Here is a 461,373-nt window from a genome sequence, read left to right as displayed (position 1 = left end):
TACCAACGAAAAAAATGATAACGGTACTATAACAAGACCTCAGTTTACTTTTAAATTAAACATTGCAGGAAATACCCGTTTTGGGCAGTATCAATATAATAGAGGAACTTCTGCGTGGGGTAATGCTTTAACACAAATCAACCCAACAGACGGAGACAAGAAGCTGTATATACAGGGAATGGGGGGGCCATCTATAGCTGTAAAAATTCCTGATCAAACTATTACGGATCTTAAAAAATTATATAATGATAATAAAGCTGCAATCGTAAGTGCTAAAATCAGAATGTATGCTGATCCTTCTTGGGAAAATAACTACCTTAGAAAAGATAGAAAATTTAATATTCTACCGCTGGATAACATCAATCCGACTACAAAGGTTATTACTTATACTGGCTTTACCCAGGATCAGATAGCAGGATTGGATTGGCTGAAAGATAACAAAAAACCTGAATATTATGATTTCGTCATAACGAAAACGGTTAAAGATATTGTTGAAGGTACTTTGGCTAATAATACACTGATCGTTAATGCTGGAAAATTTACTCCTACTGATACGGGTAAATTCCTTGGTTATAAATATACATTGAGAGCATTTGCAATGGAAAGAGGTGTTTATGTTGGTACAGATAAGAATAATTCTAACAGCATTCAGTTAAAAATCATTTACGGGACAAAAAAATAAAAAAAAACACTAGAAAAAATATGTGCGGAATTGTAGGATATACAGGATTTCAGGATGCGTATGATATTGTGATCAACGGTCTTAGAAGATTAGAATATAGAGGATATGACAGTGCGGGAATTGTTTTAGAAGGCTCAAATAACAAATTTGAAGTAGAAAAAACAAAAGGAAAGGTAGATGATCTGGTTAATATCTCTGCACAGCTAAAAGGAACTGCTAAAATAGGAATGGGGCATACCCGTTGGGCTACTCATGGAGTTCCAAGTGATAGAAACTCACATCCACATTTATCAAATAACGAAAAAATAGCACTTGTGCATAATGGTATCATAGAAAACTATGATACCATTAAAACAATGCTTACAGAAAAAGGATTTACTTTTAAATCAGAGACAGATACAGAAATATTGGTTAACCTTATTCAGTATTTCATGGATCTGAACTCTGAAACAGATTTTCCTACAGCTGTAAGATATGCTTTGAATGAAGTATACGGAGCTTATGCTATTACCGTACTTCATGAAGATTATCCGGGAGTATTGGTTGTAGCAAGACTTGGTTCTCCACTGGCTATTGGAATCGGCGATAAAGAATACTTCATCGCTTCAGATGCTTCTCCTTTTGTAGAATTTACCAAAGAAGCAATCTATCTTGAAGAGGGACACATGGCTACTATTTCATTGGAAAGTGGTGTAGACATCAGAACTATTAATGATAATTCAAAGATCGAGCCTGAGATTCAAGAGCTTAAATTAAGCTTGGAACAGATTGAAAAAGGAGGATATGAGCATTTTATGCTTAAAGAAATCTTTGAACAGCCTAAGTCTATACATGATACAATGAGAGGGAGACTTCTTGTAGATGAAGGAATTATTAAAATGGCTGGGATCTGGGATCATTTGGAACGATTCAAAAATGCAAACAGAATTATAATCATTGCATGTGGTACTTCATGGCACGCAGGTCTTATCGGAGAATATCTTATTGAAGAATATGCAAGGATTCCGGTAGAAGTAGAATATGCTTCAGAATTCAGATACAGAAATCCTATTATAACTGATAAGGATGTTGTGATTGCGATCTCTCAATCCGGAGAAACTGCAGATACAATGGCTGCGTTAAAGTTAGCGAAAGAAAAAGGGGCATTTATATATGGTATATGTAATGTAGTGGATTCTTCCATTGCAAGAATTACGGATGCCGGTTCATATACTCATGCCGGTCCTGAGATTGGGGTAGCTTCTACAAAAGCATTTACTGCACAGCTAACCATTCTTACATTAATAGCATTTAAATTAGGAAAGCATAATGGTAATTTAGGAAACGCTGAATTCATGAGCTTAATTGCTGAATTGGATGCACTTCCTAAAAAGATAGAAGAGGTGTTAAGCGCCACTCATGAATTGACTCAAAGCATTGCCAAAGACTTTATCAAAGCTACGAATTTCCTTTATTTAGGAAGAGGGTACAATTATCCTGCCGCGTTAGAAGGTGCTCTGAAACTGAAAGAGATCTCTTACATTCATGCAGAGGGATATCCGGCAGCAGAAATGAAGCATGGACCTATTGCCCTTATTGATGAGAATATGCCGATCGTTATTATTGCTCCTAAAAAGGGACACTATGATAAGATTGTGAGTAATGTTCAGGAAATTAAAGCAAGAAAAGGAAAAGTCATTGCTGTTGTTAATAAAGGAGATAAACAGGTAAGTGCAATGGCAGATTATGTTATTGAAATTCCTGAGACTTCAGAATGTTTCTCACCGATTGTCGCATCTGTGCCTTTACAGCTATTAGCTTACTACATCGCTGTATACCGAGGGGCCAATGTAGATCAGCCGAGAAACCTTGCAAAATCAGTAACCGTGGAATAAAAACAAGTTGTAAATAAAATAAATTTAGATTTCTTCCGTTATTTCAAAAAAAATCTTAAAAGTTTCTTAAAAAAATTATATATTTACGGCTTAATTATAAAAATTAACATGAAAAGGATATTTCTTTTATTATTGTCTGCGTCGGTAGCATCAGTATCTTGTTCAGGTGGTGGCAGTTCTTCTGTAGGGAAGCCTGGAACAAAAGGAGAATTGATACCAAGAGAAAAAACGAAATCATTTGTTGCGGAAAGACCATTTGGAATGGTCGCTATTCCAGCAGGTTCATTTGTTGCTGGTCTGGCCGATCAGGATCCAACAAATACTCCTGAGAAAGCAGCATTGAAAACTGTTACGGTCTCTTCTTTCTTCATGGATGAAGCGGAAACTACTAATGCAGAATACAGGGTATTTATTAATTATGTAAGAGATTCCATTGCGAGATCTCTACTTGCCGAAGCTGCTGGGGAAGGCGGTGAAGAAGGTGGACGTAGAGGAGCAAGCATTGGAGATTATGCATACCTTGCTAAGAAAGAAGAAAATTTAACGCCTTATCAGGAATATTTGGAAGGCCAGGGAGGAAGAGAAGATGGTGGTTATGATCCAACTAAAAGATTAGATTGGAAAATACCTTTACATTGGAGTACAGGAAAGTATCCTGATGTAGAATATGCAGAGGTTTTAGAATCTATGTATCTGCCTGCTTCTTCCAGAATTGGAAACGAAAGAATTTTAGACGTTAGTAAACTAAAATACAGCTATCAATGGGGAGATATGGATGCTGCACTTGCTGACAACGAAAGAGGTGCTAACTACCTTAAGAGTTCAAGCATTGCCATCTACCCTGATACTACAGTTTGGGTAAATGATTTCCACTTTACTTACAACGAGCCGTTGTTCGAGCAGTATTTCTGGCACAAAGCCTACAAGGATTATCCTGTAGTAGGAGTAACCTGGGATCAGGCAAGAGCGTACTGTAACTTCAGATCTAAACTGAAAACAGACTACAACGAAAGCTTAAAAAGAAAAAAACAAAGACCATTAATATTCCGTCTGCCTACAGAAATTGAGTGGGAATATGCTGCAAAAGGCGGAATGCAAAATGCTACTTACCCTTGGGGTGGTCCATATTTAATGGATGACAGAGGTTGCTACTTGGCCAACTTCAAACCTAAGAGAGGTAACTACATGGAAGACGAGAAAAAAGGTACTTATACATATACAGCTCCAGTAAAGAAATTTAAGAAAAATGGATTTGGGTTATTTGATATGGCTGGAAACGTTTCTGAATGGACAGAATCTGCGTATAACAACTCTTCTTATGGATTCTCATCTACGTTAAATCCTTCTACGAAAGATAAAAAGGATACGAAGAGAACAGTAAGAGGTGGATCTTGGAAAGATATAGGATATGCCCTGATGACAGGTGCTAGAGATTGGGAAAGAAAAGATTCCGCAAGAAGCTATATCGGATTCAGAACTGTACAGGATATTCCTGAAGCAGCGGTGAAGCCAAGAAGAGTTAACAGATAATTAACCAGACAACTATTTTTCAATAACAATTTTATTTAACATTAAAAAAACTAACTTAATATGTTTAAGACTAAAGATGCTTGGATGAATTTCTTTTATTCATTCGGTGCTGCAATTGTAATTCTTGGAGCTTGGCTTAAAATTACTCACATTACCTTGGGACCAATTAATGGTAATATCGCTCTTACAGTGGGACTTATTACGGAGGCTATTATCTTTATCATTTTCGCATTTGACCCTCCAAAATCAGAAGAATCTTATGCATGGGAAAATGTTTATCCTGAATTGTTAGATAAGCATGCCAACCCAAATCCTCTACACTCTAATGTGTCATCTAAAAACAATGCTAACCATTTAGCAGAATTAGAAAATTCTCTTTCAAATAAATTAGACAAAATGCTTCAGGATGCAAAACTGGACGTTCAGTTGTTTGACAGACTGAGAACAGGTATTGACAAGTTCTCTAACTCTGTTGATCAGATCAATCAAACTGTAGACGTTTCAGCATCTACTCATAAATATAATGACCAGCTTAATAAAGCTGCTCAGCATATGGAAAGTATGAATGCTTTATACGTAATGCAACTTGAAAGCGGTAAAAGACAATCTGAATTTGCTAACAAATATGTAGCAGATATGCAGAAGTCTGCAGAACAGTCTGAAAAATTCAATCAAGAGTTACAAGGTTTAACAACTAATCTTAACAGCTTAAATAGAGTTTATGGTGGTATGCTAACTGCTATGAAGTCTTAATTCCTAACCATTTCTAAATTTAACTACTTAATCAAAAACTAAAAGAAAAGAGAATGGCACAAGGAAAACAGACCCCTCGTCAGAAGATGATCAACCTGATGTATTTGGTGTTCATCGCGATGATGGCCCTAAATATTGATGCAGAAATCATCAGATCATACTATGACTCTACCCGAGCTTTGAATGAAACAAGAACTTTAACTGAGAATAAAAACGAAAAGATTTTTGAAAAAACGCTTGAGGCTAAAGCACAGCAGGTTCCAGATACCTACGCACAGCCTTGGGGACAGTATAAAATTCTAAAAGGTAAGATTGATGCTTTAGTAGCTGCTGCTCAGGGTATCAAAGATAACCTTAAAAAGCAGTCGGATTTTCATGATAAAGATCCAAAAACTGGAAAAGATATTGATGTAAGCGAAAATTTTGCGGCACTTAATAATAATGAAGCAACTACAGAATATTTCTTCAAAGAAGGAGAGGAAAATACTCCTTCAAAAGGAGCTTTAGACTTGAAAGCTAAAATTGATGACGTAAGAAATTATATCAACGCAACATTTGGAAATAATGGACAGCTAAAAGATTTAGTGGACAGAGCTAATAAATCTTTGATCGCTGAATATCCAAAAGGGAAATCTCCTAACGATAAAACGTGGTTTCAGAATAAATTCTATCACCAGCCGTTAATCGCTGCGATTTCTAACCTGGAGATTATCCAGAATGATGCGAGAAACGTACAGTCTGATGCATTGGCATTATTACTTCAGGAAAAGGTTGATGCAAACATCAAGTTCTCAAGTTATGAGCCTATCGTTTCCGGTCCGGTTGATATCCAGTCAGGAAAACAGGCTGAAGTAAAAGTAATGTTAGGTACTTATTCAAACAGCAATAAGATTTCTATTTCTGGGGTAAGCCGTGTAGAAAATGGAAAAGGAATTACCTCTATTTCAGGTTCCGGTATCGGAGAACATAAACTTGGAGGAACAATTACTTTAACGGATGCTACAGGAAAACCTCAAAGTTTCCCATGGACACATACTTATAATGTGATTGCAGGACCAAGAGAAGTTAAACTTGAAAAAGGATTATTGCTTTCTGCTGATAAAATGAATGTAATGTATAGAGGACTTGAGAACCCTGTTTCAGGATCAATCTTAGGTGCTGATAATTCTAAACTTTCATTATCTGCTCCTGGAGCTTCTGTGAAGAGCTTAGGCGGCGGTAAGTGGAGTGTGAAACCTACTTCAGGTAATACAGTTAAGCTTACATTGTCAGGAATAGATCCTTATGGAAAATCTGTATCTCAGGTATTTGAGTATAGAATTAAGAATGTACCACCGCCACAAGGGCAGATCAGAGGACAGAGTATGGTATCAATGCCTGCAACGTCTATTCAGAATCAAACAGTACAGGCAGCTATACCTGATTTTGATTTCCCTGTTTCGTTTACTGTAACTCAGTTTATGGTAAGAGTACCGGGAAGAGCAGCTCTATTAGTTCACGGAAGTTCATTAAGTGATGCCGCTGGATTGGTGAAGAATCTTAGATCTGGAGATGTAGTTTCTATCTTTGATATCAAAGTTACTGCTCAGGGTCTGGACGGTCAGGTAATTAAAAACATTACTCCTATAATCATTAATATTCCATAGGACTAAAATTGTAATTTATTATGAAAAAATATATTAGCACCCTTTTAGTATTAGTTTCGGGATTCGCTTTATCCCAAACTATTCTGAACGCAACTTCTCCGGAAGAGTTCAGACAGATGAGAGAGGAAAACAAACAAAAAGTTGGTGATACTATTATTGATAAGACAGTAAAGCCTCTTGAGTATGGTTTTGTAGAAGATAAAGATATCTATAAGAGTATGTTTGTATGGGAGATCATTGATATGAATGATAAGATCAACCAGCCATTCTACTATGATAATCCGGATGGACTTCTTGCAACACCTACAAGATCTCTATACCAGTTATTATTGGATGCAGCGTTAAGCGGAAAAATAGAGCAGGTTTATGATGATGAAAACTTTACGGTGAAATTAACACCGGAAGGGATACAAAAAAGATTGGAGAAAGTAATCATTAATGATGCGGCTATTGATATCCTTAACTCTGGAAGACAATTAACAGATCAGGAGAAAAAAGAATATACCGACGTTTTCAAGACTACTACTGATAAAGTAAAAGTTCTTAAGATCATGGGTATGTGGTTTATCGATAAGAGAGACGGACAGATGAAATACAGACCTCTTGGTATTGCAGCAATGGGACCAGATCCTGCTGTACAGGGAGTTATTGGACCAGATGGTAAGCCAATTGCCAGTAATGACGAGCTTATTGACTTATTCTGGATCTTCTATCCAAATGCAAGAGATGTGTTGGCAAACAATTATGTTTTCAACAGAAAAAATTCTTCTGCAGACCTGTCTTTTGATGATATCATCAATGCAAGAAGATTCTCTTCAGTTATTTATAAATCATCAGGAGGTTTAGGAGATGGTACAATCAAGGACTATATCCCTAAAGATGCCGATGATCAATTGGCTGAAAGCGAAAGAATCAAAAGTCAAATCCTTAGCATGGAAAATGATATGTGGAATTACTAAGATTTCACTTGATATTTATACAAAACCTGAGTACTTTTACTCAGGTTTTTTTATTATGAAAAATATAGACTATATCATCGTTGGAGATGGATATGCAGCATTGTTTTTTGCACATCAGCTCCTTAAACATAACAAATCTTTTGTTCTGTTTTCTGAAGGAAGAAAAAGTGCCTCTCAGGTTTCTGCAGGAATTATTAATCCTGTGGTTCTTAAAAAATTTACTACATTCTGGAAAGCACAGGAACAAATTGACTTCCTTAAAGATACTTTAGTTGAAATCGAATCCTATACCGGGAAAAATTATCTCATCGATTTACCTATACACAGAATTTTTCATGACGAAAATGAACAGAACCTTTGGCTGAAGAAATCCAAAAGTGATGAACTTTCAAGCTTCCTTGATGAAAATTTCGATCATTTAGAAGGGGTAAAAAACGACTTTAACACCGGAAAGGTCAATCAGTCTGCCAGACTCCAGGTAAGTGGATTTTTCAATGATCTATTTGTTTTTTTAGAAAAAAATGAATTTTTGGTCAAAGAAAAATTTGATTACGAAAAATTGGACACTTCTGCCGATTCATATAAAGATCTACAGTTTAAAAATATGATATTCTGCGAAGGAATGGGGGTGAAAGAAAATCCTTTCTTTTCAGATATTGCCGTTATTCCAAATAAGGGACATCATATTAAAGTAAAACTCTCCGAAGCTATTCCAAAGGATATTACCATTAAAAAGAAGCATTTCCTGTTTCCCACAGATAACGGACTTCACTTCTATGGAGGAACTTATGATAGGGAGCAACTCCATCATCATGTAGATGAGTCTGCAGTTGAACAACTTGTCAATGGTCTTTCTGAAATTTATCCTAATGATTTCGACGTAGAAGAAGTAAATTTTGGCTTCAGACCAACGGTGAAAGACAGAAGACCGATTATCGGAAGACATGAGTCATTTAAAAACCTTTATGTATTCAATGGTCTTGGAGCCAGAGGAATCTTAAATGGCTGTTATTTTTCAAAAAGCCTGTATCAGTTTATTGAAGAAAATATTCCGCTGCATGAAGAGGTTTCTATTGCCCGCTTTAAATAATTCTCAAGTGTTTAAAGATTACCGTAGAATTCATATCTTCATGAAAGAATTTAAACTATGAATGAAAATGTTCTGGGCATCATTGCAGGAGTCCTTACGTCTATATCGATGATCCCTCAATTGATCAAGGTGATTAAAGAGAAGAACGTAGATGATATTTCACTGGTAATGCTTCTGGTATTAATTTCAGGGCTTTCGTTATGGGTATGGTACGGTTTTATGAAAGATGAACTGCCTATTATTGTATCAAATGCATTTGCGGTAGTGGTCAACATAAGCCTTTTGGTATGTTATCTGGTTTATAAGAAATCTTAAGATTATAGAATAAAGAAGACGCTTCACAACTTGTAAAGCGTCTTCGTATATCGTAAAATTTCAATTTCAATTAGGGCTGAAGAACAAATTTGGCCAAAGGTGCCATTCTCGCCTTATTTAAAGTCAGCGTATTTCCGTTTACAGAATAGTTATCGGCAGCTAGCAAAGCTTTTGTAAACAACTGCTCAGTTTCAAGATCCTCACAAGCAATCATGGTAGACATTCCCTGGTTGAACTTAATCCTCATTATGTCCGGCTTAATTTCAAAAGTACCCCCAACACCATTACATCCCCCATGGCCTTCATATCTCATGCCCTCTGTATTAAGCTTGAAATAAGGATTGTTTTTAGGATTTTTAAGCGCAATGGGCTGGCCGTTCAGCTCTGTAAGCTTCCAAGTTTTACTCATGATGTCGTTTGTCTTTTGTGTAGGAGTAGTAGTTTTACATGCGGTAAGAAATACCAGTAAAAAAAGAGCGGATAAATAGTAGTACAAGTTTTTCATAGTTATTAATTTGTAAGTTTGGTATAATGCAAATTTTGGTTCCTGTATTAGTACGAGGCCATTTTGGTAGAACCGGATCCCTTGGTTTCACGTTTTGCATGGAACAGGACCATATCTACATTTTTTTTCAGTAAAGTAATATTTCCTTTGATATCGGAATATTGATATTCTTCATTACTGGCCGTATATTCAGGAAGAGCATCACTTTTCTTAAGGTCATAGGTTTTGCCTTCCAGATGAACTGTTGCTGTGTTTTTTGTGTGGTTGATGGTGACTTCGATTTTTTCCCCGTAACTGTCTGTGAAGATATCTTTAGAGATTTCATCTTTGTTTTCAGGTACCGCTTCAGTAAGTGTTTCTGATTCTTTACCCGGATGCTTACACGCTGTTGAGGAAAGGACTGCCAGCCCCATAAGAACCGATGTGAATAATGTTTTCATAGTGATAAGTGATTTGAAAGTGTGTCATGAATGGTGATATTAATACTATATAAATTTACGAATATTTTTAATAAATATATGTTAATTTTACATAAATTAATCTGATGTCTCTATCAGTCGTGCATTACGCCTCCCTTTATAGTGCTTTCTTATGAATCTTAAAAATGATTCGGTTTCGATAAAGGTTTGCTACGCTGATGACCGCTGGAATACTGCTTTAAACAGCCGGTCTTAAGAGTGAAAAAGTACAGTTTTTTTTCATGGTTCATCTGTTGTTTTAATGTGGTGCAAAAGTATAAAAAATTATATAATGCTGATACACAGTAAAAAATGATTTAAATCATACCTATGGGAGCTTATTTTTTTAAGATTCAATGAAAAAAAGTGAACTGAAAAACCGAGTTCTTTTGATGACCGACCAATGGTATCTTTTGATAAATTTTGAGAATGCCTTATTGTTAAGTCTTCTTGGCTGTTTTTTTTCTTTAAGTAAATGTATTTCGTACGTAGAAAATATATTAAAATGGCCTTTAAGTCTTTTCAATATTTAATTAATTCAAAATAAATGATGATGAGTAATACGATAAATACGGGATTTCTTATTCAGTTTATTTAAAGGAGAGTTAAATTTTGTTAATCTACTATGACGGTATGCTTTTCTAGGTGTACATTTGCCACTTCAAAATGAGAAACTTAATAGTATATTTTTTGACTGGCCTTTTTCTGCTCTTCGTAGTAGAAAGCAGGCTTGATGTCAAAACACTTCGAAATGACTATTCCGGTCATGTTTCTCATCATATGCCTAAAAAAGCCAACCGCCTGAACCAGACTTTCGAAAAACTTTCGGTACAGCAGATGGCAGACAATATTGATAATTCCACTTTAGAACTTACTGAAGATAACTTTCAGTTGTCGGATACCATACAGATCATTGCTGTTTTTGCAAGTGTATTCAGTCTTGTCTATATTTTTGGTCTTCATTCTTTTAAAAGCAGAAAACCTGGTTTCAATGGTTTTCTTTCGCTGTATTCCAATGTCAAAACATTCATTCTGATTCGTTCTATCAGAATTTAAAATTTCACTTTTCGTCACCTGTTTTCTGTCCGTAACCCGGTCAGGAGATTTACTGCGTTCCCTATGTCGGTAATCATCACGACGCAGGATTTCTATTACCGTTTTATTTCTATTCAAAACATTAACGATTTATATTAAACTCTAGAATTATGATCAAAAGAGTTGCCTCAGGCATTGCGATAAGCACCCTTTTATTGACTGTTGGCTGCAGTCAGAAGAAAGAAGAAAAAGAAGAAGCCACAGTATATCCCGTCACCAGCCCTGTAAAAATGGACACGGTGATCAACAAAGAATATGTAGCCCAGATCCAATCTGTAAAAAACATCGAAGTCCGTGCACAGGAAAAAGGATTTCTTGAAAAAATTTATGTAGACGAAGGTCAGTATGTTCAGGCAGGGCAAACCCTTTTCAGAATTATGCCTCAGCTTTATCAGGCAGAATTATTAAAAGCCAAAGCAGAAGTGGAGCAGGCTACCATAGAATTGAAAAATGCCAGTACTTTGGCAAGTAACAACATCGTTTCTAAAAATGAAAGAGCAATGGCTAAAGCTAAGCTTGATGCGGCCAACGCTGAAATGAAACTGGCTCAGATCCACTTATCTTTTACAGATATCAAAGCACCATTTTCAGGGGTGATCAACAGGATTCCTTTGAAATTGGGAAGCCTGGTAGACGAAGGAGATTTGCTAACCTCTTTATCAGATAATACCAATGTTTACAGTTATTTTAACGTTTCAGAGCCTGAATATCTAACTTATCAGACCCACGCTGCCGACAGAGGGAGCAAAGAGGTGTCTTTGATTATGGCTAATGGGGAAATGCTTCCTCAAAAAGGCGAAATCCAAACCATAGAAGGAGAATTCGACAATGAAACAGGAAATATTGCCTTCAGAGCAAAATTCCCTAACCCGGATAAACTGCTTAGAAATGGCGAAACCGGAAAAGTACAGATGACGATGCCTGTACATAATGCGCTGATCATTCCACAGAAAGCGACGTATGAAATTCAGGATCAGAAATATGTTTTCCTTATCGATAAAAATGGAAAGGCAAAATCCAGAAACATAAAAGTGGCTTACGAACTGCCGGATCTTTACGTGATAGGTTCAGGGCTTGCAGAAGGGGATAAAATCCTTTTAGAAGGTGTACAGAAGGTAAAAGATGACCAGAAAATACAATCCAAATTCCAGGATCCTAAAAAAGTTCTTCAGTCACTGAAACTAAAAGCAGAGTAGTCTACTCGTAAAACGAAGCAGTATGTTTAAGAAATTCATCCGCAGACCTGTTCTGTCTATCGTGATCTCACTGATCATCGTATTTATGGGGGTTCTGTCACTGGTAAAACTTCCGGTGACTCAGTTTCCCTCCATTTCACCCCCTAAAGTAAATATCACCGCAGAATATCCGGGAGCCAACAACGAACTATTGATTAAATCGGTAGTTATTCCCCTCGAAAGAGGTCTGAACGGAGTCCCGGGTATGAAATATATGACGTCCGATGCCGGTAACGACGGGGAAGCATCTATTCAGATCGTATTTGATCTTGGAACAGATCCCAATGTAGCCGCAGTAAACGTTCAAAACCGTGTATCTTCAGTAGTCAACAAGCTGCCTCCTTTGGTAGTGCGTGAAGGGGTAAAAATTACCCGTGAAGAACCCAATATGTTGATGTACATTAACCTGTACAGCGACGATCCTAAGGCTGACCAGAAATTCCTTTTCAACTATGCTGATATCAACGTGATGTCCGAATTGAGAAGGGTAAGTGGAGTAGGTTTCGCAGATATCCTGGGAACCCGTGAATATGCTATGCGTATCTGGCTTAAACCGGACAGACTTACCGCATACAATATTTCTGCAGACGAAGTAATGGAATCTTTGAACCAACAGAGTTTAGAAGCTTCCCCTGGTAAAACAGGAGAAAGTTCAGGAAAGCGTTCTCAGTCATTTGAGTATATCTTAAAATATTCCGGACGTTTCAACACTGAAAAAGATTATGGAAATATTATCTTAAAAGCGAAAGCAGGTGGAGAATTTGTAAGATTAAAAGATGTAGCAGATATAGAATTCGGTTCATCAATGTATGATATCTATTCTACACTGAATGGAAAGCCATCTGCTGCAATTACCGTGAAACAGTCTTACGGTTCCAATGCAAGTGACGTTATCAAAAATGTGAAAACTTTGATGAAAGATCTTGAGAAAAATAACTTCCCGAAAGGAATGCATTACGACATCAGTTATGACGTTTCAAGATTCCTGGATGCTTCTATGGAAAAGGTAATTCATACCCTTTTTGAAGCCTTTATCCTTGTGGCAATCGTGGTATTCCTGTTCCTTGGAGACTGGCGTTCAACCTTAATCCCGGCGCTGGCGGTTCCGGTTTCACTGGTAGGTACATTTGCTGTCATGTCTGCCTTTGGAATTACTTTAAACATGATTTCACTTTTTGCATTGGTAATGGCCATCGGGGTCGTCGTCGATGATGCGATTGTGGTGATTGAAGCGGTTCACGCCAAGATGGAAGAGAAAGGACTTTCTCCATTGAAAGCTACAGAAGAAGCGATGCATGAGATCAGTGGGGCGATTATCGCGATCACGTTGGTAATGGCCTCGGTATTTATTCCCATTGCATTTATGTCCGGTCCGGTAGGAGTATTTTACCGTCAGTTCTCCATTACGATGGCTTCTGCGATCATCCTTTCCGGGGTGGTAGCTTTAACACTGACTCCGGCTTTATGTGCTTTGATCTTAAGAAACAATCACGGAAAAGCTAAGAAGAAAACACCGATTACCGTTTTCTTAGATAAATTCAACAATATATTCACGAAAGGAGCCGGAAGATATGAGAAAATGCTTAACAAAACAGTTAAGAAAAAATCGATTACCCTTCCGTTGTTACTGGCATTCTGTGCCTGTACTTTCTTCTTGAGCAACTCTCTTCCTTCAGGATTTATTCCGGCAGAAGATCAGGGAATGATTTATGCGATTATCCAGACGCCTCCGGGCTCAACGTTGGAAAGAACCAATCAGATCGCTAAAGAATTATTAAGAGAATCTGAAGATATTGATGGCGTGCAGTCTGTTTCTTCACTGGCAGGATATGAAATCCTTACAGAAGGTACAGGATCCAACTCAGGAACCTGTCTGATCAACCTTAAAAGTTGGGAAGAGCGTAAAGAATCTGCTGCAGAGATCATTGAAAAACTCGAGGAAAAAGCCAAGAATATTCCGGGTGCCAATATAGAATTCTTCCAACCGCCTTCCATTCCGGGCTATGGTGCTGCTGGAGGTTTCGAACTCCGTCTGCTGGATAAAGCCGGAAGTGGAGATTATCATAAAATGGAGCAGGTAAGTAATGATTTTGTTAAAGAATTGAAGAAACGCCCCGAACTAGGCTCAGCATTTACATTCTATTCTGCAAGTTTCCCGCAGTATATGCTGAAGGTGGACAACGACCTTGCTGAGCAGAAAGGAGTAACGATACAAAGTGCGATGGATAACCTATCTACGTTAATAGGTTCCAACTATGAGACGAGTTTCATCCGTTTCGACAGACCGTATAAAGTCATTGTACAGGCTGGACCGCAATACCGTGCTCTGCCTACGGATCTACTGAAGCTCTATGTGAAAAACGATAAGGAACAGATGGTTCCGTATTCGGATTTTATGAGAATGCAAAAGGTATATGGATTATCAGAGATCACAAGACATAATATGTATAATTCGGCAGAAGTAAGTGGAACTCCTGCACCGGGATACAGTAGCGGACAGGCTATTAAAGCAATTCAGGAGGTTGCAGATAAAACACTTCCTAGAGGCTTCGGTATCGACTGGGCTGGTATCTCGAAGGACGAAGTAAGCAGAGGAAATGAGGCCGTATTTATCTTCCTGGTTTGTCTTGGATTTGTTTATCTGATCCTTGCTGCGCAGTATGAAAGTTTTATTCTGCCGTTACCGGTGATTCTATCACTTCCTACGGGTATTTTCGGAGCATTTTTATGCTTGAAATTACTAGGTCTTGAAAACAACATTTACGCTCAGGTAGCGATGGTCATGTTGATAGGTCTATTGGGTAAAAATGCTGTATTGATCGTAGAATTTGCCGTTCAGAAGAAAGCAGAGGAGGGAATTCCTGTAGCGCAGGCAGCTATCGAAGGGGCTGCGATTCGTTTCCGTCCGATCCTGATGACTTCATTTGCATTTATAGCGGGCCTTATTCCGTTGGTAATGGCTACCGGGCCTGGAGCTGTAGGAAACCGTACTATTGGTACTGCCGCAGCAGGAGGAATGTTGATTGGAACTATTTTCGGACTGATGATTATTCCGGGGCTGTATTATATTTTCGGAACCATCGCAGAGAAATCGAGACTGGCAAGATATGAAGAGGAGAATCCTTTAACAGAACAAACTGAACCTTATCAACACGATGACAAACATGAAGATTTATAATAAATATATAGCAGCCATCGCTCTATCGCTTGTACTCACAGGCTGTAGAGCTCCAATGGCTACCGTGATAAAAGATGAAGTAAAAGAAAACCTGCCTCAGAATTTTAATCAGGAGGAACAGCAGGATGCTAATGCCAATAGCGGAACAACTCCGTGGAGACAGTTTTTTACAGATCCTAATCTGGTAAGCTTAATAGAAACGGCTTTAAAAAACAATCAGGAATTACTGATCACTCTTCAGGAAATTGAAATTGCAAAAAGTGGTGTTTTAGCTAAAAAAGGAAAACTGACACCAACTGTTTCAGCAGGAATTGGTGCAGGCGTTAAAAAAGCCGGCCGTTATACCAGTGAAGGAGCAGGCGATGCTACGACGGAAATAGAACCGGGAAGAGAAATGCCGGATCCGTTGGGTAATTTTGAAGGTGGGCTGATGGCCAACTGGGAAATTGATATCTGGAAAAAACTCAGAACTGAAAAGGAAGCAGCTGTTGCGCACTACCTTTCTACGGTAGAAGGGAAAAACTTCGTTCTGTCCAATCTTATTGAAGAAGTAGCAGACAATTATTATGAATTGCTGGCATTGGATAACCAGCTGGATATCATTCAGCAGTACATCAAACTGCAGGAAAGAGCGCTGGAGATTTCCAAAATTCAGAAAGAGGCAGCCGCTGCGACAGAATTGGCGGTGAAAAAATTTGAAGCTGAACTGGCAAAATCCAAAGCTTCAGAATATACCATCCGTCAGGAGATCACTGAGAAAGAAAATCAGATCAATGCGCTTCTGGGAAGATATCCACAGCCTATCGTAAGAACAAAGGAGAGCTTTATGTCTACGATGCCACAGACTGTTTATACAGGTATTCCATCACAGTTATTGGCTAACCGTCCCGATATCAAACAGGCTGAATTGGAATTAAAAGCAGCAAAACTGGATGTTCAGGCAGCGAGAAAAGAATTTTATCCTTCACTTGAAATTTCTGCCACTTTAGGATTGGAAGCATTCAAACCTTCTTATCTGGTTAAATTGCCGGAATCTATGGCTTACAATCTGGCAGGAGAACTGGCGGGTCCGCTTATTAACAAAAGTGCGATCAAAGCCAATTTCCAGACAGCTGATGCCAAACAGATCCAATCACTATATGAGTATGATAAAACGATTTTGCATGCTTATCTTGATGTAGCGAATCTGATGTCTAAGGTTAAAAATATAGACCAGTATTATCAGATGAAATCCCAGGAAACCAAAGCTTTAGATCAGTCTATTGATATTGCGAATCAATTGTTTAAGAATTCAAGGGCAGATTATCTTGAAGTTCTACTGAATCAAAGAGATGCTCTTGATGCTAAAATGGAGCTGATCGAAGCTAAACAGAAACAGCTGAGCACGGTTGTAGATATTTACAAAAGTTTAGGCGGTGGCTGGAAATAAGAAATCATAATTCTATCAATATAAACAGTTAATGTTTTGGGCTGATCCTTTCGGGGATTGGCCCTTTTTGTTTTTATGCGACGGGTTTTGTAGGTTTTCGTGGTTATATTTGTGTTTTAGTTTTATGAACTACCTACATTAAAATAGGGATTGCCGGAATATCAATAATTAATAAATGAAAATAATACTAGAAGAGTATTAATCTTTTTACACTTTGTTTCTATTTACTCATGATATTAGGGAGCAGTCATGAAGTACCTTCTTCAATATACTTTAAAATAGTGCAAAAAGCATTTCCTTTAGGAGTGAATAGAACTCGTACGACTAATGCTTCTGATGCAGTCAATGTATTTGTATTTGCAGCAAATAATTCCATTTATGTATTCAAAGCAGGGTAAACATCTTGGGAAGTACAATTATTATAATGAGACATCGTCTAAATTTTATCCAGGCAAATCTGGTGTAAATAGACCAATGCCTGTTGGTAGTACAATTAATTTAGAAAAATTGAGAAAATGAAAAAAAAATCCCATTAGTACTACTAAATTCTTGTGAAAAGGAAGCTAAGAATCCTTATTTTAGTTCAGATGAGATATATAATAAAATCTAGAAGCAACCGATATTACAAACAAAGAAATATCTCAAAACGCAGGATTATTTTATGTGCTTAATCGATATGACACTTTAATTATTATGTCAGTGAATAGGAGAATGTTATAAAACCTATTTTTATGATAAAAAAGGAAGGTGCATTTTATACGGATTGCTGTAAAATAATTGTTATAGAGCCCTATCATCCCACATGATAAGGCAGCAAAATAAACTGAAACAGAATGATATTGAAAAATATTTAAATCATTATAATGGGGATGATTACTCAAACAGGGAAGTTTACCAGGTGAGTGGGAAAAAACAACAGAAAATAGAACTTTTGTAACTTTTACACAATAGTCATAATGAAAAGAACAATATTATTTAACTTATTATATCATATTCTATTATTTCTATTACCTCTAATAATAGTTTATATTTTTGAAGGGTATGGTACTGAAATGTTTGCTTATACTTTTTATTTTTGCATCATGTATTTTTGTATTGGATTTGTTTTAGATGGTCTAATACTATCTATTTTTAATTACTTTGAAGTTATTAGATTAAAGTGGTTTTTATTCATTTTGATTTCTATAACTATATTCTCAATAACTGTATATATACTTAAACATAAGAATATAATCTTAGATTTATTTACTTTTGCTTTAAATGCTAATTATTTCACCATCATATTTTTAATAAGTATTCTTTTAAGCTTTTCTATTTCTTTAAAAATAATTAGACCTGATAAAAATGAAAAATAGTTTTATTAATTAATGACATTAATAAATATAACCCTGCTCACGCACGATTGTATCGTGTGGGAATTTAAATTTGCCGTGGAAGGTTACCCAGAATGCCAAAGTAACAGATTATATTTACAGTGCAGATGGAGTAAAAGTGAAAAAGATCTTCGGTACAGAAACGACAGATTATTTAAATGGGTTTCAGTATGAAAACGGCACATTGAAATTCTTCCCTACCGCAGAAGGTTATTTTAATTTTGAAACCGGGAAGTATGTGTATAATTATACGGATCATCTTGGAAATACAAGATTAAGCTACTTTAAAAATGGTTCAGGAGCAGAGATCATTGAAGAGAGTAATTATTATCCTTTTGGATTGAAACATGAGGGATATAATGTTTTATTGGGTAATCCTTCATTTAAGTACAAGTACAATGGGAAGGAGCTTCAGGAGAGTGGGATGTATGATTATGGGGCGAGATTTTATATGCCGGATATTGGAAGATGGGGGGTCGTGGATCCTCTAGCAGAAATATACAGAACCTATAACCCATATAATTACACTGTAAATAATCCAATCAAATTTATTGATCCTGATGGAATGAAAATTGAATATGCTAATGATCCGAATAAATTTAAGAAAGAAAATAGGGAATTGAGAAGGGAGTTTAACAGATCTCAAAGAGAATTAAATAGAAGCTCTACAGAAGCAAAAAATAATTGGAATACATTGGTTAAATCTAAGAATGTTCATACTATACATCTTAACCAAAAAGATTCGGAAGGAAACCTTATCTCAAATATTACTGAACCAAAAAAAGAATATAATACTGAAACTGGAGGAGGAACAGATATTTATATAGATTTAAATAAAACAAGTTCTCAAGGCAATGATTTAGGATCTAATATAGTTGGAATAGGTCATGAAGAGGGTCATGCTTTTAGATTTGATCAAGGAAAAGTGGAGGGTGACTATGATGGGAATATTTCTGATCCAAACTATTTTTTCAAATCATTACAACATGCTGCTAATGTAAGGCAAACGGAGGAAAAAGAAGTTTCACATATTGAAAATATAATTAGAGCACAAATTGACCCTACGGGAACTAAGATCCCCTTAAGGCAAATATTTGAAAATGCACCAAATGTGACTTTAGACCCTTCTACAGGAAAAATAAAACAAGGTACAGTAAATTTAAATGTAATTAAATCAGGATATGATTATTATAAGAAGAAAAAATAATTCTTTCATTAACTTAGTTTTTTTGTTTATTTTATTACTTTGTAATAGTTGCAAAAGCCAAGCAGCTATCTCAAGTGATAAAATTTGCATGATAGCTACTTCAAATAAAGAAATGATATTAGAAGTAGGAGATAATGAAATATTGAAGAAGGAATTAAAAGGATTTTACAATGATAGTAATATATATGATATTATTTTCTATAAATCAAAGTCTGGGGATGTTGATGTGACATTCAGCAGAATTTATAAAAATAAAGATAATAAATGGTTCTACATTAAAATTTCCAATAGTAAAATAATTATTCAAAAACAAATAGAAATTAATAACTCAGATTTTGAGATATTATTTAATAATTTTGAAAATATTAGTATGTATAAAAATTGTGGAATGTGTTTTGGGTGTTATAATTATTTTAATTTAATAAAAAAAAATGATAAAAGATTTAGTTATTATTATGATTCTTTGTCTGGTAATTTAAGTGATGGTGATTTAGCCAAACTAGAGCCGTATTTGAAAATATTAAATTTCTTTAATCAATACAATCTTGAATAATGTATAAATTGGCTGCACAAAGGTTATAACCTGTAGTTCTTAAAAAATAAAACCTTGTATTTTGCAAGGTTTTATTGTGCATATATATGGTTCTGGAGAGATTCTTGGTGGAGTTAGTGAACTTTCTGCTAAAAAATTAATAAACGGTGAATCTGCATTTAGCCCCCCGCTTCCGCACGAATCCTTTTGTGTGGTAAAGTAATAAATAACAAAAACCACTGCTCAATAGCAGTGGTTTTATGTTATAAAATTTTTCTTTTTTTGTATTGAAATACGTCTATAGTACAGTTATATATTATTTTGAAAACAATAAGTATATTTACAATTTCACGGATCATTTGGGAAATATCAGACTGAGTTATTCAGATAATCATAAAAATGGGTTTATTCAGTCGAGATAATACTTCTGGCAAGAGTGTGAAACTTCACAAAGTCCATGGGGATGTCCCTAACTGTGTTGATGGATGAAAGCCCGGAGAAATTGTAGAAGTCAATAATTGTTATGCTTTTGGATTACTGCATAATTATACATCTACTACACAGAATGCTTATCAGTATAAGTACAATGGGAAGGAGCTTCAGGAGAGTGGGATGTATGATGATGGTGCAAGATTTTATATGCCCGACTTGGGAAGGTGGGGAGTTTTAGATCCTAAGAGTCAGTATACTCATGAAGCTTATAGTTACGTTTGGAATAATCCAATAAGCTTTAATGATCCTACAGGAATGATTGGTGAACTTTTTGGAAATAATGGTCCTGGAGATCCGCCAGTGAAAACAATAGAAATAGAGCCTATCGTTATTACTGTATATAGACCTGTTAAACTTGAGCCTCGTGGAGTTGAGTTTTCATCAACAGCTATGTTAAGTGGTATTGTCATGACGGGGAGTAGGTATCCAAGTCCCTATACACTTGCAGCAGCAGGACTGGCAGGCATAATACTTTGGAATACTCCTGAAATTTATCATGCAACTGAAGCTTGGAAGGAAACTGAAATCATTATAAAATGTTGGTCCAAAAAAATTCAATAGTGAGGAAGAGGATATTAACGGGGAAGCTGTTCCTGTAGATGATAGCGGATTTAAAAAGCCCATTGATCATACAATTAAAAAAGGTGATAATAAATTTGATTTTGCTCAACGAGGAAAAAATAATGGTAAGGCTGATGATATAGAAGCACTTAAAGCAAAAAAGAAGCAGGAACGTTAACAAATCTAGAAAAACAAAAGCTCAAAAGACATGAGAAGAATACAGGAGAAAGGGGCTCTAGACAAAGTAAAGATAAGAAAAAATGAAAAAGTTAATATTAGATCTTAGTATGCTTCCTTTTAGTGAAGCTAATCAACAAATTATAAACTTGTGTAAAGAAAAAATAAAAATTTCTTTAGAAGAAATTAATTTCATTTTAAACCTGGAAGAAAAGGAATTAGTTGAAACTTTTCTTAGTGAATATTCTCTTTTTGATCAGGATGATTTTCAATTTACAGAACATTTTACGAATTTAAATCTAGAAAATGATAATACAGATTTTGTTTCAGATTTAATTTATTTTGCCAGCGATTTTGGATTGGATCTTAGTTATGATAAAATCTTAAAAAAGGTCATTAAAAATAAAGGTGATGAAAATTGTTTAGTGTTAAGTATTTTAGAATATTTATTAATGAATTTTAAGTTTATCTATATTGGAGAATTATTTAAAACATTAATTTATGTCAGAGACAGTAAAGATTATTTTCAAAATGAACAAATACTGTCTAGTGTTATATTATTTAAAATTTCTAACAAATCTGAATACTTGAATTTTGTTGTAGAACTTCTTGAATCGGATAAAAGTAATATGGAATTTTTCAATAATTTAATGATGAGACCTATCTTTAATAAAAATTATTTTAATAGTATAGATCTCTCAAAACTGAAAAATTAGTGTAGCAATACCAATGAAACTTTAAATATATGGAAAGTTTCAAAAAAGAATTATTTAGAAAAGAATATAATACTGATTTTCCTTTTTATGATGAGTTAAAAAATGAAGAGTGTATTAAAATAAAAAATAATATTAAAGATAAATATCAAATTCAAGAAATATATTTTGATAATAATTTAAATAAAATACAGATTTTTTTGATAGATTAAATGCTGAAGATGAAAATTTTAATTTTTTAAATGGAATCAAAGAATTAAATTTAAAAGAAGGCAATGATATATATGTAACTTTGAATTCTTTTGTAAATGTCGATAAGTTTACACTAAAAGATTTTTGTAAATATTTCAATGATATTTGGTATCCTATGGCAGATGAGATTGAAATATCAAAGCAAAATTTGAGTTGGATAATATCAATCAGACACGATGGTACAATATATTACATTAAATCATAACAGTCCCTTACTGGCGCGAGCTTGCAGCTTGTGCCCATCAATAAAAGTAAACCACTGTTTTTGCAGTGGTTTTATCATTTTTGCTCTGAAAGCATTATTTAATCTATATTGTGACTATTTACACCTTTAAAAATTAGAAACTAAACTTCAAGAGGCAGAAAAGAATGTTATTAACTACGGATCTGCATGTACAGGAGTTAAAACAGTAAACGATGTTTTTAAGAAAACCGGAGTAAATGGATTAACTGATCAACTATTTAAAAAAGAAGATAAAGATAAACCTAAGCAAGGTAAATTATCATTGGCGAAGTGATAAACGAAAAATTTTGAAAAAATGAAACAAAAATTTTATAAAAGTCAAATTCTAATTATCTTCATAATAATTTTAGGATTGGGACTTACTTTAAAGCAATTTGATCAGTATAAGCAAGCAATGAATGAAAATAACATCTTAAATGAGAAAGTTATAAAACAGAATTGCCATTCAGCTCCAAGGATGAAATCTACTGTGTGGATCAATGCTAATAAAAAAGTATATAGTATTGAAGTGCCATATGATAAATGTGTTAATTATCCTATTGGTAGTTATATAAAGGCTTTTTATAGTGCGAATAACGATGAATTCATTTACGAAGTTACAACCCCTAAATATTCGAAGAATATTGTACTTTTAGTAATTTGCTTATTGATTGCTCTTTTACCTTGGCGATATATAAATAAAAAATGGTTTGTAAAAGGTTAATATAATATGTTTGCCTCCCAATACTAGCGCAGGCTATGATAAAAAGCAAGTAAAAGCAGTAAAATTTTAAATGCGAGTTTATAGGTATTAACGAATGAAGTATTTCGGAATACTATTGTAAATATTCTTCTGAATTCCCTTGTGGTGCGAGCGTTTCGCTCATGCCCATCAATAAAATAAGCCACTGTTTTTTACAGTGGTTTTATTATTTTAGCTTAAAATAAAGTAACAAAGATCTTTGGTACAGACACCACAGATTATTTAGATGGTTTCCAGTATGAAAACGGCACATTGAAATTCTTCCCTACAGCTGAAGGTTATTTTAATTTTGAAACCGGGAAGTATGTGTATAATTATACCGATCATCTTGGAAATACAAGACTGAGTTACTTTAAAAATTGCCCAGGAGCTGAGATTATTGAGGAGAACAATTATTATCCGTTTGGGCTGAAGCATGAAGGGTATAATGTTTTATCAGGAAGTACTGTATATAAATATAAGTATAATGGGAAGGAGCTTCAGGAGAGTGGGGTGTATGATTATGGTGCAAGATTTTATATGCCCGACTTGGCACGTTGGGGGGTAATTGACCCTTTGGCCGAAACGACTTTACAACCATATATTTATGCAGATAATAATCCTATTTTTTACAATGACCCGACCGGTATGATGCCTGAACAAGTACAAACGATTTCGACAATTTATAGGAATCAAAACACAGGAGAAGAGATAAACATTAATGACGGAGTTAATGAGACTGTTTTAGTTAATGGTCATGACTTTGCAAAAGCAAAAATTTATGCTAACTATTATAATTCTCTTAATACAAGTTTAGAGAGGGATGATAATTATGAAATAAACCAAGGATATATAGATTTTTATTATTATACTAGATATGGCAATGGTTTTAGCTTTGGATCTTTATTTGATTCTGGTCCAGATAAAAGAAAGATGCCTACAAGGGATGAAGATACTATGATATTGCTTGAAATGCCTGATATAGGTAGAGGACCATTAAAAAGTAGTTTGAGGGCAGTGGGAAAAGCTGCTGGAAAAGCACTTGCCAAAAAAGATGCTAAAAAAACTTCGGGCTGGGTAACCAGAAAAGTTTTTGATTCTTTAGATCCTAGTATACAAAAAAAGTTAAAAATGCAATTAGTAAAGGAATAGTTGCTCCTGAAGGGCAACAAGGTATAATAAGTTTATCAGCAACAGAAGCTACTTCAACAGGTTATAAATATAAGCTAAAAGTATTAGGAAAAGGAGGCGATTATAGAATTTATGGTAATCCAAATGCAAATGGACACATTGTTTTTGATAAAGCGATGGGTCATTAAAACATTAAACTTATGAAAATATTAAATAGAAATATAGAAAAGTTATTTTTGATCTCCTCAGAGTATATAAATAATATTTTAAAGGATGAAGATATTTTAAATGAATTAAAAGAATCTTGTGAAGAAAGAGATTTAAAACTAATAAATAAAAGTATTGTTTATGTTCTATACGAGAAAAACGAGCTGTATATTAATAGTTTTAAAATTGAAATAGATATAGAATGTAAAGAAAAAAAAATAGGTTTTTATATTCTATACTTAGATGAAGATGAAAATTTTATTGATGAATTTTTTGTTATAAAATGACATCTAGTGCTGGTACTAGTATTCTTGCTAGTGCTGCCGAATAAAATAAACCACTGTGAAAAAACAGTGGTTTTATTATTTTAGTTTTTAAAATAACCTATATTGTAGCTATTTACTAAATTCACATAAAAACAATCCATGAAAAAAACAATCTCCTACATCTTCACCATCGCCCTTCTTTTAACTATGTTTTCCTGCAAAAGTTACATAAAACCCATCCACACCGAATCAGTACCAGGCTCTGAAAATATAACCAGAAAGCTAATCCTCCAAAATGACAGTTTGGATATCAATTTCTACGGAGATTATATATTTGATAAGGTGGATAAAAACTATGTATTTTTCACCAATAAAGATATCAGTCATCTTCTAAGTAATTTTAAGGTGCAGCCTTCATCCCAAATCCTTTTCACCTATACCAAAGCAAGTATTTATAATAATATGCTGGGATTCTATTATGCTGGAAAAACTTTGGCAGATGTAAGGAATAATTTCTTTATCAAAACTCCTGAAAAAGAAATGCAGAACGGTCTTTTGTATACCTATGAATACAAAGGATACTATATCATGGAATGCTACAGACAGCAGGAAAAAGGTATTGCCCGTTTTATTTCATTAAATAACTCGACAAAACAATCTGTTGACAAATTCAGACTGGAAAATAACAATGTGTTTTTTGATATCAATTCCGGACTTTGGATGCAGATGTAGTTGCATTTATATCTAATGTCAGGGAGATATTTTATTTTTAGATCGGTTATAGAAATTTTGTTTGCTATATTTGTTAGACAATCACCTCACAAAATCCTACCGCCATGAAAAAGTTCCTTTTAGTCATTCTGGGTATCCTTGTTATTTTAGTCGCTGTACTTTTAATCAAAACCTATACGTATCCCTTTAAAAAGAATACAGCAGGAAATTCCGAAGGATGGAAACCTGTAAAAAATGATTCTGCAGTAATGAGACTGTCAGGCGGTATCAAAATTCCTACAGTGTCTACAGGAAGTCTCGGTGAATTCAATTACACTCCATTTGATCACTTTAAAGAATATCTTAAAACATCTTATCCATTAGTGTATCAAAATACCGAAAATAATGAGGTCAATACCCACGCATTAGTCTTCCGTCTTAAAGGAAGTGATCCTTCACTTGAACCTATTCTTTTTCTTTCCCATATAGACGTAGTACCACCTGGAGATGCCGATGTGAAAAATAAAGAACAGAATATTTTCAGACCCGATGATCAACCCCTTCCTCCAGTTTCTAAAGTGGCAGAAGACTGGGATTTTGAACCCTTTTCAGGAACCGTTGCAAATGGGAGGATCTATGGAAGAGGTGCTATCGACATGAAAGGAATGCTTTTTTCCTTAATGGAATCTATGAATATGATGGTTAAAAGTAAAAAGATTCCTAAACGCGATATTTACCTGGCTTTCGGTTTCGATGAAGAAGTAGGAGGGCAAAAAGGCGCGATACAGATCGCAGATTATTTTAAGAAAAAAGGATTGAAATTTGATGCGGTTTACGATGAAGGCGGACTGATCATGCAGAAAGGAAATGTGGCAGGAATAGACTCTGACGTAGCTGTAGTAGGTTGCGCGGAAAAAGGATTTTTGTCAGCGAAAATTAAAGTCAAAGGATTAGGTGGACATTCTTCGATGCCTCCGATGGAAAGTGCGATAGGGAAGGCTGCGGTTATCATGCAGCGTCTCGAAGATCATCAAATGAAACCTAATATAACTCCGTTGATCAAAGAATTTTTTGATAATATCGGTGGAGCGATGCCATTTTCCAACAGACTGGCTATTGCCAACCAATGGTTGCTGAAGCCCGTTTTGTTATCCCAGCTTACAAAAAATAATACCACCAATGCATTGGTAAGAACGACCACTGCTCTCACGATGATGAAAGGAAGCGACGGGACCAATGTTCTTTCTCCTGAAGTTGAATTTGTTGTTAATTTCAGACTTCTTCCCGGAAATACAGCCAAAGAAGTCCGAGAACACATCGCAAAAGCCACAGAAGGTTTCGACGTTGAGGTGGAAGAAATAGACAATACAAGAGAAGCTTCCGCAGTTTCTCCTACCAATACCAAAGCTTATCAATTGATTGAAGCAGGTGTTAAAGAGATCAATCCGGGTGCAATTGTTACCCCATATCTTACCATGGCAGGCACTGATGCTTACAAATACCAGATTGTAAGTAAAAACATCTACAGATTTATGCCTGTCAAGATCAACAGTTCAGAGCAGCAAAGCATTCACAGCACCAATGAATACATCAGCATCGAAAACTACATGAAGATGATCCATTACTTTGAATATATGATGATGAATTATGATAAATAGTTTTAGCGTTCGCGATACGGAGTGCGGGTTTGAAATTGGGAGAGTCTGAGGGAGTATAGAGTTGTAGAGTTTAAGAGTCGAAGGGTCGGGGTGTTTGTGGATGTAAAATGAGTTGCTGGTTGCCAGATGACAGTAATTAAGCCTCATCCTTGAATCTTCTGAAATTTTAATAGTCTAAAATCTCATAGGTATGGCCTGGAAGCCTCCACCCATCATAGCTGATGTCTAATATCTTGACTCCTGGTTCTTTAATTGCCAACCAATATGACTTCCAAGGACTGCTTTAAGTCTGAAATCTGAAATCTGATGTCTACCATCTTGATTCTTGCTTCTTGACTCTTTCATCTTGACTCTTATAAAAAAATATAACACGTCAAGTTTTGTCGCATTAGCGCTATAGCTTTGTCCTATCAAAATTACAGAGCTATGGAATTGCCGTTTTACTTAACATTTAAAGAATTTGAAAGCCATTATTACGATACTCTTGAACAATGGTTTGAAGAATATCATAATGCCAGCGAGATCGATTTTCTCAAGGCTCTTGCAAATCTTTACAGTCCTTATCTATACTATAGTTTTGGGGATGACAGACTTCTGACTGATGCTTCTATGGAGATCAAAGACTGCTTTTTTCCTTATCATGAAAAGATCGGTATTTCTTTCTGTACCAGCTGTGATAACGGGAAAAATCCTAAGACTTCCAAAGGAATGAACCATATCTTTGAGTGGAAAACGATTACCATGATGGAATATGCTCAGCACATTCTGGATAAAATAAACAGGCATCTTTTAAAAAACAGCAGCTCTTTGGACACCAATAAAACAATTCTGGACTATATCAATGACCGTGAAATCATCACATCTAGAGACGGAGCTGGATACTGTGTCAATTATAACAGACATCAGGCGGCACTTCCTTTTTTAAAGGCCTATCTTCCTCATTATGGACAGACCGTAAATATGACAGTATACAGGGACTTTATTTTCTCCGTAGCACAAATCGCAGAGTATATCGACAGAAAGCTGAAATCCGTACAGGCATTTGAACATACCATTTATGCTAAATTAAAATCGGAAGCCAAATTCAAAGTGCAGATGAGCCATCAGTTTCTGACTATTTGTAATTAAACATGCTACACCAACCATTCATATCTAAATTATATTGACGGAACGCCTTCATCGGTTTTCCAAATAAATCCCGGCATTTCTGCTGGGATTTTGTTTAATTTTACCTATTCACTATTCACTATTCACTATTCACTATTCACTGCCTTCATTTATTTTTTAAACGGCAGATTCCAGATCAAATCTACAGCTAAGTAGTGGACCCCTCCTTTCTTTATGCTCGTGCTGCCCCGGATCAGGTCATCCATATATCCAATATCCATGGTAAAAGGAGAATGAGGAATATTGAACATATAATAAACCGCAATACGCATTTCCCTGTATCCAAAAGGCGTCCATTTCTGCTCCGGTTCATTAAGGTAGCTTGTTGAAAACAGACCTTCCGCACTTAATGCCAGCTTCTGATTGTTTTTTTTAGATAAATTATAGGTTAACTGACTTTTGATTCTTGTTCTCAGCTGGAAATTTTCCTCAGCATTATGAAAATCAGCCGTAAAAAACTTGCGGAATTCCTGACGGACTGTATTTTTCAGTTTCCAGTTTTCCCCCAGTTTAAAAGTATATGCATATCTTCCATAGATCCTGAATTCCTGTTCTGTCGATTCTTTTTCATAAGGTGCAGAACTTTCATATGATGGCTGCCTTCTGTAACTGACCGCATAACTGTATTGCTGATTAGGAGCAAAAGAATGATACACCTCATGATTCAGGACGATGATAGCCTGTTTCGAAATTAAATTATAATGATCAGGGCTGCTCTTCCGTCCCAGAGCAATATAGCTCAGTGACTGCTTCTTTCCCAGTGAGTCCAGCTGCCGTTTAACTCCGAATGCTGACCAAAGAGCTGTATTAGCATCTCCAAGACCCGGTGGGCTGATCTGTGCTTTTACAGAACCACACATAAAAACAAGTAAAAATATCCCGGTAATAATTTTTTCAATCCTAAACATCATGTAAAATCTCTTCAGTAGTATAGTGAGTATCTGCTTGGTAATAAGGTTTGCGTGAACGATAAGCGATACAATAAAATGATAATTTGTCATAGCTAATGTAAATCCTTTATTCATTAAATAATTATGTAAATGATTTTAATACTGTTGATAAACAGGACAAATTAAGCACGAGATTTAGGAATATTTTAGGAACAGAAAAGACTGTCAGTCATCTCCAGACTGTAAGAGAAATTAAAAAAGAAATGGATTTTATTTTGTAATCAATTTCTGATTGTTCTAATATTATTGAATCCCAATTTGAATGAAGGCTGGAAGAAATACCTTAGAAAAGTTTTAGGTTAAAAAAATAGGGAAAAGAGTAAAAGCAAAAAAGTCTTAAACAATTAAGTTTAAGACTTTTATCTTCTTGCAGAGAGGAAGGGATTCGAACCCTCGATACAGTTACCCGTATACTACCTTTCCAGGGTAGCTCCTTCAACCACTCGGACACCTCTCTATTTGAGATTGCAAAAATAGAGTAATTTCTGGAATCTGCAAATTATTATTCAAAATTAGTCAGTAATTTCTCCACAAAGACTTCTGGTGAAGTTATCGGCAAAAGTTCCTGAATAGCTGGGATTGTCTATGAGGTGCATTGCTTTGGTAATGGCGCTTTCTGCTGTCATATCCCTTCCGCTGATGGCCCCGATCCTTGAAAATATATTGCTGTTCTCATATTTTCCAAATGATATTCCTCCTGATATACATTGACTTACCACAACGATTTCAGTTCCGTTGTTTCTTATTTCCTGAAGTGTTTCCTGTGTTTTTTCGCTGCTGAAAATAGTCCCTGATCCAAAAACCTGAAGAATAAGAACCTTCATTTTAGGGATTTCTTTAAAATGACTCAGATGCATTCCCGGAAAAATTCTCCAGAATAAAATATCTTCAGAAATATGTTCATCCACATGGAATTTTACTTCCGGATCACAGCGGTACAGATTGTCTTTAACAATATTTAAATGCACTCCCGACTGTCCCAGAATAGGGTAGTTCGGGCTTGAATAGGCGTCAAAATACTCTGCAGAATATTTCAGGGTTCTGTTTCCTCTCAATAATTTATATTCAAAATAAACCGCTACCTCCTGAATAACCGCTTCATCATTTTCATAAAGACTGGCATAGTAAAGACTCGTCAAAAGATTTTCTTTGGCATCCGTTCTCAAATCACCAATGGGAAGCTGTGAGCCTGTCATAATCACAGGTTTTCTTAATCCTTTTAGCATGAAACTTAAAGCAGAAGCTGTATAAGACATTGTATCGGTTCCGTGGAGAATCAGGAAGCCGTCATACAACTCATAATTTTTAAGAATATAGTTGGCGATTACTTTCCATTCTTCAGGTCCCATATCCGAAGAGTCCAATGGTTTTGCAAAAGGATGTACAAAAACTTCGCATTCCATTAATTTCATTTCGGGCATTTTTTCGAAAATATTTCCAAAATCAAATGCACGGAGACTTCCGGTTTCATAATCTTTTTCCATACCGATGGTTCCTCCGGTATAGATGAGCAGGACTTTTCGTTTCATGAATTACTTTTTAGTAAGAAATTGAGCCTCGTTCAGGTTCATAGCCCAAAATTACGTTAATTTGCAAAGATTTGAAAACGAATGAAACGTTTATGGTGAAATTTTATGAGAATAAGACCATCACAATGAACGTTGCATAGGAATGCTGAAAAATATATAGTATCAGATGAAAGATTTAGCGCAAACTTTTGAATATTTAAAACAGTTTTTAACAGAGGAAAGGCTATCAAAAATAGAACATTTCTCTAAGGAAAGTTCAGATTTTGTACTTCCTGTGATGGATGATGTCTACCAGTTCAGAAATGCAGCCGCTATTATAAGATCGGTTGAGGCCTGCGCTTTTCATAAAGTTGCAGCAATGGAAGAGGAGAATGTTTTCGATCCCAATCTTACCGTGACAAAAGGTGCCGAAACATGGGTAGAAGTGGAGAAAATGCCTAAAAATATAGCTTCACTGCAGAGTATCAAAAACAGAGGGTATAAGATTTTGGCGGTATCCCTTGAAAAAAATGCGGTGATGCTTCCTGATTATCAGATTACAGAACCTATTGCTCTCGTATTTGGAACCGAGATGGAAGGCGTATCGGAAGAAGTCATAGATTTTGCAGACGAAACTCTGGCTATCCCGATGTACGGCTTAACAAGAAGTTACAATGTTTCCGTAGCCGCAGGAATCTGTATGTATGAATTGAAACAGAAACTGATAAAATCGGACATCGATTATAAACTAAGCGAAGAAAAAAGGATGAAAATGAAGATCCGCTGGGCCGTGAATTCGATGCGAAGCGGAAAACAGGTCTTCGAAAAATACCTCAGAGATCATAACCTTGAAATATGAGCAGGGTATCAGTCTTTATTTTAGTAGTTTTGGCCAGCTGCAGTAAAAAAGCAGTGGATCAAAAAGCTATTCATAAAAATGAAGACAGTCTTGTACAGAACCTCCAGTCTCTACATAGAGAGAACACAGAAGATACCGTATCAGTTCCTTTCTCCAAATCTCTGAAAGGGAACGGATATGTATATACGCTTAAAGGATTGGAAAGCCCTAATGGAGCAATCAGCTTTAAATCGGTCAGCATATTCTATAAAAACAGGCTTCATCAGAAAATCACTGTAGATACAGTGTTTGTTTTGAACGAAAGGGAAGTGGTTTTTGATGTAAGTCAGGATGCCAATTTCGATGGATATAAAGATATAGAACTCATTAACTGGGCTGGAAATTATGCTTACTCATCAAGCTTTTGGCTGTATGATAAAAAAAGCAAAAAGTATGCACATTATAAGCCTTTGGATACCATTCAGAATATAGAGATTAATCGCCAGAGAAAAGAAATTACATCAAATTATCATATTGGTCCGGTCAATACCTACAGTAAAGTGTATCAATGGCAAAAAGGTAAACTTTTACTTATGAGCGCTCATATCGAAGAGGAAGGAGAGGAAACCAATATATACCGAAAGAATGGAAAAATCATTGTTGAATGACAGGTCTGTCTTTAATCTTCTGACTTCTAATTCTTCATCATATTAAAATAATTCCACGCCGCCACAAAAACCCCCGCTGTTTCAGTTCTCAGCCTTTGATTTCCCAGTGAAACAGCTTTTACATTACTGTCAGATAGAAACTGGATTTCCTTTTCAGAAAAATCCCCTTCAGGACCAATCAGGAACGTGATCTGTTCTAAAGAGGGAATATGGTTAAGGTCAATTCTTTCAAGGTTTTCATGACAGTGTGCCACAAACGTATGTTCCGGATCAATATTCTTCAGGAAATCTGTAAGCTTTACCGCATCGTTAACAACCGGAAAGTGAAATCTTAAGCTTTGCTTGGATGCAGCAACAGCCTGTTTTCTGATCTTGTCAATATTGATATTTTTACGTTCTGTCTTCTCTGTGATAATAATACTGATTTCTGAAATACCCATTTCTACAGCTTTTTCCACAAAGAACTCGATTCTGTCAATGTTTTTCGTCGGCGCAATGGCAATGTGAAGATGAGGATTGAAATCTGGACTATCCATTTTAATTTCGGAAACTTCCAGTCCGGCCTTTTTGCCTTCAATAACTAATTTTCCCGAAGCAACATTTCCTTTACCATCTGTGATATGGATGTCTTCACCATTTTTCATTCGGAGAACTTTTACAATATGCTGCTGTTCTTCGTCATTAATTATTGCTGTTCCGTTATTGATTTCGCCAAAAAAAAGTTTCATATATTGATATTTAGAATGCGCCTGAATGGTATTGATAAGTGATGATTAAAAGGAAATTTCATTATCGCTTAAAAATGCTACACCGGTTTTTATCGTCGTATAGATATCACCTTCACAGTCTCTGTATGAACATGCGTAAATTTCTTCAATCCACTTATTATTCATAAAAATTAAATTCAGATATTCGTTTTTTCTTAAATTATTTTTGATGGATAAATAATCTCCTTCTTTCGGTTCGTAAGTAAAACTAAATACATTTTCTGAATTGATTTTCTCTACGATCTCTTCCTTTATATTTTGAACATATCCGATTTCTGAACTGATCATCAAATAATCTTCGTCTTCAGATTTTTCTGTCACTTCATTTTTTCCTATAATGGTTTCTAAAACCCAGTAATACTTTGAGTTCTTTTTAGAATGTGTTCCCAGTACTTTTTCTTCTAAAAGTATTTTCATAAATCATATTTTGCTGTTGCGGAAGTTTTCATATCCGTAAATTCTCCTCGCTCATATTTCAGCTGAGCAACCATTGCGATCATTGCCGCATTATCGGTAGTATATTCGAATTTTGGAATGTAAATATTCCAACCTAATTTTTCATGATTATCCTGCATTGCTTTTCTCAAAGCAGAATTGGCAGAAACTCCACCAGCGATCGCCACTTCTTTAATATTTAATTCTTTTGCTGCTTTTTCAAGTTTAGCCATCAGAATCTCTATGATCGTTCTTTGAACAGAAGCGCAAAGATCATTCAGATTTTCTTTAACAAAATCAGGATTTTTTCTAACCTCTTTCTGAATATAATAAAGAACAGAAGTTTTGATACCACTGAACGAATAATCATAATTTTCCATTCTTGGTTTGTTGAATGTAAAAGCGTCAGGATTTCCTTCTTTCGCCAGTCGGTCTATAATAGGTCCGGCAGGGTAGTCGAGGTCGAAAATTTTACCAATTTTGTCAAAAGCCTCTCCTGCGGCATCGTCAATCGTTTTTCCAATGATTTCCATATCAAAATAATCCTTAACCAGCACAATCATCGTGTGTCCTCCGCTTACCGTAAGGCACAGAAAGGGGAATTGGGGCGGCATAGGATTTGCATCGTCAATGAAATGGGCTAAAATGTGAGCCTGGAGGTGGTTTACTTCAATTAAAGGAACATTTAAGCTCATTGCCAAAGACTTAGCAAATGACGTTCCTACAAGCAGTGATCCTAAAAGTCCGGGACCGCGTGTAAATCCTATAGCAGAAATAGCATTTTGTTGTATATTTGCTTTAGTAAAAGATTTTTCAACAACGGGGATTATATTTTGCTGATGCGCTCGTGATGCCAGTTCAGGGACCACACCTCCATATTCTTTATGGATGGCCTGATTCGCAGCAATGTTTGACAGAATACAGTTCCCCTTGATGATAGCTGCTGAGGTGTCGTCGCAGGACGATTCAATACCTAAAATTATAGAGTCGCTCATAATAATGGCAAAGTTAGAGAATAATAACGAGAATGAGAATAAAAAATCAGTAGCTGAGAACCTGAGCGATCAGGTGCAGAAGACTGTGGATAATGTAGAAGGTGCTGTGAAGGAGACCGTTAAGGAAGCTTCTGAACTGGCATCGGATGCTATTAATCATCCTATGGAAACTGCTGAGGAATTTGGGAAGCAGGCTGTAAAGGATGTAACCAGCTATTCCTGGTGGGCAAAGCTTCTTCTCATCCTGTTCTGGTTTGGTGTTATCCTTGTTGGAGGAATACTTACTGCTATTAATCTTCCGGCTACTAAACAGTGGGCAGCAGATCAGGCACTTCAAATCGTCAACAAAGATTTTAAAGCCGGAATGTCTACAGAGAGTGTAGAGGTAGACTATTTTGGAGATGTCATTATAAAAGGATTAAAAATCAAGGATTATAAAGGCCTTGAATTTATCAAAGCCAGAGAATTTAGGGCAAACTCCGACTGGATGTCCTTGGCCTTCAATGCGATTTCCGGGAACAGCAATTCATTAAGTTTTAATTCCCTGACTCTTGTTAATGCAGATGTAAAGGTCATTACGTATAAAGGCGACAGCATTTCCAATTTTATAAGATTTACACAGCTCTTCGATAGCGGCAAAAAAAGAGATCCTAAAAAACCTCCATTCCAACTGGATTCCAGGGTACAGATCATCGATTCTAAAGTTTCTATCATCAGCCAAAACTCGCCGGGAGAACCTGGAAAATGGCTTACCGCAACAAATTTTAATTTAAAAGCACCTAATGTAAAGGTTAACGGGCCAAATATTTCAGCGCTCATTAATAATATGTCCTTCGTCACTTCGAGATGGGGGAAATCTCATTTTGTAGATACATTCTCTACCGAACTTTCTTTGACGCATGAATTTCTTTCATTAAAAGATCTTACGCTGAATACAGACCATTCTTTGCTTCAGGGGAATATCAAATTTAATCTTCATGACGGATCATGGTCAGATTTTGCAGACCGTGTACGTTGGGATATGGAAATCAAACAGGGAAGCCAGTTGAGCGGATATGATATCAGCTATTTTGTGACGAACTGGGATAATTTTAAACCATTCAATCTGGCAGGAAAAATGACCGGCCCTTTGAATAAATTTCACCTGGAAAACTTCCTGATAAGAAATCCTGATGTCAATATTGCCACTAAAACAATGAAAGTGGATCGACTGTTGAAAGGTAATTTCTCTATTGAAACGAATGATCTTTCTACAGATTTTACCTATAAAGATCTCAAAGCGATGATGCCTTCATTTATTTCTAAAAAGATGAAGAACTTTGCAGATGACTTCGGAAAACTGAAATATAATGGAGCCGCAAAAGTAAACCCTGAGCAGATCTATGTGCCAAGCGGAAATCTGATGACAGGGATAGGACAGGCTAAAATCACCAAACTTTCTCTTACCGGATATAGTACGGCAATGCCTAAATATTCTGGATATCTGGAAGTAAAAGATCTGAATACTTCTGTAATCACAAAAAGCAAAACAGTTGGTTTGATTACCGGTAAATTTGATCTTAACGGGCAGAGTTTTGACGTCAATACCATGCGTCTGACAACAAAGTCACAGATCACAAGCATCGAAATCATGGATAAGCAGATCAGTAACCTGTATCTGGACGGATTATTAGACCATAAAAAATATAACGGACTCATCACCGTGAATGATGAGCAGGCTAAAGCGACAATTAAAGGACTTATTGATTTCAGTACGTCAAAAATTGCCATGAATGTGAATGCAGATGTCAGCCATCTGAATATGAATTATTTTACCAATAAACCTGGAAGCCAGATTGTAAGTGGGCAGGTAGAAGGTAAAATGTCAATGACTTCTATCAATGACCTTACTTTAGATGTAGATGCTAATAATATTAATTTTGCTACGGCAACTCAGAAATATCTGATTCCTAATGCAAAGCTGAAAACGTTTGTCGAAGCAGGCGGACGTGTAATAGATGTTGATGCGCCGGGAGCCGCCAGTGGGAAAATATCAGGGAAATACAATCTTGCAGATCTTGTGGGTATGATGGAGAACGGTATTGGAAGAATACTGGTAGGACCTCCACCTAGAAAACTATACAGAGGTCAGAATTTTAAAATGAATTTTGATGTTCAGCAAGGAGTTGTGAATTATTTTCTTCCGGATCTGAAGCTTCCACAGGGTGCTGTGGTAGAAGGGGAATACAATGGTGACTCCAATGATCTTATTCTGAATCTGGACGCTTCTTCATTGAAGTATATCATGACAAAGAAGGAAGAAATTACAGATGCAGACAAAGCTTTAGCAGCAGCCAATCCTGAATATAAAATCAACGACAGGACTTCCATTTCCAGAGACAGCGCCATGATCGACAGTGTTATGGTGAGAGTTAATACAGCTCAGCTTGATCAGCAGATCTATGCGAGGATCAGTAAACTGGAATACAATAAAAATATTATTAAAGACTTTGAACTTAAAGGAAAGAATGAAAACAATACCGCACTTCATCTGGCCACTACATTCAAACACGGAAGCCCGGAAGACGAGCTGAATGAAAATCTCAAGGCATATGCTATTAATGTAGATCAGTCTACTAATGCTGCTGGAGATTATGTTTTCAAATTTGAACCTACCGAAGTAAAATTCAATGATGTTACCTGGGCAATAGATACCAGCCCCGAGCTGGACCATTCGATTACTTACCGAAAAAATACCGGAGATTTTGATATTAGAAATCTGAGGGTGTATTCAGATAAAAGTGCCTTGTTTATCAAGGAAGCACAATTTAAATCAGCCAAAGATTTTTATGTCGACGCGGACATTGAAGAGTTTTCTATAGAAAAACTTCTTGAAATGCAGTCCGGTGGAAACCCAATGCAACTTAAAGGTCTGGCAAACGGAAGCGTAAAAATCAAAATGGATAAGAGCACTCTGCAGCCACTTGTAGATCTTACTGTTGATAATATTATGATGAACGGAAATGAAATGGGTGACCTTACGATTTCCGCGACAAACGGTTTCTCCCTGAATGTATATGATGTGGACGTAAAAGTGACTTCTGCCGGAGTTCTCGGAAATAATAACCTGCACCTTACAGGAACTGTGAACAATAATACGGCTTCACCTACCATTGATCTGACAGCAGAAATGCGTGATTTTGATATTGCCTTTACCCAACAGTTTGTTCAGACTGTTTTTGGAAATATACGCGGAAAAGCAACAGGTGATCTTAAAATCAACGGTAAGCTGAGTAATCTCGATTACAGTGGAGATATCGCTATGAAAGGTTTTGGATTGAAGCTTCTCTTTACAGGAGTGGATTATTCATTTGATGATACTGTGATTCCGCTTTCAAAAGGGCTTGCAATTCTTAACAATATTGAAGTACATGACGGAAGGTCGAATTCCAAAGGAACAATCTCCGGTGCAATTCAGTTTGAAACGATTTCTTCTATGGGGGTCAACCTGGTAATGCGGGCAGATAATCTTATGGTGCTGAATACCGCACAAAAGGATTTTGACTTATTCTGGGGAAGAGTATACGGACAGGGAGATCTGTACGTGGATGGACCTGTTTCCGGATTGAGCATTTCTACCCCAAATATGAAGGCCTTAAATGGCAGTACGTTCACATTTAACTCCAGCTCGACGTCCAATGTCGAGGAGTTTAAAATGCTGAGGTTCCTGAAAGAAGGAAAAGACGGACTGATCACTTTGGAAGAAAAGAAAAAAACAGGAGCCAATATGAATATCGACTTTAGTCTGGATGTTGATAAAGGAACTACTGTTAATGTACTTGTAGGTGACGATGTAGGAAATATTACCGTAAAAGGAACAGCCGACCGATTAAGATTCCAGATGGGAAGGAAGGGAGGAATTGCTATGAACGGTACCTATAAGGTAGATAACGGAACATTTGTTTCTAAAGCGATCCTTAACAAGACTTTCCAGATAGAAAAGAACAGCAGTATCAGATGGGATGGTGATGCGATGAAACCTGCTCTGGATATTACAGCCAATTATGTAAGAATGGTTACGAATGCCGGAGAATATTTGAGCATGGGAAAACTACAGCCGATCAGCGTATTGCTCCAGGCAAACATTAGCCAGTCACTCATAAATCCAAAAATAGACCTGAACGTTACTGCTCTTGATGTATCCAGTCAGGTAAAAGAAACATTGGCTGCCAAGATGAGCCAGGAAGGAGAGAAAGTGCTTCAGTTTGGTTCCATATTGCTGCTGAGTACATTTAATGTATCCAACAGTGGCGGAGTAGATTTTGATGTAGCAGGTGTGGCAGAGTCTTCAGGATACAATATGCTTCTGAAACAGCTGGGATCCGTTCTTAATACCATGAGCAACGAATTCCAGATTGACTTGAATTATGTAAAAGGTGACCAGAATTCCAATACTGGTGATCGCGCGAATGCAGGGGTAAGTGTTGCCGTTTCGCCGAGAATAAATATTAAAACAGGACTTGGTATTCCATTGACAAAAACCGAAGGTACCCAGACCAATTATCTTTCAGGTGAAGGTTCCATTGAATATGATGTTTCTAAAAAGAATGATGGTAGTCTTGTTTTGAGAGGATATTCGAAGCCTACTAATATCGGAATGGTAAGTACTAATGGTTCTGCAAATCAAGCCTATGGTGGGGGAGTAGTGTGGAGTAAAAGCTTTAATTCTCTATTCAAAAAGAGGAAAAAAGACAAAAAACAGCCTGAAGCCAAAAGTGAAATAAAAACAGATTCTACAAAATCAGGTACTAAATAATCCTAATATTTTAATGATTTTTATCATCCGTGTTAATTATTGTTAATGTTTGATATAATTTTTTTAGTTAAATAATTTTTTATAAATTTGCAATAAATACATGGATTTTTTAAGAAAATTGTAATTTAACTAATATGAACTATCAACTGGACGAAATAGACAAGAAAATTCTTGATTTCTTAGTCGAAAACACAAGAATGCCTTTTACAGAAATTGCAAAGCAGATGGACGTTTCTGCTGGAACAATTCACGTAAGAGTGAAAAAAATGGAGGATGCAGGTATTATTTTGGGATCATCTCTTAATATCGATTATGGCAAGCTGGACTATCACTTTACAGCTTTCATTGGAATCCTTTTGACAAAATCAAACCGCACTCAAGAAGTATTGAAGGAACTATCTGTACTTCCAAACGTGATCGAAGCGAGCGTTATTTCCGGAAAATATAATATTTTCTGTAAAGTAAGAGCTAAGAACACTGAAGATGCGAAAAGAATTATTTATCAGATAGACGACATTCAAGATGTAATGAGAACTGAAAGTATGATCTCCATGGAAGAGTACTTAAGCGACAAAAACAGATTGATCAACGCTATTTCTATATAATTCAAATTTTAAACGAATAAATATAATGAAGAACTTGTGAATTTATTCATAAGTTCTTTATTTTTGTATCTATGGAAGAATACAGTTACTTTGACGAGGATCCAAAGAAAGGATGGGGATTTATTTTAGCATTTGCAGCACTAATGCTTTTTACACTGATGGGGTTGGGAATAGATGGGGATGAATACCTCCAGCATGAATATCTTCAGATTCCGAGATGGTACTTTTTCGTTGTCTTTTCTATTGATGTACTGATGATGATTGGGCTTGTCCTGATGTTCTTCTACAGAAAAATCGGGATCTTTATGTTTCCGGCACTTCTGGTTCTCCATTTCTTTATGCACAGTTACTATCTTTCAACTTTTTTATATACTGATGTAACCAATCTTTTCCTTTTTACAGGTTTCGGCATGCTGGCCATTATTCCGAAATGGAAATTTTTCAGATAAAAATATTCTGATAAAGGACCTTGCCGCAGAACACATTTCAAAATTTTTACCGTTAAGTATTGAGATCTGATTGGAAATTTCTTTCAGGTCTTCTGTGTCATTTTTTCATCGTTGAATAATTTTTCAGATTTTCCAGAAAATCTATCAGTAACAGTATATTAATTTGATTGCGATCATACCTCCGTCAAACAGAATATCTGATATTTAGGAGGTACGATGCAAACCTGCAAGTTTTTCAATTGCATTACATTCATTCTCTTTTAAAGATCTTCTTATAAGTACCTTACACAACCGTAGAAGCTAAGAGAACCAACATGCACAAGCGCAAGATTCATTGTCATTACACCGGCAGCAGCCATCCATGAAGAAAGAAAACAATTTCCTCCCTGAATGTTTTCAAGTTTACTTGTTGGAATTTTTTTCATTTTTAAATAGTATTATTAATATAAATGATAAACATATGATCACTGTGGTGAAACACTGTTTTAGAGAGAGGTCAAGGAAAGGATAAATTCTATCAACTAATATTGATATTGATAAAATAACGAGTAAAACAATAACAATAATTTTCGTCCATTTTTTATCCATATTTAAAGTTTTTAACTAGAAACATCCCATACTGATCCCTCCCATAACACCAGCCATAACACCCGATGCAGCTCCACCAGGTCCTCCGGAAAGTCCTATAGCTCCGGCGAAAAGAGTCGCGAGCCCCATTAATGCACAGTTTCTTCCTGGTCCATTACCCTGCAAATTTTCCATTTGCGAAACATTTAATTTTTTCATAATTGAATAATTTTTAATTAATATTTGCGGTTGCCATTTAAACCCTGACATGGGTTTCATTATTTTGCATTTTTGTACCATATTGTGCACATGTGATACCTCTGCAAAATATTGATCAATATTGATATTTTCAAAACTAAACATAATTTTTTCCCAAGTTTGTGAATACATATGCAGATTTATTGTGAATTTAAATGGCCTCTTTGTACGGTTGTACACGTTTAAATAAATTTATATAGTGACAGTTTTACAAAATTTTGTTAGGGAATATTTTCAAAATATGGCGTTTAATTTTAGAAACAGCATTATTAAATTGAAACCCGGATTAAAGCTGTTGTACAAAATGATGATCATATACCCATACACAAAAAAAAGTAGACAGACGATGAATTATGGAAGTAAAATTTTCATCTATTTTTGTATATTGACGGCTTTTATTAAAGCCCGAATCCCGAAATCACTGTATGAAAAACATTAAACAACTCAATATTGAGTTAAAAAATCATCTTGAAGAAACTGCAGAGCAGCTTGTTAAAGATCTTGTACAAATAATCGATGATAAGAAAGCAGATGATCTTGAGGACAGGACTGAGGCTGAGATCAGGGCTTTTTATTTCGAATATCAGTATGATTATCTTGATATCACAGCATGGGCCACTGACAAATCCGGAAATAGTATAACAAATCCTGTACTTTTACCGACCCAAAGAAAACAGGGAATTGGTGAAGAGGATAAATGGAGTGCGTTGCTGCCTGAAAAGATATGGAAAGAAGCTTCGGATTTTCAGGAGAAATATGAAGATGAAGATGATTTCGATGATTTCTGGGATGAATACAATGAAGAAAAATACAAACTGTTCGAAGACTGGTTCTGTGAATGCTGGAAAAGAGCTTCAGGACAGACGGGATACCGCAAAGATGCCTATTTTTCAATTCACGATACCTATTTTAAAACAGATCTGAATACCCTGCAGACCATCAATGATGACGAAATTGCAGAACGTTATACTTCTTAAATCAATTACACATTAAAATATATTATTATTTATCATGAACACCTATCAATTTTACAAAAAAGAAGGAAACCTTTTTATTTTCAAAAACCAACCGATGTTTAGCTCTATTATTGTTATTCTTCTGTTCATTGTTGCAGGAATCTCCTATAAAAATAACTTTCCTTTATTAGGTTTATTTTTCATTGCTTTTGGAGGACTGATCATTGCGAATTTCTTTGCAAAAAAGTTTGTAGTTGATCCGCAGCAACAAACGATTACATGTAAGCCGAGTGTTTTCGTTCCTACAAAGACCTATTCTTTTCAGGATTTTACTAATTTTCAAGTGCTGGCGATGAAATATTTAGGCTTCATTACCACCAATGTATTTCTGAATATTTATTTTGAGGTGAATGGAAAAGAGCAGAAATTTATGATAGGGCAGTCCCTTACCCATAAAGGGGTACAAAAAATGGTCAACGAAACTGAAGATATTATGGGCTTAAATGAAAATTTACGATGAATACCATAGAACGGTATAAATTCGAGGATAATGGCAGTGAAATAAGCTTCATGCCGAACTATAGTTTTCTGCATACCCTAAAGTGGTGGCTGGCGGCAGGCGTTATTGCAGCTGCTGTGATCTTTTATTTCAAAAATATATTGTCAGAAAAATTTTTTATAATTGCCGCTGCTTTATGGGTCGTTTATATGGGGTATTTTCTGCTGGATCTGATCTTCAGGGTACCTGTGAAATATATTTTTGATAAGCGGGAAAAGAGTATTTACAGAAAACTGTATTTCACCAAGCGGATCATGGGTTTTGACGAAATGACCTACTTTATTAATGAAGAGACCGGAGGATATTATTATGTTATCGGGAAGAAAAGAAATCAGTTTGTAAAAAACTATAGAATCAGTAATTACTTTTCAGGTTCAAAATCATCAAGATTAAAAGAGGGTGAATTCCTGGATCAAATATTATATCCGGTCCTGAATGTACTTGATGTTCCTATAAACAGACCACAGTAATAATTTTCGTTCTGTAAAGTACATGATTGTATAACGGGAACTTACTTTTAGTGCGGCAAATCCAGGATTTGTCGGTTGAGCAAAAAAATAACTCCGGCTGTTTCGAAGAAACAGCCGGAGTTTATATAGTACAGCCTGTTTTATTAAGCTAAAATTCTCTTCACAGCCTCTTTTACAGCTGCCGAATCAATTTTGTATTTCTTCATAAGTTCAGCAGGAGTTGCAGATTCTCCGAAAGTATCATTCACAGCAACAAATTCCTGTCTTGTCGGTCTTTTTCTTGCAAGCATTCCCGCAACAGACTCTCCTAGGCCACCAAGATAGTTATGCTCTTCAGCAGTAACGATCTTACCTGTTTTTTCTACAGATTTTAGGATGATCTCTTCATCCAGAGGTTTGATTGTGTGAATATTGATCACCTCACAAGAGATGCCTTCTTTTTCAAGCTCATCAGCTGCTACAAGAGATTCCCAAACAAGATGTCCTGTTGCAACAATCGTTACATCAGTACCCTCCTGAAGAAGAATTCCTTTTCCGATCTCGAAAGGCATATCTTCCGGAATGAATACAGGAACTGTAGGTCTTCCGAATCTTAAATATACAGGACCTTCATGCTCAGCGATAGCAATAGTAGCTGCTTTTGTCTGGTTGTAATCACAAGGATTGATTACCGTCATGCCCGGAAGCATTTTCATCATACCGATATCTTCCAAAACCTGGTGAGTAGCACCGTCTTCACCTAAAGTAAGACCGGCGTGAGATGCACAGATTTTTACATTTTTTCCTGAATAAGCGATCGACTGACGGATCTGGTCATACACTCTTGAAGTTGAGAAGTTGGCGAAAGTTCCTGTAAAAGGAATTTTTCCTGTAATGCTCAGACCTGCTGCAATTCCCATCATGTTGGCTTCTGCGATTCCTATCTGAAAGAATCTTTCCGGTGCTTTTTCAATGAATTTTTCCATTTTCAAAGAACCGATAAGGTCTGCACAAAGTGCCACTACATTAGGATTTTTGTCGGCAAGTTCTGCTAATCCGGCTCCGAATCCTGAACGCGTATCCTTTTTTTCTGTATATGTATATTTCATTTTTATTTTTTTAATCTAGATTTTTTAAATAATTGTTTAATTTCTTCTGATCAGATGCATCAAGTTTTTCATGAATCTCATTGAGGTAAAGCACTTCCCGTCTTATTTCATCCAAAGTCATTTTAATACCTACCGAATGGTTATCGGCCTGTGTAAGATACATGTCACACATTTGCCCGACATAATTTTTCAGGTGGCTTTTTACTTCTTTGTTTTTAAATTCCGGAAGATCGTTATCGATATTTCTGCAGTGTTTAGGAAGCCCTTTCCACAGCTGGTCACTGGGTATAGAACTTATCGCAAGATTTCCTTCTTCATGATTTTTTTTATATTCAGAAACGTAATCCGGGATATAAGTCCCATAAGAAGCACTTGCAGCAGAATCAACCGCTATGGCAGCAGAATCAACAGCGGCTGCCGCAGAATCAGCTATTGCCGCATATTCAGTTTCCTTTTTCCGATACTCTGCCATGATAGAATCTCTCTTTCTCTGCTGTTCGGTCATCGTCTTTCTATGATCAAAATAAACGAAGTCTTTAGAATCTTTTATAGACGTTGCTGCAAAATATTCTGTGTCATAGGTTTTTTCCGGACCACCTTTTAAAATAAGACCTTTCAGTCCCGAACTTTTATATTTTGCTCTTTTCTGAAAATTTAAAAGACCGTTGAGAACCGGTAAATTATTATAAGATGACTTTTCATCAATACACAATTTAAAATCTTCTGCATTTTGCATCTCCCCATTTTTTAATCTGTAATTGATTAAATAATGTGAACACGATACGCCGGCAACAGTTTCTTTGGTGGTAAGCTTTTTACTTTCCAGAACAAATTCCTTTACATCATCATCCCCATAGCTTCCCATTCCGAAATACATCATGGAAGAAGCAGCGTCAGATCCGTCAAGGCGATTGTTCATATCCAGACTTACAGGGGAAGTTCCCAGTGCATCTGTAAAAAACTGCAGAGGATAGCTTTTGATGCTGATCCTCGTTAAAACCTCATTATTGTCACTGGAATAGGTTTTTACAATACCCAGAGAGGCGTTTTTCTCAACAAGTTTATAGATGATCTCTTTCGTAAAGGAAATCTTCTTCTCCTGGGAAATTCCCAGAGCAAAACTGATAAGAAAAGATAGGCAGAAGAATTTTTTCATGATAACTTGATCAATGTGATGTTCAGATATTAGTAATCAGCCGGAGCTTCTAAGTATAATTGCTTAAACGCTGTGTCAAGCTGCTCATCATTTGGAGCCTTTCCGTGCCATGCATGGCTGCCCATCATATAATCTATACCGTAACCCATTTCTGTGTGAAGAATGATTGCTACTGGTTTTCCTTTTCCTGTTTCAGTTTTTGCTTTCTCAAGGATCGCAACTACCGCTTCAAGGTCGTTACCGTTTTTCTCTTCTAAAACAGTCCATCCGAATGCTTCAAGTTTAGCATGAAGATCTCCTAAAGGCAATACATCATCTGTGTCACCATCAATCTGTCTTCCGTTGTAGTCAATTGTTGAAATAATGTTGTCAACTTTCTTACCCGCAGCGTACATCAATGCTTCCCAAACCTGACCTTCCTGAAGTTCACCATCACCGTGAAGAGTGTAAACAAGAGATTGATCTCCGTCTAATTTTTTACCCTGAGCTACACCAAGTGCTACAGAAAGTCCCTGACCAAGAGATCCCGAAGCGATTCTGATACCCGGAAGACCTTCATGAGTAGTAGGGTGTCCCTGAAGTCTTGAATCTAGTTTTCTGAAAGTTTTCAGTTCTTCTACCGGGAAAAAGCCAAATCTCGCTAACGTAGAATAGTAAACCGGCGAAATATGCCCGTTCGAAAGATAAAAATGATCCTCATTCTTACCCTCCATTGTGAAAGGAAGATTGTAATTCATAACCTTTCCATAAATTGCTGTGAAGAATTCTGTACAGCCTAAACTTCCGCCCGGGTGTCCTGAATTTACAGCGTGAACCATTCTTAAAATGTCTCTTCTGATCTGCGTAGTAAGAGATTTTAACTCTTCGATACTTTTACTCATTATATCTGATTTATTTGCACGCGAATTTACAATTTTTTAACGGCTTACGGAAATGCAAAAATCCGGATTGATGATCCGGATTTAGAATTATTTCAGGGAAATACTGATTTTAACAGCCCTCGTTCAGGTATACTGATATTTGAGTAATGATGTTGTTTACAAATTTAAAAGAAAGCTGTGTTCCTGCATCAAGATCTTCCAAAGTGAAATATCCCGTATCCTTAAGACGCTTTTCACCCTTGTCATCCCACGCAGGATGCACCGTAAAACTAGGATAATTTCTATAGGCGTTGATCAGATCATCCTTGGTATTTCCGATCCCGATTCCACTTTTTGTTTTGAACATTTTACTGCTGGTGGTAAGTCCCATAATACTCACAGCATTGGGCTTAGCTTCACTGATATAAGCTTCATAAACATCGATAAGGATCAACTCACCATTATGTCTTACATTATTTTTGATATGTCCGTCCGTTATTTTCAATTGTATACCGGCTGTCTTCTCGCCTTCTGCTCTTTCCATGAATATTTTATAAGGTCCCATTCTCAAAGTGGAAACCTCAAAATCCTGAGCTTGGATAAGTCCGAATGTCAGTGTAAATAAGAAAAGTGAAATAATCTTCTTCATAATAGGTATGGTGGTTTTTTTGGATTCTGAGGAGTATATGGTACTCTTTATTTTCTTCCCAATGCTTGATGAACAGCATTCTTAATAATAGGTTCCATGATGGCATATCCCGCGGAATTGGGATGGATGCCATCACTTGAAAGGCCTTCACGCATACCTCCCTTTTCATTACGCATTACCGTATTGTAATCGGTGAAAGCCAGTTTATGGCTGTGCGAATACTGTTTTAATTTACTGTTTAAGGCATCCACTTTCTGCGCCACATCAGTGATCTCCTTACGCCACGGAAATGAGGCTGCCGGCAGAACAGACGCTATAATCACTTTAATGCCGTTGCTTCTGGCAATGTCCGCCATTGCTTTGATATTGTTAAAGGTAAAGTCAGGGTTATAAGCGCCTGCATTTTCCGCAATATCGTTAGTGCCGGCATTGATGACCACTAGCCTGGGTTTTAAAGCTACGACGTCATTTTGGAACCTTAAAAGCATCTGTGATGAGGTTTGTCCGCTGATTCCTCTACCCACATAATTATTTTCAGAGAAAAACTCCGAATGGCTTTTTACCCATCCTTCAGTAATGGAATTTCCCATAAAGACCACATCAACTTTTTTCTTTGTATTGACAATAGCTGAATTGTCATCTCTGTACTTTGCAAGATTAGCAAAATCAACAGCACTTTGGGCGCTGACTAATTCACCTAAGAATAAGCCAATGGCAAGGAATATTGACAGTTTCATCCGGGTAGTTATTTTTATAGATTATTATACAACAAGGTAGAGAACCGCTGAAGATGTAAGAGATCATCAATGGCTTTACCAAAATTTAAAATGGGCTACTGATCAGACTACTTTTAAATACTGCTTGTTCTTCACCAGCCAAAGCCCTATGAAAGTAAGCAGTCCATTAAGAATAATCAACTCCACACCAATTCTGTAATCGGTGTAAGTGGTAACAGATAAATTGATTAAATACGTTAAAACAGGTGCTAGCAAGGTAACCACAAGAATTGAATATTTTCTTGAAATTTGAAATTTGGTAAAAATTCCAAAAGCAAATAATCCTAAAAGCGGTCCATAGGTATATCCGGCAATTTCCATGATCAGATAAACGATTGATTTATCATTCATTGCTTTAAATACCATAATCAGTATAAAGAAAACGACAGTGAAAATTAGGTGAACTTTCATACGAAGATGTTTCTTTTCTTTTTCTGTTCTGGTTTTATCTTCGTTAAGATTAAGAAGATCGACACAATACGAACTTGTCACCGCAGTCAGTGCTCCGTCTGCAGAAGGGAATAATGCCGAAATCAATCCAATGATAAAAATAACAGAAATTACCATTGGGAAATGTCCCTGCAGTGATAATGCCGGGAAGAGGTCATCTCCCATAATATTTTTAATATTTCCTGATGCATCTTTGAATCCGAAAATATTGGTTACCGTTTCAGACTTTGCCAATCCATATTCTGCACCGTTCTGTAAAGCAAAAAGATACAGCAAACCTCCTAAAAATAAAAAGGCAAGATTCACAAAAAGGAGGGTGCCGGCAAAAGTCAGCATATTCTTTTTTGAATTCTGAAGATTATCAACAGAAATGTTTTTTTGCATCATTTCCTGATCCAGTCCGGTCATCGCGATCGTTATAAATATTCCTCCTAAAATTGTTTTAAGGAAAAACGTTTTGGAGTTAGGATCAAAATTGATAAAATGAGTATAGTTTTTCTGTTCTAAAATTGTGTAGGCTTCACCAAAAGAAAGGTTTAGGTTTGATAAAATATAAACGATACAGGCGATCAGACTGATGATCATAAAAGAAGTCTGCAGGGTATCTGTTATCACAATGGTTTTCACGCCTCCCTCGAAAGTGTATAAAAGAACCATCAGTAAAAGGACAAGGCCGGTAACCCAAAACGGAACTCCTAAACCTTCAAGCAAAAATATCTGTAAAACATTAACGACTAAATACAATCTTGCGGTAGCACCAATAGCTCTGGAAATGATGAAAAATATTGAACCGATTTTGTGAGCTTCTACATTAAATCTTTTTCCTAAATAAGTGTAAATAGATGTAAGATTCATCTTGTAATATAGTGGGAGCAGGATGGCTGCCACAATAAAATATCCGATGAAAAAGCCAATCACCATCATATAGTATTCAAAGCCTCCGAAAATGTATTCAGTGCCTGTCATTTTTCCAACAGTTCCCGGAACAGAAATAAAGGTAACACCACTTAAGCTGGTTCCAATCATTCCGAATGCAACGAGCCACCATTTACTTTTCTTATTACCAATAAAGAATGACTGATTATCAGAATTTCGGCTTGTGAAATAGGAAATCACCAGCAGGCCGATAAAATAGATAAAGACAAATAGCAAAAGGATGGTTCCTGAGTTCATGCTGAAATTTTAAATTTTAGCAAATATAGTTTTTTTCTGTTCTGGTATAAAAGAAAAAGCCTTTCAGATGTTAAACTCTGAAAGGCCTGTATTTTAAGGGCAAAATAGGATCAATTTACTAATACATCCTGTAATTCCTCACTTTTTTGAAAACTTGCTTTGGCAAAAGGGCAAAGTGGGATGATTTTTTTGTTGTTTTTCCTGGCAAAGTCTACTGCAGCCAGAAGCATTTCCTTTCCTACTCCTTTTCCGTTATAGGCTTCTTCCACTTCGGTGTGGTCAATGATGAATCTTTCCTCTCCCGCCCAGGTGTAAGTCATCATTCCTGCGCGTTTTCCATCTATGAAAGCCTCAAAACTTCCGTGTTTCTCGTCGTTGTTTTGTTTTACTTCGGTCATATTATGAGAATTTTGTTAGTATTTCTATGTCGTTGGTTAATATTTTGTGTACAGGACAGGCATCGGCAATAGTATGCAGTCTTTTCATCTGCTCATCATCCAGAATGCCTTCAAATGTGATGTCTCTTTTGAATATAGCTCTTTTCGTTAAAGGGTAATTTTCAAGTTCTACCTCAACGCTGATGTTTTCCACATCCCATTCTTTTCTTTCAATATACATTCTTAAAGTAGCTGCAGTACAGCTTGCCAGAGATGTTGCTAAGATTTCCATGGGATTGAAACCTTTATTCTGACCGCCTTTGTCTATCGGCTCATCAGTAATAATCTGGTTTTCGCCGGCCGTTACCTCGGTGTAATATTTTGTTTTTCCTAAACTTGCTTTTACGGTTACCGCCATTATTGTTCTGTATTGAATTTATAACTTAATGCTCCTGACGGGCATAGGTCTATTTGGTTTTTAAGTTCTTCAGGACTTGCATTTTCAGCTTTTATCCAGGGTCTTTCTTTAGGATTATAGACTTTGGGAAGCATTTTTACGCAGACAGTCGAGTGGATGCACTTCTGAGGCTGCCAGAGGACAGTGATACTGCCGTTAGGATATTCGTGTGTTTCCATATTAATTTTCTTTAAGTGATTTTTCGATTCTCCGGTCCGGAATCAGCCATATGAGAGCCACGATATAATAAAAACCTATGGCAATATAAGGATAAAAAAATGAAACTGCGATTCCGAGAACATAAAATATAATCGATATATATTCTTTAAACTTTGAATTGATCGCTTCTTTTAACCTGGAATTTTCACCCTCATACCGAATGATCAGGTTCTCCAAAATAGTATAAGCGACCGCCGACATAATGAGACATATTCCGTAAGCAGCGACCGGATTCTCTGCAAATTGGGTGGTTCCTATCCATTCTGTTGCGATCGGCATCAGGGAGAGCCAGAACAACAGATGGAGATTGGCCCAGAGAATATTTCCATTTACTTTTTTTACAGTCTGAAACAAATGATGATGGTTATTCCAGTAGATTCCGACATAAATAAAACTGAAAATATAAGCGAGAAACCGTGGCAGGAGAGGTTTGAGGCTTGCCCAGCTGCTTCCTTCCGGAACCTTCAGTTCAAGGACCATAATGGTAATGATGATCGCTAAAACACCATCGCTGAAAGCTTCCAGTCTTCCTTTAGTCATTGGTTTTAATCCCGTTTTTAAAATTTTCTATTTTGTCTTTAAGCTCTTTCAGCATGTCCGGATTGATAACACCGCTTTGCAGGTCAAAAGTTTCATAAAACTTTGGAAGAGAGAAAGTGTCCTTAATATCTGCTGCAAACTGTGGAAAAAAGGTCTTGGCGGTATTCATTACATTACCTCCGCCGTAGCCTCCCGGAGAAGTACTCATCAGAAGCATTGGCTTATTTTGAAATACCTTCACGTTGATCCTTGACGACCAGTCGAAGATGTTTTTAAAAGCTGCACTGTAAGACCTGTTGTGTTCTGCGAGAGAACAGATGATCACATCACATTCTTCGATCTCTTTTAAAAAATGATGGGCTTCATCAGGAAACCCTTTTTTTTCAAGATCTACAGAAAAAACAGGCATAGTGAAATCATTGAGGTCAATCAGGTTGATTTCTTCATTTTGAAAATCTTTCAGAACAAACTTTACCAATTCCCTGTTGATCGAAGTAGAAGATGTACTTCCTGCAAATGCTAATATTTTCATGGCTGATAGATAAATACTGAAAATTTACTTTCTGTTTAAAATAGCCTTGGGAAGCGGAACGTATTCTTGGTCATCGCCAGGCACTAAAGGAAATGCATCATGATTCTGATCATTCCAGTTCACTTTCGCCTGATCAAGCATTTCTTTATCTGAATTTACAAAATTCCAGAATATGAAGCGCTCTTCATCAAAAGGCTCGCCTCCAAAAAGGTATACTGTTCCGTTTTCACTCATTTCGAATTCACAAAGCTTAGTATCTTTGGCGATCATCAGCTGTTTTGAACCGTAAGTATTTCCTTCTGTGGAAACCGTACCGTCCAGTACATACATGGCTGCTTCACCATAAAGATCCTTTCCGATGCTTATTTTCTTCGCTTCTTTTGTTTTAATTTCGATGAAGAATAATTTACTGTGAACCGGTACCGCTGACGTTCTTCCAAAGGCTTCTCCTGCAATCAGTTTATACTGAATGTCATCTTCTTCCCACACGGGAATTTCATCTGCTTCAATATGATGAAAAGTAGGCTCTGTTTGCTCCAGATGTTTCGGAAGGCCGACCCAAATCTGGAATCCATGAAGTCTTTTATCGCTGTGTCTCAGATATTCCGGTGTTCTCTCCGAATGGACTACACCCTTTCCGGCGGTCATCCAGTTAACAGCTCCCGGTTTTATTTCAACTGCACTGCCGATGCTGTCTCTGTGAAAAATAGATCCTTCCAAAAGATAAGTTAAAGTGGACAGTCCGATATGCGGATGAGGCGGAACATCAAGATTCTGATAATCCTTCAGTTCAGAAGGTCCCATGTGGTCGATAAAGACGAAAGGTCCAACCGCTCTTTTTTCACGGAAAGGAAGAAGTCTTCCCACCAGAAAATTTCCTATATCTGCTGCTTTTTCTTCTATGATAAGTCCGATATTCGACATAATAAGTAAAGTTTTGAATTCTGTTTTAAGTGAATGAAATAGATTTTTTTATGTCCGGCTACAGCTTGTCGTATCCTTCAAATCTTTCATCAACGATACGTTTCCACTCCGGGTGTTTCTTGATATAGGCAAAAACATAAGGACAAAATGGGAGAAGCTTTTTATCATTCTCTTCTATAAAGGCTAGCGTTTTTTCCACAACCGCAACAGCTGCACCGGTTCCTGCCAGTTCAGGCTCTGCTTCCGTGTGTATCAGAGCGATCTGATGACCCATTTCACGGTAGTCAATGAAGGCAAAATGTCCATTAACTTCTATTTCGAATCTTTTTCCTGTCTTTACAAGAGGTATATTTTCAAATTCTGGTTTCATAAATTTTGGTATTGTCTATAAGTCGGCGAATCGCAAAGACGGAACAAATATTGAATGTTTAGTGTTTAAAGATGTTTCCCAAACCTGTAAGGTTTAATTATCAGTCTTTAAAAAACATGGTCATCAATTGTTTCTGTCTTTGCGTTTCACTCAACATAATTATATAAAGTTAATAAAAAAGGAATAATGTAAGATTAAGATAAATTGAATTCTGTTAATCTTCCAGATAGCCAAACTTTCCGGTGTTATAATCTTCAAAAGCCTGCATAATCTCTTCTCTTGAATTCATTACGAAAGGGCCGTGAGGATAAATCGGTTCATTGATGGGCTCACCGCTGATGATCAATACAACAGCCTCTTCATGAGCTTCAATGCTAAATGTTTCACCTTCGTTTTTAAATAACACAAGATGGTCTGTTGCCGCTTTTTTGTCTCCGTTTACCGTAATGCTTCCTTCTATAACCAATGCCGCGGTATTAAAATTGGCCGGAAAACTGAACTCAGCTTTTCCTCCCGCCTTTAATTTAGCATTCATCATATGTAAAGGAGTGAAAGTTTCTGCCGGACCTTTGTGCCCGTTATATTCTCCTGCGATGATTTCTATAAGGCCGTTTTCACCTAAATCAACGCGTTCCATATCTGTATTTTCTATAGCCTGATATTTCGGGCAGCTCATTTTATCTTTCGCAGGAAGATTGACCCATAACTGGACCATCTGGAAAATCCCCCCTTTTTTGGACCATTCGGTTTCATGATATTCTTTATGAAGAACACCTTTTGCTGCAGTCATCCACTGCACATCTCCTTCGCCTATGATTCCGCCACCACCTGAACTGTCATGATGTTCTACTTTTCCCTGATAAGCTATCGTTACGGTTTCAAAACCTCTGTGTGGATGCACTCCCACACCTCTTGGTCTTTCCGAGCCGTTGAAATGGAATTTAGAATTGTAATCAAGCATGATGAACGGGTCCATTCTTTTCATGTCTAATCCCTGTACTCCCGGTATAAAATTATGAACCCTAAAACCATCCCCTACAAAATGTGCAGGTCTTGGAGATACTACGATTTCTACTTTTTTCGCTGTCATAATATTGTGAATTTTTATATAACAAAAGTACTGAAGCGTAGAATCAGGCGCATTGACCTGTGTTAAGTTCGTAAAAAGCTGAAAAAATAAGAAAGCTGAAAAAAGCAATTTACATCGTCGCTGTTCATCGGCTTAGAAAGTTCTTTCATCTAATCTTCTTTCGATTTCATATTCTTCCCGTCTGAAATATGGAGTCTTCTGAAGACAAAACCGGAGATGATGGTTAATATTCCCACAGTAAAGAAAGTATAGCGGAAAGCATTGTGAATCTCGCCTTCGATCAGGTCGGAATTTTCAAATAATTTTAAAACAATAAGTCCGAAAGCGATTCCAAATCCGATCGCCAGCTGCTGATTAACGGATATCAGGGAATTCCCGCTGCTGGTCTGGAAATTTCTCAGATCTGCAATAGAAATAGTATTCATCGAAGTGAACTGGATGGAATTGAAAAAACCTAATATAGCAATGATCGGGACAAACCAATACAGTGAAGTATGGATATCAGGAATGGCAAGAAGGCAGATCAGGGTTCCTATGATGAATGTATTGACCATTAAAGTCTGCCGGTAACCATATTTATCCAAAATTTTAATCACCGATGATTTTCCGAATATAGCCGTCAGAGCCATCGGAGCAATGATCCATCCGGAAGTCACCGCCGACTGTTTGTACGCGATCTGGATCATTAAGGGCAGCAATAACGGAACAGAGCTGATCCCCAACCGGGTGGCAAGGTTTCCTACAATACCTACACGGAATGTTCTGACCTGGAAAAGGTCTAATGGGAAAATAGGATTTCCTCCCCGTCTTGCATGTTTGTAATAATAGTAAAGGAATAAAAAGCCCAGAATAAATACAAAAAGGACAGGGCTTATATTCTGCATATCTCCAAAGAGTTCCAGTGAAATGGATAGCAGAAGCGATGCAGCAGCAAAGATTAAAAAGCCTTTTAAATCAAAATCAACATCAGTGGATTTGTAATCGGGCATATATTTTAATCCCAAAATGATTCCTAAAACTCCAATCGGAATATTGATGAGGAAGATCCAGTGCCATGAGAGATAATCCACCATATAACCTCCGACTAACGGACCAAGTACAGGACCAATCAATGCCGGAATGATGGCAAAGTTCATCGCTTTAAGCAATTCGCTTTTATCAAAGGTTTTAATCAAAGCCAGTTTTCCGACAGGGGTCATCAGACTTCCTCCAACCCCCTGAATAACCCTTGAAATAACCAAGTGGGTAAGATTCTGAGACATGGAGCAGAAAAGCGAACCTAAACTGAAAAGGACCAGTGAAAAAATAAATACTTTTTTAGTACCAAACCGGTCTGCGAGAAAACCGCTGGCAGGCATGAAAACCGCCAGAGTCAGAACGTAGCTGATGATGGCATTCTGCATATTGAGCGGAGATTCATGAAGATCCCTTGCGATGGAGGGCAGGGAAGTATTCAGAATTGTGGAATCCAGCATCTGCATAAATATCGCAGTTGCGAGAATAAGTGGAAGTATTTTTTTTACAGAGATCTGTTGCGGGCTTGTTTCTGTCATTCGGTGTAGACTGGAAATCTAATTATTTCCAGATTTATTTTTATTGAAAGAATTGCTGTTCTAAAACAGTCTGATCCTTAGATGAAGAATTTCATATAAAATTAAAAAAGTCCTGTGAATTTTCACAGGACTTTTCAATTTATTTTCTGGGTTTTTCTACTCCCTTCCATTCGGTGCCGGCTTTTCTGTACTGGCTTAAGATGAAAGTTTTGAAATCTTTTGTTTTATACTCGATGTTATCGGTGTTTTGTTCGAACGGCATGATATAGTAATAATCGACATCTGTTTTGTCTGACTTGTTCCCTTTTTTCACGGTTGGAACATATTTGGTGAATTTATAGCCTGGAAGATACTGTTTTAGTCTTACATAAAAAGCTTTGTCTTCTTTTTCATTAGGAATGATGTCTATAATATTTAAATCATCCTTTTTCTTATCGATCCACAGATAATAGGTTTTTTCTTCCCCTAAATTTCTGTTTAAAGAGTTGAAAGCAAACAGTTCTTTAGGAACCAGCTCCTTGATTTTCTCAGGATCTACTTTAGTATAGAACTGTCCTTTGGATGGATCAACATAAGTCTCAAGATTATACATCAAAACTGAATTGTTCTCAAATTTTTTGTTCTTAAAATATTGATTTAAAGATAATTCAGCAGTTGCTCTAAGTTCTTTTCCTCTATCATCCAATTTTTTGGTAGGATTCTGAGGATTTACTTTTTTTACGAATTCATATAAAACGATAGGTTTTACATCTTTAAGGTGAGGATACGTTTTAAGCTGCTCTGCTTTTACCAGCCAGTAAAACTGTTGGTAATAGTCATCCTTATCCTGATCTTTTACAGTCTTATAAGATAAAGCAAGCTTTTTTGAATTTAAGTATTTGCCATATTTTCCCTGTCCGAAAGCAAAACTGATGGATAGTAAGGCAAATAAAACAGTAAGATTTCTTCTCATTTTTTTATAATTGATATTTTCGTTGTCCAAATATAATTATTTCTTAGATATTATTTTTGATTGTCAGTTAAATTATATTATATTATTAACGTTTATTCAAAAGAAAATCCTGTATTGCTACAGGATTGATAATATTTTTAGGGTGAGAAGTTTAAGATTAGAAGGTAGTGATTAGAATTTATAATTAAAAGGGGAGTTATTTAAACTTCAGATAAGATCTGTTTCTAAAGCACTACAGCCCATAATAAATAATCTTCCGAAAATCAAAACTCTCATACCCGAAATTCACTACTCATAACTCGTTTCATGTACTTTCACTGCTCTTCCGCTTGGATCATTCATTTTTTTGAAGGCTTCGTCCCATTCTAAAGCGATCGGAGTGGAGCATGCTACTGACGGAACCGAAGGAACTGTTGCAGCTGCCGTTTCACTTGGGAAATGCTCTTCGAAAATAGTTCGGTAACGGTATTCTTCTTTATTTTGAGGCGTATTCAGTGGAAATCTGAATCTCGCGTTAGCCATCATTTCGTCACTCACTTCTTTTTCGGCAACCTCTTTTAAAGTATCGATCCATGAATAACCCACACCGTCTGAAAACTGTTCTTTCTGTCTCCATATAATAGATTCCGGAAGGATATCTTCAAATGCTTTTCTAAGTACCCATTTCTCGATTTTTCCTTCTGCAACGTTGATCATTTTATCTTTTGGGTTAACGGTCATTGCGATATCCATGAATTCTTTATCCAGGAAAGGAACTCTTCCTTCAATTCCCCAGCTCATCAAAGCCTTGTTAGCCCTTAAGCAGTCATATAAATGAAGCTTGCCAAGTTTTCTTACCGTTTCATCATGGAATTCTTTGGCATTAGGAGCTTTGTGGAAATACAGATAACCTCCGAAAAGTTCATCTGCACCTTCCCCGGAAAGAACCATTTTGATTCCCATAGATTTGATTACTCTTGCCAAAAGATACATTGGGGTAGAAGCCCTAATGGTCGTTACATCATAAGTTTCCAAATGATAAATCACATCTCGCACTGCATCAAGTCCTTCCTGCACGGTGAAATTAACTTCATGATGCACCGATCCGATATGGTCTGCTGCTTTTCTTGCTGCTGCCAGGTCCGGAGATCCTACCAATCCTACTGCAAAACTGTGAAGTCGCGGATACCACGCTTCCTGAGTATCTCCACTTTCAACTCGCTGTCTGGCAAATTTGGCGGTTACGGCTGATATCACAGACGAGTCCAAGCCTCCGGAAAGGAGAACACCATAAGGAACATCGCTCATCAGTTGTCTGTGAACGGCATCTTCAAGACCTTTTCTTATTTTTGAAATATCGGTTTCGTTATCTTTTACATTGTCAAAGCTTTCCCAGTCTCTAGTATACCATTGTTGAAGTTCAGTACCATCCGGACTGTATAGAAGATGTCCGGGAAGGAATGTTTCTATTGTTTTACAGATGCCTTCCAGTGCTTTTAATTCAGAAGCAACGTAATAGTTTCCGTTTTTATCCCATCCCTGGTAAAGCGGGCAGATTCCCATATGATCACGGGCGATCAGGTAAATTCCTTTCTCAATATCGTAAAGGGCAAATGCGAAAATCCCGTTAAGTTTTTCAATGAAATCTTTGCCGTACTTTCTGTAAAGAGCCAGGATGACTTCGCAATCCGACTGGGTCTGAAATTCAAAATCAGGAAATTCTTCTTTTAATTCTCTATGGTTATAGATCTCTCCGTTCACGGCCAGAACTACTTTTTCATCTTTGGTAAACAAAGGTTGTTTTCCTGAAGTAGGATCTACAATAGCAAGCCTCTCATGAGAGAAAACTACTTTTTCATCCTGAAATACACCGCTCCAATCCGGACCGCGGTGACGGATCTTTTTTGACATTTCTAAAACCTGAGGTCTTAATATTTCTGTCTTTTGTTTGGCATCAAACAAACATACTATTCCACACATATTGTTACTTATTTGAAGCAAAATTAGCTTTGATGTTTAAAAATAACAATAAAAAATCAATAAAAGTTAATATTATTAACTTAATAATTCTTTTTAAAGAAAAATATTAACTATTTGGTCCAAAAACGGCGTATTTAATTAATATTTTTCGTTACGAAAAATAGGACCTTATATTCTATACAAAATTAAAATGAAATAATTAATAATATATGGTAATTTATTATATGAATTTTAGCGCTTACTTTGTGGCTCGAAATAATTTTTTTTCATCATTTGTGTTTTTACCTTCTTGCAATTCTCTTTGCAAGAAGGTTTTGTTTTATTGGGACCCTAAGAGTACGCCTGAAACATTCCATGAACTGAAACTTGTGCCTTCTGATGCTCCCTGCGGGATTTTCACCTGTATCGTATGCTGGCCTGCTTTTAAATCTCCGAGTGGTATGAAATTCGGGTTGGTCACTGTTCCGGGACACCAGTTGGACCTGCTGAGGTCTGATGATGAAAGACCATCAGGAAAGTTTCCGGAAGCAGGATTGTAGAGGCGGTAAGAACCACAATCTGACCTCCATGGAACAAAAGAAAACGTCATTTTTCCATCTAAAAATACAGAATTGGCTTTGGGAACAAATTCATCGCCGTTTTCCCACCCTCCGTGTCCGGTAGTGATGTATCTCAATTGAGCATTTTTCAGATCTTTTTCTAAGGTAAATTCTACAAAAAGACCCTTATCCTGATTAAACATTGTTGAATAATCCTGACCTGCCATTTCCATAATATTTAAGGTATTGAAAAGAGGAATTACTGTATTGTTTTTATAAACGGTTTGACCGCTTTTATGGACGGTAATCTCCAGACTTATCTTATGGCCGCCCTGATCATAGTTCCCAATGAAAGCTCCTACCCAAAGCTCCTTTTCAGAAAGCGATGGTTTTAATTCTGTAATATCCTGCCGGTACGGGTTTATAGTCTGCCAGTCTTTTCCTTTCAGCTGGATATGGTTGAATTTCTGAATTCCGAAAGCAGTAAAAAACCGCATCATTTCTATGGCAGGACTGTAATTTTGTGTAGCTGCCACACCATAATACTGCTTTCCGTTTCCGTTATCATAAGCAGGAAGTGTTTTAACTCCTTTTTCCAATCCGTCAAAAAACGATGAGGCTTTATCCTGTGGGATAAAGAATATGGTTCCTGTTCTGTCATAGGCATCACCGTTGGATTGCTGTTTTACTTCAACAAAAATATTATCGCCTTCTTTAATGATTGGAAATTTTATTTTTTTAAGAATAATGGTCCCGTTAGCGAACTTCCTGACATTTTCACTTGATTTTGATTCGTCTGAAAAATTGACCGTTTCGTTTTCAAAAACCTTCAAGGTAGTAAAACGGCTTTTCCAAAGGAGATCCTTATAACCCAGAAGGTCGGTAGACTGTATTGAACCTTTTATGATATGATCAATATCTGTTTTTTTTTCTTTCTTAATGGAGCTTGCCGTGATCAGTGAGTTTTTATTTCTTTCGATTTCTAAAACAAAACCTAAATTCTGTCCGAGCACAGAAGGCCCGCCCTTGATCTTCAGATCATTGGTGTACCAGATTTCTATTGTATTGGAATTGATCTTTGTAACTGCTTTCTTACAGCTGTAGCCCAGAATTTTTTTTGTTTCATTGGTTAATTCGAAGGTCTGTTTTCCTATGGATTCTGTGTCTGAAGATGATATAATTTCTTCAGGCTTCAGAAAAGCATAAGATACAACTGTATTGGATGGTTTTTCGATCTTGGTAATTTCAAATGGATAATCACTTTTCTGTTCACGGATTGTATTGTTCAGAATGAAATTATCTTTCCCGTCTGCCAAGACAAGAGTAGGGGATTGCTCTGTAAGAACTTTTCCATTGTAAGAACTGATGTATTGAATCTCATAGGTCTGTGCGTATGTAACAACACATAACAGTAAGGTAAAGAAGTTGAATAGAATTTTTTTATGCATATAGAACGGTTTTCCACAAAGATAAAATCCATGATCAAATTCTGCGGGAGATGAAACGGTTTTAGTAGAATCTAATAAGTAGGGATTACCAATGCATATGTTACAGATATTGGTAATATGCTGTTGTAAAATTCATTTAATTGAAAATTTTAAATAAAAAAAGCTGCTCTAAAAGAGCAGCTGTATATTTTTATAGTTGGTTCTGATTAAGAAACTCTTTCGATCAGTGCCATATAGAATCCATCGTAACCGTGACTAGGCATTACTTTTTCATCTTTAACCAGCTTATAACCTGAATTGGTTTTCAAAAATTCTTCTACCTGTAAATTATTTTCAGATGGTAAGATAGAACAAGTTGCGTACACCAATTTCCCACCTACTTTAAGCATTTTTGAATAATCCTGAAGGATCTGCTGCTGTTCTTTTTTAATTCTGTCGATAAAATCCTGGTCGATCTTCCATTTACTGTCTGGGTTTCTCTTTAAAACACCAAGTCCTGAACAGGGTGCATCAATAAGAAGTCTGTCTACTTTATCATGAAGACGCTTGATCACTTTATTATCAGAGATCATTCGGGTTTCTATATTGTGTGCGCCTGCTCTTTTTGCACGACGTTTCAGCTCAGCCAGTTTCCATTCAAAAATATCTAAAGCGACAATCTGTCCCTTATTTCCCATCAATGCAGCTAAGTGAAGTGTTTTCCCACCCGCACCTGCGCATGCATCCACAACTCTCTGTCCTTCCTTTACATCAAGGAAATATCCTATCTTCTGTGAGGAAGCATCCTGAACTTCAAACAGACCTTCTTTAAATGCCGTAGTAAGGAAAACATTCTTCTTTTCTTCCAGTTGTACGGCATCAGGATAGTTTTTTACTGTGTAAGCCACAACACCCTCATCAGAAAGATCAGAAATAAGTTCTTTGGGAGTTGTTTTCAGGCTGTTTGCTCTTAATACAGTAGGAGCCTTCTCATTTAAAGCGTACATTTCCTTTTCCCAACCCGGACCTAATTCTTTTTCCAAAGTTTCAGCTAACCATTCCGGAATAGAATGTTCGATAGCTTTCGTAGGAACTGTATTCTTTTTAAGTTTGGTAAGAATATCTGCGATTTTAATTCCGTCAAATTCTTCAAACTTTTTATAATTGGTCTTGCTCCAAAGCAGGTACGCAATCATCAGTTTATAAATATTGGTAGGTTTTACCCCTTCACCCATATAATATTCAAGACGTTTTTTCCAGCGGATAATATTGTAGAAAATCTCAGAAACAACGGCTCTGTCCTGGCTTCCCCATTTTCTGTGGGCTTTTAAAAGTCTTTCGATCACCTTATCGGCGTATTTGTTCTTCTCGAAAAATGTTTCCTGTAAAGCATCGTGAATTCCGATCGCTAAGTTTCTGTGAATAAGTTCCATAAATTTGCTACGCTGTTTGAATCTGCAAAAGTACGAATTATAGTTGAGAGTTGGAGGGACGGATTGGTGAGTTTGAGTGTCGAAGCATTTTAGCGTGGGGTTAAGGTTGGAGAATAGCAGAGTTTGGGGGAGTTATAGGGTTTCGGAATACGAGGTGCGGGGTCAAAAATTGTTAATCTATTATTCAAAATTTAGCATTGACATCTTTCCATTCCAGTCTTAACACCGGTCTCATGTCTGGGGTCTGAAATCTGAAATCTAAGATCTGAAATTCCGGTTTATCCCAAAAATCCTACCTTTGCAAAAATCAAAAATATGAGTGATACTGTACTTTGCCCGAAATGCAGCTCTGAATTTACCTATCCAAGTGATAATATGATGACATGTTCTCAGTGTTTCTATGAATGGAGTCCTGAGGAAACGGCTGCTGAAACAGCTAACGAAGGAAAAATATTAGATTCCAACGGAAATGAGCTTCATGACGGAGATTCTGTAGTAGTGATTAAAGACCTTCCTGTAAAAGGAGCTCCAAAACCTGTAAAAGCGGGTACTAAAGTGAAAAATATACGTTTAAGACCAGACAGCGATCATAACATCGATTGTAAAATTGATGGTTTCGGGTCTATGGCTTTGAAATCAGAATTTGTGAAGAAGGCTTAAGATCATAAAAAAAGGAAAAGATTGGACAGTGTAATCTTTCAAAGACTTAATTGCAGGGAGGTGCTAATGTCCGTCTTAGGGCAGAAAGAGAATTAACCAAAAATTTCCTTATGCTGTGGAAATACAAATGTAAGAAAAAGTTTCAGACGGTTTCTTGGATTTGTATTTTTTTTTATCCACATATTAACAATAAGTGTAAGTGAATGTATGAGTTATGAATTGGGGATGATGGATTATTCCGAATGATAAGACAGTCTTCGTAAGATAATAGATCTGCTTATTTATGATCTCAAATAAATGAAATTTTAATGTTTCCTTCTATTTTTTCATCTGTATATATATAAAGCTCCTTTCCTTTTACCTTCAACTTATTCCAATAGTGATTTCCGGCAAACCTGCTTTCAAGAATATCAGCTTCAATGCCTGTGTCGGAAATTTTTATTTCCTTAGGGTAGTATGAAAATTTCGGGAGTTGAAATGATGCTTTTTCTTCTTCGCTGAAAATATTAACCTCACCAAAAAGTTGGGCAACATAAGAATTATAAGGATGTCGGTACGTTTGTTCGGGGCTGTCATTCTGAATCAGTCTACCGTCCTTTAGGATAACGATCTGATCAAGCCACGGCATGATATCCTGCAGTTCATGGGTCGATATGATCAGAGAAATCTGATGCTGTTTTACATACCTGAAGAGTCTTTCACGAAGTTCTATTTTTCTTGGAAAATCCAGATTACTGAAAGGCTCGTCTAAAATAAGAAGCTTGGGTAATACAGAAAGGGCTCTGGCTATAGCAACACGCTGCTGCTGGCCGCCACTTAAATATTTAGGAAGTATATGAGCAAATTCCTGTAGTCCCACCACTTCCAGAAGCTCCATTACAGTTGCTTTTTTTTGAGCTAAATTGATATTGGAAATAAATTTACCTACATTTTCGGCGACGGTGGCGTAGGGCATCAGATCAAAATTCTGGGCTACGAGTTTCATCTCTGCTTCTCCGGGAACCAGATTTCCTTTAGGGCCCAAAAGCCGTGTTCCGTTAAAAATAATATCACCGCTTTTCCAATCCAAAAGCCCATAAATCAGGTTAAGAAGTGTAGATTTTCCACATCCGCTTTCTCCTGCCAGTGCTATAATCCTGCCTTCTTCAAACCCCAAATTAAGGTTTTGAAACAGGGGTTTGTCTTGGGTGTGGGAAAAGTATAAATTGTTTATTTCTAAAAGCATAATACAAATGTAAGGTTTTTATAAAAAAATAAAATTTTTTATTATATTAGCGGAAGTAATAAAAATATATCAAAAATGAGAAAAAAACTGTTTTCTTTAGCTATCCCTGCTTTATTTTTGGCTGCTGTAATGGTTTCTTGTAAAAAAGACAAACCGGTTACCAGTGAAAGTAATGAGGTGGCAACTACAAAAGACGGGAACCAGTATACACTGGATACTTTGAACAGTAAAGTGGAGTGGAAAGGATATAAAGTATTCAAGTCTGAAAGTACAAGCCATTTCGGAACCATCAAGTTTGAAAGTGGTGATGTAACGGTAAAAGACGGAAAGCTTGAAAGCGGAAAATTTGTTGCTGATATGAATTCTCTTACCTCTGTAGATCTGAAGGATGATGCTGAGCAGTTAGGAAAACTCAATGGTCATCTTAAGAGCGGTGATTTCTTTGAAGTGGAAAAATTTCCGACAGCTTCATTTGAGGTAACAAAAGTTACCCCCGCTACAGAAGGAGATTACAATACGCTGCTTGATGGTAATTTAACAATCAAAGGAATTTCAAAACCGGTTCAGTTTAAAGCTAATGTTTCTGTGAAAGATGGAGAGGTAAGTGTAGCTACTGAGCCTAAAGATATTAAAAGAGAAGAGTTTGGTGTGAAATTCCAGGCTCCTGCTGAAAACGGGGTGATCAAGGATGAGGTGACTCTTCAGATCAACGTTAAAGCTTTAGAAAAGAAATAATTTTTTTATTTAAGTGAAATAAGTGATTGAAGTCTGCCTCCCATAAAGGGGCAGATTTTTTTATCACAAATTCATTATTAAACTTAAAAAACGTATTTTTGCAAAACATTTTGAAAGGGTAAAACAATGATAGAAAAGATAGAAGAACTACTTACCGAAGTAAACGGCTTCAATGCTACGTCTAAAGAGGAAATTGAAAACTTCCGAATTAAGTATAATGGTAAAAAAGGTGTTCTGAACGATTTTTTTGAAAAATTTAAAGAAGTTCCAAACGACCAGAAAAAAGAATTCGGACAGAAAATCAATTCTTTAAAACAAGCTGTTGCTGGAAAATTAGAAGATCTTAAAGATGCTTCCCAGTCTGCTATTATTACAGAAAAAGAAGATCTTACAAGACCGGCTTTTCCATTGGATCTTGGATCAAGACATCCGATCAATCTGGTGAAAAACAGAATTATTGAGATTTTCAAATCAATAGGTTTTGCAGTAGCTGACGGTCCTGAAATAGAGGACGACTGGCACAACTTTACCGCGCTTAATCTTCCTGAGTACCATCCGGCAAGAGATATGCAGGATACTTTCTTTATTGAGCAGAACCCTGATATTCTTTTAAGAACACATACATCTTCCGTACAGATCCGTTATATGGAAGAAAACCAGCCGCCGATCAGGATTCTTTCTCCGGGAAGAGTATTCCGGAATGAGGCTATCTCTTCACGCTCGCACTGTATTTTCCATCAGATCGAAGGATTGTATATTGATGAGAATGTAAGTTTTGCTGATCTTAAGCAGACGATCCAGTTCTTTACGACTGAACTTTTCGGAAAATCTAAGATCAGAATGAGACCTTCTTATTTCCCGTTTACAGAGCCAAGTGCTGAGATTGATGTATATTGGGGATTAAACTCTGAAACAGATTACAGAATCACAAAAGGAACAGGGTGGTTAGAAATTATGGGTTGTGGGATGGTAGATCCTGCCGTATTGAAGAATGTAAATATAGACTCTGAGAAATATTCAGGATATGCATTCGGAATGGGTATTGAGAGAATTACCATGCTTCTTTACCAAATGAGTGATATCAGAATGTTCTTTGAAAATGATATAAGAACCTTGGAGCAATTCAAGACATTATAAAAAAACAAACCTCCGGAGCTCCGGAGGTTTTTGTTTTTAATTACTGACCTTAGAAACAAAACGTAATTAAAAACGATTTTATTGAAAAATTTACAACGTGTATTGTGATATTAAAAGTATCGTTATGCTTTCTGTTATTAATAAGACAACCGAAAGTGATAAGGTATTACATCTGTAAATAAAAAAATACCGGCACGTTATGTTGCCGGTATTTTTATAAAATTAAAAAGACTAACTATTTCTTTTTACTTAATATATTTTAAAGGATATTTTACATTCTTAAGATCATCAATACTTGCTTTTAAAGAACCCACGGCCAGTTCAGCCTGCAAAAGCATAGGGATATGGTTGGCATCATTAGTTACCCACATGGTTACTCCTTCTTTTTCTTTGAACACTCTTCCGCTTTTTACAGATGGAATAATTTTCAGACAGTTGATGGTTCCGAATTTAGTTTTCAGATCTTCCATCCCTGTTACTTTTAGCTGAAAAGGAAACATTTCGTCATCAATCCATACATTCATATTGATAACTGTGCCTACTTTCAGTTCGCTTGTACTTTTGCTTCTCAGGTAATAGAAGCAGGAAAGCATATCCTGAACTCCTTTCACCGATTTAATCACCTTTGAGCCATTGGCAGGTGTTTTCTTATCGGTTAAGATCAGTGTATTGTTATCGTGGTTGAAAACCGTTTCAAAATGCTGGCGATAGCTTCCTTCCCGCACATTTCTAACATAAAAGCTTGGAAGGCCGGTTTCTGTGTTGATAAAGCTTTCATATAAATCTTCTACTTTAAAGAATGCTTTTACAGCACCTGTAGTCTTTCCGGTACCTTTAACATACAGGTGCGGAACACCCATATAATTGGTCTTTTTAGTAGTAAGATTTGCGGTTCCGGCATTCAGGATTCCATAGTGGATTCTGAATGTAATAGATTCACCGTCAGCAACATTGTCGATCTGAGCGTAGCTCAGCAGGAATGTAAATATTGCAAAAAAGCTTAAAATTTTCTTCATGGTATGACATTTAACAAAAACACTGCCAAATTTAAGATTCTTATTTACTGAGCAGGATTTGATAAATCTCAGGTTTTTATTTAGAATCAATTAAATATGCTTCGCATTAAAATTAGTAAATTTGCAGTTACATGTATAATTAAATTATCTTTTTATTATGATAACCACTGATATATTGATCATAGGAGCCGGACCTACCGGGCTTTTTGCTGTTTTTGAAGCAGGTTTATTAAAAATGAAGTGTCACATTATTGATGCACTTCCACAGCCAGGAGGACAGCTAGCGGAGCTTTATCCTAAAAAACCTATTTTCGATATTCCTGGATATCCTTCTGTAAATGCAGGAGAATTAGTGGATAATTTGATGGAGCAGATCAAACAGTTTCAACCAGGATTTACTTTAGGAGAAACTGCAGTTTCATACACAAAGGTGGATGATGAATGGTTTGAGGTAATTACCAACAAAGGAACCGTTCACAGATGTAAAGCCATTGCTATTGCAGGAGGATTGGGAACTTTTGAACCTAGAAAACCTACTTTCGAGAATGTGGCGGACTATGAAGAGAAAGGTCTTGAATATTTTGTGAAAGAACCTGAGCATTTCAGAAACAAAAAAGTAGTGATCGCCGGAGGTGGTGATTCTGCTTTGGACTGGAGTGTTTTCCTTTCCAATGTTGCGAGTGAGGTCACTTTGATCCACAGAAGAAATGAGTTCAGAGGAGCTTTGGATTCTGTAGAGAAAGTTCAGGATCTTAAAAACCAGGGGAAAATTAAATTAATTACGCCTGCAGAAGTGACCGGTATCAAAGGTGATGGAAAAGTAGAATCGATTACAGTAGAAATTGAGGGGCAGGACGCTTTCGACATTGAAACTGATTATTTCATTCCTTTATTCGGACTGACTCCAAAATTGGGTGAGATCGGAAATTGGGGACTGAATATCGAAAAAAATGCGATCGTCGTAAACAATGCACTGGATTATCAGACGAACATCGATGGGATCTATGCCATTGGAGATATCAACACTTATCCAGGTAAATTAAAGCTGATTCTTTGTGGTTTCCACGAAGCCACTCTGATGTGTCAGAGTGTTTACAACAGACTGAATCCAGGTAAGAAATTTGTACTTAAATATACGACAGTAAGCGGTGTAGATGGATTTGACGGCAGCCGTAAAGAAGCAGAAAAGGCAGTTGTGAAAAAAATTGACTAATTTTGCATTATTATGTCAGATATTAATATTAAGATCACCGATCGGGAAGGGGTAACCCATGATGTTGTAGCACCTACAGATATGTCTATGAACCTGATGGAGATCATCCGTTCTTATGAATTGGCGGAAGAAGGAACTATCGGAGTTTGTGGAGGAATGGCGATGTGCGCCTCATGTCAGGTATATGTGATCAATGATCCGGGCTTAGAATCTATGGGAGATGAAGAAGATGCCATGCTGGCGGAAGCTTACCATGTAAAAGAAAACAGCAGACTGGGATGCCAGCTGCATATGATGGATTCCATGGAAGGTCTTGAAGTGGCAATTGCTCCTTATCCTTAAAATATTTAAATTTAAGTTAATATAAAAACCGCCCGGAAATTTCTGGGCGGTTTTGCTATAGATTGAATAAGGTAATAAGCTCGTTATACAGTTGATTTAAATATTCTGTATTCGGTGAGCAGTTACCATTATCAATTTCTAAATATTGATCTTTTTGCAAGGCAAAGACCATTATCCCTCCTCCATCTGAGCATATTGGGTCATCATTGTAATCAGTTTTTTCCCATAAATTATTCTTTGTTATTAATGTTGAGAATCTGTTAAACTGTTCATTGGTAAGTTTCTTCTCTTTTAATATTTCAACTCTTGGCTCCTGATATTCTCCTGTTTTCTGGTTGTAGCTACCTTTGTAAATTTTTTTCTTTACAATCGTTTTTATCTTTCCTTTTTTTTCAATCCGAATAAGATCATCTTCCTTAAACGCAGACCATTTGAAAAACTGATAAATTACGTCATCATTTTTAAGTTTCGAGCTGTTTATGCATTTTAATGGTTTTTCTTTTAGATGGTTAGAAAAATAATGACAAAGTTCTTCATCCTTATTCTGAGAATATAAATTACATGCTACTAATATTATAAAAAGTAAAAGAAGCTTTTTCATAGCTTATGTCTTATCTTTCGAAATCCATTTCGCTACAGTAGGCGCCTCATAATTCCTCATTTTTTCCAAAAGCTCCTCAATATTAGCACTGATCAAAAGCATATCACTATTCACTTGCTTTAAAAATCCCTTATCAACCATAGTCTGTACCAATCTGATCAGATCATCATAAAAACCGTCAATATTCAAGATTCCGATTGGTTTTTTATGAAGTCCGAGCTGGCCCCAGGTAATCATTTCAAAAAACTCTTCCAGCGTTCCATAGCCGCCGGGAAGAACGATGATCCCATCACACAGATCACTCATCTTTGTTTTACGTTCGTGCATGGTTTCTACGAGGATCAGTTCTGTCAGATTTTTGTGGGCAATTTCTTTAGACTGCAGGAAATAGGGAAGGACTCCTGTAACCTTTCCTCCTTCGCTTAAAGCGCCGTTTGCAACGGTTCCCATCAAACCTGTGTCTGAACCGCCGTAGACCAATTCTATATGTTGTTTTGCCAGCGTTTGGCCAAGCAGGAAGGTCTGTTCTTTAAAAATATCCTCTGTGCCGAAACTTGAGCCGCAGAATACTGTTATACTTTTCATTATTGTAAATGTTATTAAATCATTTTTGAAACTTTCAGACCAATAAATTTATTAATTGAAGTTAAGAGAAATACCAAAACCCTTAATGGTCCAAATTAAAAATATCCAAAATCAAAAGACTTTGGATATTCAATATAGCAATTTTATTGTCTTATTTTAAAGGAATATTCGCCAAAATCTCTTTAGTGAAACTCCAGAACTTCTGAGCGGAAGAAATATTGGCTCTTTCGTCAGGAGAGTGGGCTCCTCTGATGGTAGGTCCGAAACTTACCATTTCCATTTCTGGATAATTAGCTCCGATGATACCACATTCTAAGCCTGCGTGACAAGCAACTACGTGAGGTTTCTCACCAAATTTTTCTGTATAGATTTTTTCCATCAGCTGTACGATCTCAGAACCTGGTTTTGGTTTCCATCCCGGATACGAACCGCTGAATTCAACATTCATTCCAGCTAGCTCAGCGACAGATTTCAACTGTTCTGCAACTGAATATTTAGAAGAGTCCACAGATGATCTGGTAAGGTTTAAGATTTTAAGTTCTCCACCTTTTAATTCCACTCTGGCAACGTTGTTGGAAGCTTCTACAAGATCTTTTACGTCCGGACTCATTCTGTAAACTCCATTGTGAAGTGATTTCAGAGTAAGAATAATCTTCTTTGAATCTTCTTCAGAAACCGCTTTGTCAGATGTAGTAAAGTTTTCAATATTGATTTGTAAACCAGGTTCTACTGTAGCAAATTCTTCTAAAATTTCTTTTTTAAGAGCTGTTGCTGCTTCAATAAATTCCTGAGCATTTCTTACGGAAACCAATGCTGAACCTTCTCTTGGAATAGCATTTCTTAATCCACCTCCGTCTACAGCTACCAGTTGAATGTTTTGATTCGATAAGCCTGTATAAAGAAGTCTTCCTAAAATAATATTGGAATTTCCAAATCCTTTGTGGATATCCATTCCTGAATGCCCTCCCTGAAGACCTTTCACTTCAATTCTTACAATCTGTCCTTTCGCAGCTTCTGTTCCATAATTTTGAGTAATGGTAACATCTACACCTCCTGCACAACCGATATCAATCTCATCATCTTCTTCTGTATCAAGATTTAAAAGGATTTCCCCTGTAAGCTGTCCCGGTTTTAACCCTAGAGCACCGGTCATTCCCGTTTCTTCATCAATCGTGAAAAGTGCTTCCAAAGCCGGGTGAGGAATATCTGAACTTTCGAGGATAGACATAATCGTTGCTACTCCTAAACCGTTATCGGCACCTAAAGTAGTTCCTTTTGCCTTTACCCAATCTCCGTCGATCTCCATTTTGATCCCTTCTGTTTCGAAATCAAAATTAACATCATTATTCTTCTGGCATACCATGTCAAGGTGTGACTGCAGTACGATAGATTTACGGTTTTCCATGCCTGCGGTAGCCGGCTTTTTGATAATAACGTTTCCAACTTCGTCTACCGTTGTTTCCAACCCCAGGTTTTCACCAAATCCTTTGATGAAGGCAATGACTCTTTCTTCTTTTTTAGACGGTCTTGGAACTGCATTTAATTTGGAGAAATTCTTCCAGATAATCTGCGGTTCTATATTAGATAATTCCATGAAATTTTTATTTGTATCAAAATTACAAAATAAAAAATGCTTCCGTGAATCCGGAAGCATTTTTTATAAGGAGTTTAAGGGTAAAATTTAATTTTTGCCCTTTCTTTTTTTAACATCCACATTCCCCGTAAATAGGTATTGTTTCTACGGTACCGTCTGGTTTTTCAATCGTTAAAGTACCTTCGAACAGTAAAGCCTCTTCGTGTTTTATTTTTTTACCTTTTACAGAGATCTTGTAGTTGTCACTTTCAATTTCTTTTGTCAGTTCCTCATCAACTTCCATATCACTGGAAGAAATAAGATTCATAGCCAATCTTTTGCCGTCAAGTTTCATATAAGCAGTTTTTCCGGCATCATCAGCATAGATGTATTTCTCTGCCTCAAAATCAGCTTTATTTCTGGCAAAGTAGCAAGAACATTCTTTGATTTCTTTTGGAAAAGGAATGATATCTACCAATACTTTTCCTGATGTTGGATCTGTTTTTACAGAATCTTTAACAATATTTACAGAATCTGCTGAAGTTTTGCCATGAACGGTTTCTTTATCTTTTTTACACGCGGTCAATAGAAGCGCTGAAAAGAAAATGATTAGATATTTCATTGTCTGCGGGTTTTAATTTTTTTAGCCTCTTGCTCTTTCCAAAAGAACCATCATCAATAATGATAAAATTACTAAACTTTCGTCTTCGTCGTTAATATCGATCATTCTGTCAAGCTGGAATCTTCTTCCAAAGAAAGACGGCATTTTTTTAAGTTTAAAATATTCCTTTCCGTCTACACCTCTTACAGTATAAGCAGGGTTAAGAAAATAGCCTGTAAACATACCTATTAATGGAATCTCACTGACCATTCCATCAAAGAATTTTGTCCATGCATTATCTTCTGTAATGGTAAATTTGGGTTGGTCGTTTGAATCCAGAATGTCATAGGTAGATTTCCAGATAGAACGCATTCCTTTTCTGGCCAGTCTTCCGTAATTTTTGTTATCGGTAAGATCATTTAAAGAATAAGAAGCATTGAAATCGATCCACTGATTAGCTTTGATTCTGAAAAGTTCTGCAGTTTTGCTTTCGTCATTAAAAACAATAACATCTTCTTTTAGTTTGAACATTTTCTGACGAACATAGGCTACATAGCTTCCGTTTTTGTCAGTAATATTGAAGTCACTCGCTAAAGTGGAAATTTTAAATTTGAAATCTAGAGGATAATTTAGATTTTTAAGTACCATTTAGTATATTTTTTTCATATTAAGACCCAAAGATAGAGGTTTTTTTTAGAATCAGGTGGTAAGATGTGAGATGCAAGACACAGATTTCAGACTTAAAAGTTTCTTAATAGCAATATGGATTGTCAATTGTGAATTTTGCTTCGTAGCAGAAGGGGGAAAGACTAGATTCAGGAAGCAAAAGTGAAGAGCCGGGAACCGTGATTTTTTGATGCCGATAGCAGACATCAGATTTCAGCTGAGAATAGGGCTAAAGTGAATAGGGTTGGATAGAGAGGCTTATTTTGAGAGTATTCCCAAATTCCCGAAATTTAAAAATTCTACGACGCTCTAACCTGCATAACAGCTTTTTCACCTTCACCCCGAACCTAACGTCAACTTTCAACAATATTCCTTATTTTTGTACCTATGGATTATCCTAGTAAAGTTTTAGCAAAAGCGGTAGACGAAATTTCAGGACTGCCTGGAATTGGCAGAAAAACAGCTTTGAGGTTAGCCTTACATTTGTTAAAACAACCCAGTTCAAGAGCCGTAAGTCTTGGGAACTCATTAATCAACCTTGTTAACGAAATAAAGTACTGTAAAGAATGTCATAATTTTTCAGATTTTGAGGTGTGTGAGATCTGCAGTAACGAAAAAAGAAACAGCGAACTGATCTGTATCGTTGAAGATGTGCGTGATGTGATCGCCATTGAAAACACAGGGAAGTTTACTGGAAAATACCTGATTTTAGGAGGAAAGATATCACCGATGGAAGGGGTAGGACCCAATCAGCTGAATATCCCGAGTATTGAAAGAAAAGTAAAAGAGGGCGGAGTGAAAGAATTTATTTTTGCATTAAGCGCTACCATGGAAGGAGATACTACCGCCTATTATATCTACAAAAAATTTAAAAACTTTGATGTGAATTTTTCGAGTATTGCCCGGGGAATCTCAGTGGGAGATGAATTGGAGTATGCCGATGAAGTCTCTTTAGGAAGATCAATCATTAACAGGTTGCCCTACAACGAAAAGGATTAAATATGAAGCTGTCGATAATTATTGTCAACTATAATGTGACCAGGTTGTTGAGAAACTGCCTTTTGTCTATTCAGAAATATACAGAGGGAGAGAATTATGAAGTGATTGTTATAGATAACGCATCTACGGATGCTTCATGGAGTGATCTTATCCCTGAATTCCCGAAGGTACATTTTATATCTTCTGAACATAATGAGGGTTTTGCCATAGCCAACAATAAAGCGATAAAAACAGCAGCCGGAGAATATGTCCTGCTTCTCAATCCGGATACTGAACTTGAAGGGTTTTATCTGAAAGACATTCTTGATTTTGCAGATTCCAGAGAGAATTTCGGATGTTTGGGAGTAAGAATGCACGATGCTCAAGGTATTTTCTTACCCGAAAGCAAACGTTCTGTACCGGACATGTTCAATTCTTTTGAAAAGCTGTTTACAAACTTAAAAAGAAGCAATTCAAAATCGTACTACAGAAGTGATATTGAAGAAAATGCTGTTGAAGAAGTAGATGTTGTTACCGGAGCATTTTTGTTGATCAAAAGGGATATTTATGAAAAGATCGGAGGTTTGGATGAAACGTATTTTATGTACGGAGAAGATATTGACCTTTGCTATACCCTTTTGAGAACCGGCTATAAAAATTATTATTACGGAAAAGCCTCACTTCTTCATCATAAGGGGGAAAGTACGATTAAAGATGAGGTATATCTCGATAGGTTTTATGGGGCTATGCAGATCTTTATTGATAAATACTACAGAGAATCTAAGCCCATGCAGTATTCATTCTTAAAAGCAGGGCTTAAACTTCGTCATAAGATTGAGAAGATTAAACTAAAATAAAAAAGCAGTTCAATTTGAACTGCTTTTGTTTTATATAAGATAGGTCTTTTATTATTTAGCCGGAGCTTCAGGTACCTGAGCCGGTGTAGTGGTCGTAGCTGCCGGAGCAGACTGCTTAGTAGCCGGAGCTTCTTTCTTTACCGGTTGCTGTGCCGGAGCTGCTGCTGTAGGCTTACCTGTGATCACAACGCTTATAAGGATAAGAACGATGATTACTGCGCCAAGAGTCCATGTTGCTTTTTCCATGAAATCATTGGTTCTTTGTACTCCAAACTGTGCAGGTGATGCACCTCCGAAAGTACTGGAAAGGCCTCCTCCTTTAGGATTTTGAGCCATAACGATGATTACCAATAAGATGCTGGCAATCATTACAAGAACCATCAATAGTGTAAATATAGTATCCATTAATTCTGATATCTTTTTGAATGGGCAAATTTAATCTTTTTTTACCGAATGACAAAGAAGATCGCGGTAAATGTTAGTAAAAATAAAAACGGCAGCGTCTGCTGCCGTTTTTTCTATAATAAAAGGGTATTTTTATTTAAAATCAGAATCTTTAGCCTGGTTCACTTCGTATGACTTTACGGTCATCGTCATGTCCATGCCCATTTGATTGATCGTGATTGTAAATGGCATTTTCACTCCATTCACGTCTTTGTAATTAGCAAAGGTTGTAGGTATCGTAATTTCCTGTCCCTGTGCTTTTACCGTTTTTGTTTCACCTGTTTTTAAACCGGTGCTTACACTGTAGTAATAAGCTGCATCATTTCTTTTAATCACATAAGAATCTTCACCGTTGATTTTTTCAATTCCTGCGAGTTTATAATCCTGCGATTTTGCAAAACCAAGTTCTTCAAAAAGATCAGTATTTTTCAGTTTTTCCGCAATTTGCTCAGGCTTCATGTCAACTTTTTGGCCCATCTGCTCAGAGTATCCCTGTTTTCCGTCAAAGATCTGCTTCTGAACAACCTGTCCCATAGCGGTAATGGTTGTAGATTCTTTACCACCCTCAGCTTTTACAATTTTGAAATCAATATTTTGTCCCTGCATTGCCATAGAAGCAGTCATTGTATAAGACGAAATTTTGGCAATATTGGCTTTACCTCCGATGGCAGTGATGTATTTATCAGCAATGGAGGCTACGCTTACCTGAGCATCGACTTTTTGTACCGTTGGTTTGGCAACAGGATTGGCCTGCTTATCAAAATACTTGACAGGATATCCTAATTTTTCCAGTCCCTCAGAAATATCAGAAGCTTTACCAGCGATGAAAATTCTGCTTTGGTTAGGAAGAATAGTAGCTTTTACTGCAGTAGAAATATCAGCGGCAGTTACTTTATCAATTGACTTTAAATAATTCGTGTAGAAATCAGAAGGCAGATCCTGAACCTTTTGATTCAATGCAAATTTGGCAATTGTTTCAGGCTTCTCTAAAGACATAATGAAAGAGCCTTTCAGTTTAGCCTTAGCATTTTCAAGTTCTTCCGGTTTTACGGTAGAAATAGCATTAAGCTCATTCATGAATTCTTTAACTGCTTTATCCGTAACTTCATTTCTTACACTTGCACTGGCAGAAAAATCTGAAGAATACTTATCTGCACTCATGCTGGAGTAGGCTCCGTATGTGAATCCGTTTTTCTCACGAAGATTCATGAAGAGTCTCGCTTCACCACCTCCGCCTAAGATATAGTTGGCCATAGTAGCCGCGAAGTAGTTTGGATCTTTCATTTTAAGATTGTTCAGATTATTCACTGAAACTACAGATTGTACAGCAGAAGGTACATCTACAATGTTAATTTCAGTCTTCGCAACATTAGCTGAAGGCTCCAGAGGAACGATGGGGGTATTTGCTTTTTTCCATCCACTGAAAGCTTTTTCAACCAGTGATTTTACCTGGTCAAATTTCACATCTCCCACAATCACTAAATAAGCATTGTCAGGAGCGTAATACTTTTTATAAACGTTTTGTACGTCAGCCAGCTGGATTTTATTGATAGATTCCTCTGTTTCGAACTCACCTCTTGCTGTATTTTTACCATACATTAATGCATTGGAAACTTTTGAAGCAATTGCAGAAGCATTTTTTTCTCCGGCTTTCAATCCTTCCAAAGCTCTTTCCTTTGAATTCTGAACTTCTTCAGCAGAGAATTTAGGATTGATGATCGCATCTGCCATCAGACCCAATACCTCAGGAAAATATTTTGAAAGGGAATTTGAGAAAGCACCATTGGAAGAAAAATTTAAATTAGCTCCCAGATAATCTACTTTTTTATTAAAATCATCTTTACTTAGATTGGTAGTACCGTTTTCAAACTGTTCAGCCATGATAGAGCTTACTCCGGTTACGCTTCCTTCGTTGAATGGAGGTCTGTCCATAGAAAGAGTCGTATTGACTCTGGGTAATTTATTGTTTTCCACAACCATTACCGTAAGTCCGTTGCTCAGTTGGAAAGTTTTTGGTTTGGCAATGTTGATCGCAGGAGTAGGTCCCGGTTTCGGCATTGCATTAAGGTCGATTTTTTGTGCTGAAATCGTTCCTGCGAAAAAAAACGCTGCAGCTATATATGTTAATTGCTTTTTCATTTGTAAAAATTTAATTTTTAATAATCATCTCTAAACCTAAAAGGTGAAATGATTACTTTTTCTCAGGAACGTAATTAATGATTACTCTTTGATTGGAATTCAAATATTTCTTAGCTGCGTTCTGCAGATCCTGTCTTGTAATGGATCTGTAGATGTCAATTTCCTTATTGATCAAATTGGTGTTACCCATCAATACGTGGTTGGTTGCCAGTGAAGCAGCAATTCCCTGAATGCTTGAATTGGCATTCACAAACTGATTCTCATACTGGTTTTGAAGTTTTTGATAATCTTCCTCAGAGATCAGGCCTGTCTGAATTTTTTTGATCTCTGCATCAATGTCAGCCTGTAAAGTCTGTTTTGTAGTCTGTCCCATAGGGATCGCGAAGAATGCAAAAATACTGTAATCTTCAAGCCCCTGATTGAAAGCCTGTACAGCAAGTGCTTTTTTATCCTGATCCACTAATTTTTTATATAAAACAGACGATTTACCATTGCTCAGATAAGAAGATAGCATATCGAGAACATAAGCATCTTTTTCTTTATTAGCCGGAGTTCTGTATGCAAAAATATAGGCAGGAAGCTGAATGTTAGGATCTGTAGCTGTTACTTCTTTTTCCTGAGTGATAGGCGCATCTTTTGGGAAATCTTTAGGATAAAGTGTTCCTTTTTGAATTCCTCCGTAATATTCCTGAATCCATTTTTTGGTCTGCTCAGGTTTGATATCTCCTGCCACTACTAATGTAGCGTTGTTTGGAATATAGTATTTTTTATAAAAAGCCTGAAACTCTTCAAGTTTTGCAGAGTTAAGATCTTCCATAGATCCAATCGTAGGCCAGTTGTACGGGTGGTTGGTGAATAGATTTTTCTGAATCGTTGGGAAAAGGTTTCCATAAGGCTGGTTGTCCATTCTTAATCTTTTTTCCTCTTTTACAACCTCTCTCTGGGTATCTACACCCACCTGATTGATGACAGCGTGACGCATTCTTTCAGCTTCCATCCATAGGCCAAGCTGCTCGTTGTTGGAAGGGAAAGTTTCATAATAATATGTCCGGTCATTTGTTGTGTTAGCGTTATTTTGACCTCCGTTTGAAGAAACGATTTTGAACCATTCACCTCTTTTGATGTTGGGTGTTCCTTCAAATAAAAGATGTTCGAAGAAGTGGGCAAAACCTGTTCTTCCCTTTACTTCATCCTTAGCACCAACATGGTACATTACCCCTGTAGTAACTACCGGTGCAGAATTGTCCTGATGAAGGATTACGTGAAGGCCGTTTGGCAGGTCATACTCTTCGAATTTAATTTGCTGTGCATTCAGTACCATTCCGAAGAAAGATGCCGCCGCAACAGAAAGAAGTCGCTTTTTCATAAAGTAGAAATTGTTTTGCATATTAGTAGAGAAAACAGAGTATTTGTTACATATTTTCTGTAGATGTTTTTGAATTTTATTTATTTGTAAAACTTTATAAACCCTACATGAAAATTTGGTATACACTGCTTTTTCTTTTCTCATTTTTTCTGGTGCAGGCACAGGAAATTATTGATAAGGATGCATTGGGGAAATGCAGAAAAGAATTGAATAAAAAGACCTGTCTTTCGGATGAAGACGGGGATAGAATTCTTTTTTATCTGGATCGGTGTCCCAAAGAAAAAGGGTCTGTTGAAAATAACGGATGCCCATGGCCTGATGAGGATAACGACGGGATTATAGATAAGGAAGATTACTGTCCCGATCTGACTGGTCCGGTTGAAAACAATGGGTGCCCTCTGGTGGATACGGATGGAGATGGGATTTTCGATAAAGATGACGCCTGTCCCACACAGCCGGGGATGGTTGAAAACCTTGGTTGCCCACTAAAGAAAAGAGATTGCGGGGATCTATATGAACGCGAAAAAGCCCGGTATGAGAAAGATATTGAGCAGCTTAAAGATATGAATTTCGACAGCCTTTTTGATGCCATTTGTGGAGATCCGGATTTTAAAACATTCTTTTTGCTGCCTAAAAAAGTTCTTTTTCTTAGAAATTCTACCATTGGGGGTGGACCTGAATGCGGAAATGATGCATATTATGACTGTAAACATTTTGAAAAACGTATAGGTTCGGAGGTGTTGAATAAGTTTTGGAATAAAAATAATTTTGCCAAATTCAGAAAGAAAACAGGAAACGGAATTATTATTCCGGTATCGACTTTGTTTGGCGGGGGAGAACTTTTTTTTGGCTGGGAAAATGATGAAAATAATTTTTTTGTGAGTACAGGAAACCCATCTTTTTATAAAGGAAAAATTACGGATGACGGTAGGGAAAACAATTTTTATTATGTTTCACCTCAAAAGCCGCTTAAAGATTTGGCCTTGATCAGAAAAGACAATAAATTTACTGATCTCCTGGAAGTGAGTTTTGGAATTTCTATAATGCCAAAATATGATTCTGATGCTCATTTAGGTTTTCTTATAAGACTTGATTTTTCAAACCCAAAATCCGGATACTTTTCGCAGCCTGCAAAATATTATCAATATAAAAACGGAAAATGGACAGTGACGAAAAATTTTAATGATTAAAAATATTCTGATCCGGCAGAATACCCCTCTTAATTTTTTTACTTTCTATAAATTAAACTCATAATTTGAATTGTCCTTTGAATACATTAATTTTGTGTTCCCAAAATTTTTTGCAGTATGGATTATCTGAAAGGACTCAATGAATCACAATATGAAGCCGTTACCTCTCTACAGGGACCTTTGATGGTACTTGCTGGAGCCGGTTCCGGAAAAACGCGTGTGTTGACCATGCGTATTGCCCACCTGATCCACAACGGAGTGGACCCTTTCAATATCCTGGCCCTGACGTTTACCAATAAAGCCGCCCGCGAAATGAAAGACCGTATCGCAAAAGTGGTAGGGGACAGCAATGCAAGAAGCTTATGGATGGGAACTTTTCACTCGGTATTTGCAAGGATTCTGAGAATTGAAGGCCATTATCTTGGATATCCATCCAATTTTACAATCTATGACATGCAGGATGCCCTGAACGTGATCAGAAAAGTAATCAAAGACATGAATATTGATGCCGATCTTTATAAACCTAAAAAAGTTCAGGCAAGAATTTCAACCTATAAAAATAACCTGATCACGGTAAAAGCTTATTTCAACAATCCGGAACTGATGGAAGCGGATGAAAAAGCAAATATGAAATTCATCGGACAGATCTACCAGAAGTATGTGGAAGCATGTTTCAAAAACGGAGCCATGGATTTTGATGATTTATTGTTAAAAACCAATGAATTACTGACGCGTTTTCCTGAGGTTTTAGCCAAATATCAGGACAGATTCAGATATATCATGGTCGATGAGTACCAGGATACCAACCATTCCCAGTATCTTATCGTAAAGGCACTGGCCTCAAAATTTGAGAATATCTGCGTGGTAGGAGATGATGCACAGTCCATCTATTCCTTCCGTGGTGCCAATATTTATAACATCTTAAACTTTAAAAAAGATTATCCTGACGCAATCACAGTTTCTCTTGAACAGAACTATCGTTCAACTCAGAATATTGTGAATGCAGCCAATGTTGTTATTTCAAAAAACCTTCAGCAGTTCAAGAAAAATGTTTTCAGTGACAACGAAGAAGGAGATAAAATCAAAATATACCGTTCACTTTCCGATGCCGATGAAGCCAATTTCGTAGCCGGAAATATCTGGGAGCTCAGAAATACCGATCAGAGAAAGTACAGCGATTTTGCCATTTTATACAGAACCAACTCACAGACCAGAGCGTTTGAAGATGCACTGAGACGTAAAAATATTCCCTATAAAGTTTACGGAGGACTTTCTTTCTATCAGAGAAAAGAAGTAAAAGACCTGATTGCTTATCTGCGTCTTCTGATTAATGAAAATGATTCTGAAGCCCTCATGAGAATCATCAATTATCCTACAAGAGGAATTGGAGAAACCACACAGAATAAACTGATCGTTTTTGCAGATGCCCATAATGTAACCATCTCACAGGTACTGGATAATCTGCCGATGTATGCTCCTCAACTGGGTCTGAATAATGGTGTTCTAACCAAACTGAATGATTTCTGGTCCATGATCAAAGCCTTCCAGGTATTGCTGAAAACCGATACGGCTTACAGTGTTGCAATGGAAGTGGCCAAACGAAGCGGTTTGATCAAGTTCTTAAAAGATGATCAGACTCCGGAAGGAATTTCACGTGTGGAAAACGTTCAGGAATTGATGAACTCTATGCAGGGATTCATTGAGGAACAGATTCAGCTTGAAGACGGAGATCCAAGTCTTCCGAATTTCCTTGAGAATATTGCGCTTTCTGCAGATACTCAGGATAAGAATTTAGAAGAAGATATGGTTTCTTTAATGACGATTCACCTTTCAAAAGGTCTTGAATTTCCGGTGGTACATCTTGTGGGTCTTGAAGAAAACCTTTTTCCGAGCTTTATGAGTTCCGCGACAAGAGAAGATCTGGAAGAAGAACGACGTTTGTTTTATGTAGCATTGACAAGAGCTGAAAAACAGGTCTTTTTCTCTTATGCTGTTTCCCGCTTCCAATGGGGGAAAATCACGGATGCAGAACCATCAAGATTCTTAAGTGAAATTGATGAACAGTATATTGAATTCCTAAATCCTGCTTTGGAAAAGAGATTTATCAATAATACGGGGATCAAATCTAATATTTTTGATGAACATCCTTCCGAGCAGCAAGCCTTCAGGAGAGTTGAAAAGAAAACAATTGAGAGAGGAGACAGTTCAAAACCTGCACCTGAAGTCCGAAAACTAAAACCTGTAAGTACAGCGAAAATCATCAATCCGAGCGGAGCTTCTTCCCAGGATATTGAGGTAGGAGATAAGGTAAGACACGACCGTTTCGGAATTGGAGAAGTTTCTTTCCTGGATGGTACAGATCCTCAGAACATCAAAGCAAAAGTAGTCTTTATTCATGAAGGAGAAAAGAACCTCATCCTGAAGTATGCCAAGCTTACGAAGATATAGCAGTAATTATTCAGCCTTAGAAACTGATCGTAATATTCTTATAACGGATTCCATTGGGGGATCCGTTTTTTTATGAGTAATTATCTGATAACAAAAGAAGGCAAAGCCAATCGTCCATTTGCATCTTTAAAATAAAAGAGAGACCTGTTCTGTTTAAAAAGATTTCAATAATCCCCCTTTGTCTATCCGTCTGATATAAATACATTGAAAAAAGAATCTTAACTTTATAGAGGGGAACGATCACGTATTTTGATAAAATTAAAGTCTATTGATTTTGTAGACTAATGAATTTGTTATAGATTTGCCACTCAAAAAAACATAAACTATAAATCAACGTAACGGTATGAAAAATAAAAAAACTATTTTATCCGCTTCTGTTCTGTTTTTCCTGGGAACGTATGCTTTCGCTCAGGAAAAAGTAAAGGACAGTGTGAAAACCAATACTGTAGAAGAAGTTGTGGTATTGGGCTCAAGAGCAGGTGCCAGATCAAAAATCGACAGCCCTGTTCCTGTGGATGTCTTCAATATAAAAGAATCGTCAGCCATTCTTCCGCAATCCAGTATAGGGCAGATCCTTAATGCGCTGGCACCCTCTTTCACTTCTACCATTCAGACCAACTCAGATGGAACGGATCATTTAGACCCCGCTCAGTTAAGAGGACTGGGACCGGACCAGGTATTGGTATTGGTTAATGGAAAAAGAAGACATACCTCAGCGTTGGTCAATGTCAACGGAACTCCGGGAAGAGGAACGGTAGGAACCGATCTGAACTCGATCCCCTCATTTGCTTTAAACAGAATTGAAGTATTGCGTGATGGTGCCTCAGCTCAATACGGATCAGACGCAATCGCAGGGGTAATTAACCTCGAACTGAAAAAAGATATCGGAAAACTGACAGGCCAGCTAACCTATGGTGGAAACCTGACTCCAACGGCCAATGATCATACCGGAAACTTTGACGGACAGAATATTCAGGTTGACCTTAATTACGGAAATAAAATAGGAAATAAAGGCGGATTCTATAATATTACGTGGTCTTCACAGTTCAGAAATCCAACCTTCAGAGCAGGATCAGAAAGTGGGGCCATTTATAATGCATATAATGCTATTGAAAGACGTGCACAGAATGATGGCGTAAATCTCTCTTCGCTTTTCTCGAATATTGGAAGCGTACCCAATCCCCAACAGCTTATTAATTATATCCACCAATATGCTCAGGGGGTAAGCTATTTCTCTCCGGAACTTCAGAATCAAATACAGGGAGCTAACTCCATCAGCGTTTTGCAGGGGCTTTTAAATAAAGATTTTTCAGATCAGGAACTGGCTTACAGAGGGCAGAACAGAAAAGATTTCAATATGCAGGTGGGGCAGTCTAAACTGAACAATCACCAGCTTTTCGCCAATATTGAAGTTCCTATCAATGACAACTGGAAAGTATATACTTTCGGTGGCTATAGCTTCAGACATGGGACCTCAGGAGGATTTTACAGAAAACCGAATCAGAGCAGAACGTTTACGGGATTATATTTAGACGGTTACTTACCACAAATAGGAACTGATATTCAGGATCTGTCGCTTTCGGCAGGAATTAAAGGAAAGTGGGAGGGTTGGAATATTGATTTCAGTAATACATTCGGACAGAATTCATTCACTTACAATATTCAGGATACCGGAAATACTTCATTGCGTTTTGCCTCTCCGAACGAGTTCGATGCAGGAGGTTTAAAATTTTCTCAAAATACCATCAATTTGGATTTCTCGAAAAAGTATGACGTCTGGAATGGTATTAATGTAGCGTTCGGAGCAGAACACCGTTACGAGAATTTTAAAATAACACAGGGGGATGAAGCTTCATACACTACTTATGATGCGGCAGGAAATGTGTGGAATAATACATCACCCAGAGCAACCGATTTCTTTGGAAATGTACTTCCGGGAGGTTCACAGGTTTTTGGAGGATTTAAACCTGCTAATGCCGTAGATAGAAACAGACAGGCGGTAGCCGCTTATGCAGATGTTGAATTTAATTTTACCAACTGGTTATTAGTGGATGCAGCGGCTAGATATGAAAATTATTCAGATTTTGGATCTACCTTCAATTATAAACTGGCTTCCAGAATCAAAGTGGCTCCTGATTTTAATGTGAGGCTGGCAGGTTCTACAGGATTCAGAGCACCTTCTATCCATCAGATCTATTATAATGTGACGTCTACTTTATTTACGAACAACCAGCTTCTGGAAGTGGGAACCTTCAGTAATGACTCCGAGATTGCAGGAGATCTGGGAATGCCGAAACTGAAGCAGGAAACTTCTAAATCTGCCAGTATAGGATTTACTTATAGAATTCCCTCTGCAAGCCTGACCTTTACGGCAGACGGATATTTTACAAGAATTAACAACAGGATCCTGCTTACCGATCAGTTTTTACGGGCTGATGTTCCTTTAGAAGCACAGAAAAAGTTTGATGCACAGGGAATCAACGGTGCACAGTTCTTTGCGAATGCCATTGATACAGAAACGAAGGGGATCGATGTGGTTATTGCACACAATGTGAGATTTTCAGGTTTTAAGCTTGATAACAGTTTAGCTGCGAATTTCAGCCAGACCCGAAAAGTAGGCGATATCCATTCTTCAGGACTGTTGCAGTCACCCAATCTTGAGAAGATCTATTTTTCAGAAAAATCAAGAGTCTATCTTGAAGAAGCTGTTCCAAGGGTAAAAGCCAGTTTATCGAATACGCTTTCATGGAAAAATGCCAGTGTCTATCTTAGAAACACTTATTTTGGAAAAGTAACAGGTGCAGATCTTATTGATGCCAACGGTGATGGGATTACTGGATTTAATGAGCATCAGCAGATCGGAGATAAGATCATTACCGATCTTTCACTGGCTTACCAGTTTACAAAAAATGTAGGACTGACTGTGGGAGTCAATAATCTCTTCGATATTTATCCGGATAAAAATCTTCCGGCCTCTACCAACAATAACCAGTTCGTTTATTCACGTTCTACGTCTCAGTTCGGACAAAATGGAAGGTATGTATTTTCAAGACTCAATTTCAATTTTTAAGTGATATCAAAAAGCGGATTCAAAATAGTTGAATCCGCTTTTATTTGGTTGTAACATAATGGTTATGTTTCAGTTATTTCCATGTTTTCAATTCATAAGCAGCTTCCCAGAAATGAAATTCCATTCTTGAAGCCATCAGAAAAGCTTCGGACATTTTTTTTCTAACCTCTTCCGTACTGTTTTCAGCCAGCCTGTTACAAATAGCGATAGCCTGATCTACAGCAACAGAGAATTCATCACCGCCATACGTATCGATCCACTTCTGATAAGGATTGTTGATCGCATTTTGATTGTTGTAAATATAATCTCCGACTTCTCTGTAAATCCAAAAGCAGGGAAGGACTGCCGCTACGGCAATTTCTACAGACTCTAAAGCAGCAGTGCTTCTCAGAAAATGAATGTAATGATGACAGGCAGGCTCTAATATTCCTTTTTCCGTAACGCCAAAATCTATAAAATAAGATTCATGCAGTGCATTCTCTACAACAATGGCATTTTCGGCAAAACGCATGAAGGAAAGTACATCCTGAAGATCCGGGATTTTTGCAGCAATCAGAGAGAGTGTTCTGCCGAAATGTTCAAGATACAGTGAATCCTGAGCCATATAAAACCGGAACTTTTCCTGAGGTAAAGTGCCGTCTGATAATTCTTTGATAAAAGGCATTTCCAGAATAGACTGGTAGTGATGTTCTATAATTTGCCAGGTTTGTTCAGACCATTTCATTTTTAATGAGTTTTTGAGGATTAAAAAAGTGATTAAGCGGACCGTTGCCAAGTCCTGTTTGAACGTCTTTCCCGTTGTCTATGGCTTGATATACGTAGTCTTGTCCAAGAGAAACAGAATCATATAAAGTTTTCCCCTGAGCCAGATAGGAGGCAATGGCGGAAGAAAGCGTGCAGCCGGAGCCGTGGGTATTGTTAGTGTTGAATTTTACTGTTTCAAAAGAATGGAAAATATCATGGTCATCATAGAATAAAGAAGTGATCGTTGAGGTTTCCTGATGTCCCCCCTTAAGAAGGATGCTTTTACAGCCCAATTTTTTTATTTCCTTTCCTGCGGCATAGAGATCTTCAAGAGTTTCTACTTTCATCTTTGCTAAAATGGCCGCTTCGTCCATATTAGGCGTAATAACGTCGGCAATCGGGAAAAGTTTTTCTGTGATGGCAGCTATCGTGTCTTCTTCAATCAGGCGGTGACCGCTTGTCGCGACCATAACAGGATCGAATACCAGCGGTATTTTTTTGTATTTACCTAAAGTTGAAACAATGGTTTCCACCAGTTGCGGGGTATGAACCATACCTATTTTAATGGCATCCGGAAAAATATCATCCAGAATGGCTTCGATCTGATCTGCGACAGCTTCTACCGGAACAGGATATATTTTTCTGACACCTTGTGTGTTTTGGACAGGTAAAGCGGTTAATACGGATGTCGAAAAACATCCCAAAGCTGAAGCTGTTTTAATATCAGCCTGAATACCTGCACCGCCGCTTCCATCAAATCCGGCGATCGTTAATACCGATGGATAGGTGTATTTTTTCATTTTAAAATTTCATTTTTTAATTGATAGGCTGCTTTTTGTGGATCATGTGCACTACAAATAGCGGAAACTACAGCAAGGCAGTCTGCACCCGCATTCATCACTTCTCTTGCATTTCCCAGATGAATATGACCAATGGCGACTAAAGGTTTTTCTGTAAGTTGTCTGATCGTTGTGATTCCTTCCAGTCCCCATTCCGTGATGGTATCCATTTTAGTATCTGTTCTGAAAACGGGACTTATTCCCAGATAGTCAGAGACTGCAGTTTGTTCATTGTCAAGTTGAGAAAGATATTCAATGGAGTAACCAATGATCTTTTTATGGAAAAGAGGCTGTTGTCTTAAATAAACAGGCGAAACATCGCTGTTTCCCACATGAATGCCTGCCGCATTGACCTTTTCTGCAACCTGAACATTATCGTTAATGATGAGGGGAACAGAATATTTATCTGTTAATTCAATAAGCTGTTGGGCTTTTGTGAGAAACGACTCTGTACTGCTGTTTTTTTCTCTCAGCTGAATCACATCAACTCCGCCAAGGATGGCTTGTTCAGCAACCTGCAGAAAATTTCTTCCCTTGCAGTCTGCTTCAGAAATAACAAGATAAAGCTGATAAGGAAAAGGATTTACACTCATAACCGTTCTATCTTTAAACGGCTGGAAAATTCCTGTTCAGTTATCGAATATAGTTTATCGGTGAGGTTGACCTGAAGACTTCCGGGACCATTGCTTTCTTCAGCAGCCAGTTCCCCGGCAATACCAATGACTGCCATTGCAGCAGCTACAGCAAGAACTTTATTCTCTGCAATTCCTATGAATGCGCCAATTAATGCTGTGGCGGAACATCCAAGACCTGTTACTTTCGTCATGAGTGGATGTCCGTTTTTAATGAAAATCTCCTGCTGATGATCCAGAATAATATCCGTTTCACCGGAAATGCAGACTATTGCTTCATATTGGCCTGCAAGACTTCGGGCTGCATCAATAGCTTCGTTGCTCTTTGCAGTACTGTCTACTCCCTTGGTAACTGTAATATTAGCTTTAGCAAGAGCAATGATTTCAGAAGCATTTCCCCTGATGACCGTTGGTTGATAGGGGAGAAGTCTATTGAGAACTTCATCCCGAAAGGAAGTAGCCCCTGCACCTACCGGATCTAAAACCCAGGGTTTGCCTGTTGAATGAGCAGTATCAGCAGCCATAATCATGGATTCCGACCAATATTCATCCAGGGTGCCTATATTAATGACCACCGAATGGGAAATGGCAATCATTTCCTTAATTTCAGATTTTGCGTGTGCCATGATAGGAGAGGCTCCTGCAGCCAAAAGGGCATTGGCTGTATTGTTCATCACCCCGTAATTGGTGATATTATGAACGAGCGGAGATTGTTGTCTGACAAGCTGTACCAGTTCCCAAAGAATTTTTTCCATTGTTATCATTTAAAATAAAAATAGCTTCAGGAAAAATCCAAAACAAAAAGTACATTTTACAACAATGTAATTTTGCTTTTCCCTACGTCGGTGTAAGCCGTATCAGGTTCAAAGGGACTCTCTCAATTCTTTTTCAGAATACCCCTAAAGCAAAACAAATGTATAAAAATTATCAGAGCGGGCAAAAACTCAGAAGGGATTTATGACTTACTATCTTTCTACCAGCTCTTTTACAGGTTCTCCGTAATAGTCCGTCACAGTGGTTTTGATCTTCACCAGCTGGTACCACTTGATAAAAGCGCCGATGAATACAATCAGCATAAGAACCATGGCGGTTACGGCTAAAGCTGCCAGCAGATACTGTTCTTTGGGAAGATAGATCGCTGTGACCTGTATATAGCCTGCCCAGAACGTGATTCCAGCCATGAAAACCCCGGGAATCGCGGAGCATAACGCATATTTCCCTCTGTTCATCCGGATCAGCATTGTTGTACAGACAATAAGTCCGCAGGCAGCCAACAGCTGGTTGCTGATTCCAAAGAGTGGCCAGATGCTGCTGACATTCCCTGTAAATACAAGATAACCCCATGCGAAAGTAAATAACAGACTGCTGATAATGATCCCCGGAATCCAGTTTTTATCATTGAATTTAGGAATAACGGATCCCAGCATTTCCTGTAAAAAGAAACGGCCCACTCTCGTTCCTGCATCAATCGCAGTAAGGATGAATACCGCTTCAAACATGATCGCAAAATTATACCAGTAAGCAGTAAGCTGATCCATATACGGGATTTTATTGAAAATATGAGCCATTCCCACGGCTAAGGAAACCGCTCCACCGGTTCTTCCGTGAAGTTCAATGCCTATTTTTTGAGAATAATAATCAATATCTACACCATGCAGAGCGGGATGTGCTGCCAGAAAGGCATCGTAAGATTCCTTTGGAGTATTGATGGCAAAATAGTCACCAGGCATCAATGTACAGGCTGCGATCAAAGCCATTAAAGCGACAAAACCTTCTACCAGCATTGCTCCGTAACCCACAAAAAGAATTTCTTTTTCCTTGTTAAGCATTTTAGGTGTTGTCCCTGTTGCGATGACCGCATGAAATCCTGAAATAGCTCCACATGCAATCACAATAAAAATAAAAGGAAGTACAGGACCGCCTATAACAGGGCCTCCTCCGTTGACAAACTCTGTAAGGGCCGGCATCTGTATGGTGGGATGAATAACGATAACCCCCACAGCCAGCATAATGATGGTTCCTATTTTTAAATAAGTAGAAAGATAATCTCTTGGTACCAGAAGAAGCCAGACTGGCAGCACAGAAGCCAGAAAACCATAAAGAGGAATCGCAATTGAAATAGTCGTTATGTCCCACGAAAATAAGTTATTCATAGTCTCATTCTGCATCAGGCTGTGACCGCCAATGATTCCTGCCACTAAAAGAATACCGCCTAAGATACTGGCGAAAAGCACACTGTTCTTTCTGTATCTCATGATCAGACCCATGATCACTGCAATCGGCATCGTAATCACAACGGTAAAAAGAGACCATGAAGCTTCATGCATCGCGTTGATACAGGCAAGTGACAACCCAGCCAGCGTAAGAATCAGAATAAATAAGATGGCAAAGCCTGCGACAGTTCCCGTTGCTTTCCCTATTTCTTTGGAGGCTATTGTAGCTAGACTCTGCCCTTTATGTCTTACAGAAGCAAATAACACAACCATATCATGAACACCGCCACCCAGAACACATCCTATCAGGATCCATAATGCACCGGGAAGATACCCAAATTGAGCAGCCAGTACAGGTCCCACTAAAGGTCCGGCAGCAGCAATCGCTGCAAAATGATGTCCGAAAAGAACATTTTTATTGGTCGCCACATAATCTTTACCGTCTGCAAATTCTACTGCAGGGGTCGTATTTTTATCATTGAGCCGAAGTACTTTATTGGCAATGAATATACCATAAAATCGATAGGCAATTGCAAAAATAAGGACTGATACAAATATCAGGGTAAGCGCATTGGTGTTATTCAGAAAATCCATACCATCTGTTTTTTTAGAATGAATAATTAAAAATATTGGATGTTTTGTTAAGAATAATTTAAACAAAAGCCAAGTTAATTATTTTAGACATAAAAAATGATGATATGTATATTAATCTAGCAAATTAATATTTAAAATCAGTGTTTTGTAATTTATGGTATTGATTATTAATTATTTGAGTGGAAATATGTTTTCGTGTATATATCCCATTTATTTTCTTTGCGAAACAATAAAATCCACCATTTGATTTGTTAATTGATCCATATAGGTTTTATCCGTTGTTCCAAAACCATGGATGCCGTCTTTCACAATAATGAGGCTGTTCTGAACATTTTCTCTATTGAGTTTTCTGTGAAGTTTTTTAGACTGTTGCATGGGAACCACCTTGTCTTTATTTCCCTGCATTATTAAGGTAGGAACGCCCCCTGAAACATAGGTAAGAGGAGAGATGGTCTTGAAATATTCTACAGTTTTTCTTTTTTCCTTTTTAATATCATATCCGGATAAGCCCCTTACAAGGTCGGTTCTTAAGTCCACGATTTTTTTTGCTGCGAGCCCAAAGAAAAATACGGGTACTTTTCCAAGCCTTGTATGAAGCAACTTATTGAGATCGGAAGGTCCGTAATGGTCCACCACATAATTTACTTTCGCGGAATACGCGGAAAGTTCGGGACTTCCCTTAAACTCATGGTCTGGCGTGTAAGCGGCCAGCATAGAAAGATGAGCCCCTGAAGAAGCTCCAAAAAAGCCAATATTATCAGGATCGAAATGATAGGTTGCTGCATTTTTCCTTACCCATCTTACTGCATCTTTCGTGTCCTCCAGAGGAGTTGGAAAATGTGTACTGTCATTCAAAAGCGTATTGTCAATGCTGATGACTGCATATTTCTTATCAAGTAATTTTGCAATGAATGTTTCAATGTAGCTTCCCTCTCTTACCGTCTTATCACCTTTTACCCAGGCACCTCCGTGTACATAGATGACAACAGGCATTTTTTCACCCGAAGTATTTTTGGGTGTATAAATATCCAGTAATAGGGGATTACCTTTTTGGTTGGTTTTATAAGGTATATTTTCTGATACCGAAGATATTTCAGGTAGAAGACTGCTTTTTCCTGTTTTAGGCTCGAGCTGGTTTTGTGAATAACCTAAATTAAATACAGCTAATGAGGAAACAAAAAACAGGTTTATAAAAAACCTGTAGATTGATATGTTGTTCGTTAATGATTTCATAGGATACTTTTTGTAGAGGAATGTTATTTTACTAACTCTTCAAAAAGTTTACCAAAAGTCTTTTCCAGGTCTTTGGATTTTCCCGGATGAGGTCTTGATGTCTGAACTACAGAACTTCTTACCGCTGTAAGCCACCGGAACCGTTCAGGAATATCCATCAGGGCAATCGGACCTCCTTCTTTGTCCCCGTTTGCAATTTTTTTGAAGCTTTCCAGATTCTGGATAATATCGTCAAAATCAATTTTGCTGTGCATCAGTTTAAATTTATCCGGGCACAGATAGAAGTCCACACGGATAAACTTCTCTTTTTTGGAAAACATCACGAGGCCGATGTTGAAAAATTCTTCTCTTTCAACTTTCGGCACCAGGCGTATGACAGCGTATTCGTATATTTTATCCTCTTGCATTTTTCGCTTCGTTTACAAAGATTTGAGAATTTTCTAACCTGGTTTTCATAAACTGGAAGTAGACCTCGCGGATCTCCTCCGGTGTTTCATCTGCATCTTTCCATTGGAGCCAGTCTTCAGGAATTAAATTGACGATATCCCTGAATAATGTATCATTCAGAACTTCGTGGGCAAATTTATCAGCCTCGTCCAGCTTATTTGCTTTCGGAAGCAGGACGTGATCTTTCACATATTTGAAAGGTGTTTTGGCCGCTGCATCAAAATTCTGCCACGAATGATGAAAATAAAACGATGCACCATTATCGATTACCCAAAGCTCTTTATGCCACATCAGAAGATTGGTGTTTCTGAAAGTACGGTCGATATTGGTGATGAATGCATCCAGCCAGACAATCTTCGAAGCCAGAAGCGGATCAACATTTACCCCCGGGTCATAGGTAATAGAACCTGAAAGATAGTGAAGTCCTAAATTCAGTCCTTCCGAAAACTTAAGCAATTCCTGGATTTCCTCATCAGCTTCTGTTCTTCCAAAGTCAACATCAAGATTGACAAATACCAGTTCAGGGATCTTCAGTCCCAAAGCTTCTGTGATCTTGCCTCCCAAAAGTTCGGAGATCAGCATTTTTACTCCGTGGCCAGCGCCGCGAAATTTCAAGACATATTTAAAATCATCATCAGCTTCTGCCAAAGCAGGAAGAGATCCGCCTTCCCTCAGGGGCAGGATGTAACGCATGACGGTTACCGTTCTTAAATCCAGCATACCGCAAAATTAAGGTTATTTTTTGATAACCTGTAATCTGTAAGGACAGGATCGAAAATAAGATTAAACCAGAAGGGCTAAGGATTTTTTTATTAATTTAGATTCGGATGAAATACATCAACAGTAAATAAAACGTTTAATTGTATGAAATTGATAAAAGATATTAATATAAAGCTTCAGAATTCTGAAACAAGAGATTTTTTGGCTGATGCATTGTATCCTGAGACAGACCAAAAACTTCCGTTGGTAATTTTTGTTCACGGATATAAAGGCTACAAAGACTGGGGTGCCTGGAACCTGATGGCAGAAAAATTTGCTGAAGCCGGTCTATTCTTTGTAAAATACAATGCTTCCCATAACGGAACCACGATTGAAGATCCCCATAATTTTGCTGATCTTGAAGCTTTCGGGAATAATAATTATTCCAAAGAACTTTCTGATCTTGGCGTTGTGATTGATCATTTTGTAAAATATCCCAATGTTGATGATCAGAAGATTATTCTGATCGGGCACAGCAGAGGAGGTGGGATTTCCATCATCAAAACATTTGAAGATGAAAGGATCAACGGACTTATTACTCTTGCGAGTGTAGATACTCTCGAACGTTTTCCAAAAGCTGAAGCGCTTGAAAACTGGAAGAGAGATGGCGTGTATTATGTGCTGAACGGGAGGACAAAACAGGAAATGCCTCACTATTACCAGTTTTACGAAGATTTTGAAAATAATGTTCACCGTTTTGATGTGGAAAGAGCAACAGAAATGGCAAAAGCATATGTGTTGATCATCCATGGAACCGATGATGAAAGCGTTAGCGTTAAAAATGCGGAACATCTTCATATCCTGAATCCTAATTCAGAGCTTTTCCTTGTTGAGAATGCAGATCATACGTTTGGGGCAAAAGAACCGTGGACAGAAAAAGTACTTCCGGAAAATCTGAAAATAGTAACTGAAAAATGCATTGATTTTATCAAACAAAATATGTAAGATTTATTGTCAAAATTATTGTTGATGTTATTAAATTTCATACTTTAGTGAAATACTAATACCGTTAAATGAAAATTTTTATGAAAAAGTCAATTTTAAAGAATGCTCAAAAATTAAGCAGAGAAGCTCAAAAACAAATTTCAGGAGGAGACAAAGTTTTACAATGTAACCTGAGTGGTTGCTTCAGTGATTATTTTAGTGATGGGCGAGGTGGATGTGTCGTACCTCCATGTGCCCCGCCTAATTTAGGTACTGAAGTTGTAGATGCTAATGGACGCTATAAATGCTGTTACTAGACCTTAAGTTTTTAAAAATAAAAAAGGAGTGAAATTTTTCACTCCTTTATATTTTAACTTCAACTTGAAATTATTTAACCAAAACCTTCCAGGCTTCTTCGATTTTACTTTCCAGTAAAAATTTCTGAGCTTCCAGATGAATATTGGCGTCATCGTGACAGTGTTCAGAAGGTAAAACTTCTACATTGGCTAGCATACCCAAGTCATTACCGGTAAAGACTTTGCTTAATTTTATAGCATCAGGAAGAAGATCAAATCCAATACCTTTTGTAACCAAAGGTTTTGGAACTTCAAACATGCTGTTTTCATTGCTTCTGGAATACCAGTTGCCACCTAAACGAGCGACCATGTCCAGTTTTTGCTGATCCAGATTTCCTGCGTCGTTCATATATTCTTCCCTTATATGGATTTTCTGAACCTCACAAATCACCAGATTTCCTGCTCCACCCTGATCTCCCAGAGATTTTACTTCTAAAACTTTACATTCAAAGTTCACCGGACATTCTTCAATCAGCTTAGGTTGTACCAGATCTGCATCTTTCATGGTCAGACCGGATTTTACAAACTCATTGGTTCCTGTTTCGTATTCGGTAGAAGCTAAAGATATTTGCTGTACAATAGGAAAATTCACAGTTCCGATTACAACTTCAGGAACCTCCAGGACATTTTCCAAAGTATGTTTAGTGGTATTGTCACGTACTCTCCTTGATGGCGAAAAAATCAAAATCGGAGGTACTGTACTGAACATATTAAAGAAACTGAAGGGCGATAAATTGATGGTGCCATTTTTATCTACTGTAGATGCCAGGGCTATCGGACGCGGAGACACGGCGGTCTGCATGATGGTCTGGAGCTGTACGGGGGATAATTCCGATGGGATTACTGTTTTCATTGTTTATTGTTAACCACAAAAGGCACAAGAGTTTTTAAAGCTAAAATGAGATGTTTTACAAGGTCAAAAAAGCATATTGTAATATTTGTTTACAAAAGTTTCCTGGCCATCATGATACAAGTTTTTAACATTAAAATTAACTAAGATTCCTTTGGGGTTTTTCATTAAATTAATATAATTTAAAATTTGGGATCGGTTGACATTATTAAACTCGGAGACCGATTTTAATTCAACAACAATTAAATCTTCAACAAGAAAATCACAAAAAAATTGCAACTGATCTCTTTCCCTTTATAAATAACAGGTACTTGAAGTTCAGATTTAAAACCAATATTTCTTAATCTGAATTCTTCTCCTAAAACATTTATGATATATACTCTCTAATAAACCGGCGCCTAAAATTTTGTGAACTTGTATGAAGGCGCCGTTTTATCTTATAGGTCAGATCAGTTAAATATGACTATGTAATCATACGATCTTTTGTGACTTTTGTGGTTAAAAGATATTACTTCGTTGGAAGTATTTTACCGGAAACTTCACCGAAACCTACTCTTACCCCATCTTTTTCAGCCCATGCTTTCATGGTAACAGTATCATTATCTTCAATGAATTTTCTTTCCTGCCCATCTTTTAACTGTAAAGGATTTTGTCCTCTCCATGTTAATTCCAGCATAGATCCGAAAGATTTTGGATCGCTTCCTGAAATGGTTCCGCTGGCATATAAGTCTCCAACTTCCACATTACATCCGTTTACCGTATGGTGAGCAAGCTGCTGGGTCATATTCCAGTACATGAATTTATAATTACTTTGTGAAATCAGATTTTCTTCCCCATTTTCAGGTTGTAAATAGACTTCAAGGTTGATATCGTAATTTTTATCGCCTTCAAATTTTAAATAGTCTAAAACTTCAGGATCTTGTTTTGGAGAAGCTGTTCTGAAAGGTTCCAGCGCTTCAAGGGTAACAACCCATGGAGAAATAGATGAACCGAAGTTCTTGGCAAGGAAAGGTCCCAGCGGAACATATTCCCAAGACTGAATATCTCTCGCTGACCAATCATTGAATACAACCATTCCAAAGATAGCCTCTTCAGCGTCTTGTATAGAAATACTTTCGCCCATTTCTGAGTTTCTGTTAAGGACAAATGCCATTTCCAGTTCAAAATCCAGCTGTTTGCTTGGCCCGAAAAGAGGTTTTTCTGCATCGGCAGGTTTGGTCTGACCTTTTGGTCTGTGAATATCTGTTCCTGAAACAACAATAGAGGAAGCTCTTCCATGGTAACCTACCGGAAGATGTTTCCAGTTGGGAAGTAATGCATTTTCCGGGTCGCGGAACATTTTCCCTACGTTGGTTGCGTGTTCGATACTGCTGTAAAAATCCGTGTAATTCGCGATATGCACCGGCATAATCATCCTTACCTGATCCAGATCATAGAATGCATCTGCGATAGTTTTCTCGTCTTTTGATAAGATTGAACCTTCCTGCAGAAGTTCCTGAATTCTGGTACGTACAGCGTTGGTAACCGGTTTTCCCAGTTCGATAAATTCGTTGATGGTATACGCTTCAAAAACGTTGTCATCTAATCCTTCAATGTTTTCAAAATATGCCAGATCGTACAAAGTGGCAAGATCAACGACCTGATCTCCGATCCTTGTACAGCATCCGATATACTCCTTATTAAAAACTGCTACTCCGAAAGGAATATTATGTATAGAAAAGTCTGAATCCGAAGAATACTCTACAAATGATTTCATAATTTTTGGAATTAAATTAAAGTGTAAGATAATAAATCTGTGAAGATATAGTACCCAAATTTGCGGTTAGGTGGGAATTTATTTCTTTGTGGAATAAGAGGCTTCATCGATCCATCGGTCTTTTGTATTGACATCAATAAGATATAATATATCTTTCTGTTTGGTCAACAGTAAAGTTTTGGTCACAGGAAGCGGAACTTTTTTATTTTCCAGCTTGTCTGCCCGCAGGGAAAGAATATTTTTTCGTCTGACGATGTCACCTGTAAAAACGTTTGAACTGCTTTCGCCGGTGGCTTTATCATCAAAAACTTCTACATAGGTAGCTTCATTTCCCTTAATGATAATAAAATCTCTTTCCGTGTGATCTGCGGCATCTTTAATGAAAACAAATTTTTTATTATCAATATTTACGTTTTCAAGATGCTGATTGATGCCTTTTCTTTCTTCCAGTCGGTTAAGAATCTCATTTAATGATCCATATTGAGCGCTTAGCCCTAATGTTCCGAAAAATAAAATCCCAATAAAAATTTTTTTCATACGTTGTGTTTTTATAAAAAAGTTTTGTCAAGACTTTTGATCCTGACAAAACTTAGTATTGTATTGTAAAATTAAAGATTTCCTCTTCTGTCTTGCTCTCTTTCCAATGCTTCGAACAATGCTTTGAAGTTTCCTGCACCAAAACTCTGTGCACCGTGTCTTTCAATGATCTCGAAGAATAGGGTAGGACGGTCTTCTACAGGTTTTGTAAAGATCTGCAGCAAATATCCTTCTTCATCATGATCAATAAGGATGCCTAAGTCCTGTAATTTTTTAAGATCTTCATCAATATGTCCCACTCTTTCAGGAACCATGTCATAATAAGCTTCCGGTGGAGCTGAAAGGAATTCTACACCACGCTTCTTCAATTCAGTTACGGTATGGATGATATCTCTTGTTGCTACAGCGATGTGCTGTACACCTTCACCTTCGTAGAAATCAAGATATTCTTCTACCTGAGATTTCTTTTTACCTTCTGCAGGTTCGTTGATCGGGAATTTAGCGAATCCGTTTCCATTAGACATTACTTTAGACATCAGTGCAGAATATTCTGTATTGATCTGCTTGTCGTCAAAAGAAAGGATGTTCACAAAGCCCATTACTTTTTCGTACCATTCAACAGTAGGGATCATTCTGTTCCAGTCTACGTTTCCTACGCAGTGGTCTACATATAATAAACCTGCTTCTTCAGGGTTGTAAGTGCTTTCCCACTTTTCGAATCCTGGCATAAAAGCTCCTTTATAATTTTTTCTTTCGATAAACATGTGAATGGTTTCTCCGTATGTATAAATTCCGGACATTCTCACCTCACCGTGTTCATCTGTCAAAGTAACAGGCTCCATATATGGTTTTCCGCCTCTCTTTGTAGTTTCTTCAAAAGCTTCATAAGCATCGTCTACCCAAAGTGCCAGAATTTTCACTCCATCACCGTGTTTTTTCACGTGTTCACTGATTGGTGAATCAGATTTAAGCCCTGTTGTTAATACCAATCTTATTTTCCCCTGTTGAAGAACATAAGAAGCACGGTCTCTTACTCCTGTTTCAGGACCAGCATATGCTATAGACTGAAAACCGAAAGCGGTCTTGTAATAATGGGCAGCCTGTTTAGCATTTCCTACATAAAACTCAATATAATCTGTACCGTTGATCGGTAAAAAATTCTCGGCTTGAGCAATTTTTTCGGCAAATGTAAGTGTTGACATATTTCTATTTTTACTTTTATTTTAATGGTATGCAAAATACAAAAATCTTATAAATAGCGAAAGCATTCAAAAGGATTCCTTGAATATACTTAACATAAAATTAAAGAAGTGTTTATTTAAGTGTATTTAAGTTTCTTTATAACGAAATCAGAAGCCTACCTTTGATAATACAAAGAACAAATGAAATAAAAAATATTTTCGAAACAGGAAAGCCGTAGAATCTTCTACGGCTTTCTCTATTTTTCGGCTTCCACAATCCTGTTCAATCTTCCTGCGTCAGGATTATAATTGTCCCATATTTTCCAGGTATTGTCTATTTTCCGGATAAAATAGATTTGGGTATTGAGTTGATTTACAAAATGTTCTTCACCGGTTTCTCCCACTTTGAACAAAAGATTCCAGAATTCCTGAGTTTCCAGTATTTTCTTATCCGGTTCATCAGTGACAAGATGAATATCAAAAACCTCATAATTCGAACGGTTGTTTTTAGTCACAAGCTGAAAATCCTTTTCACATAATTCTCTGCTGAACTGTGAAGTTCTTTCCAAAAAAGGAGAACCGTCAAATACCAGTTCCTTAAAAACCTCCGTTTTATGCTCTGGAAAATGTTTGTAAAAATCAAATGCAGTAGCGCAATAATCGTACACCATTTTTGTAAGAAACTGAAGATCATCTTCGACTTCTTTCTCTTTATTTTTAAACTTTACAGACTGTATATAATTATTTAAATCCTTATAGCCCAAAAAAATGCAAATCTTATCCAGTGTTTTCAGAAACCTGAGATCATTATGAGTCTTGTCCTGATAATCATTTTCAAAAAAGCGCTGTAATGTAACGTGCGATATCGTATTTCCTATTTCAAATTTTTTTCCACCCTTTAGTTCTTCAGCGTCAGATAATTCATCTTTTATAATTTCAGAAAGAATAATATAATGGCTTCTTTTCCATTCACTCACATTCCCTAAAACAGAATTTTTTACTTTCGAATGCTTTTCAACTTCTTCCCTTATCGAATTGTATATAGTTTTCAATTTCCTTTGGTTTTGAATGAGTTGATCAAAAACATTGCCAAAATGTTAAAGTTTTTTTAATACTCATGCCGTTTTTATTAATACAATCGTGGTTTCACATATAAAAATATCCCCGGTAAAATTTCTGAAAGTAAATTTATTTAGTGTTTAAATCTTTCATATGCAGCTCTTTCCAGCATCTCTCTGTCATCCGGATGGGCGATACTGATAAGCTCCTGAGCTCTCTGTCGGAGATTTTTACCATACAGATAGGCCGTACCATATTCTGTCACTACATAGTGAATGTGTCCTCTGGTTGTGACAACACCTGCTCCCTGTTTAAGATAAGGAACAATCCTTGAAATTCCTTTCTTGGTTCTTGAAGTAATGGCGATAATTGGTTTTCCGTCTTCACTCAAAGCAGCCCCTCTCATAAAGTCCATCTGTCCTCCAATACCACTGTACTGAAGAGTTCCGATAGAATCAGCGCATACCTGTCCGGTAAGGTCAATTTCAATGGCAGAATTGATGGCTACCATCTTTTTATTCCTCATGATATTGATCGGAAAATTGACATCGCTTACATCTTTAAAATCAAAAACCGTATTATCATCTACGTAGTCATAGAGTTTTCTGGTTCCAAAACAGAAACTTGTGATCGTTTTATTATCATTGTAGCCTTTATACTTATTGTTAATAACATCACTTTGAATCAGATCAATCACTCCATCACTCAACATTTCGGTGTGCACACCAAGGTCCTTGTGGTTCGTTAAGCATTTCAAAACAGCATCAGGAATTGTTCCGATACCCATTTGGAGGGTGGATCTGTCATCAATCAGTTCAGCTACATTTTTACCGACAAGCATTTCTACTTCACCAACTTTTGAACCGTAATCTACTGTAGGAAGTTCCTCTTCATGCCAGACCAGTTTATGGATTCTGCTGATGTGAATCATTCCGTCGCCGTGGGTTCTCGGCATCAGAGGGTTGACGATAGCAACGATAAGTTTTGCAGTATCTACTGCTGCTCTTGCGATATCTACAGAAGTTCCCAGCGTACAGAAACCATGTTTGTCAGGTGGAGAAACTGTAATTAAAGCGACATCAAGCGGCAGTATATTTTTTCTGAATAAAATGGGAATCTCGCTTAAGAAAACAGGAACAAAATCTCCCCGCTCAGAATTCACCGCATCCCTTACAGGAGTTGATACGAATAGAGAATTGACAAAGAAGCTTTTCTTGTATTCGGGTTTGGCAATTTCCACATTTCCTTGCTGTGTAATGGACACCATTTCTACATTTTCCAGACGGTGAGACTGTCTTGCCAGCTCGTCGATAAGATAATTCGGAGTACATGCACTTCCGTGGAAAAATACGCGGTTTCCGCTTTTTACAGTGTATATAGCTTCTTCTGCACTAATATAATTGTACATAATGAAATTTTTTTATGAATGATTTTTTTATTCCTGAGAACGGTCTTCCATGGTTTTGTCTGATTCCTCAAGCCACGAAGTTTTATATGAAGGGTCTTCTACTTTCAATGCCTCTTCCGTGATTTTTAACGGACGGAATGGGTCTACCATTACGGCATATTCCTCAGTGAATTTTTTACCGATACTTCTTTCCATAGCTCCCGGGTGAGGTCCGTGTACAATTCCTCCCGGATGCAGGGTGAAGTCCATCAGATCGATGTGGTTACGGCTCATAAAATCACCTTCCGTGTAGAATAAGACCTCATCGGAGTCAATATTGGAATGGTTATAAGGTGCTGGAATAGCCATTGGATGATAGTCATACATTCGGGCACAGAATGAGCAGACAACGAAATTGTGACCTTCAAAATTCTGGTGTACCGGAGGTGGTTGGTGAATTCTTCCGGTGATAGGTTCAAAGTTTTTAATATTGAATTTATAAGGGTAGAAATATCCGTCCCATCCTACAACATCAAATGGATGCGTTGCGTAAATGAAATCAGTGATTTGGTTTTCTTTTTTTACTTTAATTAAAAATTCTCCTTTTTCATCTTTAGGCTCTTTAAAAACCGGTGCGATCATATCTCTTTCGCAGAACGGAGAATGTTCAAGAAGCTGACCGAATTCGTTTCTGTAACGTTTCGGAGTATAGATAGGAGAGTGGCTTTCCAGTACGAAAAATACAGTGTCATCTGATTTCAGTTCTACCTGATAAATGGTTCCTCTCGGAATAATCAGATAATCACCTGTTACAAATTCCAGGTCTCCCACAAAAGTTTTCAGAACTCCGGTTCCGTTGTGAACGTATAAAAGTTCGTCACATTCAGCATTTTTGTAGAAATAATCCATAGACTTTCTGGGTTTTGCCAATCCCATTTTCAGGTCATTGTTCATCAGAAGAATCTTTCTGCTGTCCATGAAATCATCTTCGGGGGTTACATTCATTCCCTTAAACATTCTCGGAGCAATATTCTTTTCTACCGCAATCTTTGGTGTTACATCTTTCGGAATTCCAATAGATTTGATTTGTGTAGGTCGGTGGATATGATAAAGCAGCGATGAAATTCCGTGAAAGCCCTCCGTTCCGAAAAGCTGTTCATAGTAAAATTTATCTTCCGGTGATTTGAAAATCGTATGTCTTTTCTGTGGGATGTTTCCCGATTGATGATATCTCATTTTACTTTTATATCTAGTTTCTCAAATTTAATAATTTTTCGTGAATTCATTCTAACAACATTTATCATGGTGTTTTGTAATTCGAAAATAATTGTTAGATTTGTCTAACAATTTTAATTTCATGAAGCGAATACTATTTTCTATTACCCTTTTATCTTCCTACTGTTTTTCTCAGGAGACCGACAGCCTGAGTTTACAGCAAAATATAAAGCCAGATTCAACAGCAGTTTCCCGGGCGAAAATCAAGATGAGCAATATCGATGATGTTGTTCTTACCGGATCGATCAAACCTTTCAGCAGATCAAAAAGTCCTGTTGCCGTAGAGGTTTACAGTCAGAAGTTTTTCCAGAAAAATCCTACTCCAAGTATTTTTGAAGCCATTGCAATGGTGAATGGAGTAAAACCTCAGCTGAACTGTTCTGTCTGCAACACAGGAGACATCCACATCAACGGTCTTGAAGGTCCTTATACCATGATCCTGATCGATGGAATGCCAATAGTGAGTTCTCTTTCTACGGTGTATGGGTTGAGCGGAATTCCGAACAGCCTTGTCGACAGGATAGAAGTGGTAAAAGGTCCGGCTTCTTCCATCTATGGTTCTGAAGCGATGGGCGGAGTGATCAATATTATTACTAAAAATGCATTGACCGCTCCCAAACTGAGCATCGATATGATGACAAGTACCTGGAGTGAAAATAACCTTGATGTTTCGACGAAATTTAACGTTGGTAAAAATGCGGCCTCTTTATTAAGCTTAAATTATTTCAGTTTTAAGGAAAAAATAGATCAGAATAAAGATAATTTCACTGATGCCGCCTTGCAGAGCAGAGTTTCTGTTTTTAACAAATGGAATTTTCAGAGAAAGGAAAACCGTCAGGCAAGTTTTGCGATGAGATATTTATACGAAGACCGTTTTGGTGGAGAAATGCAGTGGAACAGATCACACCGTGGAAGTGGAGATGTATATGGCGAAAGTATTTATACCAACAGGGCAGAGGTTTTTGGACTGTACCAATGGCCTTTAAAAGAATATATTGTCACTCAGTTTTCGTATAATTATCATGATCAGAATTCTTTTTATGGCAGCAATCCTTATAATGCCCTTCAAAAAGTGGCTTTTGCACAGACTTATTGGAGCAAGAAACTGGGAAATCATGATCTGACAGGAGGAGTTACTTTTAAAAGAACCTTCTATGATGACAATACGCCGGGAACTTTATCAGGAGACGGAACCACCAATGCACCTATGAAATCTCCGATCTGGGGAGTTTTTGTCCAGGATCAGTGGGAAATTAATGATAAGAATACCTTGTTGGCAGGCTACCGTTTTGATTATGACAAGATTCATCACGAAGTTCATTCTCCCAGATTTGCCTGGAAATTTTCACCCAATCCCTATCATACATTGAGGTTCAATTTTGGAACGGGATTCAGAGTAGTGAACCTCTTTACAGAAGATCATGCTGCACTGACAGGTTCCAGAGAAGTACTGATTAAATCTGACCTTAAACCTGAAAAATCGGTCAACGGAAATTTAAATTATATCTGGAAAATTCCGGTGGGAACCCGTATGATTCAGCTTGATGCTTCTGCATTTTATACTTATTTCAGTAATAAGATTGTAGGGGATTTTGATACCGACCCGGATAAAATTATTTATGATAACCTTAAAGGCTATGGAATTTCCAGGGGAGCTTCCCTGAATGTGGATTTTAACTTCAGCTTTCCTTTGAGTGTCAATTTAGGGGTGACCTATTTAGATGTTTACCAGAAGTTTGATGGCGAAAATAAGAAATCACAGCAGCTGCATGCACCGAAATGGAGTGGAACGTACAATCTTTCCTATAAGTTTGCGAATGATCTGACTGTAGATTTTACGGGGCAGTTCTACGGTCCTATGAGACTTCCGGTACTGCCGAACGATTACCGTCCGGAATATTCTCCTTTCTATTCTTTAGCGAATATTCAGGTTTCAAAAAGTTTCAAATCTGGCTTTGAAGTGTATTGCGGGGTAAAAAACCTTTTCAATTTTACACCGAAAGATCCTCTGATGAGACCGTTTGACCCATTTGATAAATCTGCTGATGATCCCATAAGTAACCCCAACCATTACACTTTTGATACAGCATACGGCTATGCGCCTATGCAGAGAATCAGAGGTTTTCTGGGGGTAAAATATACTTTGAAATGAAAACTTTTATTTTATTTTTAATGTTAGTGCCCTGTTTTTATCTGTCTCAGATGAAGACAGGCACTTTTTATGATCTTGAAACATCAATGAAAAAAGATCCAAAGCCTGTTGTAATTCATTTGTATACAGATTGGTGCTCGGTCTGTAAAATGGAAAAACATGCCCTGAATAAAGACCAGGAAATTGTTGATCTGATCAATGATCATTTTTATATGGTGAATTTTGAAACTGAAAAAACAAAAGAAAAAATCAGGTTCCAAGGCAGGGAATTCGGTTATCTTCCCAATGGAAGTTCCGGAATTCATGAATTGGCTCTGGCTCTTTCCAAGAATAAAAATCAGCCTGTTTATCCGTTGTGGATTGTTCTTGATAAGAACCAAAAATTGGTATATTATCATGAAGGGTTATTGACACCTGAAACCATGAAGCAGAAACTTTTGGAAATTTCTGCTTTGTAGTTTTTGATTGCTGATCGCAAAGGCGCAAGTTTTTTCTGGGTTGAAAAAACTTGCGCCTTTGCGTTTACTGATTCATAAGATTTTTATTCTCGCAGATTATCCGGATGACACAGTTTTTACTTCCTGTCAAATGTTTATACCGCGGAGAAATTTTTAAATCTAATTTTCTGCATCAATCAATACAGCGAGCTGAATACAGGGTTCATCCGATCTGTTGCTCCACGCATGATTGGTGCCTCGTTGGATCACAATATCTCCGGGTTTGAGAAGGGTTTCTCCTTCTTCCATCATCAGGTAAAGCGTTCCTGAAAGAATAATAATATAGTCCAGGGTCTGGGTCTGATGCATCATCGGGTGAGGTTCTCCGGCTTTGAATTCTACTCCCAGGTCTTTATCCGGTGGAATGACCACGTAACGGAAATAGGTTCCGTTTTTGGGAGTTTGCGGGAATCCGGTATTGGGAATCCGGATTTCAGGATCTAATCCTGCCGGCGTTTTCTGGGTATTCCAGATATCTGAAATAATGAGACCCGGAAGATGTTCCACTGCATTTTCTGTCACCTGATCTTCCACAATAACAGATTTTCCGTTTTTTATTCCTGTTACAATTCGTCTTGGGATGGTATTCATAAGGTATATTAATGTTTCATGATGAGTTTATGACCCTGGGTCTGATTGTTTTTAAGAAGGGAATGGGCTTTTAACACCGTATCCAGAGAAAGATCTCCTATTGTTTTGTAGTTGGGCGGACTGATAATTCCATTTTCAATTAGTTTTGAAATCTCCTCTAAGTTTCCTTTGTAGTATTCATATTCCTTGTTCATACTGTAGGAATAATTGGAAATATTCATAATCACAGTTCCTTTGTTGAAAAGGGTTTCGTGAGCATCCCTGGTGATCAATGCGGTTACATCCACGTAAGTACCATTGATTTTCAAAACATCGGCAGTAATTTCAGACATATAATTTCCCACCAAATCAATTCCGAAATCGAAAAGCTGGCCGTTATTTGCTTCTAAAAGATTAGCGGCAAGGTTTTCGTCTTTATAATTAATGATCTGATGATTCTTAAGACCGAGTCCAAGGAGGATCTGTCTGTTTTCTTCACTTCCGACAGTGGCTGTAATTTTTTCGAACCGATTGGCGATTAAAAACTTAATGACAAAAGAACCGACTCCGCCTGTTGCTCCGGTTACAAGAACAGTATCATCATTATTTAGTTTTAAACGGTTGACAGTCTGTAAGCCTGTAAGTCCTGCTGAAGGGATAGCAGCAGCCTGTTCGAAAGAAATACTCTTAGGTTTAAAGGCAACAATAGCCTCAGGAACAGCAATGTATTCAGCGTAAGAACCGTTACTTCCCATCGATCCGCTTCCACAGAATACTTCGTCTCCAATATTGAACTGATGAGCGTCCGTACCTTTTTCAACAACAATTCCAGATAGTTCACGGCCTAAAACAGGTGATTTGAGAAGCTTCCGTTCCAATTCGTTCTCAATCATCTGATAATCGATAGGATTAAAACCGCTGGCTTTGATCTGGATGAGAACTTCATGACTTTTCGGTTTAGGTTTTTCTATCTCAGCTTCTTTAAGCTGGAAATTTTCATTTAATATAATGGCTTTCATATGGGTAATTTGATTGACAAATGTAAAAAGAGAATAGTTTATATTTGCTACCAGTTAACTATTGGTAACTAGTTACCTTAATGAAACTATTATGGCAAAAATCATAGAAAACGGAATAGAAAGAGAGGCCAGCTGCACGGAAGAATTATTTGCGATGCGCGACAGTCTGGATGTTTTGGGAGGAAAATGGAAGCTGATGATCATTCGGTACCTCACCAATAGAACGGATCAACACATCCATTTCAAAAAACTGCAGCGGGGTATTACCGGGATCTCTGCTAAAATGCTCAGCAAAGAACTGAAAGAACTGGAAATGAATCTTCTCATCACAAGAACGATTCAGGATACAAAACCCATCACTGTAACTTATGCAGTTACAGAATACGGTAAATCAGTTTTTCCGGTAACGGAAACTCTGGTGAATTGGGGAATTATTCATCGGGAGAAGATCAAGGAGTCGATGGGGTAGGTTGATTTAAAGAATGAAAGGGGTTTACACATTATAAATATTTCACAAAAAAAAAAGATCTGTATCATCAGGAAGTATGATTTTAAGTTAGATCTACGCAGAGATGTAGGTTTTATTAAAAGTGTATTTAAATGTATTGAATAACCCGTTGTGCATTTTAAAATATACTTGATTTTAGATTGTTGATTTTTTTGTTTAAATAGTTTTTATTAATAAATTGAACAATTGTAAGAGCTGTAATCTTTGCTAAACTTTAATGTCCTTTAAAAAGTGAATATCATGAATAGATGCAGGACTTAGGTCTATACTTTGAAAAACACCGTTCACAGAACAAACCCTTTGAAGTTTGTAGCCATTAAAAGACATTTGCTGTGATGCACAAAAATCTCTGTTTGGATAAAAATACTGTTCATCTTTACATATTTTAGAGCGTGCGCTTAAAAATAATTCCTATTTTTACAATGAATTTTTAACCAAAAATGGTCAATCTATATTGGAATATGATATAAAAATCGAAATGAAAATAAAGAAAATATTATTCAGCATATTAACCGCTCTTGTTTTAATAATATCAATATTTCTATATATGAATAGGGATAAATTTGCCTATGTAGGTTCGGTGGATATTATTGAAGTCGATTGCAGCAAAAAACGACAAATCCTCAGCGAAGTTTTAGAAAGTGACCAAAGGATTAGAAAATCAAATGAACTCATCAAATACGCTAAAGAAGATCACAGGAATCAGGAATTAGTGATTAGCATTATTGAAAAGTGTGGTATGCCGACATTAAAGGAGGTGGGTCCAAGACAAATGGATGCAATCTGGTTGGGACTGCAACATAGTACTGAAGAAATTAGAAAAAAGTATTTTCCACAAATAGAGAAAGCGGTAAAAAATGGAGACTTATCTAAACAGCAATATGCATTGATGAAAGATAAGATGTTAATGGACGAAGGAAAACCCCAAATATATGGTTCACAAATAGAAAATGGTAAATTGTATAAATTAGAAAATCCTGAAACTGTAAACGAAAGAAGAAAAGAAATGGGACTGGAACCAATAGAGGATTATTTAAAGTATTTTAACATTCAGTTCAATCCGAATTAACAACACAACATATAATCACGTAGACGACTCCGGGCATAATTATTTGGAGTGTGTCTCTCACATAAATTTTATTTAAAAAAAGTCAAACTAGATCAGGATAATAAAAGAATATCAATCATGGTCTGTTCTTCAAAAGGGTTTACTATATATGAATCCCATAAGAAGGCAAACCACCCAACCATATGGCCTTTTGTTACACTTTTGTGGTATTCTTCAAGAGAGTATTTATTCGTAAAAATATACGGTTCTTTTCTTAATTCTTCATTAATATAATACAGGGCCAGCTGCATAAAAAAAATCCGATATCTCAAATCCTCTATCTTTATAGTCTATTAATTCTATTCCCATATATTCAATAGGCTATGAATGTTCATTATAAAATTATTTGAAAATGACAGCAATAATGGCCAGTATTGCAGGTAGTGCCTGTACAAAAAATATTTTCTTTGTTGCAGAAACAGCCCCGTAAATTCCGGCTATTGCCACACAGCTCAGGAAAAACAGCGAAATATTAGTCTGCCATTTCGGATCTTCAATCAGAAAAGACCAGATCAGTCCTGCGGCAAGAAAACCATTATAAAGTCCCTGATTGGCAGCCAGACCTTTTGTTGGTTTGAACATTTCAGCCGGCAGTGCTGCTTTAAATACTTCCTTTCCTTTGGTTTCCCAGGCGAACATTTCCATCCACAGGATATAAATATGCTCCAGTGCCACAATGGCGATGAGAATTTTAGCAATGAGTTCCATGATTTACTATTTTGTAATTGTAAAACTAAAAAAATAAAGTTAAGTTTGGTTACTCAATTGCAAAGATGGATACTTTCAAAGCGCATTTAAATAAATTTGTTACCATTACTGATGAAGAATATGCTTCTATAGTTTCTTTTTTCCAGGAAATAGAAGTGAAGAAAAAGCAGAGCCTGATGCTTAGTGGAGAGATCTGCAGATCAATGTATTTTGTTTCTGTAGGCTGTCTGAGAAAGTTTTTTGTGAATGAGAAAGGAGCAGAGCAGACAACAGAGTTTGCCATAGAAAACTGGTGGATCACAGATACTTTTGCATATGAAAGACAGGTCAAATCTGATTTTTGTATTCAGGCGGTAGAGCGTTCTACAGTTTTGGTTATTGATCTTCAGCAACAGGAGCTTTTGCTGAAGAAACATCCTGTCATGGAAAGATATTTCAGGATGATTTACCAAAGGGCATATGCCGCTTCGGAAAGAAGAATCCGCTACCTTTATGAAATGTCCCGGGAAGAGCTGTACGTACATTTCAGTACTTTATATCCCTGGTTTATCCAAAGAATTCCTCAGTATTTAATAGCTTCTTTCTTAAATCTTACTCCTGAATATCTGAGCGAAATAAGGGCGAAATTACGTTCTTAAACCAGTTTAAGATTTTTACGAAATATAAGTCGGAGATTTGTCATGTTATTAAAAGCCAATATCATGACAGATAAAAACGTTCAGTTTCCACAGTTATTTCTAAGACTTGCCATTTCTGTGACTATGCTTTCAGCAGTAGCAGACAGATTGGGTTTATGGGGTAAAAATGCTGCCTGGGGCAACTGGGAGAACTTTGAAACTTACACCCGAAAACTGACTTTTTTTCTTCCTGAAGGATTAAGTGTGTTTTCTGCTTATACCGCAACTTTTTTTGAAATACTTTTTCCAGTGATGCTTCTTATTGGTTGGAAAACCAGAATTGGAGCTTACGGAGCGGGATTGCTTCTGCTGGTCTTTGCTTTGTCCATGACCATGGCATTAGGCATTAAGGCTCCCCTGGATTATTCTGTCTGGGTAGGAAGCGCAGGTGCATTTTTACTGGCCGTTCAGCCGAAGTATTTTTTTAGTATAGATCATTTAACCAACAAATTATAATATTATGAGCGCAAGATTAAATATTGCCACAGTAGATTCAGCTGCTTACAAAGCAATGATGGGATTGGAAGGATACCTTCAGACGATTTCATTAAACCACATTCAAAAAGAATTAATTAAGATCAGAGCTTCACAGATCAACAAATGTGCTTTCTGTCTTGATATGCATACGAAAGATGCTATTAAGTATGGAGAAACAACACAGAGGATTTTCATTCTTGATGGATGGAGAGAAGCAAAGGATTTGTTCACAGAAGAAGAGCAGGTACTTTTGGCAATGACAGAAGAAATTACCCTCATCAGCCATAACGGTCTTTCAGAGGAAACTTTCCAAAAGGCTAAACAGTATTTTGATGATGCACAGATGGCGCAGATCATCATGGCTATTGTAACGATTAATGCGTGGAATAGAATTGCCGTAAGTACTCATTTACCTATTGCAAAATAGTTTTCCGTTTTAAAGTTATGTACAAAAAGAGCTCTTCAAACAGTGAAGAGCTCTTTTGCTGTTAAAACAGAGAATAATTTTTAGTGCTGATGTTCAAGCTGCAACACATTCGCATTCAGGGGCTGTTCGATTTTTCTTTCCAGCTTGTTATCATTCGTTGTGATATAGACTTCCATTGAGCCCGTTCCTACGTGCAGGGACAGAATATGCCCGCCATACGCATTGAATTGATCATCGGTTGCCACACCATGAATATGAAGGGAAGGTCCTTTTTCATTCCATGCAATAGAGCCCGTCAGACTTCCCATTTCTACTTTATTAAATGTTTTGGGATTAAATTTTTTTGCATTAAAATCATAAAATCCAAAAGTAACTTCTCCGGCAAAGCCAATTCCTGTAAAACTGGCAAAAGGAACCTTTTCTGCTTTTGCTAATTTTTCAAGTTCACCAATCACATCATCACCCTCTCTCAATACCATGAGATATCCGGTTTTTGTATGAGTATATTTTGGTGCTTTTGAGGAAGAACGCTGCTGTGCCATTATTTTTGAACCTGCAATATTGATCAGTAACACAACAAAGATTTTAACTAAAAGAGATTTCATAAGATTTACTTTAGATTAGGCATGATCAAATTACGTATTAATTACCAACCCGTAAGGGAGATTAATAGATAGCAACCGGATTGACATTCACCTGAGTAGATCCTACGTATAAAGGCTGCCCCAGAACCAGTAAAAACTCCCATATTTTATCTTTCACCAATGGACGGCTGTCGATCAGTTCCAGATTATAAATTCCTTTTTTCGTCAGCATAAACTGATTGACTGGAAATTCTTCTTTGGACTTTGGATTAGGATAAACTTCTGAAGCCCATGTATCTCCACCGAAAGCAACAATTCCCTGCTCAGCAAGCCATTGCGCTGCTTCCATACCAATACCCGGTTCTGTCTCTAAAAATTTCTGATTGTCTTTACCGATCAGCTCCAGCCAGCCGGTATTGAACAGAAGAATGTCTCCTTTTCTCAGCGTGATATCCTGCTTCTTTAAAACAGCCTCAATATCTGCAACTGTGAATTCCGTACCTCCCGGAACTATAGCTTTCCCGTAATAAGCGGTCATATCTAAAACCACACCGCGGGTGACGAATGGAGGAACCTTTTCAATTCCTAATTTTCTGACACCTTCTACTGTTACAAAGTCAACTGCTTTATTTCCGTTGTAGTAGATATTGTCAATTCCGATATGTCCAATGCCGTTAAGCTGAGTTCCTACCCCTGTCCATCCATTGACAAGCTCATCATTGAATGTGAATTTATTGGGACCGATGCTTTTTCCTCCCTGTTCTCCCGGCTGGATATTATACAGATTAAAGCTTCTGTGTCTGAAAGCCGGCAGATTTTTATCAATAGGAACAGCCAAAGAAAGCGTTTTGCCTTGTTTCACCAATCCTATCGCCTGTTTTACCACTTCTGCCGTTAGGAGATTAGCAGCTCCTATTTCATCTTTGGCTCCATAAACAGAAGGATACCATGATTGATCTCTAGGATTGATACTCAGGTTCTGAGCTTTTATAGGGATGCTGGTATAGGTCAATAAGATAACCAACCCGAACATTTTGATCAGATTTTTTTTCATTTTTTGTAATGTGTGGATGTTAAAAGAGAGAAAATCAGTAAACAGTCCCGGTAGAGAAAGTTTACTGATCATACAAGATTAAATTTCGCTTAGCGCTGTATTGATGAAATTCAATTCATCCTGAGAAAATTCAATAGCCATTGCTCTGGCATTTTCAATAGCCTGCTGTGCATTTCTGGCTCCGGCCAAAACTACAGTGATCGCTGGCTGTAATGTAGTCCATCTTAGTACCAGTTGTGAAAGGGAAGCCCCTTTTTCCTGAGCAAGCGGTTCTATCTTTTCTAAGAAGGTTTTTATTTTAGGGAGATCAAACTGTGAGAAATACCCGTTTCTGTGGTCGTTTTCTTTTAATTGATCCTGTTTGAAATATTTTCCGGTCAAAAGACCTCTTTCCATTGGACTGTAAACGATAATTCCTGAATTATGCTCTAAAGAGTAGGGAACAAGGTCGCTTTCAATAGAACGGTTCAGCATGCTGTAAGAAACCTGGTTGCTGGCTAAGTGAAGCGTTCTGTTACCTTCCTGCATCTGTGGAACAGTATAATTGCTGACTCCTGCCGCACGAACCTTGCCTTGCTGTATCATAAGCTCCATAGCCTCCATTGTTTCGCAGACAGGCGTTGTCCCGTCCGGCCAGTGAAGCTGTAAAAGGTCGATATAGTCTGTTCCCAGTCTTTTCAGACTTTCTTCCACTTCCTTGATTACATTGGCTTTTGAAGCATATTTATAAACGGGAAGCGTTTTACCTTCATCTTCAGCATCGAAGAAAAATTCGCCCTTTCCATTGTTGCTTCCGTCCCATACCAAACCAAATTTGGTTAATAACTGAATCTTTGAACGGTCTTTTCCTTTGATGGCTTCTCCAATCATTTCTTCACTGAGTCCGAAACCATAGAAAGGAGCCGTATCAATGGAAGTTACACCGTGATCCAGAGATGCGTGAATTGAATTGATGGAATCCTGTTTTTCATTTCCTCCCCACATATTTCCTCCGATAGCGAATGCTCCGTGAGTAATTGCAGAGAGTTCCAGTTCCGTATTTCCTAATTTTCTGTATTCCATTTTTGTCTTGAATGTTTATTTAATATTTTTAACCACAAATGGCTTTTGTCTTTAACAACCCCGAACCACCCCGTCAAAAATTCTTCGAATTTTCGCCACCCCTCCAAGGGAGGGGAATTCTCATCGGTTCAATAATTGTTATCGGGAAACCTGAAGATTTTCTTAAAACTTATGTGATCTTTTTATGGGCAAAGCATTAAACTTCACTGTTAAAAATTTTGAGCCTTTTGTGTTTAAAAAGATCTGATTATTTGTTAAGTTCTTTTAAGATCGCCTCACCTACACTTTTTGCAGACTGAGGATTCTGTCCTGTGATCACTCTTTGGTCGGTTACCACATGATTTTGCCAAAGTCCTGATTTTTCAAATTTTGCTCCTCTTTCTTTCAGTTTGTTTTCCAGAAGGAAAGGAACCACGTTTGTTAGTTTTACTTCAGCCTCTTCTTCATTGGTAAAAGCATTGATTTTTTTGCCGTCTACCAAGTATTTACCGTTGTTCAGCTTAATATTCACAAGACCAGCCGGACCATGACATACTGCTGCAACGATACCTCCGTTTTCATATACTTTTGAAGCAATATCTGCTAACTCTGTATGATCAGCAAAATCCCACATAGCTCCGTGTCCTCCTGCGTAGAAGATCGCGCTGTAAAGATCTGGATTCACTTGGGAAGGCTCAAAAGAATGGTCAATCTTATTTTTATATTCCTTGTTTTCCCAAAACTCTTTATTAACGGGATCTTTTAGATCAAATCCATCAACGGGGGGAGTTCCTCCTTTGGGGCTTACAAAATCAATTTCATATCCTGCCTTGTGAAGAACCTCCCAGGGGTGAGATACTTCTCCAAGATAATAGCCGGTATCTTCACCGGTACTTCCTTTTTTGTCATGACTGGTCACGACGAATAAAATTTTCTTTTTCATACGATTAGATTTTTGGTGTTGTGCTTGAATATATCCTATGGTCAATAGGGTTATAAATAAAAATGCTAATTTTTTCATATTAAATAATATGGGTCGTGTAGATTTGTGGTTTTTCCTGTAATTTTTCTTCTGCGATCGCTCCAAAAGCCTGAATGTAAGGTTGCTGGTTGTGTTGTGCCAGCCCTTCTTCGCTTTTCCATATTTCGTAGAAAATAAACTGATTTTTGTCTTCGATTCCCTGATGAAGATGGTAGAGTTCGCATGCGTCCTCCTTTCTGGTTTCTTTCACCATATTCTGAAGAACCTCCAAAACTTCTGCTTGATGTTCTTCCTTCGATTTGATAACTGCTGTAAGATAAATTTTCATTAGACTAACTGTGGTTTTAATTCCTGTGCAAAAACATGTTCAAGGTGCTCTCTGTAACGTTTCATATCGCGCTCTATATTGGCATTTTTCTCTACATCATGGAAGTGAAAACTTTCCATCTTTTCCAAAGAAACAAAGGCATTCATTCTATGGAAACCAAATAATGGTCCATTATCAACACTTGTTTCATTGAAGAATTCTCCAGGAAGGGTAAAGGCGGTTTCAGGAGCATTCCAGCTGGTGGTCACCATATACTTTCTTCCGCCCAGCATGCCTCCTGTTCCGTAATTGATCTGCGGATTTTCTGCTGTTCTTCCGTCACTCATATAAATTCCTTTAGCATGCCCTGCGGTGAAAACTTCGTCAATGTATTTTTTTAGACCGTTGGGAAGCTGGAACCACCAGATTGGGGTGTGGTAAATTATAAGATCTGCCCAAACAAATTTCTTTACCTCTTCATCTTTATCGAAGCCTTGCGACACCTGGGTAGTCTTTACTTCTATATTGTTGAATTTTTTAAGGACCTCTAAGGTGTTTTCTGCAATAGTATCATTATATTTTCCTCCGGAATGTCCAAAATTTTGTCCTCCGTTGATGATCAATACTTTTTTCATTTTGATGATTGTTTAAATTTTATGATGCAAAGTTAGTTCGGGGTGTTGTATAATAAAAATAGCATAAATCATAACTAACTATTATAATAATGATAGTTTAAATTTTGTCATTCATGTGAAATGTCATACAGAATGTTAATCTTGTTGTGTAATTTCTCCTGTAAATTTGTTCTGATTAATTCAATGGATATGATACAGATTGCGGTTTTTAGCGATGTGCATGGAAATCTTCCAGCACTGAATACAGTACTTGAGGATATAGAGAAAAGAGGAATTCAGCAAAAGTTCTGTTTGGGAGATCTGGTTGATTTTGCTCCATGGGGAAATGAAGTCACTGAAAAGATAAAGAATCTGAACATTCCGTGTCTGATGGGAAATCATGACGAAAGAATTGCTTTTGATATTCCCGTGATCCCTTTGGCCAAGCATTCGAAAGAAGAAACGGAGGCAAGATTCATTGCGATTGATCATTCCAGAAATCAAATTACAGCCGGGAATAAAAAATTTCTTTCAGAGCTTCCTTTCCATTTAAAATTAAACTATAAAATAGGGAAGAAGCATTGGACTATTCAGCTTGTGCATTCAAGTATGTCAAGTAACGATACTTATCTGTATGAATCTGAAAACGATGAGGTTTTTGTCGAAATGCTCGAAGATTCCCAATCTGATATCGTCGTGATGGGGCACACCCATTTGTCATTTAAAAAGTCATTTGAGAATAAGAAATGGGCTGTCAACTGTGGTTCTGTTGGCCGTTCGAAAGAAGAAAACCGATTGGCTTCCTATCTGGTCCTGACTATGGATGAAGAACAAATGATACCTGAAATTATTCAGATTGCTTATCCACTTCAAGAAACTGTCCGTGGTATAAGGGAAAGTGGAATTCCTGATTATTATGCCGCCTTTCTGAAAAATGAAAAAGCATCTATCTTCTAAAGCATTTTATATTCTGCTTATCGTCAAAAAACTCAGGATCATTTGATTTTAATATCAGTATTATAATTATTTTGTAATTTTGCATCAGAATATTAATAATTGAAGTTATGGTCAATCTAGAATGGTACCGCACTTTTAAAGCGATATATAAAACCGGAACACTCACGGGTGCTGCAGATTCTCTGTTTATCTCACAACCGGGGGTAAGTCTTCATTTAAGTTCTCTGGAAGCGTATGTAGGCTATAAATTATTTGACAGAACCGGAAGAAAAATGATTCCTACCGAAAGAGGCAAAGTCTTGTTTAATGCTGTGTCTGATCCTATCGGCAGGTTGGAAGATGTGGAGAAAAACTTTCAGAAGTCTACAGAAAAGCTGACGCCTACAATCAGTGTGGGCATGTGTTTTGAAACATTTCAGACAACTTTGGAACAGTATGTTTCCACATTACCTTTTAATCTCATCATCAGTTTTGGAGAATACCCGGAAATGCTGGATCAGCTGGACAAAGGAATTCTGGATCTGATTATAACCCCCAAAAAAGGAGTTTCACCAAATATTGAACATGAAGCATTTTCATCCGAACAGATCATCCTGGTAGGAGGAAAGGAGGTGGATATTGAAAGTTTTCAAGATGTAGTTAAAGAAAAAGGAACCGAGCACATTGAAGAATGGCTGAAACAGGAAAAATGGTATGGAACAACAGGCGATATGGAACATTTGTTTCAGTTCTGGATCATGAATTTCGGACATAAACCGAATTTCCGTCCCAATTATATTGTTCCGAATTTAAATTCAATCATTCGTTGTCTGAAAGGCGGAACCGGATTGGCCGTTGTTCCCGATTTCCTTTGCAAAAATGAAATAGAAAGCGGAGATCTCAAACTGATCTGGGAAGGTGAGAAAAAACTTGAAAATACGCTGTATTTCGGATGCAGAAAAAAGACAAATTACCAGTCTGAAATCGATCATATCAAAGGATTATTCAGAAAGGTCATGAGTAAGAACGACCATATCCCGCATCTGTAAACCGTTTTCATAAATAGGGAGTGGGTAATTTTCAGTAAAAAAGTTTTTGCGTACTCCCTTTTTTATAAATCCATTCTTTTCATAGAATTTAATTTGCTGAAATCCGGTATCAGAGGTGCCTACAACTAAAGTTGTATAGCCGCTTTCTTTGGCAATTTCTTTAGCTTTATTTATAAGCAGGCTGCCAATTCCCTTGTTTCTAAGACCTTCAAGAACCGCCATATTTTTAATCTCCAGTTCTGTGCTGTCGTTTTTGTACAATGCAATCACAGCTATATCCTGAACACCATCATTTAAAAGATAAATGTCAGAATCAAAAATGTATTGATTAATAGCGTCAATAGTTTCATCTGCAAGCAGCAAAAGTTCATAAGGAACAGCTGAGCCTGGATCCATCTTTTTAAAAGTAAATTTCTCCATTATTAAAGGCTCATATGAATAATAGGATAGCTTTTTCCTGAACCGTCTTTTTCTGATCTTCCCGTCTGTTTGAACCCCATTTTTTCGTAAAATCCTATGGCCTGAGGATTCTGTTCATTGACGTCTACTTTTGTAAGCCCGGTTTTCTCTTTCATAAATTCATACAGCTTTTTACCATATCCATTTCCTCTCATCTCACTGTGGATGAAAAGCATTTCCAGATTACCCTCTGCTACAGAAGCAAAACCTTCTGACTGATTATTTTCTGTAATTAAATAAACTTCCAGATTGGGAAGATAATCCCGGGGAATCACTTCTTTAAAATAATTAAAATCTTCTTCGGAAAGAAAATCATGGGTTGCTTTTACAGAAGATTCCCAGATCTCCATAATTCTTGGATAATCCTCGGACTGAGCCAGTCTTATTGAGTGCGACATTGTTTTGGTTTTTACAAAAATAGTTAATTGTAGACTAGAAATAAGAGATGAGAAGCTAGAAATTGGAGTATTGGGAGAAATAGTGATTCCCCTTCTTTGAAGGGGTGGATTTTTGCAGAGCAAAAAGACGGGGTAGGTAAAAAATATTGGAAATAGCCTCTAATCAGTGTGAAAAACCGTAAAAATGGTAAGTAGAAATCCCGAATTTTTATCGCAAATTTGTTAGGCAATACATTAATATTAAAATTGAAATTTAAAAATTATGCAAAACAAAACATATACAGGGCAGCCTGTAGTGACCTTAAATAACGGGGTGGATATCCCGGCATTAGGCTTTGGAGTTTGGCAGATGGAAAATCTCGACGAATGTGAAAGAGCCGTAGTAAAAGCTATCCAGACAGGATATAGAATGATCGATACTGCAGCCATTTACCAAAATGAAACAGCAGTAGGGCAGGCGGTAAGAGACAGCGGTGTAAGCAGAGAGGACCTGTTTATTACTTCTAAAGTATGGGTTCAGGATCATGGCTACGAACAGGCTAAAAAAGCCTTTCACAGAACACTGGAAAGACTGCAGATGGATTATCTGGATATGTATCTTGTTCACTGGCCTTACGGAGATTTCCTGGGTACGTGGAAGGCTTTGGAGGAACTATACAGTGAAGGTAAGATTAAAGCGATTGGAGTATGTAACTTTACTGTAGAAAAATTAGAAGAATTAAAAGCCAACTCAACAGTTGTTCCGGTGATCAATCAGATCGAACTGCATCCGGTATTTCAACAGAAGGAACTTCAGGTGTACAACAGAGAAAACAATATCATCACCCAGCCATGGAGTCCTCTTGGAAATGGAAATGCAGATCTTCTCAACAATTCTGAATTAAAAGCAATCGCCGGCAAATATGATAAAACAGTAGCGCAGGTAATTTTAAGATGGCACCTTCAGGAAGGATTTGTAGTGATTCCAAAATCGGTGACCCCTTCCAGAATTGAAGAAAACTTTAATGTTTTTGATTTCGAACTGAGTGAAGAGGAAATGAACATCGTTCGTTCGTTAGATACAGGAAAAAGACTGTTCTTTGATCCGAAAGATCCTGAATGGGAAGAAAAAATGCTGAAAGTAGTAGCCGATATTTAATATATCTCTCCTGCAGATTAAGTAGATTACACAGATTTTTAGTAAAAGGAGGTGTCTGATCTGTTTAATCTGCGGGAGATCTTTTTTTTAAATAAAAACCATGACTGCATCACAATTCATAGAAAAGCTATCGACGTTCAGGAATGAAAAGGAAATCGATAAAGTTGAAAAATTTTTTAAAGGCAATGATGGGGTGACAAAACATTTTGGAGTAAAATTTGGAGATGTTTTTAGTACAGCTAAAGAATTCTCTGAAATGCCACCGGTAGAAATCAATAAACTCCTGGATAGTGATTTTTATGAAATGAGAATGGGTGCGGTGAGTATTATGGATTTTCAGGCCGGGAACAAAAAGACGTCTGAAGAAAGGAGGAAAGAGCTTTTTGAACTGTATCTTGAACGTCATGACCGTTTGAACAATTGGGATTTTGTAGACCGTGGAGCAAGAAATATCGTCGGTGATTATTTGTTAGACAAACCAAGAGATATTTTGTACCGACTGGCAAAATCTGAAAATCCCTGGAAAAGAAGGACCGCCATCGTAAGCACTCATGCTTTTATCAGAAAAAATGATATTGAAGACACATTTAAGATCGCTGAAATCCTTGTCCATGATCCTAATGAACTGGTGAATAAAGCTGTGGGAAGCTGGATAAGAGAAGCCGGAAAGAAAGAACCGAAAAGACTGCAGCTTTTTCTGGATCAATATGCAGAAACAATGCATTCTGCTGCATTTTCTTATGCAATAGAAAAGCTTGGCCCTGAAACGAAAAAACATTATAAGCAGGTGCGTAAAAGTGGTAAAAATACTTGAGCAAAATCATGCTTGCTATTCCAAAATTCTCAACTGTTTTTTGTAAATTCTAACTAAAATAATTCTTATGTTTTGGCCGGAAACTCTAAGTAAAAGATTAGGTATTAAATACCCTGTTATTCAGGCTCCGATGTTTGGAGTAAGCACCTCACAGATGACAGCTGCAGCTTCGAAAGCAGGATGTCTGGGCTCTTTGGCATTGGCCGACCTTTCGGCAGATAAATCCATTGAACTCATCAGAGAAACCAAAAAACTGACTGATCAGCCCTTTGCAGCCAATATTTTTGTTCACCATATTCCTGAAATTACAGATCGTATGAAGGAAAAATTTATTAAAGCAAAGCAGTTTATTACACAGCTGGCAAATGATCATCATTTGGAAGTTACGCTTCCGGATCTTGAAGATATTAAGGTGAACAGCTACCAGGAACAGGTAGATGCCATTATTGAAGAAGGATGCAAAGTATTGAGTTTTACTTTCGGAAATCTGGATGATAAGAGTATTCGGAAGCTGAAAGAAAAAGATATCATTCTTATAGGAACCTGTACGTCAGCAGAAGAAGCTTTGATACTGGAAAAATCCGGAATAGATATGATCTGCGTCCAGGGAATTGAAGCCGGCGGTCACAGGGGAACTTTTGATCCGGATAATATCCCGATGATTGGAGGGATATCTCTGCTTTCAGAAGTACATGATCAAGTAACGGTCCCACTGATCTATGCAGGAGGGATTTATAACGGTAAAACTTTAAGAGCGGCAAAAGAACTTGGGGCACAGGGATTTCAGGTAGGAAGTATTTTGCTTGCATCTGAAGAAAGCGGTATGAAGCCATTTGAAAAAGAAAGACTTAGAAGTGCGGTTGAAAAAGATATTATTTTAACCAAAAGTTTTTCAGGAAGATATGCCAGAGGTATTAAAAATACATTTATTGAAACCTTAGAAAATTCAGATTATATTCTTCCATATCCTTACCAGAATAAGTTAACAAACGAGCTGAGAAGAATTTCAAAGACTTTGCAGAATTCTGATTTTGTAAGCATTTGGGCAGGACAGTCCATTCATGATTACAGCCACCTTTCAACAGAAGAAATCCTGAAAAATCTCATAGCCGGGGCAGAAGATATTTAAAGGGAATTGTTTTAATTTTGCCAGCTACAAAAGTTTAAAACTTAACTATGAAAAAATTATTTCTACCATTGGCCGTGTTATCTATTATGGGATGCAGTCATCATAACGAAGATCCGGAAGATGACCAGAGAACAATGCTCGGTATGTGGAAAATGAGTAAAGTCGAAGTATATAAATCTTCTACCAAACAAACTGAAGTACACCTTACAACAGGATGTGATGCGGAAAGCACCCATGAATTCAGAGGGACAGATATGACGACTGTAAATTATACCAAAAATAATAATGATTGTATTCCTGATGAAACAGTAACGAGAAAATATACCTATAACCAGAAGACCCAAAAATTCTGGTATGAAGGAGAGCAGGACTATCCTTATATTGTTTCTCAGTTAACAGCGGTTAATATGATATTTGAAAGCTCTGTAGAAGATTTTGACGAAGACGGAATCAATGATATAGTTAGGTATTATTTTTTGAAAATAAAATAAAAGAAACTCCTTTCAGTAAAACTGAAAGGAGTTTCTTTATGGATCATTCAATAATGGTTCTTCATTATCAAATGCTCCGGTTTATTTTGTAAGATCCAGACCTCCGAAATTGCCTGAACTCATCATCAGGAATACTGCGTCTGTTTTGTCCAAAGTTTCCCAATAGGAATGAAGATCTTCAGCATTGGTAAATACTCTCAACGCATCATTCCTGAATTTTTCTTTAATGAATTCCGGAGAAATAGGTTCCATTCTTTTGATTTTTAAAGCATCTTCCGAATAGAATACAATCGCTTCGTCCAGTCCGTCCATAGCATGGTCGTATTGTTCAAGAAAAACAGGATTTAAACTTGAATAGGTGTGCAATTCAAGAAAACCGTATTTTTTTTCCTTTTTAAACTGCTCCTGGAATGCTTTTACCGTTGCTTTTACCTTACTTGGTGCATGGGCAAAATCCTTATATAAAATACCTTTATCTTCTCTTTCTACCTTTTCAAGACGCTTTGATGCTCCTTTAAAGCTCATGATCGCTTCATAGAAATCTTCATCCATAATTCCCAGCTGGCGGCAGATGTGTCTTGCCCCTTCCATATTCAACAGGTTATGAGCTCCAAAAACGGAAAGCGGAACATCGCCCATTTCGGTTTTCAGATGAACTTTTCCATTGATGATCTCATATTCAGGGGTCTTGTAAGGAATTTTTCTGAAATAATTTTCTGCGGCTTCCACTACTTTGACTACTTCAGGATCCTCTTCATTGTATACAAGAACTCCTCCTGCCGTAATACTGGCCACAAATTTTCTGAATTGATCAATATAGTCGTCAAAAGTTTTAAATACATTGATGTGATCCCATGCGATGCCACTCATTAAAGCGATATTGGGCTGGTACAAAAGAAACTTTGAGCGAAGGTCAATAGGAGAGGAGAGGTATTCATCCCCTTCCAATACCATAAAATCATTATCCTGTGTCAGTTTTACCATACAGTCAAAACCTTCCAGTTGTGCACCCACCATAAAATCTACATCTTTCTGATGAAAGTTCAGCACATGAAGGATCATCGAGGTAATCGTTGTTTTCCCATGTGACCCGGCGATAACCACTCTTGTTTTGTTTTTGGACTGTTCGTACAGAAATTCAGGATATGAATAAATCTTTAAACCCAGTTCTTTTGCTCTTGCCAACTCAGGATTGTCCTGACGGGCATGCATTCCAAGGATAACCGCATCAATGTCTGCTGTGATCTTTTCAGGGAACCAGCCCATTTCCTGAGGCAGTATTCCTTTGTTTTCCAGTCTGGATTTTGAAGGCTCAAAAATGGCATCATCTGAACCTGTCACCTGATATCCTTTGTCTTTTAACGCAATAGCAAGATTATGCATGGCGCTTCCGCCGATAGCAATGAAGTGGGTTTTCAATTGTATTTACTGTTTTTTTACGTTGTTATTAATGATTTCCTGGAAAGCACTCAGAATGTTGTTCCAGTTCGTTGTGAAGTTGGGCATGATCATGCTTGCATCCGTCTTGCTTCCTTCGTTAGGTCCCTTCTTAACGTTGATGGAAGTGCTGACATTGTCATACAGTTTTTTGCGGTCTTCCTGAATTCTTCTGAAATTATTTTGGGAAAGGGTTTGGTCCAGTTTTTTCAGATCTTCATCAGAAATTTTGAAATCCTGTTTGTGTTTTTTGCCCTGTCCTTCAAAAGAATAATGTGCATTGTTACCTTTGATCAGCAGATTCTCATATACAGGGGCAAAACCTCCACTTCTTGAGTAGCTGATGTCAAAATCTGAATACACTTTCTGACTGTTACACGAAACTAATACTATGACCGCGAATAAGATCCCTAATATTTTGTTCATAATTTTTACTTACTTTAATTATTTGAATCCTTTTGTTCTAATTTTTTAGCTTTAAGTTCTTCATCATAATTGTGCAGTACATTGAAATCTTCTGTCTGCTCTATGGCAGTCATAATCTTCAATAAAATTTCAGGCGCCTTTTCATTGTCGTAATCTATATCCAGAGGTGCTTTGAATTCCATGGTAGGTTTTACGCCTGTCACCTTTACCCGGAGTCCTTTTTTATCAAATGCCCTTCTGAAACCGTTGATCTTGATAGGAATCACGATCGGGCGCTGGTTCTTAACCAGTTTGGCTGTACCTCTTCGTCCCTGTGCAAAAGCAGATGTAGTACCTTGAGGGAAAGTAGCTACCCAGCCATTGTCCAGAGCTTTCATAATATTATCAACCTCAGTAAGATCTACCATTCTGTTGACATTTTTACCTTCTGCTCTCCATGTTCTTTTTACGGTTACAGCACCGGCGATCTTGAAGATCTTTGGGAGAATTCCTTTGTTCATGGTTTCTTCTGCTGCTACATAATAAAAGTCGATCTTAGGATTGAGCAGGTAGATCGGGTTTTTGATCGTATCCAGATATCCGTTGTTCACAGCACAGAATGCATGATACATTGCTGCAACATCAGCAAAGTACGTTTGATGGTTACATACAAAAAGCACGTTGGAATCCGGAAGATCCACCAAGTGTTCCGTACCGGTTATCTTCAGTTTATTAAAGCCGTTGAACCTTCTGTAGGATACAATTCCTAAAATAAAAATGATTAACCTTTTTAAAAAATAAGGTGTTCCGAATGCATCGGTGAAAATATTTTTCTTCGCCATCTCTCAATTAAACACGGTTTGCAAAGTTACATTTTTTTAAGCAACTGACTAAACTCACTCAATATCATCGCTGTAGCTCCCCAGATAATATATCCGTTGAAATTAATGACAGGAACTTCATGTCCTGCAGTATCCGGCAGCACCATCATTTCAGGATTATCAGGAAGGCTGAGGAAAGAGGTAATAGGAAATTCTATAGTTTCTACAGCCTCGCTTTGCTGGAGAACGAAAAGCGGATTCTTTTTAGTATATGAAATATAAGTATATACATAAAAATTGCTTGGCGGAATATAAATAGGGGACATTTCCCGGATCACCCTGATATAATGTTTGTCTATCCCTATCTCTTCTGAAGTTTCACGTACTGCTGTTTCAGCAAAATCACGGTCCATTTCCTCACGTTTACCGCCAGGCAGTGAAATCTGCCCACTATGTCTGTCGTGCTCGTTGACCGTTCTTTGGATCAACGGGAAATACCATTCATTGTCTTTTAAGTATAGGACAATATTAACTGCTGCAAATTTTGGATTTTTTGCCAGTACTTCATCATAGGTAAATACAGGGCGGGAAGGCGGTGAAAATACCCCATGGGCATTGACCCCGGGCAGTTCTACATTTGTAATTTTCCTCAATAAATCTTTTCCAAAACTTTCCATAGCTCAAATTTAGCAATATATCCTGAAGAAAAGAATAGGCGTTAACATTAATTAACCATTGATAGAGGATTAAAAGTTTCAAGATTAAAAATATTACAAAAATTAATCTGAAAAAAAGGTTCTAAAAAATTAATCTGAAAATTAGAGTTATTTTGTGAAAACCACGGTACAGTATACCGTATTTATACGTAACTGAAAAACGTTACTGAGAGAAAAAGGTAAACAGTTACATAGGGAACGGTATCCCGTGATTTTTGAAATTTACACTTTAGCCGTGGTTTTTCGTTTGGGTTTTGCCGATACCTTTGTCATACTATTAACCAATTAATTTTATCAAAATGAAAAACTTTATTACTGGTGTATTTACACTGATGGCCATGAGTTTCAGCTTCGCACAATCAAATATTGATGTTACTGCCCAGATTGGAAACTTGAACACTGCTACTGTTGATCAGACAGGTCTTTTGAATATCAACTCTCTGACACAGAGTGGAAACCGTAATACAGCAGACATCGATCAGATAGGTGTTCTGAATATCAATACTGCTGAAAGTATCGGAAACAGAAACTCTATTGACGTAGACCAAACAGGTCTTGGTAATACAAACGATGTGAGCCAACAGGGAAACAGAAACTCTGCAGTAACCTGGCAGCTGGGAGCATTTAACTCTACAGAACAGACTCAGATCGGAAGAAGAAATGAAACCTCCTCTATACAGTTGGGTATCGGAAATGCCGTGGTGCAATATCAGGATGGAAGAAGAAATGATGCTTCTGCTATTCAGTTAGGTAATGGTAACGATGCTTATCAGGTTCAGCTTGGAAGAAGAAATGATGCAAGTGGTCTTCAGGTTGGTAATAATAACCTTTTAGTACAATATCAGGACGGAAACGACAACAGCGCCACACACGATCAGGCTGGTAATAATAACGTGGCTGCATCTCTTCAGATTGGCGACAGTAATATGGCCGTGGGAGCACAGGTTGGAAACGGAAACCAATTGTATCAGCTTCAGTTAGGCGATTCCAATATTGCAGTTGATGTTCAGATGGGTAACAATAACTTTACCTGGGTGGCTCAAAGTGGAGATTCTCATATTCACGTAGGAACTCAGATGGGTAACGGAAACTCAATGGTAATCAATCAATCCAATTAATTCGATGGATTGTAGTTCAAAATAAAAAGGAGAAGCTGCGGTTTTCTCCTTTTTTAAGCTTTAGAGATCAACATACCCGGAAACCGTGATTTTTTATTTGTACCTGCTGGGCGTGTTTTTCCACAAGAGCTATTCATGTACCTTTATTAAAATTAATACCATGTTTAAACTGAGATGGGGTGCCTTTACACTTTTCGCAGTACTGTATGTGCAAGCACAGCAGGTAGACTGGGACAGGGTCAACAGCAACACCGTTCTTGACCTTATCACAAGACAGCAGACTGAACAGGGACTTTACGGTTCAACTGTTATTCAAATGGGTGATTATAATAATGCAGAACTTTCTCTTAATGCTAAAACTAATATTGCCGTACAACAGCTGGGAGATTATAATACGCTTTATTTCATCAACTCATTTACGGATAAAGAAACCAAAGCTGCCGTTAATGCACAGGGAAATAACAATATCATTGATATTACCGGAAGCAACAGTGTCTCAGACGGAATGCAGATCAATGTGAAAGGTGACAACAAAACAATTTTCATGAGAAATTACTAAAACACATGTGATGAAACTTCTATATTCCTTGAGTTTGTGCACTTTATTTATCTTCCTGTCTTCACAGGTTGAAGGGCAGGAAGATAAAAAAGTGAACGCCAGGATAGAAAGCAGTGTCCTTGAAAATCAGATTAAGCTTAAAGCTGTTGTTACCAATAATACGGCTGTATACAAAGAACTGAATTACCTTTTGATTTCCATTAAAAAAGGAAATGCAGGCAATCTCTCCAACAATCAGCAGAGCGGAAAATTTTCCATCAATCCCAATGAAGTAAAAGTTTTATCTGAGATTAATGTCAATCTTGAACCCAAAGATGCACTGAAAGTTTTTCTCTATGTGAGAGATGAAGAAACCAGGAAACTGATCACGAAAGACAGCCTGGAACTCAATACTGATTTGTTCAGAAAGAAAACCGCTATGATAGAAGAAGATGCCGTCTATGAACTAAAAGGACTTACCATTGATGAAACCAAAACCAAAGTCGGAAAAGACTTTTATGATCTTTTTTATATCCAGTACAGTCAAATTCCAGATAAAAGCAGTGGGGCTATTACTATTTCAGAACTTCCTCTTCGCGGGACCAGCGGTCAGATCAGTATTCAGATTGATGATAAAGTGATTTATAGTTTTATGACTAATCCAAACGAAGACTACCTCAAAGAACAGCTGGCAGCCAGCTTAAAATATATTAAAGAGTTTAATACAAAGAAAAACCTCATTAAAAATGAATTCATCTACTAAAAACGTCCGCCATGAAAACTTTTATCATTATTTTGACCTTTATTGCGGGTATTTTCTCCGGAAAATCTCAGCAGCTCGTTTATAAGCCAATCAATCCGGCATTCGGAGGTGATACCTTTAACTATCAGTGGCTTTTAAGTTCAGCAAATGCCCAAAATCAGTTTGATGAGAAAAATGATTACAGCAGTTTGCTCGATAATGTTAATTCTCTAGACAGTTTCAGCCAGAGCCTCAACAGGCAGGTGTTGAGTGAGCTGTCCAGGAAATTATTTGAGGATCAGTTCGGGGAGGGCAGCCTAAAGCCCGGAAATTATCTTTTTGGATCGCTTTATCTGCAGATCACTACAACAGCCCAGGGACTTTTGATCAATATTTTGGATACCAGTTCAGGCGATCAGTCCGAGATCGTGATTCCAAAATAAAAAATAACTAAAAACCAGACTTACCATGAGAACTTACATTTACACCAGAATTTTTTTCTGTACGCTCCTGCTGTGCTTAATGCAGGCCTGCAGTTCCATACTGGGGCTTCCTTCCGATCCTGAGAGATCCACCATGGGAGAACTTACCCCCTCTACCGCGGAATTGAAAAATCTTCCGCTTCCCAAAGAAAAAATTGTCGTAGGCGTATACAAATTCAGGGACCAGACCGGTCAGTATAAACCGTCAGAAAACGGGAATAACTGGAGTACAGCTGTCCCGCAGGGAACGACTACCATTCTTATTAAAGCGCTTGAAGACAGCCGATGGTTCATTCCTATCGAAAGAGAAAATATTGCCAATCTTTTAAACGAAAGACAGATCATCCGGTCTACAAGACAGGAATACATGAAAGATGCTGATAAAAGCAGCCAGTCCCTTCCTCCTCTTCTTTACGCAGGAATTCTTCTTGAAGGCGGAGTCATCTCTTATGACAGCAATGTATTGACCGGAGGCCTCGGAGCGAGATATTTCGGAATAGGTGCTTCCACACAATACCGCCAGGACAGGATTACTATTTATCTGCGTGCCGTCTCTACGCTGAACGGCGAAATCCTTAAAACAGTTTATATCTCCAAAACGATTCTTTCTACGAGTGTAAACGGAAGTTTTTTCAGATATATTGATACCGAAAGGCTGCTGGAAGCTGAAGTGGGCCTTACACAGAATGAGCCCGTACAGCTTGCCGTCACTGAAGCAATCGAGAAAGCAGTAAGATCCTTGATTATTGAAGGTATCAGAGATAAAATCTGGGGAAAAGCATCCGAAAATTTAACAGGCTATCAGCCTTTGATTAATGATTATAACAAAGAACAGGAAGAAAATACAGGCAGAACAGTGGGGAATAAGTTTCCGGAAAATTACAGACAGAAAATGTCCGTTTTTGCGAATGTGGAAGCTCAGAAAATTAAAGATGACTACGTAAATCCTAAAATGAATGTGGGCGGAAAACTGGGAATAAAATACTTTATAAATCCCAATTTCAATATTGAAACCAGTGCCAGCTATTTCACCTTAGAGAATAAAAATATGATTAAAAGAAGCTATATAGTTCCCGAGCTCAATCTGGAGTTTCTTTTGTTCCCCAAATACAGATTCAGTCCATATGTTTATGGAGGTGCGGGAGCTATGTTTTCAAAATACAAGCCTCAGTATAAAGGCCAGGTTGGTGGCGGGTTGGAATATATGATTGGAAATAATACGGCAATCCGGGCTTCGTCACAGTATGATATAGGTTTTAAAGATAACTGGGAAGGTCTGGTGAACGGAAAAAGAAAAGATCAGGCACTTCGCTTTGCTATTGGAATCAATTTTTACCTTGGAAACAAATAAAAACATGAACTATGAAAACTTTAATCAAAATACTCAGCATATTCATCCTTACTTTTTGTCTGTTTTCATGTGATGAAGATCTTATAGAACAGGCTCAGACAGGAATGTTGAAAGGAAAAGTTGTAAAAAGAGGTACCAATGTGCCTATTGCTAATGTTAAGATTTTTACAGCACCTACCACACAGACCGTTTTCAGCGGGACAGACGGTACATTTGAAATTGCCGCTATGCCCATCGGGAATTATTCTGTGAAAGCGGAACTCTCTGGTTATGTGACCACTTTTCAGGGGGTTAACATACAAAATGAAAACCAGGTGGTCACTGTGGTTTTTGAAATGAACGATGATGAATCGCTCAATTCTCCTCCTTCTGCACCGCAGCTGCTAAGTCCGGTAGACAATGCGGTTAATCAGCCGTTAAATATGGAGCTGACATGGACAGCAACTGATCCCGATACGGCGGATGTTTTAAGATATAGTTTAACAATTAAAAATAACCTCGATACTCATGTGATTCAGGTTAATGATTTGACGGCGAATCATTATTCGCTTTCAAATTTGAAGTTTGGTGTTAGTTACTTCTGGCAGGTGTCTGTTTCGGACGGCATTCACCCGCCAGTTTTAAGTACCATCAGTAAATTTACAACCAATACAGTTCCGGCAAACCGCTATCATTATGTACAGAAACAGAATGGTAATTTCGTAATCTTGTCAAGTGACGGACAGGGAAATAGTTTTCAGTTTACCAATTCGTCCTATAACAGTTGGAGACCGCGAAAAAATAATAATGCCGGATTGATCGCATTTCTGAGGACAGAAGGCGGTAGTACCCATATTTATACAGCAAACCCTGATGGATCGAATCCGTTTAAAGTAACTACAGTTCCGGCAGCAGGTTTTAATAATTATGAAATGGATTTTGCATGGAGTACCAACGGACAGGAAATTCTCTATTCAAATTTCAATAAACTGTACAGAATCAATAAAGATGGAAGTGGATTGACGTTAGTATATACAACTCCCGACGGAAGTATGATCTCTGAATGTGACTGGAGTTATGATGGTAGCAGGGTTGCCTTAAAAACCAATGATTACAGCGGCTATAATACAAAGATCTACATCATTGATATGACTGGAAGTGTTTTGAAAACGATTGTATCCGGTTCTTTAGGAGCTGCAGGCGGATTGAATTTCTCTGTAGACGGACAAATGCTCGTTTATACAAGAGATTTGTCGGGATATCAGGATGGAAGCGGCAATTATCGTCAGCTCGATTCTCATATTTTTATTTATAATTTAACCAATGATGTGGTATATGATATTTCTGACGAAAGTGAAAAGCCGCTGGGAACTAACGATCTTGATCCGAGATTTTCTCCGAATAATGCCCAGGTGATCTTTATGAATACTTCCAATGATAATATTTCGCAGAAAAATGTAATGGTCATTGATCTCAATAGTACGATGACCGATCTTTCAAGAGCTTCTCTTTTCAGCAATGGTGAAATGCCTGACTATGAATAGAAACTGAGATTACGGAGTTGGAGCGTCTATACGTTTTAGGATACAGGCTTGAGAGTCGGAGAGTTTGTGTGAGCTAAATGACCTGCTGGCTGCTTGGTGACAGTAAGTAAGCCTCATACTTCATAGACTGAAATTTAAGAGCCTAAAATCTAATATATCGAGGAATATTGAATGAAGACAAGTATCTGGTGGCTGAGAATCAAAATATCTGATGTCTGAAATCTGATGTCTAGTATCTTGATTCTTGATTCTTGGCTCTTAGTTCCTGAATCTATCATTCACTATTCCTTTGCGAAGCAAATACAACTATTGACATAAAATTAATATTCCAAAAAAAATCCAAACCTAGGTTTGGATTTTTTTTGGAGGTTAATCGAAATTGGTTTCATCAATCAATAATGTGGTTTTCTAAGGCGTATTTTACAATTCCTACGGAATTTTTTGCGTTTAATTTTAAAAGAATTCTCTTGCGGTGGGTTTCAACTGTATTGATGCTTATAAAAAGTTTCTCGCAAATATCTTTGCTGCTGAATCCATCACATATCAGTTTAAGGATTTCCATTTCTCTGCGCGTAAGCGGTTCTTTGATATGTGGATTGGGTTTTCCTTCTTCGCTGCTGATAAAGTTGATCATCCTTTCTTTTGCATTGTCGCAGATGTAGATCTCATTCAAAAGCAATGCATTTATTGATTTAAGGAATTCATCGTATCTGCTGTTTTTGTCAAGATAGCTTTTTATGCCTTTGTTAAAAAGCTTCCGGATGTCTGTCATATCATAACTATTGCCTATGACAATAATTTTGATTTCTTTGTCTTTTGAGGTAATGTCTTCTACAAGTCTGAAAATGTCTGTAAGCATAAGCATATTGGAGCTTATCACCAGAATTTCAGGGGGATCTTCTTTTAATTGTTTAAATAATGGTTCATAAGAATTACAAATGTCAATCGTGTTAAAAATTTTGCTCTGTGAGAGCAGTTTTGATAAACCTTCTGTATAGAGTAGCGGTTCATCAAAAATGGTTAATCTCGGTTTCATCATGGTTAGTTTTGTTTATATAAAAATATAAAAAAATCTTTACATTTTGAATAAAAATAACAATTAATTGTAATTTTTTACATAATAAATGATTATAAAATCGAAATTTTATTGATTATTTGATAAATAATTCTCTTGATGTTGATTTTTGAATGAGAATTTTAGAGTTATTATAGTCTAAAACCTGTATTAATCGTTATTTTCAGGTGAATAAAAATAATATATGTATTATTTAATTAACAGGGTAGGGATATGTTTTACCGGAAAGTTTAATGACCTTGCGATGAAACAAAACTGTCCAGCTTTGTGATGAAGTTCTTTTGCTTTTTCAATCATTGCCTTTTCAGTTACGGTGACTGTAGGATGTAAGGTGACTGATGTAAATTCTCCCCCTCCGTCAGTCGTTTCGGTCATAATTCCTATAGCTTCGTCTGTGTAATCGGTGACAATGATGCCTTCTTCAGAACAGAAATGAAGGTACCATAGCATATGACAGGAAGAGATCGAAGAGAGAAACATATCTTCAGGATTGTGTTTGGTTTTATCTCCCCGGAAAGCAGGGTCAGAAGAGCCTTCAATAGGTGTTTTATTTTCAATATTGATTGTATGGCTTCTTTCATAGTTTCTGTAGCTGCTGGTGCCCGTCCCTTTGTTTCCTGTCCAATGGATGGTTGCTTTGTAATGGTGTTCTTTGCTCATTGTTGTATATTGTTGTGGTTATTTATTGTTGTCAAATAATTTCTATTGCCTTGATTGTTCTTCCCAAATGAACTGATATCCTGAATTAAGGACAGCTTGTATTTCCCAGTCTCTTTTCAACCGAATGATCTGGTCCGGCATTGAAGCAATGGAAACAGCAAGTCCGGAAATAATGATGACCAGTCCCCAAATGATGATATTTAAAAATTTTGGAATTTTTATGATAAAGAGGTATTTATTGATTAGAAATAAAATCAACGTCCATAGTAAAAGCTGTATGAAAAAGTCGGCTAAGAATTCTGTGATGAAAATCTGGTAAGATAATGAAGTGTGCCATCCATCAGCAATGAAAGGAAAAGGAAATCCCGACATGACTGTGTTGCCATCATCTACCGGAAGTACAAGCCACGATTTTGTAAATACAGCCATTATTATAATGGTAAGAGGCAGCGCCATCTTAAAGATGAGGTATTTCAGTGATATGATCATTTTCATAGCCAATTTAACCAAAAAACCTCCAGAATTGCTCTGGAGGTTTAGATTTTGTTTTAATTAGAAAATTCTATCAATTCTTCTTTCTTCGAATTGTAAATTTTATATTCTAAATATTTAAAAGAATCCCTTGGAATGATGGTTACCCATTTTTTGTATTTTATGAACCATTTCATCTGGATACTTTTGATGCCTTTGGTAAGGTAGGCTTCCACGAAAGGATGTACATGCAGGAAAATCTTTCCTTTCTCTTTTTGCAGGATGCTTCGGAGAGTTTCACCCATTCTTTCCACGATTACAATAGGAGCAACGATTTCTCCGTCTTTGTTCGGGTTTTCTTCTTTGGTTTCGATCTGTTTTTCCGGACGGTTTCGTTGTCTGGTAATTTGGATCAGTCCAAATTTACTTGGTGGAAGAATTTTGTGGCGTGCTTTGTCACGCTTCATTTCTTCTTTAAGATGTTCATACAGATCCCTTCTGTGGTCAGGGTTCTGCATATCGATGAAGTCGATTACAATGATGCCTCCCATATCGCGGAGACGCAGCTGTCTGGCAATCTCTGTAGCTGCCATTTTGTTTACTTTCAGAGCGTGCTCTTTATTGACAGCGGTTCCGGTTGTGATATTATTTCCGGAATTGACGTCGATTACGTGAAGTGCTTCTGTATGCTCAATAACGAGATACGCACCTTTTGAACTTGGAATATTAACGTGTTTTCCGAAACTCTGTTTGAGTTGTTTTTCAACGTTGTAATATTCGAGAAGAGGGATGTGAGAATTGTAAAACTGGACAATATTCTTTTTTTCCGGGGCAATGACCTCTACGTAGTTGGTCATTTCGTCTACCATCTGTTCATCATCACAGAAAATATTAACGAAATCCTGGTTGAAATTGTCTCGTAAAATTGCTGAAGCTTTATCTTCTTCGCTTAAAACTCTAGCCGGAACTTTGCTTTTCTGAATGTTTTTGAATGTGCTTTCCCATTTCTGGATCAGCTGATTCATGTCATTATGAAGGTCTGCTACTTTTTTTCCTTCCGCTACGGTTCTTATGATCACTCCAAAGCCTTCAGGCTTAATACTGTCGATAAGGGTTTTCAGTCTTTCTTTTTCCTCAGTCGTTCTGATCTTTTTGGAAATAGAAACTTTATTGTCGAAAGGAATCAGGACCAGAAAACGTCCTGTCAAAGAAACCTGAGTAGAGATCCTCGGACCTTTTGTAGAAATGGGTTCTTTGGTAATTTGAAGCAGAACGAGATCATCTTTTACTATGACTTTGTCTACGGTTCCGTTTTTGTCTATTTCGGGTTGTATTTCGAAATTTTTTAAGCTTGAAGTGCTCTGTTTTTTAGAAATAGTATCTTTTAAAAACTTTTTGTAAGTCAGATACTGTGGTCCCAGATCCTGATAATGCAGAAAAGCATCCTTATCGTACCCGATATTTACGAATGCAGCATTCAGGTTGGGTGCCAGTTTTTTTACTCTTCCTACAAACAGATCTCCAACTATAAATTCGCTCTTGTCCTCTTGCTCATGAAGTTCACATAGTCTTCCGTCTTCCAGCAGTGCAATCTTTGTAAGATCATCTTCATGCGAAACTATTAGTTCTTTCTTCATTTTGTTATAAGATAAAAATTATTAAGATTATAGGAAATTGGCATTTTTTTTAGCAGATAAATAATATTAAATATAAGAATTTAGAATGAACTTGCTCTATCTTTTTAAAAATATCTGCAAAATCTGCTTGCTTTTCCCTGGTATCTTATAGTTGCAAACAAAAATATAGTCGGTGATCTTTAAAAAATTAAAATCACCAACTATATTATTATATTGTAAATCTCGAGAAAAAGAGATTATTTTTTCTTATGTCTGTTCGCTCTTCTTCTTTTCTTTCTCTTGTGAGTTGCAACCTTGTGTCTTTTTCTTTTCTTTCCGCTTGGCATAATTTTAATTTTTTAGTAACTAGTTAATATTCAGTTAATGTTTTATTTTACTGCGACTTTAGTTTTTACTTTCTCAACAAAAGATTTTGAAGGTTTGAAAGCAGGAATGTTATGAGCAGGAATCTCAATTGCAGTGTTCTTAGAAATATTTCTTCCTGTTTTAGCAGCTCTTGTTTTAATGATAAAAGATCCAAAACCTCTCAGATAAACGTTATCCCCATTATACATAGAAGTCCTGATCTCCTGCATAAAAGCTTCTACAACTTTCTGTGTTTCATTCTTTTCTGTTCCCAACTTATTTGAGATGATGTTTACCAATTCTGCCTTTGTCATTTCCTTTTTTAATTTTAAATTTTAGGTGTGCAAATTTAGTTAAAAAAATTGAATACTAGCAAATTAGTGGCAAAATATTTTTGTTTAAAGAGTTGGAGTTTTTATGATTACCCTATATTAATATTACATTAAATCTCACTACATGCTGGAATTGTAGTATCCGTTTTCCACGCAGAAACGGATGAGATGCAGTTTTGTCTTCAATCCAAGCTTTTCTGTAAGCCTGTTGATATAGGTGTCAATCGTGCGGGTGCTAAGACTCAGTTTTTCTGCAATTTCCTTGTTGCTATAGCCTTCGTAGCAGAATTTCATGAGCTGGATCTCGGTAGGACTGAGCTCTTCCTGGCCTTTTTTCTGTCTTTCCATGTAGTTTTGGACAGCAAGGGGCTGCTGTTCCCATTCCTTGGAATACTGTTCATAATCGAAGCTGTCGGAAGCAATACTGCCTTTGATGAGATCTTTTATAATCGTGCTGTTTTTCTGACAGTAGTAGATATTGGGGATTTTGGAAAGAATCTCAGCCATATCTTCCTGATAGGTGTTGGAATAAGTGACAATAGGAGTTTCTGTATTGTTTTTCCGGATATATTTGATCGCCTCTATCCCGCTTAGGACAGGCATAAAAAGCTCTATAATAAACACGTCTTCCTGCCTCCTGTAAATCCTGTTCACAAGCTCATGGCCGTTGTTACAGTCATTCAGAAGCATATAAAAAGGATTTTCCATAAGCGTTTTGATCATTATTTTTTTAAAATAAAAATCGCTGTCTGCTATAGAAAACCGCACTGTGTTTGATAATAATTTACTCACTTTTAATATCGATTTGGTAGAGATATTTAAAATTCAGAGGCCTAATTTATGAAAAACTTATGAAAGTCGAAATTAAACTTAGGTTAATTAGGGTTTTCACTAATTTAGACTGGGGAAAATACGTATTGTACATAAAATTTTTTTTTTATATTTTCACAGGCCAAACAAATCGCAAATATATGTCTTCAAACAGGGAAAAAAAATTAAACAAATCTGACGTCAGAATAGGTATCTGGAAGTTTATTCTATCCTTCGCCGTTCTTTCAGTGGTGTCTTTTCTGTGCTTATTGCTCTTTTTTAAAAGCTATACGATACAGCGGGAAGGAATTGCCAGAGAAGCAGATGCTTATAAAGAACTGATGCGCCGTAGTGACGCTCTCAGAGATCAGGTAGAAAATATCTATGAGAACATGGAGCACTATGATATAAGCAAAGTACAGAATGATGTTTTCCTCAGAACCAGTATCATGGACGATGTAGCAAATGCAAAAAATATTATGGGCAAAGACAGTGTCGATAATTTTAAGCATTATGCGGTTTTGATGAAGCAGATAGGAGCAATGCTCAAATTGAAGGGCGACATTATGGAGGTAGAATACAAAAAAAAGATCGTGCTTAGAGATCTTGAAGAATGTATATCAAAAGTAGACAGGGCCAATAATCAGCTAAAAAAAGATCCTACCAGACATTTTACAGGGTCTAAAGGGAAATAATAATAAAAAAACAAACCTATGCAGGGACATATTACATTATCCAAAAAAGAAAGGCATTATCAGTTTTTTTATTTAATACTGATGCTTGTTGCTGCTCTGATATTTCTTGGGGTCATTTTTCTGAAAGGATACGATTCTCCTTTTTCTGATGAAGACGTGAGAGGAATAGAGAGCCTTGAACAGAAGAGGGCTTTCGAAAGCGAGCAAAAAATCTTACAGCCAGAGATGGACAGTGCCTATATCAGGATCAGCAAAATCACAGATAAATCTCCGGAACCTTTTGTGGAAAATAATATCTTCAATGGGATTAATGGTCTGGCAAGTTACTTTCACAGTCGTAATGTTGTAGATATCCGTAAGGATGCCTATCCGCAGATTGCTAAATTCTATAAAATGTATTTTGAAGACAAAAAAGTTGTTTCTACGACTTTAGAGGATATTAAAACATTCAACAAGCAGGTGGATGACTGTAGAATTGGGTTTAAGAATACACAGGACCGCCTTTATGACAGGAATAAGACCATGAGGGAAAGGACGCAATAAGGATGCAAAAAAAAACATTAAAGGAATAAACACATCACAATCACTTAACTATGAATTATTTTCAAAAAAACAAAAAGAACATTATTATTGGTGTTATCGCAACGCTGCTCATTGCAGCCCTCGTTGCGCTATGGCTGCAGAAAAAGGTGATCCATTCTGCCGATGATATTGTAGCAGTAGTTTATCCATCATCGCTATCTGTAGGAGATACACTTCTCTTTGAGGATAAGACCCAGTTTGCAAAAGCCAAAAAATGGAATTTTGGAGATGGGTCGACTTCTGATCAAAACAGAGGAATCCACTTTTACAATAAGCCGGGGTACTATTCGGTAAGTTTGATCATTGATAACAAGTATACCAAAACTTTTGCTGTAATGGTTTCCGCGAGACAGACGAAGCAGAAAGACAGTACGAAGATCGCTACTACCATAGAAGCTCCTGCACAGGCAATGCAGAATGAAAATGTGCAGTTTCGTGCAGTTTCAGATGCTACCCGGTTTGCATGGAAGTTTGGTGAAACAGGAAATACAGATGCTAAAGATAAGATGTTTATCTACGCGTATAAAAAACCGGGCGATTACCGTGTTACCTTATTAACTGACGAGAGTGAGGAGCCGATCTACCACATGATCAAAATCCTTCCTACTTACAATTCTTTGGAGCAGGATGAAGTTCCTGTAGAAGATGTCTATAAAAAGATTGATGATGATTTCAAATATCATCTTCAGCAGATTGCCAACGGAAACAGTTTTAATATGCATTACAACTATCTGTTGAGAACATATTTGTGTAACAACGAAAACACGGTAGTAAAAGTGAGTGACAGCAAAGCTAACAACTTTTATATGTACTGTGCAGGACTTCAGTTTGATAAAAACGTTGTGATCCAGAGTGTAAAAGTCAATCTGGACGACAAACAGATATGTGTAACGAAAGTTGACATCAACCAAAGCAAATAATAGGATCCGGAGCTCCGGACACACCAATCATAAAAATAAAATAGGATGAAAAATAAATTTCCTCTAGCAGCATATTATATCGGATTATCAGTATTAATAACGAGCTGTCAGGTGAAGCTGCCTTCTAAAAGGACTCCAGAGCCTTCGCAGTACGGACAGGTAGAAAACTCACCGGTAGTAAACGGATATCCCAAAAAGTCAGTTCCATGGATTGTCATTTCAGACAGGTCCAGAAATACGGCTTATCTTGATAAAAGTGATGAGAAATCTTATAAGGAAGTTAAATTCCTTGAGCCTCTAATGGTTCTGAAACACAGAGATGGAATGGTAAAAGTGGCGGAATATGTTCCGGATGCTTTAATGAAAAAAGTTTCGTCAAAATCCATCAAAACTTATGGCTGGATTCCGGAAACAGACCTCCTTCTGTGGAATAATTCTTTAAAAAGCGAAAAGACAGGATATCCGGTAAGAGTAGCAGTAGTTCCCAATAACAGCGAAGTTGTCCGAAGTGCTGAGAGATACTACAAGAATGACTCTATCATGGTATTCAATTCACCAAGCCTTATAGAAACAGCCAATGTCAAAATTCCAAACGGACAAATGGTTTATGTCTACAAGCAGGCGGAAAATAATAAACGATTTTTGGTAGGTAAGAAACCTTCCATCGATATAGACAGTATCAGTACCAATCTCTATGGATGGGTCAACGCAAATGTGATCTCTGCATGGGGTGAGCGTTCTGCCATAAAGTTGAAAAATGATACAGAAATTAACGAATCTGCCTATGGGATACACGAAGGATATCCGGGTGCAGCAGATGCAGATAGCAGAACAGCGGTTTTTCTCACCGATACCAATAAAAGAACCCCTCTTGAAAATATTTATCCGGTAAATCTTCCTTTAAATGAAGCTCCGACTCCGGACACCAAAACAAAGTATTTTACCAATATTCTGGATTACAGTAAAAACTATATTTTCAATGTTCTGGGTGAGAAGATTATTTTTGACCGCTACAGAGAGATCACAGAACGGGATAAAAATATCAACATCGTTTTTGCCCTGGATGTAAGTGCTCCAAATGCACCTTATGCTCCTATCGTAAAATCTCTTCTTCAGGATTTGCAGCTTAGATTTGAGAAACCTTCTTATTTCAGTGGTGTAAAATACGGTGTCGTTTTATACAAAAATAATCCGTGTGGTGAGAATGTTCTGGTTTCCAATTTAAGTAGTGATTACAGTAAAATTACTACATTCATTAGCGAAAGAACCAACGAAATGAACTGTGCGAGCAACAGCGGATACCAGCCGGTAGGTGAAGCTCTTACTGCTGCAGGAAACCTTCTTTCCAATGTTCCGGATGAAACGAATATTGTAGTCACTGTAGGAACTTCCGCCAACCAGAGTGGAAGTATGTCCAGTGTTCTCGGTTCTCTTACTCAGGCACAGGCAAGATTAATCATGTTCCAGACCAGTGCAAGATCATCTGATACATACAATGATTTTATACTCATGGCTGAAAATGTAGTGACCAACACTGCTAAAAATATTGCTGAACTTAAAAAAGAGAAAATCATCAATCAGAGTGATGTTCTTACTAAAAATAACTTCAGCCTTGTGGAAGGTGATGCCGGGTTCTTCTCGTTAGATTATCCAAAACAGAGTATGTCTCAGGGGTTTGTTATTTTTCCTAAAAAAGGAGATGTTGCAACTCCGGGGTATCTTAAAAAATCTTTGGATAGCCTAATTGCACAGGTTACTTTAGACAACCAGACCATTGATAAATCGCTTAATGAATACTTCCATTCTTCTGTAGGAGCGGGAAGAACAGATGTGGATCTGAAGTATAAATATTTATTCCCAGGTCTTACAAATCCGGTTTCTGCAGGAATTGCAGCACAGTTGATCAATTACGGAAATCCATTCCTTGTAAAAGGTTATATCCCTAAAGATCTGAAGGATTATAAACCAGCTATAGAAAAAGGTATTCTTATTTCTGAAACAGAATATGACAACTTAAAGAATTTCTACACAGAAATTTATCTTAAAACAGAACCTGAAAAAGCTGGTTTTAGCCAGTCAAGAGCGATTAAAGAATATATAAAACTTCTGAAGAAATACAATCCTACCCTGAAATTCCTTGATAAATCTGAGCTGTATGAAAAACCAATGTCATATGCAGTAGGATTGAGTACTGGTTTTGACAATTCTGAAGATGAGTTGATGTCAAAAAATAAACTGAAGGGCTGGAAGAAGCCTAAGATTGTTTTAAAAGAAACAGTAAGAGCACATTTCAAAGAATATAAAGTATTAGCAGATAAAATGCTGTCCAACAGAAATAACCCTGCAGTTAAGATTCAGCAGAATGGACAAACCTTCTACTGGCTTAATGAATACTTTATGCCAACTACTCAAACTATTGAGGAACCGGAATACACAAAACACTAATCATCAAATTGATTATATCCAAAAGCAGAAGTTCAACTTCTGCTTTTTTTGTGGCTAAGAGAGGCCCTTTTTTAGTTAATGAACAATTATTGATATGCTCATCAGAGATCAGATTAAGACTTAAACTGAAACTAAAGATACTGTGGGAGTCGAGGTATTGGAAATGTCTGGAATTTTAAACAGAGAAAAATTCTTACTGTATTATTCTTAAACACCTTCAAACATTCCCACCCTGATAAAATAATCTTAACCTCCAAATATTCCATGCAAAAATTCATACTATTTCTCATTTAAGTGTAAAATGTCTGTAATTTTAGAAATATGCTGATGATTGCAAAACCCCTTCCAGTGATCTGTATGAGCGATTTGTAAATCCATAGTAGTAGAATTACTACAAAAAGTCGTAGAACTACTACAAAATATGAGATTTATATTCAAATGCTTTCAGGAAAGAAATAAGCACCCTATATTTGTTAAACAATCACCACATCACAAAATATTAATAATAGTTAAATTTTACACGCATAGCGGAAAATTCAAGGAAGGAGGTATATTGATTCCCCTGAAATGAAAATAAACACTGCAATTTCGGGTTTAACAGGCTATGATCATTTAAGTAAGACACTATTACACATCAACATTCATAGAAAAAGACTGTCCCTTATAAGACGGTCTTTTTTGCATAAAATATTATAAATGATTGTTTTATAATGTAAATATAGAGGTGAGATTACTATTTTGTTTATCTTTAGTGAGCCGTGGTAGAAAAAAATGTCAAAGTAGAAAAGCAAATATTCAGAAAATGAAAAAGATAGAATAATTAAGCAAGGAGGAATGGATCTTGACAAAATCATCTGCTATAGAAAAGATCAGCGTCATGTTTCTTTGGAGAAATATTCTTCTGAAAATATCAGCTCAATAAGAAATACCAACAAAACTTATTACTTCTCTAATCAAAGAATTAACTATCTTTATCCTCCTGCATTTTGCATAAAAAAGATATATTTGTATAAATGTATTTTCGCAGATAACACCAAATAATCTGATCAAAATAAAAAGAACACAGACATATTAATATAAGAAAATTATAAATGGGAGTACTAGTAACCAACGAAACAGTAAAACAGCTATTTCATATTGCTCAGTCGATAGCGAAAGAAAATTATAATGCAACATACGGTGGCCCACATATTCTACAGGCCTTAATGCATAAAGATATCGGCCTAAACGAATTCCTTAAAAGCATTGACAAAGATCCCGGCTACTTTTATGAGTGGGCGGATGTCCGTATTGAAGACTATCCAAAAACTGCCCATCTTCCGGATGAGGTTCGTCAGGATGAAGCTATAGACACTCTTATTGAAGAAGCAGACGATATTCGCCTGAAATTAGGTCTGGATGAGATCACCCCGATATGTATCCTTACAGCAATTGTGAAACCTCAGGTTGTTTTTTCACTGCAGCAGCTGAAATCACTTCCTTTAAGAGAACACGAAATTTTTAATTTATACAGAAAAGATACTCCTTTCGCAGTGTCTGAAGACGGTGATTTTTCATCGCTTTTTTCAAACGGATCAGATTTCACAGATCAATCATTTCCGTCTATCAAAAGTTACTGTGTAGACAGAACGGCACAGGCAAGAAAAGGAGATCTTGAAAACATTATAGGAAGAGACAAAGAACTCAGGATGCTTGTTGAAATCCTTTGCCGAAGAAGTAAGCCGAATGTGATCATCATCGGTGAACCTGGCGTTGGTAAAACGGCTTTGGTAGAAGGCTTTGCAACTGAAATTACCAAAGGGAATGTTCCTGAAATGCTTAAAAATGCAACGCTTCTGGAACTGGACACAGGAGCATTACTGGCAGGAACTTCTTACAAAGGTGAGATTGAAGACCGCCTTAAAAAAGTGATTAATGAATGTAAGAAAATTGAAAAAGCAGTACTTTTCATAGATGAAATTCATACCCTTCTGGATCCAAAAGGAAGCATTGGAAACGTGGCTAATCTTTTGAAGCCGGAACTGGCAAGAGGCGAGATTACTGTGATCGGAGCTACAACACAGGAAGAATATAGAAAAATTATCGAACCTGAACAGGCATTCAACCGTCGCTTTGAAGTTTTAACCGTCAATGAGCCGGATGAACAAACCTGTGTGAAAATGATAGATGTCCTTTTGGATGGCTATAAAAAACATCATGGTATTGAAGTAGAAAAAAATTCTATTCCTGAATGCGTACGTCTGGCAAAAAGATATGCAAAGGGCAAAAAACTGCCTGATGCAGCAATTGACCTGCTCGACCGAACTATGGCAGCCATTAAAATGCTTGACGAGCTTTCAGAAAAAGAACTTGCAAGCTGGAAAGAAACTTATGAAACGATCTTAAAAGAAGAATTTACCGACACTAAAGATCAGGCGAATGAGCTGATCTGGAACTATAATCTTCTGAGAGATAAAATAAGTCCTATTCTTTGGGGATCGCTAAGTGAGCAGCCGGCTATTGATAATTCGATGCCTGTTGATCAGATTCATAAGATCATTGACGATACCTATGCAGAACTTTTACAGCATGCAGCCGTAAAAAGAGAAAAAGTAGACCGCTTAGAACTGGCAGCAGTGATGGCGGCAAAAACAAATATTCCAATTGGAAAAATCCAGGCACAGGAAAAAGAAAAGCTCCTGAATATGGAATCCCTTTTATTGAATAGAGTAGTAGGGCAGGATCATGCCTTAAAAATTCTTTCAGATGCTATTGTGGAAAACCGAAGCGGACTTAATAAACCCGGACAACCCATCGGATCGTTCTTCCTTCTGGGACCTACCGGAACAGGTAAAACAGAGTTGGCAAAATCCATGGCAGAGCTTCTTTTCAATGATGAGAAAGCGATGGTACGTTTTGATATGTCCGAATTTAAAGAAGAACATTCCGCGGCACTCTTATATGGTGCGCCTCCCGGGTATGTAGGATATGAAGAAGGAGGAATGCTGGTCAATAAGATCAGACAGCAGCCGTATACCGTTGTTTTATTTGATGAAATTGAAAAAGCCCACCATTCCGTTTTTGATGTATTCTTACAGATCATGGATGAAGGAAAGGTTCATGATAAATTAGGAAAAGAGGGAGATTTCAGTAATGCTATTATATTATTTACTTCAAATATTGGAAGTGAAGAGATTGTGAAACAGTTTGAAGAAGGAAAAGTTCCGGAATCATCAGCACTGATGCAGATCATGTCCAACTCAGGAAGATTCAGGCCCGAGTTCTTGGCAAGGATCACAGAAATTATTCCTTTTGCACCGATCACTGAATCGATTGCAGAGAGAATTTTCAATATTCAGCTGAAGTCACTTCACACTTCACTGATGCGATTAGGAATGACTTTAAAGATCACAGATGAAGCGGTAAAAAACCTTGCATTGGGTGGGTTCAGCAGCAAATACGGAGCAAGACAGATTTCAGGCGTGATCCGTGCGCAGCTGGCGAGACCGATTTCTAAAATGATCGTAAGAGAAGAAGTGAAATCCGGACAGACTATTCATGTTGACTGGAACAGTGAAGAGGAAAAATTAAGCTGGAAAGTAGATTAATCATAAAATAAAGAAAACTTAAGCTTTCTTTGCAGATAACCATTAAGGAACTAAAATGAAAACTGTATTCAAAAATATTTTTACGGGACTCATGCTGGCAGGAACTTTTGTAACGGTAAACGGACAATTTCTTGCAGCTTCTGATACCTCAGAAAGCAGCGTAAGAAAATACAATAACATCATCAATTCCAATAAGGAAATTGTTGAATTCATCGAATACTCACTAGCGCAGAAAGGATTGCCTAAGCACCTGAGAAATCTGGCCCTGATTGAATCCCATTTTAACAGAAATATAACCTCAGGAGCTGGAGCTGTAGGAATATGGCAGTTTATGACTGCACACGCGAATCAGTATGGGCTTACAGAGCAGAACCGTACAGATGTATACAAAAGTACCAAGGTAGCAGTAGTTTCTTTAGCGAATCTATACAGAAAGTATGGTGACTGGATCACGGTAGTTGCTGCCTATAACTGTGGTGAAGGTAATATTGCCAAAGCTGTACAGGCGGCAGGTTCTACACAGTACCATCTATTCTCCAAATATCTCCCCGGAGAGACCATCAATCATGTAAAAAAATACCTGAATGCCTGCTATGCAACCGGTGAGCTGGAAAATGTTTTAAATAATTATAATTCTTCAAGGCTTAATAAAGTTTTCTTTGCTGAAGGGGGAGGCCGTCAAAATACTGATGTCCCTCTGCAGGAAACGGAGATTAATGCTGGGTTTAATCTGGACATCATTGCAGATGAGCTGAAAGTTCAGGTGAATGAGATCCTTGCCTGGAATCCGGGAATTGTAGAGGAGCTCCAGAAAAAGGGGGAAAGTTCTCTTTATCTCCCTACTGATCTTATGCCTGATTTTCTCTTGAGAAAAAATAAGATTCTTTCCCGTTCTATAAAAGAGGGCAGCCGTACTCAGCAGTAACCTTCAGCAGGTATTAAAAAATAGTAGAAAAATCTTATAGCCGTTACTTTTTTGTAACGGCTATTTTCATATCTATATATAATTTTTTATGACCTGCTACGGGGTTCTTTTTATCTTAAAAATTCTTAATATTTCTCTTTAAGGTGTAAAATGTTTGGTTTTATTAGTTTATAATTGGTGTTTTAATTGGTTTTAATTCAGTTGTTTATCGGTGTTTTTTAAATCTATGATCGTAGAATTACTACATGAAATCGTAGAACTACTACAAATTTTGAGATTTCTGTCTAAAAGCTTTTTTATCGAAATATACCGTTCTATATTTGCTATATAATAAATCACCCAATCACAAAATATTAACAGTTAAAATTTACCAATCATGGCAGCAAATTCAAGAGGAATCTTAAAATTCAACAACGGAGGAGAGCAAAAGTTATTAAAACTTAATTACAGCGTATCAAGATCTACGGACGTTTCAGGACGTGTAGCATCTGATCCTTCTAATGCATTGATTAAAGTTACAGTAGAAGCTACCGAAAAGTCGGACATCCTTGAAAGCTTACTGAACGGAAAGTATAAGCCTACCACAGGAGAAGTTACTTTCAACAAATCTCACGAAGAAGGTACATTAACTACTTTGAAGTGGGAAAACGGATATGTCATTCAGCACGAAGTGGACTTCGACGCTGTAGACGAAAACAGTATGCTGATAAGCTTTGTAATAAGCGCAGAAGTTATCACTCTAGGTAATTCTGAATATCGCGGAATGTGGCCTTCAGATGGCAAATAATCTGAACAATCCCTTAGTAAAAATAAATTAGTACAGAATAGTATATTCATCAGGATATACTGTTCTGTTTTTTGGCGTTTTAGATCAGGAGTATTAAGAACAGATCCTGTCGAAGTTCTTGTCTGCGTTGCAAAATAAGGATGGAGAATGCTTTCATATCACCACTGATATCTTGAAGTTAAACTTATACAGTATAATTAAAAAAAAACACACTATGTTTAAAGATGATCGATCAATAAAAGGACAAAGTAGCAAAGGTGCTATAAAAGATACAGGCGGATCGGAAAATTTGAAAAGTGCTGAAAATATTGCCGTTCAAAAAATAGATGACAAGATTCAAAAAGCAGATGAAGCTGTTAAAAAGTCTGCAAAAAAGGCTCAGGAAATATATTCAGGTGCCGCACAGAATTCTAAAATGTTTATGAACCAAACCCTGGTTCCCAATACCCCTTCCGTTACCGAAAGCAAGGTATGGGCAAAACAGCCAACTTCCAGAATACATAATGCCCAGGCTATTCCTCAAAGCTTAATTGCGGGGATAAACCGTGTTATCATGCTTGATATTGTGATAGAAGGACAAATCATCAAACACTTTAAGCATTTTAAATTGTCACAAAGTGCTTCAAAACACCATGAATTCATCCTGACCCTTGCCCATGACACATTGGGAGGTGCAGAAAATCATAATTTGCAGGAGGCACAGAATTTTTTAGGAAAAAGAATTACAGTCGTATTTAAATATAAAGATATTGAAGAAGGCCCTGAGCGTAATTTTGTAGGAGTTATTACAGAAGTAGGCTTCAGCCAGGAACAAGGGAATCTGGGTAATATTGTTCTTACAGGTTTCAGTCCGACAATTCTGCTGGATGCAGCTCCTCATATCCAGAGTTTCGGCGGTGGGCAGGAAGTGAGTCTGAACAGTATTGCAGATCATGTGATAAGAGAAGGTTTAGGGCAGAATAAATTTGATTTCAGGATAGATGCCCAGCACGGAAATGTTCCTTACAGTTCTCAATACGAAGAAACTCATTATAATTATCTGGCCAGAGTAGCAGAGGCATATGGCGAGCAGTTTTATTATGACGGGGAAGTATTGCATTTCGGGAAACTTCCGCCACAGGAAAAGGCCGTTATGCTTACCTATGGCAGCAGTGTAAGTGATATTGCCATCAGAATGAAAGCCCAGCATGTAAGTCCAAGCTTTTATGGTTACAACAGCAGCAAAAATGAAAAACTGACCACTGGAAATTCAAAAATCAGCCATACATCGGATATTGCCAAGCGGGCATATGAAATTTCAGAAAGAACTTTTAAGACGCCTTCTTTAAGGGTTGCGCCTATTAAGGCGACCTCTTTTATGGATATTGACGCTTCCCAGAAAGGAACTGCAGGAAGCAAAGCTTCGGAGGTCTTCATTACTTCAGGATCTACGACAGTTCCGTTCTTATATCCCGGATGTACCGCAGATATTGAAATGCGTAAACCAGATACCAATGATACAAGCTATTTTACCAAATTAATGATCATCGGAGTTACCCATGAAGTAGATGCAAGGGGGTATTACGACGGGACTTTTGAAGCTATTGCTGCAGATACAGGATTTATCCCCCGTCCGGAATTTGAAACCCCTAAGGCAGAGTCCCAATTTGCAAAAGTTGTTTCCAATACCGATCCTCTGAACCAAGGGAGGGTAAAGGTCCAGTTCGACTGGCAGAGCGGGCATGATACCACAGAGTTTATCCGTGTGATGTCTCCTGATGCGGGAAGCAGTGATAAAGTCAATAAAAACCGTGGATTTATGTCTGTTCCGGAAGAAGGTGATCAGGTAATTATCAATTTCGTTCATCAGCATCCAGACCGTCCATTTGTGATGGGAGGAATGTTCCATGGAAATATTGGTGCAGGGGGCGGAGCCGGGAATAATGTGATGAGCTTAAGCAGTAAAAGTGGAAATATTATCCAATTTCATGATGGCTGTGGGATTGAGATTAAGGACCGAAGTGGAAATCATGTCACTTTAAGCGGAACCGGAGATATTAATACGGATGTAAGTAATGATAGTACAGAGAATATTGGTAATAATCAAACAGTCAACGTGAGTACCAACAGTACGATTAATGTAGGGAAAGGACAGTCTACAATAACAATGGATAATGGTGGGAAAATAAATATTAAAAGTGCTTCCGAAATAAAACTGGAAACAGGAAGCAGCTCTATTACGATGACTTGTGATGGGAAAATTGTTATCCAAGGAGATATTATTGCACTTGGAGCTAACGGGATAGGAATAGTTGGGAATAATGATGTAACAGTAAAAGGAGGGACCACTGCAACAGCAGTGTTTAAAGGAAGTACTACAATAACAGGTTCGCCACAAGTTGATATTAATTAATGATGGAGTTTATAAAGTATAAAATACAGCAAGGTGATACTTTACTGTCTATAGCTGAACAGCAAGAAATCAGTGTAAAGGAACTTGTTGGTTTTCATAATGAAAACTGTGGTATGACCAATGTTATCATTGCCAATAAATTACCTATACATTTGAAATTTATTTTTTTGAAAAATAAAGAATCTTTTGAATCAAATGATAAAAATAGTTTTACAGAAAATGTATTCAGTAAGATTTCAAAAAGGGAAGCAAGATACAGAACTAAGCAGATAAATATAATTAAACTGAATGATGTGATTAGTGCTCATTCTGCTATTCAATGTGATTATTATCTTTTATTACAAAATAAAATGAATGAAGAGATAATAGCTGATGTAAGATTAGATGATAGTATTTATAATTTTTATACCCAAGGATCCGAAGAATTATCTGATTTTATAAGGTCATCAGATACTGTTAAAAGCAACATTATATATTTATTAGATGAGAAAGGGGCTATTGCAGATCTATTAAATGAGGAAACTATACAGCAGAATTGGCACCGTTTTAAAAAACAGCTCCCAATGAATAAGTTTTTTCAGAAAAGTCCTTCAGAGGTATTAGATAAGATTATAAATGCCGGAAATATTGAGTATAATTCAAAAATTATTTTATTAAAAAATAGCAATACGAATCTTTTTAATAAGATTATGTTTGGTCAGTATCTAACGAAATCTTTTAATAATTTTGAACATGAGCAGTTTGATACAGAATCACATTTTTTTCCACAAATTGCATTTACGGTTGATTTTGAAACGACAAAAAGTAGTGAAGACAAATCTGTAGTTAATTATACAAAAAAAGGAAGACCCAAATTTGTAGATATAGATAGTATGATTTTGTTATATGAGAAATTCTATAGACCTCAGATAGAATTTAAATTTACAGATTATTTATATGATATTGAAATAGATTTTTCTGTATCAAAAGAAGATGGTTTGATTAATGAAGCTTCTGTAAGTATAAGTGAAAGAATTAAAAATAATATGGAATCTCAAGTATTATACGAACTTAAAAGAGTAGAGTTATGAAGGGATATATTGAAGAAAAGGCATGGCTTTCATGTTCTTTTGATTTGGCTGGAACTCCACAGCAATTGAAGAGACATCTTGATAAAGAGGATAATAAAGTTCAATATTCTGTGGGGAAGCGTCTGCTTACAGAACTAGACAAAAATACAAAGGAATGTTTTAAATGTAAATCTCCTGCAAAATTTTGGGGAGGAATGTTGGCTTTGATTGGTGGAATAGCTGTCGGTGCAGCATTAGTATTAAGCGGACCGGTAGGCTGGATCGCATTGGGAGCTATAGCCATTGTTGCTATAGGAACAACAGTTGCGGTAATTACTCATGATTGTTCAGATAAACAGAAAGAGGGAAATTGGGAAAGGGTTCATAAAAAAGTTACGATAAAAGGAAAAAATCCCTTATTGTATAATCACTCTATTTTGACATGTAAGCAAGGAGGAATATTAATTGCATCTGAAACAGAAGGCTTAGCACAAAAAGTATCTGATTCTATGAAATATAATGCAAGGCAAGAGCTTGCTGTGCAAATATTGTCTCAAGCTGTTTATGGTGTAGCTACCGGATATACCTCTCCAAATGCCCCAGTAGCAGTATATAATGCAATAGCTGGTGCTGGCGTTTATGCGGTAGGTGAAAAAAACACGCCTTTTGGATGGACTCTTGCAGGGATAAAATTGTATGGTCCGGATAAATGGATAGGATTAATTGCTTCTAGTAAAAAAAATGTAATTGGAGCTGCCTTTGCTAAAGATTTTTTTTATGGAAAATCTGGATTTCTTGCAGGGATGGGAGTGACTATAGCCGCAGCTATAGCAGATTATTACGTTAATCAACTTGAAAGTGATTTAGAGAATAAAAATACTGAAGTAATAAAAAAACTCTCTGCTTCAGATACAGGATCGGGGAAAAGTATTATCGCACAAAAAATTTAAATTATGACCATACTTAGTAAGATGCGACTATTTTTCGCCATCAATATTTTACTGTTAATTATTTTTAGAATTGTAATTCCAGGATATAAAGAAATAAAGAGACAAAAAGAGGTTACTGCAAATACTATTAACAAATACAAAAGCAATTCAACAATTATAAAAGTTCCCAATTATGAAAAATTACTAAAGGAAGATAAGAATGAGATCTATTTTGATGGTACTCCTTTTGTTAAAAAATATAGTACAAAAGAAATATCTCTTATTAAAGATAAAACTGCGGGTAAAATTTATAAGCTTGAGCTATATTATCCACAAAGCTTCATTGATATTAGTAAAAACGATGAAAGTTTTTGGTTAGCCGTAAATAATAATGAATTGAAAAATAAAAAAGGAACTGTTAACGATCCGATTATTGTTTTACAGTATGGCTTTGGGCCTATTAAAAACAGTTATATTCCCCAAGAAAAATATGATTACAGTATTAAAGAGTATCTGACCTATAAAGATTATACAGTACCTTCAAAAGATCTTATTTATTATCTGAATATGATTTGGGTATTTGTAACCATCGCAGGTTTTTCAATTACTACCGGAATGTCTATTAGAAAAGATAGAGCTGAAAAGAAAGAGGCAGAGTCTTCTGTAATGATGAATGCAAAAGAGTAAGTGAATTTTAATACATTATTCTTTTGATTTGATATTTCCCCATATTATTAAACGTAGTTACTTTTTATCTTTTTCAAATATAAATAGATAATTTTTATACGATAATTCTCTTTGTGGTGTAAAACGATCGCTTTTCATGATCATTCAAATATCAGTAAACCTTTTATAAATAGATAATTAAGCTATTATGTTAAATCAAAAGTCGTAGAATTACTACATCAAATCGTAGTATTACTACAATATTTCAGATTTATACCCAAAAACTTTTTCTTTACCTGTATCGGGTCTATCTTTGCTCTGTAATCAATCACTAATCACAATATTATATAACAATTAAATTCACCAATCATGGCAGCAAATTCAAGAGGAATCTTAAAATTCAACAACGGAGGAGAGCAAAAATTATTAAAGCTTAATTATAGCGTATCAAGATCTACAGACGTTTCAGGACGTGTAGCATCTGATCCTTCTAACGCTCTTATCAAAGTTACAGTAGAAGCTACTGAAAAATCTGATATCTTAGAAAGTTTATTGAACGGAAAATATAAGCCTACAACAGGTGAGGTTACTTTCAATAAATCTCACGAAGAAGGTACATTAACTACTTTGAAGTGGGAAAATGGATATGTAATTCAACACGAAGTAGACTTCGATGCGATTGACAGCAACAGTATGCTAATCAGTTTTGTAATCAGCGCAGAGGTAATCACTCTAGGTAATTCTGAATACAGAGGAATGTGGCCAGGAGGTCAATAATTAATAGGCCCAAGTCTTTTAATACAAAAATAACATCAGAACAGAACAGCAGAAATGCTGTTCTGTTTTTTTTTGTCTGAACTTTAATTAGATATTAGACATCAGACATCAGACATCAGACATCAGATTTCAGACAGTCGTAAATAGTAATATGGGTTGTTAATGGTGAATTTTGCTTCGCAAGTCAATGGTGGAGGATTGATGCAAGAAACAAGATTTTATAGATCAGATTTCAAACATGGGGATTTAGTGAAGAAAATGAGGTAAGGGAAATTATTTTGAGAGTTACACACTCGAAACCCTCTAACTCACCAACCCTCCGGCTCTCAAACCAAATCCCATAATTCATGATTTATAACTCAAAGAAATATTCCTATTTTCTTATATTTGTTCATTATAGATATTATGGACGCAACACAAGATAAAAGACTCTTTCTTATCGATGCTTATGCAATGATCTTTAGAGGTTATTACGCATTGATCAGGAATCCGAGACTCACCAGCACAGGTTTGGATACTTCTGCTATTTTTGGCTTTACCAACTCTTTGATAGAACTCATCAGAAGAGAAAAGCCATCTCATTTAGCGGTTGTTTTTGATGTAGGACAGGCAAGCGTAAGAACCGATGATTATGCGGACTACAAAGCCAATAGAAGCGAAACTCCTGAAGCGATCAAAATTGCTATTCCATACATTCACAGAATTCTTCAGGCAATGCATATCCCGATTTTGGGAGTAGAAGGTTACGAAGCAGATGATGTTATAGGAACCATTGCCTGCAAAGCAGAAAAAGAAGGATATACCACTTTTATGGTGACACCGGATAAAGATTTTGCCCAGCTGGTTACCGATAAAATCAAGATCTATAAACCAGGCTTAAAAGGCGGTGATATCGAGATTTTAGGAGTAGAAGAGGTCAAAGCAAAATACGAAATTGAAGATCCAAAACAGGTTATTGATTTCCTTGCGATGATGGGTGATGCGGTAGATAATATCCCGGGGCTGGATGGAGTAGGAGAGAAAACGGCTATGAAATTCCTTAAAGAATTTGGTAATATTGAAACCTTATTGCAAAACACTGATAAGCTGAAAGGAAAGCTGAAAGAAAAAGTAGAAGCCTCTGCAGAAAGGGGAATTTTATCGAAAAAACTAGCGACGATTATCTGTGATGTACCCGTTGAATTTCATCAGGAACAATATGATCTGGATACACCGGACTTCGAAAAGGTAAAAGAAGTTTTTGACGAAATCGAATTCAGAAGATTATATGAAAATCTGTACAGAGCTTTTGCTTCTGCACCTGTAGAAACACTTGTGGTAACTGAAGTTGAGATTACACAGAAACCGACCGGAGCAGAAATAAAAGGACAGGCAATGCAGCTTGACCTGTTTGCCAATTTTGAAGAACTGGATCAGGCAACCTCTACCAAATCAAATATAGAGCATAATGATCATTTGTATCAGTTTGTAGATAATCCAAAAGCACAGAAAGTTCTGGTTAATAATTTATTAAAGCAGAAAGCAGTATGTTTTGATACCGAAACCACTTCACTGAATGAACTGGAAGCTGAGCTTGTTGGAATGAGTTTTTCCTATAAAAAAGGATTGGCTTATTATATTCCACTATCCGAAGACAAAGGGGAAGTGCTCCAGACTCTGGAAATTTTCAGACCATTCTTTGAAAAAGAAGACCTTTTGAAAATCGCACACAATTTAAAATTCGATTATAAAATATTAAAACAGTACGATATTACTGTAAAAGGAGCCATCTTCGATACCATGATTGCCCATTATCTGCTGAATCCGGATGGAAGACACGGAATGGATTATCTTTCAGAAGTATACCTGAATTACAAACCTGTTTCCATTGAAACAATTATCGGGAAAAAAGGTAAGAATCAAGGGACTTTCAGAGATGCAGATCTGAGAACACAGACTGATTACGCTGCAGAAGATGCTGACGTAACATTCCAGTTGTATGAGCTCTTTGCGCCACAATTAAAAAAAGAAAACTTAGAAGATCTTTTCTTCAACATAGAAATGCCTCTCATGGAAGTATTGGCAAAAATGGAGCTTTCCGGAATTTCATTGGACGAAAAATGGCTTGCACAGGAAAGTATCGATCTTGAAAATGATTTAAGACAGCTTGAAACTACAATTTTTGATCTTTCAGGAGAAGAATTCAACATGAATTCACCAAAACAGCTTGGAGAAATCCTGTTTGAAAAAATGCAGCTGGACCCTAAAGCCAAGAAAACAAAAACCGGACAATACGCCACTTCTGAAGACGTGCTCCAAAAGCTTTCCTCGAAACATGAGATCATCAAGCATATTCTGGAATACAGAACTTATCAGAAATTAAAATCTACCTATGTAGATGCGCTGCCTTCACAGATCGATAAACTGGATAGCAGGGTACATACCAATTTCTCTCAGACTACGGCTGCTACCGGGCGTCTGGCAAGTGTAAATCCTAACCTTCAGAATATTCCGATCAGAACACTCCGCGGACAGCAGATCAGGGGAGCTTTTGTTTCTGGAGAAGGAAAAAAGATCATCTCAGCCGATTACTCGCAGATCGAACTTCGTCTGATTGCCGAAATCTCAGGAGAAAATAATATGATCAAAGCGTTTCAGGATGGAGAAGATATTCATGCGTCAACAGCAGCAAAACTATTCAAAATTCCATTGGAAGAAGTTTCCAAAACGCAGAGAAGCCAGGCAAAAACAGTCAACTTTGGAATTATCTACGGTCAGGGAGCATTTGCATTGGCAGAGCAGACCGGGCTTTCAAGAACTGAGGCCAAACAGATGATCGAAGCCTATTTTCTAACCTATCCAAAGTTAAAAGAATATATGGCTGAGCAGGTAAGCAAAGCCCGTCAGATAGGATATGTAGAAACGATCTTAGGAAGAAAACGCCATTTAAAAGATATCAATTCCAATAACTTCGTGGTAAGAGGACATGCAGAAAGAAACGCTGTGAATGCTCCGGTTCAGGGGAGTGCTGCTGATGTTGTAAAACTGGCTATGATCAAAATCGATAAAGAGCTTAAAGAACAGGAACTGCAAACGAAAATGCTACTTCAGGTACATGATGAACTTGTATTTGAGGCTCCTGTTGACGAAATTGAAAGAGCTTCAAAACTGATTAAAACCGAAATGGAAAGTGCCCTGGAAACCCAGGTGCCATTACTGGTAGAGGTTGGAGTCGGGAATAACTGGCTCGAAGCGCATTAACAGAATAGAACTAAAATAAAAGATAAGGTGGTTTTTAAGCTCACCTTATTTTTTTTAATTCTGTAAGATTCTTAGTCGCACGTATGCTGCAAAAAATTCAAGAGTAATTTCTTAAAACAAAAAAGAAGACTAAAAAATTTAGCCTTCCAAACTTCCTGTATTGACAGGAAACTTCTGTAATCATTTTTCACCTCATTGATTTTACCTTCGTCTCCGGTTTTTTTTAAGGCCGTATTTTAAAGAATGAAATTCATTCACATCAATACCCAGTAAATATATAAAGTATAAATTTCCTGTGAAATACTACTTTTGTGGTAGTTTTTACAGGAAAAAAAGAATTAATTTATGATTCTTCATTGACATCCTTTAGCTTGGTAAGATTTTCCAGAATATTAGGGACAAATCTTTCGGCAAAGCCTGCCAGAAAAGACCATACCAGAAGCTTAGCCAGCGCTGCGGGAATATAAACGATGTAGTAGAATTCCTCTGCATTGGGGAATAATGTTCCGCCAATCATCTCTCCCATAAAGATCAGAGAAAGAATAAAGGCAAAAACCGCCCCTATGGTCTGTATTGAAATTAATTCCTTAATAGTTATTTTATAATCAAAAACACCCGGCCTTCTTGCACGGGTGATCAGACTTACTGCTGCACCAAGCGCCCCAAAAGATAAAGCAGCACTAAAAATAGAGGCCCTTGTAAGCAGCTTAAACGGTCTTGATTCTGCATCGTCTCTCCAGTCTTTGGTAACGATTGTTTTACCATCCTCATTCATGTTCTCAAGATTGGAGTAATGAGGGGCTGCCCCTTCAGATATAAAAAATAAATAAAAGGTAAGCATAAAGTAATACTGTAGAGGATGGCAGTAATGATAAAAGGACTTGTGTTTTCTTTTCCTAACAGTCCAAAATTTAATGTTTTCATGATATGTTCTTTTAATCCTTTTGCTTTTGTTGTATTGTTTTCTCAAACCTGATATAACAAAATTCGTATTATTAAACCTATCAATCCATTACCCTTTTTCGCTATTTTGAATTGGCGGAATTCCACATCTCCCTGTGTTTATTCATCATGCATAAATCCATACGCTTTTTGGATCACCTTATCTGGAGAGGTTTTTTCAAATAAAAATCTTTCTTTTTTAAGATGAATTGTTTTAGATTTTGAAGGCATTTCTTCCTCCATGGTATTCATGGTCTCTTGGATCAGTTTTCCCTTCATCGGTTCGTAATAGAGCGCGGAATGGGAACCTGCTCCCATATTATAGGTCTCAATATACGTAAGAATGAGATCTCCGTTGAGGTACTTAAAGGTACTGAATAGGTTTCCGTTAGGTCCAATATCATAAAGATTGATAGACAGTTCTCCTTTATTGATGGAAATATCTTCCGTGTCGTTCATCTTATAACCGGCTTCATTATATTCATCAGGAAAAGCGGTTTCCGAGATTTTGTCAAGCCTATAGGTTTTATCTGAATTTCTCAGTAGGATAAGCATTTTTCTGCGGGCCAGTGTATCTTCTTTTTTTCTGATGACCAAAGCCATATCAGGCCATCCATCCTGATTAAGATCTCCTTCCGTATCATACTGAATTTCATATCCTTCCGGAACCAGATCAGAGGGCTTTTTTCCATTTTTAAGAAATTCGGGTTGTTGTTGGCTGAGATGATTGTTTACAGTATCTATTGGCGCGGTTATTTTTGTGGCAGTTCCATTTTTATAATCTGTATCTGATGTTTTATCTTTTTTGCATGCACAAAGAAATACAAGGAATAAAAAAAGTGAAGGAATAAGTTTTTTCAATTTTTTTGTTTTGTAGATTTTTAGTTTTTATTTAAAGAGGTATTGAACATTCCTTTATCAATCTGATGATAGCAAGATCATCGGTGGGTTTTAAACCATAATGATGTTCAAGTTTTTTTAGCTTTCTGTTAAGCATGTCTTCAGTACTTATATTAGACTGGCTGATCATCATATATTCTAGGGGATCTATATGATCCTCATTATCCGTTTTTTTGATCCGGGAGAAAGTTGACATACCGTCAGTAGCAATAGAAATATCATTTATATGATCGAAAAAGATCTTTTGATGCTGTTGGGCATACCATTTTTCAAAATTTTCATGGAGATGATAGGCTAAATAATCAGGCTTATTATCTCGGTCAAATTCAGTTATTTTCCCATCAATACAGATTACTCCATCTCCAACAGATAGAACAACACCTGTATTTTCTTTTTTATTATAGAGTAGAATGATAAGTGTACTCAGCAGTTCTTTTTCATCCAGCATAAGTCTGTTTTTAACGAAAGTCATTTCTTCGAATAGATCCTGTAGAATTTCTTTCAGTTTTTCATCGAGGGTTTTCGTGTGATTCTTTTCGTAAAGATCGCGATACCCTTTTTCAATTGCTATTTTTCGTAAAATCTTACCCATAATGGCTGATGCAAAGTGACTGTCCATCGCCGTGGAACACCCATCCATTACAGCACATAGTAATAGGTCAGAGCCAATTTTTTTAGTGAGTAAATAATCTTCACAATGAAGGGTATGATAATCACCCATCTGAAGGGCGGAGTAAATATTCATTGAGAGTAAAGATAGTTTTATTTTTGAAATGGTTATTTAATCTGAATTAATCATTTATCTTTTAATCAGCTCACTGTTGACAAGTTTAACAGCCAAGATTTTCTAACGAAACTCAATGCCCTCTATCGGCTTTCAATTCCCCGAACATATCCAGAATGGCAGCATATTTTTTCAATATACGCTTATTAATACGTTGATCATCAGATTTCAGATGATATTCAATGTCCCTATAAGAATAGGTGTTTTGTTTACCGTTTTGAATGACAGTGAGACTGTAAGTAGTACCCATTAAAAGAGGATCGATTTTCTTTTTCTTTATTTCTTTGAACTCAAAATCTTCCTGATTATATTTTAAAAATCTTTCGAATTTTTTTGAATTGATGATGTCAAAAAGCATCTTTTTCTGCGCCTCAGAAAGCTCTATTCTTTCGGAAGATAATGCTGTATTTTTATGATAGGCAGTTACAGCACCTTTAGTGTTAAAAATATATACTGTATAAGAAGGAGATATCTCAGGTGTAATACCTGAAGAGCCTAAAATGATATACAAGTCACTGTTATTTAATCCCCTAAGTCCAAATTGCGTATAAGAACTCACCTCTGAACGGAGTGTGAAAGCAGGAATTTTTTGAGCAGGTATTAAAATCACCAAAATCAAAAATAAAAAAGATATAGTTTTTTTCAAAATTGTAGATATTTTCGTCTCATTAGTGAGAAATTTATCAGACAGGTTACTGTTTATTACCCTTAAAATAGGCATCCATTTTCAGGGTAAGCTCTATAAAGCTGAAAAAATAAAGGATCTTAAAAATCGTCAGATTTCCTTGATCCTATATTAAAACTCTTTTTGTAGAAGCCTGGCCTAGATACTATATTCAATTTCTCCAATATAGTATAATGCATATTCTTCATCATTCACCGAAACAGGATTCGGAATAGTATGTTTATTGGCAAAAATAATAGCATTCACAGGAGTTTCCAGACCAAGTTCATTAATTTTCTGTTCAATAACCGGAATCCATTGATCGGCATAAGAATAATCTGTGAATTTTTCGTAGATGCCTAAATTTTCATCTTCAAAACCATATTCCAGAAAATCATAATCAAACCATTGTATATTTTGTGTTTCGGCGAATTTTGATACATAAAGGTCTTCGTTTTCTTCCTCTGTATAATAACTTTCATCCTCTTCAACAAAATGATCGAAGTCATCTTCATTTTTAAAATATCCCAACCAAAAGTGTGAAATCTCTTTCTCCATAAATTATTTTTTAAGTATACTGTATATTTATTTTAATCTTTTTAACTGTTCGCTTTCGCTGATTACTTTATCCAGTCTTGAAAGTCTTGTTGTTTCCTGTTTTGCACTCATTAGCCAGTGAATGGTCACCTTTTTATAAGATGGAGCCTGCTTTTCAAAAAATTCCCAGGCATTTTTATGAGTTTTGAACTTCTTCTCATACGCAGGATCAAGAATATGTTCCGTCTCATGCGAATAAACCCCTGTTTTATCCTCTTTTCTTGCTTCAAATGCTTTCTGTCCTTCAGAAGTCATCAGCCCGGCTTTCGTAAGCTCTTCGACTTTTTTAATGTTAATGAGACTCCAGTTACTGTTCGGTTTTCTAGGGGTAAAACGGTTATAATAACTTTCACTGTCTATTGATCTTCTGACGCCGTCTATCCATCCAAAACATAACGCCTGATCCACAGATTCGGACCAGTTCATAGAAGCTTTTCCGGTACCTTTTTTATAGAAACCTACCAGAACTTCCTTTTCTTTCATATGATTGTCCTCCAGCCACTTTCTGAATTCTTCCTTTATTGCAAAAAAAGTAGGTTCCATGGTGAATCTGTTATTGATTTTAAAATGTAATATTACAAAACTTTTCTTTTAAATGAGAATTTTGATAAAGCTAAAGTACAAAGTTCAAAAAATATTGTGATATACTTTTTTATCGTAATTTTAGTCATGTAAAACTCTATATAATGGAATTTCTTCAGGATCATTTTGCGGTTCAAAACGAGCTGCTGCTGATACTGATCTCTGTCCTTCTGGGGCTGATGATCGGTGCAGAACGCGAATACCGGAATAAATCTGCGGGACTCCGTACATTTATTTTGGTGTGTTTCGGATCCTGTCTTTTTACCATTCTTTCCATAAAAATAGGAGTTCAGAATCCTGACCGTCTTGCAGCCAATATCATTACCGGGATCGGTTTTCTGGGAGCTGGCGTTATTTTTAAAGGGGACAACAAGATTGATGGAATCACAACAGCAACCACCATCTGGGCTACCGCTTCCATAGGAATGGCCGTAGGTTCAGGGTATGTCTATCTTTCGCTTTTAGGAACAGCTTTGGTTATTTTGATTCTGAGTGCACTTATTTATCTACAGAATTTTATAGACAGCAGCCACAAGATTAGAGAATACAGAATCACGGTGGTGGGATCAGAAGATATCAGCCATTGCGAAAAAATATTTGAAGACCACCATCTTAAATATTTTATGCTGAAAATGCAGTATACACAGGGAAATCTATCCATAACCTGGAGGCTCACAGGGAAACATACTAAACATGATGAAGTAGTAAGAAGTCTCATCAATGATCCTAAAATTACAGCGTACCAGTTTTAAGACAAAGCAAAAAAATAAAGGCCTGAGCCCTTATTTTTTCTTGAAAATATACAGATCCTTGTGGGGTCCGGCAATTTCCTTTCCGTCCATATCAAGCTGTATCAATTTATTTTCACCCACTTTGTACTTGTAATGGGCCGTTTTTCCTTTTAAAGTGATCATACTTCCGGTTGCGTCCCATTCAAAAGTTCCTTTATCCTGTTTTTTTGAATCTCTTTGGATGTATTCTTCAGTGATATTGAATGTTTTATCATTATTAAGAGTAAGAGAAGTGTTGATTCCCGGACAGTCTGCACAAGGAACTATAGCTTCATAAGTACCAGGCCAGTCCAAAGCATTTTCTGAAGTGTCACCGGGAGCAGTAGGAGTAGCTTTTGTAATACTGCTGTCTGATGGTATTGTCTGAACTGCTGCAGAATCTGTTGCTGCGTCTGTACTTTCGGTAGTTTTTTCTTTCTGATTACACGATACCAAAAAAACCGCTGATGCAATTCCGAGAATGAACATTTTGCTATTCATCATGATGTAATAATTTAAAATATATTAATAATTAAGTGCTGTAATTCAAACAAAAACTGAGCCATTGGCAAGGTGTATGTTTGGGGGATTTGGATAGAAGATCAGGAGTGGTTTGGGCATAAGAGTTTGTGGGTGTACATGAGTTGCTGGTTGTCTGATGAAAGTAATAAAGCCTCATCCGTGAATCTTCTGAAAATTTGAATATTGAATAAAATGTCTAATGTCTGAAATCTGAAATCTGACGTCTGGCATCTTAATTCTTGGTTCCTGACTCTTATCCAAATTCTCATCCCAATATCCCGCAAAAAATTACATAAGGCATATGTATAATATTCTTTGTAAATTGGGGCAAAATTTTGATTATGACAAAAAAGATACTTTTATCCGTATTTCTTTTGCCGGCTGCAATGGCATTTGCTCAGCAATATGGAGGAATGTGGATTCCGACAGAGCTTAATGAAAAGGAAATGAAGGATCTGGGTATGAAGATCTCTGCTAAGGACATTTTCAATACCCAGAAGCCAAGCATAAAGGATGCGGTCGTGCAGTTTAACGGTGGATGTACCGCGGAAATTATTTCACCTAAAGGCTTATTACTGACCAACCACCACTGTGGATATGGGCAGATTCAGGCACATTCTACGGTACAGAATGACCTTCTTTCCAATGGTTTTTGGGCTAAAAATCCGGAGGGAGAGCTTCCAAATCCGGGTGTAAAAGTAGACTTCATTGTAGACATCAAAGAAGCAACAGATCAGATTTTAGAAGGAACAGATAACCTTGTAGAACCTGAACTGACAAAAAAAATCAACAAAAATATCGAGGTTTATAAAAACGCTCAGAAAATAGAATCTTACCAGTCGATCATTGTTAAGTCAATGTATTATGGTAATAAATATTACGCTTATACCACTGAAACGTACAAAGATATCCGTTTGGTTGGGGCACCGCCTCAAAGCATTGGAAAATTCGGAAGCGATACAGACAACTGGGTGTGGCCGAGACATACAGGAGATTTCTCGATGTTTAGAATTTATGCAGGTAAAGACAATAAACCCGCAGAATATTCGAAAGACAATATTCCTTACGTTCCGAAACATTATTTGCCGGTTTCTATTAAAGATAAAGCTGAGAACGATTTTACATTCGTATTCGGATTCCCGGGAAAAACTACAGAATATCTTCCTGCAGTAGCAGTGGAGAAAATCATGAAAGATATTGATCCTGCGAGAATTGCTGTACGTGAGGTAGCTTTGAAAACATTAGACGAAAAAATGCGTGCAGACAGTGAAACACGTATTAAATATGCTTCAAAATATGCATCAGTAGCCAATTACTGGAAAAAATGGATCGGGGAGGTAGAAGGATTAAAGAAATCCAATGCTGTCGAGAAAAAAGTAATGTACGAAGGGTCTCTTATCGCAAAGAATCCTGAGATCAAAACTACATTGGATCAGCTGAATAAACTCTATAATGACCAGGCTCCTTACGCATTAAACAACGCTTACTATACAGAAGTGGTGAGAAATGCAGAAACCCTTAAGCTTGCAGGCGATTACTATGACTATATCGTATCGACTGAAGCCGGTAAAATGGACGACAAAGAGCTTGCTAAATTAAAAGGAAAAGTAACTTCTTTCTACAAAGATTACAGCGCAGAACTTGATGCAAAAGTAACGGCAAAACTTCTGGCTTTATATGTAAATAAGACAGCACCTCAATTCTTACCTGTAGGATTCAACAAGTATAAAGACGAAAATCAGAATATCCCAATCATAGAGGAGATGTCCAAAAATTCAATCGTTACCGGAAGAGCTCAGGTCAATGGGGCCGCTCTGACAGCAGATATTGAGAAGGCTTTTTCTAATCAGGATAAGCTGATCAGAACTTTGAAGAAAGATCCTATTTTTCAGTTGTATGCTTTAATGAAGGAAACATACATGAAAGCTGCAGATCCTCAGTTTACTACTCTTCAGGGGAAAATTGATGATCTTCAGAAGAAATTCATGGCACAGCAGATGGCAACGGATAAAGACAGAAAATTCTTTCCGGATGCTAACTCTACCCTTCGTGTAACTTATGGAAAAGTAAAAGGATCAACTCCAAGAGACGCTGTTTCTTACGGTTACCAGACGCATCTTGCAGGGGTTATTGAAAAATATGTTCCCGGAGATTATGAATTCGACGTTCCTAAAAAACTGATTGATCTATACAACAAAAAAGATTATGGAGCTTATAAAGATAAAACAGGAGATGTTCCGGTAGGATTCACTGCAACCAACCACACAACAGGAGGTAACTCAGGAAGTCCGGCTCTTGATGCCAATGGAAACCTTGTGGGACTGAACTTCGACAGACAGTGGGAAGGAACGATGAGTGATATCAACTATGATCCGCGTTTCAGCCGAAATATTATGGTCGATACAAAATATATCCTCTTCATTATTGATAAATTTGCCGATTCTAAATGGCTGATTGACGAAATGAAGGTGATCAAATAATACATAAAAGTAATACCTTTAAGAATCTATTTAAATCCTGTTTGAATAGATTCTTTTTATTTAATAGAGATGAAAGATAAAATCATCAATATACTTACAGCTTTCGAAACAGACCATATCGGAAAGTCTTTTCCGCTGGAATACTGCCTGCCTCTTTATCACTGTGTTTCAGATGATCATTTGCCTCATATCAGGCATGTCATCAACTACAAAAATTCCAGACAGTTCGAAGACGATCTCGACTGTTTTTCAAAGCATTTCCAGATGATCAGCTGGTCTGAATTTAAAGACTTTGCCAATGGTAGTTTTAAACCTAAAAAGAAGGTCGCTCTTCTTACTTTTGATGATGGTTTCAGACAATTTTATGATGTAGCTGTTCCCATTCTGGAACGCAAAGGAATTTATGCCTGTAATTTTATCAATCCTGCTTTTGTTGATAATAAGGATATGATGTTCAGATGCAAGGCAAGTCTTCTTATAGATACCCTTGAAAAAACAAACGTTATAGCCCCTGAAATATATACTTTGCTGTCCCTCGAAAACAACAAGGGAAAAGAAGCTTTAATCAATAGTATTTTGAAGATTAAATATCAGGAAAAAGATATTCTGGAACCGTTGGCAGAACAACTTGGAATAGATTACAGAGCCTATTCTAAAGAGCAAAAGCCCTATATGAATGTGCAGGAATTAAAAATGTTGACTGAAAAAGGGTTTGGAATATCATCCCATAGCTGGGATCACCCTCAATATGGAGATCTTTCCCTCGGTCAGCAGATGGAAACAACGGACCGCACTTTCAGTTATTTAAAAGAACAGGGATTTTTACATGAAGCTTTTGCCTTTCCCTTCACGGATTTTGGAGTTAAAAAAGATTTCTTTGACGAATTGTTTAAAAATAAGGAAATCAGGTTCAGCTTCGGATGTGCCGGTATAAAACTCGACAGTGTGGAAAGAAACTTTCAGAGAATTCCAATGGAGATGGGAGAGAGCGGAGAAAAGATTCTGAAAAAAGAAACAGCTTATTTCAGGCTGAAGAAAATGATGGGTAAAAATAAAATTGTACGGAAATGATACAGCTTAAAACCTATAACAGAAAACAGCTCAGAGAGTTTATTTCCTCCGGCGATTTCCAAAAGTATGATTTTCTCCCCATTACCAGACACCGTGCAGAATCTCATATCAAAAATCCAAAAGCCTCGGATGATCAAACACTTCTTATTCTGGCTTTCCACGAAGAAAAACTTGCCGGTTATGTAGGTTGCTTTCCTGATAATTTTATTATTGACGGAAAAGAATTTAGCTATGCCTGGTTAAGCACCCTTTATGTAAACAGTGAATTTCGTGAAAAAAGAGTGCCAAAAAAACTGCTGAAAAAGGTTTTTGAAGAATATAAAGACCGTATCGCTATAACTGAATTTACCAGAGAAGCAGAAGCATTGTATACCATTATGGGCGTTTTTGAGGACGTTTTTCCAAAAGAAGGCAAACGGTACTATTTCCAGACCGATGCTGCTAAAATGATTCCCGGAAAAAAGCCTGAGACAAAAGCGCTGACTCCTCTTTTTCGCATCGTTGATACTACAGCTAATTCTTTGATAGCTTTAAAAAACAGTTGGGTAAAAAAGCCTAAAATCAGATTCGAAATACTTGATCAGATTGATGCAGAGAGTTCTGATTTTATTTCAAAATTTCAAAGCAGGCGCAGTGCTGATGAAATCAATGTATTTATAAACAACCCTTGGGTACTGGAAGGAAAAAAAGACGGAAAATATCTTTTTTCAAGTTATTCAGAAACTTTTAAATACTTCTGGATAAAAGTTTATGATGACAACAATGTGTTTACCTCCTGTTCGCTATTGCTCTTAAGAGATGAATATCTCAAAATTCCCTACCTCTATTCCGAATTTGGTTTGGACCATTTTATTGATTTCTTAAACTATTTTATCGTTAAAAATAAGGTGAAGGCACTGACCAGTTATCATAAAGAATTAAATATACATCTGGATACATCTAAAGCATTTCCCAAAATCTATAAACGTCATTTTAAACGGGAATATCTTTTTCACAAACAATTACTCAATGACCTTCCCAAAGGATTTGATCCCCATTATCAGGATGGAGATGGAGATTGTATGATGACGTAGATGAGGGGCAGGTTTGAGAGTCGGAGAGTGGCGGTTCTCATGATTCTAGTTTTTGAATAGGATTGCAGCATTTAAAATATTCTTATTTTGTCTCATCATCTTTAGCCTGAACTTTATGTCTGAAATCTGAAATCTGATGTCTTATATCTTATATCTGACATCTAAAATCTTGGTTCCTGACTCTTGATTCTTGTCTCTAAAAATAAAAAAACCGCCTCATTACTGAAGCGGTCTGTATTTTTTTTAATCTCCAAAAATATCTTTCAGACTTAATTCTTTAAATTCTCCCATCTCATTGACAGCATCCATATCAAGGTTTTCCTTTTTACCGATAATGGCCGTGTTGAAGTGGATCGGTTTGATTTCTGTTTGATAGAACATTTTTACGTCTTCAAAAGTCAAAGTTTTGATCTGACCGTAAATGTCCTTTCTGAAATCGTGGTAAATCCCTAGTTTTTTCAGTCTTAATGTATTGAAAAATATATTGGTTCGGGTAATTCTGGTTGAAGCAATTTGTTTAAGAGCAGCGTTTCGTGCATTTTCAAACTGGGTTGGAACCTCAGGAAGTTCATTCATCAGCTCACTCATTGTACTTACCGCAGTCTGAAGTTTATCGGGCTGGGTTCCGATGTACGTTGTGATATAGTCAGGATGTCCCAGTTCAGAATTCGCTGCATAAGAGACATACGCAGAATATGCTAAACTTTTACTTTCACGGATTTCCTGGAAAACGATGGACGAAAGCCCTCTTCCGAAATATTCATTGAAAACATTGATCTTTCCAAAGTTTGAAGTATTTACCTGATGTCCTCTTCCAACCTTGCTCATTTCCATCTGTACCATGTCATAATCCGTGAAATAAACTTTACCGTTGGTTTCAGGTTCAGGATATTTTTTAGGCTCAGGAATTTCCAAACTCGCATTTTCTACGTACTTCCCGATGTACTGCTTGAAATTTCCAAGATCTCTTCCGTAGAAAAATACCTGATAAGGATATTGGAAAAGCTTTTTCATACGGTCTGTAAAGATTTCTGCATTACTCTTTTCAAGATCTTCTTTCGAAATGATATCCGTGTACCGTGAGAAACTGCCCAGTTTCGTATAATTGGTAAGAGCGGTCATGATACGGTTTTTATCTTTTCTGGAAGCCTGACGGTTTTCCAAAACAGTTTCTACAAACTGTTTATAAATTTCCTGATCGGCCTGTACATCATACATCCAGTGCTGCAGAAGGGAAATGCCTTTTTCAATATTTTCCTCCAGCCCGCTTAATGAGATTACAAGCTGTTCATTGGTTGTTTTAAAATCATTGCTGACCCCGATCTTAAAGAATTCCTTTTTCAAATCCTCAGGCGAAAGGTCTGCAGTTCCAAGATATTGAAGAAGCTGAGTGGATATTCCAAGGTCTCTGTCGTTATCGCTTCCAAAAGGGAAAATAAAATGAACCTGTGCAATGTCATTGTATCTATTAGTCACAAAGCTCAGCTTTTTATCCTTTATTGTATCTGTAAGAATTTCTTTTTCATAATCGATGAATTCCGGCTGTATGTCGTCAGTCTTTTCTGCTAAAATTTCCTTTAAAAAATCAGACTGTGCATCACGGTTGATCTTAATGGGGGTGATCCCCGGATTTTCAACTCTTACCAATTGGTCATTAACCCCTTTCTCTTTGTAAACCTCAACATAATTGTCTTTAAAAAATGTATTGGCAAAATCTACGACATCTTCTTTGGTAAAATCCTGATATTCGTCCAGCTCGTTCAGTTCCTGCTCCCAGGATCTTCCTTTTATATAGGTGTCGTAAAGGTTTGTAGCCAGTCCATCTGCTGTTTCAAGTCCTTTCAAACGCTGAAGCTTAAAATCATTGATAATCGCTGGAAGGATCCAGTCCGGAAAATCTCCTTTTTTGATCAGCTCAATCTGTTCCAGAACCATCTCTTTTGCTTCGTCCATGGTTTGGGTTTCCTTTGGAACAGCGACAATAGAAAAATATCCATATTGTTTCAGACCTACAGAAAAAGCCTGTGCCCAAAGCATTCTTTGAGTCTGGTTGATATGAAGGTCAAGCAGCCCTGCTTCTCCTCTGTTGCTCAGAATATTGGCGGTAATGTCTGCCAGCATAGCTTCCTTGGTACCATAGCTGTCTGTTCTCCAGGCAAGCTGAACCCTTGGAGTAGTAGGGCTCTTTACTGTTCTTTTTACAATTTGAGTTAATGGCTGCTCAGTGACAGGGGTTTTCTTTGGAAGCTCTCTGTAAGGAATTGTTCCAAAATACTGATTAACCAGCTTTATAGTCTCTTCAAAATCGAGATCTCCCACCAAAACCATTGCATAATTATTGGGAACGTAATATTCATCAAAATATTTATGAATAGCCTTCATTGAAGGGTTTTTCAAGTGTTCCGGTTTTCCTATCGTAGTTTGCTGGCCATTAGGGTGTGTAGGAAAAAGAGCGTCCATCAATTCATAATTCACCAGCCTCGAATCATTATCCTGAGCACGGTTGAATTCCTCGTATACAGATTCTAATTCCGTATGGAAAAGACGCAGTACAACTTCTGAAAATCTTTCCTTTTCTATTTTAAGCCATTTTTCAAGCTCATTATTTGGAACATTATTTTTGTAAACCGTTTCATCAAACCAGGTATGGGCATTCGTTCCACTGGCACCCAGGGAAGAAATCACTTTGTCATATTCGTTGGCGATTGCATACTGGCTGGCATTCTGGGATACTTCGTCTATTTTTTTATAGATTTCTTTTTTCTTTTCAGGATCCTGTTCGGCTTTATGTTCCTCATATAATGCAGAGATCTGGTCAAGAAGTTCCTTTTCCTTTTCCCAATTGTGAGTTCCGATTCTGGAAGTTCCTTTAAACATCATATGTTCCAGATAATGGGCAAGTCCTGTGTTGTCAGAAGGATCATTATTACTTCCTGTTCTTACCGGAATATAGGTCTGTATCCTTGGTGCATCAAAATTCTGGGCCAGAAAAACCTTTAAGCCATTCTTCAGCGTATAGATTCTTACCTTATTTTCGTCATGCGTTACTGTAATATATTCGTAGTTGTTTTTATCTGTATGAACCGTTTCTCTGTATCTTTTGTCAATCATAAGCTTACTCATTTCATTCTTTTAGATCTGAATGCACTACAAATGTAAGCAATCAAAGAAAATATCAATGTGTTTTTGTTACTATTACATCTATAGCTTCTATTTGAAAACATGAAACGCGAACAAAGGAAATGCTAATTTTACCATAACTACTATTCATTTGCTCAAAAAATTCAATAAGTTTGCATCAGGTTTTCCAAAAACAACCACTATGTCCGGAAACATTCTGATCATCGATGATGAGATCAAGCTCCTGAAATTATTAGGAATGATCCTTTCCCAAGAAAATTTTAACGTTAAAGAAGCTTCTACAGGTCGTTCTGCAATGACTATGCTGGAGCAGTTTGAATTTGATGTCGTTTTATGTGATGTACGTCTTCCTGATGCCTTTGGGATAGAATTGGTGCGGTCCATCAAAACCAAATATCCACATCTCGAAATTATTCTGATGACTGCTTTCGGGAATATTACCGATGCGGTTCAGGCTATGAAAAACGGAGCTTATGATTATCTGGTAAAAGGAGACGACAACGAAAAAATTATTCCATTGGTGTACAAAGCATTGGAGAAAGTAAAAGAGAACCGAACTAGAATTGGACAAAAACCTGCTGTATCAAAAGGATTCGGACAGATCATCGGAACGTCACCTCTCATCCTTCAGTCTAAAAAGTTGGCCGAAAAAGTTGCTTTAACTGACGCCGCAGTGCTTCTGACAGGAGAAACAGGAACCGGAAAAGAAGTTTTCGCCAATGCCATTCATGAAGGGAGTGACAGGAAGAAAAATAATTTTGTAGCCATTAACTGTTCTGCATTCAGCAAAGAAATATTAGAAAGTGAGCTTTTCGGACATAAGCAGGGTGCTTTCACCGGTGCGGTAAAGGATAAGAAAGGTCTGATCGAAGAGGCCAATGGAGGAACTTTATTTTTAGACGAAATAGGGGAGATGCCGATAGAACTGCAGGCTAAGCTGCTTCGCGTTCTGGAAACCGGAGAATTTATCAAAATGGGCGAGACAAAATTGTCCAGATCAGATTTCAGACTGATTGCAGCGACCAATAGAGAACTGGAAAACGAAATAAAACAGGGCCATTTCCGGGAAGATCTTTATTTCCGACTGAATGTTTTCGAGATCCACCTTCCCCCATTGCGCGAAAGAAAGGAGGATCTGAAAATACTGGCGAAAAACTTCATAGATATTTTCTCACGAAAACTGCATCTTTCGAATCTTCAGGTCAATCCTGATTATTATAAAACTTTGGAAAAAAATGACTGGAAAGGAAATATCCGTGAACTGAGAAATGCCGTAGAAAGAAGCCTTATTCTAATGGAAAACAATATGCTGGATGCAGAAAGTCTTCCCCATTATTCAGATAAAGCAGTTCCAGAAAGCGACTCTTTAAGCATGAGATCCCTTGAAAAAATTCATATCCTAAAAGTTCTTCAGTATACCAAAGGAAACAAGGCCGAAGCCGCAAGACTTCTGGAGATAGGTATTGCAACCCTTTACCGGAAACTGGAAGAGTATGAACTGAGGTAAATGAGTGTTTCGTGATAGGAGATGAAGCGTTATAGAGTTGGAGTGCCTTAAGTCTGATATTTGAAATCTGAAATCTACCATCTTGATTCTTGGCTCTTGACTCTACTCCTAACCAACAACTAATATCACTTTCAAGGACCACCGTAAGTCTGAAATCTAATGTCTGAAATCTGACATCTACCATCTTGATTCTTGGCTCTTGTTTCTCGTTTCTTGCCTCTACTCCTAACAATCAATATCACTTTCAAGGACCACCTTAAGTCTGATATCTGACATCTAAAATCTGACGTCTAATCTCTAACTTCTAATCCTATCATTTCAATAAACACGCCTATCAAAATGATAGGCTTTTGTGTTTTGGTATGGTTTAGTTATTTGATTTAAATGTTTGGTTATTAAATATTTGCGTGTTTTGTTTTTGAAATGGGCCGTCTTTTGGCCTATAGGACCTGAATAAAATATTTTAAAAATGACAATTTCAAAAAAAACGTTCAAAAAACGTGAGCATGCAGGCTTCAGTCTGCTGATGGTATCGTACGTACTGTTGACCCTATTAACCTTAATAATAACGATATGATGCTTATAAGTTTGATCCTGCTTTTTGCAGTGATGTTTTGGCTTCTTTATAAATCCGTTGAATTTTTTGATAAAATATAAAAATATGTGGAGTTTATTTTTCCTTTCAATTCTGGCTTTTGTTTACATCTGCTACGTTTTGGTAAAACCTGAAAAATTTTAACCGGTCATGAATACAGAAATTTTAGGCGTCATTGCCATGTTTGTTATAACATTAGTGATCGGAGTATTTCTTGGGAAATACATTGCTAATGTCTACGGGTACAAAAAGACCTTTTTAGATCCCGTTTTTGAACCTGTTGAAAAATTAATTTATAAAATATCGGGAATCAACCCAACCCGTCAGATGACCTGGAAACAGAATATGTATGCCATGCTGACGATCAACCTGGTTTGGTTCATTATAGGATTTCTGATCCTGCTGAACCAGTCCTGGCTTCCAATGAATCCCGATGGAAACCCGAATATGTCACCGGATCTTGCCTTCAACACTGCAATTTCCTTTTTGGTGAACTGTAATCTTCAGCACTATTCAGGAGAAACGGGGGTAAGTTATTTAAGCCAGCTTTATCTGATGTTTCTGCAGTTTGTAACCGCAGCGACTGGAATGGCAGCAATGGCTGTTCTTTTCAAAGCTTTTAAAGAAAAAACAACAACGGAATTGGGGAATTTCTACGATTTTTTCACAAAATCTGTGGTTAGAATACTCGTTCCGATCAGTATCCTGGTTGCCTTAATTCTATCTGCTAACGGAAGTCCGATGACTTTTGAAGGAAAGGATCATATCACGACATTAGAAGGACAGAAAACTGATGTTTCCCGGGGGCCTGTAGCCGCTTTTGTAGCGATCAAGCATTTGGGTACAAACGGGGGTGGTTTCTTTGGAGCCAACTCGGCACATCCGCTTGAAAATCCAAATTATGTGACCAATATGACTGAAATGGTCACACAAATGATCATTCCTTTTGCACTGGTTTTCGCATTAGGATTTTATCTTAAAAAGAGAAAGTTGTCATGGGTCATCTTTACCGTAATGACGGTCGGATTTCTGGCGCTTGCCGTACCGAATGTGGTGAATGAAACCAATGGTAACCCTCTCATCACCGAAATGGGTGCCGACAGCAGCCTCGGGGCTATGGAAGGTAAAGAGATCCGTTTTGGAAGTGCATCTTCAGGATATTGGAGTATTGCAACAACCGTAATCTCAACAGGGTCGGTAAATTCAATGCACGACAGTACCATGCCGCTTTCAGGAATGAATGAACTTTTGGCGATGATGATCAACTGTTTCTACGGAGGATGTGGAGTAGGAATTCTGAATTATTTCATATTCATCATTCTCGCTGTATTCATCAGTGGCCTGATGGTCGGAAGAACACCGGAATTTATGGGTAAAAAGATTGAAGCCAAAGAAATGAAAATTGCAATGATTGTGGCTCTGTTCCATCCGTTCTTAATCCTTGTAGGTACTGCATTAACCGCTTATCTTCCGGAATTTGGAGCGAAAACACTGAATAACCCCGGATTCCACGGATTTAGTGAAATGCTGTATGAATTTACTTCTTCTTCAGCGAACAACGGCTCCGGATTTGAAGGGCTTGGCGACAATACACCATGGTGGAATATCTCAACAGGAATAGTACTGCTTTTATCCAGATTCATTCCGATTATCGGACCGATAGCGATTGCAGGATTATTGGCGCAGAAGAAATTCATTCCGGAAAGTTCAGGAACACTCAAAACAGATACAGCCACTTTCGGCTTTATGACGCTGGCTGTGATCCTTCTTATAGCGGCACTGTCTTTTTTCCCGGCCCTTACATTGGGACCTATTGCAGAACAGATCCAGTATTTCTCTAAATAAATATTAAAAATTAAAATCAATAGTCAGCCATTAGGAAGATTGAAATATCAGGAAACTAGTCTAAACTCATCGAAACATTCACCTGAATATATTATCCATTTCAATTCTTTTTTGTTTTAATCTGTCTTAATGGTTGCCGTTGATTTACAATTATATAACTCTTTCAAAAAAATGAAAAATCAATCACAGACATTGTTTCAAAAAGATTTGGTGAACGAAGCGATCAAACAGTCCTTCGTTAAACTAAATCCGAAAATTATGTTTAAAAATCCCGTGATGTTCCTGGTAGAGGTTGGAACCGTTGTGATGTTTATCGTAAGTCTTTTCAGTCTTACAGGCGACAAATCACAGGGAAGCTTTGCTTATAACTTTACGGTATTCATTATCTTATTCTTTACGGTTCTTTTCGCCAATTTCGCAGAAGCCATTGCAGAAGCGAGAGGAAAAGCACAGGCTGATACGCTCAGAAAAACACGTGAAGAAACACCCGCCAAAGTAATTTTGGATAACAAACCTGGCTTTCAGGTAGAAACGGTTCTGAGAATGTCCGCCGAAATGAAACTGGGTGATATTTTCCTTTGCGAAACCGGAGATCAGATCCCGATGGACGGAGAGATCATCGAAGGACTTGCTACCATTGATGAATCTGCTATCACCGGAGAAAGTGCACCCGTTATCCGCGAATCAGGAGGCGACAAAAGCTCAGTAACCGGAGGTACAAAAGTTCTTTCAGACAGAATAAAAGTAAAAGTGACCACCAAACCCGGAGAGTCCTTTTTAGATAAAATGATTGCCCTTGTAGAAGGAGCGTCAAGACAGAAAACACCTAATGAAATCGCATTAACTATACTTTTGGCAGGATTTACCCTGACCTTTATTATCGTAACACTTACTTTAAAACCTTTTGCAGACTACGCGCAGACTCCAATTACCATTGCGGCATTTATATCACTTTTCGTTTGTTTGATTCCCACAACGATTGGAGGTCTGCTTTCTGCAATCGGAATCGCCGGAATGGACAGAGCTTTGAGAGCCAACGTAATCACCAAAAGTGGTAAAGCAGTTGAAACTGCCGGAGATATAGATGTATTACTTCTTGATAAAACAGGAACCATCACTATCGGAAACCGTAAAGCGACAGAGTTTCACCCTGCAGACGGTATCAGACTGCCTGACTTTATTAAAGCTGCGGCATTAAGTTCAGTAGCAGATGAAACACCGGAAGGAAAATCCATTATAGAATTAAGCCAGCTGAAATCAGAAGACCTTCTTGTTCCCAACCCGGTCTATATTGATTTTTCAGCGGAAACCAGAACCTCAGGAATCGATTTTGAAGACACAAGAATAAGAAAAGGTGCCTACGACACCATAAAAAAACTGACTGAAAAAGCCGGGAATATCTTCCCTAAGGAAACACAGGATGCCGTTACCAAAATTTCTGAAAACGGAGGAACTCCTCTTGTGGTAAGCATTAATGAAAAAGTATGGGGCGTAATCGAACTCCAGGATATCATTAAAACAGGAATTCAGGAACGTTTCCAGAGACTGAGAAAAATGGGGGTAAAAACGGTGATGGTAACCGGAGATAATCCTCTGACTGCAAAATTTATCGCAGAAAAGGCAGGTGTAGATGATTTCATCGCCGAAGCCAAACCTGAGGATAAGATGAATTACATCAAAAAAGAACAGCAGGAAGGAAAGCTTGTCGCTATGATGGGAGACGGAACGAATGATGCTCCGGCATTGGCACAGGCCGATGTAGGGGTAGCGATGAACAGTGGAACACAGGCTGCTAAAGAAGCTGGTAACATGGTTGATCTTGATAACGACCCTACAAAACTGATTGAGATTGTGGAAATCGGAAAGCAGCTGCTGATGACCCGCGGAACGCTGACAACGTTCAGTATTGCGAATGATGTTGCTAAATATTTTGCGATTATTCCAGCGCTGTTCATCACGTTTATTCCTTCGCTTCAGAAGTTGAATATCATGAATCTTAACAGCCCGGAAACAGCAATTTTATCCGCCGTTATCTTCAATGCCGTGATCATTCCATTCCTGATTCCATTAGCGTTAAAAGGAGTTGCCTATAAACCTATCGGTGCCAGTGCATTATTGAGAAGAAATCTTTTAATCTACGGTTTGGGAGGTGTTATTGTTCCTTTCATTGGTATAAAGATCATCGATTTAGTGATCAGTTTATTCTATTAAAATTTAAAAAATGAAAAATCATATTGTTACAGCATTCAGACTGACTTTTGTAATGCTGGCTGTCATCGGAATTTATCTGCTTATCGTGTATGGAGGTTCAAAAGTATTGCCTACAAAAGGAAATGCAGAAATCATTACTGTGAACGGACAGAAGTTCTATGCCAATATCGGACAGGAATTTAAATCCGAAAAATACTTCCACGGACGCCCTTCCACCGTCAATTATAATGCAGCAGGAAGCGGTGGAAGCAATAAAGGGCCAAGCAATGCAGAGTATCTTGAAACTGTACAGAAAAGAATTGACACTTTGAAAATGGAGCATCCGGGAATGGGAGAGGCAAAGGTTCCTGTAGAACTGGTTACAGCCAGCGGAAGCGGTCTTGATCCGGATATCTCTGAAGAAGGTGCACTATATCAGGCAAAAAAAATCGCTGAAGTAAGAAACCTTTCCGAGGAAAAAGTAAAGAATTTAATTAAAAATCAAACAGAAAAACCGTTTTTAGGTCTTTTAGGACCTGGAAAAGTAAATGTACTGAAGCTTAATATCGCTTTGGACCAATTAAAATAATGTAGAAATTACCGTGAAAAAATATATCATTACCAGTGCAGTATTATTCGGGATATTTTTCCCGAAAGCACAATCATCCGATTCATTAAAAACAGAAAATAAAGTAACATTTTCTGCCTACGCAGAACTTTTTTACACCTATGATCTTAACGAACCTGCCAATCATCTCCGTCAGAATTTTTTATACTCTTACAACAGGCATAATGAGCTTAATCTGAATCTGGGATTAGTAAAAGCAAATTATCAAAGTGAGAATCTCCGGGCCAATGTAGCTTTAATGGCCGGAACCTACGCACAGGACAATATGGCTGCTGAACAGAATGCACTGCGGTATGTGAACGAAGCAAATATTGGGATCAGAATTTCAAAAACCAAAAACCTGTGGATCGACGCAGGGATTATGCCTTCTCATATTGGTTGGGAAAGCGCGATCGGAAAAGATAATATCAACCTGACAAGAAGTTTTGCTGCCGAAAATTCTCCTTACTTTGAAACCGGAGCCAAGGTTTCTTATACATCTGATAACGGAAAATGGTTTTTAAGCGGATTAGTACTGAATGGATGGCAGCGGATCGCAAAGCCGGAAGGAAACCAGACCATTTCTTTCGGACACCAGGTGACTTATAAACCTACAGAGAAAATCACATTGAACAGCAGTTCTTTTATCGGAAACGACAAGTCAAAGGATGAAAAAAGGATGCGTTATTTTCACGACCTTTATGGAAGTTTTCAACTGACGGATCAATTTTCTGCCTTGCTGGGTTTCGATATCGGAGCAGAGCAGAAAACGAAAGGAAGCAGCAGCTATAACATCTGGTATACCCCGAACGTACTCATGAAATATCAGGTTGACAATAAGTGGGCTCTGGCAGGAAGATTTGAATATTATAATGATAAAAACGGGGTGATCGTCAGCACCAAAACCCCGAATGGTTTTCAAACTTTCGGATACTCTTTGAATGTAGATTATGCGATTCTTAAAAATGTGGTTTTCCGTACAGAAGCGCGAGGTTTTACTTCTAAAGATGCCATTTTTGTAAAAAACGGTGACATGAAGCAAGGGAATTTCTTTGTGACGACGAGTCTGGCTGCCTGGTTTTAGAATTGAAAATGATTAATGAAGACTGAAAAATAAATATAATTAACCACAAAAGTCACAAAAGATTTTGATACTTAAGTTATTTAAAGTGTAAATACTTTGCGAAGAGAAAATCTCCTAAGTTTAAAAAAAGTCAAGGATTCTTATTCTAACAAATGACAGTCATTGAAACGGATAAAATTCCCCTCCTTTGGAGGGGTGAAGAAAATTCAAAGAATTTTTGGCGGGGTGGTTTTTGGACGGCCCGATAAAAAATGGCCAAAATAATCTTAACTTACTTATACCTTCTAACGTGTTGGAAAATAAACCTTTTGTGCCTTTTGTGTTAAAAAAAATAAAGCAAAAAAAACCAATGTCATCAGCAAAACATTTTTTAGAATTGATCCAAAAATCCAGGAAAGGAAAATTCAAGATCTATATCGGGATGAGTGCTGGGGTGGGTAAAACATTCCGGATGCTTCAGGAGGCACAGTCTCTCCTGCGAAACGGCATTGACGTAAAGATTGGCTATGTAGAAACCCACGACCGGGAAGAAACGGTGGCCCTTACTGATGGAATTCCTGAAATACCAAGGAGATCAGTTTTTTATAAAGGGAAAAACCTTGAAGAAATGGATCTGCAGGCTATCATCAATGAACATCCTGAGGTCGTTCTTGTGGATGAACTGGCTCATACCAACGTAGAAGGTTCAAAAAATAAAAAAAGATGGCAGGATGTGCTGGAGATCCTTGACAATGGCATCAATGTCATCAGTGCCATGAATATTCAGCATATTGAAAGCCTGAACGAGGAAGTGAAAAATATCACAGGAATAGAAGTAGCCGAACGTGTTCCTGACAAAATCCTTGGTCTTGCCGATGAGGTGGTTAATATAGATCTTACTGCAGATGAACTGCTGACCCGTCTGAAAGAAGGAAAGATCTACAAAAAGGAAAAAATTCAGACCGCACTTACCAACTTTTTCCAAAGCGGACACATTCTTCAGCTTAGGGAACTTGCTTTAAAAGAAGTTGCCGCCCATGTTGAAAGAAAGGTCGAAACCGAGATCAAAACAGAAAATTTTAAACCCATCAAATTTCTGGCATGCATCAGCAGTAATGAGAAAATTGCCAAAAACATTATCCGGAAGACAGCCCGTCTGGCAAGTTATTATAACAGCCAGTGGACCGTTCTGTATGTTCAGAAACCGTCAGAAAATCCCGAAAAAATTGCTCTCGATAAACAGCGGTATTTGATTAATAATTTTAATTTAGCACAGGAATTGGGAGCCAAAGTAGTCCGGGTAAAAGAAAGCAGTGTCCACAAAGGAATTCTGGATTATGTAATTGCCCATAATATCACCACTGTCTGCATTGGAAAACCCCATGCGGAAATTTGGCAGCGTCTTTCCGGCTATAGTTGGATTTATACGTTGATGAACCGGCTGAATGAAAAACAGATAGATATTATTATTTTATCTTAGAAGTAATGAAACTTAAAACAAAACTCACCTTAGGCGTAGGTCTTTTATTTTTACTGATCGTTCTCATGTCAGTAATAGGATCCGTCTATATCAATAAACTGAAATCTGATACCGAAAAGATCCTGACCGCTAACTACAACAGTCTGGAGTTTTCAAAAAACATGCTCCTTGCTTTGGATAAAATAAGCACAGACAGCGCAATTGCAGTCAGTGATTTCGAGAAAAATAATAAGTTGCAGGAGAAAAACCTTACTGAATTTGGTGAAAAAGAAGCGACCCAAAGTCTGAATCTTCATTTCAAAAGCTATCTGAAACAGGCATCTCCGGAAAAAGAAAAACTGATCCGCGAAGATTTGGCTAAAATTATGTCCCTCAATATGAAAGGTATTGAAAGGAAAAGTGATATTGCCATCATCACAGCCGAAAACGCAACTTTCTGGATTGTAAGTTTAGGAACGGTGTGTTTTCTCATTGCTTTTGTCCTGCTTTTCAACCTTCCACAGACCATTGCAGAACCCATCAATCAGCTTACATTCAGTATCAGGCAGATCGCCGCTAAAAATTATAATGAAAGAGTACACTTTAAAGGAAGTGAAGAATTCAGCAGCCTGGCAGACTCTTTTAATACCATGGCGGAAAAGCTTCAGGAATATGAAAGCAGCAGTCTTTCCAAGCAGTTGATGGATAAAAAGAGAATTGAGACACTTGTCAATAATATGCATGATGCCGTGATTGGACTTGATGAAAACCATTTCATCTATATGATCAATGATGAAGCACTGAAAATCACCAATCTCCATAAAGAAGAGATTATCGGAAAAACAGTTCATGAGGTTGCGGTCAATAATGACCTCATCCGTGAACTGCTTAAGAATGTTGATCATCCGGTAAAAGAGCCCATCAAGATTGTCCGTGATCATAAAGAAAACTATTTTGAACAGGATATCATCCCCATCAATATCATAAAGACTGGCGAAAAAGAAACCAAATACATTGGAAAGGTAATCCTTCTCCGGAATATTACCCCTTTTAAAGAACTTGATTTTGCTAAAACGAATTTCATTGCCACCATTTCCCATGAACTTAAAACACCTATTTCTGCGATAAAAATGGGGGTGCAGTTACTCGGAAATCAAAAATTCGGAGAACTTAATGATCAACAGAAAGAACTGTTGAAAAGCATCAACGATGATGGGCAGAGACTACTGAATATTACAGGAGAGCTGTTGAATCTTTCGCAGGTAGAAAGTGGAAATATCCGTTTAACTGTTGAAAAATGTTCACCCAAAGAAATGGTACAGGCAGCTGTGAAAAATGTTGAAAAACTCGCAGAACAGAAAAATATTACAGTCAATACCCAATATCTTATCGACGATCAGGACTTTGTTAATGCCGATTTCGATAAAACAGTCTGGGTTATGAATAATTTTTTGACCAATGCGGTTAAGCATTCATTTCAGGACGAAAAAATTGAGATTATGGTAGAAAAAGTAGAGTCCATGATCCAATTCAATATTACCGATACCGGAAGCGGAATTGATGAAAAATACCATCGCCAGATCTTTGACCGTTATTTTCAGGTTCCGGGAGAGCACCAGAATGGGACAGGACTGGGGCTGGCTATCTCAAAAAACTTTATAGAGAAACAGGAGGGCGAAATAGGAGTGAAGAGTTCCCCAAATCAGGGAAGTACTTTTTATTTCAGGCTGCCGGTTTCATGATATTTAAAGACGGAAGTTTTTATATATTTGGATTTCAAGAATAGCTATGAAAATAAAAAATCTAATAATCCTTTTGCTTTGTTTGGCAGCTAATATTTCTTTTGCTCAAAATGACAGAGAATCTCGTGAGACATTTACTCTAAAACTGGCTGTAGATTCGTTAAATTTTTATCAGCAGGAAGTTCAAAAATCCAAATATTTTATTAAAGAAAAGGCACTTCAAATTTACCCCGGAGAGCATATTTTTATAGAAGCTGAAATAAAAGCAGGAATTATAGAATCAATGAAGGTTGTGAAGGAAAATAAAAATCCGTCCAAAACGATAGAAATAGAATTATCACAAAATGCAGAAGGAAGAAAAAATACAGGAATGACACTTGAAGTAAGCAATCCCTTTGATAAAAGGCTTACTTATAATGCTCTAATGTATATGCTCGGAAAAAATGAGTGGACCGCAACATCTGTTATTCCTGTCCGTCCAAAGCTTAAAAGTTTTGAAATGTGGAATGATGTGATTATTACGTTGGTTCTTGATGATTGGAAGCTTGAAAAATAACCAAATTAATGATTATCAATGTTAGATCATATCTTCAATTATTTCTTGCTCATCTCTATAGCTTCGCTGGTGATATTTGGTGTGTTTTCTTATTTTCAAAATAACAGAATAATTACAAAATACACACAGCCAGATTCCAGTGAATTGAAAAAGATCAGTGGAAAGATCGTTGTAGAAAGTGGTTTTCTACGTAAAAGTTTTCGCTTTTGTACTTTTCACATTTTGCTGAATCAAAACTCGGTTTTTTTATTTCCCGCCGACTTCTATTTTATTCCCAGCCGTTTTATCAATCTGACTTTTAATTCAGATAAGAGAAATACGAAAAGTCCTACGGTACTCAGAGAATTTAGTTTCAGTAATAATTCTGTTGTTTTAGTGTCTTATCCCGATTTTCTGTTTAGCAGGAAAAGGACGATTTATTTGCAGAATCTTACGCCTGAACAGATCAAGCTTTTCCAGGAAGCTCTAAAGAATAGAATGCCTTCAGTTTTGAAGTAAAATAAGAGGTGTAGCAAAATTCTTTTACATTTACAGTATAGCAAAACCATCCTATGAAAAAATCAATAAGTCTTCTTTTATTTCTTTTTTTAACCCTTTTTTACTCATCAATGTTTGGACAGGCTTTCAAATTGGAAGAACTAGCAGGATTCAACAGGCTTGATATGGCTGCTTTTAAAACAGAAATTAAAAAGCATAAGTATACTTTTTACGATAAAACAGAAAGCCCTGGATTTACTCTGTACGAATATGACAGCCCTGATTATACCTACAAGATTGGGAAATTTGAATATAATGAGGATACATCCCAGAACAATATAGAGTTTCAGTTCAAAGATAAAAAAGAGCATGACGCCTACATAAAAGCAGTGCTTGAAGGAGGCTATAAACAGACTGGAAAAGGAAAGATTATGACTGGAGAAAACTATGTGGATTATTTTAAAAATAAAGAACAGATCAGAATGGTTTATCCTAAAACTGCAAGGGACAATTACACCATTCTCGTTTTTAAATAAACGGGTTTTCACTAAGGGCTAAACCTGGATTAAAACTAAGAAACTATGCTAGGATTCTTCATTTATGTATTGCTGGTCTTTGCTACAGCGAATTTGTATTATTTCTTATTTTCAGATAATCCAAGCTGGAAAAGGATGATGATATATGTAGTGCTTCCTTTCTCAGCTTTTCTTTTGGTAGCCGCGGTATTTTTAAGCCTTATAGATTCTGATGATATGGTACGTAATACCGGAGACTTTTTTATATTTCTATTATTTTCCAATGTTTTACTGGTTGCCATTGCTTTTTTTCTTTTAGCCATTCATAATACGGTTGCAGGAATGTTTTCTTCTGTTAAAAACTATGGAACTTATGTCTTTGTATTTACCATTGCTGCATTTTTTGGATGTCCTTTGCTTGCTTTTGTTTTATATGTATTGGTATCACTTATTTTTGGATTTGGATCATAGAAACAAAAAGGGCTGTGAAAAAATTCACAGCCCCTGCATATATAAAAAAGATTATTAGTTTAGTTTTTGATAAACTTTTGAATCATAGTCTTATCCTTGTTAAATAATTTAATAATATAGTTTCCTTTAGCTAAATCACTGACGTTTAAAGAACCTCCAGTTATACTTGTTGAGCTGATAATTCTTCCATTTACATCATAAATCTCCGCTTTTATCACCGTATTTTTTGATTTGATATTCAAAATATCTTTCACAGGATTAGGGTAGATGGTAATAAGATTGTTTTCTGTAGTTACTTCTGATGTTGCCAATACATTCTTAACAGTTGTAGTAAAAGTATTCGTAACGATAGGATGATTGTAATCAAAATAAATCTTAGCAGTATTGCTGAAGCTGTCACCCAGTGTGAGTGTCGCTTTTGTTTTAATTTTAAATGAAATATATCCATCATTATTCGCATCATCAAAAGGCAGCTGAATATTTTCAAAAATAAACTCTATTACATTAGGGTTGCTGATTCTTGTTGTAAAATTGTGGCTTCCCGTTAATGGTACTATAGAAGCAATATCAAATTTTGAAATGTCGATTTCATCTTTCACGACAATATTCTGGGCATTCGCAGTTCCTTTATTTTCAAATCGAATCAGGTAATGAACATAATCTCCAACCTGCACCTGTGTAATAGATGTTCCCTCCAGACAGGTTTTATCGTTGGGATCAAAAGAATTGACAACGGTTTGATTGAGCGTAAATTGATTGTCAAGAGGAGTCTCATCTGTTGTTCCATTGATTTGAGCCATATACTGCAGGACCTCTCCGCCGTTCAACGGTGGTGTTTGTGTTGGGGTATTTAATTTTACACTAACGGTGATTTCTTTTGTTTCAAATGGCAAAAGATTCGTGAAACCCCAATTGAGAACACCAGCCGACTGTGAAGTAGGAACAGTTGTTGAACTTAGATAATCGGTCAGGGTATCATTGTAATGAAATACTAATGTTCCTGATTGCGTAGTTGTTCCTTTGTTTTTATATACAATTTTGTAGAGAGAAGTGAATCCCGGTCTGGCATTGTTTATGGGAACGAGGATAACTTCTAAATCAGGATGAGTTCCATTGGCGCTTAAACAGAAGTTTTGAATTAATGGGCTCGCCTGGGCCGGGAAATCTGCTGTTATACTTGCCGGAGAAATAGAAAAATAGGAAGGGTTTTCAACAACTGGAGTGATTAGATTTATACCTTCCTGAACAGAAATAGAGTAATTTCCGGAGCCATTTCCTATATAGCTCCCGGAATTAATGCCGTCTGTGATTGTAAACTGTTGGAATGCTTTGTTTAAATCATTGGCAGTACAGCCATTATTATCGGAATCATACTTTACATTTCCCTGAACAGCATAGGTTGTTCCGCCAGAGATGAATGAACAGTAACTGTTGACTTCCACATTGTTGTGCCCATTGCTGATCAGCATATTGGAAAACTGTTGTACTTTATCTGTATCACAGCATACGTAGGCCAGATTGGGTGAGTAAGTAGGTGATCCTACATATAAATTCAAATATGGATTTCCATTTTTAATATTAATATTGTTTATGCCGGTTCCACTTACACTTGCTCCTTCTAATTCTGTATTTTGGCTCAAATTCAGACTTGTTATCCCATTTTCATTAAAATTAAAAGACCTTAAACCTGTAACAGGAGAAACATCCAGAGAGGTTAGTGCATTTCCGCCAATGCTCATATTGATCATTTCCGAAGTTCCTGTAAAGTCAAGCGATGAGACGTTTGTTTGTAATAAGCTTAATGTTCTAAGACTCGGCTTGTTTTGAAGCGCCACGGAGGTGATTAAAGGGCAGTTCAGCAGCTGTAGATTATCCAGGCTATTTGTATTTTGGATGTTTAATGAACTCAATAGTGGATTGGCTTTCACATACAGATATTCCAACAGAGGGGCATTGCTTAGATTGAGTGAAGTCAGTTTTGTATTTTCAATACTGAACTGCAAAAGTTCACTTAAAGGTCCTAATGTTAATGAGTTAAGATTAATCTTGTCAATAATAATTTTTTTAAGATGCGTATTATTGCTAAGATCCAAACTTGTAACGGTGTTGGGGAAAGTGGCATTGTCACTTAGCTCAATTTCTTCAAGGCTGGTAAGCGTTGAAATATTGACACTTGCTAAGTGATCATTTTCTCTGATTATTAATCTTTTTACAGGCGAATTCTGTAAAAAATTCATATTGGTAATATATCCAGCATTATAAGTAAGATTGAAATTTTCAAGCTGCGAACAGCCTTGAACGTTTATTACGTCTATCCCATTATTAATAACACCTAGCATTTTCAGGGATGTCATATTGCTTACATTGATTTCTTCAATATAGTGATTTCCCTGTATTGAAAGCCTATTCAGATTGGTAAAGCTCTGAATTCCGGTGATGTCGTGTATCTGTGTTTGATTTAAACTGATACTCGAAATATTCAAAGCCTCGCTTACCTGAATTTCACCATCATTGTTGGTGTCAATAACAGTCATATTTCCATTGAGATCCTGGGCAACAAAATTGTATTGATTGGCTGAAACAAGTTTTGCCTTAAAATTGGGATCCGGAAAGTTAATAATTTGGGCACTGAGTGATAGATGTGCTATAAAAAGCACAAAAAAGTAAATTTTATTCATGGTTTGGTGATATTTAGTTAAAGTAAATATATGAAAAATTACATTACGAAAAATAATTACTTTTTTGTTTTTATTTATTAATTTATTTTGATTTTTATTGTTCTTTATTTAATTATGTTATTTAAAATATGGTTTTGTATTAATTTTATTTACATCTTGTCATTTGCTGATTCCCTGGTTTTGTTCATAAAAAAAGCTGTGACAGAATCACAGCTTTATAATATATACAGAACTAATTATTGCTAGGCTTTAAAAAATTTCAGTACCGATGTGGTGTTTTTAGTGGATACTTTAATTATATAATTTCCTTTTGTCAATCCGGAAACATCCACCGAATTATTTTTCACTCCGGTTGTATTGAGGATTCTTCCGGCTGCGTCATAAATCTCAGCTTTGACGATGTCTTCACCGGATTTGATGTAGAGGATATCCTGTACCGGATTAGGATAAATACTTAGATTTCCCTTGTTGGTTTTAGTTTCTGCGGTGGCCAATATGCCTCTGACAGCAGTCGTATAGGTATTCGTAATAATCGGGGCATTGTAATCAAAATAGATGTCGGCTGTATTGCTGAATACATCACCGGATGTCAATGTAGACTTAGTTTTGATCTTGAAAGAAACATATCCGTCATTATTGGCATCATCAAACGGAAGCTGGATATTCTGGAAAATAAATTCCACCCTATTGCTTCCGGATATTCTTGTCACAAAACTGTGGCTTGCGCTTAAGGGCGTCACAGTAGAAAGATCAAATTTTGAAGTATCAATCACATCTTTCACCACGATATTTCTCGCATTGGCAGTCCCTTTATTTTCAAACCGGATCAGGTAATGAACATAATCTCCCACCTTAGTCTGTGCAATCATACTACCTTCAAGGCAGGTTTTATCATTTGGATCCTGAGAATTCACCACGATCTGATTCAGGGTAAAGCTATTATCAGCAGGCGTATCATCCGGAGCTCCGTTGATTTGTGCGGTATAATGCAGGATGTCACCGTTTTGCAAAGCCGGAGTATCTGTAGGCGTATTCATTTCAAATTTAGCTTTGATCTCTCTTGTTTCAAAAGGAAGAAGACCTGTAAAGTTCCAGCTCAGATTTCCGGTAGATTGTGAATTTGGAGTCACTGTAGCATTCATAAAATCCATAACGCTGTCATTGAAACTGAATCCAATGGTTCCGGACTGCATGGTTGTTCCTTTATTTTTGAAAACGATTTTATAATCCGATTCAAATCCCGGTACTGCAGAATTCAGAGGGATAATTGCAATTTCAAGATCAGGGTGTAAACCATTAGCCGTGATACAGAAATCTCTGGTTAATGGACTTGCTTGCGAAGGAAAGTCCACAGTGGTGGATGCCGGAGAAATACTGAAGTAAGCTGGGTTTTCAAGAACCGGCGTCACAGTATATAATCCCGCCTGTAACGGAATAGAGTAGTTTCCGGAGCGATCAGCAATAATACTTCCCGTAGTTCCGCCTCCTGAAATATTGAATTTCTGGAACGTTTTATTTGCATCGGCCGGATCGCAGCCGTTTCCGTTAAGATCGTATTTTGTATTTCCTTTAACGGTATAAAATGTACCTCCCGGAGTGAAGGAGCAGTAAGAGTTTACCGTTACATTATTATATCCGTACGCAGCATTTTGACTGATGATATTGTTCATTTCTAAATCATCACAGCAGATATAATTTAAATTAGGATTGTTTTGATAACTTGCACTTGTAAGTCTTCCGTTTTTTATAAACAGGCTCTGTAAATTGTTGTTAGAAACATTGAGTGAATTCAGGACTGTGTTTTGGCTAATGTCAAGAGTAGTAAGCTGATTATTATTTAGAGCAATAACCTGCAGTAATGGAAGAGCTGAAAGATTAATGCTGGTAATCTGGTTGTTGATAACCCTTATAAAATTTAAAAGAGGACTTTGAGGTATACTGAGCGTCGACAGATTGTTAAAACTCGCCTCAAGTGTTTTTAATTTAGGAGTATTCTGGAGAGTAAGAGAGGTAAGCTGATTGGTGGAGCATTCCAGATTTTCGAGTTTTGTTAAATTATTTAAATTCAGATTGGTCAGTAAATTTTTGGAAATATGTAATGTAACCAGATCGGTCAGTGAGCTTAGATCAATATTGGATATTTTGTTGTCCCCACAGAGTAGGGATTTCATTGTTGTACTGCCCGTAAAATTAATGGTTTGCACCTGTCCGCCGTCACATATCAGAATATTCATTTTTGGAAGATTGGAGACATCCAGATTGACGATGTTGGCTTTTATTACACTGATGTTTTCCAGTAAAGGACAACCCGTAAAATTAGCAGAAGACATACTGGTATTATTATTAAAAGTGGCTGCCCGGAGGTTCTGCATACCGCTGATGTCTACAGAAAGGAGGTTTGGAGAATCGGATACGTCCAGATTTTGCAGATTGGTGAATGATTTCACTCCCTCTATTGAAGAGATCTGAATAAAAGAACCACTGGTATAGCTGTGAATTTTAATACTTCGAACGTTGGCAGCTTCGGAAAGCTGTATTTCACCGTCATTATTGGTGTCAATATTGGTCCAGTTACCAGCTAGATTCTGCGTGGTATAGTTGGAACTGGTTCCTGAAAGCAATAAAGCTTTAAAATGAGAATCCGGAATGTTTACAATCTGCGCAGCGACAGATAAATGTGCAATGAGTAGCACAAAAAAGTAAATTTTATTCATGGTTTGGTGATATTTAGTTGTGGTAAATATATAAAAAATTATATCATGAAAAATAGTTGTATTTTATTTTTTAATTATTTGTATAATATTGTTTTTGTTGTGTATTGTTTAATCAATGTGTTTAAATGTTGATTTGGTGTTAATTTTATTCTTTTTTGTTGTCGTAGGATTTGTTGATTATTAATCATGAAAAAAAGCTGTGAGATTCTCACAGCTTTTAAAGTATAATAATTCCAACTACTTTTATGCTTTAATAAACTTAAGTGTCAGCGTTTTATTTTTTGTAGAGACTTTAATGATATAATTTCCTTTCGTCAGATCAGAAACATTCACAGAATTATTTTCTACTCCTGTCGTACTCAGGATTCTTCCTGCTGTGTCATAGATTTCAGCTTTAATAACCTCATCTTTTGATTGGATATAAAGGACGTCTTGTACCGGATTAGGATAAATATTGAAATTATTTTTGCCGGTATTCACTTCAGATGTGGCCAGAACATTTTGTACGGAAGTAGTATAGGTATTTGTAATGATCGGTGCATTGTAGTCAAAATAGATCTTCGCTGTATTACTGAAACTGCTTCCAACAGCTAAGGTTGATTTTGTTTTAATCTTGAAAGCAATGTATCCATCATTATTTGCATCATCGAATGGCAGCTGAATGTTTTCAAAAATAAATTCCGCGGTATTCATTCCTGAAATTTTCGTCACAAAACTGTGGCTTCCACTTAAGGGAGTAAGCGTAGACAGATCAAATTTGGACGTATCAATATCATCTTTTACGATAATATTTTTCGCATTGGCGGTACCATTGTTTTCAAATCGAATCAGATAATGAACATACTCTCCAACTTTTGTCTGAGAAATTGTAGTTCCTTCAAGACAGGTTTTATCATTCGGGTCAAAAGAATTCACCACCGTTTGATTCAGGGTGAAGGTATTATCCGATGGCGTTTCGTCAGCAGCACCAACAACAAGAGCTGTGTAGTGAAGCACATCGCCCATATTTAAAGAAGGAGTCTGCGTTGATGTATTTAAAATAAATTTAGCACTGATTTCTCTAGATTCAAAAGGAAGAAGATTCGTGAAATTCCAGCTTAATACTCCTGTAGATTGAGAACTGGGATTGTTAGTTGCGCTTACAAAATTCATTAAGCTGTCATTGAAATTGAATACTACATTTCCTGACTGTGTGGTAGTTCCTTTATTCTTGAAAATAATTTTATAATCTACATCAAAACCAGGAACTGCAATGTCTGTTGGAATGATCACAATTTCAAGATCCGAATGATTACCATTGGCTGTTACACAGAAATCTTGTATCAATGGACTTGTCTGGGCTGGGAAATTGGCCGTTAAACTTGTTGGTGAAATAGTAAAGTAGGATGGATTCTCAAGAACTGGAGTTATTGTATGGGTTCCCGATTGCAATTGAATCGAGTAATTTCCTGAACTATTGGCAATAGTACCTCCAGAGATGATTCCGTTGGTAATATTAAATTTTTGGAGTCCTTTATTTGGATCGCTGGTATCACAGCCATTGCTGTTACTGTCAAATTTTGTATTTCCTGAAATCGTGTAAAAAACTCCGCCTGGAGTAAATGAACAATATGAATTCACAACACACGAAGTGGTAGAAGGCAGTAAAGCATTTACATTGGAAATTTCAGAATCATCTGCACAGATGTAAACGAGACTTGGTGTGTTTGAAAAAGTAGAATTAATACCTTGTGTAAAGTTATTGATTCCGTTTTTAATAAATAAAGACTGAAGGTTGGGATTCATGTCACAGGAAAAAGATTTAAGATTTGCATTGTGAGATAAATCTAGACTTATAAACTTGTTGTAGCTACAATTGAGGACTTCAAGTTTTGAAAAGGTGCTGAAATCAAATGTTGTAAACAGATTACCTGAAATCGTTAAATATTTTAAATTTGGGGTTTGATTTAAAGGTATTGTTGTAAGCTTATTAGAAGGGAGATATAAGGTGTTGAGATTTGTATTATTGTTTAAATATATGTTGGAAAGAAGAGATTGCGTAATATGTAAATCATATAAATTTGTCAGTCCCGATACATCTATAGAAGAAAGCTTACTCATAAAAATATCAAGATTATATAGCTGGCTGCAACCCTGTACGTTTACTGATGATAGAAGAGAGCACATATTGGTCTCTACATTGCGTAGTAATGGACTGTTACTCAAATCAAGCGTTTGTAATGATGGAAAACTGTTTATGTAAATATCAGTGAGATTAGTGAAACTTTTTATACCCTCCATTGAGGTCACATTATTGAAAAAGTAAGAGTGATTTGGAATTACACTTAAATCAAAATTTAATTTACTGATACTGGCTGCTTCAGATAATTGAATTTCTCCATCATGATTGGTATCAATGGTAGTATAAAAACCATTAAGATTCTGAGCTAAATATTGAGTGTCAGAGAGCAGTATTTGCTTAAAATTGGGATCAGGAATATTCACAATCTGAGCCTGAAATAAAGAAATGATCATCATACAAATGATGAGGTAGATTTTTTTCATGGATTAATCTTATTTAGTTTTTTATTCTTTTCTTGGTGAAAAAGGACAAAAATAAACCATTGAAATTGAATCTCAATGGTTTAATTATAATTTGTTAAAGATATTACTGTTTGTCTATCAAATCCAGAAATTCCTGCTCATCCAGAATAGTGATCGTGCCGATGTCCTGAGCCTTTTTCAGCTTGCTTCCGGCTTTTTCACCGACTACAAGATAGTTGAGGTTTTTAGACACTGCCGAAATATTTTTTCCGCCATGTTTTTCTACCATTTCTTCTGCAGATTCTCTTGTGAACAAGGAAAGTTTTCCTGTGAAAAGAAATGTTTTTCCTTCCAGAACATTAGATAAAACTTCGTTCGTATTTTCACCTTTTTCAAGTTGGACTCCGTAAGACTTCAGACGCTCAATCATCAGAATGTTTTCCGGATTGCTGAAGAATTCCACAATACTGACAGCGATCTTTACTCCGATATCTTCTACCTGGCAAAGCTCTTCTGCTGTAGCCTCTTTCAGCTCATCGATGGTAGCAAAGTTTTTCACCAGCTTTTTGGCAACAGTTTCTCCCACATGCTTGATTCCAATTCCGTAAAGAACCTTTTCAAAAGGAATCTCTTTAGATTTTTCAATGCCTGAAATAATATTCTGTGCAGATTTTTCGGCCATTCTTTCCAAAGGAAGAATCTGTTCCTTGGTTAAGGCATAGAAGTCAGCAGGATTTTCAATTAATTTTTCTCTGTAAAGCTGTTCTATGGTCTCGCTTCCCAGATTATCTATATTTAAAGCTTTTCGGGATACATAATGGATCATTCTTCCCACCACCTGAGGAGGACAATGCAGATCATTCGGGCAGAAATGAATCGCCTGATCTACAATTTTAACCAGTTCAGTTCCGCATTCAGGGCAGTTTTTAATGTATTCGATTTCTTTGCTTTCTTCCGTTCTTTTCTCTGTGTTTACACCCACAATTTTGGGAATGATCTCACCTCCTTTTTCTACATAAACAAAGTCATGCTCATGCAGATCCAGTTTTTTGATGATATCTTCATTGTGAAGAGAAGCTCTCTTTACGATCGTTCCAGCCAGTAAAACAGGTTTTAAATTGGCTACCGGAGTGATGGCTCCCGTTCTTCCCACCTGATAAGAGACGCTCTGAAGTTCAGTTTCTACTTTTTCAGCCTTAAATTTATAGGCCATCGCCCATCGGGGAGATTTTGCCGTGTAACCAAGCTGTCTTTGTTGTTGTAGGGAATTCACTTTTAAAACAATACCATCGATTTCAAAAGGAAGATGATGACGTTCCGTATCCCAGAAATTGATAAACTCCTTCACTTCATCCATGGTTTTGCAGAGTTTAGCCTGCTGTGAAGTTTTAAAGCCCCAGCCCTGTGCCTTCTGAAGCAGCTCCCAATGCGTTTCAGCAGGAACATCTTCAGAAATAAACTGGTAAAGTACAGAAGAGAGACTTCGTTTTCGTACTTCTCCGCTGTCCTGCATTTTTAAGCTTCCGCTGGCGGTGTTTCTCGGATTCATAAAAGGATCTAAACCTTCCTCTTCACGAAGCTTATTAAGCTTGTCAAAGTTTTTTCGGGTCAAATAAATTTCACCTCTCATGAAAAACTGAGCGGGGAAATCGCCTTTCAGCGCAAGTGGAATATCCGAAATAGTCCGCACATTAGAAGTGATTTCATCTCCCTGGAAACCATCGCCACGGGTTACAGCCTGAGCCAGCTTTCCGTTTTCATAAAGAATAGAAATAGAAGCACCGTCATATTTCAGCTCTGCAACAAATTCCACCGGATCATTAATGGTTTTAATAATTCTTTTTTCCCAATCTTCAAGATCATCGAAATCGTACGAATTATCCAGAGAATACATTCTGAATTTATGCTGAATGGTAGGGAAAATCTTCGTAATTCCGCCACCTACACGTACAGTAGGGGAGTTTTCGTCATAAAATTCCGGATGTTTTGATTCCAGATCCCGAAGTTCCTCCAGCAGCATATCAAACTCATAATCAGAGATGGTACCTGCATCAAGATGATAGTAATTTTCATTATGCTGATGAAGCTCTTTACGGAGCTGTTCTATTTTTTGCTGTATGTTTTCAGACATTGCTTTCTATCTTTTGAGCAAAAATAGCTAAACTAATTTCATTAGAAAATACCGGAATAAAATATTATAGGAAAATTAAAAAAGCGTAACATGGTTCAACGTGTTGACTGTCTTTAATTTAAAAGATTTGTTTAAATTAATTTAACATAATGTTATGATTTAATTGAGAATTTGTTAAAACTCCCTTAAACACGCTATGCCTAAAGTCAAAATACCTTTGCACATCTAATTTGAAGAGATGAGAAAAGTAAAGATTGTACTAGGATTATTGTTTTTAGGATTTGGAACACTGGCTTATGCGCAGACTACGCAGGCTTCTATTGTGGGAAAAGTAACCGGACTGGGCAGCAGTGCTCAGGAAAAAGTGAAAGTAACGATCGTGAACGAGTCTACAGGGTTCAGGACGGAGACAGAGACCAATTCAAAGGGCGAATACATTTTTAAAGAAATTCCTCTTGGTGGACCCTATACCATTATCGTGAATGAGGAGAAAAAAGAAGGCTATAACGTCAACTTTGGAGATCAGGTTACGGTAAACATGAGTTTAGGAGGGGGAGAAAAGCAGATAGAAGAAGTGGTCATTACCGGAAACCTGAAAAATAAAATCGGAAACCTTGGAGCTGCTACAGCGATTTCGGCTAAGAATATCAGTATGCTCCCGGTAAACGGAAGAAACTTTACCAATCTTACTGAATTATCTCCGTTAAGTGGAAAAGGAGGGAATTTATCAGGACAGCTGGGATCCTCAACCAATTTTACAATTGATGGAATGACCGCTAAAAATCCAACCTCTGCAGGATCTACAACCAGCCGAAGCGGTGCTCCGTTTTCAATCTCAATTGAAGCGGTCCGAGAATTCAAAATTACCACCAACCAGTATGATGTAACGCTGGGAAGAAGCGGAGGAGGAACAGTAAGTGCCGTTACCAAATCCGGAACCAATAAATTCTCAGGAAGTGCCTGGGAATATTTAAGAACAAACTGGCTTTCCAGTCCTTACGATATCAGAGGAAATAAAAGAGAAAATGATTTCTCTACTTCCCAGTTCGGTTTTTCACTGGGTGGGCCGATCATCAAAAATAAATTACACTTCTTTGTAGCATGGGATCATCAGTTAGATTCAAGGCCGTTACAGATTGCAGATATCAAATCAGCGGATGATGAGAAAAGACTGAATACAAACATGCAGACGCTGAATAAGTTCCTGGATATTGCAAGATCTAAATATGGTGTAGGAAATACTCCTCAGTTTGGAAGTTTTGATAAAGTAAGGAATTCAGATGCCGGATTCCTTCGTTTGGACTGGCAGATCAACGAAAAAAACTTATTGACGTTAAGGAATAACTTTACCTATGACCTGAATAAAAACGGATTGGGAGATAATACAGCAATCAATTTCTTTGAGTCTTATGGGAATGATAAAAACCTTGATAACAGCTTACTTTTGACCTTAAGAACCAATGTTAAGCCAAATATCACCAATGAATTAAAAGCCCAGTATTTATATACCTTCCAGGACAGTTATCAGAACAGCGAGTTAGGAAAAACAGTTCCAAGAGCTGTGGTCGAAGGGGTTGTATCCAGTGTCGGAGCAACCAATATACAGATCGGAGGACACCGTTTTGGACAGGAAGGTTTCAGGAATAATGTATTCCAGGTGGTGGACAACTTATATTACAACACCGATAAAATTAAATATACTTTTGGGGTAGACCTGATGTATACCAGATCAAAATCTATCTATGGAAGTGAAGTAAACGGAAGATTCCAGTTCCAGGGAATGACGAATTTCGAGAATCTTACTCCTTACAGATTCTACAGAGAAGTACCTTTGATGGATGATCCATCTGTAAAATCCAGTATCTGGAATGCAGGACTTTACGGGCAGATTCAAACTAAAATAGCGACAGGCCTTGACTTTATGGCCGGATTAAGATTTGATTACGGAGGATATCCGAAAGCTGAATTCAATCAGAAGCTTTTTGACGAAATGGGGATCAGAACGGATAATCAAATCAAATCTTTTGTTGTTCAGCCGAGATTTCAGTTTGACTGGAATATCAATGAAGGGAATAAAGATTTCATAAAATTCGGTGCCGGAGTATTCTCTTCCGATATCAACAACTATATGGTAATCAATAATCTTGTTTTTGACGGGAAACATTTGGCAACTGTAGATGTGAATCCCGCCACTGCTGGTCTTACTCCTGATTTTCCAGGGTATAGAGAGGATTACGGAAAGGTTCCCACACTCTCACAATATCAGATTCCGACCATCAATTATACAGGGAAAGATGCAAAAATTCCAATCGTTTATAAAGCAAATATCTCCTATACTCATTTCTTCAATGAAAGATTCAGAGCTGGAATTGCAGCCTATATGGCGCTGGGAAGAAACAATTACTTCTACTATGACAGAAATATGCAAGCGAACCCATACTTTACTTTAGATAATGAAGGGGGAAGAGGAGTATATGTGCCTGCTGCTACGATCATCAATAACACGAATAACAGTGTGAATATCGATTGGAAAGAAGGAAGGGTCAATAAAAAATTCGGAAGAGTACTTGAGCTTGTAAGTGATGGAAAAGTGAATCAGTACTCATTCGTGTTTGATACCAGCTACCGTTACTGGAAAGATGGGGAGATCACAGCAAGTTATACCTGGTCAGATATCAAAGACAATACCTCATACAACGGAAACGTAGCCAACTCTGCGACACTTTCCACTCCGGTTCAGAGTGATCCGAGAGATTTAAGAATGAGCTATTCCGATAACCAGTTCAGAAATAAGATCGTAATTTACGGGAACTCGCCTACCATCGCAGGATTTACCTTAGGAGTAAGATATTCGGGAATCGGAGGAACACGTTTCTCGGTGACAGCAGGAGGAAATATCAACGGGGACTTTGTAGATTCTAATGACCTTGCGTATATTTTCCCGGGAATCATTACCCAGCCGCTTCTCAACGACCCAGCAGTAGGACAGGCCCTGAAAGATTATGTAGAAAAATACAACAATGCTGTTGCAGAGCGTAATGGAGGTAAAAACGGATTTTTCGGAGTATGGGATGTGCGGGTTGCTAAAAAAATTAAGTTTGAAAAGATCGGAGCATTTGAACTTTCTGTAGACATCTTCAACGTTGCCAATCTTCTTAACAGAGAATGGGGAGTCAATAAGTCTTACGGAAATACAGCACTGTACAGGGTGACAAAGTTCAACCAGGTCACAAAACAGTTTGAATACGTTAAAAATGCCAATGGTTTAGTACCTCTTTCCGGAAATCCTTACCAGATTCAAATCGGTGCTAAATACAGTTTTTAACTTTTAAATACTACCTTTATCAAACGTTTTTAAGATTTTAATTTAATTATCTGATTATATTATGAAAAATTTTATCTTAGGGTTAGCAGTTTTAAGTACAGTTCTAATGAAGGCACAAACCCAGATTATCGCACACAGAGGCTACTTCCAGGCGCAGCCGCCTACCACGGAAAATTCTATCAAATCTTTAGAGAATGCCCAGAAATTAAAAATATACGGATCGGAATTTGACGTCAGAATGACCAAAGACGGTGTTCTTGTCATCAATCATGATGAGCATCACGGCCAAATGGAAATTTCGGAAACTTCTTTCAAAGAATTGGAAGCATTAAAATTGTCCAATGGAGAAAAATTTCCAACGTTAAAAAATTATTTGAAACAGGGGAAAAAAGATTCTTCTCTAAAATTAATCGTTGAAATCAAACCTGCCAAAACTCCTGAATTGGAAAATGAGATAACCAGGAAGACCCTTCAAATGATTAAGGATCTGAAGCTTGAAAGTCAAAGTGAATATATTTCTTTCAGCTTACATATCTGCAAAGAGATCAAAAAGCTGGAGCCGGCATTCAAAGTGCAGTATCTGAACGGTGAACTGTCTCCTGAGCAGATCAAAAAAGAAGGTCTTGACGGGATGGATTACCATTACAGTGTTTTCCAGAAAAATCCTACCTGGATCTCTGAAGCAAAAACTTTAGGCCTTATCACGAATTCATGGACAGTAAACGATGCTGCCATTTATCAGGACTTGAAAAACCAGGGAATCGGTTTTGTTACCACCAATATTCCAGACCAGCTAAAAAATAAATAGCTATTTTCATTGCTGACAATAAACAACCTGTTTCCTTTTTGGAGGCAGGTTTTTTTAGTTTTTTACGTTTATAAACCACCCCGTCAAAAATTCTTTGAATTTTCGCCACCCCTCCATGGGAGAGGAATGTTGATCCACGACTTTTTGTCTAAGAAAATCTTTGATTTTCTTAGAACTTATGTGATCTTATTATTCACAAAGCATTTAAGCTTCAAGTAACTTAAGTGTTAAAAGCTTTTTGTGACTTTTGTGGTTGAAAAAAAACTTCAGAATTGAAGATCACTATTAAAATTGTATTAAATGTCTCTTCTTCCGGTCCTGTCAAAATGTTCTTTCGTAAATTTGCCTTACGAAACAAAATTATTATGAATATAAACGGAAAAAATGCCATCGTTACAGGTGGTGGAAGAGGACTGGGAAAAGCAGTTGCTTTAGCTTTAGCCAATGAAGGAGTGAACGTTGCGGTTACCGGTAGAAATGAAGATAATCTTAAAAATACAGTAGAAGAAATCAAAGCCCTTGGTGTAAATTCTGCCTATGCTGTTTTCAGTATTGATAATGAATCTGAAGTGAAAGCTGGAATTCAATCACTTGCAGAGCAGCTGGGAAGCGTAGATATTCTGGTTAATAACGCTGGGATCGGAGATTTTGGAAGCATCGAAGATATGTCTTCCGAAACCTGGGAACAGGTAATTAAAACCAATCTGTTTGGTGTGTACTATGCCGCTAAAGCAGTTCATCCGTTCATGAAAGCTAATGGTGAGGGAGATATCGTTAATGTAGCTTCTACAGCCGGACTAAAAGGAGGACCGAATATGTCTGCCTATGCTGCTTCAAAAGCGGCAGTCGTTTCCCTGTCGCAATCGATGATGGCGGAATGGAGAAAACAGAATATCCGTGTGATTACATTGACGCCAAGTACAATTGCCTCTGATATGAGTATTCAGGGAGGACTTACGGATGGAAATCCGGATAAAGTACTTCAGCCTGAAGATTTTGCAGAATGGGTAAGAGATATTTTAAAAATGAACAGAAGAGCGTTGATCGCCAATGCATCTATTTTTTCGACTAACCCATAAAGGGGACGATGATGATCATGTCAAAGTAGTGTAAAAAACAAAACTATTCAATAGGAGCGGGCTTTAGCCCGCTCCTGTTTTTTTTATTAATGATGATTGAGTTGAAAATCCCTAAAAGCGATTTAAAGACCAGTACATTCAACAGGAGCGGGCTTTAGCCCGCTTTTTTAATTAATAAAAATCCGCTGGCTTTAGCCAAAACATATGTGCCAATATTTTTCTCACAGTATAAAATTAAGAGGGATATCAAATAAAGAAATAAAAACCTCCATCATTAAAATTTAGAATTAAATCATCAAAAAAATACCCCTGACAACACTTCCATTTTTTTAACAGTAATAACATTCTTATTTTTGCATTAAATTATTCACTCACATGCAAAATTATTTAGAATTCAATTTCAAGATTTCTCCATTACAGCCATGGAACGAGATATTAATGGCAGAGCTTATCGAAATAGGTTTTGACAGCTTTACAGAAGAAATTGACGGAATTTTAGGATATATCCAGAAAGAACTTTTTAAAGAAGAAGATCTTAAGACACTTCCGCTTTTTGAAAACGAAAATGTGGAAATCACTTATTCTTTTGAAGAGATGCCAAATATCAACTGGAATGAAGAATGGGAAAAGAACTTTTCACCTATCAATATTGATGATAAGGTAATGATCAGAGCAGAATTCCATGAATCTGTACCGGGAATGCATGAAATCATCATTCAGCCTAAAATGTCTTTCGGAACCGGACATCATCCTACGACACATCTTATGATTCAGCAGATGATGGATATTGATTTTAAAGGTAAAAAGGTTCTTGATATGGGCTGTGGAACTTCTGTTCTGGCTATTTACGCAAAACAGCAGGGAGCAGGAGATGTAAAGGCAATTGATATTGATGAATGGTCAGTAGAAAATTCAAAAGAAAATGCTGTAAGAAACGGTGTTGAACTGGATATTGAACTAGGAACTGCTGAGAATTTAGGAAAAGAAAATTTTGATATTATTTTGGCCAATATCAACAGAAATATTTTGATTTCAGATATCCCTACCTATGTTTCTGTCATGAATGAAGGTGGAAAACTGCTGCTTTCAGGTCTGTGTTTCTTTGATGTAGATGATATTCTTGAAGTTTGTACAGAAAGCGGACTTGAACTGAAAAAGAAACTACAGCGTGAAGAATGGGTAAGTTTGTTGTTGGAAAAATAATGAATAAGAATATAGTATGAGATCTTTATTAACGGTTGTATTGGTGTTGTTTCTGCAGCTTTTTTCCGCGCAGGAAGAGAATATGATGTATGCTGACGGAATTTTCAACTTTGAGGAAAATAAGACTCAGAAAATTTTTACAGACTGGACAAGGGTGAGAAAAGAGCCTGATGTAAAGTCACAGGTAACCGATTCACTGCAGACCAATCAGCAGGTAATGATCCTTAAAAAGGAAGAAGCTGTCTTAAGGTTAGGTGAAAGAGGTGCCAATTGGTACAGGGTTTCCTATAACAAAGGAGGTACTGTCTCTGAAGGATATATCTGGGGTGGTAATCTCTGCGTAGGTTATCGTAATAAAAATGGATACGACTTCCTTTTTGGATTGTCAAAAACAGTGGACAGGAAGAGTAAAGAATATAATGAAACTGAAAAGCAGAATATCGCAGGTATAAAAGTGATTGAAGGGAATGTTCTGATCGATGAAGTGTATTTTGATACAGGAAGAGGAGAAGAGCTGAGTTATGGCACATTTACCATTGAAAGTGGCCATAAACTGCAGAATGTAGAGCTGACACTTAAGGCGATGGTATCCGGTGAAGCCTGTGGAATTGCAAGCTATGACCAGTATGTGCTTTTTAGAGATAAAAAATTGGTTCCCCTTCCTCAACTGACCAATGTAGGGGATGCTGATGTTTATTATCACAGTGAGAAATTTATATTTCCTAACGATCAGGGAGGAATTCCGAATGCCTTTGTCTTTAAAATGGAGGAAATGGAAAAAGATGATAAAGACAGGGAAAAGAAAAAGCGATCTTCTAAAACCTATCTCTGGAATGGAAGTTCCTATCAGATGAAATAAAATTCTATATCAGAATAAAGATAACCGTTGTTTAAATAACAGCGGTTTTTTTGTTGTTATCATAGGTTGATTGAGTTAGATTTTGATTATTACAGCAAAAGGCAATCGTGAATTGGAGTGTTTGTGGCTACTGTGCTGTTTTAATTGGTCAAAAACGACGCCAATATACTTAGTTGAGGTATTGTGGGTTTTTCTTTGTATTTCTTCAGAATTGTCCCTAATAAAAGGCTTTAGTAGAAATTGGATCTCAGAATGAAAAAATAAAGCGTATTTCTTACAGAAACAAAAAAGACTTTACAAAAATGTAAAGTCTTAAATAAGCTTTCCTCTGTTAAATCGTTCTTTTTGATGGGATGATGGAACTTTTACTTTAAGATCATATAATGGGTTACTCATTTTTATTGAACTTCTGCTTATTTATGAATTCATTCTCAATCTAGGTCGAAAATCTTTTTCAGATGTTTGGGGTAGTTTTCTAAATCTCCTGCGATATCACCATCTTTAAAAATATCGAAACAGTTATAGTCAGGAACAATCTCAACACCACAGAAAAGGTAGTTACTTGTAATCTGAATCAAAATATCTTCAGTGCTTCTGCCTTTAAATAGGACTTGATCAGGATCGTTAAAGCTTGCTTTTGGTGCATTCCATGTTGCGCAGACCATGAATTTTTTACCTTGTAATTTACCTCCGGTCCCATATTGTTTACTGGCATCTTCTCTTGTTCGACCATCACCTGATAAGAATTTTCCGCTATGCAAGCCGCTGTTGAAAACCTCGTCAATATATTTCTTATAGATCCATGGAGTTCCGAACCAATTGATAGGTGTCTGAAGGATAATAATATCAGCTTGCATATGTTTTTCCACTTCCTCATCCACATTGTAGCCATCTTCAATCTTGGTTTCCAATACTTCCAACTGGTTGCCGCCAAAAAAATCTTTTGCTTTTTGATTGAAAGCGTCATTCAGGACTCCTTCTGACCAGTTTGGATATGTTAAATGCGTATTGATCAGTAGTACTTTTTTTATTTGAATCATTTTAATTTTATTTAAATATCTTTTAATTAATAAAGCTTACAGGGCAAAAACCTTTTTTAAGTGACCAGGATAATTTTCTAAGTCTTCTTTGATGTGTTTGTTGTGAAAAATATCGTAACAATAATACCCGGAAACCACGTCAAATCCGATAAAAAGATAATTAGCAGCTATATTAAACAAAGCATCATCTGCAGTTTTGCCTTTCCATAGATTTTGTTTAGGATCATTGAAGCTTTCTTTCGGAGCATTCCAGGTAGCGGAAATCATAAATTTTTTGCCCTTCATTTTACCTCCTGTTCCGTATTGTTTTGTCGGATCTTCCGAAGATCTTCCATCACCTGAAAGGAATTTTTGACTTTTCAATGCACTAGTGAAAACTTCATCAACATATTTTTTATAAATCCATGGTGTATTTTCCCAGTTAACAGGAGTTTGTAAGATGATGATATCTGCCTGCAAATGTTTTTCAACTTCTTCCTCTATACTATAGCCTTCCTGAATTTTAGTCTCTAACACTTTATAATTGTTAGAAATAAAAAATGCTTTTGCAACATTGTAAAACGAGGCGTTCAGTTTACCTTCGGACATACCGGGATATGTTAAGTGAGAGTTAATGAGCAGTACTGTTTTTTCTTTAGCACTTTTATTTTCCAACCTTATTTGTGCAACAATTTTTGTTTGAGCTGTTAAAGCAATTACCAGCAATAGCAATAGAATTCTGGACTTCATACTTTATAAATTTTAATTACAGAACAAAGGTATAGACAGGCAGGAAATTCAATGGAAACAGACTACTGGAAAAAAAGAAACAGATTACTTGTAAAGCAAAAAAGCACCTTTTTCGAAGGTGCTTTTTTGTTTATTGATTTTCAATTTTTGAGAGGAACTTTGAGCGGTATTCTTTAGGACTGACTCCAACCAGCTTTTTGAAGAACTTTGAAAAGTAATTGGGATATTCAAAACCTAGTCCATAAGCTATTTCTGCAGTATTCATTTCCAGGTTTTGCTCCAGTAATTCTTTAGCCTTTTTAATGATGTATTCATGGATATTTTCAAGAGCAGATTTATGGGTGAAATGTTTTAAAATATCCCCTAAATAATTAGCTGTCAAGCCTGATTTATCCGCAAAATATCGTACAGTTGGAAGTTGATTGACCGGTTGTGTATAATAGTCAATTAAATTTTGCTGAAAATCACTAACGATGATATTATATTGTTTAGGATCAGTATGAAACTGTCTTTTATAAAATGCCTCTACTAATGAAATAAGCACATTAACATAAGAGAGTAAAATACTAAAGTGTTTTTTTTCGCTTTCATAATATTTTATCATTAATTCAAAAACCGCACTTATTTCACGTACTTCTTCCTGAGTAAGATATAAGGCTTCGTGTTGTCCATAGTCTAAATATGTTTTGAATAGAAATCTATTTTCATCAATTATTTTTTTTGAAAGCTGTAGATACATTCCGGTATAAGTAGGCTCTACGTCCCATCCTTCACTTAGGACCATATCAGGACTATTAAAAAAGACCGCAGTGACAGGTTCTGTATCTGGTTTAAATCTATTTTTAAGGTTGATCTTAAAAGAAATTCTATAAAAATCGACCATTACAGGATCAGACTTTAAGAGCATATTGGGCGGATCATAATAGCCAACATCAATATCGTTGTCCAATGGTACAGCGACGCCAATATATTCATTGTAAGAGTAAAAGTCTCTGAAAATTTTCATTTTGTAAAAGTATTAATTTGTAATTAATCGATTTATGCAATCATTATCGAAAAATAACAAAAGAAGTATACCCCCAATCTAATAATTTTGGGGCTATTTCAGCAAAGTACTTGACAGGATTCTTGAACTGTAAACTTTTAATATAAAGATGGTAGATGGATATAAACAAAAAAGACTTTACATTTTTGTAAAGTCTTTTTAAGTGAGCGCGAAAGGATTCGAACCTTTGACCGTCTGCTTAGAAGGCAGATGCTCTATCCAGCTGAGCTACGCACCCATTAAATAATTTTGAAAAAATTACTAAAACTGTCGGGGCGGCAGGATTCGAACCTGCGACCTCCTGGTCCCAAACCAGGCGCGATGACCGGACTACGCTACGCCCCGATTATTAGGTCATCTGAACGAATTTTACTTCGTTTTTGCGAGTGCAAAGATATAAATTTATTTTGAATAAAAAAGACAAAGGTGAAAAAAATATTAATTTTTATGAAAGGGAAAGTCTTTCAATACGGTGTTTTTTACTTTCGATAGGGGACTTTTTTACTCAGGAGTATCTGGTATTGTTTTGATTATTAGAGTTTTTAATCCCTGTTTTGTTCAGCTGATTTTTAAACTTTATAAAAAAAATCAAAGAAGAATATTTTTTTATAATTTGCAGACAATTCTCAGCGCGTTCACAAGAACTGATAACCTTAATCCAACAAGCATGACCTCTGCAAATAAAATTATTTTTTTTATAACGCTGTTTTTTTACCAGCTGGGTTATGCGCAAAAAATGGTGTCGTTTTTTGATAGAACAGAATATCGGGATGAAAAAACACAGTACATTCTTTACAAAAAGAAAAAATTTACCGGAAAGTATTTTGTCAAATTTGATACATTGAATATCATCACTTCAGTTAAAAATGGAATTATTACCAATATAGAAGAGTCAGGGCCTGCACATAAAGCTTTATACACTGTTAAAAATAAAGATCAGTATAAAAAACTATATAATGCCGGCGGAAATCTGACAGAAAAAGGGCTTCTGAAAGATGATGAGAAAGACGGAGAATGGAAAGAGTACTATTCAACAGGCTCTGCTAAAAGCATCACGTTTTACGACAAAGGAAAAAACAGTAAGACGTGGAGCTTTTTTGATGCAAATGGTGAAATCACCAGGAAGATTGTTTTCAATAATGAAGTTCCCTTTCCTGAATCAAAGAATATGAATAAGGAAATTTTGGCTTTTGCAGATTTGGATGTGCGGAAGCAGAACTGCAGAAGTCTGGACGGACTGGATAAGTCGGTAGGAAATCCATATCTTAACTGTGATTCTGTCTATTTTTATAAAGGTCTGAAATATACAGGATATGCAGTTTCAGGAGATCAAAGAATTGTTTTTATTGAGAACGGTAAACCGGTTTTCTCTAAGTCTACAGAGAACAACAAGGTTTTAAACTATTTCCAGGTTAATGACAGACTTGAAAAAGAGGGCAGATATCTGGAGCTATTTCCAGACGGAACAATCAAAATGAGAGGAAGGTATAGTGCGGACAGAAAGAATGGACTGTGGACTGAATATTATCCTTCCGGAAATGTAAAATCTGAAAAAAAATTCAAACTTAATACTCCAAAAGAATGATGGTTTTATTATTCAGAAGAAAGCTCTTTACCGGAAGAAAGAACGGCATTTTACAGAAAAAAACTATGTATTTCAGTTGGAGTATACTGAACTTTAAACCTGTTGGTGAAGTTTAAGGTTTCGTCGAAGAATGAAGTATAGGAAAATGTGGTTGTATTGGGGATTTATAGTTTTAAATGTATAATTTGTGTCCAAAACCAATGGTATAAGATAAATAGAATGGAGAATATTTCTTTTGATTATAAAATAGATTTAGCAACAATAGCAGCGGAAAGTCAAATGGATTTTGAATCTTTTGATATTCATAATCTTAAAGGTTTCTTCAATGGGAAGATATATGTATTTTTTCATGAAAAGAATAAAAGAAACTTTATAGTCCTTGAAACAGGTATTGTAGATTACCTCTTGCAGTTTGATGATTTGATCTTATCTATTGGAAAGGGGATTTATAAGACCTTTACAATATCATGTGATTATTATAGTAATAATTTACTGTATGAATATTCCAGCATCAATAATACGTTGATCATCAATGAAGGAAATGCAAATTCGTATACGATATCGTGTAATTATGATGATTTCAAAAAAGGATATTTAAAATTCAGGAAGCGCGTATTGCGTGAATTAAGTATTTTATATCCTGGATTAAGTAGCAGTCAGGCTTTCCTCGAATATTTTGGATAAATGATCCTACAAAATTTTAAACGCATCGGATCGGAAATTTCAGGATCCAGGCAAAATCGGAAAATTGATTATTTTACAATTCACAAAAGAATAAATACCATGAATTATTTTGTATACTCGTTTGAACATGTTTACACGGATGACACCCACACAGCGTGTAAATTTTTAGGATATTTTGATGATTTACAAAAATTAGAAAAAGCTAAAGAAAATGCCCTGACTCTACCTGGGTTTTCTACATATCCCGGTGGTCTAATTTTTAAAAAACGTAAATTAAATAAAACTCACTGGCAAAACGGATTTGACAGCGTTGCGGGTGAAATTGGGAGAGATTATTTAGAAAAAGAAGACGAAATAGATGAAGACTCTAAGTCAATAAAGGAGTTAAACTTAAAATATATTTACCAGGTAAGTCATAGTTATACAATTCACACCTTTTTAGATGACGAAAGAATCATTGGAGTATTTTTAAATGAAAATGAAGCTAATGAGATTGTAGATCATCTTAAAAAGGAAAAGGGATTTAGTGATCATGAAGATGATTTTATATTAAGTGAATTTATTTTAAATGAACAATTATGGACCTCGGGATTTTAATTTTAAAATAGGTGGGTGAGGTATATATAAAAGACATTTTAAATGTAGAGAGAGAACATATCCTGCTCTCAGAAGTTTTGACCTTCAGAGACTTACTGTTTTTTTTAACTAACCCCCTTTCTTCCTCACAAACAAATAAAAACTCACTCCGGCAAAAACAAAAACAGCAGCGATATTGCAGTAATCCAGCCTTTCAAAAGAAATATTTTCAAACATTAGATTTCCAAAAAGTTTAGACCCTCCAGTGTATACGAGAAAATCAGAAAACTTTTTCTCATTCGTAAGGCCTGAAAAAACGAGCATAAACATACTGAAACCTATTGGGTAGATGAAGTTTTTGAATGTCAGACTCAGAGCAAGCTGTATCATCGTTATGGCTGAAAGAGTGATTGTAAATTTTAGGAAAGCATAGAATATGACTTCTCTGAAATCATAATTCTGAAATCCAAGCTCAGGGAAAGCTATACTGAAAAAATAACCGCTCAGAAGAAAAACCAGATACGTCAGGATCATCGAAAACCAAACCGTCATCTGCATAAACAATACCTTTGAAACAAATATTTTTGACTTTGAAACAGGGATCGTAAAAAGTATCTTGTAGTTATTGTTCCGGTACTCTACATCACAGCAGGCATGTACAAATAGAGAAACCAGAATAGGGTACAGCATATAAAGAAACAGGGATACTGTTTTTCCCAATACCATCTTCCAGGGATTGGAAGTTCCTTCTTCAGCTCCGCCCTCAGTAAGTATACCATAGATGCTGTAGAGGTCAACAGCGAAGATAATAAGAGCAGGAAGGAGCAGTATACCGAATATTTCCTTATTCTTTGACAGTTTATATTGTTCAGAAGAAAAAGCCCTGTAGAAAGTATTAGTCATGATTTTTAGAAATTAGGTTAATAAAGATCTGTTCAAGATTGGTGCTCTGAGATTCTATGTCATAGATCTCAATACCGTTTTCAATCACCGTTTTTAAGAGTAAGCTGAATTTTTTGTCGTCGTTGGCTCTTACTGAAATCTTACCGGGGCTGTGTTGCGAAACGTAAAATAATTCATGCAGAACAGAAACCGCTTTTTCGGTGTTGTTTACTTTCAGGATGACATCCTTTTCAACCCTGGTCAGAAGTTCGTTTTTTGTTCCCTGAAAAATCATTTTACCGCCCTCTATAATTCCAATATGAGTAGCTGTTTTCTCTAACTCGCTCAGAATATGACTTGAAAGGAAAATAGTCTTACCCTGCTCGTTCAGATGTTGGAAAAGCTTTCTCATTTCAAAGATTCCCTGAGGATCAAGACCGTTCAGAGGCTCATCCAGAATCAGCAGCTTCGGATCGTGAAATATGGCCATAGCAATTCCCAGTCTTTGCTTCATCCCCATCGATAACGCGCTTGCTTTCTTCTTTTTTTCCTTTTGCAGGTCTACAAGTTCCAGAACTTCATCAATTCTTTTATTTCCCTTTTCAAAAATAATGTCCAGATATTTTAAATTTTCAAATACCGTCAGTTTCGTGTAAAAACAGGGTGATTCTATCAGATTTCCAGTTGAGGCAAGGATTTCTGTGCGGTTTTGTTTTAAACTCTTATTCTGGATGAATATTTTATCACCGGTCTCTTCCAGAAGTCCTAAAAGAAGTTTTATGGTAGTCGATTTTCCTGCCCCATTTCTTCCCAGGTAACCGTAGATACTCCCTTCCGGAACATTCAGGCTGATATTGTTTAAAATAGCTTTAGAACCTATGGTATAACTCAGTTCCTTGGTGCTGATACTTTCCATTATTTCTTGATTGGTGTTAAAGTCTTATTGATGTCTATGTAAAAGATTCCGTCAAAAGAGCGGCTCCAGTTCTTTTTCATATCTATTTTCTGGTTGATGGTCGATACAAATTCCTTCTTAAGGAATGAACTTTCGGGAATATTTCTTAGGTTAAGAAAAAAATATGGAGTTTTTGTCTTGTGAAATATATTTTCAATGGCAAATTTTCCGGGTTTGTCTGAGATACTGCCTGTTTCGTTTCGCTGGGCATATGACGAGAAATCAATAATATAAGACGATGTTCCGTATTTATTTCTGATATAAGAACCTAGCGGAAGATAATCTCTACTGTATCTTTCTGCAAAAGAGTGAATATTGGCGCACCAAACAATAATTTTTTTGTCTTTATAAACAGAATCGATCTGATGGATAAGATTTCTGGCCATCAGAGAATCCCTGAACTGCATACTCGGCATGGATCCTGGTTTGTATTTCCAGTTTTTGGTCATATTATCTTTTATGTCGTGGAAATATCTTGCATACATTATGTTTTCAGGAGTTTTATCAAGCCTCAAAACAGTTTGTTCGAGCTTGGAGATCTCTTGAAGGAGTTCATTTTTTTGGTTTCCTTTTAATACCCGGTTGACATATTTTCGATGAATAAAGTTATTGAGCTCGTTGATGTGTTTGCTAAAAATGGGGAAATTATTAATATGGACGTTGTTGCTGCTTAAGAAGTCCTTCAGCAGCTTTCCCCTTTTGGATGCTAATATAGTTCCTGAAAACTGGATGTCAAAACCTCCGATTTCAATGGGGGTGCCGGATGTTTTGGTTTTTTGATAATATCGGATCAGTGGTTGCGTTTCTTTGGCGTTCCACCAGAATTCGAACAGTCCAAGACCACCGATGGAATCTGCAGAAGTCCTTAGCTTGTGGGAATTCATTTCTTCGTTCATTATCCATGTATCATACTGTCCTGCTTCATAAAGAACTACATTGTAATTCAGGTTTTCATGGAGGTATCTAATAAGTCTGCTTTTGGCTTCGAACGTGGATCCGTCCATATGGGTATTTTCTCCCAGTATTAAAATCTTATTGTTCTTCAGGATAGAATCAAATATTTTCAAATCACTGTTGTCCCTGTAATCCATGGAGATATTTTTCACGGGATGCTTGTACCGCTCAATTTCTGAAAGCTGTTCTTTTATATTTTTGTCGGGAACTTCCTGATATACTATTTTGTTAAGGACAAAAAGGGCAATTACAGAAATGATAAAAACGTAAAGTATTTTCTTCATTAATTAGAATTTACAGGTTACTGAATTTCCGTTTGTTTTCTTTAATTGGTAGTATTTCACTAAATAATGTTACTCTGGTGTGTGAATTATTTATGTAACGGACGAAAACAATGCCAAAAGATAAGTGGTGACTAATTGTCATCTGATCTTTTTGAATAAAGATTAAATTTTAGGACTGAAGAGAACAGGTTAACATGAAAGTGGAGGAGGGGTGAGTTGAAAATATCAGCTGCAGATCTGTGATTTAAGAAAATTTACAATCTGTAGATAGGTAAAAGGTATAAAACAAAAAAATATATTGTCTTTTTGATTCAGTACGAAAGAATTCGAACCTTTAACGGTCCTGATTATACTATTGGTTTTTCTCTGTGTAGATTTTATCAGGAAACGATTGTAAAATAAAAAGACTCACAATGAAAATTGTGAGTCTTTTTAAGTGAGCGCGTCAGGATTCGAACCTGAGACCGTCTGCTTAGAAGGCAGATGCTCTATCCAGCTGAGCTACGCACCCATTAAGTAATTTTGAGAAAACTACTAAAACAGTCGGGGCGGCAGGATTCGAACCTGCGACCTCCTGGTCCCAAACCAGGCGCGATGACCGGACTACGCTACGCCCCGAGAATAATATAATATAATAGGTAAAGAAAAAATAGCGGAGGGTAAGGGATTCGAACCCTTGCGACGCTTGCACGTCGACAGTTTAGCAAACTGCTCCATTAACCACTCTGGCAACCCTCCTTTTTTCTTATTTTTTAATGATCGTTGTTCCGTTATTGCGAGTGCAAATATAGAACAGATTTCTTTATTTACCAAATAAAATTCAAGAAAAATTTGCGTATTTTTGAGGTGATAAATGATTAAAAAAATAAACTGATGCGTAAGACATTATATATCATCGGATTAAGTACTTTTGTTTTTTCATGTACTTCCCAACAAAATGTAAAAAAAAATACATACAAGCCGAAAACCCCGGTATCACAGGCAAAACCCGCAGTTAAAACTTCGGTTGCCGAAACGCAAAAACCTAAAATTACCAACGACCACGGTGTGGAGTTTTTTACCACCAATCTGGCAGACCCGGCAAAAAATGATAATACTGCAAGTTACGGTTCCATAGTATCAGCAAAACCTTTAGGATATAAAGTAGTAAAAACCTATTTTCCTTCCATTGCGCAGAACTTCAGACAGCGTTATCTTATATTGCATTATACAGCACTTCCTGACGACACATCCATTACTGTTCTTACCCAGCAGGGGGTAAGTGCTCATTACTTAGTTAATAATACAGGAGATAATGAGATCTATCAGTTGGTCGATGAGAATAAACGTTCTTATCATGCAGGAGTTAGTGCGTGGAGAAATGATAAAAATCTTAACGATACCTCAATCGGAATTGAAATTGTTAATACAGGATATAAATCAGATGCTGCCGGAAAAAAAATATTTGCAGAATTCAGTGATGATCAGATAAAGAAAGTGGCGGCACTGGCTAAAGATATCGTTATCAGATATCAGATTCCTGCAACAAATGTACTTGCTCATTCAGATATTGCACCTACAAGAAAACAGGATCCGGGACCTATGTTTCCGTGGAAAAAACTTTATGATCAATACCAGCTTGGAATGTGGTATGACGAAACAGCAAAGCAGAACTTCCTGACATTGGCACAGGCAGATTTTTCAGTAAGATATGTAGATCCGTCGTTTATTTACCTTGTTCAGACTACCTTGCAGAAATTCGGATACTATTTGGATTTAAGCGGAAAATGGGATGATGCGACAAAGAAAACAATCGAAGCCTTCCAGTATCATTTCCGTCCTCAGAATTATGACGGAATCATGGACGCCGAAACATGGGCGATCCTCCAGGCTTTAAATCAAAAATATCCAGCGAAATAAAAAATTAAAACGCATCGGTTAAGATGCGTTTTTGCTATATTTAAAAATAAAAACAGTTAAAACATCTGTAATGGAAAATTTCAGAAAAGAGAGCGATCTGTTAGGCGAATTGAATGTGCCTGCAAACGCTTATTACGGGGTACAGACGCAGAGAGCGATCGACAACTTTAAGATCTCAGGACAGCTTCTGTCTTCCTATCCGGACTTTATCAAAGGTTTGGCTTTTGTAAAAAAAGCAGCAGCAAAAACCAATTATGAATTAGGGTTGCTTGATGAAAACCTTTATTTCAAAATAGCAGAAGCCTGCGATGAAATAGTAGCAGGGAAGTATCACGAGCAGTTTCCTGTGGATATGATCCAGGGAGGAGCCGGAACTTCAATCAATATGAATGCAAACGAAGTTATTGCCAATATCGTATTAGAAAAATTAGGAAAAAATAAAGGCGAGTACGAGTTTTGTTCACCAAATGACCATATCAACCTTTCCCAGTCTACCAATGATGCATATCCTACAGCGATCAAAATGGGATTACTTCATATGAATATTGGACTTGTTGACAGGCTTGAGAAAATTGTTGAAGCTTTCCGTGCAAAGGGAAATGAATTTAATGACGTCATCAAAATGGGTCGTACGCAACTTCAGGATGCTGTTCCAATGACCTTGGGACAGGAGTTTGAAGCCTACGCTGCTACTTTGGAAGAAGATATTTCTAAATTAAATAATAATGCCAATCTATTTGTAGAGGTCAACATGGGGGCTACAGCTATCGGTACAGGATTGAATGCTCCGGTAGGTTATGCAACTCTTTGTGCAAAAAACCTGGCTCAGATCACCGGTTTTCCGGTTATTTCCGCACCCAATCTTGTTGAAGCAACACCGGATACAGGATCATATGTGATCTATTCTTCCGCCACAAAGCGTCTTGCTGTAAAGCTTTCTAAGATCTGTAATGATCTGAGATTACTTTCTTCAGGTCCAAGAGCAGGGCTATTTGAAATCAATCTGCCGCCAATGCAGCCGGGATCATCCATTATGCCAGGAAAAGTAAACCCTGTTATTCCGGAAGTGGTGAATCAGGTTTGTTTTAAAGTCTTTGGAAATGATCTTACCGTGACCTTTGCCGCAGAAGCAGGACAATTGCAGTTGAATGTGATGGAACCGGTACTTTCTCATGCAATCATGGAAAACATCAATTTCCTTTGCAATGCATTAGATACTCTTCGTGAAAAATGTATAGTGGGCATTACTGCAAACAAAGAGATCTGTCTGAATATGGTAAAACACAGCATCGGAATTGTGACGGCACTAAATCCGTACATTGGATACAAAAAGTCTACAGAGATTGCAAAAGAAGCTCTGGAAACCGGAAACAGCGTTTACAATCTTGTTTTGGAGAAAGGTATTCTTTCTCAGGAAAAATTAGATGAAATTCTTGATCCTAAAAATATGCTGAAACCGCATAACAAATAGAACCCATTACAAATGGTCAGTGATAAGTGATGGATGATGACTGAAGGTCAGTAATTTATCACTTATCATTTATTATCATTACCAACTTATTCATCACTCATAATTTTAAAACGTGAGGTTTTTAATCATAATTCCTGCACATAACGAGGAAGAAAATCTTCCATTCACACTGGATTCTTTACAACAGCAAAGTTTTAAAGATTTCAGAACTGTGGTGGTTAATGACGGTTCTACAGATGGAACAGAGGATGTGATCAGAAAATATACAGATCACGATTCCCGTTTTGCAACCGTAAATCTTCAAAAATCTGCTCATCAGCCAGGTTCCAAAGTCGTAAATGCTTTTAAAAATGGACTGAAGACCCAGAACATCAATGAATTTGATGTTATCTGTAAGTTTGACGCCGACATTATTCTTCCGGAAAATTATCTGGAAACAGTAGAAACAGCTTTTAAAGATCACTCCAGATACGGACTTGTTGGAGGGCTGCTGTACGTAGAAAAAGATGGACAGTGGATATATGAAGGGAATTCTAATAAACATCATGTAAGAGGTCCGATGAAAGCCTACCGAAAAGAATGTTTTGTACAAATGGGGGGAGTAAGAGAAACATTGGGATGGGATAATATAGATTCCATTCTGTTGACAAATCTGGGGTGGAAAGAAATTGTTCTTCCTGAGCTTCATGTAAAACTGATTAAAGTGAAAGGAACAGATTATACCATTAGGCCTGCAGATTATTACGGCAGATATTTTTATTTTTTGGGACTTAATAGATTTCTGGCTTATATCGCCTCTTCAAAAGAAGCTGCAAAGAGTAGATCAATCTCTTTTTTCTTTGACATTATCAAAGCTTACGAAACGTGCAAAAAAGAAAAGCTGGAACTGAAAATTTCAAAAGACGAGCAGAAAGTCATCAACGGTCAGCGTTGGAAAATGCTGAAGAAAAAATGGCTTAAAATGTAATCAGAAAACTTGAAGATTTAACCAAACAGTTTACCTTTGTTAACCCGTAACCCGTAACCCGTAACCCGTAATTGAAAAAAATAGCCTACATAGAAATAGACACCCATGCAGAGATTGCGCAGGCTTTCATGAGTATCATGAAGGATTCTTCTGACTTTAGCGTAGACTATTATTTTTCCAAAAAGATCAAAGATCAGGTTGAAGAGAAGGGAGAAGCGGTATTTTTATCCGATAGTTCTATGATCATGGAACAGTTAAAGTCAAAAAAATATGACCTGGTGATCATTGGAACTGTTCACCGTTATTTCAACACTTTTCATGCATTGGTTCAAAAATATAATGCATCTGTCATAGTTCATAATATCAATTTTTCAATAGCATCAAAGGCTTCTCTGATGAAAAGTATCTTCAAAGGAGATGTAATTTACAGATTAAAACTTTGGTGGAAAGAAGGCTTATTTTATACTTCAAAAGCGTACCGGAATGCTAAAAGTCTGTTGGTGCTGGATGAAGAAATCTCATCAGATATTTATAAATTTCTACCCGTTTTTTACAGCGAAAATTTTGAAAAACCCGAAAACAGCAGCCTTACCGTTGTGATTCCCGGAGGAGTTTCTCAAAAGAGGAGAGATTACCAGCATGTTTTTAAAATAATAAAGCATTTAAAAACCGACGAAAAATGTGAGTTCATATTTCTGGGGAAAGCTAAAGACAGCGAGTTGAAACAGCTTGAAAAACTCTCACGAACACTTCCCGAAAATGTATCTTTCCAGTATTTTTCTGACAGGGTGTCAAACACTGACTTCGAAAAAGGAATGCAGAAAGCAGATGTTTTATGGTGTCCTATTCAGCAGAAAACAGAATTTTTCAGCAGAGAAGAAGTTTATGGTCATACAAAAATGACAGGAAACCTGGGAGATGCGATCAAATATGGCAAAATAGCTGTTTTTCCGCATGATTACTCTTCGGGATTAGAATTTATTATTCCTGAGAGGGAAAATGTTTTAGAGCAGTTTAAAGAGCTTAAAAAGACCCGTTTCGATTTCCAGAAAGATTACAATAAAAAGACAGTTCTGAAAAAGCTTGAAGATGTTCTTTCGGGTTTGATACCTACTTAAATTTCAAAATACTTTTAAAAAATTTTGCATTCAGATAATCCTCGAGTGGGAATACCTTGGTGAAATGATTTCCGATATAGATCAATATCAGCACAACGGCCGGTTTATAAAAAAGATTGATAAGATTATTGCTGAAATTAGGAAGCACTATCGCAACTGTGATGGCTAAGGTACAGATAATAGAAACAAAAATCATTTCAATCGTAAGGGGAGATACTTTGAAGACAAAATAATTGAAAGCGATTTTGATCACATTGTAAGTGGTAAGAGAAATAGCTGTAGACAAAGCAATCCCGATCAGTTTCAGATCCGTATTTTTAATAAAGTAATAGTTCAGTCCTACAGTAAGCCCTGCCAGAAGAAGCATGATCAGAATATTGAATCTGTAATATTTTGAAAGCGAAATAATATTCCCGTTAAATCCTGTTGCCAGGTCAATCAGTACGGCAGATCCCCAGATCCATACCACAGGTTCGTATTCCCTGAGCATAGTTCCGTTTTTTGGCATAAACTCCGTCAGATAAGGAAAACCTACCATAATGCAGGAAAACAGGACAGCACCCAGGAAATATAAAGACAGAGACGTCTTTTTGTGAAATCGGTCAAGTTCCTCCATATTACCTTCTGCCAATGTTTTACTGATGATAGGGGCAGAAATATTAAACAGTCCCAGCTGTGGAACTGAGATCAGTGAGATCAAAGCATACAGAACTGAGTAGATTCCAACTTCTTCCATCCCCATAAACTCACCGATCATAAAACTGTTGATCGCCAGATAGTTCCCGAAAGTTCCAAGGAATCCAAAAAAACTGTAATTGAAAAACTCTTTCCAGAAATTATCCTTCTTGAAATAATCGGTATTAAAATCCGGCTGTATCTTTTCAAGTTTGTTGGTGTAATAAATATATCCACACAGCATTAAAGCAAATATTCCGAAAAAGAAAGCGAATGCTGTTTGCTGAGAAAACATGAAATAAGCAGACAGACAGAAAGCACCCAGGTTGGCTATTTTAGGAAAAAGATTGTCAAAAATATTGGAAACTACAATTCTTTTGTAATTGGAGGTATATTTGTTGAAAATGGCACAGAAAGAAAGAATAAGAATCAGTGGAAGTATCATCTCCTTAAGCTTCCAGGCTTCCGTATGTTGAAATTTTGGAAAAAAATAGGGGAGTATAAAAAATACGCCCGTAAAAATGATAAAATTAATAAAAACCATAAGCAGCGACAGCGAAAGCATATTCTGCTTTTTACCGTCTTTTTCTACCTTTTGAAAAAACTTTACATTCGAATAAGAAATGCCCAGTACGACAAAAGGGACAAGCATTTCTGCAGTAGGAAGAATATAACGGAGCTTTCCATAAAATTCAAAATTGTACGGAAAAATAAAAATCGCGGATATGGTACCCAGCAGAAAACCAATATAACCTATGATGGAATATTTGAAGCCCTGTCTCGCTACTACACTCATAATGTTTTTTTAATGGTTTTTTGGCGTAAAAATAATATTATTGATATAGCTGGTTTTGTTTTTTTCGTCGTTTGTGTTGTCCAGTAAAATCTCTTCCGTTAAAAGTTCCAGCTTAAAACGGTCACGGTTAAGATACTGTGCTTCGTACCCCCAGTTTTTTACTTCAGAAATATCATTCCAGATGGGATTATCATGGTGTCTCTGTTCCATTTCCACCATTAATGTCGGAAGGAACTGTTTAATGATTTCTTTAGCACCGGAAAGGGTTTTCATTTCATTTCCTTCTACATCTATTTTGATGAAATCAAGCCTGTCGAAGTGCTCAATAGCAGCCCATTCGTCAAGTTTGATCACTTTTACCTTTTCAGTATAGCTTTTCTCTTCACCCTTTTCTTTATATGATGTGTTTAAAGTTCCACGGGAAGCAATCAGCCTGCCGTTAATGATCGGAACCTTAAATTCAGCGATCGTGTTTTCGTCGGAAAGAGCTAAAGGAAGTATTCTCATCCTTGGGAAAAGCCTTTTCAGGCGTCGGTAGAGCTTTTTGTTCGGCTCAAAACCGTAAATGTTTTCGTGATTCAGCTTGTTCTCCAATTGATAGAGAAAAGTTCCCACGTTAGCCCCAATATCAAGTATTACAGCGTTTTTTGGAAGGTAATCTTTGATCCATACCAGTTCCGGTTCTACATTTCTTGCCGAGAAATTATCTTTTGTAAGACTGTTTAAATTCTTAAAATATCTTTTCTTGTAAAAACCCGGACTTATATATTGTAGTTTTTCTGCAATTTTTTGGTATAAAGACATCCTTAATTGTTTGACGAAAAGCAAAGATAAGCAAAAATGTTAAACCTATGTTAAAAAATAATAAATATAACCAATTGATTATCAAATTGTAACTTTTAAGTTCGTTTTTGTAAAAAATTGAATTTTAGAAGATTGAGGTTTTGCCATAAAGACGGCTCCCGAAAAATAAATATTCAAATAGGATTTCGTCTTCATTGATTGATATTAACCATGAAAAGGGCTCCTGTTTAAATTGATGATTATAAATAATGGTCTTTTAAATAACCACAAAAGTCATAAAAGTTTTTAAAACTTAAGGGATATTAAGGTTAAATGCTTTGCGAAAAAGAGACAACGAACGTAAAAAAAACTCAAAGATTTGTGTTGTCACGAATGTCAAATCTTGAATCGACGAAAATTCCCCTCCTTCGGAGGGGTGGCGAAAATTCAGAGAATTTTTGACGGGGTGGTTTATAACAGTTGCAAAACAAAACCCCTGCGGCTTACAAAAATCAACTTGTCTAATTTTGAGAATACTTTGAATAAGCCCTCGAAAGCTTTTCATCATACCTGTTTTCTTTGTAACCCGCACCATTGTACAGCCTGGCAAATCCAGCCCAGTTTTTATTTCGGAGATGAACAAGACAGTTGTTTTTCTCCAGAAATTTTCCAAAAGCTTTTAAATGTTCACCTTCATTGAGTTCCATTTGAGAAACAAAATGATGGATGTCGGTATATCCCAGGTTTTTAGCATGGTATCCCATAATCTGAAAACTTCCCCATGAAGCGGAAGATAGTGCAGCCTCTTCAAAGTTTGGACTGTTGTTGAGGCTGATTGCTTCATTGAGCCGGTCGTATTCTTTGATGCCTCCCTGGTAATGAGCTCTTGTCCATTTCGGATACAGAACGTTCTGACTGTTTGAATTGTAGTAAGAATTGGGATCGATACCTCTTTTCTTTAGTTCACTCCAGAAAACATGACCTTCAAAAAGGATTTTAGGCTTATTATTAATTAAAAATCCTTTTCCGCTGCTTTCAATTTCGTTGACAGCTTTTACAGCAGCCAATTCAAGATCATATTCATTTGCGAAATTGATAAGATCACTTTCCTTTAGGAATTTATCAGTTTGACTGATCGGTTTGTTATCTTTTTCAAGAAGAACAGCCCAGGTCTTTACACCGACGATTCCGTCGACAACTAAAGAGTTTTTTCTTTGAAAATCCTTTACAGCTTCATCAACTTCCAATGTAAATGAATCCGAGATCTTAATATGGTATCCCAGCTCGTAAAGGAGTTCACATAGCGTTAGCACTTCCGGCGCTTTTGTATAATGTTTTAAAAGTTTCATGGCAGTTATTTTTATATGATTGTGAATTGTGAATAGTGAATAGTGAATAGTGAATAGTGAATAGTGAATAGTGAATGATTTTTGATAAGCTTCAAAATCTAACATCTAACATCTGACATCTGAAATCTAGTATCTTGACTCTTGACTCTAGGCCCTTGACTCTCAGTTCTCAAATCACTGCTTAATCGGTATCTGAGGCATTCTCTCGCAGATCATCCCGATCAGGAAATATGATTTAAACTTTACTTCCTCTCTCTGAAGCTTGTATTCCAGGTTGAGAGGCATTGCATTGGTCACGCTGAAATTCTGATTTGAAATAGCGTAGTCGTCAATTCTCAGTTCAATGCTGTAGTCTCCAATAGGAATAAGTTGGCTGATCATGCCTGTTTCATTACTTTCGATCTCGAATATTCGGTTGTTATTAGTTCCTTTAATGGAGATGGCGCATTTGTATATGGGGTCATTGTTGATCTTATCTGAAATTCTAAACTGAACCATAGATCCTGATGGAAGAGGAATAGGGATAGGAATTGGCGTAGGAGTAGGTGTCGGGATCGTAGGGAATTTAGGACCCCAGGAGCCCCAGGGAATATTAATAGGATTTGCAGGTTGAGGTGCAGGCTGTACCGGACTGGCTCCATGTGGTACGGGGGTCAATGGTCTTAAGTTTTTAATATTGTTCAGAATATTTCCTGTATTTATTTTCCCGGCGAAAGACGATTCTGCAGGTCCAGGTTGTACAGCAGTTCTGGCGTTGAAGCTATTCATTACGTTAGTCTTCTGAGGTGATGTAATCGCTGTTTTCTTAGCTAAATAATTAAGCTGGTCAGATTTGATGGTTCTCACATTGGTAATTGCTTTCAGGAACCTTTGATTATTGTTTTTGTTGACAAAAACCTGCTGTTTCATCACCATGGGTCCAAAATAAACAAGCTGTTCATTATTGCTTACACTGGTGCTTATGATGGATGGATCAAGAATAACTTTCAGGTTTTTGATCAGGATCATGGTTTTTGGAAACGCAGGAAGCTTGAAATCGTTGGAAATTGTTTGCCCATCAGATATTTTTTTGGGTTCGTTCCATTCAAAATAATCGGAAAGCATAAAGTTCTTGTTGAACCAGTTTCTTTTTAAATGGACAAAAGAATAATCCATTTCTACCGCCTGGATCATACTTTCATCATAATCTATTGATAAAATTTCTGTGGGAATATTTTCGTTGCTGTTTTTCGCTTCAGAATGAAGGTCTTCCAATTCATGCTTTTCAATACGCATACTGTTCCATCCGGATTCATTTTCCATAAAATCATAAGGAATAAAATGGATGTCATGGATCGAAGAATTGCTGATTACATCTGTTTTTTCTGCAGCCTCAAAAGTATGTTTTGCATTTTGTGCCATAGCAAGATAAAGATCAGCATCAGATGATTTGTTGATCCTTGTCAGTTCCTTTTCAATACTGTCTTTGCTTCCTTTTACTTTCCATTCAGAAAAAGCCAGCTCTTTTAGATTATTCAGGTTGATCAGCCTGTCGTTCCAGTTACTTTTTTCTTCCTCACTGTCAATCCCGTCAAACAATAGGAGGTGGTCTGTCACCTTATTGATGGCATCCTCAAATAAAGTTCTGTACTTTTTATAAGCTTTGAATTCCTTGGTATCACTGTTTTTAGCATCAAAAAGAATTGTGCTTTTATTGTTAAGGACTTTATCAAGGTTTTCTTCAAGATTTTTCAGATTGTTTTTGTCCAGGATATCCCTGTAAATATCAAATAAAGAATTGTTCGGATTCAGATCCCAGAAATTTGGCGAAATAGGAACAGAGTTCAGTTCATAAGCTACATTCTGCTTTTTAATGATCGAAAGTGCTTTCTTCTGTTCGTCATTCAGAAGACTCTGAGGTTTTAAAAGCTCCAGTTCTTCATTATCATATATCCGCAGAGAAGGGCAGATCATGGGAAGGTCGTTTTCCATGGAACTCTGCGACATATAGATATTCTTAAGCTTCTGGTAGACGGCTACAAAATATTTCATGGTTATAGTTTTTAGTTTAGGTGAATAACCGGCAGAAAAAACTCCTGCCGGCTATTCTTATTGAGAAGGATATATTAGGTTATGATTTTCCGTCTGCCCATTTTTTGATCTCAGGGTTTGGATTTGGAGATTTCGGTACAATGTGACATTTATAACCGATGATGTAAATTCCTTTTGAGACAAGCTTTTTGCCTTCCCATTCATAGCTGGATTTTACATTCTGGTTGTCGTAGCTGTAGTTTCCTCCGATTACAAAAGGTCCTATTCCTACAGCGCCGCCAGCAGAAACTGAGTTTTTAGCTTCAGTGTACGCAGAGCTGCTGTCTTTAAAGTTCAGCGAAACATCTTTTGCAATGATCAGTTCTGTGATGATCGATGGCATTAATCCTTTACCTTTTCCGTCACTGATCATATCGCCGTTCAGCGTTTGTGGAGACTGTTCGTGAAGCTTCCAGTATTTTGATTCGATAAACTGTTGATTAAACCATCCTCTTTCTACTCTTACCTTTCCGATTTTGAAAGAAATATCCATACTTGTGTAATCAGAATTGATCTGAGTTTTTTCCTTCTTTCCTCCGGCCTTAGCTCCTATAGAGAATAATCCCATGCTGAAACCTCCTGCAGCGCCCCAATTATGGATCGATTTAGAATAATCATAGTTGGATTTTCCCTGGGAGATTGAAATTTCTGGCCATCCTTTTGATTCTCGTAAGGCATTAGCTGCTACAGGAATACAGGGAGAATAATTGGTGTAATCTAAGATTCTGGTTCTCTGGCTGTTCCTGAATTCTGCCTGAATTCTTTTCTTGATCACAAGCATATGTTTTTCTTCGATTTCGCTCAGATAGTTTTGAATTCTTTCTACAGCTTCCTTGTATCCTAGAGACTGCCAGGCCTTTAGAGCAGCGTCTTCACGCTTTTTCATATTTTTTCCGTCAATAGAAACTTTAGCCATTGCATCAGTGTCACCATTATCTGCAGCAACTCTGATCTCGTTGTTTGCATCCACGATATCATAATACTTCATCTGATATTCTACGTATTTTGCGTAAGTAGGCGCTACAAAAGTATGAATCAGTTCTGGCTTGTTCAGGTCATCTACCGCAGCATTCTCGTCAAAATCAGGATTCTTTACCTTTTTTATTTTGAATAGCTTATCTCTCAGGGAATCTAGTTTTTTCTCTATTTTTTTGTCAAAATCTGTATCTACAACGACAGACCATTGCAAAAGATCTTCATATACTTTTGAAACCCTCTTTTGGGAATCATTCATAATCGTAATGGCTCGTCCTTTTCCATCTTCAGTAAGTGGAGGAAGTTGAGAAGGAATAGCGTCAGTCATTGCTGCAAACTGTTCCATCTGAAGATATTTTTTGAATTTGCTGTTCGATAAAGCATTCTGATAAGCCTCCATGTCAATTTTAGGATTTCCGTTGGCGTCAAGAATGGGTTTTCCTGTTCCGTCCAGCATTGGTTTTGGAGAAGGTGCATCTCCGAAAAGTCCATTCAGTGCATAATCGAAAGTATCTTCAGATAACGTAATCCCTACCGGATCAAATGCAATGAAATCATCAGTTCCTAAAGATTCAGGATTTCCTCCGTTGGTTACTGTGTCATAGACCTGCTTTAAAAGCATGCTCATTAATGAATTTGTTTTTGCTTCTTGAGTTAAAGTTGGCATAATTATAAGTTTTTAAAATTTTCTTTGCTTACTCTTTTTGGTTTTCAGCTTCCCCGATTTTCTATGGTACAAATGTATTTCAGTCTTAAAAAATAATCAACAGTGGTTTTCCTGTTTTTGAATGTGGTTTTCACTGTTTTTAAATTTATGTTAGTTTTAATGTAATTAATGTTGGCTATTTTTATTAAATAATCATGGCGTTTTATTCCTTGAAAGTCAATTTTATCACCTTTTCTGATACAGTGAAATAGATTTTTATTAAATATTTCTTATTATTCGTTAAATATTTAACATTTATGCAATTTTATGGCAAGATTGTTGATTGAGATTTTAAACTTTTTGCAAAAAGTCATTAAAACTAATAATCACTGATTTTAACAGTTTAAATATTTAATAGTGATGAAACACCTAAACCAAAACCAGGAATTTCGTTTCAACGAAGTTCTTTTTGAGCACCGCAACAAAGAATACGGTGCCTATGCATTAAGAAATGAATCAGATAGAATACTAACCAAAGCACTTTTTGTGGGGGTAAGTTTATTAGCTGCTATTTCAGTGACTCCGTTTGTAATTTCAGCATTTCAAACGGACGTCGTATCTGAAGGTCCTGGCGGAGTAATAATTGAGTTGGTGGATCCTGTTGTTCCACCCGATGTTCAGGTTAAGCCGCCCGTGCAAATTCAGAAACCAGAAGTTCAGTCACAGAAGGTTAAAACTTATGATGCCAGTCTTGGAGAACCAAAAGCACATGTAACGAATGAAAAAGTGGTAGAAAAGATAGAAGGAGCAATCGCAGGACCAGTGAATAGTGCGGATGGTGTTATTGCAAAAACAAATTATCATCCCGTAGTGCCCCAGGCAGGAACAGGACCGGCAGTACCTTATATTCCACCAACTCCAAAAGTTCCTGATAACCATATAGCAACTGGAGACGAACTTGCTTCTGAAGCTACCTTCACTGGAGGAATTGATTCATTTAGAAATAAGGTAATCAGTAAATTTGACGGTTCAGGATTTGACGGGACCGGAGAAACCATGAGAACCATCATTACTTTTGTGGTAGAAAAGGACGGAACTATTTCCGGAATTAAAGCAGACGGTCGCGATGCTGAGTTTAATAAAGAAGCCATGAGAACGATTAAAAGTATCGGAGGAACCTGGAAACCAGCTAAGAATAAACAAGGTGAATCCGTAAGAAGTTATTTCAAATTTCCAATCACAATGAACTTTGAATAATTGAGATAAAAAAACAAATCTTAATAGTTATCCACAAAGAATTTTTTTTGTGGATAATTTTTTTAATTGTTAAACTGTTTATTAACAATACTTTAACTCAATTTTGAATTTAGCCACTCATACAGAGCAAAGAAAAAAGTGTATTTTTGAAACCTAAAGTTCTAATAATGGCAAAAATCATAGGTATCGCTAATCAAAAAGGTGGAGTTGGAAAAACGACCACAGCTGTAAACTTGGCGGCAGCATTAGGGGTATTGGAAAAAAGAATACTCATCATTGATGCTGATCCACAGGCTAATGCAACCTCAGGACTAGGGGTAGATGATGTTCAGTACTCTACTTATAATCTATTGGAGCACAGCGCAGATACAAGAACCTGTATCAAAAGAACCGCTTCTCCCAATCTGGATATCATTCCTTCACATATTGACCTGGTCGCAGCAGAAATCGAACTCGTGGATAAAGAAAACCGTGAGTATATGCTGAAGAAAGCACTGGCAGAAGTGAGAGACGATTATGATTATATTATTATCGACTGTGCACCGAGTTTGGGGCTTATTACAGTAAATGCACTTACCGCAGCAGATTCTGTCATCATTCCGATCCAATGTGAATATTTTGCATTAGAAGGATTAGGTAAGCTTTTGAATACCGTAAAAAATGTGCAGAAAATCCATAATAAAGATCTTGGAATTGAAGGTCTTCTTCTTACAATGTATGACAGCAGACTGAGACTGTCAAATCAGGTGGTTGAAGAAGTAAATTCGCATTTCCCTGACATGGTTTTTGAAACAATCATCAGCCGGAATGTAAGACTAAGTGAAGCGCCGAGCTTTGGAGAAAGTATCCTTAACTACGATGCAGAAAGCAAAGGAGCTATTCAGTACATTCAGCTTGCAGAAGAAGTTTTGCTGAAAAACGAAAATTTAGTAAAAAATTAATAGCAGTAAATAGTCAGTAAAATGAATGGTGAGTGTCAGAATCCGGTTGTCAGCAATCATTCATGACTTATCAATTATCATTTGTAATTAAAAATTAAGCCATCATTTATCAAATATATCTATGAAGGACAAAAAAAGAGCTATGGGACGTGGTTTAGGCGCTATTTTAAGTGCTGAATCCAAAGCGAGTGTCAACTCCGCTACCGATGAAGGAGCTGATAAGTTTGTAGGAAATATCGTAGAGGTAGCTCTGGAAGATATTTATCCCAATCCGACCCAGCCGAGAACTTATTTTGATGAAAAAGCATTAAACGAACTCGCTCTGTCGATCAAAAACTTAGGGGTGATCCAGCCGGTTACCTTAAGGAAAGATGGGGAGAAATTCGAAATTATATCAGGGGAAAGACGTTACCGTGCAAGTAAAATTGCCGGACTTCCGACGATTCCTGCATACATCCGTTTAGTAAACGATCAGGAGCTCCTTGAAATGGCTCTTGTTGAAAATATTCAAAGAGAAGATCTTGATGCTATCGAGATCGCTCTGACTTATCAGAGACTTTTGGATGAGATAGGTCTTACACAGGAAAACCTGAGCCAGAGAGTAGGAAAGGACAGAAGTACCATTACCAATTCTATCAGGCTGTTAAGACTGAATCCTGATATTCAGAATGCGATCAGAAGCGGGGAAATTTCAGCAGGACACGGAAGAGCTATTATAAGCCTAGAAAGTGAAGAACACCAGCAGATTTTATTTGACCTGATCATCAAAGAAAAACTGAATGTACGCCAGGCAGAACAGGCTGCAACAGCCCTGAAGAACCCTAAATCACCGGCAGCGAAAAAAATAAATGCTGAGCTTTCCAATAATTTTAAAAGAGCCCAGAAAACAATCGCTGATATTTTAGACGTAAAAGTAGAGATCAAAACCTCCGGAAACGGTAAAAAAGGTAAAATTGTCCTGGACTTCAAAAATGAAGAAGAACTGGAATATATTTTATCCCATATTAAATAATGAAGAAAATATTTTTCACTTTTTTTTTGTACACTTTTGCTTTCGCCTATTCGCAGGTAACTCCTGTCGATACAGTTCGTATAGGGCCTCTTCCGAAGGATAGTGTTGCTATTGTTGCTAAACCGGCAAAGCCTCCAAAATCCGTGAAAACAGAAGCAAAGATCGTAGAAGATCTTGAAAAGGCGAACGGGCCCACAAGGAAAACGATTAAACTGAACCCTACAAGAGCAGGGTTGTATTCTGCAGTATTTCCAGGGTTAGGACAGTATTACAATAAGAGATACATCAAAATTCCTATTGTATGGGGTGCTGTAGGTGCAGGTATTGGATATACGATCTGGAGCAATAATCAGTACAAAAAATATCGTGAATATTATGTAGCCAAACTTAACGGAACACCGAACGAGTTTGTGGATGCTCATCCTTGGCTGGACAAAAAAGCTTTTGGAAATGCCCAGGACAGATATAAAAGACAGAGAGATTACGCCATAGCAATTACAGGCTTAATCTATATCCTGAACATTGTAGATGCCGTGGTAGATGCCCATCTTTACGAAAGCCGCCATGACCCGGATTTGACTTTTAATCCTACAGTGATCCAGGATCAATACGGATTTTCTACTCCGAAAACAGGTTTAAGTTTAAGTTATAGATTTTAAAAGTAAGATTTTTAATAAAGTTCATCTGAACTGAAAAGTTCGTTAGACAATAATAAAATAAAGATATCACATGAGAATAGCACTAGTTGGATATGGTAAAATGGGGAAGATTATCGATGAAATCGCACAGAAGAGAGGTCATGAAATAGTAGCCCGCCTAAAAGAAACTCCAACAGCTGAAAATCTTAATAATCCGGACGTCGCTATCGAATTTTCATTGCCTGAAGTAGCGTATGAAAATATCAAAGCCTGTCTTGAAAATAAAATCCCGGTAATTTGTGGAACCACAGGATGGCTGGAGCAAAAAGAAGAAGTTGAAAAAATTGCTGTAGACAATGATAGCGCTTTCTTATATGGTTCGAATTTCAGCTTGGGAGTAAATTTATTTTTTGCCCTAAACGAAAAAGTAGCCGATATCATGAAAAATGTGGATGAATACTCATGTCAGCTGGAAGAAATTCACCACGTCCACAAGAAAGATGCCCCAAGTGGGACAGCGATTTCCATTGCTGAAGGGATCATCAAAAATAATCCTAAATTTAACGCCTGGAAACTGGAAGAAACCCAGGGTCAGGAATTGGGAATCTTTGCTATTCGTGAAGATGAAGTTCCCGGTACCCACAGCGTTTATTATAAAAGTGAAGTTGACGAAATTGAAATAAAACATACTGCCTTCAACAGAAACGGGTTTGCACTTGGTGCTGTAGTCGCCGCAGAATGGATCAAAGACAAAAAAGGAAACTTTACTATGAAAGACGTTTTGGGACTTTAATTTGTAACAATTACGCTCAATAGTGAACTAATAAAGAGTTGCTAAACACAAAATTTAATTTAGAATAGGCAAAGAAAACTATGAATTATTTTTTAACTTATACAGTATATGTTCTCATTCTGTCTGTACTGATGGGGATTTCCACTTGGAAACTGTTCAAAAAAATGGGATACAGTCCCTTATTTGCATTTATTCCTTTCTATAATTATTTTATTATTTTAAAGGAAACAGAGCATCCAAAATGGTGGGCGATCCTCTCTTATCTTCCGATAGTTGGGCCTATTATGATGTCTGTTTTCCATATTTATCTAATGAAAAAATTTGGAAAAACTCTTTTTCAGCACCAGCTTCTTACGGTGATCCTTCCATTTATCTATATGGCTACCGTAAACTATTCTAAAGATGTAGAAATAGAAGATGAAAATGCCAACGACCTGTTTATTACAGATGAAGAGAAGAGTGCAAAAAAGAAAGATACTTTCATGGGGTCTATTACTTTTGCAGTTGTTTTTGCAACCATTATTCACGTTTTTGTAACGCAGCCTTTCGGGATTCCGACAGGATCAATGGAAAGAACACTTCTTGTAGGTGATTTCCTTTTTGTGAACAAATGGAGTTACGGATACAGAATGCCAATGCGTCCCGTTGCAATACCATTCCTTCAGGGGACCATTATGGATACAGGACAGAAAGGGAATCCAAAAGATGATCCAAAATCTTATGTAGATGGTATAAAACTTCCTTATACAAGAATTTTCCAATTCGGTAAGCCTCAGAAAAATGATGTTGTTGTATTCAACTATCCTCGTGATTCTGTGCATACAGCCATCGACAGAAAAGATCCTTATGTTAAAAGATGTGTAGCCACTGCGGGGGATACTTTTGAAATGAGAGCAGGAAGACTTTTTGTGAACGGAAAACCGGAAACGGTTCTGGGAGATCAGGAAGTACAGCACAGATATATTGTGAATACAGGAAGCCAGCTGGATATTCCGGCATTATATAACACTTATGGATTCTTACCTGTACAGGAAATTCAGGGTGAAAAAGGGTATATATATGCCTTCCAGGGACTCACTGATAAAGTAGCTAAAGAAATAAAAGGACTTCCTCAGGTAATTGATATGAAAGAGGACGTTACACCAAAAGGTGAAGCGGCTGTATATTATAGAGACGAAGCGAAAACAAAAATAGATACTACACAGTCTATCTTCCCAATCAATAAAGCCTGGAACCAGGATTGGTACGGACCATTAAGAATTCCTAAAAAAGGAGATGTTGTAACACTTAATCAGGAAACTCTGCCAGAATACAAATGGATTATTTCTGAGTATGAACATAACAGTCTGGAAAATAAAAATGGTAAGATCTTTATCAATGGTAAAGAAGCAACCCAATATACTATTCAACAGGATTATTATATGATGGTGGGAGATAACAGAGATGCTTCACTCGATGCAAGATTCTTTGGCTTCGTTCCGGAAGAAAATATTGTAGGAAAACCTATGTTTACATGGATGAGCATTCAGGGAGCTTTCAAAGACGGCAGCTCTACATATCAGGCTCCATTCAAAGTTCGTTGGGATAGAATGTTTAAAGCAACAAACACAGGAGAAGCTAATAAAACTTCATACTGGTGGATTGCTGCAATGATTCTTATACTCTTCTTCGGATGGGAATACTTCATGAAATTATTCGGAAAGAGTAAAAAAGAAAACGAAGCATAGTTTAATTAAAACCTAAAGATAAAATGAAGTATTTGAAAAAATACTTCATTTTTAATATAATGAATATGACAAATGTATTATTGCCGGTATTTTATATGCCCCCGATTTCATGGTTTTCAGTGTTTTTAAATCCTGAAAACGAGATTATATTTGAACAGTTTGAAAATTTTCCAAAACAGACCTACAGAAACAGAACGAATATCTATGGGGCGAACGGGAAACTTTCTTTGATTATTCCCATCAACCATAGTGGGAAAAGAGAATTTAAAGATACAGAGATCTCTTACCGGGAAGACTGGAGAAGCCTGCACTGGAAGTCTATTAAGACGGCCTATCAGAGTTCGCCTTATTTTGAGTATTATGAAGATAAGCTTAAAAAAATATATGATCTGAAAGAGAAAAATCTTCTTGATTTCAATCTTAAAGCACTCGGGATTATACAGCAAATCCTTAAAACAGAAAAGGCACAGTCTTTGAATGAAGAATATATCAAAAATCCTGAAAGTATTAATTTCAGAGAAAAATTTTCTGCAAAACATCCTTCCGAATTTCAATTGGAAGCATATTACCAGACCTTCTCTGATAAACTTGGATTTATAGAAGATTTGTCGATTTTAGATCTTATCTGTAACAAAGGTCCTGAATCTCTGACTTATATAAAAAATATTAAACAATCATACTGACATGAAGTCGCCATTAAAGAAATTTTTTGAAAATGACTCAATGAAATTGGCGATTGCATGTGACTTTAGAAAAAAATAAATATCAACATATGAAAAAGGTATTATTAGCAGCTGTTTTTTTTGCTGGCCTTAGTTTCTCTTACGCTCAGGAAGCTCAGTCTAAGAGCATTGATCCAAATGAAGATAAAGATCTGATGACTTGGTATCATAAAGATTTTTCAACCTCGAAAGTTTATGGAGTAAATACGGCAAATGCATATAAATATTTAGAATCAAAAGGCCTTAAACCTAAAACTGTTGTTGTAGGTGTTTTAGACAGTGGTGTTCAGGTTGATCACCCGGGTCTTGTTAAAAATATATGGTCCAATCCTAATGAAGTTCCCGGAAACGGAAAAGATGATGATGGCAACGGATATATCGATGACGTGCACGGCTGGAACTTTATCGGCGGAAAAAACGGAGATATTGATATCGACAATATGGAGGTTACCAGAGTAGTTGCTAAATATAAGCCTCTATTTGAAGGTGATGATTCTGCAAAGAATAAAGCTAACCAGGCTAAAATGCCTGAAGATTTTGCGATGTATATGAAAGCTAAAGAGCTTTTCAACAAAAAAAGCATTGAGGCAAAACAGAGTTTGCAGACCTATACGATGATCAATAGTATTATCCCTAATATGGTAAAGCTATTAGGCGGTAAGCCTGTTACAGCGGAAACTCTGGCTGGAATTAAACCTCCGACTGATCAGAAAGATGCAATTGCGGCTCAGGTTCTGGGACAGGTTTCCCAAAGTCCGGAATTCAAAGGAAAGTCTTCTGCCGATTTTGAAAAACTGATGAAAGAGCAGATGAAAGAAGCAATTGACCACTATGCACCACAATCCAAGCAGTATGACCTAAGCTATGATCCAAGAAAAGAAATTGTAGGGGATAACTATGATGACTACTCTGAGAAGAGCTACGGAAACAATCATTATGAAGGAGCTGATGCAGAACACGGAACACACGTGGCTGGTATTATTGCCGGTCTTCCTCAAGGGAAAGAAGTGCAGTATGGGGTAGCCTCCAAAGTAGCTAAAATCATGTCTGTAAGGACTGTTCCAAACGGAGATGAGAGAGATAAGGATGTAGCCAATGCCATCAGATATGCAGTTGATAACGGTGCTAAAGTTTTAAATATGAGCTTCGGAAAACCAGTGTCTCCAGGAAAGAATGTAGTATGGGATGCTTTTAAATATGCTGAAGATAAAGGCGTACTTTTAGTAAAAGCTGCCGGTAATGAAAATGAAGACGTAGCAGAGCATCTTGCCTTTCCTACCAACTTTAAAAATGTTACAGATGAGAAACCTTTTGTGAGCAATGTATTGGTTGTAGGAGCAAGTACCAACAGAAATAATGAACTGAGAGCAGATTTCTCTAACTACAACAAGAAAATGGTCAACGTTTTTGCACCGGGTGAACAGATTTATTCTACTGTGCCTAAAAACGAATATAAATACCTTCAGGGAACTTCTATGGCATCTCCTGTAGTAGCGGGAGCAGCTGCTGTATTATTAGCTTATATGCCGAATCTGAAACCAGATCAGATTATTGAAGCGCTGGTTAAGTCAAGTAACCCTAATACTGAAAACAAATTTCCTGAATATTCTCAGGCGGGAGGAGTAATAGATCTTCAAAAAGCAGCAGAATACGCTTACACGAATTTCTACAACGGAAAATCTTCTGTTTCCAAGAAGCCTGCGAAATCCGTAAAAAAGGCTGTTAAAAAATAATATATCTCCCTGTATATAAGGAGAAACCATTTAAAGTCCGAAATTTTCGGACTTTTTTTATTTTTATTATTCAATTTGGCACGGTTTTTTGTAACTTTATAAATAACAAAATAATAAACAACAAAATGAAAAAGTTACTACTTGCAGGGATGATCGGAACGTCACTTTTTGCAGTGTCTTGTTCCTCAGTGAAAAAAGCAGAAACATCACAAAACCAAAGAGTTGAATACTTGAAATTAAAAGGCGACTGGCAGATTGTCAGCGTTGATTATGAAAAAGGATTCAAAATCAAGCCTTTTGACGAAGGTGCAGATGCTCAGTGTTTTGTAGGAAGCCATTGGAGATTAATTCCCAATAACTACACAGGTGCCTATACTTTAAATGGAGGTGGAGCTTGTCCAAGCATTACACAGCCTATTAAATTTGAAGTAAAAGACGGCAATACCTTCATGTTCAAAAAAATCGCTGAGGGAACTAAAGCTAAGCAAAACCTTGCAGGATATTCTTTAACGATTACCAACCAGTCTACCGATCAGTTTTCACTTGTACAAAGCGTTCCGTTTGACGGGACCACAGTGCAGGTTGTTTACAACTTCGAGAGAGCAGGAATGAAATAATTTATCAACATAAAAGATCAAAAAAATGAAATTTACTAAAACATATATAGGAGCCCTTTTCTTATCATCAGCATTATTATTAACCAGTTGTGAAACTGTTCAGAATTCTAACCACCAGCAGAGAGGTACAGCAGTAGGTGTTGCATCAGGAGCTGTGATCGGAGGTATTTTGGGAAATAATGTAGGAAGTGGTAAAAACTCTGCTTTAGGAGCAGTATTGGGTGGTATTATCGGTGGTGTTGCAGGTAACGTTATCGGTAACAAAATGGATAAGCAGGCTAAACAGATTAAAGAAACTTTACCTGGTGCTGAAGTAGAAAGAGTAGGAGACGGTATTAAGATTACCATGAATGAAAGCATTGTAAACTTTGCGTTCGATTCTTCAAACTTAACTTCTGCTGCACAGACTAACCTTAATAAGTTAGCTCAGGTTCTTGTTGATAATCCGGATACCAATATCAATATCTACGGTCATACCGACAGCAAAGGTGCAGATTCTTACAATCTGTCTCTTTCTCAAAGAAGAGCTGATGCAGTAAAAGCTTATTTATCAGGTAAAGGAATCGCATCTTCAAGAATGATGACGAAAGGTGAAGGTGAATCTATGCCGGTAGCTACCAACGATACAGACGAAGGAAGAGCTAAAAACAGAAGAGTGGAATTTGCTATTACAGCCAATGAAAAAATGATTAATGATGCCAAGCAGGGGCAGTAATTAATTTATGATATAAATATTTTCGTAAAAGACCGCTTCGGCGGTTTTTTTTGTATTTTTATGGTGTCAATTTTGAATTCACTATTTTTGCAACTGAAATAGCATAAATGAAGAAATATCTCAAACTCCTCCGTGTGGAGCAATGGGTGAAAAACCTGTTTGTTTTCGTCCCTCTGTTTTTTTCAGGAAACATTACAAATACAGACTTACTAAGCAAAAGTGTTTTTGCTTTCATCATCTTTTCCCTTGCAGCAAGCGTTGTGTATATATTAAACGATTATAACGACATTGAGGCAGACAGTAAGCATCCTGAAAAGAGAAGAAGACCTCTTGCCAGTGGAGCTATTTCAAAAACAAAAGCACTGGGAATTCTGGCAGGACTCATTATTATTGATGTAGCTCTTGTGTTCCTTGCACAGCTTTATTTTCACGAGCCTTTATGGAAATTTGTGACCATCATCGGACTTTATATTGTTATCAATATCGCCTATACTTTTAAACTTAAACATGTTCCTATTATTGATATTTTTATTATCGCCTTAGGTTTTGTGTTAAGAGTTTTAGCCGGGGGCTATATTACCGGGATCAGTATTTCACAGTGGGCGATTTTGCTGACTTTCGTATTGGCTCTTGTTTTGGCAATAGGAAAAAGAAGAGGTGAACTGATCAATGCACAGGTTTCAGGGAAAACAAGGAAAGCATTGGACGGATATAATGTACAGTTTGCAGATATTGCACTGTCTATATCAGTAACACTGGCCATTGTCTGTTATCTGATGTTTACACTTTCTCCTGAAGTTCAGGAAAGATTTCATGAAAGGGTTTTTTATACCGTCATATTTGTAGTTTTCGCCTTTTTAAGATACCTGCAGCAGACATTGGTATACAACAGAACAGAATCTCCCACAAAAATTGTATACAGAGACCGATATATCCAAATAACTTTAGTGCTTTGGGTAGCCGCATTTTTAATCCAGATTTATTTTAAAAAATGAAGCCAAATTTCACACAGAAAGTTACAAACTGGGGTAATTTCCCGGTAGTAGAAAAAGAAATGAGATCTGAGGACAGCTTCAAAAGAATAAAGGAGTTTGTACTTAATCATAACGAGGTTATTGCAAGAGGAAACGGAAGATGCTACGGCGATGCGTCGCTTGGAGAAAGTATGTTTTCGACTAAAAAATTAAATAAATTTATCAGTTTCGACCGTCTCAATGGAATTATAGAATGTGAATCCGGAGTATTGCTTTCGGATGTACTTGAAATTTCTGTTCCACAGGGATATTTCCTGTATGTAACTCCCGGAACAAAATTTATTTCGGTTGGTGGTGCTATCGCTTCAGATGTGCATGGCAAAAATCATCATGCCGAAGGCTGTTTTTCAGAATATGTGATTGAGTTTAAGCTGATGATAGAAAGCGGAGAGATCATTATATGTTCCAGAGAGGAAAATGCAGATAAATTCTGGGCTACCATTGGAGGAATGGGGCTTACAGGTATTATTCTTACGGTAAAATTTAAACTTAAAAATATTGAATCAGCCTACATTCGTCAGGAAAGTATCAAAGCTGAAAATCTCGATGAAATTTTTAGATTATTCGAAGAAAGTGACAGCTGGACATACACTGTTGCCTGGATCGACTGTCTTCAGAAAGGTAAAAATATAGGAAGAAGTATTTTGATGAGAGGTGAGCATGCTTTTCAACATGAACTTCCTCAGAATGTTAGCAAGAATCCTTTAAGATTAAAGAAAAAATTTGAGCCGACAGTTCCGTTTTATTTTCCGGGATTTGTTTTGAACTCCCTTACGGTGAAGATTTTTAATCTCCTGTATTATAAAAAACAGTCAAAAAAAGAAGTAAAGAGTTTCATTGATTACGAAACATTTTTCTATCCCCTGGACTTTGTAAAAGACTGGAATAAAATATATGGGCGTAATGGTTTTATTCAATATCAAATGATGATTCCCAAAAATAAAGGAAAAGAAGGAATAAAAAAGATATTGGAAACTATTGCCAATAGTGGTAATGGTTCTTTTTTAGCCGTGCTGAAGCTGTATGGAAAAGAAAATCCCCAGGCCTATAATTCTTTTCCATTTGAAGGATATTCATTAGCACTTGATTTTAAAGTAAATTCAAAATTAAAAAAACTGGTTGAGCAGCTGGATACTATTGTTGAGGAGTTTGATGGAAGAATCTATCTTACCAAAGACAGCATGAGCAAATCATCCCTCACCAATTATCTTAAAAATGTTCAAAGCTCTAAATTTGTGTCTTTACAGCACAAAAGAATCATAAATAACAATTCATAAATGATAGTTCTGGGAAGTACGTCTGAGGTAGCTCAGGCTTTTGTAGAAAAGACTCTTCAGGAAGGAGAAAAGTTTGAAAGAATATATCTTTTTACTTCAAATAAAGAAACGACAGAAAGGTTTGCCACACACATTGATGTGAAATTTTTGCAACAGTCTGAAGTGATCGAAATAGACCTGATGAAGGAAATCGATTATAATAAATTTGATCATGTCAGTTCAAATGTATTATTTTGTGCTGCAGGATATTTGGGAGATGGAACAGAAGAAGGTCTTTATGATAATAAAAATACAGAGAAGATCATTAATATCAATTATTCTAAACTAGTTCCTTTAATGAACTATTTTGCACAGAAGTTTGAAAGCAGAAGATCTGGAACCATCATTGGGCTGTCATCTGTTGCTGGAGACCGTGGCAGACAGAGTAATTTTATTTATGGTAGTGCCAAAGCGGCTTTTACGGCTTATCTCAGCGGGCTTAGGAATTACCTTTTTGAAAAAAAAGTACATATTCTTACAGTAAAACCGGGCTTTATGGCGACGAAGATGACGGAAGGACTGCCTTTAAATCCGAAGCTGACGGCAACTCCAAAACAAGCTGCTGACTGCATTTATAAAGCATTCAAAAAGCGGAGTAATGTGGTATATGTTTTACCTGTTTGGAGTATCATTATGATGATTATCAGGAATATACCTGAATTTATATTCAAAAAATTAAAGCTTTAATAAAAATGAAAAAATTGTATTGTTTTGATTTTGACGGAACTCTAACCTATAAAGATACCATGTTCATGTATCTTAAATTCTACGATCCTACAAAATTCCGGATACAATTTTTGAGACATGTTCCTCTTTTCATCCTGCTGAAACTGAAACTTGCTGAAACTGAAAAAGTAAAGAAAAGTTTTATAGGATCGATCCTGAAAGGACAAAGCCAGGAAAAAATAGAAATGAAATCGAGGCAGTTTTTTGAGCATCATTACCCGAGAATTGTAAGGGAAAATGCTCTTGACTTTATAAAAAATATCGATAGGATTCATACACAGAGTTTATTGGTCACCGCATCGCTTGATATTTGGGTGAAACCCTTTGCAGAAGAATTACAAATGCAGCTGGTATCCACACGTGCAGAGTTTAAGAACGGTGTTTTTACAGGAAATTTTATAGGCAAAAACTGCAACGGAAAAGAAAAACTTGTAAGAATAAAAGCTGAAATCCATGACTCTAAGTATGATAAAATAATTGCTTTCGGAGATACTTCAGGAGATCGGGCGATGCTTAAATGGGCAAATGAAGGTCATTACCAATTTTTTCACTAATTTTGGATGGTAAAAATGTAAAAATGAAAAGACTGCTTATTTTAGGTATTGCAATCTTAATGAGCTGTACTGCAACGCCGTCCCAAAAATCATCAGATATGCAGGGAAATGTAGAACTGCTTGTTTCTGAGTCGCAGGGAGGCACGGATCAGGTTGGATTTAAAATTATTAAGAATGAACAGGAATTCCGCAACTCTATTAAGGGGAGTTTCGGTCTTGTCGAACTGAAAAAAGAACCGTCTGTCAACTATCCGAAATTTCCAAAAAATAAAAAAGTGATTTTTTATCAAATGGGAAGTTTCAGATCAGGGAGTCATAGAGTGACCAGTATTAAAAACGTATCCGTAAAAAATAATATATTATATGTGGAAATTCCTGCTGTAGAATCGGGAGGAATGGAAATTCAGATGCTTTCTAACCCCTGGTTTATTTTTGCGGTTCCTTCAGATTATCAGTTTACCTCAGTAGAATTAAAATATTCAAATTAAAAATGGACAAAATATATTTAGATAACGCTGCAACTACCCCTCTCTCAGAAGAAGTTATAGACGCCATGGTGGGTGTCATGAAGATGAATTTCGGAAATCCCTCTTCTACCCACAGTTTTGGTCAGGAAGCAAAGATCCTTATTGAAAATGTAAGAAGACAGGTTGCAGACTATCTTCATGTAACTCCTGCGGAGATCATCTTTACTTCGTGCGGAACAGAATCGAATAATATGATTATCAAATCCAGTGTAGAACATCTTGGTGTACAAAGAATCATCAGTTCTCCGTTGGAACATAAATGTGTTTCTGAGAGTATTCTCGATATGAAGAACAGAAAAGGTGTTGAGGTAGTTTATATTCGTCCTAATGAGAAAGGTGATATTGATCTTAGTAAACTGGAAGAATTATTAAAAGCTTCTGATAAAAAGACTTTGGTAAGTTTAATGCATGCCAATAATGAAATAGGGAATATCGTTGATATTAAAAAAATTGCAGCATTGTGCAAAGCCAATAACGCTCTTTATCATTCCGATACAGTAAAGACAATGGCCCATATGGAATTTGATTTTTCAGACACCCTTGTAGATTTTGCTTCTTGCAGTGCGCATAAATTCCACGGTCCAAAAGGAATAGGCTTTGCTTTCATCAGAAAGGCTACCGGTTTGAAAGGAATTATTACTGGTGGTCCGCAGGAAAGAAGCCTTAGAGCAGGAACTGAAAACGTTGCAGGTATCGTGGGCTTAGGGAAGGCTTTAGAGCTTTGCGTTAAAAATATGACAGCTTATGCTGATCATATCAGAGAAATAAAAGAATACGCTATCGGAAAATTATATGCAGAGGTTCCGAATATTAAGTTCAATGGACGAAGCGGTGAGATGGACAAGAGTGTGGACAGTGTTTTAAGTGCATTGCTGCCATACAAAAACCCATTGATAGGTCTACAGCTGGATATGAAAGGAATTGCGATCTCTCAGGGAAGCGCATGCTCTTCAGGAGCATCTAAACCTTCGATGGTGATGATGATGGTTCTTTCTGAGGACGAAATGGATCATTGTACGCCATTACGTATTTCATTCAGCCATATGACAACCAAGGCAGAGATAGATGCGCTGGCAGAAGCTTTGAAGGAGATTTCAAAAGATTATGCTATAGAAAAAACAAATGTTGAGCATAGATAGTCTTATTGCTTAAAAATCGTAATTTTGAATATCCTATTAGGGATTGAAATAAGAAAATAAATATTAATTTAAATAAAAGAAACAAAATGGCTTTAGAAATTACGGACAGCTCATTTCAGGAAACAGTTTTAAAATCTGACAAGCCGGTATTGGTAGACTTTTGGGCAGTATGGTGTGGACCATGCAGAACTTTAGGACCAATCATCGAAGAAGTAGCATCAGATTTTGAAGGAAAAGCAGTGGTAGGAAAAGTTGATGTAGACAACAATCAGGAAATTTCAATGCAATATGGCATCAGAAACATTCCTACAGTTCTTATTTTTAAGAACGGAGAAGTGGTTGATAAATTAGTTGGTGTGACTCCAAAAGAGGTAATCGCTGAAAAATTAAGCGCACACTTGTAAAAAATAAGTTTGATAATGAATGCCTTCCGTTTTTGGAAGGCATTTTGTTTACAAATAATTTGCAGGTAATGAAAAAAGGTGTAATTTTGCAATCACAAAAAAGAAACAGCGTTCTTTATTACAACAGAAAATGATCCGGTAGTTCAGCTGGTTAGAATGCCGCCCTGTCACGGCGGAGGTCGCGGGTTCGAGTCCCGTCCGGATCGCAACTACAATATCAAAGTAGTACAAAAAGCTTTAAAACGTATGTTTTAAAGCTTTTTTTGTTTTATGTCTGTTCAAAGAGAACTAAAAAAGCATAATCTGAAAGTGACCTATTCAGTGACCTGTTGAAATAGGTTAAAAAGGTCACTGGAAATTCAGACAAACCCTTTTCAGCAGCTGGTTCAGCAACTGAACATCTTGTGTTAAGTTTTTACTAAGGTTAATTTTAAATCTCAAAAGCTAAACGATATGAACAAGACATTCAATTTACTTTTCTATGTGAAGAAATCGAAAATCAATTCTGTAGGAGAGTCTCCTATTTATTTGCGGATTACCATCGACGGCAAAATAACCGAAATAAGCACAAAGCGTACAGTAAAGCCTACGAAATGGAATTCTGCAATGCAGAAGGTTAGTGGCTCTTCGGAAGAATGCAGATCCCTTAATTATTATTTGAAAACATTTGAGCAAAAAGTTTACGATACCTATCACGAATTAATCAGAGATAAGGAAGCCGTAACTTCTGAGGCTATTAAGAATAAGTTAGTAGGTAGAGGTAGAATAACCCGAACACTCATTCCCGTTTTTCAGGATCATAATGATCGAATGGAGAAACTTATAGACAAAGAATTTGCCCAAGGAACGTTAACCCGTTATAAGACCTGTCTGAAACATACCAAAGATTTTTTGAAATGGAAATATAGTATTACCGACATTGAAATAAAAAAGATCGATTATGCTTTTCTAAACGATTTTGAATTTTTTTTAAGGACTGAAAGATCCTGTAATAATAATTCTGCAGTAAAATATATCAAGAATTTTGGTAAGATTATACGTATCTGTCTTGCAAATGGATGGATGGAAAGAGATCCTTTTATGAACTATCATTCTAAGTTTAATGAAGTGACAAGAATGTTCCTTAATGAAAAGGAGATAGAAGTACTTTTTGCCAAAGATTTTAAAAATGAGAGATTGTCTTTGGTAAGAGATATTTTTCTGTTCAGCTGTTTCACCGGACTAGCGTACATTGATACTCAAAAACTAACATATCAAAATATCAATTTGGGACTTGATGGCTCTCAATGGATTTATACAAAACGTCAGAAAACTAAAACTACTTCTAATATTCCCTTACTTTCTCAAACAGAGAAAATTATTGAAAAATACAAAAATCATCCAGTATGTCTTAATAATGGAAAGTTGCTGCCTATTCTGAGTAATCAAAAGATGAATGCATATCTTAAGGAGATTGCCGACCTGTGCGGAATTAACAAAGAATTGACCTATCATATTGCACGACATACCTTTGCAACAACGATAACTTTATCTAATGGGGTTTCCATTGAAAGTGTTAGTAAAATGCTAGGTCACAAGAGCATTAAGACAACACAGCATTATGCGAAAATACTTGATAAAAAAGTCAGTGAGGATATGATGGAATTGAAGCAAAAATTTACTAATAAGGAAATTGTTGTAATTTTTTAGGTAACTCATTTTTGCTGAAGGATTCTTGATAATTGTAATAATAAAGATTATCTACTGAACTCTGGAAAAAACCTTAATTTCAAGGAAATCGGACTGCGTTTTCCCATCATCTATGTGAAACACTCTTTCGATTTTTATTGATTTATAATAGCTAATTAATTGAAATCTGTGAGTATCATTTATATGTTATTTAATAAGTAATGTATTAAAAAAATGCTCAGCAAAAATAAAACAGTGGTGACTATGAGCAAGAAAATGTTGTTCTCGTAAAATGTATTATTATTAATACGTTTTTTGTTATTGTAGTAATTAATATATGAAAATAATAAAACTATAGCTCCAACAATGACAATTACAATCCCTACAAGACTGGAATGTCCATTTTGAGCGTGCACTGTGTTTTTAGCTTCTGCAACTAAAGGTATCTGCTTAAGAAATAGGGAAAATTTAACTAGTATGAATCCGAAACCCATCAATGCTATCGATGTTCGCATCCACGCAAGAAATGTTCTTTCATTTGCCAAATGTTCACTGGTATGATTTGGTTTATCTTTATTCATATCTTATTCAAAATTTATCTTATGCCTACAATAGCTAACAATACCAAATTTACAAATTAAGTTTGAAATAGATTTTTTATCTATTAGCAATTTGCAACAAAATAAAATGTTCTAGGTTACATATTGACGGTTTATATTCAGAAGAAATATATTATATTAGAAGAAATATTTTTGCAATGGAACATACTGAATTTTCTTCCGATGTCATTTCTTCACAGGAATTACTTGATAAGCTTTACCAAAATGGTAATATAAAAACCTACCGGGAAGGTGAAATCATTTTAGATGAAAATGCTTCGATCCGATCTATACCAATTGTAATGAAGGGATTGTTGAAAGTAATACGAACGGAAGAAGATGGAAGAGAAATATTATTATACTATATTAAAGCAGGTGAAAGCTGCATTATGTCTTTTCTTGGTGGAATGCATAATGAAAAGAGTATTGTAAAGGCAGAAGTTGAAGAAGATTCCGAGATACTTTTCTTACCTGTAGAAAAGGTTTCGCTCTTTATCAAAGAATATCCGGAATGGCTGGACTATATTTTCAGACTATATCACAAACGCTTTGAAGAATTACTGGATATTATTAATGCTATAGCTTTTAAAAAGGTAGATGAGCGACTACTAAATCTTCTTACTAAAAAAGCAGAAATAGCAAATTCAAATACTATAGTCGTTACTCACGAGCAGCTTGCGAATGAACTTGGAACAGTAAGAGTTGTTGTTTCCCGACTTCTAAAGCAATTGGAAGATTCTGGAAAAGTGAAATTGGGAAGAAACAAAATTATTTTTTCAGATCTGAACTAAAATTTTCTTATGTAACAAAAGTAGCGGTGCAGTAAAATAGAAATATCCATTTTTGTCATATAAAATTAAAGAGATGGAAATTTTCGGATACATTGCCGCAATATTTATTGGTATTTCCTTAGGGCTGATAGGAGGAGGGGGAAGTATTCTTACTGTGCCTGTCTTAGTATATCTCTTTGGTATAGATGCCTTCGTAGCCACAGAATATTCACTTTTCATAGTTGGAATCAGCAGTGTGGTAGGTTCATTTTCCTACTTTAAGAAAGGGCTGGTTAATATAAAAACAGCTTTGGTTTTTGGTGTCCCGTCAATAATATCTATTTTTTTGACCAGAAATTTTATTTTGCCACTGATTCCTGATGAAGTTCTTACAATCAGTACTTTAGTGGTTACCAAAGATATCTTATTACTTCTGATTTTTGCATTATTAATGATTCTCGCATCGTACAAAATGATTCAAAGTAGAGTAGCGCCGCAGATAGAATCGATTCATTTTAATAAAAATAACAATCTTTTGGCAGCAGGGCAAGGGTCGGTTGTCGGGGTGCTTACTGGTTTGGTCGGTGCGGGTGGTGGCTTTATGATTATTCCTGCACTCGTCAATTTGCTCAAGACACCAATGAAGGTAGCCATCGGTACCTCGCTTGTCATCATTTCCCTGAATTCCCTTATCGGATTTTTCACTTCAATGCACAACGTCCCGATCAACTGGAAACTACTTGCAACGGTCTCATCCATTTCCATAGTGGGGATTATTATAGGAGCACAATTGTCAAAAAAAATAGACGGTAGAAAACTCAAACCTGCTTTCGGCTGGTTCATCTTAATAATGGGAATTTACATTATTGTAAGAGAGCTTTTAATGTAGCTTTTGAGCATCTTTTGCAGCGTGAGTTTGTCGGAAAATTATTGCATCCAGGTTCGCTGATTCTCAATAAAAGAATTCAGTTATTTTTATTCGAAAAATCTATTTTGTATTTTAGAAAAGAGAAATAAACTGCTCTGTAACAAAAGTAACCGTATATGTAATCTTAAACATATATTTTTGAAATAAATTAATTAAAATGATAGAAGTTATAAAACAACCCTGGCCGTGGTATATTGCGGGTCCGTTAATAGGGCTTACAGTTCCGGCTTTGCTGATACTGGGTAACAAATCTTTTGGAATCAGTTCATCTTTAAGGCATATTTGCGCAGCGTGTATTCCAGCCAACATTATTTTTTTCAAATACGACTGGAAAAAAGAACTCTGGAATTTGTTTTTCGTTTTTGGGATTTTGCTCGGTGGAGTTGTCGCATCTCAATTCCTTATGAATCCTGGAGAATTATCGATTAATCCGAATCTGAAAGCCGAACTTGCAACCTACGGAATTACCGATTACAGCAATCTCGTTCCTGCTCAATTGATGAATTTTGCGAGTCTTTTAACGATAAAAGGTTTCATTACTATGGTTGTCGGTGGATTTTTGGTAGGTTTCGGAACCCGTTATGCAGGTGGTTGTACCAGTGGACACGCCATTATGGGATTGGCAAATTTGCAGTTACCATCACTTATTGCCACAATATGCTTTATGGCAGGAGGTTTTCTAATGGCGAACGTGATTTTGCCGATAATTCTTTCACTTTAATTTAAAAAAATATGGCAACAGAAAAAGATATACGTCATCAGGACAGCGTTTGCACCAACGAAAGTCATCTTACTCACAAATGGTATTACAATCTTAAATACCTTTTGGTAGGAATTGTATTTGGGATTGTATTTGTAAAAGCAGAAATCATCAGCTGGTTCAGGATTCAGGAGATGTTCCGTTTGCAGTCGTTTTTTATGTACGGCGTAATCGGTAGTGCAGTTCTTACAGGAATGATTTCAGTGTTTATTATTAAGAAATTCAACATCAAAACAATTTACGGGGAAAGGATTTCAATTACACCGAAGAAATTTAACAAAGGACAAATCTATGGCGGGCTGATTTTTGGATTTGGCTGGGCAATGACGGGTGCCTGTCCGGGACCTCTTTTCGCACAGATTGGAACAGGTGCATTGGCTGTTGGAGTTACTTTGCTGAGTGCCATTTTTGGAACTTGGGTCTATGGATATTTGAGGGATAAATTGCCCCACTAATATATTTTCAGTAAAAATCTAATCGTAAGAGACTGATTCAATTTTGAATCAGTCTCTTTTTTACAATATTATTTGATGACTGTTGTTAATATTGAGGTATTTTGAGTTTATTTTTAAATTATTTTATATTTTATGCTTAGTTTTTAGCTTATGTAACAAATGTTACTTACTGTTTTTATCAGATTATTTAGCTTTACAAATCATCAAAAAGTCTGGCTATGGAAAATCATTTTCAAATCATCATTATCGGAGCAGGAACAGGAGGAATTATGACTGCTGCTTCTCTCATAAATACCAATGAATCCCTCAATGTTCTCATCATAGACCCTTCCGAGAAACATTATTACCAACCAGCGTGGACTCTCGTAGGAGCTGGAACTTACGATTTTAAAGACACAGCAAGACAGACAAAAGATTTAATTCCCAATGGTGTAACCTGGCTTAAAAACAAGGTTACAGAAATTCATCCCGAACAAAACAAGATTTCTGCAGATAATGGCACGAGTTATTCTTACGAATATCTCGTGGTTGCACCTGGGCTGGTGAATAATCTTTCTCTGGTAGAAGGTTTAGAAGAGGCGGTGAAAACGGGTATTGTTTGCAGTAACTATATAGATCCCGAGTTTACGTGGAAATCTCTTCAGAGCTTTAAAGGAGGAAATGCGCTGTTCACTTTGCCTACAACGCCCATCAAATGTGGAGGCGCGCCGCAAAAGATAATGTATCTTGCCGCAGATTATTTTAGGAGAAAAGGTATTTCAGATAAGGTAAAAATTACTTTTGCGCTTCCCGGTGGTGTTATTTTTGGCGTAAAAGAAGTCGCTGAAACGTTGATGAAAGTCATTTACCGTTACCATATCGATTTAAAAACACTGCACGGACTTTTTAAGATTGACCCGGTGAATAAAATTGCCTATTTCAAAAACGAAGATCGTATTGTTGAGATTCCGTTTAATTTTCTTCATCTTGCGCCGCCACAGGAAGCTCCACGTTTTATTAAAAATTCAGTTTTAGCTAATGAGGCAGGCTGGCTTGATGTTGATATTAACAGTCTTCAGCACAATAAATTTCAAAATATTTTCGGAGTAGGAGATGTAGCCGGACTTCCAACTGCAAAAACTGGTGCTGCAATTCGAAAACAAGTTCCTGTAGTGGTTTCTAATCTCATCAATATGATTTTAGGTGCAAAACCAGATAACAAATCTTATAATGGATATTCTTCGTGCCCGCTTGTAACAGGTTACGGAAAAATGGTTTTGGCAGAATTTAACTATAAAAATGAGTTCACACCAGACCCGAATCTCAAAAAGATGCTCATTTCAGACAGTTCAAAAGAGCATTGGAGACTTTGGATTCTCAAGAAATATATTCTCCCGTATCTCTATTGGAACAAAATGCTGAAAGGAAAAGAAGTTTGAAATGTATACCAAAAAAGTTACGTCAATAATTTTGGTGTTTGCTTTTTCAATGGTTAAAACGCAATCTGTTAATTTAGATAATCGTGATAAAGTCATCATCTCAGGAAATCTACGAAACTTTTTGATGTCAACAGACAATCTTACAGGTACCGATTATTGGGCAGATGCTTTAGCAGGAAATTTAAAGGTTGAATACAAACCCGTAAAACGTATTTCCATTGGAGTTTCTGCTTCGTATCTTTCTAAAGTTGCATCATCAGATTTGGAAGAAAAGGATTTGAAATCCGGAAAATCTTCCAAGTGGGAACGGGAACTTTTTGACTTATCTTCTCCTCAGAATCTTTATGCCGTTTCAAGGCTTAATCAGTTGTATTTACAATACGAGAAAGGGAAATCAAAATTTACGATAGGAAAAATTCCGATTAAATATTCTCCGCTTATCAATCCAAGTGACGGCAGAATGTTACCTATAGAATATGGCGGATTGAGCTGGAATTTTACTTCCGGTAAATCACAGGTTGATGTAGCATTGCTGAATTCTGTTTCAATGCGTTCAAATTCAGAATGGTCAAAAATGAAAGACGCAATCGGAGTATTGGATAACGGATTTCAACCAGACAGCTCAAAAGCAGATTATCTCAGTGAAAATAACAGCACAGGTGTTGCCATCTTTCACTACGGAAGAAAATTTCGAATTGCAGATATTAATTTTTACAACATACATTTAGATAAAACACTCAATACATCTTGGTTTCAGCTGGGTTTAAATTTTCCTAAATGGGATTTTGGGTTGATTTACAGTTATCAGATTCCGGATTCTTACCAAAGTCGATTAAAATATTACGAAAGATATGTCCAGCCAGATGAAAACGGTCAGGTTGCAAGTTTTTTGTTTCGATATAAGATCAAAAATTTCGCTTTGGAGTTTGCTTATTCTAAAGCATTTGATACCGGCAGATTTTTATTTCCGAAAGAATTGGGAAGAGATCAGTTTTTCACATCGCTTCCGAGAAGCAGATTGGAAGGTTTTGGAAATGTTGATATTATAAAAGTTTCGGTCTTATTTCATCATGGAAAATGGTCGGCTCACTCAGATTTTAGCATCAGCAACGGAGTTTCCGAAAATGATTTTAAAAATAATAAGTACAATACAGATGATTTTTTGCAATGGAATAGCTTTGTCGCTTACAAAGTCAGTCATAAACTGGAAGTTGATTTGCTTTACATTTTTAAAAGAAATCTGCAAAGCTCAAACCCAATTGCAGTCTATCAAAAGACCAATTATAATCAGTTAAATTTAATTACGAATTATTGGTTTTGAAAAATTTAACTTATGTAACAAAAGTAGCGGTATAACACTTTGTAAACCCCGAAATTTGTACTATAATATTAAAAAAGTATAACCCTAAAAAATTACATTATGTTTTTTCAGCATATTTATGATAAGAGCCTTGCGCAGGCTAGCTATTTAATAGGATGTCAGGCAAAAGGTGAAGCCATTGTTATCGATGCCAAAAGAGATATCGATACCTATCTTCAGATTGCCAAAGAAAATAATCTCACGATTACACATATTACAGAAACTCATATTCACGCCGATTTTTTGTCGGGTTCTAGAGAACTTGCGGAAGTGACGGGTGCAAAAATGTATCTTTCGGATGAAGGTGGTGAAGATTGGCAATATCAGTTTCCACATACCGGATTAACGAATGGAGATATCATTAAAGTTGGAAATTTAACTTTAAAAGTCATTCACACGCCGGGACATACGCCGGAAAGCATCAGCTTTTTATTGACCGATCATCCTGCAACGGACGAACCGGTGATGATTTTTACAGGAGATTTTGTTTTTGTGGGAGATATAGGAAGACCAGATTTATTGGAGAAGGCGGCCGGAATTACAGGAACTCAGGAAAAAGGAGCGAAAGAAATGTTTCATTCTGTTCAGGATTTTAGCAGATTGCGGGAGTTTATCCAAGTTTGGCCGGGACACGGTGCAGGTTCGGCTTGCGGAAAAGCTTTGGGTGCAGTTCCGAGTTCAACGGTAGGTTATGAAAAAATCAGAAACTGGGCTTTTCAATATGAAGAAGATGAGGAAGGTTTTGTAGAATATCTGCTGGAAGGACAGCCGGAACCTCCAAAATATTTTGCAATGATGAAAAAACTCAACAAAGTGGAAAGACCTTTATTAAAAGAAGTTCCAAAACATCCGAAACTTTCCAAAGAAGAATTTTTGAAAGCTTATCAAAATGGAGTTAAAATTATAGACACGAGAAATAAAGTAGATTTTGCCCAAGGTTTTATACCAAACAGCATCAATATTCAGGGTAATAATTCATTTTCCACGTGGATGGGATGGATTGTCAATTATTCCGAGCCGTTTATTTTGGTTGCTCAGGAAGAACAAATGGAAGATCTTAACAGAAAACTGATGAGAATCGGGATGGATCAAATGATGGGCTATATTGATGACGTGAAAAATTTAGACTTAGAATTACAGACTGCCGATATTATTGATATTGAGGAATTCAAATCTTATCTGAACAGAGATAATATTCAGGTGGTTGATGTAAGAAATAAAACCGAATATGACGCAGGACGTATTGAGAATGCTGAGAATGTCTTTGTGGGAACTTTGGAGGATAATCTGGATAAAATTTCCCATGAAAAACCAATTGTAATTCATTGTCAAAGTGGCGACAGAGCAGCAATTGCCTATTCTCTACTGAAGAAAAACGGTTTTGAGAACGTCAAAAATTTCTCTGGCGGAATGAAAGAATGGACAGAAAAAGCAAACCCTGTAAAAAATTAAGATGGATTTATTATCAATGTTATTCGGAAAAAAAGACAATGCTGCGCTGGAAACTGCGTTGGGAGAAGGTGCTTTTTTGGTAGATGTAAGAACGCCCGTAGAATTTGCTTCGGGAAGTGCTGAAGGGGCTGTTAATATACCTTTGGATGTCGTCAAAGACCAGATTTCCAAGTTCAGGAATAAGAAAAACATCATTGTTTTCTGTAGAAGTGGAAACCGTAGCGCAATGGCAAAAGGAACATTGGAACGAAACGGAATCACGAATGTTCTCAACGGTGGCAGTGTACAGAATATGATAAAACTAACGGAACAATAATGAAAGATTTTTGGGACGAAAGATACCGCCAGTCAGATTTTGTGTACGGAGATCAACCAAATATCTATTTTGCCGAAAAATTGGCTGAACTCACTCCCGGAAAAGCTCTTTTTCCTGCTGAAGGAGAGGGTAGGAATGCTGTTTATGCGGCAATTCAGGGTTTTGAAGTTGAGGCTTTTGACCAAAGTGAAGAAGGCAAAAAGAAAGCGATGCAGCTTGCTGAAATAAACTCGGTGAAAATAAATTACACAACGGTTTCGGCAGATACAATAGGTTATAAAAAAGAAAGTTTTGACCTTTTAGTAATGGTTTTTGCCCATTTTCCTGAAATATTGAGGCGGGATTTGCACAGATGGTTTTCATCGCTTGTGAAGAAAGGTGGGGGAATTATTCTGGAAGGTTTCAGTAAAGAGCATTCTAAATTTCAAGACGAAAATCCAAATGCAGGCGGACCAAAACATTGGGAAATGCTTTATGATTTAGAAGAACTGAAAACTGATTTTTCCGATTTCGATTTTCAGGAAGCATATATTTCCGAAACCATACTGAGTGAAGGCGCTTATCACAAAGGAAAAGCTTCGGTTGTACGCTTTTTTGGTACAAAAAGATAAAGAAAAGTATGGATAATTTATTTAAAAACTGGAACTTTGTAAGGTTGCTTCGTCTGGCAATGGGAATTTTCCTTGTTGTAGAAGCCACACAATCTGGAATGTGGATTTTGGTGGCTGTCGGAATGGTTTTTGTTGTAATGCCACTATTCAATATCGGCTGTTGTGCTGCGGGAAACTGTTCTGTCCCAACAAGAAATTCAAAAAAAAATGGGGATAAGGTTGAATATGAAGAAATCAAATAAAATCTGAAAAATGAATAAATTTCAGGAACTAATCAGTCAGGAGAAACCCGTATTGGTAGATTTCTTTGCAGAATGGTGCGGTCTATGCAAAATGCAGGCGCCTATTCTTCAGGATCTCAAAAAGAATATTGGTGATGTAGCAAGCATTGTTAAAATTGACATCGACAAAAACCAGGCGGTTGCCTCGCAATTCGGAATCCGAAGTGTTCCTACTTTGATGATCTTGAAAAATGGAGAAGTAAAATGGAAACAATCCGGTGTTTTTCAGGCGGATGAACTGGAAAGATTAATCAAGCAAAACCTTTAAAATGTATAAAAACCTAATCGTTGTATTTTTTCTCATCGCAATTACAGGATGCGGAAAAGCTCAGAGTAACAAAAGCGAGAGCAGTCTTCCTGCCAAAGAATTTTCTAAAAAATTGGACCAGACCAAAGATGCACAATTGGTTGATGTAAGAACACCTGGAGAATTTCGTAACGGTCATCTTAAAAGTGCAATGAACATCGACTGGAATGCAGATGACTTCACAGAGAAAGCAAAAGCGCTCGATAAGGATAAACCTGTATTTGTGTATTGTATGAGCGGACCCAGAAGTACGGCCGCCGCTGCAAAACTTCAGGAAATCGGTTTTAAAAATGTATATGAAATGCAGGGAGGAATGATGAAGTGGAGGAACGCTGAGCTTCCGGAGATCAAAGCATCAACTGCTACAGGAATTAGTCTTGCCCAGTATAAGGAAATGTTGAAAAGCAATACTCCCGTTCTGGTGGATTTTTATGCAGAATGGTGCGCTCCCTGCAAAAAGATGGAGCCTTACCTTAAAAAGATGGCTGCTGAAATGCCGGATAAGGTGAAAATTTTAAGAATAGATGCAGATGCAAATACAGAACTCTGCAAAGAACTGAATGTTTCTGCACTACCGGTCCTGAAGCTGTATAAAAACGATAAATTAGTCTGGGATAATTTAGGTTTTGCAACAGAGCAGGAAGTGAAAAACAAGATTGCACAATAATGTATTTCATATAAATTCTGTTAATGTTTTTGACCTTAGTAATTAAAAATTTATATTTGCAGGAATGACTTATCAGAAATTAAATACCAATCATATAATGAAAAGCGTTATTGCAATGTTTTTCATTATATGTATTTTAATTTCTTCCTGCGCTGTAAAATACGGTATCAAAAACCTACTCAGTCTGCAGCCTTCCGCTAAAAGTCATACCTCCGCACCAAAGGAGAAATTTACCACCAACACAACCACGGCCTCTGTCTGCAACTTTTGCAAGGAAAGAGAAATTACCGCTAAAAATGATACCCATTTTTCAGTGGCGGAATTTCAGGAGCTTGCTGCATTTACATTCATTCTATTTGCAGGGGCATTTCTGTTTATAAATCTTAGAGAACATCCATTTTACAGTACTTCCAAAATTGGAATTACGGTTCCCATCTTCATACAATACCGCAAACTTATCATTTGATTTAAAATTTAATTGGTCTCTTCTTGTAGAGACTCAAACGATTGATTTTAAATTTTTATTAATCCTTATCGGAATCATTTCGGTAACTGTTAATCTTTCATACAATGATAAGAAAAAGTCTTTCAGTCCTTATTTTTGGGCTGATTACTCAGCAGTCTGTCCTTTATGCCCAGCAAGAATCACTTTTGGGTAAAATATGGACAGAAACACAAAAAAACTATTCAGGGATCCGTGCAGCCGAGTCTGCAATAGAATCTTCAGAATATAACGAAGAGACAGTAAAATCCAAGGCATTACCACAGGTAAAGCTTCAATATCAAAATACCTACGGAACATTAGAGGGAAGCAGTGGTGGTTTTTTCCCACAGTCCGGTTTTTTTAATGTTTCCGGAAACAGGAATTCGGGCTCCTCTTTATCCTCAAACAATTTCGGCTCAGCCATTGCGGAGTACGAGATCTACAACTTCGGGCGTCAGAGATCCGAGGAAAGATCAGCAAATGAGTTCACACAAAAGCTCAGGACAGATAAAGAATCCTATTTGCTGAGGCTCAAAAAATTGCTATCACAACGTTATCTTGACTATGTCTTTAATGGCGCCAAGCTCAGATGGGCAGAGAGAAACTCGACGAGGCTCGAAGAAATCCACAGTTCAAGCAAAGCCCTTTCGCGTGCCGGTCTCAAACCGGAAGCAGATTCTGTACTTACCTATTCATCGTACGTTCAGGCATTGGCAATGCAAGATAATTGGTTTGGAAAGCAGCAGGCAGCCACAGAAAAACTTAAGGAATTTTACATTGATAATTTTAAAGTAGAGGATTACCAGGTCAGTCATTTTCTTGACCCTGAAATAAATTCTTTTAACAGTGAGAAGGTTAATCCATCACATCCTTTTTTAAAGTCCATCCATCAGGAGTCCGAATACTATCAGACCAAAGCGGAAACAGAGAGAAGATCATCACTTCCGTCGCTTAAGATCTTGGGAGGTTATGCTTACAGAGGTTCAGGATCCGATCCATATGGCAATGTCTCAGGGAAATTTACCGATGGTTTCTCCAATTCTGCCAACAATGCTCTTGTTGGACTTGGATTGACGTGGAATATCAGCAGTCTTCATACGAACAGGCAAAAAGCCAATATGCTGTCAAAAGAAGCGGAACGTCTGGGTTATCTCGAAAACCAGTATCAGCTATCAATGCAGACTGAGATTAAAGCCCTTGAAAGCAGGATTGTAGAACAGCAAAAACAACTTAAGAAAGAAAGTGCTTCTGTGAAAGGCGCATCAGATGCCTACGAAATGTATGTAGCAAGATACAAGAGTGGTCTTATTACCCTCACTGAACTGTTACAGATCCGTCAGATTCTTGAAAATGCAGAAAAAAGTCAGATCGATGCCGCAAAAGAATTCTGGGAGCAGGTCATAGCAAAGGCTGAACTCACCGGCGATTTTGATTATTTATTTACCCAACTTTAAAATTTTAGAATGAATTTAATACGTTTTGCGCTCAGAAAGCCCATTGCCGTCATGGTCGTTTTCCTGTCGGTCATTGTGCTTTCGCTTACAGCTATAAAAAAAATAAAAGTAGATATTTTCCCGGAGGTAGAGTTGCCGTCAATGTATATTGCGATGCCTTACGGAGGGCTTTCACCTCAATATATGGATGGTTTTATGTCCAATGAATTTCAAAAAGTTTTACTCTTTGTGAATGGTGTCAAGAATATTGATTTCAAAAGTGTTCAGGGACTGACCTTAATGAAACTGACCTTTTATCCAGGCACCGATATGGCGCAGGCTGCAGGTGAGGTTTCCACGCAGGTTTCACGGGCAATGGGATTTTTACCACCCGGTGCAGTACCGCCTATGGTTGTGCGGTTTGACGGTAATTCACTCCCGGTCGGTCAACTTGTCTTTGAAAGTGACAATCACTCTGTAACAGAGCTTCAGACAATGGTCCTAACCAAAATCCGGCCGATGTTTGTTGAGATTCCCGGTATTACGGCTCCGGCACCTTTTGGGGGTAACATCCGTTCGATCGTTGTAAATATTGACCCGGCTGCAATGCAGAGTAACGGACTAAGTCCGGAAGAAATTACTTTGGCGATCACAAAAAGCAGCCATCCTTCGCCAGCAGGAAATATCAGAATGGGCGAAACGAATTATATGGCACCGATCAATTCCATAGCCAAAGATCCTGCGGAGTTTCTTAAAATCCCGATAAAGACCCAAGACGGTAGAACTCTTTACGTGGGTGATGTAGCCAATGTTCAGGATGGAGCTGACCAGACATCTGGATATGCATTGGTCAATGGGAAACGCTCTGTGTATCTCCCGGTGATCAAAAAATCAGATGCTTCAACACTGACAGCAGTTGAAAATCTAAAAAAAGCAATGCCAAAACTGAGAGATCAGCTTCCGGATGATGTGAAGGTGAGTTATGAATTTGACCAGTCAAAATATATTGAACGTTCCCTTTCAAATCTAATTCATGAAGGACTTTTGGGTGCACTTTTTACAGGACTGGTCATTATTCTTTTCCTTGGTGACCTTCGAGGTGCACTGATCGTGGTCTTTACAATTCCCATAGCAATATTAACAGCCGTCTGTGTGCTCTATTTTGCAGGATATACTATTAATATAATGACCTTGAGTGGGTTAGCCCTATCCATCGGAATTTTGGTAGATGAAGCTACGGTCACGATCGAGAATATCCACCAGCATATGGAAATGAGGAAAACCAAACCCAAAGCCATTCTTGATGCAGTACTTGAAATTTCCATTCCGAAGGTGCTGATATTATTATGTATTCTGGCCGTTCTTACGCCTGCCTTCATTATGACGGGCATTCCAAAAGATATGTTTCTTCCGCTTTCTTTTGCAGTTGCATTCGCAATGATAGCTTCCTTTCTGGCATCCCAGACCTTCGTTCCGATCCTGGCTAACTGGATGATGAAGAATAAGCATATTGAGAAGCATTATGTTAAAAACAGGAGTTTTTTCTATCGATTCAGAACGGGCTACAGTCACAAAATGAGAAAATGGTCGGGAAGGACTTTGGTATTGTTTTCGGCCTATATCATTTTCTCGGGCCTTTTAATATTTTTAATGATGCGCTCATTGGGAACCGATATTATGCCTCTTTCCAACAGCGGTGATTTTCAGATGAGAATTGATGCGCCACAGGGAAGCCGTCTGGAGAAAACTGAAAAGCTGGTGAAGGATATTCTCAAAGATATTGAAGGTATTTTGCCGGAAAATGCGGTCAGCATCAGTTCGGCCTATGTCGGTTTACATCCGGCAGCAACGCCGATCAATCCCATATTTCTTTTCACCAACGGAACACACCAGTCTGTTTTGCAGGTTTCTGTAAATAAGGAGATCTTTTCAGGGTCTATGGAAGATCTGAAAGAAAAGATCCGCAAGAAGATTGCTGAAAAGCATCCTGAAGCACAAATCAATTTTGAACCGATGGAACTTACCGAAAAAATTATTGGACAGGGATCGATGACCCCGATAGAAATCAAGGTAGGATCTCCGAATCTGAAACTGGCGGCATCTCACGCAAAAAAAATAGAGGAAAAGCTGAAAAGCAACGATTTCCTGCGAGACGTCCGCATTGCAGAGCCACTTCAATATCCGACGTTACAGATCAACGTAGACCGAAATCTCGCTGCGCAGTTCGGACTGACGATGCAGGATGTGACACGCAGTCTTGTGACCGCTACCTCTTCAACCCGCTACACCGACAAGAACCTCTGGGTCGACCCAAAATCAGGACTTGTCTTTCAGACACAGGTCCAGATTCCAGAAAGTATAATGAACTCTGAAGAGATCCTGAAATCACTTCCACTGAAAAAAGACAGCCCGAGACCCGTTCTTGAAGATATCGCTACAGTTAAAAAAACGACCGCACCTGCACAGGTCAACCGAAAGGGACCTATGAGATATGTAACAATTATCGGAAATGTGTACGGAAAAGACCTGGGCTCTGCTTCCAAAGCGGTAAAAAATGCCATCAGTGAGACCGGAAAACCTCCAAAAAGTGTTTCTGTCTGGACAGAAGGCACACTGCAGCTACTGGATGATACACTCGACAGTCTTGCAATGGGACTTTTGGCGGCAGTACTAGCGATATTCCTAATGCTTTCTGCTTATTATCAGTCATTTAAAGTACCTTTTGTTGTTCTTTCCGTGATTCCTTCCGTGATCGTGGGAAGTCTTGTTTTGATTTTCATTACCGGCAGTACGCTCAACCTCCAGTCATATATGGGGATGATTATGTCCATCGGTGTTTCGGTTTCAAATGCCGTATTACTTATCAATCAGGCAGAGTACTACCGTAAACATTACCATATCAGTGCGCTTCATTCTGCGAGAATGGCAGCGGCGTCCAGACTCCGCCCTGTACTGATGACCGCTTTGGCGATGCTTGCCGGGATGATTCCTATGGCAATCGGTATCGGGGAAGGTTCTGAGCAGGTTGCTCCACTTGGTAGAGCTGTTATCGGTGGTATCATCGCATCCACTCTTACCATTCTGCTTTTGGTTCCGCATTTTTTTGCAGCAGTAATGTCCAATGCAGGACATTCAAATCCTTCCTTGGATCCGGAAGATGAGGAAAGTAAATTTTTCGTACAATCTTAAATAATTAAAAAATAATGAAAATCATCAATAAAATAAAATACATCTTCATTCCGGTCGTTCTTTTGGGAATGGCTTCCTGCTCGGGCGAAAAGGAAAGTAAAAATGAAACAAAAAAAACAGTTCAGCCTGCTCGGTCTTTCGTGACCACAGAAATCAAGCTGATAAATCCCACTTATCAGATTTCCGTTCCAGGCGAACTGAAACCTTATGAATCGGTGCAGATCTTTGCGAAGGTTGCCGGATTTATCAAGAAAATTTATGTTGACAGAGGTTCAGTTGTGACCAAAGGTCAGCTTCTTGCAGTTCTGGAAGCACCAGAAATGAATCAGGATTACCTATCCGATAAATCTTCACAGCAGAAAACATACACCGACTATCTTTATGCTAAACAGGCTTTTGAGCGATTGCAGGACGCGGCCAGTACAAAAGGAGCTGTTGCCGACATAGAACTGGATAGGGCTAAAAGCATTATGCAGAGTTCCAAAGCAACATACGAGGCATCAAAAGCGGGCACCGGTAGGTCTTCACAGATGAATCAGTACCTTAGGATCACGGCACCTTTCAGTGGTGTGATAATGGATAGGAATCTGTCGGTAGGAGCCTTGGTTGGTCCCAATTCAGGAATGGCTCTTTTCAGTATTGCTCAGAAAAATAAGCTGAGACTGACGGTATCTCTTCCTGAAAAACATGCATCAAGTGTCAATGAGGGGATAGTGGCGCAATTTACGGTCAACTCTATCCCGGGAAAAAATTTTGAAGCGCATCTTTCAAGGAATTCCGGTGTTATCAGTCAGGAAAACCGTTCGATGACCCTTGAGTTTGACGTTCCAAATCCGGGCACTGTCTTAAAAGGGGGGGAATATGCACAGGTCCAGCTCAATCTGAAAAGAAGTGCACCTACATTTTTTGTACCCACGAAAAGTATTCTGCAGACTCAATCCGGAACCTTTGTGATGACCTTCAATGATAATACGGTAAGCAGAGTTGCTGTGAAAGAAGGAATCACCTACGAAAAAATGACCGAGGTCTTTGGTGCACTATTCGGCCATGACAAAGTTCTAGTAAAACCTTCCGAAGAAATTGAGGAAGGAAAGATATCAACCCCAAAAAAAAATAAATAATGATAACGACCTTAAAATTTAAAACACCTATTTTCATTCTTATGATGACCCTGTTTTCTTTTTCTTTGAGTGCGATGCAATCAAGAGTTGAGAATCAGGATGGGCCCATCCCACAAAATAATGTAAATGATAATGAGGATATCATCTTAATCGATGAGAACGGAAAGAAAATTGCTTTGAGTGAACTGAAAGGGAAGGTGGTCTTTGTAAATTTCTGGGCCACATGGTGCAGGCCTTGTGTCGAAGAAATGCCGAGCATCAGAGACCTGAAAGACAAATTCAAGGGAAATGACAATATCGTTTTTGTCCTTCTCAATGTGGAAGCCAACCTGACAAAGTCTAAGAAATTTATGAAGGATAAAAACTACGATCTTCCGGTGTATGTAGCAGCAGACACTATTCCTTCGCAGTACTTTCAGGGAGCAATTCCGACGACTTTGATCTTTAATAAAAAAGGAGAACTCGAAGCACAGATGCAGGGAGGGCAAGATTTTGACCGACCTGAGATTTATGAAGCGCTGAAAAAGTTAACCGGACAATAATTTATTAAAATAAGAACAATGGAAAAATTTAAAATATGGCTTCGGAAGAACTGGAGTACGGCACTTTTGGTGTCAATATTCATCGTGTTGCTTGTGAGTCCCGATGCAAAAGCCTGGCTGATGCGCCAGATCATCTCTACCGGTCTTATGAACTCAAAGATTGAAGAAAAGGAAACAGAGCCGGCCGTTGAGTCGACTCCTTTGTCCAGTACTGAAAACTTCAGTGTCAGAAATGATAAAGGTGAGATCATCAATACTTCTGACCTCAAGGGAAAAGTGGTATTTATTAACTTCTGGGCGTCCTGGTGCCCGCCTTGCCGTGCGGAATTCCCTTCGATTCAGACATTCTACGACCGATTTAAATCCAATAAAGATCTTGTTTTTCTTACAGTCAATCTGGATGAGCAGACCGCCTTGGGTAAGATGTATCTTGAAAAAGAACAATTCACTGTTCCGTTTTTAGTTGCAGAAGGTTCGATTCCAACTGCTTTTTTTAATGGTTCACTTCCTACGACCGTCGTTTTGGACAGATCAGGAAAAATTAGGATGCATCATGCGGGAATGGCAGACTACAGCAAAGAATCATTCTATCAAGAAATCAATCAACTTTTAAATGAAAAATAATGAAAAACTTAATTAAGATATTGACCTTCTCAGTTTTCCTGACAGGGTTTATGGGTTTTGCGCAAAAGGCAACAGTTTACGAACCTGCAAAATCTATTAATAAGGAGTACAAGGCTTTGTATGTGATCAATGAAGGTGATGACCAGAAAATCAGAGTCATTATCAGAAATATCAATAACGCGATGGAAGATCCCAGGCTGAAAGGCAAACTGAAGGTCGAACTGCTGGCCTTCGGGGGCGGAGTGGAAATGTTCAGAAAGAAAAACCCCTACGGGGAACTTCTTACAGGTCTGCAAGATAAGGGGGTAGTGATGGTACAGTGCGAAAATACCCTTCGTGAAAAAAAGATCGAAAAGTCCGAATTATTTGAGTTTGTAAATTACACCCCCAGCGGAAACGGGGAAATGATTTTGAGACAGGATGAAGGATGGGCAATAGTTAAACCCTAAAATTGGAAATTATGAAATTATCAATAGGATTCATCAACGATGTGCACGGCTATATGGAACCCCATCCAGAGCTGTTTTATGACTATCAGAAAGAATATGTTAAAAGTGCAGGAGGTTATGCCAGAATTCAGACCATCTTCAAAAAGATCAGGGCAGAAAATCCGAACGCATTGCTCTTTGACGGAGGGGATACGTTTCACGGAACAGTTCCGGTGGTACAGTCGAAAGGAGAGGTCTTGATTCCCATACTTAACCAACTTGGATTTGATGCAATGGTAGGACACTGGGACTTTGCCTATACACCAAGACATCTGTTAAAACTGGAAAGCCAGCTCAATTATCCCGTCTTGGGCTGCAATGTTTTTGATGAGCAGGGAAAACGATTTCTACTACCTTACAAAATATCTGAAATTGGAGGACTCAAAATTGGTATAATCGGGATCTGTTCCAATATTATCGATAAGACAATGCCGGAGAAGTTCAGTGAAGGCATAACGGTGACCGATGGAATTGAAGAGACGAATCAATGCGTCAGAGAATTAAGAGAGGATGCTGTGGACATTATTATTCTTTTGTCGCACAATGGTTATCCGCAAGATATCGAACTGCTCAAAAAAGTGGAAGGAATCGATATTTGTCTCAGTGCACACACCCATAACAGGATGTACGAAGCAGAAAAAGCAGGAAACTGCATTATCATCCAATGTGGCTGCCACGGATCATTTGTAGGAAATCTAAAGCTTGATGTCGAAAATGGAATGATTACACATTTTGATTACAAGATCATTGAAACTGACGACAGTATTGATGAAGATGTAGAAGTTAAAGATCTGGTGGAAAAAAGTCTACAGTCTTTTGCTGAAATGAAAAGTACAGTATTGGGGACGACAGAACATATTTTGCACCGCTATTCCACGCTGTCTTCTACTATGGATGACTTTCTTCTGTCTGCCGTCAATTTTGCGACGGACGTTGAGATCTCCTTTTCCAACGGATGGCGCTATGGTGCACCTATAAATGTCGGAAATATTACCCTCTGGGACTTATACAAAATCGTGCCGATGAATCCGCCTATTTCCACCACAGAGCTTACTGGAAAAGAGATCTTTGAAATGTTAGAAGAAAATCTGGAGCGGACCTTTTCCGCAGAGCCGATGAAACAAATGGGAGGTTATGTTAAGCGTTGCAACGGATTGAGAATTTTGATGCGCATTGAAAATCCGCCGGGTTACAGAATTCAGGAAATCTATTTTCAGGGAAGACATTTACAAAAAGACAAGGTTTACAAAGTTGCTTTCCTCACCGAGCAGGATGTTCCAAAGAAATATGGGAAAAACCGCACAGAGACAGGATCTAATGCCATAACAGCAATGACATATTATCTTGAGAATAATTTTCACATTGAAAGATCTGAAGATTCTTTTCTTTTGGTCTGAAATAAAGGCAGAAGATCCGAAGATCCTCTGCCTTTTATTTTATGTGCTGGGCAATTACGATGATTGAATGTTGCTATAAGATCAGGCTGTTGATAAAGTTTTCCAGATTAGTAAATCCTGTTAGAGTGATGACTGATCCGTCTGCGGCATCATTCAAGTTCAGTCTGTTTTATTATTAATATAATCTAAAAATATTTGTAAAAATAAAGTAGGTTTTATATCGTAGGAAATCTGTGAGATATTAATCGTTCAAATTGAAATTTTCCACAATATTTTTTTAAGAGATAAACTACAACGAGTCTCTAGTAATAAACTTCCTATAAAAATCATTGAACTCAAAAATATTATATGTAAAAAATTCGTGTAAGTATTGCTCTACCCTTTCAATTTTTGTCATTGGCTTGTAAGTTTATTTATAGATTTAGATTACCAATCCATATTTGCTGAGTTATCAAATATTCCCTGCAAATGATCACAAAATTTTTCCATAATATCATTATCGTGCATTGCAGATTCATACATCCCATTGCTTGCATAAGGTAATATTGTGATCAAACCTTGCCCTTGGGTATATGTGAGTGCAGGTTTTAAATTGCTGCTATTCATATCAGAGATAAAAGATTCTATCAAACATATAACTTCATTATCTTTAAATTCCAGTGTGCCTTGAAAAGAAAACCTATTTTTAGTCTTATTAAAGTTCATCATTACTGGTACAGCACCGGCTCCGGAATGAAAGTGGAATGCATTGCCGTCTTTTCCAAATGCACCGTGAGCAACAAAGTTCCTTACCTGATTCCTTATCATCAGTAATTCAATATAATATTCCTTTAACATATCGTCAGATATGACAGTATTGAATTTAGTTTTCCATTCGGCATCGATTAATTTTGTGACTTCTTCCCCTGTTTTTATTTTTTGTGTAAGGATAGCAAGATGAATAAATAGATGTTCTGTCCAGCTAAAAAATGATTCAATAGTTGAAATTGCTAACCATTTTGTGCTTTGCCGTATCTTGTAGTAATTTTTGGAACCTAGAACAAAAGTGCCATCAATAGAAATCCTTTCTTTAGATAATTTTTCTAGTTTCTTATTTTCTGATTTATATAGATTTAGAAAATAGTTAAATCGTTCAAATAAATATCCATTATTATTTACAATATTTATTTCGGAACTCTTGATAGCCTCTGCTGCCAAGTGGTGAAAATATGGTCTTGAAGATTTTATCGCACCGTTAATTTTCTTAGTAATTATTTTCGCATCTTCTTCATCTTCCTTATTTTGAATAAAAACCCCAACTCCCATTTTCCTGTGTTCAATCAGAAATGCTTTACCATTAAAATCAATTGGAATAGACCAAGCCAGCTTTTCAGATCTTCCTGTGTCTTTGAAACCTAATAAATTTACAAATAGAAAATAAACTAAGTAGTAATCCTGTATCTCCCTTCCTGCATCACTTCTTTCAGCAAAAAATAATAGTTTTTCGTTTGCTTTTGTATTATCATCGACTTGCTTTATTGGAAATAATATTTTCAGGGCATTTTCTTTGTATTTTTCAATATTCATATTCTATTTTTATGCAGGTAGTTGGGTTTTCATTTTCCGGCTTTAAGCATCTTCAATGATTTAGATAAAATAATTTTAAACTATTTTAATGTGTTTTTTATATAATAAATCTAATGTATCTAAGTTCAAAATTCGAATTAATTCTTATCGATTCAACTGGCGCATTAAGATATTTGGCTAGGACTGTCTTTAATCCATTTTCATTATACCCATCAATATAATACTTCGATATTTCTTTTTTAATATCATTTCCGTTAAAGATTATTGATTCGATCACCTGGACTATTCTATCTCCAAAACCATCGTTTGTTGTTTTTTGGCTGCATTTAATTTCAATATTTATTGTCTGCGAATTTGGTAAAAATAATACAGAGTAATCCTGTTGAATTAAAATACCATTTATGAAATCGAATGATTGATTGAATGCTGGATTATCTCTTAATTTAAAAATTTCTTCTCTATAATTTCCTTTAAAATTATTAAATCTGAATTCACCTTTGCTGTCGTAATACATTTCAAATAGAATTCCATTTAGAATATGATTCTCGGAGTTTATTTGAAAATCTAGTAGTGACCTATTAAGATTTTCAAAAAATGTCATAGCGGAATTTGCCCCACCAATAGCGCATTGTAATAAATTTCTTCCTAAAATGAACATTTGGTCCTTATCTAATTGACTTACTGGTATTGTTATTAAATAATCAATTGCAGGATTTTGTTTGTACCAATTGTAGGTCTTTAGTTCTTTAATTTTTTTGTAAAATTCTGAATCTTCATAATAATTTTCATCTTTCAAAACATTCGGATTATAAGGTAGGCTTAAAATATTTAGCTTTTGATGTTTGTAAAAGTAAAAATCACCAATTAATGAGGTGTGTTCCCAAGTTGTTTGTCTTCCTCCTGACAATGCAAAAACTGTCTTTCTTACAGATTTAAATAGATCTTCGACAGCTATCCTTTCGGACGAGAGGTGCTTTATTAGTGAGCCCGTATAAATACTATTATTCTCATATCCGACATCTAAAGCACCTTCATTTGGAGATGTTGAAAATGCTATTAGTGATCCTTTAGGAGCTATAATTGGACTAAATCCAAGTGCAGTCCCGCGACCAAATGATCTTCTGCAAGCATCTAATATCACTATGTTTAATTTAGTAGGATTTTGCCTGTATATGTCAAATAAATCATTTAAAGTAATACAATTTTGTTTTGCCACATATTTATTTTCAGGAGGAATTTGCGAATCGATACTCGCCAAAAAATTCTCTCCATCTACTTCGAATCCGTGACCTGCAAAATAAAAAATAGATGCATCAAAATCTTTTAGTAAGTCGCTATATTCTTGTAAAATTTCAACTATGTTTTTTTGATCGATATTTAGATATAATTTTACCTCATAATTGTAATCTTTAAAGATTCCAGCAATTTGATTTGCATCATTTTCTCCGTTAGTTAATTCATTTCCTTTAAAGTAGTTGTTATTGCCAATTATAATTGCTAATGTTTTCATATATCTAAGTCGATTTTGGATGTTTTTAAAATATTCGTTGATAAAATGTAGAAAATTAGAATTTTGCAAGCTATTCTGATTACCTAAAAGGATAACCTTTAAACAATCAACTTGTGTTTTTCGATATTGATATTCTCCATCACTTTAGACCTCAATATACAAAAGATATTGTTAGAAAATTACGGTTTCCTCTCAATATGAAAAAAGTTTGTCGCGACAATAACGCAACCAGAATATTTAAATTTGGCAAAATAAAAGAATTGTGTTTTACTAATATGCAAGGTAACACACAGTAATAATATGAGCCGGTCTTATTCTTCTAATAAACCTGAATTTTTGGTAAGAAAAACTTTTATAATTTCATCTGAATTAAAATTATCAGAATTGTGTGTTTCCTGATTGTTGTTACTCCCTTCCCTTGAAAGATTTTCATCAAAAGTTAAATTGAGTTTTGAAGTCTTTCCCTTAGTCATAACATTTGAAGATAGATCTAACTTTTCATAATACTTTGCAATTCCTTGTGGCTGTGTTTCAGCGAAAATTAATGGTGGGCAAAGTGAATAAATTAATTCTTCACCCTGAAGTAAAACTTCATCTTCTTTATGGCAAGGTATGTAAAACTGAATGTACGAATCTTGGTAATAAAGTTTAATCCAGTGAGAAGGCAATTTACTTTCTAAATTTCTTTTTTTGAAAATTAATACATAGGGAAATTTTACATTAAAACCAGATGCCCCCCTATGAATCTGTTTGGCATGCTGTACAAAATAAGCCTCATTGTTATTTCTCATCAGAAAATCAAAACAGAATTTATAGTTGTCTACTTCAACATCAGGAATTACAGTCAAGGCAATTTTCAGTAAACATTTAAAAATGTTAATCGGTATATAAGGATTATGTATAACGTTAAATTCTATAATACCTCCATCTAATTTTTTTTAATTACCCCTTGTTTATTTGATTCTATATCAATGCCATGAAAACCATTAAAACTATTTTTTTTAGCTACAATATTACCATCGTATGATTTAAATGTTGGAGGAGTTTGTGCTCCTAAGGCATTAACACTTCTATTCAAACCTAAAAAATTTGCCATATCACTTTCGAAACCTGAGAAATGATTGTTACACTTATCACATTCGTAATCTGACACCCCAGAATTATTTCCAAATAATCTTGAAATAATGTGAGGCTTGCTTTTAAAGGTTGTTGCATCGGACTTTTTACCACAGAAGCGACAGATTCTTTCTGATATTTTTTTTAGAGGACGCCTTTGATTATTTATTGGAGGAGTATACATACTTTTTAATTGATAATCCTTATCAAAAGCTTTTAGATGCTCAATATTTCCAGAGTATGTATATATGTTCATTAGTTATCCGTATTATTTTTCATTAACTTTAAATAACTTCGATTTTTACTACCTCACTACTAACCACTTTTGTATTTGTATCATTCATCTTCTGTCTAATTGTAACTTTAATTTTATCATTCTTAGGAGTAGGAAAATTCATTAAATCTGAAATATTTTTAAAATCAAAGGCTTTACAAAGTAATGTTATATGACGAGTAGAATATTTATGTCGCTGTGTTAATGACTCCACATTACTAACAAAACTTTTGGCCAAACCCATTTTTAGGCTAAGCTGATCTTTGCTTAGTTTTTTTGCTTTGCGAATGTTTCTTACGTGATTAATAAAATCCAAATCGAATTGTGTTGTTTCTAAATAAGTAATTTGTTCCATATATTTTTAAAAAAAATAACCCAATATGTTGGGTGTTAAATAAATATTTATTATTTTTGCTTTAGCGAATAAATCATTAACCTTCAACAAGGTAAAATGAACGATGTATCTCGAATCAAAAAGACCAATTTTCCATCGAGAACCTCGTGAAATCGCTCCATGTCTAAAAGTTTCTTACTTTTGTATACGGCATGCGAGCGGTTCTCACGTATACTTTAGGTGGAAACTTTAATCTTCGGTTTAAAGTGGGTTGGTCGCCCTGATTCTAGAGTGTGAGACCGCCGCATGCTATTTTTGCGTATAATTCTCATATCTAAAAGCATCGTTCCATATATAAAAATAATATTTATGAGGACGACATTTTCAACCATTCTTCTAATTTGCCCACCGGAGTAGTCCGCCAGCATAACAGAAAAAAAATACGGCTTTATGCCAGTTTTGCTTGCAAAATGCTGGATTGGTATTACCTGGCTATTATCGACAAACTCCGAAATTCCTTTAAAAGTAAAAGGAAAGCCAGACTACAATTTAATCTCGCACATTAAAAGTACTCGCTTTCTTTTGATATTCCAAATTATTTTCAGAACGAAGGGAATTTAATACTGAAGACAAAAAAATTCAACGGTCTGAATAATGCAGATGGTTACGGCTGTTTTTAGATTTCAATAGAATGTTTTCTTATTAGAAATGACACTTTACAATGAGTAAACTCATTGCGGCTTTACAGCTTACACGGGACACAATTTCATTCATATTATTTCAAGATGTGCTTGGGAAGGAGGTTTTGATATGTCCTTACTGAAGCTTCCTCCCAAGCATCATCAAGTAGATACGCTGAAAACATATTCAAGAAACAGAAAGTAGAATGTAACCATAGAAAAACAAAAGCCCTTTCCACAAAAGTTGACCGCTAGCGTAGGAAAGAGCAAAGTCTAACGAATTAAACCTATTCAAAAGTATGAAAAAAAACTTTTGCAGCCTAAGTCATCTTCAATTGGCTTTTGGCTTCACCTTGCTCGTCTCCGGCGTAGCAATAGGGCAGATGCGCACCATTACAGGCACTGTCTCGGAAAATAACCAGCCAGTCAAAGGAGTTTCCGTATTCCAGGAGGGTAGTGAAGAAGTGGCTGTGACCAATGCAGCAGGCGTTTACCGTGTTCAGGTATCGGGAGAGAACCCCGTAATTATTTACCGCCATCCGGACTATCCCGAACGAAAAATCACTTTAGGCAGTAGGATAAACGTCAATATCTCATTAGGTAAAGAAAAAGAGATAGAGGAAGTCGTTCTCAACGCAGGGTATTATAAAGTCAAAGACAAAGAAAGAACAGGAAGCATTGCCAAAGTCTCTTCAAAAGACATCGAAAACCAACCTGTTATCAATGTGCTTTCCGCTGCACAGGGTAGAATGTCGGGCGTGAGCATTACCCAAAATTCAGGAGTTCCGGGCGGAGGATTTGATATTCAGATCAGAGGGAAGAACAGCATCCGAAGAGAAGGAAATGAACCATTGTATATTATTGATGGTGTTCCAATTCTTTCAGAAACTCCCTCGTTGTACAGTGCTGCAATTTTACCATACGCTACCATAAATCCTCTAAATTCCATCAATCCCAATGATATAGAAAGCTTCGAGGTATTGAAAGATGCCGATGCCACGGCAATCTACGGATCACGAGGTGCCAACGGAGTCATCATTGTGACGACCAAAAAAGGAAGAAAAGGAAGAACCGATTTCAAGATTAATACCTCTTATTCTCTCAGTACGGTAGCCAACCGATTGAAGCTGCTGAACACTGATGAGTATATTAAGATCAGAAAAGAAGCATTTCAGAATGACGGCATCTCCACAATTCCTGCGGCAGCGTATGATTTCAACGGTGTGTGGGATCAGACCCGAAACACCGACTGGCAAAAAGAACTCATTGGTAATACGGCAGATGCGTCTGTAGTCCAGCTTTCTTTAAGCGGAGGTTCTGAAAACACCTCCTACTTAATCAGCTACGGACATAACGAACAGACAACGGTATTTCCTGCAGATTTCAGATACAAAACTAATAATCTAACAGGGAATTTCAGTTACAGAACACCTGATAAAAAACTGGAAGTCAATCTCAGCAATACCTTTTCGTTTCAAAGTAACAATGTCCTGAATGATGATTTAACAAAGAGAAGTTTAACTCTTAGTCCGAATGCTCCAGCACTCTACAATCAGGATGGTTCATTGAATTGGGAGAACAATACGTTTACGAATCCTCTGGGTGTTTTCAAAAGCGAATATCTCAATTCTAGCAATTTTTTAAACAGTGGAGCGCAGATTTCGTACCGCTTATTTCCGTTCATTACACTAAAATTCAACGGAGGTTTAACGTATCAGAATTTTGAAGAGTTTTCATTGAAGCCCCACACGATGTACAATCCCTCATCAGGATTGACGAGTGCCAATTCCACATCTTTTAAAAACAATTCTTCCACATTCTCTTATATTCTGGAACCGCAATTGGTTGCCAATCAAAGCTGGGGAAACCACAGCCTCGAAATGTTGTTGGGAACAACCTTACAGCAGTCTGAAACCAATCAGGGTTCTATACAGGGCTATGGCTTTGAGAGCAATGCCTTGATTCAGAATTTGGGAGCAGCTAAAACAAAAGTCATCAGCGACCAGGTCAGAAATCAGTATTACTACAATGCTGCGTTTGCAAGAATCAATTATCAATTCATGAAAAGATACATTGTCAACCTTACCGGAAGACGGGACGGTTCAAGCCGTTTTGGTCCCGACAATCGTTTCGGAAACTTTGGAGCGGTAGGTGCAGCATGGCTTATTTCAGAAGAAAGCTGGATGAAAAATGTTCGATGGCTGAGCTTTGCGAAAATCAGAGGAAGTGTCGGAACTTCCGGAAATGACAGGATCGGAGATTATCAGTATCTCAATACCTATACAATCTCATCCAACATCTACAACAACATCACAGCTCTGAATCCTTCAAGACTTTATAATCCCAATTTCAGCTGGGAGAAAACATTAAAGAAAGAAATAGCACTGGAATTATCATTTCTGAAAAGCAGAATTAATTTTTCAGCAGCATATTACAACAATACATCATCCAATCAATTGGTGGGTATTCCACTGCCTGCTACGACAGGATTTGCTACGATACAGTCCAATCTTCCTGCAAAGGTTCAGAATACAGGTTGGGAGTTTGAGGCATCAATGCAGGTTTTGAGACAAAGCAAGTTTAAATACGACACGTCATTCAATCTTTCTGTACCACAGAGTAAATTATTGGAGTTTCCGAATCTGGAAGGATCAACGTATGCCAATCAATATGTTTTAGGATATCCGATGTCACTCGTCAAAGTCTATCAGTTTGAAGGGGTAAATCCTTCCACCGGTTTATACCAATTTACCGACTTTGACGGAGACGGAAAGATTAATTCTCCCAATGACAATAAAGTGATTGAAAGAATAGGCGTGAGATTTTTCGGAGGCTGGTCAAGTAATTTCCGTTACGGACAATGGTCGGCATCATTTCTTTGGCAATTTGTAAAGCAGAGAAACTGGAATTACAACCGTCAGATGCTGGTGCCGGGATCAATGAACAATCAGCCTGTGGAAGTCTTGGATGTTTGGTCTCCTTCAAATCCTTCTGGAATGTATATGCCGTACAGTTCGGGAGCCAATGCTCAAAAGAATGCTTCACACGTTTTATTCCAGAATTCTACTGCTGCGATTGGTGATGCATCATTCATCAGACTGAAAAATGTACAGCTTAATTACAGCATTCCCGTTCAGAAATTCGGAATCAGAGAAGCAATGATTTATGTGCAGGGACAAAACCTCTTGACCTTTACAAAATATTTCGGTGTCGATCCTGAATTTGTACTGACCGGATATTTACCGCCACTGAAGACCTATTCAATGGGCTTTCAGTTGACTTTTTAAAAAGGGTTAAGCTTTTAGTATTTCAAAATTGAATCCATATTATAAAAAAAGTTTTTATAAGAATTAAGAATAAATCTTTAGCTAATGTAAGACTTATCCTTAAAGAATTTGAGACTTTATGAATGGATGTTTTCCATTGCGAAAATTGAAAATCAGATGATGTGAAATTTTCACATTCTAAGCATTGAATAAAAATTAAATCTTTAAAAAATTGAAAAAATGAAAATAAGAATAGAACATACTATTGTGGCAGCTATAATATCCGCCGTACTGACTACCGTTATTTCCTGTGAAAAATTCGTAGAAACTGATTTTCCCAATAACCAGCTTCCGACAGAAGTCGTTTTTGAAGACGAGCAAACCGCTGAAGCGGCATTGGCAGGACTGTATGCAGGACTTTGGACGAACTCGCTTATTTCGGGAGGTATTGATGGAATGGGTGCATTGATGGGAACGTATACAGACGACCTGACCTGTGTGTACACATCAGGATCAAACGGTATTTTGGATATTGCTAACAATCAGCAGGTTGCTACTAATACCGTAGTAACGACGGCTTGGACGAATGCTTACGGGCAGATTTATGCTGCCAACAGCATCATAGAAGGCGTTACGAATTCAAAATCGTTAAGTCAGGCATCCAAAGACCGAATCAAAGGTGAAGCATTATTGGTTCGATCCATTATTTACTTTAATCTCTATCAGATTTTTGGAGAAATAGCTTACACAGAAACTACGAACTATTTTATAAATAGCCACTTGGGGAGAATGAATAAAGATCAGTTCCTCATAAAACTGGAAACCGATTTGTCTGAGGCGGTCAATCTTTTACCATCCGCTTACAGAAATGCAGAAAGAATCTATCCCAACAAATTTGCGGGATATATGGCATTGGCAAAAATGAAGATTCTGTTGAAGAAATGGGCGGAAGCAGAAGTGCTTTGCAGTACGATATTGCAATCATCACAATATACATTTCAAACAGATCCTTCCAAAGTATTTCAGAAAAGCGGCACGCATATCATTTGGCAGTTGAAGCCCAAAAATACGAATGATGCTACGAAAGAGGCATCACTGTACAACTTTACGGGAGCACCTTTATCGTTTGTCCTCAATTTGAATCTCATCAATACCTTTTCTGTGGGAGATTTGCGGAGACAGTATTATATAACGGCAGTTCCTTTTAACCAGCAGATCAATTACCGCTCTTCAAAATATAAAAACCTTGCGGTCAATAATCCTAATGAATATTCAATAATCTATCGTTTGGATGAAGTCAATTTCATGATGGCAGAGAGCCTGATCGAGCAAAATAAAGCAGGAGAAGCCGTTTTGTATATCAACCGTTCCCGCCAACGGGCAGGATTACCGGCTCTTAGCACCTCATTATCCGTTTCGTCGGCAACCACAGAATTGAGAGAGGAAAAGCGCAGGGAATTTTTTGTGGAACACGGCATCCGTTTTTTTGATCTGAAAAGATGGGGACTGCTTGACCAGTTGATTCCGGTAAAACCTAATTGGAAAAACTACCATGCCCAATGGCCGCTTCCGCAGAAAGAACTGCTTCTCAATCCAAATCTTAATCCACAAAATACAGGATATTGATAATGAACAGAAGTTCGAAGAATTGGAAGAATAGGGAAGACATACCTGAAAATAATAAGACGATGAAAACGATTCGAAAAATAGGGCTCCTCATTGTGTTTACTTTTCTGTTGTTGCCGTTACAATTCAACGGACAACATGATGACCTGAAAAAATTGGAAGCATTGGCAGAAAAAGCCGAAGTCCCGGATTTTCTGAAAATGTCAGAAGATGGAGAATGGGTAAGCTGGTTGATGAAATATGAAAGTAAATCGCCGATGTACATTTTACAAAATGTACATGATAAGACTCAAAAGTTTGAAAGAAAATCAATCAGGACTTCATTTTTTATGGGCAGTGAAAAATTTGCCTTTTTGAGTGGTGACCGATTAGAACTGATTAGTTTGGCAACTCAAACTATTGAAACAAAAAATCATATAAAGACGATTGATCAGATGAAACCGCAATCTTTATTTTTGATTCATTATGATGAGCATCAGAATAACAGACTGGAAATCTATGGTAAGAACGGAAAACAGCTGCAGTCGATTGATCAAGTCGTACGATTTCTTAAGGTTGACAATGAATTGATTCTATGGACGAAAAACGATTCTAAAGCACAAGAAATTAAAGTTTGGAAGATTGAAGGGAGCAATAAAAAACTGATTGCAAGTACTTCAGAAGAAGTCTTGAAAGTTTGGAAAGGCACTGCTACGGAAGGAGGATATACAGTCTTTGGTAAAGACAAGCATGAATATACATTAAAGCACTATGTTGATGGTTTGCCGATTCCGCGAAACCTTGATTTGATGCGGAGTAAAAATTATCATTATGTAAATCTTGACTATTCATCAGATCCTGATGCATTATTTATCAAGCTGATCAGAAAGATTCCGAAAGAAAAAAAAATGATAGAGTTTTGGTATGGCGTTGAAAAAGATCTCACTCATCATATTAAAGATATGCAGGTTGAAGAAAAATTTTTGTGGTATCCCAAAACAGGTAAAGTAATCCCGATGGATTCGATTTTTCATACAGAAATAGCGATTGGCAATTCCGGAGATTTTTTGAAGATAAAAAAAGATCATTCATTTGTAGATAAGAAAGATGATTTTTTCATGCCCAAAAGAGATTCCTTGTTTGTATGGAATTCAAGATCAAATGAACATCGTTTTTTTTGTGTGATTGATGAAAGACTGTATGTTTCACCGGATAGAAAATGGATTCTTACGGCTGATAACGATGGATGGAATCTTTTAAACACAATTACCCTTAAAACTAAAAAGCAATTATCAGATCGTGAAGCTTCACCCTATTTTAAAGGAACTGAGTTGATTACCTGGGTAAAAGGGAATAAGGTATGGGAACAAAATATTTTGAACGGCAAACTGGTGAGGAAAGTGAATTTAGATGGTGACCATGTTGAAATTATCAACAGTCAACACCAAAAGATAACGGAAGGGCTGCCTAGAGAAATTATTTCAGTACCTGAAAATAATTATTTATTTCGTCTCTCAAAAGGTGATTTGCTGAAATCATACGTAGAGTGGGATCATCGTACAATAAAAAAAATTATAGCTGAAACTACAGATAAAATACGAAATTTGATCTTTACAGATAATCATTCAAATTTTGTGTGGACTAAAGAAAATTACAATGAAGCGCCATCCATTGTATTTAAACAAAAAGGAAAGAAACATCATGTCGTATTCACGTCCAATGTTCATGATAAAACTGCGGAAAAAATAAGAAAGATTCAGCTGCATTACAAAGGAGCAACTCAAGAAACTTTAACTGCAACTTTATTTTTGCCACATGATTATAATTCGGGTAAAAAATATCCTGTCGTACTTAATATTTACGAAAAACAACAGAAAGGCATGTCAGCCTTTTTGCTTCCGACCTTTAAAAACGGAAGAGGCTTTAATGTACGGTTGCTATTGGAATCAGGCTATATGGTGCTCATTCCGGATATTACATACGGAGATAAAGGATCTGGTTTGTCTGCACTGGAGTCAATCCATAATGTATTAGATGAATTGGTAAAAATAGAACAAGTAGATGCGAGGCGAATTGCTTTGACAGGACAGTCTTTCGGAGGATATCAGACCAACTTTGTCGCAACGCACTCAGATCGCTTTGCTACATTTATTTCGGGAGCATCGGTATCTGACGTTATCCATACTCCGTTTTCTTTCAATTACGATTTTGGAAGTCCTGACTATTGGCGGTATGAATATGGTCAAATGCGTATGGGTGGCAGCTTTGTAGAAAATAAACAAAAATATATGGATAACAATCCGTTGTATTTTGCTTCAGAGGTTAAAGCTCCCATATTACTTTGGACAGGTGAAAAAGACAGTAATGTAGATCGCGAGGAAACCCGCTCATTATTTGTGGCTCTGAGAAAATACCGCAAGCCTGTGATAGCATTGTTTTATCAGGATGAAGGACATTCTCTTTCCGGTAGAGCAGAACAAAAAGATTTATCTGTAAGAATGCTGGAGTGGCTGGATTATTTTTTAAAAGATAAAAGAGATGTTGAATGGATTGATAAACAAATGAAGGGTGCGTTGTAGCACCCTTCACCTTTTTAATTAGTTAGGAATTTCATACAGTGGATTCCCGCAAGAGGTTCCACCTGCATTTTGGAATAGATTATGAGTGTTGACCCCATCAGACCAGGTACATACTTCCGTAATAACGTCTGGCTGACATGATTTTTCTGTCATAATACATTTTTCAACAGGTGCTAGAGGATCAAAACGATAGCCGTTTTCCACTAAACTGTTTTTTTTCACAACGCTTGTAGCGTACGCACTTCCTGCGCCTAAAAGCAATACTGCTAAGGGCAATGCGATTTTTCTCATTTTTTTCATGATGTAAAATTAAATTTGGTGCCTACTCTTAGTTCAGGTTTTCGGCTTCCCCCTGCAATGAAATGCTGAGTGATGTTCTGCGCAAAACGATATTTAATGATTTCATTTCCTGTTAATACATAAAGATGCTGATCTGCAATATGAAACTGCATCTTTTTTTCCTTTTTGGGATTTGGTAGATAAAAACTTCCGATGTATCCTTGTTTTACGGTAGAATAAACATCAATGATAAAAGAATTTTTCCACCGATCCCTGTCTTCAAATTTTCCGATGAGATTTGATTCGATAAACAACAGACCCGCATACGCAAATGCTTTTTTATTGACTTTTAATGGAGGTTTGCTCATCTTCTTTTTTCCGTCCGAAAGTTCAGAAACCTCAATCTGCGGAATGCTTATCGTATCAATGGTTTTATACTTCGCTTTGATGGTAAGATGGTTATCCATGATCAAGAGCTGATTTTTGTAATAGTGTACATAAACAGCAGTTTGAGTGATTGGGTCAAAATGCAGTTGTCCATCAGTATCAAAGATTCCGTCATTGGTTTTTCCAAGAATTCCTGATTTCAGATTCAGAGGATTTTTCTGCAAAGGATTTAACAATCCTAAGGTCTGCTTTTCTGAATCTTTGAAATAAGTGCTGATTGCAAAGGAATCTTTACTGATATTCACCAATTGGCTGAAATATGCCTGTCCTAAGCTCAAGGTCTTTGCCTGATGATTTCCCAGCATTCCCTGATAGATAACAGGTACGCTTCCATCATACAGATAGAAATCCGGTGCATTCACCTTCAGTTGCGCTCTTTTAAAATCAAAGTCGTACCTGTCCGGTATTATCCTGTGATCTTTCATTGCTTTAAAATTCAAATCAGTTGATGTCAGTAGAAATGGAGCAGTATAGTTGCCCAGATATACTGAATCTTTTGAAATGCCCGCAAGGTAATAGGAGTTGATCTGAAGATTGAAACGATTCTTTTCTGTTATAGGATGCTGCAAAAACCTTCGTGTAAAATTATTTTCCTTTTTGATCATAAATTCTGATTGTCTGTACATCAGAATGATTGCTGAACAACTTACAATCGATAAAACAATCAGCAGACTTACAGATTTAAAAATCTCTTGTCGTTTAGAACCTGAATATAAAACAATTGCAAAAGCAGCTATGATAACTGTGGCAATATTAAATATCAGATGGGTTTTCCAATCCATTTTTTCTAAAATTCCACCGCAAGAGCAAGGAATAAACTCGCTGTAGTTCAAGATCATGTAAATATAGACAGTGAATAAAACCATCAGAACAAAAGAAAAGTATAATCCGATTTTTCTGGTTCTCTCAAAGATCAATAAAATACATATTGCAAGTTCAATGATTAGAACTCCGTAAGAGATAACATTTGAAAATGCACTCAATAGGGGAGACTGTGCAATCTGAATCTGAAAATTTTCAAAATCCATCATCTTACTGATGCTCGCATAGCAAAACAGCAGGATGAAAAAATAGCTGACAATTTCTATAAATCTTGTTCTGACGGTTTTCATAATCGTAATATTTATCCTTTTCTAACTAAAATCCATTGTACGTTCTTTCCGCAATATGCCGGCATAAGTTCACCTTTTGATACAAAAACTGAAGTACTGATCCGCCCTTCAATTTCCCATTCACCGCTCACAGTGCATTTTTTTCCTGTGCTTATCAGTACCTTTTGGTTTTCCACACTTAGAAACTTTGTCGGTTAAAGAGGTTTTTATTTCTGGTGGTATCCTGCTCAATCCTCCAATGCTGCTTATCTCTTGGTGGATCGTCATCATCATCTCCTGTATCCAGATTTTCAGAATCACTTTCTCCGGATTCTTTATTTCCAATTTTTTCAGATTCATTATAGTTTTGAACTTCGATTTTCAGATTTTTTTGTTCTGTTATATTAAAATCATTATCAGATCTTTCGCAAGACTGCATAAGCAATACAGTTATTAAACTTAAAATTGAGATACACTTTTTCATTTTTTAAATGGCTTTAAAAGTTATCCCGGCCGGTTTGAAATATGATTAGAATTCTGATGTCGAAATTAGGAGTGTTGGGGTATTCAGAAAAGCTTTATGCGGGTCTATGGATTCATTAGAAGGGAATAATTGATACATTATTCCCACAAAATAGAATCTTATAACGCTGTAAATCAGCTCATAGGTCATAAAAACTTTTGAATAGATCAAACAACTGTTTGAATTATGATTTTTTAATTAAATTTGTGAATACGCTATCTATATGTATTATCATAATCGATTATTATTGTTAATATTTACTTTCTTTTTGTCATTAATCCAAGGTCAGAATCTAAATGAACAGTCTTACAAGAATATTTCAGGCTTATTTAATTCGTATTCCGAGAATGATGAAAGAGCCTTGGTGTTTGTAAATCTGTACATCAGCAAAGCAAAAAAAGATCATAATTATAAAAAGCTCATAAGAGGATACGAGGAAGCGATCTACTACAGCAGAGATGTGAACCGCAAATTATTATATGCAGACAGTACGATAATCACAGCCATACAAAACAAAAATGATGATGATATTTCCAGGGCTTATCTTGGAAAGGGGATCATATACTATTATAACAGAAGACAATATAAACCTGCTTTAGAGCAGTATTTAATAGCCTTCAAGTTTTCCAAGAATTCGAAAGATGATTACCTCAAGAATAAGATCACGTATCATTTGGGGATGGTTAAAAGCTATTTGGGTTATTATAAGGAGGCGGCAGTACATTTTGAAGAAGCAGCAGATTATTTTGAAAAAAAATCCAAAGAGAATGTTCATCCTAACATCAGGCTGAATAACGAATCAGGATACTTTAACAGTATTTACCGGTTAAGTACCTGTTACAGGAACTTACGGTTGTATCAGAAGGAAGATTCATTGATTAATATAGGATTAAGAAGACTTCACAATACCGCTCAGCTGTCCACGGAGTATGGATATTTTCAAAAAGGAAAAGGGGTACAGTTGTTAAGATTGGGAAATACCGATGATGCATTACAATATTTTAAACAGTCAAAGGATATTTTGAGTCACCATCAGGATGATGCTTCATTAATGACGGTTTATTTTTATATGGGAAAAGCGTATTGGTCAGATAGAAAAAGAGCAGAATCTTTACAGTATCTTAATAAAGTTGATTCTTTGGTCAATAAATTTTGGTTTGTCACTCCGGAGATCAGATCCGGTTATGAATATCTCATTAAAGATGCCAAACAAAACAAAAATTATGAAAGGCAATTATATTATACCAATCAGCTGTTAAAGGCTGATTCAATTATCAATGCTGATTTTGCCATGCTTTCTTCAAAAATTCACAGGGAATACGATACCAATACTTTATTAGAAGAGAAGAATAAATTGCAAAGGGTTCATAAAAATGGGTTTATTATTTTATATTATTCTATGGGTTTTGGATTGATGATATTATGCTTTTCAATCTGGAAGTTCCGCAAGAGAGAAAAAGCACTGACGATCAAGTATCAGGAATTGTTAGAAAAATTTAATACTTCTCAACCTACAGATCATTTTTTAGAATCGAAACCTGTTTCTTCCGAAGAAAAAAATATATACAGCGCAGAAATTATTGAAGAAGTAAAAGCAAATCTCAAGATTTTTGAAGAGAGAAAAAACTTTTTGAAGCAAAATTTAACGCTTCCGATTGTGGCTAAAATGATTGGAAGCAACCGTACCCATCTATCATACGTACTCAATGTTCATCTTGATGTAACATTTACCACGTATTTAAAAATTTTAAGAATCAGGTATATCACTAATTTACTATTAGAAGACAGTAAATATCTTAAATTTAAAATTGACAGCCTTGCGGAAAAATGCGGAATGGCAAACCGGCAAATCTTTTCAGCACATTTCTTGGAAATCAACGGAATTAGACCTACCGATTTTATCCGGAAAAGACTGGATGAAATTCAGAAGAATTGATTTTTTTATTTTTTAGCCCGATTTTTACGTGACCAAAAAAATGATACGTATGAACGGACAAAATTTCCGAAAAAAAAATGACCAGCTTTGGAAAAATCTTACAACAACTGTAGATCAGATCAACAGGAGCGAAAATGACATTGTCATTCGTTCTGAAGAGATTCTGATGGAAACAGACATTGCCATTAGACAATTGAAGGATCACCTTCGGCAATATCAATTTTCAGATTGGAGTGATGAAATCTACTTTTTTAAAAATACCAAACCGCAATTCATAGCAGTTTATATTTACTACTCCAAAGTTTTAGCTATAGAAGCCTCAAAACCTTATGCAGATCCTCAAGCCTTACAATCCTACTACGAAAATGAGAGAAGCAATCTTTTGTATTTTTATAATGAGCAGAGAGAATTTATTAGTTACTACCGCCGAAAATCTACCTATCTGGATAAGAAATATTTCGTCAGGTTCAAATTCGACTTTAAGTTGAAGTTAAGCCCCGAACTGTACAGCTATGATGAAGAATTTTCGACATCCCATGATCATATGGTATCTCAGATTTTAGCGAATGATCTTTTGGATCACTATTTATCTAATAAAATAAATTCGAAAGAAGTCAGAGAAAATTCAATCGCACATATCAGAAATCTGGAATGGACAGCTCCTAAAGTTGCATTGATTGAGTTGTTGTATGCGCTTCACCAAACAAAATGTTTCAACGGTGGTCACTCAGATCTGGCTGAAATTTTCAGGTGGGCAGAAAACTCACTTCATATTAATTTAGGCAATTATCATAAAACTTTAGGTGAAATACGCTTACGTAAAACGGAAAGAACTAAATTTTTGTCATTGCTTCAAAAGAATTTAGATCAATATCTGGATAATTTAGATGTGTGATTTGGATGAAGATAGATAAAACAAATTGTAATCTTTAATTTAAAACCTTTTATTCATAGGTTTCACAAGGGAATCTTTCGGTAGTACCGACAAACTACCGAAAGATATTTTGCGTGATTTCGAAAATTTGTCAGACAAAACAAATTTGAAATCATGGCAATATCCATTATCACCAAAGAAGATCTTCAGCAGTTTAAAGTTGAATTGCTGGAAGGGATTAAAGAATTACTACACGATAATACAACAGAACAAAAATTATGGCTTCGGACCTCCGAGGTCAAAAAGCTGTTGAACATCTCTTCAGGAACATTACAAAATCTGAGAATCAACGGAACGTTATCATACAGTAAGGTAGGAGGGACTCTGTACTACAATTACAAAGACATTGAGAAACTACTGACAGACTTCAAACATTAAATCGGTAGTTATGAAGCAGTCTAATAAAATTATTGATTTTTTTGGAAATGTCATTAGGGATCATCGGATGGTTCCCTCGCACATCAGTTTATATGTTTCGCTTTTCCAGTTGTGGAGTAGGCATCAATACCAAAATCCATTTCGTGTGAGTCGGAAAGAGGTGATGAAGCTCGGTAAAATAAAATCTTTTGCGACTTACCACAAATGTATAAAAGAACTGCATAGCGCAGGGTTTATCATTTATTCCCCTAGTTATCACCCTTATGAAGGAAGCTTAATCGAAATTATTGATTTTGAAAGTGAAGATTTTGAAAAAAGTAAAATAGTACATGACCAAAAAATAGTACCCGACAAAAAGATTTCCTTTTCTGTACCGATGCTGTATGAGGTTGAACTATATTTTAACGAGTGTGATTTTCAATCTGAAGAAGCGAATCAATTTTATTCATTATACGAATCTAAGGATTGGAAGTTGTGCAATGATCAACCCATGAAGTGTTGGAAATCTGCAGCAAGAAATTGGATTTCAAAGCTGAAAAATTCAAATCAAAACCAAAACCAAAACCAAAACTAATGAAAGAAATTGATCCTAAAACTCCGATCTGGCAACTGACTGTTGGAGAATTCTTAGAAATTTCGAGCGGTGTCAACTCTGAAAAGAAATATGAATATGGTCTGAAAGGTTTAGCGAAAATATTGGGATGTTCTGTTTCAAAAGCTTCAGAAGTAAAATCATCGGGGTTATTGGATGAAGCCATCATCCAAAACGGAAACATTATCATCATAGACAAAGAAAAAGCATTATCGCTTTTCGGAAAAAAATAAAGATGACTTATCTTGAATTGATACACCGATTTTGGGATTTTAATAAAATAAATCAAATAGGTTCTACGGGAATTTCGATGTATCTGTATTTGCTTAAAATTGGATATGACAATAACGGGTATGAGTTCCAGATTTCTGATGTTGCAGTGAGTAAAGAGTTGGGATTAACCCGAAAGACCGTAAAATCTGTAAAAGAGAAACTCCAGAACTTTGGATTAATTGAATTTCAAACCAAGAACGGACTTCCATGTTACTACAGATTGCTTTTAGATTATCCCTTGAAAATTGCTAAACCCGAAAAAATAAAGAAAGCTAAAATTGTAAAAAGTTCAGATTTTCTTACAGCAGGAAGTGTAGAAATTCCATCACAACAACAGCCATCACCACCTGTAATCAATCAAAAGAACATTCCAAGTTTTGATGAATTTATTGAATATGCCCAAACATTAGAAACTTATGAATCTGAATTAGATTCCGTCATAGAAAAAAAGTACGAAGTCTGGGTACGTAATGATTGGCAAAATAGTTCAAACCGACGTATTACCAACTGGAAATCTTCCCTAAAAAGTATATTGCCGTTCATAAAAAATGAGGATACAAACCTTCAGCTTTCCGTATCAAGCATTCCAAATATAAAGCGTCCTAAAAATCCAGACCGAAAGTAATACTAAAATAAAAAATTCAACACATAAAAAAGATGTACAGCATGGGGGATCCGCATGTAAGACTTATCCGAAAGGAATTTGACAATAAAAGCGAAAGAGTTCCCGAAAAAATCAGAATAGGGAACCATTTCGTGGACGATTTCATTTTTGAAGATCATGAAGCTGCCGATATTCCTATCAATGCACTTCGGGTGATTTTCAATATTATTTCCATCATCAGCAATGAACAATTCCGTCCGGAAGACAGACCAAAACAGCTTTCACTTTTTGATGAAGAATTTGAAACCGAAAACAATATTTTCGCTTCTATAAAAATCAGAAATAGCAAAATTTCTCCTAGCGGTTCCACAAAACAAGTGATAGATGCTTATGAATTTCTCGCAAAATTCAAAATGAGCTGGTATAAATCGTTTAATTCTAAAGGAAGAGAAATCAAAACTTTCGGTGGACTCATTTCAACACCGAGTTACGATAAAAGAGGGTACACCACTTTTCTAATCAGCAGTTATTGGCTGAAAAAATTGATGGTCATTCCGGAATATAATTATGTGCTGTACAATCTGGTCTATAATGTAAGAAACAACAAACATATAATATTTGCTATCTGGCTTTCGAAAATCCCTGAAAATGGAACGGTATTAAAACTGTCAACACTGAACAAAAAATTTGGATTGAATTATCAAACTGCCAAGGATTTTTGTTTCAAGTTTCTAAAACCTGCAAGAAGCAGTCTTAATACATTCAATACGGTCTCTTTCGATTATAAGTACAAAAGAGATTCAATTTTTGTAATACCGCGTTTGACAAAAAAGAAGGAAGATGATCATATATCTGAAAACAGTAACGAAGAACGGAAATTAAGAAAAGCATATCCTAATGAAAAGCAAGAAATCAGCCGAAGATTGATCTACTTTAGAAAAAGATATGGTCTGCTGACAAGTGAAATGATTCAGTTTTCGCATCAATACAGATATATTCCGCAAACCAGAGTATTGATAGAGAAAGCTTTTGAAGAATTTATTAGAACAGCACGATTGCAAGGAATTAAATCGACAGAATTTCAAGGAACCGAATTTTTAAATAAAATTCAGGAACACATCATACAGATTTACAGGAATACAAAAATGGGAGAGTTGCTGCCAAATGGCTACCCAATAATTATTTGAGTTCGGAATTCCACTCACCCAAAATTCGGAATTGCACTCACTGAAGTTAAGAAAATGTTAAAATATTGAAATTTTTGATTGAGAATTCGGAATTGCACTCACTCCAAAATTCAAAACCCGTTAAAAATAGGGATAACTGTAAGAAAATGTGAAAAAAAACGAAAAATCAATGAAAGTAGAAAATACAATTCGGATTTACACTCACCACAAATGAGTTGTTTTTTCGGAATTGCACTCACTCCACTTTCGGAATTGCACTCACTGAAATTCGGAATTGCACTCACCGAAAATGGGGTTCAAATGCTTTACCATAAGGCGATTCGGTGCATCATTAAAAGTATTATAAAAGTAATTAAAAAGTCTTTTTTTATTTAAAAGGAAAATGTGGATAAAAAATTTGCTTTAAAAAAGAAAAAAATGAATTGCGAAGAAGCAAAAGAAAAAGTAAATATTAGAACAGTTTTGGAATCGTTCAATCTCTTTCCCGTGAAAGAAAACCGAAAAACGGCATTTTATTTTGCGCTCGACAGAGAGGAAAAAATCCCGAGTTTGTCTGTTGATTTTGTGAAAAATAAAGCTTTTGATTTCGGAACCGGGAAAAGTTATGATGTTATTTCAATTGTTCAGCAAATGAATCAATGTTCAGTTTCTGATGCTTTGAAGTACCTTGATAAATTTGACTTCTCAGTTCAAAATAATACTCAGATTGAAGAATCTGTCCAAATCAAAAATTATCAAATCATAAAAGTAAATGAAATTCAGCACCCAGCTTTAATCCAATATTTAAAATCCCGAAAAGTTTGTGAACAAAAAGATTTGGTAAAAGAAATTGAGTATATGTTGAATGGTAAGAAATATTTCGGAATTGGCTTTTTTAATAATTCCGGAGGCGTTGAAATCCGAAATAAATATTTAAAGATATGTTTGGGCAAAAAAGATGTGACTTTGATAAAAAATGATTTGAAGACTTCCAATGAAATTGTAGTTTTTGAAGGTTTTTTTGATTATCTGACTTTTAAAAATTTGGAAAGTGCAGAAAGTTCAATTTCAGATTGTTTGATTCTCAATTCTACGGCAATGCTTTTCAAAGTCGATAAAGAACTTAGAGCATATTATAAAACCTCACTTTTCCTAGATAATGATGATAATGGAATTACAATCAAACAGGTTATCCGGAAAAACTATAAAAATGTTGAAGATTGTTCTTTGTTGTACAAAGATTTTAAGGATTTAAACGAGTGGTTTTGTGCAACAAAGTAAAATGTAAAAATTCTGAAAATGATTTTAAAGAGAAATTTAATTTTAAAAATCATAAACTGGTTAAACCTTAAAAAAAACAGATTACCTAATGTTTAATTTTACATTTTTCCTACTATCAAAACCCTCTATTTAATCACTTCTAACTGATTTTTGGCTTTTTACTATTGCAAATGTAGGACAGCATCATTCACCTAAAAAAATATTTTTGGGTTTCTATAAAAATTCTTTCCACGAGTTCCAATAATTTTTTCAGACACTCCTGAATCCTTCGGACAAAAATATTTCGAGCCACAATCCTCCAAAGCTTTGGAGGATTGTGGTTTTATATGCCTGATACTTTCCTATGATCATCGGCAAAGAAAAAGACGGAACCTCAGTTATACGAATCAATTAAATCGCAGACGGTCTTTGACATCAACGGAAAAAACAACAAAATAAAACAACAAATAATTCTGCTTTTCCAATTGGATATAAGCAGAAAAAAAAAAGAGTGTCCTCGAAACCAAATCAATCAAATCGAAAATTTTAACAAACTCGAAAATCAATTATTAACAATCAAAAATTAACATTATGAACATCGTAGGCAGAATTACAAAAAACGCAGAAATCAACACTTTAAAAAATGACAAACAGGTCGTGAATTTTTCACTAGCCATTAATGACAGATTTAAAACCAAACAAGGCGAACTAAGAGAACAGACCACTTATTATAACTGCTCCTATTGGCTAAGTGCCAACGTAGCTAAGATTTTAACGAAGGGAACATTAGTAGAGCTTACAGGCAGAGCAAGTGCGAGTGCGTGGATTGGAAAAGATGGAGAAATAAAATCGGGGTTGAATTTCCATACTTCTAACATCAAAGTACACGGAGGCGGAAAAAAGTCTGACACAGAAGAACAACCAGCTTCACAGCCACAGAAATCCAATGCTTTTGCGGAAGATACGGACGATGATTTACCATTCTAAAAGCATTCAAAATATGGAAGCACAATATAACTTTCAAATGAAGCCGAAAAGTGATAAGAATGATTGGGAAAAGGTGGAAATCTTTTCCCAATTCTATTGCGAGAGAACGACAGCAATACGGTATGCAAAAAGTCTTTCAAGAAAATTCAAATCAGAAATCCGCCTTACAGAGGGAAAAGAACCTTTCAAAACAAGCGGAACATACATTTACGAAAACAACAATTATACAACAAATATTATGGCAAATTGGTGCAACAATAAAGTAACATTCACAGGAAATCGAGAGGTTTTGGACAAAGTCTCGAATGTATTTCAAGAAATGATAGAAAAGGAAACTAAGGGAAATATTGGGCAACTGCCCGATTTTGTCAAGAGCAAAAACGGTTACTTCTGTGAAATTTATCGAAGTGAAACAGATGAATGTTCTTTCCATTATGAGACAAGATGGAGCCCAAATATCGAAGCATTATGGATTGTTGCAAATCATTACGATGTCGGATTTGTATTGGATTACGAAGAATCTGGCTGTATGGTTTTTGGCAAGACCATATGCGAAAACCAAATCTTACAGGATTATTTTCTCAATCAATGTGACTTTCAAGACTTCATCTACAATGTAGATACAGATTGTTACGAATTCGAAGGTGAAAATTACGATTACAAAGAGGAGATTATGAGAATCCTATTAGACAGGAAAATAAATAATAACAAACAAAAAATTGCATAAATGAAAACATCACTTCAACAAACAGAATATTTACTGATAAAATCAATGACCAACAGTGAATGGGATAATGGCGATTTTGCCATTATCCACATTACGGGAGAATGGAAAGAAATCCAAAAGAAAAGGCTCGAAGCCGTAAAGCCTTTGGAAAATGACTATGATTTAAAATGGCTGAATTATGCCGATACCAATGTAGAGTTTTTCAAATTTTCGGAAGAAAATTATCCCTAAGTTGAAGAATGGCTTTCGGAGAGAAGCAGGATTTTTATCGAATTGGAAAAAGAGGATTTGAAAAAATTTTTGCAACCCGAAAATAATCTGAATTGCTACCAAATGCAAGTCTATAAAAACGGAAATGCCATTTACAACGCTTTTGGAAAACAGACAGGCGAAGAATTTTGGACAGAAGAATTTTCATTATATCAATTAACTCAACAACAATGAGAGTAACAGACTTAAACGGTTGCAAGATTAAAGTAACCAATCTTGATGAAGCTATCCAAATTACAGCAGAGTAAGGAATATGAACATACAAACAAAGAATTTTCAGAATTAGATAAAAGACTGAGAAGGTTTTGGAAAGATATGTACGGAAAACTACTAAAATCAAAACAATATGAGCAATCTCGCAGACAAAACGGAGTATAAAGCATTGAACATTATTGCCAAAATGGTAAAACAATATGAAAAATTACACTATTTGGATATGACCAAAGAAGATGATTGGAATGCCACAAACGCAAGAAACCTATTACAGAGCATTATTCAAAATAATGAATATAAAATTAATTATAACAGAAATAGTAAAAAATCAATTTTAAAAACAAAATTATGCAAACCAATTTTTTCAGACAGATAGGCAAACTCAATCTTACAGGAGATTTGCAAATCACACTCCGACAAGGGGCAGAAAACAGTTTCGTTCTTTCCGTATTGCTCAACAATGAGCAATGCGGAGACGAGGCAAGGAAAACGATTCCGCCACTCAATTTAAGGGGGACAGCGGAAGAATTGGACAATGGATTTTTTGAAAGTATTTCGACACCATTGCAGACCGCATCGGGCTTAATGGTAGATATGGAAAGTTTTATGAAACAGGTCGAAGAAGCCAAGAAGAAATCGGCAATGGAAAAGGAGAAATCCGACAAGGAGAAAAAAGAAAAGGAAGGCAAAGATAAAAAGTACAAAGAAGCCTTGCAAAAAGCCGAAGAACTCGAAAAAGACGGCAAATACAAAGAAGCGTGGTCAGCTCTTCCAAAAGTATCGGAATTTCCCGATTATGCTGAAATCATCCGCAAAAAGCAGGATGAATATGAGAAACATTTTGCACCAAGCCTATTCTCTGAAACGACCAATGAAAATGTTGAATCTTAAAAATATTATAAATGTTACTTGCAACCCTATTAGACCGAGTTTTTATACTCAAAGATAACGGACAGGAAATACGTTTACCTGACCCTGAACCAAAATGGAGCGTAGAATCAGTAATGAACTTTTACGCCAACACGTACCCGATACTGACCACTTCAAAAATTTCAGCACCGAAAATCAAGGATGATGCTGTTGAATATCAATTTGAAAGTGTGATGGGAACAAAAGGATAATAAATAGTTGATGGTTTTTGGTTGACAGTTGATAGAATTACAATCTAAAAGCTAACAACCATCAACCATAAACTGACAAACAAAAATAAAATGAATGCAACGAAAAACCATATCGGGGACAATTCAACCTCCCGAAGAAAAAAAACAAAGGCAACTTCACTTACAATTGAGGGAATACGCACAATGGATGCATCAGATAAAAGACAGTTCGGAAGTTCAGAAAGACCAACGGAAATCCGTTCCAATCTCCCAACTTCCAATGCTTTTCTGAGAACCTGCTTTATGCCGAAATTAAAGGAGAATGAAATAACAATAACACAGGGCAAACGTAAGTCTGCTAAAACAGAAAGGGATTTTTATAAGTCCCTTTCTCAATTAGCAAAGCATTATGATATAACCCCAATGCCGACACAGCATTTTAATTATCCATACAATATCAGCCTTGCTTTGAGAGATATTGAAACGCAGTTGAAAACCAAGACTGAAAATTGGCAGAGTGTTAGGCTGATAGAAAAAGGGAGTAAGACTTGCTTTGCAATAGAAGAAAGATGCAACACAGGGGCAACCTTGTTTTATGTTCCCGTCGTACCGCTTTATCAATTGCTCCGCAATAAGGTACACAGAAAAGCAGCTTGCTTACTATTGTCCGTATGCACTTATCTGTATAGAAATGTAGATATTCCATATTACAGACAGGAAGATTCTTATCTCTATTGGAATTACGAAATGCTTACTGATTGGATAGAGCAGGACGAAGAAATAGAAGATAACCACATCTGCAAAAAAGAACTTCAACGGGCGGAAATCAACGGAGATATGATGGGACAAAAAATTTCCAATGCTAAGAATCTTCTTTTTTTTGAGCAACGCTTGAAACGTTTTATACCGAAAAACAGGTTTGATAAAGAATGCCTTCAATTGGCAGAAAAAACCTTTAAACTTTATTGTGATTACCCTAATGAAAGCATTTTCAGAAATGCCCACTATAATAATGCAAACAAGCCCTCAGAAATGGAGGGAGATGACAATTATAATGAGGAAACTGTTATCGCAATGGATAAATATATTTCCTTTTTTGCCGAGAGTGACGGATTGATTTATGATAATCTAACGAGTATGGTCAATAATGAGTTCAACGAATATGCTGAAACACAGCAACCAATGATTTTTAAAACCTTTGACGGAAGTGATATATTGGATAAAAACCTTGATTTTGAAAATCAGTTGTTTAAGGTCTTAAACGAATTGTGCCGATTGCTCAACTAATCTGTGCATACACGGCGCAAATAATTCAATTATAAAAACAAGCTATGAGAAATACAGCCAATACAATTAAGAACGAAGAAACCGACATAACCAATAATTTTGGAACACTTTACTATCCTAAATCAGCACTGGTCTTTTATGAGACAGAAGATTATAATCGCGATGGTTATGTTGAACATTTTGATATTGACCCTAATGGAAACCCTGTCAATGCCCACCCTTTGACTGTAAGGGAGGCACAACGACTCTCCAAATCTTTAAATATTCAAAATAAGAAAGAAAAAGATTTTCTAAGACCAAGTGGTATTATTTCTGAAACTGTACTATTTATAGATACATCGGAAAATGGAAAAGTGGTCTGGTACACAAAAGCACAGGAACGACAGTTACTATTTACCGAAAAGCTTTCCATTTCAAATGGTTTAGCGAATGTGCCACCTTTGCTATGGTGTGCCAATAAGCAGGGAATGAAAATATTCGCATTGGAGACAGACCAACGCCCCAATACAGATACACCACTATTTCACGCTCCGTTCTTTAATGTTTACGAAAGCGGAAGTGTTTGTATGGGAACGGTCGACGTAAACATTAAAAGTTCCGCATCACTCGAAGAGTTTACTAAGAAATGGGAAAACTATTTTTTCAATTCTTATTTCAGCCATTTGGTCAACAGCCATAATCCGATTAAAGGAAACTTGGTAATCCTTTGGAAAAGCCTTATTGATTCAAAAGAGCCGTTTCCGACAGATATTCTAATCAATTCAAATCTAACTTTAAAAAATCTACTCTAATGATACAATCTGAAAAAACAAAAGTCCATTTTACCGATGATAGCCTTTTAAATCCTACCAATCCTGTAATGGTAAACCTCATAGGTGCAGGTGGTACAGGTTCTAAAGTATTGACCGCCTTGATCGAAATGAACCATTCATTGATTGAATTGGGACACGCAGGATTACAGGTGCGGTTGTGGGATGATGATATTGTCACAGAAGCGAATCAAGGCAGACAGCGTTTTGCAGAATGTGAAGTAGGATTACCAAAGGCAGTTGCACTGATAAATCGGGCAAACCGATGGTCTGGAACGAATTGGAAAGCCGAAGTCAGAAAGTTTGAAAGAGATTCTTTAGGAAGAATCCAAGAGAATATGCAGTCCGCAATTTATATGTCGTGTGTTGATAATGTCAAATCACGATTTGAAATTGCTGATATTCTGAATGAATTGAAAGAGGGTAGGAGATTATACAGAAACCAGGCTAAATATTGGATGGATTTTGGCAACAACCGATATTCTGGACAGGTTTTGCTTTCTACAGTTGAGAATATAAAACAACCTGATTCCGAAAAATATCAAACAACGTCGAATCTTCCTTATGTGACGGAAGAATTTGGAGAACTGCTTTTGCAGTCTGAAACGCAAGATGATACACCAAGTTGCAGTTTAGCAGAAGCATTAGAAAAGCAGGATTTGTTTATTAATTCTACATTAGCACAAATGGGATGTTCTCTATTGTGGAACTTGTTTCGCAACGGACTGACTGAAAACAGAGGTTTTTTCCTTAATCTAAAAAATTTCCATTCTCAACTGATAAAAATATAAAAAACCGCCTGACCAAAAGTTGGGCGGCAAAAATGCAATTCCTCCCTGCGGTCGGAAACGTATTTTTGCGGAAAGCGGAACAACCCCATTTCTAAAACAATTCCGGACTTTGGCTTTGGTTTGTTTTAGAAAAAAGGTTGTAAGTATTAACTGACTATAGAAAACTCGTTGTGCATAGTTTCAATTAAGCATTAAAATAGTTAGTTGAAACTATGCACTTTCAGTGCAAGAATTTCAGTTTCTATAAATTTTTTATTCGACACAGATGCACAGATAATAAAATGAATTTTTTAATATTTTATTATCTGTGCATCTGTGGAGTTTTTTAAACGAATTTCATTCGTTGTTCAAATCTATGGACTGAAAGTCCATAGTGGTTTAGTTATTTACAACAAGCATTTCCCTCTTGAATAGGTGGGCACTTTACTGTACCGTAACTACAAAACACGCAACAATCTCCCTTTATAGGTTTTAGAGTTGTTTTGCAACTCTCACACTGATAGAAAAATTGACAAGCATCAGTTGGCATTTCTTCGGATTTCTTATGTCCGCAGGTTGGACAAGTTATTTCGGATATTAAAATGATGTCCATTATGAAATAATTTTGCTTTTTAGTGATTTGTAACCAGTAGAGTTGATAGCTTTTTCGATTTGCTCGATGCTGGTTTGTTTGTTGTCGAACTTTACAATTGCGTTGCCTTTTTCGTAAGAAACAATAACTTCAACAATGCCTTTTAGTTTGCTAATTTCTGTCTTTACATGATGTTCACATCCTGAACAAGTCATTCCTTTAATAGTAAATTCAACTTTCTGAATTTTAGAAGTCGAAGTAACAATTGCCGTGATTTTTGTCTTCGGAACAAAGATGTGAGCATAACTCGGAAATGATAGAAGTAAAACTGATATTACGGTAATACTTCCTAACAATGATTTCGTTTGCATAAAATTTTGTTTTTGATTTGTTTCACAATTACAGTCAATTTGTTGTTGAGGTTTCAGTTTTTGATACCAAGCAAAGCCAAGAACTAAAACAGTCATACCAATAAAATAAGGTCGAAAAGGTTCGAGCCACGAAAAGGTAGAAGCAATTCCGCTTGAACCCGCAACTATAGCCAAAATTGGCGTAATACAGCACAAGGACGAAGCAATTGCTGTCAAAAGTCCTGCACCGATTAATTTTTTTTCTGTTTTCATATTGCTTCCAAAATTTTGTTTTCGTTAAGGATTTTGAAAAAAGGTTTGAGCATTTTTTCATACTCTTTTGCCAACGAATAGAAAATAGTTTGCGCTTGTCTTTCCGTTTCAATGAGTTTTCTGTCTTTGAGTTTTCGCAAGTGCTGAGAAACTGCCGAAATGGTCATACTGAGAATATCGCTTAGGTCGCAAACACAAAGTTTCTTTTCTTCATAAAGAAGAAAAAGTATTTTCAGTCTTACATTGTTACCCGCTAACTCAAGTCCGCTGGATAAATAATCAACTGTCCCTTTGATTTCACTAATCCGGTCTTTGCAACGCATTATCTGCTTAACGTCCGCCTGCTGCCTTATACAAGAAAGATTATCCATAAGTACAAAGATAAGCAAATTGTTTATTTAAGCAAATACTAAAATACAAAAACATCTTTTTATACATTTTCATAAAAGGATAAAAGATTTCCGTATAAGTCTAATGCTGCAAATTCTCTTGTGCCATAATAGGTACTTTCTATCTCTGTTTTTTCATTGTGAAGCACCTCTTTTTCTTTTAGCTCTTTATACAGCTCTTCAACTCCTTTTACTTCAATTCTGCAACTGTGTGTTCCTGCTAAAAAGCTTTCTGCCCCACTACTAATCGGTTTTAGAAATAGAAAAATGCTTTTCCATTTCCAACTATAATTGCAGGAAGCCCACAAATGCAGTTCTATGTTGCCCCGAACCAAAATTGCAAAAGTGTCTTCCTTGTGCCGACAATCAAAACCAAATTTGTCTTTGTAAAATTGAACTGCTTTGTCAATTTCCCTGACAGGAAATGCGGGTGTTGCCTTTATCAGTTCTATCATTGTCATGTGCAATTTTAAATTGTAATATTGTGGTAAATAGTTGAGACAGCTCAAACGGATTGAAAAAACGTTTTCGGTTTCCTGGCTTAGCTGTTTATCCTTTGTTTTAATAATTTAAAGATAACCCAATACCCCAGCCCATATCGCTATCATAATGTGTACGAATACCCACATTTTTATTGATAATATATTTTAGCTCTGTCATATATTCCATATCGGTGTTGACCATAAAACCAGCCCTCAATCTCTTTGTGATGGGAATATCTTCACGCATTAAAGAAAGACGTACAATTCCATCGTGATATACCTCTGCCTGAAAGTTTACTAACATTGGTAATGTGTACATAAAGCCCAAGCTAATAGCTCTACGTGTATCTTTTTCATTTTTCTGTCCGAATAAATTGGTTTCGTGTTCATCCATACCCATTTTACGATACCTCCAATCAAAACCTATAAACGGCATAAACCATTGCATTTTTCCAATGTACCTTCCTAAATGTGTTTCTACTTCATAACCGTGCATATCGTTATAGCCTAATCGCCATTCTGTCCCTAAACTCCATCTTGAATTCTGAAGCATCGCATCACCATCATTTCCATTGCTAGCAAAATCATTCTGAGCCATTAAGTGTGGCATATTGCTTTCTCTTTGCAACATATTATATGCTTGTTTTTTGTTAGGTAAATTCGGATTTTGATAATCGTCAACTGCAAATACCCTGTTCATTCCTGACATCATATGATAAAGGATATGACAGTGGAAAAACCAATCTCCTTCTTCGTTTGCTAAAAACTCAATGGTATCAGTTTCCATTGGCATTATATCTATAACATTTTTTAGTGGTGATTTTTCGCCTTTGCCATTGATTACCCTGAAATCAAAACCGTGCAAGTGCATTGGATGGCGCATCATTGAGTTATTATGAATGGTAATTCGTAGAATTTCTCCTTTTTTCACAGGTATTTTATCAACTTCTGAAAGTATTTTATTATCCATACTCCACACATAACGGTTCATATTTCCGGTAAGGGTAAATTTCAATTCTTTTACTGGCGCATCTTTAGGAAGTTCCGTATTGGAAGGAGATTGTAGCATTGCATAATTCAGCGTTTTGATTTCTCCCAAAGCATTTGCATTGTAACGGTTGGGATCATTTTCCATATTCATATTGTGTTGACTATGGTCTTCTTTTGGTTTTGCCTCTCCAGTAATTTCAGGATACATTACCACGTTCATATCCATTTGGTTCAGGCTCATTTTCATTCCCATATCGTCCAAATCTCCATTCATCTTCATCATATCGTTCATCATCTTCATCCCTTCAAAATATTTTAATTTAGGAAGTGGTGATATTAATTGTTTGATGCCATTGCCCACAAAATAACTTGCGGATTGTGTTCTGTCTTCAGTAGTAGCTAGAAACTGATAAGCAACACCATCTTCAGGAATTGTTACTACAATATCGTAAGTTTCAGAAACCGCAATGATTAATCTATCTACTTCCACAGGTTCTACATCATTACCGTCATTTGCAACTACGGTAATTTTACCGCCTGCATACCGCAACCAAAAATAGGACGAAGCACCACCGTTTGAAACTCGCAATCGTACTTTATCGCCCGCTTTTAGCGTTTTGCCGTCCACCTTTTTTAAATCGGTCGTATGGTTTCCATTGATTAAAATTTTGTCATAATACACATCGCTTACATCCATTGCCAACATCCGTTTCCATTCGTTGGTTAGTTTTGTTTTGAAATGTCCTTCTCTAATAGCTTCTGCATAAGACTGTGTTGCATTTTTTTTAATAGCTGCCCAATCGTTGGCATTATGCAGCATCCTGTTGATGTTGTCGGGATTAAGATTTGTCCACTCGCTTAAAATGATGGGTACAGTCGGCAAATCGTCAATTCCTTTTCTAAAGGTTTTATCATCATCCTTTTTCTTCATTATAAAACTGCCATACATCCCAATTTGCTCCTGCAAACCAGAATGTGAGTGATACCAATGCGTTCCGTGTTGGATAATTGGGAAGCGATAGGTATAGGTTGTGCCTGCCTTAATAGGTTTTTGTGTAAGCCAGGGCACACCATCTTCTTTGTTGGGCAGGAACACTCCGTGCCAATGCAATGAGGTACTTTCTTTTAATTGGTTATGTACAACGATTTCGGCTGTATCGCCTTCGGTAAAAGTGAGCGTTGGCATTGGTATTTGACCATTTACGGAAATGGCTCTTTTTTCTTTGCCTGCGTAGTTTACAAGCGTATCTTTTACATACAACTCGTAACGAACTACTTTTTGTGCAAAGAGAGATTGCGAACATAACAGTATAAAAACTGCTTGCAGCAACCTGATCGTAACATTTTTAGGTATATTCATTTTGATATTTTTTTTCTTGAAACTTAATCCTGCTCTTTTAGCCAATTGGTTAAAACTTTGATTTGCTCATCATTCAGTTTTGTGTTTTTATGCATCATTGTATATGATGCTAAGGGCATTTGTTTAGTTTCGATTTGTTCTTTAATTGAGTTTAATAATCTGTCCTGCTTCCTATTTGAGTATGTACCCCATTCGTTGAAATTCAAATCCTCTTTTGCGTTTTTTATGTGGTTTTCTACTAATGCTCTCATAGGTTGCACATAGTCGTACCAAACATAATTAGTATTGTTACTATGACAATCGTAGCAAGAGGTTTGAAGCATCGCTTTTACTTCAACAGGCATTTTATACGCTTGGGTAAAATCGGTTGTGTAAACCTGCCCTTTATCTACATTAAGGGCAGGCTGATAAAATTGAATAGCAATAAAAATAAACAGCACTATTGTCAACATTATCTTTAATACTCTCTTCATTTTTAGAACTCTTTTTTTACAGAGCCACAGGTAAGCATCTTGCTGCCATAATAAGGATTTTTGATAGTCTTAGCTTCGTTAATCCAAACCGCACCTTTACCATCATTGTACATTGGGCAGTAGTCCTGATATAATTTTTGGGTAGTTCCAAATAATGTGATAAGGTCAGAAACGTCTTTACTTAGCGATGCTAAATGCTCTCTCTGGTGGTCTATTTTACCAGCATTGTCACTAATATGCTCTGCATTTTCTTTGGCATTTTCCGCTATTTCCATATATTCTTTATGTTTATTCGCTGGGATAGCGTTCATATCCACATTTTTTAAGGTAGTAAACAATTGCTTTCCTGCATTAGCCGCTGCTTTGTCATTATCTGCAACAAGTGCATTTTTTAAAGCCAAATAATCCTTAATTATAGGTGCGACAGTAAACTTTTGAGCTTGCTTCACATCGGACTTTTCTGCCTCTTGAGAAGATGTATCCGTTGAAGTAACAGTTGCTACCGTATCATTGTGTGTAGGTGATTGTAACTCCGGAGTTGCAGCAATTGTTGTGCTATCATTAGCTTGCTGGTCGCTATTTTTATTTGAAGATTGATTGCAGGAAATTGTTACCGCTGCAACTGTTACTAATGTAATGATTGAGAAAATTATATTTTTCATTTTATTTATTTTTGATATTATTGAAGAAATTTGTCTTATTTATTTGTTTTCAAATTCATTTAGCTTACGCTTCATAAATTCGATTTCTTGTGCCTGTGTTTCCAGTATGTTTTTTTGTAACTGTATCAATTCGGGGTCGGTAAGCTTAGCTTTTTCAGACATCAATACTGCTGCTGCGTGATGCGGTATCATACCTTTTACAAACTCTTTATTTCCCACAAATAATTGCTCCCGAATACCAAACCAAGAAAAGATACCAATCGCAAGGGAAACCGTTATGATTGCCCAGTTGATTTTTTTGCTTTCATACATTCCTTTCATTATCAATAGTTCTATAATCAACATTGCAGAAACCATCAGCAAAGTCATATACAAATTATTGATGTTCAGGATAAGGTTCTGTAAGCCGTCAATCATAGCATACATAATGAAGTACATAGCTATGAACATAGCAACAGCCATTACAGCAAAGCGTTTGTACATTGCTAAAGAGTGATTAGTATTATGCTTTTCATTCTTATGGTTATGTTGCATTTCGTGTTGGTTTTCCATACTTTCCATAACAATAGCGTTTTATTTGTTATTAATAGTTTCCTGTACGCTACCGCAAGTAAGCATTTTGGAGCCGTAATACGGGTTTTTAATTGCTTCTTCTTTGCTTAGCCAATTTGCTCCTTTACCATTATTGTACATTGGGCAATGTTGATAATAAACAGGTGTTTCTTGTTTTGAAACTTTGGCTAATTCGTACATATTATTAGCCAGTAAAGCGAAAATTTCTCTTTGTTTGGTAACATCTTTTGCTATAGCAATTTTTTCTGCATTAGCAGTTAAATCTTTCATTACTTTCATCCAAACGGTATGTTCTTCGTTGGAAAGTTTTGTCATTTCTACTGCTTTAATGGCTTTTACCAATTCGGTAGCTTTTGCGGAAGAAGTACCTGCATCAGTTTTTACCAACGCATCTTTCACTGAAAAATAGTTATTGAAAACGGCTTTTAATTGCGGTACATTTTGTGTTTCAGTGGTATTTTTTTGAGCCATATCGCTTTGGTTATGGTTGGCGTGTTCATTTTTCATATCCATACCTGCATCTCTGGTTTTTGCAACTGGTTTTAGTTCCCTTTTATACTGGCAACAGTCGGATAATTTTGCATATACATCATCTGGAGCCAAAAATTTCTCACTGTCATAACCTGCTAAGGCAATGCGTTTCAATATTTCGTCCTGATTTGTTTTTTTACCATCATAGTTGAGTGTAGCAATCTTGGTATCTTTATTCCAATCTACCGTGGCTACATTTTTTAAATTTCCTGCTTTTTCGATGGTTGTTTTACACATTTCGCAGTTGCCATATATTTTTACAGTTTCTGTTTTTGCATTTTTGATTTGTGCAAAACTGTTTACGGCTGATAGTAATACGATGATTACCATCAATATTTTTGATATTGATTTCATTTTTATTTTTTTTAATTTAATAAGATATACGAAGAGTTTGCGAAAACTGGATTCAGCTTTCGACAAGGCACACGTATGGCTAACAAGCCATCGTTTTAGCTTATTTTAGGTGGTTGCCAAATGGAAGAGTAGCCTGAAGAATAGTAGGCTTCTTTGAAACCGAATTTTTGCTTTTTAATTTCAGCAAAAGGGTTAGCTGTTTTTAAATCTATTGGTATTGGTAAGCTTACAGAAGATGAAGAAGTGCTACATCCACATGAACTGTGCTTACAATTGCCGTCGCAGTCGTGACCATTTTTGCATTTTTTACAGGACTTGTCCTTGCAACTGCTTTTATGTTCTGCTTTTGCAGATTGATCTTTTGAGCAGGACTTTTGCTCTGTCTTAGTTGTTTTTTTTGCACAAGCATAGCTTATGCTTGGCATTAGGAAAAAGCCCAAACATAGTAAGATGACAAAGCTGATATGTTTACTCAAATTTTTCAACACTACAAAATTATGAAATTATTTCTTTTAATTGCTATATTTTGCACTTTCGTGAACTGCAAACACAGAATTATAGATAAAATATCTAAATCACTAGTCTGCATAGTCCTTTTTATGCTTATTAAAATAAATATACAGTTAATTACCTAAAGTGTTTGTTATAAGTTAAATAACTAAACAGGTTATTAGGATAAGGAAATTATCTTTGTTTAATGGTTCTATCTTAAAACCTGCTTTCTGTACAGTTTCAATTACCTGTTCTTGTGTAATTCCTTCTGATTTTACGGTAAGCACCTTGTCTTTAGTTGTATCTACTTCCCAATGGCATATTATACCATGGTATTATCCAAATGAGGTTTTACAGATGCTACACATCCACCACAGTTAATATTTGTTTTGAATCGTAAGTCTTGATTATTCTTTTCCATTTTGTTTATTGAATAATTCATTTAAAGTTTAAAACTGCGTAATCGCAATGCATTTACGATTACCGATACAGAACTTAAAGACATTGCTAAAGCTGCAATCATTGGAGATAATAAAATTCCGAAAAACGGATATAAAATACCTGCTGCAATTGGAACACCAAGCACATTGTAGAAAAAGGCAAAGAATAAATTTTGCTTGATGTTTTTCATAACAGCATGGCTCAAATTTTTTGCTTTAACGATACCTAATAAATCGCCTTTTACTAAAGTTATTTTGGCACTTTCTATGGCTACATCAGTTCCAGTTCCCATAGCTATTCCGATATTGGCTTGTGCTAATGCCGGAGCATCATTTATACCATCACCAGCCATAGCTACAATTTTCCCTTCTGCTTGTAAACGTTTAATTTCGTTGAGTTTATCTTCGGGTAAGCATCCTGCTTTATAGGAAGATAAACCTAATTCATCCGCTACTGCTTTGGCTGTATTAACATTGTCGCCAGTAAGCATAATTACTTCTACACCTTGGAGCATTAGTTCTTTTATCGCTGCTGCACTCGAAGTTTTTATCGCATCGGTAATTGAAACAAAACCAACTGTAACATCATCAACAGCAATGTAAGAAACCGTTTTACCAAGTTTTTGTTCTGCAATAATTTTGGTTTCTAAATCGTTAGAAATAGTTGCCTTAACCTGTTCCATTAGTTTTTTATTGCCTAATGCTACTTTTCTATTGGTAACCGTTCCTGTAACTCCTTTTCCTGTAACATTTTCAAAATCTTTGACTCCAATTAATGAAATAGATTTTGTTTTGGCATAATTGACTACTGCTTGTGCCAATGGATGTTCACTGTATTGGTTTAAGGAAGCTATATTTTGCAATAAATCATCCTCGTTATTAGTTGATGCGTAAATTTTTTCTACAGAAGGTTTTCCCTCAGTTAGCGTTCCTGTTTTATCTGTTATTAAAACATCCACCTTATTCATATTTTCTAAGGCTTCGGCATTTTTAATTAATACTCCAGATTGTGCTCCTTTGCCCACACCCACCATCACAGACATCGGCGTGGCTAAACCTAAAGCACAAGGACAAGCTATGATTAAAACTGCAATGGCATTTATAAATCCATAAACCTTCGCTGGTTCTGGACCAAATAGTGCCCAAACAAAAAAGGTAATTACTGAAATGATTACTACAATGGGTACAAAATATTTAGAAATACTATCGGCTAATTTTTGAATGGGTGCTCTTGAACGAGAAGCATCGTTAACCATTTGTACAATTTGAGAAAGTAATGTTTCAGAACCTACTTTTTCGGCCATCATTACAAATGATTTGTTCCCGTTGATTGTTCCCGAAATTACATTATCGTCTTTCTTTTTGTCAACGGGAATTGGTTCTCCTGTAATCATTGCTTCATCAATACTGCTTTCACCATCGGTTATTTTTCCGTCAACTGGAATTTTATCTCCTGGTTTTACGCGTAATAAATCACCTTTCTTAATATCATGAATGGAAATCACTTTATCGCCCCCTTCACCAATCAAAGTAGCTTCGGTTGGTGCTAATTGTAATAACGCTTTTATAGCTCCACTGGTTTGGCTATGTGCTCTTGCTTCTAACAATTGTCCCAACAAGACCAGTGTAATGATTACTGTTGCTGCTTCAAAATAAAGATGAATGGTTCCGTGTTCGGTTTTAAATTCTTCCGGAAAGATATTCGGAATCAGCATTCCTACAATACTAAACAAAAATGCAACTCCAGTTCCTATTCCGATAAGGGTAAACATATTTAGATTCCAAGTGATTATGGATTTCCAAGCTCGTACAAAAAACATCCAACCAGCATAGAAAACAACAGGAATTGAAAACAGAAATTGCACCCAGTTCCACATGTTGCTGTCCATTATTTGAAATAACGGATTGTTATGTACCATTTCCATCATGGCAATAATAAAAATTGGCACCGTAAAGAGGGTTGCAATTTTCATTTTTTTAAGCAAATCCAGATAGGTTTTTTTTTCTTCGGAATCGCTTGGTTCCATGGGTACTAAATCCATTCCGCATATAGGACATGAACCCGGACTATCTTGAATAACTTCGGGATGCATTGGGCAGGTGTACATCGTTTTCTTTACATTCAATTCTGCTTCTTTTACCAAATGCATTCCACAAACAGGGCAATCGCCAGCTTTATCATAAGTTTTATCGCCTTCACAATGCATTGGACAATAGTATTTGCCTTTTATATTGCTAGTCACTTCGATTGTTTTTTTATCATCGTGAGAATGAGCAGAGCAGCAGGATTTTGCCACTGGTTCATTTGTCGTGGTATGTTGTGGGCTTTTGTTATTGCTCATTTCTATGGTATATTTTCCAACAGCGGTTAATGCTTTTTGCAATTGTGTAGTTGGAATGTGTTTATCCATTGTCAGGGTAGCTGAGTTTTCATCTTTTGAAACTTCAACATTTGTCACATTTTCAACCTTTAATAAAGCTGATTTCACCTTTGCTTCGCAACCTCCACAGGTCATACCTGTTACTTGATATTTGTGTACCATTTTGTATGAGTTTTATGATACAAAGTTCCGTATTGTTTCCATTTTTTCGTTGTGGAATTTTGGGAATGATTTGTAAGATTTACTTAGACCTTATCCAAAGGTTTTCTTTTATCCTCTCGTATTCGCTTGAAATAACTTGGGGTAAGTCCTGTTACCTTTTTGAATTGGTTGCTTAAATAGGCTACACTTGAGTAATTTAAACGGAAAGCAATTTCACTCAAAGATAGTTCATCATATACCAATAATTCTTTTACCTTCTCTATTTTTTGGGCAATAAAATATTTTTCGATAGTAGTGCCTTCAATTTCTGAAAATAAATTAGAGAGATAATTATAGTCGTGGTGTATCTTGCTATTTAAAACATCCGACAAATTGTATTTTGTTTCGCCATCCTGATGATGAACGAGGTCAATAATAATATTTTTTATTTTTTCTATAATTCGGCTTTTTTTATCATCTATTAATTCAAAACCTAATACAGTCAGTGCTTGCACTAAATTGGTTTTAACGTTTTCAGCTAATTCTTTATCCAAGGTAACTTCTCCCAGCTTTATATTTTTCACAGTCAATCCAAGCTTCTCCAATTCATTCTGCACTACCATAATACAACGGTTGCAAACCATATTTTTTATAAAGAGTGTTGTGATATATTTTGTGCTTTATTTGAAATTAGCTTAAAATAAGCTCTATAAAATTACAATTAATATTTTCTTGTAATTGTAGAACAGTTGTCAATTGATGTATTTATCCACTGCGTTGTCCAATTCTTCATTTTTAATATTGCTTAAATTTATATCTGCCAAATGGAAAACTGGTCAAGTAGTTTGCTGACTTTCTTTATATCATTTCTTTATTCAAAGCATCAATGAGCATTTTGGTCATAATATTTCTTCTTTAGCCACAAACTTGCACGTACCAATAATATCAGTACAGGAACTTCCACCAATGGGCCGATAACGCCCACAAATGCCTGTGGCGAATGAATACCGAAAACCGATATTGCTACGGCTATTGCCAATTCAAAATTGTTTCCTGTGGCTGTAAATGCGATGGATGCGTTTTTATCGTAAGGAACTTTAAGAGATTTATTGATAAAGAAGCTCACGAAAAACATAAGTATAAAATAGATGATTAACGGTATTGCTACTTTTACTACATCCATTGGCAACTCTACTATTTTATCGCCTTTCAGACTGAACATCAATACTATAGTAAACAGTAAAGCATACAATGTAATGGGCGATATTTTGGGTACAAATTTCCGGTTATACCATTCTATACCTTTTGATTTTACAAGGATGTATCGGCTTAAAAAACCTGCCAAGAAAGGAATACCTAAATATATCAATACGCTTTCGGTAACATCTTTCATTGATACGCTTACATTGAAATTGGCTAATACTAATTTTGCAGGTAATACGTTGATGAATAACCATACTAAAAAACTGTAAGTAAATATCTGGAAGATACTGTTTAATGCAACTAACATAGCTGTATATTCTCTGTTTGCTTTAGCTAAATCACTCCAAACGATTACCATTGCGATACATCTTGCCAAACCTATCAGTATCAAACCTGTCATATAATCGGGTTCATTCCTTAAAAATAAAACGGCTAACCCGAACATTAGCACTGTACCGATAACCCAATTCAGCAATAAGGATATACCAATTACTTTTTTATCCTTAAACGCCATAGGCAATAATGAATAATCAACCTTTGCTAATGGCGGATACATCATCAATATTAAACCTATTGCCAACGGAATATTTGTAGTGCCTACGGATAGCGCATTTGTAATTTTTGAAATACCGGGAAAAATATATCCCAATCCTATACCTACTGCCATTGCAAGGAATATCCATAAGGTAAGGTATCTGTCTAAGAATTTTAGTTTTGGTTGCATCGGCTACATTTTAATCATTGAAAAAACATAGAACATTTCCGTTGCTATCTGTAAACTTCTATCAGCATAGACCTTTGATTGTTCCGGTGTATTGTCTGAAATTTTAGGGTCTTCAAATGTGATAGGTATTCTCTTTTCTGCTCCTGCAATAAAAGGGCATCCGCCGTCTGCCTGTGAACAGGTCATAATAGCTGCAAACGCTGATACAGGATTGAAAGGGCTATCATATTTTTTGGAGAAACCAACAATCGGCAAAGAATTATCACTATACTTTATGGCATATACAGGATTGTCGGTATCTGCTATTTTGAAAATACTTAATCCCTGATGTGTCAATGCTTCTGCCACTTTCGGGAATAATGCCGTTTCTTCTGTACCACCCGAATAACAATGTACCTTTGGGATAACATAGTGTGCTGCTGCTACCTGTGCCCAAACCTGCGATAAATGGCTTCTTCGGGAATTGTGGGTACAAATGAAGTTGATACTTATTTCCTGACTATTGTTTACTTTTTGCTGTACAAAATCTATCAGTGGTCGTAATATATTTTTGCGTTCTTCACTGATGTTTTGAAAAGTAGTAACATTGTTTATTGTTTCAACTAAATTCTTATACATTTTGATTGATTTAAAGGGTTTAACAACATCCTGAATTAGGTGTGCAGGAAGCATTATTCAACGCTGATAATTTTATTTTTTGCTTTTCGACAGGAATACCGCAAGCATCCTGAGCAAGACAAGCTGTTGTTTTACTTTTCAGTACGAATGTTTTTCCGTTGAAATCCAAATCATATTTCCCGATAGTATCAATTTGATATTCTACTTCAATTTCGGCATCTTCCATACCTAATTTTTCTTCGGATAGTTTGATGATATTTAATAGTTTGGTTGGCTTCAATCTATGTTCGTAATCGTCAGCATTCCATAATTGGAAATTGACAACTTTTTCATTGCGGATTACACCACCACAATCAATAAAAATTTTATTGATTTGCCCAACTTCGGTAACGTGGAAATGTTCGGGAACAAACGTTCCGTTCTCTAATTGAAATTCAACATGCTCTAATGTTGGTAAGATTTCTTTGATTTTTGATAGTTTCATAATTTCATTATTTAATTGTTATATTGCATTATTACGATTGATTTGGTTAAAATAAATGCTTAGCAACATTTATCAATACCTATATCGTCAACAAAGAAAGTATTGAGTTCCTTCTTAATCTGCTGCCAGACATTTTCATCAATGCAGTAGCATACACTGGTTCCCTCTATATTTCCTTTGATAATACCAATGTTTTTTAGTTCTTTCAAATGCTGCGAAATGGTAGCTTGTGCCAATCCCAATTCCTCTACCAAGTCATTACAAATACAGGCATTTTGTTTAATGATATATTGCAGGATAGCTATGCGTGCAGGATGAGCCAATGCCTTTAGCGAAGTTGCTAAACGGTTCTGCTGTTCCGTGTATATTTCAGTTTTTGTAACTCCCATTTTTATCAAAAATTATACATCGCAATATTACGATTAATATTTTAACTACCAAAATTGTTTAAAAAAATATTTAGTGAAGTTTACCCCTGTTGCACCAAATGTTGCAAATTCGGATCATTTTTTTTATCCGCTCTTTTTCATTTTCAATAATATTTACAATGTTTATTTTTATCTGGCGGTAATTCAGTAAAGATATCCTGTTGTTGATTTCCGGGCAATGATGGCGGTTGCTTTTAGGGTTGGTTTTGTTGGATGTCCTTTCAAAGCCACTTCGCTTTTTTGCAAAACGCAATTCCAAAGTCTAAAGTCCTACGTTTTTCCGAACAAAAAAGCTTTGAGGGGATGTCAGGTTCTCTTCCCTTTTTTAATTTGACGGAATGTATTGTGAACTCTGCTGTAGCTTTCCCTGCAAACTGTATAAAAAGGATTATACTAGTCATCAACCTGCATAAAATAAATACAGCTTTAAATTCATACCTGTGTAAATAAGATACAGATCATCATCATAAAATAGAATCATGCCGATCATCAAACCTGCGTAATACACATACAGCTGGAGTTCATACCTGCGTAAATCATATACAGGTCACCTGCTTAAGATAAGTACAGGTCAAAATCCTTACGATTTGATCTACAATACGATAGATAAATTATCACTTTGAAAGGATTTATTATTTACTTTCGTATGCTCAGACTTCACTTCCACACATTTCCAATAAAAACAATAAAAGAATCAAAACTGCTGATTATCAATACTATTAATCGTTTTTCAGAACTCCGAAAAATAAGCGGCTTTTTTTGAGCAAGATGTGTCTTTGTACCCACAAATTTTGGCAAATTTTCGAGTACAAAGACGATCTTGCCTTTTCTGCAAAAAGGAGAAAAAACGGCGGAACTTGTTTTTTTATGTTAGGTGAAATTTAAGTTAAGATTCCAAACTAATCCAATTTATTCTTTTTTAATCTTTATAGATTCTAGACTCATCCAGAGTGTTCTTAATTAGCCCAACTCCCATCAAAACTATTGTTTTAGAGGTTTTTATGATACAACTTTGCCGTAGAAATTTTATCAAAAAATGAAAAAATCATTTAACCTTTTAATATTTGTTTTTGCAATTATCGTTAAAGCTCAGGTTGGAGTTAATACGCAGACACCCGCAGCAACTTTGGATATTGTCGGCAAACCAGATCTGCCCAATCACTTTGATGGCATAATTCCCCCAAGAATTACAGGTGATCAACTTGCAAATAAAACTTATTCAGTATTGCAAAAAGGTGCCATTGTTTACGTGACTCAACCTGCATCAAATCTTTTGGGTCAAGTCATTCATATTGTTGAAGAAGGGTACTACTATTTCAATGGTATGTTTTGGAATCAGATGTTTAAGGAGCCTACTTATTACGATGCTCTTATCGTATTGGACGAAACACTTTCTGCAAATACTATTTCTGAACAATCCTCGTGGAACACATACCTTCCTTTTCCTACAAATCCTCGTCAGCATACATTATCTACAAAAATATATAGATTAGGAACATCAGGTCTAGGAATAACTGGGCAAATCGATGCGCGGCGAATAGGAACAATTGGCTATTTAGATGTCAGTATAATTTGTTCAACACCTATCACTTCAAGCTACGTAATACTGAATCTTTCAAAACCATTACGGGATTTAGGTTTTATGTCGGATGGCAGTGTGGGTTCACTGAGCAATATTTTAGTAAGTGGGAACTCAAATGGAATTAGTTCAGGAGTAGAGCAGGGCATTATTTCATTAACGAACGTTGATTTCAATCTACTTCTTTGGAAAAATCAAATCGAAAAATTTACCGGTACCATAAAGGGCATGACCACTTTTCCGATTAATTATCTGAATGTAATTGAATGATAAATAAGACGGATATTAGGAAGAAACATTACATTAAAATAAGGATTTCCATCATCCAAAAAGAAAAGTGGAAAAAAGCCTGTTCAGAAAAAAAAATCTCTTTAACAAGTCTAATTGTTAATTCTGTAGAAAATAGGTTTATGGACAACGAGAGAAGAAAAGTATTAGCGTTCATTGAAAAACAAGATAACATTTTCGGAAAGATTGAAAATAATATTAATCAGGTAGCAAAAATAGCAAATAGTCAAAAGTTTATCAGCGAAAATGAAACCAGAAAATTTTCGAATAAGTTATCAGAGATCATAATTCTGAAGAAAGAACAGAACGAAATGTTTACAAAAATCTACGCAATGCTATCAAGATGATTGTTAAGATTATGGATCCGGCAGGTCCCAGTTTTCCAGGAGTTCATTATAACGATAAGAAAATTGACAAAGGAACCGGAGAATTAATGCTGATGAAAAATTTTCCTTCCTTCATTAACGAATCAAGCAGCAAGGAGGAAGTAAGAAACTATTTGAGAGCTATTTCGATTGGAAACAAAAAAGTATTAAAGCCTCAATTTCATGCGATGATCTCTACGAAATTTCAAGGACATTCGAAAGAAGAGCTGACTAAGATCGCTGAGAATTTTATGGATGAAATGAAATATGGAGGACAGCCTTTCATTGTAGTTTTTCATAGTGACACCGATAATAATCACGCTCATATAGTTACTACAAGAGTCGATAAACAGACAGGGAAAAAGATCAATGATAGTTATGAAAGGCTTAAAGCCCAAAAAGCTTTAAGCGTTACAATGGAAAAATTGTATGGTCAGAAACCGGAAGAAGAACTTGGCAAACTGTTGAACTATAAAATAAGTTCGCTCAATCAGTTGGAAACTTTACTCAGCAGAAATGGTTATAAGATAGGCAAAAACACAGATGATATAAATTCTTTTAACATTTTAAAAAACGGAGTAATACAGCAAACACTTTCAGGAAATCAGATTGTTTTTGATAACAGTAAAAATGATAAAAGGGCAAAGCAGATCAAAGCCATATTAAGCAAATACAAACAATTGTATTCCACCAAGGTTTTCAAGGTGGAAGATGACAGAAAAAAGGAGTCAATGCTCCCAAAAGAAAAATTACGAGAAAATAATTTAAAAATAAAAATCAGTTTTGAAAGTGAACTCCAAAAGAAGCTGAAAGATGTTTTCGGGATCGATGTGGTTTTCCATCATAAAGAAGATAAAAATCCTTTTGGCTACACCGTGATCGACCATAAAACAGGAAAAGTCTATAAAGGAAGTGATCTACTGAAAATGAATGAAGTGTTTGAATTTACTTCTGACAAGCTAGATAAGAAGACTTTTGAAATCCTGAAAGATTATAATATTCCGAACCAGGAATCAAAAAAAATATTGCTTGAATTTTTAAATAAAAAATATCCGGAAATAGAGATCAAGGGCTTTATGCTTTTTGAAAACCGAGGAAAGAAAGATTTGGAAACCTATCGAAAAGTTCAGTTTGAAGTCAAAAGTTTCATTAAAAATCAAAAAAACACAAATGATGAAAAAAAGGATATTTCCATAACCAGGGCTGAAGACGGAAAGCTGTATGTGGTTCATACTCGGTTCCATTATATCGGAGAGCTCCAATCATTAATTGGGGAAAAGGAGTATCAAAAATTTCTGAATCCGACAGGCGTAAATGAAGTGCAGGCAGAAAACCGGACTGAAAATAATGAGAAAACAGAATTAAACAAAGCAGTTGATGAACTGCTGTTTGAGTTGATGAAAAGTTCAGGAACTGCAAAAGACCCTGTCGAAAATGAGCTCAAAAAAAGACGAAAAAAAAGACGATAAAATGATGGTTGTCGGCTGATATAAAAATCATCTTCGGTCCAACAACAATCAGTTAGAAACATAAACTAAATCCAATGATCATCACATTTGCTACACAAAAAGGAGGAACCGGAAAAACAACTTTAGCCATCGCTTTTGCCAATTACATTTCGGCAATTTCGGAAAGGAAAATCAATGTTTTTGATTTTGATTATCAGAAATCATTTTACTACAAATGGAAAGATGATGAATTATCGGAAAGTCCGAAATTGTATGAAGTGGAAATTATTGGCGATGATGACCAACAGCCATTTTCAGACTTTGAGACCCTCATTAATTTAAAAGATAGCGATGACATCAACCTTTTTGACTTGGCAGGAACACTCGATGCGAAATATAGCGATCTGCTCATTTACAGTGATTTTATCGTGATCCCGTTTGAGTATTCAGATGTTTCTGTCAAGTCCACATTGGTCTTTATCAATATGCTGGGACTATTGGAAAGTGAGGCTGAAAGAGTATTTATCCGTTCCAAGTATGATAAAGGCTACAAGTATCTGAATCAGGAAGGAATGGATATTGAGCTGAAAAAATTCGGATTGCTACTGGAAAATCCTGTATTCAAAAAAAACTGTCTACAAAAGATTGATACCAGAAAGCTGACCTACGAACAAAAATATGGGGTAAGAAAATCTTTCGATGAATTGATAGAATATATTAATCAAACATTGAAGATCACCCTTTGAAATAAAAAATATACCTAAGTATTAATCTCTATAACCTCAGTAAAAATGATAAAAATCTCGCTTTGCATCTTGGCTGTTTATCTGACGTATTACGCCGGAAATATTTTATACGATCTGTTTCTGAAAAAAGAAATCTATAAAGAAGAGACGGAGGAATTTTCATTGTCCGAAATTTCTGAACAGTACGAAGATCTTACTAAAAATGTAGGGATTGAAGATGTAGAAAATCTCAACACTCCCAAGTCCTTTAATAAAGATGCAATCCATTCTGATATCACTGAAGGAAACGAAGAACGACAAGATCTGGAGTATTTGAGGGAAATATTTGAATCTGAACAAGATCTGGATGAACCGGGCATTGCACTAAAAAAAGATTCCACGGAAATCGAAAACCAATCATATCCTGAAAAAGCTGAAACAATCGAAGTAGATTTTGACCAGACGGAAAAAATATCAGCCGAAAAGGAAAATCAGAAACCTAACGAAGTGATTCGCGAAAACCCAATTACAGTTAGTGCAGACCAGGAAACTTCCAGAATAAAAGATTGGAAGGCGATGCTTAATCTTTCTGAAACCTTGGTTCAAATGGTTGCGAACTACGACGGATACAAAGTTTATCAATCCACGATGTAGTTAGCCAACTTAAACAATAGCTAACATGCTGATTATTAGACTTAACAACGGATTAACATCCGTTGTCCGGGACTCCTATGCCCAAAATTTAACACTCAATTGATTATTAACCCTTTATAAATTTTTGAATTATGATGAAAAATTTTTTCACAAAAAAAGTGACAACAAAAAAGGTTCTAACCCTAGCCTTGGCAATTATGGCGATAACTCCCGCATTTGCCCAAGGTGGTGCAACTGCCATTTCTAACGCAGCAAGTGATATCCGAGATTATTGGGATCCTGTTAAGCTTATTCTAAAAGCGGTAGGTGGATTGGTCGGCTTCATCGGAGGTCTACGAGTGTATAACAAATGGACGAATGGTGATCAGGATGTCAACAAAGAGATCCTTGGTTATGGAGGGGCAATGATCTTCCTGATTGTAGTTCCGGAATTCGTAACAGCATTCTTTGCCTAATATGGGATTCTACCTTTACAAGGGGCTTAAAAAGCCCCTTGTATTCTTCGGACTCAAAGGGAAATACATCTTTTATGCAGTCGGTGTTATCGGAGCCGGGGTCATTTCCGCATTGGTACTCTCGAAGTTCGGTCTATTAGGCTCTTTACTAGGTCTTGTAGTCACCGCAGGAGGTGTTTATTTCATTTTCAAAAGACAGGATAAGTATGGTCTTTATGACAAGACCAAAAACTTCGATCAGATTTTAATTTTTCCAAAAAGATTAGACAGTAATAAACTTCTAAAGAATGGCAACAACAAAAAAACAAGCATTTAGCATTCCTTTTATCGGATATGATCATGGAAAGGATTTCAATTGGGATTTTGATGTACTTTTCGGACAGTACGGGAATCCTATCATTGGCATAAGGATAAAAAATATTGTAGAACAGTATTCGGCAGACCCGGATAGCTATCTCAATTTTCACACGGTTTTAAATCAGGTAGTGTCGATCATTGGAGAAGGAAGAATCGTTCAGAAGCTCGATATTTTCTCTAAAAAGAAATATACCGCAGAGCAATCCAACCAGTTTTTACAACAGAAATATTCAGAACACTTTGACGGAAGGCTTTTCAAAACCATAGAAACGGTATTGTTCTTCACGGATATTATTGATGATAAACTGAAAAAGAAAAATAAACACTATGATTTTTCAGAAAAAAGCTATAAAGAACTTCGGGATAAATGTCAAAAAGTATGGATGCTTTTAAAACAGAATGACTGTGAACCAGAGTTTTTATTTGAGAAAGATTTTGAATATTACATTTCTGGTGTTTTGTCGATGCAGTTTTCCGAATCTCCAATTTTCGATAACATAAAAAGTACCAACGAATTTTTACAGATTGGAAACCGTTTTGTGAAGAACATCTCTTACGTGGATGTAGAAAATATTGATCTGCCTTCAGAAATCGAACCTTATTCTGTTCTCGGCGGTAACGGTGCGGCAGCTGAAACGGCGGTTGATAATTTTAGTTTTATTAATGAAGTGGAAGACTACGAAACGATTATCTATAACCAGATCATTACGATTCCGCTTCAGGCACAACAGCAAAGGGAGCTGGATAAAAAGAAGAAAAAGCACGAAGGGGCAGCCAATAATTCTCCTTCCAATGCCATCATTGCAGACGAAATTCAGACCCTGCTTCATAATATAGCCATTGACGGGCAACTTGTTGTGAATGCTCATTTTTCGATTTTATTTTCCGCAAAAACTTTGGAGAAAATGGAGAACATTCAGTCGATGATAGAAAATAAATTATTCACAAAAGGAATCATTGTTTCTAAAAATGCCTACAATCAATTAGAACTCTTTCGATCAGCCATTCCGGGTAATGGAACAGAACTTCGAGAATACGATTTATTTATGACGACAAGCGAAGCGGCCTTGTGTTTTTTTTTTAAAGAAAGTTACCCAGTCAATGAAGAATCGAACTTTTACCTAAGATTTACCGACAGACAAGGTGTTCCGCTAAAAATAGACCCTTCGGATTTACCAATGAAAACAGGAAGAATTAATAACAGGAATAAATTCGTACTCGGACCCAGCGGATCAGGTAAGAGTTTTTTAATGAATAATATCATCGAGCAATATTTGACTTACAATTATGATGTAGTTATTGTTGATACAGGAGATTCTTATTCAGGAACCTGCAAATACAAAGGAGGAAGATACATTCAATATACCGAAGAAAAACCGATCACAATGAATCCTTTTCTGATGGATAAAAAAGAATTTAATATCGAAAAAATCGAATTTTTAACCAATTTGATTTTCTTGATCTGGCAAGGTCCCGATGCTGCAATGTCATCCGCACAAAAGTCTATACTAGATAATGTACTGATGTCCTATTATCATCAATACTTCAACTCTGGAACCGAGTGGTTTGAAAATAAAAGTTCTGAAGAATTGATGCTGTATTTAGGTAAATATAATATTCATGAATCAGATATTTATACCGAATATGAGAATGAATCCAACGGTAAACGTACTTACTATGATGTTTTGGGAATTACCTTCGATGCAAGTTCTGACGAAGTGAAAGATGCGGGAAGAAAGTTGTTGAAATTTTATCATCCCGATAAGAATGTTAATAATCCCGAATATGACAGTGAACAATTTTACAAAGTTTATGAAGCTTATGAAACTTTGAATGATGAAGAAAAAAGGAAAATCTATAATGAAACCCAATTGATTCTTATAAAATCAAATGAAATTATCAAACTGCCCAAAACGCCTGAAGATTGGTACAGTTCCTTTAGAAAAGCCATTATCAAGAAAATCATTGAATTAGAGGAAAAATTAGAAACGAAAGAGCTTTCCTTTAATGGATTTTATGATTATTGCGATCAATTTCTCCCCCTTTATTTAAACAACCGAAAGCACAGAATCACTGAGAAGGAATTTAATCTAAGAACATTTCTCTTTGTATTGAAAGATTTTTACAAAGGCGGAAGGTACGGAACCACTTTAAATGAAAGTGCAGATAATACGCTTTTTGATGAAACATTCATCGTTTTTGAAATTGACAACGTAAAAGATAATCCCAAACTCTTTCCGATCGTGACGCTCATTATTATGGATACTTTCATTCAGAAAATGAGGCTTAGAAAAGAGCGTAGAAAAGCCTTAATAATTGAAGAAGCGTGGAAAGCCATTGCAAGTAAATTGATGGGAGGCTACATCCTTTACTTATATAAAACCGTAAGGAAATTTTGGGGAGAAGCCGTAGTGGTAACGCAGGAGCTGGATGATATTATAGGAAATGCAGTGGTTAAAGATTCCATCATCAATAATTCGGACACTTTTATATTGCTTGACCAAACCAAATTCAAGGACAATTTCGACAAGATCGCATCACTGCTTTCACTCAATAAAGTAGAGCGAAACAAGATTTTTACCATCAATAATCTAAATAATAAGTTCGGTAGAAGTCGCTTCAAGGAATTTTATTTGAAAAGAGGTTCTAAAGGAGAGGTCTATGGAAATGAGGTTTCATTGGAGCAATATCTTACCTATACCACAGAAAAACCGGAGAAATCCGCTGTTGAATATTATGTTCATCAATATGGAAACTATGATGAAGCCCTGCGCAGAATAGTCGGTGATCTCAAAACCTTCGGAGACAGTCTGGAAAACTTAGTGTCACTAGTGAACTTATATCAAAATCCATTGGATGATAAAATCAATTCTTTCTACAGAATGATGAAAAAAGAACACAAAGGGAAGAATGTTTTCAAAGTCATCTCACAGGAATTAGAAGACCTTAATCTCAGTTTTTTAGAATTAATCAACCAAAAACAAGAGCTATATGAAAAAATTTAGTCTCAAAATAGTAATGCTTCTTTTCCCACTTTGTGGGACAATGGCATTGGCTCAAAACACCTATATCGATCCCACAGTAACGGCAGCAATGATTCTCTATTCTGAAAATCTGAAAGCCAAACAAAACGAAGTTATTGAGGAAACTTCAAAGTTAAAAGATGCGCAAACCTGGGTCGGAACACAGATGGTTGCAGCTAACGATATTCAGAATAAAATTCTGAAGGGCTTAAAAGAAGTTTCCGGGACACTGCAAAATGGTATTCAGGTGCAGGAGATCTACTCGGAACTCAATAAGTGTTACAATTATTCATCGCAGGTTGTACAACTAGCATCAGAACATCCTGAATATGCAATATTCGGAGTGAAAGCTTCACAAAAAACCTATGAGCAAAGTCTAAAGATCGTGACCGATGTATCTGATATTCTCGCATCCGGAGAATTGAATCTTGCTACTGCAGGAGACCGCTACAAAATCCTTCATAATATTTCCGGTAATGTGAAAAATCTAAAGCTTTGGCTTTTGGCGATAAAATTACGATTGGAAAAAGCCAATCGATTAGGATTCTGGAATTCCATTAATCCATTTGCAGGGTACATCAATACCGACAAAGGGATTGTTGAAAACATAATGAACAGGTACAAACGGAATTTTTAATTTTTTTTTTATGAAAAAAAGAATTCTTTTAAGCCTATTTATTCCCGCTGTTTATTTTATGTTGACATCCTCCGGTGGTAGCTCTACACCTGCTTGGCAACAGGAAAATGTTTCCTTTCCGATGATGGATATAGAAATCAATGCCACGATGAAAGAACACGACAGGCAAAAAGAAATGCGGCAAAAACAAACAGCAAATGCCACAGTAGAAACTGCCAACAGAGCCCAATGGAACCAATTCAAGGAAAAGATTACCAAAGTTCAGGACAGATTGCGAATTGTTTCATTTGCCATTCAAGCTATACCCACCGGAATAGCAATGAGCAGGGAAATAACTAAAATAACAAACAATCAGACTGCTATTATCAATGAAATAAACGATGCTCCCTATTCCATTATAGCCGTTTTGCCTTCTCAGGTTCAGTTTGTTGATGATCTGCAAATGGTAACACGGTTGGTAACCGGAATCATTTTGTCTTACGGAGCCATCAACCAAATGGAAAAATCAGAACGTAAAGTATTATTAGACTATGCTTTGGGTGAAGTAAAGGCGATAAGCAGAAATTCCACACATATGCTTTTGAAGATAAGGGATATTAAAGCCAAAGTAAAACGTAACAAAAGAGCCTTTCAATATTATGTCAATAGGGATAAGCAAGTAGTTGAAAGCATAATGGATAACATCAAATCTTTCTAAAATGAAATCGAAGATTCGCAATTCCATAACAAAAAAATAGTAATGATATGAGCAAAAAAATATTTTTTTCCGGAGTTTTATTCTTCTCTGTTGCATCTGTAAAAAGCCAGCAAATAGTAATTAATGATAAACTCCTTTCGCAAATCACCATAAACCACGGTGTTCGGTTAGGAAGCGAACAAACTTTTTTGGATTCCTATGAAAAGCAAAAAGAACTGTATGATGATATCAACAATAAAATCACGCAGATCATAGCGATTCAGGAGTACATCTATCAACAACTGAAAAATGTCAACTCGGCGCTTACCCAGAGTAAAAAACTTATCTACCTCTATCAATATCTCGGTAAAATCGTGACGAACTCCAATAAAATGCTGGATCTATCTGCGCAGCATCCTGAATATTCCGTCTTGGTTTCAAAATATTATGTTGAGATAGGTAAGCAAACAATGAAGCTTCAGCAGGAAGTTACCCAAGATATTCTCAATGAAGACAAAGATTTTCTGATGGATGCAATGGATAGAGAAATGCTGATTGAAAAGATCTTCACCCGTGTCAGAAATATCAATGGGAACATTTTGTACATCAATTTACGGTTAGAGAATGCCAAGAAGATCCCTTATCTGTACCAGGTTCCGGTTCTCCGCAATTACATCAATATAGACAAAGCCATTGTTGGCGACATCATCACTAAATACCATTACCTCTTTAATTAAAACATTATGGAAAATCTACTAAAAAAAATCAGTCTATTTCAATTTCTTTTGATTGCAATTTCCCTGTTTGGACAAGTCAGCGTCAAGAGATTAAATGACCCTTCCATTGTTGCTCAACATAAAAGAATGGTCTTTCAAGATTGGGGAGATTGGAGGCCTTATCCAAAATATTTTTTAGGCATTCAAACCAATTTTGCTTACGCCACGGTTTGGGGAATGTGGGCTCCAAAAATCAACAGGGATTATAAAGATGGGGAAGACATTCGACCATTAAAACCGACAGGGGTGCAAAATCAAAGATTTGCTCAATTGAAGTTTCAGGAGGAAGAAGCAAAAAAAATAAAAGCAGCTTCAGACACTATTCATAAAAGAAGTGTTCAGGATTTTGCCCATTGGACGTCCGCTACGGTGGATGCCGATCCTCTTTGGTTATTGTACTACAAACGAATGCTAAAACCCATTACCGAATTCCCCATTACACCGCAAAATTTTCTAGAATGGAGGCTGAAAGACCAGCAAACGTTTGAAACATTGAGTACTACAGGTACAATAACGAGACTTCAGGAAGAACTTGATCTCATCAAAGAAAAATATTCAATGTCCAGAAGTATGGATATGCCAAGAGGAAAACGGTTCATTATGTACCACGAAACCCTTATCAGATGGAGAAAATTTGTAAAGGAATTAAGGAAGCACAACAACAAGACAACAATTCTTACGGATTACAAGAATATTCTGAAAAACCATTCAAATTATGCTTTGCCACCTGCGTGGACACCGGCATCAGACCAGCAAATTGTTCAAAATATGATGAATCATTATAAACACCGATTTTAAAAATGAATAAAACGATAACATTAACTTTTTGCTTATTAGCAATTCTTTTACCTGTCATGGGTTTCGCCCAGACAGACGGCGATTACAGTAATCTACTCCAATTTTTAAAAGGAGATGGTGCCTTTGAGAAATGGTTTATGGAGGTTTTTACAAAGCTTGATAACAGTGTGCAAGATAGCGCCGCAGGATCTGCGTTAGTAGGAAAAGCAATAGGCGGTTTAGGTGCTCTAATGTACCTCGGGTACATGGGTTGGCAAATGGCAGCCGGAGATAGGGAATGGGAAATCACACCGATGCTGAAACCAATTCTTATCGGATTTACCCTTGTTTACTGGAGTGGATTTGTCAATATGATTCAAGCGCCATTTGAGGCCATTGCCGAACCCGGAATCTCAATTTTCAGCGAGATAGAATCAGAAGTTAACGACTTAAGGGTAGAGAGATTTAAGAAGCAGCAGCAGTTACTGGATGCAGTCATAAAATTGAAAGCGGAAGAAGATGCTAAGCAGGAAGTCATTGAAAATACCACTGAAGATGCTGATGATTCGTGGTATGACATCAGCGAAGGATTGGATAAATTGATTCAGCCTATCAAAGAATGGTCAATACGAATGGAATTCCAAATGCAAAAATTAGTCGCAGAACTCATTGAGTTTTGTTGCCTTTCCATCCTCCGAATTTGTGTATATCTCATTTTCTTCATTCAAAAAATATGGTCTTACATTTTAATCATTCTAGGTCCGATAGCTGTCGGAATGGCATTGATTCCCGGATTTGAAAATTCATTATACAGTTGGGTATCCAAATTTATCAATATCAATCTGTACACTTTTGTTGCCTACACCATTATCAACATTGGTCAGCAATTGATCGCATCGGGCTATACAATGGAGATCGAAAGGTATGACACCCTATTATCCAACGGAACGATTACCAACTTAGACGCTTTAATGGTGTACGTTTCAAATTCCGGAATGATCTATAACCAGCTCTTTACCTGTGTTGCCTATGTTGTAACAGGAATCGGAGTTTTAATTACCCCTACAATTGCAGACAGTATTGTTTCAGCCGGAGGGGCGGGGGCGATGACCAAAATGAAAAGTGCAGCAGGAAAAATGGCAAGCAGTGCAAAGACAGCAATATTGGCAGCTAAAACCGGGGGTGCTTCTGTAGCAGCAGCTACGGCAAAAAATGCAGCAGCAGGTTCAGCATCAGGAAGAGTTCAGGAAGCGATGAAAAACGGAAAATAAATCTCTTAAGAATGACCAACAACCAAACACTATCAACCAACAACTAAAATAAAAATGCTTATCAAAAATATAGAACAAAGAATTAAAATCAATAAGGTCATTTCAATCTCAACCATTGTTTTTGCCGTTTTCATTGTCATTGCCGGATTTTTCTTTGCATACAGGATGATTGAGGATTCCAGAAAATCCATTTACATTTTAGACAATGGGGTTCCGGTTCTTGCTAAGCAAACAGATGTCCTCTTGAATCGACCTGTTGAATACAAAGCACAGATAGAACTTTTCCACCGATTGTTTTTCACGCTCGCACCAGATGATACCTATATCAAGGATAATATTCAAAAGTCATTGTATCTCATTGATGACAGCGGAAAAAAAGAATATACCAACTTAAAAGAAAAAGGTTTTTACAATCAGATCATCGCCTCCAGTTCGATGGTAAGTATCCATACCGATTCAATTGCACTGAATATGGAACAGAAGAAATTCTCTTTTTTCGGGAAACAAATGATCACAAGAAAATCCTCTGTCATTACCAGAAAGCTCATCACCGAAGGTTTCTTTGAAGATATCATCAGAAGTCCCAATAATCCTCACGGTGTGATTCTTAAAAACTGGCGAATCATCAATAACGAAGAACTATCCAATCAAAACAAAAACTCTTACTAAAATGAATACGACATTAAAACAAAAGGGTCAGAAATGGCTACAGTGGGCAGTTCAAAATCCAAAGAAATTCTTCACGTATTCAATGATTCTACTGTCGGTTTCATTTATTGGGTCTCTCATTCAAGGTGTCTTTTTCCCTTCCGAAACGGCTTTCAAAATAAGGCCTCCTGTTCTCTATTCAAAAAGTAAGATGAGTCAAGATTTGCCCGTCAACAATGATAAAGAAATGGAAAAAATCGTGAATGAACTCAAGTCTTTAAAAGTAAAAAGAGACCAAAATTCTTTACAAAAAGAAGACAGCTTACGAATCGACTACCTGTTTAACCAATACCAAAATTTAAAAAATGGACATTAAAAAAATAAATTTTAAAGAAAAAAAATATGTTTTGCCGCTTTTGGCTCTGCCGTTTCTTTTTCTTTTTGCTTACGTAGGAGCGCAGTTTGTCAAAGAGGACACTTCTGAAAAAGACAAGCCAAAAGAATTATCTCTTTCACTGGGTGATACGCAGGATTCTATTATGAGCAAAAATGATGCTTATGATGCTTTTTTCAAAAAAGAGGATAACAGAACAATGCTTGGTGGATTGGACAAAGAAGAAGACAGTTTATTGAACTATGATGACCAGTTGTCATTAGCGCAAAAAAGAAAAATAGATTCACTAAAAGCAGTCAATAGCAGACAAAACGGATACCAGGCAAAAGGAAATCAATCCTCCTATTACAAACCAAATCAATCACAAAGGGACGATAAAGATTACAACAGGTCTTCAGAAATCATAAAAATGCTGAATGACAAATCTTACGGAAACCAAGAATATAAATACGCTGATACACCAAAAGAAAAGACACAAAGTGTCCAACCAGACCCTGTAAAATACCTGAAAGAACAAATGCTCGTGATGGATTCTTTAGAAAAATCCCGTGATCCTGAGTACCAAAGTAAACTCGCAGCAGAACAAAAACTGAAGTCCAATAAAGAGAAAATGGAAGATTTTCTTAATTCAACTTTCAATGTGAGCAAATCCGGAATCAACAGTGGTTTCAATGCTTTCTATAAAGAAAAAGAGAACAGTTTTATCAAAGCAGTGATTGATGAAAACAACAAAGGATTTTTAGGAAGCCGGATCAGATTTCGATTGTTGGAAGACATCTTTGTCGGGAACAAAAAAATAAGCAAAGGTTCGATATTATATGGACAAATCTCTGGGTTTTCAATGCAAAGAGTCAATCTCAATATTGTGTCGGTCTTTACCAAAGGAGAAATCTATCCTGTCAATCTCTCCATTTATGATGTTGACGGGATGAAGGGATTGTACGTTCCGCAAAGTGTTTTCAGAGATATGATGCGGGAAATGGGAACCAACTCGGTTCAGGGCACACAAATGGATATCGGCGGAAAAGGATTCTTCTCAAGCATCGGAACCAGCCTGTTTACATCAACATCCAAATCTATTGCCAACCTGATCAAAGAGAACAAAGCGAAATTGAAATACAATTCTTACGTCTTTTTAATCGACGAAAAACAACTGAAAGATTCACTAAACCAACAAAAAAAATAGAACAATGAAACTTACTTTATATATCCTTTTACTATTGGTGTCAAATTTTTTAACTGCACAAACTGCAACCAAAGAACAGATTATTTCCGATTTACCGGAAATTGAAATTACTGAAGGTATCAACCTTCATATTATTTCACCAGAACCAATTCAATATGTCGATTTGTCAACAGAAAAACTAACTGGAGATTTGCCCACTACCAATATTGCCAGAATAAAGATCACAGACAATGCTAATTCAGATGAGAAAAGAAAAATCAAAACACCTTCCTTTTTTTTTAATGGAGATAAAATCGGAGTGATAACCGTTGTTGCGCAGTCTTTCATCGCACAGTACAAAGTGGTGCATAGAAACCAGGACAACCTCAATACGATTACCAATATCCATATTCAACCCGAAGCGATGCAGCCCATTGAGTTTGAAAAAATGACGTTTTCAAATCTTGAATTAAGAAAATTCGCAATGGACATTATTCAGAAAAAATCTGAGAAAAATCCGATAAGGGAAGAAAAAAATTTCAAACTAAGTTTTCAGCTCAATAATGTCTATGTAATTAGTGATTACATCTTTTTAGATATGACCATCAAAAATAATTCAAACCTAAGCTATGACATTGAGGATTTGAAATTCTCCTTAGAAGATAAAAAAATCCATAAGGCAACTAATAACCAAAGTGTAGATCTTACCCCAATTTTACAACTGAATCCCCAGAAACACTTCAGAAAAAATTTCAGAAATATTTATGTTTTTAAAAAATTCACTTACCCAAACAGTAAAGTGATGATGATTCGTCTCATTGAAGAACAACTTTCTGGACGAACCATCGAAATGAAGGTCAACTATTCTGAAATTCTAAAAGCTGATACATTTTAAAATAATGGACACAAGTGTATTAATTATTACAATCCTGCTTTGCTTATCTATATTCTTCTTTTTGCTTTGTATGCATGAGATATATCAATCTAAAAAAAGATCAATAAAGTATATGCAGACCCTGCAAGAAAAAAAAATGGAATTAGCTGAAAAGCTCGAAGAATTACAAAACTACCATATTGAATTGACAAAAAAGGAGGAAGATTTTAAAAATATGGGTAAACAAATAATGCACAATGCTAAATGTTGGGAAAATTTAAAAAAATCATCAAAAGAACATATAGTTCGTAATTCACAAAATTAAAATAATGCAAGAACAACAACATCAAATAAAGATTTATGGCTTTCTACAAAAAGCAGTGTATGCGGTCGTCGCATTAGATTGTGCTTCGCTTTTTTACCTTAATGCTGATGTTCAGGTAGTGTCCAACTTATTGAAAAATTTTTCAAAGCTGAGTTTTATCTACCCACCAATCAATGCCAAATTTGCAACCTTGATTTTGATAGGATTAGTTGCGATTGGTACAAAAGCCAAGAAAAAGAAAGACCTCAATGTTGCTAAGGAAATTGTCGTTCCTATGATTTTGGGATTACTGATGATTTTCTCTTCGCTGATATGGCAAAATGAGGCAGGAAATGCAAAGCTTCCAAAAGTATTTCCAGGCTTCAATCTCTATCAAGTAATCTATGCAGTTCTCTCTTTCTTAGGAGCCGTTATTCTTCAAATGGGTGCAGACAGTATTTCAAAACTGGTGCAGCAGAAAATGGGAAAAGACCGATGGAACGTTGAAGAAGAATCTTTCGATCAGAATCGAGAATTAATGAACACTGATACTTCGATTAACATTCCTTATATCTTCAGATATAACAATAAAACACATGAAGGGTATATTAATATTGATCCTTTCAGAGGAACAATGGTCATCGGAACACCGGGCAGCGGAAAATCTTTCGGAGTCATTAATCCTTCAATCCGACAAATGATTGCCAAAGGTTTTTGTCTCTGCATCTACGATTTTAAATTTCCTGATCTAGCGCAAATCGCCTACTACCATTATTTGTTGAAAAAAAGTAAGGAAGCAGACTACGATTACAATTTCCACGTCATTAATCTGAACGAGGTTGAAAAATCAAAACGAGTCAATCCGTTTCATAAAAAGTACATCCAAACTTTAGCAGAAGCTCAGGAAATGGCAGAATCAATGGTGTCATCTTTACAAAAAGGAGGCTCAAGTTCAGGAGGTGGTTCTGAAGCTTTCTTTACCCAATCAGCGATCAATTTCCTTTCGTCCTGCATTTATTTTTTTGCAACATTCGAAAATGGAAAATATTCGGATCTGCCTCATATTCTTTCCTTTATGAACCGCAGTTATAAAGAAATTTTCGACACGCTTTTTACCAACGAAGAAATTTTCTCTTTGCTTTCACCTTTCAAAACGGCTTATGACAACAAAGCATTTGACCAATTGGAAGGACAAATCGGAACACTCAAAATTTTCCTTTCCCGATTGGCAACCAAAGAAAGTTTTTGGGTGTTTTCAGGAGATGAAGTGGAATTGAAGATAACCGACAGAGATAATCCTTCTATTATTATTCTGGCATCAGACCCGGGAACACAGGATATTAATTCTGCATTGTATTCTTCGGTATTAAACAGGACTTTAAGATTGATCAATTCCAAACACAATTTGCCGGGAGGAATTATTGCAGACGAATTTCCTACAATTTATATTCATAAAATTGACAACATTGTAGCCACTGCGAGAAGCAACAGAGTTGCTGTTTTATTAGGCCTTCAGGAGCTTCCACAACTTCGACAATTTTACAAAAAGGAAGTTGCTGATACGATTTCTGCCATTGTTGGAAATATTCTTTCCGGTTCTGCCAGAGACAAAAATACATTGGATTGGTTAGAGAAACTATTTGGGAAAATTAAACAGAAATCATACTCGCAATCTATTTCCCAACAAGGAACAACCACTAGCATTAATGAAAAAATGGACAATATGATTCCTGCAGGAAAAATCGCAGCCTTGAAAACAGGAGAGATGGTTGGGATGATAGCGCAAGGAGAAGAAAATGATGTGCAAGAATATAAAACGTCCGCAGTGAATGGTAAAATTAATTTAGATATGAAAGCGATTCAAGAAGAAGAAAAAAACTATGTGAAAATGCCGTCATATTACTCTTTTGTAGATAAAAAGGGGGTTAATCGCAAAGAAGAGGTGTTGATGACCAATTTTAGAAAAATCAATAAAGAAGTTGAACTCATTGTGAATGAAAATATAAAAGCTGCATAAAATGAAAAAACTAAAATACACATTTACTTTGATGGCGCTGTTTTACAGTAGCTTATCATCTGCGCAATTCAATACGATTATACCAACATTACCAAAAAAATCTGAAAATATAAAAGTATCAGATAAAACTAACATTGACGAACCGGTAAACCAGAAAAAGAATAAAAAAACGTGGAAAGAGGTTTTAAACATCATCACAAAATCAGATCTGAAAAATCAAATTGATTCCCTGAAAATACTCATTAAAGAATATGGAAGTGTAAAGGATGAAGGGATAAATGACATTGAAAAACTCAAAACTTCTTTAACGCAACTCACACAAAATCAGCTTGAAGATCATAGAGAAACATCAAAGAAGCAGGCTGCAGTTACGACTTATGATTTTGTAGATGAACCAAAAAAATATTTTTCAAAAATTGTAATGCCACTTAAAAATAAATTGACAGTAACATCATCTTATGGAACCAGAACGCATCCCATTTTCGGAAGCAAAAAAATGCACAACGGGATCGACCTTAAAGCCAACTATGAAAATGTCTATTCCGTAATAGATGGAATTGTTACGGCAACCGGTTGGGATTCTAAAGGCGGTGGAAATTTCATCAAAGTAAAACATTTCAACCGTTTTGAAACAACCTATATGCACTTATCAGAGATCTATTATCGGATTGGCGAAAAAGTAAAAGCTGGTTTTATCATTGGGAAAAGTGGCAATTCCGGAAATTCCACAGGACCTCATTTACATTTTTCGGTAAAGGAATTTGGGCAAAATATCAATCCTTCTCATTTTTTAAACGACCTCATAAAAGTTAACAATTTAATAGCAACATACAATGAATAACACAACCTTACCCACAGAAGAACTAAAAAAATACGGAATAATCAATGAAGATTTATCATTCTCTACAAAGCTAAATGAGGATGATATTCAGAAATTTTTGAAGGGATATACCATCGTTGCAGACAACGACAAGAATAGGGCGACCTTTCAGCTTACGGATAATAATACCAAACTGAAGGTCATCTTTTTAGAACGAGATAAAAGTATTGATGAGATTCTCAAAAACAGTAAAGCCAATATTGAATATTCCAATATTCAAGACCTTTCAAAATCAGAAAAAGAATTGATTTATGAAAAAAAGGCTTTCATTTTCGACAAAGAAACCAATAAGGTGGTTGAGTTTGATCTCATTAAAAACACAAGAGAATTAACTGCAATTATTGCAGATAAAAGAGATGTAGCAGAAACCAACCTCTACAAAAATGAACTTATGAAACTGAAATCTTTTCTACAGGATAAAATTGACCAGTTCCCAGAAATGGCAAAAGAAATCGCTAAGGATCTGAATATCGTTTCCAAAGAGATAGGAACAGTTGATGGAATTTCTAAAAAGCAGCATCAATCACAGGAGCAGAATAAATCTGACATTCAGCTAAATGTAAATGACCCCGATGTCTATCAAGACGCCAATAGAATGAGAGAGGAAAACAAAGAACAAGAAGAGGAAGTAGAAAAGTCACGAAGATTTAGAAGGTAAATTTAAAACTAAAAAATGGAAGATAAATTATCTTGGTTTGAGAAGCTTGTAATTCCGAGAACAACGGCTTATAAAGATTTTGTTCGTGAAATGAAAACTACTCCGCCTGAACAATTTTTCAGGGATGGAGAAAGGAAGTTTTCTGATCGGGAGAAAAAGTTTATGCAGATTTATAAATCCACGGCAAATCAAATAGTTCAAGGCTCTGCCTACACTGTAAATACAATCTTCAATGCGGATACTGATACTTCCGTGAAAATTAATTTTAAAAGTTTAGCTGAAGTAGTACGCTTTATGGATAAACAGAAAATCGATGGTAGAATCTTAATCATACAAGATAACCATGCTTTTACAGAAGTGACTATTGGTAATGAAGCGGCAAAGCAAATATATCTTTCAGATTCTTGGGCAAATGAATTGGAGTTAAGGACAGACTTAAGTTTAGGAATGACAACTTCAGAAATTGATGAACGGCAAGCCGATCATTTCCGAAAATATGAAATGGAAACAGATAGATCAACCATCGAAATAAATACCTCTATTGAAAAGACTAAAGATCAAATAGAAAGCACATTAAGCTTTGACTGGGAAGAAAATAGTCTTGGATTTGATGACCTATTTTCAGAAGAAGACTTTGAAGAAAATTTAACCCCTGCATCTAATCTTCCGGACGGCTGGACCTGGAACGATTACGATGATGGAAGTGGCTCGCTCAAGAGTCCAAGCGGTCATAGGTATTACAGCTATGATCTGCAAACTCAGGAATATACATTACCGTACGGTCGGCGAGAATGGACAGGTATGAGAGATTTTTATGATGCTCCAAAAAGTTTGAACGAATTCAAAAGCTATGTCGAAAACGACTTAAAAGCAAAAGCGGTGCAAAATAATCTTAATCCGAAACTTTCCGAAGAGGAAAAAAATGATATTCTCAATTACAGGATCTTTATGAAAGAAAACGAATTCATACTGGAGAACTTGCAGATCACAGCGAACCAAGGAAAAGCTTATTCAGAAAAAATGGAATTCGGAACAACAGATGGAGATTATTCTCTTACAAAGGCACAAATGGACACAATCCCAAATGTTATTGATGGTCATACGTTGTCAAAAAATGACAACTACGAATTGGCTTTCGGCCTATTGGAAAAACAGCTATATGGGGAATCCTACGAATTATTGGATAGCGGTGAAATTCTAAAAAATTATCTGGATGAAAATGTTTTTTCAAGACACAGAATATTAACAATGAATGATATAAAGTTTAACAATCAAAACCCAAACATTATGGAAACACAGAACGAATATGAACCATCTCAGTATCCGAAATTTCAGTTAAAATATCTTGGTTTCGGAGAAGGAGAACAACTGCACAAAGATTTAGAAAACGGAATTAATGCTCCCGAAAAAGAGTTCGAAATTAAAACCACCTCCGACAAAACGATGCCTGGAAATGAAATGGAATTCACGTTAAAATTCAATAAGATAGAAAATGGAAGTGTCTTTATGAATTTTTATAATGCTAAACTCACTAAAGAAAATGGCGACGTTATCTCCCACAATTTTCCTGTTAACAGGGTAAATACATTTACTGCTAAAGAAGCAGTCAACCTTTTGGAAGGGCGTACGGTAAAAATAGAATTTCACAATCCGAAAACAGAAAAAATAGAACCTGCATTTGCCAAACTGAATTTTAACGAACCCAAAACTGAAAAAGGAAATTATAATTTCCAGAATTTTTACAAAAATTATGGTGTTGATACGGCTCAGATCGTAGAAAAATCCAAACTGATCTTCGATAAGCCGGAATGGAAGGAAAGTACCATCAAATCTTTGGAAAAAGGAAATATCGTCAAGGTAAAATTTGAATTGGACGATAAAGTGGTAGAAGGCAAAGCGGTACTGAATCCGCAATACAAAAATCTGAATCTGTATGATTCCGATATGAACAGAATCAATACCAACAAGCCTTTAGAAGGTTTGGAACAAGACAACAAGCACGAAAAAAATAACGTGAAAGAACAAAGTATTAAACGCTAAATAAGACTTTCAACCGATCATTTATTTCCCAGCGGCAAGTCACAATAAAGGAGACTGCCGCTTTTTTAAACCCTATATCTATGAAAAAACTTTTAATACTACCCAGCTTGTTTTTTCTTTTTGTAAGCACTTCCTGCCACAAAGAAATCAAATCCGAAAAAGGAGGAATCGATGTTGTCTCCAATGTATATTTTGATGTTTCCAAAAATCTGAACAATATCCAAAGTTTTCATTTGTCAAGCCTTAGTTATTCAGGAGATTCCATTATAGAAAGGATTCCGGATGCTGATGCTCCCGAAATAACCCAACAGATTTATTTCATTAAAGATTCATTGTGCTATGCTATTGAAAATGAAAATCCCGGCAAAATTATTCTGTCAGACATCATAAAGAAACAAAAGCCGCTTCCTGTTGAAAAGAAAAAAGGAGGAACATTGTTTTCTCAGGAAAAAATCCCCAATTACAGAAACAGAAAAAATCTGAGTGATACGGTTTTGTTTAAGAAAAAATACAAACGATTTGAAATCAACTCACCTTGGATGTACACCCGGTTTTACATTTATCCAACGGATACTATTTTACCGTACTCTATTTACAAACACGCGGAAAAGGACTACCACGGAAGGCTCGAAAGGATTGATTCTTACAATAAAAAGACGGACATATTCGTGACGCTTCAATTAATATCAAGAAAAAACTGGGACAGTGAAGCCAAAGAAATTTTTGAATTTAACCACTTCATAAAAAACAGAAAAAAGTGAAAGATGAAGATTTTTTTAATGAGATAAATGATGACATTTCTGTAGTTGAAGGAAATAAAAAGGAACTGATTGTTTTCACAAACAGTAAGGATACGCTTTCATTCTTGGAGCTTCTTCAATTGAACAAGCAGGTCAATAATAGAACACTTATAACCCTTAATTCAGGTTCAAATAGCAAAAAGTTTCTCAATAGATACCAGAATTATGATGGCAAAATGTTTCTTTGTTTTACCGGGGATAGAGCGGGAAATGCAATAACCAGGAAAATTCTTACAGAATTTAATGGCAAAAATATCAAAGACGTTCGTTCTTTGTATGAAATTTCTGAAAATGGGAATCAAGACCTGACCGAATATTTAGAGAATAAACTTAATCTTCAAGATAAAAATACTAATTTAGTTGAACCAAAAATTTCTGAAAATGAAAGCAATGCAATTGAATCCGGAACAACATCCGATTCTCAGCAAGTGGGAAACGGAACACCTGAACACAACACTGGAGAACTTAGCGCTAAAATCCAATCCGAGCAAAACGGAATTTACGGAAGCGGACAAGCAGTGGGCAGCAACAATGCTGGAAATGGACTTGCAGGCACAGAGCGGAGCCATTTGGGAAACCGAGACCGAGGAAGAAGACCCGATGGCGACTCACAACAGAATGATGATGAAAAAAATGAGGGAAGAGAACATTCCTTGGGCGGAATCGTATCCGGGAGAATTGTATCCGATAGAGGAAGATCCGATGGAAGAATTACTGAAGGAAGACCTTCCGAGATAAGTGGAAATTCTACAAACAATGTAGAATTAGATACTTTAATTTCAAAATATAAAGGTCAAAAACTGACCAATGATCAAGTTGCAGAAGTAGTTTCTGCAGCTTGTTTTGTTTCCGACAATCACAAAATTAATTTGAAGGAAAATCTTAACATCACTGCTGATTTAAAAGAAATCTGCAATCAGTTCCGAAGTGGCGGAACTTCAAAAGAAGGACGAGGAATTTTAGATGAATATTACACGCAGGATAAAATTGTTGATGCAGTTCATAATTTAATTAAAGACCATTTTAAAACTCAAACTGAAATTTCCGTTTTAGAACCCAGCGTCGGAACTGGAAATTTTATTTATGCTACTCACGAATTATCTGTAAATTCTAAAATTACAGGATTTGAGATCAACAACACCACCGCAAAAATTGCTAAACTTTTACATCCCGAATCTGACATCAATCTTCGTTCGTTTGAAACTGAATTCATTGATGAGAAAGGAAATAAAAAGGACTTTTCTAAGAAATACGATTTGGTTATCGGGAATCCGCCCTATGGTGAACACCGTGGGTTTTACAAAGGTTTGGGAGAAGAGCCTAAAATTTCAAAATACGAAGATTATTTCGTTAAACGGTCTTTGGATTCACTAAAACCTAATGGAGTTTTGGCAATGGTACTTCCATCATCTTGGCTGAACCGTCGAAGCAATTTAAAAAATGCCAATATTCTGGAAGGTTTCCGCTTACCCAACGGAGCTTTTGCAGGAACACAGATCGGAACCGATATTATCATTTTAAGAAAAAACAATCACAATATTTCAAACGATATTTCCAATTATTTTGAAAATAATCCAACAAGAATTTTGGGAGAAATCCGAGAAAAAACCAATCGTTTTGGTCGATTAGAAAACTATATCCACGGAAATTTAGATGAAGCTTTATTTAAAATTGAACAGTTTAAAAATAGGAAAGAAACCCAACGGATCGGAAATCTGTTTGAAGATTTGTTTTTAGAGGAAGAACCTAAAGTTGAAAATAAAGTTCCTGTACCCAAAAAAGGAAGTGCAGAAATCGAAGATTCTACGAGGATTGAAAACCAAAATGAAAATGAAGTAAATGTAATAGAAACTCAAGAAAAAATTGAACTGGTACTTTCTAAACTCAATAACATCAAGTTTAAATCTCCCACAATTACGAATGAAATTAGCAAGTATGAAAAACTGCGCGAAGATCTAATCACAAAGCCGACATCGTTTTCTGATGAAAAATTAAAAGATTTGATTGAAAAAAGTGACAGGATTATTTCTATTCACAATACGAGAGCCGAGAAGGAATATCAAGTTCAAACAAAACCGCAACTAAAGAAAGGTGTTTTAAAATATCAATTCTCCAAACAGGATGAAATTGTAAATACTTCCTTACAAAACAGTTCTGATATTACGAAAGAACAAATTGAAGCATTCAGAGATACATCTTATGACGGCACATTAAATAATCGCGGAAAGCACTATCAATTTGCGAACTTCATTGATGGAAACTGGGTTCACGATTTTTATTACACTGAAGGAAATATTTACGCGAAACTGGAACAATTGGAGCGGGATTTTTCTGATAAAAATGCAGTTGGAGGAACAGAAAACCAATACAAAAAACAAAAAGCATTATTAGAAAATGTCCTACCAAAAGCGAAATCGCTAGATGAGATTTATATCAGTCCGAACCACGAGTTCGTACACAAGTTTGAGTTAGGTCAAGTAGAAAAAGACCAATATAATCATATTACAAAACGTACCGAATCAGTCATCGTAGATTACAATCTTGCCGAAAGATTCAAAGATTTTGTAGGCACTTTGTCAAGTGAAGTCTTTGCGGGTTCTTCAGCTTGGGAAGTGCGAAGTTTTGTAGATAACGAAACAGTTACAGGAAGCGATAAAGAGAGGAATGCGTTAGTCAGGGAAAGGCGGAAAGCTGCTGCGAATGATTTGTTTTACAAGTTTGTTCGGGAAGAACTTTCCGATGATATTAGAAATCGTTTTGTAACAGAATTCAACAGAAATTACAATAACATCCACGTTCCGGATTATTCTAAATTCCCATTATTTTCAAGAATTTATCTGCATTTCAAAGGTCAGGAATTGCGTTTGACCGAAGTTCAGAAAGCAGGAATCGGAAGACAGACCGCAAAAGGAGTAGGGCTCTTAGCGCACGAAGTGGGTTTTGGTAAAACGCTTTCCGGAATCCTTTCTATGCACGAAGCAATGGAGCGAGGAAATGCGAAAAGACCGATCATCGTAGTTCCGAATGACAGTATTTTGAAACAATGGGTGGAAACGATTTTTGAAACGATTCCCAATGCGAAAGTCAATGTTTTAGGGAATTTAGGGAAAGATTATGATCTCTCAAAATTTGACAACAAAGACGGAGAAATTACCATCGTTACTTATGAGGGCTTTAATAATATCGGGTTTTCATCAGAAATAACCGAAGAACTTTCTTCAAAATTCAGCTACATCTCTGCAAGCGAAATGAAAAGCGTTACCAATACTGAAAGAGACCTCCAAATTGAACTTCAGAAAGAAAAGGAGATTGAGGGAAAAATGAAGCGTGGAAAAATCTATGACTGGGAAGATTTTGGATTCGACCATTTAACTTACGACGAAGTTCACAATGCCAATCATATTGTAGGAAAAGTAAAGATTGAAGACCGAAGATTTGCTTCCGATTTCAGAAGTCAAAACCAACAGACCTCCAAATTGGGAATCAATACATGGATGGCGGCTCAGTACATTCAAGACAAAAATGACGGAAGAAATGTAACATTGCTTTCCGCAACGCCTTTTACGAACAAACCTTTGGAATATTATTCTATCCTTTCTTTAATAGCAAATAAACGTTTGGAAGAATCGGGATATTTTAATGTGAATACATTCTTCGAGACCTTTATGGAAGCGGATAATGATATGGAGATTGATGCAAAAGGTGATGTGAAGTTTAAAGCCAATGTTCGGAGATTTAAAAACAATTCGCTGTTTCAGCAATTACTTTCGGAATTCATTGATATAAAAGGAGAGGAGGATAACCCTGAATTGATCCGTCCGAATAAAATTAACAAAGAGTATAAAATTAAGCAGAATGACCTGACAAGAGAACAATATGACTTGCTCAATGAAAATTTCAGTGAAACTGAAAAGGGAGCAATTCTAACGCATATTCTCAATGCCCGATTAATTGCAATTTCGCCGTACCTATCACCATATTATGATGATGAAGAACCTTCTGTAAAAGAATTTATAGAAAATGCTCCGAAGCTGAAACAGACGATGGATTTAATAAGGCAGAACAAAAAAGATCTTCCCGAATCCGGACAAATCATTTATTCTGAATTAGCTGTTGCTCAATTTCCAAAACTGAAAGAATATCTCATAACAGAAATTGGTTACAAACTCGAAGAAATCGGAATTATTACCGGAGCTACCAATAAAAATCAAAGAATTGCTATTCAAAATGATTTTAATGAGGGAAAAATTAAAGTGGTTATCGGAAGTGAGGCCATTCAGGAAGGAATGAATCTTCAGGAAAACACAACCGATGTTTATATGCTTACTTTGCCCTATAATTTTACTTCACTTCGACAAGTGGAAGGACGGGCTTGGAGGCAAGGAAATATAAACGAAAATGTGAGAATCAATTTTATGCTGACTAATGACAGTATTGATGTTTTTATGCTTCAAAAACTGCAATCCAAACAGGCTAGATATTTAGAAGCAATGAAAAAAGGAGCCGATGTTTTGGATATTTCGGATATCAGTACACAAGAGCTTAAAACATCCATCATTACCAATCCCGAAACCAGAGCCAACATTGAAATCGAATTATTGAAAAAAAGGATTGAAAGTGAGAAAAACAAGCATCTCGCAGATAGTGCTTTTGTATTGAGAAAATACGAAGATGTTTTGAAAGTAAAAGAGTTGGTGACCAAAGCTGAATATTCTTATAATAGGATTGAAGGCTATTCAAAAAATGGAGATGGAAATGCTGACTATTGGGCAACCCAATTACCATCATATCAAAAAACAATTGACCTGCATAAAGCTCAAGTTCAAGAAGTAATTGAAAATCTTGCTGAAAAAGGAGTGAATGTTACAGAAATTGAATTTCAAACAAAAGCTACTGAAGAGAAAATTGCGGAATTGGATAGAAAGTTGGAAGAGCTGCCGGAGATAAAGAATAATTTAATAACTCAATATAAGAATGAAAAAGATGAACAAATGAAAATTAATGAGCAAAGATATTATGTCAAAGAAAGAGCCCTTGAGAATAAAACTCTTTTTGGTACTAACCAGCTTGAATCAGGAACTATGCATAAAGTAAATCAATTGTTGAAGCAGGAGGGAAAATACGAGCAAAATTTTTCGACATCATCAGGGAGGAAAAGATAAATCAAACTCAGCGACAATCTTTTTCAGAGTGAAAAAGGTGTCTTTGTGTAAGTGATACAAATGGCATACTTCTACCATGCAAAAGATATAGTGGATAGCACGGCCAAAAGAGCTATATAGTGTTAATTACAGAGTTTTCCTTTGTGTTTTCATGGTGTACGGTAACAAAAATATTTCTAAATCTATTTGGTTTGATTTTCCACTTGCCGGAATAATTAATATATTAACACTACCAAACTTAATTTATGATGCATTTTAACTCGGGAAAATCAATTGTTTCACCGACTCAGATACAGTATACTCTATTCAGCGGGGGTGCTTCCAATGAATACAACGATTTCCATCGAGTTGCTTTGAATCTTTTGCGGAGTTTTCCTAAAGATCTCATGCAATTGGAAGACGCAGCTGATTTTTACGAATGGTCTTTTCGTACTGGTCGCAGTACGGGCATTAACTTATACCTTCTCGATTCAAAGCTATTTATAGCTGAAAGGGAATCGAATAGCACTTTCTTCAATGAATACGCCGGATTTTTTAATAAGGATTTAGTAAAGGTCTTTTTGATAGATTGCAATATCAGTAACCATAAGGAGATTGCTCAGCTTGTTGCCGATACTAGCTTTGGGTATTATACGATCATTAATGATCCAAAGGAAGAAAATGCTGCTTTCTATGACGATAAGAATTTCTTTGCAGATGTAGAACAACTGAGTAAACTCGTTGAAAGAGATTTGCCGCAAATCAATAATATCTTAAAAAAAGAGTACGGTATTGAAATCGACACGTTTAATTTTCAGACCAACCCCAAATCCGATGAATTGAATCCTTTCTATCCAACAATGTACAGCCATTCTAATTATTTTCTTCTGAACCAGATACTGGCTAACGATTGGGAGAAAAAACATCAGTGGCCCAAAAAAGAGGATATGCCAATGTTCAGTAAGAAAAGAGCGTCAATTCAATTGCAGCAGGCAACAGTAATTGACGGTCTGTCACAAGTTGTCCGTATCAAAGAGCCTGCTTCACTTATAGAACCTCTTTACCCGCCGATGGTCATTATTGCGCCTTTTCATTTCCCAAAGTACAAAAGGATAGCAGCAAAACCCTTTGAAACGAAAAAGCAGAAAATGTTATTTAGAGTGTCCCAGACCGAGCAAAAACTTGACTACACTTTCATTGTGGAAGAAGATACACAGCGCGTTCTTGGACATGATTTAATAGGCAGGACATTAAGTTTTTTGACTGAGAGGTTAAGTATGCTAGACTTTGCTGGATATCTTCACGCACAGTTGGCGTACTCACCAATATTTCGCATGCCTATTGTAGGGAAATCTCTCAATATGGACCTGTCACATTTCGAGAATGATTTTTCCACGAGAAAGCATGCTATAAAAAAAATTGAAGCAGTAGGGGAATTGATACGTAAAAAAATGGTGGTTCCTGAATTAAAAGAATATTTAGAGGAGAGAAATGGACAAATTGTTTTTATTTCCGATCTACCCATGGAATGGTTGAGATTGGACAAATATCCGATTTGTCTGACCCATGATATCTGTCGTATACCAGAGTTCAATTTTAGCAGTCTAATCAATAATTTCGTCCATAATCAGCGACTCACATTCCAGATCGCACCGGATATTTTAGAAAGAACACTTATAGTCCATTGCGCTAGTGAAGAAGATGTGGATATGCATCATTTCTTTAATGCAATTGCTGGAATGCAGAAAACGTTGGGATTTAAAAGTGTATTCTGTAAGACTGTCGACGATATTGAGAGTGCGGTAAAAGAATTTAAACCGCACTTGCTGATTTTTGATTGTCATGGTGATTTCGATAGTAAGGATCTGTCCAGCTTTCTTGTAATCGACAACAAAAATAAGGTGCGATTAACTGGCGAAGATATTATTGCTCGTGGAATAAGCGCACCTCTTGTATTTATATCTGCCTGCAGTACTATGCCAAACTATGGTTACGTGAAATTTTTATCAGATGCCTTTATGCAGGCTGGTGCATTCTCTGTTACAGCTACATTTCTTCCGATCATGATGAAAGATGCAGCTGCACTTATTTTACGAATTTTAAGTAACCTGAAGCAACAGGAAAATAAAGTGATCTTTTCAAATTGGCTGGCTTTTATTTCACATACTTTAAGAAGCACGTTGATTTTCGAAACGGTAAGGAAAATACGTCTCAAATACAATATCGATAATGAAATTGATGATGAGAAAATAGCTGATATGCTTTTGAGATTGATGGTTTTTGATACACGAGAAAATGTCTTAGATGAATTGAGGGATTATTTACAAAGTATTATTCCAGAGGCAGATGTGGCATTTGACAATTTAGATCATGAATGGTTGTCCTATACAACGTTGGGGCGTGCAGATCTTATTAAGTTTGAACTTTGGCTGAATAAGCATCAAAAAGTCAATGAACTTAATGGCTAATCTCCAACTTGAATCTCAAATTTTCGTTCAATTTCAGAAAATACTTTTAAAGTTAAAAATATAAGAAATTTGCCCTAACAGAGATCGCTACTTCAGAAATAGGATGTTCTCTTTTTCTGTGTAAAATTAAAAATTCAAGCCAGAGTTTACACTTTGGCCTGAACTTCCATTTAAGATAACTTAAAAAAATTAGCTATCGTCGACCAAATCCTAGCTTTGGTTTTGATAGGTTTAGCGGGTAGTTCTGAAAGAGATTGGTCACACTCAAAGTATTGAGTCTTATGATTCTTATCCTGTACACGACCTACATCGATCTCTTCTTTTGTCCAACGGCCTGCATATTCGACGTTGTTGTTTTTGATCCAGTAATGAGATTGGCATTCAAAATTCCAATTTCCAATAGATGGATGAAGGGAAATAGCTTTACCATTAAAGCTCAGTTTCCAATCCGTGGGCGATATCGGCGTTACAACCTCATTTCCGCAGCCACAGGCGCATCTGTGTATTGCGGTACAGTAATCAAGTGAGATATATAAAATACCTTCTTCAATTTTATGTGGAATAAATTCCACAAACTTATGTTGCAACATCTTCATTAAAAATTTTAGATACACCGATGGAATACGAGCTATGATGTTCATTTTCAAAATCTACATAAATACCACTAAACTTCTTCCATTTCAGAATTGCAAAAATGGCATTTAATGCATTTAATTCAGCAATTTGAATGTTAGTACCATATTCATTATTATCTGAATCTTCAGGAAATATGCGAAGAGGTAAATGATCGTTTTTCTTCTTATTAGCTGAAGTTACCCTTACAGCACCTGTCAGCTTGTCATCAACGATATTGACCCCCAGACCAACATCGCTAAAGGGCACTGTTTTATCCACTAAGTAATCTGTTATTGCTTTCCTTGCACTATTACGGTCTACGCATATGAAAACATAATCCATATGTTCCAATTCAATAAGATTATCTTTTGTAATGTAATAATTGTGAACATGAATGCTTCTGTGCATGTTTGAATAAATCTTATAATAGTATTCTGTCTTTTTCTGTTGTAATTTTAAATCATCAATTGATGCAGCACCAGGAGAACGAAATGCATTATGCTGATCAAAACTGTCACCATCATAAAGATGTATTTCTTTAACAGGGGTTTTCGCGACCAAATCCAAAATGTAGGCCCCAGTTCCTCCTAGGCCGATGATTCCGATCTTTTGCTTATCTAATTTTGCATTGATCATTTCAATATTTGCACGGCTTGAATTGGTGTCAATGTATTGAAATATTGTCTCCTGATGACTATCAGGGATAACTTCGAACGTTGTTGCAGTAACTGATGAATCCATATATTTAGCGGGCGCAGAAATAATCTCAACGTACCTCTTCACTTTTTCATAGTAGTTAGGATAACCATTCTGAGGACGATTTGAAAATGTTCTATTGATTGTTATCTGGTCAGTTAAGATTGTCAACGCGTTATTGTTCTGTATTGAAGTAATAAAAGAACCATCTATCTCACATGGATCATCGCCAATAAAGTGAATTACATGATTGTCCGGGGTAGTTGTTGTCTCATTGCTACTCAAGGTAAGCGTACTTACTAGTACACCATAATGTATTTCTTTATTTTGCGTCACATAAGGTATATGGTGGATAAGTAAATATCCACCACGAACCTCGATTTCATAACCTTCGTCTCTAAGACGTTTAAGGTCGGGACTATGATTTATCAGTAGCTGTGACATCGAAAATCATTTTATTTTTAACACGTACTGCAGAACCTTTAACCATTGTTCCTTCCGGTTTAGGAGACCAACCTCTACTGTAGGTAACGGTATAGCCTGTGTTAGGATTATTATCATACGAACCAAATGCTAAAACAATAAGTTGTTCAAATGATATAGTTTCATCCTTCCAAATATGCTGGCGAGCATTTACTATAATCATAAACTCAGTTGATTTAGGTTTGGAAAAGAATTTCTCTTTCCCTGGACGAGCTAAATCAACCACTTCATCATCAAATATTTGATCATCTTGCCAGTCTGCATTAATATCCAAGAATATATCTTCATCAGTCGAAATATTACCTAATTCTCTAATTTGAACTCCACGGATGTACTGTTTGTACCAAGTAAACGGTTTGTCGTTTATGAAAAAGTGAAGCTTTTTCTTGACAAAAAAATACTCTGTTTCTGGTCTTGCAAGATTTATCCGTGTAGAATTTTCAATTAGTTCATCTTGATAAGGTTTACTTATGGATAAGAACAATTCTGTTTCTAGCGGTATTCCTGCAAGTTGCTTCAATTCTGCTCCGGTCATATATTGATCGAAGGTTTCATATTGTTTTTCCTCAATTATAAATTTAAGAGGTGTGTTTGGAGCGGGTTTATGTGCTCCGACGTGTAGATTATTTGAATCCATCGTAATTTAATTTAAAATTTTAATTAATAATAACTGATCATTGCCTATCGTTTCAGCAATAAATAGGGCTCTGCCCTGGAAAATCAATACGTAATGTGCAATAGATTTTTTAGACAATTATTACCAGAGCCTACTATCTGGATTCTCCAGTAGAGGTTAAAAATCACGAAAAGCTTGTTTAATTCAAATAAAGGAAGTAGTTTTGAAGTGCGAATAAAAAATTACTATCAATAGCCTTGCAAGGGCTGTTGTTCCTTTAAGGAATCAAGCCAGGTGACTTTTGCCTGGTTTTTTTATTTATTTCTCATTTTATAAAAGTTTCAGCATTTATTTTAATATCCAATTTAAACTCTTGGGACAATTCGCGCTGCTGTTTTAATATCAACAGCTTTAACTCCCAGTGATTGAAGCATCTGTCTCATATCATTGAATACAGGTTTTTCTTTAGTTGGGTCTGATATTGTCAAAATAGCAGTAAAAGGCACACCTCCCTTTGGTATAGTTACTCCATCACGCGCTAAATACTCCACATCCAACTTCCATTCGGTAGTCGGTCCTACACCACGAGGGAAGGTTTTTTCGTATACTTTTACTGGACTCCATTTAAAGGAATGTTCAATCAGATCTTTTTCATATAAACTTCCATCCCCTTCATCCGGCGTGTAGATTGCGTTTAAACGTCCTAAATATTTTCCGTTTTTCTGCATCTGACGGAGGGCTGCATCGATATTAATTCGAACAAATTCGGATCCGTATTTATAATCGAATTTCGGAGTACTTACTATTGTGAGTTTTGCATGACCGAGACATTTTCCATTTTGCACCAGGCTTGGTGGCCATGAAAATTTAAAGCTCATCTTATGCCCACTTATTGCCCTATTTGCAAATACTAAAGTGATTGCAGAAGGATCTCCGTTTAATATTTGTTCTGACCCATTAGGTATGCCAAATCCCACTAAATCTTTTGTAACATTTCTCAAGCTTTTGTCATTTAATGATTCGGGTAAAACTGCGTGATGGATTCCCAAAGCGATAAGTGTTTCTCTTGAAACCATTCCTTCTATGTTGTGATCAAGACTCGCTAAAGTTTTTGCCACATTTGGGGCAGCGTAACTCGTTCCGCACCCATCCACAACTGAGCCTTCTGTATTTAATGATAGTAACCCATGCCCTAAGGTAGGATGAGCTGTGCCCGATCCTCCAACATGTGCCAAATCAGGTTTTAGTCCAACCCTAAGCCCTGGTCCTCTACAGCTGTAATTACTCAATGCATAAGGCACAATTCCATCCATGTCTGGAGGATTCAGTGCCGTAACACTTATATTGCGACAGCTTTCAGCAGGTTTTTTGATAACATCATTTCTCGAAGATGCAAGGGTTTTCAGTGCATCAAAATGGTCTTCAGGCCATTCTTTTCTCATATCTCTTGGATGTGTGTTACCAGCTGAGATTACAAAAATAACATCATTTTCCTCCGCTATTTTATCTAAAATTTGTGCTGGCAGACTATAGCCCGATGTTGAAACATGTTCTTCAATATTTAAACTGAAATTGAATATCCGTACACCCGTTCTAGCTTTAAGTTCCTGGACTGCATTTTCCAACTCACTAAAAAATTCCATAGCTTTGGAAAAATAGGTGTCATACCGATCTGCTTTGGGTAATATATCAAGATCTATGATTCTGCATCCATCAATTTCTCGACAAATGGCTTTACCATTTAAGGTTTGGCCCAGTATTGCCAGTCCAGCAATAAAAGTTCCGTGATTTTCATTCTTGTCAGCTGGACTTATTAAGCCCCAACGATCCTCAATCCAATCACCATATATATTTGATACGCCCCCATCGACGATGCAAATCTTTGGATATGCTTCGTCCATATGTACTCCAGGTACCTCATAGGAATCACCTTTTTTCCATACATCACTTACAGTAGCGCTCTGAGTTACGATCGGTGGGAGCGTGATTTTTTTCACTAGCGGGTGGTTACCTAAGAAGTTCAGTAAGCTGTTGTGTCTTTCTAAATCCAGGTCTATCTCTTTTTTCTCCTCAGATTTATTGTTGGAGGAGCTGGCGGAGAAAAATTGGAAAACGGGAAGTGCATTGCTTTTTTCTATTTTGATTCCGTAAATTAATGCGGATCCATCGCCTGAGGTAATTCTGGAGACCAAAATACCTTTACCCAGGTTTTCCAGTCCAGTAATAAATGACTGAAACAGTTCGAATTTATAAACGTTCAGCAAATCCCAGTCTTTTCTAAGGGGAATACTTTCAAAAAGCTCAATGATATATGCCCCTCCAGTCTGTGGCTTTGATAACCATTCAACAGCTTCTTTCGCAGAAAACTTTCTTTTATCACTCGCTGTATAAGGTGTAATTTCCTGAATAGCTCCGACTTCGCTTCTTAATCTTGATGGACTGGGTTCAATTTTTCCATTTTTTTCTTTATATCGTGTTTCTGGCTCAGCCTGTCCAACTTTGAATCGTAAAGTATCAATAATTTCAGGAGTTAATTCAACAAATAATTCACCAAGATCACCTGCACCAACTACAGGCGCAACATCCTTCTTAAACAACTGTGTAGTTGGTCGGTGGCTTTTAGCCAGGGCTGCCTGTTTCAAATTTACCTTTGCAAATGAAACCTTTGCAAAACTGTTGACCATTTGCATATTTTTAATTTCATTGAGCTGATGTTGAAGGTTTTCGCGGTGTTCAACAAATTCTGAATCACTTCCAGCGAAAAAGTCTTTGAAAGAACCACCTCCATTATTTTCCAATGCTTCTATAAAGTCATTAGAATTTAAAACGATTTGAACAGGACTATTTGCCATAACTTATATTTTTTCTGTGTCTTTACTCTTCGATAATTGTTTACTTAGGGATGATGGTGTTATACCAAAAAAAGGAGCAATATCTTTTTGTTTGAACGAATACGTTTTATCATTTAGTAACATATTAATAAATTCTTCATCGCTATGCAACATGATATTTCTTTTAGTTGGTTCAACTCTTCCTGCATTCAGCAACGTGAATTGTTTCATCATATCAATAAAACTGTTGCGTTTATCTAAAACAAATGATCTTTTCAACCATTTTGCTAGCATTTCGGCGTCAGCTCCTGAAGATCCTTCAAGACACCACGCTAAGAACTTTATTTCGCTGTCGTTGTATTCTAATGGAGCTACAAATTTTTTCAGTAAGTGAATCATAACTTCCGGGCTAGGTTTGGGTATTTCGATCTGTATGTCAAACCTTCTCCAAATTGCTGGATCGAGGAGGCTTTCGTGATTAGTAACACCTATCGTAAATCCTTTTTCACGTCTTGTGTCTAGACTTTGTAACAATGTGTTCACAACTCTTTTTACTTCGCCAACTTCTTGCGGATCGTTTCGCAGTTTGGCAATTGCATCAAATTCATCAAGTAAAAGAACGCACTTGTATCGGTTAGCGAAAGCAAATAGGTTTCCAATATTTCGTGATGTTGTACCCAAATATGAGGACATTAGACCTTCCAATCTGGCTAAAACTACGGGCAATCCTATCTGTTTTGCGATCCATTTGGCTAAATGAGTTTTTCCTGTTCCTGGTGCTCCGTAAATTAAACATGAACTCGCAGGGGTAGCCTCTATTTCTAACAATTTGTCAAATTTGGTCCATTCACTGACTATTGATTGGATCGCTAATTCTATATTCTCTCCAAATAAGGGTTCCTCAGCCGGGAGATCAACTGGGAAAAAAATTTCTGCGAGAGGAGTGGAGGTTTCTTTGTCAACTGGGATTGCAGTTTTTTTTGTTATTTCTTCGCCGCCACTCACAATGAAAGATTTCTGGATTTTACTTGGTGACATATCAGCACTTGATTGTGAAGAAGATAATATACCTTCTAACGATTTAGCCTCTTTACCATGCCCATCTTTTTCTAAACTTTCTATTAATCTATTTATCTGATGTAAAATAGCATCGTTTGGATTTGTAAGAGCAGAACGGCAAAGTGCCTGAATTATACTAAAGTATTTGATCATTGTGGTATCTTCATAAATTTATTACAATACAAATATATGGAATAAATTTCCATAGTTGCAAGTTAAATTTCCAAAAAAGTCATTTAATTTCCAAATTAATTGATTTAATTCCAATTTTATGTTATTTGTTGTGTGTTAAGATACTAAAATCGTAGAGCTTTTGTCAGGATCATTGTAGATAGTATAAATATGTTTCAATTAATAGAAATACCTTAATTTTAACAGGTAATGTTACTTTTGAGGATGACTCCAATCTAGTATATATTCATGATATCATTGATGATTTGAATTCCCAAATGTTACTGAATTCTGAGTTACGTTTATCCATATCATATAATTTGAGGAAGAAATTTTTATATTTGATACTGTGATGCTTGTAAACGTTTTTTGTCATTGGATGTAAATTTATTTGCAAAAACTAAAAAAAGACATATATTTGCACCAGTAAAAACGACGATCTCTAAATTGTTTAAAAAAGTGACCTATTCGGTGACCTCTTAAACAAGAGAACAATATAAAGCTTATGGATAGGGCTTTTTTGAAAAAATAACAAGTCCCGTCCGGATCGCAAAAGTTTTTCAATTTACTTTTAAAAAAAATTAGATCCGGTAGTTCAGCTGGTTAGAATGCCGCCCTGTCACGGCGGAGGTCGCGGGTTCGAGTCCCGTCCGGATCGCAGAAGTTTTGTCAATTTCTTTTAAAAAAAATTGATCCGGTAGTTCAGCTGGTTAGAATGCCGCCCTGTCACGGCGGAGGTCGCGGGTTCGAGTCCCGTCCGGATCGCAGAAGTTTTGTCAATTTACTTTAAAAAAATTGATCCGGTAGTTCAGCTGGTTAGAATGCCGCCCTGTCACGGCGGAGGTCGCGGGTTCGAGTCCCGTCCGGATCGCAAGATCTTTAAACCCCCTTCAAGTAATTGAAGGGGGTTTTGTTTTTACTTATCACCTAATCAAAGAATGACTTATGAAACAATATATTCTACAATAGCCTCGCAATGTATTTTTGTGGTGTCAAAAACAGGTATCGTAAAATCATCCTGGCTAAGCAGCAAAGGGATTTCTGTGCATCCAAGAATAATACATTCTGCACCACGGACTATAAGCTCCTCTACAATGGAAATATATCTGACTTTCGTTTCCGGATTAATCAATCCGACACCAAGTTCATCTTTTACAGTATGCTGTATATAATCCCTTGTTTCCTGATGTTCCGGAGTCAATACTTCAAGTCCGTATTCCTCAAGTTTGTTTTTGTAGAAATCCATTTCCATCGTAAACTTGGTTCCGATTAAGCCAGCCCTCTTAAATCCTGCCTTTTGTATCGCTTTCGCAGTTTCGGTACCAATATGTATGATGGGAAGTTTTAGGGTGTCCTGAAGCCTGTCTGCGAACAGATGAGCGGTATTTGCACAGAGAACAATACGGTCTGCACCGCTGTTTTTAAGATGCTCACACGCATTCAGCAATAATCCGAAGGAATTCATCCAGCCCTGGGCCTGGATATCTCCGAAGTTTAAGGAATATATGATACATTCCGCTGCATTCAGTCCACCCAGTTTTGCATTGACGCCTTCATTGATGAATTTATAATAATTCAATGTGGATACCCAGCTGATTCCTCCTACCAATCCTATTTTTTTCATGAATTTTATGATTTACTTCTAAAGACAAATCTAGATAAAAGTTTCCATTGTGTCCCGTACATCCGTGGGGATATTAATGGTTTCAATGATGGATGCGTTTCCTGAGATTTTCAAACCGGTCAGGCCGAATCCGTAAACAGCTCCTGTGTCTATATTGATAGACTTCGAATGATCATTAAAAAGGGGTTTGCCGGCTTTCAAAGGGGTGTGGCCATGTATTTGCAGCTTACCTATATTTTTGAGATCTTTTCTGTTCCACAGAACACTGTCATCATGACTTTCATTATAGGGATTTTCGGTCTCCGATATGCCGGCATGGGTAATCATCAGAAAATCTGTTTCATATTTTAATGGAAGGGATTTAAACCAGTCTCTGATCTGTCCGTAATTAATATGGTTGCGGTTGAAATCATCAAGCGTCTTTTCTCCGCACTGCCTGGTCCAGTTCAGGTTTTCTCCTTTTTCACAATATTCTATGAATTCATACTCATGATTGCCTTTTAAAACAATACAGTTGATATAGGATTTCTGAAGTTCCATGCACTTTTCAACAACTTTGGAACTGTAGTTACCCCTGTCTATCAAATCTCCGAGAAAAATTAAATATTCATTCTCTGTATTCCAATATTTTATGAGTTCTTCCAAAGTGTAAAAACATCCATGTACATCGCCTATTATAAAAAAGTTCATCAAACAAAATTAAACAAAAACAGAGTGCCTTCTCAACGGGCTTCGTAAATTTTCCCCTTTATGACTGTGTTTTGGAATCAGAACAGGTAAAAGAAACCTGTTTTATACTTATTTTTGTTTATATAACTCATCAATATCAAAATATGATCATAACGAACAGCAATGCAGAAGATATAGGAGAAATTTTCAGTCTATACCGTGTAGCCACGGACTTTCAGAAAACAAAAAATATTGTTCTCTGGCCGGAATTTAAGCAAAGCCTTATAGAAACTGAAATTGCGGAAAAAAGGCAGTGGAAAATCTTGATAGATAACGAGATTGCCTGTATTTGGGCTGTTGCATTCAGTGATCCTCAGATTTGGGGCGAACAGAATGCTGATCCTGCGGTATATATTCATCGTATAGCGACAAATCCTAAGTTTAGAGGTCAAAATCTGGTTGCTGAAATAGTAGAATGGGCAAAAAAATATGCTGTAGACAACCATAAAAAGTTCATCAGAATGGATACTGTTGGTGAAAATAAACCTTTGATCAGTTACTATTTAAAATGTGGATTTGATTTTATTGGGCTTGTAAAGTTGATTGATACTGACGGTCTTCCCGAGCATTACCATAATGCTGAAGTCAGTTTGTTTGAAATTAACCTGTCTGATACAGACTAACACTCTTTTTGTATACATCCGCAGTTTATTACTATATTAGTGAAGACCATAAACATCGTCCAATGTCAAAAAGAAAATTTATTCTTCTCTCTATCCTTAAAACCTGGTTTATTGCTACAGTCATTTCTATGGTTATTTTGATCATTTATATGATGATCACCGCTGTTCCTCGTGAGAATCCCAGAAACTGTGATATGAGCGGTTTAGCTTATGGTCTTTTAATCATTTGGATCCTGTCGTTAAGTATCACTTCTTTCAGCAGTCTTTTTTCTCTTTTAAAAATTTTTCAGGGAAAAGCTGTTCGATGGATATGCTGGTTTTTGTTTCCAATACTCACTGCCGGCTACTTTTTTATTGGAATTTCAGATGGAAAGGTTGATAAAGAGGGAATTGTGTATTTTCTGATAGCCAATCTGCCGTGGTTTGTTTTATGGGGAGTTTATTACTATCGGTTCAATTCTCTATTTAAAAATAATTAAAAAGATAAAATCATTAATGCCAATCAATTTAAATATGAAGAAATTTCTTTTAATATGCATTTTGATGATATGGTCTTCCTTTTTTAAGGCACAGCCATTTACTTTTAAATCTATCGGTGAAGCTAAGGAATTCAGAATGACACTTTATTACGGAACCCATGGGAAAGGAGCTTTTGTACAGTATGCAGGTAAAAAGGGCATTATTCCTCTCGCTGTAAAGAGCTATAAATCGGATACATCGGGAAGAAATGATGGTCAACCTGACATCAAATATTATATCTGGGATGAAATTATAGATGGAAAAGTAAACGGTACTTATCAGATTTCAGAAATGCTTCGGACCATAGAGGACGTAACCTATACCCGGAAAAAGGATGGAAGGCAATTTAGATTTGAACTCGTTGATGAAAAAAATGAAAAGTATGATGGCAGTGATCAATACCTTTTGTATGGGGCATTGGTTTCTTTTAATCATTTCTATAATGACCGCCTTATAATTGATTATCCTGACGGCAAAAAAATAAACACAGAACTTATGTCTATTGAAAATCCTAATTCAGCCAGACAAAGTATCATAGAAGATTATAATTTTGACGGATATGATGATCTTGCTTTCTCTGTTCCGGATGCGGGAATGGGGGTCTACAGAATGTTTAGCATTTATCTGTACAATCCGAAAATAAAGCGTTTTGAAAAGCTTAACGAACCGGATTATTCGAAATCAAATTGCTCCTGTCTCTGCGATGTCACTGTAAACAAAAAGACAAAACTGCTGCAGACGGGCTGTAGGGGAGGTGCTTCATGGCATCAGGATATTTACAGGTTTGATGAAAAAGGCCGGCTGAAATGGTCAGCTTCCAAAGAACTGAAAGAAGAATAAAGGGTATGAAGTACGCCTGAAAATAAAAATTACTGCCTAAAAGACAGTAATAAAAAAAGATCAGCTGATATGATGTTTCAATCAGTTTGTGGTTTTTTTTCAGAAATTAATTCTGTTAAATAAAAAGCTGATCTTTAAGGGCTGCTTTAATTCGGCCGCTGTTATTTATTATGTTCAGTCTGAATTGGCCCTCGAAGGCAAAGTTATTTACGATAAAAACTTGGTTGGTGAAATCTACTTTAACTTTGACCGAATTGTGCTCAGGCAGCTCCTTTATTTCATGGTTAGTGAATACATATTGAAGTTGGTCTTTCTCAGAAAAATGATATTCCATCATTTCAGGATTCTCTTTCTTTAAATTTTTAATCGTTAAATCTCCGTGAGCAGTAGTTTCCGAATAGCTGAAACAGCTGGATCTGCCGTTAATAAGAAAGAAAGAGGACAGGAGAGTGACCGGGGCTGTACATACAATAAATAGTGAATAAAAATAGATGTGTCTCATCTTTCAAGCTATTAATTTGTTTTTAGGTACAGGATTAAAGTTATTTTCAGCAAAAGTATATCACGCAATTTTGATAACCACTACACTTTTGTGTAGATTTGCTTAGGGATGACGAATACTACACTTTAGGGTAGTCAATTTGTCGATTTATTAACAATGTATATGGAAGAAATTAACCGATTTTTTAATGATATAAATGATGTCCGCAGGGATGCTGAAATAGACCGCAGTCAGGTTGGAGAATATCTGGAAGCGATAAAGGCATTTTCAAGGCTTACTTATCAAAGTTTATATGTGATAGATTATCAGACCAGAGCTTTTGAATATGTATCGGAAAATCCATTATTCCTTTGTGGCAAATCATCGGAAGAGGTGAAAGCATTGGGGTATGGATTTTATTTTCAAAATGTGAAGCCTGAGGATGTAGAACTTTTAATAAAGATCAATGAGGCTGGATTTGAGTTTTATGAAAATATTCCTGTAGATGAACGAAAACTGTATTCTATTTCTTACGATTTTTATCTGATCAACAGCAAGAAAAATATGGTTCTTGTCAATCATAAACTTACACCGATGTTCCTTACCGAAAGTGGACAGATCTGGAAATCATTGTGTATTGTATCGCTTTCCAACAACAGTACTTCAGGGAATATTGTGGTCAGCAGAGAAGGTTCTGATGAGCTTTGGAGGTTTGACCCGGTAGCAGGCAGATGGGAAAACGATGAAAAAATAAAACTCTCGCAAAGAGGATATGAAATACTAAGTCTCTATGCCAGCGGACTGACGATTAATGAAATTGGGGAAAAATTATTTATTTCTGCGGATACCGTAAAATTTCACCGTAAAAAACTCTTTGAAAAAATTGGAGTCAATAACATTGCTGAAGCCCTGTCATACGCTAAAACCAATAAGTTGCTGTAAAACAGGATCCTTCAATACCGTTTTTTTACGGTATTTTTTAGAATGTCTTTCATGATTCAATTTTAGGTCTGATATTTGCAATGGGTAACCAAACTAAATGGCCTGTTTATTTATGAAAAACATATCTGTGAAAAAAACATTTTTATACCTCTGCTTTAGCGCTGCAATACTGGTTTCGTGTAAGAAAGAAATTGAAAAAATAAGCGATAATTTTAAAGATACAGTTTCCTCGGCAGAAACCCCTGCTATGGAAAAAGATTCCATCAGAAAAGATTCGGTCGTGCAAAAAGAATCTGTTCCGCCGGCAATGCAGGAGAATGGTTTTTATAATGCTTTTGTCCTTCCTAAAGATAAAAAACTGAGAGATTCCGTATATGCGGAATTCAGCAAAAAATACAGCGAAAAAGAACGTTATGCTATTCTGGCATTAAACAGATTGGATTCTAAAAACAGATTCAATACGGATACATTGGTAGTTCCTGCAAAAATAGATACTACATTGATGTCCTATTCTCCTTTTCCCATGCAGCTGGATGTATTGAGCGGTGTGAAAAAGTTTGTTATTTTTTCTTATCCTATACAGGCTTACGGCGTTTATTCTAACGGTAGCCTGGTGAAGTGGGGTCCGACGAGTATGGGTAAGAAGGCAGCACAAACTACACGCGGACTTACTTTTGCCAATTGGAAAAAGAAACTGTCGATTTCGACCGTCAGCAGCGAGTGGAAACTTCCTTATAACTTTAATATTCATAATATCGGAGGTATCGGATGGCACCAGTATGATCTTCCGGGTTATCCTGCATCGCATTCGTGTCTGCGCCTTTTGATGAAAGATGCCCAATGGTTATATTCTTATGCAGATACCTGGATTCTGAATCCCGGGGGGGCTACTACCAAAGCAAAAGGAACTGCTGTTATGGTATTTGGAGACTACAAATGGGGGGGGAGAAAACCGTGGAAAAAACTGTTGGATGATCCCAATGCCAATAATATTTCAGTGGAGGAAATGACTAAACTTCTGCAGCCGAATGTTGAAAAAATGATCAGAGAGCAGGATAACAGAGAAAAAGTGGCAGATTCTATCAAAGCCGCTAAAGCAATGGCAGTACCGGCTCAAACTGAGAAACCTTCAGAAATTCCTGCTAATTAAGAATCTTCTCAAACTGTAAAGTAGATTCTTCAGCAAATCTTCTTAGTTTAAGCATTTCTTCTTTGCCCTTGTGCTGTCCGAATCTGGCCGCTGCATAAGTAAGAAGAATGAAAAATAACATCATAAATGAAGCGCTCAGGGCCCACGGGAACTCAGCGCTTTTTATTTGCTTTTCTACATAAAACATCGTGAAAAAAGTCATCCATAAAATAGAAAAAGAAAAGTAAAGAAACATAAAAAACGTCCAGACCGCTGAGCTGGGTCCAAATACACCCCGAATAGCAGTTTCATCGTCTTCAATTTCTATTCTTAATGACAGCCGGGGTTTCCAGTAATTATCATATTTCGTTTCTACATAAATGGTAGCAACCTCTCTGTTGATATTTCCTGAAAATTCATCTTTATGGTCAGCAAGATATTTTTTAAGATTTTCTGCATACTGCTCTTTCGTAAGATGAGTAAACATTTTAAATCTTGGGCGGGTCCTTATTTTATCTATTGTGCTTTCTTCAGTTTTCATGCTGCCTGTTTTATTCTTGATATGGGATAGGATCTTCTAATACAAAATCAAAAGTCATTTCTTTATTTTTTCTCTGGACCAATATAGTGATATTTCTTCCTTCTTCTGACTTCATCAGTTCCATGATCTTTTCCATGGTCATATCCGAAGTTTTACTTCCATTGATGCTGATGACGCGGTCATCTTTTTTGAGCCCTGCTTTAAATGCCGGCGAATTCTTTCTAATGCCTGCTACGGAAAAGATAGGTTTTAGAAAAAATTTATACTGGAAGTCGCTGCTTCCTACAGAAATTTCCCGGCTGCCGTCGGATGATAACTTGGGTTCAATTTTCACCCGGTCTTCCTGCCACTCCAATCCATCCTGTTTAAAATCCAAACCGCTCATGTTGAAATGAAAAGGATCATTAAAATTCCTGTTTTTTTTCAAATATAACTTTCCGCCTGCGTAATCGAAAACAGTGGTAAACCGTCGTGTGATTTCACCGCCTACAGATCCTTTTCTATCTGCAACGAGAGTGACGTGCTGGATAGAATATTCATCAGGCATTGCAGTGAGCGGCTTTTCAAATTTGAAGTCTTTAAGATAAAAATTATGAATCCTGCTTCTCTTCCCGTAAATATCTCCATTGAAACCACGTCCCAGATAATCATCAATATTGGGTCTGTTGTAAACAAAGTCTTTGATAAGAGTGGGAAATAACCAAATAGCATCACTATTGCCAAGATCGATCAGTAATTTTGAACTTTTCTTATCGTTTGTCATCTCTATATCTGCATAGATATAAGGTTTATCCTTTTCAATGCTCATAGGCAGTTCGGTAAATTTTCTGATCTTCTTTTTAAACAAATCTTTGTCCTGATAGACGGTTATTTTTTTTGCTGTATAATCTATTGAAACGGGATGGTCCTTAAAAAAATGATAACCGATTACCCCATTCACCGGAATTCCTATATGAGATGATATATTGAATTCCTCATCGATGACAATGAACAGAAGCATGGAAGAATTGATGATATGATCACCTATTTTGGCAATATTACGGTCAGATTTAAAACCGTCTATACTCATATTTCCCCCTAACCCCGAAAATTTTACCTTTTCTATATTTTGTAACTTGACTTCTTTATTTTCCAGACTGAAAAGGATGGTTTCCGCGACTCCGGTATCCAGCATAAATGTCAGTTCAGCACCGTTGATATTAATAGGAATAAAAATGAGGTTATTGATAAGCTTAAAAGGGATGACTACTTTTTTGGCATTAATGAGCTCAAAAGAGTTCTGGGCACTCATAAAAATGCTAAAGAGTAATGCCAGTAAAGAAAGCTTTATTTTCATTTACTGAATTTAGTGAAATTCTCATTAATATAAACGAAAAAACATTCCAAAGACAGGAATGTTTATATAAACTGCAGTAATGCAGGATTTTTTTTTATTTTACTTAAAAGTGGGACTGTGACTATTTTGCAAAGAAATCCATCAGATCCATATAGTTTTTCTGATTAACCCCATGTCCGCTCATATACTCCCGGAAAGTGAAATAGCAGCTCAGGTCATACAGCAGGTCTGCTGCTTTTCTTCCCCATTCCATTGGGATGACAGCATCGTCTGTTCCATGGGATATAAAAAAGCGAAGTTTTTCCAGTTTCTTTTTGTCTTTTACAATACCATCCAGAAGTTTTTCCTCAGGATAGCTGCTCAGACAGGCTACATAATTAAACATATCAGGATGTTTTAGGGCTAAAGCATAGCACAACATTCCACCCTGGCTGAAACCGCATAAATTAACTTTACCTTCCGTAAGACCATAATGATTAACTACTTTCAGGATGCTTTCCAGGACTCCGTTCAGTGCTTCCTTAGCCTGTACAATATCAATAAAATTTTCAGGATTGTTGAAATCAATGTCAAACCATGAGTATCCCTCAAACTGGGTATCTCTGGGTGCTCTGAAACTTACGATAAGCCAGTCGGCGGGAAGTGTCTCCCTGAAGCTGAAAAGATCCTGTTCATTACTGCCATAGCCGTGCAGCATGAAAAGTACAGTAGTATTGGGAGTGATATGTTCCGGTTCTCTTACTATATAATCTAAATTCATACAGCAAATATAATTAAATCAGATGGTAAAATTCTAAATGGAAGACGTGTATTTCACATTCAGTATTGGGCTTATTATATCTTCAAATGCGGGTTGATTCTGCCATTGTTCATTTTGCTGATTTGATATTATTTGGAAATCTTTGTTGGAAATTTTTCATAAAAGTTATTTTTATATTAATAAAAAACTTATATTTGAAACATTAAAAATCTATTTGGAGAAATGAAGCAATTTTACAAATCTAAAAGTTTACTTAGACTTTCTTTTTTATTCGTTTTATTATTTTCTGTAATTACTGTGGTGAATTCTTGTAAAAAGGATGATGATGATGAGTATACAGATCACGTTGTGCAGTTTGAAGTAAAAACAACTACCGGAGGTGTTATTAGAGCTATTGTAACACAAGTAGGAACCGTTAAGACCGATATTTTCGATCCAGTGGGAACTACCTGGGGAAGTGGCGAATTTTTCGTAAACTCCAGCCAGGCTCAATTGAACCTTGCTGCTAAAGCAGATCTTCCGGATGCCAATTCTGAACTGATCGTGAATCTTTGGATAGACGGCGAAATTGTAAGAACCAAAAAGATGGTAGGAGCAGGTCCTTTGGTCGCTTCTGTTAATTACAGTTTCTTAGAATTATAAATTCATTCTATACTGATATAAAATATAAAACCGCTTTTAATAAGCGGTTTTTTTATTAATTGCTGTCAATCATATTCTGTTGGGCAGCACGGCTGATGAGTTCGGTAGAGTTTTTTGCCTGGAATTTCTGTAAGAGATTTTTACGGTGTGTTTCCACGGTAAGAGGGCTTAGAAATAGCTCGTCTGCAATTATAATACTGGTTTTTCCATCTGCTACCATTTGCAAAATCTGCTTTTCCCTTTTTGTCAGTCGTGGGATTGGGACCTCGTTGTGAGAGGGTTTGCTGATAATTTCCTTAGTTTCATTACAGAAAACAATATTTCCCGAATGAGCGCCCTGAATACATACCACTAATTCATCTATAGAGGTGTTTTTAAGAATATAACCGCTTGCACCGTTTTGTATAGACTGCATAATAATACTTCTTTCAGACCGGTTGCTGAACATGATTACAGAAGTAGCAGGTGATATTTTTTTTATTTCCCTGCAGAGTTCTGTGCCGTTAGCATCAGGTAGGGTAATATCCAAAAGAATAATATCCACTTTATGATTCCTGATAAAAGAAGTGATCTCTTTTCCGGATGTGAAACTTTCTGAAACTGTAAAACCAAGTTGGTTGGCCAGCATCATTTTTAATCCTTCGATGACGATGGGATGATCGTCTACAATGACGATGTTTATCTTTTTATTCTCCATCAATGCTAAGTTCAATGTTAATGGTTGTACCCTGAGTATCTGAACTGATTTCCATTGTTCCTTTCAGATAATTCACCCGGTTCTTCAAATTTCGAAGTCCCATACTTTTTGTGGTCTGTTCAATATTTTTATCAAATCCTTTTCCGTTATCTTCAATGGTAATAAGAAAATTTTCAGTGGATTGGGAGCACTGCAAAAGAATATTGCTGGCTTCGGCATGTTTTATAGCATTCGCTAATAATTCCTGTACAATCCGGTAAATATTAAGCTGAATGGGTAAGGGCAGATTCTTTTTGATATCAATTGTCTGGAAATCAATATCCAGATCTTTTCTGGAGTAAAATTCACATAGATCATTTAAAGCCGTTTCCAATCCGAAATTAATAAGCGACTCAGGCATTAAATTTCTTGCTATGTGACGAAGTTCACTTACAGAATTGTCTAATTTACCCAAAATCTTATAAAACTCTTGATCTTTTTCAGGATGTAAATGATTGGAAGACCAGGTGGAAAAATTAATTTTAACTCCGGCAAGCATCCCGCCCAAACCATCGTGAAGATCTCTGGCAATGCGTTCCCTTTCTCTTTCTTCACCATCAAGAATGGCTCTGGTAAGCGATAGTTCCTCCTTTTGTTTAATGTCGTTGATTCTCTGCTCGTTTATTTTTTTATTTTTTCTGAAAATAACAAAGAGAAACAACAAAAGGCTTACAAGTAATAATAAGACTAGGCTCAGCCCCCATAAATAGGAATTTTTCTTGTTTACCTCTAAATCTTTCTGGTTCTTTTCTGCATTCAGAGTTGCTATTTTTCTTTCCTTTTCAGCAGTATTGAATTTTGTTTCAAGTTTGTTGATTTCAAGCCTTACATTGGCACTGCTCAGACTGTCATTGAGTTTGGAATATCTTTGTTCCCATACCAAAGCTTCTTTTGCATTTCCCATTTCCTCATTTAGGGCAGAAAGTTGTTTATAGATCGTTTTTCTGTTGTTAAGATCAAGAACAAGTGATTTTTCTGCCAGAATATTTTCCAAAACATCTTTAGCTTCACGGTATCTCTTTAATTTTTTTAATATATCATACTTGTTGAAATAGAACATTTGCGCCTGCAGATTCTGATTGAATTTTTTGGTATATGCGAGTCCTTTTTCAATAGTGGGTAATGCCTGTAAATTTTCCTGTTTGGTAATAAAATAGAGTGTTTTACTATAATAATAAAACGAATTGGATGAAGATTCCGGATAAGGAATAATTAATTTTTCAGCTTTATCAAGATACTTTTTTGCTTCATTTCCTTTTGCCTGATAGCAGAAATTACTGGCGGTGTTCAAATAAGTAAAAAATAATTCAGGGGATTTCGGATAGCCTTTTTCAAGAATTTCTAAAGCCTGAGCATTATAATTTTGGGCCTTATCAAGCTGCGCATTATAGGTAAGAATGACTGCAAGCTGAGTATAGGCAAATCCTAAGTTCCTGCTGTTCCCATATTTTTTGATCAATGGAATACATTTTTCAAGGACAATCTTCACTAAAAAAGGATAGCCCTCCTTATCTTTTTGGGAAACTCCATATCCGTACCATGCTAAAGCCTGGTAAAAATCAGATTCCCTGGTTTTTAATTTGGATAATACCTTAATAGCCTTTTGATAAAAGGCAGCGGCCTTTTCTTTATTTCGGTCAAGGTAATATTGCCCCTCGTAGTAATCATATTTTGCAGTAAGAAAAGCATCATTTTTAATGAAGGTTTTCCCAATTTCCAGGTGCTTTTTACTCAAAAGAGAATCGCTGTTTCTGTAATAATTGGATAACAGAAAATACGCACTTGCTTTCGAAGTATTTACTGCAGAGTTTTTTGTAATGTTCTGTAAGCTGTCTAAATAGAATTTCTCATTGAGAGGGAGAACTTGCTGTGACTGTAAAGCGAAAGATAATAATATGCTTAATAGAATCAGTAATCTCTTCATTGGGTATCAATTCTGTGAAAAAAAATTAAAACGTTCAATTTAATTAAATTTTTCAGTAAAAAAAATACCAGAATTCTGGTAGAAAAAAATACAGATTTTTCAGGATTGATAAAATAAACTGACTCCAATAGCTTTGCAGAGATCAAATCATTAATCATAGAATATTAAAATAAAGTAATTAAAATTTAAACAAAAAAGATTATGAAAAAAATGAAAATGAGTCAACTGTTGAGAGGTGCATTTTTTGTTTTGTTAACAACAATGCTGATTGGAGCTGTCACATCTTGTAGTAATGACGATGACGATGACAACAATGTTAATGGATCAAAGAAAAGCCATAAAGTCGTTTTTAAAGCTATAGCTTCTTCGGGAAGTAATATCGAAGCGGCGGTGTATGGAATTGACGGTAATCCTACCACAGCAACCAGTCTTAGCGGGGCAACCTGGACCAGTCCGGAAGTGACTTCAGAGACAGGAGCTTACAATGCTAATGTTGTTGTGAATGCACTGGGAGTAGATGCTTCATCTAATTTGAAAGTTCAGATCTGGGTAGATGGTGAATTGAAAAAAGAAGGAACTTCAACCGGAAAGATTTTATCTGCATCCGCAAGTTATGTATTCTAAAAACTAAGTAACTATCATGAATAAAAACCGGCGCTGAGAGTACTCTCAGCGCCGGTCCTTTTTATAGGGTATTGAAAATTAAATAACCTTTACAATGAAGTAGCTTTTCTTACCTTTTTGAAGCAGTAAAAACTTGCCGTCAATAAGGTCGCTTTCATTAGCCGTATAGGTGTCATTTACTTTTTCTTTGTTTACAGAAATAGCATTTCCTTTAATTTCCCTTTGAGCCTCACTTTTAGATTTCAGGAAACCTGATTTTTCAGAAAGAAGATCAACGATATTAACTCCCAAAACATCAGTTTTTACAACTTCTTTTTGCGGAACACCGTCAAAAACTTCAAGGAAAATTTCTTCATCAAGGCTTACCAGATCTTCTGCTGTAGAACGTCCGAAAAGAATTTCTGAAGCCTTAAGTGATTTTTCGTACTCTTCTCTTCCGTGTACCCAAACTGTGACTTCTTCAGCCAGTCTTTTTTGAAGTTTTCTTTCGTGAGGAGCTGTTTTGTGCTCTTCAACTAAAGTTTCAATTTCTTCTTTTGCGATGAAAGTGTAAAATTTGATGAATCTCTCTGCATCATCATCAGTAGCATTAAGCCAGAACTGATAGAATTTGTAAGGAGATGTTTTCTTTTTGTCCAGCCAGTAATTTTCTCCGCTTTCAGATTTTCCGAATTTAGAACCATCGGCTTTCGTAATCAATGGAACTGTTAAGGCAAAAGCTTCTCCCTGAGCCTTTCTGCGGATCAGTTCAGTACCTGTAGTGATATTTCCCCACTGGTCAGAACCTCCCATCTGAAGCTTGACATTATTATTTTGGTACAGATGAAGGAAGTCATATCCCTGGATAAGCTGGTAAGTGAATTCCGTAAAACTCATACCATCTGCTCCGCCATCTCCCGAAAATCTCTTTCTAACAGAGTCTTTCGCCATCATATAATTGACTGTGATATTCTTTCCCACATTTTTAGCGAAGTCAAGGAAAGAGATGTTTTTCATCCAATCGTAATTGTTTACCAATTCCGCTTTGTTAGGACCATCACCCTCAAAATCTAAAAACTTCGAAAGCTGGTTCTTCAAACAGTCTACGTAATGAAGAAGAGTCGCTTCGTCCAGCAGGTTTCTCTCTGCAGATTTTCCTGAAGGATCTCCAATCATTCCTGTAGCACCACCCACCAAAGCAATTGGCTTATGCCCATGCTGCTGGAAGTGCGCTAAAATTTTGATCTGGATAAGACTTCCGATATGCAAAGAATCAGCAGTCGGGTCGAAACCAATATATGCAGTAGTTACCTCTTTATTCAGCTGTTCGTCGGTTCCTGGCATCATATCGGCAAAAAGACCACGCCATTTAAGTTCTTCTATAAAGGAATTCATCTATATTTTACTTTAAAATTTTATGGTGCAAAGATAGTAAATTCAGGAGTATGGAGACTAGATGTCACGTGGCAAAAAGTTCAAAGTATAAAAAGGCGTATTTGCTCCCTTGTCTTTTCACTTAAAAAAATTATATTTGTTAATAATGAACGACGAACAGCTATTCCTGCTTATTCAAAAGGCAAAAGAAAAGGACCAGAAGGCCCAGACTAAACTCATCAATATCTTTTGGGTGGATGTTTTTTCATTTGTCATGAAGAAAGTAAAAGATGAAAATGATGCAGATGAGATTACGGTAAATGTTTTTTCAAAAGTGTTGTCGAAACTGGATATGTATGATCCGCATTTTCAGTTTAAAACCTGGATATTAACTATTGCCCAAAATACGGTCATTGATTTCTGGCGAAAAAGAAGCCGCGAAAATCAGGACCCAACCGAAAATCTTGATGAAGTTAAAAATCAGTTTGCCAAATCTCCGGAAGAACTGATGATCTCCAATGAAGAGCAGAAAAAAATCATCAAAACCATAGAGTCTTTAGATGCCAATTATCAGGATATTATCAAACTGAGATTTTTTGAGGAAAAAAGTATCAAAGAAATTGCAGAAGAATTGGGAATCTCTGTTGCAAACACGAAAGTACGGGTCATGCGTGCCAAAAAAGTTCTAGCGGAATTACTTAAGAATAATGAGTTTGATGATAATTAAAAACTAGACACGGATTCTCAGATATAAACAGTTTCCTTCGTTTTTGGAAGGATAATTTTTCTCTGTTCCCTTTGATTGATATTCTGAAGATTAATCTTTAATCCTTTTTTAATGTAAGTTTCCTTTTTGGACTTGCCATATTCTGCGGTATTTTCCACATCTTTTTTGTAATTAAGCTGTCCGGTTGAAAGATTAAAATCCACTTCAATCCAGTAATCCCCAGGTCTTCCACCTTCAGAAGAGTGACCAATCAGTTCAAAATGTCCGTTCTGAAACCTGTATTTATCTGTATTTCCCCATTTCCAACTGCTTCCTCCATAATGCTCTATTATTAAAATTCCATTTTTAATGGCTGTACTTTGATAGGGATCGCCCATCATTCCGCCTGCGCTACTTTCCAAAATGGCATTTCTCGATTTTTCTAAAATTATCCATTTTTCATTAATTTTTTTCAAAATTTGGAGTTCTCTTATTTTCCCAAGTTCACCCTCGTCTTTTGTATTATAAATCATAACTTTTTCAGGAATTTGATCTCCGTCCAGATCACCGTCAACAGTTTCAATAATCTCTGAGCCCGCTGGCTGAAATTCTTTCTGAGCAAAACAAAATGTACTGAAAATAATAGATAGAAAGCAAAATGTCGTCTTCATAGGAAATAGTAAGGTTTAAATTTACGAAATTATCTGTTCTATCAATGCCAGTCTTTGATTGTTTCGATAAAAAAATCCTTAACTTTGAACCTTCAATTTGAGAAATAAATGGAAAATTTAGTTCAAGATACTACCGTTCAAAAACCAAAGTGGATCCGCGTAAAACTTCCTACCGGAAAGAACTACAGGGAACTGAGGACTTTGGTCGACAAATATAAATTAAATACCATATGCCAGAGCGGAAGCTGTCCGAATATGGGAGAATGCTGGGGAGAAGGAACGGCAACGTTCATGATCCTTGGAAATATCTGTACCAGAAGCTGTGGATTCTGTGGTGTAAAAACAGGAAAACCGCTTGATGTGAATTGGGATGAACCTGAAAAAGTGGCCCGTTCTATTAAATTAATGAAAATCAAGCATGCTGTTCTTACTTCTGTAGATCGTGATGATCTGAAAGATATGGGTTCCATCCTTTGGGGAGAGACTGTAAATGCAGTACGAAGAATTTCTCCCGGAACAACGATGGAAACGCTTATTCCGGATTTTCAGGGAATTACAAAGCATATTGACAGATTGGTAGATGTGGCTCCGGAAGTGATTTCTCACAATATGGAAACCGTAAAACGTCTGACAAGAGAAGTTAGGATCCAGGCTAAATATGAGCGAAGCTTAGAAGTACTGAGATATTTGAAGGAAGCTGGACAGAGAAGAACCAAAACCGGAGTAATGCTTGGTTTGGGTGAAACTAAAGATGAGGTTTTCCAGACCATTGAAGATATCAGAAATGCCAATGTAGATGTGATTACAATGGGACAGTATCTTCAGCCTACCAAGAAGCATCTGCCTGTAAAAAAATTCATTACACCGGAAGAATTTGATGAACTGGGAGATTTTGCAAGAAGCTTAGGTTTCAGACACGTAGAAAGTTCACCATTGGTAAGAAGCTCTTATCACGCTGAAAAACATATCCACTAGAAAATACAGCCGCTTCATTTTTGAAGCGGTTTTTTTTATTTAAGTAAGATTTTAGGAAGTCTCTATTGAATACATTTCTTTTAACCACAGAAAAAACAAAGTTTTTTTTAACATTTGGTTATTTTAAGTAAAGAGGTTTTAAAACGAAGATCCTTTAGTTCTTTGAAAATCGAAGATTTTTATATTGACAAAAAGTAGTCGGTTTAGAATTCCCCTCCCGTGGAGGGGTGGCGAAAATTCAAAGAATTTTTGACGGGGTGGTTAAACTCACAGAAAAAAATCTAGTTCCGTATCTCAATATTCCTCAAGTATTTTTTCCTGAATTCAGAAGGCGTTTCACCCGTATGCTGTTTGAATAATTTATTGAAATAGGATAAACTCTCAAAGCCCACCTGAAAGCAAACCTCTGTCACAGAATAATCCTTTAGCAGGAATATTTTTGCCTGATTTATTCTGTAGTTATTGACAAACTCGGTGAAGGTCATATTGGTCTGCTTTTTAAAATAGCGGCAGAAAGCGGGAGTACTCAAGCTGACGATCTTTGCAATTTCATTCACATTGGGTTTTCTGTCATAGTTTCCGTGAATGTAGTCGTAGATGGTTCCCATTCTGATCTTATCGTTCAGAAACCACTTGATTCTGGTATCTTCCTTATTGAGTTCCTTTACTTCATTTGACGAAGCAAGGATCTGAAGAATTTCAATCAATCCTATAAGAGAATCAAAAGAGTTTGTGCCCTTAATATCATGAAGTTTTTCAACGACCGTTTTCTTTGTTTCTCCTGAAAAAGAGAGCCCTAAATAAGACCTTTCCAGAAGTTTTTTAATATTTTCAAACTCAGGAACAGGAAAGATGATATCATGAAGGAAATTTTCTCTCATCTGAAGAACCAATTGCCTGCATTCCGTCTGAATACCATAATCGAAATTAAGATGGGGGACATTGGAGCCTATCAAGAGCAAATCACTTTCTGTAAAACCTGAAATGTCCCTTCCCACGTGCCGGATTCCATTGACCGCTTCCACATACACCAGCTCTATTTCCGGGTGATGATGCCAGAAAAAACAGTTCTTTAAAGAAGGTGAAAAAAGCTTAAAAGATTTCCCTTTCTCAAATTCTATAACCTCTTTCTGAATTTTCATCTTGTTCTCATTTGATTGATTCTGATTTTAAAATTACATAAAAAGGTTAATATGGAGCAAATTTTTATCATTTCAAGAGAAGTGAAAACCAATATTTCTCACGATTTTTGCACTTTCAAAATAAAGGGGTATTACCATTTTTAATTTTACGAAAAAATCACTTACCATTAAATTCGAAAAAGAAGTTTACTGACAATGAAGATTGATAAAAGAATCATACCGCTGGCTATAGGCGGTCTGGGAATCGGAACCACGGAATTTACCGTAATGGGGCTGCTTCCGGATATTGCAAACAGCTTAAAGATCACCATTCCCGAAGCAGGACACCTGATCTCTGCTTATGCCATGGGTGTGGTAATTGGAGCGCCCATCCTTATCGGATATTCCGTAAAATTTCCACCTAAAAAAGTGTTGATGGTCCTGATGATCCTTTTCACTTTGTTTAATGGACTTTCTGCAGTAGCTCCTGATTATACGAGCATGCTGATCATCAGATTTATGTCCGGACTTCCTCACGGGGCATTCTTTGGGGTAGGAACGGTGGTTGCATCACGTATGGCTGGAAAAGGGAAGGAGGCATTTTATATATCCTTAATGTTTACGGGACTCACGGTCGCCAATCTGGTCATGGTACCGCTTGTTACCTATATAGGACATGCTTATCACTGGAAACTTTACTTTGCCATTGTAGCACTGATCGGGCTTTTCGCAATATTGTTTCTTAAATTATGGCTTCCTGCAATAGAGTCCAATCAGGATACCCACTTCCTTGAAGAGTTGAAATTTCTTAAAAATAAACAGTCGTGGCTGGTTTTGGGGATTACAGCAATTGGATTCGGTGGTCTTTTCACATGGTTCAGCTATATTACACCATTGATGACCATAGTTGCAGGCATACAGAGTAACCAGATGGCCTATGTGATGGTTCTTGCCGGGGCAGGAATGGTGGTTGGGAATCTTGCCGGAGGATTTATTTCCGACAGGCTTGGACCTGAAAAAACATGTGCATTACTGATCTTTCTAATGATGATTTCTCTTGCCGGGGTGTTTTTCTTTGCAGAGCATCAGAATATAGCACTTATCCTGACATTCGTTTGTGGAGCATTGTCGATGTCTGTGGCTGCACCTATCAATATTATGATGATGAAAGCTGCTCCTAAAAGTGAAATGATGGCTGCTGCATTCATGCAGGCTGCTTTTAATATCGCCAATGCAATGGGGGCTTTCCTTGGCGGAATTCCTTTAGAATATGGGTTTTCATTCAAATATCCTTCGCTTGTAGGGGTGGGGATGACGTTTATAGGTCTTGCGATAAGCCTCAGATACAGATATCTCTACGGAAAAGAAACTCCCGGTAAAGATGATACTGCTGTGGATTGTATACCTTGCGATAAGTAATTAACAGAATATGATGCAGATTTTCGTGCCGTCAATCTGTTGTTTCATTTTAAAAAGAAAAATATTGGTAATCTTTAATCAAGGTTAAAGATTGCTCATTCACTGATACAGAAAAAGAGACTTGATTCATCAATTTGAACCAAGTCTCTTTTGTTATAAGATCATATTATACTTCTACCTCATTGCCGTTTTTACACCAGTAAAGGGCGTTGTATAAGTTTTCTTTAGGAAAAGATTTGAACTCTCCAGGCATCAGAACACTGAAGATATCTGTAAAGTTCTGTACGGCTTCTTTATCCGTAACAATAGCTGCACGATTCCATTTTGTAAGATTTTTTAATCCTAAAAATGCATCTTCAAGCCATGCCCCCATGGTAAAATTATCCAGATCAGTATCCAAATACAATAGGTAATTCAGCTCGCCAAACTGTTCTACTTTTTCTTTTACATGTGGTATGACAAGGTTTTCAAAATCTTCTTTGGTTATTTCTCCTGTTGCATTGAATGCGGCAACATTATCCGGAGCTTCTGGAATAATCGTTATCATACTTAATATTTTTAATGGTTGGATTTAAACTGGGTACAATAATTGCACCATAAAATGATAATAAATCGTTAAAATACGTGTAATTACTACTTTTTCTAATATAATATTCAATTATGGATCTAAAATCAAATGAACCTTTCTGGCTGTTAAAGAATGGGCTGATAGCATCTTATCCTTCCATGAAGTCCAATGAAGAATGTGATGTATTAATTATCGGAGGCGGTATTACCGGAAGTCTTATCGCTCATCAGATGATCAGCGATGGATACAAAACGATCCTGATTGACAAACGTGAGATCTGTAACGGAAGTACCTCTGCGACTACCTCCATGCTTCAGTATGAAATAGATGTTCCCCTTTATGAACTCACCGAAATGATAGGAGAAAAAGGAGCTGTGGAAAGTTATAAAGCTTGCTCCGAGGCCATAGATACCCTGGAAAAACTGTCAAAACAAATTAGGTCTGATGCTGGTTTTAAACGAAAAAAATCACTGTATTTTGCTGCAAAAAAGAAAGATGTAAAGTGGCTTAAAGAAGAATATAAAGCCAGAAAAGATGCCGGATTTAATGTAAAATGGCTCGAAGCAGAACAAATTACAGAACAGTTTGGATTTGAAAACACCTATGGGGGAATCCTGTCAAAACAGGGAGCGAGTATTGATGCTTTTAAATTTGCTCATGAACTGTTCGAACATAATGTAAAAAAAGGACTGAAAATATTTGATAAAACTGAAATGACAAATGTGAAATATCATAAAGGTTTTAATCTTATGACAACAGACAGTGGGTATCATATCAAAGCAAAAAAAGTGATTTATTGTATAGGCTATGAAAGCAAGAACCTGCTGAAGGAACACTTTGTTGATCTGAAAAGCACTTTCGCGATCGTTTCAGAAATTGATGATGACAAGTTTAAAAACATCAGCAGTACATTGGTTTGGAATACCGATGATCCTTACATCTACATGCGTACAACAGACGACGGAAGGCTTCTGATCGGTGGTGGAGATGAAGACTTCAATGATGCCGGTAAACGTGATGCCCTGCTGGATAAAAAAGAAAAGGAAATTCTTAAAAACCTGAAAAAAATAAAACCTGACTATCATTTCTATACAGATTTTGTCTGGGCCGGAACTTTCGGTGAAACCAAAGATGGATTACCCTATATTGGAGAGCATAAAAAATTTAAAAATTCTTATTTTGTCTTGGGCTTTGGAGGAAATGGAATTACTTTTTCCATTACAGGAATGGAAATGGCTTCCGTTTTTATGAAAAATAAAAAACACCTCCTGTCTGAATATTTTAAATTCGGGAGATAAAAACCTGAGGGCTTCGGGTGCCTCTGCCCCCAAGTGTAGATTACAATTGAAATGGATATTGAGACGAAAGTAAGGCTTCGGCACCCGAAGCCTTACTTAACAGATTGTTCAATGAATTTATTTAGAGCTGTAGCCGTTCGCTTTTGCCTGCTCCATGATTGATCTTTCAATTGCTTTTCCCAGATCGTCGGAATCTGCATTACCCCGTTTTTTCATTTCGGTTTCAATATATTCCTGACGCTTTCTGGAAAGCTGTTCAATTTCTTTTTGGATCTTTCCACGTTCTGCAGATTTTACAGCCACTGCTTTTTTGATTTCTTCCTTACTCTTACCTTTCAGTTCAGCAGGAAGGGCATCATCTTTTACAGTAGCGATGAAACCTGCATCTTTTTCAGCTTTGTCGACAAGATCCCAGTGATCGTTTTTATAAGCATTTTTCTTAGACTTAGCTACGGTTCTTTCTACGTAATTGGATACCGACTGGACTTCTGCATTTCTGTCTTGAGCAGCCTGTTTTTGTTTGTATTCAGAGCCATGGCTTCCATAAAAAATGTAGGTGTCATTCAGTTTTGCATTATATTCTGAAATCCTCACGTCATAAGGTGTTTCAATATAGATCACTTTTCTGTCGCTGTCGATATTAAAATATTTGCCTCCTCCCAAAACGGCTCCATTCTGCCAGAAAGTTTGGGTTCCTTCCTCTCTGCTGCCACAGAAAATGGTATTTGTATAGATGTTTTTATTTTTGGCTTTTGCGATCACTTCTTTGTAATTCACACGACCCTGATCAAAAGGCTCATTACCTGCAATATAAATGAGTTTCATGCTTTTTTCGTTGCCATCCCAGTTCAGATTCATCGAAGCATCGCGGATTACAGCACCACAGTATTCACTGCCTCCATTGGTTCTCAGTGCAAATAATTTCTCCGAAACCAGATCAAGATCCTGGGTAAGTGGAGTAACCTGACGAATGTAATTATCATCACGGATACCGTCGTTTCCATATTCATAAAGAGCTATTTCTACCTGTGGAGCCTGTCCGTTATACTTCAGTGTGGTTAAAGTATTGACAATATTCCACAATCTTGATTTGGCCTGATCAATGAGCCCGTCCATACTGTTGGAAGTATCCAGAAGAAGGGCCACCTGGATTTTATTATCCTTTGCCGGCATTGGAATCTCAGGGACGGAGGCATTTTGTACCAATGCTGTTCTGTCTGATGTTGAGCTGTTTGCACAGCCGGTGTTTGAAAAGCTGCCGGAGCTTAAAAAAGCGGTAACGGCTGTCAGTGCTAAGATTTTTAAAGTAGTCATTGTATTATTTTTTTTAGTTATCTGCTGTAATATTGAATCTGCATTTCTTTCGGATACTTCACTTCATAGGACAAACTGATCTTCTCGGAACTTCCGCTGCCTATATTTCTGTTCCAAAGAATACTTCCCGTTTTTTCATCAAGACTTCCGTTTCCAATTTCTAAAGCTTTAACCAGAATTTTAGAATTTTCGCTGATCGGAAGCTGATCGAGGATTTCCAGTTCGATACTTTCTTTTGTGTTGTTTCTGATACTGATCTGGAAGGATTCAGTTTCCCATTTATTACTGTTAAAGTTTTTCTGAGAAGTTTTGTCTTCAAGTTTGATCCTTTTTACGGTAATTCTTTCATCTACACCCAGAGAGATTGGGAATTCGTCTTTTACATAATTGCTGGCGATATTGGTTTTTCCGATGTAATTATCTTCAAAATAAATATTGGCCTCTCCGGAGATCAGATTAAGATTCTGCCAGCTTTTAATAAATGCCATAAGGAATACCTGATTGTTCAGTTTTGGAACTGTATGGTACTTATACGTGGCATCAATCCGTTTTTTATCAAGGATTACATACTGCTCTTTTTCCTGGCTTAGAATGGTTTGGTTATAATTAAGTTCATAAATTATGTTCATCTGACTGTCCGAAACAGTTGCTATCGGAATCTGACTTGGTTTAACGACAGCGTCTTCTCTCATCTGATAAGAATTCACTTCTTTTGCAGTTGTTTTCAATTTGTAACTTGCTGTTTCTGCCTGAGCATTATAAGCGGTATATTCCGCAACATAAAGTGGAGAGAGAATCGGTCTGTCCTGATTGTAGGAAGGTCTGTATGTGGAAACAAAAAGCTTTACATTTTTCCAGTCCTGTCCTGTTTTCTGATAAATCTTTCCTTTATAAACCATTTCAAGCGGTTTCTTTACCGATTCTGCGCGCAGATCGTAAGATGGGATCCATCCCGCATCAGAAACAATATAGCTGATTCCTAAATTCAGAAGAGTTTCATTATCAGCAAGGATCTCAAGAAGAAGTTCTTTTCTGTTCGTATTCTTGTTGGTGTGCTCTTCTGCAAATTGATTGGTGATTTTATTGATCCCTTCATCTAAAACTGTTTTTTGCTCATTCAAAACAAAAACCTGGTTATCAATCTCCAGCATTCTTTTTCTGTAAAATTCAGTCAGCTTGATCAGCTGTTCCTGCGGGGTAGATTTATCGTTGGCAGAGATCTTTAAATTATCATTAATAATATTCTGTTCGCCGGTCAGATTCTTGATTTGAATATTCAGTAAATTAACCTGTCTCTGTAATTTTTTTCTTTCGTCATCCAGTTTTTTTTCTCCCTCAGATAAATCTTCATCTTTCAAAAAGTTATTCTGTGGGGTTATGGAAAGAAGAGTTGTGTTTTTTTCAAGATTAATTTTGTAGGTATTTTCATCCAGATTGTTGGGGAGATTGATGATTCTCACCATATTTCTTCCTTTCTGAAGGGTGACGGCTGTGCTTCCGAAAACTTTGGCACCCTGTAGGAAAACGGTAGCCTGTTTTACCTCAATTTCTTTTTTGATTTCCTGTGCTCTTAAAAAGGAAACAGAAAATGCGATGAGTAGTAATAAATAACGTTTCATAGTGTATTATTTTAAATTCCTATAGTAAAATTACCTGTATTAAAGGGTGAAAAACGGGAGACTTGGTGAAACCTGACTTTCACTTGGTGAATTGAAAAATCAGAGTGGAAAAAGAAAAACAGCCCTTTCGGACTGTCTTTTAAATCTGTTAATTCTAAAGGATTTCGTATCTCGTTTTGATGCTGTATTTCAGCTTGATATTCTCAATATTGTTAAAAGAAAAATCTACCGGGGCATCTGCCGCTTCAAACTGCATATTTCGGACACTGCTTTTGTAAGCTACGGGAAGAACCATATCACTGGTGTAGTCTTCAATTTCGATGATCTCAATAGGAGCACCCGTCTTTTTACCCATACTTTCCAACAGATAATCTGCCTTTTCTTTTGCTGCTTTTAAAGCATTGATTTTAATGGTTTTTCTGAAGTCTGCAATTTTGGTGTTTTTTACTTCTGCGACGTTCAGGCTGCTTACCCATTTCTGATTAAGGTCTTCAAATATTTTGCTGATATTCGCTTTTGTGCTGGCTTTGAACTGATAGCTTTTCGTGAATTTTCCGTTTTTAGCGTATATATTCTGATACATCGATTTAAACTTGATGTCCTCGTTCTTTACGCCTGCGTTTTTTAATGTTTCAAACAGCTTCTTTTCATTATCAGCCAGATCATTCTTGTTATCTGCTTTGATGCCGATGCTGAAGATGATCTCATCCGGTTCCACTTCCATTTCTGCAATACCTGTTACTTCAATTGCATTTTTCTTTACTTCCTGTGCATTTACAAAACTTCCCAGGGTAAAGATTCCGATCAATAAAAAATGTCTCAATTTCATAATTTCTTGTTTTAAATTCTGAAGTAAAATTACTGCGATCTGAAACCCGAAATGGAGAGACTTGGTGAAATGAGGTTTTCACTTGGTGGATCATAAAAAAAAGGGCCATTTCTGCTGAAATGGCCTGTCCAATAGGGTATGGATGTTATTTTGAAACTGTTTTAAAGATACAGATCTGCTACTTTTAATAGAAATGGCTGATCTTAATGTTTATCAATATGTTTTTGAGATAAAAAATAAACCTTTGAAATTTTATCATCTTTGATTTCATAAATTGCTGTTGCCTCTGTCCGTATTCCAGGTCTTTGACCTGTAATGTTTTCTTTGTCGACTATGTATCGATCATTCACGATTCTCTGTGTAATCTCACAGTGAAGATCTGGGGTAGTACTGAATAGATTCACATAGATTTTTCTCATAGCCTCCTTTCCTTTACTGATCAGTTTTGAAGGAAATATATAAAGCTCTACGTCCTCTGCATAAGGTTCCATAAAAGCATCAATATTTCTGGCATTATAGCCGTTTACCTGTTGCTGAACCAGCTTCTCAGGTGTATTTTGTACAATTCTTTTCACATCGATAGGCATTCCGTTTCTGAAGATGGCACTAATATCACTAAGGTTGCCCAGATTTTCAACAGGATTGGAATTCAATACAACAAGATCCGCTGCTTTTCCCACTTCAATACTGCCAAAGTCCTTTTCCTTATTAAGAATTTTAGCAGGATTGATTGTTGCCGACTGAAGGATCTGCCATTCGGTCATTCCACTTGCCTTCATCGCTTTAAGTTCTGCCATAAATGATGATCCATGCTGAGTTCCTATATTTCCTGCATCGGTACCTGCAGCAATCGTTACGCCTCCATCAGACAGTTTTTTGAGATTGACTCTTCTGATAGAATCCATTTTTGAAATATAAGCTTTTACTTTAGGTGTATTAAATCGTGTTTTAAGCTTATTGAGCATGGCAGAATCCGAGGTTTGTGTAAGATGCTTAAGATCATACATAGAACCAATGCTTTCAGGATTGGAGTTTTCCAGCTCATAGGTATCGTAGACTATTTTTTGACCATAAGTATCATAATAATGATCCATTACCGTAAGGGTAGGACTTACAATGACTTTTTTTGATTTTAAAAGCTTTACAAAATCATTGGAAATAATCTCATCTTCTATATTATGTACAAGATAATCAGCTCCGTTTTGTACGGCGGTTTCCGCGGTGAAGCGTTCTGTAGCGTGAACAGCTACTTTTAAATTATTTTTATGAGCTTCGTCAATCACTGCTTTTATGGCTGGTTCCAGTTTCTTGGTCTGCTCTTTCTTTTTATCAGCATCACCTGTTACGATATACCATATTTTGATAAAGTCAGGTTTGTAGGGAAGCTGTTCCTGTACCAGCTTTTTTGCATCATCAATAGAAGTCAGCAGCCTGAAAGGTTCATCTTTATTAAGGTTTTTAAAAACTTCAGGTTCATAAGTCGTAATAAGAGGTCCCGACATATAGACTGATGGCAGACGTATATTTTCTTGTAAAGAGTCTCTAAGCTTTAACAAATTGTAGGTAGCTCCGGGATCAATGACTGAGGTAATTCCCATTTTAAGATAACGCTGAAGAAGATCTTCCATCTGGTTGTGACTCCATCTGATTTCCTTTTCGTAAGGAACATGTTTTCTGAGATCAAGGGCATCAGGTCTCGCATACAAGCCGCCACTCTGAAAAAAGTGTACATGAGAATCGGTCATCCCCGGGATCAGATATTTACCTTTGCCATCAATAACATGGGAATTCTGAGGAATTTTGATCTGCCTGCTGGGCTTTATTTCTATAATGGGTTTTCCTGAAAAAACCACTGTCTGATCCGGAACCAGTTTTTTGTGAATAACATCCACGACAGTTACATTTTCAATATAGATCTGCGAATGATAACTGTTGACAGAAAAAATGAGTATCATCCACAGGTGGAATGTTTTCTTCATAATAATATTTCTTATGGTTAGTACAAATATAAAGAAAGCTTATGTGTTCCCTCTTACATAATTTTCAGAACCGTTTAAAAATGAAGACCCTGATTCTTTGATCAGCTAAACTGGGTGAAATGAGGCTTTGACTTGGTAAAGAATAGAAGAGGATCCCTAAAGTTTTACTTACTTTGCATTAAAGATCTGAAATCCGTGAAATTATTTTTTAAAATACTCTTTATCTTCATTCTTGCTGCAGGAAATTTCTGTACAGCACAGGATTCTACGCGGGTTACCCATGCCAATAAATCTGTGGCAAGGTTGAAAAAGGCAGTAGACAATAATGATAATAAAGGAGTTGCAGACACGTATGTAGGAATAGCTAATGATTACTTTAATCAAGGGAATTACGCCAAGAGTGAAGAGTTTTTGGTTAAAGCCAGAAACATTTACAAAAACCTAAACGATAAAAAGAATCTGGAATCTGTCACCCGAAAAATCGCCCAGTCACAGGAAAAACAGAACAAAATAAATCCGGCTATCAGCAATTACAGTATGGCAGCCGAGATGAGCTACACGGAAAAAAGCAGGGCAGTGAATTCCAACGATGCCGCAAGACTATCTTCACCTACTCCTGAGCAGAAAGCGGATGCCATTCAGGATAATATCAATATAAGCCTTAAAGGAAAAGATAAAGGTGACCTGGCAGCAAGTTACAGTCAGATGGCCGATGTCAATATACAGCAGAAAGACATTCCAAGAGCTGAAGAAAATCTGAACAGTGCCTATGCAATATCCAAAAAAGAAGCACCTCATCAGGCTTTGGAAATCAATCAGAAACTGACTAATTTCTATGTTGAAAACAGAAATTTCGAAAAAGCCATTGAAGCTAAAAAGAAAGTACTGAAAGAAGACTTTGTAAAAGAAAATTCACAGGAAAAAGTCAACCAGATTCAGGAACTGGCTGATATTTATATTAAAAAAAATGATCCGGAAGAAGCTGTAGTATTATTAAAAAATGCCTACGGAATAGCTCTTGAAAAAGGACATACACTGGAAGCACAAAAAAGTGTAAAAAGACTTGACAGTCTTTATGATAAAGCAGGCAATACCGATGCGTCAGTTTCGCTGTACAGAGATTTTCTCGGGAAACTTCCTGATCTTGTATCTAAGGACAGAAGTTTGATAGACAATAAAATCCTGGAAGATACAGAACAGAGAATTTCACAGCTCGAAAAAGAAAGAGAGCTGAAAGACCAGCTGATCCGTAAGAAAAATGTCTTTAATTACAGTCTGATAGGAGCTCTTATCCTGCTTACAGGACTTGTAATCTTTATTTTCAGAACACTGAAGAAGGTACAGATTAAAAATAAAAAGATTGCCCTTCAGTCGCTGCGACGCGAAATGAATCCACATTTTATATTTAACAGCTTAAACAGTGTCAATCATTTTATAGCTACGAATAATGAGTTGGAAGCTAATCAGTATCTGACAAAATTTTCAAAACTGATGCGGGGGGTGATGGAAAACTCAGCTGAAGATTTCATTCCCTTTCAGCAGGAACTGGATCTTCTTCAGAATTATCTTGCCCTCGAAAAAACACGTTTTGCGGATAAATTCGACTACGAAATTGATGTAGATGAAAGCCTGAATATGCAAAGCCTGAAAATTCCGGGAATGCTCGTTCAACCGTTCCTTGAAAATGCGGTCTGGCATGGACTGCGTTACAGAAGCGATAAAGGATTTTTGAAATTAAGTTTTAAAAAAGATGGACCCTATCTAAAAATCACTGTTGAAGACAACGGAATAGGCATCGAAGAAAGTAAAAAACAGAAGACGCATCATCAGAAAACAAGAGAAGGGCGTGGAATGAAAAATACTTTGGAAAGGATTAAGCTGCTGAATGATTTATACCATCAGGACATACAATGTAAAGTCACAGATAAAAAAGATGGAATGGGGGTTTTAGTAGAAATTGGTTATAAAAACTCTAATATTTAGAAGTATTCTTTGTGTTTTTATTAGTTTGTTTTGTTTTTCTGTATGTGCCGTCGCAACTCATAGTTCGGGAGGATCCTGCGCTTACTTTTCACAATATTTCTTCCTCTGTACAACTATTCAGATTAGGTATTGCGGGCAGTATGCTTTGTTATATTGCATTTACTTTGCTTCCTTTAGTTTTGTATAGATTACTGAAAGATGTCAACGGCACCTATGCAAAGTTGATGGTCATTCTTGCACTCATAAGTGTTCCCATTTCATTCATTAATTTACAGAATAAGTTTTCCGTGCTTACCATTATTGAAGGAGCCGGTTATCTAAAAACATTGAATGCAGAACAGCTGCAGTCTCAGGTGATGTTTCTGTTGAACACTTACAATAAAGGAATTTTAATTGTTCAGATCTTTTGGGGGCTTTGGCTTTTCCCGTTCGGTTATCTGGTTTATACATCTGGGTTTTTACCAAAGATTTTAGGTGTTTGTTTAATGCTGGGATGCTTGGGATATGTAATCAATGTATTTTCGAGAACTGTTGTTCCTGACTTTTCAGATTATACTATAGCGGATTATATAACATTACCGGCTTCCATTGGCGAAATTGGAATTTGTTTGTGGCTGTTGGTCATGGGAGTGAAAAACAAAAAGACAGGACCTGTACCAATAGATTAATTTCTGAAAACAAAACTATTATGAATAACTCAAGAAAATTTGAAGATGTCAAAGTAAACATTAAGATAATACTTTCCGGTCTTTGGGCCTCTGTCACATTATGTTATCTCTATGGTGACTATTTTGAACTTTACGTACCACAAAAAGTGAAAGGGCTTGTAGAAGGAATAAATTTGCTGGATTCTCCCTTCAAGCTTTTCTCAGCTGCATTTTTGCTGTCACTTCCTGCTCTAATGGTATTTTTATCCCTTATTTTGAAACCTCAGATCAACAGAATACTCAATATCGTTTTAGGTGTTTTTTTTACTGTAGTGATGTTGCTTATAGCAGCTACTTCATTAAGTTCATGGCGTGCATTTTATGTTTTTCTGGCTTTGTTGGAAAGCCTGATCACTATACTCATTGTTTGGCATGCATGGAAATGGAAACGGGTATGAGGAAAACATGTGGCTGAGTTTTATGTTTCAAAATGGTAGTATAAGCTAAATATTTTTTACTTTTACCTGAATACCTGGATATTTTACCCCAGATTAAAAGAAAGATGAAGAAGTATTTATTGATATGGATCGTACTGCTTGCAGGAATTTTGCACGGACAGGAAATCGATAGCAACCGGTTTGAGAACATAGTGAAAAGCTTAAAGCTTGACAAAACCGCAATCAAAGGAGAATTCTGTATGGAAAAGAAAATGCCCAATGCAGAAGATTCATATATTGCTGTAATACCCGTTCTTCAGGGTAAAGAAGAGGAAGACTTCTTTGTGGTCCGTAACTATATTGTGATCACAGATGAAAACGGAAGCATCAAAAATAAGTATTTTGATCCGGTCGAAATTACCTCCGATGCTGTGATGGTAAGAAGTATAACCATAGATACCGGATTGTATAATATCGCCGGTGGGATCCGCGCTTTTGGGATAAAAGTGAACGTTAAAAACGGCAGCCAGCCCAATCCTTATTCTTCAGAAACAATCTCACTCTATTATCCGCAGGGAGATACACTTAAAAAAGTATTGAATACCTTTGAACTGAATACTTACAGTGCAGAGTGGGATACCCGTTGTACCGGTGAATCTGACGACGATCAGTCGGTGATTATGATGGATAAAACGAAAACAAACAGTTTTACCGATCTTAAGATCAAAACAGTATCCGTCAACAGAAAAACGAAAGAAGTAAATGGAGACTGTAAAGAAGATGAAACCTCAAAAACCTTCTATCACATTTTAAAATTTAAAAACGGGAAATACCAATAATCTACAGCCTATTAACTGCCACCTGTAACCTGATCAAAATGAAAATAAAATCCGTAATCGTAGACGATGAGATCATTGCAAGAGAAGTTCTCAGAAATTATATAACGAAATACTGTCCGCAGATAGAACTTGTAGGAGAAGCGGAAAACATCAAAGAAGCCGTTCCTTTGATTGCTGAAAAACAGCCTCAATTGGTCTTTCTGGATGTAGAAATGCCTTTCGGAAATGCCTTTGATGTGCTTGAAGCTACCAAAGAATTTTCCTATGAAACCATTTTTATCACAGCATTTTCGCAATATTCATTACAGGCACTTAATAAATCAGCCAGTTACTATATCTTAAAACCAATTGATATTCAGGAGCTAATTCTGGCGGTCAATAAAGTGGCAGAAAGTCTTGAAAAAAAAGAAGAGCTCAACCGGAATAAAATCCTCCTTGAAAATTTAAAACTAAAGCCTGAAAAACAGCAACTGATTCTGCCAACACTTCAGGGATTTGATGTAGTAAAAACAGAAGATATTTTAAGGCTTCAGGCAGATGGAAATTTTACACAGGTTTATCTTACCGACGGTTCAAAGAAAATGGTATGCCGCTTCCTGAAACATTTTGATGATCTCCTCGAAAATCCTTTTGTAAGGGTACACCGTTCTCATATCATCAATGCCGGATTTGTAAAATCGTATCATAAAAGCGGGACTGTTATGCTTACTGATGACACTGAAATTGAGGTTTCCGGCAGTTTTAAAGACAATTTTCTTAAAGTTTTTTCGTAGAATTTATTCTTCCTTAACAGCGGAAAGGCATTATTTTTGAAGTTTTCAGGGCAGTCACAAAAATAATCCCATTATGAAAACTCTTCAGAAAATTGCTATTCCGGTTACTTTAGGTGTTTTAGGTCTCATGCTTTACAGTTCCTGTTCTGGGGGAATTCCAAGAGGTGCAACAGCAGTAAATAATTTTGATGCTAAAAAATACCTTGGAAGATGGTATGAAATTGCCCGTTTTGATTACAGATTCGAGAAAAATATGGACAATGTCACCGCCGAATATTCTGAAAATCCCGATGGCTCCATCCGTGTCAAAAATAGAGGATATGATTATGTCAAAAAAGAATGGAAAGAATCTGTCGGAGAAGGCAGATTTGTAAAAGACAAAACCGATGCCCGTCTGAAAGTTTCATTTTTCAAACCAATCTGGGCCGGATATAACGTTATTGATATAGACGAAGATTATCAGTATGCTTTAGTAGCAGGAAGCAGTTTAAAATATTTATGGATTCTGTCAAGAACAACTTCTATTCCCGAAAGTATCAAACAGCGTTTCATCGAAAAAGCAAAAAAGATAGGCTACAATACCGATGAATTGATCTGGGTGAAACATAATTAGGATTCAAGAACCATGATTTTAGGTATTGGATTCAGATATCAGCCATCAGATCTGCCACTGATGGCTTCGAACTGTCTCTACTACAGGATATGTGTAGTTTATTTAATGCTGCTTAACCTCCTACACTCACAACTCGTAACATACAGTTACTCTGAATTCCTCCAACTTTCCGAGGATCAAACCCCGGAAAACTCTTTCCATTCCTCAAAACGCTGATCTATCTGAGGTTTTATCAGATCATAGTTTTCGAAAGTGTCTTCTACATGATAAAAAGATTCGTATTCGAAATCATTTTCTTCTGCTTTTCTGTCAAAAGTCTCTGAATAATCATCTGCAAATGAATTGAATTTTTTTCCAAAGGCTGTATCATCATTGTAATAGGCCTTTGCAAAACCATTACCCAGGTCATTAAGATCATGTGAGCTGAATTTTTCATCACATACATCCATCAGGAATTCACCTCCGGTCATCTCCCGTCTTTTTACGCTCTGAAGTTCATCCTGTGAATCTTCTGATAACTCTTCCGATATCAGATTATTGTGGATGCACCATGTGAGGAACATTCCGATATGGGTAGCTGCATTTTCATCTGGTAAATTTTCCGGATATTCTCCGCCATAGTGCCAGGAAGCATCATCATATTTTGCCATTGCCGAATAATTATAGTTTTAAACAGTATCAGCCAAAGATAGAAAAAATCATTTTATGTTGTAGCAGCCGTAGATTTTTACGTCATTTGCAGGACATTTTCTTTCAAGAATTTATTTATGGAAAAAGCTGTTCTGATTACTATCGGTGACGAAATCCTTTCCGGAAACACCGTTGACACCAACTCTAATTTTATTGCCACTGAACTTAAAAACATCGGCATACAGGTTACACAAATTTTCACCATATCAGATGAGATCGCGACCATTAAACAGACCTTAAAAGCTGCTTTCGAAATGGGAGATCTTATCATAACAACAGGAGGGCTCGGCCCAACAAGGGATGATAAAACCAAAAAAGCACTGGCTGAATTTTTCAATGATGAAATTGCACTGGATGAGGTGACTTTTAACCATCTTAAAGGCTATATGGAAAGACGCGGCCGGATTGATATCCTCGAAAGAAATAAAGAGCAGGCATTCGTTCCTACGAAATCCGTTGTTTTTCAGAATCATTTTGGAACGGCACCATGCATGATGATGGAGCAGGAAGGAAAATTGTGTTTCAGCCTTCCGGGAGTTCCTTATGAAGTGAAGCCCCTGATCAGAGATCAGATTGTTCCTTATTTAAAAGATAAATTCAATCTCTATTATATCTATACCAGAATTGTTTCCGTAGTAGGAATTCCTGAGAGTATTCTTGCAGATACCATTGAACACTGGGAACTGGCACTTCCTGAAAATCTATCCCTGTCCTATCTTCCGGTAGGAACACGTGTTAAACTTAGACTTACTGCTTCAGGAGATAATGAAGAAGCCCTGAAACAGCAGGCAGAGGAAGAGATTCAGAAACTTCTTCCTTTGGTAAAAGATCATGTGATAGCGGTAACAGAAGACAAAATAGAAAAGATCCTCGCAGAAATCCTTACTGAAAGAAAACTAACCATATCCACAGCAGAAAGCTGTACCGGAGGAGAGCTGGCAAAAATGATCACCTCCACTTCCGGAAGCTCAAAATATTTTATTGGTGGTATCGTGCCTTATGCAACAGAAAAAAAAATACAGATTTTAAAAGTATCTAAAGAAACCGTAGACCAGTTTACAGTAGTAAGTGGGCAGGTCGCCAGTGAAATGGCGAAAGGATGTCAGGAATTGTTTGATACCGATATTTCTCTTTCCACAACAGGTGTTGCAGGTCCCGGAAGAGGTGAGGACGGCAAGGAAGTGGGGACTGTTTTTTATACCATACGAATTCATGATCACGAGGTCACTTCGACATTATATATGCCTCATTTGGACAGACTTGATTTCATGAATTTTGTTTCGCAGAAAATTATTCAGGATTTGGTGGGGCTTCTTATAAATATCTAGAAACCAGCTTTTTTTTAATTTTATTTTAATAAAATTGATGTTCTTTTTCACGCTTTTTGAACGCAGTATATAAATTTCAAAAAAACGTGGAAAACTCAAAACAGATTTTTCAGACCAATAGTAAAAAGCGCTGGAGAAGCGTACAGTGGGGAAGCCGTATTTTTATCTTCGTTGCCGTATTGCTCTTCCTTGCTCTGGGACTGATGATGAAACTGGAAAAAAGTCCGAAAATACCTTTTAAAGAAGATTATAAGGCAGTCATCACGGCCAGCAAACCCTATCTTCAGGAAAATAGAATATCTAAAGAATATAAAGGTTTCAGGAATTTTATTTCTGAAAAAACCATGCATACAAGCCTTGCTAAAATTCAGGAAGCAAGAGCAGAAAGACTTAAAAATCAAAACAGAAACTGGTCTATGTTTCCGGGAGGTATCCGCTCAGCCTTTTATGTGGCTTGGGATCCTCAGTCTCTTATGTCCTTAAAAAGAAACATCAGACATATCAATCTTGTGTTCCCGGAATGGTTCTTTCTTGATCCTAAAACAGGAGATTTAAAGACAAATATAGATCCTGAAGGATATAAAATTATCAAAAGAACCGGAGTGGCAGCTATGCCTATTTTAAGCAATAACTCGGACCGGGAGTTCCGCTCCGAAGGGCTTGGGAAAGTTCTGAAAGATCCGCAGAAAAGAACACAGCTTATCCGGAAACTGGCTTTGCAGTGTCAGAAATTTCACTTTAAAGGGATCAATATTGACTTTGAGGATATGAATCTGGATTCTGATGAATATCTAATTGCCTTTATGAAAGAACTTTCAGAAACGTTCAAACAGAACAGACTGTTGGTTACCATGGATATCATGACGGATAATGATGATTACAATATTCAGAAACTGAATCCTTATGTAGATTATTTCATTCTGATGGCCTATGATGAATATGCTGTAGACAGCGATGCCGGACCTGTTTCTTCACAAAAATGGATCGAAGCACAGACTGAAAAAATCCTTAAAAAAACATCTCCTGAAAAAATCATTCTGGGACTTGGAGCTTATGGATACGATTGGAGTACCAATAAGGAGGACAATGCATCTGTTACCTATATGCAGGCCATTACTAAAGCAAGCGCAAGCAAAGCGGTTATTAACTATGATGACAATACATTCAACTTAAATTATTCCTATACAGATTCTAAAAACAATACCCATACGGTATTTTTCAATGACGCAGCCTCCATTTTCAATACCATGCGCTTTTCTTCTGAATATCCGCTGGCAGGAACCGCTGTGTGGAGACTGGGAAGTGAAGACAGCAGAATCTGGAATTTTTATGATAAGGATATGACAACTGCCGGTATGTCTAAGCTTAATTTAAAAACATTGGAAAATGTAAAAGGGCAGACCATGGTGGATTATATCGGAGACGGAGAAGTTTTGGATGTTTTGAATACTCCGCATGACGGAAAAATCGCGCTGGAAATAGATCCCAAAGAAAAAATAATTACTGACGAGAACTATATCACCTATCCAAGTTCCTATGAAGTGAAAAAATATGGGGAAGCTCCGCAAAAAGAACTCGTCCTGACCTTTGATGACGGTCCGGATGATACCTATACACCACAGATTTTGGATATTCTCTCAAAGTACCATGTTCCTGCTGCATTCTTTCTCGTTGGACTTAATGCCGAAAAAAACCTTCCATTAGTTAAAAGGATTTACCGTGAAGGACATGAGATCGGAAACCATACTTTTACCCATGAAAATGTAGCAAAAGTAAGCCCCGAAAGAGCTTTGCTGGAAATGAAACTGACAAGACTCCTGATAGAATGTATCACCGGTCACAGTACGATTTTGTTCAGAGCACCTTATAACGCAGACTCGGAACCTACTACTTCTGAGGAAATCATACCTGTAGCGCTGGCGAGACAGCAAAACTATCTGGACATCGGAGAAAGTATCGACCCTGAAGACTGGCAGCCCGGTATCAAATCCGATGAAATCATAAGACGGGTGATGGCGGGAATTAAGCAGCAGAGGGGAAATATTATCCTTTTGCATGATGCAGGAGGAGATACACGGGAAGAAACCGTTAAAGCACTTAAGATTTTGATTCCGTCACTTCAGAAACAAGGCTATCATTTTACGAATCTTGCCAGTATTCTTCACAAAAGCAAAAGCGTACTGATGCCGGAAGTTCCGAAAACAAGATCATATTATATGATGCAGCTCAATCTGGTTTTGGCTACGGCAATTTATGGGATCAGCCATTTTTTGGTGGCACTTTTCACCTTATTTATCGGTTTAGGTCTGATAAGGCTTATTATCATGGTGTATTGGGCATTTAAGGAAAGAAAAAAAGAAAAAACTTTGGGAGAATTTCCAGTTTTGGAAACTTATCCTAAGGTATCAATCATCGTTCCTGCCTATAATGAAGAAGTGAATATTATTTCTTCCCTGAATAATTTATTAAAACAGACCTATCCGGATTTTGATATCATTATGGTAGATGACGGAAGTAAGGATTCAACCTATGAAAAAGCAAAAGGAGCATTTCCGGACCATCCGAAACTTCGAATTTTTACAAAGCCGAATGGAGGAAAAGCGACAGCACTGAACTTTGGAATTTCCCAAACCGATGCAGAGTATGTAGTATGTATTGACGCCGATACCCAACTTCAGTATGATGCTGTAAAATATTTGATTTCCAGATTTTTAAATGCAGGTTCAGATGAAAAGACAGGAGCGGTAGCAGGTAATGTGAAAGTAGGAAATACCGTAAACTGGCTCACCAGATGGCAGTCTATAGAATATACAACGAGTCAGAATTTTGACAGGCTTGCGTATGCCAACATCAATGCGATCACAGTGATTCCCGGTGCGATAGGAGCATTTAAGAAATCAGTAATCACTGAAGTGGGCGGGTATTCTTCCGATACCCTTGCGGAAGACTGCGATATTACAGTGAAGATTTTAAGAAAAGGATATACCGTTGCTAATGAAAACAGGGCGGTTGCTGTGACTGAAGCACCCGAAACTGTAAGTCAGTTTTTGAAACAGCGCTTCCGCTGGACTTACGGAATTATGCAGATGTTCTGGAAACAGCGCCAGACCTTCCTGAACCCGAAATACAAAGGACTTGGACTTTGGGCGATGCCGAATATTTTACTGTTCCAGTATATTATTCCGTTCTTTTCTCCAATGGCAGATGTCATCATGTTCTTTGGGATTTTATCCGGAAACGGCGGGAAAATATTCAGCTATTATCTGATCTTTCTATTGGTAGACGCTTCTCTTGCGTTCACGGCATTTATTATGCAGCGTGAAAAACTGAGCGGCTTACTGTACGTAATCCCACAACGGTTCGGGTACAGATGGCTGATGTATATCGTGCTATTCAGAAGTTTGCGGAAAGCTCTGAAAGGTGAAATGCAGTCGTGGGGATTTTTGAAAAGAACAGGAAATGTGAAAGAAATGGCAGCTTCATGATATTTGTTTAAATTTGTTATTTATAAAAAGTAACAAATTATAAAAAGAAGAGACATATTATATAAAATTGCTATCATAATGAAAAAACTAACGCTTTCTTTGTTTTTATTGGCAGGAGTTTGCTCACTTAATACAGTGAACGGACAGGCAAAAACAGTAAAAACAGCAGTTAACAGCACAGATAAAGGCCTTGATATTAGCCTTATGGATACTTCTGTACGTCCGCAGGATGATTTTTATAACTACGTAAGCGGAACTTGGATGAAAACAGCCAAAATTCCGTCTGACAAACCGACCTGGGGAAGCTTCAACAAACTGGCTGAAGATACAGACAACAACTCAATGACGATTTTGAACTCTCTTCTGAAAGATAAATTTGCAGACGGAAGCGAGGGAAAAAAAATTCAGGACCTGTATGCTTCATACATGAATATGGAGAAGAGAAATGCAGACGGTATCAAACCTATCCAGGCAAACCTGAATAAAATTGATGCGATCAAAAGTCTTGCTGACCTTCAGAACTATCTGATCTCTGTAACTAAAGATGGCGAAAACACTTTATACGGATGGGGTATTGATGCAGATCTTAAAGATTCTAAAATGAATGCTGTTTACTTAGGGAATGCTTCTTTAGGTTTAGGAAGAGATTACTATCAGAAAGTAAACGAAAAAAACACTGAGGCTATCGCTGAATATCAGAAGTATGTAGCTTCAATGCTTAAAGAATTAGGATATAAAAATGCTGATGCTGCTGCAAAAGGAATTGTAGACTACGAAAAAAGTATTGCACAGACTTATCTTACTAACGAGCAGAGCCGTGACAATACGCTTCAGTACAACCCAAGAACAATGGCTGAACTTTCAACATTGGTAAAAGGGGTAGATATTCCTGCTTATCTTAAAAAAGTAGGGGTGAATACTGATAAAGTGATCATCGGAGAAATCGGTTATTATAAGAACTTTGATAAACTGGTAAATGCTCAGAATCTTCCTGTAATCAAGGATTATTTAAAATTCCATATGATTCACGGAAGTGCTTCTTACTTAAGTGAGAAACTGGGGAATACCAGATTTGATTTCTATGGCAAATATCTAAGAGGTCAGCAGGAGCAGAGAGCATTGAACAAAAGAGGGTTCGAGCTTATCAATGGTTCTCTTGGTGAGGCATTTGGAAAACTGTACGTTGAAAAATACTTCCCGGCTGAAGCAAAAGCGCAGATGGTTGAACTGATCGACTATTTAAAGAAAAGCTTTGCGGTTCACATCAATAACCTGGCTTGGATGTCTTCTGTAACGAAGGAAAAAGCAACAACCAAACTGAATAAATTCACTGTAAAAGTTGCATATCCTGACAAATGGAAAGATTATTCTAAATTAGAAATCATTCCTGAAGCTAAAGGCGGAACTTTATATAAAAACCTTCAGAACATCAGTGAGTGGCAGTATAACAAAGATTTAGCAAAAATCGGTAAGGCTGTAGACAAAACGGAATGGGGTATGACACCACAAACGGTAAATGCTTACTACAATCCGGTAAACAACGAAATCGTATTCCCTGCTGCAATCCTTCAGCCGCCATTCTTCAATCCTAATGCTGATGCTGCGGTTAATTTCGGAGGAATTGGTGCTGTTATCGGTCACGAAATGAGCCATGGATTTGATGATTCAGGAGCTCAGTTTGATGCAGACGGAAACCTTGTAGATTGGTGGACTCCTGAAGATAAAGCAAACTTCGAGAAAGCAACAAAAGCTCTTGCTGCTCAGTATGACAAATATGAGCCGGTAAAAGGGACTTTCGTAAACGGTACATTTACCAACGGTGAAAATATCGCTGACTTAGGAGGGGTAAACATCGCTTACGATGCTCTTCAGATGTACTTAAAAGATAAAGGAAATCCTGGGAAAATCAGCGGATTCACTCAGGATCAAAGATTCTTCCTGAGCTGGGCAACGGTTTGGAGAACTTTATCCAGCGAGAAATATATGGTGAACCAGGTGAAAACTGACCCGCACTCTCCGGGATATTTCAGAAGCTTTGGTCCATTAATCAACGTTGATGCTTTCTATAAAGCATTTGATGTGAAGAAAGGAGATAAATTATACAAAACTCCTGAAGAAAGAATCAAAATCTGGTAATAACTGCCAAAAAATAGTAAAACCGTTCAGCAATGAACGGTTTTTTGTTTTTTAGATAGTGTGGATGAGGTTTTGAGATACGGGTTTTGAAGAAGAATATTTTAGCTCAGATATTCATAAACACTCAAATCTAAACCCAGCAATTGGAATCTCGTATCCTGTATCTCGTATTGTTAAAGTTTGTATATTTGATAAGTTTGTATACAATCAAAATTTTTTTAATGAAAAAGCTAAATATTGGAATACTTGCCCTTTCCGGCATTGTATTTTTGAACTCATGCGGAACGGCTAAAACTGTAAGTACAGAAACCAAAACTGAAACTGAAGTTGCTGTCGCAGAACCAGTGAAAGAAGTAAAAGAAGAGGGGATCAATTTATCATATATGGATAAGAATATTCGCCCGCAGGATGACTTTTTTAGCTTCGTGAACGGAAATTGGGTCAAAACTACCCAGATCCCTTCAGATAAAGCCAGTTGGGGATCTTTCAATGCTTTAAGAGAGAATGTGGATGATTCCTCTTTGGATATTTTGAACAAAATCTTATCAGAATCGTATGCTCAGGGTTCTGAAGGTCAGAAAATCCAGAATCTCTATGCATCTTTTATGGATGTAAGCAAAAGAAATGCTGAGGGGCTGGCACCTATTAAAGGTGATTTAGCAAAAATTGACGGAATCAAAAATCTTAATGATCTGCAGAAATATCTTCTGGAAGCAACCCAATTAGGTGATAATTCTTTTTATGGATGGAGAGTAGGCGCAGATATGAAGAATTCTAAAATGAATGCGGTGTATCTTGGTGGACCTGATCTGGGACTGGGAAGAGATTATTATCAGAAAGTAAATGAAGCCAATACTAAAACACTGGCAGAATACCAGACTTATGTAGGGAAATTATTCGGAGTTTTAGGAAATAAAAATGCTGCACAGGCTGCACAGAATGTGGTAACATTTGAAAAACAGCTTGCCAATTACCTATTGACACTTGAGCAGAACAGAGATGCCAATTTAAGATACAATCCTAAAAATGTAACTGAACTTTCAGGATTGGTTAAAAATGTTAATTTGGCTAAATATCTTAAAGATGCAGGTGTAAATACAGATAAAGTGATCATAGGCGAACTGAAATATTACCAGAATATGGACCAGTTTGTGACCGAAAAAAATCTTCCGCTTCTGAAAGATTATTTAAAATATCATTTAATTAATGGGAATGCCAGTAATCTGGATGACAATCTTGAGCAGATCAGATTTGATTTTTATTCGAAATATCTTCAGGGTCAGAAAGAACAGCGTCCAATGAACAAAAGAGGACTTACGCTTGTAAATGGTGTTCTTGGCGAGGCTTTCGGTAAATTATATGTTGAGAAATATTTTACACCTGAAGCTAAAGCTCAGATGGAGACCTATATTGACTATATTTTAAAATCATTCAAACAGCATATCAGTGATATGGACTGGATGTCTCCTGCTACTAAAGTGAAAGCCCAGGAAAAGCTTTCTAAATTTACAGTTAAAATTGCATATCCTGACAAATGGAAAGATTATACTCTGTTAAAAGTAGGATCTCCAAAAGAAGGAGCAACCCTGTATTCCAACCTTCAGAATGTAGCAGCATGGCAGTATCAGAAAAACCTTGATAAAGTAGGAAAACCAGTTGATAAATCAGAATGGGGAATGACTCCTCAGACTGTAAACGCTTACTATAGCGGTTCTAATAACGAAATCGTATTCCCTGCAGCTATACTTCAGCCTCCTTTTTACAATCCTAAAGCAGATGCAGCTGTAAATTTTGGAGGTATCGGAGCTGTGATCGGACACGAGATATCTCATGGATTTGATGACAGTGGTTCACGTTTTGACGGAGATGGAAACCTTAACAACTGGTGGACAGATGAAGACCGTAAGAATTTTGATGCAAAAGTAGGACAGCTGGCTGCTCAGTACAGTGCTTACGAACCGGTAAAAGGAAGTTTTGTGAATGGTAAATTTACAAGCGGTGAAAATATCGGAGACCTTGGTGGGGTAGCTGTAGCTTATGATGCTCTACAGATGTATCTGAAAGATAAAGGAAATCCGGGAAAAATCAGCGGATTTACCCAGGATCAGAGATTCTTTATGAGCTGGGCAACAGTATGGAGAACGAAATCTACAGATCAGTATATGATCAACCAGGTGAAGACGGATCCGCACTCTCCCGGAGTGTTTAGGGCATTCGGTCCGCTGGTTAATCAGGATGCATTCAGTAAAGCATTTGATATAAAACCTGGGGACAAAATGTACAAAGAGCCCAAGGACAGGATAAAAATTTGGTAGAATAACCAAAAATTGTTAGAAAAGAAAAACGCATCAGAAATGATGCGTTTTTTATTTATTTTTTCATAGTTTAGTGACATCGTAAAGTCATGATTTTACGAGACATGTATTATGGGTTAAATTAAATATTTCAAGAAAAATCTTGACAAAATTTTGTATGTTACAGTTTTTTTTTAAATTTAAACATTGGATTGGTAATTTATTTGATACATCGGTAAATTACTCAAAGACAGATCCAAACCAAAATCAGAAATCTCAAAATAATAATAATATGGCAATGTTTAATTATGGTGTTGGCGGGAACGAAGTAAAAGTTGACGCTAATGAAGCTATTCAGGAAATACAGGAAAACAAATCACTGATAGTAAGCCAGCTTACGACAGAAGAATCTTATACCCCTGAAATTATAACAGGATTAAAGTCAGTGGACGACGTCTTCAGGCATTTTCAACCTTCTGTAGCTGTACAGCACGAAACAGACGAGGGAAGTATCGTAGAAGAAGAATTCCGTTTTCAGAATCTTGCAGACTTCACACCTAAAAATCTTACTCAGAAATCAGACTATTTACAGCAGCTTAGTATGGAGCAGGAGCAGTACAATAAAATCGTACGTCAACTGAAAACCAACAAAATTCTGCGTAATATGCTTGAGAATGACCAGACCAGAGCTGCGTTCATCGAAGTATTAAAAGATGTGGCACAAGAACTTGAAAAATAATTATTTACACTAAATCAAATCATGGATAGCAAATTACAGGCACAAGAAAGCCAACAGCAGGGTCAGCAGCAACACTCAGGTCAGCCGAAAGGTAACCCGCTTGCAGAGCTTAATAAAATGGGAGGTTTTGGCTTTGTTGAATCCGTTGTAGACGGTATCGCCAATATGAACCCGACTAGAAAAGCCAGGAAAGAAATTTTCCTGACCGACAGCAATAAAACAGATGAAAGAAAAGAACTTCTTCAAAAAATAAACCTTTGGGTGAGTCTTTTGGAAGGAAATGAATCTGCAGATAAAATGGCGGATACCTGCAAAACTAAAGCGCAGGCAGCTGATCAGAACTTAAAGACCAATTTAAAAAATACCCTTGATGCGGTACGTCTGTTAGAAACAAACTACAGAACCGTAGCTCAATTCTACAAAAACACAGAATTGGATAAAGTGGATAACGTAAGCATTGTCAATGCAAGTCTTGAACAGGTTTCAGATTTGGATAATCCTTTATTCATTGATGCTATTTCTGACGAATTCAAAAATTATTACGACCGTTTAGATCTTAGAGACAACTATTCTATTCTGGCTATTCCGGGATATTTAGGATCCAATAAAGTCATTGAAAAATGGGCTAAAATCTGTAACGAAAATAAAGTAATGATGGTTACCGATTTTGCCAACCTTGATAAGCCGGATGATGTAGTAGACCTATTCCATTCAGCCAATCTTACAGGAGGGGAACTTCACAGAAGTAACGTAATCATGACATGTAACTGGCTTGTAGGTAGAGGAAGAGCCGAAGAAGTAGGAGAAGAAGAGAACGTAGAGCTTCCACCTTCAACTTCATTAGCAGGTAAAATCCACAAAACTCTGATGTCTCAGGTAGCAGCAGGGAAAAAGCACGGTAATATCAACGAAGTGGATGCTGTAAAATTCGAATTGAAGAAAAGCGAAATTTCTCAGTTAGAAAAAATGGGTCTTGTTCCGATGGTTAACGAATACGGAAAGATCATGGCATTCTCTGCGAAAACACTGTTTACCGGTGATAATATTGGACTTCAGACTTATTCAGTAGTACGTGTATTCGACTATGTAACTAAGGTTTTACTGGACTTCCTGAACAGAAGAGCTTTCGAAAACTGGAATGCTAAGAATGAAGATGATCTTAGAAGACAGATCGTAACATTCCTTGATAATATCAAAGGCCCGGATAAACTTATTGAAAAGTTCAAAATCGTTCGTTTCGAACAGGACAGAGTAAACAAAGACAGAGTATGGCTTGATATCCGTATGACCCCTTATTTCCCTACAAAAAGTTTCGTTATTAAATTAGACGGACACAAAGGAGATGATGGTAACGAATGGGATGCACAATATACTCAGGAATAATAATAATCTAATTTTAAATATAAAAACCGATGCATTTTCACATCGGTTTTTTACTGCCAATTCATATGAAAATTAATGTAATCAAAAAAAGTGTAAGCTTCTTCCTGCCTTTATTTCTGCTGATTGTATTATCGGGATGTGAAAAAAAATATCAGGCACCAGATCATTATGCAGTAGATCTTTTTAAAGACGAGCACAAGAAAGGAAAAGCATATATAATGAATGAAGAAGAATGCTTTGACGGAAGTGAGCTGGTGATAGCAAGCTCAGGTGTAAAGCTGGCCGATAGTTCAAAAGGAAGGGGAAAAACGTTCTTCCTGTATAAAGTAAGATCAGGTAAAGTAATGAAAACCGTAAGAGACTCAATAGTAGATTACCCGTTTATGTTTCTTTCTGATCAGAGACTTAAGCTTAAAAGCGACTCCATCTATCTTTATCTGAAAAAGCTTGAGGGATATCGTTTTATCGCGGCCGACAGAAATCTGAAGTATCAGTGGCTGAAAACAGCTCCGGTATACTCCGTTAAAAAGGATAAATAATTTTATCTTTGCATGACGGGAAATGAAGTCTTATCATCCCGGAAATCATTTTAAACAGACAAAGGTTTTTGGAAATAGATAATAAAAGCTCAGATTTTCTCCATATTGGAAATAAATTACTGAACTGGTACGGAAAAAATGCAAGAGATCTGCCTTTCAGACAGACGAAAGACCCTTATAAAATCTGGATCTGCGAAATTGTTTTTCAGCAGACAAGAATCAGTCAGGGACTGAATCACTATAATAACTTTATTAAAAGATTCCCGGATGTAAAAACTCTGGCGGAAGCTGAAGAAAATGAAGTACTCCTTTATTGGAAAGGATTGGGGTATTATTCAAGAGCTATTAATATCCATAAAGCCTCACAACAGATCATCAATGACTATCAAGGTGTTTTTCCTGCTGACTACGACGAAATATTAAAATTAAAAGGAGTAGGCAAGTATACGGCTGCCGCAGTTTCAAGCATTTGCTTTGAAGGTAAAATGCCAGCTGTTGACGGTAATTTTTACAGGGTTTTAAGCCGTATTTTTGCAGATGACTTCGATATTTCCAATTCAAGAGCCTTTTCCTATTTCTCCCAACTTGCTGCTTTGGTCATGCCTGAAAATGTGGGTGACTTTAATCAGGCTATGATGGATCTGGGATCTGAAATCTGTAAGCCTAAAAATCCGCTATGCGGTGAATGTCCAGTAAATGATGACTGCCTCGCATTTTCTCTGGAAAAAACATCCGATTATCCTGTCAAAACAAAAAAAGTCAAGGCAGAAGATCTCGCTTTGAAATATTATTTCGTACACAGAAACGGTCAGTTTTTGATCCAGCAAAGAAAAGATGATTTCATCTGGAAAAAATTATTTGAATTTCCTGTATCCATTTCTACAGAACTGGAGCCGTTTATCAGGAATGTCAGAACAATTAAGCATAAGCTTACCCATAAGAATCTGACTATTGAAATTTCAAACGTTGATGTGGAGTCAGAAGACGTCTGGAGCCGTTTTACGGCGCAAAATCAGTACATCATTACAGACTTTGAGGCATCACACGACAAATCTTTTCCCAAGCCATTGGAAAACTACATCCAAAACTATCTGAAAGACTGAAATTTGTCTCCTCAAATCTAAAATCTAATTTGTACTTTTGCAAAATGATAAAAAACGTCATTTTTATTTTTGTGTCACTGCTTTTGATTTCCTGCGGAAAAGATCATGTTCCAAAACCTTATGGTGAACTCCGTTTGGAATATCCGGCACCTAAATATCAGAAATTTGAAAATAGCTGCGCCTATACTTTTGAATATTCAGATTTTGCATCCATTTCCAATGCCAAAAAGCCATGTTGGTTTTATCTGAATTATCCAAAAATGAAAGCAAAGCTCTTTGTGACGTATTATCCCATACAGAATGATTTTGCAGACCATATCAAAGAAACTGAAAAAATGGTCTATGAGCATACTATAAAAGCCAGTTCTATCGATACCAAGTCATTTGAGTATCCCGATAAAAAAGTATACGGGAATTTCTATGAACTGAAGGGACAGAGTGCTTCCAATCTCCAATTCTACATTACAGACAGTACGAAACATTTCGTCACTGCTTATTTATACTTTAATACAAGACCCAAGCCGGATTCTCTGGCACCGGCAGTGAACTATATCAAAAATGATATGAAGCATATGCTGGACACTTTTGAGTGGAAAAATTAATTTACTTTAAAATACATTGAAAAATATATGAAACTTTTAGTTGTAGGAAGCGTTGCATTTGATGCAATCGAAACACCATTTGGTAAAACTGATAAAATTTTAGGAGGAGCAGCCACTTATATCGGAATCACTTCATCAATTTTAGGCGTTAAATCTGGTATTGTTTCTGTTGTTGGAGGAGATTTCCCACAGGAGCACCTTGATATGTTCACAGACAGAGAAGTAAATATTGAAGGAATTGAAATCGTAAAAGAAGGAAAAACATTCTTTTGGTCAGGAAAATATCATAATGATCTGAACACCAGAGATACTTTGGTTACAGAAGTAAATGTTCTTGAGAATTTTGATCCTAAAATTCCGGATTCAATGCAGGATGCAGAAATTCTTTTGCTTGGAAACCTACACCCAGGCGTTCAGTTATCCGTATTGGAAAAAATGAACAACCGTCCTAAATTGGTTATCCTTGATACCATGAACTTCTGGATGGATTCAGCTTGGGATATTCTTATGGAAATGATTGCCAAAACCGATGTTATTACGATTAACGATGAAGAGGCAAGACAGCTTTCAGGAGAATACTCTCTGGTAAAAGCAGCAAAAAAGATCCACACAATGGGTCCTGACTATGTTATCATTAAGAAAGGAGAGCATGGTGCTTTACTTTTCCACGACAATAAAGTATTCGCTATACCTGCACTTCCACTGGAAGATGTTTTCGATCCTACCGGAGCTGGAGATACTTTTGCAGGAGGTTTTGCAGCTTATCTTGCTAAAAAAGGGAAGGTCGATTTCGAAACAATGAAGTCTGCTTTAATCGTTGGTTCTGCAATGGCTTCTTTCACTGTTGAAAAATTCGGAACAGAAAGAATTGAAGAAGTAAAAGAATCTGATATGTTCGAGAGATTGAGACAATTCAAAGAATTAACGACATTCGATATCGAACTGCAATAAATAAGTCTTTTTAAGAAATATTTATAATAAAAAATTTAGACTAATTCGTTAAGAATTCTAAATTTGCAACTTGTTTAAAATAGTAAAATGACAAATAAACTAAAAATCACTTTTCTTCTTGGGATTTTCATGATGATATTCTCTTCAAACATGAATGCTCAGCTAAAACCGGGAGAACTAGTGGATGGTATTGCTGCTGTTATCGGTGATGAAATTGTTTTGGAATCAGATGTGAACGAGCAGATGAACTATGCCAAACAGCAGGGAGCTTCTGACACGGACAAATGTGAGTTCCTTGAAAACCTGATCAGCAACAAACTTCTTGTATACGAAGCAAAAAAAGATACATTAATCGAAAACCGTTCTGCTGCTATTAAGGAGCAGGCCAATGCAAAATACCGTCAGTTACTTTCCCAATTCCCGGACGAAAAAACAATGCTTACCGCATACAAATTCAGAAACGGATACGAAATGAAAAACGCTATCGAAAAGATAGATGTAGACCAGTATTATGGCCAGGCTAAATATCAGCGTATTACTGAAAAAGCTGACGTAACACCAAATGAGGTTACCGATTTCTTTAACCTTTACAAAATGCAGCTTCCGGAAGTAAAAGATGAGATTTCTCTGGCTCAGATCATGATGTATCCAAAGCTGACAGAAGCTCACAAAGAGGATCTTATCAAAAGATTAAAGAAAATAAAGCAGGATATTGCAGGAGGGGAAACTTTTGAGAGTCAGGCAAGAATTTATTCTGAAGATGAAGGATCTGCTGCGAACGGAGGACTGTATAAGAATATTGCAAAAGGGCAGATGGTAAAACCATTTGAGGCTGCTGCTTTAAATCTTCAGGAAAATGAAATCTCAGATCCTATTGAATCTGAATTTGGATATCATATTGTACAGCTGATTAAAAAATCAGGGAAAGTATATGATGCAAGACACATCCTGTTAAAAGCTACTCCTACAGAAGACGAAATTAAAACAGCAAAAGTAAAATTAGACAGTATTAAAGGTCTTATCACGGCCGGGAAGATAACGTTTAAAGATGCTGCATTTAAATTTTCAGATGATAAAAGAACCAAGTTCAATGCAGGAATTATTCCGGGAGCAGACGGTTCTGATAAAATTGAAAGAGAAAGTATTCCAGGAACAATCAGCTATGAACTGGCTGGTCTGAACAAAGGAGATATTACCGCACCTTTCGAAGACGAAGAGAATAAAAGAAAAGTCGTTAAAATCATCAAACAGGAAGATGTAATTCCTGCTCACCAGATTACACTGGAAACAGATTTTAACAGAATCAAGCAGATGGCGCTCAACAAAAAGCGAAATGAAATGATTGAAAAGTTTGTCAACTCTAAATTACCGACAACCTTTATATCGATAGACGGACGCTATGATAACTGTAAGTTCAAAGCCAACTGGAAAAAAGATTCGATCAAAAAATAAGTATAAAACCTTCAGATTTCTGAAGGTTTTTTTTGTCTGTGAGTTGGCTTAAAGCTTTATATTTAGAATATAAAAATTATAACAATGGATGAGTCATTTTATAAGCAAAAATTTCAGGAAGCTGTAGATGCAATTTCAGGAAGAGAGTTTAAAGATGCAGGGCTTACGCTATCTGTAGAAACCATTCTTGAATCGGTTGCATTAAAAATCTATAAACCGGAATGGTCAAGTAATGCCGGATCGCCAGTAGATGCTTCCGGAAGAATTTTTTTTTCAGTTTGGGTTAATGAGAAAGCAATTAAAGAAGAAAAATTATATTATAATATTCATGCCTTAAAATTAAGGAATCTGAAAGGGTATAAAATATCCAGCCGAAGTTTTGCTGAAGAATTCAGAACACAATTTGAAAAGCATCGTAAAAATTGGGAAAATGTGGATATACAATATGGACCACTGACCTTAATGCAGGGCTGGCTTACATTAAATCCTGATCATATTAAGAATGACATTCACAGTTTGGCAGATCAATTTTTAAGGATAAGCCCGGTGATTGATCAGGTCCTGAGTAATTATCAATTGAAGCCATAGTTAACATCAAAAAATTTTTACCCAATTTTTAATCACTGAAAACCCCTGTTTTTAGTATTTTTACGCATGAGCAATTTTATAGATTTCAATTCAGCAAAAAAACTTCACGAAATGAAGACAGGTCAAAATAGAATTACAGAGCTTTTTAAAATACAATATCCTATTATTCAGGCCGGAATGATCTGGCATTCAGGATGGAAGCTGGCTTCTGCGGTTTCTAACTGTGGAGGATTAGGAATTATAGGAGCAGGAAGTATGTATCCTGACATCCTGAGAGAGAATATTCAGAAATGTAAACTGGCTACAGATAAACCTTTTGGTGTTAATGTACCTATGCTGTATCCCAACCTGGAAGAAATTATTCAAATTATTCTGGAAGAAGGTGTAAAGATTGTGTTTACCTCCGCTGGAAATCCCAAAACCTATACCGAAACTCTTCAGAAAGAAGGAATAAAAGTGGCTCACGTGGTTTCTTCTACCAAGTTTGCCGTAAAATGTGAAGAAGCCGGTGTAGATGCTGTTGTAGCAGAAGGTTTTGAAGCAGGAGGACATAATGGAAGAGATGAGACCACTACGTTTTGTTTGATCCCGAATGTGAAAAAACATATTTCCAGGCCATTGATTGCTGCAGGAGGAATTGCACTGGGATCACAGATAAAGGCAGCCATGATCTTAGGGGCTGATGGTGTGCAGATCGGCTCACGCTTTGCCGCTACCATCGAGGCAAGTGCTCATGACAACTGGAAAAAGAAAATTACAGAACTTAATGAAGGGGATACCCACCTTACTTTAAAAGAACTTGCCCCCGTAAGGATGGTTAAAAACAAATTCTTTGGGGAATTGGAAGACATCTATCAGGCTGGAAGAAACAAAGAGGCTTTAATAGCTTCATTAGGACGTGCCAGAGCAAAACGCGGAATGTTTGAAGGCGATATGGAAGATGGCGAATTAGAAATCGGACAGGTTTCAGCTTTGATTAATGATGTATTGCCGGTAGAAACTGTTTTCAGCAATTTGTTAAGAGAATTCGAAGAAACTGAAGTACCCGTATTATAAGTGTAATGTGAATAATGGAAGAGAGAATAATTGAAGTAGTAGGACAGAAACTTTATACAGAATATAATAACTCATTGCATGAAAAATCTGTTATTGTTTTTCTTCATGATTCCTTAGGCTGTACACAGCTTTGGAGAGATTTTCCGATAAAACTGTCACAGCTTACAGGCTGCAGTATTCTGGTATATGACAGGTTGGGTTACGGAAAGTCCGCTCCTATGTTTACCCATGAACGGGCGGTTAATTATATGGAACAGGAAGCTGATATACTCAATGATCTGCTTACTGAGCTCAATATCAATAATGCCATTTTATTCGGACATAGTGACGGTGGGACTATCGCTCTGATCACAGCCTCCAAATATCCGGAAAGAGTTCAAGCGGTGATCTGCGAAGCCGGACATATTTTTGTAGAGGAAACTACATTAAAAGGTGTTTATGACGCATGGGAGGCCTACAGGACAACCAATCTGGCAGAACGTTTGCAAAAGTATCATGGAGATAAGGTAGAAGTGCTTTTCAAAGCGTGGACAGAAACCTGGACAAGGGAAGATTACAGAAGCTGGAATATAGAATATCTTCTAAAAAACATCCAATGTCCGCTGCTTTTTGTTCAGGGAGATGCCGATGAATACGGAACTTTAGACCAGGTTGAGAAAACCGTTGCACAGGTAAGCGGATACTCCGAAAAATATATAATCCCTGGAATTGGACACACCCCTCACAAAGAAGTTCCTGAACTTGTCCTCAATAAGACATCAGAATTTATTAAAAGATATGGATAGTTCGAATAGAATGAACATCCGGCACCCTTATTATTAAGGGTGCTTTTTTATTTTCAAACGTCCGGTTTCTGAAATAATGATAGCTTAAAAAATAGATATAGATCGGATCACGGGATTTTTTTAATTTGTAAATAATCAGATTTTTGAGATTTATGTGTACAGATCGTACATATTTTAACAGAGTCGGTTTAGCATACAAATTCCTGAATTTTTAAAAACACATTTTTACCCTATTTGCATGGAGAAATGTTTCATACCTGTACAGATTTTGACAGAAATATTATAACGGACAATTTATATTCGCTGATAAAATTTACAACAAGAATTGCATTCTTTTTAAAACAATTTATTCTTTACATTAGTGATATGCGGAACGCAAAGTTCCGGTTTGAATACACTAAAACAGCATACAATTTACAAACAAAATCACCGCAAAGGGAGGTGATTATTCTTATTTTTAAAATATCAAACAATGCAGAGCGATTCTAAAAATTGAATATGATGAAAGAAGACAAAAGGTTGCGAAATATTTTTGCTATTATTTAATGAAATGTGCTGTAGTTGTGTTTGAAATAGATTTTTTTTCATGAGTGAGATGTGGTTCTGCCACATCTCTTTTGATGTGAGACATTATAGAATCTGAAGTTCAGTTGTCATATTCTCCCTTGCTTTCAGCTCATATTTATTTCTAAAGTCTTCGGTTTTAAAAATAGTATCAAGCTCCAGAAAATGTCTGAGTACCTTTTTTCTTCCCGGCTTATACAGAAGATCAGGATAAATAGCATATTCCTTTCGGATCTTCCGGGTGTACTCCATATACACGGGCAGATCTTTTCCAAGAATAGAAAGGTCTGCATCCAAAAGATAATCAGTATCTGTATCCTCGGATTTTTGATGGGATTTTGTTGCCAATATCTGTGTATTTATTTTTGAAATCAAATCCTCATCTAAATTTAGCTTGTGAAGCCTGTCGGCTGCACATAATGCACTTTTCTCTTCATTAGATTTTGAAGTGGCATCATAAATAATATCGTGATAAAAAACAGAAAACGAAACTGAATTGAAATCTGTAATTTTATTTTTCACGTTTTCCAGTTCCAGAAACATATTTTCCAGATGGAAAAGATCATGATAATGCCTGCCTCTTTCAGTATATTTTGTTTCAATTTCCTTCCAGAAACCATTGATAAGCTTTTGATCTTTAGAGAAAGGAAGACAGAGGTCAGTAAATTTTTCTTGCAGATTCATAGTTAGTAAACATAAAAAAAGGAACTTTAAAAAGTTCCTTGATTTGATTCCAATACCGCTTTAAGCTCAGCCCAGCCACCGCCGTTATAACCGTCTTTTAAGCCTTGACCATTAAGATATTCCAAAGCTTTTCCACTTCTGTTTCCACTTCTGCAGAATAAGATCACTGGTTTTTCAACGGATAAGATCTCTTCTTTTCTGTCTTCTACTTCACCTAAGGGAATATTCTTGGCTCCATCTATATTTCCATCCATTTCAAGCTCCATTGGCTCGCGGACATCAATTAATTCATAATTTCCTGATTGTATTACTTCTATTAAAGACATAACGGTATAATATTTAGATTAAAAAATAAGAACGAAATTACGTTTTTTTTTCCTGAAAAAACTCTTTATCAAAACTTAAATTTTTCCTAAAAACTCTTAAAAATTAAGACCGGGAAGCTCCTTCATCGAAAAGCGAAAGATTAGTAAATTAATCTTAATTTTGCAAAGTGAAAATTCTGAATTCCAGTGCCGAAAAATACGCTCAGTTAATAAAGTCCAAAGCAGAACGTTTTGGATTTCAGAGCTGTGGTATCTCCAAGGCTGAATTTCTGGAAGAAGACGCTCCGAATCTCGAAAAATGGCTTAAGAATAATTACCATGGCGAAATGAAGTACATGGAAAACCATTTCGATAAAAGATTAGATCCAAGGCTGCTTGTAGAAGGTTCCAGATCTGTTATTTCACTTTCCTATAATTACTTTCCAAAAGAAAAAATTTCTACATTAGAGAACTATAAGATTTCAAAATATGCCTATGCAGAGGATTATCATGAAGTGGTAAAAGAAATTCTCCGTGAAATGGTTTCGGAACTTCAGGAGGAAATCGGCGAATTCGGATTTAGGGTTTTTGTGGATTCTGCACCCATTCTGGAACGCAGCTGGGCAAAAAAATCAGGAATAGGGTGGGTCGGAAAAAATGCCAACCTCATCACAAAGCAGAATGGTTCTTTTTATTTTTTGGCTGAGATTATTTGTGATCTTGAACTGGCTGCCGACCATGCCACAACAGACCATTGCGGAACCTGTAGAAAATGTATTGATGCCTGTCCTACAGATGCCATTGTTTCAGAAAAGATTATTGATGGAAGCCGCTGCATCTCTTACGCTACTATAGAGCTCAAAAATGACATTCCGGATTATTTTAAAGACAGAATGGAAGACTGGATGTTTGGCTGCGACATATGCCAGGATGTATGTCCATGGAACCGGTTTTCGGCTCCCAACAGACAGAACAGGTTTGCCCCGAATGAATCGCTGAAAAATTTCAAAAAAGAGGAGTGGAAAGAAATCACCCAGGAAATATTCTCCGAAATCTTCAGAAAATCACCGGTAAAGAGAACAAAATTTGCAGGTCTGAAGCGGAATATTGAGTTTTTGGGACGCTCTTCAGAGTAGTTTTAGGAGGGATTTTTGGTGACGAATCCTCATTTGGAATTGAGAGGTTCCAAAATGTAGGAGGATAACTGGCCATTCCTTAACCTTTCAGTAGTAAGGAGGATAAGATCTAATATAATAAGAAGCTTTTGAAAACCCTTCCAAAAAAGAAAAATTGACCTTCAGGAGACTATTGTCCCACAGAAAATCAACGTTTTTTTTGTACTCTTTTTGGAGCTGTTTTCACTCTTACTTTAAATCTTTTTTGTGATTTAGCATTATTACGCATATTTGTGAATATTTCGTAACTAAATTTAATCATTTTTTCGATTAAAACAAATACTTTTACGTAAAATTGACGATTAAATTTTATTAAAACATGAGCGTGAAAATTGTATTGCTGTATGTCCTGAAAACGATTGGAGTTATTTTGGGAATTGTTGTCCTTTATGCTATTCTGGGACTTGTGCTGCCCCTTATAGAAGTATCTGCAGATGACGACGGTCAGCCGAAAGAGATCCCGATTTATATTTATACCAATGGGGTCCATACCGATATTGTAATGCCTGTAAAAAATGACCTTCAGGACTGGAGTGCAAAAGTTCCGTTCTCCAATATCAAATCTAAAAGTACAGATTATAACTATTTGGGAATAGGTTGGGGTGATAAAGGATTTTATCTTGATACACCGACATGGGCAGACCTGAAATTTTCCACAGCCTTTAAAGCTGCATTCTGGTTAAGCGATTCTGCCATGCACTGCTCTTACTACAAAACCATGAAAGAAGGGGAGGATTGCAAAATGATCATGATCAGCAGAAACCAATATAAAGACCTCGTAAAATTCGTTGAAGATAAATTCGACAGGGATCAGAACGGGAATTTTATCGTGATTCCGACCAATGCCGTGTATGATGTCAATGATGCATTTTATGATGCTAAAGGGACATACAGCTTCCTTTATACCTGTAATACCTGGGCAAACGATGCACTGAAAGCAGCAGGTCAGAAAGCGGCTCTTTGGACACCATCCGATTTTGGTATTTTCAGACACTACAAATAATTTCCGATGAAACTTGTTGCAGCAATTCTGGCTATTCAACTTATATTTTCATGCAGTAAGGAAGTTAAGGAAAACCGGTCGGTCATATTAAGACCTACTGTAAAAACAGAGAAAAAACAGGAACCAGATCTGTCTGAGATCACTGCAAAGGCTGAAGAAGCGCTAAAATTTTGTGTTTCAAAAAAGCTTAGCACAGATTTTTGTATTCTGATTGATATGAGTCTTCACTCCGGAATCAAAAGATTTTTTGTCTGGGATTTTAAAAAGAATGCGATTGCCAAAAAATATCTCGTTGGTCATGGCTGCGGCTCCAATCCATGGAGTGCAGACGGTTCAAAAGACAATCCTCTGTTCAGCAATGAAGACGGGAGCCACCTTTCCTCTTTGGGAAAATATAAACTGCAGGGAAGAGGGCAGAGTGAATGGGGAATTAATGTCAAGTACCTGATGCACGGTCTGGAAGAAACAAACAGCAATGCTTTGAAAAGATTTATCGTATTTCATTCATGGGATCGGATGAGCGATGACGAAGTCTTTCCAAAAGGCTCTCCCGAAGGATGGGGCTGTCCCACCGTTTCCAACAATGCCCTGAAAGAAATCGATCCGATGCTTCAAAAGACTGGAAAGCCGGTTTTGATGTGGATTTATAACTAATATAAAGACCAATTTATGAAACACCGCCTTTTCCGTGAACAGCAGCTCAACTGCAGCATAGAAACCGCATGGGATTTTTTTTCCTCCGCCAGTAATCTTGCAGAAATTACACCCAAAGACATGAATTTCATTGTGCTGACTGCAATGGAAAACGACGAAATTTATGAAGGAATGCTCATCGACTATTATGTTTCGCCGCTCTTCGGAATAAAGATGAAATGGCAGACAGAGATCATCAAAGTGGATTTTCAGAAAAGTTTTATAGATTTCCAGAAAAAAGGACCCTATAAGCTTTGGCATCACCATCATGAATTCATCCCTAATGAAAAAGGAGTACTTATGAAAGATACCATCGACTATGAGCTTCCGATGGGGTTTTTAGGGGATATAGCCCATCCGCTTTTTGTTAAAAAGAAATTGGAGCATATTTTTGATTACCGCTATTCAGTACTTGAAAAAATGTTCAGCTGAAGATAAGTCTAAAATAGGGTAAGGTCTTTAAAACACTTCAGAGATTTTATTTTTTTAATGATATTAAGCATTGTTTAAGTTTTTTTAACATTTAAAATTCCTGAACTTATTCTAAAATCTCTAGTTTTGCCGGACTATCGTTTTTACTAAAAAACCAAAGTTTTTCTTATTTGACATGGCAGGTTTTAGGTCATTTATCTTTTTTTATTTCATGCTGGTTTTCACCCTTTTCAATTCGAAATGGGCAGAAAAATCAATGGGAAATATTCCCTGCGTACCCAATATAGGAAACGTCCACATTCTCGATTTCTACGAGGAAACGGATATGAATACCCATGCACTGCATTCGGTTTCTAAAATCGTAAAACATTCAGTCCGAAAAGATGATGATACAGCATCAGATTTCTCAGCAGTCCTTAAGATTACTTCAAGGATTACGCTTCCTGATATTGCTATTTCCACCATCTGCGGCGTAAAATCATTTCTCCATCTTTTTCAGTTGTACTAGTTTAAGTTCTTGAAATTCAATTTATTTAACGAAATTTTATAACTTAAACACTTTAAGATGTATTCTAAAAACGTAATAATTTGCATTCTTGCAATATTATTCGCTGTGTCATGTAGTAAAGACAGCAAAAAAAACAAAACGAACGAAAAGGAAGTTCCAGTACTTGAAATCAAAGAAAAAGATACACTGGTAAACAACCAGTTCGTAACCGATATCCAGGCAAAGAAAAATGTTGATATCCGTTCAAGGATTGGAGGCATCATCCAGCATATATATGTCAATGAAGGACAGTTTGTGCATCATGGTCAGACACTCTTCAAGATCAGTGATGCAGAACTTCAGATGGAACTTTTAAAGGCTGATGCCACTTTAAAACAGGCTGATGCCGATGTACGTGTTGCAGAAGTGGAGCTCAAACAGATCCAAAGTCTTCATGCAAAAAAATTTGTAGCCAATAACGAGCTGGAAATGGTAAAAGCCAAACTCTCCTCAGCCAAAGCAAAACATGCTTTCGCCGATGCTGAAAGAAAAACCGTTCTTCAAAAAATTAGTTTCACTAGAGTAACAGCACCTTTTGACGGAGTTATTGATGTCATTCCGCATAAAGAAGGAAGCCTTGTTGAAAACGGAACCCTTTTAACCACCTTATCACAGCTGCACGAAGTCTATGCGTATTTTTCGATTCCTGAAAACCTTTATTTTGAACTTCTGGCTAATGACGGGATTGGAAATCATCAGAAAATAGAACTTACTCTTCCAAATGGCGTTAACTACCAGTTTAATGGTGCACTGAAGACAGCGGAAGGAGAGATAGACAGAACGACAGGTTCCATTCGGTATAAAGTGCTCTTTCCGAATCCGGACCGTCTCATTAAGCACGGTACTTCGGGAAAACTTATTATTTCCGAGCATCAGGCCAATGCCATACTGATTCCTCAAAAATCGACATTCTCTATCCAGGACAAAACGTATGTGTTTGTCATAGATAAACAGAACAAAGTGAAAATGACCGCCATTAAGATCGGAGCCACCTTAAGAGATTCTTATCTGGTAGAAAGCGGTCTTAAAAAAGGAGATATAATCATCTATGAAGGGACACAGTCTTTAAAAGACGGTGATGTAATCAAAATTAAAAAGAAGTATTAACCTTTCATAATCTTTAAATCAACTGACATGGTAGAAATGTTTATAAGACGAAAGGTGCTTTCGTTGGTAATTTCCATTGTATTTGTATTGCTGGGAATTATGGCATTAATGAAAATGCCCATCACCCAGTTTCCCGATATCGTACCGCCTTCGGTAACCGTAACCGCAAAATATACCGGGGCTAATGCCGAAGTATCGGCCAATGCGGTAGCCCTTCCTTTGGAACGTGCCATCAATGGTGTTCCGGGAATGACCTATATGTCTACGGTAACTTCCAATGACGGACTCACTCTGATTCAGGTATTTTTTGAAGTAGGAACAGATCCGGATGTAGCTGCAGTTAACGTCCAGAATAGAGTTACCACCATTCTTGACGAGCTTCCGGAAGAAGTAATCAGGGCTGGAGTTACCACGGAAAAAGAGGTGAACAGTATGCTGATGTATCTCAATATTACGAGTGCAGATCCCAGTCAGGATGAGCAGTTCATCTATAATTTCACAGATATCAACGTTCTTCAGGAGCTGAAACGTATTGATGGAGTAGGTCGTGCGGAGATCATGGGGCAGAAAGAATACTCCATGAGGGTATGGCTGGATCCACAAAAAATGGCAGCCTACAGTATCTCTGCAGATGAGGTGATCACTTCCCTGCAGAAGCAGAATATTTCGGCTGCTCCCGGAAAAGTAGGAGAGACATCCGGAAAAACATCCAGCCAGCTGCAGTATGTTATTAAGTATAAAGGTAAATTCTATGAGCCTAAACAATATGAAGAAGTTCCGATCAGATCTGATGTGAACGGAACCATCCTGAAACTAAAAGATATTGCTAAGGTTGAATTTGGCGCTATGAATTACGGAATGGTTTCCAAGACAGACGGAAGACCTTCAGCATCTATTATGATGAAACAGCGTCCAGGTTCCAATGCTTCCGAAGTGATTGAAAGTGTAAAGGCAAAAATGGAGGAACTGAAAGGCACCTCATTCCCTCCCGGAATGGAGTATAATATGGCCTATGATGTTTCAAGATTTCTTGATGCTTCCATCAGTGCTGTATTGGTCACGCTGATCGAGGCATTTATTCTTGTAGGAATTGTTGTTTTTATTTTCCTTCAGGACTGGCGTTCTACTCTGATTCCTGTACTGGCTGTACCTGTTGCACTGATAGGAACCTTTGCCTTTATGGATATGCTGGATTTCTCAGTAAACCTTTTGACTCTTTTCGCTTTAGTGCTTGCCATAGGAATTGTGGTGGATAACGCTATTGTCGTCGTCGAGGCTGTCCATGTGAAAATGGAAGAAGGAATGAAACCATTGGAAGCAACCATCAGTGCCACTAAGGAAATTGCGGGTGCTGTTATAGCCATTACGATTGTGATGTCTGCCGTATTTATTCCTGTTGCATTTCTTGAAGGACCGGTAGGGGTATTCTACCGCCAGTTCTCCTTAACATTGGCGATAAGTATTGTCATTTCAGGGGTAAATGCCTTGACGCTTACTCCGGCGCTCTGTGCGATTATTTTAAAACCTCACCGTCACGATAAAAAGAAGACTATTGTTGACCGGTTTTTCCAGAGCTTCAATAAAGGTTTTGAAAGGCTGACAGAAAGTTATGTGGGTATTTTGTCAAAATTTGCAACAAGAACGGTCGTAACCTTTGGAATTCTGTTTTTGTTTATTGTACTTACTGTTGTGACCAGCAGATTTCTTCCTACAGGATTTATCCCGATGGAAGATCAGGGAATGGTATATGTAAGTGTCACCACTCCGCAGGGAGCCACTGTTGAAAGAACGGAAAAAGTACTCGATGAGGTTACTGTGGTTGCCAAGAAAATAAAAGGAGTAGAAAACGTAACGACGCTTGCCGGATACAGCATTGTAACGGAAATTGCAGGTGCTTCTTATGGGATGGCGATGATTAACCTTAAAGACTGGAAAGAAAGGGATATCTCCGTCAATGATCTCATCGCTGAACTTTCTGATAAAACAAAAAGCATTGCCGATGCACAGATTGAAATCTTTGCTCCTCCTACTGTTCCGGGATTCGGTAACACCAGTGGTTTTGAGCTCCGCCTTCTCGACAGAACCGGAGGAACCATTGAAAATACGGATAAGATCACAAAAGATTTCGTTAAAAAACTGAATGAAGCTCCTGAACTGCAGAACAGTTTCACCAGTTTTGATGCAACTTTTCCTCAATATATGATCCATATGGATTATGATATGGCTGCTAAAAAAGGAATTTCTGTAGACAATGCAATGTCTACACTTCAGACCATGCTGGGATCTTATTATGCCACCAATTTTATCCGTTTCAGCCAGATGTATAAAGTGATGGTACAGTCAGATCCGGAACACAGAGATACTCCGGAAAGTATTCTGAATTTATATTTGAAAAATGACAAGGGTGAAATGGTGCCTTTTTCTACGTTCATTACTATTGAAAAAGTATATGGACCTGAAGTTTTGACTAGATATAATATGTATATGTCAGCAATGATCAATGGGGAGCCTGCAGACGGTTACAGTTCAGGTGATGCCATTGCGGCAGTAGAGCGTGTAGCCAAAGAAACCCTTCCAAGAGGTTTTGATATCGAATGGTCAGGGATGACAAGGGAAGAGATTTTATCAGGAAATCAAACGGTTTATATCTTCATGATCTGTCTTTTGTTTGTATACCTTCTGCTGGCAGCCCAATATGAAAGCTTCCTTCTTCCGATGCCGGTATTGCTGAGTCTTCCGACGGGGATCTTCGGATCTTATATAGCATTGGTGCTGACAGGTCTGGATAACAACATCTATGCTCAGGTTGCCCTGGTTATGTTGATTGGCCTTCTTGCCAAAAATGCCATTCTGATTGTTGAATTTGCCGTAGCCAGAAACAAGCGGGGATATGATATTGTTCCGGCAGCTATCGAAGGGGCAAGACAGCGTCTGCGTCCTATCCTGATGACTTCTTTTGCTTTTATAGCGGGACTTATTCCACTGTGTATTGCATCCGGAGCCGGAGCGATAGGAAACCGTTCCATTGGTACAGCGGCGGCAGGCGGTATGCTTATCGGTACTGTTTTCGGACTTGTCGTGATTCCGGGACTGTATATATTCTTTGCAAAACTTGAAAATAAAAAGAAAAATGAAGAGATCAAATCATAGAAATATATTGTATGGTATGATGGTGTTGAGTTTAGCATCGTGTACCGTACCGAAAGTAACTGAACTGAAAAAAGCACAGGCAATACCTGATCAACTTATGAAAGCTGATCAGGTAACAGATAAAGATCATTTTCAGCAGATCGATCTTAAAGCTTATTTTACAGATCATCATTTGCTGGAACTTTTTGATAAGGTGGTAAAGGCTAATCCTGATTTTCAGATTGCACAGCAAAGGGTAGAAATTGCCAATAGTTTTCTGCAGCGATCCAAAATGGACCTGCTTCCTTCCCTTGAGATAGGAGGTGCAGTTTCAGGTGACCGCTATGGGAAATATACAATGGAAGGTGTTGGAAACTATGACACCAATTTATCACCTAATATTTCAGAAGATCAGAAGATTAATCGTGATTTTACCCCGAATTACTGGCTGGGAGCAAGAAGCAGTTGGGAAATAGATGCGTGGGGGAAGCTAAAAAATAAAAAACTGGCTGCCCAGAAGAAATATTTGGCTTCTGCAGAAGGACTTCGTCTTCTGCAGGTGGAACTGTTTACAGACATTGCCAATCTTTACTATCAGCTGGTAGCACTGGATAACAGGTTGGCCATCTATCAGAAAAACTATAACCTTCAGCAACGGGCTTTCGAAATAGTTCTTGCCCAGAGGGAAGTCGGAAAGGCGACGGAACTTGCCGTTCAGCAGTTTAAAGCTCAAAATAATAACTGGCTTGCCGAAATAGAACACATAAAGGTAGAGATTGTTACCGTAGAGCAGGCCATTACTACACTTACAGGAAGCTATGGAGGTGAAGTCCAACGTGGAAAGATGCTGATGCCTACCAATATGGAGATTTTGAATAAAACCATTAATGTGGAAGGCGTCATTCATTCAAGGCCGGATGTGGCAGCCCATTATTATGTACTGGAAGCTTCTCAGGCTGATGCAAAAGCTGCAAGAGCTGCATTTTATCCAAAGATTGATATCGGAGCCAGTTTCGGACTGAATTCTTTTTCGGCAGGTAATTTCTTTAATCCTGCTTCTTTGGCGGGACAGCTGCTGGGGGGACTTATGGTGCCTGTTTTTAACAAAGGACAGCTGAAGCATGATTTTAAAGTAGCGGATAGAGAACAGGAAATTGCCTTTCTGAATTATCAGAAAAGCATCACTACTGCATTTAATGAACTTCAGTCTATTCTGAAACAGACCAAGATCTATGAACGGATGCTGCAGTTGAAAGCTGAAGAGGTGGGGTTTCTGGACCGTGGAGTGGAAGTTTCCAATGATCTGTACCTGACGGGGTATGCCAATTATTTTGAACTGATCAATTCTCAGAAAAGCAAACTGACGGCTGAGCTGGATCTTCTCCAGTTTCAGCATCAGAATACCAGGAATAATGTCCTGCTGTTTAAAGCACTGGGCGGAAAACTGGATTGATTTTTACTTTTTTTACGATGAAAGCCGCCCGGAAAGGGCGGCTTTTTTATTGTTTTACGAAATCTGTTATTAAGCAGATCTGTTATAATAAGCTAAAGCTCTGGTTATTTAACCAACTGGATATTAACCGCAGAGAATCCTTTCGGAGATTTTTCTTTCTCGAAAGATACCTTGTTTCCTTTTTTTACAGGGTGCGCACAACTGTTGTTGTGAAAGAAAACATTTTCCTTACTGTTATCTTCAGTAATGAATCCGTAGCCTTTCTCACTGTGGAAAGTAATGATTCCTGTCTTTCTGACGTCTTCCTCCATAATAGGAGCTGCACCAAGCTGGATCTCATCAATGTTTACTTCCTGTCTTTCTCTGTCTTCAGGAGGTGTAGAGGTAAGTCTTCCGAATTCATCTACATACATGAATACATCTTCTGCACCTTTGTTGTTGTTCGTCTTACGATCTTCGCGTCTCAGCGCTTTTTCTTTTTGCTTTTGAATTTTTTTCTTGAAATTTTCTTTTTTAGAAAAAGAGTCTGCCATAAATTATTCTAGTATTTAATTTTATATTGTATATCTGTTTACCTGATCTGCCATATGCTATGTAAAGCCTGCAGTCGTCCGTCTGTTCTTCTTTATGTAAATGAAATGTCGAAAACGATTTTGTTTCTGGCCATTCATCAGTAAAAGAAGTGAGTTTTTAAGAAATGAGGCATCTGAAAAAGCGAAAACTGATAAGAAAGAATTTCTAAACTATAACAGAGGGCAAAGGCAGAGGCCTATTAATTAATATACAAATATACGACAAAAAACCGAATAAACCTATATTAAATCATTGATTATCAAAAATGTATTTTCATCATATAAAAGTAAACGGTTCATTTCCATACAATATAGACAGAAAAATAAAAAATCCCCAGCGAACTGAGGATTATGAAAAATAATATATTATAAAAATGAAGTGGTGTATAATATGTTTGACAGAGCTGCAAATGCTGTGCCTAAAAATCACTTATTTTGGATTTTTATTGAATAAACATAGACTGTCAGGGCTTCTTAAGGGTGTATCATGTTGATAGGTAATGTGATATATTTTTGTAGTGGCAGTAAAAAAAAGTGTCATTTTTTTAAATTTAAAAGCTATTCCTATGACTATAAAGGGGGGAAATCCGGAATTTATTGCAGTTTCCGAAAGATTCACCATGAATAAATGACAGCCATGGTTCATCTTTGTTTCAATAACATTTAAAATAATATACAATGTCAACACAAGATGTCAAAGGAAAAGTAGTATTAATTGCCGGAGGCGGCAAGAATCTGGGAGGTCTGCTGAGCAGAGATTTTGCAGCGAAAGGCGCAAAACTGGCTATTCATTATAATAGTGAAAGCTCTAGAGCAGACAGTGAGAAAACGCTGCAGGAAGTTCAGGCATTGGGAGCCGAAGCATTTCTTTTTCAGGGAGACCTTACAAAAGTAGACAACATAACAAAGTTTTTTGATGAGGCTGTTTCCAGATTTGGAGGAATTGATATCGCGATCAATACCGTAGGAATGGTCCTGAAAAAACCTTTCGCGGAAACTACAGAGGAAGAATATGATACTATGTTCAATGTGAATTCAAAATCCGCCTATTTCTTTCTTCAGGAAGCAGGCAAAAAGCTGAATGATAATGGAAAGATCTGTACCATTGTGACCTCTTTGCTGGCTGCTTACACAGGTCTTTATTCTACTTACGCAGGTGCGAAAGCTCCCGTAGAGCATTTCACAAGAGCAGCATCCAAGGAATTTGGAGGAAGAGGAATTTCGGTAACGGCGGTAGCACCCGGTCCTATGGATACCCCTTTCTTTTACGGACAGGAAAGTGAAGATGCAGTAGCTTATCACAAATCTGCATCTGCATTAGGGGGACTCACTGATATTAAAGATATCGCGCCATTGGTTGAATTTCTGGTAACAGAAGGTTGGTGGATCACCGGACAGACTATCTTTGCAAATGGCGGCTATACAACAAGATAATTGAAGTGGGATGATGGAAATTATGAAAGCAGAATGTACAGGGTGTTTTGTCATAGCTTCCATCTTCTTTCTTTTATATACACTTTTAAGCTGTTGATATACAGTGATTATTATTCTTTTTGGTGATGTTTTAATTTGGATTCATGAGAAAGAATTTTTATATCCGTTCCGCTTTGTCCGTTATTTTGCTGATGCATAGTGTGGTTTCTATTTTCAGTGGAGATGTCAATAATTTTGGACGTCTTTATCTGGATACAGTAGGTTTCAGTCCTTTTGGAATCTATCTTGCCTGGGCCATAAAACTGATCCATCTTTTTTCTGTATTTCTGATTTGGTATGATCCATATGTAAAGGCGGTTTCCATCTTTAATATCCTTATTTTTATTTTTGGAATTTATCTTATACACTGGCAGAATGGCTGGTATGTTGTAGGGGGTGGAACAAACGGAATAGAATTCAATGTCCTGTTGATATGCTGTTTTTTGCAGTTAATGTTTACCGAATATCATTCTTTAAAGAAAGAAAAACGCAGTTCGTAGACGATTGTACCGGATTCATCTGTATATATTTTTATTTTCCGCGTAAAGATGGTATTTTGCATAGTAAATCCTATCATAATTGAAGCCAGACAGAAAATCAAAATTATATGTTCATCTGCTCTTTTGGATACTGTATTATATTCTGGAAGTTTATCTGGATTTTTACTGGTCAAGATATCAGTTTCCTGATGCAGGATGGCAGCAAAGGCTTCAGAATACTATTGTTCTGGAACTGGGATATCTTTTGATAAAAATGCCCCTGGCCTATTCACTGCTGTATATATATGAGCAAACAGGGCTTAAAAGATTTATTACTTATATTTCCTGTTGTTTTATAATCATCGCTGCTGTTCTTGTTCACAGACTTTTTACCCATTACATCATTTACCCTTATATTTATAATGTAGTGGAAACGCTGGATGCCAAACATCCTTCCGGGTTTATCAACGGGTTGGTTGCTTTCAATTCTTTTATGGACCTTATTTTCATGGCAGGTCTGATTTTTGGGGTCGAAATTACAAGGCAGAAAAACCTTCTGAAAGAACAGATTTCTCTTTTGAAATCAGAAAAGCTGGACCAGGAACTTACCATGCTTAAAGCCCAGATCAATCCCCATTTTCTGTTCAATACCCTCAACAATATCTATGGTATGGCTCTTAAAAAGGCAGATGAAACACCTGAGGTGATTCTTCAGCTTTCCAAGGTGATGAGGTATAATATCTACGAGGCATCTGAACGGTATATTTCTATCGACAAAGATGTAGAAAATATCAGAGATTTTCTTCAGATCCAGCAGATCCGTCATCATGATCTTGTGATTCATTTTAATGAAAATCTGGATAATCCTTCCCAGTCAATTTCACCGCTCATCCTGATCCAGTTTGTAGAAAATGCTTTTAAACATGGAGTCTCTGAAACTTTGGGACAAAGTTTTATTCGCATTGATATTCAGTTGAATAATGGTGTTCTTCACTACCATATTGAAAATTCTAAAGAAGAAAAGCCTCACGGAAATTCTACTAAAATAGGACTTAAAAACATACGCAGACAGCTTGAGCTCCTTTATCCAAAGCATATCCTCACCGTTGAAAGTAAGAATGACCTGTATATCGTAACCTTAATTATTGACTTTAATGATACATCCCGTTTCTAAAAAATATAACTGCATCATTGTAGAAGACGAGCCAATAGCTGCAGAAATTCTGGAGAATTTTATTTCCAGAGATGAAGACCTTCATCTTGTTGCAAAATGTTCGGATGCAGTGTATGCAGGCAGCCTTTTGAACAGACATGAGATTGATCTGATGTTTCTTGATCTGCATCTTCCCGTTGTGAAAGGTTTTGATTTTCTTAAAAAATTGAAAAATCCGCCTCTTGTCATTGTTACTACAGCATATCACCAATATGCAGTGGAAGGCTATGAGCTGGATATTGTGGATTATCTGATGAAGCCCATTCCTTATGACAGATTTACAAAGGCGGTTGAAAAGTTTAAATATCTGATGAATGCAGAAGAAGCCCTGCTCGAAGCAGCGGATCGGGAGCATATTTTTATCAGCAGTGGAAAAAAGCAGATTAAGATCGTACTTCACGACATCTTTTTTATCGAAAGCTTACGGGAATACATTCATATCCATACCAAAGCAGGGACGATTACTGTTAAAATGCCGATCAGCAGGATTGAAGAAAGCCTGGATCCGAAAATGTTTATCAGAATTCACAAATCCTACATTATTTCTAAATCCAAAATTGAAGAACGCTCCGCCAGTATCATTCAGGTGAATGGTAAAAAACTTCCGATCGGTAGAACCTATAAGCCATCTATAGAATTTTAAACCTTCAGATTCGAACATTATTAATCTGATTTTTTATCGGGAACCTCTTATAGACCATAAGGTTTATTTGATAGCTTTTTCTTTTATCCCGTCTCTATTTTGAGCAACTTTGAACTGTTAAATAAATGATATCGACTATTATAGAGAAGGGTTTGAAGAAGAAAACGACCGATTGCAATAATTAGAATATATGTGGATGTAAGTATTCTGACTGAAGAATACGGATTGGCTTAATGATCTTAAGCCAATTTTTTTTTAAGATCTTTCAACAAAAAACCTCTGAAATCAATAGATCTTAGAGGTTTTTTCAATAATATTTTTTTAGATTATCAAATGTCTATTGCTTTTTTATCACGGATACTTTTAACAATAAAGAACAGACCTAGGAATACAAACGGGATACTTAGAATCTGACCCATATTCAAACTCATTCCCTGCTCAAAATCAACCTGATCTACTTTAATAAATTCGACAAAAAACCGAACAACGAAGATCAGTAGAGTAGTGATCCCAAAGTAAAAACCTTTTCCAACCTGAAAAATATTTTTCTTATAAATAAAATATACCACAAGGAAGATCAGCAGATAAGAGATCGCCTCATACAGTTGTGCAGGATGTCTGGGAATATTATCTACATGTCTGAATATAAAAGCCCATGGAGCATTGGATGGCGTTCCTATAATTTCAGAATTCATGAGATTACCTAATCTAATAAATGCTCCGGCCAGAGGGGTGGCAATAGCAATGACATCCAGAACAGTCATAAATTTGATGGAGAACTTTCTGGCATAAATCAGAAGCATAATAATAAGCCCGATTCCGCCACCATGGCTTGCCAATCCTGCATATCCGGAAAAATGATAGGCACCGTCAGCTCCTTTTTGAATGGGAAGGAATATTTCGATAGGATGTTGCGAGTAATAATCAAAATCGTAAAAAAGACAGTGTCCCAGTCTTGCCCCAACCAAAATGCCTATAAATGCATAAGAGAAAAGTGCTTCATGAGCCTGACTGCTTAGATTTTCTTTTTTATAAATAGTTTTTAAGATCGTGTAGCATAAAACCAGCCCGGCCAGAAATAGCACACCGTAATATTTTAGGGGAAACCCGCCAATATTAAAAATTTCGGAACTTACATCCCAGTTAACGTATAATAAATTCATTGATAATAATTGTAGAATTACTTTTTCGGGGACAAATATAGCAGGATATAGCCATTTTCAAGGAACCTAAGTCAAACTTTAGGATATTTTGGCGTAAAATATCATGTTTTGTCTCCAATAAAAAAACCTCTCACATCAAGTAAGAGGCTTTAGCGGACATCAAATATAAGTATTGCTACTTGGTAATCAATGTTCGCTTAAATGGTATATTCAAACTATGCTAACTTTACGTTAACTGCATTTAAACCTTTGTCGCTTTTTTGTACTTCGAAAACTACTTTATCGTTTTCACGGATAGATCTGGTGTCTAATCCTGAAGAGTGTACAAAAATGTCTTTACCTCCGTCTGCTGGAGAAATGAATCCGAAGCCTTTTGCTTCATTGAAAAATTTTACTGTGCCTTCTTGCATTGTAATTATTATTAAAAATTGTTGTATTAATTGTTTTGATGACTTTTTTCAGAAATTTCTTTGGGAAAGAGTCCATCTATTTTGTTGTGATTTTAATGTATATACTGGAGTTTGGCGACAGGCATTATAAAGCCTATCAGCTTTTGAATGTTGGTTAAGTCAGAACGTTCCCCCTCATCACAAAAAGAAACGGCAGTTCCCTTGGTTCCTGCTCTTCCGGTTCTTTCGATCCGGTTAACATAAGTTTCCGGAACATCAGGAAGTTCATAATTAACAACATAAGGAAGTTCATCCATGTCAATTCCTCTAGCAGCGATATCGGTGGCTACCAAAACACGGATTTTACTGTTTTTGAAATCGTCTACCGCCTGCTGTCTTGCGACCTGAGACTTATTCCCATGAATCGCAGCTGCAAAAATTCCTGTGCGTTCCAATTGCTTCACCAGCCTGTCAGCACCCTGTTTAGTTCGTGTAAAAACCAATGAACGTAAAATGGATACATCCTGCAGTATGTTGATTAATAAATCTGTTTTCTTGGTTTTTTCAACAAAGTACACCGATTGATTAACGCACTGTAGTGGTGATGGAATCTGATCTACTGTAACCTCAACAGGATTATTCATCATGTTATCCGCAAATTTTCGGACATCTGAAGGCATTGTTGCAGAAAAGAATAAAGTCTGTCTCTTTTGAGAAATCAGTTTAAGGATCTTTTTCACATCCTCTGAAAATCCCATGTCAAGCATTCTGTCTGCTTCATCCAGGACCAGAATTTCAATTTTAGAGAGATCAATATGTCTCTGGCTTACCAGATTCAATAGTCTTTCAGGCGTTGCAATGAGGATATCAACTCTTTTTCTCAGAGCTGCCAGTTGGCTTCCTGATAATACGCCCCCAAAGATGGAAAGCTGTGATAATGGAAGGTATTTGCTGTACACTTTAAAACTTTCTTCCAGCTGCAGGACCAATTCCCGTGTTGGAGTTAATATTAAAGTTCTTATTTCTTTATGATCTGGTGTATTTCTTTTGAGTAACTGCAGGATAGGCATCGCAAATGCCGCCGTTTTTCCTGTGCCGGTTTGAGCATATCCTATGAAATCCCTTCCCGCTAAAATAGGTGGAACAGCTGCGTACTGTATCTCTGTGGGTTTGGAATATCCTGCTTCTGTAACGGCGCGGACTATAGGATTTATTAAATTTAAATTTCTAAAACTCATTGTAATCTACCGGACATCCGGTTCTGAGTGGCCAAATCGGTTAAGATCTGAATTGTTGTCTTGTATAAAAATAAGGAGTATCAATTGGGATAAACATTATCTTTAGTTGTTATTTTACTTTGCATTAACTTTGACAATAAATTCAGTGGGGAATATATTTGCTGAGCTTTGCAATATCATATCGTTCTCATTCTTAGAAGCAGGATTTTGATAAATCCATACTGTCCTGAATTTTATAACTGCTTTTTTTAAACTTGAAAATCAAGGAAGCAGTATTAAAAATTATTTTTTAAGATAAGTTTTAATTGGGCAGCTGAAAAAGCAAAACTGAAAGAGAAAAATGAATTTTAAACTGTTACAGAATAGCAAAAGGCAGAGACCTGTTTTTATAAATGCTTTGCAAAAATACAATAAAGAAAATGAATAATAAGTCATTTAAATGATTGATTGTCAAAAATTTATTTGTAGCTTAACGCACGTTAACAGAATTGTTTGCACAAAGCGGATGATTTTAAATCCGTTCTTATGCAGACCTCCGTTCCTTCAACCAGCTCCCAACCCCAAACTTTAGAGTCCCACTCTGATCAGCATGTGAGAATTGCTTACTTCATTATGGTTCATCATAAACCCGAAGTGTTCAAAACGATGTTTCAGAAGATCTATACCCGGGACCAAATTTACCTGATTCATATAGACAGGAAAGCTAAGGAAGAAATCACTGATGAAATTCAGATGTACCTGGTCCGGTTTCCCAACGTTTATATTTTAGAGAGCATCAACATTGTTTCAGGAGGATTCAGTATGATACAGATTGAACTTGATGCCATGGAATTCCTGCTTAATGTAAGTCAGAAATGGGACTATTTTGTTAATTTGAGTGGTGAAGATTACCCTTTGAAATCACAGAATATCATTCGGAAATTTCTTACAGCCAATAACGGCCGGAATTATCTTTTCTACTACGATCAAAAGTTTTACCGCCCCGATACCCTTCAAAGGATACAGAATCATTTCACAGAACTTTCTTACAAGATTTCGTCTCTTATGTACAAGAGAGAATTTATGAAAAATGTGACACCTTATATAGGAGGGAAGTGGGTTATATTTACAAGAGACACCTGCGCTTTTCTGGCCAACAATAAAAGGGTGATGAATTTTGAGGATTACTATCTTCATACTTTTCTGCCTGCGGAATCATTTTTCCAAACCGTCCTTATGAATACTTCTTTCAATGACCTTATTGTCAATGATGATAAAAGAGCTGTAATCGAAAAACCGATATTCGGTAAGAAGCAGACTTCAGATGAACTCATTCTCTTTTTGAGGACCAACAATCATCTTTTTATCAGGAAAATAAACGATAAAACGGAGGAGGAGGTCCTGAAATATATCTCTGAAAGCTATGATCTGCCTTTAACTGAGGTAGATGAAGTGGAAAGGGAGCTGAAAATAGACAGACGTCAGGATAACTGATCCAAATCTTATCATTCTTTAAACTGAGATGAATAAAAGTATTCATCTATAGTAAAGGTCAACATAAATTTGGTATGGCATAAAGTCAAACTACAGAAATTCGGAAGTCTTAGATTTCGCCCATAACGTACATATTCTCCATTGTCGGAACTGCGCTGCCTCCCTGTTTTTCAAGAGTTATCGCAAAAGCCTGTGCGTTAGGAATATGAGCAAGAGCAGTTTTGCTGTCTTTTTCTTCAGTATACATTCCGGCATTTACGGGTTTTCCATCTGCGATAGCCCACAGCTGATACTGCATTCCTTCAGGAGCTTTCGGTAGATTTTCGCCGTTAAGATATACTTCTTTTGTTTTTTTATCCCAGAAAACCATTGCTTTGGAATCGGTATGTTTTTCTACGCCTTTCAGCATCACCATTTTCATATCAGGATTGGAAAACATATCCATTTTCTGATTCATTTTCTGCATAGCAAGATCCTGAGATTTTTTCTCAGTCTGCATTTTGGCGATTTCCTCTTTCGTTTTAGACTGATCGTTCATCCAGAAAAGATTTCCTGCGGCACTGATCAGAAATAATACAGAAGCGGCAACGGCATAGGGCTTCCACTTGCTTTTTATATGGGGTTGAATATCCGGCTGAGGTTTTTCAGCTGGGATCTCTTTAGCAGGCGTAACCTGTACTTCTTCCGTAGTCTGTTCCAGCTGGATTTTATTCCAGATTTTTGATTTTAAATCGGCTGGTGGTGCTACGGCCTGGCTTGTTGCCAGATCTTCTAAAGTCTTTTGTGCTTCTTCAAAAGCCATTTTTACTTCAGCATTGTTTTTCATCACACACTCCAAAATCCCTGCCTCCTCTGGAGAAGCAAGACCTAGAATATAAGATTCTATAATTCCGGATGATATGTATTCTTTAGTGTTCAATTTATTGATAATCTTTTAGCAAATCCTTTAATTTCAGCAGCGCATTCCGCATTTTGGTTTTCACCGTTCCAAGGGGTATCTTCAGTTTTTCAGATATTTCATTCTGGGTATATCCCTGGTAATATGCCAAGTCAATAAGTTCCTGTTTATCAACTTCCAGGCCTTCAAGGACATTATTAAACCCAATAAAATCGGATGAATTGTTGGTCGTTGAAAGTTCTGTAGAATTATATACGAAATCTGGAAGTGTCTGGTTTTTAAGTTCGTTTTGAAAACCTTTAGATTTTAAATAATCGATTGCGGTATTTCTGGCAATATTGATCATCCAGGTGTAAAATCTGCCTTTTGAAGAATCATACTGATGAATGGCGTTCCAAATCTTTACAAAAACATCCTGAATAATTTCTTCAGTATATTCTTTTGACTGAACGATTCGTAGAACCACACCATACAGGGAGCCTGCATAATGGTCATATAAATAATGAAAGCCAGATTCGTTTTTTTCTTTCAATAAAACGATAAGCTCTTCTTCCGAATAGGTTGTTTTAATAGCGTATGATTTTCAATCCAAATGTAATAAAATAAAATATATTACAAACAACATCTGAAAAATCTTTTAAATCGTAAATGATTTTAAGTAATCTCTTAAAATTATCGAATATGAAAAGTTTAATCATAAAAACATCCCTCGCCCTCTTTTTGGCAGTCATTTCAGAAAGAAGCTTTGCCCAGTCAGTGAATTTTAAAACAAAGAATCCCTACTACTCCCGAACTGTAACCACACCCTTGAAGGTAAGCAATGTAGAATGGAAGAAGATTCTTAAACCTGAACTCTATCAGGTGGCAAGAGAAGGAGCAACGGAAACATCTTTCACGGGAAAATATTATGAATTTGATGAAAAAGGAACCTATTTCTGTGCGGTCTGTGGAAATCCACTGTTTCTTTCTACTTCAAAATTTGCAACTACTTGCGGGTGGCCGTCCTTTTATGAGCCCTTAAGAAAAAACAGCGTGATCTACAGAAAAGATACTTCTCACAATATGACCAGAACTGAAGTGCTGTGTGGCAGATGTGATTCACATTTGGGACATATTTTCGATGATGGGCCCAAGCCGACAGGAAATAGGTTTTGTATGAATTCGGTATGCCTTGATTTTGTCCCGAACTCCGGAAAGAAATAACAGTTTTTTAAATTTTTAATAAAAAATCAAATTTTTTAAATCCAAAACAAAACTGACCTCGTAAATGATTCTAAGAACACAATTCAAATACGCATTAACTTAAAAATCAATAAAATGAACACAAGCTCAAAAATCGCAGTTTTAGGAATGATTGCTTTATCATTCGCTTTCAGCGGGAAGGTAACTGCACAAACGATGAAAGAAAAAACAGTAATGGTAGGCGGTGCCCCCATGTATCCATCTAAAAATATTATTGAAAACGCTGTCAACTCCAAAGATCATAAAACTTTGGTGGCAGCAGTAAAAGCAGCAGGTCTGGTAGAAACACTGCAGGGAGCAGGACCTTTTACGGTATTGGCTCCTACCGATGCAGCCTTTGCAAAACTACCGAAAGGAACTGTTGAAACTCTGGTAAAACCTGAGAATAAAGAAATGCTGACCAAAATTTTAACCTATCATGTTCTTGCCGGAAAATACAGTGCCAAAGATATCTGGGCCGCAGTAAAAGCCGGAAACGGAAAAAGTATGATGAAAACAGTAGAAGGTGAAGGCCTTACTTTCTGGACAAAAGGGAAAGATCTTTATGTACAGGATGCAAAAGGAAACAGTGCAAAAGTGACCATAGCTGATGTGAATCAGTCAAACGGTGTGATCCACGTGATCGATACGGTGTTGATGCCGTAATGTTTTAGTTTTTAGGCAGCATAATCATTATGCTGCTTTTTTCTCCTTTGAAGAAAATTATATAACACTCAAACCAATAATATTATGAAAAAAACTATTAATGTTTCTAACCAGGGAGTAACTCTGGATACAGGCAGAAGAAATTTTTTGAAACTGGGCGGTATAGGACTGGCAATGGCAGGACTTACGCTGATCGGTTGCGATGACGATAATGATTTCGGAATGACAGACAACGGTCCCATTTTCGACCTGGGAACCGGAGATGTAGGGGTTCTGAATTACGCGTATGCATTGGAACAGCTTGAAGCTGACTTTTATACCAAAGTGGTAAATAATTTTTACTCCGGCATTTCAAGTGTTGAAAAAGATCTTTTTACAGACCTTTATCATCATGAGGTAATTCACCGGGACTTTTTTAAAGCGGCTATAACAGGAGCAACCACCAATATATTACCCACTCTTGAATTCAAATATCCCACTGTAAACTTTAACGACAGAAATTCCGTGCTGGCCACGGCAAAAGCGCTCGAAGATACAGGAGTAGCTGCGTACAACGGGGCAGGAAAATATATTACCAATCCTGCTTATCTGGTAATTGCAGGAAAGATAGTTTCTGTGGAAGCAAGACATGCATCGGCGATCAGGAATATTATTAATCCGGGATCTACAGATTTTTCGGGAGATGATGTCATTGATGCCAACGGACTGGATCTTGCCAAAGAACCTAAAGATATCGTCATGGCGGCAGGAGGATTTATAAAAACTCCTTTCACATGGAAAGAAAGAGGAATCAGCTAATTATTCATTTTCAAAATCTACAATTATGAACATTCTTAAATTACTAGATAAGCTTTCTAATGATAAATTTTTTACCACAGAAGCTACAAGATTAGAAACGATCACCAATATTTCAACATTTGGTAAAAAAGCGGCGGTTGCCTCCATTCCTTTAGGGCTGGGTGCATTAATGACAACTCCTGCTAAAGCGGAAACTTTAGATCAGGCTGGTTCTGCAAGTTTTTTTAAAAGTGCTTTGACAGATGCTTTGCAACTGGCATTGACTCTGGAATATCTGGAAAATGAATATTACGCATTGGGTCTGGCAGCAGCGGGATTAATTCCCAATTCAGACCGTCCTGTTTTCATGCAGATCTCAAAACATGAATCAGCACACGTAGGATTCCTTAAAAGTACGCTGACCTCCTTAGGAGAAACTCCGGGAGCTAAACCAATTTTTGATTTTACAGTGGGAGGAGCTTTTATGCCATTCACAGATTATAACCAATTTCTGATTCTGGCTCAGGCTTTTGAAGATACGGGAGTTCGTGCATACAAAGGACAGGCTGGAAATGTAATGTCTAATAAAGCGGTATTGCAGGCAGCTCTTCAGATCCATTCTGTGGAAGCAAGACACGCATCACAGGTGAGAAGAATGAGAGCAAATAAAGGCTGGATAGAATTGGCTGATGGTGGAAATATGCCTTCTGCTACTAATGCTGTGTACGCCGGAGAAGATAATGTAAATCAGGCAGGATTCAATACGAGTACTGCTTTTGGAGCAGCAGCAGGATCCGCGGCTTACGATGAAATTTTAAGTGGAAGTGAAGCGCAGGCGATTGCAGGTCTGTTTATCGTCTGACATAATTTTTATTATTTAGGTGTGAATCCTATCCCTGGAAACGTCTGAGGATAGGATTTTTTTTGTGGTTTACTCTGAGGTAGAGGCCCGGTATACCAATACCGCATCCATTAAGACCGTTCTGCCCGGTGCTGAACGGTCTTTGATTTTTTCAAGTATCAGTTCTGCCGCGCTTTCACCCATTTTCACCAAAGGCTGCTGAACACTGGTTAACTGGGGATAAACGATTGTTGATAATTCCGTTCCTGAAAAGCTGGCTACGGCAACGTCGGCAGGTATTTTTATCTCGCGTTCAAGGAGAAAATTCATCGCTCCTATTGCCAGAGTATCACTGAATGCGAAGATACAGTCAAATTCTATGTTTTTGTTCAGCAGCTGTTCCACGGCATATTTTCCATACTCAAACGTCATTCCTTCGGTTGCAATCATCAGATCTTCATCAAAAATATTGTATTTCATCATGATACGTTTGTACCCGTTGGCTCTTTCTACAGCATTCCTAATGGTATGTGGCCCCATGATGTGGGCTATTCTTTTTCTTCCGGTTTTAATCAGGTATTCTACCATTAAAGATGAATTGATATAATCATCAACAATGACTTTAGAAACATTCAGAGACTTATCTGGGATTCTGTCAAAAAAGACCAATGGAGTTCCCTGATCGATGATCTGCCGGTACACATCATTATTATAGGTTTCATGACATAAGTTGATAATAATCCCATCTACATTGAATCCTTCCAGGAGCTGGAGATTTTTTCTTTCAATAAGAGGATTTTCATCGGATTGGGTAATGACGAGCCTATAACCCAGAGGATACAGTATATTTTGAATCCCTTCAAGAACCTTGGCAGAAAATGGAGTAATCATCTCAGGAACGACAACACCTATCGTTTTGGATTGTCCTGATTTCAAATTTAAAGCGGTAAGGTTGGGTTTATATCCCAATTCATCCGCAGCATCCAGGACCCGTTTTCTGGTTTCGTAGCTCACATTTTTATCATTAAGTAACGCCCGGGAGATGGTGGAGGTGGATAATGACAAAAATTTAGAGAGATCTTTAATCGTAATACGTTTCATCAGCCAATGTTTTGGGATAAAATTAGTGAAAAAATTGGCAATTGGGAACGTTCCCTGAGTTTCGGGAACGTTCCCAGTGTAGATTTTGTAAAAAAAACTCAGGATGAACAGATTGTTAATATAGTTTTAACACATTGACTTGTATAATTAATAATCCATCTTATGAATACCATTTCTTATCATTATGATGCTCAAAAAATCACCGCCGGAATTTTACATATTGGTGTAGGAAATTTTCACCGGGCGCATCAGCAGTTTTACACGAATGCCATACTGGAATCTGAGGACCAGAAACAATGGGGTATCTGCGGAGTTTGCCTGTTGCCTTCTGATGAAAAAACAGTTCATCATTTAAGAGCTCAGGATCTTGAATATTCTCTCACCGTATGCGGAAGAAACGGAACTGATGAGGTTTATAAAATAGGATCGCTTCGGGAACTGATCTGGGGAATTGAAGACCCAGAAGCCGTGATCAGTAAAATTGCCAGTCATTCTATTAAAATAATCACACTGACCATCACTGAGGGAGGCTATAATCTCGACAAGGAAACTGGAGAATTTAATTTGAATGATGAAAAAATTCAGTTTGATCTAAAAAATAACGGTACTCCTGCAACTGTTTTTGGATTTGTAGCAGAAGGACTTCGTCGCAGAAAAATGGAAAACAATGGCGGAATAACCATACTTTCCTGTGATAACCTTCAGCATAATGGAAATACAGCCAAAAGAGCTTTTATGGCATTTATAGAAGCTCAGGATAAGGACTTGGCAAAGTGGGTAAAAATGAATGTTACATTTCCAAACAGTATGGTAGACCGCATTACTCCGTCTGTATCTGCCGAAGATATAGACAGACTGACCAAAAAAAGCGGAATTCCCGATCTGGCTCCGGTTTACTGCGAAGATTTTGTCCAATGGGTAATAGAAGATCATTTTATAGCAGGAAGGCCGGCCTGGGAAAGAGCTGGTGTAGAATTTACAGATGATGTGACTGCTTTTGAAAACATGAAATTAAGTCTGCTTAATGCATCACATACTTTATTGTCTTATCCTTCTTTTCTGATGGGATACCGCAAAGTAGATCAGGCTATGGAAGATCAGGTTATCGTACAATTCATCCGTAATTTTATGGATACAGATATTACCCCTCTGGTTCCTGCTCCTGCGAATACAGATCTCGAAGAATATAAAAATACACTGATCGAAAGATTTGCCAATCACAGTGTCAGTGATCAGGTAAGCAGGCTGTGCTTCGATGGAATTTCAAAATTTCCGGTATATGTCGTTCCTAATCTAATTACCATGATTAAAGCAGGGATGGACCTGACTAGGGTCGCTTTTCTCACTGCTTCTTACAGGCATTACCTCAAGTACAAAACTGACGAACATGGCCATTCTTATGAAATAGGAGAACCATGGCTGACTGCAGAAGATCAGAAACTGATTGATGATGAAGATCCGGCAGCTTTCTTGGGATTATCTGCTTTTAAAGGGGCGGGCTTAGAGGGTTCGTTAAAATTTGTTGAGCGTTATACTGAGTTTGCCGGCCAAATTAAAAATAAAGGAACCGGTCAGGTTTTAAAATCAATTATAAAATAACATACCATGATCACCAATTCTAATATCCAGCCTTCAGGATCAAAGTCTGGCAATGCGATCCTGCCGTTTGTTATCATAACATTCATTTATTTCATTGTAGGTTTTTTGACTACCGTGAATGAACAGTTGCAGGCCCCTTTGAAATTTACCTTTCTCAGTCAGGCCGGAGGACTTAAAAATACATTCACAACACTCATTTCCTTTTTCTTTTTTCTGGGTTATCTGCTGAACGGAACTTTAGGAAGTAAATGGGTGAATGCTTTCGGGTACAAAAATACCATCCTTCGCGGTCTGTTTTTTATGATCTCAGGTCTGTTTATGTATCTGTTGTCTTCGTGGTTTGGATATCAGTATCCGGACCTTGAATTCAGTGTCAAAGATGCTGTAATTCCGTTCGGCTTTGTGGTTTTTGTTATCGGATCCTATTTGATGGGAACTGCGGCAGCTATTATTCAGGTTGTTGTCAATCCTTATGCTGCTTCTTATGAATTAAAGGGAACCCAGCCTGTACAGCGTTTGAATATTTTGACGGCCATTAATTCAATAGGAACGACCTCAGCACCTTTTTTCGTTACGTTGGTAATGTTCAGTGGGATTTCGATCGAAAATATAGAAATAAAACAGCTTTTGCTTCCACTTTCTATACTGATCCTGTCTATACTGATGATTATGGTGATTACCAAAAGGCTTCATCTTCCCGATATTGCTCATACCAGAGCGGTGGCAGGCGAAAAGCTGGAAAGGAGCATCTGGTCTTTCAGGCATTTTGTGCTGGGTGTTTGTGCCATCTTCTTTTATGTGGGAACAGAAGTGGCTATTGGTGCCAATATCAATCTGTATGCATTTGAGCTGATGGATTCCGGACATCCGATAACATTCTTTGGGAAAACAGATATTATTATCGGAGGAATGGATTTGGGAATTCACGCTTTACTATCTACATTATACTGGGGTGGATTTCTTATTGGCAGGGCTGTTTCAAGTTTTTTGAGTAATATCTCTGCCAGGACGCAATTGGCAGTCACAACAGTTTTGGCTGCAATACTGGCTCTGGTCTCAATGATCACGCAAAATCTATGGTTTTTGGTGGCTATTGGTCTTTTGCATTCTTCGATGTGGAGCTGTATTTATTCACTGTCCATAAAAGGGTTAAATAAATATACATCCAAAGCTTCGGGAATCTTTATTTCTGCTGTATTCGGCGGTGCTGTTTTTACCCTTTTGCAGGGAGGTCTGGCTGATGTTTTAGGATCGTGGAGATGGACATGGTTTCTTACCGTAATTTGTGAAATACTGATGCTGGCTTATGCACTATTCGGTTCCCGTGTAAGAGAGAAAGACGTGATTATCTGATAACATTTCATTAAAAACACATCACATGCTCAAATATAATTTATTACTCTTTTTCTCGATCGTCATTGGAAATTTAGTACTGAATGCACAAGAGCTGCATTCTGCGCTACAGCTCAGAAACAGCCATCTTTGGAGAGGGCTTGAAGTGTCGGCAGGGCTGATCTATACGGGAGATTTACATTTGGATTATAAAAACTTTTACGGAGGTTTTTGGGCTGGAGGTAATGTTGATGGTTCTTATAAGGAGTTTAACCATTATGTAGGATACAAAAACAGGCATCTGGTTCTGGAATTATGGGATATTTATAATTTCTCTCCCGATGCAACCTATAACAATAAGGAGTATTTTAATTATTCTGCCCGCGAAACCGGTCGCTTCTGGGATTTCAGGTCTTATTATACCATGAGTGAACAGTTTCCTTTAGTACTTAGCTGGAATACCGTTGTATTTGGAAGAGACAGGAACGATATGAATACAGCCAACAAATATTCAACTTTTGTTTCGGGAGAATATCCTGTGTATAAAAAAGAAAACATGGAGGTAAGGGGAAGAGTAGGCTACAGTTTTGCATTGAACAACACCAACGGTGAGAAGGACAATTTCTTTGCAAAAGATGCCGGGTTTAATGAGATAAGCCTTATTTTGTCAAAGAGCTTTAGCATTAAAGGATATAAAATTCCCATTGGAATATGGGCCATGTGGAATCCTGTCAATAACAATGCGTTTCTTCAGTTCTCTGTTCAGGCGTATTCATTTTAATAGCAATACAAACATGTAAGGACGTGAAATTTCCATTAAAAGATTATCATTCATGGACAGGGTTGTTTATGCAAATAGAATTTTTAGTAATTTACTGATAGATAAGCGGAACCTGTGAGTCCGTAGGTCTGAAATACAATTTAATAGATCATGAAAGAAAAAAAATATAAAGCAGTGTGCTTTGGAGAAGTTCTCTGGGATATATTTCCGGGAGAACAGAGGAGAATAGGAGGTGCGCCCTTCAATGTAGCTTATCACCTTTTTAAAATGGGGCTTGATGTAGACGTCATCAGCAGTGTTGGAGATGATGAACTTGGCCATGAGCTGATGCAGAAAATCAATAACTGGCAGATTCCCACAGATCATATCCAAATCACCGGAGAACATCCCACAAGTACTGTCATTGCTTCAGTAGACGAAAACAATGATGCCCATTATGATATTGTAGAAAATGTAGCCTGGGATTTTATTGAAAAGACCACTGAAAATCAGAAAGTGCTTGCTACAGCTGATGCTTTGGTTTTCGGAACTCTGGCTACCAGAAATGAAAAGTCTAAAAATACCTTGTTTCAACTGCTTGAAATAAGTTCTTATAATGTTTTTGATATCAATTTAAGAGAACCGTATTATGACATCAGAATCATCAACGAGTTGCTGCATAAGACGCAGGTTGCCAAATTTAATAAAGCGGAATTACGCATGGTTCTTGATTTTCTGAATAAAGAATATACAGATGAAAAAGACAGCATCAGATATCTGCAGGATAAATTTGGAATCCGTGAAATTATTGTCTCCAAAGGTAGTAAGGGGGCTTTGTATGCTTATGAAGACAGTTTTTATCTGTATCCAACAATTCCCGTTGAGGTCAAAGATACTGTTGGCAGTGGCGATTCTTTTTTAGCCGGATTTTTATCAAAAAGATTACAGAAAGAAACCTCAGCCCATGAGATTATGGCTCAGGCTGTTTCGCTGGGTGCTTTCATTACATCGCAGGAGGGAGCGTGCCCGGAGTATACACTGAATAATTTTATTCAATTTAAAGAAAGTCATCCATTGTCGGCTTTAAGTTTTTAAAGAATTCTGTAAGTCATATGTTGAAAAATGTAAACCTCTGAAATTCATTAATTTTCAGGGGTTTTTTGTACGTCATATTAAATGAATGTCCGGAAAAACATATTTCCAAAAGCGATTGTATTTTCTCAATGTTGGATTGGGTTGGTCAGCAAAAATTCATAAATGGAATTTCGGTGAATTTTTAAGTTCCAAAATTCTTACTTTTGCCGTTAAACTATAACTATTTCTTTTCTTTATGTCTAAAACTAAACTAATAACTTTTACAGCATTTCTATTTTTTATTTTTTCAGTTTCATTTGCACAGGATAGAACGATTGACTCTCTGAAAAAAAACGTATTACAGAACTCAAAAATACATGATACGACCAAGCTGCTGAGTATAGCTAATTTAATAGATCAGATACACTCAAATGATAAGAGAGGGGAGATACTGAACGGCATGATGGGGCAATTAGCTTCTAAAAATTTAGAGAAAACAAACCCGCAGGATTTACATGTAAAATATACCAAATATCTGGCTGCTTATTACTCCAATTTAGCTGAATATTATAAATTGAAAAGAGATGTAGTGAAAACAATGTCCAGTATAGATAAAAGTATGTCATTGTTTCAATCCGTCAAGGCATATGATGAAATGAATTTTTTGATGGTGAATAAAGGAATTTTTTATTCTCAGATTAATGATAAGGAAAAAGCCATACAGTGTTTATTCAGCGCATTAAAATATTTTGAGAAAAATCCTGAGGAAAACCAGGATGGGATTTCTTATGTCAATGCTACAATGTCAACCATTTACTCGGATCAGGGGATGTATGACAAAGCTATTTCGTATGCAAAAAAGACAATCGATCATTTTAATTCCAAAAAAAAGTTAGAGGGAGAAGATGAATACCGCCTCACTGAAGCATTAGTCAACTGCGGTTCATACTATTTATATTCAAAAAAATATGAAGAGGCACTTGGTTATTTTAATAAAGCAATGGCTTATTTTAAGAAAGTTGGAAACGGCACTTATGTCAGCATATGTCAGGCTAAAATTGCCCAGGTAAAAATGGAAGAGGGAAAATATGATGAATCAGAATCCTTTTTGAGAGAAGCACTGAATAGTGATGACGGAGAATTATCGAAAGCGAATGCTTACATCAATTTAGGGGATTTATTTTATCGTAAAAAAGACTTTGTAAAAGCCGAATCCTATTTGTCGGATGGGTTTTTTATCAGTAAAAAAATCAATAATATACAGCTGCAGGAGAAAGCCTCTGACTTATTATTAAAAGTTTACAAAGAAAATAATAACTTCAAAAAAGCATTGGAAGTCTATGAATTTCAGGTTAAGTTAAATGATTCCAGTAAAATGGAAGCTTCTAAAAATGCACTGGCACAGCAGCAACTCAAATACAGCTATGACAAAAAGGAATTAAATCTGAAATTAGACGCCGAAAAGAAAACTGCGGCTAAAAATAACTGGCTGATCGCTCTTTCGGGAGTATTGCTTCTGGTATTGTCCGGAGGGTATTTTTATTATCGAAACAACAGACAAAAACAGGAAATCACGGTTCTTGAAAAAGACCGTATAAAGCAAAAGCTTTTGCTTTCTCAGATGAATCCGCATTTTATTTTCAATTCGATAGATAATATTCAAAGTCTTATTATCAACCACAAGGAAACTGTTGCTGTCTCCTATTTAGATCGTTTTTCTAAATTAACAAGGCAAATCCTGGAAAATTCTAATGAGAATTATATTTCGTTAAAAGAAGAAATTGATATGATTGAAAATTACTTATCCATACAACAGCTTCTTTATAATGATAAGTTTGATTTCAGAATCAGTATTGAAAAAGTATCCGATACAGAATCATATTTTATACCTCCAATGTTAGCACAGCCATTTATAGAAAATGCGATTAAACACGGAATTAAAAATACGGCAGAAAAAGGAATGATAGAAATTACTTTTTCGTTAAACCAGGAAAAACTGTGTTTTGAAGTAATCGATAACGGTTCAGGTTTCAGTGATGAGAAAAAGCAGTCCAATCATAAATCAATGGCTATGAAAATTACCAGAGAAAGACTTTTAAATTATTCCAAAAATAAAGATTTTGACATACTGTCAGAGAATAGATTGGATGCAGAAGGGAATTTGAAGGGGGCAAGAGTTATTTTTGAAATACCTTATATTTACGAAAATTAATTAAATCATGTTAAGAGCCATCGTAATTGATGATAATGAGGAAATCAGAAAGAAGAATTGCACTTTGATTAAAGCCAATTGTCCCAATATTACAATAATCGGACAGGCGGATTCGGTAGAATCAGGAATAAAAATAATCAGGCAATTATCACCCGACCTTATTTTTCTGGATATTGAAATGCCGGACGGTAATGGTTTTGACCTGCTTCAAGAGGTAAGCCCTATTAAATTTAAAGTGATCTTCATTACAGGGTACGAAGATTTTGCAATAAAAGCTTTTCGTTTTTCAGCTATTGACTATTTATTAAAACCATTAAATGCTGACGAATTGGTTGAAGCCGTAAAAAAAGCAGAAGAATCTTTGAGTAAAGAAATTTTTGATATGAAACTCAATAATTTGTTTGCCAATCTCGAACGGCCGAAAAATCTTCAAAAGTTAGTTCTCAAAACAGCGGACAGAATATACTCCGTCGATATTCAGGATATTGTAAATTGTGAATCAGATAAAAATTATACAACCTTTTATTTTATCAATTCACCCAGGCTCGTGGTTTCTACCAATCTAAAAGAATATGAAACCCTATTGGTTCCATTTAACTTCTTTAGAACGCACCAATCGCATTTAATTAATATGGCTTACTTTGACCATTTTATTAAAAAAGAGGGAGGCAATACCATTATCATGAAAAACAAAACAACTATACCACTTTCGGTCCGTAAAAAAGAAGAGTTTTTAGTGTTACTGGACAATCTTTAAAAAATAATATTTAAAATATTTCAAATTGAAAATCCCAAAATCCGGATATATGGATTTTGGGATTTTCTTTGGTAAGCAGTTTTTGAAGGTAAACAAATTTCCTCCAAATCCTTACGAATGTTCATCCACTTACATCTCAAGAAACTTTTATTTTATTTTTGGATCGTGCTTTAGTAAAGCATTTCATGATTAATAACCATTATTTAATTTAAACTACAAATTTATGAGAGTATTAACTTTAATTTTTATGATTGTATCCTTTTTAGTGGGTGGGGCCTGTGCCGGAGTTCTATCTAAAAATATTGAGAGTCGGATGGGAGGAAATGATTACAGTATTGTAGAAAAGGCACAAAAGCAAATTGATGATTTAAAAAAACAGGGAATTGATGTTACAAAGATAGATGACCCTCAAGCTAAAGAAAGTTTAGAGCTTTTAGAAAAGGTTCCTGCCAAATGGAAAGTGGATACAGCAGGGATTTTAGGAATGGTAGTAGCGTTCTTGGCATTCATCATGGTTATTGTTGCCTTTATGAAAAAAGAAATAGTTACTAAAGTGAGTGTACTGGTTGTTGCTTTATCACTTATTCTTTGGATTATAACACCCTATATTGAAGCAGGTAAATATTCAGGTGTAAACCCTAAAACAATTGCTTTAATTGCATTGATCGGTTTGGCGGTTTCATCCGGCTGCGCTTTTATGAGTTATAAGCTATACTTAAAAAAAGCAACTTCTGTCTAAAAGCAGGCAAATACATTGAGTTCTGGGTTTTGAAATTTCATAATTCCTATGCAAAATCCGGAACTCAATGAATTTAAGGTTATTTGAAAAGCATAATTATAAAAATAAACATGGGTACTTTATCAATTATAGACGTGATATTAATCCTTTTTGGATGTGCACATGCAGCTTTGATGACCATTCTTTATATCTTATCACTGAGCACAGCTGAAGGATCTACAAAGTCAAAAAAGATGGGAAATACAAATGATAAAGCAGATGAATATTTTGAAAAAGGAAAATCAATGTCAAATGATGTATTGAAAAAAAGATTTGGAGAACGACAATGGGTTGTGTAGAGGGATTATTGTTTTTATATCTCTCTCAAAGCATATTTATAACAACTTTTGCTTCGTTTAATTTGATAATTGTATTTCGTGACTTTATAATTCACTGTTTTTAGTGAATTTTTCCGTTGATATTTTCCCTACCCTGTCTTCGATTTGAAGAATATAATTTCCTATGGATAATTTTTGAATGTCAATTTTATGGTCAGGTTTTGAAGTTCCAGTTAATATTAATTTCCCGGTATAATCGAATATTTTATAAGTAAATTCTGTCATACTGCCTTTTGAAGAGTCTTCAACTGTTATAAAATCTGCCGCAGGATTGGGATAGATGCCAAATTTAATTTTCGAAAGGTTTGCGGTAGATAATGTCGTTGTGTTTTTGGCGGAAATCAAAATATTATCAAATGCCACCCCCTCCGGTATCATCTCCGCCTCTTGATAAAAAATAAGCACGTTCGGGAATTATTCCTGATGTATTGGTAAATGGTCCGAATGAATTATTTCCAATCTTGATGTAAGCATTCCCATCATTCGCATTGTATGTAAAAGCTATCTTATACCAGTTATTTGAGGGAGTATTAGTATTCAAAGTGTAAGACGCTCCTCCCACTGTAAATTGGGGTTCTCCTGCCCATAAACGAATAAGAATCTGAGCTCCTCCGGCACCCAAAATCTGCATTAAGGAATGACTGTAGCTCGGAAGATATGTTTCGTATTCCATCGACAGAATATCATTTCCGCCTGTTCTTGAATTCCAATCAATGGGTTGATAAATACCATAGACATTTTCTCCTACATAGGTTAGATGTAGAGATTTACCATGGGCTGTGTCTAGATTTGTAACAGAGAAATCATCATTAGTACCTACACTGCCATTCTGCAGCCAGCCGCCCTGAGAGCCCAACGGACCCGTATTATAGATTTCAAAATTATCACTGAGTAAAGTCTGGGAATAAGTTTGCATACCCAAAACAGCAATGGTTACACATAAAAATTGTTTTTTCATCGTATTTTGAGATTAATTGTTTAACTGACGTCTAATTTTAATCTCCAAATTATCCTTTAAAAACTAAACTTTTTTACGGTAAACCGTATTTTTATCATTGTTTTTTGAGATTAATATGTGCTACTCCGATTTAATAATGATTTTATTTATTAGGATGCTCATATTTATTTTTTTATAAATTCAATGATTGAACTGACAAATTCTTCTGGCTGTTTCTGCCATTGCCAATAGGTATAGGGCCATTTTTCTTCTTTGCCATTCATCTTACCTTGTGTGATCATGTCGTGTCCGCAACCTTTTATTGTAATGATTTTGTGTTTCACGCCTGCCTTTGTCAGGTAAGTTTCCATTTTGTTTTTGTTCTCTGCGGGTGGCACCAATACATCCTTCTCACCCAAAATACTTAATACAGGACATTTTATTGTACTTAAAGCTTCTTTAGGATCATATTTGTTTTTTCTCCACCATATCACATCGTCTCCAGTCTGCGATTGAGGAATATCTAGCTGATCAATCCATTTTTCGTCTTTTATTTCAGAGGCATATTTATTTAGGGCTTCCCAGTCTTTTGCAGTATTACTCTGAATATATTTAAAAAAAAGTCCAGAATAATGAATTGCAGAATGAATGGATTCTTTTGAGTAACCTTCCTCAGCCAAGGTATACTGAACCCGGTTAATATCCTGTTCATAAAGAGAAACTGCGGGGCCTACGATTAAAACGGCAAAGCTGCAATCGGAGACTTTATTAGCGGCCAATGGCACGATCCATCCGCCCTGGCTTGCACCCAAGAAGCCTATTTCGGCATAATTCAGATCATATCGTGATTTCAGATAATTAAAGGCGGAGGCAGCATCTTCTGCAAAGTCATTAAAATCAGCCAATGAAAAATTACCTGTTGATTTACCAGTACCACGTTTATCATAAAGTAAAACACCTATTCCCTTACTTGCCAGAATATAAGCCAGGGAATGATACCACGGTGTATTCCTGTCTTCCCATCCGGATCGATGTACTAAAATAACATATGGAACAGGCTTATCAGTTTTTTTAGGCTTGCACAAAACCCCTGCAAGCGAGATACCTGCATTTGAAAATTTGATTTCTTCTTCTGTAAAGGGTTTTTCTTTTGCCTCTGTTTTTTTCAGGTGGATCCTTATTTCAGGTTTTGTATCCTTGCTTACCCCGGTTAGATCTCCTGTTTTAGGGTTTGAAAAAATATAGAAATCGCCATAGAATATTTTTACATTCAAAGTATCTTTACCTTGTGATATTTTTTCTGGGCTCACATCTATATAACCAATTTCAGGTATATCATATGTTGTTTTATCATTGCAAAAGTCAAATGAAATTAACTGAACAGATCCATTTCGAGTTAAGGCTCCTTCATAATGACCTTGTAATGTTTGAGCGATTGACAGATGTGAAATTGATACTGCAAGGAGCAATAAGACGATTTTTATAGCTTGCAATGACTTTTCCACTTTCTTTATTTAGAGGTTAATTATAATAAAGACAATAATGATCACTATTTGGTTACATTGGTTTAAAAAAATATTCCCTATAATACTGTGTAATAGCCACAACCTGATCTGACAGTTAGGAGTTAAAAATGATTGTCAGTTATTCAATATTGTCCTTACTTCCAAAAGTAAGGATTTTTTGTTCTTCTGCAAGAGTTTCCAACAATTCGTCCTTTGCTATAGTTTTACTGACTAAAAAGTACATTATTAAATGTTTCTATTTTTAGGAAAGACTACAATAAGTTTTTGTTTATTCTTGCAAGCAATAATATCATTTGCGAGTCATAAATTATGTTTATTTAAAAAATTACTCGTTCTGAAGTTAATTTTTTATTTCCAGAACTATTAATGCCTTCGGAATGCTTCTCAGAATAAATATGAAGATATAATTTAATGCTTAAAGGTAAGCCTGAAGTTTTACCAAAGCAGGGAAGTTTACCGATTGTTTTTGAAATTGCAGAAGATAATTCTTTTGTAAGCGGGAACAATATGAATCATGGCTGGTTTGAAGGATCTTCCAGATAATGGTAAGAATTATCATTTAAAAAATTAATAAATAAAACTTTTTGGCTTTTTGCTAATTAAAAGCCTAACGTTCAAAGTTTTACTTTTTTGCAGACTGTAGTTGGAGTTAATTGAGTATACAAATAGCAGACGTTTTAATCTGCTAAAAATTAAAATCCTCTGAAATCTATGATTTCAGAGGATTTTTGTACCCAGTACCATTGTCACTAATAAGAGGCAAGTGATTGATTATTAATTACTTTTAAAAGATACGTGTCGTTTTCGTGTCTTTTTACTTTATATACTTTGATAAAATGCTGTCTATTTCTTTTAAGATTAATTCTTTTGAAGGATTATTTTCATTAAAAATGATCTCGTTTGAATTGTCTTCTGAGAATAACTTGTTGTAGTCTATCTCCGGAAATTTCTTCTTTAACCATACAAGAAAATCAATAGGAATTTCTCTGCGCCCATTGATATAATTACCTATACTTTGCTTAGTAGCTCCATATTCCTCTCCAATTTCTGAATTAGATAAACGGTTTGTTTCAAAAAACAGTTTAATTTTCTCGCTGATTTCCATATAGTTATAAAAAAAATGTAAATTTTATGAAACAAAATGTTTCATAATTAGAAACAATTTGTTTACATTTGCGATGTAATATATTACACGATGACAAATTTAAACAAAATTCATATACCTATTGATATTCATTCGAATACAAATGAAACATTTGACTTTATAGATGCAAATCTTCCAAAGGTTTATTCAAAATTAGTTTACGATTTGTTGCCAGAGAATGTTAAAAACCAACAAGGTTTTATGAGGGATTATATACGAAAAGTAAAGAAAGATAGGATTAATAATGCTGTCATTATTAGCTATCTATATCTCGTAGCACAGAGAAACTTAGACGCAAAACAGAATAATTAAAAATTGACTTATGACTATCAGAATCTATCCCGGGATGATCGACCAATCCAAGGAATATTTTAACCACGAAAATGACGTTCTAGTCATTGAATCAGGATCGATTAAAAAATTTGAAGATATAGAGGAACATCAGGAGCTTGAAAAAATCCTAAATGAAGATACAGAATTAAATGTCATTCTGGTTAAATGGTTTGGTGATAATAAACAGGTAAAGCTTAGAACACTTGCTAGATGCCGATTTGGAGCTTTAAATTTCACGCCAGATTTTTCCTTTGATGAGATTTCTAATGATTATTGTGAATGTGAATACAGAGGTAATTGTGAAGGTGAAAATATTGTTTGCAAGCCCATTGCCTTTAAAGGAAAAGAGATCTCAAATCAGGAAATAGATCTTTTAAAGGAATTAAGTACCAATGACAAAAATTCAACGATCGCTGATCGGCTTGGCTTACCTGTTGGAACCTTCAATGTACTAAAAACAAATACATATCAAAAGTTTGGCTTTTTAACAAAACAACAATTGACCAAAGAACTCTACATAGAAGGTCTATTGTAAATTTTTCTTTCGCTTCATATTTAGAAGCAAAAACTAAAGCACTTTATGAAAGAAATTCAAAAAAGGAATCAAAAGCAAAATGTTTCTTCAAAATCGTGAGAATTTCAATCAGCACAGAAGATCTTTAAGTGCTTTTTATTTGGGAAAGTGGTGGAATTGGTAGACACCCCTCTTGGTTGAGAGGTAATTAGATACAGGTTCGAATCCTGTCTTTCCCACTACTCACTGTTAATTTGAGTTTTTCATGGCGATTAGTTTTTACCCGGCCAGCGATGGTTGGTCGGGTTTTCTTTAAAAATTTAGAAATACTGTAGTATGAATAAAGATATCCAGGCATTTATCAATTCCTATAAAAATAAACCCTATAGAGATTTTTCCATTTCTGAATTGGTGACTAAGAGGGGGGACGTCTCATTTGATAAATTATTAAAAGAACACAACCACGAAATATGGAAAAAATGTAATTGTGGGAATGAAGAAGATCTTCGGCAGACTTGGCATTGTTCCTTGTGTGGGGCTGTCCTTTTTACTCCAAAACAAAAATAGTAATGAAAAAATATTTAGTGTACATCGGCAGCGTTTATGCTGCGAAAAATAAACTCGAAAAAAGCATTCAGGATTTATTAATCCCCAACGATAGGATGCTACTGGACAAAAAAGATATTCGATCTTTTAAAGAAAATATTATTGCTCAAATAATTTTTATCAATCAGGAAAATAGAAGATGCAATCCAAAGAATGTTTCCTGGTATGAAGACGGAACCAACCATAGGGATTTTGGTTTAACCGGTGTTGATTGCATATCATTTTACTTATATGAAATAAAAACTAAATACGAATTAGATAATGGCAATTGAAACTCACACAATAGAATATGATTTTGGAAGAGCTGAAGCTGTATTTCAAATCGACTCAGAAAAATTTACTCAGGAAACAGCAAACATAACTTTAGAATTTTACTCGTGGGATTATGATAAAAATAATGATCCTGTATTGGAAGTATTAAAGAAGTATGCCTTGGAATGTTTTCAGATTGCCACTATGGGCTCTTTTGATCCGGTGATTCAGTGCCAAAAAGCATTTGAAAATAAGGAAGGGTTTTTTAATATCTCTGGATCAGAAGGGATTTTGCTTTTATCAATCGAGCCTTTTGAATTTGATGAAGAACAATTAGTAATTAAATAATTGAAATCATGTCAAGTAAAAAACATCGTAAAAAACTAAAATTTAGATGGCAGTTTATAAGCGCTTTTAGGAATGGTGAAATAGCCGGACAAAGATTTATCAGCGCAATGGAAACTATAGAAGCATCAGCACGCTTTGCTATCTCTAAAATTCAAAAATTTAATACTGTATACCATGAATATAGACTCAATCAAATCAGAAACAGAAAAGCACTACAAATCAGAAGGTTTAGAGGTTCAATTTAGAGAAAAGGTTAATAATCTCAAATCTGATATTGTCCGGGATTTTAAAAAATGGAAAGACTTAAATCCACTTAAAAATTTTTCTGATTTTAAAAATGAATCAATCGAAGAAATGAAATCTGGAATGCAATTTCTAAATGAAATCCTATATGTAGGAATTTTTCTCAATGCACTGGATGCGATAGTTCCAGAACAAGATTTATAGATCAACTAATAACAAAGAGTTACGTATGTCATCATTTCCAATTAATCAGGGACAGATTTTTGAAGCCACAAACGGAGGCTGGGATTTAATCGAAAGATTTCTTCCGGAAGCTAATATAAATAAACACTTTAAAATCAGAAAGGAAGGTACTGAGAGTGCTAATGTTTCTAAAAAAGATGGTATTTATTTTGTGAAAGATTGGGGAGCTTCAGGGGATTTCTTTTCGCAATCAAAACACGGTATTCATATTTACTCGCATTATACCGGAAAAACTTATTTTGAATCTCTTCTTGCATTGGGTGAAGAACTTAACCTTATTGATAAGAATAAAAGCAGGGTAAAGAATATTACTAAATGTCAGTTTAGTGAATATGAGGGGGTAGAATTAAACGATGATGGATTTGCCTATAATATGAAAGAATTTTCCGATTATGAATTGGAAATTTTGGGACCGTTGGTGACACCTGAGGTTTGTAAAAAATATGGTTTGGTTTCGCTTGAATCTTATTCCTGGATTAAGAAAATTGAAAATACACAGATCGAACTTTGTGACGTATTTACTGTAACGAGTTCCGAAACTTACCCTATCATGGCTTTTGTGGTTTCAGAAGGTGGGGGTAAACCTAAGATTTCTTTGCATGGATCGAAAAAAGATGTAAAGGTAGAAGCAGCTAATCCGCTAAAAGAGTGGTTGAAAATTTATCAACCAAAATCAGCAGATAAAAAATATCGCTTTTCCTATTTAGGTAAGAAACCTAAGCAACACATTTTCGGTCTTAATATCCTAAAGGAAATGACTGAGAAAGAAGTAGATGTACGTGATGATCAAGGTCATATTGTAGGGACTGAGAAAGCAACAGATAAAATAAAAAGAGTTGTTATCTGCTCCGGAGACCGTGACTCCATAAATATGGCCTCTACAGGAAAAGCTGATGCTGTGGTATGGTTTAATTCAGAAACGGCAGATGTTACGGAGGCTCAGATTGGTTTGCTTTTTAAATACGCCTATGAGGTTATAAATGTTCCGGATCTTGATCCTACGGGTGTGGAAGCTGGAAAAAAGATTGCTCTTGAGCATATGGATGTTAAAACTGCTTGGCTGCCGGAAGAGATTACCAAAAGAAAAGATTTTCGTGGGAATGCCCTGAAGGACTTTACTGATTTTATGAAGATTAATAGCAGCTTCGACGATCCTCTTCAATTAGATTTAAAAAGAAAAGTTGAAAGGTTTTTAGAGTTGGCGAGACCAGGAAAATTTTGGACCAGTATTTACAACAAGGCTAGAAATACAACTGACTATAAAGTTAATTATAAAAATGCTTTTAATTTTTTAAAACTTAATGGATTCTACCGTATTAAGGATGAAAATCGAAAAGATGGATACTATTTTGTAAAACAGGATAAACACATTTTAAAGGAGGTTTCTGCTCAAGAGATTAAAGATTTCTTCAATAGTTTCTTGGATGGAAAACAACGAGAAAAAGGTTTGTCACTTTATCCTGATGACCTATTAAATATGTTGATTGGTTCTGAAGCCGTCTCTGACAAAAAGCTTGTGAATTTGGAGGTTAAGGATTTTGATTTTACAGATTATACAGCAAATAGTCAGTACTTCTTTTTTGATAATTTCATTTGGAAGATTACATCCGAAGGTATTGAAGAAATCACCAAAGGTTATAGTCGTTATGTGATGGAAAACGATATTTTAAATACCATTATTAAGAAGCAAAACCGTCACATACTTAATACTCGTGAAATTAAAATTGAAGATCCCTTCTTTAAGGCAAAAAAAGATGAAAATGGAAATTGGGATTTAACAATACTTAGAAAAGATTGCGATTTTCAAAACTACTTAATCAATGGTTCCCGTGTTTTTTGGAAAGAAGAAATTAAGAATCTTCCTCAATCCAAAATTGAAAATTATTTGAACGAAAATAATTTCATTCTGGATAATTATAAAACGGAAGGTTCCGAAACCGGTCTTGATGATGATCAAGTTTACGAACAGGAATTACACTATCTCAATAAATGCTGGTATTTTGGGTATAACCTGCACCGATATAAGGATCCTTCAAGGGCACTTTGCGGGTATGTGATGGATAATGAAGTGGTTGATGATTCAGAGTCTCACGGTAGAACCGGTAAATCACTGCTGTCAAATAAAGCTATAAGGCTTTTCATGAATTCTAAATATATGGGAGCTCGAAAAAAGGGATTGCTGGAAAGTGATTTTCTTTATGATGGAGTTACTGAGCAGACAGATTATATTTTATTTGATGATGCTGATAAGAAGTTTCCTTTTAGTCAACTATTCACTGATATTACAGGAGATCTGAATGTGAATCCAAAAAATCAAAATGCTTATTTAATTCCTTTTTATCAGTCTCCAAAAATTGGAATCACAACAAACTATGCTCCTATAGGTTTAGATTCGTCCACCACTGAAAGAATTTTGTTTGTGGCTTTTTCAGACTGGTATCATGGTGCTAAAGATGGTTTTGACAAACGAGAACCGAAAGATGATTTTAAAAATATGTTCTTCACTGAATGGGATGACAAGCAGTGGAACCTGTTTATCAATTTTGCCATGCAATGTCTTCAGTTCTACCTTTCTACAAACGAGAAAATAGGAGCACCACAAGGAAATATTAAAAAGAGAAATCTTATTTCTGAAATGGGAACTATATTCCTGGAGTGGGCTGAAGGTTACTTTATTGATGAAAAGCTTAATAATGAAGTCAATAAAAAAGAAGCGCACAAAAATTTAGTCGATTACAATGCTTCTGTGAAAAATATATCTGCAACATCATTTAAAAACAAACTGAAACAATTCTGTGAACTGAAAGGATACATTCTAAATCCTGCAGATAAATTAACCACCTCAGACGGTAGAATCATGCGAAGCTATAACGGAATATCTACAGAACATATATACTTAGCTGCTGTAGAAGGACCTTTTGGAGTTGGTGAAGCTCATAAAATAAAAGATAGTGACAGTGACAGTGATTACCCTTATTAAATAACGATATGGAAACAAAATTTGCACAATGGCCACCATTCAGATCCGATTTACGGAAGCAATTTGGATATCTGAGTTTTAATTGTACTCTAATCAATTTAGATGTCATTGGAATAAAGCTTCTTAGGACGGGGGATGTAGTGGTGATAACGTACAGGGGAGCCCGAAAAACAGGCTTTATTTATGAAGGTGGGCAGTTAACGGATCAGCAGGCTTTTAGGGCTTATACCGATGTGCCTATGGATTATAATGAGCTTGAGAGATACGAACGGGAATACGTCGGACGTATAGAAGTGTTGGCTCCTCCAAAAGATAATTATGTCTTCGTGAATGAGCAGGAAGTGGTGAAAAAATAGAACTTATTAATGTAAAAATGTAATACTGTAATGAAAAACAAATTTATAAATCTTGGATCTCTCGCAATAAGCCTTTTGTATGTTGATCTATTCTGCGGAGCCGGCGGAACGTCTACCGGTGTTGAAACCGCAAAGATCCATGGGGAGAAATGCGCAAAGGTCATTGCATGCGTAAATCATGATGCAAATGCAATAGCCTCACACGCTGAAAATCACCCTGAATCACTTCACTTCACAGAAGATATAAGAACATTGGAATTAGGCCCGCTGGTTGAATACGTAGGAGAAATGAAAAGGCAATATCCTTTTGCAAAGCTTGTGCTCTGGGCTTCTCTTGAATGTACAAACTTCAGTAAGGCAAAAGGCGGTCTTGCCCGCGATGCTGACAGTAGAACACTTGCAGAACACCTCGACCGATACATTGAAGCAATCAGTCCTGATTCTATTCAGATTGAAAATGTTGAAGAATTCATGAGCTGGGGGGATTTGGACGAAAAAGGGAAGCCAATAAGTAAAGACAAAGGAAGACTTTATACGATGTGGGTTGATCACATCAAGGGCTTTGGATATGCTTACGATTACCGTATTCTAAACTCCGCTGACTTCGGGGCACTAACAAGCCGTAAAAGATTTTTTGCACAATTTAATAGACCGGAATTTCCAATGGTTTGGCCTGAACCCACGCAATCAAAAAATCCAGTTACTGGAATGTTTGAAAGTTTGGAAAAGTGGAGACCGGTTAAAGAGGTGCTGGATTTCGATGATGAAGGTATTTCCATTTTCGGACGAAAAAAAGATCTTGTTGAAGCAACGCTTGAAAGGATCTATCACGGCCTTATTAAGTTTGTTGCTGGCGGAAAAGATAAATGGATTCTAAAATATAACTCAATCAATGGGAAAACCAGAAAGCATATCCCGCCAAGCATTGAAGATCCATGTCCAACTGTATCATGTCAGGGAAGATTAGGAGTTGTGAGTGCTAATTTTATAGCTCAATACAATTCTGGGAATCCGGAGCACCGAGTGAAAAGTGTTGAAGAATCCTGCAATGCAGTAACAACGAATAACCGATTTGCAAAGGTTGAATGCAATTTCCTTTCAAAATATTTTTCTGGAAAGCCAGAACATAAAAACATATCTGTTGAAGGTCCTGCTGGAACTATTAAAACAATAGATAGTCACGCGTTGGTGCAGCCACAATTTCTTTCAACTTATTACGGAAATGGTGGAATTCATTCCCCGGAAGATCCTTCTCCAACTGTAACAACGAAAGATCGTCTTGCTTTTATTCATCCTAAATATCTTGTTTCTTACAATTACAAGGATGAACCAAAAGACTTGGATCAGCCGTGCCCCACCGTTTTAACAAAAGATCGTTTTGCGCTGGTGGGAACATCTTTCATTGATCAGCAGTTTGGAAAAAGCAAACCATCTTCCGTTGAAACAGTTCTGGGAGCATTAACAGTAAATCCCAAATATGCAAAGGTTTCCGCTGAATGGATCATGAACACCAATTTTAAAAATGTCGGAAGTGCCGTGGAAGATCCCGCACCGACAATCACAGCAAACAGAAAATGGCATTACCTGATGGACGCTCAATATAGCAGAATCGGAAATGATCTGGACAAGCCGTGTTTCACCCTGATAGCAAGAATGGATAAAACACCGCCTTACCTGGTTGAAATTAGCCAAGAAGAACAAATGCAGCCTTTTATTCAAGTTGAAGGAAACGTCGTTGTTTATGAAATCTACGGAACTGATTCACCCATGTTGCAGAAGATCAAAGAATTCATGGCTCATTATGGATTGATGGATATCAAAATGCGTATGCTGAAGATTCAAGAACTAAAAGAAATCATGGGATTTCCGAAAGATTATGTACTGATTGGAACCCAAGCGGACCAGAAAAAATTCATCGGTAACGCGGTGGAAGTAACAATGGCAAGGAAAATTTGCGAGGCAACCGCAAAACGACTGTTTGAACATCGAAAAGTAGCATAATGAAAGATCAAAATAAACTCCCTCCGAAATATTCCGAAAAAATGATTTTAACTCTAACAAAAGACAGTAAAAGCATTGAGGATCTTACAAATCTTTGTGGTCTCTTAAAAGCTTTAGAGAAGCAAAAAGACATTATAATAACTCAGAAAATTCAAAGAGAAGTTAAGCTGCAGCAGCAGACGATTATTTACGGAGGAGATCTTCTCGGAGATAAAAAATCATGATATGGGAAAAGAATTTATTACCCGGATATTAGAGTCTTCCGGAAGAACCTCAAAGCAATTTGCTGATGAAATCGGAGTGAACACCAACACTATCCAAAAGTGGCTTTCCGGAGAAAACAGGCCCTCCCAAAACAATCAAATTGCTATAAGATCAAAATTCAAAAAAGAAATCGCAAAACTTTATAAATAAACAATATGAAAACAAAACCAATTTTATTTTCTACGGACATGGTTCAGGCTAATGTGAGTGGAGCAAAAACCATGACCAGAAGAGTTATTAATGAAATGCATTTTGGCTTTTTAGAACACGCTTTCCATCATAAAAAAAATATTACTGATTGGATTATAAGAACATCAAAATATCAACCTGGGGATGTTGTATGGGTTAGAGAAACCTTTGCCAAAACCCCTTTAGGATTTATCTATAAAGCAAATGTTTGTTCTTTAGAACATGATAAACCAAAAGGAGGTTGGAAGCCTTCCATTCATATGCCAAAAGAGGCAGCCAGAACATTCTTGAAAGTTGGAAATGTTCGCTGTGAGAGATTGCAAGATATATCTGAGGCCGATGCAATAGCTGAAGGTTGTTCACTGGATGGACCATTCGGAGAATATAAAGGCGCTCCGCATCCAAATAAAAAGATATTCGTTCATAGAGCCTATAGAAAAGCCTCCAGAGCTTTCCAGTCTATTTGGGAGCATATCAATGGGGTTGATTCTTGGAGAGAAAATCCATGGGTATGGGTTTATGAATATGAAATAATTGAAAAACCAGAAAACTTTCTTCAATGAAATATTCGGAAAAAACAATACTAGTATGTGTGGTGATTCTAATCGCAATATTTATAATTCAAAAGATTTTCCTATGAATGAAACCATTATAAAAACGAAGCTTTCTCCCAAATTACCCTTCAAAGCTGACCTTATAGACGAACTGGAAGTCTTTAATAATTCCACCCAAAACTTTACAAAATGTGAACATTGGGGCTGGAATGAAGAAGGAGAAAACGGACAGCCATATTATGATTTTGGAATAATAGGAGATTTTGATTTTGATATTTATAAAGATAGTGTTCGGTTTTACTATGGAGATTCTCCGCCTTATGGAGTCTTCAAATGGGAAGATACTGAGATAACTTTTCTGCCAAGGGGTTCCTGTCGCCCAGAAGGGTTTTTAGATTTTGGATATTTTGATCTCGAACATACCTACAAAGAGGTCCCCAAAACATTAGAAGATTTTCTCCTTCTTATTATTGATTTTCACCACCGAATAAAAATTCACAAAGAATACTTACAACAAAGAAAAACAAATACTTTTTAATTATGGAAGATTTTGAAGAAATGGAAATGCCAACACCTTGCATTCATTGCGGGGAACTATTTGATTTAAACGATGGATATGGGTCCCAGAAATGGTATCCGAATACAACATTTTGCGTGAACTGCTACGAGCTTGAAAAAGGAGAAATTAAAATGGATGAAGAGATCGAGGAAATGAAGGAAGAATTATCCGAAGCCATTGATACTGTAAGAAGATTAGGAGGTCGCCTGAAAAAAACAAAAGTAGGTATTGATCCGGAAACTGATCTGGAAACATTAATTATTAAAGCTGAAAAGTGGGATGGATTGAATACCAGGATTGAAAACATTTACGATCTAAGTCCTGAAGGTTCTAAAGAAGACCAGGGAGATCTGTATGAGATCGGTGTAGCTGCAGCTCGTGCATTTGGACATTTATAATAAAAAATCAATCATTGTAATTAAGATGGAAAATACATTAGAAAACAGATTAAAATTTTATGCTCAACATTTAGGGCAAAATATGATTATTGATTCAGATTCTTTCAGGACTGAAAATGGAAATGATATCATTCACACGACTTTAGTTTCTGTTAGTTTAAAAGGGATTGAGTGCAGTGGATGGATTCCAGAGGTCGAACATACAGCCTTAGAACTAAAGCCTCTTTCAATGATAAGTGATGAAGACAAAATTATAATTGACAACATAGAAGGAGTTGGAGATGAAGAAAATCCAGAAGGATCCTTCAATTATGGGGAAGAATATTGGCGTTGTCATTATATAAATGGGTCTTTTATTAGATTTCCTCTTTTGGAAACGTATCAATACTTACAAAGTAAAGGCTATGCAGTACCATTCATGGGACTTTCAGTTGAAAAGCAAATAGAGTATGGCTGGATCAAGCAAGCAAGTCATTAAAAATCATTAAATATTTTAAAATAAACAAATTATGAGCGACAATAAACCACTATCATTTTACGGTCAAATAGATTATACCGAACTAAGAGATGCTTTGAAAACCGGCAAAGTAAAAGCCACCTGGGTTGATTTTAAGAACAAAGGGAAGCGTTTAATGGTTGACATCAATGTCTGGGTAAAAGAAGAGGCTGATCAGTATCAGCACAACGCCTCAATTCAGGTTCAGAACAAAGAAGAATTCCAAAGTGAAAACAAGGCATTCATTGGTAATCTTAAATATAAAAAGCCAAAAGCTGTAGAAGCTTCTCCAGAATCCGTTTCGAATGAAGTAGGCAGTGATGAAGAAGACGATCTTCCGTATTAATTTAAGTTGTCTGAGAATCCTCCCGGTGATATCTATATCACCGGGATTTTTTTTGCTCGATTTTCAGGGGTTTAATTTACATTTCCAAAATTCTTGCTAAAAGAAAGGGGCGGGGCAAGCTTCCAACCATCCCCATACCCCACCATAAAATTTATTTATTTTTGTAATATTGTAATTAAGAACCAAAAACCCCGAATTGTAAGGGCTTACAGTATATTTTATTTTTTGTAATACTTAATTAGTAATTACAAAATAATTGTAATAAAAAAGAGTATTACAAAACTCTTACAAATCCTCTTTCGTGGTATTACAAGCTTTATTAAAATACAAATAACTGATAATCATTTAGTTATTACATGATTACAGACTTACAAAAAAAACATCGATTTATTGTTTTGTTTCCATTTCGAAAACAAATTGTTTACTTTACATGAAAATGTAGTATATTTACTTTAGAATTTTGAAACACAGTGAATTACTTACGTAAATTTAAATTTAGGTTTATCATAAAAGCAGAATTGGTTTCTGCTCTGGATGAGGGATCTTTTCTTATTAATCCTTCGGATGGTTTTACAGACGAAACTATTCCAGTGGAGTACAATGATATTTACTTTACCATAACCTCAATTTCGCTATCTCAAGACTCTAAAGGTGCGAATGCTGGGCCTTATTATGTTGCTAAATTTGATTTTACATTTCCTTACTATTTAGGATGTGAAGAATTTTTGGAAAGATTTAAGTACATATCTGAGGTCAGGTTTACTCTTAATACTGGAGAGGTGGTCCGGTTAAACAAAAATGATATTGCATTGAATAAGCCTATGGAGGCTGAAATTCAAACGAGTCTTATGACTGTTGGTTATTCTATATCCGTATCACGGCTTTTACCATTCAAACTGAAAAATGAATAGCAATATTATTCCATTAACACTCCGACCTCACCTTGTATTTTTCCTTATTAAAGAACTTAAAGGGACAGAGAAAACTTTTGCTGGGTTTAAGTGTAAAACATTTGATCTTTCCAAAGATTCCCTTATTGGAAGATTTATTATTGAAAGATTGGATAAAATTGATTACCCAGTAAGGAATGTTGAAAAATTTAATTTTTTTCTGGAAATTAAAAATACAACTCGTCGCAGATGGATAGCTCAAGGAAAGTTTTTTAAAGTAGAGAATTTATGCAAAAGCTTTGTGTTTTTACCAGACCAATTTAAGGAAGAGGTAAACGATCTTATTGAACAACAGTTTAGGACTGTATTTTATAGCTACGTTATTGCTTATAAGGATGATGAAGAGAATATTTCAAAAGCAATTTTGAAATTTATTGATAAATATGATCTTTTTGAGTGTGGGTTTTCGCAAATGCAACTCCGTAAGTTATATTACCGGATGAAAGATGGAGGTGGTGTATGTGCTCAGCTTCAAGGAAGGTTATCTCGAAACTAATTTTTTTCATATAGTTTTTATTTGTGTGTTAAACCGCCATTAGGCGGTTTTTTTGTGCGTCACAATAAAATGTCAGCTGAAGTTGAAAATTTGTGTAAACTATTTAAAGAATGAGATTCAATATTCTGCAGAAAGTGAGAACAGGATCAGCCCCTCTTAGAAGGAGATTTGCTTATTTGGCCTCGGTGAACGATATCAAAAAATTCCCTGTAGCGGATCATCGGGGAATTGCTCTTATCGATGATATCATTATGAAAGAGAATACTGGTATGATCCAGATCTATCTTACAACATCCAGTCAGGAATATTCTTACGAAACAATCGGCGATCCAGACTCTAAAAATTTCAAAGTGAAATTTAATGGAACTCATCCAGGCACCGAGCAGGAGGCGTTGGAATTCTCAAAAAATTATCTGGAGGAAGGATTTGTTGTACTTATTCCCTCCTGCGATAAAGGTGTAAAGGTTCTGGGGTCACCAGATGCTCCACTGGTTTTCACTTCTTCACATAAAAGTGAAAAGGCAGGAGAAAAATTCAATTTTGTTTTCGAACAGGAAATAGGTTCTGATACAGTTTATCAACTCTATATAGGGTTAATTACATTAAATAATAACATAGAAGTAGATATGGGAGATTTTTTAGATCAATTAAAAGACTATATGAAATTAGATGGCTCTAATTTGACTGAAGCTCAGAAGGCCAATCTAAGGAACATTTTAGGTAGCGATGGTAAAAATTTAGGAAATGCTGATTTATCACTTAGTGATAATCGTAATTTTAATTTGAAAAGTTATTTTCTCAATTTTTTTAATAATCTTGGCTTGGCAAAGGTTGGTATAAATAAGAATAACCCGACAGAATCTTTGGATGTTATTGGGAATATCCGATCAGATTCTTTTATATTGAATGATTCTCCATCTGATACTAAAAAAGGAAGTGTTTTCAGAATTGGAAATGACATTTTTATTAAAACAGACAAAGGCAATGAAAAATTGGTGAAGTCTGGGGATTATGTTTTAGATGATCATGGAACAATTAGCCCGGATACATTACCTCCATCTACAGGTTGGAGAAAAGGCTGGTATACACCCAAGATAGCTTCTGCTTTTCCGGGAACAAATTATCCTAATTGCGGGAACCTTAAGGCTGATTCTGCTAATTTTACTAGATTTTACTTTAATGGCTCATCATGGGAACCGGTAGACAGATTACTTATGGCTCAAGCTAAAAAGATTTTTGACCCAACTAATAATAGCGAATCATCAACGATGATGGCTGCGGCTGATCGTTATGACTTCCTTCTTGACGAAAAAAATAGATTTACGGAAACTGCTTTTAATAGTACAGGTCAAAAACTGGCGAATAATCCTATAATCAGCAAGGACCTGTCCACAACTGTATTCAGTAATTATGTGCCAGCAAACACCGGCAATTCGATCGGCACTTGGGTTATTCAGACGCCTGTAGTAGTAACAAAATTGCGTGTTTTAGTTAGTAATGCAGGAACAGGAACTTTTTTAGCCCGAAGATCAGGCGCTATGATTACTATTGTGCAGAATGTGCCTTTGGTGGCTGGGTGGAATGATGTTTCTGTATCGTTTTCTGCGCTTGTTGGTGACGTTATATGCTACAGCACCGGGACTAGTTCATCAGCTTTAGCTTATGTGGAAGGCGGAGATGGTTTATATTACTCCTCCAATGGTACAATAGCGCAGGTGGGGAATATTGGGTTAGAAGTTTGGAAGTCTGGTGAAGTTATTAAGGTAAAGTCCTTCGCTGAAGTCATAGTTAAGAAAGAAGAACCTTTAATCTATGAAGCACGTAGAATAGATAAGATTACCAATAATGCAAAGCTTAGACAGGCTGATCCAGGTGTGGTTTCTTTTTTTCCTGACATCAATAAACCAGATGTTTTCGGCAATAACACCGTTTCAAAAATGGGACTTAACTGGGCGGGAAATTTCAAAACTTTCGACGCAAAATACATATGGTCTTTCGCGTTTAGCGTAAAAATGCCTGCGGCAAAATACCCCACAGGTAAAACCATATGCACCATTAATTATGGCGTCTTTACTGTGACTTTAGCAGCGGGTAGTGTAGGCTTTGCTTTTGCAGGCAACTCGATCGCCTACGATTATGAGGGCAAGACAATAAACGTAGTGATCACAGCAGATGCATTTTTTATCCGAGCAATTATAGATAACCGCGAAATGGGCGTTCATAACGTAAACAGAAAAATGACGTCATTTAATTTTACGCTTAACCAGGATAACGGGCAGGTGGTAAAATCAGCAGCGTTTTGGAATCGTAAAATATCACTTGACAGGGTGGCGCAATGGACGGCAAACAATAACCCTTACGGAATGCCATCGCCCGAAGACAAACTTTTTCCGCAAGAGGGTTACCCAGTGGGTGACAATTTTCTAGTTAATAATGCGCATGGTTTTGATGTGATGGGAGAGCAGAACGTAATAAAGTTTAAAGACCAATACTACCTATATTTTACCGTTGGTATATCCGATCCGAATATTTTCATAGAGTCAGGAATTGGCCTTGCAATATCCAGCAGAGTCGACGGCGGATACATGATGTATACAGATGACTGCGTCATAGGCGGGAAACGAAATAAAGCCGGGGTAACCGTAGCAACGTCGTCATGGGCAGGTGTTAAAGACGGTGCAGTTTATATCATTGCCGCTGCTGATTACACACAACTAGGCGCCGGTGGGTATATATTCAAATCTATGGACGGAAAAAATTTCACAAAAGTAGCCGACTTCCCGCCGATAGTACCAACTATGGCCAACGTTGGTTTTTGGCCCGAAAAACACTCTGACGGATATTATTATGGAATCATAGAAGGCCGCCCTGCCGGTAATCCCATGTGGGAAATGTGGTTAGTTAGGTCCACAAGCTGGGAAACAGGATGGACTAATGTCCAAAAACTATCCTCGTTACAGGTCGCTGCGGGTAGGACTTATGGTGGTCTTAAAATAATGAGGTCTTCAAATAATGATCGTTGGATGGTTGTATACCATGCAGCTACCGGGGTAGCGGGTAATTTGCCTTCATCGATTATATACGCGGAATGTTTCGATATTGGGGCACCTGTTAATTGGGTCAATAAAAAACTAGTTTTAGACGTGATAGACGAGTTGGAGTCCCAAAATGCGTATGCGGTAGATCAGGTCGCAACGCCTCATATAATTGAGACAGAAGGAAAAACATATATGTCTTTTGTTATAGCGCAAAACCTACCTACACTTCATTGCCAGATTAGATTTGCGCAATTTGACGGAAACAAAGAGGAATTATTTGGACTTGTGTAAAATGAAAGAATTTATAATTAGAAATCTCATAAAATGAAATGGCGAATCCAAACATAAATCAAATAGGACGATTTCAGCAGCTCATTGTTAAGAATCCAATTGCTTTTGTTGCAGCTGTATTCTTCCTGATGTTTTGGACAACCTATTTTATTAACATGAGCAAAAGCAGTGATGCAGAGCAATATTGGAAAGAATTATATGAAAAGGAAAGGGCAGAGAAAGACAAATTGAAAGATGAACTTTTAATGAAAGCTGGGTTTATACAACAGGAAACAATAAAACAAGCCGACAGCACTCTGAGGGAGCAAACTCAAGAGCAGGCAAAACAAATCTTAAATCAAGCGAAATGAAAAATAAAGCATTTATAGCGATTTTGATTTTGGCGCTTATCCTATTAATTTCAAATCTATTCACAGGATGGTTTAGTTTGGATAGGAAGGATAGGATAGATAAAGAATCAAAGGAAGATAGAGATAGTATAGCACTATATACATGGATGAACAAAGTTGATAGTACTTTACATGGTAATTTTCGGCAAAAAGAAGGTGAAATAATTAAGAACTATGTGTCAAAAAATTATGTAACCTATGTTCAGGATACACTTGCCCCGGCTCTTAATATAGCAACCGAAAAGATTGATGAGTTGACAAGAGCAAAGTTTGTACTTGAAGGGCAATTAAAAGCCAGTAAGATCCAGCGGGAGAAGGACCGGATTTATTATGAAAATAAATACCTTCAGATAGTTTCAAATACAGCAGATAGTACCGTTGATTATAAGTATAATGCAATCGTTGATATTGTAAAGTATCAGGACCGGAAATGGCTCCTGGGAAAAGAAAACACTTACATCGATATATCCTCACCAGATAAGAATATGAAAATAAATGGAGTGGAGCATTTCAAAAAACGAATTGACGTCAAGCCTAAGCGGTTCGGGCTCGGAATTCAAGCCGGATATTATTATGTTCCTGCAGCGAATCAGTTTTATCCGGTCTTCGGGCTTGGGGTTTCTTACAATTTGGTCCGACTATGACAGAAGTAACATTCTATCTAACACTATATCTAATGGGAGCCGGGACTGGTTTCTGTTTTAAAATACTAATCGACGAAATAATTAAAAAATGAAAGCACTAACTGAACAAGATTATATAAATGCTGCAGAAGAGTTAGGCTGCGAAGTAGCAGCGATAAAAGCGGTTGCTGAAGTTGAGAGTCGGGGATCGGGATTTCTTCCATCCGGAGAACCGAAGATCCTATTTGAGCGTCACAGATTCTACAAGTACACAAATGGCAAGTATGCTGTTTCACATCCTGATCTTTGTAATAAAGCACCCGGAGGTTACGGCAAAGAATCTGATCAACATCTTAAGCTTCAAAGAGCATCTGAATTAAACAGAGAAGCAGCTTTGATGTCATGTTCCTGGGGGAGGTTCCAGGTGATGGGGGATAACTGGCAAAAACTCGGTTACAAAACTCTGCAGGAATTCATCAATAAAATGTATGAGTCAGAAGCTGGCCATCTGGATGCATTTGTCAGATATATTAAAGCTTTCGGTCTTCAGGGCCACCTCCGGAATAAAAATTGGGCAGCCTTCGCGAAGGGCTACAACGGTCCCGGATATAAAGCGAATAACTATGATGTGAAAATGCAAGCTGCTTATAATAAGTTTTCAAAATAAAAGCCTCAATTAAGAGGCTTTTATTTTGAATTAACACCCTTTTGTATCGGGGTTCTCTGTGCATTTAGTCAATCGATGATCGGCTTTATCTAAGTCAATTTTATATTTCTTGTTTAATTCAGCCAACTTTCCATTAAGCATTGCTTTGATACTTCCGCCTTTAAATACAATTTTACCGGTCTTTTTTGCCATTTTCTTAATTATTTAATATCAATTTACGAAATAAAATAACGTAATAAAAGTAAATCAGCAAAAATGTTGCATCCCATTTATGACTAATAAACGTGTTCAAACACGCCCTTCAATCCTGTAAAAATTAAAAATGATATAAAAAGTATCAGTTTAAATTTTGTAAATGTTTCAATTTGTATCAATTTTGATGCATGGAAATTACGGGAGTTGTAGTTAAATTAACTGATGAGTTTCTGAGAATACAGACAGTTAAGAAAAAGCAGGAAATTGATGTGTTTTTTTCTGAGCAGAAGAAAAGGGCGATGGAATATCGATATCAACCTCATATGATTACAAGAATAGAGGTTGAACCGCAATCAGTTGAACTTAATGGAAACAAGATTGCTAAATTGTGGTTAAAGTACGTGAATTGGCCAAAGCTTCCAGAAATAGAAGATAGGTTTAAATAGAGTGCGACAAGGGCAGAGGAAATTATGAGGGTTTTATACAAAAAAGAGGCATGATCAAAAAAAAGCGTAAGTAAAGAAAAGTCTTTTTTTTAAAAAAAACCGTGCAAATATTTGCACGGATAATTATTTAGTTGTAGATTTACAAAGTCAAAATAATTTGACAACAATTTAACACCGAACCCCAATGAGAAAATAGAGGGATTAAAAAAATGGCAAAGAGTGCAGAAGTCCAAGGAGATTTTGACGAGTACAGATCGTTTAAAGTGGAAAGAATTGTAGGTCATGGAAACTCAAAAAAGGGACCTGTTTACTACATAACAGTTTCAAACAGGATTACAGGTTCAGTATTTCGTCTTAATGGAATGAGTAGGTCTGAATTAGACAAGTTGTATGAATGCATTGCAGAGCTTGATAATCAGGCTGGTAAATAAAAAGGCCCCTCGTAAGAGGGGCTTTTTAACAAAAAATGTGGAAATATATTCTTATTATTTTCAAAAGCTTTTTCTTTGTTATATTAATGTTAAAATTAAAAATGGAAAAATTTACGTTTTTTGATCAGAATAAAAGTATAATCCTACATAATCTTGTTCCTAAAATCAAGATCCGAATTATTGAATTTGATTCGAAAAATGAACATTTACGGGATGAATTGGAATTTGAGATAATAATAAAAGAGAAACTGTTTTACTTTGTTCTTGATGATGTAAATTTTAACATTGAAGACTATAAACCTGAATACATAATTAGTATTTTGAAACGTGCTGGAAAATGGTACAAGTCAAGAATTATCCTCGGGCAAATTGATCTTAAATAATATTTACTATGAATACACACGAAAAAACAATAAAGATTATAACTGAACTTGGAATGCAGGCAAAAAAAATTGCAGAAATATTATCAGTAAGTTTATCAGCATCATACAAAAAGATGAAAATGGAAAATGATAATAAGTTTACAGATTCAGATTTCGAAGCGATAAAAAAACACATTTTGAAAGTTTCAAAAACTTTAAGGTAGAAGTTAAGATATAGTTTTTTAAAGGCATCCGGTTTACGGATGCCTTTTTTATGCGTCACAACTTTTTTTTCCTTCCTCCTACATCTTTGCGGTATAAATATTACCATGAATACAAATACACTTGCTTTCGAGATTTTACGCGGTAAATGGTTGATGAATTGGGCGTCAATTGCTGAATATGAAAAATTGGGAAACCGAATTTTGCAAGGGGAAATAATTGGGCAGTCTGTTGATAGAAATGCTTTCAATGCTATGTATGAGGGAGGGAATGTTGGAGGAGGACCTATAGCTGGTGTTGAAGAAGAAGAAAAGAAAATAGGATATATTCAGATGACGGGACCTATGTTGGCATATGGAGATTATTGTAGCTATGGTGCCAATGATTATTTACTTGCTTTAAGAAAGTTGAATAGTAATGACAAGGTATCGGCAATTGTTTTGGATATCGATGGTCCAGGGGGAGCCGTTTCTGCGATTAATGCCTTTAAAGAATTCAAGAGCGAAAAGAAAAAACCAATTGTTGCTTTGTGTAATGATTGCTACTCACTCCATTATTGGATTGCCGCCATTCTAGCTGATCATGTGATGGCGAAAGGAAATATTTCTTCTGGATTTGGCTCAATCGGGGTTACGGCCATTTTTGTTGATGCCAGAGAAGCAATGAAAAAAGAGGGGTATAGCATTATGATTATCAATGCACCTGGTTCTGACTTTAAAAACCAGGCTATGCAGGACTTCTACGCAGGGAAGGATAAGGAATTTATTGAAAGACTAAAGGCAGAGCAAAAGCCTATCAGGGATATTTTTGTAGCAGATGTAAAAGAAGCCTTTCCTGACATTGCATCAGATGACAGAATATTCAAGGCTGACAATTTCAATGCAGAAGATGCTTTAAAATTCAAAATGATTCACAGTATTGGAAATGAGAAAAAGGCTTTTGATCTCGCAAAAGCATTGGGAGAAATAAATAATAACTAAAATAAATTTTAATAACGATGAAAAAACCGATCTATTCGGCTGTAGTGGCTTATGTCCTTTCAGCTTTGGATTTGAAAGAGTTACCAACGGGAGACGATGGTAAACTTGCGTTAAATGCTGCTCAGGATGCGGAGTTAAAAAAAGAGTTTCCTGGTGATCAGTATGAGAGTGTAATGAAGAATGTAAACAGTCATCTTGCGTTGGTTGCTGCAGCTAAAAAGGAGGACGATGCCACAAAAGTAGCTGAAAAGCAAAACGTGTTGGATATCCTTGCTGGGAAAACGACTGGAGATCCTGTAACGGAAGAGTCTCCGACTGATTCTCCCTCCGAATCTCCCAAAAATTCTTCAGAAGATTTAAGAAAATTAGTAGCTGAACAGCAGGCTACTATTGAAAAACTTAAAGGAGAACCTGAAAATGAATTATCAGTAAAAAGTATTATGAATAAAGCTTTAGTAGGAACCGCATTGGCCCTTTCGCTTTCCTCAGCGACTCATTTGTTTGGAAGTATGCCTGAAGCTTCTGCAAAATTATTTTCTTTCGAAGGAAGAAATTGGAATGCTAAAGCGGCTGGGTTAAAAACAGCAGGTAAAACTGATTTTACAGATGTTTCAACTATTACGAGGTTAAATGAAGATCTTAAAGAATATCAGGTTCAGAATCCGGGTTTCATCAGAGATCTGTATATTGAAAAATATGGTTTACCGGAATTCTGGGAGAAAAGGTTTGGCGTAGTAGATCAGATTCAGGATGCTGTGATGGATATTTCTAACGTGACTCAAGCAAGAAAGCCTGATTGGATTCCTGGGTTTGAAATATTCTTAGCTGCAGAAAAAAGAAGAATATACAGAATTCAGATTGATATGGAATTCACCGGGTACCAGCTACAGGAGCTGGAGACTTCTTGGTTAGCTTCTATATATAAGATGGATGGATCTTCTCCGTACAAGTACACCTTTGTAGCTTTCCTTCTTAAAAAAATCAGTGACAAGGCGAGACTGGAAGATCGTGAAGGAGCTATTAAAGGGATTTTTGTACCTACGCCTGCCGGTATCAAGACAAAAGGGCATTATTTAAATGCCCAGTCAGGAGTTCTACATCAGTTGTTTTCTTTCGTTAATATTAAGAAAACTGTAGCTCAGTATATTTCTCCATTGGGGAAATTTATCAATGCTAATGCATATGAGTATGTCAAAGGTATGGTTGAAAGCCTACCGTTAGCGGTAAGGAATGCAACTGGGCGAAGAATTTATATGTCACCATCTAATATCGTAAAAGTAAAAGATAATTATAAGTTTATCAACTCCCAAAATAATGACTACAGCGGAAATGATATCAACTACATTGACGGATACCCGAATTTGCCTTTCTATGGGATGGTAGATCTGGAAGGGACTGACCTGATCTTTATTACTGCAGATGATAATGTAGAAATCTTGGAATACCTGCCTGAAGAAAAAGAGAAGTACAGATTTGAATATTTAAAAAGAGATACATTTTTCCACGCTGATTACCGTTTCGGTTGTGCATTTGTTTTTTCGGGTTTTGAATTACCGAATGCTGAATTTAAAGGGCTTGCTCAATTCATCTGGGTTAACGATGCTCCGATATTTAATGATACTGTCTCAATTCCTCTTTTTGGCAGCGTAATGTCTTCTCCAATCGAGATCAATTATAACAAAATTCACGTTCATCCGGAACTTATTTCTGATGTAGTTAAGCTAACGGGAATGCCGGCCGGAACTGTTGTTAAAATTGTAGGAAATCAGCAGATGTCAACATCTTCTGTAATTAAGAAGAAAACGGGAGGTAACGGAGGTAATCTGGATCTTACTACTGATTTTAATCCTAAAACAACATATTCAATAACAATGGTTGTTCAGGCTGATGGTAATTATAAAGAAGTTGCTAGAAATAGTGATTTCCCTGGTATCGTTTCTGCCGTGAAAACATTCAATGATTTAGCCTTGGATCTTTCTGATGGACCTCGTCAAAAGTACGAAGGTACTTCTCCGGGTACATTGGAAGATATCGTGGGAGGAAATGAAGGAGCAGAACTGACAATCTACGGATCAGAAAATGCATTAACGGTTTCTGCAACTGAAAAAATTGTGGTTCAATCAAATGCTGTTCTTGATTCTGATACTAAATTTATCAAATTGAGAAAATTTGAAGGCGTTTGGTTTGAAACATCGAGAGGATAATAATTAAAGGCTTCCCAGGAAGCCTTTTTATAAAAATCATAAAGTGGCAGTAAAAGTTTTAAATAAAAATCGTGTTGGCGTAGGGGGCCCAGGGAAAAAGTCAAAATTTGCATATGCATATTTGGCTGATGATATTCATTATTTTCCTCCGGCAGACTCTACAGAAGTTAACTTAATTGGAGATGTGGTTTTGAAGCCGGGAGCTGTCGTTGTTAAGCTTTATGTTACTGTCCCATCTCAGGAGTATTCGTATGAATCAGTCGGTGAAAAAGATAACAGAGCCTTTAAAGTGAAATTTATAGGTACTCATCCAGGCACTGAGATTGAAGCCTTGGAATTCGCTAAGAAAAATCAGGATTTAGATTTTATAATAGTTATTCCGGAAGGAATTAATACTAATAAATCTAAGCTTTTAGGGACTCCAAATTGTCCGCTTACTTTCAGATCTTCGCATAAAAGCGGGAAGGATGGGAGTAAATTTGAATTTACCTTTGAGCAGGAAGTGCCTTCTGAGGATGTTTATTTACATTACAGCGGGGCCTTGAATGCAGAAGGAAATATAAAATACTGGAATCCAGCTATGGGGAATCTTCCTCCGGAAGGACTCTATAATATTACTTCGGGATCTGATCTAATGTTTACAGATGGAAGCGTTTCAGATTTTTCGACACCTGGAAAAAAAATCACTCTCATAGGTTCAGATAATGCTATGGGGGGATTTATGACTTTAATTACAGGAACAAAAATAATTCTCCGGGAAAATAGGCCATGGAAGTCCATAAAAGGGAGCAGTATTGTTTTGGAATCATTTGTAACCAGTGATTTTCAAACGAAATTAATTGAGATTTTAAGAACTTAAAATTATTAATCATGTCATATACTTTAAAAAAATTAATAAAGCCTTCAGCTGGTGCTGGAGCTCCGACAACAGGAAATAGATTCGCTTTTTTACTACCTGTTGACAATGCGGTATCGTTTCCTGATACCGATGCTAACAATGTGATGTTAAACGGTCAGCCTGTTTATAAAGAAGGAACAGCATTGGTTCCTATTTACATCACAAATTCTTCACAGGAATATTCCTATGAATCTCAGGGAGATCAGGATGCAAGAAGCCATAAAGTTAAATTTATTGGCACCCATCCAGGTACAGAACGTGAAGCTTTAGAATTTGCACAGAACAACTTGGATAAAGAATTTATTATTTTTATTCCTGGGTGTCAAAGTACAGATAATGTTAAGGTTCTCGGGAGACCTTGTGCGCCATTGATCTTTAAGTCAAACCATAAGAGTGGTAAAGATGGAAGTAAATTCGAATTTACTTTCGAGCAGGAAATCGGAAGTAAATATATTTACTTCTTATACAATGGTCCTTTAGTTACTCAGGATATGGTATATACTGAGGTAGATTTTACTACTGCTCTTACCGGCCTTTCGGTGGTTCAAAAAGTAAAAAACACAGTAGCAGCACAGGCTCTAAAGATTACTTCATTAGAGGGTAATCAGCAGAATCAGGTGACATTTATTGGTCAGGAAAAAGATGCAGCTAAGGCGGGGACTATATCTGAAGATCTGGCTGGATTAAAAGTGATGATCATCACAAAGGATGGTTTACAATGGAAAGCCATTGAAGGCTCTACAATCACATTTGAAGTATATAGTACTGCCAGTAAAATTGTTCTTATCGAAAGATGGCGAACATAAAAACTAAAGATCATATTAAAAAAATGCGTCACAACTTTTTAGTGTGGCGCATTTTATTTTCGCCATATGGATAAGCATAAAAAGACAATGACTCCCTTAAGAGCTTTGGAAGTTATGAGAGAAATGACGCGGCAAGGTGTGCCATTCAATATTAAGTATCTGTCTCATAGTGAAACTGAAAAAATATCCGGGGGTTTTAAAACTGAAGAAAGCATTTTTCTCATGCAGGGCTACCGCAGGAATCAAAGCAAAAAACATGATGTTTTAGTAAGTTTTGTGCGTCTTACAGGTGATAGGCGTCAATTTTATTATCCATTGCTTACTGAATTTAATGGAATAAAAATCAAACCATGAGTGAACAAATAATGGAGGTAGAAAAACATGGGAGAAATGCAGTTGTTTCGAATCCTATGGCCTGTTTTTCATACCAGGTAGAAGAAACTGCGCCTGACTCTCCAAGGAATGGGATGGCAGATTATTTTACATGGTCCCAGTCTTTCACTTTTGCGGATGGATTGGAACTCCTGCCTTATGGTAGATTTAATGATATGCCACAGTTGCTGAGAGATACCATCTACCGGAATCCCAATATTCCTGGCGTAATGGAAAAAAAGCAACAGCTGCTTTGGGGGCAAGGTCCTCATTTATATAAAACAGTATATATTGACGGAAAACCACAAAGAGAATGGGTGCGTGATACGGAAGTACAGGAATGGTTGGAGAGTTGGGGGCACCTCACTTATCTGGAGAAAACAATTCAGGACTTCAACTTCATGCAGGGTAGTTTTTCTAAAATGGTTAATGCAAAATCCATCCGAGTTGGGGTAAATTGGGTTCATTCGATTGAACATATTAACCCATTGTGGGCCAGATTAGCGAGGAAAAGCGGTGCTTCTGAGGCTACTCATGCACTTGTTTCTGACGCCTGGTCAGCTTTCCAGCCAAAATCTTATAAAGATTATCCACTTTTTGATTCTAGAAATCCGGGAAAAAGTCCGATATCAGTTTATTATTCAAAGCTGTACTCTTTTGCTACTGATTTCTATGCAATTCCTACAATATTGGGTGCCTTGGAATGGATCAATAGGGCTACGGCTGTACCTCTAATTTTGAAAGCCCTGGCTAAGAATTCTATTAATGCAAAATATCATGTCACATCCCCAGCTATATTTTGGGACAAAAAAAGGGAAGATCTTCAGGAAGAATGTAAAGCTAAGGATATTGATTACGAAGAAAGTATGCTTGATGAGTATGAGGAAATTCTTTTTAAAAGTATTATAAAAACTTTGGCCAGTGATGAAAATGCTGGAAAGATATGGCATACCAAGACATTAGTTTCTCCAGATGGAAGTAATTTAATTGAACTTGGATGGACTATCACTCCAATTGATCAGAATATAAAAGACTTTGTGGAAACACAGATAAAAATAGCAGATAAGGCGGATAGTGCAGTTTCTGCAGCTGTCGGAATTCATAAATCCTTAGGAGGCATTACTGATGCTGGAAAATCAGACAGCGGATCTGAACAATTGTATGCATATACCATGTTTAAGCTTATAGGTGTAAAAATGCCTGAAATGGTTGTTACCAGGGCTGTAAATGAAGCTTTAAAAATAAACTATCCTAAAAAAGGACTTCAGCTTGGTTTTTTCCATGAGGAAGCTCAGCGCCAGGAAGATCAGAGTTCAAAAGACAGAGTGAAAAATAAACCAGTATAATGAAAATAAAGCTTTTATTTAATAAAGAGAATCCTGATTCTTCCGAAGTTTTGGATGTTTTGGGGATAAATGATGCTGATATTGATATTAATCATATCTGGCAAAAACTGAGAACAGCTACAAAGAAAATTATTAAATTGATTGGAACCGATAATTATAATAAAGCTTTGGAATTATATGATGCTGAAGAATTTGATGATGAATATATATCTATAGTTAGGTATGCAGTAGCGCTGGATGCTTTCCGGCATTATGCTCCTCTTACGGATCTCGCTTTTACTTCTCAGGGTAGAAGTTTTAGAAATGATGATCATAATAGGGTGCCTTGGGAATGGCAGATAGATAAATCTGATGCAGCTCTGGAGAAATCTTATTATTCGATAGTCAATGAAATTTTTGATTATATCATTAGTGATGGAGACTTACAGCAGTCAGAATATATGGTTCAGTTTTCAGGTCTTTTCGTACCTAATATTGAAGAGTTTCAGAAGTATGTGCATATCAATGATTCTTACCTCCTTTATTATAAATTAGCGCCATCTATGAGGTTATTTGAGCAAAAGGAGATTCTGACACGGACCGGAAATAAATTTTCTGAATTTAAAGGAAATAAAGACTCTTACATCTACGGGCTAATACAAAACAGTTGTGTTCACTTTGCTATGAAAGACGGGTTGAAAAAATTATCAGTTCAGTTATTCCCGGAAGGTGCGATGAAAGCAGAAAAGAAAAATAAAAAGGCAGCAACCGGTTACGATATAGAATCAACAGTAAATTATTATGAAACAGAGTTAAAATCTCTTTTGCTCTCCCTTGAAAATGAAGTTAAAAAAGCAAAGGGAATTGTTGTTGAAAGAAGGCGTATCAATTTTGATGAGAACGATGGTTATGTTTCAATGTGAATAAAATAGATTATGCATATAATTGAAGTTTTAGAACTAAATAAAAGATTCTTTATCCCTGAGAATATGGGAGAATGTGATCGCCGGCAATATCTCGACATGTCGAAACTGGTTCTGAATTACCAGATGGCAGAAATAGATCTCAATCAGTTCAGAGCATTGGGATTCTATTCTCTCATGAATATGAAGTATGAAAAAAGTGACTTTGAACAGGCGGAGATTGAAAAAATGCAAAATGTATATATGTGTGCAGAACTGCTGAATTCTTTTTTTATTGTAGATGAAAAAAGCCGGATGCATCTAATCCAGGAGTATACACATAATCCAATAAAAAATGTAAAGTACAGAGCACTAACTTTCATCGGACCTAAAGATCAGTTTCAGGGAATGACCTATGGAGAAATGGAAGACGGGTTGGGTGAACTGAATAATTATAGTGCCACTGGTGAAATGGAGAGTCTTATTAAGCTCTTTGCTATTTTCTATAAAAGACCAGGTGAAAGGTATTCCAAAATTAATATGGAAAAACGGATTGAGTTTTTCAAATTCCTCGATGTACGATATATCTATGGCTTTTATCTGCTATTCGTCTCTTTTTTTAACTACCTGACAAAACAATGTCAGCTTTTGGTTGATGGGAAAGAAATAGATATTACTTTAATCTTTAGTCAAAAACAGGATATCGGAGATAACTCAGGATCAGATGAACCTGAAGCTTTAGGTCTTCGGTCAACATCGTTTCAGTTAGCAGAAAGTGGAGTATTTGGGACTTTAGACGAGCTAAGGGAAAGTGATGCTTTTGAGGTTTTGATTCGGATGTACGACCTTGTAGTCCGTAGTATGAGGGAGCAAAAACAGCTTGATGCAATGAAAAATAAAAATAGTACTGGAAATGATTGAACCAAATACACTTAGAGAAATAGTAGCAGAAATGAGGACGGATCTTCCGGAGGTAAAATCTGTGAAATTTGTAGTTGATGATGATGAGCTTGCAGCAGAGTTGAAAGATCATTCCGTAACTGATAATATGATCTTAGTGGTTGTATTGCCATCATTTAACGGTTTTGGGAAAGAAGATGAAAGTGGGATGAGAAGTTTTCTGCAGTTTTTTCTGATGGAAAAAGTAGATACCAAAACATTTAAAACACAGGATCAATACATTGATTTATTTCAAAGAATTCTAGTTGTTGTTAAAAAATTTTTGAGAAAATTATTTTCGTCTGATGACGAAAACAGAAACTGTCTGGCCATGACTCTTGATTATTCTTCATTGAAAGTAAATGCGCTGACAAAGAAGTCACAATGTAATGGCTGGATGATCGAGGTCGACGAAGAAAAACATGAAGACTTTTAACGTATGGATCTTATAGAAAGCCGTAAAGGAAATGAGCGTATGATATTCAACGCTTTTGTGGATCGAACCCTTAGGGACCATTCAAAAAAGATGTATGACTATCAACAAAAGAATATGGCTCCTTTTACTGATAGAGGCTATGAAAAGAGAACTTTTGATATTAATGATAATACTTTAATTTATCGTCATAAAGGACTTCTGAGACTAATGGAAATGAAAAGGATAGCTTATCCGAATTCTATCATTAAATACCGGCAGAAAAGAATTTATCCAACTTATAACAAAGTTTTTACTGCGCATTATAATGCAATTATGAAGAATTTGGCATATAGCTTTACCGAAGATATTATTTCGGAGTTAAAGGGCGAAATTGAAAGCAAAAATTAATGTCCGTTTTATCGGCCTTTTGTGTATATTTGGCATATGGATTTAGAATATTACCAAAAATACTTTGCCATTGTCAATACTTCGGCATTTTGTGAAAAATATGGACTAACCTATAATCATGTTCGTAAAGTTTTAAAAGGAGAACGCCCCTTAACAGAAAAACTGGATAAGCAATTATCCGATGCAATAGCTAAATTTAAGGAAGATTTTTAATATTTCTAATTTAGAAGAAATATATATTACTCAAGACTGAAAAAAATAGTTCACTATAAATAGAAAATGTTTACATTTGATTCAAGTAATAGTGATATATAATGTTTGCTAAAATAGCTATTGTATTATTTTTTAATGAATAATTAAATTGTTACCAATAATTGTAACAACTCAACATTTAAATAAATTAATTTATATCTTAAAAAATTTTTATGAAAACAAAACTTATTTTAGCGGCTGTAGTGCTTATGGCTATTACTTATTCTTGTACCGAGAGAGATGAAGAACAAAAAATTTCTTCGGAAGAAACAAAAATTAGTAACAAAAAAATTGATAACAAAGAGATATGGGATAACACTTCTTCTTCCTATAATAAGGGAGAAGTTTCCGACTCTATTAAAACAGGACCTTTATTAAATGGCACGCAAATTATTCCAAAGAGTGAAGACGACGGTGAAACGGTTAACCCAGGTCAGTTGGGAACACCTCCTACTCGGCCGTAAAGATTACATCCATAAAAGAGTGTTTATGACTCAGATAGGCACTCTTTTAATGGTTTTTTCCGGCATATTGCCCATTATGAATAATATTCTTTCTCTGCGATATGATTTGGAAGGTACAGCTTATGCCGGTTTCCCGAATATGAACGTGGCTGTGTTTCAGTATTCACTTTTAGTTGTGCCTTTTACACTAATTCCTGCTGTATATTTAAGAGCCTATTGGGTTTCTTATATTGTACCAATTTTCGTCTATATCAATATTATTGGATTATATGTGGCTTTTCATTATGGTGTTTTAAAAAATCCAGACTGGATTTTCTATATATCAGTTACTGGAATTTCATTAATAATTTTAATTTTTTATGGATTTGTACGAGAGTACTATTTTAATTTGATTGAAGAAGAAAATGGAAAAAATGAAATAATAGAACTATACGAAAAAGAATTTATAGACCATGGCAGCAAATAATAGCATTAAACTTCTGAGAGAAGAGCTTAAAAAAGCTTATGAAAAGAAAAGTATTTCAAAAGAAATATATCTACAGATTTTACTTTCTCTTAATAAAGAGTCAAAAAATAGGCGTAAGGCCTTCGAGCAGATTGCTTTCATAATGCCGGATAGGAGGAATCCTGTAAGCGATTTGGAGCAAAAGATGGTTGAGCTTAATGTTTTATTGGTTGAAAAATTCGGTAATGTAGATGCTGTTACGAAAATTGTCAATGATGTGTTTACTTTAATTCCGGAGGATAGTGCAGAAAAACAAGTGTTTTTTAATGTGGTTAACCATTTTAAATATCTGACAGAGTTGATAACGAGTAATCCGAGTTTTCTAGATATTATTCAAGAAAGAGATTCATATAAGCTGGAATAGAAAGCAGCCAAGAAGTGAAAAAAATTAAAAGCTCTTAGTAAATTGAGAGCTTTTTTTATTTATATATTTGAAAAATTTTATATTATGAAATCTTTATTTTTTGTTTTATTTTCACTCTTTTTCTGCTTGATAAATTCTCAAGAAAATAATGTGGTTAATTATTCAGAAGTTGTAAAATTAGATTCGACCAGAAAAGCAGCAGATCTGTATGCTCAGACTAAGATGTTTTTTGTGGATGCTTTTAAAAATTCTAAAGCTGTAATACAATTAGAAGATCCCACTAATAAAATAGTTATTGGAGAAGCTAGTTTTCCTTACAGAAGTAGATATCTGATTGGTAGTGGAACTACTATCGGGAAAATTTCTTATAAAATAAGTATTTCATGTAAAGATGGGAGATATAAGTATGATATCGGAAACTTTAATCATGAAGGGAAAAGTATGTCTTTTGGGTATATAACGACTGCTGAAGACCCCCAGAACAAATTTGGTCCGACTGGAACCAGAATAAAGGTATATAAAGAGATGAAAGAAAAGATAGCCGTAGAAGTGGAGCCTTTAATTATGTTCTTAAAACAATTTATGAATGAAAGTAAAGCCTCTTCTTCAGAAGATTGGTAAAATTTTATTATATGTCTTTGTTGGATATATTAAATAAAAATCGCATATTTGCTGTGCGACATTCAATAATGACAGGGAAAGTCTTTAAAACTCCAATCAACAATTACGAATATAAATTACGCCTTGGCTGTAGTGGTTAATTTCCCTGGAAATTATTGAGTGTCGCAACTTTCCACGAAGCCAAGGCTTTTTTGTGGATTATAGGGAAACTTTTCTTTAAAAATTATAAAAATGCGACATTCTAAACTAACGGCTCCTGAAGCCACAGTACTACAAAACAATGAAGAATTAGTAGTTGTTTTTCAAAATTTCAATGGTGTTTTCTTGGCCAAAATCACCAATTCCAAAGATCGAGAAACTTATGCCTACGGAGGAACGAAAGATTCTGCGAAGGAAAATGCAATTAGTAATTATAATACTAAGTACAATAATTCATGTTATTCTTTATATCCTGAAAATTAATAACAATGAAGACCCAAAATTACCGTAATATAAAGGAAGTGCTTTCGTATGAAGGTATACTTGTGGATGCAGGATCCCTCTGGGAAAGGAAGGGAGATCTTATGATTTTAGTAGATGAAGATCAATATGTGACTACTTTTTATGATAAGGATCTTTTTGAGGATTGATATATTTGAGCAATAATTATAACTATCTGAGAGCCGTCATGTATTGACGGCTTTTTTTGTGCGTCACAACTATTATTATGTGATCGCATTAGGTTTGTTCAAAATAATAGGAATGGATAAGTGGCACAAGAAATTTATTATCATGCAGATAGTAGTGTTGATTCTAATGATTATCATTCGATTTTGGATTCCCGGCGAAGCGAAAATACTATTGCTAATTGGCATGGCTGTATTTTTCGTTTTAGAATTTGGAGTTCTGGAAAGGCAGCGACGGGAAAATCAAAAAGCTATAATGTATTCCAAATCTTGTCTCTTCGCTTTGATAGATCTTTTCTCGGTTGTTCTTTTTTTGTGTGAGCTGGTACAAGTCATAAAAGATTATTTTTTTGGATTTAACTATTTAGAAACTCATTATCCATTTCTACTGATTTACATTACAATAAGAAAGTATTACATAATGAAAAATTATTCATATGAGAAATGAAATTATAAAACTCATTAAAAATGAGGAGAGTAAAAGAGATAAAGTTCGTTACAATGAACTTTTAAGGATGTACGCAGATGAAACCAGTGTTAGGCAGGTTTATCACTATCAGCTGGGTTATACACCTCAGAAACTGGAGAATCTAATCTATGATATTAAAAAACATTTTTATATATCGGATAAAGATGTCGCTGTGTTTAAGGAAGATGACGAGGATTCGCCAATGGATGAAAAAAAATCCGGTGTACAAGGGATTGTTTTTGGAAATGGGAATGAAATAAAAAAAACACTTGATAAGTTTAAAGAACTTTCTGCATCACAAAAGAAAGCTGAAGAAACTCTTGCTGCTTTAAAGCTGGACGAAAATCCAGATGTAATGGAAGGGTTGAAGCTTAGAGAAGAATATCCTTTTTTGAACGATGAGAATACATCAACGGAGATAAAGGCATTGGTGACCGACAAGATCACAGCTTATAAAAAATATGCAGCAGTACATGCAGATATTTTGGAGGCAGAAAATGACAATGATGCAGAAGAAAAATTGTATGAGCTGGCAAAATCTGCTTTAGCACATTTTGAAGTGAATCAAATCATTAAAAAAGAACTAGATTTCTATAGAGATAGTGAGGGTAGGATTTTAGGGAAACATCCGAGTTTAGAGTATTTACGTCTCAAACAGGACGTTTATGATATGCAGGAAGTAGATCTTGTAAAAGCTAGAGTGAATTCGCAAAAGAATATCCATAGGTATGATAAAGAGAAAAAACCTGAGCATGTTGCAAGATGGAAATATAAATTAGAGTTAATCGAAAAAAGGCTGAAAGAGGAATTTAATCATCCTCTTAACTAAAAAATAACATATGCTTTTCAGCAAGGACGATATCGGGGTGAATTCTAATAACCAGGAGGCGGAAACTAATGATTCCGCCTTTACCTCTAAATTTCTGAACATTCATACAGAAAGAATCGAAAATCTCAGAGGTGATTTACAACGTTTTCCGGAAGATGGTGAAGGTTTTTTTCTTCAGACGATGCAGTCTTTCAATGCGATTACTTTCGTTCTTAAAATTGCACATCATTATTTTATCGAAGAATTGTATGCCACTACCTATTCAGTTTCAATGAAGGTAGTTGTTGCGCTTCAGGAATTACAATCAAAAGGAAAGATTGGTAAAATCACTTTGCTTATTTCTGACTCCATGATGAGCAGAAATCCTAAAGTATGTGATGCAATAAATTCCTGGGCAGAGACTGATGGAAGTATTACTGTAATCTATTCCTGGAATCATAGCAAATTCACGTTATGTAAAACAAAGGAGGATTTTTTTTGCATAGAAGGTTCCGGTAACTGGGGAGATAATGCATGTTATGAGCAATACTGCTTTATCAATTCTCAACAGGTCTATGACCTAAGGAAAAGGTTGTTTTCAGATTGTAAAGTTGTTTATAGAGTGAACTAATGTTAGAAAATAAAAATAAAACAATTCCCGTGTGGTGCCCACTTTCTGATGAGGCATTGGAAATGATTGAAGAGCTTTCGTCCGCAGGAAATTCTGCGGATCGAATTGCGGATGTATTGAAAGTCAATAAGCGCTTGTTTCTCCATGATTTTAAAACAGCCGGTACGCCCATCTTTGACTCTTACCAAAAAGGGTTGATATTGAACCAGACTTCTGTGAATAGAATTACATTGGAAAATGCTAAAAAAGGAAATCTTACAGCAATTCAGCAGATTAATAAGATATGGGAAGCTCAGAACTTGGAGAATATAAAAAATGAAATCTTTAATACAGAATAATGAATTTGGATGATATTGAATTAGATGATTTACTTGAGTGGCTGGAATTTGGAGATCCCAAGAATGTCCCTCCCAAAATTGCTGCTTATATGCTGATGCTGGAAAAGGTTTGGGGAATGTATAAAAGAATGTTTGAGTTTCCCAATATAGAATCAATAATTTCCCATCTCATAATCGTAGATAATTTACAGCGTTTCCAGGCAAAGAAATATGTAACTGATGCACTTACCTATTTTGCTTCTGAAAATCAGCTTTCTAAAAAAACATGGAAAGAACTGATTTCTGATAAAATGGTCAAATCTTTTGCTATGGCAATAAGAATTGCAAAAAACTCCAAAGATGTTTACTACTCAGTTTTGATTTTGCGGGAAGCTGCCAATGTTCTCGATTTAGACAAAGATGAAGCTGGAGAGATGGAAGAAGATTTAATGAAACAGATTCAGATCCTTACTACGGATATTAAAATGTTTGGTGAGGAGCCTATTGACCGCCGAGAATTAGGTGCATTCATAGACGGGCTTCCGGATGTGCCGGAAAAAATAAAAGCAGCAGCAAAAGATGAAGTAGATAAATTCCCTCTTAAATTCTTGAATTACGAAAACAATCCGAGAAATGGCATCTAACAGAATCTTTGAGCAGCCGAACGGTACGTATAAAGGAAATGCAGAATATCAATACGTAAACAGTGCCGGAATGGGGATTGAAGTTTTTGATCCTACGAATCTTTATATGATTGGAGGTAGGGGGACAGGAAAAACCACACAGATTCAGGCCCGAAGATCCATCCGGATTATTAAAGCTATGCCGACGGCATATTTTGCCCTTGTCGGAGATTACTATACAAACTTATTATCCAATACAATTCCTTCCATGATTAAAGGTTGGAATGATTTGGGATTAAAAGAAGGGGTTCATTATGTTACGAATGATCGGCCTCCGGCAAGTTTTAAGCAGCCTTATAAAAAACCATTGAGTTATAAACATACAATGTCCTTTTACAATGGTTGTTTCTTTAAGCTGGCATCTATGGATGTCGTTTCTTCCATGGCCGGGGATTCTTATCAGCATATTTTCGGAGACGAAGTTAAGTATCTTGATAAAAATAAACTTGACAAGCTTTTGCCAGCCGCAAGGGGTGAAAAAATGCGATTTGGTCATTCCCATTATTATCTGGGGAAAACATTCACAACAGATATGCCGAATATTCTGAATTCAAACGAATATGACTGGATTTTAGAACAGGAAAAGAATGTGGATCCGGAGCAGCTGAAGAATATTCTGTATGCTTCTTTAGTGGTGAATGAGATCAAGACAGCTTTGGCAAGGGCTTACGTAAAGCGTGATCAGCTGGAATATGACAGGCAAAAAAGATCTTTTCACCGTTGGAATCAGAGATTAGCTAAAGTAAGAATGAATTCAACTTTATTCGTAATGATTTCCACATTTGCGAATGCTGATATTCTGCAGTTAGATTATTTCAAAGAACAATTGAAAGTTTTAGGTCCGGAGCAGTTCCGTCCGTCAATTCTTACAATGAAGCATGAGATAAAACAAGGAGAGAAATTTTATCCATACTTGTCTGCAAAGAATTTTTATGACGATGGCCTTTTGCTTGAATTTTTTGATCCATTTGGATTTGGAGATAAGGTGGCTTTAACATCTTTGGGATTAAGACATATTAATCATCGTCAAAAATTGGAAGCCGGGATGGACTTTGGAAATATGATGTCGATGGTTTTAGGGCAGGAGCAGGGTTTTATTCAGCGGATTTTAAAAAATCTTTATACACTTGAACAAAGTGAAAAAGCAATTGCTGGTCTTTTCTGTGAGTTTTTTAAGGATCATAAGATGAAAGTATTGGATCTTTATTACGATAGATCCGGAAATCAATGGCAAAAAATTGGAAGGGATATGGCGCTTGCAGTTCAGAATGCTATTTTGGATGAGAGTAAAGGTGCATGGAAAGTTAATTTAATGAGCCGGGGCCAAGGTACAATTTATCAGGAGGAAGAATTCAATTTAATGAAAGGAGTTTTGAGTGAAGCGAACTCAAAATATCCCAGACTTTTGATTGATATGTTTCAATGTAAAGAACTGAAGTCTTCAATGGAAATTTCAAAACAAATTATTAAACCCGATCAAAAAACAGGTGTCAAGCGAATTAAAAAAGATAAAACATCAGAGAGTATGCCAAGTGCCAGGCTGCCGATGTGGTCTACAAATATGAGTGATGCCTTGAAGTATTATATGTGCCGCCCTAAGTACATGGATATTATGAAAAAAACATATACTTCTGGAGGATCTTATGCTCCGGTTACTCATTAGAATTCACTATATTTGGATTGCCTAATCTTTTGGAAACATGAGTTATAAAAACGAATTATTAAGAAACTTTGTAATAAACATCAACAGTACTACTGAAAGGATCTTAAGTTTTGAGGGAAAATTGGCTGAAAAAACAATTTACTCAGAACGTGATATTTATTCATTTAAAGAGTGTTACAAAGATCTTTCAGATGAAAAGATAGAATTTGTATTAAGGAAATTAAGTGGCCTTGGAGTAAATAATATATTTCAAACAATAAATATTAAAGCTTTACTGGAGGATGATTTAATTTCTGCCTTTCCTGGTAAATTCCAACCAATCTCTAATGATGAAATTAGGGAAATGAGCAGGAAATTAGCAAAACTGTCAAACCCCTTAAGGGTTTTCCATAAATCGGCGAGACGTGAAACGGCGCAGCCGAAAAATTTTTTAAAAAGCAAAAAGCACCTTTAAAGTAGGTGCTTTTTTATTGTTTTTAAAACCTCTTTGGATATAGTGCTTTTTAGCTGTAATAAAAGATATTTAATCTCTTCTTGTTTTTTTATCTGGGTTTCTATTTTCCGGATCTGTAGATATTTTTCATTTACTTTGTTGTCCTCGTTGATAGCGTTGTTTAATATTGGTTTGATAATATTTTTATAATCATGCAATCTGATAAACGGAATGACAGATCCGCCAATGAAAGGTTCTAAAATTCGGCTTTCGAAAATAATATATAATATTTCAAAATCTACAGACCTAAAGGTCTTCACCTCCCAACAGTTTGTTATGGGGCTTAATAACGGTCTTCCTGCGTTGTTTCCTTTGGATTGTATATAAAATATTGTTTGATTGTTTTCGGGCGCAGAAATGACGCCATTATGAACTTTAATTTCCATTGTAATGCCTTTAATATTCGTATTCGGCATAATCTGAAAATTCACATGTATCTTTTATAAAGAGGTTTGCAATGCTGTCAGCCCTGAAAATAGCATTTTTTGTTTGTTCCTTATAAAAACTGTAGTCTTCCCAGTTAAAAATGTGGCTGTACCCTCTACTAAATAAAATCTGTTGTACTTTGGCTGATAATTTAATATCTTTGTGGTCGATGATAGTCATGTCATTAATTATTAAAAACTAGCGGAGCGGTCGAGAACTCCGCTAGTTTTGTTTATATTATACTATAAATTCAAGAACTTCCTTTTCTGATTTTTCTACAAGTTCGTAAAGTTCAGCCTGGCATAAATTGAGAATTTTCCCAATAATCA

449 protein-coding genes, 11 tRNA genes, 3 pseudogenes and 1 riboswitch (2 of these 464 running past the window's edge) are annotated in these 461,373 nt (G+C 36.6%); of the genes and pseudogenes, 294 read left to right on the top strand and 169 right to left on the bottom strand.

The features are described 5' to 3' along the window. The 8 genes from IW16_RS08205 to IW16_RS08170 all read left to right on the top strand — a co-directional run. On the top strand, positions 1-682 hold the final stretch of the coding sequence (locus IW16_RS08205; RefSeq protein ID WP_083536121.1) for a DUF4270 family protein. The gene continues 911 nt to the left of window position 1, outside the view; the window shows 682 of its 1,593 coding nt (coding positions 912-1,593); its start codon lies off the left edge, out of view; the stop codon is at positions 680-682. 20 nt (positions 683-702) lie between these two features. Beyond that, on the top strand, positions 703-2,556 hold the full coding sequence (gene glmS / locus IW16_RS08200) for a glutamine--fructose-6-phosphate transaminase (isomerizing) (RefSeq protein ID WP_034742032.1): 1,854 nt from the start codon (positions 703-705) through the stop codon (positions 2,554-2,556). A gap of 108 nt (positions 2,557-2,664) precedes the next feature. Then, complete coding sequence (porK, locus tag IW16_RS08195; RefSeq protein WP_034742029.1) at positions 2,665-4,086, top strand: T9SS ring complex lipoprotein PorK/GldK; 1,422 nt, start codon at positions 2,665-2,667, stop codon at positions 4,084-4,086. 60 nt (positions 4,087-4,146) lie between these two features. Then, positions 4,147-4,839: a type IX secretion system motor protein PorL/GldL gene (gene porL / locus IW16_RS08190; RefSeq protein ID WP_034742026.1), complete on the top strand. Its 693-nt coding sequence runs from the start codon at positions 4,147-4,149 to the stop codon at positions 4,837-4,839. 53 nt (positions 4,840-4,892) lie between these two features. Then, positions 4,893-6,485 (top strand): type IX secretion system motor protein PorM/GldM, encoded by a 1,593-nt coding sequence (porM, locus tag IW16_RS08185; protein ID WP_034742023.1) that lies wholly within the window; start codon positions 4,893-4,895, stop codon positions 6,483-6,485. A gap of 20 nt (positions 6,486-6,505) precedes the next feature. Next, the gene (gene porN, locus IW16_RS08180) at positions 6,506-7,444 is read left to right on the top strand and encodes a type IX secretion system ring subunit PorN/GldN (RefSeq protein ID WP_034742018.1); all 939 of its coding nucleotides are present in this window, start codon (positions 6,506-6,508) and stop codon (positions 7,442-7,444) included. Positions 7,445-7,499: 55 nt separating this feature from the next. Further along, positions 7,500-8,534, top strand: coding sequence for an NAD(P)/FAD-dependent oxidoreductase (locus IW16_RS08175; RefSeq protein WP_034742771.1), 1,035 nt, complete (start codon positions 7,500-7,502; stop codon positions 8,532-8,534). Positions 8,535-8,591: 57 nt separating this feature from the next. Next, entirely contained in the window at positions 8,592-8,849 is a 258-nt protein-coding gene (locus IW16_RS08170) for a SemiSWEET transporter (protein WP_034742015.1), read from the top strand. A 70-nt stretch (positions 8,850-8,919) separates the two neighbouring features. On the opposite strand, the gene IW16_RS08165 is transcribed toward IW16_RS08170, so the two are convergent. Both IW16_RS08165 and IW16_RS08160 read right to left on the bottom strand, forming a co-directional pair. Next, positions 8,920-9,354, bottom strand: coding sequence for an META domain-containing protein (locus IW16_RS08165; protein WP_034742011.1), 435 nt, complete (start codon positions 9,352-9,354; stop codon positions 8,920-8,922). 47 nt (positions 9,355-9,401) lie between these two features. Beyond that, positions 9,402-9,794, bottom strand: a complete 393-nt coding sequence (locus tag IW16_RS08160; protein WP_034742008.1) for a hypothetical protein — start codon at positions 9,792-9,794, stop codon at positions 9,402-9,404. Between the two features lie 684 nt (positions 9,795-10,478). Here IW16_RS08160 and IW16_RS08155 point away from each other — a divergent pair. The 15 genes and pseudogenes from IW16_RS08155 to IW16_RS08080 all read left to right on the top strand — a co-directional run bounded on the left by IW16_RS08155 (position 10,479) and on the right by IW16_RS08080 (position 28,122). Next, positions 10,479-10,868 carry a hypothetical protein gene (locus tag IW16_RS08155; protein WP_034742005.1) on the top strand — a complete coding sequence of 130 codons (390 nt, stop codon included), beginning with the start codon at positions 10,479-10,481 and terminating at the stop codon, positions 10,866-10,868. A gap of 149 nt (positions 10,869-11,017) precedes the next feature. Then, complete coding sequence (locus IW16_RS08150; RefSeq protein ID WP_175550367.1) at positions 11,018-12,103, top strand: efflux RND transporter periplasmic adaptor subunit; 1,086 nt, start codon at positions 11,018-11,020, stop codon at positions 12,101-12,103. A gap of 22 nt (positions 12,104-12,125) precedes the next feature. Continuing rightward, positions 12,126-15,320, top strand: coding sequence for an efflux RND transporter permease subunit (locus IW16_RS08145; RefSeq protein ID WP_034742002.1), 3,195 nt, complete (start codon positions 12,126-12,128; stop codon positions 15,318-15,320). Continuing rightward, positions 15,307-16,749 carry a TolC family protein gene (locus IW16_RS08140; protein WP_034742766.1) on the top strand — a complete coding sequence of 481 codons (1,443 nt, stop codon included), beginning with the start codon at positions 15,307-15,309 and terminating at the stop codon, positions 16,747-16,749. Before IW16_RS08145 ends, IW16_RS08140 begins: the two co-directional genes overlap by 14 nt. Positions 16,750-18,174: 1,425 nt before the next feature. Next, positions 18,175-19,329 (top strand): RHS repeat domain-containing protein, encoded by a 1,155-nt coding sequence (locus IW16_RS27130; protein WP_034741995.1) that lies wholly within the window; start codon positions 18,175-18,177, stop codon positions 19,327-19,329. After that, on the top strand, positions 19,304-19,882 hold the full coding sequence (locus IW16_RS08125; RefSeq protein WP_034741993.1) for a hypothetical protein: 579 nt from the start codon (positions 19,304-19,306) through the stop codon (positions 19,880-19,882). The genes IW16_RS27130 and IW16_RS08125 overlap by 26 nt, the downstream gene beginning before the upstream one ends. Before the next feature lie 480 nt (positions 19,883-20,362). Continuing rightward, entirely contained in the window at positions 20,363-20,914 is a 552-nt protein-coding gene (locus IW16_RS08120) for an RHS repeat-associated core domain-containing protein (protein ID WP_084694514.1), read from the top strand. A gap of 260 nt (positions 20,915-21,174) precedes the next feature. Next, entirely contained in the window at positions 21,175-21,807 is a 633-nt protein-coding gene (locus IW16_RS08115; protein ID WP_131327861.1) for a hypothetical protein, read from the top strand. 29 nt (positions 21,808-21,836) lie between these two features. Further along, positions 21,837-22,016 carry a hypothetical protein gene (locus IW16_RS08110; protein WP_034741987.1) on the top strand — a complete coding sequence of 60 codons (180 nt, stop codon included), beginning with the start codon at positions 21,837-21,839 and terminating at the stop codon, positions 22,014-22,016. A 579-nt stretch (positions 22,017-22,595) separates the two neighbouring features. Continuing rightward, complete coding sequence (locus tag IW16_RS08105; protein WP_034741984.1) at positions 22,596-23,003, top strand: hypothetical protein; 408 nt, start codon at positions 22,596-22,598, stop codon at positions 23,001-23,003. A 222-nt stretch (positions 23,004-23,225) separates the two neighbouring features. Then, positions 23,226-23,681 (top strand): annotated as a pseudogene (locus IW16_RS27180) (RHS repeat-associated core domain-containing protein); the annotation flags it as partial. 671 nt (positions 23,682-24,352) lie between these two features. Further along, positions 24,353-24,646 (top strand): hypothetical protein, encoded by a 294-nt coding sequence (locus IW16_RS08095; protein ID WP_034741978.1) that lies wholly within the window; start codon positions 24,353-24,355, stop codon positions 24,644-24,646. Between the two features lie 138 nt (positions 24,647-24,784). Then, positions 24,785-25,357 (top strand): hypothetical protein, encoded by a 573-nt coding sequence (locus IW16_RS08090; protein WP_034741975.1) that lies wholly within the window; start codon positions 24,785-24,787, stop codon positions 25,355-25,357. A 104-nt stretch (positions 25,358-25,461) separates the two neighbouring features. Continuing rightward, positions 25,462-26,994, top strand: a complete 1,533-nt coding sequence (locus IW16_RS08085; RefSeq protein ID WP_034741972.1) for a M20/M25/M40 family metallo-hydrolase — start codon at positions 25,462-25,464, stop codon at positions 26,992-26,994. 426 nt (positions 26,995-27,420) lie between these two features. Continuing rightward, complete coding sequence (locus tag IW16_RS08080) at positions 27,421-28,122, top strand: hypothetical protein (RefSeq protein WP_034741969.1); 702 nt, start codon at positions 27,421-27,423, stop codon at positions 28,120-28,122. A gap of 149 nt (positions 28,123-28,271) precedes the next feature. Here the strand turns inward: IW16_RS08080 and IW16_RS08075 are convergent, their stop codons facing one another. From IW16_RS08075 to IW16_RS08065, 3 genes are all read right to left on the bottom strand, one after another. After that, on the bottom strand, positions 28,272-29,186 hold the full coding sequence (locus IW16_RS08075; RefSeq protein ID WP_084694512.1) for a DUF2490 domain-containing protein: 915 nt from the start codon (positions 29,184-29,186) through the stop codon (positions 28,272-28,274). Positions 29,187-29,481: 295 nt separating this feature from the next. Further along, positions 29,482-29,568, bottom strand: a tRNA-Ser gene (locus tag IW16_RS08070). A gap of 55 nt (positions 29,569-29,623) precedes the next feature. Beyond that, positions 29,624-30,640, bottom strand: coding sequence for an asparaginase (locus IW16_RS08065; protein WP_034741968.1), 1,017 nt, complete (start codon positions 30,638-30,640; stop codon positions 29,624-29,626). Positions 30,641-30,806: 166 nt separating this feature from the next. Between IW16_RS08065 and IW16_RS08060 the strand changes: the two genes are divergently transcribed. After that, positions 30,807-31,478, top strand: coding sequence for a TrmH family RNA methyltransferase (locus IW16_RS08060; RefSeq protein ID WP_034741965.1), 672 nt, complete (start codon positions 30,807-30,809; stop codon positions 31,476-31,478). Further along, entirely contained in the window at positions 31,475-32,125 is a 651-nt protein-coding gene (locus IW16_RS08055) for an XAC2610-related protein (protein ID WP_034741962.1), read from the top strand. The genes IW16_RS08060 and IW16_RS08055 overlap by 4 nt, the downstream gene beginning before the upstream one ends. 26 nt (positions 32,126-32,151) lie before the next feature. On the opposite strand, the gene IW16_RS08050 is transcribed toward IW16_RS08055, so the two are convergent. The 3 genes from IW16_RS08050 to tsaD are packed head-to-tail and all read right to left on the bottom strand — an operon-like array spanning position 32,152 to position 34,322. Further along, positions 32,152-32,853 carry an RsmE family RNA methyltransferase gene (locus tag IW16_RS08050; protein WP_034741959.1) on the bottom strand — a complete coding sequence of 234 codons (702 nt, stop codon included), beginning with the start codon at positions 32,851-32,853 and terminating at the stop codon, positions 32,152-32,154. A 45-nt stretch (positions 32,854-32,898) separates the two neighbouring features. After that, positions 32,899-33,309 (bottom strand): hypothetical protein, encoded by a 411-nt coding sequence (locus IW16_RS08045; protein ID WP_034741956.1) that lies wholly within the window; start codon positions 33,307-33,309, stop codon positions 32,899-32,901. Continuing rightward, positions 33,306-34,322: a tRNA (adenosine(37)-N6)-threonylcarbamoyltransferase complex transferase subunit TsaD gene (gene tsaD / locus IW16_RS08040; protein WP_034741952.1), complete on the bottom strand. Its 1,017-nt coding sequence runs from the start codon at positions 34,320-34,322 to the stop codon at positions 33,306-33,308. The genes IW16_RS08045 and tsaD overlap by 4 nt, the downstream gene beginning before the upstream one ends. A 4-nt stretch (positions 34,323-34,326) precedes the next feature. On the opposite strand from tsaD, the gene IW16_RS26585 reads away from it, so the two are divergent. From IW16_RS26585 to IW16_RS08025, 3 genes are all read left to right on the top strand, one after another. Continuing rightward, positions 34,327-39,117 carry a translocation/assembly module TamB domain-containing protein gene (locus tag IW16_RS26585; protein WP_034741949.1) on the top strand — a complete coding sequence of 1,597 codons (4,791 nt, stop codon included), beginning with the start codon at positions 34,327-34,329 and terminating at the stop codon, positions 39,115-39,117. Between the two features lie 134 nt (positions 39,118-39,251). After that, the gene (locus tag IW16_RS08030) at positions 39,252-39,722 is read left to right on the top strand and encodes an Lrp/AsnC family transcriptional regulator (RefSeq protein ID WP_034703315.1); all 471 of its coding nucleotides are present in this window, start codon (positions 39,252-39,254) and stop codon (positions 39,720-39,722) included. Positions 39,723-39,793: 71 nt separating this feature from the next. After that, a complete protein-coding gene (locus IW16_RS08025; RefSeq protein WP_034741945.1) occupies positions 39,794-40,171 on the top strand; it encodes a hypothetical protein in 378 nt (125 codons plus the stop codon). Between the two features lie 272 nt (positions 40,172-40,443). On the opposite strand, the gene IW16_RS26580 is transcribed toward IW16_RS08025, so the two are convergent. Together IW16_RS26580 and IW16_RS26440 are read right to left on the bottom strand one after the other, a co-directional pair. Further along, positions 40,444-40,596 (bottom strand): hypothetical protein, encoded by a 153-nt coding sequence (locus IW16_RS26580; protein WP_165571971.1) that lies wholly within the window; start codon positions 40,594-40,596, stop codon positions 40,444-40,446. Between the two features lie 178 nt (positions 40,597-40,774). After that, positions 40,775-40,957, bottom strand: a complete 183-nt coding sequence (locus IW16_RS26440) for a hypothetical protein (RefSeq protein ID WP_131327860.1) — start codon at positions 40,955-40,957, stop codon at positions 40,775-40,777. Positions 40,958-41,421: 464 nt separating this feature from the next. Here IW16_RS26440 and IW16_RS08010 point away from each other — a divergent pair, with 464 nt between their 5' ends. Genes IW16_RS08010 through IW16_RS08000 form a run of 3 tightly spaced genes read left to right on the top strand, consistent with a single transcriptional unit; the run spans position 41,422 to position 42,981 of the window. Then, positions 41,422-41,973 (top strand): hypothetical protein, encoded by a 552-nt coding sequence (locus IW16_RS08010; protein WP_034741937.1) that lies wholly within the window; start codon positions 41,422-41,424, stop codon positions 41,971-41,973. A gap of 34 nt (positions 41,974-42,007) precedes the next feature. Next, positions 42,008-42,472, top strand: a complete 465-nt coding sequence (locus IW16_RS08005; protein ID WP_034741935.1) for a hypothetical protein — start codon at positions 42,008-42,010, stop codon at positions 42,470-42,472. Beyond that, positions 42,469-42,981: a hypothetical protein gene (locus IW16_RS08000; RefSeq protein ID WP_228376918.1), complete on the top strand. Its 513-nt coding sequence runs from the start codon at positions 42,469-42,471 to the stop codon at positions 42,979-42,981. The genes IW16_RS08005 and IW16_RS08000 overlap by 4 nt, the downstream gene beginning before the upstream one ends. A 143-nt stretch (positions 42,982-43,124) precedes the next feature. Here IW16_RS08000 and IW16_RS07995 read toward each other — a convergent pair whose 3' ends face one another. The 19 genes from IW16_RS07995 to IW16_RS07905 all read right to left on the bottom strand — a co-directional run bounded on the left by IW16_RS07995 (position 43,125) and on the right by IW16_RS07905 (position 61,505). Continuing rightward, positions 43,125-44,069 (bottom strand): transketolase family protein, encoded by a 945-nt coding sequence (locus IW16_RS07995; RefSeq protein ID WP_034741932.1) that lies wholly within the window; start codon positions 44,067-44,069, stop codon positions 43,125-43,127. Between the two features lie 10 nt (positions 44,070-44,079). Further along, positions 44,080-45,225 (bottom strand): hypothetical protein, encoded by a 1,146-nt coding sequence (locus IW16_RS07990; protein WP_034741929.1) that lies wholly within the window; start codon positions 45,223-45,225, stop codon positions 44,080-44,082. A gap of 29 nt (positions 45,226-45,254) precedes the next feature. After that, positions 45,255-46,109, bottom strand: a complete 855-nt coding sequence (locus IW16_RS07985; protein WP_262485510.1) for a transketolase — start codon at positions 46,107-46,109, stop codon at positions 45,255-45,257. Between the two features lie 106 nt (positions 46,110-46,215). Beyond that, entirely contained in the window at positions 46,216-46,734 is a 519-nt protein-coding gene (locus IW16_RS07980; RefSeq protein ID WP_034741923.1) for a hypothetical protein, read from the bottom strand. Positions 46,735-46,781: 47 nt separating this feature from the next. Further along, positions 46,782-47,471 (bottom strand): SGNH/GDSL hydrolase family protein, encoded by a 690-nt coding sequence (locus tag IW16_RS07975; RefSeq protein WP_034741920.1) that lies wholly within the window; start codon positions 47,469-47,471, stop codon positions 46,782-46,784. Positions 47,472-47,573: 102 nt separating this feature from the next. Beyond that, positions 47,574-49,133 carry a sodium:solute symporter gene (locus IW16_RS07970; RefSeq protein ID WP_034741915.1) on the bottom strand — a complete coding sequence of 520 codons (1,560 nt, stop codon included), beginning with the start codon at positions 49,131-49,133 and terminating at the stop codon, positions 47,574-47,576. Between the two features lie 110 nt (positions 49,134-49,243). Continuing rightward, positions 49,244-49,531: a GNAT family N-acetyltransferase gene (locus IW16_RS07965; protein WP_034741912.1), complete on the bottom strand. Its 288-nt coding sequence runs from the start codon at positions 49,529-49,531 to the stop codon at positions 49,244-49,246. Between the two features lies 1 nt (position 49,532). Beyond that, complete coding sequence (locus IW16_RS07960) at positions 49,533-49,928, bottom strand: OsmC family protein (RefSeq protein WP_034741909.1); 396 nt, start codon at positions 49,926-49,928, stop codon at positions 49,533-49,535. Beyond that, complete coding sequence (locus tag IW16_RS07955; RefSeq protein ID WP_034741906.1) at positions 49,928-50,146, bottom strand: (4Fe-4S)-binding protein; 219 nt, start codon at positions 50,144-50,146, stop codon at positions 49,928-49,930. Before IW16_RS07955 ends, IW16_RS07960 begins: the two co-directional genes overlap by 1 nt. Position 50,147: 1 nt before the next feature. After that, complete coding sequence (locus IW16_RS07950; protein WP_034741903.1) at positions 50,148-50,726, bottom strand: TMEM175 family protein; 579 nt, start codon at positions 50,724-50,726, stop codon at positions 50,148-50,150. Beyond that, the gene (locus tag IW16_RS07945; RefSeq protein WP_034741900.1) at positions 50,719-51,258 is read right to left on the bottom strand and encodes an NADPH-dependent FMN reductase; all 540 of its coding nucleotides are present in this window, start codon (positions 51,256-51,258) and stop codon (positions 50,719-50,721) included. The genes IW16_RS07950 and IW16_RS07945 overlap by 8 nt, the downstream gene beginning before the upstream one ends. Before the next feature lie 24 nt (positions 51,259-51,282). Next, a complete protein-coding gene (locus IW16_RS07940) occupies positions 51,283-52,182 on the bottom strand; it encodes a pirin family protein (protein WP_034741897.1) in 900 nt (299 codons plus the stop codon). A gap of 58 nt (positions 52,183-52,240) precedes the next feature. Beyond that, positions 52,241-52,552: a GNAT family N-acetyltransferase gene (locus tag IW16_RS07935; protein WP_034741894.1), complete on the bottom strand. Its 312-nt coding sequence runs from the start codon at positions 52,550-52,552 to the stop codon at positions 52,241-52,243. Positions 52,553-52,766: 214 nt separating this feature from the next. Beyond that, on the bottom strand, positions 52,767-53,642 hold the full coding sequence (locus IW16_RS07930) for a pirin family protein (RefSeq protein ID WP_034741892.1): 876 nt from the start codon (positions 53,640-53,642) through the stop codon (positions 52,767-52,769). Positions 53,643-53,791: 149 nt separating this feature from the next. Then, positions 53,792-55,195: an MFS transporter gene (locus tag IW16_RS07925; protein WP_034741890.1), complete on the bottom strand. Its 1,404-nt coding sequence runs from the start codon at positions 55,193-55,195 to the stop codon at positions 53,792-53,794. A 139-nt stretch (positions 55,196-55,334) separates the two neighbouring features. Then, positions 55,335-56,147, bottom strand: coding sequence for a hypothetical protein (locus tag IW16_RS07920; protein ID WP_034741888.1), 813 nt, complete (start codon positions 56,145-56,147; stop codon positions 55,335-55,337). A gap of 288 nt (positions 56,148-56,435) precedes the next feature. Further along, entirely contained in the window at positions 56,436-58,106 is a 1,671-nt protein-coding gene (asnB, locus tag IW16_RS07915; RefSeq protein WP_034741884.1) for an asparagine synthase B, read from the bottom strand. 319 nt (positions 58,107-58,425) lie between these two features. Further along, positions 58,426-60,093: a GLPGLI family protein gene (locus tag IW16_RS07910; RefSeq protein WP_051890008.1), complete on the bottom strand. Its 1,668-nt coding sequence runs from the start codon at positions 60,091-60,093 to the stop codon at positions 58,426-58,428. A gap of 206 nt (positions 60,094-60,299) precedes the next feature. Continuing rightward, on the bottom strand, positions 60,300-61,505 hold the full coding sequence (locus tag IW16_RS07905) for an RsmB/NOP family class I SAM-dependent RNA methyltransferase (protein ID WP_034741880.1): 1,206 nt from the start codon (positions 61,503-61,505) through the stop codon (positions 60,300-60,302). A 315-nt stretch (positions 61,506-61,820) separates the two neighbouring features. On the opposite strand from IW16_RS07905, the gene IW16_RS07900 reads away from it, so the two are divergent. Further along, entirely contained in the window at positions 61,821-62,165 is a 345-nt protein-coding gene (locus tag IW16_RS07900) for a zinc ribbon domain-containing protein YjdM (RefSeq protein ID WP_034741877.1), read from the top strand. Positions 62,166-62,454: 289 nt separating this feature from the next. Here the strand turns inward: IW16_RS07900 and IW16_RS07895 are convergent, their stop codons facing one another. Continuing rightward, positions 62,455-63,390, bottom strand: coding sequence for a sulfate/molybdate ABC transporter ATP-binding protein (locus IW16_RS07895; protein WP_034741874.1), 936 nt, complete (start codon positions 63,388-63,390; stop codon positions 62,455-62,457). Between the two features lie 75 nt (positions 63,391-63,465). Here IW16_RS07895 and IW16_RS07890 point away from each other — a divergent pair, with 75 nt between their 5' ends. Together IW16_RS07890 and IW16_RS07885 are read left to right on the top strand one after the other, a co-directional pair. After that, positions 63,466-64,125, top strand: a complete 660-nt coding sequence (locus IW16_RS07890) for a YceI family protein (RefSeq protein ID WP_034741871.1) — start codon at positions 63,466-63,468, stop codon at positions 64,123-64,125. A 126-nt stretch (positions 64,126-64,251) separates the two neighbouring features. Next, positions 64,252-65,262 carry a phenylalanine--tRNA ligase subunit alpha gene (locus IW16_RS07885; protein ID WP_034741869.1) on the top strand — a complete coding sequence of 337 codons (1,011 nt, stop codon included), beginning with the start codon at positions 64,252-64,254 and terminating at the stop codon, positions 65,260-65,262. A 245-nt stretch (positions 65,263-65,507) separates the two neighbouring features. Here the strand turns inward: IW16_RS07885 and IW16_RS07880 are convergent, their stop codons facing one another. Next, positions 65,508-66,278: a DUF3108 domain-containing protein gene (locus IW16_RS07880; protein ID WP_034741867.1), complete on the bottom strand. Its 771-nt coding sequence runs from the start codon at positions 66,276-66,278 to the stop codon at positions 65,508-65,510. Positions 66,279-66,435: 157 nt separating this feature from the next. Here IW16_RS07880 and IW16_RS07875 point away from each other — a divergent pair, with 157 nt between their 5' ends. Further along, complete coding sequence (locus IW16_RS07875; RefSeq protein WP_034741864.1) at positions 66,436-67,491, top strand: NAD(P)/FAD-dependent oxidoreductase; 1,056 nt, start codon at positions 66,436-66,438, stop codon at positions 67,489-67,491. A 12-nt stretch (positions 67,492-67,503) separates the two neighbouring features. Next, positions 67,504-67,833 carry a 2Fe-2S iron-sulfur cluster-binding family protein gene (locus IW16_RS07870; RefSeq protein WP_034741861.1) on the top strand — a complete coding sequence of 110 codons (330 nt, stop codon included), beginning with the start codon at positions 67,504-67,506 and terminating at the stop codon, positions 67,831-67,833. A gap of 55 nt (positions 67,834-67,888) precedes the next feature. Here the strand turns inward: IW16_RS07870 and IW16_RS07865 are convergent, their stop codons facing one another. From IW16_RS07865 to IW16_RS07845, 5 genes are all read right to left on the bottom strand, one after another. Next, positions 67,889-68,434: a hypothetical protein gene (locus tag IW16_RS07865; protein ID WP_034741858.1), complete on the bottom strand. Its 546-nt coding sequence runs from the start codon at positions 68,432-68,434 to the stop codon at positions 67,889-67,891. A gap of 3 nt (positions 68,435-68,437) precedes the next feature. Next, positions 68,438-69,019 carry an LOG family protein gene (locus IW16_RS07860; RefSeq protein ID WP_034741855.1) on the bottom strand — a complete coding sequence of 194 codons (582 nt, stop codon included), beginning with the start codon at positions 69,017-69,019 and terminating at the stop codon, positions 68,438-68,440. A gap of 151 nt (positions 69,020-69,170) precedes the next feature. Further along, positions 69,171-70,613: an aminoacyl-histidine dipeptidase gene (locus IW16_RS07855; protein WP_034742753.1), complete on the bottom strand. Its 1,443-nt coding sequence runs from the start codon at positions 70,611-70,613 to the stop codon at positions 69,171-69,173. A gap of 109 nt (positions 70,614-70,722) precedes the next feature. Continuing rightward, the gene (locus IW16_RS07850; protein ID WP_034741852.1) at positions 70,723-71,214 is read right to left on the bottom strand and encodes a hypothetical protein; all 492 of its coding nucleotides are present in this window, start codon (positions 71,212-71,214) and stop codon (positions 70,723-70,725) included. Between the two features lie 21 nt (positions 71,215-71,235). Next, complete coding sequence (locus tag IW16_RS07845) at positions 71,236-71,841, bottom strand: LURP-one-related/scramblase family protein (RefSeq protein ID WP_034741850.1); 606 nt, start codon at positions 71,839-71,841, stop codon at positions 71,236-71,238. Between the two features lie 405 nt (positions 71,842-72,246). Between IW16_RS07845 and recR the strand changes: the two genes are divergently transcribed. Then, a complete protein-coding gene (gene recR, locus IW16_RS07840; RefSeq protein WP_034741848.1) occupies positions 72,247-72,858 on the top strand; it encodes a recombination mediator RecR in 612 nt (203 codons plus the stop codon). A 2-nt stretch (positions 72,859-72,860) separates the two neighbouring features. Next, positions 72,861-73,694, top strand: a complete 834-nt coding sequence (locus tag IW16_RS07835) for a glycosyltransferase family 2 protein (protein ID WP_034741845.1) — start codon at positions 72,861-72,863, stop codon at positions 73,692-73,694. 51 nt (positions 73,695-73,745) lie between these two features. Here the strand turns inward: IW16_RS07835 and secG are convergent, their stop codons facing one another. From secG to IW16_RS07820, 3 genes are all read right to left on the bottom strand, one after another. Then, positions 73,746-74,099: a preprotein translocase subunit SecG gene (secG, locus tag IW16_RS07830; protein WP_034741842.1), complete on the bottom strand. Its 354-nt coding sequence runs from the start codon at positions 74,097-74,099 to the stop codon at positions 73,746-73,748. Positions 74,100-74,231: 132 nt separating this feature from the next. Continuing rightward, positions 74,232-76,277, bottom strand: a complete 2,046-nt coding sequence (locus tag IW16_RS07825) for a M16 family metallopeptidase (RefSeq protein WP_034741839.1) — start codon at positions 76,275-76,277, stop codon at positions 74,232-74,234. A gap of 52 nt (positions 76,278-76,329) precedes the next feature. Then, positions 76,330-77,643: a M16 family metallopeptidase gene (locus IW16_RS07820; protein ID WP_034741836.1), complete on the bottom strand. Its 1,314-nt coding sequence runs from the start codon at positions 77,641-77,643 to the stop codon at positions 76,330-76,332. A gap of 107 nt (positions 77,644-77,750) precedes the next feature. Between IW16_RS07820 and IW16_RS27175 the strand changes: the two genes are divergently transcribed. From IW16_RS27175 to IW16_RS07805, 3 genes are all read left to right on the top strand, one after another. Next, positions 77,751-78,833: a hypothetical protein gene (locus IW16_RS27175; RefSeq protein WP_034741834.1), complete on the top strand. Its 1,083-nt coding sequence runs from the start codon at positions 77,751-77,753 to the stop codon at positions 78,831-78,833. A 117-nt stretch (positions 78,834-78,950) separates the two neighbouring features. Further along, a complete protein-coding gene (locus tag IW16_RS07810) occupies positions 78,951-81,281 on the top strand; it encodes an ATP-dependent helicase (RefSeq protein ID WP_034741832.1) in 2,331 nt (776 codons plus the stop codon). Between the two features lie 343 nt (positions 81,282-81,624). Next, on the top strand, positions 81,625-84,351 hold the full coding sequence (locus tag IW16_RS07805; protein WP_034741830.1) for a TonB-dependent receptor plug domain-containing protein: 2,727 nt from the start codon (positions 81,625-81,627) through the stop codon (positions 84,349-84,351). Positions 84,352-84,424: 73 nt separating this feature from the next. Here the strand turns inward: IW16_RS07805 and tenA are convergent, their stop codons facing one another. From tenA to IW16_RS07765, 8 genes are all read right to left on the bottom strand, one after another. Next, positions 84,425-85,075: a thiaminase II gene (gene tenA / locus IW16_RS07800; RefSeq protein ID WP_034741828.1), complete on the bottom strand. Its 651-nt coding sequence runs from the start codon at positions 85,073-85,075 to the stop codon at positions 84,425-84,427. Continuing rightward, positions 85,062-85,895 carry a bifunctional hydroxymethylpyrimidine kinase/phosphomethylpyrimidine kinase gene (gene thiD, locus IW16_RS07795; RefSeq protein ID WP_034741826.1) on the bottom strand — a complete coding sequence of 278 codons (834 nt, stop codon included), beginning with the start codon at positions 85,893-85,895 and terminating at the stop codon, positions 85,062-85,064. The genes tenA and thiD overlap by 14 nt, the downstream gene beginning before the upstream one ends. Next, on the bottom strand, positions 85,892-86,527 hold the full coding sequence (thiE, locus tag IW16_RS07790; RefSeq protein WP_034741824.1) for a thiamine phosphate synthase: 636 nt from the start codon (positions 86,525-86,527) through the stop codon (positions 85,892-85,894). Before thiE ends, thiD begins: the two co-directional genes overlap by 4 nt. After that, positions 86,524-87,321 carry a hydroxyethylthiazole kinase gene (gene thiM / locus IW16_RS07785; protein ID WP_185116419.1) on the bottom strand — a complete coding sequence of 266 codons (798 nt, stop codon included), beginning with the start codon at positions 87,319-87,321 and terminating at the stop codon, positions 86,524-86,526. Before thiM ends, thiE begins: the two co-directional genes overlap by 4 nt. Positions 87,322-87,383: 62 nt before the next feature. Next, positions 87,384-87,477, bottom strand: a riboswitch (TPP riboswitch). A gap of 54 nt (positions 87,478-87,531) precedes the next feature. Next, positions 87,532-89,373: a carbon starvation CstA family protein gene (locus IW16_RS07780; protein WP_034741823.1), complete on the bottom strand. Its 1,842-nt coding sequence runs from the start codon at positions 89,371-89,373 to the stop codon at positions 87,532-87,534. Between the two features lie 210 nt (positions 89,374-89,583). Then, a complete protein-coding gene (locus tag IW16_RS07775; RefSeq protein WP_034741821.1) occupies positions 89,584-90,606 on the bottom strand; it encodes an alpha/beta hydrolase in 1,023 nt (340 codons plus the stop codon). Positions 90,607-90,629: 23 nt separating this feature from the next. After that, positions 90,630-91,013: a DUF3037 domain-containing protein gene (locus IW16_RS07770; protein WP_034741818.1), complete on the bottom strand. Its 384-nt coding sequence runs from the start codon at positions 91,011-91,013 to the stop codon at positions 90,630-90,632. Beyond that, a complete protein-coding gene (locus IW16_RS07765) occupies positions 91,000-91,773 on the bottom strand; it encodes a HipA family kinase (protein WP_034741815.1) in 774 nt (257 codons plus the stop codon). The genes IW16_RS07770 and IW16_RS07765 overlap by 14 nt, the downstream gene beginning before the upstream one ends. A gap of 144 nt (positions 91,774-91,917) precedes the next feature. Between IW16_RS07765 and IW16_RS07760 the strand changes: the two genes are divergently transcribed. Then, on the top strand, positions 91,918-92,757 hold the full coding sequence (locus IW16_RS07760; RefSeq protein WP_034741812.1) for an alpha/beta hydrolase family protein: 840 nt from the start codon (positions 91,918-91,920) through the stop codon (positions 92,755-92,757). 80 nt (positions 92,758-92,837) lie between these two features. Then, positions 92,838-93,053, top strand: a complete 216-nt coding sequence (locus IW16_RS07755; protein WP_131327859.1) for a hypothetical protein — start codon at positions 92,838-92,840, stop codon at positions 93,051-93,053. A gap of 70 nt (positions 93,054-93,123) precedes the next feature. Here IW16_RS07755 and IW16_RS07750 read toward each other — a convergent pair whose 3' ends face one another. The 8 genes and pseudogenes from IW16_RS07750 to IW16_RS07715 form a co-directional block, all read right to left on the bottom strand. Continuing rightward, positions 93,124-93,945 (bottom strand): flavin reductase family protein, encoded by an 822-nt coding sequence (locus tag IW16_RS07750; RefSeq protein ID WP_034741807.1) that lies wholly within the window; start codon positions 93,943-93,945, stop codon positions 93,124-93,126. 63 nt (positions 93,946-94,008) lie between these two features. After that, a pseudogene (locus tag IW16_RS26890) lies at positions 94,009-94,320 on the bottom strand (GxxExxY protein). Positions 94,321-94,450: 130 nt separating this feature from the next. Beyond that, positions 94,451-95,698 (bottom strand): fumarylacetoacetase, encoded by a 1,248-nt coding sequence (gene fahA / locus IW16_RS07740; RefSeq protein ID WP_034741804.1) that lies wholly within the window; start codon positions 95,696-95,698, stop codon positions 94,451-94,453. Positions 95,699-95,776: 78 nt separating this feature from the next. Then, positions 95,777-96,235, bottom strand: a complete 459-nt coding sequence (locus IW16_RS07735; RefSeq protein ID WP_034741801.1) for a hypothetical protein — start codon at positions 96,233-96,235, stop codon at positions 95,777-95,779. Positions 96,236-96,306: 71 nt separating this feature from the next. Beyond that, positions 96,307-97,437 carry a 4-hydroxyphenylpyruvate dioxygenase gene (hppD, locus tag IW16_RS07730; RefSeq protein WP_034741798.1) on the bottom strand — a complete coding sequence of 377 codons (1,131 nt, stop codon included), beginning with the start codon at positions 97,435-97,437 and terminating at the stop codon, positions 96,307-96,309. Between the two features lie 236 nt (positions 97,438-97,673). Continuing rightward, entirely contained in the window at positions 97,674-98,468 is a 795-nt protein-coding gene (locus IW16_RS07725; protein WP_034741795.1) for a hypothetical protein, read from the bottom strand. A 140-nt stretch (positions 98,469-98,608) separates the two neighbouring features. Next, a complete protein-coding gene (locus IW16_RS07720; protein ID WP_034741793.1) occupies positions 98,609-99,883 on the bottom strand; it encodes an acetyl-CoA hydrolase/transferase family protein in 1,275 nt (424 codons plus the stop codon). A 27-nt stretch (positions 99,884-99,910) separates the two neighbouring features. After that, complete coding sequence (locus IW16_RS07715) at positions 99,911-101,098, bottom strand: homogentisate 1,2-dioxygenase (protein WP_034741791.1); 1,188 nt, start codon at positions 101,096-101,098, stop codon at positions 99,911-99,913. Positions 101,099-101,219: 121 nt separating this feature from the next. Here IW16_RS07715 and IW16_RS07710 point away from each other — a divergent pair, with 121 nt between their 5' ends. After that, positions 101,220-103,289 carry a TonB-dependent receptor plug domain-containing protein gene (locus IW16_RS07710; protein ID WP_034741789.1) on the top strand — a complete coding sequence of 690 codons (2,070 nt, stop codon included), beginning with the start codon at positions 101,220-101,222 and terminating at the stop codon, positions 103,287-103,289. Then, positions 103,286-103,747: a thioredoxin family protein gene (locus IW16_RS07705; protein ID WP_034741787.1), complete on the top strand. Its 462-nt coding sequence runs from the start codon at positions 103,286-103,288 to the stop codon at positions 103,745-103,747. The genes IW16_RS07710 and IW16_RS07705 overlap by 4 nt, the downstream gene beginning before the upstream one ends. A 159-nt stretch (positions 103,748-103,906) precedes the next feature. Here the strand turns inward: IW16_RS07705 and IW16_RS07700 are convergent, their stop codons facing one another. Together IW16_RS07700 and IW16_RS07695 are read right to left on the bottom strand one after the other, a co-directional pair. Then, positions 103,907-104,377 carry a cupin domain-containing protein gene (locus IW16_RS07700; protein ID WP_034741785.1) on the bottom strand — a complete coding sequence of 157 codons (471 nt, stop codon included), beginning with the start codon at positions 104,375-104,377 and terminating at the stop codon, positions 103,907-103,909. A gap of 8 nt (positions 104,378-104,385) precedes the next feature. After that, positions 104,386-105,375, bottom strand: coding sequence for an NADP-dependent oxidoreductase (locus IW16_RS07695; RefSeq protein ID WP_034741783.1), 990 nt, complete (start codon positions 105,373-105,375; stop codon positions 104,386-104,388). Positions 105,376-105,466: 91 nt separating this feature from the next. On the opposite strand from IW16_RS07695, the gene IW16_RS07690 reads away from it, so the two are divergent. Continuing rightward, positions 105,467-105,844 carry a winged helix-turn-helix transcriptional regulator gene (locus IW16_RS07690; RefSeq protein ID WP_034741780.1) on the top strand — a complete coding sequence of 126 codons (378 nt, stop codon included), beginning with the start codon at positions 105,467-105,469 and terminating at the stop codon, positions 105,842-105,844. 255 nt (positions 105,845-106,099) lie between these two features. Here IW16_RS07690 and IW16_RS26880 read toward each other — a convergent pair. After that, positions 106,100-106,282, bottom strand: a pseudogene (locus IW16_RS26880) (IS982 family transposase); the annotation flags it as partial. A 79-nt stretch (positions 106,283-106,361) separates the two neighbouring features. Between IW16_RS26880 and IW16_RS25640 the strand changes: the two are divergent. Beyond that, positions 106,362-106,952, top strand: coding sequence for a DUF6624 domain-containing protein (locus tag IW16_RS25640; protein ID WP_131327858.1), 591 nt, complete (start codon positions 106,362-106,364; stop codon positions 106,950-106,952). 381 nt (positions 106,953-107,333) lie between these two features. Here the strand turns inward: IW16_RS25640 and IW16_RS07675 are convergent, their stop codons facing one another. Next, positions 107,334-107,699, bottom strand: a complete 366-nt coding sequence (locus IW16_RS07675; RefSeq protein ID WP_034741775.1) for a DUF1304 domain-containing protein — start codon at positions 107,697-107,699, stop codon at positions 107,334-107,336. A 65-nt stretch (positions 107,700-107,764) separates the two neighbouring features. Here IW16_RS07675 and IW16_RS07670 point away from each other — a divergent pair, with 65 nt between their 5' ends. The 3 genes from IW16_RS07670 (at position 107,765) to IW16_RS07660 (ending at position 109,280) form a co-directional block, all read left to right on the top strand. Beyond that, positions 107,765-108,337, top strand: coding sequence for a Crp/Fnr family transcriptional regulator (locus IW16_RS07670; RefSeq protein ID WP_034741773.1), 573 nt, complete (start codon positions 107,765-107,767; stop codon positions 108,335-108,337). A gap of 63 nt (positions 108,338-108,400) precedes the next feature. After that, positions 108,401-108,832 carry a DoxX family membrane protein gene (locus tag IW16_RS07665; RefSeq protein WP_034742744.1) on the top strand — a complete coding sequence of 144 codons (432 nt, stop codon included), beginning with the start codon at positions 108,401-108,403 and terminating at the stop codon, positions 108,830-108,832. A gap of 4 nt (positions 108,833-108,836) precedes the next feature. After that, positions 108,837-109,280: a carboxymuconolactone decarboxylase family protein gene (locus IW16_RS07660; RefSeq protein WP_034741771.1), complete on the top strand. Its 444-nt coding sequence runs from the start codon at positions 108,837-108,839 to the stop codon at positions 109,278-109,280. 80 nt (positions 109,281-109,360) lie between these two features. Here IW16_RS07660 and IW16_RS07655 read toward each other — a convergent pair whose 3' ends face one another. From IW16_RS07655 to IW16_RS07630, 6 genes are all read right to left on the bottom strand, one after another. Further along, complete coding sequence (locus tag IW16_RS07655; RefSeq protein WP_034741769.1) at positions 109,361-109,885, bottom strand: PPC domain-containing DNA-binding protein; 525 nt, start codon at positions 109,883-109,885, stop codon at positions 109,361-109,363. A 61-nt stretch (positions 109,886-109,946) separates the two neighbouring features. Beyond that, positions 109,947-110,918, bottom strand: coding sequence for a cyclase family protein (locus IW16_RS07650; RefSeq protein WP_051890057.1), 972 nt, complete (start codon positions 110,916-110,918; stop codon positions 109,947-109,949). 78 nt (positions 110,919-110,996) lie between these two features. After that, positions 110,997-111,980 carry an aldo/keto reductase gene (locus tag IW16_RS07645; RefSeq protein ID WP_034741765.1) on the bottom strand — a complete coding sequence of 328 codons (984 nt, stop codon included), beginning with the start codon at positions 111,978-111,980 and terminating at the stop codon, positions 110,997-110,999. Positions 111,981-112,227: 247 nt separating this feature from the next. Further along, positions 112,228-112,902 (bottom strand): type 1 glutamine amidotransferase domain-containing protein, encoded by a 675-nt coding sequence (locus IW16_RS07640; protein WP_034742739.1) that lies wholly within the window; start codon positions 112,900-112,902, stop codon positions 112,228-112,230. Positions 112,903-112,981: 79 nt separating this feature from the next. Beyond that, complete coding sequence (locus tag IW16_RS07635) at positions 112,982-113,269, bottom strand: putative quinol monooxygenase (RefSeq protein WP_034741762.1); 288 nt, start codon at positions 113,267-113,269, stop codon at positions 112,982-112,984. Further along, on the bottom strand, positions 113,269-113,883 hold the full coding sequence (locus tag IW16_RS07630; RefSeq protein WP_034741760.1) for an NAD(P)H-dependent oxidoreductase: 615 nt from the start codon (positions 113,881-113,883) through the stop codon (positions 113,269-113,271). The genes IW16_RS07635 and IW16_RS07630 overlap by 1 nt, the downstream gene beginning before the upstream one ends. Before the next feature lie 189 nt (positions 113,884-114,072). Here IW16_RS07630 and IW16_RS07625 point away from each other — a divergent pair, with 189 nt between their 5' ends. Both IW16_RS07625 and IW16_RS07620 read left to right on the top strand, forming a co-directional pair. Beyond that, positions 114,073-114,819 carry a metallophosphoesterase family protein gene (locus IW16_RS07625; RefSeq protein ID WP_034742737.1) on the top strand — a complete coding sequence of 249 codons (747 nt, stop codon included), beginning with the start codon at positions 114,073-114,075 and terminating at the stop codon, positions 114,817-114,819. Between the two features lie 107 nt (positions 114,820-114,926). Continuing rightward, the gene (locus IW16_RS07620; RefSeq protein WP_034741757.1) at positions 114,927-115,847 is read left to right on the top strand and encodes a LysR family transcriptional regulator; all 921 of its coding nucleotides are present in this window, start codon (positions 114,927-114,929) and stop codon (positions 115,845-115,847) included. Here IW16_RS07620 and IW16_RS07615 read toward each other — a convergent pair. Next, the gene (locus IW16_RS07615) at positions 115,800-116,267 is read right to left on the bottom strand and encodes a GNAT family N-acetyltransferase (RefSeq protein ID WP_034741754.1); all 468 of its coding nucleotides are present in this window, start codon (positions 116,265-116,267) and stop codon (positions 115,800-115,802) included. The genes IW16_RS07620 and IW16_RS07615 overlap by 48 nt on opposite strands. Positions 116,268-116,269: 2 nt before the next feature. After that, positions 116,270-116,704: an acetyltransferase gene (locus IW16_RS07610; RefSeq protein WP_034741750.1), complete on the bottom strand. Its 435-nt coding sequence runs from the start codon at positions 116,702-116,704 to the stop codon at positions 116,270-116,272. Positions 116,705-116,966: 262 nt separating this feature from the next. Here IW16_RS07610 and IW16_RS07605 point away from each other — a divergent pair, with 262 nt between their 5' ends. The 4 genes from IW16_RS07605 (at position 116,967) to IW16_RS07590 (ending at position 120,276) form a co-directional block, all read left to right on the top strand. Further along, on the top strand, positions 116,967-117,842 hold the full coding sequence (locus IW16_RS07605; protein WP_034741747.1) for an aldo/keto reductase: 876 nt from the start codon (positions 116,967-116,969) through the stop codon (positions 117,840-117,842). Positions 117,843-117,942: 100 nt separating this feature from the next. Further along, positions 117,943-118,656: a DNA alkylation repair protein gene (locus tag IW16_RS07600; protein WP_034741744.1), complete on the top strand. Its 714-nt coding sequence runs from the start codon at positions 117,943-117,945 to the stop codon at positions 118,654-118,656. A 67-nt stretch (positions 118,657-118,723) separates the two neighbouring features. After that, the gene (locus IW16_RS07595; protein ID WP_034741741.1) at positions 118,724-119,785 is read left to right on the top strand and encodes an NAD(P)H-dependent flavin oxidoreductase; all 1,062 of its coding nucleotides are present in this window, start codon (positions 118,724-118,726) and stop codon (positions 119,783-119,785) included. 47 nt (positions 119,786-119,832) lie between these two features. Beyond that, a complete protein-coding gene (locus IW16_RS07590) occupies positions 119,833-120,276 on the top strand; it encodes a lipocalin family protein (RefSeq protein ID WP_034741738.1) in 444 nt (147 codons plus the stop codon). An 81-nt stretch (positions 120,277-120,357) separates the two neighbouring features. Here the strand turns inward: IW16_RS07590 and IW16_RS07585 are convergent, their stop codons facing one another. The 4 genes from IW16_RS07585 to IW16_RS07570 are packed head-to-tail and all read right to left on the bottom strand — an operon-like array spanning position 120,358 to position 123,616. After that, on the bottom strand, positions 120,358-121,695 hold the full coding sequence (locus IW16_RS07585) for a UDP-N-acetylmuramate--L-alanine ligase (protein ID WP_034741735.1): 1,338 nt from the start codon (positions 121,693-121,695) through the stop codon (positions 120,358-120,360). A gap of 6 nt (positions 121,696-121,701) precedes the next feature. After that, complete coding sequence (locus tag IW16_RS07580) at positions 121,702-122,139, bottom strand: hypothetical protein (RefSeq protein ID WP_034741732.1); 438 nt, start codon at positions 122,137-122,139, stop codon at positions 121,702-121,704. Between the two features lie 14 nt (positions 122,140-122,153). Then, complete coding sequence (locus IW16_RS07575; protein ID WP_034741729.1) at positions 122,154-122,960, bottom strand: lysophospholipid acyltransferase family protein; 807 nt, start codon at positions 122,958-122,960, stop codon at positions 122,154-122,156. A gap of 26 nt (positions 122,961-122,986) precedes the next feature. Further along, positions 122,987-123,616, bottom strand: a complete 630-nt coding sequence (locus tag IW16_RS07570) for an NUDIX hydrolase (RefSeq protein ID WP_034741727.1) — start codon at positions 123,614-123,616, stop codon at positions 122,987-122,989. Positions 123,617-123,954: 338 nt separating this feature from the next. On the opposite strand from IW16_RS07570, the gene IW16_RS07565 reads away from it, so the two are divergent. The 6 genes from IW16_RS07565 to IW16_RS07540 all read left to right on the top strand — a co-directional run bounded on the left by IW16_RS07565 (position 123,955) and on the right by IW16_RS07540 (position 129,409). Next, entirely contained in the window at positions 123,955-124,773 is an 819-nt protein-coding gene (locus IW16_RS07565; protein WP_034741724.1) for a hypothetical protein, read from the top strand. 160 nt (positions 124,774-124,933) lie between these two features. Continuing rightward, positions 124,934-125,332, top strand: coding sequence for a hypothetical protein (locus IW16_RS07560; protein WP_034741721.1), 399 nt, complete (start codon positions 124,934-124,936; stop codon positions 125,330-125,332). A gap of 10 nt (positions 125,333-125,342) precedes the next feature. Beyond that, positions 125,343-126,074 (top strand): curli-like amyloid fiber formation chaperone CsgH, encoded by a 732-nt coding sequence (gene csgH / locus IW16_RS07555; protein WP_034741719.1) that lies wholly within the window; start codon positions 125,343-125,345, stop codon positions 126,072-126,074. A gap of 11 nt (positions 126,075-126,085) precedes the next feature. Further along, entirely contained in the window at positions 126,086-126,496 is a 411-nt protein-coding gene (locus IW16_RS07550) for a curli production assembly/transport component CsgF (protein ID WP_034741717.1), read from the top strand. Between the two features lie 25 nt (positions 126,497-126,521). Next, positions 126,522-127,886: a CsgG/HfaB family protein gene (locus tag IW16_RS07545; protein WP_034741715.1), complete on the top strand. Its 1,365-nt coding sequence runs from the start codon at positions 126,522-126,524 to the stop codon at positions 127,884-127,886. Positions 127,887-127,897: 11 nt separating this feature from the next. Further along, on the top strand, positions 127,898-129,409 hold the full coding sequence (locus IW16_RS07540; RefSeq protein WP_034741713.1) for a carboxypeptidase-like regulatory domain-containing protein: 1,512 nt from the start codon (positions 127,898-127,900) through the stop codon (positions 129,407-129,409). A gap of 388 nt (positions 129,410-129,797) precedes the next feature. Here the strand turns inward: IW16_RS07540 and IW16_RS07535 are convergent, their stop codons facing one another. The 6 genes from IW16_RS07535 to IW16_RS07510 all read right to left on the bottom strand — a co-directional run bounded on the left by IW16_RS07535 (position 129,798) and on the right by IW16_RS07510 (position 134,652). Beyond that, on the bottom strand, positions 129,798-130,448 hold the full coding sequence (locus tag IW16_RS07535) for a response regulator transcription factor (RefSeq protein ID WP_223878127.1): 651 nt from the start codon (positions 130,446-130,448) through the stop codon (positions 129,798-129,800). A 225-nt stretch (positions 130,449-130,673) separates the two neighbouring features. Further along, positions 130,674-131,144 carry an OsmC family protein gene (locus IW16_RS07530; protein ID WP_034741711.1) on the bottom strand — a complete coding sequence of 157 codons (471 nt, stop codon included), beginning with the start codon at positions 131,142-131,144 and terminating at the stop codon, positions 130,674-130,676. A gap of 42 nt (positions 131,145-131,186) precedes the next feature. Further along, complete coding sequence (locus IW16_RS07525; protein WP_051890004.1) at positions 131,187-131,639, bottom strand: hypothetical protein; 453 nt, start codon at positions 131,637-131,639, stop codon at positions 131,187-131,189. Positions 131,640-131,692: 53 nt separating this feature from the next. Continuing rightward, a complete protein-coding gene (locus tag IW16_RS07520; protein ID WP_034741709.1) occupies positions 131,693-133,252 on the bottom strand; it encodes an Rne/Rng family ribonuclease in 1,560 nt (519 codons plus the stop codon). A 368-nt stretch (positions 133,253-133,620) separates the two neighbouring features. After that, the gene (locus IW16_RS07515; protein ID WP_034741707.1) at positions 133,621-133,911 is read right to left on the bottom strand and encodes an HU family DNA-binding protein; all 291 of its coding nucleotides are present in this window, start codon (positions 133,909-133,911) and stop codon (positions 133,621-133,623) included. A 138-nt stretch (positions 133,912-134,049) separates the two neighbouring features. Further along, a complete protein-coding gene (locus tag IW16_RS07510) occupies positions 134,050-134,652 on the bottom strand; it encodes a response regulator transcription factor (RefSeq protein WP_223878128.1) in 603 nt (200 codons plus the stop codon). A 248-nt stretch (positions 134,653-134,900) separates the two neighbouring features. Here IW16_RS07510 and tssO point away from each other — a divergent pair, with 248 nt between their 5' ends. The 13 genes from tssO (at position 134,901) to polA (ending at position 153,733) form a co-directional block, all read left to right on the top strand. Then, a complete protein-coding gene (gene tssO, locus IW16_RS07505) occupies positions 134,901-135,434 on the top strand; it encodes a type VI secretion system TssO (protein WP_034741702.1) in 534 nt (177 codons plus the stop codon). A gap of 18 nt (positions 135,435-135,452) precedes the next feature. Beyond that, positions 135,453-135,977 carry a type VI secretion system transmembrane protein TssO gene (locus tag IW16_RS07500; RefSeq protein WP_034741699.1) on the top strand — a complete coding sequence of 175 codons (525 nt, stop codon included), beginning with the start codon at positions 135,453-135,455 and terminating at the stop codon, positions 135,975-135,977. A gap of 50 nt (positions 135,978-136,027) precedes the next feature. Further along, entirely contained in the window at positions 136,028-136,936 is a 909-nt protein-coding gene (locus tag IW16_RS07495; RefSeq protein ID WP_034741696.1) for a PKD domain-containing protein, read from the top strand. Positions 136,937-136,981: 45 nt separating this feature from the next. After that, on the top strand, positions 136,982-139,381 hold the full coding sequence (gene tssR / locus IW16_RS07490; RefSeq protein ID WP_034741694.1) for a type VI secretion system protein TssR domain-containing protein: 2,400 nt from the start codon (positions 136,982-136,984) through the stop codon (positions 139,379-139,381). Between the two features lie 1,091 nt (positions 139,382-140,472). Then, entirely contained in the window at positions 140,473-142,968 is a 2,496-nt protein-coding gene (locus IW16_RS07480; protein WP_034741688.1) for an ATP-dependent Clp protease ATP-binding subunit, read from the top strand. 55 nt (positions 142,969-143,023) lie between these two features. Then, entirely contained in the window at positions 143,024-143,893 is an 870-nt protein-coding gene (locus IW16_RS07475; protein ID WP_034741686.1) for a lytic transglycosylase domain-containing protein, read from the top strand. Positions 143,894-144,269: 376 nt separating this feature from the next. Next, positions 144,270-144,680: a type VI secretion system tube protein TssD gene (gene tssD, locus IW16_RS07470; RefSeq protein WP_175550372.1), complete on the top strand. Its 411-nt coding sequence runs from the start codon at positions 144,270-144,272 to the stop codon at positions 144,678-144,680. A 214-nt stretch (positions 144,681-144,894) separates the two neighbouring features. Next, on the top strand, positions 144,895-147,072 hold the full coding sequence (locus IW16_RS07465) for a type VI secretion system Vgr family protein (RefSeq protein ID WP_034741680.1): 2,178 nt from the start codon (positions 144,895-144,897) through the stop codon (positions 147,070-147,072). Next, positions 147,072-148,142 carry a LysM peptidoglycan-binding domain-containing protein gene (locus IW16_RS07460; protein WP_034741676.1) on the top strand — a complete coding sequence of 357 codons (1,071 nt, stop codon included), beginning with the start codon at positions 147,072-147,074 and terminating at the stop codon, positions 148,140-148,142. Before IW16_RS07465 ends, IW16_RS07460 begins: the two co-directional genes overlap by 1 nt. Then, complete coding sequence (locus IW16_RS07455; RefSeq protein ID WP_034741673.1) at positions 148,139-149,071, top strand: DUF4280 domain-containing protein; 933 nt, start codon at positions 148,139-148,141, stop codon at positions 149,069-149,071. Before IW16_RS07460 ends, IW16_RS07455 begins: the two co-directional genes overlap by 4 nt. Before the next feature lie 3 nt (positions 149,072-149,074). Beyond that, a complete protein-coding gene (locus IW16_RS07450) occupies positions 149,075-149,737 on the top strand; it encodes a hypothetical protein (protein WP_131327857.1) in 663 nt (220 codons plus the stop codon). Between the two features lie 348 nt (positions 149,738-150,085). Next, complete coding sequence (gene tssD / locus IW16_RS07445; protein WP_175550373.1) at positions 150,086-150,493, top strand: type VI secretion system tube protein TssD; 408 nt, start codon at positions 150,086-150,088, stop codon at positions 150,491-150,493. 405 nt (positions 150,494-150,898) lie between these two features. After that, the gene (polA, locus tag IW16_RS07440) at positions 150,899-153,733 is read left to right on the top strand and encodes a DNA polymerase I (protein WP_034741663.1); all 2,835 of its coding nucleotides are present in this window, start codon (positions 150,899-150,901) and stop codon (positions 153,731-153,733) included. A gap of 343 nt (positions 153,734-154,076) precedes the next feature. Here the strand turns inward: polA and IW16_RS07435 are convergent, their stop codons facing one another. The 6 genes from IW16_RS07435 to IW16_RS07410 form a co-directional block, all read right to left on the bottom strand. Beyond that, positions 154,077-154,574, bottom strand: a complete 498-nt coding sequence (locus IW16_RS07435) for a hypothetical protein (RefSeq protein WP_034741660.1) — start codon at positions 154,572-154,574, stop codon at positions 154,077-154,079. Between the two features lie 221 nt (positions 154,575-154,795). Beyond that, on the bottom strand, positions 154,796-155,536 hold the full coding sequence (locus IW16_RS07430; RefSeq protein ID WP_034741657.1) for a hypothetical protein: 741 nt from the start codon (positions 155,534-155,536) through the stop codon (positions 154,796-154,798). 31 nt (positions 155,537-155,567) lie between these two features. Continuing rightward, positions 155,568-156,320 (bottom strand): protein phosphatase 2C domain-containing protein, encoded by a 753-nt coding sequence (locus IW16_RS07425; protein ID WP_034741654.1) that lies wholly within the window; start codon positions 156,318-156,320, stop codon positions 155,568-155,570. 112 nt (positions 156,321-156,432) lie between these two features. Continuing rightward, positions 156,433-157,005: a hypothetical protein gene (locus IW16_RS07420; RefSeq protein WP_131327856.1), complete on the bottom strand. Its 573-nt coding sequence runs from the start codon at positions 157,003-157,005 to the stop codon at positions 156,433-156,435. A 177-nt stretch (positions 157,006-157,182) separates the two neighbouring features. Beyond that, positions 157,183-157,581, bottom strand: coding sequence for an immunity 22 family protein (locus IW16_RS07415; RefSeq protein ID WP_034741648.1), 399 nt, complete (start codon positions 157,579-157,581; stop codon positions 157,183-157,185). 27 nt (positions 157,582-157,608) lie between these two features. Next, a complete protein-coding gene (locus IW16_RS07410; protein WP_034741645.1) occupies positions 157,609-158,163 on the bottom strand; it encodes a YdeI/OmpD-associated family protein in 555 nt (184 codons plus the stop codon). A 143-nt stretch (positions 158,164-158,306) separates the two neighbouring features. On the opposite strand from IW16_RS07410, the gene IW16_RS07405 reads away from it, so the two are divergent. Beyond that, positions 158,307-158,954 carry an MgtC/SapB family protein gene (locus IW16_RS07405; RefSeq protein ID WP_034741642.1) on the top strand — a complete coding sequence of 216 codons (648 nt, stop codon included), beginning with the start codon at positions 158,307-158,309 and terminating at the stop codon, positions 158,952-158,954. A 30-nt stretch (positions 158,955-158,984) separates the two neighbouring features. Here the strand turns inward: IW16_RS07405 and IW16_RS07400 are convergent, their stop codons facing one another. Further along, positions 158,985-159,476: a copper resistance protein NlpE gene (locus tag IW16_RS07400; protein ID WP_228376916.1), complete on the bottom strand. Its 492-nt coding sequence runs from the start codon at positions 159,474-159,476 to the stop codon at positions 158,985-158,987. 359 nt (positions 159,477-159,835) lie between these two features. On the opposite strand from IW16_RS07400, the gene IW16_RS07395 reads away from it, so the two are divergent. From IW16_RS07395 to IW16_RS07385, 3 genes are all read left to right on the top strand, one after another. Further along, a complete protein-coding gene (locus IW16_RS07395; RefSeq protein ID WP_084694511.1) occupies positions 159,836-161,974 on the top strand; it encodes a S46 family peptidase in 2,139 nt (712 codons plus the stop codon). Between the two features lie 69 nt (positions 161,975-162,043). Continuing rightward, entirely contained in the window at positions 162,044-163,045 is a 1,002-nt protein-coding gene (locus IW16_RS07390; protein WP_034741638.1) for a polysaccharide deacetylase family protein, read from the top strand. Further along, the gene (locus tag IW16_RS07385) at positions 163,042-164,118 is read left to right on the top strand and encodes a GNAT family N-acetyltransferase (protein ID WP_034741635.1); all 1,077 of its coding nucleotides are present in this window, start codon (positions 163,042-163,044) and stop codon (positions 164,116-164,118) included. The genes IW16_RS07390 and IW16_RS07385 overlap by 4 nt, the downstream gene beginning before the upstream one ends. 243 nt (positions 164,119-164,361) lie before the next feature. Here the strand turns inward: IW16_RS07385 and IW16_RS07380 are convergent, their stop codons facing one another. Next, entirely contained in the window at positions 164,362-167,241 is a 2,880-nt protein-coding gene (locus tag IW16_RS07380) for a M16 family metallopeptidase (protein WP_394332447.1), read from the bottom strand. A gap of 199 nt (positions 167,242-167,440) precedes the next feature. Between IW16_RS07380 and IW16_RS07375 the strand changes: the two genes are divergently transcribed. From IW16_RS07375 to IW16_RS07325, 11 genes are all read left to right on the top strand, one after another. Continuing rightward, positions 167,441-168,766, top strand: a complete 1,326-nt coding sequence (locus tag IW16_RS07375; protein ID WP_034741631.1) for a sigma-54-dependent transcriptional regulator — start codon at positions 167,441-167,443, stop codon at positions 168,764-168,766. A 745-nt stretch (positions 168,767-169,511) separates the two neighbouring features. Next, positions 169,512-171,206 carry a potassium-transporting ATPase subunit KdpA gene (kdpA, locus tag IW16_RS07370; protein WP_034741628.1) on the top strand — a complete coding sequence of 565 codons (1,695 nt, stop codon included), beginning with the start codon at positions 169,512-169,514 and terminating at the stop codon, positions 171,204-171,206. Positions 171,207-171,377: 171 nt separating this feature from the next. Then, positions 171,378-173,417, top strand: a complete 2,040-nt coding sequence (gene kdpB / locus IW16_RS07365) for a potassium-transporting ATPase subunit KdpB (RefSeq protein ID WP_034742720.1) — start codon at positions 171,378-171,380, stop codon at positions 173,415-173,417. Between the two features lie 10 nt (positions 173,418-173,427). Then, complete coding sequence (kdpC, locus tag IW16_RS07360) at positions 173,428-173,985, top strand: K(+)-transporting ATPase subunit C (protein ID WP_034741625.1); 558 nt, start codon at positions 173,428-173,430, stop codon at positions 173,983-173,985. Positions 173,986-173,998: 13 nt separating this feature from the next. Further along, on the top strand, positions 173,999-175,087 hold the full coding sequence (locus tag IW16_RS07355) for a porin (protein WP_034741622.1): 1,089 nt from the start codon (positions 173,999-174,001) through the stop codon (positions 175,085-175,087). 349 nt (positions 175,088-175,436) lie between these two features. Then, positions 175,437-176,546, top strand: a complete 1,110-nt coding sequence (locus IW16_RS07350; protein ID WP_034742717.1) for a histidine kinase — start codon at positions 175,437-175,439, stop codon at positions 176,544-176,546. Positions 176,547-176,551: 5 nt separating this feature from the next. Continuing rightward, the gene (locus IW16_RS07345) at positions 176,552-178,267 is read left to right on the top strand and encodes an ATP-binding protein (RefSeq protein WP_034741619.1); all 1,716 of its coding nucleotides are present in this window, start codon (positions 176,552-176,554) and stop codon (positions 178,265-178,267) included. An 82-nt stretch (positions 178,268-178,349) separates the two neighbouring features. Continuing rightward, positions 178,350-178,823 carry a hypothetical protein gene (locus tag IW16_RS07340; RefSeq protein ID WP_083536134.1) on the top strand — a complete coding sequence of 158 codons (474 nt, stop codon included), beginning with the start codon at positions 178,350-178,352 and terminating at the stop codon, positions 178,821-178,823. A gap of 18 nt (positions 178,824-178,841) precedes the next feature. Next, positions 178,842-179,321 (top strand): hypothetical protein, encoded by a 480-nt coding sequence (locus tag IW16_RS07335; RefSeq protein ID WP_034741614.1) that lies wholly within the window; start codon positions 178,842-178,844, stop codon positions 179,319-179,321. Positions 179,322-179,374: 53 nt separating this feature from the next. Further along, complete coding sequence (locus IW16_RS07330; RefSeq protein WP_034741611.1) at positions 179,375-179,836, top strand: hypothetical protein; 462 nt, start codon at positions 179,375-179,377, stop codon at positions 179,834-179,836. 45 nt (positions 179,837-179,881) lie between these two features. Then, positions 179,882-180,286 carry a hypothetical protein gene (locus IW16_RS07325; protein ID WP_034741608.1) on the top strand — a complete coding sequence of 135 codons (405 nt, stop codon included), beginning with the start codon at positions 179,882-179,884 and terminating at the stop codon, positions 180,284-180,286. Positions 180,287-180,345: 59 nt separating this feature from the next. Here the strand turns inward: IW16_RS07325 and IW16_RS07320 are convergent, their stop codons facing one another. From IW16_RS07320 to ligA, 4 genes are all read right to left on the bottom strand, one after another. Further along, positions 180,346-182,964 carry a T9SS type A sorting domain-containing protein gene (locus IW16_RS07320; RefSeq protein WP_051890003.1) on the bottom strand — a complete coding sequence of 873 codons (2,619 nt, stop codon included), beginning with the start codon at positions 182,962-182,964 and terminating at the stop codon, positions 180,346-180,348. A 242-nt stretch (positions 182,965-183,206) separates the two neighbouring features. Continuing rightward, a complete protein-coding gene (locus IW16_RS07315) occupies positions 183,207-185,678 on the bottom strand; it encodes a DUF7619 domain-containing protein (protein WP_034741604.1) in 2,472 nt (823 codons plus the stop codon). 243 nt (positions 185,679-185,921) lie between these two features. Beyond that, positions 185,922-188,222: a DUF7619 domain-containing protein gene (locus IW16_RS07310; RefSeq protein WP_034741599.1), complete on the bottom strand. Its 2,301-nt coding sequence runs from the start codon at positions 188,220-188,222 to the stop codon at positions 185,922-185,924. A 103-nt stretch (positions 188,223-188,325) separates the two neighbouring features. Further along, complete coding sequence (gene ligA / locus IW16_RS07305; protein WP_034741596.1) at positions 188,326-190,332, bottom strand: NAD-dependent DNA ligase LigA; 2,007 nt, start codon at positions 190,330-190,332, stop codon at positions 188,326-188,328. Positions 190,333-190,570: 238 nt separating this feature from the next. Here ligA and IW16_RS07300 point away from each other — a divergent pair, with 238 nt between their 5' ends. From IW16_RS07300 to IW16_RS07280, 5 genes are all read left to right on the top strand, one after another. Continuing rightward, positions 190,571-193,657 (top strand): TonB-dependent receptor, encoded by a 3,087-nt coding sequence (locus tag IW16_RS07300; protein WP_034741592.1) that lies wholly within the window; start codon positions 190,571-190,573, stop codon positions 193,655-193,657. Positions 193,658-193,718: 61 nt separating this feature from the next. Then, complete coding sequence (locus IW16_RS07295) at positions 193,719-194,465, top strand: glycerophosphodiester phosphodiesterase family protein (protein WP_034741589.1); 747 nt, start codon at positions 193,719-193,721, stop codon at positions 194,463-194,465. 365 nt (positions 194,466-194,830) lie between these two features. Then, entirely contained in the window at positions 194,831-195,544 is a 714-nt protein-coding gene (locus IW16_RS07290) for a 3-ketoacyl-ACP reductase (protein WP_034741586.1), read from the top strand. Positions 195,545-195,919: 375 nt separating this feature from the next. Continuing rightward, positions 195,920-196,747, top strand: a complete 828-nt coding sequence (gene prmA, locus IW16_RS07285; protein WP_034741582.1) for a 50S ribosomal protein L11 methyltransferase — start codon at positions 195,920-195,922, stop codon at positions 196,745-196,747. A gap of 16 nt (positions 196,748-196,763) precedes the next feature. Continuing rightward, positions 196,764-197,606: an SH3 domain-containing protein gene (locus tag IW16_RS07280; RefSeq protein ID WP_034741580.1), complete on the top strand. Its 843-nt coding sequence runs from the start codon at positions 196,764-196,766 to the stop codon at positions 197,604-197,606. Between the two features lie 431 nt (positions 197,607-198,037). Here IW16_RS07280 and IW16_RS07275 read toward each other — a convergent pair whose 3' ends face one another. The 5 genes from IW16_RS07275 to IW16_RS07255 all read right to left on the bottom strand — a co-directional run bounded on the left by IW16_RS07275 (position 198,038) and on the right by IW16_RS07255 (position 200,765). After that, complete coding sequence (locus IW16_RS07275; protein WP_084694510.1) at positions 198,038-198,646, bottom strand: NAD(P)H-dependent oxidoreductase; 609 nt, start codon at positions 198,644-198,646, stop codon at positions 198,038-198,040. A 36-nt stretch (positions 198,647-198,682) separates the two neighbouring features. Next, positions 198,683-199,375, bottom strand: coding sequence for an NAD(P)H-dependent oxidoreductase (locus tag IW16_RS07270; RefSeq protein WP_084694509.1), 693 nt, complete (start codon positions 199,373-199,375; stop codon positions 198,683-198,685). A 130-nt stretch (positions 199,376-199,505) separates the two neighbouring features. Continuing rightward, on the bottom strand, positions 199,506-200,381 hold the full coding sequence (locus tag IW16_RS07265) for a helix-turn-helix domain-containing protein (RefSeq protein WP_051889999.1): 876 nt from the start codon (positions 200,379-200,381) through the stop codon (positions 199,506-199,508). Positions 200,382-200,584: 203 nt separating this feature from the next. Further along, a tRNA-Arg gene (locus IW16_RS07260) sits at positions 200,585-200,658 on the bottom strand. A 32-nt stretch (positions 200,659-200,690) separates the two neighbouring features. Beyond that, a tRNA-Pro gene (locus IW16_RS07255) sits at positions 200,691-200,765 on the bottom strand. A 391-nt stretch (positions 200,766-201,156) separates the two neighbouring features. On the opposite strand from IW16_RS07255, the gene IW16_RS07250 reads away from it, so the two are divergent. The 3 genes from IW16_RS07250 (at position 201,157) to IW16_RS07240 (ending at position 203,286) form a co-directional block, all read left to right on the top strand. After that, positions 201,157-202,005, top strand: coding sequence for a toxin-antitoxin system YwqK family antitoxin (locus IW16_RS07250; RefSeq protein ID WP_165571970.1), 849 nt, complete (start codon positions 201,157-201,159; stop codon positions 202,003-202,005). A 219-nt stretch (positions 202,006-202,224) separates the two neighbouring features. Continuing rightward, positions 202,225-202,689 (top strand): hypothetical protein, encoded by a 465-nt coding sequence (locus IW16_RS07245; RefSeq protein ID WP_034741574.1) that lies wholly within the window; start codon positions 202,225-202,227, stop codon positions 202,687-202,689. 99 nt (positions 202,690-202,788) lie between these two features. Next, positions 202,789-203,286: a hypothetical protein gene (locus IW16_RS07240; protein ID WP_131327855.1), complete on the top strand. Its 498-nt coding sequence runs from the start codon at positions 202,789-202,791 to the stop codon at positions 203,284-203,286. A 108-nt stretch (positions 203,287-203,394) separates the two neighbouring features. Here IW16_RS07240 and IW16_RS07235 read toward each other — a convergent pair whose 3' ends face one another. The 6 genes from IW16_RS07235 to IW16_RS07210 all read right to left on the bottom strand — a co-directional run bounded on the left by IW16_RS07235 (position 203,395) and on the right by IW16_RS07210 (position 207,078). Continuing rightward, positions 203,395-204,168, bottom strand: coding sequence for an ABC transporter permease (locus tag IW16_RS07235; RefSeq protein ID WP_034741568.1), 774 nt, complete (start codon positions 204,166-204,168; stop codon positions 203,395-203,397). Beyond that, the gene (locus tag IW16_RS07230) at positions 204,161-205,063 is read right to left on the bottom strand and encodes an ABC transporter ATP-binding protein (protein WP_034741564.1); all 903 of its coding nucleotides are present in this window, start codon (positions 205,061-205,063) and stop codon (positions 204,161-204,163) included. Before IW16_RS07230 ends, IW16_RS07235 begins: the two co-directional genes overlap by 8 nt. Beyond that, positions 205,063-206,340 carry an erythromycin esterase family protein gene (locus tag IW16_RS07225; RefSeq protein ID WP_034741562.1) on the bottom strand — a complete coding sequence of 426 codons (1,278 nt, stop codon included), beginning with the start codon at positions 206,338-206,340 and terminating at the stop codon, positions 205,063-205,065. Before IW16_RS07225 ends, IW16_RS07230 begins: the two co-directional genes overlap by 1 nt. Before the next feature lie 437 nt (positions 206,341-206,777). After that, positions 206,778-206,851, bottom strand: a tRNA-Arg gene (locus IW16_RS07220). Positions 206,852-206,883: 32 nt separating this feature from the next. Next, positions 206,884-206,958: transfer RNA gene (locus tag IW16_RS07215), tRNA-Pro, on the bottom strand. A gap of 35 nt (positions 206,959-206,993) precedes the next feature. Continuing rightward, positions 206,994-207,078: transfer RNA gene (locus IW16_RS07210), tRNA-Ser, on the bottom strand. 135 nt (positions 207,079-207,213) lie between these two features. On the opposite strand from IW16_RS07210, the gene IW16_RS07205 reads away from it, so the two are divergent. The 4 genes from IW16_RS07205 to IW16_RS07190 all read left to right on the top strand — a co-directional run bounded on the left by IW16_RS07205 (position 207,214) and on the right by IW16_RS07190 (position 211,795). After that, positions 207,214-208,239: an N-acetylmuramoyl-L-alanine amidase gene (locus IW16_RS07205; RefSeq protein ID WP_034741558.1), complete on the top strand. Its 1,026-nt coding sequence runs from the start codon at positions 207,214-207,216 to the stop codon at positions 208,237-208,239. 70 nt (positions 208,240-208,309) lie between these two features. Beyond that, the gene (aspA, locus tag IW16_RS07200) at positions 208,310-209,710 is read left to right on the top strand and encodes an aspartate ammonia-lyase (protein ID WP_034741555.1); all 1,401 of its coding nucleotides are present in this window, start codon (positions 208,310-208,312) and stop codon (positions 209,708-209,710) included. Positions 209,711-209,822: 112 nt separating this feature from the next. Further along, on the top strand, positions 209,823-210,677 hold the full coding sequence (locus IW16_RS07195; RefSeq protein WP_034741552.1) for a glycosyltransferase family 2 protein: 855 nt from the start codon (positions 209,823-209,825) through the stop codon (positions 210,675-210,677). A gap of 71 nt (positions 210,678-210,748) precedes the next feature. Further along, complete coding sequence (locus IW16_RS07190) at positions 210,749-211,795, top strand: hypothetical protein (RefSeq protein ID WP_034741549.1); 1,047 nt, start codon at positions 210,749-210,751, stop codon at positions 211,793-211,795. Here IW16_RS07190 and IW16_RS07185 read toward each other — a convergent pair. The 5 genes from IW16_RS07185 to IW16_RS07165 form a co-directional block, all read right to left on the bottom strand. Further along, positions 211,788-213,266, bottom strand: a complete 1,479-nt coding sequence (locus IW16_RS07185) for a lipopolysaccharide biosynthesis protein (protein ID WP_034741546.1) — start codon at positions 213,264-213,266, stop codon at positions 211,788-211,790. The two genes, IW16_RS07190 and IW16_RS07185, sit on opposite strands and share 8 nt — an antisense overlap. Before the next feature lie 9 nt (positions 213,267-213,275). Further along, on the bottom strand, positions 213,276-214,070 hold the full coding sequence (locus IW16_RS07180) for an FkbM family methyltransferase (protein WP_034741544.1): 795 nt from the start codon (positions 214,068-214,070) through the stop codon (positions 213,276-213,278). 500 nt (positions 214,071-214,570) lie between these two features. After that, positions 214,571-215,398, bottom strand: a complete 828-nt coding sequence (locus IW16_RS07175) for an N-acetylmuramidase domain-containing protein (protein WP_034742704.1) — start codon at positions 215,396-215,398, stop codon at positions 214,571-214,573. 174 nt (positions 215,399-215,572) lie between these two features. Continuing rightward, complete coding sequence (locus IW16_RS07170; protein WP_034741539.1) at positions 215,573-217,429, bottom strand: hypothetical protein; 1,857 nt, start codon at positions 217,427-217,429, stop codon at positions 215,573-215,575. 79 nt (positions 217,430-217,508) lie between these two features. Next, the gene (locus IW16_RS07165) at positions 217,509-219,110 is read right to left on the bottom strand and encodes a hypothetical protein (RefSeq protein ID WP_034741536.1); all 1,602 of its coding nucleotides are present in this window, start codon (positions 219,108-219,110) and stop codon (positions 217,509-217,511) included. A gap of 399 nt (positions 219,111-219,509) precedes the next feature. On the opposite strand from IW16_RS07165, the gene IW16_RS07160 reads away from it, so the two are divergent. From IW16_RS07160 to IW16_RS07070, 19 genes are all read left to right on the top strand, one after another. Next, positions 219,510-220,346 (top strand): energy transducer TonB, encoded by an 837-nt coding sequence (locus IW16_RS07160; protein ID WP_034741534.1) that lies wholly within the window; start codon positions 219,510-219,512, stop codon positions 220,344-220,346. 167 nt (positions 220,347-220,513) lie between these two features. Further along, positions 220,514-221,287: a ParA family protein gene (locus IW16_RS07155; protein WP_034741531.1), complete on the top strand. Its 774-nt coding sequence runs from the start codon at positions 220,514-220,516 to the stop codon at positions 221,285-221,287. A 121-nt stretch (positions 221,288-221,408) separates the two neighbouring features. Beyond that, complete coding sequence (locus tag IW16_RS07150; protein WP_034741528.1) at positions 221,409-222,299, top strand: ParB/RepB/Spo0J family partition protein; 891 nt, start codon at positions 221,409-221,411, stop codon at positions 222,297-222,299. Further along, a complete protein-coding gene (locus tag IW16_RS07145) occupies positions 222,299-222,958 on the top strand; it encodes a DUF5683 domain-containing protein (protein WP_034741525.1) in 660 nt (219 codons plus the stop codon). The genes IW16_RS07150 and IW16_RS07145 overlap by 1 nt, the downstream gene beginning before the upstream one ends. A gap of 70 nt (positions 222,959-223,028) precedes the next feature. Further along, complete coding sequence (gene dapB, locus IW16_RS07140; protein WP_034741523.1) at positions 223,029-223,730, top strand: 4-hydroxy-tetrahydrodipicolinate reductase; 702 nt, start codon at positions 223,029-223,031, stop codon at positions 223,728-223,730. An 80-nt stretch (positions 223,731-223,810) separates the two neighbouring features. After that, positions 223,811-225,457 carry a signal peptidase I gene (gene lepB / locus IW16_RS07135; protein ID WP_034741520.1) on the top strand — a complete coding sequence of 549 codons (1,647 nt, stop codon included), beginning with the start codon at positions 223,811-223,813 and terminating at the stop codon, positions 225,455-225,457. Positions 225,458-225,522: 65 nt separating this feature from the next. Then, complete coding sequence (locus IW16_RS07130; protein WP_034742701.1) at positions 225,523-226,140, top strand: WbqC family protein; 618 nt, start codon at positions 225,523-225,525, stop codon at positions 226,138-226,140. A gap of 89 nt (positions 226,141-226,229) precedes the next feature. Then, positions 226,230-227,912: a S8 family serine peptidase gene (locus tag IW16_RS07125; protein ID WP_034741518.1), complete on the top strand. Its 1,683-nt coding sequence runs from the start codon at positions 226,230-226,232 to the stop codon at positions 227,910-227,912. A gap of 125 nt (positions 227,913-228,037) precedes the next feature. Beyond that, positions 228,038-228,529, top strand: a complete 492-nt coding sequence (locus IW16_RS07120; protein WP_034741515.1) for a lipocalin family protein — start codon at positions 228,038-228,040, stop codon at positions 228,527-228,529. 25 nt (positions 228,530-228,554) lie between these two features. After that, positions 228,555-229,244, top strand: a complete 690-nt coding sequence (locus IW16_RS07115; RefSeq protein ID WP_034741513.1) for an OmpA family protein — start codon at positions 228,555-228,557, stop codon at positions 229,242-229,244. 107 nt (positions 229,245-229,351) lie between these two features. Beyond that, positions 229,352-230,239 (top strand): decaprenyl-phosphate phosphoribosyltransferase, encoded by an 888-nt coding sequence (locus tag IW16_RS07110; RefSeq protein ID WP_034741510.1) that lies wholly within the window; start codon positions 229,352-229,354, stop codon positions 230,237-230,239. Continuing rightward, complete coding sequence (locus tag IW16_RS07105) at positions 230,236-231,555, top strand: FAD-binding oxidoreductase (protein WP_034741507.1); 1,320 nt, start codon at positions 230,236-230,238, stop codon at positions 231,553-231,555. The genes IW16_RS07110 and IW16_RS07105 overlap by 4 nt, the downstream gene beginning before the upstream one ends. Continuing rightward, entirely contained in the window at positions 231,556-232,281 is a 726-nt protein-coding gene (locus tag IW16_RS07100; protein ID WP_034741504.1) for an SDR family NAD(P)-dependent oxidoreductase, read from the top strand. A 5-nt stretch (positions 232,282-232,286) separates the two neighbouring features. After that, positions 232,287-232,874, top strand: a complete 588-nt coding sequence (locus tag IW16_RS07095) for an HAD-IB family hydrolase (protein WP_034741501.1) — start codon at positions 232,287-232,289, stop codon at positions 232,872-232,874. A 23-nt stretch (positions 232,875-232,897) separates the two neighbouring features. Continuing rightward, positions 232,898-233,362, top strand: a complete 465-nt coding sequence (locus IW16_RS07090) for a hypothetical protein (protein ID WP_034742698.1) — start codon at positions 232,898-232,900, stop codon at positions 233,360-233,362. Positions 233,363-233,364: 2 nt separating this feature from the next. Further along, positions 233,365-234,540: a cysteine desulfurase family protein gene (locus IW16_RS07085; protein WP_034741498.1), complete on the top strand. Its 1,176-nt coding sequence runs from the start codon at positions 233,365-233,367 to the stop codon at positions 234,538-234,540. A gap of 86 nt (positions 234,541-234,626) precedes the next feature. Further along, positions 234,627-234,944 carry a thioredoxin gene (trxA, locus tag IW16_RS07080; protein ID WP_034741495.1) on the top strand — a complete coding sequence of 106 codons (318 nt, stop codon included), beginning with the start codon at positions 234,627-234,629 and terminating at the stop codon, positions 234,942-234,944. Between the two features lie 132 nt (positions 234,945-235,076). Then, positions 235,077-235,150 (top strand) — tRNA-Asp (locus IW16_RS07075). Positions 235,151-235,397: 247 nt separating this feature from the next. After that, on the top strand, positions 235,398-236,633 hold the full coding sequence (locus tag IW16_RS07070; protein ID WP_034741491.1) for a site-specific integrase: 1,236 nt from the start codon (positions 235,398-235,400) through the stop codon (positions 236,631-236,633). Between the two features lie 179 nt (positions 236,634-236,812). Here IW16_RS07070 and IW16_RS27170 read toward each other — a convergent pair whose 3' ends face one another. Continuing rightward, on the bottom strand, positions 236,813-237,193 hold the full coding sequence (locus tag IW16_RS27170) for a YidH family protein (protein ID WP_034741488.1): 381 nt from the start codon (positions 237,191-237,193) through the stop codon (positions 236,813-236,815). A 176-nt stretch (positions 237,194-237,369) separates the two neighbouring features. On the opposite strand from IW16_RS27170, the gene IW16_RS07060 reads away from it, so the two are divergent. The 20 genes from IW16_RS07060 to IW16_RS06965 all read left to right on the top strand — a co-directional run bounded on the left by IW16_RS07060 (position 237,370) and on the right by IW16_RS06965 (position 255,814). Continuing rightward, positions 237,370-238,002: a Crp/Fnr family transcriptional regulator gene (locus IW16_RS07060; RefSeq protein ID WP_034741485.1), complete on the top strand. Its 633-nt coding sequence runs from the start codon at positions 237,370-237,372 to the stop codon at positions 238,000-238,002. Positions 238,003-238,075: 73 nt separating this feature from the next. Then, positions 238,076-238,870 carry a sulfite exporter TauE/SafE family protein gene (locus IW16_RS07055; RefSeq protein WP_034741481.1) on the top strand — a complete coding sequence of 265 codons (795 nt, stop codon included), beginning with the start codon at positions 238,076-238,078 and terminating at the stop codon, positions 238,868-238,870. 196 nt (positions 238,871-239,066) lie between these two features. Next, complete coding sequence (locus tag IW16_RS07050) at positions 239,067-239,630, top strand: YeeE/YedE family protein (protein ID WP_034741478.1); 564 nt, start codon at positions 239,067-239,069, stop codon at positions 239,628-239,630. Positions 239,631-239,641: 11 nt separating this feature from the next. Then, complete coding sequence (locus tag IW16_RS07045) at positions 239,642-240,124, top strand: DUF6691 family protein (RefSeq protein WP_034741476.1); 483 nt, start codon at positions 239,642-239,644, stop codon at positions 240,122-240,124. Between the two features lie 218 nt (positions 240,125-240,342). After that, positions 240,343-241,542: an NAD(P)/FAD-dependent oxidoreductase gene (locus IW16_RS07040; protein ID WP_034741473.1), complete on the top strand. Its 1,200-nt coding sequence runs from the start codon at positions 240,343-240,345 to the stop codon at positions 241,540-241,542. Positions 241,543-241,666: 124 nt separating this feature from the next. Further along, positions 241,667-242,863: a hypothetical protein gene (locus IW16_RS07035; RefSeq protein WP_040995549.1), complete on the top strand. Its 1,197-nt coding sequence runs from the start codon at positions 241,667-241,669 to the stop codon at positions 242,861-242,863. Positions 242,864-242,962: 99 nt separating this feature from the next. Continuing rightward, a complete protein-coding gene (locus IW16_RS07030; protein WP_034741468.1) occupies positions 242,963-244,354 on the top strand; it encodes an MBL fold metallo-hydrolase in 1,392 nt (463 codons plus the stop codon). Between the two features lies 1 nt (position 244,355). Continuing rightward, positions 244,356-244,670, top strand: a complete 315-nt coding sequence (locus IW16_RS07025) for a rhodanese-like domain-containing protein (protein ID WP_034741465.1) — start codon at positions 244,356-244,358, stop codon at positions 244,668-244,670. Then, positions 244,670-245,281, top strand: coding sequence for a class I SAM-dependent methyltransferase (locus tag IW16_RS07020; protein ID WP_034741462.1), 612 nt, complete (start codon positions 244,670-244,672; stop codon positions 245,279-245,281). The genes IW16_RS07025 and IW16_RS07020 overlap by 1 nt, the downstream gene beginning before the upstream one ends. An 8-nt stretch (positions 245,282-245,289) precedes the next feature. After that, on the top strand, positions 245,290-245,523 hold the full coding sequence (locus tag IW16_RS07015) for a hypothetical protein (RefSeq protein WP_034741459.1): 234 nt from the start codon (positions 245,290-245,292) through the stop codon (positions 245,521-245,523). 10 nt (positions 245,524-245,533) lie between these two features. Next, a complete protein-coding gene (trxA, locus tag IW16_RS07010; RefSeq protein ID WP_034741454.1) occupies positions 245,534-245,830 on the top strand; it encodes a thioredoxin in 297 nt (98 codons plus the stop codon). A 1-nt stretch (position 245,831) separates the two neighbouring features. Next, on the top strand, positions 245,832-246,536 hold the full coding sequence (locus IW16_RS07005; RefSeq protein WP_034741451.1) for a thioredoxin domain-containing protein: 705 nt from the start codon (positions 245,832-245,834) through the stop codon (positions 246,534-246,536). A 64-nt stretch (positions 246,537-246,600) separates the two neighbouring features. Then, positions 246,601-247,002 (top strand): hypothetical protein, encoded by a 402-nt coding sequence (locus IW16_RS07000; RefSeq protein WP_034741448.1) that lies wholly within the window; start codon positions 246,601-246,603, stop codon positions 247,000-247,002. Positions 247,003-247,106: 104 nt separating this feature from the next. Continuing rightward, the gene (locus IW16_RS06995) at positions 247,107-248,474 is read left to right on the top strand and encodes a TolC family protein (RefSeq protein WP_034741446.1); all 1,368 of its coding nucleotides are present in this window, start codon (positions 247,107-247,109) and stop codon (positions 248,472-248,474) included. Positions 248,475-248,483: 9 nt separating this feature from the next. Continuing rightward, positions 248,484-251,642, top strand: coding sequence for an efflux RND transporter permease subunit (locus IW16_RS06990; protein ID WP_034741443.1), 3,159 nt, complete (start codon positions 248,484-248,486; stop codon positions 251,640-251,642). Between the two features lie 14 nt (positions 251,643-251,656). Continuing rightward, positions 251,657-252,763: an efflux RND transporter periplasmic adaptor subunit gene (locus IW16_RS06985; protein WP_042279168.1), complete on the top strand. Its 1,107-nt coding sequence runs from the start codon at positions 251,657-251,659 to the stop codon at positions 252,761-252,763. Further along, positions 252,763-253,305 (top strand): TlpA family protein disulfide reductase, encoded by a 543-nt coding sequence (locus tag IW16_RS06980; protein ID WP_034741440.1) that lies wholly within the window; start codon positions 252,763-252,765, stop codon positions 253,303-253,305. Before IW16_RS06985 ends, IW16_RS06980 begins: the two co-directional genes overlap by 1 nt. A gap of 18 nt (positions 253,306-253,323) precedes the next feature. Continuing rightward, positions 253,324-253,929, top strand: a complete 606-nt coding sequence (locus tag IW16_RS06975; RefSeq protein ID WP_034741437.1) for a TlpA family protein disulfide reductase — start codon at positions 253,324-253,326, stop codon at positions 253,927-253,929. Further along, positions 253,929-254,378 (top strand): DsrE family protein, encoded by a 450-nt coding sequence (locus IW16_RS06970; RefSeq protein WP_034741435.1) that lies wholly within the window; start codon positions 253,929-253,931, stop codon positions 254,376-254,378. Before IW16_RS06975 ends, IW16_RS06970 begins: the two co-directional genes overlap by 1 nt. A gap of 11 nt (positions 254,379-254,389) precedes the next feature. Next, positions 254,390-255,814: a bifunctional metallophosphatase/5'-nucleotidase gene (locus IW16_RS06965; RefSeq protein WP_034741432.1), complete on the top strand. Its 1,425-nt coding sequence runs from the start codon at positions 254,390-254,392 to the stop codon at positions 255,812-255,814. Between the two features lie 426 nt (positions 255,815-256,240). On the opposite strand, the gene IW16_RS06960 is transcribed toward IW16_RS06965, so the two are convergent. The 5 genes from IW16_RS06960 to IW16_RS06940 all read right to left on the bottom strand — a co-directional run bounded on the left by IW16_RS06960 (position 256,241) and on the right by IW16_RS06940 (position 260,635). Next, positions 256,241-257,380: a hypothetical protein gene (locus tag IW16_RS06960; RefSeq protein WP_034741430.1), complete on the bottom strand. Its 1,140-nt coding sequence runs from the start codon at positions 257,378-257,380 to the stop codon at positions 256,241-256,243. Between the two features lie 97 nt (positions 257,381-257,477). After that, the gene (locus IW16_RS06955; RefSeq protein WP_034741428.1) at positions 257,478-258,890 is read right to left on the bottom strand and encodes a caspase family protein; all 1,413 of its coding nucleotides are present in this window, start codon (positions 258,888-258,890) and stop codon (positions 257,478-257,480) included. 311 nt (positions 258,891-259,201) lie between these two features. After that, on the bottom strand, positions 259,202-259,738 hold the full coding sequence (locus tag IW16_RS06950; RefSeq protein ID WP_034741425.1) for a hypothetical protein: 537 nt from the start codon (positions 259,736-259,738) through the stop codon (positions 259,202-259,204). A gap of 80 nt (positions 259,739-259,818) precedes the next feature. Further along, positions 259,819-260,262, bottom strand: coding sequence for an HNH endonuclease (locus tag IW16_RS06945; RefSeq protein ID WP_034741422.1), 444 nt, complete (start codon positions 260,260-260,262; stop codon positions 259,819-259,821). 28 nt (positions 260,263-260,290) lie between these two features. Then, the gene (locus IW16_RS06940; RefSeq protein WP_034741419.1) at positions 260,291-260,635 is read right to left on the bottom strand and encodes a helix-turn-helix domain-containing protein; all 345 of its coding nucleotides are present in this window, start codon (positions 260,633-260,635) and stop codon (positions 260,291-260,293) included. A gap of 958 nt (positions 260,636-261,593) precedes the next feature. Between IW16_RS06940 and IW16_RS06935 the strand changes: the two genes are divergently transcribed. The 3 genes from IW16_RS06935 (at position 261,594) to IW16_RS06925 (ending at position 268,744) form a co-directional block, all read left to right on the top strand. Continuing rightward, a complete protein-coding gene (locus IW16_RS06935; RefSeq protein ID WP_034741415.1) occupies positions 261,594-264,581 on the top strand; it encodes a SusC/RagA family TonB-linked outer membrane protein in 2,988 nt (995 codons plus the stop codon). A 219-nt stretch (positions 264,582-264,800) separates the two neighbouring features. Then, a complete protein-coding gene (locus tag IW16_RS06930) occupies positions 264,801-266,186 on the top strand; it encodes a RagB/SusD family nutrient uptake outer membrane protein (protein WP_034741412.1) in 1,386 nt (461 codons plus the stop codon). A 62-nt stretch (positions 266,187-266,248) separates the two neighbouring features. Continuing rightward, entirely contained in the window at positions 266,249-268,744 is a 2,496-nt protein-coding gene (locus IW16_RS06925) for an alpha/beta hydrolase family protein (RefSeq protein WP_164462451.1), read from the top strand. 18 nt (positions 268,745-268,762) lie between these two features. Here the strand turns inward: IW16_RS06925 and IW16_RS06920 are convergent, their stop codons facing one another. The 3 genes from IW16_RS06920 to IW16_RS06910 form a co-directional block, all read right to left on the bottom strand. Next, entirely contained in the window at positions 268,763-269,044 is a 282-nt protein-coding gene (locus IW16_RS06920) for a DUF6520 family protein (protein WP_034741406.1), read from the bottom strand. Further along, positions 269,041-270,582: a MauE/DoxX family redox-associated membrane protein gene (locus tag IW16_RS06915; RefSeq protein ID WP_034741403.1), complete on the bottom strand. Its 1,542-nt coding sequence runs from the start codon at positions 270,580-270,582 to the stop codon at positions 269,041-269,043. Before IW16_RS06915 ends, IW16_RS06920 begins: the two co-directional genes overlap by 4 nt. A 178-nt stretch (positions 270,583-270,760) precedes the next feature. Next, positions 270,761-271,045 carry a hypothetical protein gene (locus IW16_RS06910; protein ID WP_123855294.1) on the bottom strand — a complete coding sequence of 95 codons (285 nt, stop codon included), beginning with the start codon at positions 271,043-271,045 and terminating at the stop codon, positions 270,761-270,763. A gap of 307 nt (positions 271,046-271,352) precedes the next feature. Between IW16_RS06910 and IW16_RS06905 the strand changes: the two genes are divergently transcribed. The 17 genes from IW16_RS06905 to IW16_RS06820 all read left to right on the top strand — a co-directional run bounded on the left by IW16_RS06905 (position 271,353) and on the right by IW16_RS06820 (position 284,411). Next, positions 271,353-273,020, top strand: a complete 1,668-nt coding sequence (locus IW16_RS06905; RefSeq protein WP_051889997.1) for a helix-turn-helix domain-containing protein — start codon at positions 271,353-271,355, stop codon at positions 273,018-273,020. A 49-nt stretch (positions 273,021-273,069) separates the two neighbouring features. Beyond that, positions 273,070-273,915, top strand: a complete 846-nt coding sequence (locus IW16_RS06900) for an RteC domain-containing protein (RefSeq protein ID WP_034741394.1) — start codon at positions 273,070-273,072, stop codon at positions 273,913-273,915. Between the two features lie 153 nt (positions 273,916-274,068). Further along, positions 274,069-274,332 carry a helix-turn-helix domain-containing protein gene (locus IW16_RS06895; RefSeq protein ID WP_034741391.1) on the top strand — a complete coding sequence of 88 codons (264 nt, stop codon included), beginning with the start codon at positions 274,069-274,071 and terminating at the stop codon, positions 274,330-274,332. A 10-nt stretch (positions 274,333-274,342) separates the two neighbouring features. Further along, the gene (locus IW16_RS25635; RefSeq protein WP_074231889.1) at positions 274,343-274,906 is read left to right on the top strand and encodes a hypothetical protein; all 564 of its coding nucleotides are present in this window, start codon (positions 274,343-274,345) and stop codon (positions 274,904-274,906) included. Next, positions 274,906-275,157, top strand: a complete 252-nt coding sequence (locus IW16_RS06885; RefSeq protein WP_034741388.1) for a DUF3853 family protein — start codon at positions 274,906-274,908, stop codon at positions 275,155-275,157. Before IW16_RS25635 ends, IW16_RS06885 begins: the two co-directional genes overlap by 1 nt. A gap of 2 nt (positions 275,158-275,159) precedes the next feature. Continuing rightward, complete coding sequence (locus IW16_RS06880) at positions 275,160-275,822, top strand: hypothetical protein (RefSeq protein WP_034741385.1); 663 nt, start codon at positions 275,160-275,162, stop codon at positions 275,820-275,822. A gap of 41 nt (positions 275,823-275,863) precedes the next feature. Beyond that, on the top strand, positions 275,864-276,988 hold the full coding sequence (locus IW16_RS06875; RefSeq protein WP_117590634.1) for a hypothetical protein: 1,125 nt from the start codon (positions 275,864-275,866) through the stop codon (positions 276,986-276,988). 549 nt (positions 276,989-277,537) lie between these two features. After that, entirely contained in the window at positions 277,538-278,248 is a 711-nt protein-coding gene (locus IW16_RS06870) for a toprim domain-containing protein (RefSeq protein ID WP_316931915.1), read from the top strand. Between the two features lie 570 nt (positions 278,249-278,818). Next, positions 278,819-279,214, top strand: coding sequence for a single-stranded DNA-binding protein (locus IW16_RS06865; protein ID WP_028122590.1), 396 nt, complete (start codon positions 278,819-278,821; stop codon positions 279,212-279,214). 13 nt (positions 279,215-279,227) lie between these two features. Continuing rightward, positions 279,228-279,941: a DUF1281 family ferredoxin-like fold protein gene (locus IW16_RS26575; protein WP_159437613.1), complete on the top strand. Its 714-nt coding sequence runs from the start codon at positions 279,228-279,230 to the stop codon at positions 279,939-279,941. Next, complete coding sequence (locus IW16_RS25630) at positions 279,942-280,172, top strand: hypothetical protein (RefSeq protein WP_051889993.1); 231 nt, start codon at positions 279,942-279,944, stop codon at positions 280,170-280,172. A gap of 385 nt (positions 280,173-280,557) precedes the next feature. After that, entirely contained in the window at positions 280,558-280,800 is a 243-nt protein-coding gene (locus IW16_RS26570) for a hypothetical protein (RefSeq protein ID WP_028122591.1), read from the top strand. Beyond that, positions 280,773-281,315 carry a PRTRC system protein E gene (locus IW16_RS06840; protein ID WP_028122592.1) on the top strand — a complete coding sequence of 181 codons (543 nt, stop codon included), beginning with the start codon at positions 280,773-280,775 and terminating at the stop codon, positions 281,313-281,315. Before IW16_RS26570 ends, IW16_RS06840 begins: the two co-directional genes overlap by 28 nt. An 11-nt stretch (positions 281,316-281,326) precedes the next feature. Beyond that, positions 281,327-281,545 (top strand): PRTRC system protein C, encoded by a 219-nt coding sequence (locus tag IW16_RS06835; RefSeq protein ID WP_027379053.1) that lies wholly within the window; start codon positions 281,327-281,329, stop codon positions 281,543-281,545. 90 nt (positions 281,546-281,635) lie between these two features. Beyond that, complete coding sequence (locus IW16_RS06830) at positions 281,636-282,811, top strand: hypothetical protein (protein ID WP_034741379.1); 1,176 nt, start codon at positions 281,636-281,638, stop codon at positions 282,809-282,811. A gap of 44 nt (positions 282,812-282,855) precedes the next feature. Then, positions 282,856-283,602 (top strand): PRTRC system protein B, encoded by a 747-nt coding sequence (locus IW16_RS06825; RefSeq protein WP_051889991.1) that lies wholly within the window; start codon positions 282,856-282,858, stop codon positions 283,600-283,602. Positions 283,603-283,604: 2 nt separating this feature from the next. Beyond that, positions 283,605-284,411, top strand: a complete 807-nt coding sequence (locus IW16_RS06820) for a PRTRC system ThiF family protein (RefSeq protein ID WP_028122595.1) — start codon at positions 283,605-283,607, stop codon at positions 284,409-284,411. Positions 284,412-284,793: 382 nt separating this feature from the next. Here the strand turns inward: IW16_RS06820 and IW16_RS26875 are convergent, their stop codons facing one another. The 16 genes from IW16_RS26875 to IW16_RS06745 all read right to left on the bottom strand — a co-directional run bounded on the left by IW16_RS26875 (position 284,794) and on the right by IW16_RS06745 (position 298,291). Beyond that, positions 284,794-285,003: a GDCCVxC domain-containing (seleno)protein gene (locus tag IW16_RS26875; RefSeq protein WP_072410579.1), complete on the bottom strand. Its 210-nt coding sequence runs from the start codon at positions 285,001-285,003 to the stop codon at positions 284,794-284,796. Continuing rightward, positions 285,003-285,605: a mercuric transport protein MerTP gene (gene merTP / locus IW16_RS06815; RefSeq protein ID WP_028122596.1), complete on the bottom strand. Its 603-nt coding sequence runs from the start codon at positions 285,603-285,605 to the stop codon at positions 285,003-285,005. The genes IW16_RS26875 and merTP overlap by 1 nt, the downstream gene beginning before the upstream one ends. Beyond that, positions 285,602-285,976 (bottom strand): ArsR/SmtB family transcription factor, encoded by a 375-nt coding sequence (locus tag IW16_RS06810; protein ID WP_027381139.1) that lies wholly within the window; start codon positions 285,974-285,976, stop codon positions 285,602-285,604. The genes merTP and IW16_RS06810 overlap by 4 nt, the downstream gene beginning before the upstream one ends. 59 nt (positions 285,977-286,035) lie before the next feature. Then, the gene (locus tag IW16_RS06805; RefSeq protein WP_198417452.1) at positions 286,036-286,449 is read right to left on the bottom strand and encodes a bleomycin resistance protein; all 414 of its coding nucleotides are present in this window, start codon (positions 286,447-286,449) and stop codon (positions 286,036-286,038) included. 106 nt (positions 286,450-286,555) lie between these two features. Continuing rightward, positions 286,556-288,826, bottom strand: a complete 2,271-nt coding sequence (locus IW16_RS06800) for a multicopper oxidase family protein (RefSeq protein WP_034742681.1) — start codon at positions 288,824-288,826, stop codon at positions 286,556-286,558. A 23-nt stretch (positions 288,827-288,849) separates the two neighbouring features. Continuing rightward, positions 288,850-289,299, bottom strand: coding sequence for a heme-binding domain-containing protein (locus tag IW16_RS06795; protein ID WP_034741374.1), 450 nt, complete (start codon positions 289,297-289,299; stop codon positions 288,850-288,852). Positions 289,300-289,301: 2 nt separating this feature from the next. Further along, positions 289,302-289,961, bottom strand: a complete 660-nt coding sequence (locus IW16_RS06790) for a DUF3347 domain-containing protein (RefSeq protein WP_034741371.1) — start codon at positions 289,959-289,961, stop codon at positions 289,302-289,304. A gap of 39 nt (positions 289,962-290,000) precedes the next feature. Continuing rightward, positions 290,001-290,522: a DUF305 domain-containing protein gene (locus IW16_RS06785; protein ID WP_034741369.1), complete on the bottom strand. Its 522-nt coding sequence runs from the start codon at positions 290,520-290,522 to the stop codon at positions 290,001-290,003. Positions 290,523-290,534: 12 nt separating this feature from the next. Beyond that, the gene (locus tag IW16_RS06780) at positions 290,535-291,419 is read right to left on the bottom strand and encodes a DUF3347 domain-containing protein (protein ID WP_034741366.1); all 885 of its coding nucleotides are present in this window, start codon (positions 291,417-291,419) and stop codon (positions 290,535-290,537) included. Positions 291,420-291,645: 226 nt separating this feature from the next. Then, a complete protein-coding gene (locus tag IW16_RS06775) occupies positions 291,646-291,828 on the bottom strand; it encodes a hypothetical protein (RefSeq protein ID WP_028122604.1) in 183 nt (60 codons plus the stop codon). A 525-nt stretch (positions 291,829-292,353) separates the two neighbouring features. Beyond that, complete coding sequence (locus tag IW16_RS06770; RefSeq protein WP_034741361.1) at positions 292,354-294,894, bottom strand: heavy metal translocating P-type ATPase; 2,541 nt, start codon at positions 294,892-294,894, stop codon at positions 292,354-292,356. An 83-nt stretch (positions 294,895-294,977) separates the two neighbouring features. Further along, positions 294,978-295,496: a helix-turn-helix domain-containing protein gene (locus tag IW16_RS06765; protein WP_185116418.1), complete on the bottom strand. Its 519-nt coding sequence runs from the start codon at positions 295,494-295,496 to the stop codon at positions 294,978-294,980. Positions 295,497-295,756: 260 nt separating this feature from the next. Continuing rightward, positions 295,757-296,800: an ACR3 family arsenite efflux transporter gene (arsB, locus tag IW16_RS06760; protein WP_034741357.1), complete on the bottom strand. Its 1,044-nt coding sequence runs from the start codon at positions 296,798-296,800 to the stop codon at positions 295,757-295,759. Positions 296,801-296,803: 3 nt separating this feature from the next. Next, positions 296,804-297,418 (bottom strand): arsenate-mycothiol transferase ArsC, encoded by a 615-nt coding sequence (locus IW16_RS06755; RefSeq protein WP_034741354.1) that lies wholly within the window; start codon positions 297,416-297,418, stop codon positions 296,804-296,806. Positions 297,419-297,437: 19 nt separating this feature from the next. Further along, positions 297,438-297,902 (bottom strand): DUF6428 family protein, encoded by a 465-nt coding sequence (locus IW16_RS06750; protein ID WP_028122608.1) that lies wholly within the window; start codon positions 297,900-297,902, stop codon positions 297,438-297,440. Positions 297,903-297,961: 59 nt separating this feature from the next. Then, positions 297,962-298,291 carry an ArsR/SmtB family transcription factor gene (locus IW16_RS06745; RefSeq protein WP_028122609.1) on the bottom strand — a complete coding sequence of 110 codons (330 nt, stop codon included), beginning with the start codon at positions 298,289-298,291 and terminating at the stop codon, positions 297,962-297,964. Between the two features lie 1,075 nt (positions 298,292-299,366). Here IW16_RS06745 and IW16_RS06735 point away from each other — a divergent pair. The 25 genes from IW16_RS06735 (at position 299,367) to IW16_RS06615 (ending at position 328,750) form a co-directional block, all read left to right on the top strand. Next, entirely contained in the window at positions 299,367-300,179 is an 813-nt protein-coding gene (locus tag IW16_RS06735) for a hypothetical protein (RefSeq protein ID WP_034741349.1), read from the top strand. Beyond that, positions 300,176-300,544 (top strand): hypothetical protein, encoded by a 369-nt coding sequence (locus IW16_RS06730; RefSeq protein ID WP_051889989.1) that lies wholly within the window; start codon positions 300,176-300,178, stop codon positions 300,542-300,544. The genes IW16_RS06735 and IW16_RS06730 overlap by 4 nt, the downstream gene beginning before the upstream one ends. Beyond that, positions 300,541-302,031 (top strand): relaxase/mobilization nuclease domain-containing protein, encoded by a 1,491-nt coding sequence (locus IW16_RS06725; RefSeq protein WP_034741348.1) that lies wholly within the window; start codon positions 300,541-300,543, stop codon positions 302,029-302,031. The genes IW16_RS06730 and IW16_RS06725 overlap by 4 nt, the downstream gene beginning before the upstream one ends. A 74-nt stretch (positions 302,032-302,105) precedes the next feature. After that, positions 302,106-302,756, top strand: coding sequence for a ParA family protein (locus tag IW16_RS06720; RefSeq protein WP_034741346.1), 651 nt, complete (start codon positions 302,106-302,108; stop codon positions 302,754-302,756). Positions 302,757-302,801: 45 nt separating this feature from the next. Continuing rightward, on the top strand, positions 302,802-303,389 hold the full coding sequence (locus IW16_RS06715) for a hypothetical protein (protein WP_034741344.1): 588 nt from the start codon (positions 302,802-302,804) through the stop codon (positions 303,387-303,389). Between the two features lie 134 nt (positions 303,390-303,523). After that, entirely contained in the window at positions 303,524-303,844 is a 321-nt protein-coding gene (locus IW16_RS06710) for a DUF4134 domain-containing protein (protein ID WP_394332449.1), read from the top strand. 1 nt (position 303,845) lies between these two features. Further along, positions 303,846-304,160: a DUF4133 domain-containing protein gene (locus IW16_RS06705; RefSeq protein WP_034741339.1), complete on the top strand. Its 315-nt coding sequence runs from the start codon at positions 303,846-303,848 to the stop codon at positions 304,158-304,160. Next, entirely contained in the window at positions 304,132-307,206 is a 3,075-nt protein-coding gene (locus tag IW16_RS06700; RefSeq protein WP_034741337.1) for a TraG family conjugative transposon ATPase, read from the top strand. The genes IW16_RS06705 and IW16_RS06700 overlap by 29 nt, the downstream gene beginning before the upstream one ends. Then, positions 307,193-307,861 carry a hypothetical protein gene (locus tag IW16_RS06695; RefSeq protein ID WP_034741335.1) on the top strand — a complete coding sequence of 223 codons (669 nt, stop codon included), beginning with the start codon at positions 307,193-307,195 and terminating at the stop codon, positions 307,859-307,861. Before IW16_RS06700 ends, IW16_RS06695 begins: the two co-directional genes overlap by 14 nt. Positions 307,862-307,871: 10 nt before the next feature. Then, positions 307,872-308,558 (top strand): hypothetical protein, encoded by a 687-nt coding sequence (locus IW16_RS06690; protein ID WP_034741333.1) that lies wholly within the window; start codon positions 307,872-307,874, stop codon positions 308,556-308,558. A gap of 47 nt (positions 308,559-308,605) precedes the next feature. Continuing rightward, positions 308,606-309,274: a hypothetical protein gene (locus IW16_RS06685; RefSeq protein WP_034741330.1), complete on the top strand. Its 669-nt coding sequence runs from the start codon at positions 308,606-308,608 to the stop codon at positions 309,272-309,274. A gap of 6 nt (positions 309,275-309,280) precedes the next feature. After that, the gene (locus IW16_RS06680) at positions 309,281-310,111 is read left to right on the top strand and encodes a hypothetical protein (protein WP_034741327.1); all 831 of its coding nucleotides are present in this window, start codon (positions 309,281-309,283) and stop codon (positions 310,109-310,111) included. Positions 310,112-310,113: 2 nt separating this feature from the next. Next, positions 310,114-311,361, top strand: a complete 1,248-nt coding sequence (locus IW16_RS06675) for a membrane protein (protein ID WP_034741324.1) — start codon at positions 310,114-310,116, stop codon at positions 311,359-311,361. 54 nt (positions 311,362-311,415) lie between these two features. Then, positions 311,416-312,030: a conjugative transposon protein TraK gene (gene traK / locus IW16_RS06670; protein ID WP_034741321.1), complete on the top strand. Its 615-nt coding sequence runs from the start codon at positions 311,416-311,418 to the stop codon at positions 312,028-312,030. A 1-nt stretch (position 312,031) separates the two neighbouring features. After that, entirely contained in the window at positions 312,032-312,385 is a 354-nt protein-coding gene (locus IW16_RS06665; RefSeq protein ID WP_034741318.1) for a hypothetical protein, read from the top strand. After that, positions 312,381-313,589 carry a conjugative transposon protein TraM gene (gene traM / locus IW16_RS06660; protein ID WP_034742675.1) on the top strand — a complete coding sequence of 403 codons (1,209 nt, stop codon included), beginning with the start codon at positions 312,381-312,383 and terminating at the stop codon, positions 313,587-313,589. The genes IW16_RS06665 and traM overlap by 5 nt, the downstream gene beginning before the upstream one ends. A gap of 4 nt (positions 313,590-313,593) precedes the next feature. Further along, complete coding sequence (locus IW16_RS06655; RefSeq protein ID WP_034741315.1) at positions 313,594-314,463, top strand: DUF4138 domain-containing protein; 870 nt, start codon at positions 313,594-313,596, stop codon at positions 314,461-314,463. Between the two features lie 4 nt (positions 314,464-314,467). Further along, positions 314,468-314,767, top strand: coding sequence for a hypothetical protein (locus tag IW16_RS06650; RefSeq protein ID WP_117590628.1), 300 nt, complete (start codon positions 314,468-314,470; stop codon positions 314,765-314,767). 4 nt (positions 314,768-314,771) lie between these two features. Next, positions 314,772-316,763 carry a type IV secretion system DNA-binding domain-containing protein gene (locus IW16_RS06645; protein WP_034741309.1) on the top strand — a complete coding sequence of 664 codons (1,992 nt, stop codon included), beginning with the start codon at positions 314,772-314,774 and terminating at the stop codon, positions 316,761-316,763. Between the two features lies 1 nt (position 316,764). Then, positions 316,765-317,604: a M23 family metallopeptidase gene (locus tag IW16_RS06640; RefSeq protein ID WP_034741306.1), complete on the top strand. Its 840-nt coding sequence runs from the start codon at positions 316,765-316,767 to the stop codon at positions 317,602-317,604. Beyond that, the gene (locus IW16_RS06635) at positions 317,597-318,301 is read left to right on the top strand and encodes a hypothetical protein (RefSeq protein WP_034741303.1); all 705 of its coding nucleotides are present in this window, start codon (positions 317,597-317,599) and stop codon (positions 318,299-318,301) included. Before IW16_RS06640 ends, IW16_RS06635 begins: the two co-directional genes overlap by 8 nt. Positions 318,302-318,316: 15 nt before the next feature. Further along, positions 318,317-320,341 carry a hypothetical protein gene (locus IW16_RS25625; protein ID WP_051889985.1) on the top strand — a complete coding sequence of 675 codons (2,025 nt, stop codon included), beginning with the start codon at positions 318,317-318,319 and terminating at the stop codon, positions 320,339-320,341. A gap of 80 nt (positions 320,342-320,421) precedes the next feature. Then, the gene (locus IW16_RS06625; protein WP_034741300.1) at positions 320,422-321,102 is read left to right on the top strand and encodes a hypothetical protein; all 681 of its coding nucleotides are present in this window, start codon (positions 320,422-320,424) and stop codon (positions 321,100-321,102) included. Next, positions 321,099-326,303, top strand: a complete 5,205-nt coding sequence (locus tag IW16_RS06620; RefSeq protein ID WP_051889983.1) for an Eco57I restriction-modification methylase domain-containing protein — start codon at positions 321,099-321,101, stop codon at positions 326,301-326,303. Before IW16_RS06625 ends, IW16_RS06620 begins: the two co-directional genes overlap by 4 nt. Before the next feature lie 245 nt (positions 326,304-326,548). After that, positions 326,549-328,750: a CHAT domain-containing protein gene (locus IW16_RS06615; protein WP_084694508.1), complete on the top strand. Its 2,202-nt coding sequence runs from the start codon at positions 326,549-326,551 to the stop codon at positions 328,748-328,750. A 170-nt stretch (positions 328,751-328,920) separates the two neighbouring features. Here the strand turns inward: IW16_RS06615 and IW16_RS06610 are convergent, their stop codons facing one another. The 5 genes from IW16_RS06610 to IW16_RS06590 all read right to left on the bottom strand — a co-directional run bounded on the left by IW16_RS06610 (position 328,921) and on the right by IW16_RS06590 (position 335,203). Continuing rightward, complete coding sequence (locus IW16_RS06610; RefSeq protein WP_034741294.1) at positions 328,921-329,346, bottom strand: DUF6527 family protein; 426 nt, start codon at positions 329,344-329,346, stop codon at positions 328,921-328,923. After that, positions 329,327-330,505: a ThiF family adenylyltransferase gene (locus IW16_RS06605; RefSeq protein ID WP_034741290.1), complete on the bottom strand. Its 1,179-nt coding sequence runs from the start codon at positions 330,503-330,505 to the stop codon at positions 329,327-329,329. The genes IW16_RS06610 and IW16_RS06605 overlap by 20 nt, the downstream gene beginning before the upstream one ends. Continuing rightward, entirely contained in the window at positions 330,480-331,181 is a 702-nt protein-coding gene (locus tag IW16_RS06600; RefSeq protein ID WP_034741287.1) for a multiubiquitin domain-containing protein, read from the bottom strand. The genes IW16_RS06605 and IW16_RS06600 overlap by 26 nt, the downstream gene beginning before the upstream one ends. A 344-nt stretch (positions 331,182-331,525) precedes the next feature. Further along, a complete protein-coding gene (locus IW16_RS06595; protein WP_034741284.1) occupies positions 331,526-334,012 on the bottom strand; it encodes a S8 family peptidase in 2,487 nt (828 codons plus the stop codon). 3 nt (positions 334,013-334,015) lie between these two features. After that, positions 334,016-335,203 (bottom strand): AAA family ATPase, encoded by a 1,188-nt coding sequence (locus tag IW16_RS06590; RefSeq protein ID WP_051889981.1) that lies wholly within the window; start codon positions 335,201-335,203, stop codon positions 334,016-334,018. A 602-nt stretch (positions 335,204-335,805) separates the two neighbouring features. Here IW16_RS06590 and IW16_RS06585 point away from each other — a divergent pair. The 3 genes from IW16_RS06585 (at position 335,806) to IW16_RS06575 (ending at position 336,092) form a co-directional block, all read left to right on the top strand. Further along, positions 335,806-335,879 (top strand) — tRNA-Asp (locus tag IW16_RS06585). 33 nt (positions 335,880-335,912) lie between these two features. Next, positions 335,913-335,986: transfer RNA gene (locus tag IW16_RS06580), tRNA-Asp, on the top strand. 32 nt (positions 335,987-336,018) lie between these two features. Beyond that, positions 336,019-336,092 (top strand) — tRNA-Asp (locus IW16_RS06575). A 72-nt stretch (positions 336,093-336,164) separates the two neighbouring features. On the opposite strand, the gene IW16_RS06570 is transcribed toward IW16_RS06575, so the two are convergent. Together IW16_RS06570 and IW16_RS06565 are read right to left on the bottom strand one after the other, a co-directional pair. Beyond that, complete coding sequence (locus IW16_RS06570) at positions 336,165-336,845, bottom strand: aspartate/glutamate racemase family protein (RefSeq protein ID WP_034741281.1); 681 nt, start codon at positions 336,843-336,845, stop codon at positions 336,165-336,167. Between the two features lie 30 nt (positions 336,846-336,875). Next, entirely contained in the window at positions 336,876-337,535 is a 660-nt protein-coding gene (locus IW16_RS06565; protein ID WP_034741278.1) for a metallophosphoesterase family protein, read from the bottom strand. Between the two features lie 143 nt (positions 337,536-337,678). On the opposite strand from IW16_RS06565, the gene IW16_RS06560 reads away from it, so the two are divergent. From IW16_RS06560 to IW16_RS25620, 3 genes are all read left to right on the top strand, one after another. Beyond that, positions 337,679-338,197, top strand: coding sequence for a GNAT family N-acetyltransferase (locus IW16_RS06560; RefSeq protein WP_034742666.1), 519 nt, complete (start codon positions 337,679-337,681; stop codon positions 338,195-338,197). Between the two features lie 62 nt (positions 338,198-338,259). Next, positions 338,260-338,676 (top strand): hypothetical protein, encoded by a 417-nt coding sequence (locus tag IW16_RS06555; RefSeq protein WP_034741275.1) that lies wholly within the window; start codon positions 338,260-338,262, stop codon positions 338,674-338,676. A gap of 34 nt (positions 338,677-338,710) precedes the next feature. Beyond that, on the top strand, positions 338,711-339,556 hold the full coding sequence (locus tag IW16_RS25620) for an XAC2610-related protein (RefSeq protein ID WP_131327854.1): 846 nt from the start codon (positions 338,711-338,713) through the stop codon (positions 339,554-339,556). A 115-nt stretch (positions 339,557-339,671) separates the two neighbouring features. Here the strand turns inward: IW16_RS25620 and IW16_RS06545 are convergent, their stop codons facing one another. Further along, on the bottom strand, positions 339,672-340,058 hold the full coding sequence (locus IW16_RS06545; RefSeq protein ID WP_034741272.1) for a hypothetical protein: 387 nt from the start codon (positions 340,056-340,058) through the stop codon (positions 339,672-339,674). Between the two features lie 162 nt (positions 340,059-340,220). Here IW16_RS06545 and IW16_RS06540 point away from each other — a divergent pair, with 162 nt between their 5' ends. Then, the gene (locus tag IW16_RS06540) at positions 340,221-340,979 is read left to right on the top strand and encodes a response regulator transcription factor (protein ID WP_034742660.1); all 759 of its coding nucleotides are present in this window, start codon (positions 340,221-340,223) and stop codon (positions 340,977-340,979) included. Positions 340,980-341,091: 112 nt separating this feature from the next. Next, positions 341,092-342,129 (top strand): L,D-transpeptidase, encoded by a 1,038-nt coding sequence (locus tag IW16_RS06535; protein ID WP_051890048.1) that lies wholly within the window; start codon positions 341,092-341,094, stop codon positions 342,127-342,129. Here the strand turns inward: IW16_RS06535 and IW16_RS06530 are convergent. The 3 genes from IW16_RS06530 to IW16_RS06520 all read right to left on the bottom strand — a co-directional run bounded on the left by IW16_RS06530 (position 342,122) and on the right by IW16_RS06520 (position 344,745). Next, positions 342,122-342,649 carry a hypothetical protein gene (locus IW16_RS06530; protein WP_034741269.1) on the bottom strand — a complete coding sequence of 176 codons (528 nt, stop codon included), beginning with the start codon at positions 342,647-342,649 and terminating at the stop codon, positions 342,122-342,124. The genes IW16_RS06535 and IW16_RS06530 overlap by 8 nt on opposite strands. Before the next feature lie 10 nt (positions 342,650-342,659). Next, complete coding sequence (locus tag IW16_RS06525; protein ID WP_034741266.1) at positions 342,660-343,985, bottom strand: retropepsin-like aspartic protease; 1,326 nt, start codon at positions 343,983-343,985, stop codon at positions 342,660-342,662. A 121-nt stretch (positions 343,986-344,106) separates the two neighbouring features. Then, positions 344,107-344,745, bottom strand: coding sequence for an alpha/beta hydrolase (locus IW16_RS06520; RefSeq protein WP_034741263.1), 639 nt, complete (start codon positions 344,743-344,745; stop codon positions 344,107-344,109). A 222-nt stretch (positions 344,746-344,967) separates the two neighbouring features. On the opposite strand from IW16_RS06520, the gene IW16_RS06515 reads away from it, so the two are divergent. Continuing rightward, positions 344,968-345,387: a hypothetical protein gene (locus tag IW16_RS06515; protein WP_034741260.1), complete on the top strand. Its 420-nt coding sequence runs from the start codon at positions 344,968-344,970 to the stop codon at positions 345,385-345,387. A gap of 55 nt (positions 345,388-345,442) precedes the next feature. Here the strand turns inward: IW16_RS06515 and IW16_RS06510 are convergent, their stop codons facing one another. After that, entirely contained in the window at positions 345,443-346,084 is a 642-nt protein-coding gene (locus IW16_RS06510; protein ID WP_034741257.1) for a response regulator transcription factor, read from the bottom strand. Beyond that, a complete protein-coding gene (locus IW16_RS06505; protein ID WP_034741254.1) occupies positions 346,074-348,047 on the bottom strand; it encodes a sensor histidine kinase in 1,974 nt (657 codons plus the stop codon). The genes IW16_RS06510 and IW16_RS06505 overlap by 11 nt, the downstream gene beginning before the upstream one ends. A gap of 201 nt (positions 348,048-348,248) precedes the next feature. Between IW16_RS06505 and IW16_RS06500 the strand changes: the two genes are divergently transcribed. Further along, positions 348,249-348,671, top strand: coding sequence for a hypothetical protein (locus tag IW16_RS06500; RefSeq protein WP_034741251.1), 423 nt, complete (start codon positions 348,249-348,251; stop codon positions 348,669-348,671). A 78-nt stretch (positions 348,672-348,749) separates the two neighbouring features. Here the strand turns inward: IW16_RS06500 and tyrS are convergent, their stop codons facing one another. Further along, a complete protein-coding gene (gene tyrS, locus IW16_RS06495; protein WP_034741249.1) occupies positions 348,750-350,045 on the bottom strand; it encodes a tyrosine--tRNA ligase in 1,296 nt (431 codons plus the stop codon). 145 nt (positions 350,046-350,190) lie between these two features. Between tyrS and IW16_RS06490 the strand changes: the two genes are divergently transcribed. Then, positions 350,191-350,751: an RNA polymerase sigma factor gene (locus IW16_RS06490; RefSeq protein WP_034741246.1), complete on the top strand. Its 561-nt coding sequence runs from the start codon at positions 350,191-350,193 to the stop codon at positions 350,749-350,751. Positions 350,752-350,768: 17 nt separating this feature from the next. Here the strand turns inward: IW16_RS06490 and IW16_RS06485 are convergent, their stop codons facing one another. After that, positions 350,769-351,401, bottom strand: coding sequence for a hypothetical protein (locus IW16_RS06485; RefSeq protein ID WP_034741242.1), 633 nt, complete (start codon positions 351,399-351,401; stop codon positions 350,769-350,771). Between the two features lie 108 nt (positions 351,402-351,509). On the opposite strand from IW16_RS06485, the gene lipA reads away from it, so the two are divergent. After that, positions 351,510-352,376, top strand: coding sequence for a lipoyl synthase (gene lipA, locus IW16_RS06480; protein ID WP_034741239.1), 867 nt, complete (start codon positions 351,510-351,512; stop codon positions 352,374-352,376). 281 nt (positions 352,377-352,657) lie between these two features. Here the strand turns inward: lipA and IW16_RS06475 are convergent, their stop codons facing one another. Continuing rightward, entirely contained in the window at positions 352,658-353,518 is an 861-nt protein-coding gene (locus tag IW16_RS06475; RefSeq protein ID WP_034741236.1) for an AraC family transcriptional regulator, read from the bottom strand. Positions 353,519-353,713: 195 nt separating this feature from the next. Between IW16_RS06475 and IW16_RS06470 the strand changes: the two genes are divergently transcribed. Continuing rightward, positions 353,714-354,916 (top strand): MFS transporter, encoded by a 1,203-nt coding sequence (locus tag IW16_RS06470; RefSeq protein WP_175550375.1) that lies wholly within the window; start codon positions 353,714-353,716, stop codon positions 354,914-354,916. A 166-nt stretch (positions 354,917-355,082) separates the two neighbouring features. On the opposite strand, the gene IW16_RS06465 is transcribed toward IW16_RS06470, so the two are convergent. Continuing rightward, positions 355,083-355,463, bottom strand: a complete 381-nt coding sequence (locus tag IW16_RS06465) for a SpoIIAA family protein (protein WP_034741231.1) — start codon at positions 355,461-355,463, stop codon at positions 355,083-355,085. Positions 355,464-355,576: 113 nt separating this feature from the next. Between IW16_RS06465 and IW16_RS06460 the strand changes: the two genes are divergently transcribed. Continuing rightward, positions 355,577-356,782, top strand: coding sequence for an NAD(P)/FAD-dependent oxidoreductase (locus tag IW16_RS06460; RefSeq protein ID WP_034741228.1), 1,206 nt, complete (start codon positions 355,577-355,579; stop codon positions 356,780-356,782). Positions 356,783-356,899: 117 nt separating this feature from the next. Here the strand turns inward: IW16_RS06460 and IW16_RS06455 are convergent, their stop codons facing one another. From IW16_RS06455 to IW16_RS06440, 4 genes are all read right to left on the bottom strand, one after another. After that, a complete protein-coding gene (locus IW16_RS06455; RefSeq protein WP_034741225.1) occupies positions 356,900-358,096 on the bottom strand; it encodes a vWA domain-containing protein in 1,197 nt (398 codons plus the stop codon). A gap of 17 nt (positions 358,097-358,113) precedes the next feature. Next, positions 358,114-359,715, bottom strand: a complete 1,602-nt coding sequence (locus IW16_RS06450; protein ID WP_034741223.1) for a DUF4139 domain-containing protein — start codon at positions 359,713-359,715, stop codon at positions 358,114-358,116. A gap of 154 nt (positions 359,716-359,869) precedes the next feature. Continuing rightward, positions 359,870-360,544, bottom strand: coding sequence for an SIMPL domain-containing protein (locus IW16_RS06445; protein ID WP_034741219.1), 675 nt, complete (start codon positions 360,542-360,544; stop codon positions 359,870-359,872). Positions 360,545-360,747: 203 nt separating this feature from the next. Continuing rightward, positions 360,748-362,523, bottom strand: coding sequence for an amidohydrolase family protein (locus IW16_RS06440; protein WP_034741216.1), 1,776 nt, complete (start codon positions 362,521-362,523; stop codon positions 360,748-360,750). Between the two features lie 195 nt (positions 362,524-362,718). On the opposite strand from IW16_RS06440, the gene IW16_RS06435 reads away from it, so the two are divergent. The 6 genes from IW16_RS06435 to IW16_RS06410 all read left to right on the top strand — a co-directional run bounded on the left by IW16_RS06435 (position 362,719) and on the right by IW16_RS06410 (position 367,815). Beyond that, complete coding sequence (locus IW16_RS06435) at positions 362,719-364,506, top strand: tetratricopeptide repeat-containing sensor histidine kinase (protein WP_228376915.1); 1,788 nt, start codon at positions 362,719-362,721, stop codon at positions 364,504-364,506. Positions 364,507-364,517: 11 nt separating this feature from the next. Continuing rightward, positions 364,518-365,174, top strand: a complete 657-nt coding sequence (locus IW16_RS06430; protein WP_034741213.1) for a DUF4386 domain-containing protein — start codon at positions 364,518-364,520, stop codon at positions 365,172-365,174. 20 nt (positions 365,175-365,194) lie between these two features. Further along, complete coding sequence (locus tag IW16_RS06425) at positions 365,195-365,611, top strand: DUF6326 family protein (RefSeq protein ID WP_034741210.1); 417 nt, start codon at positions 365,195-365,197, stop codon at positions 365,609-365,611. Positions 365,612-365,715: 104 nt separating this feature from the next. Beyond that, the gene (locus IW16_RS06420; protein ID WP_034741207.1) at positions 365,716-366,429 is read left to right on the top strand and encodes a PA3715 family protein; all 714 of its coding nucleotides are present in this window, start codon (positions 365,716-365,718) and stop codon (positions 366,427-366,429) included. A gap of 38 nt (positions 366,430-366,467) precedes the next feature. Next, complete coding sequence (locus IW16_RS06415) at positions 366,468-367,202, top strand: LytR/AlgR family response regulator transcription factor (protein ID WP_175550376.1); 735 nt, start codon at positions 366,468-366,470, stop codon at positions 367,200-367,202. 73 nt (positions 367,203-367,275) lie between these two features. Then, the gene (locus IW16_RS06410) at positions 367,276-367,815 is read left to right on the top strand and encodes a lipocalin family protein (RefSeq protein WP_034741201.1); all 540 of its coding nucleotides are present in this window, start codon (positions 367,276-367,278) and stop codon (positions 367,813-367,815) included. Positions 367,816-367,991: 176 nt separating this feature from the next. Here IW16_RS06410 and IW16_RS06405 read toward each other — a convergent pair whose 3' ends face one another. Beyond that, entirely contained in the window at positions 367,992-368,465 is a 474-nt protein-coding gene (locus IW16_RS06405) for a DUF7832 domain-containing protein (protein ID WP_034741199.1), read from the bottom strand. Positions 368,466-368,582: 117 nt separating this feature from the next. Here IW16_RS06405 and IW16_RS06400 point away from each other — a divergent pair, with 117 nt between their 5' ends. The 14 genes from IW16_RS06400 (at position 368,583) to IW16_RS06335 (ending at position 386,946) form a co-directional block, all read left to right on the top strand. Beyond that, positions 368,583-369,833 (top strand): CinA family nicotinamide mononucleotide deamidase-related protein, encoded by a 1,251-nt coding sequence (locus IW16_RS06400; RefSeq protein WP_034741196.1) that lies wholly within the window; start codon positions 368,583-368,585, stop codon positions 369,831-369,833. An 86-nt stretch (positions 369,834-369,919) separates the two neighbouring features. Then, the gene (locus IW16_RS06395) at positions 369,920-373,318 is read left to right on the top strand and encodes a polysaccharide deacetylase family protein (protein ID WP_034742648.1); all 3,399 of its coding nucleotides are present in this window, start codon (positions 369,920-369,922) and stop codon (positions 373,316-373,318) included. 78 nt (positions 373,319-373,396) lie between these two features. Next, positions 373,397-375,454, top strand: coding sequence for a M13 family metallopeptidase (locus IW16_RS06390; RefSeq protein ID WP_034741193.1), 2,058 nt, complete (start codon positions 373,397-373,399; stop codon positions 375,452-375,454). Between the two features lie 221 nt (positions 375,455-375,675). Further along, positions 375,676-377,769 (top strand): M13 family metallopeptidase, encoded by a 2,094-nt coding sequence (locus tag IW16_RS06385; RefSeq protein ID WP_034741190.1) that lies wholly within the window; start codon positions 375,676-375,678, stop codon positions 377,767-377,769. Between the two features lie 271 nt (positions 377,770-378,040). Beyond that, the gene (locus IW16_RS06380) at positions 378,041-378,487 is read left to right on the top strand and encodes a type VI secretion system contractile sheath small subunit (RefSeq protein ID WP_034742646.1); all 447 of its coding nucleotides are present in this window, start codon (positions 378,041-378,043) and stop codon (positions 378,485-378,487) included. A 21-nt stretch (positions 378,488-378,508) separates the two neighbouring features. Further along, entirely contained in the window at positions 378,509-379,870 is a 1,362-nt protein-coding gene (locus IW16_RS06375; RefSeq protein WP_034741187.1) for a DUF5458 family protein, read from the top strand. A 65-nt stretch (positions 379,871-379,935) separates the two neighbouring features. Then, a complete protein-coding gene (locus IW16_RS06370) occupies positions 379,936-380,409 on the top strand; it encodes a hypothetical protein (RefSeq protein ID WP_223878131.1) in 474 nt (157 codons plus the stop codon). A 68-nt stretch (positions 380,410-380,477) separates the two neighbouring features. After that, positions 380,478-381,512, top strand: coding sequence for an A/G-specific adenine glycosylase (mutY, locus tag IW16_RS06365; protein WP_034741181.1), 1,035 nt, complete (start codon positions 380,478-380,480; stop codon positions 381,510-381,512). Positions 381,513-381,556: 44 nt separating this feature from the next. Beyond that, positions 381,557-382,114 carry a gliding motility lipoprotein GldD gene (gene gldD, locus IW16_RS06360; RefSeq protein WP_034741178.1) on the top strand — a complete coding sequence of 186 codons (558 nt, stop codon included), beginning with the start codon at positions 381,557-381,559 and terminating at the stop codon, positions 382,112-382,114. 27 nt (positions 382,115-382,141) lie between these two features. Beyond that, a complete protein-coding gene (locus IW16_RS06355; RefSeq protein ID WP_034741174.1) occupies positions 382,142-383,065 on the top strand; it encodes a PfkB family carbohydrate kinase in 924 nt (307 codons plus the stop codon). Between the two features lie 87 nt (positions 383,066-383,152). Next, entirely contained in the window at positions 383,153-384,517 is a 1,365-nt protein-coding gene (locus IW16_RS06350) for a peptidylprolyl isomerase (protein WP_034741171.1), read from the top strand. A gap of 84 nt (positions 384,518-384,601) precedes the next feature. Continuing rightward, positions 384,602-385,105 carry a hypothetical protein gene (locus IW16_RS06345; RefSeq protein WP_034741168.1) on the top strand — a complete coding sequence of 168 codons (504 nt, stop codon included), beginning with the start codon at positions 384,602-384,604 and terminating at the stop codon, positions 385,103-385,105. A gap of 111 nt (positions 385,106-385,216) precedes the next feature. Further along, the gene (locus tag IW16_RS06340; RefSeq protein ID WP_034742643.1) at positions 385,217-386,161 is read left to right on the top strand and encodes an NAD(P)H-dependent flavin oxidoreductase; all 945 of its coding nucleotides are present in this window, start codon (positions 385,217-385,219) and stop codon (positions 386,159-386,161) included. Between the two features lie 14 nt (positions 386,162-386,175). Continuing rightward, positions 386,176-386,946, top strand: a complete 771-nt coding sequence (locus IW16_RS06335) for an alpha/beta fold hydrolase (RefSeq protein WP_034741165.1) — start codon at positions 386,176-386,178, stop codon at positions 386,944-386,946. Positions 386,947-387,576: 630 nt separating this feature from the next. On the opposite strand, the gene IW16_RS06325 is transcribed toward IW16_RS06335, so the two are convergent. Then, on the bottom strand, positions 387,577-388,194 hold the full coding sequence (locus IW16_RS06325) for an HD domain-containing protein (RefSeq protein WP_034741159.1): 618 nt from the start codon (positions 388,192-388,194) through the stop codon (positions 387,577-387,579). 26 nt (positions 388,195-388,220) lie between these two features. Next, positions 388,221-388,520, bottom strand: a complete 300-nt coding sequence (locus tag IW16_RS06320) for a rhodanese-like domain-containing protein (protein WP_034741156.1) — start codon at positions 388,518-388,520, stop codon at positions 388,221-388,223. A gap of 176 nt (positions 388,521-388,696) precedes the next feature. Here IW16_RS06320 and queG point away from each other — a divergent pair, with 176 nt between their 5' ends. From queG to IW16_RS06280, 8 genes are all read left to right on the top strand, one after another. Continuing rightward, on the top strand, positions 388,697-389,635 hold the full coding sequence (gene queG, locus IW16_RS06315; protein WP_034742641.1) for a tRNA epoxyqueuosine(34) reductase QueG: 939 nt from the start codon (positions 388,697-388,699) through the stop codon (positions 389,633-389,635). A gap of 364 nt (positions 389,636-389,999) precedes the next feature. Beyond that, positions 390,000-390,677 carry a TIGR02117 family protein gene (locus IW16_RS06310; RefSeq protein ID WP_034742640.1) on the top strand — a complete coding sequence of 226 codons (678 nt, stop codon included), beginning with the start codon at positions 390,000-390,002 and terminating at the stop codon, positions 390,675-390,677. A 6-nt stretch (positions 390,678-390,683) separates the two neighbouring features. Then, on the top strand, positions 390,684-391,331 hold the full coding sequence (locus IW16_RS06305; RefSeq protein ID WP_034741153.1) for a murein L,D-transpeptidase catalytic domain-containing protein: 648 nt from the start codon (positions 390,684-390,686) through the stop codon (positions 391,329-391,331). Positions 391,332-391,346: 15 nt separating this feature from the next. Continuing rightward, positions 391,347-391,802 (top strand): SRPBCC family protein, encoded by a 456-nt coding sequence (locus tag IW16_RS06300; RefSeq protein WP_034741150.1) that lies wholly within the window; start codon positions 391,347-391,349, stop codon positions 391,800-391,802. 256 nt (positions 391,803-392,058) lie between these two features. Then, positions 392,059-392,310, top strand: a complete 252-nt coding sequence (locus IW16_RS06295; protein ID WP_131327853.1) for a hypothetical protein — start codon at positions 392,059-392,061, stop codon at positions 392,308-392,310. A gap of 105 nt (positions 392,311-392,415) precedes the next feature. Beyond that, positions 392,416-393,456 (top strand): efflux RND transporter periplasmic adaptor subunit, encoded by a 1,041-nt coding sequence (locus IW16_RS06290; RefSeq protein ID WP_228376914.1) that lies wholly within the window; start codon positions 392,416-392,418, stop codon positions 393,454-393,456. Positions 393,457-393,483: 27 nt separating this feature from the next. Then, on the top strand, positions 393,484-396,606 hold the full coding sequence (locus tag IW16_RS06285) for an efflux RND transporter permease subunit (protein WP_034741143.1): 3,123 nt from the start codon (positions 393,484-393,486) through the stop codon (positions 396,604-396,606). Continuing rightward, positions 396,587-398,038 carry a TolC family protein gene (locus tag IW16_RS06280; protein ID WP_034742637.1) on the top strand — a complete coding sequence of 484 codons (1,452 nt, stop codon included), beginning with the start codon at positions 396,587-396,589 and terminating at the stop codon, positions 398,036-398,038. The genes IW16_RS06285 and IW16_RS06280 overlap by 20 nt, the downstream gene beginning before the upstream one ends. A gap of 104 nt (positions 398,039-398,142) precedes the next feature. On the opposite strand, the gene IW16_RS06275 is transcribed toward IW16_RS06280, so the two are convergent. Next, positions 398,143-398,571 carry a cold-shock protein gene (locus tag IW16_RS06275; RefSeq protein WP_034741140.1) on the bottom strand — a complete coding sequence of 143 codons (429 nt, stop codon included), beginning with the start codon at positions 398,569-398,571 and terminating at the stop codon, positions 398,143-398,145. 717 nt (positions 398,572-399,288) lie between these two features. On the opposite strand from IW16_RS06275, the gene IW16_RS06270 reads away from it, so the two are divergent. From IW16_RS06270 to IW16_RS06255, 4 genes are all read left to right on the top strand, one after another. Beyond that, positions 399,289-400,044, top strand: coding sequence for an SDR family oxidoreductase (locus IW16_RS06270; RefSeq protein ID WP_034741138.1), 756 nt, complete (start codon positions 399,289-399,291; stop codon positions 400,042-400,044). Positions 400,045-400,187: 143 nt separating this feature from the next. Then, positions 400,188-400,583 (top strand): hypothetical protein, encoded by a 396-nt coding sequence (locus tag IW16_RS06265; protein WP_034741136.1) that lies wholly within the window; start codon positions 400,188-400,190, stop codon positions 400,581-400,583. A 79-nt stretch (positions 400,584-400,662) separates the two neighbouring features. Then, positions 400,663-401,736: a sensor histidine kinase gene (locus IW16_RS06260; protein ID WP_034741133.1), complete on the top strand. Its 1,074-nt coding sequence runs from the start codon at positions 400,663-400,665 to the stop codon at positions 401,734-401,736. Next, entirely contained in the window at positions 401,717-402,418 is a 702-nt protein-coding gene (locus IW16_RS06255; RefSeq protein ID WP_034741130.1) for a LytR/AlgR family response regulator transcription factor, read from the top strand. The genes IW16_RS06260 and IW16_RS06255 overlap by 20 nt, the downstream gene beginning before the upstream one ends. A gap of 329 nt (positions 402,419-402,747) precedes the next feature. On the opposite strand, the gene lgt is transcribed toward IW16_RS06255, so the two are convergent. The 3 genes from lgt to IW16_RS06240 form a co-directional block, all read right to left on the bottom strand. Next, complete coding sequence (gene lgt, locus IW16_RS06250) at positions 402,748-403,581, bottom strand: prolipoprotein diacylglyceryl transferase (RefSeq protein ID WP_034741127.1); 834 nt, start codon at positions 403,579-403,581, stop codon at positions 402,748-402,750. 215 nt (positions 403,582-403,796) lie between these two features. Continuing rightward, positions 403,797-403,991 (bottom strand): cold-shock protein, encoded by a 195-nt coding sequence (locus tag IW16_RS06245; RefSeq protein WP_034741125.1) that lies wholly within the window; start codon positions 403,989-403,991, stop codon positions 403,797-403,799. Positions 403,992-404,083: 92 nt separating this feature from the next. Beyond that, positions 404,084-405,208, bottom strand: coding sequence for a DEAD/DEAH box helicase (locus IW16_RS06240; RefSeq protein ID WP_034741122.1), 1,125 nt, complete (start codon positions 405,206-405,208; stop codon positions 404,084-404,086). Positions 405,209-405,733: 525 nt separating this feature from the next. On the opposite strand from IW16_RS06240, the gene IW16_RS06235 reads away from it, so the two are divergent. Beyond that, positions 405,734-406,681: a beta-1,6-N-acetylglucosaminyltransferase gene (locus IW16_RS06235; protein ID WP_034741119.1), complete on the top strand. Its 948-nt coding sequence runs from the start codon at positions 405,734-405,736 to the stop codon at positions 406,679-406,681. A gap of 109 nt (positions 406,682-406,790) precedes the next feature. Here the strand turns inward: IW16_RS06235 and IW16_RS06230 are convergent, their stop codons facing one another. After that, on the bottom strand, positions 406,791-407,600 hold the full coding sequence (locus tag IW16_RS06230) for an anti-sigma factor (RefSeq protein ID WP_034741116.1): 810 nt from the start codon (positions 407,598-407,600) through the stop codon (positions 406,791-406,793). Between the two features lies 1 nt (position 407,601). Then, positions 407,602-408,111: an RNA polymerase sigma factor gene (locus IW16_RS06225; RefSeq protein ID WP_083536138.1), complete on the bottom strand. Its 510-nt coding sequence runs from the start codon at positions 408,109-408,111 to the stop codon at positions 407,602-407,604. Positions 408,112-408,260: 149 nt separating this feature from the next. On the opposite strand from IW16_RS06225, the gene msrB reads away from it, so the two are divergent. The 4 genes from msrB to IW16_RS06205 all read left to right on the top strand — a co-directional run bounded on the left by msrB (position 408,261) and on the right by IW16_RS06205 (position 411,105). Then, entirely contained in the window at positions 408,261-408,782 is a 522-nt protein-coding gene (gene msrB / locus IW16_RS06220; RefSeq protein ID WP_034741108.1) for a peptide-methionine (R)-S-oxide reductase MsrB, read from the top strand. 114 nt (positions 408,783-408,896) lie between these two features. Further along, entirely contained in the window at positions 408,897-409,466 is a 570-nt protein-coding gene (locus IW16_RS06215; protein ID WP_034741105.1) for a fasciclin domain-containing protein, read from the top strand. Between the two features lie 84 nt (positions 409,467-409,550). Continuing rightward, entirely contained in the window at positions 409,551-410,264 is a 714-nt protein-coding gene (locus IW16_RS06210) for a ferritin-like domain-containing protein (protein WP_034741100.1), read from the top strand. 25 nt (positions 410,265-410,289) lie between these two features. Further along, entirely contained in the window at positions 410,290-411,105 is an 816-nt protein-coding gene (locus tag IW16_RS06205) for a ferritin-like domain-containing protein (protein ID WP_034741097.1), read from the top strand. Between the two features lie 69 nt (positions 411,106-411,174). Here the strand turns inward: IW16_RS06205 and IW16_RS06200 are convergent, their stop codons facing one another. Continuing rightward, the gene (locus IW16_RS06200) at positions 411,175-412,185 is read right to left on the bottom strand and encodes a LacI family DNA-binding transcriptional regulator (RefSeq protein WP_034741094.1); all 1,011 of its coding nucleotides are present in this window, start codon (positions 412,183-412,185) and stop codon (positions 411,175-411,177) included. 162 nt (positions 412,186-412,347) lie between these two features. Here IW16_RS06200 and IW16_RS06195 point away from each other — a divergent pair, with 162 nt between their 5' ends. The 8 genes from IW16_RS06195 to IW16_RS06160 all read left to right on the top strand — a co-directional run bounded on the left by IW16_RS06195 (position 412,348) and on the right by IW16_RS06160 (position 420,996). Then, entirely contained in the window at positions 412,348-413,784 is a 1,437-nt protein-coding gene (locus IW16_RS06195; protein ID WP_034741091.1) for a mannitol dehydrogenase family protein, read from the top strand. Between the two features lie 6 nt (positions 413,785-413,790). After that, positions 413,791-415,137 (top strand): MFS transporter, encoded by a 1,347-nt coding sequence (locus IW16_RS06190; RefSeq protein WP_034741088.1) that lies wholly within the window; start codon positions 413,791-413,793, stop codon positions 415,135-415,137. Between the two features lie 25 nt (positions 415,138-415,162). Further along, on the top strand, positions 415,163-415,897 hold the full coding sequence (locus IW16_RS06185) for a hypothetical protein (protein WP_034741085.1): 735 nt from the start codon (positions 415,163-415,165) through the stop codon (positions 415,895-415,897). A gap of 150 nt (positions 415,898-416,047) precedes the next feature. Beyond that, the gene (locus IW16_RS06180; protein ID WP_034741082.1) at positions 416,048-416,971 is read left to right on the top strand and encodes a carbohydrate kinase family protein; all 924 of its coding nucleotides are present in this window, start codon (positions 416,048-416,050) and stop codon (positions 416,969-416,971) included. 235 nt (positions 416,972-417,206) lie between these two features. Further along, positions 417,207-419,162 (top strand): tetratricopeptide repeat-containing sensor histidine kinase, encoded by a 1,956-nt coding sequence (locus IW16_RS06175; RefSeq protein WP_034741079.1) that lies wholly within the window; start codon positions 417,207-417,209, stop codon positions 419,160-419,162. A 7-nt stretch (positions 419,163-419,169) separates the two neighbouring features. Further along, positions 419,170-419,919: a LytR/AlgR family response regulator transcription factor gene (locus IW16_RS06170; protein ID WP_034741076.1), complete on the top strand. Its 750-nt coding sequence runs from the start codon at positions 419,170-419,172 to the stop codon at positions 419,917-419,919. A 223-nt stretch (positions 419,920-420,142) separates the two neighbouring features. Further along, a complete protein-coding gene (locus IW16_RS06165) occupies positions 420,143-420,658 on the top strand; it encodes a hypothetical protein (protein WP_131327852.1) in 516 nt (171 codons plus the stop codon). 110 nt (positions 420,659-420,768) lie between these two features. Continuing rightward, on the top strand, positions 420,769-420,996 hold the full coding sequence (locus IW16_RS06160) for a hypothetical protein (RefSeq protein ID WP_034741070.1): 228 nt from the start codon (positions 420,769-420,771) through the stop codon (positions 420,994-420,996). A gap of 84 nt (positions 420,997-421,080) precedes the next feature. Here the strand turns inward: IW16_RS06160 and IW16_RS06155 are convergent, their stop codons facing one another. The 3 genes from IW16_RS06155 to IW16_RS06145 form a co-directional block, all read right to left on the bottom strand. Then, positions 421,081-421,398 carry a T9SS type A sorting domain-containing protein gene (locus tag IW16_RS06155; RefSeq protein WP_034741067.1) on the bottom strand — a complete coding sequence of 106 codons (318 nt, stop codon included), beginning with the start codon at positions 421,396-421,398 and terminating at the stop codon, positions 421,081-421,083. Further along, complete coding sequence (locus IW16_RS06150; RefSeq protein ID WP_131327851.1) at positions 421,388-421,993, bottom strand: hypothetical protein; 606 nt, start codon at positions 421,991-421,993, stop codon at positions 421,388-421,390. Before IW16_RS06150 ends, IW16_RS06155 begins: the two co-directional genes overlap by 11 nt. A gap of 164 nt (positions 421,994-422,157) precedes the next feature. After that, entirely contained in the window at positions 422,158-423,477 is a 1,320-nt protein-coding gene (locus IW16_RS06145; protein ID WP_165571969.1) for an alpha/beta hydrolase family protein, read from the bottom strand. Between the two features lie 432 nt (positions 423,478-423,909). Here IW16_RS06145 and IW16_RS27070 point away from each other — a divergent pair, with 432 nt between their 5' ends. Continuing rightward, the gene (locus IW16_RS27070) at positions 423,910-424,041 is read left to right on the top strand and encodes a hypothetical protein (RefSeq protein ID WP_262485509.1); all 132 of its coding nucleotides are present in this window, start codon (positions 423,910-423,912) and stop codon (positions 424,039-424,041) included. A 271-nt stretch (positions 424,042-424,312) separates the two neighbouring features. Here IW16_RS27070 and IW16_RS06140 read toward each other — a convergent pair whose 3' ends face one another. Then, the gene (locus IW16_RS06140; RefSeq protein WP_034741058.1) at positions 424,313-424,603 is read right to left on the bottom strand and encodes a helix-turn-helix domain-containing protein; all 291 of its coding nucleotides are present in this window, start codon (positions 424,601-424,603) and stop codon (positions 424,313-424,315) included. A 361-nt stretch (positions 424,604-424,964) separates the two neighbouring features. Here IW16_RS06140 and IW16_RS06130 point away from each other — a divergent pair, with 361 nt between their 5' ends. From IW16_RS06130 to IW16_RS06025, 21 genes are all read left to right on the top strand, one after another. Continuing rightward, positions 424,965-425,510: a helix-turn-helix transcriptional regulator gene (locus tag IW16_RS06130; protein ID WP_034741053.1), complete on the top strand. Its 546-nt coding sequence runs from the start codon at positions 424,965-424,967 to the stop codon at positions 425,508-425,510. Positions 425,511-425,651: 141 nt separating this feature from the next. Then, positions 425,652-425,728, top strand: a tRNA-OTHER gene (locus IW16_RS06125). 330 nt (positions 425,729-426,058) lie between these two features. Further along, positions 426,059-426,367, top strand: coding sequence for a hypothetical protein (locus tag IW16_RS06115; RefSeq protein ID WP_034741047.1), 309 nt, complete (start codon positions 426,059-426,061; stop codon positions 426,365-426,367). Beyond that, complete coding sequence (locus tag IW16_RS06110; protein WP_034741044.1) at positions 426,357-426,695, top strand: DUF2528 family protein; 339 nt, start codon at positions 426,357-426,359, stop codon at positions 426,693-426,695. The genes IW16_RS06115 and IW16_RS06110 overlap by 11 nt, the downstream gene beginning before the upstream one ends. A 174-nt stretch (positions 426,696-426,869) precedes the next feature. After that, a complete protein-coding gene (locus IW16_RS06105; protein ID WP_034741041.1) occupies positions 426,870-427,142 on the top strand; it encodes a hypothetical protein in 273 nt (90 codons plus the stop codon). Between the two features lie 25 nt (positions 427,143-427,167). Next, positions 427,168-430,161, top strand: coding sequence for a hypothetical protein (locus IW16_RS06100; RefSeq protein ID WP_034741038.1), 2,994 nt, complete (start codon positions 427,168-427,170; stop codon positions 430,159-430,161). Positions 430,162-430,301: 140 nt separating this feature from the next. Then, positions 430,302-430,517 carry a hypothetical protein gene (locus IW16_RS26435; protein WP_165571968.1) on the top strand — a complete coding sequence of 72 codons (216 nt, stop codon included), beginning with the start codon at positions 430,302-430,304 and terminating at the stop codon, positions 430,515-430,517. Between the two features lie 30 nt (positions 430,518-430,547). Further along, on the top strand, positions 430,548-432,518 hold the full coding sequence (locus IW16_RS06090) for a DNA cytosine methyltransferase (RefSeq protein ID WP_034741033.1): 1,971 nt from the start codon (positions 430,548-430,550) through the stop codon (positions 432,516-432,518). Further along, on the top strand, positions 432,518-432,742 hold the full coding sequence (locus IW16_RS06085) for a hypothetical protein (RefSeq protein WP_034741031.1): 225 nt from the start codon (positions 432,518-432,520) through the stop codon (positions 432,740-432,742). Before IW16_RS06090 ends, IW16_RS06085 begins: the two co-directional genes overlap by 1 nt. 1 nt (position 432,743) lies before the next feature. Continuing rightward, entirely contained in the window at positions 432,744-432,932 is a 189-nt protein-coding gene (locus IW16_RS06080; protein ID WP_034741028.1) for a helix-turn-helix domain-containing protein, read from the top strand. A 5-nt stretch (positions 432,933-432,937) separates the two neighbouring features. Further along, positions 432,938-433,534, top strand: a complete 597-nt coding sequence (locus IW16_RS06075) for a hypothetical protein (RefSeq protein WP_051889972.1) — start codon at positions 432,938-432,940, stop codon at positions 433,532-433,534. Positions 433,535-433,607: 73 nt separating this feature from the next. Beyond that, positions 433,608-434,063: a hypothetical protein gene (locus IW16_RS06070; protein WP_131327849.1), complete on the top strand. Its 456-nt coding sequence runs from the start codon at positions 433,608-433,610 to the stop codon at positions 434,061-434,063. A 2-nt stretch (positions 434,064-434,065) separates the two neighbouring features. Next, on the top strand, positions 434,066-434,482 hold the full coding sequence (locus tag IW16_RS06065; RefSeq protein ID WP_034741022.1) for a hypothetical protein: 417 nt from the start codon (positions 434,066-434,068) through the stop codon (positions 434,480-434,482). Positions 434,483-434,507: 25 nt separating this feature from the next. Further along, positions 434,508-434,960, top strand: coding sequence for a hypothetical protein (locus tag IW16_RS06060; RefSeq protein WP_131327848.1), 453 nt, complete (start codon positions 434,508-434,510; stop codon positions 434,958-434,960). Positions 434,961-434,991: 31 nt separating this feature from the next. Further along, positions 434,992-435,324: a hypothetical protein gene (locus IW16_RS06055; RefSeq protein WP_034741016.1), complete on the top strand. Its 333-nt coding sequence runs from the start codon at positions 434,992-434,994 to the stop codon at positions 435,322-435,324. A gap of 470 nt (positions 435,325-435,794) precedes the next feature. After that, a complete protein-coding gene (locus tag IW16_RS06050; protein WP_131327847.1) occupies positions 435,795-436,235 on the top strand; it encodes a hypothetical protein in 441 nt (146 codons plus the stop codon). Next, positions 436,228-436,770, top strand: a complete 543-nt coding sequence (locus IW16_RS06045) for a hypothetical protein (protein ID WP_034741010.1) — start codon at positions 436,228-436,230, stop codon at positions 436,768-436,770. Before IW16_RS06050 ends, IW16_RS06045 begins: the two co-directional genes overlap by 8 nt. Before the next feature lie 110 nt (positions 436,771-436,880). Further along, positions 436,881-440,099, top strand: a complete 3,219-nt coding sequence (locus IW16_RS06040; protein ID WP_034741007.1) for a hypothetical protein — start codon at positions 436,881-436,883, stop codon at positions 440,097-440,099. Between the two features lie 38 nt (positions 440,100-440,137). Next, positions 440,138-440,449, top strand: coding sequence for a hypothetical protein (locus tag IW16_RS06035; protein WP_034741004.1), 312 nt, complete (start codon positions 440,138-440,140; stop codon positions 440,447-440,449). Next, positions 440,446-441,132, top strand: a complete 687-nt coding sequence (locus IW16_RS06030) for a DUF6808 domain-containing protein (protein ID WP_034741001.1) — start codon at positions 440,446-440,448, stop codon at positions 441,130-441,132. Before IW16_RS06035 ends, IW16_RS06030 begins: the two co-directional genes overlap by 4 nt. An 88-nt stretch (positions 441,133-441,220) precedes the next feature. Next, entirely contained in the window at positions 441,221-441,778 is a 558-nt protein-coding gene (locus IW16_RS06025) for an N-acetylmuramidase family protein (RefSeq protein WP_034740998.1), read from the top strand. A 30-nt stretch (positions 441,779-441,808) separates the two neighbouring features. On the opposite strand, the gene IW16_RS26565 is transcribed toward IW16_RS06025, so the two are convergent. Continuing rightward, the gene (locus IW16_RS26565; protein WP_165571967.1) at positions 441,809-441,970 is read right to left on the bottom strand and encodes a hypothetical protein; all 162 of its coding nucleotides are present in this window, start codon (positions 441,968-441,970) and stop codon (positions 441,809-441,811) included. Positions 441,971-442,161: 191 nt separating this feature from the next. On the opposite strand from IW16_RS26565, the gene IW16_RS06020 reads away from it, so the two are divergent. The 27 genes from IW16_RS06020 to IW16_RS05895 all read left to right on the top strand — a co-directional run bounded on the left by IW16_RS06020 (position 442,162) and on the right by IW16_RS05895 (position 460,579). Beyond that, positions 442,162-442,419 carry a hypothetical protein gene (locus IW16_RS06020; protein ID WP_034740995.1) on the top strand — a complete coding sequence of 86 codons (258 nt, stop codon included), beginning with the start codon at positions 442,162-442,164 and terminating at the stop codon, positions 442,417-442,419. Positions 442,420-442,628: 209 nt separating this feature from the next. Further along, positions 442,629-442,850: a hypothetical protein gene (locus IW16_RS06015; RefSeq protein ID WP_034740992.1), complete on the top strand. Its 222-nt coding sequence runs from the start codon at positions 442,629-442,631 to the stop codon at positions 442,848-442,850. A 101-nt stretch (positions 442,851-442,951) separates the two neighbouring features. Further along, complete coding sequence (locus IW16_RS06010; protein WP_131327846.1) at positions 442,952-443,233, top strand: hypothetical protein; 282 nt, start codon at positions 442,952-442,954, stop codon at positions 443,231-443,233. 8 nt (positions 443,234-443,241) lie between these two features. Next, positions 443,242-443,436, top strand: coding sequence for a hypothetical protein (locus IW16_RS26050; protein ID WP_084694505.1), 195 nt, complete (start codon positions 443,242-443,244; stop codon positions 443,434-443,436). 105 nt (positions 443,437-443,541) lie between these two features. Next, positions 443,542-444,414, top strand: coding sequence for a S49 family peptidase (locus IW16_RS25615; RefSeq protein ID WP_051889971.1), 873 nt, complete (start codon positions 443,542-443,544; stop codon positions 444,412-444,414). A 17-nt stretch (positions 444,415-444,431) separates the two neighbouring features. Then, positions 444,432-446,618 carry a hypothetical protein gene (locus tag IW16_RS05995; protein WP_034740984.1) on the top strand — a complete coding sequence of 729 codons (2,187 nt, stop codon included), beginning with the start codon at positions 444,432-444,434 and terminating at the stop codon, positions 446,616-446,618. A 43-nt stretch (positions 446,619-446,661) separates the two neighbouring features. Further along, on the top strand, positions 446,662-447,477 hold the full coding sequence (locus IW16_RS05990; RefSeq protein ID WP_034740982.1) for a hypothetical protein: 816 nt from the start codon (positions 446,662-446,664) through the stop codon (positions 447,475-447,477). A gap of 11 nt (positions 447,478-447,488) precedes the next feature. Next, positions 447,489-448,322: a DUF1398 domain-containing protein gene (locus tag IW16_RS05985; RefSeq protein WP_034740979.1), complete on the top strand. Its 834-nt coding sequence runs from the start codon at positions 447,489-447,491 to the stop codon at positions 448,320-448,322. 66 nt (positions 448,323-448,388) lie between these two features. Then, positions 448,389-448,676 (top strand): hypothetical protein, encoded by a 288-nt coding sequence (locus IW16_RS05980; RefSeq protein WP_084694503.1) that lies wholly within the window; start codon positions 448,389-448,391, stop codon positions 448,674-448,676. Next, positions 448,673-450,040 (top strand): hypothetical protein, encoded by a 1,368-nt coding sequence (locus IW16_RS05975; protein ID WP_034740976.1) that lies wholly within the window; start codon positions 448,673-448,675, stop codon positions 450,038-450,040. The genes IW16_RS05980 and IW16_RS05975 overlap by 4 nt, the downstream gene beginning before the upstream one ends. Next, positions 450,040-450,942 (top strand): DUF6712 family protein, encoded by a 903-nt coding sequence (locus IW16_RS05970; RefSeq protein WP_034740972.1) that lies wholly within the window; start codon positions 450,040-450,042, stop codon positions 450,940-450,942. Before IW16_RS05975 ends, IW16_RS05970 begins: the two co-directional genes overlap by 1 nt. A 12-nt stretch (positions 450,943-450,954) precedes the next feature. Further along, positions 450,955-451,842, top strand: a complete 888-nt coding sequence (locus tag IW16_RS05965; RefSeq protein WP_131327845.1) for a hypothetical protein — start codon at positions 450,955-450,957, stop codon at positions 451,840-451,842. Beyond that, positions 451,835-452,296 carry a hypothetical protein gene (locus IW16_RS05960; protein WP_034740966.1) on the top strand — a complete coding sequence of 154 codons (462 nt, stop codon included), beginning with the start codon at positions 451,835-451,837 and terminating at the stop codon, positions 452,294-452,296. Before IW16_RS05965 ends, IW16_RS05960 begins: the two co-directional genes overlap by 8 nt. 3 nt (positions 452,297-452,299) lie before the next feature. Continuing rightward, positions 452,300-452,683, top strand: coding sequence for a hypothetical protein (locus tag IW16_RS05955; RefSeq protein ID WP_034740963.1), 384 nt, complete (start codon positions 452,300-452,302; stop codon positions 452,681-452,683). A 36-nt stretch (positions 452,684-452,719) separates the two neighbouring features. Beyond that, the gene (locus tag IW16_RS26560) at positions 452,720-452,896 is read left to right on the top strand and encodes a hypothetical protein (RefSeq protein WP_165571966.1); all 177 of its coding nucleotides are present in this window, start codon (positions 452,720-452,722) and stop codon (positions 452,894-452,896) included. Between the two features lie 212 nt (positions 452,897-453,108). After that, positions 453,109-453,399 carry a hypothetical protein gene (locus IW16_RS05950; protein WP_034740960.1) on the top strand — a complete coding sequence of 97 codons (291 nt, stop codon included), beginning with the start codon at positions 453,109-453,111 and terminating at the stop codon, positions 453,397-453,399. 25 nt (positions 453,400-453,424) lie between these two features. Continuing rightward, complete coding sequence (locus tag IW16_RS05945; RefSeq protein WP_131327844.1) at positions 453,425-453,865, top strand: hypothetical protein; 441 nt, start codon at positions 453,425-453,427, stop codon at positions 453,863-453,865. Continuing rightward, complete coding sequence (locus tag IW16_RS05940) at positions 453,852-454,268, top strand: hypothetical protein (RefSeq protein WP_034740956.1); 417 nt, start codon at positions 453,852-453,854, stop codon at positions 454,266-454,268. The genes IW16_RS05945 and IW16_RS05940 overlap by 14 nt, the downstream gene beginning before the upstream one ends. 84 nt (positions 454,269-454,352) lie before the next feature. Continuing rightward, a complete protein-coding gene (locus IW16_RS05935; protein ID WP_034740952.1) occupies positions 454,353-454,889 on the top strand; it encodes a DUF4468 domain-containing protein in 537 nt (178 codons plus the stop codon). A 231-nt stretch (positions 454,890-455,120) separates the two neighbouring features. Beyond that, positions 455,121-455,351: a hypothetical protein gene (locus tag IW16_RS05930; protein ID WP_034740950.1), complete on the top strand. Its 231-nt coding sequence runs from the start codon at positions 455,121-455,123 to the stop codon at positions 455,349-455,351. A 5-nt stretch (positions 455,352-455,356) separates the two neighbouring features. Further along, a complete protein-coding gene (locus tag IW16_RS26555; RefSeq protein WP_165571965.1) occupies positions 455,357-455,518 on the top strand; it encodes a hypothetical protein in 162 nt (53 codons plus the stop codon). A 473-nt stretch (positions 455,519-455,991) separates the two neighbouring features. Then, a complete protein-coding gene (locus IW16_RS05920) occupies positions 455,992-456,852 on the top strand; it encodes a hypothetical protein (RefSeq protein WP_034740944.1) in 861 nt (286 codons plus the stop codon). 10 nt (positions 456,853-456,862) lie between these two features. Then, positions 456,863-457,462, top strand: a complete 600-nt coding sequence (locus IW16_RS05915) for a hypothetical protein (RefSeq protein WP_034740941.1) — start codon at positions 456,863-456,865, stop codon at positions 457,460-457,462. Then, on the top strand, positions 457,462-457,800 hold the full coding sequence (locus tag IW16_RS05910; protein WP_034740938.1) for a hypothetical protein: 339 nt from the start codon (positions 457,462-457,464) through the stop codon (positions 457,798-457,800). The genes IW16_RS05915 and IW16_RS05910 overlap by 1 nt, the downstream gene beginning before the upstream one ends. Then, positions 457,800-458,423: a hypothetical protein gene (locus IW16_RS05905; RefSeq protein ID WP_034740935.1), complete on the top strand. Its 624-nt coding sequence runs from the start codon at positions 457,800-457,802 to the stop codon at positions 458,421-458,423. The genes IW16_RS05910 and IW16_RS05905 overlap by 1 nt, the downstream gene beginning before the upstream one ends. Beyond that, complete coding sequence (locus tag IW16_RS05900; protein WP_051889968.1) at positions 458,413-460,125, top strand: hypothetical protein; 1,713 nt, start codon at positions 458,413-458,415, stop codon at positions 460,123-460,125. Before IW16_RS05905 ends, IW16_RS05900 begins: the two co-directional genes overlap by 11 nt. 37 nt (positions 460,126-460,162) lie before the next feature. After that, the gene (locus IW16_RS05895; RefSeq protein WP_034740933.1) at positions 460,163-460,579 is read left to right on the top strand and encodes a hypothetical protein; all 417 of its coding nucleotides are present in this window, start codon (positions 460,163-460,165) and stop codon (positions 460,577-460,579) included. On the opposite strand, the gene IW16_RS05890 is transcribed toward IW16_RS05895, so the two are convergent. The 3 genes in view from IW16_RS05890 to IW16_RS05880 are tightly spaced (at most 57 nt apart) and all read right to left on the bottom strand, a layout consistent with a single transcriptional unit that may run on beyond the window. Beyond that, complete coding sequence (locus IW16_RS05890) at positions 460,576-461,034, bottom strand: DUF6943 family protein (RefSeq protein ID WP_228376913.1); 459 nt, start codon at positions 461,032-461,034, stop codon at positions 460,576-460,578. The two genes, IW16_RS05895 and IW16_RS05890, sit on opposite strands and share 4 nt — an antisense overlap. After that, a complete protein-coding gene (locus IW16_RS05885; protein ID WP_034740929.1) occupies positions 461,015-461,224 on the bottom strand; it encodes a hypothetical protein in 210 nt (69 codons plus the stop codon). The genes IW16_RS05890 and IW16_RS05885 overlap by 20 nt, the downstream gene beginning before the upstream one ends. A 57-nt stretch (positions 461,225-461,281) precedes the next feature. Continuing rightward, positions 461,282-461,373 carry the end of a hypothetical protein gene (locus IW16_RS05880; protein ID WP_051889966.1) on the bottom strand. Its footprint extends 295 nt past the window's final position, so only the last 92 of its 387 coding nucleotides appear in the window; the start codon falls outside the window, past its right edge; it ends in the stop codon at positions 461,282-461,284.

Origin of the sequence: Chryseobacterium vrystaatense (genome assembly GCF_000737765.1) — a bacterium.
GTDB classification, from domain to species: domain Bacteria; phylum Bacteroidota; class Bacteroidia; order Flavobacteriales; family Weeksellaceae; genus Chryseobacterium; species Chryseobacterium vrystaatense.
This window is presented reverse-complemented; position numbering and strand designations above follow the sequence as displayed.

What these genes read in the sequence shown, in the direction of transcription:
- IW16_RS06695 (WP_034741335.1), top strand. Translation starts at nt 307,193, where the DNA reads ATGAAAAAATTTAGTCTCAAAATAGTAATGCTTCTTTTCCCACTTTGT.
- IW16_RS06235 (WP_034741119.1), top strand. Translation starts at nt 405,734, where the DNA reads ATGCAGACCTCCGTTCCTTCAACCAGCTCCCAACCCCAAACTTTAGAG.
- IW16_RS06775 (WP_028122604.1), bottom strand. Translation starts at nt 291,828, where the DNA reads ATGCTTGTGCAAAAAAAACAACTAAGACAGAGCAAAAGTCCTGCTCAA.
- IW16_RS07835 (WP_034741845.1), top strand. Translation starts at nt 72,861, where the DNA reads ATGAAGCTGTCGATAATTATTGTCAACTATAATGTGACCAGGTTGTTG.
- IW16_RS06400 (WP_034741196.1), top strand. Translation starts at nt 368,583, where the DNA reads ATGGAAAAAGCTGTTCTGATTACTATCGGTGACGAAATCCTTTCCGGA.
- thiD (WP_034741826.1), bottom strand. Translation starts at nt 85,895, where the DNA reads ATGAAAAAATACACCTATCCATCGGTATTAACGATCGCCGGATTTGAT.
- IW16_RS07690 (WP_034741780.1), top strand. Translation starts at nt 105,467, where the DNA reads ATGGCAAAAATCATAGAAAACGGAATAGAAAGAGAGGCCAGCTGCACG.
- csgH (WP_034741719.1), top strand. Translation starts at nt 125,343, where the DNA reads ATGAAACTTCTATATTCCTTGAGTTTGTGCACTTTATTTATCTTCCTG.
- IW16_RS06785 (WP_034741369.1), bottom strand. Translation starts at nt 290,522, where the DNA reads ATGGAAAGTATGGAAAACCAACACGAAATGCAACATAACCATAAGAAT.
- IW16_RS06370 (WP_223878131.1), top strand. Translation starts at nt 379,936, where the DNA reads ATGAAAATTAATGTAATCAAAAAAAGTGTAAGCTTCTTCCTGCCTTTA.
- IW16_RS26565 (WP_165571967.1), bottom strand. Translation starts at nt 441,970, where the DNA reads ATGGCAAAAAAGACCGGTAAAATTGTATTTAAAGGCGGAAGTATCAAA.
- IW16_RS06350 (WP_034741171.1), top strand. Translation starts at nt 383,153, where the DNA reads ATGACAAATAAACTAAAAATCACTTTTCTTCTTGGGATTTTCATGATG.
- IW16_RS07990 (WP_034741929.1), bottom strand. Translation starts at nt 45,225, where the DNA reads ATGAAAAAATTCTTCTGCCTATCTTTTCTTATCAGTTTTGCTCTGGGA.
- IW16_RS07170 (WP_034741539.1), bottom strand. Translation starts at nt 217,429, where the DNA reads ATGAAATATTTTGTAGCCGTCTACCAGAAGCTTAAGAATATCTATATG.
- IW16_RS07845 (WP_034741850.1), bottom strand. Translation starts at nt 71,841, where the DNA reads ATGGTACTTAAAAATCTAAATTATCCTCTAGATTTCAAATTTAAAATT.
- IW16_RS06885 (WP_034741388.1), top strand. Translation starts at nt 274,906, where the DNA reads ATGAAAGAAATTGATCCTAAAACTCCGATCTGGCAACTGACTGTTGGA.
- IW16_RS07820 (WP_034741836.1), bottom strand. Translation starts at nt 77,643, where the DNA reads ATGAAAAAGCGACTTCTTTCTGTTGCGGCGGCATCTTTCTTCGGAATG.
- IW16_RS06945 (WP_034741422.1), bottom strand. Translation starts at nt 260,262, where the DNA reads ATGAACATATATACATACTCTGGAAATATTGAGCATCTAAAAGCTTTT.
- IW16_RS06455 (WP_034741225.1), bottom strand. Translation starts at nt 358,096, where the DNA reads ATGACTACTTTAAAAATCTTAGCACTGACAGCCGTTACCGCTTTTTTA.
- IW16_RS06190 (WP_034741088.1), top strand. Translation starts at nt 413,791, where the DNA reads ATGATCACCAATTCTAATATCCAGCCTTCAGGATCAAAGTCTGGCAAT.
- IW16_RS06195 (WP_034741091.1), top strand. Translation starts at nt 412,348, where the DNA reads ATGAATACCATTTCTTATCATTATGATGCTCAAAAAATCACCGCCGGA.
- IW16_RS07090 (WP_034742698.1), top strand. Translation starts at nt 232,898, where the DNA reads ATGAAAAGACTGCTTATTTTAGGTATTGCAATCTTAATGAGCTGTACT.
- IW16_RS07175 (WP_034742704.1), bottom strand. Translation starts at nt 215,398, where the DNA reads ATGAAACTTTTAAAACATTATACAAAAGCGCCGGAAGTGCTAACGCTA.
- lepB (WP_034741520.1), top strand. Translation starts at nt 223,811, where the DNA reads ATGAATTATTTTTTAACTTATACAGTATATGTTCTCATTCTGTCTGTA.
- IW16_RS25630 (WP_051889993.1), top strand. Translation starts at nt 279,942, where the DNA reads ATGAAAACATCACTTCAACAAACAGAATATTTACTGATAAAATCAATG.
- IW16_RS06450 (WP_034741223.1), bottom strand. Translation starts at nt 359,715, where the DNA reads ATGAAACGTTATTTATTACTACTCATCGCATTTTCTGTTTCCTTTTTA.
- kdpB (WP_034742720.1), top strand. Translation starts at nt 171,378, where the DNA reads ATGAAAAATCAATCACAGACATTGTTTCAAAAAGATTTGGTGAACGAA.
- IW16_RS26585 (WP_034741949.1), top strand. Translation starts at nt 34,327, where the DNA reads ATGGCAAAGTTAGAGAATAATAACGAGAATGAGAATAAAAAATCAGTA.
- porK (WP_034742029.1), top strand. Translation starts at nt 2,665, where the DNA reads ATGAAAAGGATATTTCTTTTATTATTGTCTGCGTCGGTAGCATCAGTA.
- IW16_RS26575 (WP_159437613.1), top strand. Translation starts at nt 279,228, where the DNA reads ATGGAAGCACAATATAACTTTCAAATGAAGCCGAAAAGTGATAAGAAT.
- IW16_RS06525 (WP_034741266.1), bottom strand. Translation starts at nt 343,985, where the DNA reads ATGAAAATAAAGCTTTCTTTACTGGCATTACTCTTTAGCATTTTTATG.
- IW16_RS26440 (WP_131327860.1), bottom strand. Translation starts at nt 40,957, where the DNA reads ATGAAAAAATTAAATGTTTCGCAAATGGAAAATTTGCAGGGTAATGGA.
- IW16_RS06650 (WP_117590628.1), top strand. Translation starts at nt 314,468, where the DNA reads ATGGACACAAGTGTATTAATTATTACAATCCTGCTTTGCTTATCTATA.
- IW16_RS07325 (WP_034741608.1), top strand. Translation starts at nt 179,882, where the DNA reads ATGCTAGGATTCTTCATTTATGTATTGCTGGTCTTTGCTACAGCGAAT.
- IW16_RS06465 (WP_034741231.1), bottom strand. Translation starts at nt 355,463, where the DNA reads ATGATAACGATTATTCCAGAAGCTCCGGATAATGTTGCCGCATTCAAT.
- IW16_RS06490 (WP_034741246.1), top strand. Translation starts at nt 350,191, where the DNA reads ATGAACGACGAACAGCTATTCCTGCTTATTCAAAAGGCAAAAGAAAAG.
- IW16_RS07085 (WP_034741498.1), top strand. Translation starts at nt 233,365, where the DNA reads ATGGACAAAATATATTTAGATAACGCTGCAACTACCCCTCTCTCAGAA.
- tssD (WP_175550373.1), top strand. Translation starts at nt 150,086, where the DNA reads ATGGCAGCAAATTCAAGAGGAATCTTAAAATTCAACAACGGAGGAGAG.
- IW16_RS06060 (WP_131327848.1), top strand. Translation starts at nt 434,508, where the DNA reads ATGGAAAATACATTAGAAAACAGATTAAAATTTTATGCTCAACATTTA.
- IW16_RS07960 (WP_034741909.1), bottom strand. Translation starts at nt 49,928, where the DNA reads ATGGCGGTAACCGTAAAAGCAAGTTTAGGAAAAACAAAATATTACACC.
- merTP (WP_028122596.1), bottom strand. Translation starts at nt 285,605, where the DNA reads ATGAAAACAGAAAAAAAATTAATCGGTGCAGGACTTTTGACAGCAATT.
- IW16_RS07545 (WP_034741715.1), top strand. Translation starts at nt 126,522, where the DNA reads ATGAGAACTTACATTTACACCAGAATTTTTTTCTGTACGCTCCTGCTG.
- IW16_RS06865 (WP_028122590.1), top strand. Translation starts at nt 278,819, where the DNA reads ATGAACATCGTAGGCAGAATTACAAAAAACGCAGAAATCAACACTTTA.
- IW16_RS05885 (WP_034740929.1), bottom strand. Translation starts at nt 461,224, where the DNA reads ATGACTATCATCGACCACAAAGATATTAAATTATCAGCCAAAGTACAA.
- IW16_RS07105 (WP_034741507.1), top strand. Translation starts at nt 230,236, where the DNA reads ATGAAGCCAAATTTCACACAGAAAGTTACAAACTGGGGTAATTTCCCG.
- asnB (WP_034741884.1), bottom strand. Translation starts at nt 58,106, where the DNA reads ATGTGTGGAATAGTATGTTTGTTTGATGCCAAACAAAAGACAGAAATA.
- IW16_RS06590 (WP_051889981.1), bottom strand. Translation starts at nt 335,203, where the DNA reads ATGATCAAATACTTTAGTATAATTCAGGCACTTTGCCGTTCTGCTCTT.
- IW16_RS05950 (WP_034740960.1), top strand. Translation starts at nt 453,109, where the DNA reads ATGAAAACAAAACTTATTTTAGCGGCTGTAGTGCTTATGGCTATTACT.
- IW16_RS06085 (WP_034741031.1), top strand. Translation starts at nt 432,518, where the DNA reads ATGAAAGATCAAAATAAACTCCCTCCGAAATATTCCGAAAAAATGATT.
- trxA (WP_034741454.1), top strand. Translation starts at nt 245,534, where the DNA reads ATGAATAAATTTCAGGAACTAATCAGTCAGGAGAAACCCGTATTGGTA.
- IW16_RS07700 (WP_034741785.1), bottom strand. Translation starts at nt 104,377, where the DNA reads ATGAATACCATCCCAAGACGAATTGTAACAGGAATAAAAAACGGAAAA.
- IW16_RS06405 (WP_034741199.1), bottom strand. Translation starts at nt 368,465, where the DNA reads ATGGCAAAATATGATGATGCTTCCTGGCACTATGGCGGAGAATATCCG.
- IW16_RS07375 (WP_034741631.1), top strand. Translation starts at nt 167,441, where the DNA reads ATGTCCGGAAACATTCTGATCATCGATGATGAGATCAAGCTCCTGAAA.
- IW16_RS07540 (WP_034741713.1), top strand. Translation starts at nt 127,898, where the DNA reads ATGAAAACTTTAATCAAAATACTCAGCATATTCATCCTTACTTTTTGT.
- IW16_RS07575 (WP_034741729.1), bottom strand. Translation starts at nt 122,960, where the DNA reads ATGGCGAAGAAAAATATTTTCACCGATGCATTCGGAACACCTTATTTT.
- IW16_RS06970 (WP_034741435.1), top strand. Translation starts at nt 253,929, where the DNA reads ATGAAAAACTTAATTAAGATATTGACCTTCTCAGTTTTCCTGACAGGG.
- IW16_RS07625 (WP_034742737.1), top strand. Translation starts at nt 114,073, where the DNA reads ATGATACAGATTGCGGTTTTTAGCGATGTGCATGGAAATCTTCCAGCA.
- IW16_RS06765 (WP_185116418.1), bottom strand. Translation starts at nt 295,496, where the DNA reads ATGGTAGTGCAGAATGAATTGGAGAAGCTTGGATTGACTGTGAAAAAT.
- IW16_RS06915 (WP_034741403.1), bottom strand. Translation starts at nt 270,582, where the DNA reads ATGAAAACCGTCAGAACAAGATTTATAGAAATTGTCAGCTATTTTTTC.
- IW16_RS07160 (WP_034741534.1), top strand. Translation starts at nt 219,510, where the DNA reads ATGAAACACCTAAACCAAAACCAGGAATTTCGTTTCAACGAAGTTCTT.
- IW16_RS26580 (WP_165571971.1), bottom strand. Translation starts at nt 40,596, where the DNA reads ATGAAAAAAATTCCAACAAGTAAACTTGAAAACATTCAGGGAGGAAAT.
- IW16_RS07950 (WP_034741903.1), bottom strand. Translation starts at nt 50,726, where the DNA reads ATGACTAAAGGAAGACTGGAAGCTTTCAGCGATGGTGTTTTAGCGATC.
- IW16_RS07525 (WP_051890004.1), bottom strand. Translation starts at nt 131,639, where the DNA reads ATGAAAATGATCATATCACTGAAATACCTCATCTTTAAGATGGCGCTG.
- IW16_RS06025 (WP_034740998.1), top strand. Translation starts at nt 441,221, where the DNA reads ATGAAAGCACTAACTGAACAAGATTATATAAATGCTGCAGAAGAGTTA.
- IW16_RS06270 (WP_034741138.1), top strand. Translation starts at nt 399,289, where the DNA reads ATGTCAACACAAGATGTCAAAGGAAAAGTAGTATTAATTGCCGGAGGC.
- IW16_RS06810 (WP_027381139.1), bottom strand. Translation starts at nt 285,976, where the DNA reads ATGGATAATCTTTCTTGTATAAGGCAGCAGGCGGACGTTAAGCAGATA.
- IW16_RS06150 (WP_131327851.1), bottom strand. Translation starts at nt 421,993, where the DNA reads ATGAAAAAACAATTTTTATGTGTAACCATTGCTGTTTTGGGTATGCAA.
- IW16_RS07205 (WP_034741558.1), top strand. Translation starts at nt 207,214, where the DNA reads ATGCGTAAGACATTATATATCATCGGATTAAGTACTTTTGTTTTTTCA.
- IW16_RS27070 (WP_262485509.1), top strand. Translation starts at nt 423,910, where the DNA reads ATGCTTAAAGGTAAGCCTGAAGTTTTACCAAAGCAGGGAAGTTTACCG.
- IW16_RS05975 (WP_034740976.1), top strand. Translation starts at nt 448,673, where the DNA reads ATGAGTGAACAAATAATGGAGGTAGAAAAACATGGGAGAAATGCAGTT.
- IW16_RS05980 (WP_084694503.1), top strand. Translation starts at nt 448,389, where the DNA reads ATGGATAAGCATAAAAAGACAATGACTCCCTTAAGAGCTTTGGAAGTT.
- IW16_RS07570 (WP_034741727.1), bottom strand. Translation starts at nt 123,616, where the DNA reads ATGGAAAGTTTTGGAAAAGATTTATTGAGGAAAATTACAAATGTAGAA.
- IW16_RS06930 (WP_034741412.1), top strand. Translation starts at nt 264,801, where the DNA reads ATGAAAATAAGAATAGAACATACTATTGTGGCAGCTATAATATCCGCC.
- IW16_RS07335 (WP_034741614.1), top strand. Translation starts at nt 178,842, where the DNA reads ATGTTAGATCATATCTTCAATTATTTCTTGCTCATCTCTATAGCTTCG.
- IW16_RS06075 (WP_051889972.1), top strand. Translation starts at nt 432,938, where the DNA reads ATGAAAACAAAACCAATTTTATTTTCTACGGACATGGTTCAGGCTAAT.
- IW16_RS06240 (WP_034741122.1), bottom strand. Translation starts at nt 405,208, where the DNA reads ATGAGTTTTAGAAATTTAAATTTAATAAATCCTATAGTCCGCGCCGTT.
- IW16_RS06320 (WP_034741156.1), bottom strand. Translation starts at nt 388,520, where the DNA reads ATGTCTTTAATAGAAGTAATACAATCAGGAAATTATGAATTAATTGAT.
- IW16_RS06655 (WP_034741315.1), top strand. Translation starts at nt 313,594, where the DNA reads ATGAAACTTACTTTATATATCCTTTTACTATTGGTGTCAAATTTTTTA.
- IW16_RS07385 (WP_034741635.1), top strand. Translation starts at nt 163,042, where the DNA reads ATGATACAGCTTAAAACCTATAACAGAAAACAGCTCAGAGAGTTTATT.
- thiE (WP_034741824.1), bottom strand. Translation starts at nt 86,527, where the DNA reads ATGAGTGTAAATCCTTTTCCTTATCAGCTTTATCTTGTTATTTCTGAA.
- IW16_RS06420 (WP_034741207.1), top strand. Translation starts at nt 365,716, where the DNA reads ATGAAGAAGTATTTATTGATATGGATCGTACTGCTTGCAGGAATTTTG.
- IW16_RS07100 (WP_034741504.1), top strand. Translation starts at nt 231,556, where the DNA reads ATGATAGTTCTGGGAAGTACGTCTGAGGTAGCTCAGGCTTTTGTAGAA.
- IW16_RS07045 (WP_034741476.1), top strand. Translation starts at nt 239,642, where the DNA reads ATGGCAACAGAAAAAGATATACGTCATCAGGACAGCGTTTGCACCAAC.
- IW16_RS07885 (WP_034741869.1), top strand. Translation starts at nt 64,252, where the DNA reads ATGATAGAAAAGATAGAAGAACTACTTACCGAAGTAAACGGCTTCAAT.
- IW16_RS06800 (WP_034742681.1), bottom strand. Translation starts at nt 288,826, where the DNA reads ATGAATATACCTAAAAATGTTACGATCAGGTTGCTGCAAGCAGTTTTT.
- IW16_RS06500 (WP_034741251.1), top strand. Translation starts at nt 348,249, where the DNA reads ATGAAAAAAATGAAAATGAGTCAACTGTTGAGAGGTGCATTTTTTGTT.
- IW16_RS06345 (WP_034741168.1), top strand. Translation starts at nt 384,602, where the DNA reads ATGGATGAGTCATTTTATAAGCAAAAATTTCAGGAAGCTGTAGATGCA.
- IW16_RS07245 (WP_034741574.1), top strand. Translation starts at nt 202,225, where the DNA reads ATGGAGAATATTTCTTTTGATTATAAAATAGATTTAGCAACAATAGCA.
- IW16_RS07165 (WP_034741536.1), bottom strand. Translation starts at nt 219,110, where the DNA reads ATGCCAACTTTAACTCAAGAAGCAAAAACAAATTCATTAATGAGCATG.
- IW16_RS26555 (WP_165571965.1), top strand. Translation starts at nt 455,357, where the DNA reads ATGAAGACCCAAAATTACCGTAATATAAAGGAAGTGCTTTCGTATGAA.
- IW16_RS07330 (WP_034741611.1), top strand. Translation starts at nt 179,375, where the DNA reads ATGAAAAAATCAATAAGTCTTCTTTTATTTCTTTTTTTAACCCTTTTT.
- IW16_RS06105 (WP_034741041.1), top strand. Translation starts at nt 426,870, where the DNA reads ATGAATATAGACTCAATCAAATCAGAAACAGAAAAGCACTACAAATCA.
- IW16_RS06045 (WP_034741010.1), top strand. Translation starts at nt 436,228, where the DNA reads ATGAATAGCAATATTATTCCATTAACACTCCGACCTCACCTTGTATTT.
- IW16_RS07705 (WP_034741787.1), top strand. Translation starts at nt 103,286, where the DNA reads ATGAAAACTTTTATTTTATTTTTAATGTTAGTGCCCTGTTTTTATCTG.
- porM (WP_034742023.1), top strand. Translation starts at nt 4,893, where the DNA reads ATGGCACAAGGAAAACAGACCCCTCGTCAGAAGATGATCAACCTGATG.
- IW16_RS07315 (WP_034741604.1), bottom strand. Translation starts at nt 185,678, where the DNA reads ATGAATAAAATTTACTTTTTTGTGCTACTCATTGCACATTTATCTGTC.
- IW16_RS08110 (WP_034741987.1), top strand. Translation starts at nt 21,837, where the DNA reads ATGGAAAGTTTCAAAAAAGAATTATTTAGAAAAGAATATAATACTGAT.
- IW16_RS08095 (WP_034741978.1), top strand. Translation starts at nt 24,353, where the DNA reads ATGAAAATATTAAATAGAAATATAGAAAAGTTATTTTTGATCTCCTCA.
- IW16_RS08050 (WP_034741959.1), bottom strand. Translation starts at nt 32,853, where the DNA reads ATGAAACTTTTTTTTGGCGAAATCAATAACGGAACAGCAATAATTAAT.
- IW16_RS06335 (WP_034741165.1), top strand. Translation starts at nt 386,176, where the DNA reads ATGGAAGAGAGAATAATTGAAGTAGTAGGACAGAAACTTTATACAGAA.
- IW16_RS06165 (WP_131327852.1), top strand. Translation starts at nt 420,143, where the DNA reads ATGAGAGTATTAACTTTAATTTTTATGATTGTATCCTTTTTAGTGGGT.
- IW16_RS06645 (WP_034741309.1), top strand. Translation starts at nt 314,772, where the DNA reads ATGCAAGAACAACAACATCAAATAAAGATTTATGGCTTTCTACAAAAA.
- IW16_RS07935 (WP_034741894.1), bottom strand. Translation starts at nt 52,552, where the DNA reads ATGAAACCAGAATTTGAAAATATACCTCTTGTAAAGACAGGAAAAAGA.
- IW16_RS06790 (WP_034741371.1), bottom strand. Translation starts at nt 289,961, where the DNA reads ATGAAAAATATAATTTTCTCAATCATTACATTAGTAACAGTTGCAGCG.
- IW16_RS07095 (WP_034741501.1), top strand. Translation starts at nt 232,287, where the DNA reads ATGAAAAAATTGTATTGTTTTGATTTTGACGGAACTCTAACCTATAAA.
- IW16_RS27170 (WP_034741488.1), bottom strand. Translation starts at nt 237,193, where the DNA reads ATGAATAAAGATAAACCAAATCATACCAGTGAACATTTGGCAAATGAA.
- IW16_RS07645 (WP_034741765.1), bottom strand. Translation starts at nt 111,980, where the DNA reads ATGGAATACAGAAAATTAGGAAATACGGAACTGGAACTCTCTGCAATT.
- msrB (WP_034741108.1), top strand. Translation starts at nt 408,261, where the DNA reads ATGAAAAGTTTAATCATAAAAACATCCCTCGCCCTCTTTTTGGCAGTC.
- thiM (WP_185116419.1), bottom strand. Translation starts at nt 87,321, where the DNA reads ATGGAAAAAATTCTTTGGGAACTGGTACAGCTTGTCAGACAACAATCT.
- lgt (WP_034741127.1), bottom strand. Translation starts at nt 403,581, where the DNA reads ATGAATTTATTATACGTTAACTGGGATGTAAGTTCCGAAATTTTTAAT.
- IW16_RS07405 (WP_034741642.1), top strand. Translation starts at nt 158,307, where the DNA reads ATGGAATTTCTTCAGGATCATTTTGCGGTTCAAAACGAGCTGCTGCTG.
- IW16_RS07435 (WP_034741660.1), bottom strand. Translation starts at nt 154,574, where the DNA reads ATGCTTACCTTTTATTTATTTTTTATATCTGAAGGGGCAGCCCCTCAT.
- IW16_RS07600 (WP_034741744.1), top strand. Translation starts at nt 117,943, where the DNA reads ATGACTGCATCACAATTCATAGAAAAGCTATCGACGTTCAGGAATGAA.
- IW16_RS06595 (WP_034741284.1), bottom strand. Translation starts at nt 334,012, where the DNA reads ATGGCAAATAGTCCTGTTCAAATCGTTTTAAATTCTAATGACTTTATA.
- IW16_RS07590 (WP_034741738.1), top strand. Translation starts at nt 119,833, where the DNA reads ATGAAAAAATTATTTCTACCATTGGCCGTGTTATCTATTATGGGATGC.
- IW16_RS07270 (WP_084694509.1), bottom strand. Translation starts at nt 199,375, where the DNA reads ATGAAGTCCAGAATTCTATTGCTATTGCTGGTAATTGCTTTAACAGCT.
- IW16_RS06545 (WP_034741272.1), bottom strand. Translation starts at nt 340,058, where the DNA reads ATGAGACACATCTATTTTTATTCACTATTTATTGTATGTACAGCCCCG.
- IW16_RS25620 (WP_131327854.1), top strand. Translation starts at nt 338,711, where the DNA reads ATGAAGAAATTTCTTTTAATATGCATTTTGATGATATGGTCTTCCTTT.
- IW16_RS07310 (WP_034741599.1), bottom strand. Translation starts at nt 188,222, where the DNA reads ATGAAAAAAATCTACCTCATCATTTGTATGATGATCATTTCTTTATTT.
- IW16_RS05895 (WP_034740933.1), top strand. Translation starts at nt 460,163, where the DNA reads ATGAGTTATAAAAACGAATTATTAAGAAACTTTGTAATAAACATCAAC.
- IW16_RS06475 (WP_034741236.1), bottom strand. Translation starts at nt 353,518, where the DNA reads ATGAAAATTCAGAAAGAGGTTATAGAATTTGAGAAAGGGAAATCTTTT.
- IW16_RS26875 (WP_072410579.1), bottom strand. Translation starts at nt 285,003, where the DNA reads ATGGACATCATTTTAATATCCGAAATAACTTGTCCAACCTGCGGACAT.
- gldD (WP_034741178.1), top strand. Translation starts at nt 381,557, where the DNA reads ATGATAAAAAACGTCATTTTTATTTTTGTGTCACTGCTTTTGATTTCC.
- IW16_RS06725 (WP_034741348.1), top strand. Translation starts at nt 300,541, where the DNA reads ATGATTGTTAAGATTATGGATCCGGCAGGTCCCAGTTTTCCAGGAGTT.
- IW16_RS06300 (WP_034741150.1), top strand. Translation starts at nt 391,347, where the DNA reads ATGAAACACCGCCTTTTCCGTGAACAGCAGCTCAACTGCAGCATAGAA.
- IW16_RS06665 (WP_034741318.1), top strand. Translation starts at nt 312,032, where the DNA reads ATGAATACGACATTAAAACAAAAGGGTCAGAAATGGCTACAGTGGGCA.
- IW16_RS06920 (WP_034741406.1), bottom strand. Translation starts at nt 269,044, where the DNA reads ATGAAAAAAATGAGAAAAATCGCATTGCCCTTAGCAGTATTGCTTTTA.
- IW16_RS07280 (WP_034741580.1), top strand. Translation starts at nt 196,764, where the DNA reads ATGAGATCTTTATTAACGGTTGTATTGGTGTTGTTTCTGCAGCTTTTT.
- IW16_RS06705 (WP_034741339.1), top strand. Translation starts at nt 303,846, where the DNA reads ATGGGATTCTACCTTTACAAGGGGCTTAAAAAGCCCCTTGTATTCTTC.
- IW16_RS07675 (WP_034741775.1), bottom strand. Translation starts at nt 107,699, where the DNA reads ATGGAACTCATTGCTAAAATTCTCATCGCCATTGTGGCACTGGAGCAT.
- IW16_RS06900 (WP_034741394.1), top strand. Translation starts at nt 273,070, where the DNA reads ATGAACGGACAAAATTTCCGAAAAAAAAATGACCAGCTTTGGAAAAAT.
- IW16_RS06100 (WP_034741038.1), top strand. Translation starts at nt 427,168, where the DNA reads ATGTCATCATTTCCAATTAATCAGGGACAGATTTTTGAAGCCACAAAC.
- IW16_RS06975 (WP_034741437.1), top strand. Translation starts at nt 253,324, where the DNA reads ATGGAAAAATTTAAAATATGGCTTCGGAAGAACTGGAGTACGGCACTT.
- IW16_RS06245 (WP_034741125.1), bottom strand. Translation starts at nt 403,991, where the DNA reads ATGCAAGAAGGCACAGTAAAATTTTTCAATGAAGCAAAAGGCTTCGGA.
- IW16_RS07895 (WP_034741874.1), bottom strand. Translation starts at nt 63,390, where the DNA reads ATGCTTTTAGAAATAAACAATTTATACTTTTCCCACACCCAAGACAAA.
- IW16_RS06925 (WP_164462451.1), top strand. Translation starts at nt 266,249, where the DNA reads ATGAAAACGATTCGAAAAATAGGGCTCCTCATTGTGTTTACTTTTCTG.
- IW16_RS06285 (WP_034741143.1), top strand. Translation starts at nt 393,484, where the DNA reads ATGGTAGAAATGTTTATAAGACGAAAGGTGCTTTCGTTGGTAATTTCC.
- IW16_RS07380 (WP_394332447.1), bottom strand. Translation starts at nt 167,241, where the DNA reads ATGAGTAAGCTTATGATTGACAAAAGATACAGAGAAACGGTTCATACA.
- IW16_RS06460 (WP_034741228.1), top strand. Translation starts at nt 355,577, where the DNA reads ATGGATCTAAAATCAAATGAACCTTTCTGGCTGTTAAAGAATGGGCTG.
- IW16_RS08145 (WP_034742002.1), top strand. Translation starts at nt 12,126, where the DNA reads ATGTTTAAGAAATTCATCCGCAGACCTGTTCTGTCTATCGTGATCTCA.
- IW16_RS06485 (WP_034741242.1), bottom strand. Translation starts at nt 351,401, where the DNA reads ATGAAGACGACATTTTGCTTTCTATCTATTATTTTCAGTACATTTTGT.
- IW16_RS06835 (WP_027379053.1), top strand. Translation starts at nt 281,327, where the DNA reads ATGTTACTTGCAACCCTATTAGACCGAGTTTTTATACTCAAAGATAAC.
- IW16_RS26560 (WP_165571966.1), top strand. Translation starts at nt 452,720, where the DNA reads ATGGATTTAGAATATTACCAAAAATACTTTGCCATTGTCAATACTTCG.
- IW16_RS07480 (WP_034741688.1), top strand. Translation starts at nt 140,473, where the DNA reads ATGGGAGTACTAGTAACCAACGAAACAGTAAAACAGCTATTTCATATT.
- IW16_RS06710 (WP_394332449.1), top strand. Translation starts at nt 303,524, where the DNA reads ATGAAAAATTTTTTCACAAAAAAAGTGACAACAAAAAAGGTTCTAACC.
- IW16_RS07770 (WP_034741818.1), bottom strand. Translation starts at nt 91,013, where the DNA reads ATGCAAGAGGATAAAATATACGAATACGCTGTCATACGCCTGGTGCCG.
- IW16_RS07875 (WP_034741864.1), top strand. Translation starts at nt 66,436, where the DNA reads ATGATAACCACTGATATATTGATCATAGGAGCCGGACCTACCGGGCTT.
- IW16_RS26050 (WP_084694505.1), top strand. Translation starts at nt 443,242, where the DNA reads ATGAATACACACGAAAAAACAATAAAGATTATAACTGAACTTGGAATG.
- IW16_RS08160 (WP_034742008.1), bottom strand. Translation starts at nt 9,794, where the DNA reads ATGAAAACATTATTCACATCGGTTCTTATGGGGCTGGCAGTCCTTTCC.
- IW16_RS06200 (WP_034741094.1), bottom strand. Translation starts at nt 412,185, where the DNA reads ATGAAACGTATTACGATTAAAGATCTCTCTAAATTTTTGTCATTATCC.
- IW16_RS07275 (WP_084694510.1), bottom strand. Translation starts at nt 198,646, where the DNA reads ATGATTCAAATAAAAAAAGTACTACTGATCAATACGCATTTAACATAT.
- IW16_RS07265 (WP_051889999.1), bottom strand. Translation starts at nt 200,381, where the DNA reads ATGAAAATTTTCAGAGACTTTTACTCTTACAATGAATATATTGGCGTC.
- IW16_RS07390 (WP_034741638.1), top strand. Translation starts at nt 162,044, where the DNA reads ATGAAAGATAAAATCATCAATATACTTACAGCTTTCGAAACAGACCAT.
- IW16_RS26570 (WP_028122591.1), top strand. Translation starts at nt 280,558, where the DNA reads ATGAGCAATCTCGCAGACAAAACGGAGTATAAAGCATTGAACATTATT.
- traK (WP_034741321.1), top strand. Translation starts at nt 311,416, where the DNA reads ATGCTTATCAAAAATATAGAACAAAGAATTAAAATCAATAAGGTCATT.
- IW16_RS07530 (WP_034741711.1), bottom strand. Translation starts at nt 131,144, where the DNA reads ATGAGCAAAGAACACCATTACAAAGCAACCATCCATTGGACAGGAAAC.
- IW16_RS06340 (WP_034742643.1), top strand. Translation starts at nt 385,217, where the DNA reads ATGAAGACAGGTCAAAATAGAATTACAGAGCTTTTTAAAATACAATAT.
- IW16_RS07595 (WP_034741741.1), top strand. Translation starts at nt 118,724, where the DNA reads ATGTTTTGGCCGGAAACTCTAAGTAAAAGATTAGGTATTAAATACCCT.
- IW16_RS07670 (WP_034741773.1), top strand. Translation starts at nt 107,765, where the DNA reads ATGGATACTTTCAAAGCGCATTTAAATAAATTTGTTACCATTACTGAT.
- IW16_RS06610 (WP_034741294.1), bottom strand. Translation starts at nt 329,346, where the DNA reads ATGAAGATGTTGCAACATAAGTTTGTGGAATTTATTCCACATAAAATT.
- IW16_RS07550 (WP_034741717.1), top strand. Translation starts at nt 126,086, where the DNA reads ATGAAAACTTTTATCATTATTTTGACCTTTATTGCGGGTATTTTCTCC.
- secG (WP_034741842.1), bottom strand. Translation starts at nt 74,099, where the DNA reads ATGGATACTATATTTACACTATTGATGGTTCTTGTAATGATTGCCAGC.
- IW16_RS07620 (WP_034741757.1), top strand. Translation starts at nt 114,927, where the DNA reads ATGGTCAATCTAGAATGGTACCGCACTTTTAAAGCGATATATAAAACC.
- kdpC (WP_034741625.1), top strand. Translation starts at nt 173,428, where the DNA reads ATGAAAAATCATATTGTTACAGCATTCAGACTGACTTTTGTAATGCTG.
- IW16_RS06940 (WP_034741419.1), bottom strand. Translation starts at nt 260,635, where the DNA reads ATGGAACAAATTACTTATTTAGAAACAACACAATTCGATTTGGATTTT.
- IW16_RS06980 (WP_034741440.1), top strand. Translation starts at nt 252,763, where the DNA reads ATGATAACGACCTTAAAATTTAAAACACCTATTTTCATTCTTATGATG.
- IW16_RS06110 (WP_034741044.1), top strand. Translation starts at nt 426,357, where the DNA reads ATGGCAATTGAAACTCACACAATAGAATATGATTTTGGAAGAGCTGAA.
- IW16_RS07900 (WP_034741877.1), top strand. Translation starts at nt 61,821, where the DNA reads ATGAGTGATACTGTACTTTGCCCGAAATGCAGCTCTGAATTTACCTAT.
- IW16_RS06690 (WP_034741333.1), top strand. Translation starts at nt 307,872, where the DNA reads ATGAAAAAAAGAATTCTTTTAAGCCTATTTATTCCCGCTGTTTATTTT.
- IW16_RS08170 (WP_034742015.1), top strand. Translation starts at nt 8,592, where the DNA reads ATGAATGAAAATGTTCTGGGCATCATTGCAGGAGTCCTTACGTCTATA.
- IW16_RS05920 (WP_034740944.1), top strand. Translation starts at nt 455,992, where the DNA reads ATGAGAAATGAAATTATAAAACTCATTAAAAATGAGGAGAGTAAAAGA.
- IW16_RS08080 (WP_034741969.1), top strand. Translation starts at nt 27,421, where the DNA reads ATGGAATTGCCGTTTTACTTAACATTTAAAGAATTTGAAAGCCATTAT.
- IW16_RS07980 (WP_034741923.1), bottom strand. Translation starts at nt 46,734, where the DNA reads ATGAAGAAGATTATTTCACTTTTCTTATTTACACTGACATTCGGACTT.
- IW16_RS06280 (WP_034742637.1), top strand. Translation starts at nt 396,587, where the DNA reads ATGAAGAGATCAAATCATAGAAATATATTGTATGGTATGATGGTGTTG.
- IW16_RS07125 (WP_034741518.1), top strand. Translation starts at nt 226,230, where the DNA reads ATGAAAAAGGTATTATTAGCAGCTGTTTTTTTTGCTGGCCTTAGTTTC.
- IW16_RS06715 (WP_034741344.1), top strand. Translation starts at nt 302,802, where the DNA reads ATGATAAAAATCTCGCTTTGCATCTTGGCTGTTTATCTGACGTATTAC.
- IW16_RS06070 (WP_131327849.1), top strand. Translation starts at nt 433,608, where the DNA reads ATGAATGAAACCATTATAAAAACGAAGCTTTCTCCCAAATTACCCTTC.
- IW16_RS07650 (WP_051890057.1), bottom strand. Translation starts at nt 110,918, where the DNA reads ATGAAAAAAAATCTGATCAAAATGTTCGGGTTGGTTATCTTATTGACC.
- IW16_RS06880 (WP_034741385.1), top strand. Translation starts at nt 275,160, where the DNA reads ATGACTTATCTTGAATTGATACACCGATTTTGGGATTTTAATAAAATA.
- IW16_RS06635 (WP_034741303.1), top strand. Translation starts at nt 317,597, where the DNA reads ATGAATAACACAACCTTACCCACAGAAGAACTAAAAAAATACGGAATA.
- IW16_RS07610 (WP_034741750.1), bottom strand. Translation starts at nt 116,704, where the DNA reads ATGTCGCACTCAATAAGACTGGCTCAGTCCGAGGATTATCCAAGAATT.
- IW16_RS07695 (WP_034741783.1), bottom strand. Translation starts at nt 105,375, where the DNA reads ATGAAAGCCATTATATTAAATGAAAATTTCCAGCTTAAAGAAGCTGAG.
- IW16_RS06700 (WP_034741337.1), top strand. Translation starts at nt 304,132, where the DNA reads ATGGCAACAACAAAAAAACAAGCATTTAGCATTCCTTTTATCGGATAT.
- IW16_RS07805 (WP_034741830.1), top strand. Translation starts at nt 81,625, where the DNA reads ATGAAAAATAAAAAAACTATTTTATCCGCTTCTGTTCTGTTTTTCCTG.
- IW16_RS06750 (WP_028122608.1), bottom strand. Translation starts at nt 297,902, where the DNA reads ATGAAACTATCAAAAATCAAAGAAATCTTACCAACATTAGAGCATGTT.
- hppD (WP_034741798.1), bottom strand. Translation starts at nt 97,437, where the DNA reads ATGTCAACACTTACATTTGCCGAAAAAATTGCTCAAGCCGAGAATTTT.
- IW16_RS06055 (WP_034741016.1), top strand. Translation starts at nt 434,992, where the DNA reads ATGAGCGACAATAAACCACTATCATTTTACGGTCAAATAGATTATACC.
- IW16_RS06020 (WP_034740995.1), top strand. Translation starts at nt 442,162, where the DNA reads ATGGAAATTACGGGAGTTGTAGTTAAATTAACTGATGAGTTTCTGAGA.
- IW16_RS07290 (WP_034741586.1), top strand. Translation starts at nt 194,831, where the DNA reads ATGAATATAAACGGAAAAAATGCCATCGTTACAGGTGGTGGAAGAGGA.
- IW16_RS05910 (WP_034740938.1), top strand. Translation starts at nt 457,462, where the DNA reads ATGTTAGAAAATAAAAATAAAACAATTCCCGTGTGGTGCCCACTTTCT.
- IW16_RS07755 (WP_131327859.1), top strand. Translation starts at nt 92,838, where the DNA reads ATGAAAAAGTCAATTTTAAAGAATGCTCAAAAATTAAGCAGAGAAGCT.
- IW16_RS07060 (WP_034741485.1), top strand. Translation starts at nt 237,370, where the DNA reads ATGGAACATACTGAATTTTCTTCCGATGTCATTTCTTCACAGGAATTA.
- IW16_RS06795 (WP_034741374.1), bottom strand. Translation starts at nt 289,299, where the DNA reads ATGAAGAGAGTATTAAAGATAATGTTGACAATAGTGCTGTTTATTTTT.
- IW16_RS07115 (WP_034741513.1), top strand. Translation starts at nt 228,555, where the DNA reads ATGAAATTTACTAAAACATATATAGGAGCCCTTTTCTTATCATCAGCA.
- IW16_RS07860 (WP_034741855.1), bottom strand. Translation starts at nt 69,019, where the DNA reads ATGAAAAGTATAACAGTATTCTGCGGCTCAAGTTTCGGCACAGAGGAT.
- IW16_RS07765 (WP_034741815.1), bottom strand. Translation starts at nt 91,773, where the DNA reads ATGCTGGATTTAAGAACGGTAACCGTCATGCGTTACATCCTGCCCCTG.
- IW16_RS06995 (WP_034741446.1), top strand. Translation starts at nt 247,107, where the DNA reads ATGATAAGAAAAAGTCTTTCAGTCCTTATTTTTGGGCTGATTACTCAG.
- IW16_RS07110 (WP_034741510.1), top strand. Translation starts at nt 229,352, where the DNA reads ATGAAGAAATATCTCAAACTCCTCCGTGTGGAGCAATGGGTGAAAAAC.
- polA (WP_034741663.1), top strand. Translation starts at nt 150,899, where the DNA reads ATGGACGCAACACAAGATAAAAGACTCTTTCTTATCGATGCTTATGCA.
- IW16_RS06140 (WP_034741058.1), bottom strand. Translation starts at nt 424,603, where the DNA reads ATGGAAATCAGCGAGAAAATTAAACTGTTTTTTGAAACAAACCGTTTA.
- IW16_RS06390 (WP_034741193.1), top strand. Translation starts at nt 373,397, where the DNA reads ATGAAAAAACTAACGCTTTCTTTGTTTTTATTGGCAGGAGTTTGCTCA.
- IW16_RS07660 (WP_034741771.1), top strand. Translation starts at nt 108,837, where the DNA reads ATGAGCGCAAGATTAAATATTGCCACAGTAGATTCAGCTGCTTACAAA.
- fahA (WP_034741804.1), bottom strand. Translation starts at nt 95,698, where the DNA reads ATGAAATCATTTGTAGAGTATTCTTCGGATTCAGACTTTTCTATACAT.
- IW16_RS07240 (WP_131327855.1), top strand. Translation starts at nt 202,789, where the DNA reads ATGAATTATTTTGTATACTCGTTTGAACATGTTTACACGGATGACACC.
- IW16_RS06955 (WP_034741428.1), bottom strand. Translation starts at nt 258,890, where the DNA reads ATGAAAACATTAGCAATTATAATTGGCAATAACAACTACTTTAAAGGA.
- IW16_RS07475 (WP_034741686.1), top strand. Translation starts at nt 143,024, where the DNA reads ATGAAAACTGTATTCAAAAATATTTTTACGGGACTCATGCTGGCAGGA.
- IW16_RS06555 (WP_034741275.1), top strand. Translation starts at nt 338,260, where the DNA reads ATGTCAAAAAGAAAATTTATTCTTCTCTCTATCCTTAAAACCTGGTTT.
- IW16_RS07775 (WP_034741821.1), bottom strand. Translation starts at nt 90,606, where the DNA reads ATGAAATCATTAACGAACAACATATCAATCTACAGGTTTTTTATAAAC.
- IW16_RS06680 (WP_034741327.1), top strand. Translation starts at nt 309,281, where the DNA reads ATGGAAAATCTACTAAAAAAAATCAGTCTATTTCAATTTCTTTTGATT.
- IW16_RS05985 (WP_034740979.1), top strand. Translation starts at nt 447,489, where the DNA reads ATGTCATATACTTTAAAAAAATTAATAAAGCCTTCAGCTGGTGCTGGA.
- IW16_RS06600 (WP_034741287.1), bottom strand. Translation starts at nt 331,181, where the DNA reads ATGGATTCAAATAATCTACACGTCGGAGCACATAAACCCGCTCCAAAC.
- IW16_RS07130 (WP_034742701.1), top strand. Translation starts at nt 225,523, where the DNA reads ATGACAAATGTATTATTGCCGGTATTTTATATGCCCCCGATTTCATGG.
- IW16_RS06875 (WP_117590634.1), top strand. Translation starts at nt 275,864, where the DNA reads ATGGGGGATCCGCATGTAAGACTTATCCGAAAGGAATTTGACAATAAA.
- IW16_RS08060 (WP_034741965.1), top strand. Translation starts at nt 30,807, where the DNA reads ATGAAAGATTTAGCGCAAACTTTTGAATATTTAAAACAGTTTTTAACA.
- IW16_RS07920 (WP_034741888.1), bottom strand. Translation starts at nt 56,147, where the DNA reads ATGAGAAGAAATCTTACTGTTTTATTTGCCTTACTATCCATCAGTTTT.
- IW16_RS07925 (WP_034741890.1), bottom strand. Translation starts at nt 55,195, where the DNA reads ATGACAGAAACAAGCCCGCAACAGATCTCTGTAAAAAAAATACTTCCA.
- IW16_RS05930 (WP_034740950.1), top strand. Translation starts at nt 455,121, where the DNA reads ATGCGACATTCTAAACTAACGGCTCCTGAAGCCACAGTACTACAAAAC.
- IW16_RS06780 (WP_034741366.1), bottom strand. Translation starts at nt 291,419, where the DNA reads ATGAAATCAATATCAAAAATATTGATGGTAATCATCGTATTACTATCA.
- IW16_RS07715 (WP_034741791.1), bottom strand. Translation starts at nt 101,098, where the DNA reads ATGAGATATCATCAATCGGGAAACATCCCACAGAAAAGACATACGATT.
- IW16_RS05995 (WP_034740984.1), top strand. Translation starts at nt 444,432, where the DNA reads ATGAAAAAACCGATCTATTCGGCTGTAGTGGCTTATGTCCTTTCAGCT.
- IW16_RS06325 (WP_034741159.1), bottom strand. Translation starts at nt 388,194, where the DNA reads ATGAATCTGCAAGAAAAATTTACTGACCTCTGTCTTCCTTTCTCTAAA.
- IW16_RS06730 (WP_051889989.1), top strand. Translation starts at nt 300,176, where the DNA reads ATGATAAATAAGACGGATATTAGGAAGAAACATTACATTAAAATAAGG.
- IW16_RS07395 (WP_084694511.1), top strand. Translation starts at nt 159,836, where the DNA reads ATGACAAAAAAGATACTTTTATCCGTATTTCTTTTGCCGGCTGCAATG.
- IW16_RS07995 (WP_034741932.1), bottom strand. Translation starts at nt 44,069, where the DNA reads ATGAAATATACATATACAGAAAAAAAGGATACGCGTTCAGGATTCGGA.
- IW16_RS06935 (WP_034741415.1), top strand. Translation starts at nt 261,594, where the DNA reads ATGAAAAAAAACTTTTGCAGCCTAAGTCATCTTCAATTGGCTTTTGGC.
- IW16_RS06530 (WP_034741269.1), bottom strand. Translation starts at nt 342,649, where the DNA reads ATGAAAACTGAAGAAAGCACAATAGATAAAATAAGGACCCGCCCAAGA.
- IW16_RS06255 (WP_034741130.1), top strand. Translation starts at nt 401,717, where the DNA reads ATGATACATCCCGTTTCTAAAAAATATAACTGCATCATTGTAGAAGAC.
- IW16_RS08090 (WP_034741975.1), top strand. Translation starts at nt 24,785, where the DNA reads ATGAAAAAAACAATCTCCTACATCTTCACCATCGCCCTTCTTTTAACT.
- tssO (WP_034741702.1), top strand. Translation starts at nt 134,901, where the DNA reads ATGTCTTCAAACAGGGAAAAAAAATTAAACAAATCTGACGTCAGAATA.
- IW16_RS07850 (WP_034741852.1), bottom strand. Translation starts at nt 71,214, where the DNA reads ATGAAATATCTAATCATTTTCTTTTCAGCGCTTCTATTGACCGCGTGT.
- IW16_RS07230 (WP_034741564.1), bottom strand. Translation starts at nt 205,063, where the DNA reads ATGGAAAGTATCAGCACCAAGGAACTGAGTTATACCATAGGTTCTAAA.
- recR (WP_034741848.1), top strand. Translation starts at nt 72,247, where the DNA reads ATGGATTATCCTAGTAAAGTTTTAGCAAAAGCGGTAGACGAAATTTCA.
- IW16_RS07640 (WP_034742739.1), bottom strand. Translation starts at nt 112,902, where the DNA reads ATGAAAAAGAAAATTTTATTCGTCGTGACCAGTCATGACAAAAAAGGA.
- IW16_RS25615 (WP_051889971.1), top strand. Translation starts at nt 443,542, where the DNA reads ATGAATACAAATACACTTGCTTTCGAGATTTTACGCGGTAAATGGTTG.
- IW16_RS06830 (WP_034741379.1), top strand. Translation starts at nt 281,636, where the DNA reads ATGAATGCAACGAAAAACCATATCGGGGACAATTCAACCTCCCGAAGA.
- IW16_RS06035 (WP_034741004.1), top strand. Translation starts at nt 440,138, where the DNA reads ATGGCGAATCCAAACATAAATCAAATAGGACGATTTCAGCAGCTCATT.
- IW16_RS06685 (WP_034741330.1), top strand. Translation starts at nt 308,606, where the DNA reads ATGAGCAAAAAAATATTTTTTTCCGGAGTTTTATTCTTCTCTGTTGCA.
- IW16_RS05955 (WP_034740963.1), top strand. Translation starts at nt 452,300, where the DNA reads ATGGATCTTATAGAAAGCCGTAAAGGAAATGAGCGTATGATATTCAAC.
- IW16_RS07890 (WP_034741871.1), top strand. Translation starts at nt 63,466, where the DNA reads ATGAGAAAAAAACTGTTTTCTTTAGCTATCCCTGCTTTATTTTTGGCT.
- IW16_RS06415 (WP_175550376.1), top strand. Translation starts at nt 366,468, where the DNA reads ATGAAAATAAAATCCGTAATCGTAGACGATGAGATCATTGCAAGAGAA.
- IW16_RS07070 (WP_034741491.1), top strand. Translation starts at nt 235,398, where the DNA reads ATGAACAAGACATTCAATTTACTTTTCTATGTGAAGAAATCGAAAATC.
- IW16_RS07465 (WP_034741680.1), top strand. Translation starts at nt 144,895, where the DNA reads ATGTTTAAAGATGATCGATCAATAAAAGGACAAAGTAGCAAAGGTGCT.
- IW16_RS06385 (WP_034741190.1), top strand. Translation starts at nt 375,676, where the DNA reads ATGAAAAAGCTAAATATTGGAATACTTGCCCTTTCCGGCATTGTATTT.
- IW16_RS07500 (WP_034741699.1), top strand. Translation starts at nt 135,453, where the DNA reads ATGCAGGGACATATTACATTATCCAAAAAAGAAAGGCATTATCAGTTT.
- IW16_RS06185 (WP_034741085.1), top strand. Translation starts at nt 415,163, where the DNA reads ATGCTCAAATATAATTTATTACTCTTTTTCTCGATCGTCATTGGAAAT.
- IW16_RS07780 (WP_034741823.1), bottom strand. Translation starts at nt 89,373, where the DNA reads ATGGATTTTCTGAATAACACCAATGCGCTTACCCTGATATTTGTATCA.
- IW16_RS06040 (WP_034741007.1), top strand. Translation starts at nt 436,881, where the DNA reads ATGAGATTCAATATTCTGCAGAAAGTGAGAACAGGATCAGCCCCTCTT.
- tenA (WP_034741828.1), bottom strand. Translation starts at nt 85,075, where the DNA reads ATGAAATGGTCTGAACAAACCTGGCAAATTATAGAACATCACTACCAG.
- IW16_RS07150 (WP_034741528.1), top strand. Translation starts at nt 221,409, where the DNA reads ATGAAGGACAAAAAAAGAGCTATGGGACGTGGTTTAGGCGCTATTTTA.
- IW16_RS07970 (WP_034741915.1), bottom strand. Translation starts at nt 49,133, where the DNA reads ATGAACTCAGGAACCATCCTTTTGCTATTTGTCTTTATCTATTTTATC.
- IW16_RS06215 (WP_034741105.1), top strand. Translation starts at nt 408,897, where the DNA reads ATGAACACAAGCTCAAAAATCGCAGTTTTAGGAATGATTGCTTTATCA.
- IW16_RS07250 (WP_165571970.1), top strand. Translation starts at nt 201,157, where the DNA reads ATGGTGTCGTTTTTTGATAGAACAGAATATCGGGATGAAAAAACACAG.
- dapB (WP_034741523.1), top strand. Translation starts at nt 223,029, where the DNA reads ATGAGAATAGCACTAGTTGGATATGGTAAAATGGGGAAGATTATCGAT.
- IW16_RS05890 (WP_228376913.1), bottom strand. Translation starts at nt 461,034, where the DNA reads ATGCCGAATACGAATATTAAAGGCATTACAATGGAAATTAAAGTTCAT.
- IW16_RS06540 (WP_034742660.1), top strand. Translation starts at nt 340,221, where the DNA reads ATGGAAGAAATTAACCGATTTTTTAATGATATAAATGATGTCCGCAGG.
- IW16_RS07350 (WP_034742717.1), top strand. Translation starts at nt 175,437, where the DNA reads ATGTCATCAGCAAAACATTTTTTAGAATTGATCCAAAAATCCAGGAAA.
- IW16_RS06445 (WP_034741219.1), bottom strand. Translation starts at nt 360,544, where the DNA reads ATGAAATTGAGACATTTTTTATTGATCGGAATCTTTACCCTGGGAAGT.
- IW16_RS07750 (WP_034741807.1), bottom strand. Translation starts at nt 93,945, where the DNA reads ATGAAAACAGTAATCCCATCGGAATTATCCCCCGTACAGCTCCAGACC.
- IW16_RS06410 (WP_034741201.1), top strand. Translation starts at nt 367,276, where the DNA reads ATGAAAACTCTTCAGAAAATTGCTATTCCGGTTACTTTAGGTGTTTTA.
- IW16_RS06520 (WP_034741263.1), bottom strand. Translation starts at nt 344,745, where the DNA reads ATGAATTTAGATTATATAGTAAGAGAACCGGAACATATCACTCCCAAT.
- IW16_RS06470 (WP_175550375.1), top strand. Translation starts at nt 353,714, where the DNA reads ATGAAGATTGATAAAAGAATCATACCGCTGGCTATAGGCGGTCTGGGA.
- IW16_RS07460 (WP_034741676.1), top strand. Translation starts at nt 147,072, where the DNA reads ATGATGGAGTTTATAAAGTATAAAATACAGCAAGGTGATACTTTACTG.
- ligA (WP_034741596.1), bottom strand. Translation starts at nt 190,332, where the DNA reads ATGTCTGAAAACATACAGCAAAAAATAGAACAGCTCCGTAAAGAGCTT.
- glmS (WP_034742032.1), top strand. Translation starts at nt 703, where the DNA reads ATGTGCGGAATTGTAGGATATACAGGATTTCAGGATGCGTATGATATT.
- IW16_RS08105 (WP_034741984.1), top strand. Translation starts at nt 22,596, where the DNA reads ATGAAACAAAAATTTTATAAAAGTCAAATTCTAATTATCTTCATAATA.
- IW16_RS06180 (WP_034741082.1), top strand. Translation starts at nt 416,048, where the DNA reads ATGAAAGAAAAAAAATATAAAGCAGTGTGCTTTGGAGAAGTTCTCTGG.
- IW16_RS07005 (WP_034741451.1), top strand. Translation starts at nt 245,832, where the DNA reads ATGTATAAAAACCTAATCGTTGTATTTTTTCTCATCGCAATTACAGGA.
- IW16_RS06570 (WP_034741281.1), bottom strand. Translation starts at nt 336,845, where the DNA reads ATGAAAAAAATAGGATTGGTAGGAGGAATCAGCTGGGTATCCACATTG.
- tsaD (WP_034741952.1), bottom strand. Translation starts at nt 34,322, where the DNA reads ATGAGCGACTCTATAATTTTAGGTATTGAATCGTCCTGCGACGACACC.
- IW16_RS06965 (WP_034741432.1), top strand. Translation starts at nt 254,390, where the DNA reads ATGAAATTATCAATAGGATTCATCAACGATGTGCACGGCTATATGGAA.
- IW16_RS07515 (WP_034741707.1), bottom strand. Translation starts at nt 133,911, where the DNA reads ATGACAAAGGCAGAATTGGTAAACATCATCTCAAATAAGTTGGGAACA.
- IW16_RS06840 (WP_028122592.1), top strand. Translation starts at nt 280,773, where the DNA reads ATGCAAACCAATTTTTTCAGACAGATAGGCAAACTCAATCTTACAGGA.
- IW16_RS06985 (WP_042279168.1), top strand. Translation starts at nt 251,657, where the DNA reads ATGAAAATCATCAATAAAATAAAATACATCTTCATTCCGGTCGTTCTT.
- IW16_RS06510 (WP_034741257.1), bottom strand. Translation starts at nt 346,084, where the DNA reads ATGGAGAATAAAAAGATAAACATCGTCATTGTAGACGATCATCCCATC.
- kdpA (WP_034741628.1), top strand. Translation starts at nt 169,512, where the DNA reads ATGAATACAGAAATTTTAGGCGTCATTGCCATGTTTGTTATAACATTA.
- IW16_RS06130 (WP_034741053.1), top strand. Translation starts at nt 424,965, where the DNA reads ATGACTATCAGAATCTATCCCGGGATGATCGACCAATCCAAGGAATAT.
- IW16_RS06805 (WP_198417452.1), bottom strand. Translation starts at nt 286,449, where the DNA reads ATGATAGAACTGATAAAGGCAACACCCGCATTTCCTGTCAGGGAAATT.
- IW16_RS08025 (WP_034741945.1), top strand. Translation starts at nt 39,794, where the DNA reads ATGGAAGAATACAGTTACTTTGACGAGGATCCAAAGAAAGGATGGGGA.
- IW16_RS07455 (WP_034741673.1), top strand. Translation starts at nt 148,139, where the DNA reads ATGAAGGGATATATTGAAGAAAAGGCATGGCTTTCATGTTCTTTTGAT.
- IW16_RS08000 (WP_228376918.1), top strand. Translation starts at nt 42,469, where the DNA reads ATGAATACCATAGAACGGTATAAATTCGAGGATAATGGCAGTGAAATA.
- IW16_RS07035 (WP_040995549.1), top strand. Translation starts at nt 241,667, where the DNA reads ATGTCAACAGACAATCTTACAGGTACCGATTATTGGGCAGATGCTTTA.
- IW16_RS06560 (WP_034742666.1), top strand. Translation starts at nt 337,679, where the DNA reads ATGATCATAACGAACAGCAATGCAGAAGATATAGGAGAAATTTTCAGT.
- IW16_RS07300 (WP_034741592.1), top strand. Translation starts at nt 190,571, where the DNA reads ATGAGAAAAGTAAAGATTGTACTAGGATTATTGTTTTTAGGATTTGGA.
- IW16_RS06355 (WP_034741174.1), top strand. Translation starts at nt 382,142, where the DNA reads ATGAAACTTTTAGTTGTAGGAAGCGTTGCATTTGATGCAATCGAAACA.
- IW16_RS07760 (WP_034741812.1), top strand. Translation starts at nt 91,918, where the DNA reads ATGAAATTGATAAAAGATATTAATATAAAGCTTCAGAATTCTGAAACA.
- IW16_RS07580 (WP_034741732.1), bottom strand. Translation starts at nt 122,139, where the DNA reads ATGAACAAAATATTAGGGATCTTATTCGCGGTCATAGTATTAGTTTCG.
- IW16_RS07235 (WP_034741568.1), bottom strand. Translation starts at nt 204,168, where the DNA reads ATGACTAATACTTTCTACAGGGCTTTTTCTTCTGAACAATATAAACTG.
- tssR (WP_034741694.1), top strand. Translation starts at nt 136,982, where the DNA reads ATGAAAAATAAATTTCCTCTAGCAGCATATTATATCGGATTATCAGTA.
- IW16_RS07185 (WP_034741546.1), bottom strand. Translation starts at nt 213,266, where the DNA reads ATGAGTGTAGTAGCGAGACAGGGCTTCAAATATTCCATCATAGGTTAT.
- porN (WP_034742018.1), top strand. Translation starts at nt 6,506, where the DNA reads ATGAAAAAATATATTAGCACCCTTTTAGTATTAGTTTCGGGATTCGCT.
- IW16_RS07510 (WP_223878128.1), bottom strand. Translation starts at nt 134,652, where the DNA reads ATGATCAAAACGCTTATGGAAAATCCTTTTTATATGCTTCTGAATGAC.
- IW16_RS08115 (WP_131327861.1), top strand. Translation starts at nt 21,175, where the DNA reads ATGAAAAAGTTAATATTAGATCTTAGTATGCTTCCTTTTAGTGAAGCT.
- IW16_RS06080 (WP_034741028.1), top strand. Translation starts at nt 432,744, where the DNA reads ATGGGAAAAGAATTTATTACCCGGATATTAGAGTCTTCCGGAAGAACC.
- IW16_RS07055 (WP_034741481.1), top strand. Translation starts at nt 238,076, where the DNA reads ATGGAAATTTTCGGATACATTGCCGCAATATTTATTGGTATTTCCTTA.
- IW16_RS07425 (WP_034741654.1), bottom strand. Translation starts at nt 156,320, where the DNA reads ATGAATATTTACTCCGCCCTTCAGATGGGTGATTATCATACCCTTCAT.
- IW16_RS06605 (WP_034741290.1), bottom strand. Translation starts at nt 330,505, where the DNA reads ATGTCACAGCTACTGATAAATCATAGTCCCGACCTTAAACGTCTTAGA.
- IW16_RS07415 (WP_034741648.1), bottom strand. Translation starts at nt 157,581, where the DNA reads ATGGAGAAAGAGATTTCACACTTTTGGTTGGGATATTTTAAAAATGAA.
- porL (WP_034742026.1), top strand. Translation starts at nt 4,147, where the DNA reads ATGTTTAAGACTAAAGATGCTTGGATGAATTTCTTTTATTCATTCGGT.
- tyrS (WP_034741249.1), bottom strand. Translation starts at nt 350,045, where the DNA reads ATGAATTCCTTTATAGAAGAACTTAAATGGCGTGGTCTTTTTGCCGAT.
- IW16_RS06425 (WP_034741210.1), top strand. Translation starts at nt 365,195, where the DNA reads ATGAATAACTCAAGAAAATTTGAAGATGTCAAAGTAAACATTAAGATA.
- IW16_RS06895 (WP_034741391.1), top strand. Translation starts at nt 274,069, where the DNA reads ATGGCAATATCCATTATCACCAAAGAAGATCTTCAGCAGTTTAAAGTT.
- IW16_RS06960 (WP_034741430.1), bottom strand. Translation starts at nt 257,380, where the DNA reads ATGAATATTGAAAAATACAAAGAAAATGCCCTGAAAATATTATTTCCA.
- IW16_RS06505 (WP_034741254.1), bottom strand. Translation starts at nt 348,047, where the DNA reads ATGAAGAGATTACTGATTCTATTAAGCATATTATTATCTTTCGCTTTA.
- IW16_RS05905 (WP_034740935.1), top strand. Translation starts at nt 457,800, where the DNA reads ATGAATTTGGATGATATTGAATTAGATGATTTACTTGAGTGGCTGGAA.
- IW16_RS07975 (WP_034741920.1), bottom strand. Translation starts at nt 47,471, where the DNA reads ATGAAACTGTCAATATTCCTTGCCATTGGCTTATTCTTAGGTGAATTA.
- IW16_RS07865 (WP_034741858.1), bottom strand. Translation starts at nt 68,434, where the DNA reads ATGAAAAAGCTTCTTTTACTTTTTATAATATTAGTAGCATGTAATTTA.
- IW16_RS07025 (WP_034741465.1), top strand. Translation starts at nt 244,356, where the DNA reads ATGGATTTATTATCAATGTTATTCGGAAAAAAAGACAATGCTGCGCTG.
- IW16_RS27175 (WP_034741834.1), top strand. Translation starts at nt 77,751, where the DNA reads ATGAAAATTTGGTATACACTGCTTTTTCTTTTCTCATTTTTTCTGGTG.
- IW16_RS05960 (WP_034740966.1), top strand. Translation starts at nt 451,835, where the DNA reads ATGATTGAACCAAATACACTTAGAGAAATAGTAGCAGAAATGAGGACG.
- IW16_RS07880 (WP_034741867.1), bottom strand. Translation starts at nt 66,278, where the DNA reads ATGAAGAAAATTTTAAGCTTTTTTGCAATATTTACATTCCTGCTGAGC.
- IW16_RS06210 (WP_034741100.1), top strand. Translation starts at nt 409,551, where the DNA reads ATGAAAAAAACTATTAATGTTTCTAACCAGGGAGTAACTCTGGATACA.
- prmA (WP_034741582.1), top strand. Translation starts at nt 195,920, where the DNA reads ATGCAAAATTATTTAGAATTCAATTTCAAGATTTCTCCATTACAGCCA.
- IW16_RS06640 (WP_034741306.1), top strand. Translation starts at nt 316,765, where the DNA reads ATGAAAAAACTAAAATACACATTTACTTTGATGGCGCTGTTTTACAGT.
- IW16_RS06990 (WP_034741443.1), top strand. Translation starts at nt 248,484, where the DNA reads ATGAATTTAATACGTTTTGCGCTCAGAAAGCCCATTGCCGTCATGGTC.
- IW16_RS06265 (WP_034741136.1), top strand. Translation starts at nt 400,188, where the DNA reads ATGAGAAAGAATTTTTATATCCGTTCCGCTTTGTCCGTTATTTTGCTG.
- IW16_RS08165 (WP_034742011.1), bottom strand. Translation starts at nt 9,354, where the DNA reads ATGAAAAACTTGTACTACTATTTATCCGCTCTTTTTTTACTGGTATTT.
- IW16_RS07965 (WP_034741912.1), bottom strand. Translation starts at nt 49,531, where the DNA reads ATGACCGAAGTAAAACAAAACAACGACGAGAAACACGGAAGTTTTGAG.
- trxA (WP_034741495.1), top strand. Translation starts at nt 234,627, where the DNA reads ATGGCTTTAGAAATTACGGACAGCTCATTTCAGGAAACAGTTTTAAAA.
- IW16_RS06065 (WP_034741022.1), top strand. Translation starts at nt 434,066, where the DNA reads ATGGAAGATTTTGAAGAAATGGAAATGCCAACACCTTGCATTCATTGC.
- IW16_RS06770 (WP_034741361.1), bottom strand. Translation starts at nt 294,894, where the DNA reads ATGGTACACAAATATCAAGTAACAGGTATGACCTGTGGAGGTTGCGAA.
- IW16_RS07945 (WP_034741900.1), bottom strand. Translation starts at nt 51,258, where the DNA reads ATGAAAATATTAGCATTTGCAGGAAGTACATCTTCTACTTCGATCAAC.
- IW16_RS06205 (WP_034741097.1), top strand. Translation starts at nt 410,290, where the DNA reads ATGAACATTCTTAAATTACTAGATAAGCTTTCTAATGATAAATTTTTT.
- IW16_RS07345 (WP_034741619.1), top strand. Translation starts at nt 176,552, where the DNA reads ATGAAACTTAAAACAAAACTCACCTTAGGCGTAGGTCTTTTATTTTTA.
- IW16_RS08155 (WP_034742005.1), top strand. Translation starts at nt 10,479, where the DNA reads ATGAGAAACTTAATAGTATATTTTTTGACTGGCCTTTTTCTGCTCTTC.
- IW16_RS06440 (WP_034741216.1), bottom strand. Translation starts at nt 362,523, where the DNA reads ATGAAGAAAACATTCCACCTGTGGATGATACTCATTTTTTCTGTCAAC.
- IW16_RS07535 (WP_223878127.1), bottom strand. Translation starts at nt 130,448, where the DNA reads ATGATGAAACCGAGATTAACCATTTTTGATGAACCGCTACTCTATACA.
- IW16_RS08175 (WP_034742771.1), top strand. Translation starts at nt 7,500, where the DNA reads ATGAAAAATATAGACTATATCATCGTTGGAGATGGATATGCAGCATTG.
- IW16_RS05965 (WP_131327845.1), top strand. Translation starts at nt 450,955, where the DNA reads ATGCATATAATTGAAGTTTTAGAACTAAATAAAAGATTCTTTATCCCT.
- tssD (WP_175550372.1), top strand. Translation starts at nt 144,270, where the DNA reads ATGGCAGCAAATTCAAGAGGAATCTTAAAATTCAACAACGGAGGAGAG.
- IW16_RS07225 (WP_034741562.1), bottom strand. Translation starts at nt 206,340, where the DNA reads ATGAAGAAAATACTTTACGTTTTTATCATTTCTGTAATTGCCCTTTTT.
- IW16_RS06170 (WP_034741076.1), top strand. Translation starts at nt 419,170, where the DNA reads ATGTTAAGAGCCATCGTAATTGATGATAATGAGGAAATCAGAAAGAAG.
- IW16_RS07050 (WP_034741478.1), top strand. Translation starts at nt 239,067, where the DNA reads ATGATAGAAGTTATAAAACAACCCTGGCCGTGGTATATTGCGGGTCCG.
- IW16_RS07560 (WP_034741721.1), top strand. Translation starts at nt 124,934, where the DNA reads ATGTTTAAACTGAGATGGGGTGCCTTTACACTTTTCGCAGTACTGTAT.
- IW16_RS07145 (WP_034741525.1), top strand. Translation starts at nt 222,299, where the DNA reads ATGAAGAAAATATTTTTCACTTTTTTTTTGTACACTTTTGCTTTCGCC.
- IW16_RS08055 (WP_034741962.1), top strand. Translation starts at nt 31,475, where the DNA reads ATGAGCAGGGTATCAGTCTTTATTTTAGTAGTTTTGGCCAGCTGCAGT.
- IW16_RS06625 (WP_034741300.1), top strand. Translation starts at nt 320,422, where the DNA reads ATGAAAAAACTTTTAATACTACCCAGCTTGTTTTTTCTTTTTGTAAGC.
- IW16_RS07495 (WP_034741696.1), top strand. Translation starts at nt 136,028, where the DNA reads ATGAATTATTTTCAAAAAAACAAAAAGAACATTATTATTGGTGTTATC.
- IW16_RS06515 (WP_034741260.1), top strand. Translation starts at nt 344,968, where the DNA reads ATGAAGCAATTTTACAAATCTAAAAGTTTACTTAGACTTTCTTTTTTA.
- IW16_RS07030 (WP_034741468.1), top strand. Translation starts at nt 242,963, where the DNA reads ATGTTTTTTCAGCATATTTATGATAAGAGCCTTGCGCAGGCTAGCTAT.
- IW16_RS06825 (WP_051889991.1), top strand. Translation starts at nt 282,856, where the DNA reads ATGAGAAATACAGCCAATACAATTAAGAACGAAGAAACCGACATAACC.
- IW16_RS06535 (WP_051890048.1), top strand. Translation starts at nt 341,092, where the DNA reads ATGAAAAACATATCTGTGAAAAAAACATTTTTATACCTCTGCTTTAGC.
- IW16_RS07870 (WP_034741861.1), top strand. Translation starts at nt 67,504, where the DNA reads ATGTCAGATATTAATATTAAGATCACCGATCGGGAAGGGGTAACCCAT.
- IW16_RS07015 (WP_034741459.1), top strand. Translation starts at nt 245,290, where the DNA reads ATGGATAATTTATTTAAAAACTGGAACTTTGTAAGGTTGCTTCGTCTG.
- IW16_RS06030 (WP_034741001.1), top strand. Translation starts at nt 440,446, where the DNA reads ATGAAAAATAAAGCATTTATAGCGATTTTGATTTTGGCGCTTATCCTA.
- IW16_RS07615 (WP_034741754.1), bottom strand. Translation starts at nt 116,267, where the DNA reads ATGGAGAAATTTACTTTTAAAAAGATGGATCCAGGCTCAGCTGTTCCT.
- IW16_RS08005 (WP_034741935.1), top strand. Translation starts at nt 42,008, where the DNA reads ATGAACACCTATCAATTTTACAAAAAAGAAGGAAACCTTTTTATTTTC.
- IW16_RS06175 (WP_034741079.1), top strand. Translation starts at nt 417,207, where the DNA reads ATGTCTAAAACTAAACTAATAACTTTTACAGCATTTCTATTTTTTATT.
- IW16_RS07665 (WP_034742744.1), top strand. Translation starts at nt 108,401, where the DNA reads ATGACAGATAAAAACGTTCAGTTTCCACAGTTATTTCTAAGACTTGCC.
- IW16_RS07565 (WP_034741724.1), top strand. Translation starts at nt 123,955, where the DNA reads ATGAAAAACTTTATTACTGGTGTATTTACACTGATGGCCATGAGTTTC.
- IW16_RS06010 (WP_131327846.1), top strand. Translation starts at nt 442,952, where the DNA reads ATGGAAAAATTTACGTTTTTTGATCAGAATAAAAGTATAATCCTACAT.
- IW16_RS06735 (WP_034741349.1), top strand. Translation starts at nt 299,367, where the DNA reads ATGAAAAAATCATTTAACCTTTTAATATTTGTTTTTGCAATTATCGTT.
- IW16_RS07940 (WP_034741897.1), bottom strand. Translation starts at nt 52,182, where the DNA reads ATGTCGAATATCGGACTTATCATAGAAGAAAAAGCAGCAGATATAGGA.
- IW16_RS05915 (WP_034740941.1), top strand. Translation starts at nt 456,863, where the DNA reads ATGCTTTTCAGCAAGGACGATATCGGGGTGAATTCTAATAACCAGGAG.
- IW16_RS06015 (WP_034740992.1), top strand. Translation starts at nt 442,629, where the DNA reads ATGGCAAAGAGTGCAGAAGTCCAAGGAGATTTTGACGAGTACAGATCG.
- IW16_RS07905 (WP_034741880.1), bottom strand. Translation starts at nt 61,505, where the DNA reads ATGGAACTTATTCACAGAAACTTAGCGATCGGAATTCACGATGCTTTA.
- IW16_RS05970 (WP_034740972.1), top strand. Translation starts at nt 450,040, where the DNA reads ATGAAAATAAAGCTTTTATTTAATAAAGAGAATCCTGATTCTTCCGAA.
- IW16_RS06615 (WP_084694508.1), top strand. Translation starts at nt 326,549, where the DNA reads ATGATGCATTTTAACTCGGGAAAATCAATTGTTTCACCGACTCAGATA.
- IW16_RS07040 (WP_034741473.1), top strand. Translation starts at nt 240,343, where the DNA reads ATGGAAAATCATTTTCAAATCATCATTATCGGAGCAGGAACAGGAGGA.
- IW16_RS05940 (WP_034740956.1), top strand. Translation starts at nt 453,852, where the DNA reads ATGGCAGCAAATAATAGCATTAAACTTCTGAGAGAAGAGCTTAAAAAA.
- IW16_RS08030 (WP_034703315.1), top strand. Translation starts at nt 39,252, where the DNA reads ATGAACTATCAACTGGACGAAATAGACAAGAAAATTCTTGATTTCTTA.
- IW16_RS07410 (WP_034741645.1), bottom strand. Translation starts at nt 158,163, where the DNA reads ATGGAACCTACTTTTTTTGCAATAAAGGAAGAATTCAGAAAGTGGCTG.
- IW16_RS08010 (WP_034741937.1), top strand. Translation starts at nt 41,422, where the DNA reads ATGAAAAACATTAAACAACTCAATATTGAGTTAAAAAATCATCTTGAA.
- IW16_RS06745 (WP_028122609.1), bottom strand. Translation starts at nt 298,291, where the DNA reads ATGGGAGTTACAAAAACTGAAATATACACGGAACAGCAGAACCGTTTA.
- IW16_RS06910 (WP_123855294.1), bottom strand. Translation starts at nt 271,045, where the DNA reads ATGAAAAAGTGTATCTCAATTTTAAGTTTAATAACTGTATTGCTTATG.
- lipA (WP_034741239.1), top strand. Translation starts at nt 351,510, where the DNA reads ATGGAAAATTTAGTTCAAGATACTACCGTTCAAAAACCAAAGTGGATC.
- IW16_RS07155 (WP_034741531.1), top strand. Translation starts at nt 220,514, where the DNA reads ATGGCAAAAATCATAGGTATCGCTAATCAAAAAGGTGGAGTTGGAAAA.
- IW16_RS07400 (WP_228376916.1), bottom strand. Translation starts at nt 159,476, where the DNA reads ATGATGAATAGCAAAATGTTCATTCTCGGAATTGCATCAGCGGTTTTT.
- IW16_RS05935 (WP_034740952.1), top strand. Translation starts at nt 454,353, where the DNA reads ATGAAATCTTTATTTTTTGTTTTATTTTCACTCTTTTTCTGCTTGATA.
- IW16_RS08065 (WP_034741968.1), bottom strand. Translation starts at nt 30,640, where the DNA reads ATGAAACGAAAAGTCCTGCTCATCTATACCGGAGGAACCATCGGTATG.
- IW16_RS06675 (WP_034741324.1), top strand. Translation starts at nt 310,114, where the DNA reads ATGAATAAAACGATAACATTAACTTTTTGCTTATTAGCAATTCTTTTA.
- IW16_RS06160 (WP_034741070.1), top strand. Translation starts at nt 420,769, where the DNA reads ATGGGTACTTTATCAATTATAGACGTGATATTAATCCTTTTTGGATGT.
- IW16_RS07450 (WP_131327857.1), top strand. Translation starts at nt 149,075, where the DNA reads ATGACCATACTTAGTAAGATGCGACTATTTTTCGCCATCAATATTTTA.
- IW16_RS06305 (WP_034741153.1), top strand. Translation starts at nt 390,684, where the DNA reads ATGAAACTTGTTGCAGCAATTCTGGCTATTCAACTTATATTTTCATGC.
- IW16_RS07710 (WP_034741789.1), top strand. Translation starts at nt 101,220, where the DNA reads ATGAAGCGAATACTATTTTCTATTACCCTTTTATCTTCCTACTGTTTT.
- arsB (WP_034741357.1), bottom strand. Translation starts at nt 296,800, where the DNA reads ATGCAACCAAAACTAAAATTCTTAGACAGATACCTTACCTTATGGATA.
- IW16_RS07930 (WP_034741892.1), bottom strand. Translation starts at nt 53,642, where the DNA reads ATGACAGCGAAAAAAGTAGAAATCGTAGTATCTCCAAGACCTGCACAT.
- IW16_RS08045 (WP_034741956.1), bottom strand. Translation starts at nt 33,309, where the DNA reads ATGAAAATACTTTTAGAAGAAAAAGTACTGGGAACACATTCTAAAAAG.
- IW16_RS07000 (WP_034741448.1), top strand. Translation starts at nt 246,601, where the DNA reads ATGACTTATCAGAAATTAAATACCAATCATATAATGAAAAGCGTTATT.
- IW16_RS07320 (WP_051890003.1), bottom strand. Translation starts at nt 182,964, where the DNA reads ATGAATAAAATTTACTTTTTTGTGCTTTTTATAGCACATCTATCACTC.
- IW16_RS07120 (WP_034741515.1), top strand. Translation starts at nt 228,038, where the DNA reads ATGAAAAAGTTACTACTTGCAGGGATGATCGGAACGTCACTTTTTGCA.
- IW16_RS07635 (WP_034741762.1), bottom strand. Translation starts at nt 113,269, where the DNA reads ATGAAAATTTATCTTACAGCAGTTATCAAATCGAAGGAAGAACATCAA.
- IW16_RS06090 (WP_034741033.1), top strand. Translation starts at nt 430,548, where the DNA reads ATGAAAAACAAATTTATAAATCTTGGATCTCTCGCAATAAGCCTTTTG.
- IW16_RS07720 (WP_034741793.1), bottom strand. Translation starts at nt 99,883, where the DNA reads ATGTACAATTATATTAGTGCAGAAGAAGCTATATACACTGTAAAAAGC.
- IW16_RS06720 (WP_034741346.1), top strand. Translation starts at nt 302,106, where the DNA reads ATGATCATCACATTTGCTACACAAAAAGGAGGAACCGGAAAAACAACT.
- IW16_RS06295 (WP_131327853.1), top strand. Translation starts at nt 392,059, where the DNA reads ATGGGAAATATTCCCTGCGTACCCAATATAGGAAACGTCCACATTCTC.
- IW16_RS06380 (WP_034742646.1), top strand. Translation starts at nt 378,041, where the DNA reads ATGGCAATGTTTAATTATGGTGTTGGCGGGAACGAAGTAAAAGTTGAC.
- IW16_RS06375 (WP_034741187.1), top strand. Translation starts at nt 378,509, where the DNA reads ATGGATAGCAAATTACAGGCACAAGAAAGCCAACAGCAGGGTCAGCAG.
- IW16_RS25625 (WP_051889985.1), top strand. Translation starts at nt 318,317, where the DNA reads ATGGAAGATAAATTATCTTGGTTTGAGAAGCTTGTAATTCCGAGAACA.
- IW16_RS07655 (WP_034741769.1), bottom strand. Translation starts at nt 109,885, where the DNA reads ATGAAATCTCTTTTAGTTAAAATCTTTGTTGTGTTACTGATCAATATT.
- IW16_RS07520 (WP_034741709.1), bottom strand. Translation starts at nt 133,252, where the DNA reads ATGAAGAAAGAACTAATAGTTTCGCATGAAGATGATCTTACAAAGATT.
- IW16_RS07020 (WP_034741462.1), top strand. Translation starts at nt 244,670, where the DNA reads ATGAAAGATTTTTGGGACGAAAGATACCGCCAGTCAGATTTTGTGTAC.
- IW16_RS07955 (WP_034741906.1), bottom strand. Translation starts at nt 50,146, where the DNA reads ATGGAAACACACGAATATCCTAACGGCAGTATCACTGTCCTCTGGCAG.
- IW16_RS06115 (WP_034741047.1), top strand. Translation starts at nt 426,059, where the DNA reads ATGAAAAAATATTTAGTGTACATCGGCAGCGTTTATGCTGCGAAAAAT.
- IW16_RS07630 (WP_034741760.1), bottom strand. Translation starts at nt 113,883, where the DNA reads ATGAAAAAAGTATTGATCATCAACGGAGGACAAAATTTTGGACATTCC.
- IW16_RS08140 (WP_034742766.1), top strand. Translation starts at nt 15,307, where the DNA reads ATGAAGATTTATAATAAATATATAGCAGCCATCGCTCTATCGCTTGTA.
- IW16_RS07295 (WP_034741589.1), top strand. Translation starts at nt 193,719, where the DNA reads ATGAAAAATTTTATCTTAGGGTTAGCAGTTTTAAGTACAGTTCTAATG.
- IW16_RS06565 (WP_034741278.1), bottom strand. Translation starts at nt 337,535, where the DNA reads ATGAACTTTTTTATAATAGGCGATGTACATGGATGTTTTTACACTTTG.
- IW16_RS06275 (WP_034741140.1), bottom strand. Translation starts at nt 398,571, where the DNA reads ATGGCAGACTCTTTTTCTAAAAAAGAAAATTTCAAGAAAAAAATTCAA.
- IW16_RS07910 (WP_051890008.1), bottom strand. Translation starts at nt 60,093, where the DNA reads ATGCATAAAAAAATTCTATTCAACTTCTTTACCTTACTGTTATGTGTT.
- IW16_RS08085 (WP_034741972.1), top strand. Translation starts at nt 25,462, where the DNA reads ATGAAAAAGTTCCTTTTAGTCATTCTGGGTATCCTTGTTATTTTAGTC.
- IW16_RS07825 (WP_034741839.1), bottom strand. Translation starts at nt 76,277, where the DNA reads ATGAAAAAGCAATTAACATATATAGCTGCAGCGTTTTTTTTCGCAGGA.
- IW16_RS25635 (WP_074231889.1), top strand. Translation starts at nt 274,343, where the DNA reads ATGAAGCAGTCTAATAAAATTATTGATTTTTTTGGAAATGTCATTAGG.
- IW16_RS07735 (WP_034741801.1), bottom strand. Translation starts at nt 96,235, where the DNA reads ATGAAAAAAATTTTTATTGGGATTTTATTTTTCGGAACATTAGGGCTA.
- IW16_RS07810 (WP_034741832.1), top strand. Translation starts at nt 78,951, where the DNA reads ATGGATTATCTGAAAGGACTCAATGAATCACAATATGAAGCCGTTACC.
- IW16_RS07605 (WP_034741747.1), top strand. Translation starts at nt 116,967, where the DNA reads ATGCAAAACAAAACATATACAGGGCAGCCTGTAGTGACCTTAAATAAC.
- IW16_RS07855 (WP_034742753.1), bottom strand. Translation starts at nt 70,613, where the DNA reads ATGGAATTATCTAATATAGAACCGCAGATTATCTGGAAGAATTTCTCC.
- IW16_RS07180 (WP_034741544.1), bottom strand. Translation starts at nt 214,070, where the DNA reads ATGTCTTTATACCAAAAAATTGCAGAAAAACTACAATATATAAGTCCG.
- IW16_RS06755 (WP_034741354.1), bottom strand. Translation starts at nt 297,418, where the DNA reads ATGTATAAGAATTTAGTTGAAACAATAAACAATGTTACTACTTTTCAA.
- IW16_RS08125 (WP_034741993.1), top strand. Translation starts at nt 19,304, where the DNA reads ATGATTATTATAAGAAGAAAAAATAATTCTTTCATTAACTTAGTTTTT.
- IW16_RS05900 (WP_051889968.1), top strand. Translation starts at nt 458,413, where the DNA reads ATGGCATCTAACAGAATCTTTGAGCAGCCGAACGGTACGTATAAAGGA.
- IW16_RS05945 (WP_131327844.1), top strand. Translation starts at nt 453,425, where the DNA reads ATGACTCAGATAGGCACTCTTTTAATGGTTTTTTCCGGCATATTGCCC.
- aspA (WP_034741555.1), top strand. Translation starts at nt 208,310, where the DNA reads ATGGAAAATTTCAGAAAAGAGAGCGATCTGTTAGGCGAATTGAATGTG.
- IW16_RS08150 (WP_175550367.1), top strand. Translation starts at nt 11,018, where the DNA reads ATGATCAAAAGAGTTGCCTCAGGCATTGCGATAAGCACCCTTTTATTG.
- IW16_RS25640 (WP_131327858.1), top strand. Translation starts at nt 106,362, where the DNA reads ATGAAAATAAAGAAAATATTATTCAGCATATTAACCGCTCTTGTTTTA.
- IW16_RS08075 (WP_084694512.1), bottom strand. Translation starts at nt 29,186, where the DNA reads ATGAATAAAGGATTTACATTAGCTATGACAAATTATCATTTTATTGTA.